Origin of the sequence: Priestia megaterium (genome assembly GCF_041941685.1) — a bacterium.
Classification (GTDB): Bacteria; Bacillota; Bacilli; order Bacillales; family Bacillaceae_H; genus Priestia; species Priestia megaterium_C.
In genome coordinates this window covers 2539169-3000541 of record NZ_CP130958.1, presented here as the reverse complement: position 1 = coordinate 3000541, position 461373 = coordinate 2539169, and the positions used below count along the sequence as shown (strand labels likewise).

The following is a 461373-nucleotide window of genomic DNA, read 5'->3' as shown; positions in this document are numbered from 1 at the left end:
AAGCTTTTTAGGAGAAACAAGGCAGTCCCTAGAGGTAATGAACATGCAGTGGTTAATGTTTTATCCATGTTTGTATTTTTTTGCAATTTGGGATGCTGTTAAAGAAGCAGAAAACGGCGCATCGAGATTTACATTTATTCCTTTTGTCTCCTGTGCTTATTTTGTTACAGTAGGCATTATGTATTCCTCAGTAACAACCATCAACGGTGTTTTTATAGGACCAATTTGGCTTCCTATGCTGTCTGTTATACCCGGACTTGTTGTCGGACTCATTGTCAAAAAGCTATTAGAAGTGTATATACATAAGAAAAAATAAACGTCATTACAATCTATGCATCCGTAGATTTTAATAGACGTTTATTTTATTTTTGTTTATAAATAAGTAATAAAGTCTCTTATTTAGGGAACGTACTAACAGTGTCTGTTTTTACATAACTTTAAGAGAGCGGGGACTACTCATAAAAAAGAGCACATTGAAAATGGAGAGAATGTGTACAAGCTTATATAATAACACTTTGACAAAAAGAAGCTGGAGAGAAGGTGGATAGAGGATGATCACAATTGGTATTTATCGTTTTTTTCTTATCTGGTACGTATGCGGAGTCGTCTTGCTTTCCTTCGATTTGCTGCCTTCATGGTTAGAATGGGCAAACGCGGTCTTTTTACACTTGAGCAGTCTTCTTGCTCTTATTTATCTAGCTAAAGTTTATGGAGTAAGGCGGGCACTGCTCGTTGCGATATTTGTGACAGGCGCATCTATTTATATCGAAAGTCTAGGTGTTAAGTATGGATTTTTATTTGGATCCTACGATTATGAAAAAGATTTTGGCGCCAAAATTTTAGGTGTTCCTCTGACCATTGGTTCGGCTTGGTTTATGGTTGTGATTACAAGCAGAATACTAGCTCTCGGAATTATGAAGCGTATGGAGCTGCCGTTTATTGTCCATGGAATTGCCTATGCAGTCATTAGTTCGCTTTTTGCTGTTATTATGGATTTGGCTATTGATCCTGTTGCCTATGTTGTTAAACAATATTGGGTGTGGGAAGGGGACAGCTTTTATTATAATATTCCTTTATCAAATTTCTCCGGCTGGTTTTTATTGTCTTTCTTCATTCAGCTGGTCGTATATTTCTTTTTAGCTAAGTCTCCTAAAGAGGAAAATCCGGTGTAGGAAAGAAGAATGGTATTTTTGTATAGTGCAGTTGTCATGATGTTTGTGATTGTAGCGTTAGCAAATGGCCTATGGCTTGTCGTATGGCTGACGATGATTCCTTTTCTTATTCTTTATATTGTGTATAAAAAGGAGACTCGCTTATGATTTACCCGAAGAAAAACTCAATATTTGAGCGATTTTTTCAACTGTTTGTCACATATCAGCTTAAAAAGCAATTTTATCGTATTCATTTACATATAGAAGGGCTCCAAAAAGATAAAAAAATTTTATTAATTGCTAATCATTCCAGCTGGTGGGACGGTTTAGTGACATTTTATTTAAATAACGCGGTATTAAAAACAGATCTATACGCTATGATGTCCGAACAAGGCATGAAGGATTTTCCTTTTTTTCAACGAATCGGGGCTTTTTCAGTAAATGCAGCGTCTCCGAAGCACACGGTGGAATCGTTAAAGTTTGCCAGTAAGCTGTTAGAAGAGAAAAAAGCGGTGCTTATTTTTCCCCAAGGAAAAGAAGAACATCTTGAAAAAAGACCGTTAACTTTTTCTGAAGGACCTGCTTTTCTTCTAAAGAAGCATTCTGACGTTGAAGTTATTCCCATTACGTATTATTATACGTTTCGCCATGATCAGCGACCGGAGCTTTTTATCTGGGTAGGGCATGCTGTTTTTTACGACTCAGCTAAGGCAAGAGAAGAGATAACCAACACGCTAGGCGGTGCAGTCACTGCTCAGCTCGATCATCAAAAACAGAAAATAATTCCAGAAAACGATGAGGAATTTACGGTTTTATTAAAAGGAAAAAAGACGCTTAGTGAATGGTTAACGTGCTGGAAAGCGAAGGTGAAAGAATGATTTACTATATGCTTTTATTTATTTTCATGCTGCTTCTAACCATTGTAAATATTCAAGCAATGCCTAAATTAAAAAGATACGAGCCGAATTCCAAAACACCTCAGCCTCTCATTTCTATTTTGATTCCAATGCGAAATGAAGAACGAAATGTAAAGCGAATCATTTCCTCTATTAAAGGATTAACGTACAGCAATCTAGAATGTGTCATACTAGACGATCAGTCCACAGATCAAACACGAACACAGCTGTTGAAAGAAATTCACGGGGATCCGAGGTTTACCATCATAGAAGGAAAAGCGCTGAGAGAGGGTTGGGTCGGAAAAGTTCATGCCTGTCACCAGCTGTCGCAAGCTGCAAATGGAGACTATTTATTGTTTGTAGATGCCGATGTACAGCTCAAAGAACGTACGCTAGAACATACTTTAGCCACAGCACAAGCGACAAAAGCCGCTCTTTTAACAGGTTTCCCTCGCTTTCCTGTAAAAACGTGGTTAGAAGCATTGGTCGTTCCGCTTCAGCATGTGGTTGTTTTTAGTTATTTACCGGTTGTCTTAGCTAATCGTAACAAGATGAGCAAAGCTTCAGCGGCTCACGGTGCTTTTATATTTATAAAAAAAGAAGCTTACGAGGCCGTAGGAGGACATGAAGCCGTTAAATCTTCACTAGTAGAAGATGTCCACCTAGCCCAGCTTTTTAAGCAAAAGAAACACCGCGTCATTTTAGCTAATATTACCTCTCATGTTAGCTGTTATATGTATGAAACAACAGAAGAAGTATGGAACGGTTTTGCTAAAAACATCTTTGTAGGTCTGGGCCGCTCCGCTAAAGCAGTTTGGGTACTAAGCATTTTTTTTACCTGTTACTATGTGCTGCCGCTTCCTTTTTTTATAGCAGGAATATTCACAGGCAACATGCTTTGGGTTCTTCCTTTTTGCATTATGCTTTTTCAGCGGTTTTTAATTGACCGGTCGGCTCAGCAAAAAGGGCTTTTGTTTTGTACGATGCCGGCGTCGGCAATTGTGCTGATGCTGCTGATGAATCATTCCATGAAGCGTGAACGAAAAAAGCAGGGATATGAATGGAAAGGAAGGCATTATCAATGAAAAAAGTACTAATAGTTGGGGCAGGATTGGGCGGATTAGCTGCAGGAGTTCTTCTTCAAACAAAAGGGTTCGATGTCACAATTGTGGAAAAAAACGAGCATGTAGGCGGAAAAATGATGCCTGTGCAGCTAGGAGAATATTCTTTTGATTTTGGGCCTAATACCATTACAATGCCAGAAGTTTTTCAGTGGTTATTTGAGCAAGCGGGTGAACGTCCAGAAGACTATATGCCCCTTGTCAAACTAACGCATCATACGAATAATTTTTTCACCGACGGCTCGCAATTTTCCATGTCTATAGACGAAAGAAAAATGATTCAGCAGCTTGAACGTCTCGATCCCTTTGCTGCGGAGCAATACCCTGCCTATTTAAAAGAAGTAAAAAGAATATACGACATTGCAAAAAGCCAATTTTTCTACCGGACATTTTCATCGTGGAAAGATTACACAAACCCTTCATTATTAAAAGCATTGCTGCAAGTAAGGCCGTTTGAAACAGTAGATACGTTTCATCAGCGTTTTTTTCGAAACGAAAACATTCGAGATGCATTTAATCGATATGCAACCTATATCGGATCTTCACCTTATACATCACCCGCTACGTTTTCACTGATTGGACACTTGGAAATGAATGATGGGGTGTACTATGTAAAAGGAGGAAATACTAGAATTGCAAAAGGGCTGGGACATGTGTTCCAAAAAGCTGGAGGAAAGCTGTATACAAACTGCAGCGTTACTGAAATAATCGTAAAAAATAAACGGGCTGTCGGAGTGGAAGTAAATGGAGAAGAAAAGATAGACGCGGATATCGTTATTGTGAACGGGGACTTGCTAAAAGCCTATCCGGCACTCGTAAAAGAACAGGATAGACCTCATTTTAAAAACAAAAAAGCAGCTGAATTCGAGCCTTCCATATCAGCTTATGTGATCATGGCAGCTGTTAAGAAACGCTTTTCTCAGCTGATTCATCATCAAGTGTATTTTTCTCAGGATTATAAACAGGAATTTTATGAGCTATTTCAGCAAAAAACGCTTCCAACCGATCCCACCGTCTACATTTGTAATTCTTCATATACCGATAACACGGTAGCTCCGGGTGATAATTTATTTATTTTAGTGAATGCTCCTGCTGTGAAAGAAGAGAATCAAGAAGAAATGAAAGCTTACAGAGAAGTTGTCTATCGCAAGCTTTCTCAGTTTGGTTTAGATATCGAGCCTTGGCTGGTACATGAACGAATTGTTACTCCATATGAAATTGAACAAACGTTTGGTGCATTTAAAGGTGCTTTGTACGGCGTGAGTTCAAACCGGAAAATGGATAGTTTTCTTCGCCCAGGCAACGTCTCAAAAGATGTTAAAAATTTATATTTTGTAGGAGGAACGACTCACCCTGGAGGAGGGTCTCCTATGGTCACGATTAGCGGCATCAATGTAGCTATGCTTATTTCATCTTCCTAATTGATAAATCAGGATTGTCAAAAAGTTTAGTTTTTTGGTACTATAAGAAAGTGCAGAGGCTTTTAACCTACTGTTCTTACGGATGGAAAAAATGAAAAAATATGTTACATAACGAAGTTGAAAAGGTGATTACATAACTATATGATTGTATTTACGTGTCTTATTATTATCATAAGCATTATCCGTCCGTACTTGGAAAGCGTGACTGTTAAGCGAATTGCTTCAGAAGGCAAAAAAATTCGCTACTACAAAGAACAGTTCTTTTTTTATGTGCTAATTTTACTATTTTATATTGCGGTGATGGTATACCATAGGGTTCCAATTTCTATGTTAGGATTACAGGGAGTATATCTCGATACGATTCACCGCACGGCTCCATATCCAGCGTGGATTGAATATTTGCTGCTTTTAATCTTTGCAGGTTTTATCATTCTTTCCATTATGCTTCAATGGATGAAAGATCATGGAGAAACGGTTTTTGTGGAACAGGAAATGCCCACGTCAATTGAGGCAACCGTTCCTAGAACGGAAAGAGAGCAAAAGTGGTGGCTTGCATACAGCGGTATTTCCAGCTTCGTAGAAAGCACCGTCTATTTCCCTAGCTTTTATTTATATAGTCACTATATATTAGCCATTGAAAACACATGGGTGTTGGCCGTCTTAATTGGTATTGGTTATTTCCTATCACAGCTAGCTTTCCAGCGTGATCGTTTAAGTGTCCAAACACTGTTAGTTGGTATCGGGCTAGGCGCTTTATTTATCATGACGAAGTCAGTTGTCATCATGGTCTTGTACTATGGCTTTAGCTTTTTGATTTATGATATTTACCAGCAAGATCGCAATCTAGTAAAAAGCACAGATCATCACTAAGAAACAACACGGCATAAAGCTGTGTTGTTTCTTTTTTTTATAAATTATAAAAAAAGCTTGAAAAGCGCTTTCAATAGTCTTATAATTTAGATAAATCGATTTACTAAACCGGTTTAGTAAGTGGTTAGTTAGTATAATAAGAAAGGTAGGTCGATTTATGAATAGTATCATTATCCCGTTAAATGCATTTGAAACAACAGGCTTTCAGCACACCATGATTGGGAAAATATATGAGCAGCAAGTACACGGAGTAGAAATTCGAAGAGAGTTAATGAAAAAAGTAGATCAAGAGATTGAGCTTATTGCCAAAGAATTAGAAAAATATCCGCTTTTTACAGTATATTCGGCTCCAATTGAACTGTGGAGAGAAAATGGAGAGTTAAACACACAAGAATTAAAAGCTATTCTTGAAGAAGCCGTATCACTTGGCGCTCAGTGGGTAAAAGTTTCTCTTGGTTTTTATCAGCCCCAATCGCCTATAGCAGATTTACAGCAGCTATTAGAAGCATTTCCAGCTTTACGTCTATTTGTAGAAAACGATCAAACCAGTCACGGAGGCAGCATAGCATCTCTGCACGCATTTTTTGATAACGCTTACGAAGTTCCTGTTTCCATGACGTTTGATATTGGTAATTGGCTTTATGTACATGAACAACCCCAGGAAGCAATCAAAAAGCTAAGGTCATTTGTGGGCTATATTCATATTAAACACGTAATAAAAAACGGCGGAGAGCTAGTGACAACCGCTATATCAAACGATTCAAATGAAGTGTGGAAAGATATTTTGAAAGGGTTTTCTCATTCGATTTTTAAAGCTTTAGAGTTTCCAATCGATGAACCGGAACAAATCCCCGGCTTCATTTCATTGGTGCAAGCAGCAGAACAGGAGGAAGTTCAATGAATTCATTAGAAGTTATTACCTTCGGAGAAGCAATGGCGATGTTCATGGCAGAACAACCAGGACCGCTGCATGAGATTAAGCATTATACGAAAGAACTGGCCGGAGCAGAAACAAATGTAGCAATTGGTCTCGCTCGTCTCGGTCTGCGCGCAGGCTGGGTGAGCAAAGTCGGCAACGATCCTTTCGGTACGTTTATTATGAAACGGCTACAAGAGGAGTCAGTCAACACCGATTGTGTACTAGTAGATAGCGAGCATGCAACAGGCTTTCAAATTAAATCAAAAGTGGAAGTGGGAGATCCGGAAGTTTGTTACTTCCGAAAAAATTCAGCAGCCAGTCACTTGGACCCCGGCGATTTTAATCAAAACTATTTTTTAGCGGCAAAACATATGCATATGACAGGCATACCGCTTGCTGTGTCAGCAAGTATGCGCGATTTTGCTCTACATGCACTTACATCGATGAAAGCAGCTGGAAGAACAGTTTCCTTTGATCCAAACCTTAGACCCACTCTTTGGGCATCGAAAGAAGAAATGGTTATTACAATCAATGAAGCTGCTAAACAAGCAAACTACGTTCTGCCGGGTATTGAAGAAGGAAAAATCTTAACCGGCTACGAAAATCCAGAAGACATTGCTTCTTACTATTTAGATGCAGGCGTAGAGCTTGTCGTTATTAAACTAGGTGAACAAGGAGCCTTTTTTAAGACGGCTAAAGAGCAAGGAATGGTTGAAGGAATAAAAGTGAAACAAATAGTGGATACAGTCGGAGCAGGAGACGGTTTTGCAGTAGGACTGTTAAGCGGACTTCTTCAAAATGATTCTCTTACTCAGTCTGTAAGGAGAGCAAATGCTATTGGGTCATTAGCTGTACAAAGCCCTGGAGATAACGACGGATATCCAACTGAACAGCAGTTGCAAAGATATATGGAATCCCAAAAACAAGGAGTGAAGTGATAATGAAACAGCAGCTAGCAAAAAAAAGATGGCTTCGATTAATTCCTATCGTATTTATTACGTATAGCCTTGCATATTTAGACCGTGCAAACTATGGTTTTGGAGCAGCGGCAGGGCTGGCAGAAGATCTTCATATTACGCCAGGTATTTCGTCTTTATTAGGATCGCTCTTTTTCTTAGGTTATTTCTTTTTCCAAATTCCAGGCGCTCACTATGCTGAAAATAAAAGCGCCAAAAAGCTGGTTTTTTGGTCTCTGATTTTATGGGGAGCACTTGCTACAGCTACGGGTATGGTAAGCCACGTCGGATTTTTGTTTGTTATTCGGTTTGCTTTAGGAGTGGTCGAAAGTGCCGTTATGCCTGCTATGCTCGTGTTTTTAAGCCACTGGTTTACAAAAGCAGAACGTTCTAGAGCCAACACGTTTTTAATTTTAGGAAACCCGGCAACCGTTCTTTGGATGTCTATTGTTTCTGGGTATTTGCTAGAATCGTTTGGCTGGAGATGGATGTTTATTTTAGAAGGTTTTCCAGCTGTTATTTGGGCATTTTTATGGTGGAAACTAGTAAACGACGAGCCAAAAGATGCAGGCTGGCTGTCGAAAAAAGAAAAAGCAGATTTACACGATGCGCTGCAAAAAGAACAAGAAGGAATCAAACCTGTTAAAGGCTATAAAGAAGCTTTCAAAAATCGTACTGTCATTTTATTAAGCATTCAATATGCTTTATGGAGTATCGGCGTCTACGGATTTGTTATGTGGCTGCCGTCTATTATTAAAGCAGCGCCTAACATGAGTATAGTGAAGACAGGGTGGTTAGCTTCCGTTCCTTACGTATTAGCAGTTGTATTAATGTTAACGGTTTCATATCTGTCAGATAAGTTTTTAAAACGCAGCGCATTTGTATGGCCGTTCTTATTAGTAGGAGCACTTGCTTTTTATGGATCTTATTTAGTTGGCACAAGCAATTTCTGGCTTTCTTTTACCTTACTCGTTATCGCCGGAGGAACGATGTACGCTCCGTACGGACCGTTCTTTGCGATTATTCCTGAAATTTTACCGCGTAATGTTGCCGGTGGAGCGATGGCTTTAATTAATAGTATGGGCGCACTTGGTTCATTTGCCGGTTCTTATATTGTAGGATTTTTAAATGGATCAACAGGAGGATTTGGCGCTTCATATATCTTTATGGCTGGATCATTATTCCTTGCGGCAGTTTTAACCATTGTCGCAACGAAAAAGCCAAGAGAAGTTCAAAGTGTGAAGCCAGTCGAAACAACGGCTTAATGTAACGATAGAAAAGGAGAATTGAGATGCATATTGAGAAAATTACAAGTAGCGGTATTGTAGCGGTCATTCGAGGAGCAAGTGCTGAGCGAATTATTCCGCTTGCCTACGCGTTAAAAGAAGGCGGAGTAACAAACCTAGAAATTACAATGGAAAACCCTGCTGCTGTAGAGGTTATTAAAGAATTAAAAAATGAATTTGACGATTCGATGTTTATTGGAGCAGGAACTGTTCTAGACGAAGAAACAGCACGAATTGCTATTATGGCAGGAGCGTCATTTATTTTTTCTCCTACGGTTAATGAACGAACAATTAAAACGGCTAAAAGATACGGAGTCATTAGCGTTCCAGGCGCTTTTACACCCACTGAAATTTTAACAGCCTATGAATGCGGTGCAGATATGATTAAAGTCTTCCCGGCAAGCGTAGTGGGCCCCGCTTATTTTAAAAATATAGCAGGACCGCTTCCTCATATTCCATTAATGCCAACGGGCGGCGTTACGGCTGAAAATGCAGGAGCTTATATTAAAGCTGGAGCAGCTGCTATTGGGGCAGGAAGCACATTAGTGGATGGAAAGCAGCTTCCAACTCCTGAATACTTACTTCAAGTAACAAAGGAAGCGAAGCGTTTTACTCATGAAATTCAAGAAGCTAGGCTTGCGTACGCTTAATAAATAAAGCCTTCTGCTAGCAAGAAGGCTTTTCCTTTTTCGTTTTTTTCGTTTACACTAGGAGTAGCATAATTTTAGGGATTGAATGAAAAGGACGGATTATGATGCAAAAAGTTACTATGCTGGACGTTGCAAAAGCAGCAAATGTCTCCAAAAGCACCGTATCACAATACATTAACAAGCGGTATGAATATATGGGCGAAGAAACACGAAAGAAAATTAAAGAAGCGATTGATACACTCGGCTATCAGCCCAACTATCTAGCAAGGAGCTTAAAACAAAAGCGAACGTCAATGATTGGGATTATTGTCGCGAATATTATGCACAGATTTTCTACTGAAGTCATCCGTGCAATTGAAGACTATTGCCATTCACAAGATATACATGCCATCATCTGTAACGCAGATGATGACCCTGATAAAGAAAAGAAATATATTAATATGTTAAAAGCAAAGCAAGTAGATGGCCTTATTTTATTTCCAACGGGAGCCAATACTTCTCTTTATGAGCAGATGATCAAAGAAGAATATCCGGTTGTTATTATGGATCGTAAAATTCATGATGTAAAAGGAAAAATTCCATCCGTAGTGGCGAATAACCAAGAAGCCACAAAACAGGCTATTTTGCATCTGCTCGATCTTGGACATAAGCATATAGCGATTATTACAGAACCATTAACTATTACACCCCGGATTGAACGTGTAGAAGGGTACAAAGAAGCGTTAACATCAGCCAATATGCCTGTAAATGAATCCATGATTATCAACTGCAAAAAAGCGGACATGCAAAAAGCGCTTGAGAAGCTATTTGCAGCCGATAATCCGCCGACAGCGCTGCTTGCTGGAAACGATTTAGTATTCATTGAAGTGCAGAAATTTATTAAACAACACGGATTTAATATCCCAAATGATTTATCTTTAATTGTTTATGATAATATTCCTTACGCAGATGTAGCAACGCCTGCCGTTACGACGATTTCGCAGCCCGCTTTTGATATGGGAACAAAAGCAGCAGATTTACTTATTAAACAAATTTTGAAAGAAAAGATAGCTTATGAAGAGTACCAGTATGAGTGTGAATTAATTATTCGTGAAACAACTTTGTCGCATTAAGCTAAAAAGAGCGCCTATGGCGTGCTCTTTTTAGCTCATCAAAATATTGGTTTTTTTACGCTGTTACTAAACCGGTTTAGTGGAAAGTGAGGAGAAAAAATATGAAGATACAATTAGCATTAGATCGTGTCACAATTGAAGAAGCTATTACCCTTGCCAAGCTGGCAGAACCCTCTGTTGATTGGATTGAAGTAGGTACATCTCTTATAAAAGAATACGGAATTGAAAGCATTTATAAAATTAAACAGGCATTTCCGGATAAGACAATTGTAGCAGATATCAAAACGATCGATAACGCAGAGTATGAGTTTACAATGTGCTATCAAGCAGGAGCAGATGTAGCAACGGTCATGGGTGTATCACCTTCACCAACGATAGAGACCTGTGCAAATGTCAGCGAAAAGTGGAATAAAAAAATGATGGTTGATTTATTAAACACGTCAAGTGACTTGCAAAAGCAAGTAGGTATTTATGAAAATGCTATTTTTTGCCATCACATCAGCAAAGATGAACAAGAAAAAGAAGGAAAATCACTCAGTCAAATAAATTTGCGACAATATTTTCATCCAGATGCCCAAATGGCCGTAGCAGGAGGAATTAATCCGGCTTCAGCACCATCATTACTTCAAATGAAGGCGGACGTCGCGATTATTGGATCAGCGATTACAAAAAGTGCGGATGTGGCAAAGGCATCTGCTGAATTTCAAAACTTATTTATGAGCAGGGGGAACGTATAATGACAAAAACACAAACGATTTTAGACGAAATTACGGCCGTAATGAATCACATAAAAGAACCGCAAATAGAAGAAGTAGCGTTTTCACTTTACCAAGCGAAACGAGTTTTTGTTATAGGCGAAGGCCGCTCTGGGTTAATGGGCAAATCATTTGCGATGAGACTGATGCATTTAGGTGCGACAGTATATGTTGTAGGGGAGACCATTACTCCTTCGATTGCAGCAGGTGACGTGTTGGTGGCCGTATCTGGTTCAGGAAAAACACAGCAAGTGGTGAGTGTAGCTAAAAAAGCCAAAGAAGTAGAATGTTCAGTTATCGGCATTTCAGCTAGTACAGAATCACCATTAACTGCTCATACTGATGAGCTGCTACACCTTCCTGCTGCAACCAAATATCGAAGCGAAAATGAAGCAGCTTCCATTCAGCCACTTGGCTCGTTATTCGATCAATGTGCTCACGTTGTATTTGATACCATTTGTTTAGAATACGGGAATTTGAATCACACGGATCATGAACAGGCGTTTAAGCAGCATAGCAATTTAGAATAAGAGGAAAGAGGCTAGAACAAAAGTAGGTTATTTAAAAGAAAATCCGAACGATGAATCGAGATTCTTGATAAAGAATCACATTCGTTCGGATTTTTTCATTGGTATTGGTGAGCGTAGGTTTCATGTGTGTAGTTGCTTCTAGCTGTTGATTGAATCGATATAGTTATGTCTCACTCTCTTTTGATACAGGCAAGTCTAAGTCTAAACGTTTACTTCGCTTTTGTTTATTGCGAATATATTCCTTCTCTTCAAAGTAAATGACAGCATTTTTATGCTGAAATTGCTATAATATACAAGCCGGTACATATACTAAGGCGACTGAAAATAAAGGAGTTTTGATTAATGACAAAAATAAAATTAATTTCACATAACGATTTAGACGGGGTAAGTCCAGCACTATTGGGTCGGTTAGCGTTTGGCGATGGCAACTTTGATTACAGCACGGTAAGCATTGGCCGCATCAATGACACAGTGACGCATTTTATTGAAGAAGAAAACGATGGAGACACAGCTTTATACATAACGGATATTAGCGTAAATGAGGAAGTAGCGGAAAAATTAAATGAACTGGTAAAAAAAGGCCAGCAAATCACTCTTATTGACCATCATATCTCTGCTCTTCCACTAGCTGAGAAATACGATTGGGTTCATGTTATTGCAGAAGATGAAAACGGTAAAAAGACGGCAGCTACATCTCTTTTCTACGACTACTTAGTGCGCCACAACATGCTTCAAAAAACGGCGTTGCTTGATGAGTACGTAGAACTTGTGCGCTTATTTGATACGTGGGACTGGTTCCATGAAAATAACTTGAAAGCAAAGCGCCTTAATCACCTATATTATCTAATTCCACATGAAGAATTTAAAGAAACCATTCTAGAAACACTTCGTGAATCGTATCATACTGAAAATCAAGAATTTACGTTTACGGACAAACACGAAATTTTACTAGAAGCAGAAGAAAAAAAGATTGAAAAATACATTTATGACAAACAAAAACAAATCATAAAAGAAAGGGTTGAAATTGATAAAACAGCGTACAACGCAGGAATTGTATTTGCAGATACATATCAGTCTGAGCTAGGAAATGCACTGTGTCTAGAAAACGAAGATATCGACTTTTCCGTTATGGTGGACATGGGACGCCAAAAGATTGGCTTCCGTGCAGTAAAAGACGAAATCAACTTAGCAGAAATTGTTGGGCACCTTGGAGGAGGAGGTCACCCAAAAGCTTCTGGATGCAAGTTAACGGCTGAAACATTTGCTCTTTTCGTCACGGATCACTTGTTTAAAGACGAAGAAAAAAGTGAATAAAGCGTATAAGGAGGAGATGATATGTCGTTTAAAGATTTAGTTGTTGTTGTTACCGGAGCTGCGAACGGAATAGGTAAAGATGTATCCCGCGCATACGCGAAACAAGGAGCAAAAGTGGTATTGGCAGATGTGGACGAAACCGAAGGAGAGGGTCACGCAGAAGCTATTCAAAGACAAGGCGGAGAAGCCATTTTTGTGAAAACAGACGTCCGAAAAGAAGGCGACATTTTAAATCTCGTTGAAAAAACGGTCAGTACGTATGGAACGATACATATTTTGATTAATAATGCAGGCGTTTCCCGCTGGAAATCACCGTATGAGCTAACCATTGATGAATGGGATGACATTATCAATACGAACCTGCGCAGTGTGTTTCTATGCTCTCGCGAAGCAGCTAAGGTGATGAGAAAAAACGAAAGCGGAGGCTCCATTGTAAACTTAGCTTCTACGAGAGCTACAATGTCTGAACCTCACACAGAAGCCTATGCGGCTACAAAAGGAGGAATCGTTGCTTTAACTCATGCACTTGCCATTTCACTTGGTGATGACAACATCACAGTAAATGCTATTTCTCCAGGATGGATTGAGACATCTGACTACGATGGCCTTCGTGAAATCGATCATACGCAGCATCCGTCTAATCGGGTGGGAACGCCAGCCGATATCTCAAGAGCGTGTACGTACTTAACAAACGTTGAAAATGATTTTGTAACAGGAGCTAACCTCGTAGTAGACGGGGGAATGACGCGAAAGATGATTTATGAACATTAAGCATCTACGAAAAAAGACTGAGACAAAAGTATTTTAGACGAAGTGAAAAAATGAACCATTGATCAAAATTTTTGATTAGCGGTTCGTTTTTTTATTACGGTGAACGTAGGTTTCACCTGTTTCGTTCCTTCTAGCAGTTGATTGAAGGGCACGACGAAGACTCCTGCGGAAAAAGCGGTTCAGCTCATATATCCCATTTGTTCATTTTAGATTGGATTCATTTCGTTATGTCTCAACCTCTTTTGATGATCAACAAAAAAATAATAATTTTTCTGTTGACAGATAATAATGATCATTGTAAAGTAAGTTACATAAAGTAATTAAATTTCAATTAATATTTTTTTAGTTTAATATCTCGAATTAGAGATATAAGAATTCATTATATCTTGTTTATCTCCTTTTATCAGGGGGAAGGGTATAAACATGCAATTTAAGCTTAAAAAAACAAACAATTAGGAGTGTGGAAAATGGGTTTTTTAGATAAATTATTTGATAAATCAAGTGATCAACAACAGGTTGGAAAAGATTTTTATGAAGCAATTAAAAACCGACGTTCTATTTATGCAATTGATAAAAATGTAAAAATATCAGAAGAAAAAATTGAAGAAATTATTAACTTTGCGGTGAAACATACTCCTTCAGCATTTAATTCCCAAAGCGCACGCGTAGTCGTTTTATTTGGCGAACAGCATGATAAAGTATGGGATATTACGAGAGAAACACTTCGTAAAATTGTTCCAGCTGAAAATTTTTCAGATACGGATCAAAAAATGAACTTATTTGGAAGCGGCTATGGAACAGTTCTTTTCTTTGAAAATCAAGAAGTAGTTGAAGGGCTGCAAAAGCAGTTCGCATCTTACAGCGAAAATTTCCCGGTTTGGTCTAACCAATCATCAGGCATGCTGCAGCATGTGATTTGGACAGCGCTTGAGCTCGAAGGCCTAGGAGCAACATTACAGCATTACAATCCATTGATTGACGATGAAGTAAAAGCAGCTTGGAATATTCCAAGCTCATGGAAATTAATTGCCCAAATGCCATTTGGTAATCCTGTGTCACCTGCGGGAGAAAAAGAATTTCAACCGCTAACTGAACGTGTAAAAGTATTTAAATAAGCAAAAAAAAGAGGTACGGACAAAATTATTTTAGTTGAAGCAAAATCCGAACGATGAATCGTTCGGATTTTTTCATTGGTATGGCAAGCGTAGGTGTTGCGTATGTAGCTGCTTCTAGCGGTTGATTTCGTTATGTCTCAGACCTTTTTTTCAGTAAATAGTTTGAATATTCTTTTATGTTTAACCTAAGAAAAATGCGGTTAAATAGGAGGAGTAGTCCTCAAATCTTCTGTGGAATTTATGCGCTATACATAAGCAATTCAACGATGTTTTACAAAAAAATAAAGTTTTTAACTTGGTTTTTTAGAGAATATTTGTTAACATATCCACTTGTGAGGTCTTAGTAAGAGGAGGATGATGTAAAGAATCCCATATCGGACGCAAGGGCGTAGATATGTGGAGTGGGAATTTTAAAGGAGGATTTTATGTCTGATCAAGGAAATCAAGGAAAATTTAAAAAATCAATATCGTTACTTGACCTAACGTTAATTGGGATGGGAGCTATCTTTGGTTCCGCCTGGTTATTTGCGGTTAGTAACGTAGCGTCAAAGGCTGGTCCAGCCGGAAGTTTTTCATGGCTGATTGGCGGAGTCATTATTTTACTTATCGGTTTAGTATATGCTGAACTTGGAGCAGCGCTGCCGCGTACCGGTGGAATTATCCGTTATCCGGTTTACTCACATGGTCATTTAGTGGGTTACTTAATTTCATTCATTACCATTATTGCTTACACAAGTTTGATTGCCATCGAGGTAACGGCTGTACGTCAGTATGTTGCGTTTTGGCTTCCTGGTCTAACTAAACATGGTTCTGAATCGCCTACTACAATCGGCTGGTTATTTCAGTTCGCGTTATTAACGCTATTTTTTATCATTAACTACGTAAGTGTAAAAGCATTTGCTAAGTCAAATGTCATTATATCTGTGTTCAAATATGCGGTTCCTCTTACAATTATCGTCGTGTTAGCTTATCACTTTAAATCAGCTAACTTTACAACTGGCGATTTTACTCCGTTTGGTTTTAATGGTATTCAAGCAGCCATTTCAACAGGTGGCGTTATGTTTGCTTACCTAGGACTTCACCCTATTGTTTCTGTAGCCAGTGAAGTTAAAAACCCGCAGCGTAATATTCCAATCGCGCTCATTATCTGTATTGTACTTTCAGCGATTATTTACACAGCACTGCAAGTATTGTTCATTGGTAACATCCCGGCTGATATGCTATCAGGAGGATGGGGAACAATTCAAGAGCAATTCTCTTTACCATTTAAAGATATTGCACTTATTTTAGGCCTTGGCTGGTTAGTAACGCTTGTTATTTTTGATGCTATTTTATCACCAGGCGGTAACGGGAACATCTTCATGAATACAACTTCTCGTTTAGTTTATGCTTGGTCTCGTAATGGAACACTGTTTAAACGTTTCTCAAAAGTAGATAAGAAAACAGGAATTCCGCGTGCGTCACTATGGCTATCATTTGGAATGTCCGTATTCTGGACACTGCCATTTCCTTCTTGGGAAGCGCTAGTAAACGTATGTTCAGTGGCACTTATTCTGTCTTATGCGATTGCGCCAATTTCTGCTGCTGCATTCAGAGTAAATGCAAAAGACCTTAAAAAACCTTTTAAATTGAAAGGTATGAGCGTTATTGCTCCTGTTTCATTTATTTTCTGTTCATACATCGTGTATTGGTCAGGGTGGACGACAATTTCTTGGCTTCTAGGATCACAGCTTCTAATGGTTGTTATCTACGTAGCGTTTAAGAAATACGTACCAACTGACGTCGTAAAATTTGCACAGCAGCTTAAATCTGCTTGGTGGCTAGTTGCTTATTATATTATTATGCTTGTTATCTCTTATCTAGGTTCATTTGGTGGAGGACAAGGTGTGTTAAGCAACCCGCTTGACTTAATTTTAATTGCTCTTGTTTCACTTGGTATTTTCTACTGGGCGAAATATACAGGTTTACCAAAAGCAGTTATCGATACAGATGATTAATAAAAAACACGGCATGAATTCATGCCGTGTTTTTCGTTTGTATAGGCGTATACTCTATTTATTTATCAAACAGCCATGTTTTTAATATAGCAGCATACTCACGAAAGTAGGCTTGAAGTTTAATTGAATTTGGTGTCTTTGCACCTAAGGGATAAACGTCAAAGCCTTGACGTTTGGCAATAATAGAGGCGCGAAATAAATGAAAATCACTGCTAACAAGCACGACTTTTTTGTGTTGAATATCAACTTTCTGTTTAGTAAAAGTAAAATTCTCAAAAGTAGAAGTTGACTGATCTTCTTTTATAATTCGATTCTTTTTAATTCCTTCTTTCCGCAGAAAACGATAGGCTGCCTCTGCTTCAGAAATTTCTTCATCGGATCCTTTTCCGCCCGTTACGATAACTTTTGTTTGTTGATGTGCTTGTAAATAAGATAAAGCCGTCTTTACTCGTTCTTTTAAACTAGGAGACATTTGATCACCATCTACTTTAGAACCTAAAACGAGCACATAATCTGTGTTTTGTGGAACAGGCTTGTGAGCAGTTTGATACATACAAAAAGATATAATTGCTATATAAAGAACAAGAGAACCAATAAAGGTATAAATCATTTTTTTCTTCAACTGTGAGCACCTTCCTAGCTATTTCATAAGATGTTTGGAAAATAATTGTTATTATAGCATACGAGACCCAAATAAGTATAAACACAGTAATATATAATAATAGAAGAAAATCGTTATTGTGAATGGTTATAAAATTCGTTACAATAAAGAATAAATGATTTTAAAAGTGCCTCTAAGGAGGATAATAGGGAAATCGGTGTAAATCCGGTGCAGCCCCCGCTACTGTAAATGTGGATGAACCTGCAAAGACCCACTAGTCAAACTAGGAAGGGTGCAGAAGTAAAACGAAGCATGAGCCAGGAGACCTGCTTTTAAAAACCCCTTATTTTTCGGTGGGAGAAATAAGTCAAGACAATGTGTTAATGAGCGCATGACCAAACCTTGACTTTTACAGTTAAGGTTTTTTTATGTGGTAGGGAGTGGAAAAAGTGAAAAAAGGAAAACCGCTTATGATTCAAGGAACGCACTCAGACGCTGGAAAAAGCATGATTGCTACAGCATTTTGCCGTATTTTTAAAGAAGATGGCTATCAAACTGCACCGTTTAAATCGCAAAATATGGCGCTTAATTCATACATTACAATGGATGGAAAAGAAATTGGCAGAGCGCAAGGAATTCAAGCAGAAGCGGCTGGAGTAGAAGCAACAACCAATATGAATCCTATTTTAATTAAACCAACTCGTGATCATGAATCTCAAATTGTTGTTCACGGAAAACCGCTACGTAATATGTTTGCTTTTCAGTATCGGCAAGAATTTTTTAATGAAGGTTTGAACGTTATCACGGAAGCTTATAAAGAGCTTGCCAATCATTATGATCGAATTGTGATTGAAGGTGCTGGAAGTCCTGCTGAAGTCAATTTGAACGATCGGGAACTCGTAAATATGCGCGTTGCAAAAATAGCAGAAGCGCCTGTTGTGTTAGTAGGAGATATTGATAAAGGAGGAGTTTTCGCGAGCCTAGTGGGTACTCTTCAATTGCTTCCAGATGAACACAAGTCTAGAGTTATCGGGGTGTTAATTAATAAATTCCGAGGAGATTTAGAACTTTTAAAACCAGGGTTGAAGTGGTTTGAAGAATACACGGGTGTTCCGGTTCTAGGAGTTATTCCTTATATGAACAACGTGGAAATTGACGCGGAAGATTCGTTATCACTTAGAAATTACTCAACGCTTGTGAATCCGTTAAAAGAAATTGATATTGCGGTTATCTCATACCCGCGCATCTCAAATTTTACAGACATCGATCCTTTAAGCTTAGAAGAAGACTGTCACGTGAGACTTGTGACCAAGCCGTCACAATTAGGGTCCCCTGATTTAATTGTTTTACCAGGAAGTAAAAATACGATTGAAGATGCGCAGTTTTTACAAGAAAGCGGCCTGGCTCTAGCCATTAATCAAGTTTTGAACACAACGAACGTTCACGTCATTGGCATCTGCGGAGGGTATCAAATGCTAGGGGAGACAATCACAGACCCTGATGCAGTAGAATCTCGGATTGAATCCATTAAAGGGCTGGGCTTGCTTCCAGTGGAAACCGTTATGACAACCAGCAAAAAAACAGAAAGAGTTTCTGGGTATGTCCAGCTAGAAAGTGAAAGAGTTTCGATTGAAGGCTACGAAATTCATATGGGAAAGACGATTTCTAAGAGCACCACGGAAGCTTTTGCAGTGGTAGAGCATGAAAAAGAAGGAACAGTTAAAGACAACGTTATTGGCACGTATGTTCATGATGTGTTTCATAACGATGCTTTGCGCAGAGCTTTGCTTAATCAAATTCGTAAACATAAAAAATTGCCGCCTATTACGGACACATTCAACACTCGCCTGCAAAAAGAGGAGTCTTTTTCAAAAGCAGCAGCATATGTGAGAGAAGCTGTAGATATGGAAAAGCTGTATCATTTAATAGACAACTATAAAAGCCCGGAGCAAACACAAAAAGTATAGCTTGTAGAGGCTTTCGCTTGTTTTTTTACCGAGAACTTTAGTACGCTATTCTACGTTGCCTAGTTCAACAGTCTAGCACTCGTAACAAATAAAAGATGATTGTTTCCAACTTAATGCATGGTGGAAACATGGTTTATGGACAGGAAAATGAATGGTTAATGTAAAACATCACGCCTCGTTTCCTAGAGGAGCTGAAAGTATTGATTTTTAAACGTATCTTTTTTAACAAAACATCTATTCTATACATAGTGAGTTTATTTATTGTATGTACTTCGGTTATCATGGGCGTATTTATTGGTACGGTTTCGTTAACCGTAGGAGATACAATCAAAATCATTATTGGCCACCTTACCGGACTATCCTTATATCATGGTCCGGAAAATATGGATTTAATCATTTGGCAAATTCGGTTCCCAAGAGTACTGGTGGCATTTTTAGTAGGAGCTTCGCTTTCGATAGCAGGGGCTGCTTTTCAAGGACTACTACGAAATTCTCTTGCCGATCCTTACACGATCGGAGTTTCCTCAGGTGCAACCCTTGGCTCTGTTATGGCAATTTATTTTCATTGGAGTATTTTTGGTTTGTCTATCTTCACGCTGCCTGTAGTCGGCATTGTATCTGGTTTTATTACTCTTCTTTTAGTTTTTGGTATTACGAAACTCGCAAGCGGCAATTTGGCCAATGAAACCATCATCTTAGCGGGGATTATTTTATCATCCTTTATGAGCGCGCTTATTTCATTAATTGTGGCTCTTTCTCCCGAGGAAGATGTAAGGCAGGTTTTATATTGGCTAATGGGAAGCGTATCAATGAGAGGATGGTCTCATATTCAAATTTTAGGGCCGTTCTTTTTGATCGGTACAATTATGCTGCTGTTACATGTAAAAGAGCTGAACGGCTTAGCATTTGGCGATCAATCCGCTCAGTTTATGGGAATAGACGTAAAGAAGAAAAAAAGAATGATTTTAATAGGTGCATCCGTATTAACAGGGGCTGCGGTATCAGTATCTGGGGCAATTGGATTTGTTGGCTTAGTTATTCCCCACGTAGTGCGTCTCGTAGCGGGAGCTAATCATAAGCATGTACTGCCGCTTTCTATTTTAATTGGAGGAAGTTATTTGGTTTTAGCAGATTTATTGGCACGAACGATATTAGAACCTCGTGAACTGCCGATTGGAGTCGTAACCGCCTTAATTGGTTCGCCGATTTTCACCCTGCTCCTTGTAAAAGAACGTATGCGGAAGAGAGGAATATCATGATTGAACTATATAATGTGACAGGAGGATACGATAAGCAGCAGCCGACCGTTCGTGACATCACGTTCACCGTAGACAAAGGTTCTTTTGTTGCTTTACTAGGACCAAATGGAAGCGGGAAAACAACGCTTATTCGCTTAATTATGAATGTATTAACCATTCAATCAGGAGAAGTGAAGGTAGAAGGAAAGTCAGTGAAGGCTTATTCACCAAAACAACTGGCGCAAAAAGTTGCAGTCATGACGCAAGAAAATCAAATTGGATTAGAATTTACGGTTCAAGAAATTGTTTCACTTGGACGTTATCCTTATCAGGCAAAAGGTTTGTTTAGCACCGTATCAGCACAGGATGAAGAAGTAGTGGAAAGCGTGATGAAATTAACAAACGTCTGGCACTATAGAAATCATACTTTTCAATCGCTAAGCGGTGGAGAAAAACAGCGGGTTTTACTCGCTAAAGCACTAGCGCAAGAACCTGACTACTTACTTCTTGATGAACCAACGAATCACTTAGATGTAAAACATACAATGGAACTGCTTCAGCTGTTAAAAACTTTACAGCAGGAAATGAGCTTAACGGTTTTGGCCATTTTGCATGATCTCAACATCGCCTCGCTGTTTGCAGATAATGCCGTGTTATTGAAAGATGGAAGAGTAGAAGAAACGGGGATGGATGCCATTTTTCAGGATGCAGCTACGTTAAAAAGAGTATATGGCGTTGATTTGCATGTATTTCACCATCCCTCTGTGAACAAGCGACAAATTGCTTTTGTGCCGCCGTATCAATATCCAGAGACGGACTTTCATGAGTTGTATCAGTTACAAAAGGAACCGGGCAAGCTATGTTTATCCTTTGTTCGTCCTTTGAGAACTCTTTCCCTTGGTTCAAATGAAACAGGTCTAGACTGGTGTCAAGAAATTGTTCAACAGCAAAGCAGTGCTAACGCGGCGTGGAAATCTGCGTCTTTATCTAGTCATGAAGTTCGCTTAAAAGACGATAAAGGTTACTCGTGGCTGGCTGTGCTGACACATGGACAAAAAGAAAACGAAGTAAATATTGTTCTACTAACAAATGCGCCGCTTTCGGACGCGAACTTACTTCATGCTGCGATGAAGGTAATTGAGTACCGGGCTTTCTTAGGAAAAACAGGACGTATTGTTGTAGCATCATCTCATCATAAAGAAGAAAATCAAGAAGAAATTTCAGAGTTCTTGATGGAACGCCTCCAAAAAGAATTACAACTATTTATGGAAACAAAAATGACCGACAATTGCTTTAAATAAGCAGTAGCGGTCATTTTTTATTCTGCGGAGTGATCAGGCTTTTCTGTTTCACCTCCTGAACTCATCGTTGTCTCAGTTGTATGTTCATCAATCTTTTTTTCTTTTAGCTTAACAGAAAACAAGTCTTTGACTTCTTCATCCACTTGATCAGAGTCAGCGCTGTAAGTGGTGCCGATGTTTAAGTGACCGGTCAAATCTTTAATGCCTAGCTGGCCGAAATTATTACTAAGATCAATTTTGTCTAACAATACTTTTTCGACCATGATTTTTTCAACAACAATGGACTGCTTTGGCTGAGTTACTTCATCAATCTTTTTGTCAAGAGTTTTCACCATCTCATATAAGGCTGTATTGGACGATTCTTCCTTTAACGCAGAGAGCTGATTTTGAATAGCTTCGAAATTAGGAGCTGACTGCATAGCCGAGAGTAAATGAGCTGTTTGCTCGTGCAGTTGAGACAGTGATTGAATAAGGTGAGCTGATTCATTTAATTGCTGATGAAGCTCTTCTATTTTAGGGATCGCGTCGGTTAAACGCGTCACTTGATCAATAATTCCCTGCAGGTTCAGCGCTGAATCTGACGAAAGAGCAGGTTTTGTGAATTCAGCTTCAACAGAGGTCTTAGGCTCCATTTGGCTAGGCAACTTCTTTGGCTGTTGAGGGGGTTTTTTTAGATTAGACTGTTTTTTAGCTTTTATCTTTTCGGGTAATTCTTTCCGCTTTTGATTAGAACGTTGGTCTATGGGACTTGCTTTTTTTTGAGTTGGAAGGGAAGACGGATTTATTTTACGGACTGTTTCAATTTTAGGCGATTGTTTAAACCACTTAGAAAACATGAAATTCCCTGCCTTTCATGCTACGTATAGTTCTGCACAATAAATTACAAATCAAATTTCACGTGCAAAAGACCATCTTTAAATGATGCGTGACACGGCGCTTCCCCTACAGCGGGCGGAAGGATGATTGATCGTTGAAACGTTCCTTCACGTCTTTCTTTGTGAAGAACATTTGCATCCTTCACGGTTAGAAGAGATGAACCGGATATGTGTAAAGTATTTTCGTGCATGGTCAATTCGACATCTGTTCGTTTAGCACCGGGTATTTCAATTACAACTAACAGCTGATTTGCCCATTCATATACATCAATTAAAGGATAATCTCGATACTCATTTACAATTTGAGGAGAAGCATCTGCTTCCGTATCATTCTTTTCTTCATGATCATCATCAAAAATCTTTTCCCAAAATTTCGTATGGTTTTCTTCTTGTAACGTTTCTGCCCACTTTTTAAATTTTCCGTGATTCATATTTGTCACCTTCTTAAGAAAAATAAAACAAGTCCTTTTGCAGCTTTCTATTTTATATGTATGCATGAAAACAGAAAAAAACGTCCACTTTAATCTAAATCGTGGACGTCTATTTGAGACATAGGAATATTAACATGTTTAGGCATCCGGATTTCCAACACTCCGGAACGATATATGGCGCGTGTGCCTTTTTTACGAACCGAACAAGGAAGCTGAATTTCTTCTTTGAAGGATTCTTCTCCATCTATTCCTTCAATCGTACACACATATGGCGTATGATAGACTTTAATGCTTGATATAATATCGCGGTTAGGGATTTTTAGCTGTACAATGCATTCATCTAATGTATTGATGACGTTTGAATCAAATCTTCTTGGCTTTTGTCCATGACCTTCAGTTCCCATATCCTGCTGTTCTTTCATCATGTCTTGGGCTTGCTTAAAGAATTCATTTCCTTGCATAAAATCCGGAAAAGAATGGGACATCGTAGAAGAAATCATTTGCTGAATATACTTATTCATGTCTTTAGATGCCATTCCTTTTGGGATATTTTCCATCATTCCTTTAAAGGGAGATTTTCCAAATGGAAACATATTTACACACCTCCTTGTAATGTGCCAAGTAAAACGACAAAATTGTTAGAGCTAAATTTGATTTCCAATTGGAGCTGAAGGGTTTGCAATTTGATCTTGATCGCTTACATCAGGATCTAACACGCCCGTATTCATTTGAGAGCAAGTAGGAGAGAAGTTACCTAAAGAGAAATTCGCGCCGTTAAACTTTGAGTTCGCTGTGTGACTGTTTTGAATGGTGGAACCAAAATCAATATTTGCGTTTTGCGTGACACCGTTTGTTACGATATTAAAAACGTTAATTTGAAGAGGCATAAAGAGACTCCTTACTGTTTTTATTCATTCTACTCCAACAGTCTATTGCGTTCAGAGAGAATGTATTCACCGTTTGTCGTCATGCTGTTGACAAGCATTGCCCTATATCACTGCTGATAACCATTGACATGATCAACGTTTGCAATATCTGTTTGGTCATTTGTATCAGGATCGATATAAATGTTTCGCATTTTCGAGGAAGCAGGTGAGACATCGCCATAAGAAGAGTTCGTACCAGTGGATTTTGAATGAGCCGTGTGACTGTTATGGAGTGCTTCGCCAATGTTGACAGAACCGTTGCTTGAGATACTGTTGATCTTTAAATTATAAATGTTAATAACACTTGGCATACGCTCTCACCCTTTTCTATGGTTGATTAATGTATCCTATGATGATAAGTGCCTAAACGTTCACAATTCCTCATAACTAAAATCGCCTTTTCCGATTGAAGGAAAAAGCGATTGAGAGAGGATTACTTAATGATATGATGGGCTTATGAAATGGGTGCAATACGATAATTCTTTTTTTCTAAAATGTAAGAGATGCTTTGTTGGACAGTGGAAAATGTTCGCCAATTAAACTGAGAATCTACAAGCGAGAGAGCCATTTTTGAAGAAAGACCAACAATAAGGCAAGTGGTACCAATCAAACGCAAAGCATCGTGGAGCGTGTTAATATAATAACCGTGTTCTTCATCTAACGAATGAAGGGAAGATAAATCAACAAGCAAATAGCGCGCCTGTTCTTTTACAACTGCCTCCAATACCGTTTCAGTTAGCTTCTTTCCACGTTCTATATTCATCTTACCTGTAATGGGCACAGCTAAAACCTCGTCCCATATCTTTAATAAAGGCGTGGACAAATCCTCAATTAACCGTTCTTTTTCAAGCTCTGCTTCGGCTTGATCTGTAAAGTCTAATAGCATAAGCAAGTAGCCATAACGCTCGCCGTCTTTTGTATCAATAGGGTGAATCACAGCTTCTGCTACATATTGACTGCCAATCGTTATACGCGTTCGGTAGGTTGTATGGAGAGAGGTGAGTAATTTTTCCGCTTCTTCAGAATTGGAATGAAAGAAGTCCATATGCTTTCCAATTAACTCTTCGATATGAGATAACTGGTAGATTGGGAGTACTGGCTGGAGTGTTTCAATTGCTCTTGCATTCATCCACTGCACACGATAGTCTTTATCTGCAATGATCATGGTTTCTTGAATATTTTCTAAAATCAAATGTCCATTAAGCTTTTGTGGAAGTCGTCCAATTCCATTCATTCTCCATCTCTCCTTATGTGTGTATTAAGTTTATGTACATCTACTTTATATTTTACAGTGAAAAGAATGAAGAAGGCTATAAGAAATTTATTAACGTGTATAGGGATCATGGTATGTAAAAAAACGTAGGAGTAAGCACTCGCTTCAATTAAAAAACTCCCCTGTGCAAAAGGGGAGTCCACCTTACTCATATGATTTAATAAAATCAACGTTGTATTTTTCAACGCTTGATAAGTAGGAGTCTCTAAATAATGAATCAGGCGTATACCATGACTTTTCATAAAAATAGGCTTGAAGATCTTTCGATTTAAATACATACCCATGCCGCGCATAGATTTCATTTCGAGCTAGCCTTAGTTCACTCGAGCTCAAACTGCTAATATCTCTATAGCTTAATTTGTAAGAATCCGAACCAGGAAGAATATAAGAGCTTGAAGTAGTATAAGAGCGCGGCCCAGGCACGATCACTTCTCGTTCTTTTATGACGGTTTTTTCCTTTTCGACGGGCGGCGTTTGTATATTTAACATAATACTTTCTTCACTTTGAATAGTGTAGGGACTGCTTTTGAACGTTGTGCCGTCTTTTTGCACTTCTGCATGAACAGTGACGCTTCCATCCGTGGCAACAGGCCCTATTTGTGATGAGCTATTCACCTGCAGTCCCGTGCTTTTTCCGTTTACGAATAAAATAGCGTCATCTCTATTCGATGAGATTGTAACGTAAGCCCCTTTAAATACAACAGATATATTTTCTTCTTTTTGCCGGTGAAAATTCACAGTGGTTTGGTCTGTAAGTTTTCCGTAAGAGCTTTCATAAGAAGCCGTAAGCGGGTAATTTCCAATCATAAAAGGCCCTATTTTTTGCGTTTGATTTTTGGATATCGATTGTTTTGTGTCATTAACTGTAACCGTTGCATCCTCTGGCGTGGTGAGGGAGATATAATATGATGATGGCACAACCACGTACTGTTTTTTGAAGAGTAGTGAATGTTTCTGTTCTTTTATTGCAAAGTAGATACTCGATTTATTTTTCAAATCATTTTCAACGTCTCGTAAAATAGAACCATCAGAAGTTGCATCCAACAAAGCTTGAATAGATGTGTCATTAATAACTATAGTAGACTGTGAAGAGTCTAATAACTCTCTTAACACAGCTGTATCTTTCGATTCTAATGCCTCAATAAAGCGGTCAGCCGTTTTTTCTTCTGAGCCAGAGAAAAAGAAATAAAATACAAAAGTTAAAAGAAGTATAAGCGCAATTCCCCCGCCAATATACCATTTCTTTTTATGCTTAGCTGCAGCAGGCGACACGGTGAAAGAAAAGCCGCAGTTATTGCAAAATAATTGGTCTGTGCTTGCACTGGCACCGCATTTGGGACATTGATTCATTCACACCATTCCTTTCTTTTTATTCCATTAAATGTATGGAAAGTATAGGTAAAACAGACCATTAAATTGGAAAAAGAATAGATTCAATAAGAAAGATAAACACCCCAAACATGCACAGTAAGAGTGAGATGTGCTATGATAAAAACTATATATTAATCCGATAGGGACACTCTGTCATATAAAAAGGAGATGAAGCAAATGAGTGTTTCATTTGTAAATAAAAATCAAAAGTCTACGTATGAAAAACTGCTGCCTCTAGTCGGAAAATTTAAGAAACGAGCTTTTAAAATAGATGAAGAAGGTACGTTTCCCTTTGAAAATATTCAAGAGTTAAAAGAAGCGGGCTATACACGTCTTTCTCTCGAAAGCAAATATGGCGGAGATGAATTGCGCCTTTATGATTTTTTATTATTTCAAGAATTAATTGCTCAAGGAGACGCTTCTACGGCTCTTAGTATTGGATGGCATATGGGGATTACAATGGACTTGCGTGAAAAAAAGCCTTGGAATCAGCAAATGCTCGATTTTATTTTTAAAGAAATAGAAAAAGGTGCACTTATTAACACCGCTGCCACTGAACCGAAGACAGGAAGTCCTACTCGAGGAGGCAAACCGGAAACGAAAGCTGTAAAAACAAAAGAAGGCTGGCGAATCAATGGCCGAAAAACATTCACCACGATGTCTCCGGTCTTAAATTACTTCTTGGTAAAAGCAAGCATCGAAGGTGAAGAAGAGATCGGCTTATTTTTAATTCCTCATGAAACAAGCGGACTTTCAATAGAAGAAACATGGGATATGATTGCAATGCGCGGAACAGGAAGTCACGATCTTGTGCTAGAAAACGTCGATATTGAACACGACTTTCTTGTTGAACGCCTCGGTGGTTTTAAAAAGAATGAGCCAAGCGGCTGGCTGCTTCATATACCAGCTTGCTATATGGGGACAGCCATCGCAGCAAGAGATTATGCTGTCGCATTTGCTACAGAATATTCGCCTAATAGTATTGAAGGGACGATTAGCGAGTTGCCAAATGTGCAGCGTTTAGTAGGAGAGATGGAACTTGAACTCATGCAGGCGCGTCACTTTATGTACAGCGTGGCAAGTAAATGGGATGAGACCAGCGACCGAGCAGCATTAGCTGGAGAGTTAGCAGCTGTCAAACACGTGGTGACCAATAGTGCCTGTACGGTTGTCGACAAAGCAATGCGCATAGTAGGAGCACGTAGCTTGCAGCGCAGTAATCCACTACAGCGTTATTATAGAGATGTGCGTGCCGGGCTTCATAACCCTCCCATGGATGATATGACGATTGTTAATTTAGCGAAGCAGGCGTTTACTAGATAAAACTTAATAACATGTTAAATGATGAAAAACTGCTTATTATAGGCTATTCTATAATAAGCAGTTTTTTCGTTGCAAGAGGAGGAATTGAAGATGAAGTCTGTAAGAGAAATTCAGCTGACACCCTATAATATCGCGTGGGAAAAGGAATTTTCAAAAGAAGCTGCCACCTTAACAACTATAATGTCAGCTCAAGTTTTAGAGGTTCATCATATTGGAAGCACTGCTGTTCCCGGCTTAAGCGCAAAACCGATTATTGATTTACTTATTGAAGTGAAAGATATAAAGAAAGTAGATACATATAATCAGAGAATGGAACAGCTTGGATACGAAGCGAAAGGTGAAAACGGCATAAAAGGAAGAAGATACTTCCAAAAAGGCGAAAATGAAAGAACGCATCATGTTCATATTTACGAAAAAGGCCACCCAGAAATTAATCGGCATATATGGTTTCGAGATTATCTGCGTACTCACCCTGATGCAACGAAAGAATACGAAACGTTGAAAATAGAACTAGCGCACCGCTATCGCTTTGAACCAGAAAAATATGTGGAAAATAAAACGAATTTTATTCATAAAATAGATGGGCTAGCTTTAAAATGGAGAAAGGGAAGCAGCAATAAGAATAGTAAAGATGATCTTAGATAAAAAGGAGGAACGAGCTTGACTCCAGTTCTAAATCGACAGACAAATACAGGTAAAAAGAAAAAAACAATATGGATCAGCCTGATATCATTTGTTCTTCTTTGTTTTGTACTTTGTACGGCAATTTCTCTTTATGTAGGCATAAGCCTGACAAAACTAGATAAAAATCCTGCTGTGAAAAATCCTGGTGATTACGGCATGCACTATAGCAATCAAGTATTTTTGAGCAAAGACGGAATAACCCATTTAAAAGGATGGATGATTGAACCAACGGAACAGCCAAAAGCGACTATTATTATGTCACATGGATACGGGAATAACCGTGAAGCACAAGGAGCTGGCTTTCTGCCGCTGAGTAAAGAATTTGTAAAAGCGGGATATCGAGTGGTCATGTTTGATTTTAGAGATGCAGGAAACTCAGAAGGAAATCAAACGACGATTGGTGTAAAAGAACAGCTCGATTTATTAGGCGTTATTCAGAAAATGAAAGAAACAACAAAAGAGCCAATTGTGCTCTACGGCATTTCAATGGGAGCAGCGACTTCTTTACTAGCAGCTTCTCAAGATGACGACGTAAAAGCAGTGGTAGCCGATAGTCCCTTTAGTGATTTAACCTCTTATTTAAAAGAAAATCTATCTGTATGGTCTCATTTACCAAACTTTCCGTTTACACCGCTAACCATTGCTATTCTTCCTGTTATTGCAGGTGCAAATCCTGCTGAAGCTAGTCCCATTAAAGCAGTCGAGCATATTTACCCTCGACCAATTTTATTCATACACAGCACAGGAGATACAAAAATTCCTTACACTGAAAGTGAAAAAATGGCTAAAACGCACCCGGATGCTTTTCACTTCTGGAAAACTGATAAAGCAGAACACGTTCAAAATTATTATGTATACAAAAAAGAATATGTAAAGCGCGTATTATCTTTTATTGAGCAATCGCTGTAAAAAAAAGAGGCTGGGACAAAAATATTTTAGACGAAATGTAAAACGAACCATTGATCAAGGCTTTTGATTAGTGGTTCGTTTTTTTGTTAGGACAAATGTAGATTTCATGTGTGTAAATCTTTCTAGCAGTTGATTGGAGGGCAAGACGAAGACTCCTGCGGGAAAAGCGGAACAGGTGAGACCCCGCAGGAGCGAAAGCGACGAGGAGGTCCAGCGGCCGCCCGCGGAAAGCGAAGTCTTGCACGGAAATCAACTGCGGTGTCTCAAGCAGTTCAGCTCATATATCCCATTTGTTCGTCTTTAAATTGAATTTATCTTGTTATGTCTCAATCTCTTTTTCTGTTGAATTTAAAATAATTTTTCAAAAAGTGATCCAACATCACTCAGCAATCGTTTAGTAGATAGAAAGAGAATACTTCCTAAAAAGGATCATTAAATGTGAGGGAACATAAAAATTCAATATATAGAATATTAAAAATGTTCAATCTATTTAATGGTTTAAGATGTAGTAAGAATGAAAAAAGTGGCGTACATCAACTAAAATGAGGAGAGTGGAAAATGATGAAATTAAGTAAAAAATTAATGATCCCTGTACTAGGAGCTTCACTATTGATGCCGACTATTGCAAATGCAGAGGAAGCAAAACCAACAGCAGTAACAAAAGCTTCGGATCTACGAGCGAACTTAGACTACCTATTATCTGAACACTTTACGCTTGCCGTTGCCGCTATGACAACAGCTTATGATGGTTCTAAAGATGCTGACGCTGCGTTCAAAGCATTGGATCAAAATGCCGTCGACATGGAACCAGCTATTGCTTCTATCTATGGTGATAAAGGAGCGGCTGAATTTGAACGAATTTTCAGATAACACAACAATTACACAGATGATTTTGTAAAAGCAACAAAAGAGAACGACAAAGAAGCCATGGCGGAAGTAGATAAAGAAGTAGATCAATTCGTAAATGAATTTGCTAAGTTTCTAAGCACTGCTACGGAAGGTAAACTACCTGAAGATGCTGCAAAAGAAGCGCTTCGTGTGCACGAAGATCAAGTAAAAGAAACGTTTGAAGATTATGTAGAAGGTGACTATGAGGCAGCCGCGAAGACGTACCGCGAAGGATATCAGCAAATGTTTGCAATTAGTAAAGCGTTGTCAAATGCAATCGTAACGCAAATGCCCGATAAATTCGACAATACAAAAGTAGATACACCAGCAGCAGATTTACGTTCTTCATTAAACAGCTTAGCAGCAGAACATTTTGCTCTAGCAACAATGGGAATGGAAAAAGGGTTTAACGGTTCAAAAGATTACAACTATGTTAGCTGGTTAGAAAATGCCAACACAGCAGATTTTAAAGCTGCAATCGGCTCAGTATATGGGGACGAAGGAGCTGCACAATTAGAAAAAATTTGGCAAGGAGATCACATCAATGCCCAAGCTGAATTAGTAAGTGCTCAAGTAAAAGGCGATGAAGCAGGAGAAAAAGCTGCAAAAGATAAGCTCCATAAATTCGCGCAAGAATTTGGTACATTCTTAGGAACAGCAACAGATGGAAACCTTCCAACTGCAGACGCACAGGCAGCTATAAAAGCACACGAAGATATGGTTATTAAAACATTTGAGCAATATGCATCCGGTGACTACGCTGGAAGTTATGATACGTATCGTGAAGGGTATAAATTAATGTTTGGTGTTGGCCAAGCTTTAGGTGAAGCAATCGTAAAACAAAACCCGGATAAGTTTGCTGAAACAGCTATGCCCACAGATATGCCGAAAACAGGTATGGGCGGGGCATCTGAATCAACGATGAACCCACTAACAGCGATCTATATTGCACTAGGTTCGTTAGCTGTGTTAACAGCTGGAGTTATTTTACGCAAGAAACCCGTAAGCAAATAATATTTTTTCTCCTTTTCCTTATGAATTAAAAGTCAAGAGTCCTGAAAAAAAGAAGAGAGGTTGTTCTCTCTTCTTTTTTATAAACAGCTGTGAAATGAGGTGACGATGTGAAAAAAGCGATTGTTCTCGCCTACTGTATATTAAGTTTAGTCCTGCTTGTTAGCGGCGGGCTATATTTTAAAGAACAAATGGTAGAAGCAAAAGAAACAAAGCAACAGGCTGCAGCTAAGCAAAAAGAAAAAGAAGCACAATCAAAGGATCTAAAAAGCCGGGTAACGCTTGAAGAAGAATTTGCTGTACTAAAAAAGCATAAAACAGAAGCCAAACAGTTAAACAAAGAATTCAAAGGAATCATCCCTGAAAAAGTGTCCATTCCTGCTGTTCATGTGGAGGCTTCAATTGAACAAGTAGGATTATTAGACAGCGGTGAAATGGCAGCACCATCTACAGAAAATAGAGTTGCTTGGTTTGAACCAGGAGCTAAACCTGGCGTAAAAGGAAATGCTGTATTAGCAGGACACTTAGACAGTAAAACCGGCCCTGCCGTCTTTTACAACCTAAAAAACTTAAAAAAAGACGATAAAATTACCGTAAGAGATGCACAGGGGACCACGCTTACTTTTGTTGTTAAACGTATAAAAAGCTATCCGCGAGATAAGGCACCTCTAAACGAAATTTTTGGGTACAGCAACAAACGTAATTTAAACCTGATTACGTGCGCAGGCACGTTTGACCGTGCGGAAGGAGCCCATCAAGAGAGGTTAGTTGTCTATACAGAACTAAAAGCTGACCAAGCAAAAGAATTGGAGCGTGAAGCAACTGCTCCACAACCTCCTACACATGTAAAGATGAGCGGTAATTTGCTTACGTGGTACGCGGTACGAGAAGGTAATATTATCGGTTACCGAATTTATAAAAAGAATCCAGGCGGAACATTTGTCCATATTGGCAGCGTTTCGGAATTTGAGCGAAAAAGCTTTGCTGACTCCGACGCATCTCAAGCTCGTTACTATGTAACAGCTGTTAATGAGTCAGGAAAAGAGTCCGCTCCGTCTAGTATAGCGAAATAACAAAAAGCTCTCCTTAAACGGAGGGCTTTTTGTTATTTTTGATTGTCGATTAAAAAGATATCTTCTGCCTTTATATTTATCTAAATGCTATTAGTTTTAATAGATAAATAAAAATTCCTTAAAAATAATACTTGAATAATATAAATATTCAGATTATTATGTACTAATAGTCTTTTTGGTAATTAAAAGGAAAAAATCTAAAAAGAATCTAAACGAAAAAGGAGAGAAAGCATGGCACAACCTAATTTGCAAACAGAGCAAAAATCACATCCAACAACTTTTCTAGATAAACTATTAGGAAGAGTAGAAGCAATCGGAAACAAACTACCTGATCCTTTTATTTTGTTTGTATGTTTAGCGCTTATTATCGTAGTAGCATCTGTTGCTATTAATAGTATGGGAGTAACGGTAGTCCATCCCGGTACTAATAAGACTCTTCCAATTAAAAGTTTGTTGTCGCATGAAGGCATTCAGTATATCTTAACATCGATGCTGACCAATTTCACTGAATTTAAGCCCCTAGGACTTGTACTTGCTATGATGCTTGGAGTCGGACTTGCAGAAAAAGTAGGTCTGCTTGAAGTGGCCATAAAGAAAACGATTTTAAATGCTCCTAAAGCTCTTATTACATACGCCATCATTTTTACAGGAATTATGGCCAACTTAGCGGCAGATGCTGCTTTTGTCATCGTGCCTCCGCTTGCCGCAATGATTTTTTATACAGTAGGAAGGCACCCGCTTGCTGGATTAGCAGCAGGATTTGCTGGGGTGGGATCAGGCTTTACAGCAAATCTTATTATATCCGGAACCGACGGATTGTTATCAGGCATTTCTACTGAAGCTGCTAAAACAATTGACCCAAGCGCTGCTGTCAGTCCTGCAGCGAACTGGTATTTCATGGCGGCTTCTGTATTTGTTTTGACCGTTATAGGGGCGATCGTCACTGAAAAGATTGTAGAACCTAGGCTGGGCAATTATAAAGGAAAAAAACGCAATGATTTTGGTGAAATTAGTGAGGCAGAAGCAAAAGGATTAAAAAACAGTATCGTTGCTACATGTATTTATGTCGCTGTACTAGCTGTTTTCTTATTTTGGCCCAACTCTCCTCTACGAAATGAAGACGGTGGAATTGTTCCATCTCCTTTTTTAGATGGTATCATTCCGATCACGCTGCTGTTTTTTGTGGTAGTTGGCTCTGTTTACGGAATAACAGTAGGGAAAATCAAAAGTTCTAGAGATGTACCTGCTTATATGACTGATTCGATGAAAGATATGGCTAGCTATATTGTTCTTATTTTTGCGGCTGCTCAATTTATCGCTTACTTTAATTGGACTAATATTGGAACGTGGATTGCAGTAGAAGGAGCGGATGCATTAAAAGCACTAAATCTAACTGGACTTCCAGTTGTGGTTGGTTTTGTATTTTTAACTGTTGTTCTAAGCCTTCTTATTTTTAGCGGCTCCGCTCAATGGGCACTAGAAGCACCTATTTTTATTCCATTGTTCATGCTGTTAGGATACAACCCTGGATTTATTCAAGCAGCATACCGAATAGCGGATTCTTCCACGAATGTAATCACTCCTTTAAATCCATACATGATTGTTATTTTAGCCTTTATGAAAGAATACGAGCCTAAGGCAGGACTTGGCACAATTATTTCACTTATGCTTCCTTATACTCTAGCCTTTTTAGGGATTTGGATTATTATGTTGCTTATTTTTGCAGTATTCGGTATTCCTCTAGGGCCTGGTGTATATATGTATTTGTAAAGAAAAATCCTCTTCTACTCCAAGAAGAGGATTTTTTATGTCAGAAACTCTAACACGTATAAAAAATAGTTCAGCTTATGTGTACATAGGAGAATACATAAGAAAAAGAAAACAGTATAAAAAAACAAAAGTTTTCTGAATAAATTTGCAAAAAGTAGTTGCTAAATACATATAAATCAAATATGATAGTAAACATAACAAGAGATGTTATATAATCTAACATTAAATTTAGGGGTTATTTATTCGTACTTAAGGGGGAAATCATCATGCAAATGGGCGATTCAGTATTTATGTTTTTTTCAGCATTATTGGTTTGGATTATGACACCAGCTATTGCATTGTTTTACGGGGGCATGGTTCGAAGTAAAAACATGTTAAGTACCGCGATGTATAGCGTAGGTTCTTTAGCTGTTATATCCGTTCTTTGGATAGTGGCAGGCTATTCGTTAGCTTTTTCTACCGGTGGCAATGCTTTTATTGGTAACTTGGACTGGGTGGGATTAAAAGGAGTCGGGTTCACTCCAAACGGGGACTACAGTGCTACGATCCCGCATAATATGTTTATGATGTTTCAGCTGACATTTGCTGTACTAACAGTAGCTATTATCTCTGGAGCTTTTGCAGAGCGCATGAAGTTTTCAGCATTTATCTTATTTGCTATCCTATGGTCATTATTTGTATATGCACCAGTAGCACACTGGGTTTGGGGAGTTGGCGGATGGCTTCGTGAACTAGGAGCTATTGACTTTGCCGGAGGAAACGTCGTTCACATTTCATCAGGTGTAGCAGGATTAATTCTAGCTCTTGTTGTTGGAAAACGAAAAAATGCCGATGCCGCAGCACCTCACAATTTACCGTTAACTCTTTTAGGCGGAATGCTGATTTGGTTCGGATGGTTTGGTTTTAACGTTGGAAGTTCTTTAACTATTAACAGCGTTGCAATGACGGCTTTCATTAACACGAATACAGCGGCAGCAACAGGAATTATCGGCTGGCTTGTAGTAGAGTGGATTATCAATAAAAAACCTACGCTGCTTGGAGCTGTTTCGGGAGCGATTGCTGGACTTGTAGCTATTACACCAGCTTGTGGATTCGTTACACCGTTTGCCTCTATTGTAATTGGTTTTATCGGCGGAGCGGTTTGTTTCTGGGGTATCTTCTCACTTAAAAAGAAAATCGGTTACGACGATGCGTTAGATGCATTTGGTCTTCACGGTATTGGGGGAACATGGGGAGGTATTGCAACAGGTTTATTTGCCACAACTTCTGTAAATGACGCCGGTGCGAATGGTTTATTCTACGGAGATCCAAGTCTACTTTGGAAACAGCTGATGGCTATCGTAGCAACGTACCTATTTGTCGGTATTGCTACCTTCATTATTGTTAAAGTGGTTGGATTAATCGTATCTCTGCGTGCGACACAAGAAGAAGAAACGCTTGGGCTTGATATTACGCTGCACGGTGAAAGAGCGTATCACGAATCGAATATGTAAAAGGGGTGGGCACAGTGAGTGATGTTTTAACAAAAATTGAAATTATTACACGCCCTTCAAAGTTTGAAGAGCTTAAGCAAGAACTGGCGAAAATTGGCGTTAGCGGTATTACAGTTACGGATGCGCTGGGGTGCGGGTTGCAAAAAGGCATTACGGAACTTTATAGAGGCGTTAAAAAACAAGACAATATGCACGCACGAATTAAAGTAGAAATTGTGGTGTGCGAAGTTCCAGTATCTGACGTTGTTGATAAAGCAAGAAAAGTACTAAATACAGGTCAGCCTGGAGATGGGAAAATATTTATCTATGAATTAAAAAATGCGATTAAGATCCGAACAGGGGAAGAGGGATCACAGGCATTACGAAATAATAGTTAAACTTAGGGAGAAAGAGAAAACAAAGGGTCATATAAAAGGTGCATACTATGCACCTTTTATTAGGCTGAATAGTTACACGGCATGTTTCCTTATGGTGACATGCTTTTTTGTTATATATATAGCCAAAAAGTATATCGCAAAAAATAAGTGAATATAATTAAAATTATTTTTATAAAATTTCGAAAATTATAAAAATATGTGTCATTGTTACTGACAAATTTGGTGAAATAATGCTGTTTATCCTTTTATAATAGTAAAAAATAACTATATTTTTACTTTTATTAGTTTCTCTTTATATATGAGATTGAATCTATTATGAAAGGATGTGAAAAAAGATGTACATAAACAGCAAGCTGTTTCACCGTTTTCAGAAATGACATTTGTTGCAAAGATAAAAAGCGTTCTAGACGCAAACAAAGGGAGGGAAAATCGTTATAAAAGACTAGCCGCTATTAAGCGTTTTATAACGATTACTACATGCTAAGTAAAAAAATGTTATCTATTTTAGCAACAACGGTCTTATCGGTAGGGTTTGTAGCTGGCTGTGGGAGCAACAGTACATCAGGAGAAGATAAAGGCAGCAATGTTATCAAAATTGCTACGCAAAGCCCTTTGTCAGGAGGTAGTGCGACGTTAGGTGAAGCGATCAAACTGGGAGCTCAGCTAGCTCTTGATGAAGAAAAAGACACGTTTAAAAAATTAGGATATAAGCTTCAGCTTGTACCGTATGACGATCAAGGTGACCCGAAAAAAGGCGTAGCGAACGCTCAGTTAATTGGATCAGATAAAGCCGTCTATGGAGTGATAGGACATTTAAATTCAGGGGTTACCATTCCTTCATCTGAAACGTATGAGAAATATTCAATTCCAATGATTTCTCCTGCAAGTACAGCAACGGACGTAACAGATCGAAAGTTAAAAACGGTTAACCGCATTGTAGCGCGCGATGACTTCCAAGGGCCTGCAGGAGCTGAATATGCTGTTAAAGAGTTGAAAGCAAAAAATATTTTTGTCATTCAAGATAAAACAGCTTACGGACAAGGGCTTGCAGATGCTTTTAAAACAGCAGCTGAAAAAGAAGGAGCAAAAATTGTCGGATTTGAAGGAATTACGGTTGGAGAAAAAGATTTTAACGGTGTGTTAAATCAAGTCTCTAAAGAAAAGCCGGATCTCGTTTATTTTGGTGGTCTTTATGCAGAAGGCGGACTTTTAATTAAACAAGCTCGTGACAAAGGAATTACCGCTAAGTTTATGGGAGGGGATGGCTTAGACTCATCAACTTTAGTTGATATTGCCGGAGATGCTGTAAAAGATACGTATCTTACGTCAGTAGCAGGCGATGCTTCCAAGACACAATTCGCTAAAGATTATGAGAAGAAATTCAATAAAAAAGTAGAGTCATATTCTGTATACGGGTATGATTCCATGAAAGTGATGCTTCAAGGTATTCAAAAAGCAATTGAAGACAATGATAAAAAGCTTCCTTCTCATGAAGCAGTACGTGACGCCGTACGCGATATTACAGAATACAAAGGAGAACTTACGCAGGTAGGATTTGATGAGAAAGGAGACAATAAATACGCTAAAATCTTTATCTATAAGTTTGACGCTCCTTCGTACCCAGCTAAATTAGAAGGAGAAATCTCACAGTAAACCTTAGAAAAGAAAGGTATGGATGTTCCGTACCTTTCTTTTCTTAAAATCGATTTTATAGGACGAAAGGGACGAGGTTATATGTTTGCTCATATTATACAAACGCTGCCGCAAGTGTTAATTGACGGACTAACATTAGGAGCTGTATATGCAATTATTGCCCTAGGTTATACGATGGTATATGGCATTTTAGAACTCATCAATTTTGCACACGGCGAAATTTTTATGTCAGGCGCCTTTATCGGAACCGCTATTTTAATAGGGTTAACAGGCGTAGGTTGGATTGCAGCTTTTCCAGCTGTTGTGACGTTAATTTTAGTTCTTCTTATTACGAGTGTTGCGACTGGGTTTCTTGGTATGGGAATTGAAAGAGTGGCTTACCGCCCCCTACGCAAGTCTTCTAAACTGATTACACTTATTACAGCTATCGGAATGTCGTTTCTATTACAGGATTTTGTGCGCTTCATTACGGAACTTAAGAATGGTAACTATATTGTTAATACCCCTGCTTTATTTTCAGGCAAAGTATCGGTCAGCGCTTCTTCTCTTTCATCATCATTTGATGATGCTACATTTAAAGTAACGTTTATTGTAGTGTTAATTGTTGCTCTTTGCTTAATGATCGGACTTGAAATTTTTGTAAATCGAACCAAATGGGGAATGGCAATGAGAGCTGTAGCCCAAGATCCCGATACAGCTTCACTCATGTCCATTAATGTAAACAAAGTCATTTCCCTTACTTTTTTTATTGGTTCGGCTCTAGGAGGCGCAACCGGTGTGTTATTTGCGCTTCATTACGGAACAATTGATCCTTACATTGGGTTCATATTAGGATTAAAGGCTTTTACAGCAGCTGTTTTAGGAGGAATAGGCAATATACGAGGTGCAATGTTTGGAGGGCTAATGCTTGGCATTCTTGAAATGTTTGCAGCTGCGAATTTATCAACAATCACCGGCAATGTTTTAGGAGCAGAGTATAAAGATGTATTTGCATTTGCCATTTTGATTTTGGTGTTAATTTTTAAACCAGAAGGCTTATTTGGAAAAGCCGTTACAGAAAAAGTGTAGGTGATGAAGATGAAAAAATTAATGAGTAGGCTTGAAGGAAACAAAAAAGCGCAAATCATTCTATTTTTTATATATGTAATTGCAACAAGCGGTAGTTTAATGCTTGCCCAAAAGTCCGTTGTCGCATTTTTACTTCTTTTATTTTCATTATTACTTCTGTATTTTATGTCTCTTTCTACTAAATTAAAATGGCTAATAGCAGGGCTCATTTTAATTGTACTGCTTCCTTTTTCAGCTAGCCAAGGCCCTGCTTATGAATCCTATATGGAAGTATCTACACTAGTAGGCATCTATATTGCTATGGCACTTGGGTTGAACATCGTAGTGGGATTAGCGGGATTATTGGATTTGGGATTTGTTGCTTTCTTTGCAGTTGGGGCTTACACTTATGGAATTTTCGCGACCAATCAAGCTGCTAATTTTATGCCTTTTGGTACGTACCCATTATCAGGAGAAAGCTTTTGGTTTTTTATTATTGCGGGGTGCCTAATAGCCGCTTTATTTGGAGTTCTGCTTGGTATACCTGTGCTGCGCGTAAAAGGAGACTATCTTGCTATCGTTACGCTTGGATTCGGGGAAATTATTCGAATTGTATTTAACAATTTGGATAAACCAATCAATATTACAAACGGAGCAATGGGGCTGTCCTCCGTGACGCCGCCTTCTATTTTTGGGATTAACTTAGTATATCCAAGTCAGTTCTATTATGTAGTATTAGTCATCTTAGCTGCGGTTATTTTCATTGTACGGCGATTTGAATATTCTAAAGTAGGACGATCGTGGAAAGCGGTTCGTGAAAATGAAATTGCAGCTCAAGCGATGGGAATTCACCTTGTCAGAACAAAGCTGCTTGCGTTTGCTATCGGTGCCTCTTTTTCAGGCATGATGGGAGTAGTTTTTGCCGCTAAGCAAACCTTTGTTGACCCAACCAGCTTTACGCTGTTAGAATCTATCACGATTTTAGTCATGGTTATTTTAGGAGGAATGGGGAGCGTTCCAGGCGTCATACTTGGAGCGGCTGTTGTAACCATTCTTAATCTTCAAGTATTAACGGAGCTCACCGATTGGTTTAATCAACTGAGTTTAAACGGGGTTATCTCTATACCAGATGCACTTTCGCCAGCTAAAATGCAGCGATTTATTTTTGGCGGACTTCTTATTCTATTTGCTCTATACAGGTCTCAGGGGTTGCTTCCTGCTAAACAGCCTACGTTCGATTTGAAAGAGCTGAAAGAAGAAGCGGAAGAAGAAATGCAGCCTGTGATTTCAGCGGCTGAGAAAAACGTCAATCTATAGAGGTGAAAGAAATTGTCTATTTTAGAAGTGAAAAATGTAACCAAGACTTTTGGCGGTTTAGTTGCCAATCAAGACGTAACAATGGATATTCAAAAAAATTCAATAACAGCTGTAATAGGACCAAACGGCGCTGGGAAGACTACATTTTTTAATATGGTGACAGGTGTTTATCAGCCAACCTCAGGTGATATTATGTTAAATGGTCAATCTATAACAGGGCTAAAACCTCACAGCGTATCAAAACAAGGGATTTCTCGGACATTTCAAAACATCAGGTTATTTAGTAATATAACGGTTTTAGAAAATGTGTTAGTTGGGATGCACAACCATTTGAAAGCAACCACTTTTGAAACGCTGTTGAATTTACCTCGAGCAAGAAGAGCGGAAAAAGCAGCTAAAAAAGAAGCGTATAAGCTGTTAGAATACGTTGGGCTAGAAGCTTTATATAACGAAGTAGCCAATAACTTATCATATGGAGCGCAGCGCCGACTCGAAATTGCCAGAGCGTTAGCTACTAGACCCTCACTGTTATTATTAGACGAACCGGCTGCTGGTATGAATCCGCGTGAAACAAAAGAGCTGACGGATCTTATTTACACGATACGAAAAGACCGGGAAATAACCGTTTTATTAATTGAGCATGACATGAAGCTTGTCATGAAAATTTCTGATCATATTATTGTATTAGATCATGGAATAAAAATTGCGGAAGGAAACGCTGAACATATCCGTACACACCCAAAAGTGATCGAAGCCTATTTAGGAAAAGGAGCGGCAGAGGAGATAGAAAGAAAGGAGAAAAGCACATGACTCTATTAAAGTTAACTGAAATTGATACCTTTTATGGAGGAATTCAAGCACTTAAAGGAATAACGATTGATGTAGAAGAAGGAGAAATTGTGACTCTTATCGGAAGCAATGGAGCCGGAAAATCTACCGCATTAAAGTCCATTAGCGGTCAAGCTCCTGTCAAAGCAGGTAGTATTATGTATAAAGGCACCCACATCACGAAATTCCCTCCTCACCAAACGGCCCGTTTAGGAATAGCTCATGTACCAGAAGGAAGAAAGATCTTTCCTAAAATGACGGTAAAAGAAAATTTAACTATCGGAGCATTTTCACTTTCTAATAAAAAAGTAATAGAAGAAAATATAACTAGAGTACTCACATATTTTCCAAGGTTAAAAGAAAGATTGACTCAAAAAGGAGGAACGATGAGTGGCGGTGAACAGCAAATGCTAGCTATCGGGCGAGCGCTTATGATGAATCCTTCTATGCTTATGCTAGATGAACCTTCTATGGGGCTTGCTCCTATCATTGTAGAACAAATATTTGAAATCATTATGGAATTAAATAAAAGCGGAATGACCATTTTACTCGTTGAACAAAACGCTTATCAAGCACTGCAAATCGCGCACCGAGGCTATGTGATTCAAACGGGAGAAATTATTCTGCAAGGGAAAGGCTCGGAATTAATTCATAATGAAAAAATAAAAGAAGCTTATTTAGCTTAAAAAAACAAACCGCATCGCGCTTTAACGCTGCGGTTTGTTTTTGTTCACAAGGGATGATTTGGATAAAGCAGGTAAGCATTGCTATTATCTGGTTTAGTTTCTTAATTAAGTAGGGAACGTTTAAAATAAGATTATTGAATAAGTGAGTAATTAGGTAACCTCCTAGATGAAAGAAATGATTCAATTTAAAGCTTTTTTATAAAAAACAAAAAAAGTTGAAACTTTTTTTGTTAAAAAACGTTTATAAAGTAATAGAAAAAAATGGGTACGGTTATTTACACTCAAAAAGGAAGTGAGAGCGTGGCGACGCTGAAAACTAATTATTTGACTGACTTATGCTTAATCTATAGAGAAAGTCAATTTTATGTAATGCAAATACCTAGTTTCTACAAAAAAATGGCTAGCAAATACTTTCAGTTTCAGCCTCAAGAAAAAATAATTGCGTATTTACACAGCTCTTTTATAGCGGGCCTAGATAAAAGGGGAATTTGCTTTACAAATAAGGGGATTTACTGGAAAAGCAGAGGGATGAAAAAAGGAAAAATGTTATGGGAAGAGTTCGCTAACATTCAATCCATTACCATTCGAAAAGAAGAAATGATTTGTTTTAATGACGTGGAGAAATTTCAAGTCAATCAAAACGATTACTCAGCTAGAAAGCTAGTATCTCTATTAAAAAAAATCAAGAAATTTATTCGCACTCATTCCCATGAATATATGTGTCAAGACTATATATATCCGTGTGTATCCTCAAAAGAATTAACTTCCATTTGTTCGTCTTTTCAAATTCATCAAACCCCTGATCCAAAAGATGTGTTGTCGGTAGAAGGACAACTATGTGAAGAAGTTGAAAAAGAGATGCGAAACAGGCTCTATTTACCTGCTAAAGAAAAAATTGTAGCTCATTTAAATACATATCCTCTTCAAAAAACCGAAGGGATTACCGTTTGTTCTAAAGGAATTTATTTCTCAAAATCTTTTAAAACAGTTTACTACCCTTGGCACTTATTTCGCCATGTGAGTATTTCAGTGGAAACCGAGGAATTAAAAATTGCTAAAAAACATTCGTTATCTCTCAACTCAGCTGCCGTATCAAGCGGGGAAGTAATGCTGTTTCTCAAACAAATTAAACAGCATGTGCAGGCTTTGCATGAAAAAGAAGTCGATATTAAACAAGATAATAAGTTTGCATGGAAAATGTTAATTTAAAAAACAGGTTACGCGTAATCTGTTTTTTTATTTTGTAGTTCTTTAGAATCATTTATTTGGAATGTTGAAAGACATCATACAAGTAAACAAGACTAGAATATTGGAAGTTAAGAAAATTTTACCATGACTATAAGGTTAATTTTACCAAAATCTCTTTTTCGGTTGGATAATTATGCTAAAATAGAGCTCGAGTTTATTTTAAGGAGCTGACAACAAGATGGAACGTAATTATTCAATTGATTTTATTAAGTTTTTTGCTACAGTGTTTGTGGTTTGTATTCATGTTAACCCATCACATGACGATTTCTTTTTAGGGAACCAGGAAAATGTGCTAGATGTCATTGTTGACACATTTGCACGATTCGCGGTTCCTTTTTTCTTTATTGTATCAGGATATTTGTTTATGAATAAAATTCAAAAACATCCAAAGCCTTCTGCATACTTAAAAAAATACACGTGGAATATTTCAAAGCTTTACGCATGTTGGTTCATCTTTTATTTATTGTTTGGTGTAGTTCTGCGCTTATTTCAGAACCACGGAACATTAGCAGAACGAAAAGGTGCAGTAGCTGATTATTTAACATCATCCATCACATTCAAAGATATCTTTTATTATGGAAGTGACACAAGCGGATTTCAGCTTTGGTACTTGATTGCATTAATATGGGCTGTTGTCATCGTTTTCTTATTTCAACGATGGAAAAAGATTGGCTTATTAATGCTTATCAGCACCGTATTATATGTAACTGGGTTATTTGGGCAGTCTTATTCTTTATTTTTTCCACTTTCTTTTCAAACGAGAGATGCTCTGTTCTTTGGTTTGTTCTATACAGTATTAGGAGCTATGTTTGCCCTTTATGGTAAGCAAATTTTGTCAGTATTAAATGCAAGGCCAATGATTTATTTAGCCAGCTTTTTTGTGTTTTCAGCGTTAGAGATCATCGAGCGTTACTGGTTGGTTAATATCCAGCACAGCAAGCCCGGAGACTATTTTATGTCTACGATTTTTTTATCAGCATCATTGTTTTTATTCGTATTGAGCAGTCCAGGTCTTGGCAAAAACTCGTTTTTTTCAAAGGTTGGGAAAAATTCAGTTGGAATTTATGTAGTGCATATATGTATATTAAATGAGACCTATCGATTGCTTCGTTCAATAGATTCTTCTTTCTTTACGAATAGTATCGTTGCCTATGTACTTATCGTTCCAGCAGTTTTTTGGTGCTCGTACTATTTATATAGAGGGATTCAATGGACAAAGGGAAAATTACATGTAAAGCTGCACAAACATTCATTTACAAAGCTACAGCATAAATAAAAAGAGCTGGCTAACTAAGCCAGCTCTTTTATGATGCAATAGCGTACAAAAGCTGCTTTTGCAGTTGAGGGGATAAAGAAATATTTTGATACAATTCGTAAATATGATGGTCGTTCCGGTGATAACAAATCCAATCCTTGTATGTTCCTTTTAAGAAGATGCGAAAAAACACGATTCGCTTATTCGTGCCGCCTGTTTTTAATTCAATTTTCAAATCATCTGTTTCTAATGTATACTGTACTGTAGAAGAGGAAAGAGCAAGTTTAGTTGTTTTTTTACTTGTTTTAATGAATTCGGCAAGTTCAATGATCTTCATTTTTTTACCTCACTCTATTGTAAATTAGGGGTATCTTATACGTATGATGTGTACAAAGAAAATAGAATCGTTTTTTTATAGCTTAGAAGAATGATCTTCAGCCCCTTCGTTAAGGGATTTGCATAAAAGGTTGACGTTTTCTTTGAATACAAATAAAATGCATATTAAGAAGTATTTCCCTCATTGTAACTACAGAAAAAGAAGAATTAAGGGGGCTCAATATGTTGACTGACTTAGTTGTAAGTCAAAAAGTAGTCAAGGTAAATGAATTTACTGTTGTAGGAGTGCCTATTCGAACAGATGAACCTGTGGAAGAAACGGGCACAGGTCTTATTCCCGAGCACTGGCAGACTTTTTATAAACAACAGTTAGCTAATAAAATCGCCAATAAAGTAAATGGTAATACATTTGCTCTTTATACAGAATTTGAATACAATCAAAAAATGGATTTTACATTTGCTCTCGGATATGAAGTTTTACTCGGCGGCGAACTGAAAGATGATATGAGAGAGTTCATCATCCCAGAAGGTGAATACATGGTGTTTACAACAACTGTTGGGCCAGCTAGACAGGTAGTCGTAGAGGCTTGGGCTTATATTCGCGAGTGGGCTAAAAAAAATCATCGTGCCTATAAAATAGATTTTGAATTATATGATGAACGCTGTATTGATCCTGAGTACAGTCAAGTTGATATTTATGTTTCAATTTAATAGCTAGTTTTGCTAAGTAGTTAAGATGCAGAGAATCGTTTTTTGCTGCGTTCTTACTTTTGACGATAGGAATACAAAAGGGGTTTAGCGAGAGTGATCAGCAACGATTTATTACAAGCTTTAAAAGACGGATATAAACAGAGAATTAAATGGGTACTTATAAGTCAAATGGCACTGTTCATCACCGTAGCAGTCATACTTATATCAAATTTTGTCACTAAATTTTCGTTTAACCAATTAAGCTTTATTTTTGTTTTGGTTAGTATAAGTTCGCTGTTATCAGGGGTAGAGCACGTATTGTTAAAACGTGAGAAGTGGCAATGGATTTTTGATTTTATTTTAGCTGCTTTTTTTATTGGTTTATCTATTTTTTTACACCGTTAAAGCGCCTGGTTCAGCGCTTTTTTATTTTGAGCAGCTCCGCACACAATTTTCGGACCTTTCTAGTATAAACAAAACAACAATAGGTATTTATGACGAAAATAGTCAGAAAATTTAGTGAAAAAGTCTTGTATCTTGTCTTTATTTCGATTATGATAAGTTTACACCCTTCGTATTCACTTCTTTGGATGTCAATACCTCTATTTTTACACTACAGAAAAGAGGTGAAGCCATTTCTTCAGTTTTCCTGTTAGCCTGCATACTAACCCTTTTAGCTATTTTATTTAGTAGCAACTACCCTCAAAATTAAAGGAGAGATCCGCGCTTATGTCAAAAGCTCCTGTAAAAAACGAAATTGAACTTCAACTATCTGAAACGCACTTTTTTCAACTACTTGATTTAATTTATTTAGGTAACTGGATGGTCACAGCATGTTCTGGAGTGGAAGATGAGCATGCACAAGAATATACGGATGTAGAAAAACAAATGTTTTCTCACGCAGAGCCTTTCCTTGAAAAAGGACCTTTTCACACGCTAAACAGTGAGGTTATGTTTACAGAAGAACATGAAGATTCTCTTCAAGATATTATTGGAGAATACGATAACGAAGTGTTTTGGGAAGCGCTAGCCTATCGCATGGCTAAACGAGATGTGATAGAACAAATAGGACCCATTAAAGAAATAAAAAATGAAATTTTTATGCAAATTTCCCATCGAGAAATGGAGTATATACGAGAGTTTGAGACAAATGGAATTAAACGAATAACCATACCGCCTTTGCAGTAAAAGAGACAAATCGGCTTTCAAACTTGAAGGCCGATTTGCTGTTAAGCTGAAGCTTTTCTATTCCGTCTGAGAGGCGGGAAAGATCGGTATGTAAAGCTCCGCCATAACCATTCACACGGACCGTAATAGAAATAATAAAGCCACCACTTATTTAAAAAAAGCTGGAGTGTATATATAATGAGACAAATAATCGTGCTTTCTGTTAAGGTAAGAGTTCCGTACAAACCAAAAGCTCGAACTATCCACAGGCAAATTAAAGTTTGGCTAAGGTAAGTTGTTAATGCCATTGTTCCACTATACTTAAAAAGACCCAGCATCGAAGCGTAAGGAGAAAATTGCAGGAATAACAGTAAGGTGGTAAGATAAAAAAAACATAGAAAAATGCCGCTCAAACTTGTAAAAAGGTGAATGGCCGCCTGCTGATAGAGTCCGTATTTTAAAATTTCTAGCTTTAAGATAGCGAGAATGATAGTTAAAGTAAAACCTGCTGTGCCTGTTATTAACTGAATTTTCTTAAAAAAAGAACGATTTTGTTCGATATTATGTACTAATCCTTTTTTAGCAGTATATAAGCCAAATAAAAACATAGAAAATACGGGAAAGATAGAAAACGGTAGATTTAATAGCATAGGCACCACTTCAACATTCAAACGATAAAGCAGCCAAGATAAATAGTCTGCTTGCCTGTAGGTGGATAAATATTGAGTTAAGGCATGTTCATGTAAAACTTTATACTCCCGCTGAGTCTCCTGCAAGACGTGTGGCGGAGTAAAAAACTGCATGCAAGCCAAAAGATAAAAAAAGAATAGCAAGCCTATTGCCCACAGCAAAATTGTCTTGGTTTTTCGATTATAAAAAAACAACATTAAAAAACCGCCGACAGCATACACATGCAAAATGTCTCCATACCAGAAAAAGACAAGATGAAAAAACCCGATTAATAGCAAAGAAGCCATTCTTCTTGACCATAAAGCAGCGGCAAAGTAATGCTTTTCTTCAGCTCTATGCAAAAAGATTCCGCATCCAAGTCCAAATAAAAAAGAAAAAATCGTAAAAAACTTTCCTTGAACAAACAGCAGCAGGAATAAATCAATACAAGCATCGATTCCTTTATATTCATAAGGAATATCGTACAGCTGAAAAATAAATATCGGCGAAGCAAAAGCAGGGATATTTACTAAGAAAATACCTAGCAAAGCAATGCCTCTAATAATATCAAGAACAACAAGGCGTTCGTTAAGGGGAAGTGGAAAAGGATTCATCACTGTCGCTCCTTTTTGTTAGATATGTACATCTTAACACGACAGTGGCGAAAAAATAGGTGGGAATATAAAAAAATAAGCGGAAAGATTCATAGCTTTATGAATAAAAAAGTTGGATAATAATGGTATGGTTATTCATATCAAATACGAAAGGTGGAGAAAAGGATGAAAACAGCACTTGTGTTAGGTGGAACTCGTTTTTTTGGAAAAAATTTAGTCCAGACATTGCTCTCTAAAGGAGTTAAGGTTACGTTAGCAACGCGAGGTAAAACACCAGATGATTTCGGCGACCGAGTTGAGCGGATTTTTCTTGATCGTGTAGAAAAAGATTCTGTAATCGAAACAACACGAGGAAGGAAATGGGATGTTATCTTCGATCAAATATGCTATTCTTCACACGGCGCAGCTGTGGCTGTTGAAGCTTTTCGTCATAGTACGAGTCACTATGTACTCACCTCGACTCTTTCAGTATACGGTTCTTTAGAAAAAACGTGTTATGAAGAAGATTTTGATCCGTACAAGTATCCTATTTCATATACACGTCGTGAAAATATTTCCTACCAAGAAGGAAAACGCCAAGCTGAAGCGGTATTTTTTCAAAAAGCACCGTTTTCAGTAACGGCTGTCCGTTTTCCGATTGTAATGGGAAAAGATGATTATACGGATCGCTTACGTTTTCACGTAGAAAAAATTATGCATGAAGAAGAAATTGGTGTACCGGCTATTGAAGCAGAAATGAACTTCATTTCACAGGAAGAAGCCGGTGAATTTTTAGTCTGGTGTGCAGAACAGAAGCTAAAAGGACCGATTAACGCTTGTTCAAATGGTACTATTTCACTCAAAAATTTATTTTCATATATTGAACAAGCAGCGAATAAAACAGCAAAAACAACCTCTCGTTTAACAGATGAAAATAGTTCTCCTTACGGAGTAGATCATTCTTGGACGATGAGCAATGAAAAGGCTAGCTTTTGGGGATATTCATTTACAAACCTGCAGGACTGGCTGCCATCATTAATCAAAGCCTTCGTTGAAAGCGAAAAGAAAGTACCTTTAAGTTAAGAAACAACAAAGACTGCATCGTTTAGCAGTCTTTTTGCTGTGACAAGCAGAACATTTTTATTTTATACATAAAAAGGGTACGCTAGGTACACATCATTATATAGAAGGAAGAAGGATAAACTATGGCAAAACATCACTTTCATTTGCAAGCAAATTGGCCAGGAGGCCGAAATGAAGTAGGTACAATTGAATCAGGACAATTAAAAACAAAAATTTCTATTCCACCAGAAATGGACGGGCCAGGGGTGGGAACAAATCCAGATGAAATGCTGCTAGGGGCAGCAGCCACTTGCTACATCATCACGCTTGCAGCGATGTTCGAAAGAAGCGGAATCCGTCAGGAGGCTTTAACGATGGAATCAGAAGCTATTGTGGACGTGACGAATGGTGTATTCACATACGAAAAAATTATTCATAAACCTCATGTTATCATCACGTCTGAATTTGAGGCTCAAGAAGAAAAAATCAATCGACTTATAAAAAAAGCAGAAACATCCTGTATGATTTCAAGAGCCATTCAAGGAAATGTTGAGATTGAATTAGAGCCTCAGCTCACAGTAAAAGCGTAATGGACCCATTACGCTTTTCTTATGTTTATTTCTAAAAAAAGCACATTTAAGATTGTAAAATACTCAAATTTGAATATAATAATTTAAGTAGCTATCATTTCTGTTCATCAAAAAGATGACGCGAAAGGAGGAACTGAAATGGTTTCATCAGAAAAAAATATTCGTTTTATCGTAGCAGGATTGCTGCTCGGTATTTTTATGTCAGCCATGGATAATACCATCGTAGCGACGGCTATGGGGAAAATCATTTCTGATCTAGGCGGGTTAGATAAGTTTGTTTGGGTTACGTCCGCCTATATGGTTGCCGTGATGGCAGGTATGCCGATATTTGGTAAACTGTCTGATATGTACGGCCGTAAACGGTTTTTTATTTTTGGATTGACGGTATTTTTACTTGGATCTGCATTGTGTGGCCTAGCGCAAAGCATTGTGCAGCTAAGTATTTACCGGGCGATTCAAGGAATTGGAGGAGGAGCGCTGCTTCCGATTGCTTTTACCATTGTATTTGATATTTTCCCTCCCGAAAAACGCGGGAAAATGACGGGATTATTAGGTGCCGTTTTTGGCTCAGCAAGCGTATTTGGTCCGCTTCTTGGTGCATACATTACGGAATACATCAGCTGGCACTGGGTGTTTTATGTGAACGTGCCGATTGGGCTTTTATCGTTATTTTTTATTGTTCGCTTTTATAAAGAATCAACAAGTCATAAAAAACAAAAAATTGACTGGGCTGGTGCAGCCACTCTTGTAATTTCAGTAGTCAGTTTAATGTTTGCTCTTGAACTTGGAGGGAAAGAGTACGATTGGTCTTCTCCGCAAATTTTATCTCTTTTTGCTATCTTTGCTGTGGCGCTATCACTCTTCTTTTTTGTGGAAAAACGCGCGCAAGAGCCGATTATTTCATTTTGGATGTTCAAACGCCGTTTATTTGCAACATCACAAATTCTCGCTTTCTTATATGGAGCAACGTTTATTATTTTAACGGTATTTATTCCTATTTTCGTTCAAGCTGTCTATGGAGGTTCTGCTACAAATGCAGGTTTAATTTTAACTCCTATGATGTTAGGCTCGGTAGCAGGAAGTGCTATCGGCGGGATTTTTCTCACAAAAACAAGCTTTCGAAACTTAATGATTATGTCCGTTTTTTCATTTGCAGTAGGAATGTTTTTATTAGGAACAATGGAACCTGATACACCTCGTTGGATGCTAACAGTATTCATGATTTTGACTGGGTTTGGCGTAGGATTTAGCTTTTCTCTTTTACCAACTTCGTCAACGCATAAGCTGGATCCACAGTTTAGAGGTTCTGCCAACTCAACGAACTCATTTGCGCGTTCTTTAGGAATGACGCTGGGAGTTACGATTTTTGGAACGATTCAAAGCAATACATTTACAAATGAGCTGCAGCGCAATTTTCAAGGTATGGGAAATGGATCACAAGGAGCATTTTCTCAAATAGGAGATCCGAGTGCAGTTTTTCAATCAAGTGCCCGAAACAGCATTCCGCCTCAAATATTAGATAAGATTGTTGATGCTATGTCTACATCGATCACGTATGCATTTATGCTTGCTCTTATTCCAATTGCAGTAGCTATCATTACTGTCTTTTTAATGGGAAATGAACGAGTGGAAGTTCCCCCTAAAAAGCGGGTAGAAGCTAAGGAACCTGCAGCTCAAAAATAGAAAAAGCACGAAGATGTTCGTGCTTTTTTTGCTAAATAAGATGCATGTCAAGAGGTGAAAGGTGTTATGAGTGTTAAATTAGTCATATTGGGTTTATTAATGGAAGGAAATAAGCACCCTTATGAAATTCAGCAAACCATTAATGAAAGACAAATGAAGCACTATATTAAACTTGCAAGCGGCTCTTTATATTATGCCTTTGATACGCTTGAAAAAGATCAGTTGGTGAAAGTAGTCGATGTGATTCGAGAGACGAACAGACCTGAAAAGACCGTTTATTCCATCACGGATGCAGGAAAAGAAGAATTTGAGCGCCTTTATTTTGAACAGCTATTAAAAAAAGAGCATATGCATAGACCAGTTTATGCTGCTCTTTCATTTACTTCTTACGTCGATCAAAAAAAGTGGCTTCTGCTTTAGAAAAAAAGATTGAGGAAACGGCTGCTTATTTAGAAAAAATGCAAAATTTGTACCAAGTTAAAAAGGTGGATCATTCCATTGCAAATCTGTCGATCATTATGCGCACGATTATGCATTTGAAAGTAGAACTAACTTGGTTCACTCATTTACTCGAAGCGGCGAAAAGCAGCAAGCTTACAGAAGTAGATGATGGTTATTTTGAAGACGTTGAAAAAATCGTAGATGAGTTTTAAAAAAAGAAGCAAAACGCTGCTTCTTTTTTTTTATGGTCATAAAATATATTTCAAGCAATTTAATTTTGCCAAAAGCTAGGTCAATAACAATTAATTAACACCTGATTCGACCTTTAATCAGCTTTACTTATAAAACGCTTTCAAAAATTAGTAAGACTATTAAAAAAGTAAAAAAAATTAAAGAAATATAGCGATTTCATTTTGATTGACGAGTAAAAGAGTGGTAAAATATAAGCAGATATCAGATACACACGCAGTGAGATTTATCACTCGTTGTAAAGATGTCAGACGATAAGGTAATCGACATTCAAAATGGAAAGATTGTTGAGTACGACAATTATTATAACTCGTTGGGGGTTTTATCATGGGTAACGAAACGTCGAATAGAGGGGAGCCTTGGCAAGGATTTTTGGGTCCGAACTATGGCTATGTATTAGAACAGTATGAGCTATATGAAGAGCAGTCAGATCTAGTAGATCCAGAGTTGAAAGAATTATTTGATTATTGGGGTGCTCCTCCATTAAACGAAAGTGAGCAAGTTCAGCAAGCTGAATACGCACAGGCTGCACCTTCAGCTAACACATCTAAAATTGCATCGGCTATTAAGCTAGCGGAAAACATCCGTGCTTATGGTCATCTATACGCATCAATTAAGCCTCTTGAAAGCGAGAAGAAAGATCCTGTCTTGCTTCACTTGGAAGATTACAATTTAACGCAAGAAGATTTGAAATCAATTCCGGTTGATATTTTATGTACGAATGCGCCATCACACGTCAAAAATGGTTTAGACGCAATTAACTATTTAACAGATGTCTACACAAAAACCATTGCGTTTGAATTCCATCACGTACATAACATGGAAGAGAATAAGTGGCTGACTGATATGGTCGAGTCGGGTGCTATTTTCCAACCTCTTTCAAATGAGAAAAGAACTTCTGTATTAAAGCGTTTAACAGAAGTAGAAGGCTTTGAACAATTTTTACACCGTACATTTGTCGGACAAAAACGCTTTTCTATTGAAGGGGTAGATATGTTAATTCCACTTGTAGATGAACTGATTGCACGCTCAGTGGAAACAAGCCCAAAAACGGTTAATATCGGTATGGCTCATCGTGGACGCTTAAATGTATTGGCACACGTATTAGGCAAGCCGTATGAAATGATTTTTGCAGAATTCCAGCATGCACCTAACAAGGAATTAGTTCCTTCAGAAGGTTCAATCGGTATCAACTACGGCTGGACGGGAGACGTAAAATATCACCTGGGTGCCGACAAACAAATTAAAGCAGAGAACACAGTTCGAGCTCGTTTGACATTGGCTAGCAACCCTAGTCACTTAGAGTTTGTTAATCCGGTTGTGGAAGGGTTTACAAGAGCGGCTCAAGATGAGCGTGATGTGAATGGATACCCAAAACAAGATGTAAAAAAATCGTTCGCGATTTTAATTCACGGAGATGCTGCGTTCCCTGGTGAAGGTATTGTACAAGAAACGCTGAACTTAAATCAATTGACTGGTTATCAAACAGGTGGAACGATCCACATTATTGCTAACAACATGATTGGATTTACAACAGAAAGCGTCGATTCTCGTTCAACGAAATATGCAAGTGACTTAGCAAAAGGGTTTGAAATTCCAATTGTTCACGTAAATGCGGATGATCCGGAAGCCTGTTTAGCTGCTGCTTACTTTGCTTATGAGTATCGCAGACGCTTTAACAAAGATTTCTTGATTGATTTAATTGGATACCGTCGATTTGGCCACAATGAAATGGATGAACCGTCTGTAACGCAGCCGAAGATGTATGAAATTGTGACAAAACGTCCAACCGTTCGTGCTATGTATGCAAAGCAGCTTGAAGAACAAAACGTGATTCAAAACGGCCAAGCAGATCAAATTAATGAAGAGTTACAAGCGAAGTTAAAAGCAGCTTATGAGAAAGTACCGCCAAAAGCTGAAAAGCAACATAGAATTATGGAAATGCCACAAGCAGTCTTCAAAGGAATTTCAGATATTGATACATCTGTTACAAAAGAAGAGCTGTTTGAAGTGAATCAAGAGCTAGTGAAATACCCTGAAGGATTTAACGTATTTCCAAAACTTGATCGCATCTTATCTAAACGTGCCAAAGCGTTTGAAGAAAATGAAAGCGTAGATTGGTCATTGGGTGAAGCATTTGCATTTGCTACGATTTTAAGAGACGGCACGCCAATTCGTATTACAGGCCAGGACTCTGAACGTGGTACGTTTGCACATAGACATCTTGTTCTTCATGATCATAAGACAGGGGATGTTTACTCACCACTACACGCAATGAAGAACGTAAGCGCTTCCTTTGATATTCGTAACAGTCCATTATCAGAAGGATCCGTTCTTGGATTTGAATACGGCTATAATGTATTTGCTCCTGAAACGCTTGTTCTTTGGGAAGCACAGTTCGGTGATTTTGCCAATGCCGGTCAAGTTATTATTGACCAGTTTATTGCAGCAGGCCGTGCTAAGTGGGGACAAAAATCTGGAATGGTCTTATTGCTGCCACACGGCCATGAAGGTCAAGGGCCAGAACACTCAAGCGCTCGTCTAGAACGTTATTTACAGCTAGCTGGAGAAAACAACTGGACAATCGCAAACGTAACAAGCGCTGCACAATATTTCCACTTACTTCGACGACAAGCTGCCATTTTACAGCGCGAAGAAGTAAGACCGCTAGTAGTTATGACACCAAAAAGTTTGCTTCGTAATGCTTTTAGTGTGTCAAACCTTGAAGAGTTTACAAAAGGATCTTTCCGCTTAGTAGTAGAACAGCCTGGATTAGGCAAAAAAGAAGATGCAGTTGAACGAATCGTTCTGTGCAGCGGAAAAATCAGCAGTGAATTAACGGAACGCTTAAACAAAGCAGAAGATGATAAAGATTGGCTACACGTCCTTCGTCTAGAACAAATTTATCCGTTCCCAAGACGCGTAATTGCTGAAATCTTTGCTCGCTATAAAAATTTAAAAGAGATTGTCTGGTTACAAGAAGAGCCGGAAAACATGGGCGCATGGAACTATGTAGAAGATCGACTGCGTGAAGTAGCACCAGAAGGAGCTACGGTTGACTACATCGGCCGCACAAGACGCTCAAGTCCAGCTGAAGGAGATCCAACAGTTCACAGACAAGAACAAGAACGTATTTTACAAGATGCATTAACTAAAAATGAAATTGCTAACGACGTTGTTACACGATAAGGAAGGGGAATGAACCATGGGAGAGATTAAAGTACCGGAATTAGCAGAATCAATTTCTGAAGGAACAGTTGCACAGTGGCTAAAACAAGTAGGAGATTTCGTTGAAAAAGGCGATTATATCGTTGAACTTGAAACAGATAAAGTTAACGTTGAAATTACAGCTGAAGACTCTGGTGTGTTAACGGAACTTCTTGCTGGCGAAGGCGACACAGTGCAAGTTGGTGAAACAATTGCACGTCTTGAAGCGAAAGAAGGATCTTCAGCACCAGCAGCACCAAAAGCTGAAGAAAAACCAGCAGAGGAAGCACCAAAGCAAGAAGCGGCTCCAGCTCAGCAAAAAACTGTTGAAGAAGTAGCGCCAGCAGCTGAAGCGCCTCAGCAAGGAAATCAAAAACAATGGCTAATTGCTTCTCCTGCAGCTCGCAAAGCAGCAAGAGAACGCGGGATTAAGCTAGATCAAGTGCCAACTACTGATCCTCTTGGCCGTGTGCGCAAACATGATATTGATTCGTATGCAGACCAAAAATCAAATGAGCAAAAGCAGCAGGCACAAGCAAGTAAGCCAGCTAACCCGGTATCTCCGTCTCCAGCAGCAAGTGAAAATAGCGACAAACCTGTTGAACGCGAACGTATGTCACGTCGTCGTCAAACAATTGCCAAACGTCTTGTTGAAGTTCAGCAAACAGCGGCTATGCTAACAACGTTTAACGAAGTAGACATGACCGCTGTTATGGCTCTTCGCAAACGACGCAAAGACAAATTCTTTGAACAGCACGACGTAAGACTTGGCTTTATGTCATTCTTTACAAAAGCAGTAGTAGCAGCACTTAAAAAGTATCCATTATTAAATGCTGAAATTCAAGGAAACGAGTTATTAATTAAAAAATTCTATGATATCGGTATTGCTGTGTCAGCTCCAGACGGTCTTGTTGTGCCAGTTGTACGTGATGCTGACCGCAAAACATTCGCTGGTATCGAAGGATCTATCGTTGATTTAGCGAAAAAAGCGCGCGACAACAAATTAGCATTAAAAGATTTACAAGGTGGAACGTTCACAATTACAAACGGCGGCGTATTCGGTTCATTAATGTCTACACCAATTTTAAACGGGCCTCAAGTTGGTATTTTAGGAATGCACAAAGTTCAGCTTCGTCCGGTAGCAATTGATGAAGAGCGTATCGAAAATCGTCCGATGATGTACATTGCACTTTCTTACGATCACCGTATCGTTGACGGCAAAGAAGCCGTAAGCTTCCTAGCTACTGTTAAGGAACTATTAGAAGATCCAGAATCTTTATTACTAGAAGGTTAATAAAAAGAACCTGCTATTTTCTTAGAGAATAGCAGGTTCTTTTTTATGTTCGCTTAATGCCTGCAACATAAGCAGGACCCAAAAAAGTCATGCTCGCGAGTGTCAAAGCCATTTCTCGCGGTGACTGCTTCATACCTTGTTCTAACCAGTTCTGAATAACTCCAAGATGTGCTGACGTTACGTAAGACATTAAATGTTCAAGTGGAACAAGCGGAGGCGTTTTATTATCAATGAGCTCTAATTTTTCGAGCATATTGGTTTTCATAACTTCTTTAATTTTAAGATGAAAGCCAGGGTTGCCTTTTGGACCAAGCATAACCTGCATAAAACGTGCATTTTCTTGAATATATTCAAAAAGTGTAATAATAAACGGCAAAGGCTGTTCTTTTAAATTAGCAGACACAATCTCATTGGGATTTGCCTTTTTGATAAATTCTTTTACTTCTTGAATAACTTCATTTTCGCTTTTTTCAAGCAAATCGTATTTATCTTGGTAGTGTAAATAAAAAGTTCCGCGATTAATATCCGCTTTTTGTGTTAGATCTCTGACCGTTACGCCTTCAAACCCTTTCTCTTCCATTAGTTCTGTCAAAGCATCTCGGATAAATCTTTTCGTTCGAATAATTCTGCGATCTGTTTTTGAATTCCCCACAGCTTTTAAACACCTACTTTTTTCTTTAATAATGAACAGTTATATGCTTTGTGTTAAGTAATCGACATTCCCGCTATTATTGCATATTGAGAATACAGGTAAATTCATTATAATTTACATAGTGATCATTAATCAACATCATGTACATTATCTTTTCCTTAACGTGTATATCCTTAAAACAAAAAGGGGAGATCTATATGAAATTAGGTAATCAAAAGCTTATATATTTTTCACCAATTATAGTAGTAGCTGTTATTTTTATCTTTATTCTAACCTTAATTCCTTCAGTAAGCCAAGCACCTAAGAATTTGCCAATCGTATTCGTAAATGCTGACGAAGGAATGACAGTTCCAGCAAAGGGTAAGGTAAATATAGGAGATCAAATAAAACAAAATATGAAGCGGGCAAGTACTGAACAATCTTTAGTTAAATGGATTTTTGTCTCAAATACTAAAGAAGTTGAAAAAGGGTTAAATAATCAAAAGTACTATGGGGCGCTTATCATTCCAAAAGATTTCACCAAAAAACAGGTGACTCTTCAGACGGCTCAGCCTGATGCACCCGCTATTAGATTATTAGTGAATCAAGGAATGAATACAGCTGCTTCAACACTAGCAAGTCAGGTGCTAAACGGGGCAGTCGATAAGATGAATGAAAATATGCGCTTGCAGCTAGTGAAAAGATTTGAACAAAACGGAACGCAACTAAGTGCAAACCAAGCATTAGCACTCGCTGCACCGATTCAAAAGACAGTGATAAACGTAAACGAAACAGGGAATCATAGTGTCAACGGAAATGCCCCCGTTTCATTATTTCAGCCGCTGTGGATGGCGAGTATAGCTGGTGCCGCAATTGTCTTCCTCAGCATTCAAAAAATCACGTTTTCTTCTCGTAAAGAGAAAATCGTTAACCAAGTAGAGTTCGTAATCATCGGGGTTATACTTGCTTTAGCTGCAGGTTTCGGGCTAGCGTGGCTGGCTGAAGTAGTTGGAATAAGCGTTCCTTCATTTTTGGATACAGCACTATTCTTAGCTATTGCTTACTTCAGTTTTTTCACCTTGATATCAGCCGTACTTTCATGGCTAGGACTAAAGGGACTTCCGATTTTCGTTATTATTCTATTTTTTGGCGCACCTTTGCTTTCAATGGCCCCAGAAATTATGCCTGATTTTTATAGAGAGTGGATTTATCCATGGCTGCCAATGAGATTTATGGTAGATGGCGTAAGAGAACTATTTTTCTTTGGGGAACATCTGACATGGAATCATTCTGTATCTGCTCTAGCTCTTATCTCTTTAATAAATTTGTGTGCTCTGTTTGCTTCTGCTTTACCTGCATCTTCTGTAAAAAAAGAGAAGTCTCGCTTAATATAAAAGATACTGTAACTGGATGAAAAGGAGAGATGATGATGAATCCACAAATTCTAATCGTTGGTGCCGGCCCTACTGGCCTCGTTATGGCCTACAATTTAGCAAGACATAACATTCCTTTTCGAATTATTGATAGAAGCAACGGGCCTGGGCAAGCCTCCCGGGCAATGGCTATTGTACCGCGAACCCTTGAATTTTATCAGCAGTTCGGTTTCGCAGATGAAGTCATAGACCGCGGGATTAAGATGGAAGATGTGTACGTCCGAGTAAAGAAGAAAATAAAAGCAAAAGTTCATCTAGGATCTTTAGGAGAAGGATTAAGTCCTTTTCCTTTTGTTCTTACATTTCCACAGGACGACCACGAGCGGTTTCTGCTTGAAAAATTAAAAAATCTTGGGATTGAAGTAGAATGGAAGACGGAGTTACTATCTCTAGCTGAACACGGAGAAGGGGTAAAAACTTTATTAAACGCCCAGCAAGAGGAAACCGCTTATTTTAAGTATATTTGTGGATGTGACGGAGCACACAGTACCGTTCGTAAGCAAATGAAGATAGAGTTTAAAGGAGAAAAATATAAACAGCATTTTTATGTGATGGATGTTCACGGCTCTGGTGAAGTGATGAAGGATCAAAAAATCAGTATTTCATTTAGCAATGAAGAATTTTTGATTTGTATGCCTGTTAGAAGTAAAGGAACGTATCGAATGATCGGCATTATTCCTTCAGCTTTTGGAGATCAAAACGATGTAAAACCTGAAAATATTCACGCTTTTATTCAACGAACATTTGGTGCTCAGGTTGAGGGTATAAATTGGTTCTCGACATATCATATCCATCACAGAGTAGCAAGTCGTTTCCGACAGGGGCGTATTTTTCTAAGTGGAGATGCAGCCCATATTCATAGTCCTGCAGGCGGACAAGGAATGAACACAGGAATTGGAGATGCAATCAACCTTTCATGGAAATTAGCAGCTGTCCTTCAACACAAAGCGGCACTTTCCATATTAGATACATACGAAGAAGAAAGGTTGCCTTTTGCAGAGCTGCTTGTAAATACAACTGATCGCGCTTTTAAGCGAATGGTGGCACGAGATAAAACGAGTCAATTTTTTAGAAAGCATATCTTTCCGCCTGTACTATCCTTTTTATTTCGTTTCCCTTATCCCCGTCACAAAGCATTTACGATTTTATCTCAAATCCGCATTAAGTATCGAAATAGTGACCTAAGCAGCGGGCAAGGGACAAATGTGCAAAGTGGTGATCGATTACCTTATGTAGAAGGGAATTTTGAATCTTTACAGTCTTTAAACTGGCAAATACATGTCTATGGAACAGCAGCAGAGAAGCTAAAAAAGAGCATGCAAGAAAAAGACTTCTCCTTGCACGAGTTTTCTTGGAACCCTTACTTGAAGAAAGCAGGGCTTCAAAAAGATGCTCTATACGTTATTAGACCGGACGGATACATTGGTTTTATTAGCAGCGAGCAGCGTATAGATCTGCTTCATCAATATTTGAATACGCATAAAATCCTTCCTTTTACAAATGAATATTAGATCTAAAAAAACGCCATCTTATGTGGTGTTTTTATTTTTGTTTACAATTTCGAAACAACTTGGAGATGTTTTTGGGAAAGCCGTTTGATAAGATAGACGAATAGAAATATCAAATGAAAGTACGTGATACATTGAATAAAAAGATTTTAGTCGTTGATGATGAAAAAAGTATTGCTACAGCGGTATCTTATGCTTTCAAGCGCGAAGGATATATTGTAGACACAGCATCCGACGGTGAAGAAGCACTTGAAAAAGTAAAAAGCTTTCAACCTGACGTGATGATATTAGATGTGATGATGCCGAAATTAACCGGCTATGAAGTATGCCGAAAACTTGAGAATCGAAGAGGAATGGGGATTATCTTGTTAACGGTTAAAAATGATATCGTCGATAAAGTTCTAGGCTTAGAGTTAGGCGCAGATGATTACATGACCAAGCCTTTTGACATAAGAGAACTTGTAGCTAGAGCTAAAGCACTTGTTCGGCGAATGGAAAAAAATGAAGCTCCTGAAGCTGTGGGAGAAATCACGGTGGGAAAAGTGAAGGTGAACTTAATTCAGCGCACGTTACATGTTGCCAATGAGTTAGTTAAGCTTACACCAAAGGAGTTTGATCTTATTGCTTTATTACTTGCCAATTTAGAGAGAGTGTACACACGAGAAGATTTACTAGATCTTGTCTGGGGGATGGATTATGCAGGCGGTACACGTACGGTAGACATTCACATGCAGCGTCTTCGAAAAAAAGTAGGAGAAGCAGAGCCTTATTTGCTTCAAACGGTATATGGGGTTGGATATAAAGCGACAGCAGGGATCAATGAATGAAAATCAGCCTAAAAGCTAAGATGGGGCTCGTTCTTGCTTTTTTAATTATTTTAACAGTAACCGTACTGAGCGTACTTGTGTTAAAAGGAATTGAGACAAATCAGCGTGATCAGCTAGAAAGTGAACTTATTCAAAAAAGCAAAGCAGCCGAGCAAACGATTCATCAAAGTTATGTAACCGGTGACCCGTCTCTGAATACAGATTCTTTTCTTCAGCAAAAAGGACAGCGTCTTGCATCTTCGATTGCATCACAAAGCGGAATGCAAACAGTCCTATATAATCAAAAAGGACAGGAAGCAGGAAGCTCTATTCCCATCGGCCAAAAAGATGTGGATGTTTCTGATACGCTTAGCTATGCTTTGAAAGGAAAAATAGCCTATCAAATCTCGGGTTCTTCCCTTATTTACTTTGCACCTGTGTCAATCGATAATCAATTTATTGGAGCCATTCGTTTTGACCATTCCCTAAAAAATAATCAGCAGTTTATAGCTGACATTAGGCACTTATTTCGTATGGGAGGAACGATTGCAGCAGCAGCAGCTTTTTTAATTGGCTACGCTTATTTTTACCGCATTGCTTCGCTCATCGCTACGCTTCAAAAAACTTCACAGCAGATTCGAAAAGGCCATTATTTAACTGATGTGCCGTTCAAACGACGCGATGAACTTGGAGAGCTCAGTCAAGGCTTGTTTTTTATGAGTACGTCGATTGAAAAAAATATCGATCAAATGAATGAAGAAAAAAGAAAGCTTGAGTTTGCTATTTCGAAACTGCAGTCTCTCGAACAGCAGCAAAAGCAGTTTATCGGTAACATCAGCCACGAATTTAAGACGCCTTTAACATCGATCAAAGCTTATGTTGACTTACTTGATATGTATCGAGATGATCCTCAGCTTATGGAAGACGGCGTGCAAAATATTTGTAAAGAAACAAATCGCCTTCATGAAATGGTAGATAAAATCTTAAAACTTTCAGCGCTTGAGAAATATGATTTCGAGCAGCGACCAGAGCAAGTTGAATTGAAGCGGCTTCTAGAAGACATATGCGATCGTATGAAAGGAAAAGCAGCTAAATTTGATTTGACTCTTCATACAAATATAAAAGAAGCAGTTGTTTGGGCTGATCGTGAAAGCTTAATACACATTTTTATCAATTTAATTGACAATGCTATTAAATATAATGAACCAGGCGGAAAAGTGGAAGTAACGTCTTACACTTTAGAGAATTCTATTATTGTAGATGTAGCTAACACCGGGATAGGGATTCCACCCGAAGCAGAAGAGAAATTATTTCAACCATTTTTCACCGTAAATAAAGATCGGTCGCGTTTATCCGGAGGTACAGGCCTTGGCTTAGCATTAGCCAAAGATTTAACTGAAAAGCAAAAAGGCGTTATCAAGCTGCATCATTCTGATTCTAAATGGACAATTTTCAAAGTGTCGTTTCCTTTGAAAACAGAGAAATGAGTTAGCTAAAAGGAGTGAACCGTTATTGAAACGGTATAGATTAATGATATGTATAGCAAGCACTTTTCTTATTTTAACATCATGCGGACAAGAAGAAAGCCATAGAGAAACCGTTGAAAAACCCGACAAGAAAATTACTGTATTGGACCAAGTAGATAAAGATGGAAAAATAGAAGTGAAAGACGTTCAGGATATTAACGGCGTAAGGGCGTTTCAATTTTTAAACGAAAACGCAATGATTGTTAGTAAAGAAAATAAACAATTTCGTTCGCACGATTTCGGTCCTAAAGAGGTATATGCACAGAATCTAGCTACTTATAATCTAAAAAACAAGTCTACTTTTGTGTTGCATCCAAGCAATGAAATTCAACATGCGGCCAAGCTTTCTCCGAATGGTGAATATCTTTTTTATAAAGTAGCAAAAGGCGAAGATACATTTGGTTATATAATGAACCTTCAAACAAAAAAAACAGTTAAAATAAAGAACGTTCTTCTTTATCCATCAAGCGGAGAGTGGCTTAATAATTCAGAAGTAATGTTTATTACAATGGAAGGAAAGCTTTCTAAAGCAAATGTAAAAGGAGAAGCAGAACCTCTGTTGCACAGAGACGATCGAATCTTAGATGCAGTTAAAGGAATAGGTGGCATTTATTATATTGGTGTAAACAACCAGCTTTTTTTTCTTCATAACGAACGGACGGACCCTGAAAAAATCCGAGATAATGTGGTTTCTATTATCCCGTCTCCAAACGGAAAGCAATTAGCGCTCGTTCAGCAAAAAGATGCTCAAACACGAACGCTGTCTATCACAGACTTAAAAGGATCAGAGGCCTTTCAGCTTGCTCTATCCACTCAAATTTTTGGCGTAAGCTGGTCTCCCGATGGTTCGAAATTAGCTTATAACTTTATTTCTGAAAAAGGAGGAGATAAAGGAATATTTATAGCAGATGGATTAACAGGAGATGTTACACACTTAAACGTAAATTTAGACTATGCCGCTGATCAGCTTGCTTGGAGTCAATCAGGAAATAAACTAGTTGCATCGAGCTTTACGCAAAATCAAGTTCATACGTATATTATCTTTTTGAAATAGACTGCTTAGGCAGTCTATTTCTATTTTTTTTACACGTTAAATTTTTTTAAGAGTGTTTACAAGTTTGAAACAACTGAATAACAGACAGAAACATTTATATTTTATCCTTTCTTTATAGGCTTTTGTAGCGTATCAAAAGCCGTTTGAAAGGAGTAAGACATCATGCAATACTTTTTATTTATTTGTTCTTTAGCTTTTACGCTGATGATAGCAGGGTGCGGAACAAGCAATTCTTCATCAAAGTCTGCCAGAGAATTCACAAAAAACGGACAGGCTCAAAAACTAGAAAGCTCATCAGCTTCTTCATCTTTAACGAAATCTAATGTAGACGAAACAGTGGTAATAGCGAATCCAGAATCGGTTACGGCTTTAGTTAATAAAAAGCATCAGCTTCCTGAATCCTATCAGCCTTCCGATTTAGTCTATGCCGACGTTCCGTTTATCTTCAACGAAAAAACAGAAAAACGAATGCTTAGAAAGCCTGCGGCACAAGCACTTGAAGAACTTTTCCGAGATGCTGAAAAAGAGGGAATCAGCTTACTTGGTGTATCCGGTTATCGATCTCACGAGCGTCAAAAAGAGCTTTTTGCATTTTACGCAAAGCGAGACGGTGAAGAACAAGCACGCACCTATAGCGCCTACCCTGGAACAAGTGAACACGAAACGGGACTAGCAATCGATGTCACGGGAGGAAGTGGCATGTGTGCTGCAGCAGACTGCTTCGCTGATACACCAGAGGCTCATTGGCTTTCAAAAAATGCGTATCAATATGAATTTATTATTCGATACCCTGAAGGTGAAGAGCAGGTTACCGGCTATAAATACGAACCATGGCACCTTAGATATGTAGGGAAAAAAGCAGCCGCATCCATTTTTAATCAATATGCAACGTTAGAAACCTATGCAAATAAGAAAAAAGCTTAATCAAAAGTCCTATAATTGGAGAACGAAGGAAAGAAAAATGAAAAGTCAGGTTTATCACTCTCACATATGATACAAACTGATACTATAACATGCTTGCTATAGAGGAAGGGTATCAATGTATAAAGATATTGCGATTGAACTGATATGTGGATTTTTAGCGCTATTTATTATGCTGAAGCTTTTAGGTAAGACGCAGTTTGCTCAAATCACTCCGTTTGACTTTATTACAACGCTTGTCCTGGGAAATATTGTGGGGGATGCAGCTCTTGAAAAAGGAGTAGAGTTAACTGAAATTCTTTATAGCGTTTTGATTTGGGGGCTTCTGATCTACGCAGTGACAAAGCTATCTCAAACCTTTACAGGGTTTAGAGGAATTCTTGAAGGAAAGCCTTCAATGATTATTTATAAAGGGAAAATCCTTTATAAAGAGCTTAAGAAAAACAACTTGGACTTGAATCAGCTTCAGCATCTGATGAGACAGCAAGGGTATTTTTCACTGTATGAAGCAGAATACGTCATTTTAGAAACAAATGGAGAGGTGAGCGTCGCTCCTAAACACGAATTCGGCCCTCCCACGAAAAATGATTTAAATATCCCTTATTCTCAAACCAATTTACCTATTGCTTTAATCATGGATGGAAAAGTAGTGCCTGGTAATTTGAAAGAAGCAAACGTAGATGAAAAATGGTTAAAAAAACAGCTTGCAATCAAGAAAATTAAAAAATACAGCGAAGTTTTTTATGCTGAATGGCAGCAAGAGCGAGGACTGGAAATAACAAAATTCTAAAAACCCTTTCCTTTTAAGGAAAGGGTTTTTAGCTTTCTTTTAATAGCTTAGCAAAATCTTCAATCGTTATAGAATACGTGACGTACAGACGGGGAATAAGATAGTTTTCATTCTTTTGTCCGCTCTCAGTGAAAAATTTTGGAATTGTTGAAAGACCAAATGTATAATTCTTTTTTGTTTCTTCCACTACGCGGCTATTGACCTTTCCATAGGGGTAAGCAAGAGCAATAACGGGCTGGCTCGTAATGGCTTCAATTTTTCGTTTTGAATCAGCTAGCTCATAGGATAAATTTTTCGTCTTAGTTAAATCTGGATGAGTAGCGGTATGAGACTGAATAGAAAAAAATCCTGAATCAACAAATTTTTTTAAATCCGCTGGCGACAAACGGTTGGGCCGGCCGATAAAATCTGAAATCACAAAAATTGTAGCCGCTGGATGAAATTGAGGGCTGGCTGCTCTTTGAAAAATAGGCAAGATAGTAAGATTATTTTTATATCCATCGTCAAATGTAATAAATATAGGTTTTTTCACATGCTTTAGTTCCTGCCATTTTTCAAATGTTAGCGGCGTATATCCTTGTTTTTTAAGATAAAGAAGTTGTTTCTCAAAATTTTCAGGCGTCACATACAGTTCTTTTTCCCCGTGGCCTGTGTAGGCATCAATAGAATGGTAAATCAAGACAGGCACTTTCACTTGGCTAAAAGCGGGGGAAGGGAAAATAACAGTTAGCACTAAGATAACAAAAACCGAAATTTTTCTCATAACAATCCTTTCTGTTGCACAGTGGTGACGAGACTGTTTTAGTATGTCAAAAGAAAAGGAATGTATAAGCCAAGCTTTCTTTTTTACAAATATAAGCCTTCTTTTTTAAAGATTTTATGCAGAACCAAGTGCTCAGCAGAGTTTATAACCGCAAACTGTTTTTTAGAAAGAGAATGGGGAGAAAAACGCATTAACTTAGTAAAGTCTGATGGCAGCGTAGTAATTGAAACATCAGTAGAGAGTATAGGGGCAGACAAAGGTGTTTTCGAGCCGATGTGAAAACCCCAATCTCCGAAAGAGGGAATAATGGTGTGGTAGCTCAACGTATAAAACTGAGCAGCTTTCATCGTCTTATGAATGCTCCAAAAAACGATAGGGGTGTCTCTAGGAGAATTTGACTGACACACGACCAAGCCGCTGCGCGATAGTGAACGTTGGAGAAGTGCGTAAAATTCTTTTGTATAAAGAGCACTTATTTTTTTGTTGGTAGGATCAGGAAAGTCGATAATGATAATATCATAACACGCTGAATTCAAAGAGAGGTAGTCAACAGCATCTTGAATATGAACGGTGACACGAGAATCTTCAAATGAGCGTTGATTTAACTTCTTTAATTCTTCTACATTCATCGCAGCATTTACAACGTCAGCATCTATTTCTACAAGGTCTATTTCTTTAACTTCTCTATATTTAAGGACTTCTCGTAAAGCCAAACCATCTCCACCGCCCAGAATAAGAATGCGGCGAGGACGTAAGGAAGCTGCAAAGATAGGGTGTACAAGAGCTTCATGGTACGCACGTTCATCTAATGAACTAAATTGCAGCTGTTTATCCAAATACATTCGAATATCAGGTGCTTTAATCAGCTGGATATCTTGAATGCTGTTTTTCTGATGAAACAAAATATCATGCCTGCCGGCTAAGATCTGTTGTAGACTAACGTGATCCGAGTCATCTCCGCGATTGTGAAGACGAGTGCTATCAGCATGCTGACGATTTTTTATTGAAATTTCGGCGTTTTGAATTCCTCGAGAAATCGAATACACGACAGCTTTTTTCGAAGCCAATTTCCTCAGTAACGTATAACCAATTTCAACAATTTCTTTGTCCCCGCACGTATAAAAATCTAATGAAGCATAGTTTTCTTCCGGCCAAGTATGAATAGACAAGTGAGAGGTAGCTAATACGAGAATTCCTGTAATGCCTTGGGGAGTAAACTGGTGAAAATAACAATGCAGAACTTCCATTTCCGCATCTAGTGCAGCTTCAATAAGAAAACGTTCTAAAAGTGAGGGGTCGTTTAATATCACTCCATCGCATTCGAATGCATCCATTAGCAAGTGTTCGCCTTTAATATCCACTACTTCAGCCTCCTTTCTGAGCATTATTTTCACTATCTTATGAAATTTTTATAGAAAAGGGAAACGTAAGCACGTTATTTTATAGATATTTTCGGGAAATAACTAGTTATCATCACGTAGAAAAACACCTCTGCTTAAGAGGTGCTTTATTCTTTATCAGCATTAAACCAGCCTTTTCGCTTGAACCATAGGATTAAACCAAGCGTTATCAATCCCATGAAGCCAAGCACAAAGAAATAGCCATAGTGCCACTTTAACTCAGGCATATTTTCAAAATTCATTCCGTATACACCAACGATAAAGGTAAGCGGAATAAAGATAGATGAAATAACGGTCAGTGTCATCATAATTGAATTCATTCGGTTTGAATTAAGAGAAAGATAATTATCGCGCATATCAGACGTCATTTCCCGATTCGATTCAATCATATCGGCTAATTTTAATAAGTGGTCATAGACATCTTTAAAATATCTCTTTTGTTCAGGGTGGACATCTAGGCGTTCAGAATTTATAACTCGGTACAATAAATCGCGCATAGGCAAAATGGTTCTTCTGATTTTTAGTAAATCACTTCGTAGTTTGAAGACATCTTCCATTAAAACAGAGATGGATTTTTTAGCGTCTATGTTTTCTATGTCATTAAGCTCATCTTCAATTTGATATACAGTGGGGAAATATTCATCTACCACTTTATCCACCACAGAATACGCAAGATAGTTTACCCCTTTTTCCTGACTTGAAGACGTATGAAGTAATTTCTCCCATACTTTATCAATTGCAGCCGATGGATGGAAGTGAAAGGTAACGATATAGTTTTCGCCGATAAAAAGGTCAACTTCTTCAGCTTCTAACGTTTGACGATTTAACGAATGAAGGACAAAAAAACTGTATCCTTCATAATAATCAAGTTTTGGACGCTGCAGAAAATGAAAGCAATCTTCAATCGCTAACGGATGAAAGCGAAAGGAGGATTGCAGCAGCAGCGCTTCTTCTTCAGAAGGGCAGTTAAAGTCAATCCAATAGTACTGAATAGAAGAATCGTGAACCTGATCTAATTTTATATTTTCTATGAGTTTGTGATCGTTCGTAAAAGCTAACGTTCGTATCATTTGAAAACTCCTTTGCGTTTTTATAGCTACTTTAATGTAGCATAAAATCACTGGATATAAGTACCTAAAAAATAATTTTCTCTCTCCTCTTTCTATAAAACTAGTAAGGGTGAAAAAGTTGAATTATAATGATGGTAGTAGCTCGTATGGAAAGGGGAATGGTTTTGAATAAAAATGAAGCAATTCGAACGTTTTTTTAAAACATGCAGATCAACTGACGGAAGAATGGTATGAAAGCATTGAAGACAATGACCCAGAATCGGTTTATGCATCTACTCATCCGGAAGTCATTTCAGTATTAAAAGAGCAAAATAATGAATTTCATTCATACATAGCCGATGTATTTATAAGAAGTGAAAAAGAGTTCTTTGATTCGTTTGAAATGTGGATTGTGAAAATTGCTGAAGACGGAGAGCATGCAAGAACGCCTATTCATTATATTATTCGAGAATTTTTCCGAGTTAGAAAGCAGTATTTGACTTATTTAAATCGATTTGTAGAAGAGCATGAACAAGAGATTACGCAAGGAGAACTAGACGAATGGAACAAATTGATTGTACGTGTGTTTGATATCACCGTTTATAAATTTGTAGAAGAGCATCATCAGCATTCAAAGCGTTTGCTTGAGGCTCACAAAGAGCTGATCAATGAGCTGAGCTCGCCAGTTATTCCACTAAGCGATCATATTGCAATTCTTCCGCTTGTTGGAGATATCGACACAGCAAGAGCGCGCCGAATCCTAGAAAATACGTTAACTCGCTGTGCTGAGCAGCAGGTGAGCCACCTTTATATTGATATTTCAGGGGTAGTCATTGTCGATACGATGGTTGCTCATCAAATTTTCCAGCTGATCGACGCATTAAAATTAATAGGCGTAGAATCAACTATATCCGGAGTACGTCCTGAAATCGCGATTACTGCTTCTCATTTAGGGTTGTCGTTTGAAAATATATCAACAAAATCTACCCTTGCCAATGCGATGGCTTCACGTATGAGGAAATAAAGCAAGCAAGAATTACTTTTAATTCTTGTTTTTTTATTTTAATTCATACTTGACATATAGGTTAAAGAGGTATTATGATTTTACTAATTTAATATATAAAAAGAATGGTATTACATACGCTAGTATAAAAATGCACATCTATAGTTAGCGGAAAAAAATGAAACAAATCATATGAAAACGCTTTATATAGAATGCGATTATATTTAGGAGGAAATAAAAATGAACATCTTATGGTTTTTCCCTACAGCAGGCGACGGACATTATCTAGGCACAACCGAAGGAAGCAGAACAAGTGACATTCACTACTTAAAACAAATTGCACATGGGCTCGATTACTTAGGATATGATGGCGCTTTGTTGCCTACTGGCTCAAATTGTGAAGATTCATGGGTTATTGCATCGGCACTTGCTTCTGTCACGAATCGACTAAAGTTTTTAATTGCGCTTCGTCCCGGTGTAATGTCTCCAACACTTTCCGCCCGGATGGCTTCGACATTCGATCAAATGTCAAATGGCCGACTTATGCTGAACATTGTGACGGGAGGAGATCCCGTGGAGCAAGCAACGTACGGTAACTATTTAAGCCACGATAAACGCTATGAATTAACAGATGAATTTTTAACGATTTGGCGAGATGTAATGGAAGGAAAAAAAGTGGATTTTAAAGGAGAACATCTTGATGTAACAGGTGCGTATATTCCGTCGCCTCCGGTCCAAAAGCCGTATCCTCCGCTGTACTTTGGTGGATCATCTCCAGCAGGAAAAGAGGTAGGAGCAAAGCACGCAGATGTATATTTATTGTGGGGAGAGCCGCCTGCAGTTATCAAAACGAAAATTAATGAAATGAAGCAAACGAAGGTCGATACATTCGCTTTGGTATTCGTCTGCACGTCATTGTAAGAGAATCAGAAGACGAAGCGTGGGAATCTGCAGATAAATTAATTAAACATGTTAATGATGATACGATCAAGGCGTTTCAAGATAAGTTTGCATCATTTGACTCCACAGCCCAAAAGACACAGTCAAGCTTGCACAGCGGAACAAAAGATCGAGGTTCACTAGAGATTGCTCCGAATCTATGGGCAGGAATTGGTTTAGCACGAGAAGGAGCTGGAACCGCTCTTGTGGGAAGTCCTGAAATTGTAGCTGCGCGTCTAAAAGAGTACGAAGAGCTAGGAATTGACACGTTTATTTTATCAGGCTACCCGCATTTAGAAGAAGCATATACATTTGCTGAGCTAGTATTTCCACACATTCAAAAAGAACGAAGCAAGAGATAATTCTTGCTTCGTTTTTTTGAATGATAAAAAACTAAATAACCTAGTTGACTTATAGGAATTATAGGTGTAGTATAAAGATAGTTCATTTAGTCAGAAAATTTGTGGTAAAGGGTGAAGAAAATGGAACGTTATGACGTAATTCAAGGCGCAGAATCTTTTTATTATAAAGGCAACGACATTGGTATACTTGTTTCTCATGGATTTATGGGGACTCCTCAAAGTATGGAATATATCGGAAAAGAATTAGCTAAAAAAGGTTTTACTGTGTACGGTTTGCGACTAACGGGACATGGTACTCACTACTATGATATTGAACAAACAACATACGAGGAGTGGAAGCAAGACTTTTTAAATGGGTATCAGCGTTTAAAGCAAGAATGCCGTCACATATTTATCTTAGGTCAGTCTATGGGAGGAACTCTTACCTTTCATACAGCAAGTCAAGGACTAGATCTTGACGGAGTTATTGCAATTAATCCGGCTATGACGTCCATTCCGTCAATGGAGCCGTATCGCTCTCGCCATACGCCTCGTTATTTAAAAGAAGATCATCCCGATATTAAAGATCAAAATGTACATGAAATTACGTACGATAAAGTACCAGTGCGCTCCATGCGTGAGCTGCTTTCTTTAATGGATGAAACGAAAGAGCGCTTATCTCATGTAACTTGCCCAGCTTTAGTACTAACGTCAACTGTTGATAACGTTGTACCACCTGAGAATTCAGCTTATATTTTAAACCATATTCAATCAGCAGAAAAAAGACAGCACATGCTTAGGAACTCTTACCATGTTGCGTCGATGGATTTTGATAAAGATACGATTGTTGCACAAACTGCACAGTTTGTACAAGCAACAGTTGCCAAAAAAAAAGTGCATGAGCGAATTTTTTAATTTTTAAATTCGCTCCGTTTCTTTTTTACTTCAAGTGAGATAAAATGAATCTTGAATGAAAACAAAGGAGTGTACATACATGATTCATTTAGAATGGAACGATCGTCCAACAATCAAACAAGTAAAATGCATACATACAGATGCAAAAAAATTCGTTGTTGAAAATGTATTAACAGCAGGAAAAACATATGATGTAAAAAATGAAACAGAAGAGTTTTATTTTGTTGTTGATAACACTGGCCAAGTCGGGGGCTTTTATAAAGAATACTTTGAAGTCTAAACAAAAAATCATCGTCTCGGCGATGATTTTTTTGTTGCAATAGAAATTGTTAACTGAACCTGACAAGCAACGCCTTCCACTTCTTAGTGAAAACGAATGAACGTTATATCCAATCATTTTGGAAAAAGGCTTTGTAATAAACCAGGATTTAAGACCTGAATTCTTCCGTTTCTTGTTCTGATCAAAAGGGTAACTGACTATAAATACCCATGACAACAATTATTTTACATTGTAAAATGGAAACGACGCTTAACAGAAAAAGGAAAAGAGGAGGTCCTATGATGAAAAAGCGCAATACAGCAGCTTTTACATTTTTAGCATGGACAGCTTTTATTACAGCACTATTAGCTATGTTTATAGGAATTTATACCTTAGATGCATCATTACCGGTAAAAGGTTATTATGCCGTTGGAACATTATACTTAACGATGTCTGCTTTTGTGCTTCAAAAAACCATCCGTGATAACGAAGAAGATACGGCGCATGAACGCAAATATGACAAAGCAGAAGAAGAATTGTAGAGCGAAAAAGAGAATTCTTCTAGCTCCTTGAAAAACATCCCCATTTTTGGGAGATGTTTTTTTATATAAAAAACAGGGAACTTGTCACTCCATGTCGTATTAATAAAGAAGGAGGCGATTGAATTGACACAACTAATGATTAATAACGTGAGTTTTCACGTTGATATGTTTGAAGAAAAAATGATTACTGATGCGAATACAGGTGAAGAGTTGAAAAGGCTAAACTTTTCTTTTTCGGTTGTAGGCAAAGCAGCTTATGATAAATATGATGCATTTTTTGAAGATCCATACTTTGAAGTAACGAATATGGAGACAAAAGAAATGCTGACGTTAAAAAATATTTCGCATAGTACATTTTATCAGTCACCTGAAATTACAGATCATACAAATATTGTTTTCAGAGTGAAGCTGCAGCAAGAACCTGTTAAAACAAAAGAACCAGTAAAAAATGAACAGTCAACAGAGAGCAAGGTAAACGAAATGCTTTTATCTAGAATAAAGTTTAAGGCTCTTGTAGAATTACTTGAAGAAAAAGGACTCCTCACAGGGGATGAATTGTATACTAAAATTGAAGAAGTAGCAGAAAGAGATTTTGATATTTTAAGAGATGAATTAAGCCATTCTAAAAAAGAGATAAACGCGTAAAAATCCCCCATTCTGCTGGGGGATTTTTTATTTGCATCCATTAATTTATAACCCTTTTGGTAAATCGTTCATATATTACATCACGATGAAAATAAAAAGGGTGAGGATAATGCCAATTGTTATTAATCACGTAGTGATTCCAAACGTTACAGGAGGAGTCGTTACATTTGGAGATACGTACTATGTTTCTCCAAAAAGTAACACTAAAACTGCACAGGGTTCAGGCTCTTCAAATACAGGAATTTGCGTAAATACAAATTCGGGACTTTCTAATACAAATACGCTTGATCCTGATGGTACAGATCAAAACGGCTTCGGAAACGGATAAGGAAAGGATGTTTTACTCTTTTTTCTACACGCCTTTTCAGTATTCGTTTTATCCGTATTTTATGCCTTCATTTGCACGTCCAATTTGATTTGGCGTTTCACCTGATAGAGCTGTGGACAATTGGTGGGGGGAAATTCCGCCTTCAGCGGGCTTCCTTCCCATTATCTTGTATTATACGGGAAATTTAGTTCCTTACAGTTTAAAGGGCTATTACTAATATACAAAAGAAGTTCAGATTAAGCTATCTTGTTGGCGTCTATTTCCTGAAAATAGGCGTTTTTTTCCGTTTTACTTGATTCAAAGTTATTTTTGCTGAATAATAAGGAAAAGAGAATTTTTAGAAGTAGGCTGTAAGTAAGGAGATGTTCAATCATGACAGATAAATGGAGAGTTCATAAAATAAAAAGTGATTGTGAACCTTGGCTGTTTTTAGAAGGCTGGGAAAAAGATATTATTGAAACCATTGAATTTGAAAAAAAGAAGAAGCGCTTCGCTACTACGCGATGATGATTTATGAATTTCATCAAAAATACGCAAGCGTGCGAAGTGATGAACTAGCGCTCTTTAGCTTTTGGAACGAAGGCGAAAAGGAATTTTGCGAGGCCTGTGATGATGATCTTCAAATCTTCCACGGTGTTTTATTCGCTAAAAACGATGAAGTCTATTCATTAGAAGAAGATGAAGAAGGATTAAAAATGCTTCGTACTAAATAAAAACGTCCTGCGGGGCGTTTTTTTTATATAAAAAATGAACGATTTCAATCGCTAAAGCGTCATATAGGTGAGGAAACAAAAAGGAGGGGTGACCGCTTTGGAAGAAGATGATTTCATCCTTGTCCAAAAAGCATTACAAGGTGATGGTGATGCCTTTTCATTATTATTTCAGCGCTATCATTCATTTTTATATAAATACCTTTTAAAGCTGACATTAGATGAGGACTTATGCAGTGAATTGTGTCAGGAAGCAATGATGAAGTGTTACCTGAATCTTTCTTCATACAAAAATGAAGCAAAGTTTTCGACTTGGATGATATCCATTGCTTCAAGACTGTACATGGATTATTTGCGTAAGCAACAACGTGAAAAAAGCAGTCTCCAGCGAATAAAGCAGTCTTTATCGCACCAGCTTCAGTGAAAAGCTAAATACAAAGGAGTGGAATGGAGCGAGATGTTTTCCGATTTTAATGAACTCGCTTCGCGCTTTCGAATTCCTGTCTTGCTTCGACATTATTACGGATATACATACGAGGAGATTGCCCATATGCTGAATATGCGAGCAGGAACGGTCAAATCAAGAGTAAATAAAGGAGTAAACATACTGAGAAAGGAGTGGAAAGAATGAGAGAAGAAAATGACAATCAGTCCTTACATTCTTTAAAAAAAGATTGGGAGCAGCTAGAGAGTTTAGCAAGTCATGAACGTATTTCTCTTCATGCAATTCAAGAACAGCTTCTCATTCAAAAACAAAAGCAGAAAAAAGCTTTCCGGAAAGAGTTATGCTTATTTACATTAACAGCACTTGTTATTTTAACGGTAATGGCAACTGCTATTTTACAAATACCTGCCTTATTTATCGCCATTGAAGTAATTGGGATCATTGTTGCTCCTATTTCTTTTATCGTTTTTCACTATAAACGAAAAAAGGAGATGTTTTTATAATGAATGAAAAATGGATTCTTGTGCTATTTATTTCACCATTTCTCCTTCTTCAAAGCTTTCTACTTTTTATCAATGCAAAAAAACGCGGCGCTCATCCATGGTTTTGGGGAATATGGGGACTGATTCAAATTCCAATGCCAACGCTGTTTTATTGGTTTTTTATTATTTGGCTTCCAGCACGAAGAAAAAGGGGGATGTAAATGAAGGACATTAACTGGTTGTTAATTGCTCCAATTCTATTATTACAATTGCTTTTAATGATTCCAGCATTGATAAGCTGCATAAAGCAAGAAGAGACAAACGGGCCAAAATGGTTATGGGGACTCATCATTTTATGTGTAAGTACAGTTGGCCCCGTTTTATATTTTGTTTTAGGACGTAAAAAACAGTGAGGTGGAACGAAGATGTTTATGCAAGTAGAAAGACTGACAAAAGCGTATCGTAATATAACTGTTGTAAATAACCTTTCATTTAATCTCGACAAAGGAAAATGTGTAGCATTGTTAGGTCCTAACGGCGCAGGTAAGACGACTACTCTGCATATGATTGCAGGTCTTACTGCTCCTAATAAAGGGGAAATTTCTTTTGAAGATAAACAGCATCAAGACGTACGATCATTTATTGGCTTTCTGCCACAGCATCCTACGTTTTTTAATTGGATGACGCCTCCGCAGTATTTAACTTTTTTAGGTCTTTTATCTAACATTTCAAAAAATGTGCTTTCCCAACGAATAGATGAAGTACTTGAAACTGTAGGTTTAAAAGGAAAGGAAAAGCAGAAAATTGCTGGCTTTTCTGGAGGAATGAAACAACGTTTGGGCTTGGCGCAAGCCTTGTTACATAAACCTGAACTGTTAATTCTAGATGAACCGGTTTCGGCTTTGGATCCTGAAGGCAGAAAAGATGTCCTAATGATTATCGAAACATTAAAAAAAGATACGACCATCCTTTTTTCAACTCACATTTTGCATGATGCAGAACAAATATGCGATAACATTATCATGATTAAAAACGGACGTATGAAATGGAATGGAACAAAGAGTTCGCTGCGCCAAGAGTTTACGGCTCCTGCTTTTACGATTGAAACAGAAGAAAGGCTCCCTGCACCTCTTAGCAGTCTGCCAAGTGAACAGGTGCTGTTTCATTCTCCTTATAAAGCCACTGTAGGTGTAAAAGATACATCTCAGCAGCAGCAACTGCTTCAACTGCTTGTTGATCAACAAGCAAACCTTGTTTCATTTGAACGAAAACAGCATTCTCTCGAAGATGTGTATCTAGAGGTGATGAACAAATGAACACATTTGGAGTCTTATTTAAAAAGGAACTGCATGAATTATTTGCGAACGGCAAAGGAATTTGGCTGCCACTCTCTCTAATTTTACTAGGCATCACACAGCCTTTAACGAATTATTATATGCCACAAATCATTAACGTGGCAGGGAATTTACCAAAAGGAGCAATTATTCAACTTCCTACGCCCACCGGTCAAGAAGTAATGCAAGGTGTCCTTTCACAATATAGCACAATAGGAACCTTACTGATTGTACTAGCAAGCATGAATATGATTTCAAATGAACGACAAAATCATACTGCTGTACTTGTTATGATGAGACCGGTGAGCGTCATTCAATACATTATGAGTAAATGGGCTGCGCAAATCGTACTGGTCATTGGCTCAATATTTATAAGCTATATAGCAGCGTGGCATTATACAAATCTTTTATTTTCACATGTGGATTGGACTCATATGCTAGTTAGCTTTCTTTTATACAGCCTGTGGCTGATTTTTATCTTGTCCGTTTTAGTGGCAGCAGGAACATTTCTTTTACAAAGCGGAGGGATTGCTGGAGTAAGTATTTTGATCATTGCGTTACTTTCATTTTTGAGTACTTTGTTTACGAATCAATTAAAGTGGAGTCCTGCAGCGCTGTCACAATACGCGGCTCGCCTGCTTGAACAATTGCACTGGTCACAAAGTGTCACCTATACCGTAGTTGTTACGTTAATGAGCAGCTTTTTTCTTTTAATCGCTGCTGTTCGTAGATACAAAAAAGTGGAATATGTATAAAAAGACTTCTTTAACGAAGTCTTTTTTTTAAGGGATTAATTTGCAAATCCATGCAATATAAAGAGCAGCGGGGACTAAGAGAATCTGGGCACATACTGTCCCGCACAAACGAGAGATGACAAGTGTACCAACCATTTTGTTCATAGATTGCTTAGTAGATTCACCTTTCATTACCTTTTCAGTTAAAATGGCTACTTGCGGATCTACAAACACAGCAAGGGTAATCATCGCTAGTCCGTTAATAAGACCGGAAGACATCAGAATTGATTTAGAAAGAGTAGGCTCAAGTGTAGAAGCATAAAGAGTGGAAAGAACACCTACTGTATAAATGGTCGTAGCCATTAAATTCAAAAGCAGCAACCGCTTGGGAACTCCGCCAATTCGCAGCTGAGAAAGCATGATCCACCTAGGACGCTTCACGTGTTTTTTTGCTTTTTCCAGCGTATGTATAGAAGTAATGCTTTTCATCATTTGAGGTACAGAACCCGATACTTCTAAGTGCGAAATCATTCGGGAGAAGATCGACACAAAGCTAGGAAGTAAAAGGGCGCCTGCCATTGTCCCAATAGAAGCCGCAAGCAAGATGGTTTGAAGCTGATGAAGCAGAACGGGCAGATCTTCTTTAGACTGAACTGCATCTCCTAATTTTCCAGTCAACGGGGCTTGCACCATATTAGCTGTTCTTGACACAATAACAATAATATTAAAAAGAGATAAAGCCACGACTAGCTTCCCAGTTTTCAAGCCCGCAAGTCTCACAGAGTAGGCTAGTGTTTCAATCATGTGAATAATGCCTACAAACACACAAATAATCAGTAATTTTTCCATCATAATAAGCAAGTTCCTTTCTTCAATACATGCACTTCCTTATTATGTATAATTTTGGTTCGTTTGTAAATAAAAAGCCGCCTGCTACTAAAAGTAGCAAGCGGCTTTTTATTATCGGTGCTGGTTAATATCACGCAGTATATCTTTGCTGGCCTGATAATCCTTTTCTCGTTCTTTTTCCACCTGTAAACGTTTGTCTAGTTTACGGCTATATTCAGCATACCCCACGCCGTGAGAAAGCTGCATGGCCTTTTCCATTTCTGACGTGTACGTTAGGTGAAGTGCGATAATGAATCAATCCTTTCAGCATTTTTCACTTGTGGCACATGTGTTGCTGCTCAAGTGTTTGGATGTTTATAATTCTTGAAGTCTTTCTAGAAATTGTTTTCCCTGTCGCTCTGGATCTAAACATTAAATGATTAAAATTTCATAACATTCCAGGTAAAAGCCTTTTTTTCTTGCGTAGTATCCCATATAATAGCAGGAACAACGTTTTTAAAGGAGTTATATATGAACAATACAAAACGAGTATGGTTTGATTTACTTTTTTATATCGCTATTCCTTACCTAATATGGAACCAAGGAAAAGACATTATTGGTGATTACTATGCCATTTTGCTTTCAACAGCACCAGCGTTTGTGTATACCATTTATACATTTATTAAAGATCGCCAGTTTAACGTAACAGGATTGTTTATTGTCATTACGCTGCTGGCACGTACCATTATTGATTTAATTTCAGGAAACGCAGCAACAATGTTAAACAATCAAGTATACTTTATGATTGGACTGGCTGTAGTTGTCCTTTTTACCATTGTGATAAAAAAGCCAATTGGTTTGTACTTTTTTGTAGATACGGCTTACTTAATGGGCTATAAGCGAGAAGACTCTCTAAAACTCTTCCACCAGCCTGATTTATTCAAAATGATGAACTGGCTTACAGTACTGTTCGCAGGCCGCTATGTATTTTTAGCAATTGTAAAATACGTATTGATTCAAAAGTACGGAGTAGAAGGGTACGGGAATATGATTGTATTCCGTCAGGCCGTTACGTGGGCATTCTCCATTTTAATTGCCGTCTACACTTATTTTATCTATAAAAAAATTCAAGATAAAACAGGGATGGATAATCCAATGAATCCAAATGTAAATGAATAAAAAAGAAGCGTGCGTTTAGCTAACGTACGCTTTTTTTGTTGCAAAACAGTGAACAGTGCCTGAAACACCAACATCTCATTTAAAATTAATAGTAAAATAACGCTATTAAAAACGGGATGAAAGTAGGTCAAGAAATGAAACTATTATTAGCATGTCAAAAGCAGCCTTATCGAATTTTAGAAATGATTATGGTGTTTTTCACTTTAATTTTTGTTGTACTGTCGTTTTTCGATTACCGTCAGCTGTTTTTTCTTGTGTTTACCCTTGGAATTGTATTTGCTATTCGGGCGTTTGAAATGCAAGAAGGAGAGAAAAAGACTCAAGGAAACATCTGGCTGCTTGTCGGTGTTGTAATGATTTTGCTAGACATAGTTTTATTTGTTGTATATGCCATTAATCGATCTTAAATAAAAGAAAAAAAGCTTCCGTTCAGAGGGGTACCTCTAGATACGGAAGCTTTTTTTGATTAAGGAATCATCCACGATAATACATTAGATTGTAAAAATGTTAATACGCAGACAATCAGCAGTAAAAATAAGCTGTGCTTCACCGTGAAACGAAGCAAATCGGATTCTTTTCCAGCCAATCCAACCGCAGCACAGGCAACGGCGATGGACTGCGGTGAAATCATTTTACCGGTTACTCCACCAGAGGAGTTTGCTGCAAGCGCAAGAAGCGGATCCATTCCAATAGACGTAGCCGTGATTTTTTGCAAGTTGCCGAACAATAAGTTGGCTGATGTATCTGATCCTGTAATAAAAACACCGAGCCAGCCGAGTACAGGAGAGAAGAAGGGAAATAACGCGCCTGTTTTAGCTAATAGTAGTCCTAAGGTTGTACTCATTCCAGACGCATTTGTCACGTAAGCAAATGCCACAACGGACATAATGGTAAGCAGCGGCAACGCTAATTCTTTGCACGTCTCGTTAAACGTAATAAACCAGTCTTTCCAAGAGATGTTGACGATAAATTTTGTGACAACAGCAGACAACAGGATAGCTGTGCCGGCAGCGCCTAGCAATTCTAACTTATACACTGCCGCAATCGGTTCTCCATTTCCATTTAAAATCAAATTATTTAACCAAGGTACTTCTGGCATAAACGTTAAATAATGTCCGATGGAATTGATAGCGCTCAAAAAAGCGTTAGCTCCTTCATAATGTCCTGTCAAAGCGGTTTTAATTTGAGGAATTCCCCATATAGAAATAAAGATCGTTAAAATTAAAAAAGGTGACCACGCCTTTGCAATTCGAGCCCCCGAGAATGCGGGTTGAACTTGAGTTTCTCTTGGCTCAGCTGAAGCGGAAGCTACTTCATGTGCTGCTTTTTCAGATTGAAAGCGAAACGTTGTTTTCGGTTTCCAGAATTTTAAGAAAATAGCGAGCGCAAAAAGGGAAACGAGTGCCGATAAAATATCGGGAAGTTCCGGTCCTAAAAAGTTAGAGCTGACAAACTGGGTAAGGGCAAAAGAGATGCCGGATACTAGAATAGCAGGGAGTACTTCTAATGTTTTCTTAAATCCTGCCATTACAAAAACCAAATAGAGCGGAATAAATACAGAAATAAAAGGAATCTGGCGGCCTACCATTTTAGAGATTTCCATTGCCGCTACTCCAGTAGGACCTTCCATAGCCGTGATAGGAATACCGATTGCACCAAAAGCAACGGGTGCTGTGTTTGCTAATAAACATAAGCCAGCGGCATACAGCGGATTAAATCCTAAACCTACCAGCAGAGCTGCTGAAATAGCAACAGGTGCGCCGAAACCAGCGGCCCCTTCAAGAAAAGCCCCAAACGAAAAAGCAACCAACAAAGCTTGAAGTCTGCGATCTTCTGTAATAGATACGACAGAGGTACGAATAATATCAAACTGACCGGTTTTTACGGTTAGTTTGTAAAGAAAAACGGACGTAATGATAATCCATCCAATCGGCAGTATACCGTATACGGCTCCTTGACTGGCTGACATAAAAGCCATGCTAGCCGGCATTTTATAAGCAAATATTGCAATGGCAAGTGCGACCAGTAAAGTTGTAACTCCAGCCATATAACCTTTCATTCGTTTAATAGCCAGAGCCCAAAAGAAGTAAAGAATAGGAATCAAAGCGATTAATGAAGACCAAATGACGCTGTTTCCTACAGGAGTGAACTGCTGTGTCCATGTCATAACTAACACCTCATTTTCAAATTAGTGAACTATAAATTTAGTAAAATGAAACTATTAAAACTACGATGATAAGGTCATCTGATGACTTATGTAAAAATGAATTCGCTTACATTATATTCTAATCCTTTTATGATAGGCAAGTACTAAAAGAAACTTTTTTTCAAAAGAACGGACATTTTTTTGTTGATAAGAAGAAAATACTGGTTGAAAATCCCAAGAATAGGTGATTTAATGATTGTAAGCGCTTAAAATATATTTTTTCATCTATTCTACTAATTATTCTTCTTATTAATCTACTACTTTTAGTCGTATTATACATGGCACTTCTTTATGTTATTAGTGAAACGTTGTTTGCTATTACAAAACGAGAGGAGTCAATTTATTGAGTACGTTGAAGCTTCCAGGTCATTTAAAATCCATTTTATCTCATCCTTCCACACTTGAAGAACAGCATATGAATCACTTCCTTGGAAATAACGGGTCCCTGCATGTTAAGCCAACTTCAGAACAAGAAATAGCAGCCGTTTTAAAGTATGCGACGGAACACGGAAAAAAAAGTCGTCATTGAAGGGAACGGTACAAAAAAAGGGTTTGGCGGGCTTATAGATACAGCAGACCTTTTGCTTTCGCTGACTGAATACAGCGGAATTGTTGAACATACAGTAGGTGATATGACGGTTACTGTAAAAGCTGGTACGCCTTTTGGAGAGCTCCAAACGTATTTAAAAACGCACAATCAGCAAGTTTCACTTGATCCAGCTCTAGGAGACTACGCTACAATCGGCGGAGTTATTGCAGCGAATGAAAGTGGTCCAAAGCGCTTATCTTATGGATCGGCTCGAGATGCAGTAATCGGTATGAGAGTCGTATATTCAGATGGAACCATTGTTCGTTCAGGGGGAAAAGTCGTCAAGAACGTGGCGGGCTATGATATGAATAAGCTGTTTATTGGTTCAATGGGAACGCTCGGCGTTATATCCGAAATAACGTTAAAACTGCGTCCGCTGCCCAAGTATCAAAGCATTGTCTTTATTTCTTTTTCAACAGGCAATATCGAAGAAATTCATGCGTTTGTTAGCAAAGTCTTAGATTCCATGATAGAGCCCATTGCTTTGGAATTATTAAATCCTTCTCTAGCTGAAGATGTAATAGGGCAGCATCTGTTTACACTTGTAATCAGCTTTGAAGATGTGGAAAGTTCCGTTCATTATCAAGAGAATTACATCAAAAGTATTCAGCCGTCTGATACGATTTTAAAAGTGCTACATGAAAAAGAAGCCGAAGTGTTTTGGGGATTTTTTAGTAACATTAGTCCAAATGGTGCATGCTGTTCTTCCGAAGAGGAAACGGAAGCCGCGCTAAAAATTGGCGTACCAAATATGAATGTATTCGATGTAATAAATAAAAGTACTGCATTAAAAACGTCCCGTCCAATGCTGATAAAAGCACATGGAGGAGTTGGACACGGTCTTTGTTCGGTCTACATAAAAGGCTCAGAAGATGCCATTCTTTCCGTTATTACTTCATTTACTGAAACTGCTAAAACGTACGGAGGATATGTGGTCGTTAAACATTTGCCTTTTATACTACGCCAAAAAGTAAATGTATGGGGAGAAGAACCTTCTCATTTTCCGTTACTAGCAGGAATTAAAGCAAAGATGGACGCTAAAAACGTGCTTAACTATAAACGATTTATAGGAGGAATCTAAGTGAATTCAGCGAAAGCGGATATCAAAGATGCTCCATGTCAAAGCGCCAGCAATTATTTGTGGAAAGACGCGCCAGACGAAAAAAAATGGGCGGATTGTGTACACTGCGGAATGTGCTTGGAGTCTTGTCCTACTTATGAAATAACGGGGCAAGAACAGCATTCACCAAGAGGACGCGTGCACCTTATCAAATCGGTAGCAGAAGGAAAAATAAGCGTGAATGAGCAGTTTACAGAACCTGTGTTTGCCTGTTTGGATTGCCGGGCCTGTACAACTGCTTGCCCTGCAAATGTAGACGTTGGCGGACTCATTGAAGAAGCTCGCGGCCAAATTCGTCAGGCAATGCCTTTGACGGGATGGAAAGGCATGATCAGCAAGTTTTTTCTAAAAGAACTTTTTCCTCACTCTCATCGCTTAGAAGCTGCAGGAAGCTTATTGAAGCTGTATCAAAAAAGCGGAATGCAAAAAATGATGCGCACAACAGGCATGTTAAATATGATGCCGACACATCTAGCGGAAATGGAACATGTAATGCCTAAAATTACCCGTTCTGTGCGAAAAAAATATAAAAAGAAACGCGTTCTAAAAGCAAAAGCCGAAAGAGAAGCAGAAGTTGCTTTTTTAACCGGCTGCATCATGGACGTCATGTTCAGTGATATTAATGAAGCGACTCTTAATGTATTACGAAGAAATGGAAACGACGTCGTTATTCCTCCATCTCAAACGTGCTGTGGTGCTTTGCACGTTCATGCAGGAGACCGAGACATGGGAAGACAGCTTGCCAAAAAAAATATAGAGACATTTCAGCATGCCGATACCGTTATTGTGAACGCTGCAGGATGCGGCTGCATGTTAAAAGAGTATCCTGAACTATTTAGAGAAGAAGAGCAAGAGTGGCTTGAAAAAGCCGAAGTCTTTGCTGAAAAAGTCCAGGATATTTCAAAATACCTTCACGATACGGGATATCGACCCCCGCAGACAAAGCTGCATAAGCGTATTACGTATCACGACGCTTGCCATTTAGCTCATGGTCAAGGAGTTAGAGAAGAACCAAGAGATATTTTGCTTTCTATTCCGGGAGTGGAAATGGTTCATATGGCTAATGCGGACCGATGCTGTGGAAGTGCAGGAATTTATAATTTAACAAATCCTGATATGGCGGGAGCTGTGCTTCAACGTAAAATGGAACACGTGCCTCATGACGTAGAAATGATTTCAATGGGAAACCCGGGATGCATGCTGCAGATGGCTGTAGGAGTGAAAAAATATGGACGAAGTCAGCAAATTGTTCACACGGTACAGCTTTTGGAGTGGGCCTATCAAAAAGAAGAGGAGGAAGCACATCGTGTTGAAGAAAAATAGAATAAAAGATCTTCACGTAAAAAATCTTTCTCAACTAGTAGACCCTCATTCTATTTTGCATCATAAAGAAGATTTGCTTGCGTACGACTGCGATGGGTTTACTATTCATAGACATTTGCCTAAAGCGGTGTTATTTCCACAAAATACGAAAGAAGTTTCTAGCATTGTTAAATACTGCAATGAACATGATTTGCCTTTTCTTGCAAGAGGAGCAGGCACAGGACTGAGCGGGGGAGCGATTCCTCTTAATAACGAAGTGGTTATTAGTTTAGTGAAAATGAAGCGCCTTCTTAACGTCGACTATGAAAACAGGCGTGCCGTTGTAGAGCCGGGATTTATTAATCTTAGATTAACCAATTCAATCTCTGAAAAAGGATATTATTATGCACCGGATCCTTCGAGTCAGTATTGCTGCACCATTGGTGGAAATGTAGCGGAAAACGCAGGAGGGGCACACTGTCTTAAATATGGAGTAACCACCAACCATATTTTAGGGCTAGAGGTGGTGCTTCCAAATGGAGATGTGATTGAGCTTGGCAAGCAAGGTATTCCAGATGAACCAGGATATGATTTATTAGGGCTTTTAACAGGATCAGAAGGGACGTTAGGAATCGTTACAAAAATTACGGTACGCATTTTGAAAAACCCCGAAGCAAAACAAACGGTTCTTGCCTATTTCGACCGCGTAGAAGACGGCAGCCAAGCGGTATCAGACATTATATCAGCCGGCATTGTGCCTGCTGCGCTTGAAATGATGGATAAAACCGCCATTGAAGGAGTGGAAGCTGCTGCGTTTCCAGTCGGACACCCTAGAGATATTGAAGCTCTTTTATTAATTGAAGTAGACGGCATTTCAGCCGGTATCGAAGAGCAAATCCTTCGTATTTTAGACGTATGTAAAAAACAAAACGTACGGGAAGTGAAAGTAGCTGAAAGTGAAGAAGAGCGCGCGAGGTGGTGGGCAAATCGTAAAACAGGATTTGGAGCGATGGGAGCTATATCCCCTGACTATCTCGTACAAGACGGCGTTATTCCAAGAAGTAAACTGCCTCAAGTGCTGAAGCGAATTAACAAAATTAGCGAAGAATCTGGCCTTCGCATTGCCAATATTTTTCACGCCGGAGACGGGAACTTGCATCCGCTTGTATTATTTGATGCTAGAAAGCCCGGGGAAACTGAAAAAGCACTAGACGCCGGAAGCGCATGTTTGCAAGTATGTGCAGAAGTAGGAGGAACGATTACCGGCGAACACGGCGTGGGCATTGAAAAAAAGAAGAAATGCGATTTGTTTTCAATGAAGATGAAATTCAAGCACAAACGAATATACGAGAAGTATTTAATCCTAAAAATCTATTAAATGCAGGAAAGCTGTTTCCAAGTCCGAGCCGCTGCGCTGAAGTCAAAAAAGAAATGAAAAAAATAGAATATTTTTAGAAAATTCTTGAAAATATATTCGCTCGATGATATGATTTTTTTAACAAAAATAAAACGCTGTTTCGTAATAAGAAACAGTACCGCATATGTTCGTCTTAATTATTTTGGCAAAAAGAAATGAAAGCGCGTCCAAATTTAAAAATGTAAAAGAGTAAGAGGAGGAAACAGACGGTGACAAACTACAAACAAGTTGGAAATCTGAAAGTAGCTCCAGTTCTCTATCAATTTATCAATGAGGAAGCTCTTCCGGGCAGCGGCCTAAGTACAGAAAATTTTTGGTCTGATTTTGAAGCGTTAGTAACCGAGTTAACACCCGTAAATAAACGTTTGTTAGAAAAGCGTGATCAGCTGCAAGCTCAAATTAATACGTGGCATCAAGAGAATCCTGACGGTGACTTTAACGAATACAAATCGTTTTTAACGAGAATTGGCTATTTAGAAGACAAGACAGAAGATTTTCTTATTGGTACAGAAGGAGTAGACAGCGAAATTGCCTATCAGGCAGGACCGCAGCTTGTTGTACCAGTAAATAACGCTCGGTATGCTATTAACGCTGCTAATGCACGTTGGGGAAGTCTCTATGATGCTCTTTACGGCACTGATGCAATCAGTGAAGAAAATGGAGCTTCGCGCACGAGTTCTTATAATCCAATTCGAGGAGAAAAAGTTATTGCGTTTGCGAAGAATTTTCTTGATGCAGTTGTTCCGCTCGTTCAGTCTTCTCATGCGGAAGTGGTTCAGTACAGCCTTGAAAATGGAAAGCTTGTCGCTCAATTAAACGATGGCAGTTTAACCGAATTACAGGAAGAAGAGAAATTTGTAGGGTATCAAGGAGAAGAAGAAAGCCCTGATGCTCTTTTATTCAAAAACAACGGCCTGCATTTTGAAGTTCAAATTGATCGTACGGATTCGATTGGTAAAACAGACGATGCGGGTGTAAAAGATATTTTAATGGAAGCAGCTCTTACGACGATTATGGACTGTGAAGATTCGGTAGCCGCAGTAGACGCAGAAGATAAAGTAGATGTTTACCGCAACTGGCTAGGATTAATGAAAGGTGATTTGACGTCTACTTTTAAAAAAGGAAGTCAAAACATGACAAGGCGTTTAAACCCAGACCGTACCTATGTTTCTCCCGACAAGAAAAAGATTTCACTGTCTGGCCGTTCGCTTATGTTTGTTCGAAACGTTGGGCATTTAATGACAAACAGCGCTGTTTTAGATCGAAATGGCAACGAAATCTATGAAGGTATTTTAGACAGCGTGATTACTAGTTTAATTGCCAAACACACCTTGCTTAAAAACGGTACGTATCAAAATTCTAAAAAGAGCTCTATTTATATTGTTAAACCGAAAATGCACGGCTCCAAAGAAGTGGCTTTTGCCAATACGTTATTTAATTCAATTGAAGATATGCTAGGGCTTGAGCGTCATACGATTAAAATTGGCGTAATGGACGAAGAGCGCCGCACGACGCTTAATTTAAAAGCGTGTATCAAAGAAGTAAAAGACCGAGTGGCTTTTATTAATACTGGATTCTTGGATCGAACAGGTGACGAAATTCATACCTCAATGGAAGCGGGCGCTGTTATCCGTAAAAATGATATGAAAACGTCTAAATGGCTTCAAGGCTACGAGCAGTCTAATGTAAATGTAGGATTAGCAAGCGGATTCCAAGGCCGCGCTCAAATTGGAAAAGGGATGTGGGCGATGCCGGATATGATGGCGGAAATGCTTAAACAAAAAGTGGGGCATTTAAAAGCAGGAGCGAATACGGCATGGGTGCCTTCACCAACTGCAGCAACGCTTCATGCTCTTCACTATCATCAAATTGATGTAAGAGATGTTCAAAACGAATTGCTTACTCAGTCTACTGATTTACAAGATGACATTTTGCAAATTCCTGTAGCAGAAAAACCAAATTGGAGCAAAGATGAAATTCAGCAGGAGCTCGATAACAACGCTCAAGGAATACTTGGGTATGTAGTGAGATGGGTCGACCAAGGAGTAGGGTGCTCAAAAGTACCGGATATTAATAATGTAGGGCTAATGGAAGACCGGGCAACGCTTCGTATTTCCAGTCAGCACGTAGCTAACTGGCTTCATCATGGAATTTGTACAAAAGAACAAGTAACTGAAACGCTAAAGCGAATGGCAAAAGTAGTGGATCAACAAAATGAAAATGATCCTCTGTATCAGCCAATGGCATCGAACTACAGCACATCCATTGCTTTTCAGGCAGCCTGCGATTTAGTATTTCAAGGCTATGATCAGCCAAACGGCTATACGGAGCCAATTTTACACCGCCGCCGTATTGAAGCAAAGGCAAAAGCAGCTATAAAACAATAAAAAAAACGGCCTGTCAGCATAGAGATGGCAGGCTGTACTTGCATCTTAAGAATCTGACTATCTACTATCCTTAATAAAATCAAGCAAATGGGAAAAGGAGTTATGTCATGAAATTTGTAAGGTTCGCTGTACAAGATAGCCGTCATACAGGTGTACTAAAAGAGGATACGATCAGCGTCATTAAAGGAAATATATTTGAGAAATGGGACTATACAGGACAGACTTTTTCACTGAGTGAAGTAAGGCTTTTGGCTCCTTTAGAGCCGAGTCAAATTATTGGAATAGGTGCAAATTATGCAGCCGCGAAGTCGGAGCTGCCAAGAGAACTTCCTTCTATTCCTGTCTTCTTTTTTAAGCCCGTATCCTCTGTGATTGGTCCAAACGAAGACATTGTCATTCCAACTGCGATTAAGCACGTCAAGTTTGAGTCTGAGCTTGCAGTTATTATTGGAAAAGAAGCAAAGAACATCGCAAAAGAAGACGTGCTGGACTATATATTTGGGTATACAATTGGAAACGATGTAACGGCTCCGGATTATTTTCATGAAGACGGGCACTGGACCATTGGAAAATCCTTTGATTCATTTACGCCTCTTGGCCCCGTAATCGAAACGGAGCTTGATTTTAAATCCATTCATGTAAAAGCGTTTTTAAATGGCGTTGAAAAACAAAACAGCTCGACAGATTTAATGATTATTTCCGTTGAGCAAATGATTGCTTACCTTTCTACTGTTATGACCCTTAAGCCGGGAGATGTGGTTTTAACAGGAAGTCCGGTCGGTGCGGAGCTGGTAAGCGCAAACGATGTCATTGAATGCACCATCCGAGAAATTGGAACCCTCCAAAATCCGTTTGTTGCAGAGAAAGAACGTGTAAACGTATAAGAGTGATAAAAAATGCCCGGCAGTAACACGACACATAAAGGAGAGAGAAAAATGGAGAGAGAAAACATGGTGAAGTCTGTAAGCCGGGCGTTGGATATCGTCACAATTGTCAGCATGGAAAGAGAAGGGGTAGGCGTCACAGAAATTGCAAAGCAAATGGACATCAATAAAAGCTCCGTATACCGTATTCTAACTACTCTTGCTCAGTACGGCTATATTGAACAAGATCAAGAAACCGGGCGGTACAAGCTTGGGTATAAGTTTTTAGAAGTAAGTTCAAAACTTTTAGATTCTATTGATCTACGAACGGAAGCAAAGCCGTTTTTGCAAGAACTTGAAAGTGAAACAAATGAAGTTATTCATCTTGTTGTCTACGATCAAGGTGAAGTAGTGTATATTGAAAAATTAGAAGGCAATCAGACGCTGCGCATGCATTCAAAAGTGGGGAAAAGAGCGCCTATGCACTGTACGTCTGTCGGTAAAGCTATCCTAGCTTTTTTACCGCTTAACACGGTAACAAGCATTCTTGAAAGAAAAGGCTTACCAGCTCATACCGATCACACCATTACAGATGAAGAAAGCTTTCTTCGAGAACTTTCAGAAGTAAAACAAAAAGGATATGCGCTGGATTTAGAAGAAAATGAATATGGAATTACCTGCATCGCAGCGCCCATTTTTGATCACCTTGGTCAGGTCGTTGCCGCAGTCAGCATTTCCGGTGCTACGATGCGTATGACAAATGAGCGATTAACGTATCTTCAAGAACGCATGGTTGATATAGGCAAGAACATTTCGGAGCGGCTCGGCTACAAAACTGAATCTGTGAAAAACAAAAGTTTGTTCTGATTCTTAGAGAACAAACTTTTGCTATATAATAATCTGTAAAATAACGTAATTATATTATGTAAACTATAGCCTAGGATTTTCAATTGATGTTTTATTCATGATACAATAAAGTCGTTAGAATATATACGTAAAGGAGATAAATTATGGAACAGTTTGAGCGCAATATTGAAAAATACGCCGAGCTAGCTGTAAAAGTCGGTGTAAACATTCAAAAAGGGCAAGTATTAAACATTAATGCCGATATTTCTTCCGCTGATTTTGTTCGTGAAATTGCGAAAAAAGCGTACGAAGCCGGAGCAAAGTCTGTTGATGTAGACTGGCATGACGATCATTTAGTTCGTTTGAAATATGAAAAAGCGGATGAATCTGTATTTAATGAATTTCCTGCTTGGAAAGCTCAAGCAAGAGAAGAGCTTGTGAAAAACGGAGGCGCTGTTTTATCTGTAATTTCAAGTGGTCCTGACTTACTAAAAGGAGTAGACGGCAAACGTATTGCTGCGTTCCAAAAAGTAAGCGGAAAAGCAATGAAAAAATTCCGTGAAGCGATCCAATCCGATAAAATCAGCTGGTCCATTGTAGCTGTTCCTTCAAAAGACTGGGCAGCTAAAGTATTTCCTGACGTTCCAGAAGAACAGCAGCAAGAAAAACTGTGGGAAGCTATTTTCAAATCCGTGCGCGTAGACCAAGAAGATCCAGTGGCTGCATGGGAAGAGCATAACGCTTCATTACATAAAAAAGTAGACATTTTAAATGAAAAGAAATTTGCTAAGCTTCACTATAAAGCGCCAGGAACGGATTTAACAATTGAGCTTCCTGACAAACATATTTGGGTTGGCGCAGGCAGTGTTAATGAGGACGGTAACTCGTTCATGGCCAATATGCCAACAGAAGAAGTATTTACACTTCCAAAAAAAGACGGCGTAAACGGTCAAGTAACAAGCACAAAACCGCTTAGCTACGCAGGAAACTTAATTGAAAACTTCACGCTAACATTTGAAAACGGAAAAATTGTTGATGTAAAAGCAGAAGAAGGCGAAGAAACGTTAAAGCACCTCATTGAAACAGATGAAGGTGCCAAATACTTAGGAGAAGTAGCCTTAGTACCGCATCAATCGCCAATTTCTCAGTCAAACATCATCTTCTACAACACGCTGTTTGACGAAAATGCATCCAATCACTTAGCCATCGGCAGCTCGTATTCTTTCTGTTTAGAAGGCGGAAAAACGATGTCTAAAGAAGAGCTATCACAAAACGGAGCAAACGACAGTATCACCCACGTTGACTTCATGATTGGCTCAGCTGAAATGGACATCGACGGCATTAAAGCTGACGGCACAAGCGAGCCTGTGTTTAGAAAAGGGAACTGGGCGTTTTGAATTAAATAAATAACAATAATAAAAGCTTCTGCGCTACATCCGCAGAAGCTTTTATTATGACCGCAAAATTTCTCTAAAACTAAGATTTATATATCTTACACGCTATTACGCTTTAAAACAAAACGATAGCATAATCTTCACTTTATCACTTTTAAGTTTGTACATCTGTGAAGGAGAGTTTTTCTTGAAAAAAAATCTTACGGCTGCGATCAGTATGCACCCTCTTGTTCAACATCTTTTATTAAGCTTCCCGTGTGGCCTCAGCAGGAATTTAGGTATATGTTCCCGAAAAAAGTTCGCATCTTTGAATACTATACCGTAGCCGAAGGCAGCAAGCGCATCTTTACAGATCAAGATGCGTTAAAAGAATACGGCACTCAGCATATATTGGATCCTGAGAGCTACTCATACAGTAATCTATTCATAAACGGTATGTTACAGCCTTCCTCCAATTACAGCGTCCAAAAAGGACTTCTTATTATTAACACAGAGGATATTCCTTTAGAAAAGTCACCCGTGATTTTACAAATGATTAAAGTAATCTAACTTTCAACCACAGAATGCGAAGTACACATGCCTGCACATAAAAAACAAGGTGAACGTTAATCAGTTCCACCTTGCTGTGATTCTTCTTTTTTAACCAGAGCGTCACGCTTGAACATGTGATAGTAGGTAAACCCTAAGCATAGAGCACCGGCGATTGAACAAAAATATTGCAAAAAACGGACGAAATCCATTGGAATGACCTCCCATTTTCAGTTTCGCTTCTAGTATGTACAGGGAAGTGAAATAATATGTGAAAAAGGGAGGTTTTCTCTTATAGTTCGTATGGTTCTTGGAGAGTAAGGTAAGGCTGCTGATCTTCAAGACCAAGACGCTTATTTAATTGTCTTTTCATTAAATCGTACTGGTAGATGAGGTGAAATTGATTTTTTTTCGGTGTTTCACAGCGAATGTATGTTTCTTGCCCGTTCTTGTCTGTGAAATGAATGGTTAACTCACCGAAATAGCGTTGAACAGGAGCTCCGTGAAGGCCTTTTTCATTTTTGACAACCTTTGAAAATTCTGCTCGTTGAATACGGTTAAATGGAATAATAGCTACTTGATTGATAACAAGACGCTGATCGTACATGTCAATTTTAGATATAGAAATTTGATTAATTCCTTCTGCAAATTTAACATGCCCGTTTACAGAAACAAGCGGTTTGCGATCCTCAGGATCAACAGCGCCTTGAGGCCGCTTAATGACGTAGAAGCTAGCTACGCCAAGTGCTACGATACCAACCACAACAATAAGTGCAAACATCATTTTGCATTCCACCTCCTGAGTATAGATGTGTAATCTGAATTTAACAGCAAGCTGTTTCAGTTGCCATATTGCCTCAACAATGAGGGTAGAGAAAAGCAGTTCGGCAGTTCATTATAAGTATATACATACGTTCGACAATATGGTGTGATATTCCTTCTTATTATGACTTTTTTACGACAAAATGGGCAAAACTCTTTTCGAAAATGAAGTGAATCAGTTACAATTTAAGGATAAGGTACCAAATTTCTTTTTTATCTCAAAAAAGTGCAGAAAAGCGTAAAAAATTCTAGGTACTTTCTCATATTTTTACTATTTTTATAGAATTTATTCTAATTTCTAATCCTTTATCGTGTATAATCTCTTGTGTGCAGCATGATATACATAAAGGTGTAAGGAGGCACAGTTCATTGTCTTTATCCGCAAAAAAGATATTATTATTAGTTTTAGTAGTTATATGTTTAGTGTTAGTTGTGATGCAATTCATAAATCGATCAGCAGAGCCGACTTCTGAACAAGCCCAAGAAACACTGAGTAAACTTCCTGAACAAGAAACCGTTAAAGAAAAAGCGAAAGGCGACGAGGAAGCGCACAAATATCGAGTGTATTATATTACTATTGAAAAAATCGAAAATGGTACATACAGCGGAACAACAAAAGAAGGAACGGGCATTAAATTTTCCGATAAAAATTTAAATGAACCGATTCCAAGCAATTTGAAAAAAGGGGATATTGTTAAAGCATACTTTGATCTTGAATACAGCACGAAAGGTCTAGTCAAAGTAGAAAAGGTAGACGAAATACCCGATGATGACGAGAGCTCAAGTTAATTGAGCTCTTTTTTTGTATTTTACGAATGTGGTAAAATATTGAATATATAGATACGATACAGGGGGAAGAAAATGATAGCAGCAATTATAGTAGGAGCGGTAATTCTTTTAGCTTTGATTATTAAAGGAATTGCAAAGCCAAGGGGATTTCGCTTGTACAAAGAGGAGCTTCCAGGTGAGCTTGGAATACATAAAGATCATGGGTTTGAAGATATTGTTCATTCACTAGAAGATTCGTTACCGACAGCCTATGTTCAGCAAGTAAAACAGCGTATAAAAGGGAGCAGCATAAAAGACGATGAAGTGGAGTGGACGTTTTTTGAGATGAAGCGTTACTTTTTATTAAATGCAGTCATCAAAGATGTACCGATGTTTAGTGAAAAAGTGGATGAAGTGTGGCACGAAATGATTATGTTTACAGTAGATTATGAGCGTTTTACAGAACACTTTTTCAGCCGCTTTTTACATCACCAGCCAAATGTAGATACAACTCCATCACCACAGCCGGATAAGCGAGCGTTCTTCGATTGGATGTATGCTCATTGGTTTGACATAACGGGCAACAGCCGACTGCTTTGGGGGAAATTTTTTCAGCATCCTCTTGATAAAAGTACACTTCAAGATTTTCAAAGGTTATCAGAAGATGAATTGCTAGATCGCTATTTTTTAAGAAACGGCAAATGGGAAAAACAACAGAGAGCCCTGATTCAAACGTTAAAAGAAGAAATTAAGGATGCAAAAAAACGAATGAAATCGGGAGGATCGTCGTACTTTAAAAAAGCATTAAAAAAAGGGAATGTATCAAACGAACTTCTTTTTCAAGGCTTTGTTTTTTATTCACTTTACGAAGCTACTGACTTTTCAAGACATATGAATGAACTGCTGCTATACAAAAAGACAATCTATGCGGGAGATACAGCCTCGTACAGCGGCTACAGCTGTTCAAGTACATGGGAAGACAATCGCCACCATCACCACCACGATGGAGGTCATCACCATCATGACAGCGGCAGCAGCTGTTCGAGTTCAAACTGCAGCAGCTCTAGCTGTTCAAGCTCTAGCTGCGGGAGTGGGTGCAGCAGCAGCTAATAAAGTAAAAAAACTCGTATAAAACGAGTTTTTTTACTTTAAATGCAACGATGGCAAAAAGGTTCACTGACAAGCAATGAAAAATTTGGTATAATCGTTACGTTTTTAAAAAGGAGAGACAGCGAAAATGAATATTTTATGGGACTTTGATGGAACCATCTTTGATACCTATCCAACAATTGTAAAAGCATTCAAAGAATTACTAACAGATCAAACGATCTCAGAAGATGATATTTTAAAACAGATGAAGATATCTTCTGACGTAGCAATTAAGCACTTCGATATTGAAAAGTCTTTGTTTGATAATCACTTCCATGTGCTCGAACAGAAAATCAATCCTAAAGATAAGCCTGCTTTTCCTCACGTAGAAGACGTACTGAGCTTTGCGGATACAAATGTAATTGTTACGCATAAATCTAGACAGTCTACTCTTGATATTCTTGCATTTTTTAATATGGAGCACTATTTTACGGAGATTATTACAAAAGATGATGGCTATAAACGAAAGCCTGATAGCGGCGCTTATGCATATCTTCACGATAAGTATCAGCTCGATTTAGTGATTGGAGATCGCGAGCTTGATTTAAAACCTGCCCGTGAACTGGGAATCAAAACATGTGCATTTCAAAATGACGACATTGAACCAGATTATCACCTTACATCATACGATCAATTTTTTAAAACTGTCGTAAATAAAAACTCGTGAAGCTATTCTTCACGAGTTTTTATTTGTTCAGGCTTATGTACTTCGGGAATTTCACCAAGCGTATAGTTCGCTACTTTTGTAATGTTACTATTAGCAAAGAAGTAAAACTCTCCGTCAACTCCGCGAATTTTTGTCGTGCGCAATCCAATTTCTTCAACAGTTCCTTTCGTATCATTTATGGATACGTGATCTCCTACTGAGAATTGATCTTCAAATAGGATAAAAAAACCGTTTAAAATATCTTTAATCAAATTTTGTGCACCTAAGCCTGTAATAAATCCTGCTACGCTAATACCAGCTAAGAGTGCTTTCATATTAATTCCAATTGCCTCTAAGGACGTAATAAGTACAATAAAATATACTACGTACATGACAATGCTCAGACAAAGCTTTTTCAGCGTTATTTCTTTACGTTCATTGTACCTCAGCAGTTTAGTTTTAAATCTGAAATCAAAGATTTTATTAATTACACTACGAGCAAACCTGATAACGATTTGAGCAATAATGAAAATCAAGATAATCTTTATAATTACTTCACTAATGTCAATCCACTTATCGGTATTAAATAAAGTTTGCTGTACCCACTGTATGTCTTTCATGACTAAGTCCCTTTCTTGCTTTATAAAATTTTCTCTACTGAATAGTATAATTTATTTTTAAAAATATACTACTAGAATTTATTAAGAGGCGTTTGAACTAATGTTTTATTTTAATTTATTTGTATTAGGTATACGTAATGAAAACTCCTTAATTTAGAAAAAGAAAAAATCCTCAGGTATAGATATTTTTAAAACATTTCTTTATACAAATATTAAATAAAACATTATAGCAGAGATTAGTATAGATCTTATTAACAAACATTATATACAGATATTAAGGGAAGAAAAATCCTTTAAAAACCCAATGATATCAAGGGCTAGAGAGGAAATTGCTTTTCAATAAATAACTGTGTGGAAAATAGACCTTTTTTGTGAACAGCATCCTTTAGCTAAAGGATGTTTTTTATAACAACAGATATGGAAACTATTTTATTTACTATGTTTTTTCTTCTGCAATAGACGGATTTTAAAACTCATAGTATGAAGTTTTCTATTAAAAGTATGAATTATTTCCACTGTGGATAAAAGTAGTCGTGTTAAAGAGTAAATAACTTGGAAATCATCGTTAATAAAAAAATAAAAGGGATGTTTTTATCAACAAAGAGGATGATATAACGTTAATTGAATATGTTTTCTTTCTTTTGTGGATAAGTATGAAGGTGTTTTTTTAGTAATATTCCGTAGTTATACACAAGAAATATCATTTATTTGAACTCATTACGTTTATATAGATAGGATAGTGGAATTGGATAGCTGCAAAAATGGGTATTTGTTTGCGCTATTTGTATCAAAAAGAGAAGAGAAGGGAGATAAAATAAAAAAAGGCATGCCAAATAAGCCCCTTATGAAGCTGTAAGTTCGGCAGGGACTTGATCTTGAAGATTTTTTGAAAGCTCTTTTCGAATGAGCGTACGGATTTTTCCACCGTAATTTTCAACGACTTGAGCATCATGGCTGAAGAAGGCCTGTTCAATCAGAGAATAAAGGGAAGACTTCACTCGTTCAATACCATATTCAAAAGAAAGCTGAACCAAATCAGCGATGTCTTCGTTTTGGAATGAAGACATAACAATTCCTGTAGAATCTGTGCTGTGTCCAGATAATTTTACAAAAGTCTCTTCAATAGCACGTCGAATCGCCGCATCGTATTGATCTTTCTTTTCCTGTTTTGACATCTTGCCATTTTTAGCTCCGTCTTTTAAAACAAAGAAAATAGTAGATCCTTGGACAACGGTTTTAAATGCGCTCGTCTGTGTTTCAGCTATTTTTTGCATCATACCTTTGTAGTGAGTATATTTCGGTGTAAAAATTTTATAGTCATTAAAGCTAATTTTTGAAGTGTTTTCTCCGGGATTAAACTGACGCTTAATCGTATCGTTGTCATAAACCAATTCTTTGCGCAGCTCTAAGCGAAGGGCATTTACGTTTTCAATTAGAATAAGTTCTTCAAAGCGAGTATATTCTAATTCCATAAACCCAAAGCCGTGTTCTTCAAAATATTGAGGATAGGGAATAATACAAATATTGATTCCTTTGCCGCTGCGAGAATAGGAAATTAATTCTGTTTCTGCTAATACTACATTGTTGTTGCGAACTGTTCGAACTGTACAATTCAAAGCGGCTGCAATCTCTTTTTCAGAAACATCACAAATAATACCTCTTTCATCAACGTGAAGGAAGTGATAAAAAATTAATTGTGAAATTTGAGATTTAGATAAACGGTGATGTTCTGCCACTGTTTTGATTGTAGGGTTCCCATGAGCGTCTAGGTCCATGTGATCTTCAACATCTTTATATTTTTCTACGGTGCTAGACAATTGGCGAATAATTTGTTTTCCAATTTTCGCAAATTCTTTTTTTATCATGAGAATCCCTCCAATCTATTTCATATCAACACTAATTTATTAGGGTAAAATAACAAAGAATACCTTGTGAAAATTATATCAATAAGAAATAGAATCGCAAACGAACGAGTAGTACGCTAAAAACGGCAAAAGGTTCAAAGAATGCTGTCATATCAAGGGGTTCAGCGTATAGGTTTTTTAGTACGACAAAAACGGCAAAAGCAAGCAAGCGCCGGTAGAACAGTGTTTGTTACGATCAGTAAAAATCAAAAAAAACTTTATGCGTTTTAGTACGTAAAAAACGGCAAAAGGCTGAGTATAGTACGCCGAAAATAGCAAAAGTGAAGAGTGGTACGCTAAAAACAGCAAAAGTTATCTCGATTCACCTAAAAAAAGGTAAAAAAATCACTTCTCTGATCGTTGTAAATAACACAATGAATTTTATTAGTACGTCAAAAATGGCAAAAGCTATTTTTAGTACGTGAAAAACGTCAAAAACGGCGTAGTAGTACGCTAAAAACAGCAAAAGTTTTCGTTTGGTACGTCAAAAATGGCAAAAGCTTTATATATGCTGCGAAAAAAATAAAAAATGGGGTTTGAAAAGGCAATAACAAAGGGAAAAGCAATGTTTAGTACGCAGAAAACGGCCAAAGTAGTGAAGGAGTACGTCAAAAACGGCAAAAGGTAGGATTGTTTTACGGAAAAAAGAGAATAATTAACAATTAATAAGTGATTACTAGTAAATAAAATGAATTTAGTACGTCAAAAATGGCAAAAGAATCAGAGTGGTACGTCAAAAACAGCAAAAGGTAGTAATTAGTACGCTAAAAACGGCAAAAGAAGCGAACGGGTACGTCAAAAACGGCAAAAGCTTCTGGTTAGTACGTTAAAAATGACAAAACTTCCAAACTGTGAAATAAAAGTAGAGGGATATTTTGTATTTATAAGCTGAAAGTGGCAAAATATCAAATAAAAAAGGAAGGGAACAATTTACCCTTCCAATGTTTCTCTATGTTCTCCTCCAAAATAGTCTTGAATTTCATAATTTTGAAGAGGAATAAAAGAGATTTCAAATCCTTGAAGTTTTTGCTGATAACTTTGGATCAGCACTTGATTGCTAACAAACTCTGCTAGAGATTCATTAATTAATTTTAGATTGACATCAATTTTCTTTGAACGAAAACGAACTTTTGAAGCAAAATATTGATACGGGTAAAAATGGGTGTAAGACTTCTCTTGTAAATAACAATCTAATCGCTCTTTTTGAAATGCATACAGCAGTAAAGAAGACAGCGAGTTATCTTTAAACTTTTTAATAACGTCACTGTAAATTTGTACAAACTGCTGATTTAAAAAGCCTTGATGCGTATCGTCGCTAAATACAATGGTTGCATATCGTCTGCCCGTTACTTCATCGGTTTCAATAACAGCTTTTTGGAAGAAGTTTATCGCAAATTTTGTATCTCTGGAATTTTTCTTCTTCGCTACACCTTCTACGTGGTATCTGGCAATTTTCATAATGCGGGCTTCAACCGCTTCATAGTTTTTTACACCTTTTGAATTATAAATTTCTTTCACGATATCCGCTAAATCAAGAGTCACCGTTTTTTCTTTATAAAACATCTCGTCGCGCTGTGAAAGAGCAAACTGGATAATTTGGGAATCTTTCGGGTCTAAAACCATATTTCGTTTGGAAAGAACCGTTTGATTATCATTCACAGGGATAATGGTGCGAATGAAATATTCTTCATCAACTTTATAGTCATTATATAAAACGACTTCTTGGGAGTTTGTTTTAACTTCCATATTGGTTTTAAGAGAATGACTTTCGTTTGAGAAGATAGGGGCCTCTACCCACGAATTTAATCGTTTATCAATCCAGTTACTCAAATTTCCATTGTATTTTTCTAATATGATTTCAGCAATTAAAAAAGTAAAGTCCGTGTGAAATGCTTTCTCTATTTGATAATTCATTTTTGAATCTAAATAAGGAAAATCGGTAATGTTTGTTTTTTTACTTTTAGCCCATGTCTCTACTTCTTTTAACTTTATCTTTAAAATATCTTCAGGTTTTTCCACGCCAAACAGCTTTTTTAAGTGTTCGGTATCCACTTTTTTATCCATCACTTTTTTGGCCAACTCAATGTCTTCAAAAATAGGATTAGGCTTTTCTGCTTTAATATCTTTTTTTAACGTTTGCAGCCAGTTTTTCTTATTCGATTGTCTTCTTTTGTAAGCGGGATTTCTTATTTCCTTAGGATTTATTAATTTATTCTCTAAAACAAACGTATCTTGCAATATATTTAAAATGTAGTCTTCTATAAAATCTTTTTCATTCGAAAAGAACGAATGAGAATCATATAAAAAGTCTATGCACTTTGCTTTGATATTGTCATCGATCGCATCGCTGATTTGTTTAATAAGGTAAGGAGAAAAATTGGATGGTTCGTTCATGTTGACCTCCTCTGTATGTATTTAATCTGTAACAGTCTTATTATATCTTTTTTGAACGATACTCTAAAGACTAAAAGGAAAATTCGTTTTTGTGAATGCTGTTTTATATCAAATTAGCCTAGCCAGCTATTAGTATATAAAGGCTTATTGCAAATATAAAATTCTTTCTTTATAGCGCTTGTACAATATAAGTATGTACTTTAGATGTAAGGAGAGTATTATAGTAGTTTTATAAAAGAGAAAAGCAAAGTACATTCATTGAGTTTAAAAATCGAAAAGTTTATACTTGCCAAGTACACTCTTTTACAAATAGGGGGAATAAGTATGTTGTTAAAATCTAAAGCAATTTTTTTAGATATGGACGGTACGATATTAAACCGTGTTAACAAAGTAAGTATTCAAACAAAAGAAATCATTGACGAATTACGAAAACAGGGAATTTTTGTTTTTATCGCTACGGGAAGAGCGTTTGATGAAATAGAAGAGTTAGTTCCTGAAGGCTTTCAAGTGGATGGATTTATCACGTCAAATGGTATGGCAGGGTACGTAGGAAAAGAAGCAGTCTTTCAGCATTCGCTTTCGCTCCAGTTGGTGGAAACCATTATTGAAAAAGCAAGAGCGAACAAGGTATACTATGAGCTTTTCCCGTACGGCACATCTCGCGTGACGTTAAAACAAGATCAGTCCTATGCGGAAAATGAAATTAGAGAGCCAAAGCCAGACAGTGTGGAAATTAACGAGTGGCTTTCCCGTAAACAAGCAATTAAAGAAGAAATTGACTGGAAAGATTCCGTAGAAGGAAGCGAATTTTCAAAGTTCTATTTCTTTGCAAGAACGCACGAGCATATCGATAAATGGAAAGAGGAGCTTGAAGAACTTAAAAAAGAAATCGACTTTACAACTTCTACTTCATCTAAACACAATGTTGAAGTGATGGTGGCAAACGTAAATAAAGCAACGGGAATTCAGCAAATGCTAAAACATTTTAATTTGCCCGAGCAAGACATTCTAGCAATTGGCGACAGCAACAATGATTTACCAATGTTTGAGTTTGCCAGCTATGCCGTAGCGATGAAAAATGCGCCGGATCATATTAAAGAAATTGTCGATGACGTAACGGAATTTAACTGTGACGAAAACGGCGTATCCCATTATCTTTCTAAATTTTTATTGCAAAAATCTGCTAGAAGTAATCCCGTTTTATAAAAATTAATCTATTTCGCGATAATGCATTATAACCAATTCTTTAAAACATCGTCTTTTAGGCGGTGTTTTTAGTATACATAAGGTGAAAAGTAAACCGTTCATTATTTTTAGTTATAGCACTCTTAGCTAAAAAGAATAGATAAGAATAAATCTTCTATAATTTAAAAATCATGTTATAAACAACGTAATTATACAACTATCCTCGTACCTATCCCTGCAAAACAACTCTCAGCCCTGATGAGTGCCACCATGCCAAAGCATAAAACATTTTAAAATCTAAACTTTTTCTTTCTTCAAACTTTTTATAAAATGCTGAGAAAAGGGATTGTATCTCCTTATATTTAATGCTAATATAACATTTAATGAAAATAGTATAACATATTTAGTTTTATTTTATAATTAGTATGACACAAATTCTGAATTTAATTGTTTTGTTAAAGTGTTTATAATCATAGTGACCAGCATATTTGTCTATTCATTACTATTAAATTTTGTATCTTGCAAGCTGCTAAATGATAGTTGAACAAAAAATACTAGCGTTATTAAACTATTAAAATCAAAGAATAGGAAGATTTAATGTGAATAAAAGAAAAATTGTCTATATAGTTTCCGACTCAGTAGGTGAAACGGCTGAGCTGATGGTAAAAGCAGTTTTAACTCAATTTAGTGGAGAAGATATTGAAATTCAAAATACTTCTTACGTAGAAGATGAGGGAAATATTGATAATATCATTGCTGAAGCAAGGTGTAACGAGGCCATCATTGCGTATACTATCGTCATCCCACCTTTAAAACAGTATCTTGACGAAAAGGCACAAGAAGAAGGAATTGTAGCCATTGATTTAATGACCCCTCTTATGAGTGCCTTTAGCCAAACCTTTAATAAGGAACCTAATCTTCAACCGAGATTAACGAGAAAATTAGACGATAACTATTTTCGAAGAGTAGAAGCAGTTGAATTCGCTGTTAAATATGATGATGGACAAGACTTCAGAGGCATCAAGCGAGCTGATCTAGTGTTGATTGGTGTTTCGAGAACATCTAAGACGCCACTTTCTATGTATTTAGCTCATAAAAGTCTTAAAGTAGCGAATATACCGTTAGTTCCAGAAGTGACGCCTCCTGATGAACTTTTTACTATTCCGAAAAATAAATGTATTGGTTTAGTTATTACACCGGATAAGCTCAATGAAATCCGAAAAGAACGATTAAAAAATTTAGGTTTAGCGTCTCAAGCCAATTATGCCACTGTAGATCGAATCCTTGAAGAGCTGGACTATGCTGAGAAAATTATGAAGCGCATTGGTTGTCCTATTGTTAATGTCTCAGGTAAAGCAGTTGAAGAAACCGCTGAAGTGATATTAAGCATGTTAAAAAAGGACAAGATGAAAGGGTATGTATAAAAACGCCCATTATGTAAGACAGATAACTTGTCAGACATACTTAATCTATAGAGAGTCAGGTAGAACAGGCGTGTTGCTATAAGGTGCTTTTTTAAAATATAAAAGATAAGGAAGATTGTGATGAGCAATGTATATAAAAAAACAGACGTTATCTTAATTGGGGCCGGAGTTATGAGCGCAACGTTGGGATCTTTACTAAAAGAGTTAGCGCCGGAATGGGAAATCAAAGTATTTGAGAAACTCGCAGATGCAGGAGAAGAAAGCTCGAATGAATGGAATAATGCAGGGACGGGCCATGCTGCACTGTGCGAGTTGAACTATACATCTGAACAAGCTGATGGATCTATAGATATTACGAAAGCAGTGCGAATTAATGAACAGTTTCAGCTTTCAAAGCAGTTTTGGTCGTATCTTGTAAGCAGTAATTTAATTCATCATCCGCAAGAGTTTATTATGCCAATCCCTCATATGAGTTTCGTACAAGGAGAAAAGAACGTATCCTTTCTGAAAAAACGTTTTGAAGCGCTATCAAATAATCCGTTGTTTCAAGGGATGGAGTATTCGGATCGTCCTGAAAAGTTAAAAGAATGGATGCCGCTTGTTATGAAAGGCCGTACATCGACTGAAGCAATTGCGGCAACCAAAATTGACTCAGGGACGGACGTGAACTTTGGAGCTTTAACTCGTATGTTGTTTACACATTTAAAAAGTAAAAGCGTAGAAATAAACTATAACCACAGCGTTGAAAATCTGACACGTACCGCAGACGGCTCGTGGGAAGTAAAAGTACATGATATTCATAGCGGCAAACAGGAATATCACACAGCGAACTTTGTTTTTATCGGAGGAGGAGGAGGAAGTCTGTCTTTACTCCAAAAAACGGGTATTCCTGAGTCCAAACATATTGGAGGGTTCCCGGTAAGCGGATTATTTATGGTATGCAATAACCCCGAAGTTGTAGCGCAGCATCACGGGAAAGTGTACGGAAAAGCGAAGGTTGGCGCTCCGCCGATGTCGGTTCCGCACCTTGATACACGCTATATCGACCGCAAAAAAACACTGCTGTTTGGACCTTTTGCCGGATTTTCACCAAAGTTCTTAAAAACGGGTTCAAACTTGGATTTAATCAATTCTGTAAAACCGAATAATATCTTGACGATGTTAGCAGCAGGCGTCAAAGAGATGGGCTTAACGAAATACTTGATTCAGCAGGTGCTGTTGTCCAATGAAAAGCGTATGGAAGAACTTCGCGAGTTTATTCCAAACGCAAAAAGCGAAGACTGGGATATCGTCGTAGCGGGTCAGCGTGTACAAGTAATCAAAGATACGGAAGCCGGAGGTAAAGGAACTCTTCAATTTGGTACAGAAGTTGTGAGTTCAGCTGATGGTTCCGTTGCTGCATTGCTCGGGGCTTCGCCAGGTGCTTCGACTGCTGTTCATGTCATGCTTGAAGTGCTAGAAAAGTGTTTCCCGCAGCATATGAAGAAATGGGAATCAAAAATAAAAGAAATGATTCCTTCTTACGGATTATCTTTGGTAGAAAATCCAGCGCTTTTTAACGAAATTCATGCTTCTACAGCACAAATGCTTGATTTAAGTAAAAAAGAACTTGTGTACCGATGATTTTAGGCAGCCTTTGACACATATGCTTTAAATTAAAAGAATTTTTTAGAAGCTGTTGTAAAGTATTCAAAATATAGGTGAAACATATAAGAAAAAATGAGGGAGGTTCGTTATATAACGGGCTTCTTTTTATTTATTTCCTTTACTAGCAGAATTTACTTCGTATTCATGATATAATTCTTACTAGTAAGCGTTTACATATAATGAAGTGAAGAATTGGAAAATAGCTATTTCGAGGAGCCGATAAAAGATGATTCTAACTAATACATCTTTATTAACGAAAGAACAAACGATTTTTAATCATACAGGTAATAAAATTAAATTAGAAGACAGAGAGATTGATATTGTTGCTCGATTTGAAGAGCCTCTTGTTCTAGTTTTAGGAAATGTCCTAAGTAACGAAGAATGTGACGAACTTATACAGCTATCCAAAGATAAAATGCAGCGATCAAAAATTGGTGCTGCACGTGAAGTAAACAGTATTCGAACGAGCAGCGGCATGTTTTTTGAAGAAAGCGAAAACGAGCTTGTACATCAAATCGAAAGAAGACTTTCTAAAATAATGGGACCATCTATTGAATATGCTGAAGGTCTTCAAGTTTTAAAATACTTGCCTGATCAAGAATACAAAGCACATCACGATTATTTCACTTCTGCAAGTAAAGCATCTAAAAACAACCGTATTAGTACATTGGTTATGTACTTAAACGATGTCGAAGAAGGAGGAGAAACTTATTTTCCTAAGCTGGGTCTTTCCGTATCTCCGACAAAAGGAATGGCCGTGTACTTTGAATATTTTTATAGTGATGCTGAACTTAATGACCGTACTCTCCACGGGGGAGCTCCTGTTATAAAAGGAGAAAAGTGGGTCGCTACCCAGTGGATGCGCAAACAAAAAATTCGATCGTAAAAACAAAGGTTTGAAGAGCCCTATTAGCTATTATTGTTAATGAGGGCTCTTATTTATGTTACAAAAAAATAGCAATCATGTTAGCCAGTTATTATATTGCAATATTCACACTTATTCTATTTGTGCGGCTATTCCTTATTCTTATAAGCCGGTAGACGATAAATGTATTTGTAGTGTAAAATATCCTCATGATTAAAAATCTGGATACAGTAAAATGAAAAATGTGTTCGTGAGATAAAAATAAAATAGATGCTATTTAAAAAAATGACTTTAAAACAGGTAAGCAATTTTTATAACAGTTGCACGAAAAAACTCGTGAAAGGTATTTTCACGAGTTTTTGTTTTTAGGTGATTTACACTATTTATAAAATCATTTTACTTTTATATAGTAGATAGGGAACGTGTTAAAGGAGGACCCGGGTTTTGAAAGAAATAAAAGCAATTATTTGCACGATGCTTGCGATGTTTATGCTACTTCTTACTGGATGCAGCGATGAGCAGGCAAGTCATTCAAGCACATCTTCTACCGATACAAAACAAGCAGTTCAAGTAGAAGGTTCATCAGATCAAGAAGAAGATCATAGTCCTTCTAAAGCAAATCGTGAAGATGTAGTAGGTGAGGCGGCTACGGTAGAAAGAGTAGTGGACGGTGATACGCTTAAAGTGAAAATGCTGAACGGAAAGAGAGATCGCGTGCGATTACTTCTTGTTGATACCCCAGAAACAAAGCATCCCAAACTAGGCGTACAGCCCTTTGGTCCTGAAGCATCTGCTTACACAAAAAAAAGACTAGAAGGACAGGAAATTACCCTTGAATTTGATGTGCAGGAGCGTGATCAATATGGACGCTTGCTTGCTTATGTATGGATAGACAATGAGCTGTATAATGAAGAGCTGCTAGCAAAAGGGCTAGCCCGCGTATCAGTATTTCCTCCTAATACAAAGTACGTAGATGAATTTAAGAAAATACAGGAGCAGGCTCGAAAAAACGAAAGAGGCATCTGGAGTATTGAAAACTATGCACAAGAAAAAGGATATAACACGGATGCTGTAAAAAATCAGTCCTCTTCTAAACAAAAGGATACTCAGTCTGCCAAAAGCTGTGAAGGTAAAATAAAAGGAAATCAAAACTCCAAAATTTATCACGTGCCAACAGGGGCCCACTATAACCAAACCATGAACAACGTCATTTGGTTTTGTACGGAAAAAGATGCGCGAGAAGCAGGATACACAAAAGCAAAGAACTAACAAAGAAATTCAGTAAACGCTGAGTTTCTTTTTTTATGAGGTCAGTAAATCACTAAATACCATCCAACAAAGAGCGGCCAATTCGTATAAGGAGGCGCAGTGGCCATATAAGCAGCTGCGGAACCTGGAAAAGAATTTCCGCAAAAAGTTCCCATCCACTTATTGTATTATCTTTCTGCTGACGGCGTTTTTTCATAGTTATCATCCATTCATTTGAAAATATACATTAATTATACAATGAAAGGAAGATTAGGAGTTAATTTTTTCTTTCTTTTCTTTTTCGTGTTAAAGTAGATAGGTAAGAAGGTTTGCTACAAATAACGCAAGCGAAGAGAATAAAGGGAGTTTGAAAATCGTGAAAATAAGGAAAGCAAGAAAAGAAGATGCTTCTGCTGTAACGGAATTACTTTATGACATGCTTGGCAGTATTGCACGCTCTCATACGGCGGCTACAACGAATGAAGAAGCGCTTTTAAGACTTAAAGCGTTTATTCTGTCTGAGAAAAATCGCTATAGCTATCATCATATTACAGTCGCAGAAGTCGACGAGAAGGTAGTTGGACTTATGCTTTGCTACGAAGGAAGTATGTTACAAACGCTTTATGAACCAGTTAAGCGTTTTGTACGTGCTAAACTTAATAATCCAGCGTGGGAAATTGATATAGAAACTGAACACGGAGATTATTATATTGACTCTCTATGTGTAGATGAGGCTTACCGTGGAAAAGGGATAGGAACGGCTCTTTTAAATGTAGCCAAGCAAGAAGCTAAAAAGCGTAAGATGTTTTTATCGTTAAACGTTGAATATAATAACGTAGAAGCCAAAAAATTGTATCAGCGTATAGGCTTTCAAGAGCATAAAACCATTTTTATTGATAAAAAACCATTTTTTTATATGAAGACTGCCTGAGCATCTTTACGGTAGTATTTTTTGTGATAAAATGGATATATAAGTAAAATAATAAGAACCAACAGCTCAGCACTTTTGCTGAGCTTTCCTGTAAATCGCGTAAACGTATCAAAATGGAAAGAATCCTACATCCAATGGACCATAAGCAAGCGGTCATGAAAGTATGTTTGCTGATGTGCCACATGAAAGGAGCGTGCATGAACATCAGAGATCTTCCGTTTAATATGAGTTATCGATTTAATGAACAGCTTCGAGAAGTTCCGATTAACCCACACCAAATGAAGCAGGGAATTATCTATTTAAAGAAACGAGCTCTTGAAGAAGAGGATGAGTGTGCCGCTGCTAAAACATATGGACATATTGGTGTATATGAGCGCATACTTGGAGAATTAACGAGCAGTGAAAGACATCTGCTGCTGGCCATTTATCTATATGACCGACATGCTGATGCAATAGGTGAATTTTTGAATACGATCCGACTTGGACATACATATCACTGGCAAGAACAGTGGGATAAAGCGAATGAAACGTTTCAGCTACTCATTGAACAATTAAAAGCAGATGAAGACCTTCACATATATGAAGACTTTGTCTATCAGCATTATGGAAAATGTTTACTTGATCAGCGGGTTGTTTCCAGAGCACATCACTATTTCCAACGCGCGTTAGAAATTCGATTGAAAAAAGGCGATAAAGAATTAATTGAGTCAACTAATTCCTGCATCCGTCTTTGTTTAAATAAATTAAAACATTCCTAGTATACATAAAAGATAAATGACTCATAGCCTTGGTTACACATAATGCATAAACTTTCCGTTTGACAAACGTATGTGAACATATTATAGTCATACATGGCAATTTAAGAATACGTAATATAAAAACTAAACATAAGCGTCTCTTCTCTTTTGGAGAAGGGGCTTTTTTATGTGAATTTTTATGCCGAGGAGGGTTTAATCGATGAGTAAAACAGTAAAAGATGTCATCTTTTTATTAATAGGTTCGTTTGTATTTTCACTTGCAGTTAACATGTTCGTCATTCCAATAGGGCTAGGTGAAGGCGGCGTTACGGGTATATCAATTATTTTATATTATACAACGCATCTTTCAACGGGCGTCACTAACTTTATTTTAAACGGTATCTTGCTTATCGTAGGGTATAAATTTTTAGAGAAAAAAACCATCGTCTATACGATGATTACGATTATCGCTACATCTATTTTTCTTCACGTAACTGAAGGCTGGGGTCTTCATCTTCATGAAGAGCTCATTGGCATGGTTTTTGCCGGTGTACTGCTAGGCGTTGGAATTGGGATGATTTTGCGAGTTGGTGGAACAACAGCAGGTTCAGCCATTATTGCTCGAATTCTAAATAAGTTTTTAAACTGGAAAGTCAGTCGTGCACTTTTAATTGTTGATTTACTAGTGGTATTGGCTTCTTATTTTATTATTGGAATCGAAAAGCTACTATTTACGATCGTCATGCTGTACATTACAACAAAAGTAATTGACTTCGTTATTGAAGGGTTTGATGCTAAAAAGGCCGTTACCGTTATTTCAAGCAACAAAAATGAAGTAGCGGATCAAATCAATGAACAGCTTGATCGCGGAGTAACGATTCTAAACGGTCGAGGGAACTATACAAAAGAATCAAAAGAAATCTTGTACGTGGTCATTAATAAACAAGAGCTTATTAAACTTAAAAAGCTGATTAAAAAAATTGATGATGAAGCATTTGTGATTGTACACGATGTACGAGATGTAATTGGAAAAGGTTTTCTAAGCGCATAGAGCTGTGGTTCTTGGCAATTTTTTCTGACGTTGGTGTTTTCCGAAAAAGTATGATATAAGTGTGTCTAAAGACAATTCAATATACGAAAGGAAGAACCCATATGCGTAATAAAAGGCATGTAAAACGTCTTCTTCAACGTCGAATTCGTTCTTTACGATACGTTGTCTTGATTTTATTTACGATACTGATCTTAAAGTACGTTAGTGAAATCATGTAACTTTTTTATATGAGTCTTATCGCTCATTTGGAGTGCTTTTTCTTTTGGATGAGTAAACCAATTTGTATAATGGGTTTTAAGAAGGAGGAGTTCCATGAGCATTCCCAAACCATTAGTTCAGCTTAATCAACTCTTTATCGTTATAACGGTTTTGATCGCTTTACTTGCGGCAAAGTGGCTTTTACTTTTGCCTTTTCTCGTTGGAGTAGTCACACTTGCAACAAAGCGTAATCCCGTAATTATGGCAGGGAAAAAGCTTCTTAAAAAGCCTGCTTCTTCTTATCAAATGGAAGACCGGGATCAGCAGCTTTTTAACCAATGGATTGCAACGATATGTATATGTATCGGGGTTGCTTTCATTTCATTTTTAATGGGTTATACGCTTGTCGGCTATGTATTTAGTATAATGGTGCTTCTTGCTGCTGGTGTAGCGCTGATGGGATATTGTATAGGCTGCACGATTCGTTATCGATATATGATGTGGAAATATAAAAGAAAAAAACACGCTGCATAAACAAAGCCTCCAGAAGGCTTTGTTTTTTTATGCTCATTTGTATGCGTTATCAATAAATTTAATCATCATACCGGGTGAAAACAAGTGTTAGAGCACCAATATCCTTTAAAAACCTTTGTTGACAAAGTAAGGTAAACAAATTAAACTTTTTATGATAATAATAATCGTTACGATTTAAAAGGGGGAAGTTATAGTTAGAGACCGTACATAAAAGAAAGATAGTTTTGAATAAAGGAGGGATTTATATGAGAAAAAGGATAAGTCTGCTATGCTTAACGCTTGCTGCGATAGGTATGCTAGCGGCATGTTCGAGTAACTCTGCGAGTACCGAAGAAAAGAGTGAAAAGAAATCACTTAATTTTGTATCGAATTTTCCAAGTGACACGCTCGATCCACAGTTGAATTATACAACTGTACGAGCTGGTATTGCCGAAACGTTAGTAAAAGTTAATGAGCAATTACAGATTGAACCGTGGCTTTCAAAAAAGTGGAAAACAGAAGATGATGGGACGACCTGGGTATTTGAGATTAGAGACGGGATTACGTTTCAAAATGGCAAGGATCTGAATGCTGAAGCCGTGAAACATTCGTTAGAAAGAACGATAAAAGAAAGCGAAGCAATGAAAAGTGCACTTAAAATTAAAGAAATAAAAGCCAGTGGCCAAATCTTAACCATTACAACAACAGAGCCGCTTGCCACGCTGCCTTCTGAACTTGTTCATCCAAACACGGCAATTATTGATGTAGATGCTCCAGATACAAAAAGTAAACCCGTGGGAACAGGGCCATTTAAAGTAGCTTCGTTTAAACCGGATAATGAAATGAAAGTAAAAAAATATAAAGAATATTGGGGCGGGGAACCAAAATTGGATGAAGTTGTGTTAACATTTAATGATGATGAAAATGCACGAACGTCCGCTTTGCAATCAGGTGAAGCCGATATTGTGTACCGTCCGGCTATTGAAAGCTTAAACACGTTAAAAAAAGATTCTTCTATTGTAGTAGATATACAGCCGAGCCTGAGAAATCAAATGCTTTTCTATAATTCAAGGCAAGAAGCGTTTAAAGATAAAAATGTGAGAAAAGCGTTTGATGTATTATTAAATCCAAAAGATGTTGTCGATACAGCGCTTGCAGGTCAAGGGTCCCCGGCAACTGGTCCATTTTTAAAGAGTTTAGATTTTTCGAACGATCAAAAAACGAAAACCTATGGACCAAGCGAGGCTCAAAAATATTTAGAAAAAGCCGGTTATATACTCAAGGATGGAAAAGCAATAAAAAATGGAAAACAGCTTTCCTTTAAGCTTGTTACATACCCTTATCGTCCAGAACTGCCTTTAATGTCACAAATGCTTCAGTCAGAAGCAAAAAAGATTGGTGTAAAAATAGACATTCAACAAGTGGAAAATATGGACGAGTATATGACAACAAAAAATGATTGGGGAATCGTTACATATAGTCTAGTAACCGCGCCGCGAGGAGATGCAGGATATTTCTTTAATGCTCTTTACATGGAGGGAGGAGCATTTAATGTAGGTCATTTTCATGAACCAGCATTAACTTCCATTATTAATAAACTCAATAAAACCGTTGATCAAAAACAGCGCAATAAGTTAGCAAGACAAGCCGGAGAAATAGCAGAAAAGGAAACGCTGCATTCTTCGATTGTTCATCCGAATAATTTTGTGGCCTATAGAGACAATGTGAAAAATTGGGTCACAACCAAAAGTGAATACTATGTGATAACAAAGGATTTAGATGTGAAATAGATATGAAATTAATTGGTAAAAGAATAATAGAATTACTCATTTTTTTAGTTATCCTATCGTTTCTCAGCTTTGTTTTGATGAAGCTGGCTCCAGGAGACCCAGTTAAGCAAATGCTTCGCGTAGATGACGTGGCAGTTTCTGAGGAACAAATGAATAATTTGAGAACAGAGCTAGGGTTTAATGAACCTGTATATATTCAATATGTAAAGTGGCTGAAGCGCTTTTTTCAGTTTGATTTAGGGTCTTCGTATATGACAAAAGAGCCTGTCATCGATGAATTAGCCGAGAAGTTTCCGGCTACGCTGCGCTTGACGGCTGCATCTTTGGTTGTGATGCTGTTAATAGCTGTGCCACTCGGCACGCTGTCAGCACTGTATCCGAACAAGTGGATTGATTATCTCAGCAGAAGTATTTCCTTAATTGGAGCGTCTGTTCCAAGCTTTTGGCTCGGCCTTTTGTTTATACAGCTGTTCTCTGTACGTCTTCAATGGCTTCCTTCAATGGGTACAGGCACAGCAGCCCATCTTGTGCTGCCTTCTTTAACACTTGGTTTTGCCATGTCCGCTGTGTATATGCGAATGATTAGAGCTAGTCTGCTAGAAGGACTGAAACAAGATTTTGTACGATCCGCTCGAGCAAGAGGAATAAGTGAAAGTCGAATTTTTATTTTTCACGCGTTCCGGTATAGCTTAACGCCGCTTCTTACTATTTTAGGGACGAGCTTAGGCAGCTTGCTTGGAGGAACGGTCATTATTGAAGTCCTTTTTGCTTATCCTGGAATTGGAAAATTAGTTATTGATGCGATTATGAATCGTGATTATCCTGTCATTCAAGGGTATATTTTGTGGATGGGCCTGTTTGTTGTTTTAGTTAATTCACTTGTGGATTTGAGCTACAAATATGTAAATCCCCAGCTCTATGTAAAGGGAGGGGATAAAACGTGAAAAAGCCGCAGCTTCCTTTTGTAGTGATAAGCGTGTGTGGTATTGCGCTTGTTTTATTTTGTCTGTTTGGAAGTCAGCTAACACCAATGGATCCCACACAAGTCAATATGCAAGATCGGCTTCAAAAATCCACCAGTGATCACTGGCTAGGGACTGATCATTTAGGCAGAGATCTCTTTTCACGAATCGTAGCTGGAGCTCAGACTACGATTGGAACTAGCTTTCTTGTCTTAGCTCTTTCTCTTTTAATTGGAGTCCCGGTTGGTTTAATTTCAGCGTATATTGGAGGGAAAATAGACCGATTTTTAATGAGAATTGTAGACGCTTTTTTAGCTTTTCCTGATTATATTGCAGCCATCGTCTTAAGCGGACTGTTAGGGCCTGGATTATTTAACTTAATTGCTGCGATGGTTATGGTAAAGTGGGTTGGTTATGCAAGGGCAGTGCGCAGTATTGTGCTTCAAGAAAAGTCAAAAGAATATGTGCTGGTCGCTAAATTAAACGGAGTGGGAACACTACCTTTAATCCTGCGCCACTTTCTTCCTCATGTGGGAGGACATCTTCTTGTTCTTGCTACGCTGGATATAGGGAAAATTATTTTAATGATGGCTTCATTATCCTATATTGGAATAGGGACTCAGCCGCCTACTCCGGAATGGGGAACGATGCTAAATGAAGGCAGGGCCTACTTTTACAATGCTCCGCAGTTAATGTTGATACCAGGCGTGGCCATTATTTTATTTGTGCTGGCGTTTACAGCTTTAGGTGAATATATTCGAGGGAAATAGCAAGTTAATCAGTAAAAGAGGTGATCGTCATCGTTTTAGAAGTAAAGCATCTAGCCATTCATAATAAAACAAAACAAATCGTAAAAGACGTTTCTTTTACAATCGAGCAAGGACAGTGGATGGCACTCGTTGGAGAAAGCGGAAGCGGTAAAAGTATCACTGCTGCTTCGATAGGAGGACTGCTGCCTTCAGGTGTAACGCTTAAAGGAGGATCTATTATCTTTAAGCAGAAAGGAGAGGCGCCTATCCTTGGAAAAGATATTTCGTATATTTTTCAAGATTATCGAAGCGCCTTTACTCCTTTTTTAACAATTGGAAAGCAGTTTGATGAAACGGTTCGTACACATAGTGAGCTGTCTAAAAAAGACAGGACTGCTGCCATTTTTCAGGCTCTAAAAGCTGTAAATTTACCTAATGAACGCGTGTATAAAAGCTATGCTTCTCAGCTGAGCGGAGGACAGCTTCAGCGAGCAGCGATTGCTTTAGCACTGGTGATGAAGCCTGCCTTGATTATTGCAGATGAACCAACCACGGCTTTAGATAGCGTGTCAGCAGCTGAAGTTCTTCAGCTGCTGCATAAGCTGAAAGAAGAAACAGGCTGTGCCATTTTGTTTATTACCCATGATTTGCGTCATGTGCGGAAATATGCAGACCGAGCAGCCATTATGTTAGCAGGAGAGGTCGTAGAAGAAAACAGTATCGAATCTCTGTTTCACGCTCCGCGTCACTTTTATACAAAAAAACTGTTTAACGCCATTCCTTCTTTACAGAAAACGCCTGATCGATTGTTAGATACGCAGAAAAAAGTGTTGATATAGGAGTGAGATATGAAAGAAAAAAGTATATTACGCGTCATGCAGCTGGTGAAACAGTATAAAGACGTTAAAGCGCTAAACAATGTTTCCCTGCATATCGATAAAGGGGAATGTGTAGGGATTGTTGGAGAAAGTGGAAGCGGAAAAAGTACGCTTGTAAAAAGTGTGCTAAGGTTAACAGAGATTCAGCAGGGAGAAGTATGGTTTGCCGAGCAGCCTCTTCATAGGTTAAAAGGAAAAAAGCTTCAGCAAGCTCGTTTAGGCATGCAAGTTGTATTTCAAAACCCGGCTGCTTCTTTTAATCCGAAAGTGAAAATCATCGATTCTTTGCTTGAGCCTTTGCGTCAGCAGCGCACTGTTCCTTCATTTTTATCTCACGTGAGCCACAGTGAAAAAGAAATCGCTATTTATCTGTTGGGAAAAGTTGGGATAAGCGCAGAATATGCACTGAGTTATCCTCATGAACTCAGTGGAGGACAGCTTCAGCGTGTAGCGATTGCGCGTGCCATTAGCGTAGGACCGTCTTTGGTGCTGCTGGACGAACCAACAGCGAGCCTTGATGTTACGGTACAAGCAAAGGTTTTAAACCTATTAAAAGATTTGCAGGAGTCGTTTCAGCTATCTTATTTGTTTATTTCGCATGATTTAGCAGCAGTAAACTTTATGAGCACCCGCATGATAGTAATGCAGCAAGGTGAGGTTATTGATCGATTTGACCGTACAAAGCTATTTGATAAAAACAGGCATCCTTATACAAAAAAGCTTGTGCGTTTATTTGAATAGAGAGTAAAGCTCTTCGTTTAATATACTAAATGAAGAGCTTTTTTATAAGAAAGTAAGTAAGCTCAAGGACGCGGCGGTGGAGTATGCATATGTATAAAATGATAGCCTGCTTGGCAGAGCATGATAAAACTAATGCTGAGTACCACGAGAGGAATTAGCTTGTTTTTTCCTCGTTCTTCATATAGTCCGGCTGCGCTTAAAAGGAAGCCAATAGCAGCTAAAGGAGGAGAGACGCGAAAGAATAGATCTGCAGCGGTAAACCCTTGGTTTGTATATTTATAATAAAAAAATAGACCTGTAATCAATAAAAATAGTCCAATCCAAAACAGCGTAAGTTTTCCAAAAAGGGTTTTAGGCACTGCGATTTCACTCCTTTTGTCAGTCAAGTACCATAAAATACTAGCATAAAATGTTCTAGTTTGCATTAGAGAAAAAGAACGTGAATTATACAATATGTGTAAAAAACAGGTTTGAAGTAGGAGGAGATGAAGTATTCAAAGCGCTTCATGTAAAAAAATACATATCGTTGGATCTGTTGGAAGTGGAAAAACAACTCTAGCCCGTTTATTATCCCATGCATTAAAAGTTCCTCACTACGAACTTGATAATATTATGTGGGAACGAACATATGAAGGAGATAAAAGAAGAAGTGAAGCGGATAGAAAAAAGTGTTTACATCATATTGCAGCTTCAAAAGAATGGATTATAGAAGGCGTACACTATACGTGGGTGAATGAAAGTTTTAATAGAGCTGACCTCATTATTTTTCTCGATACGCATTATTTAAAAAGAGTCTGGTTTATTCTAAGAAGGTATGTTCTGCAAAAGGCTAAAATAGAAAAAGCGAATTATGAACCCACGCTTTCTATTTTTATTAAAATGTTTCAGTGGAATTCAGACTTCGAAAAGCAAAGTAAACCTGAAATTTTGCATATCCTTCGTATGTCATATCACGATAAACTGATAGTCGTGAAAAAGAGAGAAGAGATAGAGCACTTTATATCGTAAAAAACGCCGCTCAGTGAATGAACGGCGTTTTTGTTTTTATTCTATCAGCATAGAAACATATTTTTTCTCACAAGCTTTTGCAAGGTTTTTGAGGAGCTGATTGAGAAACTCTTTGTCCATTTTAAGCCACTCTTCTTTTTGAAGCCCTTCTACGATATAGGAAGAAAACACCCATACATCGTTTTTGATTGCAGAGCGATTTGTTTCAGCAATTACGGTTAATGCCTTAATGACAGCAGACATCACGGAAACATCTTCTTTTCCATAATGGTGAATTTGATAGAAATCTCCCGTACCATGATTTAATAAGTTCGGCCTTCTTTAGCATGGAGAAAAAGGTTAGTCATACTTATCCATCTATTATTACCCGCATCTGCATGTGCAAAACTTCTCTAAGGAAAGTTTCATCATTCGTTTGTAAAGGGTAGAGACCAAAAAGGAGGGAAGAGCCATGGCATTTGATTATTCACTTGATTTTGAGCATATCGATTTCAGAAAACATCCTGAAAAATATAGAGTAGGAAAAGGTGAACAAGGAGTTCTCCTTGTTGAGCCATATAAAAGTGAAATTCTTCCTCATTGGCGTTTTCGAACACCAGAAATTGCTGAGGAATCCGCGGACGCTATCTATCAGCTTTTTTTGACCTACAAAGAAAAAAACGATTTTGTTGGAATGGACATGGCCCGGAAATTTCTCCAAATGGGATACACGCGATCCAGGCGTTATGCGAACTACAAAGGCGGAAAGAAATACAGCAAAGACGGAGAGCGTAACGAACGGAAAATTGATGAACAAAAAGCAGAATCGGCGGCTATTTTTATGAAAAAATGGAAGGAGGTACGAGAGAATAAGGAGTACTTGAAATTTAAAAAAGAGCATCAAAAAAAGTACGGATAATCAGCTGTTATCCGTACTTTTTTCCTTTGTTATTTCGATTCGTTTAATATGGTGATGTTCAATATCAATGACTTTAAATGAAAAACTTTCGTTTGTGATACTATCACCTTTAGCAAGATCAAACTTTTCGGTCAGCATCCAGCCGCCAATGGTATCAACATCTTCTTGTTCAATATTTGTTCCGAGTAAATCATTTACTTCTTCAATCAACACCTTCGCATCGAGTACGTAGTGATTTTCATTAATTTTGTGTACGTCCGGTATTTCATCATCATCAAATTCATCACGAATTTCACCAACAATTTCTTCTAAAATGTCTTCTACCGTTACAAGCCCTGTTGTTCCTCCGTACTCGTCTATTAAGATGGCCATGTGAATTCTGTCTTTTTGAATTTTAAGCAATAAGTCGTAAATGGCGATGGAATCAATGACTTGAATGATGGGTTTCATATACGTTTGCACGGTACGTGGTTTAATATCATCTTCTTTTATGTAATCTGCTAATATTTCTTTAATATTAACTAATCCCACCACTTGATCTTTGTTTCCATCTAGAACTACTGGATAGCGAGTATATTGCTCTACTCTAGCCATTTTTAAGAATTCTTCAATCGTTTCATCTGCTGATATGCTAACAATCTCTGTACGAGGCACCATGATTTCTTTAGCCGTTCGGTTGTCAAACTCAAAAATATTATTCATGAACTTAAATTCCGATTGATTAATCTCGCCGCTTTCATAGCTTTCAGATAAAATAATTCTAAGTTCTTCTTCACTATGGGCCACTTCATTTTCAGAAGCTGGCTTCAGGCCGAATAATCCAACAACGCCTCTTGCTGAATGGTTTAAAAGCCAAATAAACGGATAAAGTAACTTAGAAAAAAGAATAAGAGGGCGAGAAAATAACAGCGTCACTTGTTCAGCTTTTTGAATGGCCACTGTTTTGGGCGCAAGTTCCCCAGCTACCACATTTAAAAATGTGACAATCGAAAAAGCAAGAACAAAAGATATGACATGCGAAAGTGATGCAGCAAAAGGAAGCATGTCAATAAGCGGCTCTAATAAATGCCCTACCGTAGGTTCACCTATCCAGCCTAGGCCCAGTGCGGTAACCGTAATGCCCAGCTGTGTGGCTGAAAGGTAGCCATCTAAATTTGATACTACTTTTTTTGCTGCTAAAGCGTTCCGGTTTTCTTCTTCAATTAACTGGTCGATTCTAGTCGACCGTACCCTAATAACGGCAAATTCCGTTGCAACAAAAAAGGCTGTTAATATGATTAATACAATGAATAAAATGACATTTACTGTTTCCAAATTTATCTCCTTACTCCGTTGAAACGGATAAGGGAACACCTCCTTATAAAAATTTGCTGAGCTGATTTATATGGTAAATAAAGAATATCATGTATACTATTCCCTTAATGTCGGTAGAAATAAACTTACGGAAAAGAAAGAGCAGTTTTTAATAACCTGCAACATTTTTTTGCAGAAAAAGCGTAAACTAAACACTATAAAATGAACGAAAAGAGATAACGTGATACCTTTAAAAGGATGTAAATAGAAGTAGGAGTCGATTGTTTTTATGGAATTTTTCCTGACGATATTAGTCTTATTGGCTTTGATTGGTCTATCTAATATCATTAATCATTTTGTACCATTTATTCCTGTTCCATTAGTTCAAATAGCTTTGGGAGCAGGGCTTGCTATCTTACCATTTGGCGGAGAAGTACATTTAGAGCCTGAGTTATTTTTTATTTTATTTATTGCCCCGCTATTATTTAATGATGGGAAAAACGTGTCAAGAGCTGCTCTTTGGAAGCTTCGTACACCTATTTTATTACTAGCGCTGGGACTGGTTTTTGTAACGGTGGCAGTAGGGGGATATCTAATCAATTGGCTCATCCCTTCCATTCCGTTACCGGCGGCATTTGCACTAGCCGCTATTTTGTCCCCAACAGATGTAGTGGCTGTTGGAGCTATGGCGAGCCGAGTAAAGCTCCCTAAACGAATTATGCATTTGCTTGAAGGCGAAGGGCTGATGAATGATGCCTCTGGTCTTGTAGCGTTTCAAGTAGCAGTAGCTGCTACCGTAACGGGCGTCTTTTCGATAGTAGATGCTACATTTCAGTTCCTTTGGGTAGCGCTGGGCGGTTTGTTTGTAGGAGCAGTTATCGCTTTTTTGATTATTAGACTGCGCGTACTTGTTCGACGTTTAGGAATGGAAGATATTACGATTCATATGTTAATACAAATTCTAACTCCATTTGTTGTCTTCTACATTGCTGAACATTTTCATTTATCAGGAATCTTGGCAGTTGTAGCAGGCGGCATTGTGCATGCGATTGAGCGAGACCGAGAGGAATCACCTAACCAGCAGCTTAAAGTAGTATCAAAAAGTACTTGGACGGTTATTTTATATTTGTTAAATGGCTTGGTGTTTGTACTGCTTGGTCTGCAAATACCAAAAGTGGCGAAAGCAATTATTCAAGATCCAAACTTTAATAATGGACAAGTGCTTCTTTATATTTTGATTATTACTGTCTTTTTGTTTGTACTACGATTTATTTGGGTGATGGTGTCATGGTCAGTAGGCTGGTATTACAAAAATAACAAGCATCTAAAACCTGAGCCTCGGTCTATTGGCATTATTACGGTTTCAGGTGTACGAGGAGCTGTTACGTTAGCCGGAGCGTTTTCGATTCCATATACGCTTGATAACGGCAGTGATTTTCCGGAACGCTCTCTGATTATTTTTCTAGCAGCAGGCGTTATATTGTTAACCTTAGTTGCGGCAAGTATTCTTTTACCTGTTATTGCGAAAACAGAAAAGGCGCCGAAGAAGCCTGAGCGCAATACAAAAGAGGTTAAAGCACGCATTAAAGTGCACAAAGCTGCTATTCAGCGGTTAAAAAGAGAAATGACCGAGGAAAATCGTGGAGCAGCCCATTCGTTAATTTCAACGTATAATACAACGATTAATAATATCATCGTTAAAACTCATCCTTTAGAAGCCTCTGAAAACAAACAGTATGAAGAAGAAATTCGATTGCTGGCTCTTCAGGCCAAGGGGAAATTGGTGGAAAAGCTATTAAAAGAGGAAAAAATAGACCGTGAGACAGCGTATATTTGTTTGGAACATACGCACAAGCTTGAAATGGCTGTAACCAATCGTGTAAGGTACAAATTATTGGTGAGCTGGATGAGATTTAAAAAAGTTTTATTATTACTAGTCCGAATTTTTTCACCGAATAAGCAGGCGTTAAGAAAACAAAGCTTGCGAAGAAGAAGCAAAGTGAATAAAGTACGTATTCAAATGATTGAAGAAGCGATAAAGGTCATTAAAGAAAATATGAACGAAGAAAATCGAATGATTTCACTTGCTATTATTAGTGAATACCATAGATCCATGGCAAGACTTAGAAAAGAGAGTACGGAGTATAATTCACGCAAACGTAAAAAAGCAACGAGAGATTTATGTTATAAAGCGTTTCATACCGAGCGGGAAACGGTGCAAGAACTTTATGAAAAAGGAGAAATCACGCGTGAAATCGCTCATAATATCCGAAAAGATATCGCTTTGCGTGAAGCATTAACAATTGAAGAAAATGGTTATTAAAAAGTCGCAGAGAGTAGTCTCTGCGACTTTTTTTAGGAATGTTTTTCTAGTAAGCTTCATTCTATTACTTTTCAAAAAGATAAAGCTTTCCGTTAACAGCAATATCAAACCGAGGCCCTTTAAAGCCGCGTTTTATAAGTTCTTTACGCATAAACTTCATAATGCCTCCGTGGCTGACAATCAGTAAATCGTCTTCTGACTCGGAAATAGCGCGATCTAGCACTGCTGCTACTTTTCTCTTAGCCTCAGCCATATCTTTACGAGCTTGTTTGTTGATGAGTCCGGACAAGCGAAACAGTAATACCCATAGGATAAAAGGAAGTTTGAATTTTACTGGAATAATAGGCATAGGTATTTCTCTAAGTTCCGGAAGAAGAGTGATCTCTTGTTTATAAATATGCTTTGCTGTTTTATGTGCACGCGGCATATCGCTTGAAAAACAGCGTTTCCATTCCATATTATTCAAATCAGTCTCTCCATACGTAATATCTGATTCATCATATTCCTGAAACCAAGTTACTAGTTCATCGGTGGATAAGCGGTGATTTTCTGGAAGCCCTTTGTTTACTTTGTAATGACGTACTAATGCTACTTTCATTGTGAAATCTCCTTGAAATCTAAGCGCCAAAAACACTTATTCGGCGCAGCTTGATTTTTTTATTTAACGTTATTTTCATCATGCTGCACCTCCTTTCAAATATTTGTAAAATAATTATAAAATGGATTGAGAAAATTGTAAATACGGCATAGAAGAAGATTTTGAGATAGAATAAATGGAAAATGAAACCTTTTTATAACATAAAACGTATTACTTATAGATAATTCAAACAAATTGAAATACATATAAAAGGGTGGATTACAATGATGGATACAGAGAGAAAAGTGAACATCAGAGAAGAGTTTGGAACTTTATTTGCACAAGAGGATTTTAAGAAGCTTTATGATTGTGTAAGCGAAGAATTTAAACGTCAAGTTTCGCTTCAGCAATTTTTGGAGCAGAGCAAATTGTTTAATCAAGGAGAACAGTTCTATAGACTAGAAACAAATCTTCATTTAACTCCTCAAATTGAGCAGTTTATTTGGATGAATCATAAGCAAACAAAAGCAATCAGCGTTATGTTTGATGAACATAGCATTATTCAAGCACTTGTGCTTGCTCCTATAGAATCATTTTCAGAGAGAGATCGATGGAGTACAAACAAATATACGATGCCGATTCAAAGTGAATGGTTTGTCTATTGGGGAGGAAAGAATGAGGTATTGAACTATCACTATCCAGTCGAAAACCAAAGGTATGCGTATGATTTAGTCGTGCGAAAAAGAAAGCAAAGCTATAAAAATGATGGAATGAAAAACGAAGATTACTATGCCTATGGAAAAAAAGTTGTAGCGCCGCTTGAAGGAGTCGTTATCACAGCAGTTGATGGCCAAGAAGATAATGAAATTGGATACACGAATAAAAAAATCCTTTAGGAAATCACGTCATCATTGAGCATGAAGGAAAAGAATACAGTGTGCTTGCACATTTGAAGAAAGGGTCGGTTTCTGTGAAAAAAGGAGACGTGGTTCGTAAAGGAACGCTGCTTGGAAGGTGTGGAAATTCGGGGAATTCATCCGAGCCCCACATTCATTTTCACGTTATGGATGCCCCTGATATCGAAACTTCAAAAAGTTTGCGAATTCAGTTTCATGCGGCCGTTGAGCCGATTCGAGGAGATACGGTCATTCCATTTTTCTATTAATTAAAAAGCCACAGCGTTTGCTGTGGCTTTTTTATGAATGGTTTTCCTCAAATATAAAGTCAAGCAGCCGTTGAAACAAGTAAAGGATAATGGCTACGGTAGTCATGACAAGGAAAAGCCCAAAATGACTGATATCATACAGATTATAAAGCCCGATTTTAGCGAGAAAAGGAACAATGATATAACCATGAATCAAATCCAAAATAATGTTAACAATTATGTACAAGATAAACCCGGGATACGTAAGGTAAAAGACAAAGATCGTAATCACAATATGAAGGCAATAAATCGTTGCTCCCATGCTAGTAAGAAAAAATACGTTTTCTTGAACTGTCCACCAGTGCATTTTTTCCGCTACTTGATAGGCAATTGTCATCATTAATGCAGCAAATAACCCTACAGTAAAAAATCGTTTAACACGCTGTTTATCAAGCAGCAGCAGTAGAAACCATGGAATAACAAGAATCCCCCATAATATAATTTGATTCATTCATCGTCCCACCTTTTATTTATCAGTAGTTCTTAGTGTAAGAAAGTATTGTAAAAATATACATTTTCAAAAGAGAAAACGTTTACAATAGAGCTTCTTATCGATATACTAGTTCTTGAATACTTGTATACAAGTTGGCTAAGGAAGTGATGACACATTAAAAGAGTAACCTACCCGGAAAAATGGCTTCGTGGAGCCTCACTGGGAGAACAAGTTGTAAGCAAATTGAGAATGCAAATTATGAGCGGCGAGCTGAAGAAAGGAACCATATTATCGGAAAATCAGCTCTCGGCAGAGTTTGGAATGAGTCGATCTCCTATAAGAGAAGCGCTGCGAACTCTTTCAAACGAAGGGCTCATTGAATTGCAGCGAATGGGAGCAGTTGTTATTGGTTTAACAACGAGAGATTTACACGAGCTGTACGATGTTCGTCTGCTTTTAGAACATTTCGTCTTAGAGCGTTTATCTGAAGTCAATCATGACTCTCTCATTAAAAAGCTTGAGCAAAGCATTGATCAAATGAACATGGCAGCTAAATACGATGACTATGTAGAGTTTGCTTATCAAGATTTGCGGTTTCATGAGCTCGTGATTATCGAAGCAGATCACAAGCGGATATTAAAACTGTGGGAAAGCATCCGTGAAATTATTTTAGCTGCTCTTTTAATTACCACTGAAAAAAGATTTCGAGATGATAAAGCAGCTGTGCTCCCACTGATAAAGCAGCATCATGAAATGATTAAAGCATTAAAGTCTCAAAATACAGAACGTATTCAAGATGAAGTGAAGCGTCACTTTGAAGACACGCGAAATACGATAACAGCTTCACTTTTGAATGAGGCATAAAAAAGGGATAAAAGATTCAAAATGATTTTGGACCTTTTTATCTTTAACTTGTCGACAAGTATACGGAGGGGATGGAGAAATGAAAGCAGGTGTCTACGTTTCAGAAACAAAAGCAGTCATGCAGCAAAAAGCGAAACCGGTCATAAAAGAAGGAGAAGCGCTTGTAAAGGTATCTCATGCTGGAATTTGCGGAACAGATATGATGATTTATTTTGGAAAACACCCTAGGGCACAAGCACCGCTTATTATGGGACATGAATTCAGCGGAGTTATAGAAGAGATTCAAGGGGAAACGAAATTTTCTTTAGGGGACCGCGTAGCAGTTGAACCTACGCTCAGCTGCGAAACGTGTGAAGCTTGTGTAAAAGGACAGTTTCACGTCTGTAAAAAGTTAAAATTAATTGGAATTGATCAAGATGGAGGGTTCGCGCAGTACGTGGCTGTTCCAGTTCATCGCCTTCACCTCTTGCCAGAGAAACTGTCTAGCACCCACGCAGCTCTTGCAGAACCTGTAGCGGTTGCCGTACATACAGTGCGACGCTCGCGGTTGAAAGTAGGTGACCAAGCTGTCATTTTAGGTGCAGGACCTATTGGACTGCTCATTGGGATGATTGCAAAGCGAGCAGGAGCAAAAAAAGTAATGATTTCAGATATTAGCTCTTACCGCTTAACTAAAGCGAAAGAACTTGGCTTTATACCAATTGATGCAGCGGAAAAAGACGTCGTAAATGAAGTACGTTTGCTTACGAACGACGTTGGTGCAGACGTTGTATTTGAAGTAGCAGGAAATCAAATTACAGCAAAACAAATGGTGGAAACAAGCCGTATTCAAGGGGAGATTGTGGTGGTGAGCGTCTATAAAAACGCCCCAGCAGTGGATTTAGCAGCGATGCACTTTAAGGAAATTTCATTAACGACAACAAGATGCTATACAAGAGAAGATTTTCAGACGGCTATTGATTTATTGGCAAGCGGTGAAATAGCAGCAGATTCCTTAATTTCTCATAAGCTGCCGCTTGAAGATATTCAAGCGGGGTTTGAGTTTATGCAGCGGCCTGATGAATCACTTAAGGTTTTATTTGCACCAAACGGAGAGGAGAATGAACAATGACAGTAGATTTGTTTTCTTTAGATGGTAAAGTAGCAGCGATTACGGGAGCAACAAGAGGAATTGGAAGATCAATGGCGATTGCTTTGGCAGAAGCAGGTTCGGATATCGCTCTGCTGCAGCGATCAAAGGAATTTCTTGGAGTAAAAGAAGAAATTGAGCGTCTCGGAAGAAAATGTTTTATTGTTAATTGTGATCTAGAAAATGCTTCTGAAGTAAGCGAAGCGATCTCATCGGTTGTTGGTCACTTTGGAAAGCTTGATATTTTAGTGAACAATGCAGGCATTCAAAGACGTTCACCCGCTGTAGACTTTGCAGAAGAAAATTGGGATGCTGTTATGAATGTTAATTTAAAAACCGTATGGTTGTTATGTCAGCAGGCGGGCCGGCAAATGCTTAAACAAGGAAGCGGAAAAATCATTAATATGGCATCTTTGCTTTCTTACCAAGGAGGTATTACGGTTCCAGCTTACGCAGCAGCAAAAGGCGGAGTTGCCCAGCTTACAAAGGCGTTGTCCAATGAATGGGCAGCGAAAGGCATAAATGTTAATGGGATTGTACCAGGGTATATTGCTACCGATATGAATGAAGCCCTTATTAACGATGAAACGCGCAGCAGACAAATCATTGAACGCATTCCAGCAGGCAGATGGGGGCAAGCAGATGATTTTAAAGGGGCGGTTGTCTTTTTAGCATCTGATGCATCTGCTTATATTCATGGGCACTTACTCGCTGTAGACGGAGGATGGCTAGGAAGATAACGCATGAATGAACGAATTTTTTCATATCATGAACAAACTTAATTAAAAGGAGCGTTCGTGGTATGAAAAGGTGGATGTTAAATGTGGGTATTGTTGTCACAGTGCTTATAACTGCTTGGGCGGTGTATACAAAGCCTGAAGAGAAAGAGGTTTCGCTATTTTCTTACGATCAGCCTTCTATAGTTGTTCAAAAAGAAAGCACAGACTTTGAAAAAGCGTTAAAAGCTTTTTTGACGCAGCATGGCTTTCAAGAAGTTAGGGTGCTGAATAACTATGCGGAAGCTCAAATTCTGGTTCTTCTGCCCCGCGAACACCTTTCTGACCATAAGAAGAGAGAAATTCAGCAAATGGTAAATCAACTTGCCAAGCAGTATCACGTTGATCCTGATGTAGTTAATGTTCAGTTATATGAAAAAAAGTAAAAAGCCTTTTATCAAGGGAAATCTCCCTTGGCAAAAGGCTTTTTTTACTCTTTTTTCTTCTCTTGTTCAGCTAGTTCTTCTTGTCTTTTAAAATGTGATTTTCCTAATGCATACACAAAACTAAAAAACAAAGGAAGTAAAATAGTCAGCAGCACAAGGCGGGTAAGCATATCGCCCAGATCATTTCTTGTTAAGTAAATATTAATAGCTGCAATGACAATATAAATAAAAATACCGAGGTTTCGTAAAAATCTCTTTAGCATAGATGCATTCATTTTTTTCACCTTACTTTTATATACTCACATTTAAGGTAAAGGAAACGATTCATAAAAGCAACCTATTTACTACAAAGCAAGAAGGAATATAGGAATTTATGATGAATGTTTATAGGTTGCCTGAAAATCATGGGAATAAAAATCCTAACATGACGCTGTTTTATAAAGCAGCCCGTTCCGAGGACACTGAATGCATCGAGTCAGCTATAAACAGTTGCCTTCTCTTCAATCAGCTTTATTTCTTAAAAAGGTAAGGTGATAAGATGAAAAGAGTACTGGTAATGGGCGTTTCTCCAGGAGTAGGAAAGTCTACATTTGCCAAGAAATTAGGGGAAAAGCTTGATCTAGAAGTATATCATTTAGACAGCCTGTATTGGCAGCCTGGCTGGACGGAAAGAGACAATGATAGCTTTAGAGAATTGCAGGAGCACATTGTAAAAAAAGACAGCTGGATCATCGACGGGAACTACAGCAATTCGTATGACCTGCGAGTGAAGCGTGCAGATACCATTATTTATTTAGAGCTGCCGCTAATCGTTTGTGTGTACCGAGTAATAAAGCGGAGAATCGTATATGCAAGAAAAACTCGTGAAGATATGGCAAAAGGATGCCCTGAAAAAGTAGATTGGTCATTTTTTACGTTTATTCTTACTACGTATCGAGAGCGGCAAAAAAAGATGAGAAACCGGTTTAAAAAGCTTAAAAATGATGAGAATTGTAAGGTTTTTATGCTGATGAACAGAAAGGACATCGAGAACTATATACAAAACCTATAGGGGGAGTATGAGCTGAATTTTGAACAAAAATAGCCACGTAACAAGTTCGCTTGTTACGTGGCTTTATTAAAAAAACAATCATTCTTGCGTAATCTTCAACATTCCTTTTTCGTCGAGCGCAACCGTTAGAGAATGATTGACCTTTACCATTAATGGATGAACTTCAGAGTCGCGGTTCGAAAAAAACCACCGTCTTTTAGGCGTCCCTACAAGAAAAAACGCACTGCCGCTTCCTAAAAAGTTAAAGGTCTCGTTTAATATCCTGTTGTTGCGCACGGTGATACCGGAGTTAATAAGCTGTGTCCCTACAGAGTGGACATGAGGAGTTGTCAAGTTGATTTCTCCTATGCTTAAAAGCGACTTAGAAGAAAAGGGGGCCTTGGATGACGGGCAGTCCGAATGTCTTGAAATGTATTCAACAATATTATGAGCAGGGTCTTCAAAATAAAACGAATGAGCATCAAACGCTTCAAAATAAATCTCATCTTTCTTCTCTTCTGTATTGAGGAAGACTCTCTGAGTAGCCCATTGCTTTGCTTCCATAAAGCGGTTTGCTGGAACATTAAAAGCAAAATGATAAAAGGGCTTTGTATGTAGAGAACTTTCTTTAAAGGTTATCTCACTTTCACCGACCTTGATGGAAAAAGAACGCGGTGAAGCGGCGGTTAATGGAAAATCGAGAGAATTTACATAAAAATCCTTCATTGTGTCCAATAAGTGGGTGTACAGGACAGCTTGATTAATAATCATAAACCATTCCTCCTCGTTTAAGCGTTGTCTAAAATGGTATTACACAAATCTTTCGCTCTCTTTTTGATTACTGCTTTTCCAGTGAAGCTGAAAAGAGCCTTTATGCTCGGAGCCTACAAAATTAATACGATATCTTTTCGTTTTTTCAGGTGTTAAATAAAGAGAGTTATTAGTCATTTCAAAAAATCGTGTCTGTTTTGGATCTTCTACGTACAGGGACAGGTCTCCGCTTTTGGTGTTTTTAGATAGCGTAAAAGCGTAGGTTACGCCTTTTTTGAGTTTAATGCTCCGAGAGTAGCGGCCCGTAAAGCTGTCGTATTCGCCAAAGAAAACCTCACTTCGTTCCTTTTTTATTTTGCCTCCTACAATTTGATTTTCCTGACCGTTAAAGTTAATAAGTAAAAAAGCGATAAGAACAATAAGAAAACTATATTTAAACATAAAAACCTCCATCTACTAAATTATAGATAGTTTTGGATTTCGTCAAATAGTGTTATAGTTTAAAAGGGAAAAATTAACAAAAATGAATTATCTTTTTGCATGTTACGTCTAACAGAAAGGAGAAAAGAATTGACTCAGCGTTTTTATCTTTTAGCAGCAAGTCAAGTAACCGCAAATGTAGGTTTTGTTCTTTATACAATGGCTGTCACTTCCTATATAAAGGAAAACACCGGTTCAACAGCACTTGCGTCGATGATTACGATGACGAGCTTACTTGCACGGCTCCTTAGCGGCCTTAGCGTACCTTTACTAGCCGATACGTATAAATCCATTCACATTATGCGGTCTGTTCAAGTGATGCAGATAGGGATGCTTGTTGGATTGTATGTGCTGCTTACAGGAGAATTTACAGTCACAGTACTAACGATGTGTTTTATCATTGTTGGAATCATTTCTTTTTTTAACGGCTTTTTTTCCATTTTTAAAACGTCAGTTGTACGCAGCTTAGTAGATGACAGTCAAAGAATGCAGGCGAATAGCTTGCTTTCAACAATTGATCAAACTTTTCTGTTTGCAGGGTGGTCGCTTGGTGGTTTCGTTTTGTCCTTAACGGGATCTACTCAGTCTCTATTTATAACAGCAGGTCTTCTATCGATCTCATTTGTTTGCTTACTGTTTATAAAAGAAGCCCATACATACAAACAAACACAAAAGCGAAGAACGGCAAAACTAATGGAAGGATGATGCTTTTTATGGATGCATAAACGCATCAGAGCCCTCGTTATAATGGACATCATCGAGTCGCTTTTTGGAACCATTTGGATTGGAGCTATTACTCTTTCTTTTGTGAAAGAAGTGCTTGGAAAAGGAGAAGCGTGGTGGGGATATATAAACAGCGCGTATTATTTTGGAAGCATAGTTGGAGGAATTATTGTGTACCGAATGTCTTCTATGGTAAAAGGAAGGCTTTTGCTTTTTATGTTCGCAGGCTCAATTGGTTATGCTGTTTTAACCGGTTTTTACGGTCTAGTAACGAACCTTTATCTAGCTTTAGTACTTTTGATAATGATGGGTCCTGCCTATCAGCTTCGAGACGTAGCTCAGGAAACCATCTATCAAAATACCTGCAGCAATGGGATGCTTCCTAAAGTAATAGCGGCAAAATCAACTCTTGTACAGGCTGTGTTTATACTTTCCATCGCATTTGTCGGGACAGTAGCCGATCTGTTTGGGGTAAGGTTTGTATATCTATTTTCAAGCTTCATTTTGCTGATGACAGCTCTAACAGGCATGACAGCATTAATGTATAACAAGCATTCTATCGAAATAGGCAAGACACCTGCTGAACGGAGAGAAGGTATATGAGAATCATCAAGCTAACGTATCTTATGGAGCATGATATAAAAGAGCTGTTAATAGAAAGCCAGGAGGAAGGCTTTTTCTTTCTTACAAAGCTACTAGCGGAGTATAAAAACAGGCAAAACGTATTTAACAAAACAGGCGAAAGATTGTAGGGAGTTTACGGTGAACAAAACAAATTAATTGGCGTAGCCGGCCTTAATCAAAATCCTTACAGCCAGTATGCTAACGTTGGAGGAGTAAGGAGGTTTTATGTTTCAGCTCAATTTCGCAGAAAGGGTATAGGCAAGCGACTTTTAAAAGAAGTCATTCACTATGCAGAGAATTATTACGACAGCCTCGTTCTCTATACAGATATGGACAAAGCGAAGTTATTTTATGAACGAAATGGTTTTAAACGCGTATACAACCACCATAAAATCACTCATGAATATAAACTAAAAAATGTTCATTCATCAACCTAACGGGTGTTTAATTCAATTAGGGCATTAAAATAGTATACTAATAACGCTCAGAAAAAAATCTGAGCGCTATTAGTTACCATGCATCAACCGAACCCGTTACTCTTTTTAGTTTGCTTTTTTAAGTTTAAGAGCTGTTTTAGGAGCAGGGCTTTTTTTGACAATATACAAACCGCTAAAAATAATAAGTCCTCCAAGCAGCTGCATAGCATTGATGGTCTCTCCAATGGCTACAGCAGCAAAAACAACGGCAAACAAAGGAATAACATACATGTAGACCATTACTTTTGTAGAGCCAATTTTTCCAATTCCTACATACCACATCACCAGCCCGTAGACCGTCACGAACAAAACAGAGTATGCCAGAGAGCTCCAGCTGCCTATATCTGTTGGCCAGATAAGCGTTTGATAGGTGAAAAGACAGTAGACAGTAAGCGGAATAGCGCCGATTAAAGCAGACCAGGCAGTCACGCGCAAAGCAGAATATTTTACGATTAAAGGTTTTGCTAAAATTGGGTACCAGCCCCAAGCAATGGCTGCCACAATCCCCATGATGTTTCCGAACCATGCAAGCTGCGACAGCGCATGACTAGAGTGACCAAACAGCAGTACAAACGCAGCCCCGAAAAAAGCAAGCATAGAGCCTAGCTGTGTTTTTAACGAAAAAGCTTCATGCTTATATAATATAGCTAAGATTCCTGTGAAAATAGGAGACATCGAAATAAGTAAAGAAGCATTTGTAGCTGTCGTATACTTAACAGATACCATAAACAGCGTTTGATAGAGCGTAACGCCTACTATACTGACCGCTATTAAACGTCCCCAGTCTTTTTTTCGATACGAATGCCTCGCTCTATTATTCCTGTAATAAGTAAAAGAATAGGAGCAACCATTATAAAACGCAGTGCGCTAAATTGAATGGAAGACATATGAGCAACTCCAAATTTTCCGATTGTATAATTAGCTCCCCAAATTAACGCAACGGATAATAATATCCATTCCAGCCAGCCTTTTTTCATGTAATCACCTCGAGTAAGTATAGAAACTAAATAAGTGCGAATATCCTTAGTTACAAAGTATACAGGAAGAAATTATGTAAAAGGCCAGCCAATTCAGCTATTTTTATCTCATCCACTTGTTTTTAATACAAACAAAAAAGAAGCTTCATTAGCTGCGTTCATGACCGTTATCCACATTGTTCTATCTCATCTAATCGCACAAGTTCGACTTTAAAAGCATGATCAATCGGTCGGATTTCACAGTATCCTGAATCATATACGTGAATCAGTACAAAGCGTTTTCCTTTATATAACACTTCTTTGTAGGCTGTCATGGGATACACCCTTTCTTTTCATAGATTTGTTTTTCATTCTATGAACAAAAAACGGCGTAGTTGCCTAATATAAAAAGAATTTTTACGGTTGATAAAATTGCTTGGCAAAACGAGTTCGCTTATACTGTACTGTGATTCTATTTGCTTATAAGTTCTGATTACTAGAACAGCTTTAGCATATGGACAACGAAACAAAACAAAACAGCAGTACATAAGGAGCAGCACATGGATATTAATTATTTATATACATTTAAAGAAGTAGCGAAGTGGGGAAGCTATACACGAACGGGCGAGGAGTTAGGGTATGCTCAGTCAAGCGTTACCACTCATATAAAAAAATTAGAGGGTCATTACGGTCAAAAACTATTTGAACGAACAGGACAAAGAATGAAGCTGACTCAGCCTGGTGAAGAATTGCTTTATTATGTGAATCAAGTAACCGAGTTATTAAATGAAGCAAAAGAGCGCCTTACTACTAACGAAGATGCTAGAGGAACTGTTTCAATAGGAACCGTGGAGTCGCTGGCCGCCTATTTTATTACACCGTATATTCGTGAATTAAAAAAGCAGCACCCTTCTCTAAAGATTATGCTAGAAGCGGGCTTATGTCCAAATTTAACACAAGGAATTATTGACGGAAAGTATGATGTAGCCGTTTTGCTTGATCGCCTTCAAACATCTTCAAGTTTAGAAGTGATTCCTATTCGAAAAGAAAACATGGTTATGATTGCTTCGTCTTCCCATTCTTTTAGTAAAAGAAACAGCGTTCTAATGGAAGAGTTTGAGGGAGAGACCATCATTTTAACTGAGAGCGGCTGCCCTTATCGCACGCTTTTAGAAGAGATGATGCGCAGCAGCGGTATTCATATGCAATCGGTCATCTCGTTTAGCAGTCTTGAAGCGATTAAACAGTGCGTAGCGGATAATTTAGGTATTGCTCTTGTACCGGAAATAGCGGTAAAACAAGAGATGGAAAGTGGAAAACTGATTAAAGTCCCGTTTGATCACGAAGAATTTTATCTTTATTCACAGCTCATATTCAAAAAGAAAAAATGGCTGACGGCACCTATTCAACAATTTATTTCACTTGTTCAAGAAGGTTATCAAAAATATTGATAATAGATATAGAGAATCTTCAATAATGATGAAGTTGTTTTCGTGCTACACTTTTTATAAGACATGAAACTAGAGGTGTAGAACATGAATATATTTTTGCAGCACAATCCTACAAAATTATACTTTGGAAAAAATCAAATTACGAAGCTATCGCAAGAGCTTGCTTCTTATCATAAACAAGTAAACGTTCTGTTAGTATACGGAGGAGGAAGTATCAAACGAAATGGCGTATACGACGAGGTGAAAGCTGAACTTCAGTCTATTAACGCGGTTGTTCACGAGCTGGCTGGTGTAGAACCTAACCCTCGTTTGACTACGGTAGCTAAAGGCGTTGACATATGTAAAAAAGAAAACATTGATTTTCTCTTAGCCGTTGGGGGAGGAAGTGTAATCGATTGTACAAAAGCTATTGCAGCTGGAGTTGTGTATGAAGGAAATATATGGGATTTAATTACACGTAAAAAAGAGATTACAGATGCTCTTCCTTTTGGAACGGTATTAACACTTGCAGCAACAGGATCTGAAATGAATTCAACTTCTGTTATAACAAATTGGGAAACAAAAGAAAAGCTCGGATGGACGTCTTCTCACGTATTTCCCGTCTTTTCTATCTTAGATCCGGCGTACACATTTTCAGTGCCGCGCGATCAAACCGTCTATGGAATTGTTGACAGTATGTCGCATGCGCTTGAACACTATTTTCATCGCACGGAAAATACGCCGATGATCGACGGCTTTATTGAATCTTTACTAAGAACGGCTGTACAAGAAGGTCCTAAGCTTCTTGAAGACCTGACTTCTTATAAGTATCGTGAAACGATGATGTATATCAGCGCGACGGCGTTTAACGGAAGCTTAGCAAACGGAACGGACGGGGGAGACTGGGCTACTCACCGTATCGAACATGCTCTGTCGGCCGTATATGATATTCCCCACGGAGGCGGTCTTGCTATCTTGTTCCCTAACTGGCTGGAGCATGTACTAAAAGAAGATCCTTCTCGTGTAAAACAACTGGCTGTAAACGTATTTGGCATTGATCCAGCAGGAAAAAGCGATGAAGAAACAGCAATGGAAGGAGCAAAAGCGCTTCGCACTTTCTGGAATGACTTAGGAGCCCCGAACTGCTTGCGTGACTATGGTATTGATGATCGTGAATTTGATGCGATTGTTGAAAAGACCTTTGTAAAACCAGGTGTTGGAACTTATAAAGAGCTTGACTATACAAGCGTTCGAGATATTCTAGAAAGATCCAAATAAAAAAAACGAGCTGCCTGCTCGTCTTTTTTATATGTACTCAATAATCCATTAGAAAATAAAGAAAAAGAAAAAAGCACAGCACGATGCATCCTGCTCCTACCGTTATTTCGGAAAATCCTTGAATAAACGTACTTTTAGGACTGCCTCCTTCATTTTGCAGCTGAAATACACGTTTTCTTTTGCGCTCATGTACGATTACCAACGAACCAAAAGCAACTGATAATAATGTAAAGAGCGGCACCGCGATTAAAAACAGCTTAATAGAATACGTCCAGTACGATATGTACAGCATATAATACATTGCGCCAGTACTCAGGGCAAAGAATGTTAAAGAAAATAGAAACCACTTAGTAAAAGGGTTTTTGCTCATGAATTGTTCACTTCCTTATATCAAGTTCTTCTATGATTTAGATAATAAAAGCCGTCTACCATTTTACCAAAACTTTTTAGTACGTTCTATTTTAAAGGGAAAATAGGGTTTGCAAATTTCTTAAAAGTGGTATAGTTCCTAGAACTATCCATGTGTACATACAACAAACTGATGATAAATGAGGGAGAAGATGAACTATGGGGTGCGACGCGTGTCTGCCAATTAGGACAGGATATACGGTTTCTTTTCAGAAATCAAACGATGTAAAGAAGTTGGAAAAATACTTTAAAGATATTTCTCAAAATCAATGGAAGACTCTTGGAGAAGATATGTTCTGGATGAAGGAAGAGATCTTTTGAGGTTTTACGGATTATGTTCATCAGCATTTAGACCCTCGGTACGTGTGGGCTGTAGAAGCCAAGCAGCGGAGCCCGTTTGAAAACCTGCGGCGTATGGAGCCAATCACCGTTTTTCAAAAAATGAAAGATGCCTTGTGGATTGATGAGCTCATTGAAGACAAGCGAATTTGCTCATATTATCAGCCGATTGTATCGGTTGATCACGAACGCGTGCATATCGTTGGCCACGAAATTTTATCAAGAGGATTAGAAGAAGACGGAAGTATTATACCGCCTTTTAAAATGTTTGAAGCTGCTCAAATAAGAAATAAAACCTTCGCTCTTGACCGAGCCTGCCGCTTAGAAGCTGTAAAAAATGCTAGTATTATTGATCGTCAGCTGATTTTTATTAACTTTATTCCTACAGCAATATATAATCCTGAGCATTGCTTGGCATCTACATTTGCGTTAATCCAAGAGTTGAATATAAAACCCGAGCAAATAGTGTTTGAAGTTATTGAAACGGAGGATGTTCAAGATATTGAGCATTTAAAAAACATTTTGAATTATTATCGTTCCTACGGATTTAAATATGCTTTGGATGACGTAGGGGTTGGTTATAACACGCTGAAGAGGCTTTTAGAAGTGGAGCCTGACGTGGTGAAGTTAGCATTTGAATTCACAAACGGAGTTAGTAAAAATGAGAAACAGAAAAAAGTGGCCCAAGAGATGTTAGCTATCACCCATAAAATGGGGGCAAAGGCTCTTGCGGAAGGGGTAGAGACAGAAGATGATCTAAAATGCCTGATAGAGATGGGATATGATTTGTTTCAAGGGTATTATTTTGCAAAGCCTCATCCTACTCCGGTAAAAGAGATTCATTCTATTTACGTTTAGCAGCGAAAAGCAGAAGAATAGAAACTTCTGCTTTTTGTATGACTAAAGGTAAGAAAATTCAAAAAATAAACAATTCACTTTCATTTTGCTAAACAGTTTACAGGAGAAGGGAAGTGCTATAAGATGATAAATATTAATTCTTAGTATTTCTATCAGAAAAGGAGTGGATGATGTGGCACAAACGTTGCACTCATCATATAAATCAAAGCCTACTACTGTTGTAACAGAATTAAGCCCTATGCAAAAGCCATTATTTGCAGGAGGGGTTATAGCAGCAGTTATTTTATTTCTTGCGATTGTGCTCACGACTAATTGGACGCAAGGTGTTTTATTTATTATCGGCCTAGCGTTAGGAATGACGCTTCTATACGCACGTTTTGGCTTTACATCAGCATTTCGCCGCCTTGTATCTGTCGGCAATGTTCAAGGCTTGCAAGCGCATATGCTTATGCTTGCGATTGCTTCAACATTGTTTGCTATTATTTTAAGTACAGGCTTTAGCTTTACAGGCGTGACGCCAAAAGGATATGTTTCACCTGTAGGAGTAAGCGTGATAGTTGGTTCGTTTATGTTTGGAATTGGCATGCAGCTAGGGAATGGATGTGCGTCAGGGACGCTGTATTCGTTAGGCGGCGGCTCTTCTTCCATGATTTTAACGCTTTTAGCCTTTATTGTAGGCTCTATGTTCGGGGCATATCATTTGCCGTTTTGGCAAAAACAACCGTCGCTTCCGCCTATTTCACTAGCTGAATCCACAGGTCTTGGTTATTTTGGGGCTTGGATTGTACAGCTCATCGCGTTTGCAGCGATTTACTGGATTACGATTCAAATTGCCAAAAAGAAAAATCCGCCTATGATGAAACAGCTTCCTACTACAAAAGGGTGGAAGAAAATTATTCGCGGCTCTTGGCCTCTATTCACCGCAGCGATTGTGCTGGCCGTATTAAATGCATTGACGCTTGCTGTAAGAGGAAATCCTTGGGGAATTACTTCTGCTTTTGCTTTATGGGGCGGAAAAGCGATGATGGCAGCTGGGATAGATGTATCAAGCTGGGGATTTTTCCAAGGTGCGAATGGAGAAGCCCTAACGCAAAGTCTGCTAGCGGACTCTACCAGCGTGTTAAATTTTGGGATCATACTAGGCGCTTTCATTTCAGCAGCGGCGCAAGGGACGTTCAAACCAGGAAAGATTAAGCCTGGCGTTGCAGGAGCAGCTGTTGTTGGCGGCCTTTTAATGGGATATGGTGCGCGTCTTGCTTTTGGCTGTAACATCGGCGCTTACTTTGGCGGCATTGCTTCATTTAGTCTTCATGGATGGGTATGGATGGTTATGGCTATGCTTGGCACAGGCTTAGCACTATTTATCCGACCGATATTTGGACTCAAAAACCCTAATTCTAATGATTCAATTTGTTAAGTTTAGATAAAACCTTCTTTGCATGAGCAAAGGAGGTTTTTTTAGGTGATGTTTGGAAATCGCTGTGCTATTTTGTAAATCACTTGAAGTTTATTACAGTTCATCAGTTTTCTCCCCAGCGTTGGCGCTACTTTTCTCTTAGCCAAAACCTTTTTTTCTAACCCAAAAAGAATATGAAAACTTCCTTTTTTTGTAAAAATTTCACTTATTTTGCCGATATAACAGGAAGATTGTATATATTTTGCGAAATGTACATTAAACACCATGTCCAAACACAGTTATTAAAACGTAAAAAGGGGTTTTAACGTTACATGAACAAGTATTTAAAAAAAGCTGTTATTTATGGAAGTTTGTGTTTTTTACTGGGAGCATGCGGAGGAGCAGGAGAACAAACATCTTCTGAACCGCAGAAAAAAGAAGAAGCTGTAAAATCTAAAGAAGAAGCGGCAAAAAAAGAAAAAAAGAGGGCATTAATACAACCATTAAAATTAGCGCAGCGGGAGATTTTACTTTAGGAAATGATGAAAGCTTCAGCTATGATTCTACTTTTAATGACGTAGCGGCAAAAAATGGCCTTCCGTATTTTACGCAAAATGTAAAGTCGATTTTTGAACAAGATGATTTAACAACGGTTAATTTAGAAACGACGCTGACAACTGCGACTGAAAAAGCAAGTAAAACATTTCGTTTTAAAGGTGATCCTTCTTTTGTGAATATTTTAAAACAAGGAAGTATTGAAACCGTTAACTTAGCTAATAATCATACACGTGATTATTTACAGCAAGGATATGATGACACAAGAGAGAACTTAAAGAAAAGCGGAATAGGCTATTTTGGCTATGAAGATACATACATCACAATGGTAAAAGGAGTCAAAGTAGGATTGCTTGGATATCCGGGCTGGGATGACACCAAAGAAATAAGAAGCCAGATTAAAGACGGAATTGAGTCTTTAAAAGAAAAAGGCGCTAAAATTATCATTGTGCATTTTCACTGGGGGTCTGAACGACACTATGTTCCTGATAGAGCACAGCAAGCATTGGCAAAGTATACAATTGATAACGGAGCAGATTTAATTTTAGGCCATCATCCTCATGTTGTTCAAGGAATCGAAGAGTACAAAAATAAATTTATTGTCTATAGCTTAGGAAACTTTATGTTTGGCGGAAACAAAAATCCAAGTGATAAAGATACATTTGTATTTCAGCAGACGTTTACGATTAAAGATGGAAAGCTAACGACTAATAAAGACATCAATGTGATTCCATTCCGGATTTCTTCCACAACGGCGCGAAACGACTACCGGCCTACGCCTTTAACAGGAGCGGAAAAGGATCGAGTGAAAAATAAACTGATTGATGTTTCCAATCAAATCAAACAAGAAAAATGGACGGTTTACGATGAAGATAGTAAATGAAGCTCTCAGCACTGAGAGCTTTTTTTATAAAATAAAGCGTAAAAATCAAAAAAATGATATAATGTAAAAAAATGGATTAAAGGTGGAATTATGGTTAATACAGGTGATATTATTTTTCAAATTCTTATGCTGCTGATTCTCATAGGCGGAGCAGGAATAATTATTGCATTTATTATAGGCTTAAAGAGGCTGATTCAAAAGCAGGGGGCAAATGAAAAAAGGCTTCAGCGTATGGAGCAAAAGTTAGATGATATGCTGAAAAATAAAGAGTCTTGACTATACAGAAGCACTGTCAATACATCAGTGCTTCTGTACTTGACATTTTATAAAAAAGCAGTAAGATATGTATACATCATTTATATAGGGAGGAAGTTACATGGCAAAGTCAAAAGCAAAAAAAATGCGTGATAAAATGACGCGTGAAGGAAAGCGAAATCCAGAATTAAACCGCAGCCTGTTTGTATTTGCAGACATGGAAACGCGCAAAACCAAAACAAAGAAGGAAAAACTTCAACATCAGCAAACAAAACATAAAAAACGATTATCAGACGGAGCGTACAGTACCGGAGATGATCGTTTTTTTATTGTGTTTCATACATCTACAAAATGAAAAAAGAGCTTTTTGACTATCCATCTTCACTTTGCTCAAACATTTTTACTGTAAACTTTCACAAAAAACCCTTATGATTAGGAAAAGAAGGGGATGAACTAAGAATGCTTACGATTGAAAAAGTACCTAAAAACCAAGCGGGCGTTTTGCAAAATTTGTATTCTCTTTATCTCCACGATTTATCTGCGTATACACCTTCTTTAGATATTCGCGAAGATGGAGCTTTCCATTTTGAAGAGCTGCCTCTGTTTTGGAAAGTAGAAGGCCTCTCACCATACTTTATTAAAGTAGATGATAAGCTGACGGGCTTTTTTTTACTTCTTGAACAGCCCGCACTTCAGCAAGAAGCAGATTACTGTATCAATGATTTTTTTATCTTAAACAAATACCGAGGGCAGGGCATCGCTTCCAAAACCGTAAAAGACATTTTCTCTCATCGAAAAGGAACATATATGATTATTGAGCTTGCAGGCAACAAGCCCGCTATTTCATTTTGGAAACATATTTATAAAAGTTTACATATTTCTTTTGAAGAAAAGAAAATTGAAATTGACGGAGAGCCAACTCTTATTCAAACATTTAGTGTGTGAAACCCTTCTGAAAAACAGAAGGGTTTTTATTAAACTAAATATTAACAATTTTCAACAAATTATGTATAATTAAAGATGCTTGTCGACATTTATTCACAGGAGTATTCCTGTAAAGGAGGAGTAAAATGAAAGCGTTATCTAACTTTTTCACGGCGCTTGTGCAGCGTTTTTTACCTGATCCGTTTGTATTTGCTTTAATCCTGACGCTGATTTTATTTGTATCAGGTATTGTTTTTACTCCTCATGGGCCGATTGAAATGGTTCAGTTTTGGGGAAGTGGATTTTGGAACCTTTTGGCATTTGCGATGCAAATGAGTTTAGTGCTTGTTACGGGACATGCGCTTGCTAGCTCGCCGCTTGTAAAGAAGTGGCTTGTGAACATAGCACTGTTAGCCAAAACTCCGGCGCAAGGGGTAATTCTTGTCACGCTCGGCGCAGCTATGGCCTGTATGATTAACTGGGGGTTTGGCTTAATTGTAGGTGCGCTGTTTGCGAAAGAAGTAGCGAAACGCGTGCCGGGATCTGATTACCGGTTTTTAATTGCCTGTGCTTACATAGGGTTTTTAACATGGCACGGAGGCTTGTCAGGTTCGATTCCTCTTGTCGCTGCTACACCTGGAAACCCAATGGAAAAAACCGCTGGACTTATTCCGCTGTCAGACACGATTTTTACAGGATACAACTTATTTATTACCCTCGGATTATTAATTGTCCTTCCTATTATGACAAGACTGATGATGCCGACGGGAAAAGAAGTGGTAGAAATTGATCCAAGACTGTTGGCAGAAGATGAAATGGCTCCGGCTACAGTTGTTGAGACAACTTCTTCTAAGCCAACATTTGCTGTACGCATGGAGAACAGCAGGTTTTTAAGTCTGACGATTGCGCTTCTTGGGTATTCATATTTAATTTATTATTTTGCTACAAACGGTTTTAAAATGGATATTAACACAGTGAATTTATTGTTTTTTACGACGGGTATTTTGCTTCACCGCACGCCATTATCCTATATGAATGCCGTTTCTAATGCTGCGAAAGGAACCGCTGGGATTGTGATTCAGTTTCCATTCTACGCAGGTATTCAAGGCATGATGGAGCTATCAGGCTTAGGCGGTAAGCTAACAAACGCCTTTATCTCGATTTCAAATGAAACGACATTTCCATTTCTCGCGTTTTTAAGTTCCGGCGTTGTGAACTTTTTTGTTCCGTCGGGAGGAGGACACTGGGTTGTCCAAGGACCTTTTATTATGCCGGCAGCTGAACAGCTCGGCGTAGATCCGGGAGTCGCCGCGATGGCCATTGCCTACGGAGAAGCGTGGATGAATATGGCGCAGCCGTTTTGGGCACTGCCTGCACTAGCTATCGCAGGGCTTGGAGCACGCGATATAATGGGCTACTGCGTGACAACCTTAATTGTATCGGGCTTTATTTTTGCTATAGGACTAACGTTTTTCTAATAAGAAAAGGTCAGCTGAAAAGCTGACCTTTTTTCATTATTTTCTTCTTTTCCAAGCGTATCTATCTACTTTATAAGCCAACCTCGCGCTCACTCCAGTCCCAAAATTCTTCTGCGAGCCGCTCATCTTTTGCTCTTGAAGAAGGGGGAGTCACGCGTTTTTTATAAAAATAAGCACCGCTAATATGCGTTACTTCAGGGCTGTCTGCTAAATAAATAGCTGTTTCGGCACCTTCAAGAGGCGTTAAAAAGAAAGGGCGAAGCACGGCGTGAACGCTTTTTCCAAACCCCGTTTGACGGTTAACGCCGATAGCGGTAGAAACTGCTCCCGGGTGAAGGCAATTTACGGTTATAGAAGTGTCTTTTAGCTTTTTACTTAAAGGAACCGTAAATAAGTTATTTGCTAATTTAGACTGAGAGTATCCTCGCCATATTCCGAACCCTGTTTTTAAGTGAGGATTGTTGAAGTCTATTTTTCCAGACTTATGAGCACCGGAGCCAACATTTATAATGCGTCCTTGCTGAGCTTTTTTTAACGGATCTAAAAGTAAATTAGTTAATAAAAAGTGACCCAAATGATTGACACCAAGCATCATTTCGAATCCGTCTTGTGTTGTTTCACGCTTGATTGTCACAATGCCCGCGTTATTAATCAGCACATCACGCACGCTGTAGCGAGACGTAAAGTATTCAGTGAAAGCTCGGATACTATCGAGAGAAGCTAAGTCACAGGTCATAAGAGATACGGAATCCGAGCCGCTTTGACGCTTCGCTTCTTCTAAAGCGGTATTTCCTCTTTCTTCATTTCGGCACACCATAATGACTTCGAAGCCTTTTTTTTGCTAATTCAATCGTTGTAGCTAGTCCCATTCCTGAATTGGCACCCATAATTAACGCTCGTTTTGCTGTCATGAGTATGTTCCTCCCAACTACATCTTTTTTCTAGTGTATAAGATAAGAAGATACGTGGTCCACTTCTAGCTTTTTCTTTTATTTCTTTCATGCTTTAGAAAAGTATGTAAAATGTGCACAGGGGAGAAAATGTTGCACAAAGGTCAATATTTTACACCCTACTCGTCAATTAAAGCGGTTTCATAAATAGCGGATTTCGCTAAAATAAGACATAGGGAGGTGCTAGTAAGATGAATAGCCAAAGTAAATTACAGGAGACGGAATATGTTCCTTTAGAGCAAGAACTTAAAAGAGAACCATCCATTAATACGAAAAAACGTAAAAATTTAAAAAATGTAGGTTTATTTGCACTATTTGTAGGACCCGCACTATTAGCATTTTGTGTGATTGTACTTATACCATTTTTTACAGGGATTTATTATTCATTTACAGACTGGAACGGAGTAAATGGTACGATTAACTGGGTGGGACTTGATAACTTTAAGTACTTATTCACTGAAGATAAGCAGTTTCAGCAATCGTTTTGGATTACAACGAAATACACGGTCGTTGCGATTATCTTAACGAATGTGGTCGGATTCGTATTAGCGATTCTGGTTACTCAAATGTTAAAAACACGAAACATTTTACGTACAGTTTTCTTTATGCCGAATTTAATTGGCGGACTTTTACTAGGATTTGTATGGCAGTTCATTTTTGTAAAAGGATTTGCATCTATCGGACAAATTACGGGAATTTCGCTTTTTGAACTTCCTTGGTTGGGAGACGCAAAAACAGCATTTTGGGGCATCGTGATTGTAAGTGTATGGCAAGGAGCAGGCTATATCATGCTTATTTACACAGCAGCACTTCAAAACGTACCGCAAGAGCTGATTGAAGCAGCAAAAATTGACGGAGCAAGCAGATGGCAAATTCTTCGTCACATTACAATTCCAATGGTAGCACCGGCAGTAACGGTTTGTTTATTCTTAACAATTTCATGGTCATTCAAAGTATTTGATGTCAACTTATCATTAACAAACGGGGGACCATTTAAATCAACAGAAATGTTAGCGCTTAACATTTATACAGAAGCATTTGTTAATAACAGATACGGTCTAGGTGAAGCAAAAGCCTTAATTTTCTTCATCGTCGTAGCAGCGATTACAATTATTCAAGTAACATACACCAAGAAGAAGGAGGTTGAATCGTGATGGGAAACAAATATACGAGCAAAACCTTTATTGTTGAAATTTTAGCGGTCCTGCTTGGACTGGTGTTCTTGGTACCATTTTATTACGTACTTTCAAACTCGTTGAAGTCATTTGCAGAAATTTTATCAAACACATCGGCACTGCCGACAACGATTCAGTTTCAAAACTTTGTAAATGCATTCAACCAAATGAATTACTTAAAGGTGCTTAGCAACTCGCTAATCATTACAGTCATCAGTAACGCAGTTCTAGTAATCTTCTGTTCAATGGCAGCTTACATGCTGGTTCGAACAAAGAAAAAAATCAGCAGCATTATCTTTATGGCATTCGTAGCGGCAATGGTTATTCCGTTTCAATCCATCATGATTCCGCTTGTAAAAGTAGCAGGAAACTTAAATCTGTTAAACAGCATTTGGGGTATCGTGATCATGTACTTAGGGTTCGGTTCAGGTATGACGATTTTCTTATACCACGGATTTATTAAAGGAATTCCAGTCGAGCTAGAAGAAGCGGCAATCATCGACGGATGCTCACGTCTAGGAGTATTCTGGAGAATTGTATTCCCGTTATTAAAGCCAATTACAGTAACCGTAGTTATCTTAAACAGCCTGTGGATTTGGAATGACTTCTTACTTCCGTCTCTTGTTCTGCAAGATCCTGAACTAAGAACGATTCCGCTTGCGACATTCTTCTTCTTTGGTCAGTATACAAAGCAGTGGGATTTAGCACTAGCAGCACTTGTAATCAGTATTATCCCGCTATTAATCTTCTTCTTTGCAATGCAAAAACATATTGTTAAAGGAATTACAAGCGGTTCAATTAAATAATAGCAGCGGCAACAGGGCTGGTTTTGAAGCTGAGGCGTCAAAACCAGCAGCAAATAGGGAGGAACAGAAAATGGCATTTAAAATGAAAAAATGGCCTTTAGCGGCAGGTGTTTTATCGGCTACGCTTTTATTTTCAACCGCATGTTCAAACGAAAGCGCATCGGGGAATAAAAAAAGCGGTGGAGATCAAGTAGTAGTAGATGTATTTCAAGGAAAAGTAGAAATTGCAGATCAGCTAAAAGCTCTAACTGATCAATATACAAAAGAACATCCAAATGTAAAGTTCAATATCCAAACGGTTGGTGGAGGAGCTGACGGCGCAGCTGCTTTAAAAGCACAGTTTGCGTCGGGTAATGCACCTGATCTTTTCACAAACGGCGGATATCAAGAGGCAAAAACGTGGAAAAATAAATTAGAAGATTTATCGGATCAGCCTTGGATTGATGACGCGTATGAAAACACACTTACACCAATGACGATGGACGGTAAGGTATATGGACAGCCAATCAGTCTTGAAGGCTATGGATTTACATATAACAAAAAACTGTTCAAAAAAGCAGGCATTAAAGAGCTTCCAAAAACGTATTCAGAATTAGAAGCAGCGGCTAAAAAGCTGAAAGCTGCCGGCATTACGCCATTTTCTATCGGCTACGGCGAGTGGTGGGTGCTTGGAAACCACGGCTTAAATATTCCATTTGCCAGTCAAAAAGATCCGGATGCATTTATTAAAGGGTTAAATGACGGCAGTACTAAAATCGCAGGAAACGAGCAGTTCAAACAGTATGTAAAGCTGCTTGATTTAACGGTAAAATACGGAAACAAAAATCCATTAACGACGGACTACAACACGCAAGTAACGAAATTTGCGAATGGTGAAGCGGCTATGATTCAGCAAGGGAACTGGATTCAGCCAATGCTTGATAAAATTACGCCAAACATGGATGTAGGTATCCTACCTATGCCGTTAAGCGACGATGCGGCTGTAGCTGACAAGCTTGCAATTGACGTTCCAAGCAACTGGGTTATTCACAAACAAGCACCAGCGGCAGATAAAAAAGCAGCAAAAGATTTCTTAAACTGGATGGTCACATCTAAAGAAGGCCAAAAAGCATTAGTTGAAGACTTCAAGTACATTCCAGCCTTTAAATCAATTGAAGCAAAAGACATTGGACCTTTAGGTGAAGAACTTCTTAAATATTCTAAGGATCAAAAAACGCTTCCTTGGGAATGGACAAAATTCCCTGAAGGCGTCACGCAAAAATTCGGAGCGGATGTACAAGAATACATCGGCGGCCAAACATCTGAAGATGAGCTGTTAAAATCATTAGATAAAAGATGGGCTGAGTTGAAGTAAGAGAAAAGACAACATAACTGTATCTATATAAAAAATAAAAGGCGGCAGAATTTATGTATTCTGCCGCTTTCTGCATTATCACTTAACTTCTCGGCCAAAGCATAATGGCTACGCCAATTAGACACACAAGTCCGCCAATCCAATCATATGTATCAGGCATTTTTTTATCAACCCACCACGCCCAAAACAAGCTTAAAACAATAAAAATACCGCCGTAAGCTGCATATACACGCCCAAAGTCCGGGAATGACTGCCACGTTGCTATGACGCCGTACAGCACCAAAGCAATACCGCCCAGCAGCCCTAACCAGCTTGATGCTCCTTCGCGCAGCCACTGCCAAATCAAATAGCCTCCGCCAATTTCAGCAAGACCCGCTAAGATAAAAAGAAAAATCGCTTTAATCATAAACTATACTCCTTATATCATCATTTCGTTTCTTTATTCTATCTTACTTTTTTCGTTTGATGAACCACTTGTTCGTTTTAAATAAGTGTACTGGAAAGCATTCCTTTATCAATTTGTCTTCAAACCTGCTAAACTATTAATAGTATGAATTCATTATAAAACGTTTGTAAGAGTACAAAGAGTCATCCAATTATTGATGCTCAGCGCATTTTTACAAAAGGTAGAAGTTAGTAGTGAAGGGACTATATAAAAGAATGAAACGTTTAATAGTATAAAGCCGTAAAAAGAATGCAGATATAGGGGTTTGGTAAAATGAGTTTAGATCATAAAGTGATACGCATTGAGCTGCCTACACCATTTCCAATTGGACCAGTGAATGTGTTTTTATTAAAAGCAGACAAGTTAACGTTAATTGATGCAGGGATGAAAACCAAAGAAGCGTGGAATGTTTTTGAAGAGGCGCTTCGTAAAGAAGGATGTGAAGTATCAGACATTGAACAAGTTATTCTTACTCATCAGCATCCGGATCACACTGGATTTTTAGAATGGCTGCCGAGTGATATACCGGTTTACGGTCATAAGCTTGTGGAGCCTTGGATTTACCAAGATGAAGAGTTTGTTCAGCAGCATAATGAGTTATACCGTAATTTCCTTATTGAGTTTGGAGTCAGTGATGATGTAATGGAAGAATGGCTTCGTAAAGCAACAGCTGCAATTCAAGTATATTCACCTAAAGGGCAAAAGCTAACCGGGTATTTAAAAGAAGGAGATACACTTCCCTATGCGAGTGAGTGGGAAGTAATTGAAGCACCGGGACATTCCTTGAGTCAGCTGATGTTTTACAATCGCAAAGAAAAGATCGCGTTTGGCGGAGATCATATTTTGCCAAAAGTACCGTCAAATCCATATTTAGAGCCAACCATTCAAAATCCTAAGCCAACCCCGCTATTGGACTACTTGGCGTCTCTTGAAAAAACGTTGAACTACGACATTGATTTGATTTACAGCGGTCACGGTGAACCGCTTAGCGACATTCATTCTTTAATTATGGAACGTATTCAAAAGCAGCATAAATGGGCGCTGCGCGTGTTACAAGCGATGGGGGAAGGAAAGAAAACAACGCTTGAAGTCAGCGCTGCTTTTTTCCCGGATATGTATCAAAAAGCACCTGACTTTATTTTTTCAGAAGTGTACGGCCAGCTTACGTATCTAGAGAAAGAAGGCTACGTTGAATTAACAAAAAATGAAGACGGCGTCTTACTGTGGGAGGCTACACGTGTGCTTGCTCCTCAGTCATAACATAAAAAACCAGCTTCTTTATGGAAGCTGGTTTTTTATGTTTATAGTGAATGCAAGCGCTCAATGCGTTTTTCAAGCGGCGGGTGAGTAGAAAATAAGCGTGAGAACTTTTCTTTGCCACTAATTTTAAAAGCAGCAATGGATTTTTGACGGTCATCTACTAATGAAGTAGTATGACGAAGCGATTCTAACGCATAAATCATTTTTTCTTTACCTCCGAGTTTAGCGGCAAGCTCATCGGCTTTGAATTCACGTCTTCTTGAATGCCAGAAAATAATCGGACTGCTTAAGATACTAAAGAGAATCTCAAATACAATCGATGTAAGGAAATAAACAACCATCGCAAACTCTTCTCGCACAAAGTTTGACACCGCTTTGGCTACTAAACGAGAGAAGAAAATAACGAATGTATTTAATACTCCTTGCAGAAGCGTAGTTGTGACCATATCACCGCTTTTAATATGCGCTATTTCGTGAGCGATAACGCCGCTGATTGCATCGCGGTCCATTCGTTCAAGCATTCCGCTTGAAACAGCAACAAGTGAGCGTCTTTTACTTGGCCCTGTTGCAAAAGCGTTAACTTCCGCTGAATGATAAATTCCGACCTGAGGCATTTTTCTTAATCCTGCAACAGATGCAAGTCGGTGCGTTTCTTCTAGAACAAATCGTTCGTATTCATCTTGAGGAGAACGTTCATCAATAACTTGAACACCCATCATCCACTTTGCCATTACGCGGGACATCATAAGAGAAATAATCGCGCCGCTGAATCCGGCAATTACGCTAAATGCCAGCAGGCCGCCGTAACCGCTGCTTCCCATATAGCTTTGAACACCTAATAAAGATGTAATCGTTGTGATTGTAATTAATACTAAAATATTAACGAAAATAAACAGTGAAATTCGTTTTAGCACAAGTCTTCCTCCTTTAACTGATACGTGCATGATAGGTATACGGCTGGAGGAGAGAAAAGGTTTCATTTATTTATTGAAAGTTATTAAAAAGGTTATTATGCTAAGTTATTAAATAGTAAATATCAAATTACAAAATGAGATACAAGAAGTAGCGGAATGTATGATTCACTCTATAACCAAGAGCGTTTGTTAAAAGAAATTTTATAATTTACGTCTATCTTCGGACGAGACGTACTAAAATAATAAAAAAAGGTGTTCAAATTATGAACACCTTTTTGGTAAAAATATTTAAAGATTAATAGTAAATAACTTTATTTCGTTTAAAAATTAACCTTTGGTTCTGTACCTAACTTAATGCGCTTGAAGTTTTTTATATGCTTCCACGTAATGAAAACAAAAATAACGGCTGCAAATACCATTAATACTACATCGCCTACATAAATTGATGTTAAAAAGGCAACCACTGCGCCAATAGGTGAAGATAAGGATACGTATTTAGAAATTTTGAGAGAAATTAAAAAAGCAAGAATCCCTAGAATGAAAGCTAACGGTGAAAATGCAAGGAATACACCAGCGGCAGTCGCTACAGATTTTCCTCCTTTAAATTTTGCGAAAATCGGATAGCTATGTCCAAGAATAGCGATAAATCCAGGGACAAGCATATGCAAGTGACTATTCATCATAAGCGGTAAACAGACAGCTAGCGAACCTTTTGCTATATCGCCGATCAATACTATAATACCTGCTTTCTTTCCTAAAGTGCGAAAGGTATTAGTGGCTCCTAAGTTACCGCTTCCGTGCTTGCGAACATCGGTTTTGTAAAAGCCCTTTCCAATCACTAAAGCAAAAGGAATTGATCCAATTAAATAAGCTAATAAGATAATTATAGCGTTTGTTAATACGTTCATCGTTGGCACCTCAAATTGTGTTGTTATTATTTATTAAAATATAAATGCGGTAAAAGCAGACTTTTATGTGACTAAAGGTTTCTCGTTTTTTCGACGGAGGTTCTATAAATTCAATTGGATTTTTAGTGGGCCAATCCAATAACTTTTAGTATGTTAAGATGTTTCGAAACTTTCAAGCCTTGCTACGTATTAGTATAGATTAATATGTCTATTATAAATATGTAAAAAAGAGAAAAGGCAAAAATAAAAAACTTTCTACAAAAGCAGCGAAGTTTTTTGCAAATAAGCAGTTCCGCTTTCTTTTCACAAAAATCGAAAAACTCGTAGTGCAATTTTAAAAATATAACATAAATATTTAAACATTAAAAGATATTTTGGGTATATTGTATTACGAAAAAAGTGTTCCCAGCATTTTTTATGAAAATAAGATAAAAGAATTAACAAATCAAAAGAAATATAATAAAATGTAAAACGGTGTTTCGAAATATTAACTTCTTAAAGTTGAAAGGGGTTCTGCACTTGTTGTGGACAGATATCAAAGAACGAGAAGTAGTTATGTACAAAAACTGCCAGGCGAAAATTTTAGAAAAAAAGGTGCCGAATAAAATAGTCGTGCGCAATCTAGAATTCCCGGAAAAAGGCGATTGGATATCAGCCGAGCTTGATTTTGAAGCTGTTGAAAAATTTGAGAAGAGTCGAGAACACTAATACAAAAAACATTTTACAATAATTCTATTTATCATATAAGAAAAAGCCGAGCTTAAATTTTCAGTTCGGCTTTTTTGTTTATATCTAATTCGCTCTCTTTACGAAGAGCTCCTCGTTATTACATTTAAAACAACGCCTTTTCCTCTCATTCATTTTCCACTATTACACTAGTCCCATATAAAAACTTATCTTTATACGGGACTATCGATTTATTTTTAGTACACGTATTTTTGCCGCTTTTTTCATATACAAACGTTCAGAAACAAAACCTCTGTGCATACATTGAAGACAAAGGGGGAGGATACATTGGGGAAAACAAGTCGTATATTGAAATGGGTCAGCGGAGGATTAGAGGCTCTTTGGGGGATTCCCCTCCTAGGCGGCACCTTGGTTATAAGCCTAGCCTACACGCCGCTTATTCTAATGCTCGCATTGCACGTCGTAGGTTTAGTATTTGCGATTAAAACAAACAAAGTTCGGACAGGGCATATCATGGGAATTGTCTGTTCTGCTATTGCGTGGATTCCAATTGTCGGCATGATCATGCATATCTTAACGGCTATTTTCTTACTGATAGAAGCAGCCAAAGATAACGAGCTATCTGAAGACGCAGCATAAAAGAAAAGCCGCCTGATTTTTAGGTGGTTTTTTGTATTTACTACCACAGACTTGGAGGCTATATTGTTTTGGAAAATCCTTTTTATGTTAGAATATTAGAAGTATTTTCTAAAAAAGGGGGTAAACATAATAGACAAAGCCAATCAAAAAAACAAAAGAATTTTTACAGCAGGACTCACATTAGTCGCTCTTGTAAGCTTTATATTTTTACTATGGAGTAAAGGATGGGTAATTCCTAATGCGATAAGTGCCAACCGCTATGATGTAAAAGGCGTAGACGTATCTTCTTATCAAGGGGAGATTGATTGGAGCGTGCTGAGTAAACAAGATATTCAGTTTGCTTTTATCAAAGCAACGGAAGGAAGTTCATTTCAAGATCCTTTATTTAAACAAAACTGGGAACAAGCAAATCGGAAAAACATGCGGATCGGAGCTTATCACTTTTTTAGCTACGATAGCAAAGGTTCCACACAAGCGGCTAATTTTATCAAAGCGGTCTCTCTTAAAAATAACGATTTGCCTCCAGTGATTGATGTAGAATTTTACGGAGATAAAAAACAAAACCTTCCTTCTCAGAAACATGTATACAAGGAGCTTTCTAGCATGATTAAACGTCTTAAATCTCATTATGACAAGCGCGTCACTCTTTATACGACGCCTAAAGCGTATGACTTGTATATTAAAAACAGATATCCCGAGTGTGATATTTGGATTCGCGACGTTGTGAAAAAGCCTACTCTTGAAGAACAGAAAGAATGGGCGTTTTGGCAGTATACGGACAAAGGGCGGTTAAGCGGCTATAAAGGTAAAGAAACGTTTATTGATTTAAATGTGTTTAACGGAAACAAAGCAGAATTTGAAAGATACTAGTTTACTATAAAGGTAAGAGATGGAGGGGGAAATAATGCCTACTTATAACAAGCTAGTGCGAGATAAAATTCCCACGATTATTGAACAAAGCGGAAAAACCTTCAAATCACGCGTGCTCCAGCGAGAGGAATATCAAGATGAGCTGACGAAAAAGGCAAAAGAAGAGCTTCAAGAGTACATAGAAGCCCAAACGCATCAAGAAGCTATTGAAGAGCTCGCGGATTTACTAGAAGTTATGCACGCGCTAGCAGCTGTGCACGGGTCCACGCCAGAACAACTTGAGAAAGTGCGTGAGGAGAAGGCCAAGGAGCGCGGGAAGTTTGATGATCGGGTTTATTTAGTGGAAACAGAGGATGTATAACTCGGTGGTTTTTTAGCTTAAATTGGTCACCATCACGCCTTAGTATTTCTCTTTTCATCTCCGTTATAAAATCCCCTCTTGAAATTTTGTTCACTCACCAAGTAAACTAAAGACATAAGTTTGGTAAAATTGGGATAAGAAATTCATGAGGTAAGGGAGAACAAGTCGATGGAGATGGATCAAGAGAAATTTAATAAGGTGATTGAAGCGGCAAGGATGTATTATATTCTTGATTATAATCAAAGTGAAATTGCAAAAAAGCTTGGTGTATCAAGGCCTACGGTTTCTCGATTGCTGCAGACAGCAAAAGAAGAAGGCATTGTTCAAATTAAAATTGTGGATTCATCTATCAATAGTGAAAAATTGTCTTCTCAGCTTGAACAAAAATTCAATTTAAAAAAAGCAATCGTCACACCGGTGCCTCAATATGAAAATCACATTATTAAAAGTCATCTAGGCGTGGCAGCAGCTGACTATCTCTATGACATCGTAAAAGACGGAGACATTATTGGGGTGACGTGGGGAACAACTCTTTATCAAGTGGCCATCGATTTAAAACAAAAGTATGTGAATGATGTGCAGGTTGTGCAGTTAAAAGGCGGAGTAAGCCATTCGGAAACGAGCACGTATGCTTCTGAAATTATGTACTTATTTGGAAAGGCATACAATACGCCTCCTATGCATCTTCCTTTGCCTGTAATTGTCGATCACGTGGTAGTCAAAAAAGCAATGGAAACGGATCGTCATATTAAGCGTATTTTAGATTTAGGCAAACAAGCCAATATTGCCGTCTTTACTACGGGACCCATTAAAACGGATTCGCTGCTTTTTCAGCTTGGCTACTTTTCCGAACGAGATGTAGAGATGATTTCCTCCCGAGCAGTGGGAGACATTTGTTCACGTTTTTTTGATAAAGATGGACAAATTTGCAATGAAAGCCTGGATGAACGGACGCTTGGACTTGATTTGGAAGAACTAAAGAAGAAAGAGTACGCCATTTTAGTAGCCGGCGGGGATCAGAAAATTGACAGCATTTACGGAGCGCTGCAAGGGAAATTTGCAAATGTGCTCGTTACTGATCAGTTCACGGCGCGCTTTTTGTTAGATAAACAAGAGTAAAGGAGATGAAGACGCTGTTTTTTCAAGAGCAAAAGCTTCATCGGATTAAAATAGTAGAAGATATTGTATCTTATTCGGCGTCATCTCTGCAGGCACAGCGAAACCGGTATCTTTTTCAAACAGACGTTTCAAAGGACGGAGTGATTGCCAAAGGAACCACAGGCTATATCATTAAAGGGTGGGGAAGAATGTATTTCTCTCCGGATGCTAATCAAAAAGGAATTGGACGGTTTACGCCGCCTGATCAGCCATATGTATTAATTCCTTATAAAAAGGTAAAGAATAAGTACCGAATCATGTTGTCATTTGTGATAAAAGCTGAAAAATAAGGGAAGACTTCCGAGTGCGGAAGTCTTTTTTTATTCACTAAAACAGCGGCTATAAATATTTTTGAACAAATGTAAATATATCTGTTTACAATTGTTCAAAGCTATTATATAGTAAGGGTGTAAGTTGTTGAAAACGTTTTAGTGGATGCACAATATGCAGATACTTTTAGGGGGAAAACGTCATGAGAATGGTTGACTTAATTGAAAAAAAACGTAATGGACATGAATTAAATAAAGCTGAAATCGATTTTATTATCGAAGGTTATACAAAAGGGGATTTACCTGATTATCAGCTATCGGCATTTGCGATGGCAATTTACTTTCAAGGAATGACTCAGGAAGAACGCGTAAATTTAACGCAAGCAATGGTTGAATCAGGCGATCAAATCGACTTATCAAAAATTGAAGGTATTAAAGTAGACAAACACAGCACAGGCGGCGTAGGTGATACAACAACACTTGTATTAGGACCTTTAGTAGCTGCGGTTGATGTACCGGTTGCCAAAATGTCTGGTCGCGGCTTAGGACACACTGGCGGTACGATTGATAAACTTGAAGCAGTGCCTGGATTCCACGTTGAAATTACAAACGAAGAATTCATTCGTTTAGTAAATACAAATAAAATTGCCGTTATCGGTCAAAGCGGAGACTTAACGCCGGCAGATAAAAAACTTTATGCACTTCGTGATGTAACAGCAACGGTTGATTCGATTCCGTTAATTGCAAGCTCGATTATGAGTAAGAAAATTGCAGCTGGAGCAGATGCCATTTGCTTGGATGTAAAAACGGGGAACGGCGCATTTATGAAAAAGCTTGAAGACGCTGAAGAATTAGCAAAAGCAATGGTTGAAATCGGAAAAGGCGTAGGCCGAAACACAAAAGCAATCATCTCAGATATGAGCCAGCCTCTAGGATTTGCGGTTGGTAATGCGCTTGAAGTGAAAGAAGCTATCGACACGTTAAAAGGCGAAGGTCCTGAAGATTTAACAGAGCTTTGCTTAACATTAGGAAGTCACATGGTTGTACTTGCTGAAAAAGCAAGCAGCTTAGATGAAGCGCGTGCAATGCTTCAAGAAGTAATTAAAAACGGAAAAGCATTAGAATCATTTAAAACATTCTTAAGCGCACAAGGCGGAGACGCTTCTGTTGCAGACGATCCGTCTAAATTACCGGATGCAGCGCACAAAATTGAAGTGCCAGCAAAAGAAGATGGCTACATTTCAGAAATCGTTGCAGAAAAAATCGGCGTAGCAGCAATGAAGCTAGGTGCAGGACGTGCAACAAAAGAATCTGAAATCGACTTAGCAGTTGGTATCATGCTTAATAAAAAAGTTGGCGACCAAGTGAAAAAAGGTGACTCTCTTGTTACAATCCACAGCAACAGCGAAGATGTACAGGAAGTAATGGATATCGTTTATGATTCTTACAGCACAGTCGCTGAAAAAGTGGAAGCTCCAACGTTAATTTATAAAGAAATTCATTAAGAAAGAGAGAGGAAGAACAAAATGAGTCAAAACATTACGGGTATTATTGATCATACATTATTAAAAGCAGATGCAACAGAAGAGCAAATTACGGTTTTAGCACAAGAAGCAAAAGAATATTCATTCGCTTCGGTTTGTGTAAATCCAACGTGGGTAAAAAAAGCAGCTGAGTTATTAAAAGATGCTCCAGAAGTGAAGGTATGTACGGTAATCGGTTTCCCTCTTGGAGCTACTACTTCAGCAGTAAAAGCATTCGAAACAACAAATGCAATCGAAAATGGTGCAGATGAAGTAGATATGGTAATCAACATCGGCGCGTTAAAAGATAAAAACTATGACTTAGTGCAAAGCGATATTCAAGCAGTAGTAGATGCTGCAAAAAGCAAAGCGCTAGTAAAAGTAATTATTGAAACAGCTCTTTTAACAGACGAAGAAAAAGCAAAAGTTTCTGAGCTAGCTGTAAAAGCTGGAGCTGATTTTGTTAAAACTTCAACGGGCTTCTCTACAGGAGGCGCAACGGTAGAAGACGTAGCGCTTATGAGAAAAACGGTTGGACCAGATGTAGGTGTAAAAGCTTCTGGAGGAGTTCGGGGCTTAGAAGATGCAAAAGCAATGATTGAAGCTGGTGCAACACGTATTGGTGCAAGCTCTGGCGTATCAATTGCAAAAGGTCAATTAAGCAACTCTGATTATTAATAAATGACAGCAGGTTAGTACTAACTAACCTGCTGTAAACTAAGCAAAGGATGATGACTGTGGAGCCAAAACAATTAATAGATGAAGCAATCGCAGCAAGTAAACAAGCACATGTACCATATTCTCATTTCCATGTTGGTGCAGCTCTTTTAACAACCGATGGGAAGATTTATCGTGGATGCAATATTGAAAACGCTTCCTATGGATTGGCGAACTGCGCTGAGCGAACAGCAATCTTTAAAGCTGTTTCAGAAGGGGACAAGCAGTTTTCAGCTATTGCAGTTGTAGGAGATACGGACGGACCAATTTCTCCTTGCGGCGCATGCAGACAAGTATTAGCTGAGTTCTGTGATGATCACACACAAATTATCTTAGCAAACCTAAAAGGAGATTTTATGATTACCAACATCAACGAAATCTTACCGGGCTATTTTTCATCAAAAGACTTACAAAATTAAGTAAGCAGTGGAGGATACTATGAAATATTTAATTGGCATCTTAGGGTTACTCGTTGTCTTTGGATTAGCGTATCTTGCAAGTAATAACCGTAAAGAAATCAAATATAAACCAATCGTTATTATGGTTGTGATTCAAGTTCTTTTATCAGCTTTACTTCTTAATACAAAGTTTGGCTTGATTATTATCAATGCGATTGCCAGCGTTTTTGGAAAGCTGCTTTCATATGCAAATGAAGGCGTAGAGTTCGTATTTGGCGGAATCGCGAATAAAGGATCAATGCCGTTTTTCTTAAACGTGCTGCTTCCTATCGTTTTTATCTCTGTCTTGATTGGGATTTTACAGCACTTTAAAATTCTTCCTTTCATTATGAAATGGATTGGTTTAGTTCTCAGCAAGATTAACGGAATGGGAAAATTAGAGTCTTATAACGCAGTAGCTTCTGCGATTGTAGGTCAGTCAGAAGTATTTATTACTGTTAAAAAGCAACTAGACAAACTGCCGCCAAACCGTTTATATACGCTTTGTGCATCAGCTATGTCGACTGTTTCAATGTCAATTGTCGGTGCTTATATGACAATGATTGAACCAAAATACGTAGTAACAGCAATTGTCATTAACTTATTTGGCGGATTTATTATTTCTTCTATCATTAACCCTTACACAGTAACGGATCAAGAAGATATTTTAGAAGTACAAACAGGTCATAAGCAAACGTTCTTCGAAATGCTTGGCGAATATATTATGGATGGATTTAAAGTAGCGATTATCGTAGGTGCGATGCTGATTGGTTTCGTTGCGCTTATGGCTGCGATTGATAACGTGTTTGAAATGTTATTTGGTCTGTCGTTCCAGCATCTGCTTGGCTATGTGTTTGCGCCGTTTGCATTCATCATGGGTGTTCCTGCTTCAGAAGTTGTGGCAGCGGGCGGAATTATGGCAACAAAACTTGTAACAAATGAATTTGTGGCAATGATGAGCCTGTCGGATATGGCTTCAACATTCAGTGCTAAAACGCTTGGAATTGTATCCGTATTCTTAGTATCATTTGCTAACTTCTCATCAATTGGAATCGTGTCAGGAGCTGTTAAAGGCTTAAGCGAAAAGCAAGGAAATACAGTAGCGCGCTTTGGTCTTCGTTTACTGTACGGAGCTACGCTTGTAAGCATACTGTCAGCAATTGTTGTCAGCTTCATTTTATAAGTGTAATAGAAACAGAAAGAAAAGCAGTTTCCTTTTCAAAAGGAATTGCTTTTTCTTTTTTACATGTAAACCGCAACTCCGCACATCCTAAAGAAAAACATCGACGCAGAGGAGGACAAGAAAAGCTGGGGGCTTTTCTTACTGAAAAATGGATCAAATTGGACTGTTGCTGTCAGGTGCAGCTTTATTTTTAAACGGACTCATGCTGCTTGGAAAAGCAGATGAAAAAAACGTAGGCGTATTTAACTTATTTGTTGGAGCTTTTCAAGTTATTGTTCCGTTTTATTTAATTATTACGTCAGATCAAAGCAACTGGATTTTGTATGAAAGAACGGCGATTTTTTTATTTGGCCTTACGTATTTATATGTAGGCGTGACGGTATTAAAAGGAATGCAGGGAACAGGGCTTGGCTATTACTCACTTTGGGTATCGATTATTGCTTTAGTGTACGTTACGGCTTCTCTTGTTCACTATCATGACGTAGTGAACGCCATTACATGGATTCTTTGGTCGTTTTTATGGTTTTTATTTTACGTGCTTAATACGAGCAAAAAAGATGTATCTGCATATGTGGGGAAAGTGGCGATTGTCCAGTCGTGGGTGACGTTAACGATTCCAGCGCTGTTTTCACTAACAGGCGTATGGGGAAATAAGGATATGTACAATATGTGGGGAATCGTGCTGGTAGCTTCCATCATTTATTTTGTATATCTAGGATATCGACTATTCTTTTCTCAGCCGCAAAAAATGATTTTAAAATAAAGTATTTACAAAAAAATAGATAATAATGGTAAGATGTTAGAAATTAAATGCCGTGAAGAGAAAAGTAGGCAGCGCGTATTCTTAGCAGAGAGCTCCGGAAGCTGAAAAGGAGCAAGAGAAACGCTGTTGAAACAAGCCTCTGAGCAGCGCATTGGATCTAATGTGATAGTGCGACGGCTGCTTCCGTTACAGAGCTAGAGTATAAGCAAAAGCCGTACTCGATAAGGTTTATATGGCGACATATGAACAAACTAGGGTGGCACCGCGATTAATGATCTCGCCCCTAAGACAGATGTCTTGGGGGTGGGATTTTTTTATTGACTGTAATCAATAATGGAGCGGAGGCCTTTCTTTTATGAAAAATAAGCTGTTATCTTGGAAATACCCGTTTTTATTGCTGTTCGGAATTGGCACTAGCAATATCGGCGACTGGATTTATTTAATTTCTTTAAATGTAATGATGCTTGATATGACGAATTCGCCGCTTGCAGTTTCAGGGCTATACATGATAAAGCCGCTTGCTGCGCTATGTACCAATATATGGTCTGGAAGCTTAATTGACCGCATCAACAAACGGAAGCTTATGATGTTTTTAGATTGGATGCGCGCTGGAATTATTGCTTGCCTTCCGTTTTTCTCATCCATACTGATCATTTATGTGCTGGTATTTATCATCAGTATGGCAAGTTCAATGTTTCGGCCGGCATCGATGGTTTATATCACAAAGCTTATTCCACGTGAAAAACGAAAAAGATTTAATTCGCTGCGCAGTTTGATTGACTCAGGCGGTTTTTTTCTTGGGCCAGCCGCAGCAGGTGCGCTATTTATGATTGGAACGCCTGCGTTTGCCATTTATGCCAATGCTGCAGCGCTCGTGTTGTCAGGAATGGTTACTTTATTAATGCCGAACCTGGATACAAAAACAGAAGTTAAAGAAAATAAGCTGTCTGTAAACACCATTCAAGAAGACTTGAAAGCGGTGTTTCGTTTCAGTAGAGCCAACAGATACATTATCACCATTTATGTATTATCCAGTTTCTTAATGGTCATGGCCACGGCAATTGATTCTCTTGAAGTTTCATTTGCAACAAAAGTTATTCATTTGTCCGAAAGCGAATACGGATTTTTATTAAGCGTAGCAGGTGCAGGCATTATGATTGGCGCAGTTGTGAATACACTGTTTGCTAAGAAGCTGTCGACGAATTTTCTAATAGGCGCCGGCAGTGTAGGAGTATCGCTTGGCTATTTGCTGTATGCGTGTTCGTCTTCCTTTCAAACCATCGGCGCAGGGTTTTTTAGCTTATCCTTTGCGTTAGCTTTTGCAAGTGCTGGTTTTCAAACCTTTTATCAAAACAGTATTCCTGTTGACATGATGGGTCGAGTAGGAAGCATATATGGACTGCTTGAGTCACTCCTGATCATTATCATGACTTTTTTATGCGGCATGGCTGTGCACATCTTTTCGATTCAAGGAGCTGTAATTGGTGGAAGCCTGATCATGCTTTTAAGTACAATTGTATTGTTTTTGTGCACCTTAAAGCCGACGTTTTATAAAGTGAATTTGGTCAAAAAGCAAGGAATCTAACGCACGGGTGCTAGTGGACAAATAAGCTAAGAAGCCGATAAAAAGAAATGAATACAGGATAAAGGATGAGAAAGCATAGTGAAAATGAAAGATGCGTTAAAGAAAAAAGGAATGTTTGTTAAAAAATTATCGAATCAAGGTGAACTCTTTCGAAAGCGGTGGGAAAATGAATTTGCAAGTGTGTTAAGCTCATTGCAAAAAAAGGAAATTTATATGAATGAATTTTTGTGGCATGCGTTTAGCTATGAAAAGCTCCCTTGTTTACAAGGAGAACAAGCGATTCAAGCGTTCGAAAAGCAAATAAAGAACGACTGTTATTTGCTGTTTGAGCATGATGAACGGGTGCTGCAGCTATCTAAATGTAAGCATCTAACAACCCGCAGGAGCGCAAGCGACGAGGAGGCTCAGCGCCGCCCGGGAAAGCCAAGCCTAACGGCGGTGTCATAAGCGGTTCAGCTTATGTATCTGATTTGTTCGTCTTTAAATTGGATTGCTTTCATCATGTCTCAATCTCTTTTTTTCATTTTCCCACACGCTACTGGGAATTTCTTTTCGAAGAACAGGTGCAATATCACTTGCAAAATGCTCTAGCTGTTCGCGCTGTTCTGCTTCGCTTAGAGCGTCTACGCTGATACTCAGCACTTCGTTTCCATAAGCGCGGTGATAGTCTATTATTTTTTCAATGATTTGCTCCGGGCTTCCTACTAAAGCAGGACCGTGTTGAACGATATCTTCGAGTGACGTGAACGGCGGTTGATTATGTTTGGCTGCTTCTGTATTGCTAAAGGCGTTATAATACGGACGATAGCGGCGAATCGCTTCTTCCCCTGTATTAGAAATATATAGGCTGCTCGCCCCCGAACCGACGATGGCCTTGCGTGGATCATGCCCATAATAAGCAAAACGTTCGCGATAGTGGTCAATCAGCGCTTTATATTTAGTTTGGGGGTGGAAGGAATTAGATGAAAATAGCGGCTCTCCGTATTTAGCCGCAAGTTCTGTAGACAGCGGGCTTGACGCGCTTCCATGCCAAACGGGAATAGAAGACTGAAACGGGCGAGGCTGAGTCGTAACGTTTGTTAAAGGCGGACGATAACGGCCGCTCCACGTGACATTTTCTTCTGTCCAAAGCTGTTTCAAAAGAGCGTATCTTTCAGCAAGAGACTCCCACTGTTCTTCTTCTGTAATACCAAAAAGCGGATAATGACGCGGGTCATTGCCTTTTCCAATAATCAGTTCAAGGCGTCCACCCGACAGGTGATCAAGCGTTGCATAATCTTCAGCTACTCGTACAGGATCTAAAATGCTTAGAACGGTAACGGTAGTAAGGAGACGAATGTGTGACGTTTTAGCAGCGATTGCACTTAAAACAACGGGAGGAGAAGAAGACAAAAAAGGAGCTCCGTGTCTTTCGCCGACTCCGTAAGCATCAAAACCTAATTTTTCTGCCAGCACTGCTTGATTTAACACATGCTGAAATTTTTCTTGAGCAGTTAACGTTTCTCCAGTAACCGGATTCGGTATGTTTTGAATAAGACTAAATAAAGCAAATTTCATACGTTTTACCTCCAAAAGATAAAATAGTGGACGACAATAAAAAAAGCAAACGTACACTTATTGTCGTGTCCATTTGCCTCCAGTTGACTGGTAGATATGTAGTTTTATTGTTTTATTAGTTGTATCTTAAGCGGTAGACACCGGGCTGTCAAGATAATCTTTTTCTAAAAACCTACTTGATTTATCGATTAACTAGTATTATGATGTGAATAATCTTACACGAAGTAAGCCCACTGGTTAACCAGAGGCTCTTGATGAAGCAGCTGCTTCATCAAGAGCCTCTTTTTATTACATAATATAGGGATTTAGGGGAGGAACGTATGAAAAAATATTGGCTGTTTTTACTTTCAATTGTAGTAGCTGTGAGCGTGGCAGGCTGCGGAACAAACGTATCTTCAAGTGCAGGAGAAAAGAATGAAAAAGATGTTCAAACCATTGTTGTTGGAACAGGCACTCAGTTTCCTAATATTTGCTTTATTGATGATAAAGGCAAACTGACCGGCTATGATGTAGAAGTAGTAAGAGCAATCGACAAAGAGTTAAAGGATTATAAATTTGAATTTAAAACGATGGAATTTTCAAATCTGCTTCTCAGCTTAGAAAGTAATAAAATTGATATGATTGCTCATAATATGGCTCAGAACGCTGAGCGAAAGAAAAAGTTTTTATTTAATGATGAAACATATAATTATTCTCCGCTTTATGTAACAGTTCCTAAAAATCGAAATGATATTCATTCATTAAAAGATTTAGAAGGTAAAAAAATGATTGTAGGAGCTACAAGCAATGCGGCTGTTTATCTAGACAAATACAATCAAAAACACGGCAATAAAATCGATGTAGTTTACGCCGGTCAAGGTGCGGATGATGCTACCACTCAATTAAAAACAGGCCGGGCAGATGCTACGCTTGCGACACCATTTTCCATCGACTTTAGCAATCAAGCACTGAAATTTCAGCAAAAAACGGTTGGAGATATTGTGATTAATTCAAAAGTGTATTTTATGTTTAACAAAAAAGACAAAAAGTTAAAGTCGGAAGTCGATCAGGCGATTAAAAAGCTGAAAAAAGACGGTACGTTAAAAAAACTCAGCACAAAATGGCTAGGAGAAGACTATACGGTGCAAAATTGACTATACCAAAAAAGCAGCTGTCCATACAGCTGCTTTTTTGTATGATATAAATCCAATAGATAGAAGAAACGACCTGCAAAGAAAACAAAAATTAGTGTATAGTAGAGCTATAAGTACTATAAAAGCAGGACCGCAGTAGGAGGCAATTCATTGATTACGGATTTACAGCGCGGAGATTTCTTTCAAAAAGGACATCGTTATCGCAGAAAACAAATTCATAAGCTTTATAAAGGACAGGAACAAAGCGAAATATCAACGCCGAAAGCGCATCCATATATTTTTATTTTCACAAAAGAAAGCGGAAGTGAATACGGAACGGGCCACGGATGGAATAGAGATAAAACTTCTTTTTTCTATACGGGAGAAGGTCAAAGAGGATCGATGCAGCTCATTAAAGGCAATAAAGCGCTTCGTGAACATTTTTTATCAGGAAAAGCCGTTTACTTGTTTCACTACGTGGAGCCGGGAGTAGTCGAGTTTATTGATGAAGTGACGTATATTAATCATCAATTAGAAATTATGTGGGACTCAGACGGAGAGCTTCGTGAAGCCATTATTTTTGAACTTGAACGAAATCCCGTGATTGAGGAAAAAACAGCAAAACTGGATGTTTCACTTTATTCAAATGAACAACTTCGTCATATAGCGTTAGGGGAAGACAAAAAGACAAATGTTTATGAGCAAACCGCAGCTCTTACACAATATGTTCACAAACGCGCAGCTGGTATTTGTGAAGCCTGCGGAGAAAGCGCGCCGTTTATCGCAAAAGATGGAAGCTCGTTTTTGCAAATGTATTATCTTTCAAAGCTGTCAGAGGGCGGACTCTCTAAGCCAAAGGACGCTGCGGCACTATGTCCTAACTGTTATAGTCGTCTACGCTACGGGAAAGATAGTGAAGTATATAAAGAAGAGCTGATTACTAAAATTAATGAAAAAGAAGCAGGAAAGAAAAATGAGTAATATCGTCTTTTTTCATTTTATAAAAAACCGTCTCTAGGCAGGCCAGCTGCCGAGGCGGTTTTTTTTGTATGTAGAATGACTTGAAAAAATAAAGACAGTAAAAGCGTATAAAAATAATAGAAAAGCAGATAATGAAAAACTGAAGCTTTCGTTTAGAAAATAGTAAAAGCTGGGGTGATGTGCTGTGGCAGAAAAGCATGACTGCGTCATTATAGGTGGAGGAATTGCAGGACTTCAAGCCGCTATTCAGCTTGGAAGATATAAGCGCAGTGTATTGGTTATTGATTCAAACGATGGACGTTCCAATCTTTGCAAAAATTATCAAAATATATTGGGATGGCCTGAGGGAATAAGCGGGCAAACTCTAAGAAAAACGGGAAGGCAGCAAGCAAAAAGCTACGGCATTCAATTTGCAGAAGAGCGTGTCCTTCAGTGTGAAAAAGAAATAGAAGGGTTTAACGTCATTACAAACTCTGCGAACTACGAAGCAGCTACTTTACTGTTTGCGACGGGAGTAGTAGACCGGGTTCCGCCTGAACTTCAGCAAGAGCTATATCCGTGTATGGGAAAAACCGTATATGTATGTCCCGACTGCGATGGGTATGAAGTAAATAATAGAAGGGTATTGGTACTGGGGTCGGGAAAAGCAGGAGCCAGTTTATCTCTTACGTTAACATATTGGACAAATGACATTACGTACATTAATCATGACAAAAAAGAGATTGGACCTTTAGCAGATACCTTGATGCAAAAGGGAATTACCTATAAAGAAGCGGCAATAAAAAAAGTCATAGCTGAAGCAGAAATGTTAAAAGGCGTCATCCTCGAAAACAATGAATTTATTTATGGAGAAAGAGGTTTTTTAGCGTTCGGAGGAAATAAAGTCCGAACAGAGTTAGCGCATGAGCTCGGAGCAGAACTTCTAGAAAATCAGCACATTATCGTAAATCCGCGTACAAAAGAAACAAATGTTACAAACGTGTGGGCAGCAGGAGACATTGTGGCTCATTCTGAACAAGTTACGGTAGCGATGGGAGAAGGTTTACAAGCCGCTATTTGGATACACAAACGCTTGTTAGAGCTTTATGAAAAATAATTGTTTTTTTATAAAAAAAGTTAAGATTGCATGTTTTGTTTCCTTTTTGTTAGGGAAATGGAAATAAAAGAAAGATAAAAATGATTAAAAATGAGGAGAAGGAGTGGCAAAAAAGTGGTATATAGTCAAGCAGTAAGAAAACCTGAGTTTCAACAAGCGGAATCAGAAGGGTTAAATGAAGCCATTCACGAGTACATAACTCGTCGTACACGTCACAATGCACCGGTTGTGGATGCGCTTCGATATATTATGACCATTGAACATAAACATGAACGCATGCAGGTAGCAACAGAACTGTTCGGATCAGCTATTCAGCGTGTAAAAGATCAAGATATTATTCAATATCTAAAAAAATGCGGAAGCTACAAAAGAATTTCTGATACGATGGAATAAAAACGTTTTCTTTAAAAAAGCGCCTTAATGAGAAGGGGCTTTTTTTGTTTCCTCCATTTAAAAGCAGGGGTAAATACATAGAATTCTTCCAGTTTGTGCATAGTAAATGAAGCAGAATTAAACGGAGGAAGCGACAGAGTTTTGTATCTGACTGCGGGGAAGAATGTTAAGGTCTAGAATAAAGTCTTCATTACAGATACCCACTCTTGAATAAATGGAGCTCTACGTATGTATCCCTAGCAGGAGGTTTAGTGTATGAGTCAAGAAATACCCTTAAGTTCAAGTGAAATTGCTACTCTTTGGATGACCTATCAGCAAAAAACAATGACCCAAAGAATTTTGGAATATTTTATTGCACAGGCAGAAGATGACGGGGCAAAAGAAATTATGCAAGATACGCATAGGCAAGTGGTGAACTACATTGAAGATATCAAAACAATTTTACAGAATGAAGGGGCTGCCATACCAGTAGGGTATACAGAAAAAGACGTAAATGTAGGCGTTCCTAAGCTCTATGATAAGATGTTTGATATTATGTTTCTTCGCCTTTTAAAAGAAATTAGCATGGGGATACATACGCTTCATTTAACCATGTCCTACAGAAAAGACATGATCTCTCTATATAAAGAGCTTACCGCTTTCACGCAAAGTGGTTATGACAAATGTGTAGATTATCTTCAGGAAAAAAACGTGCTTCCAAGGCCTCCAGCTGTTTCCATACCTAAAACAGCGAAGTTTGCTGAAGGCACAGATTACATGAATGGAATTCATTTGTTTTCGAATAAACGTGCATTAAATACTGTAGAGGTAGCACATATTTATTACGCTATTGAAAGTAACGTTCTTGGGATGCAAATGATCACAGGGTTTGCTCAAGTAGCAAGTGAGCCTGAAGTGAAGAAGTACTTTGTAAAAGGAAAAGAGTTAGCCAAGAAAATTGTAAGTGATTATAGCAAAATTCTTTTGGAAAGTGATATTCAGACCCCTGCGACGTGGGGAGCGAAAGCGACGGAGTCAAAAGTAGCACCTTTTTCAGATAAGCTAATGATGTACTGCGTGAGTTTGTTCTGCAGTTTTGGGCTGGGAAGCAATGCTCTAGGCACTGCGTTTAGTTTACGTGGAGATCTTCCTCTTACTCTTGTCAGTACGGCCAAAGACATTTTAACATACGGGCAAGACGGGGGAAAAATCATGGCCAAAAACGGGTGGCTTGAAGAACCGCCAAGTATGGAAGACCGAAATGATTTGATTAAATAGAAAAGCATAATACATTAAGAAAACTTCTTTTTTTGAAAGAAGTTTTTTCTTTTGCATAAAAAATGTCGTTATTTGTTCGTTTAACGGTTTGTTTTTTGAATAAAAGGATATATAAACTATAAATTTACAATTTTATAATAAAAAAGGAGGGTGATAAAGTTGAAGTGGTACATAAAGGTGTTGAAAAATTACGGGACGTTTTCTGGCAGAGCAAGCCGAACTGAATACTGGATGTTTGTGTTAGTTAACTTTGTTATTTCATTTATTCTTTCTTTCATTCAGCTCGTTATTGATAAGCCTCTTTTTCTGCCGGTAATATACTCGTTATTGATTGCAGTCCCTTCGTTAGCGGTAGGAGCAAGAAGGCTCCACGATACGGGAAAAAGCGGATGGTGGCAGCTCATTACATTAGTTCCACTCATTGGCGGTATTTGGCTGATTGTTTTATTCTGCCAGCCTAGTGACCCTAAAGAGAATCGTTTTGGTACAACGGCTAAAGCAGCATAAATAGAACTCCCCCTTAGGTAAGGGGGAGTTTTTTAGTGTAGAGGTTCTACCATAGCGCCATCATAAGCCAATTGGTAAATAGCTCGGATGTCTTTTTCATAAAGAGGCAAAGGACTGCGAGCGAGAATTCGTTTTTGCTGGACGCCATCTTCTGTCAGCTTTTGAAGGGCACTTTCTGGAATATCAAATTCACGAAGAGTTTGAGGGATGCCGACGTCTTTGACAAGTGACTGCAGCTGTTTTACACACTGATAAGAAGCTTCTTCTTCTGATAAAGAGCTAGCGTTTCCGCCCAGTGCTGCAAAAATATCACGCATCTTTTCCACGCAGCTGCTGCGTATGTAACCCATCACATATGGAAGCAGTACGGCGTTTGATTCACCGTGTGAAATATGAAACTGTCCGCCTAACGGGTAAGCAAGCGCATGAACACCGGCTACGCCTGCGTTAAAGAAAGCAAGTCCCGCTAAATAGCTTCCGTAGCTCATCTGAGTTCGCGCTTCTTTATCTTTGCCGTTTTCTACAACTGTTCTTAAAGAAGAGCTAATCATGCGTATAGCCTTTAGTGCTAAGGCATCGGTTGCTGGATTTGCATTTACTGATACATAAGCCTCAATAGCATGAGTTAATGCATCAACCCCTGTAGCCGCCGTTACTTTAGGAGGCACGCTCAGCGTAAGCTCGGGATCTACAATTGCAGCGTCTGCAAGCAAATAGTCGTGGGTCACAACGTCTTTTGTGCTTTCAAGAGATAATACAGAAATATTCGTTACTTCTGAGCCCGTGCCGGAAGTTGTGGGAATTAAAATTTTAGGAAGACCTTTTTTTGAAATTTGTTTTGTGCCAGTTAAGTTCAAGTATTCTTCTACAGCGCCGTCGTGAACGGCTAAAACGGCCGTAAGTTTTGCTAAATCTAACGCGCTGCCGCCGCCAACACCAATGACTAAATCAAATTTTCGGCTTTTTGCGTAGGATACGAGTTTTTCACCGAGTGCTAAAGGCGGCTCTGGTGCCGTATCTGCATATACATCTACTTCGTATCCGTTTTTGATAAGGGGAGAACTCACTTTATCTACAAGTCCAATATCTTTTAAAACAGGATCTGTGACAATTAAAATATGAGCAGGGTGATATTTTTTTACTTCCGGAAGCAGTTGCTGAAGTGATCCCCATCCTGTATAGCTAAGAGGGGTAAAAACTAGTTTTGACACAGTCATTCTTTTATCCTCCTATAGGCACTGTTTTGTTGGCGGTTTCAAAGATGTGGTTTTGCTTCTACGTATATTATAATGAAGTATCGCAAATTTTTCATTGAATGCAAATCAGCTGTCACGAAAAAATTGAGCTTTACTTCACAGAGGCAAAGGATGGGGAAATGTTGAGGTACGTAACAAAAGAATTAGCTCAGAAAATTGTGTGTAGAACGATGGAGATTATTGATTGCAACATTAACGTGATGAACGAAAAAGGAGTCATTATTGGTTCGGGTGACAAAAAGCGAATGAATCAAATCCACGAAGGAGCGTTGATGGTATTAAAAAGCGGCAGTTCCTACGAAATTACTCAACAGCAGGCTGACTCGCTGCGCGGGGCCAAACCGGGCGTGAATTTGCCTATTTTCTTTAACGGGGAAATTGTTGGAGTCGTGGGATTAACAGGACTGCCAGAACAGATTCGTAATTACGGAGAGCTTGTGCGCATGGCGGCTGAAATGATTTTTCAAGAAATGATTTTAATAGAGGAAATTCAATGGGATGAACGATTAAAAGAAGAGCTGGTTCATCAGCTTCTTCAACAAGAAGATCCGCTTGACTCCTTATTTTTTGACCGGGCGAATCGCTTTGATATTAACTTATACCTTCCACGAGTGTCACTGATTGTTACAGCGGACAATCGCCATGAAGTTATGAAGCTTGTAAAGAAATACATAGCTAATAATGACCTATACGCTATGCTTCCAGACGGAGTGGTCATATTAAAATCTACAGAAGCAGGCAGCGCTAGCAGCTATGCGGAACAGCTGGAAAAACAGCTTCGGGCGTCTGGTATGGTGTGTAAGTTAGCGGCAGGATCTGTTCAAACTGACTTTAAAGGCCTTCATGTATCTTATCAGCAGGCAAAAGATACGCTTGCCGTCGGTTCTAAGCTTCACCCAGAAGCTGTTTTCTACTGCTATTCGGATTATCAAATTCCCGTGCTGTTACGTCAACGCGCCGGTTTTCAAGAAAATCATGATCTGTTGCATCACTATGAAAAGCTTAAGGAATACGATAAGAAAAAAGAACTTATCGAAACGTTAACGGTCTACATAGAAGAAAATGGCGAAGGAAGCACGGCAGCTAAAAAGCTTTTTATCCATCGAAATACGCTAAGCTACCGTCTAGATAAAATCCAAAGCATCACAGGAAAAGATCCAAGGAAAGTAAAAGACCTTCTCGCACTGTACGTAGCGCTACTGCTATCTAAAATTTCATAATTGTGCACGTGCATAAAAGATCTTGCGATAGTGAGGTCTTTTTCTGTTGAAGTGAATAATGAAAGAATATAAAATAGCGCTTACAATTAACGTTAGGGACAGGAGAAACAAGAAAGGGGATGCTTTATGGACGTTCAAGTAAGCGCATTAGGCGCTATGTGTGCATTAGTGATTGCCATTATATTAATCTTAAAGAAAGTCGCTCCCGCATACGGAATGATAGCAGGGGCTTTAATTGGAGGACTGATTGGCGGAGTTAATATTGCTGATACCGTTAATTTAATGATTGAAGGGGCACAAGGCATCATTCCCGCAGTGCTGCGGATTCTTGCAGCCGGTATATTGGCCGGGGTATTAATAGAATCAGGTGCTGCAGCGGTTATAGCAGAAACCATTGTAAAAAAACTAGGGGAAACAAAAGCGCTTTTAGCTCTAGCGTTAGCCACACTCATTCTTACGACAGTAGGTGTGTTTGTTGATGTGGCTGTGATCACAGTGGCGCCTATTGCTTTAGCCATTGCTAAACGTACGGGTATGTCAAAGCCTGCTATTTTATTAGCGATGATTGGAGGAGGAAAGGCAGGAAATTTAATGTCTCCTAATCCTAACGCTATTGCTGCTTCGGATGCATTCAATATTCCGCTTACATCCGTGATGGCTGCAGGAATCATTCCCGCTGTATTTGGCGTAGCGGCCACTTATCTAGCAGCCAAACGATTAGTGAAAAAAGGAACAATGGTTCAAGCTGAAGAAATAGATACAGTGGATGCAAGCAGCTTGCCGCTGTTTTTAACGGCTATCATAGCACCAATTGTTACCATCGTGCTGCTGGCGCTGCGACCGCTTTTTGATCTTAATATTGATCCAATGGTTGCGCTTCCTGCAGGAGGAATTGTTGGTACCATTGTGATGAAAAAAGGAAAACAGCTTAATACATATGCTATTTCTGGATTAGGGAAAATGTCAGGTGTAGCCATTATGCTTCTCGGAACGGGGACATTAGCAGGAATCATTGCTAACTCCCAGCTAAAAGACGTTATTATTCAAGGCTTGTCTGCCATTGGGTTGCCAGCTTACGTTTTAGCTCCGGTTTCAGGTATTTTTATGTCAGCTGCAACCGCGTCCACAACTGCAGGAACAGCAGTAGCAAGCCAGGTTTTTGGATCGACGATTTTAGAGCTAGGCGTATCTGCTTTAGCCGGAGCTGCTATGGTTCATGCCGGAGCGACCGTACTTGATCACCTCCCGCACGGAAGCTTTTTCCACGCAACGGGCGGAAGTGTAAACATGAAAATAAAAGAACGTTTAAAATTAATCCCTTACGAATCGCTTATTGGACTAATTATGGCAATTGTATCCACGCTTATATTTGGTGTATTAAAGCTATACGGCTAAAAACAAAAAGGAGTGTTTGCGCATGAAAATTGTGATTGCACCGGATTCGTTTAAAGAAAGCTTAACGGCTTTGCGCGTTTGTGAAGCCGTGGAAAAAGGAATAAGAATTCATTTTCCCAATGCGGAAATTAGTAAAGTACCTATGGCAGACGGTGGAGAAGGAACCGTTCAGTCGCTTGTGGACGCGACGGGAGGACAAATTATACAAGCTAAGGTAACCGGACCTTTAGGTAAAGAGGTGGAAGCTTTTTACGGAATTCTTGGAGATGGCAAAACGGCTGTTATTGAAATGGCAGCCGCTTCAGGTCTTCATCATGTTCCGGTGGATAAACGCAATCCGCTTATCACAACAACGCGAGGAACCGGCGAGCTCATTCTCAAAGCGTTAGATCATAAAGTGAAGCATATCATCATTGGCATAGGAGGAAGTGCTACAAATGATGGAGGAGCCGGCATGGCAAAAGCTTTAGGGGCAAAACTTCTTGATGCTAACGGAGCAGAAATGAAAGAAGGAGGCGGCAGCTTAGATCAGTTAGCTTCTATTGATCTGACAAACTTGGATCCTAGGCTTGCTGAAGTCAAAGTAGAAGTGGCTTGCGACGTAGACAATCCGTTAACGGGTGAAACCGGAGCATCCGCGGTGTTTGGTCCTCAAAAAGGCGCAACTCCTGATATGGTTAAACAGCTTGACTGTAATCTAGCTCATTACGCAGCAGTTATTGAAAAAGAAATGGATATTCATATTCAAGACGTTCCAGGTGCTGGAGCGGCAGGAGGACTAGGAGGCGGCCTGCTGGCATTTTTATCTGCGGAGTTAAAGCCAGGTGTAGACATTGTCATTGAAGCAACTCAGTTAGAAAACTATATCAAGAATGCTGATCTTGTCATTACGGGCGAAGGAAGAATAGATGGTCAAACCATTTACGGAAAAACACCCATTGGCGTAGCGAAAACAGCAAAAAAGCATAGCGTTCCCGTGATAGCGATAGCAGGGAGCATTGGAGCGGGAAGCGAAGCTGTTTATGAACACGGTATTTCTGCTTTATTCAGCGTTGTGCCCGGGGCAGTCGATCTGTCAGAAGCGCTGGAAAAAGCCGATGAAAACATTGAAAGAACGGCTAAAAATGTAGCGTCAGTTATAAGTTTAGCAATAAAATAAAGGGCTTAAAGTTTTTATTGTTTTTTTCAGTCAATGTTAGAAGGTCTCTTTCATCACAAGAGACCTTTTTTTCTTGTACAGGGAAGAATTCAATATAGTTTATTAGTTTTATAGTTAAAAATGTTATAATTAACCAATCGTTGAATCAAGTTACACATAAAGGAGGCAAATCATGATTAAAGCCGTTATTTTTGATTTAGATGGGACATTATTAGACCGAGACAGTTCATTGAAACTTTTTGTTCAAGATCAGTACAAGCGTTATAGTAAAGAGCTAGCACACATACCGAAGCAAGAATACATATCTAGATTTATTGAGTTAGATCACAAAGGCTACGTATGGAAAGATAAAGTATATCAGCAGCTTTTGGCTGAATATGATCTTTCGAATCTAACGTGGGAAAGGAATGCTAGACGATTATCTTCACTATTTTCCAGCTCACTGCGTTCCGTTTTTACATATGGAGGATGTACTAAAAGAGCTAAAGAAAAAAGGGCTGTTACTAGGCATGATCACAAACGGTTTTACGGACTTTCAGTGGATGAATATTAAAGCGCTTGGAATTGACCACTATTTTGATACCATACTTGTTTCCGAACAAGAAGGCATTAAAAAGCCGCATAAAGATATCTTTTTGCGAGCATTAAAAGCGCTTGATGTGTCGGCTGAAGAAAGTGTATATATTGGGGATCATCCAGAAAATGATGTGCTTGGTGCAAGAGGAGCGGGCATGCATGCTGTATGGAAAAAAGATGCTTTCTTTGACGGAAGTTTTACAGATTCATATGTAATAGAGGATTTAAAAGAGCTGTTGATTGTAATTAATGAGTTTCAAGAGAACTGATGTGAAAAGGAGAAACACGATGAAAACCAAAGTTCTTCTATTGACTGATGAAGATCTCAAAGAAGCAGCAATCATCTATACAAACGTTTTTAGTGCCTCACCGTGGAATGAGCCTTGGAGCATGAACACTGCTTATGCTCGTTTATACGATATCAGTAAGACTCCAGGTTACATAGGGATAGGTTACTTTCATAGTGAAAACAATAAACCCATAGGATTTATAGTAGGAAATGAAGAACAGTGGGCGAACTATAAGATGTTTTATGTAAATGAAATTTGTGTGTTAAGCAACACTCAGCAGGCTGGCATAGGAACGAGTCTTTTATCTTTCCTTAAAGAGCTACTTATACAAAAAGAAGTGAAAGAAGTCTATGTGTCTACTGAAAGAGGCCAAGGCAAACCAGAACGTTTCTTTGAAAAGAACGGTTTTGTCACTCATGAATCTCGTATACTAATGGCGGTAAATGTAGATTGAGTATAAGTGAATGAACGTAGGGTATCCGCTTTGTTATTTCAGGAGGCACGGTTCATAAAGCAGGAGGAAATAATTTATGACTTTTTCGCTACTAGTTTTAGTTGCTATTTTAACGGTGAGTATTCCGCTGCTGATTATTATTGTTAAAACAGTTTGGCACCGAAAGCTTCCTCGTAATTACTATACGCCATTTGACTATCTTGCTGCACAAACAGAAGAAGAGTTTCATGAAGAACAAAACGAACGAGAAATAGAAGAAAGAGAAGGAGATGCCAAAAGAAGAAAAAGCTAAAGTGATGTGTGCATCCTTCTTTGGAATACTAAAAATAACCAGGCTATAAACTGTGTTAAAGAGCGGAACTGCTCATTTTCATCATCGTATAAAAGAGGGTTATTATATTCGTCTAAATTTGTTAATATAAAAGCTGGCCTCCGTGTAGGCGTATTTTTACATAATTATAGCAAATAAGGTTCCTAATGTTCTTACAAACATAGAGAAATGGAGTGGGAAATAACTTGGAGTATCTATATTCTTTTATGATTAGAAAAATAGCGGTGGGATTTGTCGTCGTGAAGGTTTGGATTTTCTGCGTATTCTTAGCTGCTGTATCTATTATTTTCAGCTATATAGATCGGTGGCTGCATTTGGATCTTAACCTGCCAGTATTTGATATTCCTACTCGATTTGGTGATTTTAGTTGGATGGGTAAAGTAATAGCACTGCTCATTTTGCTTTCCGTCGTGATTGAATTAGCCGTGAACGTTTCAATTAAAAAAACAAGTGAAAAACGTGAACCTATGTTTTCAGCGCTCTACCATTTAATTGCTGTATGCTCATTGGTGTTCACGTTAGGAAGACTAGTCGCTTTATTTTTTATCGCTGCTTTTATTTCAGAGCGAATCTTTATGCGGGCAGGCCTGGGTAGTAAGGCGTCAAATATCGCCCGACACAAAGAGGCGAAAGAGGCGTAAAAAAAGAAAGAGCTAAAAATAATTTTCAGCTCTTTCTTTTTACAGCCCACCCCTCCACAATTTCCGTGAATTCATCTATGTGTTCTTCAAATATCCGTTTTCGATGTCCGTTTGCTCCGGATGGATGTGGAAAGCCAAATAAATACGTATGCTGAGAAAACAAAGATTCACTTGAAAGTTTTCTTAAAACATTTTCAACTGCTTTTCCTAGCGGAACGATTAAGCACGGATTCTTTATTTCGTTCAATTCCTGTGGAAACACTTCAAAAGCATAGCGAGAAAGAAGCGCTGAGCGTTCAATTGGCGGCTGATGTCCGGTATAGTTTTTTCCTTTATAAAACACGGGATATTTCAGTACAGACGTTGTATGCAGTAAATCTCGCTGTGAAGCAAATAACTCAGCGGCACTGTCCATACCGATCGCTTTTTGAACGCCGCATCGATCTAACATGTCTATTAGATTTACTCTCATCGTTCCGCTAAAGCTAGCGGCTTTTTTTGTTTCGTACAGGACTTGTTCAAGCGGATGATGATGAGACTGGCTGGAAACGCATTGTTTAAAAGCAGTTTTCATTTGAAACCACCCTGGTGTGATGCCCGCAATAATAATATGAGCGTCCGGATTTATGTAGTCGTTATGAGGCGAGTAGTACATGCTTAGTTCATTTTCTTGCCGGATTAAAAAGTCTTTTTGCAACAGCTGTTCTTTAGTGAAATTTGTATGGATATGTAATTGTTGAACGAAAGGCAGACATTGTTGGAAATAAGAATGTTGGCTAATCATAGGCTCTCTCTTTCCTTATCAGTATTTCTTCTTTTATTTTCCCCAACAAACCGTTTTATATCAAATATGAACAAATTCTTATGAAAATTAATATTTACTAAAAGTTTACTTAAGTTTTAGTGAGGTGTGATAAAAACAAAGTAGTAATAGCAGTGATTTTGTCATTTTAAAGGCGGAACTAACAAAACAAATGAGAATTTTTTGATAAATTTACTGAAATTTTAAAATTATTTATTGAAAGCGTTTTATTAATGTGCTATTCTTCCAATATGAGAGATAAATATTTAGTAAAAATAGAAGATTGTAATAGAGAGGTAAAAAGATGGCAACTTTAAAAGATATAGCGGCGTACGCTAATGTTTCCAGTTCAACCGTATCGAGAGTACTAAATAATGATCATACGCTTTCTGTATCTGAGGTTACTCGTGAACGCATTCTGCATGCAGCCAAGGAGCTGCAATATACGCCCGTGAAGATACGAAAAGGAACGGCAAACGGAAAGGATATAGAAGCTCCTCGAATAGGCATTATTTTTGCTCAGTCCCTTGAAGAAGAGCTAGTAGACCCTTTTTTCTCCTCTATTCGCCATGGAATAGAAAGTGAATGCGCAGAAAAAGAAATTTTTACAGTAAAGTCATTTAGGCTAAAAGGCATGAAGCAAGAAGAGCTGCTGCAGGATCTTGATGGAGTAATTGTAGTGGGAAGAGTTAGTCCAGAAACGGTTCAAGAAGTGAGCAATCATTTAGATACTATTGTTTTTATCAATCACAAAGCGGATGAGGATTTGTACGATTCGGTCATGATTGATTTTGAGACAGCTACTAAACATGCATTAAATCATTTATTTGACCTCGGTTATAAAAGAATTGGCTATATCGGAGGGACAGAAAGAGAACATTATATGAATGGAAGTTCTATTATTGAAGATCAGCGTCAAACGGTTTTTGAACGCGTTATGTATGAAAAAGAACTGCTTGATTCTGAGAAAGTTTATGTCGGCGAATATTCAATGAATGAAGGATATGAGCTGATGGGACAAGCGATTAAGCAAGGAAATCTTCCTCAGGCATTTTTTATCGCAAGTGATGCAATGGCAATAGGAGCAATGCGTGCCTTGCAGCAATCAAATATAAAGGTTCCTGAAGACGTAGCGATTGTAAGCTTTGATGATGTGGATATCGCAGCATTTGCGAGCACGCCGCTCACCACGGTTAAAGTATATACTGAAGAAATGGGAAGGCAGGCTGTTAAAATGCTAGTAGATCGGCTAAGCGGCAGATCCGTTCCTTTAAAAGTCATGGTGCCGACTAAATTAATTTACCGTGAAAGCTGCGGAGCCTTACTCAAAAAACAGTAGCCTAAAAGTTATAACTTGAAGGGGGGTGATAAAAAAGAAGAATTCATACATAAAGAGTGATAAGGGGGAAGAAAAATAGACAAAACCATAGAAGAAGCAGGTTAAAAAGCCCTAGAAACAATGTTACATACTTATTGGCAGATAAGTACGTAAACGAAAAGAAGTCTTCTCATCTCTAGGACTCTTTGAACCTGTGTAAAAGTATAGGATTAAATTATAAGTGACTTTATTTCTTTGTGCAATGAATTTGTTCACGGATAAAATACTGAATATTCAGTTATTTTTATTTTAATAGAGTATAAGGAGGAAAGAAGATAAATGAAAAAGCTTACGTATCTTTTCGTTCTATTACTAGTCTTTTCTGCTGTGGCAGCGGGCTGCGGAAATAAAGAAGCGACAACAGGAGGAAATGAAAAAACAACGTTAACGCTTTTTTCTACGATGAGTAATAAAGGTGAGAGAAAAGCGCTTCAAAACGCGATTGCAGAATTTGAAAAACAAAATCCAGATATTAAAATTGATGCGAATTTTCCGGGTAACGGCTATGAAGATATGCTTCGTGTGAAAATGGGTGCAAATGATATGCCGGATTTATTTGATACGCACGGCTGGTCTCAGCTTCGCTACGGGGAGTATGTAGCAGATTTAAAAGATATGGATTGGGTTCAGCATTTAGATCCGGCGCTGAATCAAATTTTAAAAGATAAAAGCGGCAAAGTGTATGCGTATCCTTTAAATCAAGCAAAAGACGGAATTAGCTATAATGCAACGCTATTAGATAAATATAGAATAAAGCCTCCTAATACGATGGATGAATTTATCAAAGCCTTAGAAACAGTAAAAAAGAAAAGCAAAGGAGAAGTAGCGCCTCTATGGATTCCCGGAGGGGAAAACGGCAATATTGCTCAAGTGTTTGATCAGCTGGCTACACCTCAGCTTATTACAGCAAAAAATAAGAACTACGCTAAGCAGTTGGAAAAAGGAACATTTAATTGGTCAAACTACACGCCGCTAGCGGAAACAATGGCAGAAATGAAGAAAAAAGGGTTATTGAATGAAGATGTATTAACCGCAAAAGTATCTCAAGCAACGGAATTAATGGCTCAAAATAAAATTGCTTTTACATTTGTGGGCGGATCTCTTGGACCGGATGCAACAGAATTAAATCCTGAAGTAAAAGTAGGAACGGTACCGGTGCCGGCTATTCATAAAGGCGGTACGCAAAGCTGGATCGGCGGAGAGCGCTTTACCCTTGCTGCGTGGAAAGATTCTAAGCACCTTAAAGAAGCGAAGAAATTTATTGAATTTGTGTCACAGCCGGAAGTTGCCAAAAAGATTGCAGAAGGAACGTCTTCAGCATCGGCTCTGACAAACAATAAAACACAAAACTACTACTCTGCATACTACGATAAGTATAGCGATATCAAAGTTGAGCCATACTTCGACCGAAAGTATTTACCGAGCGGCATGTGGGCAGTGATGTCTTCTACAGGTCAAGAATTGCTAGCGGGAAGTTTAACGCCAAAGCAATTATCAAAGGAAATGGAAAAAGAGTACAAGCGTCTCAGTAAACAATAGAATAGTGTGCAAAAGTTCCTTGTTCGCCGAGAAGCAGGGAGATAGGCTTCTGCTTCTTTTCAACACAAGCTGAAATAGGAGTGAACACGATGAATGAATTAGTCAGGAAAGAGCCGGTTTCTGTAGTAAGAGATACGGAAAAACGAAAGAAAAAATTAAAAACAGAATCCTCTTTATGGTGGATGTACCTTCCCGGCTTAGTAATTATCACCGTTTTTATTATCTATCCTTTTATTAACGGAATTAGACTTTCCTTTACTAATTGGAATGGATTTTCACAAACGTACGATTGGATTGGGATCCAGCAGTATAAACGTTTGCTTGCAGATCCAACGACTTGGCTTGTGATAAAAAATACGCTGCTCTACGGAATAGGCAGCACCATTTTTCAAAATATTATTGGCTTGTTATACGCTTTACTTCTCAATCAAAGCATTAAAATGAAGGCTTTAACGAGAACAATTGTCTACCTTCCGGTTATTATCAGCCCAATTATTATGGGGTATATCTGGTACTTCTTTTTTGCCTACCAAGGAGGCGCTTTAAATGACCTTCTTGTATTTTTAGGCTTTGAGAAGATTAATGCTTTGGGAACTCCGGAGCTTAACTCTTGGATTATCGTGTTCGTCAATACGTATCAATTCGTTGGAATTGCCATGATTATTTATTTAGCGGGGCTGCAAAGTATTTCAAAAGATTACTACGAGGCAGCGCAGCTTGACGGAGCATCTGCTCTTCAGCAGTTTAAAAACATCACTCTTCCATTGCTTATGCCTTCTATTACAATTAACGTCGTTTTAAATATCATCGGGGGTTTAAAACTGTTTGACGTAATTGTTGCGCTGACAGGAGGAGGACCTGGAGATGCATCACAGTCGATGTCTACTTTTATGTATGACTTATATTTTAGAAGACAAGACGCCGGCTATGCAGCAACTCAAGGTGTGTGCATGGCGCTTATTATTTTAGTCATTAGCTTATCAGCACTTGTGTACTTTAAACGAAAGGAGACAGAAGCGTGATGGACTATACAAATAACGTGATGGACTATACAAATAAACGGAAAAAACGATTTTTTACCTTTCTAGCTCTTTGTATAACGCTCGTTCATATTGTCCCTTTTTATATTCTAGTTACGACTTCTTTAAAAGCAACCGGGGATTTTAGTTCCAAATGGGTATTTCCAAAAAGCATACATTTTGAAAATTTCACAACAGCTTGGGAGCAAGCTAATTTAGGAAACTCTTTCATGAATACGTTTATCATTACGTTCATTTCGGCAATTCTGCTTATTTTTTTAGGATCAATGGCTGCGTATCCTTTAGCGCGCCGACAAACGAAATTAAATAAGTACGTCTATTTTATCTTTATTGCCGTGATGGTAATACCGCCTTTAACAGCGCTAGTTCCGCTGTACAAAATGGTTGTGAATATGGGAATGATGAATACGTACCAAATTGCCATTTTAAACAATGTCGCAGCATTTTTGCCGCTAACGATCTTTTTGTATGCGGGCTTCATTCGCTCCACTATTTCTAAAGAGCTCGAGGAAGCAGCAAGAATTGACGGTGCCGGTACGTTAACGATTTTCTTTAAAATCGTATTTCCACTGTTAAAGCCCGTCACAGCGTCTATTTTAATTATTGCCAGCGTCTATATTTGGAACGACTATCAGTTTGCAATTTTCTTCCTTCAAGATAAGGAAATGCATACATTAACCGTTACGTTAGCAAGCTTTTTTGCCGGAAATCAAAATAATCTTAGCTTAGTAGGAGCAGCTGCGATTATTGCGATGCTTCCAATGACTATTTTATTTTTAGTGCTACAAAAATACTTTATTGCAGGGCTTTCATCAGGATCTGTAAAAGGATAAAACCAATACGAGGAAGGAAGATGACGATGTCTAAAATCACATTTATCGGAGCGGGAAGTACAGTTTTTGCAAAAAATATTTTAGGAGACTGCATGTTTGTACCTGCCTTAGCTGGCTTTGAATTTGCTCTTTACGATATAGATGCGGAGCGTTTAAGAGATTCGGAAAATATGCTAAACAATTTAAAAGAAAACTATAAAGTGAATATTACCGTTAAAGCCTATTTAAACCGCAGAGAAGCTTTAACAGGAGCAAAGTATGTGATCAATGCGATTCAAGTAGGCGGATACAAACCAAGCACTGTCATTGATTTTGAAATTCCTAAAAAATACGGCTTGCGTCAGACGATTGGAGATACAGTAGGAATTGGAGGAATCTTCAGATCACTGCGCACGATTCCAGTGCTGTTTGATTTTGCAAAAGACATTGAAGAAGTATGTCCGGATGCGCTGTTTTTAAATTACACCAATCCAATGGCAACACTAACGGGTGCAATGCTGCGCTATACCAATGTAAAGACGGTAGGCCTTTGTCACAGTGTTCAAGTATGTACAAAAGATTTATTTGATGCTCTCGGAATGGACCATGAAGGAATAGAAGAGAAAATTGCAGGGATTAACCATATGGCATGGCTGCTGGAAGTGAAAAGAGATGGACAAGACTTATACCCAGAAATCAAGCGTTTAGCAAAAGAAAAGCAAAAGACAAAGCATCACGATATGGTGCGTTTTGAGCTAATGGATAAGTTCGGTTATTATATTACCGAATCGTCTGAGCATAACGCAGAGTATCACCCATACTTTATTAAACATAAATATCCAAATCTTGTTGATCAGTTTAACATCCCTCTTGATGAATATCCGCGCCGATGCGAAGAACAAATTAGCAGTTGGGAATCCATGAGAGAAGAAATGGTCAACAACAGTCAGTTAACTCATACACGTTCACATGAGTACGGCTCTAGAATCATTGAAGCAATGGAGACAAACGTACCGTTTAAATTTGCCGGTAACGTATTAAATACCGGAGGTTTAATTAGTAACCTGCCGACAAAAGCGTGTGTAGAAGTTCCGTGTGTTGTAGACCGAAGCGGTATTATGCCTACTTATGTAGGAGAATTACCTGAGCAGCTTGCGGCGTTAAATCGTACGAATATTAATACTCAATTGCTAACAATTGAAGCAGCGGTCACTAGAAAAAGAGAGCATATCTACCAAGCAGCGATGCTAGATCCTCATACAAATGCGGAATTATCTATGGATGACATCATTCGTATGTGCGATGATTTAATTGAAGCTCACGGTGAGTGGCTGCCTGATTTTACAGGTAAAGTGAATCAATACGTGTAACGAAAGAATCCTCGGCTGTGATCAGCTGAGGGTTTTTTGTTCTTAGAAAAAGAAGGGAATATCATCCAAATCGATATTGACATTTAAAAATCTTCATCATACACTGTAAGAAGCAAGTCATTTCATACTAAGAAAGGAAAGGTACTGTAGACAATGGATAAGTAATCCTATTTTTTAGACATTCTTTTAAAACTTTATTTTAAAATGAACATTTGTCTAGATAGGATTAGTCTGTACATTTTTAGGTGCCATTTCTATATGTCTTATATGAATTGATTTCTCCCTTTTTTTACTCTATAAAAAGGGTGCATATTTGCGTATGCCTAATTATGACCTCTAATCCTCTCTAGAAATCCTAGGGAGGTTTTTTTATGTTATTGTTAGAAGCTATAAATATTGAAAAAAGCTATGGAGACCGCCTGCTGTTTCAAGCAGAAAAGCTTCAAGTACATCGCGGAGAGCGAATTGGAATTGTTGGGAAAAATGGAGAAGGCAAATCGACCTTGCTTCATATTTTAATGAAAAAGATGAGTCCGGATCAAGGAATTGTTCAAATATATGGCCGTTCCTCCCTGATTCCGCAGCTCGACGTTCAAACTACGGCAGCCGTGTCCCCTGAGATGAAAAGCCAGTGGAACGTGCCAACTGAAGCGGACTTTCTTAGCGGAGGAGAAGAAACAAGAAAGAAAATTGCAGCTGCTCTTTCATCCGGCGCAGAATTGCTTGCAGCGGATGAGCCAACGAGCCACTTAGATGTAAAAGGCGTGGAGAAATTTGAAGAAGAAATGAAAGCTTTTACAGGCAGTCTGCTGCTGATTTCACATGATCGAGAATTGTTAAACCGCCTCTGTACGTCCATTTGGGAAGTAGAAGACGGCAAAATTCACTGCTACGAAGGCAATTACCAAGAGTATGTGACGCAAAAAAAACATGCAGTTGAAAGACAGCAGTTTGAGTATGAACAGTATGTAAAAGAAAAGCAGCGGCTTGAACTGGCCTCTGAAGAAAAAAGCCAAAAATCAAAGTCGCTTAAAAAAGCACCGAGCCGCATGGGGAACTCTGAAGCGAGACTTCATAAACGAGCGGTTGGAAAACAAAAAGCGAAGCTAGACAGAAGCGCAAAAGCGATTGAAACAAGAATTGAAAAGCTGGAGAAAAAAGAAAAGCCAAAAGAAATGGAAGAGATCCATTTTGACCTATCGCAGTTTCACCAAGTACACAGCAAGCAGGTACTAAGCTTTGACAAAGTCTCGGCATCAGCTGGCGACCGTATCTTGTTTCAAAATCTAAAAGGCGGTGTAAAGCCAGGTGCGAAAGTAGCGATTGTCGGCAAAAACGGCGCCGGTAAATCTACGCTGCTGAATATGATTAAGCAGCAAACAGAAGGCATCACGGTTGCGAAGCCTGTAAAACTGGGTTTTTTCCATCAGCGTCTTGAAAATCTAAATCCCGCTAAAAGTATTTTGGAAAACATTAAAGAAGACAGTCCGTACACCGAGCAGTTTATTCGTACGGTACTATCGCGCTTACTTTTTAAACGTGAAGACGTGTATAAAAAAGTAGAGATGCTAAGCGGAGGAGAACGAGTAAAAACGGCATTAGCAAAAGTCTTTTTAGGAAACTATAACGTTCTTCTTTTAGATGAACCGACCAACTATCTTGATCTTCATACAAAAGAAGCGCTTCAAGAAGTATTAAAAGCTTATCCAGGGACGATTTTATTTGTGACGCACGACCGCTACTTTGTTAAAAAGCTTGCGACGCATGTTTTGACGTTAAAACAGTCTAAAGCGGAGCTCGCGGCGATTGAAGATACGGGTAAAAGCAAAAAAGTGTCACAGCAGCAAAATGAAGCCGAGAAACTTGCGCTTCAATTAGAATTAACAAAAGTTATCAGCGAGCTTTCTATCATGCCAGAAGGAAAAGAAAAGCAGCGGCTTGAAAAAAGATATGAAGAGCTGTTAGAGGAAAGAAAACGATTAAATAGAAAGAAAGGATAATATCACTTCGCCTAACAATGAATACAATGATGTTACTGAACATCAAAAGCGTATTGAAGGAAAACTAACGGATATGAATGTAAAAGGAACGCCCAAAAGAATAAAATGGATTGGGTACGGAATCATTATTTTCTTTGTGATTCTTATTCTAATGATGATCGTTGGCGTATTTATCAATTAAAATAAAAAACAGCCGCTTCAATGTTGAAGCGGCTGCTTTTTATTTACCTACTTTGGTGACAATGGCATCTCCGTTTTTTCCAACTCGTACAGTAGCAAAACGAGCTTCGCTTTCCACTTTGCTGCCGGTTCCTTCTGGAATAAAGTAATGCTCAATGCCGTACTGAATTCCCCAGTCGTGATACTTCCCCGTAATGACAACGTCTTTCTTTTTAGAAGTATACGGCTTATTCCATTCATCATCCGCTTGGTAGATTTTTGCGTATTCATACACGCCTTGTTTGTTAGGACGAAGAACGAGCTTAACTTTTTCACCGTCTTTTACATGAGGTAATGTAACGTGCGCAATGTCGTAATTCAGCTCAACGTAATCGCCTTGCAGCAGCGAGCGCGGATCAATCGGCTGTAAAGCGAGCTTAATTTCTTTTCCGTTTTGAAGAAGCACTTCGTTTTTAGTGAAAATGCCGCCCAGGATAATAAGCTGAACAAGAACGATGACCCACACAGAGGTTCGGCTGCGGTCAAGAAACGATGGCTGCGGCTGATCAGGCGTTGACAGGTCCCATTTCCTGCTTAGGAAAAGAAAGATCAGACCTAAAATAACAAGCACAAGTGATTTATTAAATAAATCCCACACAAAGTCGTAATATTTCATCGCTAAAAAAACAAACCAGAAGATCATGCCGACAATAAAATCATATTTCGGCTCTTTTCGTACCGTCAAAAACAAAAAGAGAGTTGAAATCACAAAAAACACCGTGCAGTAAATGATATTTAAAAAAGACGGTTCGCTTAATTCAGTCAGCGAAAGTAAAAAGATAAAAGCAAGAAGCAACGCTGTTTTTTTAAACGCGTGGTGTACGTTGATCGCGTACACAGCGGCATTTAATAGAAACAAAGCGGGCAGCACATAATCTATTTTAATAGCGTCATAGTAAGTAACCGGAACCTTTATTAATAGAAGCCCTTGCACTAGTACAAAAAACAACAGGCGAACGGGCGTATGCTTAGTGAACACGAAAAGCGCCACAAGTGCGATGACGTAGATAAAAAACAAAAAGTCGTGCACAACAAAAGAAGCGCCGCCGCTGATTAATACGCCCATCATTAAAAGCGTATATTTTACCGTTGGAATATCTGCTTTAATCAAATAACATGCCACAATCAGCAAAACGCCAATCACAAGCATTCCGTTTGTTGGGTACGTTCCTGTAATAAGTGTGATGAGTCCTCCTAAAGAGCTGCTGCCTATCACCGATGCAATGGCCGTAATCCCAATTACCGCTATACGTTTAATCACGCGCAGCGAAGTTTTTTGTGCTGAAGTGTTGGCAGTGAGCCATTTAACAAACCACACGCTTGCACCAATAAATAAAATCACGAATCCTAAAGCTAAGAACAGTGACCATTCAGCGTAGTGTTTAAAAATAAAAGAGAAAAACTGTTCAATAACAAATAAAGCAAATGCCACAATGGAAATCCCTAAAAACGACCTTTGCGGCTCCACTTTTGAAAAATAAAAAAAGGAGCTTAGTAAAAACAGCAAATAAAAAATAATAAGACCAATCCGTAAACTAGAGCTCCCTGTAAAATACGGCAGGGAAAGAGTTAAAAAAATGTAGTGAAACAAACCAAACGCTGCGTACATGACCACAGGAGACGAGAGGTGTTTCTTTTTTATAATCCAAAAAATAATCAAGTTCACAAACGCCATTCCTGCGTAAAGTAAAAGCGTCCCGTGTTCGCCTCGCTGTGAAACTGCGCCTGTTGGTGAAATGAAAAAAGCCATGGTGAATTGAAATAAAACAAACGATAACACATAAAACGGCTGATACTTTGTAAAAAGGCTAAACAGAATAACCGGCACAAGCCAAATTAAAAACAGCCAGTATGATTCAGCGTGCGTGTTGTAAATTTGAGAAAGAAGCGCGATGCTTAATCCAAATGAAAGAGCGCCGGCCAAAAGCGTCCAGTGACTTAAAAATGCCTGCTGAGGAAGCAGCTTTCGCACCGCAAATGCACTTCCGTAAAACAGCAGCATCAGCCCCACGCTCAGCGCAATTTTAGTGTAGCGGTCAAAGCCTTGCCAGTTCGATGCAAAGAAATATAAAATGCCGGACAAAACAAGAGCCAACCCCAGTAAATAACCGAGTCTTACGAGCTTTTCTCTCATACTCAACCTCCTCTTTATATTATGTATATACTAGCGCATGTTTGAATATTTGGAAATAGAAAGAATGAATGCGTTTTAACGAAAAAATTGTGTAAAAAGGCCTTTTAGTGGCGTGGAAATGTTCCGCGTGTACCTGCCCATAAAGCAAGCAAAACATTAAGTGACATGCGGAATGCCGTCAGCCCAAAAGCAGCAAGCAATTGGTCGAAAAAGGTGTATGAACCGTTTCAAAAGCAGATCAAACCTTTACTAGATGCTGAGATGCCGACTTTACGTCCTCGACCTCAACTGTCAGGAGTAGGAGAGGCGTTACCTGGAAAGACCTTTGGTGAAGTGTTACATGGGTTAACGACGTATAAGATTGGACGTGTTTCAAAAGGCCAGTCGAAAACGTTGGAGAAAGTCGAAAAGCCTGGTGGTAAGGCAAATGTTGAAGGGGGTTATGGTCAGGGGGCTGTTGCTAGGGGTACGGGTAATCCTAGACACGAGCCGGGAGTTGCAACGGAAAGCTTTAATTTTAGAAATAGTCTAGGTACACAGAAAAAACTAATGTATCAAAATGGAGATATAGGTATTATACCTCAAGAGGTCAGAGATAAGTTAGCAGGTAGAGAATTTAGAAGTTTTGATGATTTTAGAGGTGAGCTATGGAAAGAGATAGGGAATTCAAGTTTTGCAAAGAGCTTTAATAAGGCGAACCAATCGCTAATGAATAAGGGGTTTGCTCCAAGGGCACCGAAAAATGGACATTACAAAAGCTTGAATACTTATATTCTACATCATAAACAGCCAATTGAAAAAGGTGGAGGGGTGTATAATCTTGATAATTTAATCATTGTTTCTCCAAGAATGCATCAGGAAATTCTTGATAGACCATATCATTTTGGAAGAAAAGATGTAAGTTTACGAAATCATTATTATAGGAGGTAAGAGTTAAGATGAAAGAAACAAGAATTAGAAAACTAGTCGAGGAAATAATGGAACAAAGATACCTTTTGAAGCCTGATGATAAACTAATTACGGAACTTCAATCGCTTGTAACTTTTCCTGATGTGGGTGATTTATTCTATATTGATCGGGATTATGAATACATTAGTAATAGAATAATCGATTACGAGAACAGAAAAAAAGATAACCTATCTAAAAAAGAGTTGATTGATATGGTTACAAAGATAATAGATGTTTCTGAGAAGGAGTATGAAATTGATAATCTTTTACTAATAGTAGAAAATGCAGTGAAGAATAAAGACATCTCAGATTACATTTACTATTCAGATGAAGATTTAACAGCTGAACAGATTATAGAAAAAGCACTTTCTAGTAAATAGTTTAACAATGAATTAAAGGTAATCAAGATGTTGCAATATAAAATTGGCTGTTAAAAAAGTAAATACTCATACTGGTTGTACCATCATAGAAATTATGTGCAATGATAGAATAGAAAAGAAGTACGAGCTTAGGTGAGATGACATTTTACTGGGTGATGAATATAAACACACGGAATGGATACTAAATTAACGAACTCGTACAAACCCGTAAGCTTTAAGGTAGTGATTGTCACGACACATAAAAAGTGTCATATTGTTACTACAAAACTTACAAGTTTATGCTACTTAAAAATAGATGAACTTCAAGCACTTGATTGTCGATTAAAGGCAACAAGTGCTTTTTATTGTAAAATAAAAATGTATATTGGACTAAAATGTTAATTTAACCGATTAAGTTGGAAAAGTAGTTCAGACAGTGGAAGTGGCGAAGTAGTCTTAAAAACAACAAAGTATAGAGAGAACTACGGTAAAATCAAAATGGATGACTTCTTTGAAAGTCAAACCTATACAAGAATTAGTGATGATCGTGTATTAACGTTGGATCAAAAAATGGTTAAAGGAATAGATGGTGTATATGAAAATACATCTCCACCACCTAAGTATGTAATAGCGGAGGCTAAGTATAATACATCCAGGTTGGGAAAAACAAACGATGGAAAGCAAATGAGTGAAAATTGGATTCTTGGAAGTGAAAGGTTAGATAGCACTTTGTCAAAGGAAAAAGCAGACGAAATTGTGACGGAAATGTTGCTCAATCCAGAAAATGTTCAAAGGATTGTTATACAGGTTATGCCTAATGGAAAAGTAGTGAAGAAAATTCTTGAAGAATAAAAGGTGGGAGAGAGATTATGATAGCTACTGCAATAAGCATGAACTTGAGATTCTATTTTCATTGCTCCGTGTTGAAGATGAAGAGCTATTTGAAATATGTATTGATACTTTAAGGAGCTTTACAAACTTAGAAAATAAAAGAATGATAAGAGACAATCCATATATTATAGAGAGAATAAATGAGTTCATCCCAAAATCAGGAGCGGCAGTTAAGAAAATTTTTGAAGATTTCCTGTTAAACATTAAAAAATAGCCCAAAATTATTAATTTATAGTCTATGTAAAAGTCAACATACATGTTAGGTTTTATAACATAAATTTCTGAATAATCATTTACTTATTCACTTATTTCATGGTATGTTATATGACATAGATATTGTAACTTGCAATATGAGCTGAAAATTAGCTGTTGCAATATATACTTATTTTTCTAAAAATGCACCTGGATGGGCTGGTGCTCTATACATATATGAATACATCTAAAGTATAACTAGTCAAAAACAATACAGGCATTTCTATTTATAGTGATGTTTGTTCTTTCGAATGAGTATAGTTATAGTAGGTGAAATTTTTAAGAAAGTTATTATGGTTTTTAAGTTGAATTTTTGGAATAGTTTGTTATTTTACTAATTCTTGTTTTGACACTTAGAAGTAGGTATAAAAGTTTACTAATAAAAGAAAATGCAGACGGAATTTAATAAGTTTTTTAGAATTTGTGGGCGATTTTCTCACTTTTTTATCATTTTTGAATAGTTTATAATCATCAGACAATTATACTGTGATATAGTTATAAGTGAGACAGAAAAAGGTGTGTTCTTAGGTCGCACCTGAATTTTTTTACTACGTAAGCAGGAGCGCCTACATCTTTTTACAAATATAGGGGATGAGGAAGGTTATAATGAGCAACGTACAGAAAAAAACAGACGTTATCTTAATTGGTGCCGGAGTCATGAGCGCAACTTTGGGATCATTACTCAAAGAGTTAGCACCTGAATGGGACATTAAAGTATTTGAAAAACTCGCAGACGCAGGGGAAGAAAGCTCGAACGAATGGAATAATGCAGGGACGGGCCATTCTGCGCTGTGCGAACTAAACTATACATCAGAAAAAGCTGATGGATCTATAGATATAACAAAAGCGATCCGAATTAATGAGCAGTTTCAGCTGTCAAGACAGTTTTGGTCTTATCTGGTAAGCAGCAAGTTGATTCGCAATCCGCAAGATTTTATCATGCCAATTCCACATATGAGTTTGGTACAAGGGGAAAAAAATGTATCGTTTCTGAAAAAGCGTTTTGAAGCGCTGTCAAACAATGCGTTGTTTCAAGGAATGGAGTATTCCGACAGTCCTGACAAACTAAAAGAATGGATTCCGCTAATCATGAAGGGGCGCACGTCAAATGAACCGATTGCCGCAACTAAAATTGATTCGGGAACAGACGTAAACTTCGGTGCTTTAACACGCATGTTGTTTGATCATCTGAAAAATAAAGGGGTTCACGTTCATTACAAACGAAGTGTAAAAGATATTAAACGTAAAAGTGACGGTATGTGGGAAGTAAAAGTCGCAGATGCAGACAGCGGCAAAGTTGAGTACCACACGGCAAAGTTCATCTTTATCGGCGGTGGAGGCGGAAGCTTGCCTTTACTTCAAAAAACAGGTATTCCTGAATCCAAGCATATTGGAGGATTCCCGGTAAGCGGATTATTTATGGTATGCAATAACCCTGAAGTAATTGCACAGCATCACGGGAAAGTATATGGAAAAGCCAAAGTCGGAGCTCCGCCAATGTCAGTTCCGCACCTTGATACACGCTATATCGATAATAAAAAAACGCTGTTGTTTGGTCCATTTGCCGGCTTTTCACCGAAATTCTTAAAAACAGGTTCGAACCTGGATTTAATCAGTTCTGTGAAGCCGAATAATATTTTAACCATGCTAGCAGCAGGCGTCAAAGAAATGGCGTTAACAAAATATTTAATTCAGCAGGTGCTGTTATCAAATGAAAAACGTGTAGAAGAACTGCGTGAGTTTATCCCGAACGCTAAAAGCGAAGACTGGGATATTGTTGTAGCAGGCCAGCGTGTGCAAGTAATCAAAGATACGGAAGCTGGAGGGAAAGGAACGCTTCAGTTTGGTACAGAAGTTGTAAGTGCCGCTGATGGTTCTGTTGCTGCACTTCTTGGCGCTTCTCCTGGTGCATCAACAGCGGTTCACGTTATGCTTGAAGTATTGGAAAAATGCTTCCCAGAAAACATGAACAAGTGGGAGCCAAAAATAAAAGAAATGATTCCTTCCTATGGCATGTCGCTAGTTGATCATCCAGACTTCTTTAACGAAATTCATGCGTCCACTTCACAGACGCTTGGTTTAATTAAAAAAGAGTCTGTTTATAGCTAAAGATTTTACGCCGTAACAAACAGCACATGTGTATGTGAAGAAATCTACAGGCGTGCACAAACACCACCTTTTCTTGAGGTGGTGTTTTAATGGTCTTTATATGTAGAGTTTGATTTAAGGGCGGTATTGATTGCTTCCAGGCTGAAGCTTTAAATTCTTCCACGCTGCAATCGCATCATCGCGTCCTTTTCCATTGTTTGTCAGATCGTTAAAAAAGTCGCAGATAAAACGGTTGTACTCAAACTGAGGCGCAATTTCTTTTTGATAAGAAGGCTGCTTTTTTCGTTCTTCTTCTTCATACCACGCTTTTACCACATCTCGATAGGTCTTTCCTGTATTTTCTTTAAAATAGTTTTGAATATACGTGGAAAAATGAAACGTAGGATGAATGGCTTCTTTAAAAAAACCCGTACTTCTTGACTGCAGCGGTGATTTTTCCCAATGACGGTATCTAATGTTAGCGGCGCTTGTGTTTTAGAGGACGAGCGTCTTTTAGACGGTGCTCCTGAGTGTTGAGTGTCACCGGTCGTTAAAGAGACTTCAATTCTTTTTGAAAGTTCCATTTTAGATAGGGACTGTTACGTACCTTTTGTTAGAAAAATTCAAATGGCTTAGAAAATCGGCAATGTCAGGTCTATGTGCAGAAGAGAGCGCTTGAAGCTTTTCAAGCGTATCGTGTTCTTCAAAAGAAAGCACGTTATCTTGTTTACCTTGGATGGCGCGTATCCAGCTGTCTTCCACATCAATAATATGAAAAAGAGTTTGTAAAATGCTGCCCACTCCTCCAACACGCTCCTTCAACAGTTCTTCTCTTAAAAGTTTATAACACCAGCTAAACCATTCATCTCTCACTTGCCAATTATATTCAAAAAAATGAATCATCTACCGCACCTCACATGTTTTTTACCTCTTATTTAAATTAGATGAACGCTGGTAAATTCCTTTTTATAAAGAAGAAAAAGCGTCTAGGCAGGGTGTCTCTTGCAAATTCCAAAATCAAACAATTACAATAAGAAAAAAGGAGTTGATCACATGACGCTACATAACAAAGTCCTTTCTACGATTCTAGGAGGAGCTGTTGGAGACGCTTTAGGCGTTCCAGTTGAGTTTAAAAAGCGAAATTCATTTCGGATTACGACTATGACCGGCTACGGTACATATAACCAGCCTAAAGGAACGTGGTCAGATGATACATCTCTGACGATGTGCTTAATTGATAATTTAATAGACAAACAAGATGAATATGATTTAATGCAAAAATTTGCGAACTATTGGTCGGACGGCTACTGGACGCCGTACGGAGAGATGTTTGATATTGGCATCGCAACAAGCGAAGCGATTCGCCGCTATAAAAGCGGACTTCCTAAAGAAGAGTGGGGAGGAAGCGCTGAATACGACAACGGAAACGGAGCGCTTATGCGTATTGCACCGCTTGCGTTTACACTATGTGACGAACCGAGCTTTACAAAAAGAAAAGAAGAAATAGAAAGAATTGCGCACGTCACGCACCGCCATGTGCGCTCTACGCTTGGCTGCATTATATATGTAGAGCTGCTTATTCGTCTTCTTGACGGGGACGAGCCTTTTGAAGCATATGAAAACGCGGTAAATCTCTGTCAAAAGCATTTAACAGGTACGGAGTATGAAGCAGAGTTTTCTTCGTACGAACGAGTGTTAAACCTAAGCTTGCCGCACGCAGGGAGAAATGAAATCCAGTCAACCGGATACGTTGTCAGCTCGCTAGAAGCATCGCTTTGGTCTTTTCTGCAAAGTGATGACTACGAAGAAGCTGTACTTACTGCTGTGAATCTTGGAGAAGACACAGATACAATAGGCTTTATTACAGGTACTCTAGCAGGAATGTATTATCAACTGGATGGTATTCCTGAAGAGTGGGTTTGTCAGCTTGCTAAAAAAGAAGAGTTAGAGAAATCGTGTAAGAAGTTTGCGGATATATGTTAGTGGATAATAAAAATTACTTTAAAGAGCGGAGGAGATAAAATGAAATTTTCTATGGATTTTGGCGATACCAATTTTATCGGAGTGGCAAACGCAAAAGAGTACCAATCATTTATCGATGAGGATTGGGAGCTAGACCAGCTTCTGAATCACTTCGGTAGTGAAATGAAAAAGAGAAATATCCTAGTATGTCAAATGACAGAAGAAGGAATTGAACACTCTTGGAACGTAGAAGTGAAGATTGGAACAGAGTCGGATGTAGATACATACTTTAGGAAAGCAACAGGTTATATAAATGTAACCAATCATCAGCTTTATCTCGTAGATTATGACTGCCTTACGATGGCCGCCCAGTTTGAAGATCAGTTAGTGCCTGATGAAAACTGTTCTAAGTATAGAATTGATATTAAAAATGGTATGTACAAGCTCGAGCTTATTCAATTTTATAATGTTGACAAAAATGAGTATACAGGAAATGACCGAACTGACCTTTTATTGAACTTTATTAAGGTGGAGCATGTTGAAGAAACAGTCGATGAGGTATTTTGGTGTACGTATTAAGTAGTAAACGTACCGTAGGCTACTAACTTAGAGGTGGGGTGTGCCATTCTAAGGCATCCTATCTTATTTATATATTCACTGAAACCCTCTGGCTTTGCGTCAGAGGGTTTTTATGGTCAAAATCATTTATAGTATACTTTTACATAACATACAAACTACACGTTAAAGAAAGGTGAGTACAATGCCAAATGCATGGGATGCAGAACAAATCGTATCCGTACCGCTTGCCAACACGCTAATCGAGACGCAGTTCCCAGAACTTGCGCCCGCTGCGATTTCGCTGCTTGGCTACGGCTTTGACAATACGGTCTATCAAGTGAACGGCCGCTTTGTGTTCCGGTTTCCAAGAAGAGAACTCGCAGTAGGACTATTAAAAACAGAAAATCAGCTTTTACCAAGCCTTGCTTCTCAATTACCGCTATCCATTGCAGAGCCCCTTTTTTTCGGTAAGCCGAATGCAGGCTATCCTTGGCCTTTTACGGGCTATCACTACGTTCAAGGAACTCCGCCTGCGAGATTAACTGAAGAAGAGCGCATACAATCTGCTTCTGTACTAGCAAGGTTTCTTCGCACGTTACATCACTATCCTTACTCAAAAGCGCAAGAGCTCGGTGTCCCGTTTGATGAGTTAAATCGGCTTGATATGATGAAGCGAAAGCCGGCGTTAGAAAAGTATGTTAAGCAAATGAAGAAGTGTAACCTCTATTCAAAACAGGCTATTCTTGAAAGCTATGTAGATAACATACAAGAAATTAAGTATCAAGAAAAACATGTACTAGTTCACGGAGATCTTCATATTAAAAATATGATTGTTGACCAAAATAATATTGTTTCAGGCATCATTGACTGGGGAGATGTTCATATTGGCCATCCGGCAGTTGACCTAGCGATTGCCTACGGCTTTTTACCTCCTAAAGGAAGAGCACGTTTTTTCAAAGAATACGGAGAAGTAGACGAAGAAACGCACAGGCTGGCAAAATGGAAAGCCGTATTTACAACCGTAGTGCTTGTAGCACACAGCTACGATCAAGGAGACAAACAAACGTTAGAAGCGGCTCTAGAAAGCTTGAACCTTATCTTTCAAGAGTAATAAAACTGCAATAGAATTTCTGTTAAATTCCTGTATAGTTAAAAAAGGATAAAAATAAAAACAACAGGTGAAGCAAACGATGAATACAAGCCACTGGAATGAATCAGCAGCACAGCTGCTAGAAGCATGGATACAGCTCTATAAAGAAAAAACATCTCTTATCCGAGAAATGGATTCTTTAAACATGCTAAAAGAAGAAGTAGACGGGGTGGACAAAGAAAAATTTCTCTCCATAGTAGAACGTCATCTGCAGAAAGTGTATGACGAGCTGGAAAAAGAACGTACAGAGTCTAACATAAATCACATGGAATATACGATGTTAACGTTTCTATCAAGCGATTATCCGGAATACATAAAAAAGCGTCAAAGCAATATGAGAAAGCTTGAACAGTTAACAAGCATACATAGGAATGTGACAGAGCTTTTCAGAAAAGAACTCATTTCTGAAGCGGATATGGTAGCGTTTAGAAACGACTTTTTTCAACTAACAGAAAAACACGCTAACACGTCATCACTAAAAGAAATCAAGGAAAGCTGGAATACGTATTTGTCGGCGTTCGTTGACTTTCAAAAAAAGCATGAACATGTAAAACAAGCGACAGCCAAAGTACTTGAAGAAGACAAGAGCTTAAAGCAGGAGTGGAAGCAATTAAGCAAAAATAAAGTAGTGACCAAACAAAAAGTGACCGCCTTTCGCACAAAGCAGCATGAGCTAAATGAAAGTATTCGAAAAGCAACAAATGCACAAAAACAATTACTCGAACTTCACTGGCCTGATATCCACAGCCAGTTTAATGCGCTGCAAGAAAAAATGAGCGGAAGTCTTTCTACAGTGCTGAAAGAAACGGAACGCAGTATGGAAGTCATTAGCCAAAACGATGCAAATGAACACGCCAAGTTAAAGCAATCATTTACCGACCTAAATGGAGTCCATGAAGTTGAAGTTCATCAAACGTGGTTAGCAGCTTTTATTAAAGAGTCACGACCATTTTTTAACGAACTGAGTGAAGATATAAAGGATACTCGGTGTCGAGAACTGTGGAATCGAATTTACGGCATGTATAAAGGAATAGCAGTAAATGAATTTATTGTTACCTACGAAGAATTTTTAGCACTTCAGCCGCTTGGCAGTGTAAAAAGCACGGAAATACCAAGGCCATTAGCTCGGTTAAAGCTAGATATAAACCCTGTTAAACTGCCAGTCTACGCAGACTTTCCCGTGCTCAAAAAGCAGCAATCATCACGACGCACTTTTCCTATTTTAATCGGAACTGTTATTGGGCTTGTTTTATTACTGACGATTGTATATATAAACCGTGATAATCAAACGCTAGAAACAAGCTCAGACGTAAAAGCCACGACCAACACGAAGCCGTTAAAAAATGAAGAGGTCAAACCAGCTGCTGTAAGCAAAACGGATCTTGAAAACTTTTTTATCTCCTATAAAGCTGCTTATTTTTCAAGCTTAAACAGCGGAGACTTTAGGGGGATGGCGCCCTACATTGACTCGAATCAGCCGGTTTATAACCAGCTGAAAAGCTACATCACATCACTTGCTGGAAAAAATGTATCGTTTGCTAACGATCAGTTTCTTGTGACAAAAACAGAATCACACGACGATGGAACCTATGACATTTATACAAACGAAGTATATACGTTCACCGACTCGTATGACGCGAGCACGCAGTTTAAAAAAGAACGAATTTATCATGTGAAAGCTGCTGGTAAAGACAAACTTCAAATTACTAAAATTGATACATTAACAGATGAGCAGACGCCGGTGGAAGAGTGAATGGTTTCTGAGAAATTATAAATAACCGCTAGTTCCTTTTGGGGGCTAGCGGTTGTTGTTGTTGGAGGCGTTGAAAGTGGTTAGGGTGACCTCTACGCTGCCAGCGTGGATATCTTGTTATATAAAATTTAAATACTTCCATTAAATACTGCCAATAGAAACAAGAAATTAATCTAAAGTACGGTCATATTTATTCCAGTTTCTCTCTATAAATTGAAACGCAGCCCGTAAATTCGTTTTATTAGCAATTGAAATAAGAGCGGGAACAACCGAAGGATCGGTTTTAGAGAAATTAGGGATTCGCGGATTTAACCGAAAAAACTGATCGCCTAAAAGCTCAGAGCTAACCATTGATTCATAGTAGCTCAATCCACCAGAGATAATCTGAAGAAACGGCAGCAAAGGTTCATTAGGCGATCGGTCTAAAAGAACTCCCCAATTTGGCGGCAGGTCCTCCATGTCTTCAGGGCGTATGTTATCGGCACTCACCATTCCCCATCCCTTCGTATCTCTTCTTAGTTGAGTGGGTTGTTCTCCTGTGCCGATGGATAATACGGCAATTTGATCCAACGGCCGTTTTGCTTTTCCCACTGCAAATGCGATACTAGCTGTACTGGTGTTCGTTGCTACTGTATACCCATCTACATAGTTTTGATAAGCTCTTTGCGTTGCGGGGGCAGCGCTGCTCCTAAGTATTACGTCACTCGCTTTTTCATTAAGATAAGGAGAACCAGGAAAGTTATGAAATAGCACAGGATTCCAACGGTTCAGCTCCGGTGAAAATAAGTGAAAGGCAGGCACAACCATTCGTTTCTTTAAGTCTCTAAGGCGAAGGTCTCGGGGGAAAAATGTTCGTATGGCTTTAATAAAACCAGAATAAGGTAATTGTTGGTTAAAAACAGGTCCACCCGGTCGAGAAACGCTGAACGTTGGTAAGATGTGATCTTTGAAAAACTGAAACGTCTCTTCTGGTGATCTTCCGCTTGCTAATGCAAGAGCAGTAAATGAACCAATGGAGTTTCCTGAAAAAACATCGGTTTCACTAATTAACTTGGGATTTTGATAAGCTAATCTATTCAAAAGCTGTAAACTTAAAGCACCTAAAGTACCGCCTCCATCAAAGGTCATAATTCGATATTTTGTCAAAGGTGATTTCTCCTTTCGAATCCCATGAGAGTATTCTGTATATATTTATTTTATTTGTGTAGATGTTGTTAATAAGGAACATTTCCTTGCTTAATTACAAAAATAAGAACAAGAAAGAGTATGAAAATGGCGGTGAAAATATTATACTCATAACATTTCATTCCTTCTTTTAATCTTTTCATTCCCTTTATAAGCGCAGGTCAAATCTAAAATAGCCCTTTTAAAGAAATTAAAGGAAATATAGTACCCGTTTCTACAACATTTTATTGTAAGATAGATTAGTTGCATATGAATCAGATATTAAAGTTCATACTAACTTACCTATTAATTAGTGTAAGGAATCAAGAAAGAGTGAGGGAAAGGTTAAAATGTCTAAGACAAGGTATAAGAACCAAAAAGAATCAAATGAAGCAATTGCGAAAGCTTATATAGAGAACGATTATACAAATAGTCAGAATAAGCTGTTGCTAGTATCAAAAGTTAATTACGGGAAAATAAATTCAAAGGTATACTACTTGTCAATAGACGATAAAGGTATGAATCTTTATGAATTTAAAAAAAATGCTGAACGAAATTTGACGTTAATTGAGCGGTATGAATGGTCTGATTTCTCTGGCGTTACAATTGACCATAGCATTACAAAATCAGTATTTACATTTGTAGGTCATGATAAAAATAGGGATATTACAATAGAAGTAAAAGGAAAGGAAGTAGAGCAAGTTATTCGTAACCATTCTTCTATGGAAGTTAGTGTAGTAAAAAAACCTGTCTGGACTAAGGTATTAGGATATCGTTCACAGACAAGTTGGAAAATGTTTATGGCTTCTACTGTTTACACCTTAATTCTTTTATTCATATTACATGCCTTATTACCAGCAGCTACTCATAATTTTATTATGGGGTTAGCTTTACTGATTCTGTTTCTAAGCATAATAGGCTTATTTATTGGATTAATAGAGCCAAAGTGGGTATTGCCTAAATTTAAAGTTAAAACAAGAAAACGTGTATTATTTTCTTATCTATATTTAATTCTTAGTTGTTTTTTTATTGCTGTAGCTTTTACAGATGGAGAATCAACTTCTACTCCTGCTTCAACTCAAGTAAGTTCTTCGCAAAACAGCGTCACTGTTGCATCTAAAAAAGATGGTGCTGATAGCAGCAAGCAAAAAGTTGAAAAGAATGATAGTGATAAAGCAGTAAAAGAAGAGAAAAAACAAAAAACTGAGGAACAAGCAGCAAAAGAAGAAGCAAAACAAAAAGCTGAGGAGCAAGCGGCGAAAGAAGAAGCGAAACAAAAAGCTGAGGAGCAAGCAGCAAAAGAAGAAGCAAAACAAAAAGCTGAGGAGCAAGCGGCGAAAGAAGAAGCGAAACAAAAAGCTGAGGAGCAAGCAGCAAAAGAAGAAGCAAAACAAAAAGCCGAGGAGCAAGCAGCAAAAGAAGAAGCAAAACAAAAAGCTGAAGAGCAAGCAGCAAAAGAAGAAGCAGAACGAAAAGCTCAGGAGCAAGCGGCAAAAGAAGAGGCAGAACGAAAAGCTCAGGAGCAAGCGGCAAAAGAAGAGGCAGAACGAAAAGCTCAGGAGCAAGCGGCAAAAGAAGAGGCAGAACGAAAAGCTCAGGAGCAAGCGGCGGCAAAACAAGAAGCAGAGCGTAAAGCCCAACAACAAGCAGCTAGTCAACAGGCTACAACTAGCAGTTCTACTAGCAGCAGTGGAAATTATAAGCCATTTGAAAATGATCCGAGTGATGATCGACAGTCTAATATGTCTTGTTCGGGTCAAATCAAAGGTAACAAAAACTCGAAAATTTACCACGTACCTGGCGGAGCTTATTATGATAGAACTCAAGATAACATTGTTTGGTTCTGTTCAGAAGCGGATGCACAGGCAGCTGGGTATAGAAAATCTCAACGATAAAAAATGTATGCAACCTTTAAAAGCTCTCCTATATGTTTCTTGGAGAGCTTTTTTCTTTGCGAGAGATTATTTAATGTATGTATTAAAGATACAGAACGAGTAAGTTTTAAAAGCAGAAAAGATATGAAAAAAGAATACTTTGAACAAAACAATTTGGATAAGAAAGCTTAAAGGAGAGTTTTGTAAACGCGTCTGTAAATAAAGTTCCCTTGCTCATCTGATGCTGTCATATAATAGAATTAACTATTATACTTACATTTATTAATACTTTTTCAAAGACGGACTTAGCTCTAAGGTTTTTAATAGTTTTATAGATGGGAGTTAAAGTAAGCTTATGAACAGAGAAGAGTTACTTCAAAAAATAAAGAACTTAAACATCTGGAAAAAAAGAGATCAAAGAGCTCCGCACAAACCATTGTTAATACTGTATGCCCTAGGTCAGCTACAGGCCAAGCAGCGAATGCACCTGCCGTATAGTGAGGTGAAAATCCCTTTAAAAGAGCTGCTTATGGAGTTTGGACCTTCTCGGAGTTCCTATCATCCAGAGCATCCTTTTGTTCGTTTGACAGGAGATGGAATATGGGAGCTAAGTGAAGATGTTGATAAGCGTAGTTTTACAGATAAATATTTGCTGAATACGAATATAGTAGGCGGTTTTAAATCGGATGTTTATAATCTTTTTGCAAATGATCCTGCGCTGCTTCAAGACGCAGCGCAATTTTTATTAAATGAACATTTTCCGGATACGATTCATGAAGATATATTAAGAGCCGTAGGGTTGGATTTTGAAACACAGTTAAAGAGAAAAAGAGATCCAAAGTTTCGAGAGAAAATTCTTCAAGCTTACGGATATAGCTGCGCTGTTTGTGGGTTTAACGTTCGTCTTGGACATAATTTAGTTGGCGTGGAGGCTGCTCATATTAAGTGGCATCAAGCGGGAGGGCCAGATATTGAAAGTAACGGAATCGCGTTATGTTCAATGCATCATAAATTGTTTGATAGAGGAGTTTTTACTTTTTCAGATCATAATGAGCTGTTAGTGGCAACCCAAGCACATGGAACAAATGGATTTGAAGAATGGCTTATGAAGTTTCACGGACAAAAGCTTAGAGAGCCTATTCATCCGGCGTATCAGCCGAGTGAAGATTTTCTTGGGTGGCATGTTAGAGAAGTGTTCAGGGGACCTGCTAGATATCAAGCAGGTGATATAAATTAATTTTTGTGAATGATAGATTGCTGTGTCTATAATTAGGAATTGATTCACATATCGTGATGTCAGTTAAAATACGCTAAAGAAGATATAAACGGAGGAAGAAAGATGCTACGAAAAAGCGGTGCGAAACGAATACAGACTTGGTTTTACGATAAAGATCCAAATGGGATTAAAGTATCTGAGGTGCCGAATACAACGATACAGGCTGTATTCATTCCTAGAAATAGTTTGAAAGATTTAAAGGGTGAAAGCGAAGTAGAAAAGCCCGGCATTTATTTTTTATTTGGAGAAGATAAAAAGGCATATATTGGAGAGGCAGAAGTGGGATATGAACGTTTAAGACAGCATGCTAGTCCATCAACAGGCAAAAGCTTTTGGGATGTGGCCGTGTTAATTGTCTCTAATGCTTCTCAAGATCAATTAGATAAAGTTGATGTAAAATACTTAGAACACATTTCTTATCTAGCAGCCATGAGCTCTGGTACATATGATATTAATCAAACCGTTCCGACAAAACCGTTTGTGCGTGAATTTAGACGAGACGACCTTATAGATATCTTTAATGTTATTAAAGTTTTACTTGGTGGATTAGGATTTTCAATTTTTGGTGAGGCTTCAAGTGGAGGAGAATATGAAAGTGAAGTTGTACAGTCTGGTTATATACCAAAGATTGAAGCAGAGCAACCGATAGAAAAGGTTGTTCAAGTTGAGACACACTTGTCAAAAGATATAAAATCAGTAATAGTAGAGGATGTTCTATATTGTAAACGCCGAGATGCGTATGCGACCGGGAAATATGTTAGCGATGGATTTCTTGTCTATAAAGGAGCTTTGCTTGCAAGCGAACAGCAGCTAGAAGGAGTTAAACTTAAAAGGCAGCAAGACCATATTAATACTTTTCTAGAAAACGATGTACTAGAAATAAAAGATGGTAGATACGTGCTGGTACAAGATCAAATTTTTTCTTCTATCTCAGCTGCGGCAGTGTTTGTGACACAGCGAAGAAGCAGTGGAACTTCTGAATGGAAAGATAAGAACGGGATAACAGCGCGTAATAAAATCGACCAAATGTTAAGTGCAGAAACAAAATAACCTAGATCTAAACCTTTTGATCTCAATAAGTATTTCAAAACATTGACATTCCCTTCCAAAACGCATACAATAGCTACTAATAAAGGCACACAAATTCGTTGAAGAGAATCAGTACGCTGCAAGTTTGTTCCACAGAGAGCCGGTGATAGCTGAAAGCCGGTGTTCAAGCTGCAGGGGAATATCCTCTCTGAGAAGTCAAACTGAACTTATGAGTAAGTTTGAACGGTAGTCTACCGTTAAAAAGAACGCGTATGATTGTACGTTGCTGAGTGCTATTGATGAACGGATCAATAGAAGCCAGGGTGGTACCGCGGTTAAAACCCGTCCCTAGTCATAGGGACGGGTTTCTTTGTGTGCTTTTAACTTTAAAAGGAGTGGTATCACATGAAAGAAGTGAATGTAAGGGAGTCTTCGCAAGAGCGCGAACAGCGTATCCAACAGCAGTGGCAAAAGGGAAATGTGTTTCAGCAGTCGGTTCAAAACCGAGAAGGGCATCCTTCATTTGTATTTTATGAAGGGCCTCCGACAGCAAACGGTCTTCCTCACGTCGGGCACGCGTTGGGCCGGACCATTAAAGACGTTGTCGCTCGTTATAAGACGATGACGGGGCATCAAGTGATCCGAAAAGCAGGCTGGGATACGCACGGACTGCCGGTTGAGCTTGGTGTAGAAAAGCAGCTTGGAATTTCAGGTAAGCATGATATTGAAAAATACGGCGTGGAAGCTTTTATCAACAAGTGTAAGGAAAGTGTATTTGTGTATGAAAAGCAGTGGCGCGTGTTCACAGAGCAGCTTGGCTATTGGGTGGATATGGAAGACCCTTACATCACCTTGGAGAATTCGTACATTGAAAGTGTATGGAACGTGCTTGGCACAATTCATGATAAAGGCCTTCTTTATAAAGGCCACCGCGTATCACCTTACTGCCCGAGCTGTCAAACGTCATTGAGCTCCCATGAAGTGGCGCAAGGGTATAAAGATGTAAAAGATTTAACGGTAACGGTGAAATTTAAAGTAAAAAACCGCGATAATGAGTACTTTTTAGGCTGGACGACAACGCCTTGGACGCTTCCGTCAAACGTGGCGCTTGCGGTGCATGAAGAGATGGACTATGTTCGCGCTGAGCAAGGCGACAGCGTGTATATTGTCGCAGAAGCGCTCGCAGACAACGTGTTAAAAGGAGAGTATACCGTTTTATCTCATCATAAAGGAAGTGAGTTAAAAGGGATATCGTATGAGCCGCCGTTTGATTTTGTGAAAGTGGAAAAAGGGCATGAAGTGGTAACGGCTGATTATGTAACGGATCAAAACGGAACGGGTGTTGTTCATTTAGCACCTGCTTACGGAGAAGATGATTACAGAGTAGTAAAAGAAAACGGCTTTTCATTTGTGAACGTGGTGGATGAAAAAGGACAGTACACGGCTGAAGTGCCGCCGTTTCAAGGACGTTTTGTAAAAGACTGCGATGTTGATATCGTGCGCTACTTAGCAAATCAAGACGTGCTGTATCATAAAGAAAAGCATGAGCACAGCTATCCGTTTTGCTGGAGGTGCGACTCGCCGCTTCTTTATTACGCAAATGAAAGCTGGTTTATCCAAACGACGGCGTTAAAGGAACAGTTTATGAAAAACAATGAAAGCGTGACGTGGTATCCGGATCACATCAAGCACGGCCGCTTTGGCAACTTTTTAGAAAATATGGTCGACTGGAACATCAGCAGAAAGCGCTACTGGGGAACGCCGCTGAACGTATGGGAATGCGGGGAATGTCAGCATCAAGTAGCACCAAAAAGCATCAAAGAGCTGCAAAAACATGCGTCTCATTCCGTTGATGACAGCATTGAACTGCATAAGCCGTATGTAGATGACGTGCAGCTGACGTGTCCGGTCTGCAGCGGAGAGATGAAACGAACGCCGGAAGTAATTGACGTTTGGTTTGACAGCGGTTCGATGCCGTTTGCGCAGTATCACTATCCGTTTGAAAATAACGAACTGTTTCAAAAACAGTTTCCAGCAGACGTAATAGCAGAAGGAATTGACCAAACGCGGGGCTGGTTTTACAGCTTGATGGCGGTTTCAACGCTATTTACAGGAAAAGCACCTTATAAGCGCGTTTTGTCTCTTGGTCACGTTTTAGATGAAAACGGTCAAAAGATGTCTAAAAGTAAAGGAAATGCGCTGGACCCTGTGGATCTTATTCATACATTTGGTGCCGATGCGCTTAGATGGGCGCTTTTAGCAGACAGTGCGCCTTGGAATCCTAAGAAATTTTCAGAGCGTGTCGTGCAAGAAGCGAAGTCGAAGGTTATTGATACACTCGTGAACGTGTACGGCTTTTACGTGTTATACGCCAAGCTTGACGGCTATGACCCGGAGCAAACGTATGAATTGAAAAAAACAAAATTGGATGAATGGATTCTTTCACGTTTGCACAGCACGGTCAAGCGAGTAACGGTACATCTTGAAGATTACGGCTTTACAAGCGCGGCTCGTGAAATCGCAGTATTCATTGAAGAGCTAAGCAACTGGTATGTACGACGTTCCCGCGACCGTTTTTGGTCAGAGGGAATGGACGGAGAAAAAGCAGCGGCTTACGATACGCTTCATGAAGTGTTAGTCACGCTCAGTGGGCTGTTAGCACCGTTTACGCCGTTTGTTGCAGAGGATGTTCATGAAAATCTGACAGGGAAAAGCGTTCATTTGGCAGACTATCCTGTGTATGATCAAACCAAAGTGAACGAAAAGCTGGAAAAAGAAATGGCAGCGGTGCTTCAAGTAGTGGAACTAGGCCGAAGCATACGCAATACGCATTCGTTAAAAGTAAAGCAGCCTCTGCAAAGTCTTTCACTTGTAGTAACGGAAAAGGATGTGGAGTGGGAAGCATACCGTGATGTAATTAAAGATGAGCTTAATGTAAAGAACTTTAACGTGGAGCAAGAAGACGACAAACTTGTTTCATATGTATTAAAACTTGATTTTAAACAAGCTGGACCGAAGTTTGGAAAACAAGTGAATGAAGTGAATAAAGCGCTGAAAAACCTTTCAGAAGAGAAAGGAAAAGAGTTTGTACAGCAAGGCAAGCTGAATGTTACACTTGCTTCAGGAGAAAATCTAACACTTGAAACGACTGACGTGCTCGTTGAAAAAGTGCCAAAAGAAGGTTTTGCGGTTGCATCGAACGGCACGTATACCGCCGTGTTGGATACTGCGTTAACCGAAGAACTTGCGCAGGAAGGAGTCGCTCGTGAAGTAATTCGAGCGGTTCAAGACTATCGCAAAAAGCTAGATTTACCCGTGAATTTACGCATTGATTTGGAACTTAGCGGCGATGCGGAAGTGAAGGAAGCTGTCACTAGCTTTGAAGGCTTGTTGCAAGAGAACTTACTGCTAAACAGTCTTTGTTTCACTGAAGATACAGAAGACGGCGAAAAACTGAAAGTAGGAACGAAACATGTAACGCTAAGGATATTAAATTAATAAATAGTGAAAAAGCGCTTATTCTCTAAAGGGTAAGTGCTTTTTCCTTATTCATTTATTTGTGCATATGATAAATAGAAACATAATTATTATGCAACCTTTTAGCTATTGCTTTATCAGTTTTTGTTATTTTAAAAGCCTTCTGAAAAATAGTTCTCTTCCTTTAAAGCTCTCTAGGCTAAAAATCATTTAATTACATCTCAACAAATAAACCCATTGTTAATGCAGGAGGGTTTAACCCTTGTGTTGGCCCATTCTGTCTGCGATATAATGTCAGTAGAAAAAGATAGAAGCGTGGATTAGTACCTGTAGAAATAGTAAAGCTGGGATTACGGTCATTTTGGAAAGAGCAGCATTAAATCGTTTCGCTCGTCCAATGAACTATACTTCTTTTCATGCATCGAGTTCAGGTATTAATTTTAAAAATGAATCAAAATAGGTATTTGAATCAGTAACAACACCCAAGCAGAGTTCATACTTTGTGGAGGGGAGTATTCGAAGTATTGTTTGAGCTTTTTGTTATACAGTTGTTTTCATTCTGCTTCTCTTTTAGGGTGTTAGCACACCTTGTTAATCTAAATACGGAGGTATGAAAAATGAATAATTTCCAAAATGAACTTCAAATGTTGGATGTTGGTGATTTCCAAGCGAATCAAGCCATTCCTTGGGATCCAAACAATATGGATCAAGATCGACAACTTGGGATTTTTTTTCGATGTTTTAGTTGTTTTAGCTGTTTTACCTGCTTTAATTGCTTTAATTGCTTTAATTGCTTTAATTGTTTTCGTTGCTCCAACTGTTTTCGTTGTGGTGGCAATTGCGGCGGCCGTTGTGGCGGTCGTTGTGGAGGAGGTCGTTGTGGCGGCTGATAATTCTAGTTTTCAAATAAAAAACATCGTTATCTATGGAGAAAAGCCCCTGCATAAGGGGACTGACCCCTGATTTCGAGACAGGGATCAAAACACCTTTTAAACAGCCAGTTGTCGGTATTGTACCGGTGACTGGTTGTTTAGTTTCGTTTGAATACGGATATGGTTATAATAAGTAATGTAGCTTTCGACAGTTTGTTCTACGATGGCAGTCGTAGTACATGTTAACTCGTCGAGGTAAAACGTTTCAGACTTTAGGCTGGAATGAAACGATTCAATGGAGGCATTATCTGCAGGTGTCCCTTTGCGGGACATACTCATGATGATGCCTCTTTCTTTGACTTTTCGTTGATACGCATATGATGTGTAAACCGAACCTTGGTCGCTATGCAACGTACATCCCTGAGGTAAAGAAGGGAGTTGACTTAATGTATCTAAAACAAACTCTACGTTTTGACAATCACTCACTGAATACGCAATGATTTCGCCATTAAATAAATCTTGAATACTTGAAAGGTACAACTGTTTAGGTCCAAAAGGCAAGTAGGTAATATCGGTAACCAGCTTTTGAAGAGGGCGCTCTGCTCGGAAATTACGGTTTAACACGTTTTCTGCAACCTGATAAGGTTGTCCTGTTTGTTTCCGTTTCTTCCTTTTAACTCGGCATTGCCAACCGTATTTCTGCATGACACGCTGCACTGTTTTATGGTTGATATGCATGGTTTGATTGAGTAACGCTGTAATTTTTCGATAGCCATATCGAAATTTATGTTTACGGCACTGTTCACCAACTTTTCCTTCTATCCATTTCTTTCTCTTTGTTTCTTCTCCTTGCTCATTTTTCTGCCAACGATAATAAGTTGATCGAGGAATACCCAGACACTGACAGATTTGAGAGATAGGCAGTTTCTCTTTTAATTCTTCTACTAAGTTCAATACAACTTCTGGTACCACTCCCTTTCCAACTCTTTGTACTTTTTTAAGACTTCAATCTGTTGTTTTAAATATCGATTTTCAGCTTCTAACTTTGATGGAGTATCTTGAGAATGAGCCCCTTTTCGAGGGGTGTATGTTTGCCCAACGGGCTGTGCCAGGCGATAGGATTCTCCATTTCTATGCCACCTCATCCATGTTTTGAGCTGTGTATAGTTGCGGATCTGTAAAGTTTCCATAACTTCTTTAATTGGTACTCCTGCCAATCTCATTTCAATTGCTTTTAATTTCACTTCTACTGGATAGCTAACTCTTCTTCCCATAGAAAAAACACCTCCAAGTTATTGTTAGGTACTACATACCCGTTTTTTACTTAAAGGTGTTTTTTTTATTTGTCTCACTCTATGGGGTCAGTCCCAAGGTGCAGGGGCTTTTCTCTAAAAGATTAGACATAAGAGACAAATTACAGTACATAGGATTATAGTGGAAATGGAAAATGGTGCTATTAGAGTTGAGAACAGTTCACGGATAAGGAGGAGCGGAATGACAAATTTGAACCCTTCTATGCGTTTGAAAGTGAAAAGGGATACTTTTTTTCTCCCTGATCCAAACAGCGGTGTGTATTTTCGAAATAATATAAGTTCGTTCCATATGAAAGGCAGTATGATAGATCAATGGGTGAAAAAGCTGATACCAATGTTCAATGGAGAGTATACGTTGGAGAGTTTAACAAACGGATTGCCGGGTCCATATCGAGAACGTGTATATGAAATTGCAGAAGTGCTGTATCAAAATGGGTTTGCTCGGGATGCAAGTCAAGACCGTCCGCATCAATTGGCGGATCCAGTCCTTAAAAAGTATGCTTCTCAAATTGAGTTTTTAGAAAGTTTTGGAGATTCAGCTGCGTACCGTTTTCAAGCCTATCGCCAGGCCAGAGTGTTAGCGATAGGCTCTGGCTCTTTTTTTGTTTCGTTGGTTTCTTCATTGATTGAGTCTGGATTGTCTAAATTCCATGTGATGATAACGGACTCTGTACCGACCAATCAGCTGCGGTTAGAAGAATTGGTAGTGCATGCTCGAAAAACGGACCCCGAGGTAGCAATAGAGGAAGTCATCCTGGAAAAGGACGGGGGAAATTCTTGGAGGGAGATTGTGCAGCCGTTTGATTCAATTTTGTATGTGTCGCAGGAAGGCGATGTAGAGGAACTAAGAGCTCTTCATAAGATTTGTAGGGAAGAGAAAAAAGTGTTACTCCCTGCTATATTTCTGCACCAAGTGGGTTTGGCAGGTCCTTTGGTTCATCCAGGCTCTGAAGGATGTTGGGAGTCTGCATGGCGCAGTATACACGAATCTGTGTTTAGGAATGACGAGCAATTACCTAGCTTCACTTCCACGGCCGGAGCGATGTTGGCTAATGTGATCGTATTTGAATTGTTTAAAAACGTTACGAGAGTTGCTGAATCAGAACAGAAGAATCAATTCTTCCTGCTTAATCTGGATACGTTAGAAGGAAATTGGCATTCGTTTATGCCTCATCCGCTAGTGACCGGACGTGTTACAGCTGAATGGGTTCAAGATTTTGATTTACGGCTCAAGCAGAGTTCGAGCAGAGGGGAATCGAGCGGGTTGCTTCTGTACTTTAGTCAGTTGACATCAAAGAAATCAGGAATTTTTCATATTTTAGAAGAAGAGGATTTGAAGCAGTTACCGTTAGCGCAGTGCCGTGTTCAGGTGGTTGATCCGTTGTCAAAGGGTCCTGCTGAGCTATTGCCAAGCATAGTCTGTGCAGAGCTGACACATGAGAAGGCACGGAAAGAAGCGGGTCTATCTGGAATTGAAGCGTATGTATCAAGAATGATCGATGCGTTCCTTACGACTCTTTCTTCGCAACAGAAAGCAGAGAGAATTATCGTAGAATCTGAGGAATTTGTTGGGGTTGGAGCGGGAGAAACAATTGCAGAGGGCGTTTGCCGTGGATTGCAAAAGTGTTTAACAGAGGAACTGAGCAAACAGTTGATCGATCAGAAAAATATTGTCTCTCGGGTGCAGTTAAGTGATGTAGAAGATGAATATTGCCGGTATTATTTACAAGCACTGACCGTGATACAAGGTGCACCGATTATAGGTTTGGGAAAGGAAGTATCCGGCTTCCCTGTGGTATGGGTCGGTACGAATGATCGCTGGTATAGCAGTGTAGGCTTGAATACAACAATGGCGTTGCAAAAAGCATTACAACAAGCGCTTATGAATAAAGAAAATCAAGCGACGCAAGTGCTGCCGAATTCGTCTGTGTTTCTGGTAGAGAAGGTCCCAACAAACCTTGTAATCAAAAAAAGTGAAGAAATACCACAGTCTGAAGTCTTGCGGTCCGCGATGCAGGTTTTGAAACAGAATGGCAAACGACCCTTGTTTTTCGAACTAGCACTGGAGCCCTTTTGCAAAAAAGAACTGGTAGGAGTGTATGGTATGTTGCTGCGAGAGGAGGAATCCAAGTGAGTGCGGTCGTAGTGATTATTGGGGAAGGAATGCTAGCTGACCACGTGTATGAACAATTGTCAGACCAATACCTGGTAGTTCGTCATATTGATTTCGAGGCAGAATTACCTGAAGCGGCTGATTTAGTTTTAGTGTTGGATGATGCTTGGAATCCTTCTCTTCATCAAAAAGCAGAAGAAGTGCTGCGCCCAACCAGCATCCGATGGCTGCGAGGCTTCGTTTCATTTGGAGAAGGCGTGATTGGACCGCTAGTTGGTTCGGATACACCGGGGTGCTCCCGATGTGCGGACATACGATATCTCATGGCAGGACGTGACCGTAAAGAGATGTGGGAAATGCAACAGCAGCTGGCTGCGGACGGAGGAGTAACGCGTGACGCGTGGGCATCGAGCTTGGGGCTTTTGCAGATCGCCTGCCTGCTTAGGACGGAGGTACAGAGGATCGTGCAAGGTGATGAGGTGCATTCGGAAGGACAGGTATGTTTAATTAATCTGAAAACATTAAAGAGTTCATGGCATACTTTTTTGTCCGATCCATTATGTCCTGGTTGCAGCCAATTACCTGACGATTCACCAGCTGCGGCCAGAATTTCGTTAAAATCAAGCCCAAAGATTACTGATAGTTACCGCTGCCGTTCGATGGACGATCTAAATAAAGTCCTGGTTAAAGACTATCTGGATCAACGGATGGGCATTTTGAATGGAAAAATGTATGATCTTGTCCCGCCTTTTGCTGATGTAGTTGTAAATTTGCCGTTATTCTCAGGAGACGAAGGAGTAGCAGGGCGGACTCATTCATATGCGGTAAGCGAGTTAACTGCTATTTTGGAGGGATTGGAACGGTCTTGCGGTATGACACCTCGTGGAAAACGAACCGTCGTATATGATAGTTATCGTAATCTGAAAGATCAAGCGATCAATCCTATTGAAGTAGGAGTACACGCGAAGGAACGGTATGCCGAGCCTGGTTTTCCATTTGAACAGTTTCACCCTGACCGTCCGATAAATTGGGTATGGGGCTATTCGTTTTTGCAAGAACGTCCAATTTTGGTTCCTGAGTTGCTTGCCTATTACAGTTTGGGATGTGGCCAAGGGTTTGTCTATGAAACTTCCAATGGATGCGCATTAGGGGGAAGTTTGGAAGAAGCCATTTTCTACGGTATTTTGGAAGTGGTAGAACGTGATTCGTTCTTAATGACTTGGTACGCAGAGTTGCCCCTCCCGCGTCTTGATCCTTATTCCGCTAACGATCAAGAATTAGAGCTGATGATCGATCGTGTGCGGGCAATAGGGGGATATGATCTGCACTTTTATAATTCGACGATGGAGCACGGAATTCCAAGCGTTTGGGCGATGGCAAAAAACAGAAAGAAAAAGGGTTTGAATATTATCTGTGCAGCTGGAGCTCATCTTGATCCAGTACGGGCGGTGAAAAGCACGATTCACGAGCTGGCTGCCATGATGCTGACGCTTGATGAGAAATTAGAGACGAACCAGGAGGAGTTTGTGCGAATGCTGCAAGATTCTTCCTTGGTACAGAAGATGGATGATCATGGCATGCTGTACGGTTTGCCGCAAGCGCAAGAGCGCCTACAGTTTTTGCTAGACGATAATCGTCCCTTGCGATCGTTTGCTGAGGAATTCAAGTGGAAATCGAATTCTGCAGATCTGACTGATGATCTACGGGACATTCTTCAGAAGTTTCGTCGATTGAATCTCGATGTGATTGTGGTGGATCAGTCGACACCGGAAACTAAACGAAACGGACTGTATTGTGTTAAAGTGCTGATTCCGGGAATGTTGCCAATGACATTCGGACATCACCTTACGAGAGTAACAGGACTGGAGAGAGTGCTGCGGGTACCAATGGAACTTGGATATAAGAAGAAACCGCTGACATTTGAACAGCTTAATCCACATCCGCATCCGTTTCCATAAGCGGTAACCAGGAGGGTAAGAGGATGGGTATCGAGACATTTCTGTACAATCTACATTTTGACATTGATAAGGCAAGCCCAACGGACTGGGAAGTGGATTGGGAAGATGCCCCGCTCCCGTATAAGCTCTACCGTGACTTGCCCGTTTTTCCATTATCTCTGGAAGTACCGCTGTCGCTTGAACAATGGGCAGCGCCAGAACAGCCTAACCTTCAGAGAATGAGTCATTTTCTCTGGTATGTATTTGGTCTTACTCAAATTTCCCAGTCAGCCTTTTCTACTACAGATCAAGAGCCGGAACTAATGCAGTCGTATCGGCGTTTTGTTCCTTCTGGCGGGGCGTTGTACCCAAACGAATTGTACGTATATCTGAAGACGGAGGATTTGCCGGTTGGGATGTACCATTATGATGTAGCACACCATCGCTTGGTACTGTTGAGAGAAGGTAACTACGATTCATATATAGCCCAGGCTCTTGGCAATCGCTGTGATGTGTCCGCTTGTTTTGGTACGTTTTTTGTGTCGACAATGTTTTGGAAAAACTTCTATAAATACAATAACTTTGCTTATCGTCTACAAGGGTTAGATGCTGGCGTGCTGATTGGACAGTTACTGGAAGTAGCAAAACGGTTTGGTTTTGCTTCCGGGGTGTACTTTCAATATCTAGATCGGGCGATCAACCATTTGCTTGGACTAAACGAAGAAGAGGAGAGTGTATATGCAGTTATCCCTCTAACAGTAGAACCTACAAGTTGGTTTACTAATGGGGGTGGGAAAGAGCCTGTTTCTGCTATCGAACTGTGTCGAGAGTTGCCAGTCATTCAAAATAATCACTACGTCCGATCACAGAGGATCAAAGCGTTTCCAATGTTAAAGAAGATGAATGAAGCGTCCATGCTAGAATCAAAGCAATCGTTTCGGCAAATAAAGGTGAGTGAGAAGGTGAATTGTAAGAGTCAAGTGGTCACTCTTCCTCACATGAAGCGATTATCATATGATCTAGCTTCGGTTTGTCAAAAGAGATTTTCACCGGACATGGATTTCATTTTTGGAAAGGTAAGTCAATTGCAGTTGGCCACTTTACTGCAGGAAGCAACGTCAGCGTACTTGTATCGAAATGATTTGGATGAAGCACATAAGAAGAACGAGCCCCGTGTCTCACTGTATGTCTGTTTGAATAATATTGAAGGTATTCCCGATGGAGCCTATCATTATGATAGTGCTAATCATGCGTTACGACAGGTAAATCTCGGTGATCATCAACTCAGTTTGCAATATGGAATGCCTGTAGGGAATGTGAATTTATCCCAGGTGCCATTCTGCTTTCATGTGGCAGGAGATAAAGATCACTTCATATCGGAACTGGGATACAGAGGCTATCGTATTCAGCAAATGGAAGCAGGTATGCTTGTGCAACGATTACTGTTAGCGGCGTCGGCCATCGAGATGGGAGGACACCCACTACTCGGATTTGATGCCAACCTGTGTGACGAGATCTACAAAATGGAGCAGCAAGGAAGAACCAGTCTAATCCAAATCCCGATCGGCCCCTACCGACCTCGCCCTTGGTTAAAGGGGAGTTTGCAAAGCTAAGTAAGGTAAGAATGAAGCTATTTCCAAGAGCTAAGATATCTATTTAACAAATCTAGTTCCGTTCTCTGGTAGAAAAGAGAAGCCCTCGCTCATTTGAGTGAAGGCTTTTTGGTTATAGATCCTTTAGTTTACAATTTGGCAATTCAGACTAATTGAAAAGAAGAACAAAAAACTTAAAGCCACTCTTTTTATGTTATGGTGTAATTTCTCTAGCTATATTCTGTTTTTTACTATAAAATCTTAGACTAATGCTTATGTCATTTATAGACGAATAAAAGAATTAAAGAAACGTACAGTTTTGTAATGATGATGCTTGTCACACTGCTAATAAAGGCACTTTGGATAATATCCGACCTCAATCTTTGAGAACCCCGTTAACAAAGCTAGTCTCTACATAACTGACCCCAGAACACGTTCATGAAGAAAGATAGAAGTAGATACGGCGCTAACAGAAAAGCTGGTGCCGGCAGGAGTAGCTCGTGAAGTAATTCGAGCGGTTCAAGATTATCGTAAAAAGCTGGATTTACCCGTGAATTTACGTACTGATTTGGAGCTTAGCGGAGACGAAGAAGTGCAGAAAGCTGTCGCGAAGTTTGAAACGCTGCTTCAAGAAAATCTTCTGCTGCACAGTCTCAGTGTGAAAGAAACTATCAAAAACGGAGAGACGGTAAAAGTCGGAACAAAGCAAGTTACACTTCGCGTTTTAAATCAGAACTGATAAAAAGCACTTACCTCATAATGGGTAAGTGCTTTTTTACCTTTAATCAAACTGCCCGAGAACATTTTTAAGACTCGGCCAGACAATTTCAAATGGAGCAGCTAATACATACTCTTTTCCATTTTCGTCTTTAAAGTGCTGAACAAAGCGATATTTTCCTACCTTGTAGTTAGGAGTTGCGATATCTTGTTTGAATGATTTCCCTGGCTTCAGCGTGATAGTTTTATCAGGAAACTCTAGCCCGTTTAGCACAACTTTGTACCACTTTCCGTCTTTTAAGTGGTCCGCCGTATTTTCGTAAGGAATTGTTAAGGTATGCGTCGAATTATTTTGAATAACAAAAAAGCCAAACTGTGTTTTATCGTATTTCTTACTTACAGCAGATAGTGTGATGGTTCCTCTGTCCGTGTTAATGGAAGAAGGAATGTTTTTTTCTTGTTTGGCTCCTAGCTCCATTTTTTGACCGTTATAATCGATATAGCCGAAGATACAAAATAAGATAATAAAAATGCCTAGTATTAGTATAAGTGTTCGTGCTATTTTCAAAAGCTTTACACCACCTTTTATTATTCTTCCATTATACGGAAAAATATCTATCGGAAATAGTATGAATTTACATTTTAACTATCTCTTTTTTGAAAGGACGGAGCAGGAAGAGACAAATTATAGCCATGGGCGGCAGAGGCTTTTTGATGGAACCGGATAACTTGCTGCTGGATCAGTACATACTTTCACAAGCTCATACGAACGTGCCAAAAACCTGCTTTATCCCTACAGCAAGCGGAGATGCGGATAATTATATAGAAAAGTTTTACGAAACGTTTAATAAATTAACATGTGAACCTTCCCATTTGTCGCTGTTTTCACCAAACTTTATAGATTTAAAAGCATATGTGCTGCAACACGATATCTTGTATGTAGGCGGCGGTAAGACAAGCAATATGCTTCTTTTATGGAAAGAGTGGGAACTTGATACGATTTTAAAAGAGGCTTATGAAAAAAGAATGATCTTGGCAGGAATAAGTGCAGGTTCTATTTGCTGGTTTGGAGAAGGCGTCACTGATTCCACGAGTGGTACATTATCTAAGATAGACTGTTTAGGCTTTTTAACGGGGAGTAACTGTCCTCACTACGACGGAGAAAGAAATAGAAGACCTTCTTACAATGAATTGATTAAAAGCGGAGAGATAAAAGCAGGTTATGCTGTAGATGACGGAATCGCGCTGCATTTTAAAAATGAAGAGCTGTCCGCATCAGTTGGCTCAAGACCAACAGCAAAAGCGTATGTTGTTAATCGAAAAGCAAATAAAGTCATGGAACGTGAACTCCCAGTGACATATTTGGGTGATCGCAAGCAATAAATGGCCGCTTTCCATGTTTCTCTGTATAAAATGGAGCTTATTAGTACATACATAAGCAGAGATTCTATCTAGGAGGGTACTTCAGTGAGCTATAAACAATACTGGGGAAACATACATGAACAAAGCGATAAGCTGCAGAAGTTATTATCGTCGTATTGGCATCAGTATTCAGATTTTGGAAACTGGCAGTTTTGGGTGGTGCTTGCTTCGCTCGTTCTTCCTCTTGTGTTGTTGTATTTTACCGTAGACCGGACGCGGATTTTTGAGGTGTTTTTCTTCGGTTACACAGTGCATATGCTTTGGGCATATATTGATATTGCACTTGGGCGAAGCGGTTATTTAACGCATACGTTTTTCTTAACGCCTCTGCTTCCGAACGCAACAAATATTACAGCTTCTATTTTGCCGGTAGGATTTCTGCTGCTTTATCAATATTGTACAAACCATCAAAAGAATTTTTATCTGTATACAATTCTTTTGAGCGCTGTTTTTTCGTTTGGCCTGGCCTCATTTGAACATCATTTTAAATTTATTGATTCAAGAAAAGGAATGAGTTTGTTTTATATTTTCCTTATTGATATAGGAATAACGCTAGTTGCGTACTGGGTTACAAGGCTGCTTGTCAAAGCGAAAGCCGCAGCATATCGTACAGCAGAAAAAGAACGCTGAAAAAATGTTTTAAAATGATTAGTTAAGGGTATACATATATTTAAGACAAATCGAGGTGAAAAAAATTGTATTATTATCGCATTTCAGAAGGACAAGACGAAATGTACTCTGAGACAATTGTTGTCCATGAAGAACAGTTTGATCAAGGTACATTCGAAGAAATGGTAAAAGAAGCGATGGTCGATAAGCCCGGCAAAATCGATCAGGTGGACATTGTGAAATATTTAATTGGACATTATCATTTCCAAGTTGCATATATTGAAGCAGCCTTTCATAGCACGTATATAGAAGAACAATAACGTTATGTATTCGTTAAGAAACCCCGTTGCATTGGCAGCGGGGTTTTTTTGTCTTTACCAATATCGATAGTGATAGGGGTTTTGAGGGGAGTAATAAGGATTCTGAGGCGGAGGATACGTATAAAGAGGCGTCTCGTGGTTAACGGAGCCAGCTTGTTTTTTCTGTTTGTATGGTCCTTTTTCTACGCATTCGTCCGTTGGTCCAATCACGATAGTTTGATTCTTTAACGGAGCCAGCGTTTTCTTTAGCTGCTCCGGATCTAAGCAGTACGTATGAGCAAGTACTTCAATAGGCGTCTTATTTAAAATATCCGATCCGAAAATGTATTCCGGATACGGAGCGTCAAAAATGGCAAGTAAATGCGTATTGTCTTCAGACGCAATTTCCCAGTGCCACCAGCCTTGAGGGATATTGGCTACTTGACCTGGAGTAATCGGAATATTTGTGACTTCGTTGTTAAACGGATTGATTAATGAAACGACTGCTGAGCCTGAAATGCAGTAAACAAGCTCAGCGGCATTTTGATGGTAGTGCGGTTCGACTATGCGGCTTTTGCTTAAGTAAATATCGAGTAACGACACATTTCCTAATGTATTGAGCACATCTCGACCTAATCGGTTAATGTAATTTTGATCGTTTCGCGTGTTAAGTCTGTTTTTATTCACATCTGAGAAGTATTGTACGTTTGGATTATTGTAATCCATATAGGACGTTGACAACGGTCTTCAGCTCCGATCCTTGAATTTTTTATGATGCTGTATCGTATGTGAAGCGTTTTATTTCGTGACAGAAGCCTAGGAGGAAATGTAGGTAAGGGCCTGTTTTTGATGAGATGTACAATCATTTATTCGCTAATTCTCATACACTGTAACAGGTTCTTTTTTTCACAGAGCCATGATCAATGTCAGACCCATACGACAGATTATTTTAAGGAAAGTGAGTTGCAGAGCTGTTGCTTGATCAGTATGAGAAAATAAATAGTACGTATGAGAAGGTAGATGAACTTCAGCTGCCGTTTGATAAGCCGGTTTTAGTAGGAGTTGAGTGGAACGGAGTGCTGTTTGAGTTTTTAGTAAGGCTGAAAAAAGAGTCTTCTCATTTGCTTGTATTTGGCTCAGGAGGAGGGGCAAGTCAGGAAATGCCGGCAGGACCTCCGTATTTTCAGCGGCATTCGTGGATAAATGAATTCCAAGATTCGATTATTTATTACAACGACCCCACGCTTTATTTAGGAAAAGTGTCGCTTGCGTGGGGACAAGGGACAAGCGACCGTTTTTATTTAAAAGATATTGCGGTTTTAATTGAAAAATTCATGAAAAAAGCGCAGGTGAATTCGTCTAACGTGCTGTTTTACGGCTCTTCGGGCGGAGGATTTATGTCAATGTTTTTAGCGGGGTACGTAAAAGGAGCAAAAGCGCTTGTCAATAATCCGCAGACTTGTTTAACTAAGTGGCTGAAAACGCCGGTTCGGCAAGTGTTTAATTTATCTTATCCCGACCTGACTGAAGAGGAAGTGATAGCCTCATACGGTGAGCGAATTAACGTAGTGAAGTTTTTCCGCCATATTAACTATGTGCCAAAGGTGTATTACTTGCAAAACGGGGCGTTCCAATATGATATGAGCAATCACTTGCTGCCGTTTTTAACGGATTTGCAGGATATGCCAGACGGCTGTGAAATCAATAATATAAAAGTGGAGCTCTATTATAATCCAAAGCTGAAGCACGCGGCTGTTAGCAAGCAAGAAACGATTGACTATGTGAATATGGCAAAGAAGATATGAGAAAAAAGGCAAGAGTTCAAGCTTAAAGGAACCCTTGCCTCTTTTATGTCGAATTTTCTAACTCAATAGATACAAGTAGGAAGTTATGTTGCTTTTTCTTTTGAATATGATAGTGAAGATGAGGTGTAAGGAGGGAAAGTATGGCCGATCAAGATGAGAGAAAAAGATACTTGATGGAAGTTCAGACCTGGCTTGAACAAGTATGTGATCCTGTATTTGAAGAAGCCATTACAGAAGTAGATATAACGTCATATATAACGCGCACGCAAGAAGACGTTCTTGAATATTTAAGTGAAGAAGATGTCAACGAATATACGTTAGAAGAAATCAATAATGCAGTGCGGCATATTGATAAAGTCTTAAAAGAGAGGCTTGGAGACGACGGCAGGGAGCGAGAATCGATAGCGCCAGGACAGCACGAGCTGCCGCCGCTTGGCTATAGCTATTCAGCTCTTGAACCGTATATTAACCGGGAAATTATGCGTCTTCATCACAGCAAGCATCATCAAAGCTATGTAGATGGATTAAATAAAGCAGAGCTCATGCTGCAGGAAGCCCGTAACACAAACAATTTTGACCTCATAAAACATTGGGAACGGGAAGCTTCTTTTCATGGCTCAGGTCATTACTTGCATACAATCTTTTGGGAAATTATGAGTCCAGAAGGAGGAGGAAGACCGAGACGACAGTTGCTGCAGCAGCTTCAAAAAGACTTTGGCAGCTATGAGAAATTTATGATGCACTTTTCTCAAGCTGCAAAAAAAGTGGAAGGTGTGGGCTGGGCTATCTTAGTATGGTCGCCGCGTTCGCGAAAGCTTGAAGTTTTGCAGGCTGAGCGCCATCAGCTTCTCACGCAGTGGGATACGATTCCGCTGCTCGTATTAGACGTATGGGAACACGCCTATTATTTACAGTACAAAAATGAACGTGATCCGTACGTTGATAATTGGTGGAAAATAGTTTACTGGCCCAATGTAGAAAAAAGGTTTGAGGCAGCTAAAATGCTTCAGTGGCAGCCATATTAACAAGTAATGCAGGCATCTTAATTTCAAATAAAAAGGCTATGATAAAAGTATTTTAGTTGAAGAAAGATCCGAACGATGAATTGAGATTCTTGATGGAGAATCCAACTCGTTCGGATTTTTTTATTGTTATGGCGATCATATATGTATGCGCGTCTAGCTGTTGATTGGAGAGCAAGACGAAGACTCCTGAGGAAATAGCGGAACAGATGAGACCTCGCAGAAGTGCAAGCGACGAGGAGGTTCATCGGTCGCACGCGGAAAGCGAAGTCTTGCACGGAAATAAACAGCGGTGTAAAAAATGATTTATATTAAGCTTCTTAAGCTACTTTAACGCTTTATTAACTTTAAATAAACTATGTTCTAAATAATCAATATAAAATAAAAGTATAAGCCTCTAGAACCAGTGAAATGTTACAAATGAAATAATCCAGTATAAATGTGTGTAAAAGCACCGTCATATACCTAAATATGTATGTTTTTGAAGAGTAAAGGTGATTAATTTACTAGTTTAAAAGGAAGAATCTTTATTTTTACTGTAACTAAACTATCAAACTATTGACATGATACTGAAATATAACTGTAATATTCATGTGTTATTTTTTATGTATTGGTAGATAAAGGGGAAATCAATTATATGAAAAAGACAATGATTACGTTCAGTTTAGTTCTAATGTCACTGTTCGGAGTGGCAAGTGGTGCATCAGCTGCAACAAATACATATACAGTAAAAAGCGGAGATTCGCTATACAAAATTGCAAAGACATATAAAGTATCGGTTAGTCAGCTGAAACAGTGGAATAACTTAAAGTCAGACAGTATTCATCCGAAACAAGTATTAAAAGTATCTCAAGCAAAATCAAGCACGCCTGCTAAAGCAGCGCCTGCGAAGTCTTCAAACGTTGTGAAAGAATTTAAAGTAACAGCAACAGCGTATACAGCGAACTGCAAAGGCTGCAGCGGAAAAACAGCGATTGGAATTGACTTGAAAAAGAATCCGAATCAAAAGGTTATTTCTGTCGATCCAAAAGTGATTAAACTTGGTTCAAAAGTATACGTAGAAGGTTACGGCACGGCAATCGCAGCTGATACAGGCGGTGCGATTAAAGGAAATAAAATTGACGTTCTGCTTCCTTCTCAAAAAGAAGCGTTAAAATGGGGAAGAAAAACAGTAAAAGTTCAAATCTTAAAATAAGTATTTCTTAAGGAAATGAGAGCCTTCGCTGAAGGGCTCTCATTTTTTTCTTCATTAAAGGGTATGCTACTTTATATATACTGATGGAAAAGTTTTACGAAAATGATCATATTTGTTGACAAATATTTCGAAAACGGATATATTTATCCGGTATATAATTAAGTTCATTAAATATTCGTGACATAAATTAATAGAATGAACACATAAAATATATTCTTAATCTGTTTGTCATCTGAAGATTTACATACAGATAATTTTAAAGGGAAAGGTCTTGTTAAAATGAATACACAAACACAACAGTCCGATCAAGCCCGAACTCGGTCTATTTTTGGCGTAATGATAATGGGGGCGCTCGTCGCTTTTTTAAATCAAACGCTGATTAACATTGCGCTTCCGCAAATGATGGATCATTTCCATGTAACGGCGGCTACGGGCAACTGGTTAACAACCATCTTTATGTTAGTAAACGGAATTGTTATTCCAATTACAGCATTTTTAATGAATCGATTTACTACAAGGCAGCTGTATATTACAGCAATGGGGCTGTTTACAGTAGGAACACTGCTTTGCGGTATTGCACCGACATTTTCCGTTATTTTAGTGGGACGCGTCGTGCAAGCAGCTGGAGCAGGGATTTTATTTCCGTTAATTACCAACGTTATCTTTACGTTATTCCCGCCTGACCGACGCGGTTTTGCGATGGGGATTTTTGGTGTAGCGATGAACTTCGCACCGGCAGTAGGTCCGACGCTTTCTGGTTTAATAGTTGAGCACTACTCATGGCGCGTTTTATTCTTTATGATGTTTCCAATTGCACTTATTAATGTAATTGCGGCGATTATTTTAGTGAAAAACGTGACAGAAACAAGCCGACCGAAGCTAGACGTGCTTGGCGTTATTTTATCAACAATTGGATTTGGCGGCTTGCTGTATGCGTTCGCTACGGGCGGTACAAAGGGATGGACCAGCACCGAAGTGTTAGCCATGTTCATTGTAGGCGGTATTTCAATTCTGTTCTTTATTTTCCGTCAGTTAAAAATCGATCAGCCGCTTCTTGAATTCCGTATTTTCCGTTACCGTATGTTCACTTTAACAACAATCATTAACGTGATTGTGACAATGGCAATGTTTTCAGGTATGATTTTAATGCCGATTTATATGCAAAACGTACGCGGTTTTTCACCGTTTCTTTCAGGCCTGCTGTTACTGCCAGGGGGAATTGTAATGGGGATTATGTCTCCGATTACAGGACGTCTGTTTGATAAGTTTGGCGCAAGGTGGCTTGCTGTTATTGGTTTAGCGATTACCGTTGTGACAACATATGAACTAACAAAACTTGAAACGACAACAACATTTATGTATGTGATGATTGTCTATACTGTTCGTATGTTTGGTATGTCACTGCTCATGATGCCAATCTTTACAGCAGGATTAAATGAACTTGCGCTTAGCTTAAATAAATACGGCACGGCGATGGTTAATACGCTTCGGATGGTTGCTGGAGCTGTAGGAATGGCGTTTTTTGTCTCCATTATGATGAATCAAGGTGAAAAACACGTGAAAAACATCGTAATGAATCAGCAAATTTTGCCGACAGATAAAGGCAGTATGGCTGTAGCCGTGAATCAAGGTACGGCAATGGGCATTAACGATGCGTTTATGATCGCAACGATTTTAAGTGTGATCGCGTTTGTTTTAGCCTTCTTTATTCGCAAAACATCACCAAAAGAAGATACCATTACGAATCGTGTAAAAAAAGCAAGCTAATAAAAAATCCGTACCTTTTGGTACGGATTTTTTTATGAGTTAAACTTGTCTTTTTTATAGTCAATATAAAGCGATCCGTCTGACTGAACTTCAGCATAAAACACTTCATCAATTGATTTGACTCCAGCTTTTTCGATCTGCTTATGAAGCCAATTGTTATCTACATGCAGGTCCTTCAACGCATCTTCATTCGCTTTTCCGTCGTAAATAACGCCGGTTGAAGTGGGAAATAAAAGCGTTTTTGACCACGAGTTCGGCTTTTTATCTTGTTTTTGCATAACGGAAAGGTTTCCGTTGATTTCTAATATGGCGTATTCTACATCTTTTATGGAAAATATGTTTTGCTGCCTCAGCATGCCTAAAATAGATTCAATATCTAGCCGTACTTGTTTTAACGCCTTTTCCATTACTTCTCCTTGCTTAATCACAATTTTGGGTTCACCGGTAATAAGATGCCGTGCTTTTTTCGATTTCATTCCAATATAGCCCATAGCGATCGTTAAAAATGTCCATCCTAGCAGTGAATAAACCCCTTTATCAATCTCTACTCGCTCATCAGTGGAGAGGGAAGAAGCGATATTACCAATCGTAATTGCCGTAATAAATGTAAATACATTTAACTGGCTGATTTCTGTTTTTCCCATGAGCCGCGTTAAAAGAAGCAGCACAAAAAATGAACAGGCGATTCGAAACGTCGATTCAGCATAGCCCATACATTTCACCCTTCCTTCAGTTCATTGTTTTATGTTGTGAAAAAATAGAAATTTTATGCAGTTAAAAGGATAAATCCCATGCTTCTTTCCCAATCGCTTTTGCTTTTGCGCTACAATAAAGAAGCAGCGTGTTTGACTAGACAAAAGAAGGTGAAAAGATGAAACCATTTAAAGCATCAGCATTATTAGACGTTATCAGCGAATTGTTCTCTGATGAAGCATCGATTGCCGTTTCAGATCTAGAAACGTACGTGTATTACCGGGCAAGCAAACGAATTAATTTAAAAATCAGCCCTGGAGATCACATTAAAAAAGGAACGATTACATATAAAGCATTAGAACGAAAGCAAAAAGTATCGGAATTTATTCACCGAGACGTGTTTGGCACGCCTTACTACGGCATGGCCGTGCCTTTCTTAGATGAAGGAGAGGTTCAAGGATGCGTGACGGCGATTTTTCCTGCGTTAACGAGCGGAAAGTCAGTTGTGACGTTAAAGGTGAACGAGGGATGGATACCGGTTCCTTTCTCAAAAATCATCTACGTGGAAGCGCGTGATCGAAAAACATATGTATACGCACAGAAGTATACGGGTACGCATAAATACACGTTAAATGAATTTGATTATGTGCTTCCAAAAGAAGAGTTTGTGCGCTGTCATCGTTCCTTTATTGTCAATGTGACGCAGATTCAGGAAATTTACCCTGATACACATTCAACTTTTTTATTAGTAATGAGCAACGGAGAAAAAATTCCCGTCAGTCAGTCGTACGCCAGCTATTTTCGAAAACTGCTTGGGTTTTAACCGTCATTTTGCTTAATTATCATCAAATATGCTGTTTTATCGCTATTTTTGTCCATTTCATTCCAAAAACTCTTGTGAACGCTCTCTTTACAGTAAAATGGTAAAAAAGAGCAAAAACAAGGAGTGAACAGAATGAAAAACGTTTGCAGTCGAATTAAGCATGAAGCACTACAGAATCGCGTTGTCTCTGCTGAAGAAGCAGCGTCTTGGATTCAAGATGGAATGACTCTTGGTCTAAGCGGTTTTACACGCGCGGGAGATGTCAAAGCTGTACCGTTTGCGCTAGCGAAACGAGCGGAAACAGAACCGATAAAAGTAAGCGTGTATACCGGTGCTTCACTTGGGTCAGATGTGGATAAGCTATTTGCAGAAAAAGGCATCTTAAACAAGCGTCTGCCGTTTCAAGCTGATCCGACGATGCGTAAAAAAATTAATGAAGGTGAATTTCAGTTTATTGACCAGCATTTATCGCATACTTCTGAATGGGTGCGTTCAGGCGTGTTAGATTCAATAGATTTCGCTATTTTGGAAGCGGTTTCTATCACAGATGACGGAATGATGATTCCAACAACGTCAATTGGCAATTCAATGGTGTTTGCCGAGCATGCAAAATCGATTATTATTGAAATTAACACAGCGCAGCCAGAGCTGTTAGAAGGTATTCACGACCTGTATGATCCGGGCGTTCAAGGACAGCGAGATGCAATTCCTTTGAAAAAATCTGATGACCGGATTGGTTCGTTAGGCATACCAATTGATTTAGATAAAGTAAAGGGCATTGTGTTTACAAATCAGCTAGATTCACCGTCTACGATTATAGCACCTGACGAAGAAACGGTTGTGATGGCTCAAAATTTGATTTCATTTTTACGCGCAGAAATTAAAGAAGGGCGATTAACTGAATCGCTTGCTCCTTTACAATCTGGAATTGGATCTGTGGCAAATGCCGTTTTCCACGGTTTGTTAGATTCAGAGTTTCATGATTTAGAAGTGTATTCTGAAGTATTGCAAGACGCCGTGTTTGATTTGTTTGACGCAGGAAAAGTTACGTTTGCTTCCTGCTGCTCAATTACGCTTTCAGCGGATAAAATGGAACAAGTTTTCTCTAATTTTGAAGCCTATCGAGATAAACTGATTCTTCGTCCGCAGGAAATTTCAAACCATCCGGAGATCATTCGTCGCTTAGGACTGATTTCAATTAATACTGCGCTAGAACTAGACATTTACGGAAACGTTAATTCAACGCATGTGATGGGAACAAAAATGATGAACGGAATCGGAGGTTCAGGGGATTTTGCTCGAAATGCGCGCCTTGGTATTTTTGTAACAAAATCAATTGCCAAAAACGGCGATATTTCAAGCATAGTTCCGTTTGTTTCACACGTTGATCATACGGAACACGATGTGGATGTGATTGTAACAGAGCAAGGATACGCAGACTTGCGCGGACTCGCTCCAAGAGAACGGGCAAAATGCATCATTGAAAATTGTGCCCACTCAATGTACCGCGACCAGCTTATGGCGTATTACGAAGAAGCGCTCACGCGAGGCGGACAAACACCGCACGTTCTTGAAAAAGCCTTTTCTTTTCATACGTCTTATCAAAAAAATGGAACGATGCGAGAAATCGTAGCGCAAACAAATTAAAAAAACGCCTTGTCTCATCAAGAGACAAGGCGTTTTTCTGCTGAGTAAGAAACTTGTGTTTGTTATCTCTTTGAATTACGATGAAAGGGAATACATAAAGAAAACGAGGTAACTTATATATGAAAGCATTAGTATTTGAAAAGTTTGGAGGACCTGACGTTCTTCACTATCAAGATATACCGAACCCCTCTATTGGACCAACAGACGTACTAGTAAGAACAAAAGCAATTGGACTTAACTTTGCTGATGTGTACCGAAGAAAAGGGAACTACCACTTAACGGGTACACCTCCGTATATTTTAGGATATGAAGGAGCAGGTGTGGTAGAAGAAGTAGGAGCAGAAGTAAGTCACGTTAACGTAGGAGACCGTATTGCTTTTGCTGACGTCCCTTTTGCAAATGCAGAGCTTGTTGCCGTGCCACAAGATAAAATCATTGCCGTACCTGACGATATTTCGTTTGATGCAGCTGCTTCTGTGCTTTTACAAGGGTTAACGGCGCACTATTTAACACAAGACAGCTACAGCATTCAGCCCGGCGATTATGTACTTGTTCACGCAGCTGCGGGAGGCGTAGGTCAGCTTTTAGTTCAAATTGCCAAGCTATTAGGCGGACAAGTCATTGGCTTAACATCATCTTCTGAAAAAGCAAAAGCAGCGGCTCAAGCAGGCGCTGACTATATCTTTTTATATGAGGATAACTGGGTGGAACAAGTGAAAGAAGTAACGAAGCGAGGCGCAGATGTTGCCTACGAATCTGTAGGGGTTACGCTAGAAAAAAGCTTTGAAGCCGTAAAAACAGGCGGAACCGTGGTATTTTACGGAATGGCAGGAGGCGATCCAGCCCCGGTCGACCCGCGTATGCTGATGGATACCTCTAAAACGCTTACAGGCGGAGACTTGTGGAACGTGCTTGTATCTTATGAAGAACGTAAAGTACGTTCACAGCAGCTGTTTGAGTGGATCAGTAAAGGTCAGCTTGTGCTAACTGATCCCGTGGTGTTTGATTTAAAAGACGGAGCAAAAGCACATGAGCTGCTTGAAAGCCGGAAAAGTACAGGGAAAATTTTGTTAAGACCGTAAAAGAAAGGCCCTTTAGTCAAGGGCTTTTTTCTGTTAGTAAAGGAGAAACTAAGGAGCTGTCTAATATATATAGTAGATAAGTAGAGTGAAAGAGGTGAAGGTAGATGAAACATGCATTGATTACAGCGGGTCATAAAGGTATTGGCAAGAAGGTAACAGAACGGTTTTTAAACAAGCAGTATTCCGTTACCGTCCATTTTCGAAGTGATAAAAATAAAGTGCGAGAACTGCAAGAAGAATGGCATCAATATAAAGACAACGTACAGTTTGTGAAAGGAGATATAACGAATAAAGCAGATATTGAACATGTCGTTGCGCAGGCTATGGAGCAATTTGGACGTATTGATGTTTTAATTAATAATGCAGGTCCGTATGTATTTGAAAGAAAAAAATTAATAGAGTACACAGACAGTGAATGGTATGAAATGCTGGAAGGGAATTTAAGCTCCGTTTTTCATTTTGTAAAAGCTGTTGTTCCTATTATGAAAAAACAGCAGTTTGGAAGGATTATTACATACGGTTTTCAAGATGTAGAGCATACCCCTGGATGGATGTACCGTGCGGCTTTTAGTGCCGCTAAGTCAGGGCTAGCTTCTCTGACCAAATCGCTTGCTCTAGAAGTAGCCGAATACGGGATTACGGCCAATATGGTCTGTCCCGGAGATATTGTAGGAGACATGAAAGAAAATGATATCATAAAAGCAAGATTGCTAGAAGACAAGGAAACGCCTGTCGGTCGATCAGGTACGGGAGAAGACATTGCGCGTATTATTGAGTTTCTTTGTGATGAAAACTCAGATATGATTACAGGCAGCATTATATCTGCTTCGGGTGGGGTAGACGTTGTTCATAAAAGCAAAAAACAAGCCCCTGGCAGATAATGCAGGGGCTTGTACGTTACAGCAGCGATTCTCCGCCGTCAATAAACATTTCACTTCCGGTAATATGTTTAGACGCGTCAGAAGCTAAAAAGAAGATTAAATCTGCTACTTCTTCGGGCTTAGCCGAGCGTTTAGCAAGCGGCTGATTGCCATTTGGATATTCAATTGGAATCGCGACTTCTTTTAATTTGTCTTCTTGACGGAATGTATTGCTTTCAATATTTGTATCAACTGCTCCTGGACAAATGACGTTTACCCGTATTCCGTATGTAGAAAGTTCAAGAGCTGCCATTTTGCCGAAGGCCATTTGGCCAGCCTTTGAGGAACTGTATGCGCTCATGCCGATATTTGAAAATGTACGGTTGCCGTTAATCGAGCTAGTAATAATAATGCTTCCTCCCTGAGCTTTCAAATAAGGAATAGAATGCTTCACGGTTAAAAAAGTACTTGTTAAATTTGTATCAATTGTTTTTGTCCAATCTTCTGGTGATAGTTCTTCAATAGAAGAGAACGTACCGTTGATGCCTGCGTTAATAGAAACAATATGTAATTGACTCCATAAGCTGCTGATCGTTTCGATACTCTCTTTTATACTTTCAGAGTCAGATACGTCTGTTTTAATGGCTATACACTCTCCGCCGCTCGACATGATGGTCTCTTTTACTTCTTGTAATTTTTCTTCCTCTAAATCTAAAAGAGCAACGCGCGCTCCTTGTTCAGCTAATGTAATGGCTGAAGCACGTCCAATTCCAGACGCCGCTCCCGTCACAAGCGCAACTTTCCCAGTTAATGCAATCATTTGTAACCCCTCCATATAAAAATGTTGTTTCCTTTCTTTAGCCTATACGAAGGAAATAAAAACCTCTTTTAAAATATTTGTGTTTAAATTTGCTAAAAGATGCCAGAAGGAAAAGAGAAAACAGCGGCGAATTATTAATATGACGCCAGAACATGAAAAAGCTAATGTCAAATGAGCCTACTTGAGTAGCTAAAGATATACCCTGTCTTTTCAGAAGAATGTTTATATAAAATTTTACATCAGAGGGACTTGCAAATCGTTCCTTGAAAGCTTACACTAGTAAAGCACAGAAAAAGGACGGTGTTTTATGAAGAAGAAAGATAATGTGATTCCATTCCCGCAAAGAAGGGAAGCGGCTGCTTATGTTCCCGCTTCTATTAGCTTAGATAAGGATATTGTGGAATTTTTAGAAATTATGAATTTTGAAGATCGCAATGATTTTTTAAACGAAATGATTGATTCATTTTTTAAATATGTAAAAGGTGAAGAAGACGAAGTAAGATAAAAGATAACGTAAAGACATCCAAAGAGATGTTTTTTATTTTGTGACCAATTGCTTAAAAGGCATGCTTAAGCCTCGTATAGTTATTTATGGTATAGTATACATTAGATACTATCTAGCAGGTGCAAATGCGAGGAGTGATAAGATGAGTGGATTTAAAAAAGACATTCGTGCCGGATCTGAAGAACCACACTCACTAGAACAATTAAAGCATGAAATGGAGCAAAGCCTGTGGAATTTGAGAAAAGATTTGAGAGATGAAAATCGCTCAGAAACGGAAATGGCAATGATTAAAATTTCGCTGCTCTCACTATTTGAGGAACAGGCAAATAAATTGAGTGAAACTGAGCTTTCTGACTACCTTGCCGATTACCACAAAAGAGTCGAGCAGTTATTCGACAGGTATAGCTATAAATAAGACAAGCATCCTTGCGGGGATGCTTGTTTTTATTTGAGCAAAATTCGCTTGTATTCATTACGCTTCAGAGGTTTGGACACATACCCGTCGGCTTCTAGCTGATAAATAATGGTGGCAGCTGCATACACGCTAAAGGCATGATCAAGACCAAAGTAGTCTTGCAAAGCGGCGACGCTCACTTCCTCTTGAAAGATTTTACTGCGATTCGATAAGACAATAGGATAGACGTTTTTAACGATTTGCTTTGAAATTTCGAGTGTTAACATATTAAATCCCTCCCGTGTGAGTGTACATAACTAAAGGTATTCAGCACGATGTACATTCATGAAAAAGGGAGCGATTACAATTTTAAAAGATAAAGAAAAGAGGAGTAAATGCCCATAAAATCAAATGTTTTATCTCTTTGTGGGGTGTGTTTGAAAAACGCAGTATTTTTAGTGTATGACAAACATTTTCAAAAGTTCTATGGAATTATTAGGAGCAATTTAACTAAATCCACATATCTTAAAGTATAGCAAATGGAGGTGAAACACATGGGATACTACGGAGGTTACGGATACGGTTGTGGTTATGGCGGCGGTGGCTGCGGCGGCGGTTTCGCTTTAATCATTGTACTTTTCATCTTATTAATCATCATCGGCGCTTCTTGCTTCGGCGGCGGCTGGTGCTAATTATTAAAAAATGATGACGACGCAACATCCACGCTTTATTTCTTCAACTATTTCTTCCACAAAAAGTCTCTTCCGGATGAAGAGACTTTTTTAGTTTATTATTTATAATAACGTGTACAAACTGCACGTTAAAAAGGTTTTATGCGTGGTTCTACATAAAAAAAGACTCTGAAATCAGAGTCTTTTTCTACTTATGCTTTTTGAACGTTAGCAGCTTGAGGTCCGCGTTGACCTTCTTCAACGTCGAATGTTACAGCTTGACCTTCGTCTAAAGATTTGAATCCTTCGCTTTGGATTGCTGAGAAATGTACGAATACATCGTCGCCGTTTTCGCGCTCGATAAATCCGAAACCTTTTTCTGCGTTAAACCATTTTACTGTACCTTTTTCCATGAATGTTGCCTCCTCGTGTGCTATGCACACATTGTATTACTATCCTTGCTCATGATCAAAATCTTTAAGACGAAAGTATTCACCTATCGATTGTTGCCGAACAAAAATAATTCTTCTTATAGAATAACAAAAGTTAATGACAATTGCAAGGAATGGAGAAATTTTAACGAAGACGGTCATTCATTTAATGAAAGAAAACGAAAATTATACGAGTGAAAATAAGTAAGAAAGAGCGTATCAGGTCACACTATCTCTATATATAAGAAGAAAGGGGTCAGTCATATGTTTAAACAAAAAGCAGGGGAAAAACTGATTGAACTGTTAATTGAATGGGGCGTTGATCATATTTACGGCATGCCGGGAGACTCCATTAATTCAATTATTGAACCGCTTCGCAAAGCCCAGGACAAAATTAAATTTATTCAAGTGAGGCATGAAGAAGCGGGAGCTCTCGCAGCGGCTGCATATGCAAAGCTAACGGGTAAAATCGGTGTATGCACGGCTATTGCTGGACCGGGAGCGATTCATTTACTGAATGGTTTGTATGATGCAAAGTTAGACAAAGCTCCCGTTTTAGCACTTACGGGGCAAGTGGAGTCTGATCTTATCGGAAGCGATGCGTTTCAAGAAATTAATTTAGAGCGAATGTTCGATGACGTGGCTGTATATAACCAGCGAATCATGTCCGCTGAACAGATTCCCACTGTTGTCAATCAAGCGATTCGAACAGCTTATGCTAAAAAAGGTGTGGCTGTGTTAACCATTCCCGATGATATCCCTCGTTTTGAAGTCGGATCAGAAGCACGGGAAACATCAAGCATAATCGTTAAACAAGACGTCTTTCCTCACAGAGAAGACCTTGAAAAAGCAAAGGATTTGATTGGTAAAGCAGAAAGTCCGGTTATTTTAGCCGGTCGAGGCACACATGAAATGAGAGAAGAACTGCTTGCGTTTGCAGAAAAAATCGCAGCACCTATTGTTCTTACGCTTCCTGGAAAAGGCGCAATACCGGATGAACATCCATATTGTCTCGGAGGACTTGGATTAATCGGGACAAAGCCAGCGTATGAAGCGATGCAAGAAGCGGATACGCTCATCATGATTGGAACGTCCTATCCGTTTACAGGCTTTTTGCCAGACCATGCGAAAACGATTCATATTGATATTGATCCTGCACAAATTGGCAAAAGGTATCCTGTAGATGCAGGGCTTGCCGGAGAAGCAAAAACAACAATTCAGTGGTTCTTAGAAAACGTTGGCCGCTCAGAGCATCGCCAGTTTTTAGAGCAAAGTCAAGAACGTATGAAAAAGTGGTGGAGTCAGCTTGATACCCAAGAAGCAAAAGAAAGTCTACCTATCAAGCCTCAGCGAGTAATTCGAGCGCTTCAGCACGTAGCAACTGATAACGCGGTCTTGTCCGTAGATGTAGGAAACGTCACAGTATGGATGGCGCGTCATTTTCGTATGACAAATCAGCAGTTTGTGATTTCAAGCTGGCTAGCGACTCTCGGATGCGGGCTGCCGGGCGCACTTGCTGGAAAAATTGCTTATCCGGATAAGCAGGTTTTTGCGGTCTGTGGAGACGGCGGCTTTGCGATGACGATGGCAGATTTTATTACAGCTGTTAAATACAATCTTCCGCTAGTTGTGGTGCTATTTAATAACCATAAAATCGGTATGATTAAATTTGAACAAGAAGTAATGGGAAATGCTGAATTCGGCACAGACTTAACAAATCCGAACTTTGCTAGGTATGCAGATATTTGCGGAGGTGTTGGCTACCGAGTAGAAAAAGAAGAAGAGCTGCTGCCGGCTTTTGAAAGTGCTGTTAGACAAAACAAGCCGTGTATTATCGATGTAATCGTTGATGCAAACGAAGCGCCTATGCCAGCTAAGATTACGCTAGGACAAGCAACGGGTTATGCCAAGCATATGGTGAAAGAATTGTTTCAAGAAGGCAAGCTAGATTTACCTCCTCTATAAAAATGAGGCCGTGACAAAAGTATTTTAGTAAAGATCCGAACGATGAATCGAGACTCTTAATAGAGAATCAACTTCGTTTGGATTTTTTTATTGTGAGGGTGAATGTAGTTTAATTAATTATAAATTTATTATGTAAACTTAAATACCAGCAAATGAAAAGTAGTGATATTATATTTATTTTGTAAAGTGGATGAGCAAAAAAATACCGAATTGGATGGTCTTTTTTTATAAAACTGCTTTAAGATAAGAGAGATAAAGGATAAACTACTAATAAGAAAGTTTAAATGTAAGGACTGACGCCGCATGAACTGGAGACCAGATCGCGCTAGCAAAAAAGCGATTTATAAACAAATTGCAGAATATATTGAAAGTTGTATTTCATCGGGAGCGTTTCCGCCGGATTCTATGCTGCCATCAGAACGAACGCTTGCTGCTGAGCTCAACGTGAACAGAAGCACAGTAGTAGCTGCTTATGAAGAACTGCAGGCACTTGGAATCGTAGAACGTAAAAAAGGAAGCGGCACGCGAGTTAGTTCGAGCATCTGGGGAATTTCCCGTAAACGTATTCCAAACTGGGGGAGATATGTAGAAGACGGTTCGTTTTTGCCTAATTTACCGCTCGTACAGCGAATAAGAAGCGAAGCTTTGCGAACAGATTTTGTAAACTTAGCCAGCGGAGAATTAGCTCCCAGCTTATTTCCAAGTGACGATTTTCAGCGAATATTAGCGGGCATGCCGTTTAATGAGCATTTAGGCTATGATCATCCTCAAGGCAATGAACGTCTGCGTGACGCTATTGCTGCTCATGTTCATGAATATCGGAAAATCTTCACCGATGCTAATTCCATTTTAATCACATCAGGTGCACAGCAAGCACTTCATTTAATTGTGCAGTGTTTGTTAAAACCAGGAGATGCAGTAGCGATTGAAGATCCGTCCTATAGTTATTCACTGCCGCTTTTTCAATCAGCAGGTTTACGAACGTTTTTGCTGCCTGTAGATAAAAATGGAGCCAATCCGGACGACTTAGTAGAATTACATAAAAAGCATCGCATTCGTATGGTTTTTTTAAATCCGTATTATCAAAACCCGACCGGTATTGTGTTATCAGAAGCGCGTCGAAAGCGGTTTTTAGAGCTTTCTTCAGAATACGGCATTCCGCTTATTGAAGATGATCCTTATTCACTCACGGCATTTGACGGAAATGTCCATCAAACGCTGAAATCGATGGACGAGAACGGAAATGTCCTCTATATCAGCTCGCTTTCTAAAATCGTGGCATCGGGCCTTCGAATTGGCTGGATAGTGGGGCCAGAGCAAGTGATTCAGCGCCTGGCAGATGCTAAGCAGCAAATTGACTTTGGCCACAGCATCTTTCCGCAGTGGATTGCTTATCAATTCTTAGATTCTCCTACGTTTTCTTCTCATATTGAAAAGCTTAGACAAGAGCTCAAAAAGCAAGAGTATGCCCTGTCGTCGAGTCTGAACGAATTGCTCGGATCAAAAGTATCTTTCGATTCGCCTCAAGGCGGGATTCACTTATGGTGCAAAGTGAATCAGCCGGTCGATGACTATCGTCTATTGGAAGAATCGCTTAAAAGAGGAGTGGCTTTTGTCCCAGGAAGCGTGCTGAGTTCTCAAAGCGGAGCTATTCGCTTTACGTTTGGCAGAGGGGAAGAAGAGGTCATTCGAGAAGGAATTAAACGATTTGCGAGCGCTCTAGAGAGTCTGGAATAGCTATAAACATAGGTAAACGTGCCGGATGAAAGTTTTATTTTATTATTTCGTATAGATTGTTATGATCTTGTGCTATACTAAGAGTACCATTAACTTTACTTCTGTATTTGTACCGACTGGCCCTGTTGAAAAACAGGGCTTTTTTTTTATGTTTGTACACAAAAAAACAGATCCTTTAAAGGATCTGTTTCTGATATGTTGTGTTTCTTATGCTTTTTGAACGTTAGCAGCTTGAGGTCCGCGTTGACCTTGTTCTACGTCAAATGTTACAGCTTGACCTTCGTCTAAAGATTTGAAGCCTTCGCTTTGGATTGCTGAGAAGTGTACGAATACATCGTCTCCACCTTCGCGCTCGATGAATCCAAAACCTTTTTCTGCGTTAAACCATTTTACTTTACCTTGTTCCATAATTGTTGCCTCCTCGTGCGGACTCGCACATTGTGGTACTATTCTTGCTCAAATCTAAAGACGAAAAGTGACAATACTCATACATCCCCACCGAACAAAAATAATTCTCTTACATCTTAGCAGAAATTCCCTATGTTTGCAAGCGCTTTATTTAAAAACCATTCGTATTTTTTAGACAAGTTTTTCATAAATCATGTCTAAAAAATGTCACATTTTGAACATTATAGAAAGGCTATTCTTTGTATTCGCTTTTACTGTAGTTATATAATAATGAAAATATGCTTTTTCTAAAGATAGACGACAAGTATAAGAAACGTACATACTGAGTGCTGAAATGGAGTGGTAAAGATGAAGGTGGGTTTAATTGGTTTAGGAAATATGGGATTACCGATGGCGGAAAATATGATAAAGGCGGGTCATGAACTTGTCATTTATAACCGCACTGCTTCAAAGGCAGAAAGTCTTGTGAAAAAAGGAGCAAAGGTTGTAGAGACACCTGCTCAAGCAGCACAAGAAGCGAATCTTGTCTTTACGATTCTTTCAAATGATGAGGCTTTAAAAGAAGTAACGCTTTCAGAAGCCGGTGTACTTGCAGGCCTTCAAGAAGGTGGTATTCACGTCTCTGTGAGTACTATTAGCGTAGATTTGTCGGAAAAATTAACAAGCGCACATGCTGCATCAGGACAGCATTTTGTTGCAGCGACTGTTTTAGGTCGCCCCGACGCAGCAGCAGCTGCGGCTCTCAAAGTAATAGTTGCAGGTAATAAAGAAGCAAGAGAGCACGTTTGGCCGCTGTTTGAAGCGATTGGTCAAACTATTTTCACTGTAGGAAACGAGCCTTACTTATCAAATGTAGCTAAGCTTGGCAATAATTTTTTATTAGTATCGATGTTAGAAGCTGTTTCTGAAGCAGTAGTCATGGTAGAACAGTATGGCATGCAAGCGGAGGAGTTTCTCGAAGTGGTTAATAGCTTATTTGCATCTCCTGTGTATAAAAATTACGGCAATTTAATTGCTAAAAGAGACTTTGATCCAGCCGGGTTCAAGCTGGAGCTTGGACTAAAAGATGTAAACCTGGCTATTGATGCAGCCAAAAAAGTGTCCGCTCCGCTTCCGTTAGGAGAGCTTGTGAAAGGTCATTATGAACAAGGAATCGAAAATGGCTGGGGTCATTTAGACTGGTCCGCTTTACTAAAAACAGTTGAAGCTCTAAAAAAAGATAACTAAAAAGACGAAAAGGAGTGCAGCCAGTGAAAGCGAAAGGAAAGTGGGTATGGATTGTATCCTTTATTTCGATTATTTCGTGTCTGCTCTTTGCAGCGGGGCTTGGAATGTCTATTTATGATTATGTTAGCGCCTCGAAAGCTACTGTAAAAGAAATGCCAAAGCCAAAGCAGGAAACAAGCAGCAGTAACAAAAGTACAAAGAATTATACGATTGTCGCTTTAGGAGATTCACTGACAAGAGGAACAGGAGATGCAGCGGGAAAAGGATACGTTGGGTATTTAAAAGATAATCTTGAAGAAAAAACGAAGAAGAAAATTCTCTTAAGTAACTTTGGAATAAAAGGTCAAACGTCTTCGCAGCTGGCAAGTCAAGTAAAGCAGCAGCAAATTCAGCGGCAGATTAAGTCTGCAGATACCGTGCTGATCACCATTGGAGGAAATGACTTATTTCAAGGCGGACAAACGCTGCAAAACTTAAATAAAAACAATATTCAAAAGCTAGAAAATGACTATTTAAAAAAAGTAGACAGCATCTTAAAAAGCATCCGGTCGGCAAATAAAGACGCGACAATTTTTTTAATTGGTTTATACAATCCGTTTAGTAACCTGCAAGATGCAAAAACGACAACGGCTATTGTACGAGAATGGAATTACAAAAGCAGTGAATTAAGTGCTAATTATAAGCAAACTGTTTTTGTACCGACCTTTGATTTGTTTCAGCTAAAGGTAGACGACTACTTATATACCGATAAATTTCATCCGAATGCAAAAGGCTATAAGCTAATCGCAGAGCGTGTAGCATCGCTGATTACGTGGTAAGGGAGGGAATGATATGAGTGAAGTAACGCTTTCAGTAAAAGGACTGAAAAAAGTAATAGGAAAACGAGAAGTTATCAAAAATATTGATTTTGAATTAAAAAGAGGCGAAGTATTTGGGTTTTTAGGACCAAATGGAGCCGGCAAAACGACAACGATTCGAATGCTTGTCGGCTTGATTCGCCCGACGGCTGGTTCCATCTCTATTTGTGGATACAGCGTATCGAAGCAGTTTACAAAAGCGATGGAGCATATCGGCTGTATTGTTGAAAACCCTGAGCTGTATCCATACTTAAGCGGCTGGGAAAATCTGCAGCATTTTTCACGCATGATTCCTTCTATGACGGAAGAACGTATTCACGAAGTTGTGGAGTTAGTTGGCTTACAAGAGCGTATCCACGATTTAGTTCGCACGTATTCGTTAGGTATGAGGCAGCGTTTAGGAATTGCACAAGCGCTTCTCGGAAAACCAAAAGTGCTTATTTTAGATGAGCCAACGAACGGACTCGATCCATCTGGGATTCGGGATATGCGTAAATTTATTCGTTTTTTAGCTGAAAGTGAAGGTCTAAGCGTCTTAGTATCGAGTCATTTGCTGAGCGAGATTCAGCTAATGTGTGACCGAGTAGCGATTATCGCAAAAGGAGAAGTTATTCACACAGAATCGGTGAAGACCCTGTTAACTCAGCAAGAGCGCTTACTGTGGAAGCTAGATCCGCAGCCTGCAGGAATAGATGTCTTAGAACAAGTGACGGACTTTGTGCAAGTGCAGGGGGAGTATGTCACGACGTTTTATGAAGAAGCTGAAGTGGGAGAGTGGAACAAACAGCTCATTCAAGCAGAAGTAACGGTAAAAGAAATGAATCGAAAGCTTCCAACTCTTGAAGATTTATTTATCGAAATGACAGGAGGCGAATCGATTGATTAGTTTGGTTCAAAATGAAATGATCAAGCTGGTTCGAAAAAAGCGCCTGTTAATCGTTACGCTTATCATGGGCGTTTTGATTTCCATGTTCACCTATGCTCAGCTTCGCGAAACACAGCGCCTTCAAGAAAAGCTAGGAACGACCGATTGGCGCAGTACGCTGCAGCAAGAAATTATCGATACGCAAAACCGGCTGAGCGGAAGCCAAATTTCAGATGATTGGCGCAAGCAGCTTGAAATTCGCGTGGCGCAGCAACAGTATTATTTAGATAATGATATCAATCCTTCGGAACCAGGGGCACCAACGTTTGTGCGAGGGTTCATTGAAAACGCCATCCAGCTTTTGCTGCCGCTGATGATTATGATTATTGCAGCGGATTTAGTGTCTTCAGAGTACAGCTTGGGATCCATCAAGGTATTGTTGACGAGACCCGTGAAACGCTGGAAAATCCTGCTTAGTAAATACATCACGCTCGTCATGTCCGTCTCGTTTTTAATTTTAATGTTTGGCGTTTTGTCGTATCTCATTTCTGGCGTTGTATTTGGGTTTAAAGGCTGGACAGCCCCTATTCTTACGGGGTTTAGCATGCAGGGAAATGACTTAAATACAGCTGACGTCCATTTAATTTCGCAGTGGAGATATATTTTAATGGAGTTTGGTCTTGCTTGGTTTGTATCACTTGTTGTTGGAACGCTTGCTTTTATGCTGTCTGTTTTAATTAAAAGTACAGCTGCGGGTATGGGTGTGATGCTTGCTTGTTTGATTGCAGGTACAATTTTAAGCAGCATGGTTTCTTCATGGCATTCGGCTAAGTATTTGTTTATGGTTAATTTAAATTTAACTTCTTATCTGCAAGGCACAGCTCCTCCGACTGAAGGAATGACCTTAGGGTTTTCCTTGGGTGTTTTAACCATTTGGGGACTTGCCGGGCTGCTCGTGTCGTTTCTGGTATTTACCAAAAAAGACGTGTACTAATTCCATATGAGTTGACGATAATCAGGAACGTACGTTATGATTGTGTTAACAAAAAATGCTGTTTTGTTCAAAGGGGAGTAGCTCTTGCAGTAAAGTCGTCATTTCGAGATTGTTATCTCCGGCTTTATTGACAATGCAAATTGTTAGCGAGACCTTTGCCAATGTTGCCATTGGTAAAGGTCTGGATAAAAACACCTTTACCACATGTGGTAAAGGTGTTTTTTGTTATTTCAAAATGAGAGAGGAGCTTAAAAATGTCAAAACTATCGAGACTGTTAAAAAGCCCCGCTGTAAAAAAAGGAATAAAAAAAGCTGTACCCATTATTATGAAAGAGTTAAAGAAACGAAAATCGAAAAGAAGATAGCAGAAAAGAAAATAAGAAAGGTTGAGTGCTAAGTGAAAAAGTGGATGCTAGTGATATCAACTGCTGTTCTTTTTATGGTCGGCGGCTGTTCTTTTCTTGAAGATACAAGCAGTACGTTGAACTACGCAAACGATGCAAAAGATTACGTGAGTGAAGCACAAAAGTTTGCTGAAGAAATACCGCCTCTAGCGGAAAAAGCTGTTAATGACGACGAGGCATTAAAGAAGCTAGAGCAAAAGCTGCAGGAAATGAAAAGGAAAGCTGAAGAATTTAATAAAACAAAAGCTCCTGACATCGCTTCTGATGTGCACGATCAGCTTGTTCAACAAAACGAAAAAATCATTAGTGGAATTGAAGCGTATGAAGCCAATATAAAGGATGGCAGCTTCAATCCAGAAGCGCTAAAAAACAGTGAATTGTTTCAATCAATTCAAGATGTATCAAGTATTATGAAACAAATTAAAGAATTAGGTCAGTAAGAAAACGCGGCTGAGAAAAAAGTATGTTAACTAAAGAAAATCCGAACGATTAATCAAGATTCTTGATGGAGAATCAACTTCGTTCGGATTTTTTTATTTGTAGGGTGAACGAACGTAGGTTGCATGTGTATAGGTGATACAAGCGATTCAAGCGATTCATACTAGCTCTTTGATTCCATTTGTACGTCTTTGGATTGATGTAGTTATGTTTTATGATGTGATTCAACCTCGTTTTCTTGTTATAAATGTAAAATTATATAAATATATCTATTTATTAAAAGACAAAAACCTTCTCTTTCTTTTTTATATCTACGAAATTTTGTTAGAAGCTGTGACAAACTTAATGTCTGCTTTTCATATCCTATGTATAGTACATGTATACACACCGCTTGAAATAAATTTTTTTTGAATTAAAAGAGGGCGTGGGAATGTTGATGTATTAGGTAATAAGACTCATTTAAAAAGGAGGGTTCATCCAATTAATAAAAACTATGGTCCTTGGTTTTGAAGAGAGAAACTAAAAAAATTTTTTCGGTTTACAAAAAGTTAATAAAACGCATACAAATGGTTTACTAAAAAATAAAAAAATTTACATTCTTTATAAATCTTTTCTGCTATACTATTTTTGAACAGTTGCTAGATTTATAGCGATGATAACTTACTTGAAAGGTGAATGGTAGATGAAAAAGAACAAACGGAGTAAAACGAAGAAAATTTTATCCACATCACTGGCGCTTTCTTTATTATCGATGCCTCTTTTAACTACACAGGCAGGAGCGGAAGCACGTCATCCTGGACAAAGCTCACAGCAAAGCAAGCATCAAGGCCACAACAAAAAAGATGCGCTTGTGAACATACGCCTGATGGAAACAACCGATGTTCATACGAATCTATTAAACTATGATTATTTCAAAGACGCCCCTTATGAAAAAGTGGGTTTAGCTAAAACCGCTACTTTAATCAAAGATGCTCGAAAAGAAGTAAAAAACAGCTTATTAGTAGATAACGGAGACCTCATTCAAGGAACGCCTCTAGGCACGTATAAAGCGAAGATTGATCCGCTGAAAAAAGGCGAAGTTCATCCTGTATTTAAAGCAATGAATCAGCTAGATTACGATATTGCAACACTTGGAAATCATGAGTTCAACTATGGGTTAGACTTCTTAACAGAAGCGTATAACGACGCGAACTTCCCTTACATAAATGCCAATGTCTACGTTGATGATCATGACAATAACCCGAAAAACGACAAAAATAAATTTACGCCTTATAAAATTATGAATAAAAAGGTCGTTGATGAAAACGGGAAGAAACGAACAATTAAAGTTGGTTTCATTGGCTTTGTGCCCCCTCAAATCAATGATTGGGATAAAGCAAACCTTGATGGAAAAGTCATTACAAAAGGCATTGTGGAAACAGCCAATAAATACATTCCAGAAATGAAGAAAAAAGGCGCGGACGTAGTTGTCGCAATGGCTCACTCTGGATTTAACGGTAACAAACAAAATACGGAAGATGTCATTTATTCATTAAGTGAAGTAAAAGGCATTGACGCTATTACGTTTTCACACACGCATAAAGTCTTCCCTGCTAAAACGGAAGCTTCGCTAGACGGTTTGTTCCTCGGAGTAGATAAAAAACCTCTTCCTGGAGTTGATAATGCAAAAGGAACGATCAACGGTGTTCCGGCTGTTCAAGCAGGTTACGGCGGAGGGTCACTTGGTTTAATTGACTTAACGTTAAAAGAAGAAAAAGGAAAATGGAAAGTAGTAAGCTCTCAATCGTCCACGCGTGAAACGTATAAAGACGTAAAAGACGCGTCAGGGAAAACGGTTACGCAAAGTACGGTAGAACCGGATAAAGGCGTTGTTAAAGCAGTTCAAAAAGATCACGATGCAACGGTCAAATATGTGAATACGCCAATCGGTAAAACGACCGATAATATTCACAGCTATTTTTCTCTTGTGCAAGATGATCCATCTATTCAAGTTGTGACAAACGCACAAAAAGATTACGTAGAAAAATATGTTTCTCAAAACAAGCCAGAATACAAAGACCTTCCAATTTTATCAGTCGGAGCACCTTTTAAAGCAGGAAGAAACGGCGTCGATGAATATACGGAAATTAAAAAAGGTGATTTAACGATCCGAAGCGCTGGCGACCTGTATCTATATGACAATACATTAAAAGCGGTTAAAGTAAAAGGTTCTGTTGTAAAAGACTGGATTGATATGTCTGCGGGTAAGTTTAATCAAATTGCACCGAACAAAACAGAAGAGCAGGAATTATTAAATTCAAACTTCCCTGTTTACAATTTTGATGTAATTGATGGCGTGCAATATCAAATCGACGTAACAAAACCAGCAAAATACGATGTGAATGGAAACGTGATTCACGCCGATTCAAGTCGAGTTGTTAACTTAACGTATAACGGCAAGCCGGTTGATCCGAACCAAGAGTTTATCGTTGTGACAAATAACTACCGAGCTGGCGGAGGCGGAAACTTCCCTGGTCTAAAAGGAAGCGAGCTTGTGGTGGATTCAGCGGATGAAAACCGTCAAATTCTAATGGACTACATCACCGAGCAAAAAGAAATCACGCCAACAGCTGACGATAACTGGTCCATTGCACCGATTAACGGAACAGCTAACGTGACGTTCACAAGCTCACCGCGCGGAGAAAGCTATTTAAGCGAAGGAAGCAACATTACGTATACAAATAAAACGGATGACAAAGGATTCGGCATTTACAAAATTAATTTAAACGGCGAATCAAAAGATAATACAAAAGTTCAGCTGTTAGGGATGAACGACCTGCACGGTCAGCTCGATACAGATACAAAAATCAATTCAAATGGCCAAACGCTTTTAGCTGGAAATATGAAGTATACAGCAGCAGCTATTCGTAAACAAGAAGCTGAAAATCCGAATACGCTTTTAGTTCATGCTGGAGATATGATTGGCGGAAGCCCGTTAGTTTCAGCGTTGTTTCAAGATGAGCCAACAGTTGAAGTGATGGAATCACTTGGATTTGATGTAGGCACACTTGGAAATCATGAGTTTGATGAAGGCATTGCTGAGCTTCATCGCATGATTGAAGGCGGAGACCATCCAAAAGGCACAAAAGGATACGACGGCATGAATTTCCCGGTTATAGCGGCAAATGCTTATGATACTTCAACTAATAAATTAATTACAGAACCTTATGCAATAAAAGAAGTAGGCGGCAAGAAAATCGGCTTTATCGGTGTTGTAACACAAGAAACGCCAAGCATGATTGTTCGTAAAGGGAATGAAAACTTAGAAATTACAGACGAAGCAAAAGCGATTAATAAGTACACGGCAGAGCTGAAAAAGCAAGGTATTAAAGCAATTGTTGTCCTTGCTCATAATCCTTCTTATCAAGACGGAACGCCTACTGAGTTTGATGCAGCGGATATCGCTAAAAACATTGATGATGAAGTTGACGTTATCTTTTCAGCGCATAATCATGTATATAACAACAAAGTAGTAGATAACAAATTAATCGTTCAAGCTTATTCATACGGTTCAGCGTTTTCAGACGTAGACGTTGAAATCGATAATACGGGTGACATCGTGAAAAAAGATGCAAAAATTGTGACGGTATATCAAAAAGACTATACGCCAGATCCTGAAGTTTCAAGCATTATGCAAAAGTATGAAGACTTAGCAGCACCTATTAAAGCAGAAGTGGTTGGGAAGTCATCTACAGATTTGGCAAAAGGCTATCCGTCTAGCGGGCCAACAGGCGATATCGCGCTTGGAAACTTAATTGCTGACGGTATGAAAGCAGAAATGAAAGCAGACTTTGCTTTAATGAATGGCGGAGGCGTTCGTTCACAGCTTAATGCTGGTGACGTAACATATGGTGATTTATTTGCGATTCAGCCGTTTGGCAACGTCTTAAATAAAGTAAAGCTAAGCGGAGCGGATTTAGAAACGGTGTTAAACAATCAAATTACATCATCCGGACTAGATTTCCATATTGCAGGCTTTAACTATACGTGGGACAGCAGTACCAATAAAGTAGTTGATATTACGCTTCCAGATGGAAGTAAAATTGACAAAGAAAAAGAATACACAGTAGTAGTCAATAACTATATGTATGGAAACGAAAAATATGGTATTGGCGCACTTTCTTCAGATATGGAAGTGGGACCAGAAGATTTACAGGCAACGGTAAACTATATTAAAACACTCAACAGCCCGTTTGAATACAAAGCTGAAGGCCGTATTCAAAACGTGGCAGCTGCTAAAACAGCTGAACAGCAAGAACCTACTTTAAAAATAGCTCAATAAGCCAAAAAAGACTGTCTCATAACTCGGATTTCCGGTTTAGGACAGTCTTTTTTTAGTACATTATCTTCACTTTCAAACTTTAAATCAATTAATTTACGCCATAACAGACAGCTTAATTTTTGAAACAATCACCAAATTGTAGTATTCTTTCCATGGAAAGAAGATTTACGTAAACGTTAAAAGTGGTATAAAAATTTCACTATTTTTTCATTTATCTGCGCTATGATATAGAGCTATATAGAACCTAAAAAAGAATATGTTCGTTACAGTAAAGGAGTAAATAAAAGTGGCTATTAATCTACAAAAAGGTCAAAAAATTGATTTAACAAAAGGAAGAGAAGGCCTATCTTCTATTACAGTTGGATTAGGATGGGATCCTGTAAAAAAACGCAGCTTTTTTGGTTTCGGAGGAAACGGACCAAGTATCGACTGTGATGCATCTGTTCTTATGCTAAATTCAAACGATAAGCTTGTAAGTAACTCAGCCGTTGTGTATTTTGGAAATCGTCACAGTAACTGCGGGAGCGTTAAGCATTCAGGCGATAACCTTACCGGAGCAGGTGAAGGAGACGATGAACAAATTTTTGTTGATTTAAAAAAGGTTCCTGGAAACGTACATAAACTTGTGTTTGTGGTCAATATCTATCAGTGTGTTGAGCGAAACCAAGATTTCGGTATGATTAAAAATGCGTTTATTCGCGTTGTAGACAGCGCTAAAAACGAAGAGCTTGTCTACTTTAATCTATCTGAAGACCATTCAGGAGCAACCGCTCTATTTGCAGGTGAAATTTACCGAGACGGGAATGAATGGAAGTTTTCAGCAACTGGAGATGCAACGAGAGATACTGGATTGGGAGAAATTGCGAATAAATATACAAAATAAACAACTTGAAAAGAGGGAAACGAAATGGCTATTAATCTTTCAAAAGGACAAAAAGTAGATTTAACAAAAACGAATCCAGGATTAACAAACGTAGTAGTAGGTCTTGGATGGGATGTAAATAAGTATGACGGTGGAAACGATTTTGATTTAGATTCATCTGTCTTTTTATTAAACGGAGCAGGAAAATGTGCTTCAGAATCTGATTTCATTTTTTACAACAATACGACGGGTGCAAACGGAGCGGTTGAGCATACCGGAGATAACCGTACAGGCGTAGGTGAAGGAGACGATGAGCAGGTTCAAGTAGATTTGAAAAATGTGCCTCAATCTATTGAACGTATCGCGTTTACCATTACGATTCATGAAGCGGAAGCACGCGGTCAAAACTTCGGCCAAGTAAGTAATGCTTACGTTCGTATTTTAAATGCAACAAATGACGAAGAGTTAATTCGTTATGATTTAGGTGAAGACTTCTCGATCGAAACAGCCGTTGTGGTAGGAGAGCTGTACCGACACGGTGGAGAATGGAAGTTCAATGCTATTGGCAGCGGTTATCAAGGCGGCTTAGCGGCACTTGTCAACGACTTTGGTTTAAACGCCTAATCATTAAAGTAAGAAAACGTACGGAGGATGTTTTTATGTCAATTTCTTTATCAAAAGGTCAGCGCATTGACCTAACGAAAACCAACCCAGGATTAACAAAAGTAATAGTAGGCCTTGGATGGGATACAAACAAATATGCTGGATCTCAGGATTTCGATTTAGATGCATGTGCATTTTTAGCCAATAAATCAAGTCAGGTTGTAAATGACGAGGAGTTTGTTTTTTACAACAATTTAAAAAGTCCAAATGGAGCTGTGGAGCATACCGGTGACAACCGTACGGGTGCAGGAGATGGAGACGATGAGCAAATAGCCGTTGATTTTTCCCTTCTTCCTGACCACGTTGAAAAAATCGGAATTAACGTCACGATTCACGACGCAGATGCTCGCGGACAAAACTTTGGACAAGTATCCAACGCGTTTGTTCGTCTGATTGATGCTGAAACAAATGAAGAAGTACTGCGATATGATTTAGGCGAAGATTTTTCAATCGAAACAGCTGTCGTTGTATGCGAGCTATACAAGCACGGAAACTACTGGAAGTTTAATGCCATTGGCAGCGGATTTTCCGGTGGCTTGGCCGACCTTTGCCGCAACTACGGATTATCCGTATAAAAAGGCATGGGATAAATGAAAAAGAAAGGGTGCTTTAACGAGTACCCTTTCTTTTTAGCATGTATATGTCTGAAAAGAAAGGAGCTGTAAGGCGTGAGTAAACTAATTGATCCTCATATCATTAATCTTAACGAGCAAAATGGAACTTCTCTTTTTTCTAAAGATGTTTCTCTGCGAGGTGACTTTATACAAAATGAGCAGCAAACTTCCTATAAACAAGTGGCGGGAAGGTATTTAGGCACCCATCTTGATGCGGACGAGTACGCAGCTTTTCTTTATGAACTTGCGCATTCATCATCATCGATCCTTGTCCTGCACGATAAGCTTGATAAGTCCATTTCAAATGATAGATTAAAAGAAGTACAAACGATTCTTAAAATTAATCAAGAAGAACGCGGCCTTTCTGTCAATCGACTGTTTGCTTTTTTAGAAGGAAAAAAGCTGATCGTGAAGTCAGAAAATCCCGCTATACATAGAAGAGTACGTGAAAAATTTATTGAAACGTTAACGTGTTTTAAAGAACAGCATGCAGAGGGCTTTATGGACGGGCATTTTCAACGCGTATTAATCGATTTAATAAAGTGGCAGTGGAATCATGTGAAATCTTGGATGGTCGATCAAGCATTTCCTGAACACGCGCCTCGCATCATGTGGTATGGAGATACAAATAAAAGCGAGCAGTATTTTCTCTATTATTTAATTTTACTAGGTTTTGACGTCCTTACTTTTCATCCGGAAGGAAAAGATAGTTTAAAAGAAGTAGATGAAAATCAGCGCTTAACAACGGTTTATACGTTTCCTTCTACTAGCTCGCTTTTTCCTTTTCCAACGGATAAACCGGTTCGAAAAGGTACGGTAGCATTTAGAGCGTCTCAGGAAATTGAGCAAGTGCTTCATTCAGAGGAGTCCATGCTGTATAAACCGTGGCAATTTCGTTCGTATTTTCCAACTTCAGTTACTCTTAAAACGACGTATGATGAGATTTTTTTATTAATGAGAGAACGGGCGTTTATTCGTCCTAATTTTGAAGTGTCAAAGCCATATGTACACGTGCCGGTCCTGTTTTCAAAAGTACTTGGTATTTCTAAAAACCGAAAAGAGTACTGGAGTAAAGTGCACGAGCTCATGCAAACAGAAAATGAGTTAGCTCTGACTGTTGATTCTGTTCCTTTTGCCAAAAAAATAGAAGGAAATAATCACTTTCACTACCAAGGCGCTCTCGGAAGTGATGGAACGCTCAGTCCTGATAAAATGATTGAAAGCAACTGGTGGCGCTATAAAGAACTGCCTATCGGGCTTCAGCAAGGGCTAGCTGCAGCCATTTCCAGATATTGTGCACATTCAAAGCTCCTTCGGTTGGATCATGAAGATGCGTATCAGCATCAAATGTACTTGTTTAATCAGTCTTTGAAGCTTCCAAACAACGTGCTTCGCATGCTTCAAAAATTTGATTATACGCAGCACGTCCCTCGGGTAATTATTTATCACGGAAATGAACATGAAACGTTTACGCGTGAAGATGCAGCTTTGCTGCTTCTGTTAAATGAATTTGGCGTTGATATTGTTCTTTTTAATCCGACCGGTCAAATAGATATAGAAGCGTTTGTCGAAGAAAAATATTTCGATATACATTGGCTAGAAGATATTAGCTTTAATGAAGAATTCAAAGAGCCGTCGCTTATTCAAAAATGGTTAAAACGAATCTTTTAAAGAAAGAAGGGTTTTTAAATGGCAACAAACGAATTACAACCTTTAGATTTAAACGAAGCCGAAGAAGTTTTAGAAACAAAGCCTAATGAAGTAAAAGCAAAACTGCGAGAAGAGCCGGAAGTACGTCGCTTAGCAGAACAAATTGATTATAAAAATCAGCTGGCTCTACTTGAGTATGGGAAAGAAACAGCCAATGAAATTTCCTCGTTTTCCGGAAAAGTGCTTAGTACAATTAAATCGTCTAGCATGGAAGAGTCAAGTCAATTATTAAAGCAGCTTGGAAAGATTATGGACAAATTTGATGCAAAGGATTTTGTTGAAGATAAAGGGTTTTTCTCTAAGCTTTTTAAACGCGGTCAAAAAATAGTGGATAAGCTGTTTCAAAAATATGAAACAATGGGCTCTGAAATTGATAAAGTATATGTAGAGATTGCAAAATATGAAACTGAAATGAAGCATTCAACCACAACGCTTGAACAGCTTTACGAGCAAAACTATCAGTATTATATGGAGCTTGAAAAATACATTGTAGCGGGCGAAGTGAAAGTAGAAGAGTTAAAACAAGAGCTAAAGGTGCTTGAAGAAAGAGCGTCGAGTGGAAATCAGCTGGCGGCAATGGAGCTTCAAACCTTAAAAAATGCGGTTGAGCTGATGGAGCAGCGATTATATGATTTAGAAATGGCAAAACAAGTATCTTATCAATCCGCTCCTCAAATCCGTATGCTGCAGCGAGGAAATACAAAGCTGATCGGCAAAATCAATTCTGCGTTTATTACAACGATTCCTATTTTTAAAAATGGACTTATTAACGCAATTGCAGCAAAACGTCAAAATTTAGTAGCGGAGTCTATGAACGAATTAGACAAACGCACAAATGAGCTGCTCATTCGAAATGCAGAAAATATTTCACAGCAAAGCGTTAAAATTGCCAAAATGTCGGGTGCGCCCAGCGTAAAAGTAGAAACGATGGAACAAACGTGGAATATTATTATGAAAGGAATGCAGGAAACAAAAGCGATCGAAGAAGAAAACAAACGCCTTCGTGAAGAAGGACTTGTTCGCTTAGAGCAATTTCAAGAAAACTTCAAGGCGCTTGAACATAAGATGTAACGAAAAAGCGGGAATCGTAAAGATTCCCGCTTTTTTGCATATACGTTTGCTAGAAGTCTAAACCATAAGTGATTAGTGAAAAGCGTGAAAGGGTATCAGATATAAAAGAAGTATTATCCAAAATAAGATAGTTATTTCCAGAAGGCGTTTGTACACTTTTATACTTTAAGTTAAAAACTTAAAAAACTTAATTATTTTATTTTTTTTGCTGGTATTTAGTTTTTATTTGCGCTACAATTAGCTCATATTAAAGTAAAAAAGGAGGGTATTTCAATGTATCAAGAACAGCGCATGAGTGCGATTGTTGAATACCTTCACACACACCGTACGATTACGTTAGACGAAATTTGTGATATGTTTACCGTTTCAAAAGATACGGCGAGACGTGATTTAGTCAAGCTTGAAGAAAACGGTGAGGTTATGAGAGTTAAAGGCGGAGCGACGCTATCGTCAAGTCATATCATTGATTACAGTGAGCGAACGCCTACCAAAGCCAAAGAACAAATTGCTAAAGAAGCAGCTTCGTTAATGTCGGAGGGGTATGACGTGCTTTTAGATACGTCTTCTACCATCGCACTGATGGCGAAGTATATGGATGTAAAGCATGTAACCGTTATTACGAATTCCATTGATAATGTGGATTTGCTCGATCAATATACGCCGTGTGATACGTTTTTGCTGCCGGGGAAGTTTAACGGGAAAAATCGTAACGTCACCGGGCCAAGAACGATTTCTACGTTGCAGGAATACAAAGTAGATCAGCTGTTTTTAGGTACGTGCGGCGTTGGTGCAGGTGGTATTACATCTCCAAGTGAAGAAGAAGCATTTTTAAAAAGACAGATGATTCAATGTGCAAGACAAGTTATTATGCTTGCGGATCATACAAAGTTTGAACGTGAATTCTTACACCGAGTATGTGATATGAGCGACATTGATATCCTGATTACAAATAAAGCGCCAGAAGCGGATGTAAAAGAAAAAATAGAACAAAATCAAGTGCGGCTTATCGTAACAGATTTTGATAAAGGAGAGGAAACACAATGAAGAAAATAAAAGTAGGATTAGTAGGATACGGATTTTCAGCAACGGTCTTTCACACGCCGCTTTTAAGCGTGTTAGACGAATTTCATATTTCAAAGGTAATGAGTTCAAATCCTGAAAAAGTAAAGAGTGACTTAGAAGATGTTGAAGTAGTGAGTACTCTATCTGAACTTCTAGAAGATGACAGCATTGACTTAGTTATTATTACAACGCCTAGCGGCATGCACTATGAAATGGTGAAAGACACACTACGCGCAGGCAAGCATGTGATTGTTGAAAAGCCGATGGTCGTATCAGAAAAAGAAGCAAATGAATTAATTCAATTAGCAAAAGAACAAGATGTTCAACTAAGCGTCTATCATAACCGTAGATGGGATAATGATTATTTGACGGTGAAACAGCTGATTGAAGAAGGGAAATTAGGCGACGTTAAAATGTATGAAGCTCATTTTGACCGCTATCGTCCAGCTGTTCGAGACCGCTGGAGAGAAAATGAAGGGCCTGGGTCAGGAGCGCTTTACGATTTAGGATCTCATTTAATTGACCAGGCCTTACACCTTTTTGGAATGCCTGAATTTGTTCAAGCTGATGTGTTTGGTCAGCGAGATCATGCACGTACGGATGATTACTTCCACGTAGTGCTTGGATACGGTTCTCTTCGCGTTATTTTACATTCAAGTGCCATTGTGCCAAGCAACGGGCCGCGCTTTCAAGTTCACGGAACAAAAGCAAGCTATATTAAATACGGCATTGACGGCCAAGAAGATATGCTAAGAGCCGGCAAGAAGCCTGTGGACGATACGTGGGGAGCCGACAGCCCTGAACACTACGGGAAGCTGACAACGGGCGAAGGCGAAACGAAAGAAATTCAAACGCTGCACGGTTCTTATGTGACGTATTATCAAAAAATAGCCGACAGCCTGCTTCGAGGAGAAGAGCTTCCGGTTTCAGCAGAAGAAGCTCGTGACGTAGTTAAAGTTATCGAAGCGGCATTTGAAAGCAGCAAAGAAAAACGAGCTGTCTATTTTAACTAAGGAGCGAGAAACAGTGAGTAATCATTCGGTAGAGAAACTGCTTGAAAAAGTAGTTCAGCAGGAAAAAGAACTAATCTTTCATCAATTTACAAATGACCAGGCTTTACAGATAGGAACGGCCATTATTAATGAAGCAAAAAGTAAGGGGAAAGCCGTTACAGTAAATATTAAACGAAATGGTCAAACACTCTTTCATCATGCGATGGAAGGGACCATTCCCGATCATGAAGAATGGATTAAACGAAAATCAAATACCGTTCTTCGCCACCATCACAGCTCGTACTATATGAAGCTGTACTGTGAGTTAAAAGATCGTTCTTACGCGCAGTTTTATGCAGCAAATCCTCAGGAATTCGAAGCGGTAGGCGGGTCATTTCCAATTTCGGTTAAAAACGTTGGCGTAATTGGAAGCATCACCGTATCAGGCATGTCACAAGAAGAAGATCATGCACTGGTGACCGATACGATTCGTAGCTTTTTGCAATAAAAATAAGCGGACTTCGTTGGAAGTCCGCTTATTTAATTAAAAGATGAGTGGCGATAAGGCGTGTGTTTTTTCTACATAAATAAAAGCATCATATCGTTTTGACAAGCGAGAAGGAACATAATTTCCGTATTGTTCAATCTCTGGGTCATATACAACACCAATGGCGCGGTGGCCTATCGTTGAATGAAAAAATGCTTGATTTTCTTCCGTGAACATGAGGTATTGATCAAAAGCACCTGCTCGGTGGATGGTATCTTCCCAGCTTCCTTCTATAGCTGGAGGAACGGTTAATTCCTGCTGAGGATTCCCCCAGCTATCAGAAGCAGTGACTGTGCCGTGATGAGTCCCGAATCCGACGGCGTAAACATGCTTCTGTCCGTATTCTTCACGGGTAAGCTGACCTACATTCACCATGCCGCTGCTTTTCATGTCCGTTGCTCTTGCATCTCCGATGTGAGTGTTATGCTCCCATACAATTCCTTTAGCGCTATCTTTGTAGTAAGATTGAATATATTTTAAAGCTTCTACCATATGACGATCGCGAATATTCCACGATTCATTGTCGTTGGTAATCATCGTATGATAATAAGCTTCAGCATTGCTTGCTACCAGCGCATTTACCTGCATACTAAGCGCAGCCTCAGGCTCATGAGTATAGGTATCTTTCTTTTGCTGAATGGTTTGTAAAAGCTCCAAGATTTCTACCATGCAGTTTTTTCCGTAAAGTGCAGAAGAAATTCCGTACATCTGTGCTTCGCGATGAAAAGGTTCAAAGCATTCAAAGGCTTTTTTCGCTTTCTTTGCATCAGAAGCGTGGTTGTTTTCTAAGTACTCAATAATAGCTTCCATCGATTCCCACAGGCTGTATACATCTAAGCCGTAAAAACCTACTTTTGGCTGATGTGCTGGCAAGTTGTTGTTATAATCACGAAGCCATTCAATCAATTCTTTTATTTCTTGATTGGCCCACATCCATGAAGGCCATCGGCTAAAAGATTTTAAGACATCTTCGGCATTCGCGTATTGAGTTGTATATCCTTTAATATAGCGATTAACTTCAAAACACGAAGGCCAGTCTCCTTCCACTGCTATAAAGGAAAAATCATGATGCTGAATTAATTCTTTCGTAATAGCTGCTCGAATTTCGTAAAATTCAGATGTGCCGTGAGATGCTTCTCCGAGAAGTACGTATTGAGCGCGGCTTGCTGTGTTAATAAGCGGCAGTAAGTCATCGACATCAGCAAAAGGCATAGAATGTTTTTTAATGGCTTCTATCATTTGAATGGTTTTTAGCATACGACCACCTTATTATTAAGAAATGGATAGCAAGAGCTTGAGACAGCAAGTCTTGCTACCAGTTAACGGGTTTTTATTTTTATGAATTACCTGCTGAAGTGCTTAATAGCAGAATCATTTAAAGAAAAATCTTCTTTAGTAAGCGCCGTTTGATTCTGTGTTTCACATTGTTTAGCAGGATGTTCTTCTTTTTTAGAAACAGCAGAAACTTCTTCGGTATTGTTATATCGATTGTTTATTGACATTGCTTTTCACCTCTTATATCTAGTGTTTGAGGTACAGAAAATAAAATAAGAAGAAATATTAGGAATACCTTGAAAAGAAAAGTATACGCTTTAAATTATTTGAACTCATGCAAGAAATTGTCTACACTAAACACTGATACATAAATCGAGTGAGGAGAACGTGAAGAGTTTATGAAGTTGATTTCGTGGAACGTAAATGGCATTCGCGCGTGTGTGCGAAAAGGATTTTTAGATTATTTTCAAGAAGTGAATGCGGATGTATTTTGTATTCAAGAGACGAAGCTGCAGGAAGGACAAATTGATTTGCAGCTAGAAGGATATTATCAGTACTGGAATTACGCCGTGAAAAAAGGCTATTCTGGCACGGCTGTTTTTACAAAGCAGAAGCCTTTATCCGTTTCATACGGTGTGGATAAAGAATCGGAAGACGAAGGACGTATCATTACGCTCGAGTTTGAACAATGCTATGTAGTAAATGTGTATACGCCAAATTCTAAAAGAGATTTAGCGAGGCTTGAAGAAAGGCTTCAATGGGAAGATGATCTGCTCGTGTACTTGAACAAATTAAATAGCCGTAAAGCAGTGATTTTATGCGGAGACTTAAACGTAGCACACGCAGAGATTGATTTGCGTAATCCAAAGCCAAACCGAGGTAATTCTGGTTTTACCATAGATGAGCGAGGAAAAATGACGACGCTTCTTGCTAGCGGATTTCTTGATACATTCCGCTATTTATACCCCAATCAAGAAGGAGCATATACGTGGTGGTCGTATATGAATAAAGTGCGAGAACGAAATATCGGGTGGCGCATTGATTATTTTATCGTATCAGAGAGAATTAGAGACGTTATTCAAGAAGCTGCTATTCATCCGCATGTAATGGGAAGCGACCACTGTCCTGTGATGCTAGAATTAAATGTACCTCATCTATGATTTCTTTCTATATAATAGAAGAAAAACGGAAAAAAGGTTGGTTCACGCGAACGGTTGCGGTATAGTAAACATAGCAAAAAGTACAGAATGTTCTATGAGATAAAGGGGAGATAGAAGTGAAGCGAGACTCGCTGCAAACCATTGAGCACGAAATTGCGCTGCTTGTTCGTCTAACAACGACGCATAGTCCTAAGCTTGGAAGCTTGGACCGTTCTGAATATTTACTGTTAAGCGAGCTAGATCAGCGCAGTCCGCTCGGGATTAATGCATTAGCTGAAAATTTAAAGCTGAGCTTATCTACAGCTAGCCGGCAAGTATCTGCGCTTGAAACCAAACAGTTTGTTCGCCGCTTTCCGAGTCCAGAAAATGGGCGGATTAGTTTAATTGAAATGACGGATTCAGGAAAAGATATTTTGCAGCATGTACAAAACAAGCGTAAACAAGCCTATGCTGAAGTATTGGAAGACTGGTCGGAAGAAGAGATTTTAGCACTGGAAAAAAGCTTATCCCGCTTGAATCACGATTTTAAAAAATGGCGCAGTAATGGATGTTAAAGCGAATACATATAGATGAACAAAAAGGCTATTGAAAAATAGTCTTTTTAAGTTGAAACAAAGAAGTTGATTTCTTCATTAAAAGATGTATAATATGTAGTGCTGCTATAACTTGCATGATACAACTTGTACAATAAAATATGTAAGGAATTGTTAGTCATATGAAAAGAATTTAATAAAAGGAGGAATAAATATGAGTCAGAATAATCCAGCAGTAGCCTCCGACAAACAAGGTTTAAGCGTACCTAAATACTTAATTATGGCGATTTTAACGCTATTTTCAATTGGCCCTCAGTATTTTTTGAATTTATCTTACACGGTCAATCAAGTATTGATTCAAAATCGATTTGATGCGAGTACACAAAGCTTACTATTGCCATCTATTATTTCTAACTTGGCATTTGGACTCGGAGTACCCATTGGTCCGATGCTCACGAAAAAGTATGGCGTGCGTAAAGCATACTTAACGTTCGTTTTAGTCTTTTTAGCAGGTTCGATTATCAACGTTTTTTCCGAAAACGTTGCGTTTTTATCCCTTGGTCGTCTGATTCAAGGCTTAAGTTCAGGAATGCTGTTTTTAACCATTATTCCAGCTGCGCTGATCTCGTTTCCGAATAAAATCCGAAACTTCTTTTTAGTGTTAGCGATCGGCGGACTGTTCGGTTCAACGGCGATTGGAGCCTTTTTAGGTGCTGTATCTCTTAGCATGGATAATTGGCGCTGGGTTTTTGTTTTAGGAATAATAGCTTCTCTTGTCTGTCTGTTTATTGGGTATAAGGTATTCCCTGCTCATGATCCGAGTCAGCAAGAAGAGCGTCCAGTAGATAAGAAAAGTATCTTTATTCTTAGTCTTATTATGATTTTATTAGTGTATCCACTGTATGAACTAAGATACGAAGGATTTGCTTCTATTCAAGTGTGGCCGTTCTTACTAGCTGCAGCAGGGTTAGTTGTCATTTTTGTCTTAGTTGATTTAGCGGCTGAAAATCCGTTAGTACCATTAAAATCGCTGCTAGCCGTAAAACCAGTTGCGGGTACAATTATGGCAATTGGCGGTCATATGGCATACATCTTAGCAATCGCAGGCATTAATGGCGTGATGCAAAATGTGCAAAATGCATCGTACACCACGCTTTCTTATTTTTATTTGTACTTCTTTATTGGGGTACTGATTTCAGCATTTGCGACGACATTCTTGTATGACAAATTTGGTCCAGGTTACCTTGGAGCGATTGGATCACTTCTCATTGTCATTGTAGGATTTAGCTGGGTGAACGTATCAGCCGATACATCACTAGTGAGCTTGTATGTTCACATTATGCTCTTTGGTATGGGTGTTAGTATGGCACTGGTATCCGGTGCACTAGGAGCGGCATTGGCCGGAGATTTACATCAAGCTTCGATGCGTTCCATTTCACTGCACTCCATTCGAAATTTATTAGGAGCCATTGTAGCACCTGTAATTGGATGGTTTGTTGTTCGACAAAACGCAATTTATTATGAAGATTTTCGAGGTCAAATTAGCTCAGTAGATCCTCAGGTGAAGCTGCAGCTGTCTGAAATGATCAAACGCTATATGGGTATGGGACTGAGCCAAGCGGACGCAAAAACATCGGCTGTGACGGCTGTTGTAGCAAGCGCTAAAAAAGCGTCGATTTTACATGCGTACCACAACTTGTTTTTCATGCTTAGTATTTTAGGCGTAATCATGCTCATTGCTTCACTAAGTAAAGCGTGGAGCGGTCAAAATAGAATTCTTGTTCAAAAAGAAGAGGTGCAAGAAAAAGCTGAGCCGCAAGAAGAAAGAAAAATGCTGCCCGCACCTCAAACAGAAGAAACATCTGTATAATATACTAACTATAGAAAGAAGGAATTCCGATGAGTAAAAGTCGTTTATTGGTTACTAACATTGTTGGAATCATTGTGATTTTATTACTAGTAGGTTTTGGTGGATATTATTTCTACGAAAAAGCAAATTACGTTAAAACCGATGAAGCGCAGGTAGAAGCACCGCTTTCACAAGTTATTGCTTCAGCTAACGGTCAGTTAAGCGAATGGAACGTAAAAGAAGGAGATAGCGTTTCTCAAGGTGACTCTGTTGGAAGCTTAAAAGAAGGCGACAAATCAACAGACGTAACGTCTATGATTGACGGAACAATCATTAAAAACAACGCTTCTCAAAATCAATTAGTAAAAGCTGGCGATGTATTAGCACAAACAGCTGATTTATCTAAAATCTATATCAATGCAAACATTAAAGAAACAGACCTAGGTGATATCGAAGAAGGAGACAGCGTTGATATTACAGTGGACGGAGACTCAGGTAAAGTCTTTAAAGGCCATGTTGAAGCAATCGGCCGCGCAACAAATTCAGTGTCTTCTATGCTTCCGGCTCAAAACACAGGAAACTACACAAAAGTAACGCAAAAAGTACCGGTGAAAATTTCAATTGATGATGCATCAGATAAAGTTCTTCCAGGTATGAACGCAGAAGTGAAAATTTCAATTTAACAGTGAAAAAAAGCCGCTTCCTTCAAGGAAGCGGCTTTTTTTATGCCTAAACAAATAAAATAAAAAATGTGCTAAAAAGGGGATGTATACAAAGGAAATGTGTGGTAAGATACTTCTTGTTTGAAATTGGATATCGGTAAAGAAGGTGATGGGATGACCGCGGTCGAAACAAAAAAAGGGCCAAAAGAAAAGCTGAATTTATTTTTCTTAACGTGGCCGATCTTTTTAGAAGTGTTTCTTTTTATGTTAATGGGGATTGCTGATACCTTTATGCTAAGCGCGCTGTCAGATGATGCCGTATCGGGAGTCGGAGCAGCCAATCAATACCTTCACATTGCGATTTTGGTGTTAGAGGTCATTGGCAACGGGGCGGCAATTGTTGTCTCTCAGTATTTAGGATCAAAACGGTATATGGAAGCGTCAAAGATTTCTGCTTTGGCCGTTACGTTAAATTTAGGAATCGGGCTAGTCATTAGCGCGGGTTTTCTTTTGTTTTCAAGATATATGATGGAAGCCATGAACTTACAAGGTGACGTGCTGATGTATGCACAAAGCTATTTATCCATCGTCGGAGGAGCTATTTTTCTTCAAGCGATTATTAACTCTCTTGCAGCGATTATTCGCGTACACGGCTTTACGAAGCAGGCGATGTTTGTATCACTTGGAATGAACGTTTTTCATATTGCAGGAAACTATGCTTTAATTTTCGGGAAGTTCGGCTTTCCGGAAATGGGCGTGCAGGGAGCAGCAATTTCATCTGCGTTCAGCCGATTTGTGGCGCTGATTGTGTTCTTTTGGCTGCTGTATCAAGTGATGGAATATAAAGTGAAATTTCAATACTACATTACGCTTTCAAAAGAATATATCAGTAAAATTTTAAAAATCGGTATTCCGTCGGCTTTTGAACAGGTGATGTATCAAGGCTGTCAAATTGTCTTTTTATACTATGCAACCTACCTAGGAGCAGAATCACTGGCTGCTAGACAGTACGCGATGAATATTTCGATGTTTATTTACTTATTTGCTATTGCGATTGGAATGGGCACAGCAATCATTGTCGGCCGCTTAGTAGGCGGAAACGAAAAAGATGAAGCGTACCATCGCGTATGGAAAAGCGTCAAGTGGGCCAGTGCCGTAACGATGATGATGGTTGTTCTTGTGATGACATTTAGAACACAGCTGATCAGCGTGTTCACAGACAATCCGCATATCATTGAGCTTGGCGCGACGGTGCTGCTTCTGAGCATTGTGCTTGAAACGGGAAGAACGATGAACATTGTGCTGATTAACTCGCTGCGGGCAGCGGGTGATGCCAAATATCCGGTGTTAATTGGTGCAATGTCGATGGTCATGATGAGCTTGCCGCTGGGTTATTTTTTCGTTTTCCATTTAGACATGGGGCTCGCTGGCATTTGGCTTGCCATTGCAGCCGATGAATGGACGCGCGCAGTTATTATGTTTTTCCGCTGGAAAAGCCGGGCGTGGGAAAACTATGGACTTGTGCAGCACGAACAAACAGCTGAAGAACCAACGCCGGTTCAAGTATAAAACAAAACCTCTGCAGAATGTGCAGAGGTTTTTTGCTGTGTAAAAAAATGAAGTGAAGTTGGTCTTTTTACCCAAAAAGCCTTAATTTATGGGAGAAAACGGGTATGGGTACAAAGGAATGGTTTTATTCTACTTATTCTTTGTTTTAGATAATGGTATATTGTTGGATAACGTATTTAGACATGAGTCTTTTTTCTCTTATTTTTCATTTTTATCTCAATTCATGAAACTAGAAGCATAAAAAAGAGAGTTTTTTCCTATTTAGCTATAATGAGACAAATTTTATACTTATAATTATTGGATTAAACTCGAATTGTGCGAAACAGGAGGAACGATATGGGTTTAGGAAGCGTATTAGACGGACTGCTGGGGGAAGTATCTGGAAGAGTCTCAGATGTAGAAGGAAAGATCTCTAAGCTAAGAACAGCTAAAAGTAAAATTGAGCATGAACAAGCTGTTTCATTAAAAGAAATCGAACACATCAAAAAGCCTGAGCTGGGAGACAAATGGACGGGTACGTTATCGGATGATTTTGACGAAAAACGTACGGCAGCCTACGACAACATAAAAGGCATTTTAGACGGTGATTACGATGGATACATTCGTGAAATTGAAACAAAGATATGGATGCTAGAAGCTGAAAAAGGAGCTTTGAGCGGCTTGAACGCCGCTATTGGAGAAGCGGATTCTCTATTAGCTAGAGGTGAAGAAGCCTACGACGCAGTAGAAAACAAGATTAGTGAAATTAGAAGGGGGCTGTTTTCATGACAATTAAGCTTGATCACGCTGACGTTATCAAAAAGCTTGAAGCAGTCAGCACAGCGATTGGAAATTTATCCATTAGCAAAATGCCCGACCTCGGAAAAAACAGCCTTGATACTACAAAGAAATGGGAAGCGCGCGAAGAAGAAATTCAAACGCTTATTTCTACTTATATAAAAGCGCTAAACAAAAACGTAAAAGATACAAAATCCAATGTAGACTTACTAAAAGAACAAGACGAATCTATTATCCATTCGTAGCAGCAAAGGGGGATGACTGTGGGAAAGGTATACGATGCAAAAGCGCTGTTTGACGTAGCAAAAGACAGGGAAAAAGCCTACGATGAGTTACTCAGCCAGCTGGGTGAACTGAAAAAAGCGCTGCAGGGCGTAGCGGACTTAGAAGGCAGCTTAGAAGGAAAAGGCGCTGACAATATAAAATCTTTTTACAAGCAGCACGCCGATACGGCCGGACAGTGGGAAAACTTAATTAAAATGCAGCAAAGCTATTTTTCAGCGCTTCACGTTAAAGCTGAAAAAGCAAAGCTAGCAGGAAGCACGATTGTAAATGAATCATTTTTAGAAACAGAGTTAAAAAACGCCAACAGCAATGCTAAAGAAATGGTTGCTCAGCAGCACGAAGATCTGCAGAGTATTTTAAACGGCATTGACGATATTGTCTCTATTTCAGCGTTTTCAACGAGTGAGTTTAACGATAAAATAGAAGAAGCAGAGAAAAAACGCACCGATACAATTGAAGCAGTGAACCAGCTTGACGCTGAATGGTCAAAAGAATACAGCGAAATGGACGATTTCTATGCGGTAGTGGATACGCTAGTAAGCGGCTTAGAGCTTGCTACGAGTCAAGGAGGAAGCGTCTATCAGCTTGCCTTTAACGAAAAAGCCTATCACGACAGCGAGCTGTATAAAGTTCAAACAAAGCTAAACGACTATGCAACTTCATATGTTGACTACAACAAACAGCAAGAAGAAGTATACGAGCTGGAAAAAAAGCAAGAAGAAGAAGCAAACAAGCCGTGGTATGAAAAAACGTGGGACGCGGTTTCTACCTTTACAGGAGAGGTCAGCGGATATTATGATTATAAACGAGCAGCAGAAGGCGTGGACCCTGTTACGGGTGAAAAACTTTCTACCTCACAGCGCGTCGCAGCAGGAGCCATGGCAGCAGCCGGCTTCATTCCGGTTGTCGGCTGGGTAGGAAGAGCTGCAAAAGGCGGAAAAGCAATCTACAAAACGGCTAAAGGCCTAAGCGCAGCGGATCACGCCTTAGACGCCTATAAATCCGCCAAATCTTTCAAAGTCCTGGAGCAAACCGAAAAAGGCCTCTACGGTCTTGTGGCTGCAAACGGGCTAGGAGAATATATGACCGGACGCGACATGTTCGGGAATAAAATCAGTGAAGAGCAGCGCCAGGCAAGTCTGGTTCAAGCCTTTGGAGGAGCATTTGGGGCAGCAGTTCTTTCCAAAGGAGCTACCTCAGGAGTTAAAACAACTGCTTCTAAGTCAAATATAGGTCCTGCAGTCAAAACAACTAGTGATGATGTTGTTACCTATAGACGCGTTCAAGGAGGAATTCCACCTAATGCAAGTAGAGTGCGTATTAATGTAGATGAATCAGGAGTAATTAGTGTCCCAAATAAAAAATCAAATTTAAATATTAGCACTGGGAATGCTGATCATGCTCAGTATTTTTTAAAGAAAAGAGGTTCAGAAGCTCACATTGTGGAGTTTGACCTTCCAAAGTGGTTTGACGACTTTTTAGCAGAGAACTCAATCCCCCAAAAAGGGTATAAAACTAATCCTTTAAATCAAGGGAAAACTGCTCCGAAAATTGTTGATCCTAGTACACCAGGTAAATCTTATGAAGTACCCGCACCTTGGATCGAATGGATAGAAGAGTATGCTAAAAATGGGCGAATAGTTAGGAATGAATAGATGGTTTAAAAGTAGGGAGAGGATTTAGAGTGTTAGAACCGATTTATGCTGAAGAAATTATTATAGGAGTCATATTTAAACAGCAATTTCAATGGTATATCACCAATAAAGAGTTATGGTATTTAGACTATAATAAATTGGATCAGGCATTTGAAAATGGAGATGATTTATCAACGGATATTTCATCAGAATCTGAAAGAGAAGGAATAACGGTACTTGATGAAAAAAATGCAGAAGCTTTTTTGAAAAGAGTGGAATCTTTTAAAGTAGACAAGTCATACTTACTGAGTCTTTTTGAAGAGAGGATTTTGAATGATGTTGATGACGATAGATTAGATTTTAGTCCATCTCTCTTAGTGGATTTTGATGACAAGAAATTATACTCTATGTTCCCTGAACCAGCTTCATTTGAAGAGTATGTTCCAAATAATTGGGATGGGTGGTATGAAGATTTTACGAATTTAGTTCCAGAGAAAGAAAAGTACTGGATAAATGATCGTCAAGAAAATTTATTTATCCTTTAAAAAAAGGCGGGACAGATATGAATAAAGATAATACAGTAACAATGTTTAGTGAAGAATTTGAAAATGAAAGTAATGGCAGTAAAGTACAAGGTGTTACTATTATAGTTGACGGTAAATTACAAGAGGTCTTAGATATTATTCAATCAAAAGATAGTCAGTATTCAAATTATACAGAGATTATTCGTGACGCTTTATTTGAAGGTATCAATAATATAACCAAAAAATTAAATAAATAAATATAAATTCTTTGTTCTAAAAAACCTTCAAAATTTTATTAGATTTTGAAGGTTTTATTTTATAAATGTGTTCGTGTTCACAAGTCAAGAAAGCGACAAAACAAAGGTAGATAAGTGGTTGAAGGTTATAAAGCATTTTAAAAGAAAAACTTTCCACCTCACAGCGCGTCGCAGCAGCAGCCGGCTTCATTCCGGTTGTCGGCTGGGTAGGAAGAGCCGCAAAAGGCGGAAAAGCAATCTACAAAACAGCTAAAGGCCTAAGCGCAGCGGATCACGCCTTAGACGCCTACAAATCCGCCAAATCCTTCAAAGTCCTAGAGCAAACCGAAAAAGGCCTCTACGGTCTTGTGGCTGCAAACGGGCTAGGAGAATACATGACCGGACGCGACATGTTCGGAAATAAAATCAGTGAAGAGCAGCGTAAAGCAAGTCTTCTGCAAGCCTTAGGAATTGCTGGAGCTGGGGCGCTTTCTACGAAGGTAGCCGGGAGAACCGCGAAAGCAGGCGCTAATGCCGTGGCAAACGGAGCGAAGAAGCTTAGTGATATGCGGAATGTACTTAGCAAACAAGCGACTCAACGTATTATGCCGCCGCTGCAAAGCGCTCAGAAAGCTTATCGTTCTTCTTCGAATTATATCAAAAAGAAAATTAGTCAAGCCGGAGATATTAAGCTGGCTCCTAAGAAGGTCCGAGTAGTAGAAGAGCCGATCACTGGAACGCGTATGCCAGTGGTAGATGAGTGGATTACTGGAAAAGATGTTGGGCGGATGTTTTCGGTACGAAGTGGTGAAACTGGTGAAACGGCTCGGAGAGTTGAAAGTGAATCGGGAGCACGGTACGGTGATCAAAAAATATCTGATAAACTCTATAGTAGATTAAGAAAAGAAACGCCTACTGATGAGCTTAGAGATATGGTGAATGAAGGGGTTGACTTGCCTATGCCTGACCCTGCGCTACCTGGTCTAGAGATTACCAAGAGATTAGAAGCTGATCACATAGTACCTATGAAGAACATTGCACGTATGGAAGGTTTTGAAAAGTTAACTTATGAGCAGCAAGTAGCTTTGTTAAATTATAGGGATAACTTTATAGGATTAAGTAAAATTGCTAATACTTCTAAAGGGTCAAAAACTTATGAGGAATGGGTAATATATAAAAAAAGAAATATTGAGGTTGATCCAACGTTTAGAAAGAAAATGATGGGAATTGAAAAAGAATTGCAAGTGAAAATACAGGGTTTAATAGATGGATTTTTAAAAGAATAGGGAGTTGACAGGGATAATGCTTCAAGATAAATTAGATTTCTTAAATAAATATACACTAAGTAAGAAACTATCTGTGAGCTTAATAGGACCTAATGAAATTGATAATATCCAAAAGGATTTAATTCCTGATGAATGGAGAGGAATTTTTAAAGAGAAAGATAAATCTATTAGGATAAGTGAAATATTAAATGTATGGAAAAGATATGTAAGTAGTGAAATGAGCAATACCATATCTTTCCTGAATGAATTTTTAATTGATGTTGAATTAATGGCTATTGGTAATCGATACTCTATGTTGTATTCGGTGAAAAATTCAAGAGGGAAAATTTTATATTATGAAGGTCGAAACCCTAAAGAATACTTTAACAACGAACAGCTTCAAGAAGATTGGAGTAAAATCCCGGATAAAATTAGAAGCTTTTATGAAAATGTTCATAATGGATTTTACTATTATCCAAGTAAGTCAATGGGGTTAGAGTCACTAGAAGATGTTACGTATCTAGATGATTATGAATGGGAGATTGTTGATGAAATTGGAGAACATAATTTGAGAATTGATTTCACATCTTCTTATGGATTTTTCAGCAATGGAATGGGAACTTATGTAGTAGTTGACTATAAAAACAGTCTGAATGACAATGCTACTTTGTGGTCTTCAAAAGAAGAACCAGAATATAACTTAAATTTTTGGGATGTAGTGGATGAATGGATGGTTATAGGATTTGAATAAATTAATAGAACGTAGATAAAGAAAGTATAATCTACGTTTTATTTCTAAAACATTATTAAAAACCGATTAGATAAAAGATAAGCTTTTTGATTCTAATGAACAGCTTAGAGAAATTCCTAAAGAAAATAACCAAGAACTAGAGTATTCTTTTACGCTAATGTTTAACCAAACTAGAAAATTCTTTATACAATTTGATTGCACGGATTGGTCTAATGCAAATTAGGGCTTCATAGCGCATGAAAAGATGAGAGAGTATAGATATTTAGATGAAGTACCAATAGATGAAAAAACTAAGAGTTTAATAGAACAATATTTAAAAGAGTATCCCAGTAATCCTATTTAAATAATTATTAAAGTTATAAGTAAACACACTGTATTTTGTGAAAATCAGTGTGTTTTTATATTATACAGCAACTAAGACTTTAATTTAAGCCTTTCTCACTGGTGTAAAACTCTTCAAATCTCACCTTACTGTAGCAGCCGCCTTGATAAGGAATAAGGAAGAGCTGCAAACGGGCTAGGAGAATACATGACCGGACGCGACATGTTCGGGAACAAGATCAGTGAAGAGTAGCGTAAAGCAAGCCTTAGGAATTGCTGGAGCTGGGGCGCTTTCTACGAAGGTAGCGGGGAAAATGGTGCAAAGCCTTGCGACCAAAGGAAGCGAAAAGCTCAACAACATGCGCAACACGCTTCGCACAAGCGCCGTTGCCAACGTCACAAAACAAGCCTACCAAAGCGTCAAAAACGCACCGGCCTCTTGGACGCAGTCGCTACATAAAACGTATAACAACATCCTAGACAGCAGCATGCCAAGCCTCGGGCCAGAACTAGCACCAGCAGGTCCAGCACTTGCCCAGCAGACGGTGAGGGAGACCTTGCAGAATGTGAAGCAGCAGACGATGCAGATGGTAACGAAGGTGAAATATGATCCAGTTCATAACCGCTATCGCGGAGCTGGCGGAAGATTTATGTCCAAGCGTCATGTGGAGAAGCTGGGTGATTCGGTTAAGGTAGAGACGGTTCGGAGAGTTGATAAGCCTGTAAAAGTAGAGCGTGTGAGTGAACGGGAATTTCAAAAAGGTACGGCTAATAAAATAGCTAATGTTGCAGAAGGTATTATTAGAGATGGAAGTCATATGACTACGGAAGGTGCTTTAAAACCAAATGTTAAGTATAAAACAGGAGAATATGAGTATCTATATGAGACAGACAACGCGGGAAGACTCAAAGAGTTTGACGCAGGAGACTTAAGATTAACAGAGAGAGATAGTTAGATTACCACATAAATCAAACACGCCAGGAAAAGAAACAGGTGACCATGCTGGACATTTAGCTGGTGATAGATTTGGGGGCTCGCCAGATCTAGATAACCTCGTATCGCAATCAAGTGATGTGAATTTGAGTAAATACAAGAAGTTAGAGAATAAATGGGCTAAAGCAATAGAAAAAGGAAAACATGTTTCAGTTAACGTTAAAATAAATTACGAGGGTAATAATGTAAGGCCAAGTAGCTTTGATATAGAATATGAAATACAGGGACGTATGAGTTTTACAAGGATAGAAAATTAGAGGTGGTTATATGAAGGTATTTGAAGATTATTTTTCAGAGTTACAAACAGACATGGTGGCTATTTGTTTAGAGTATGTCGAAAATAAAGCAGATGAAATTTATATCTATTGTTCACATGAGTCTAAAATGTATGTTTTTGACTTTTTCTTTAGAATTAATGGAAAGCTAGTCCATAAACATCAACTAAATGAGGCTACAGTCAAATTAGATGGTCAAGACAATCTAGTTTATGACGTTTCAAGAGAAAGACAGAAGGCGGCTTTGAAAATTGGTAATGATGACTTGAAACTTATTCATAAGAAATGTGAAGAATTCGATAGGGATATGCCGACCGAAATGAAACTTTTTTATGATGTCAAGAAAAATAGTTTAAAAGCAAACTATAGATATGACTTAATTTATACAAATGATGACGAACTATTGCCAGATGATATTTTTGATTGTTGGTTCGAAGAAGTAAAAGAAAGTCATTTATAAATTAGACCTTGATTGGCTAAAGCCTTTCAAGGTTTTTTACTTTAATCAATATTGAATCTTCCAAATCCTTCAAAGTCTTGGAGCAAACCGAAAAAGGCATCTACGATATTGTCATCATAAATGGCTTGGAAGAATACATAACCAGACGCGATGTGTTGAGGAACAACATTAGTGCAGGTAAAATAGATAACAATTGTTCTAATGGAATTTGGTTTATACGGAGAAAGATAAAGGTTGGGCAAATGCTTTGAAGGAAGCTTTTCTAAAAAAGTATCGGTAAAAAGATGTTCCTGTTAAAAAGGGCATTCGATACGCCCTATTAAATTTAGAATAGAGTATCAAATTGAAGGTGAAGAACTAGAGATCGTAACAGTTGAAAACCATTCAGGAGGATAAATTCTATGCAAATGGAAAGCCAGTTACAGGAATTATATCAAGAAATAGCAGAAACAGTTAATAATATGATTCCCGAAGAATGGGAAAGGTTTTATTTTTATGCACAGATTGATGAATCTGGGGGCGAGTTTACTTTTTTTATAAATCAATTAGAGATCATAGCTACACATATAGTCTAGATATACCGAAACAATTTAACATATCGGAACTAGAATTTAATAATGAAGAAGATAAGCTTTTTGATCTTAGTGAACAGCTTAGAGAAGTTTTTAAAGAAAATAATCAAGAACTATGGTATTCTTTTACACTAATGTTGGATCAAACAGGCAAGTTCTCTATATCATTTGATTATACAGATTGGTTGAATACAGATTACGGATTTGTAGCACAGAAAAAGATTTGGAAGTACAAATATTTAAATGAAGTACCAATAGATGAAAAAACCAAAAATTTAATAGAACAATATTTAAAAGAGTATCCACATAATCCTATTTAAATTATTAGATGAATTATGGAAGGGGTTTCAGGGAACTAATGGTAATTTTCCTGATGCTGTGAACTGATGAAGAAGCCGTATGAACAAAAATATCTTAGGAGGTTTCTATGGATAATAAGGAAAAAGCAGTAAAAACCTATGATTTTATTAAGAACGGTGATACAGAACAAGCAAAAGAGATTCTGATTACAGATAAAGGGCTGCTTGAGTTTATAACTCCTTTTGGAACGTGGCTACATGTGGCCGCTAGAGCTGGTAGCCTTGATATGATAAAGTTCCTAGTTGAATACGGGATGGATATTAACACAAATGAAGGTGTACCAAAGTCAGCCCCAATTGCACATGCAGCGAGTGAAGGTGAATTTAGTATAGTTCAGTACTTATATGATAGCGGTGCAATATTAGATGTAAGCGATCCGAGTAGAAATCCGTTATTCTCAGCGATTTATGGTGGTCATCTTGATATTGTAAAATACCTTGTTCAGAGTGGTATTGATATTAATGTAAAGTATACGGGGGATACGATGAAAGATATGGGTGCCTATGAATTTGCGATTGAACGAGGACAAATAGAAATTGCTGAATATTTAAAGCGAAAGCTGAATAAAAAAGTACAAAAGAGAGTGCTTAAAGATTAATTAAATCGTATATAACAGGTCATAAAGCTAATAAAAGCAAGGAGGTCCATCTCATGCTAGAACCTATATATGCTGAAAACGTAATTGTTGGAGTGGTACATAAAAAGCAGTTTCAATGGTATGTGACCGATCGAGAGCTATGGTATTTGAATTATGTGAAGTTTGCACAAGCTTTTGAAAATGAAGGTGATTCAGCAGTTGATGAATATATTGAACCTGAACGAAAAGGAATCGAGGTTCTTAGCAGTGAAAATGCTGAGCTTTTTTTAAAACGTATAGAGTCGTATAAAGCAGATTCGTCAACTCTTTTAAAGTTGTTTGAAGATAAAATAGAAAGCGTAGATGAAGAAGATGTATTAGACTTTAGCCCTTCGTTTTTGGTGGACTTTGATCAAAAGACGTTCTACTCACTGTTTCCTGAGCCGGCTTCATTTGAAGAATATATTCCAAGGGATAGGAAAGGAACGTATGAAGACTTTACAGCTTTGGTTCCGGAAATAGAAAAGTATTGGGTGAATAAGGACGGAGAAAGTTTATTTGAGGTGTGAAGACAAAAAGAAGCGTTGGTTTTAGAAAAAGTGAAAAACGAACCATTAATCAACATGTTTGATTAGTGGTTCGTTTTTTTTGATGGTGAACGTAGGTTTTATCTATTTAATTCCTTCTAGCAGTTGATTGGAGGACAAGACGAAGACTCCTGCAGGAAAAGCGGGATAGATGAGACCCCGCAGGAGCGCAAGCGACGAGGAGGCTCAGCGCCCGCCCGCGGAAAGCGAAGTCTTGCACGGAAATCAACTGCCGTGTCACAAGCGGTTCAGATCATGTATCCCATTTGTTCGTCTTTAAATTGAATTCATTTCGTTATGTTTCAACCTCTTTTTTAAAAAAATTTACAATGTCTTTTCAGCAGCTTTTTGATGTGCAAGAGAGGAAGATTTCGTTATTTCCTCTTCATCGAAATCCATTTCTGGAGGAGAAAGCTTAAATCCTTTTGTAAGAAAAGTTAAGTAAACAAGTCCTATGGCAGTCCAGATGCTTCCTAGCACTAAGGCGTGTTTATCCAGATTAATAAAGAGATAGAAATCAAGGGCTGCTCCGATAGCTGGTATAAGAAAGTAGAGAAGAAAACGATTCTTTTTTTCATTTTTTAACGTGAAGTAATAGTGAAAAATGACCGATAGATTTACAAAAATAAATGTTAAAAACGCTCCAAAGTTAATAAATGAAGTAGAGGTACTTACATCAAGCTTAACGGCCAGTAATGAAATGCCTCCTATGAATAAAATATTCAATAGGGGTGTTTTCGACTTTCGATGAAGATAACCAAATATCTTAGCGGGAAGTACGCCGTCTCTTCCCATTGCAAATAATAAACGGGCTCCGCTTGTTTGAGCAGATAAGCCAGATGCGAATTGAGCAATAATTAATCCAGCTAGAAAAATAGAGCTAAATAAATTGCCGCCGATCTGTACGGCAATTTCAAATGCTGCTGAATCAATATTTTTAAAAGATGTATAGTCAGGATGAACAAGCTGTAGAAAGTAAGAAGCTCCAATAAAAATGATGCCTCCAATTAATGTAATAAGAAAGATAGCTTTTGGCATGGTTTTTTCAGGATTAATGGTTTCTTCAGATAGAGTTGTAACAGCATCAAATCCTAAAAAAGAATAGCAAGCAATGGAAGCGCCAGCGGCTACAAACGAAAATGTAAAATGCTCGTTCAAGAATGGGTTAAAGCTAAAGAGTGCAAAAGGTGATGAGCCTTTTATAAGGTATATAATGCTTAGTGAAATAAAAATACCGACTACGAGCAATTGAAAAATCATCATTAATGTATTGACGCTCGCCGCTGCTTTTAAGCCAATCATGTTGATAACAGTTGTAATAAAAATAAAGGCTAGTACAAATGTCCAAAGAGGAATGTTAGGAAAAGCTGTATGTAAATAAACAGCTCCGATAAGCCAAATAACCATAGGAAGAAACAGGTAGTCTAGTAAAACAGCCCATCCAATCATAAATCCGACATATGGATTTATGGATTTTCTTGTATACGTATAAGCAGACCCTGCAATAGGAAAAGCTTTAGTCATTTTACCGTAGCTATAAGCCGTAAATAGCATAGCAGCTAAAGCCACTATATAAGCAGTGGAAACTAGTCCATGGGTGGTTTCAGCCAACAAGCCATAAATACCAAATACAATCATTGGTGTCATATAAGCAAGTCCAAACAAAACAATATGTGACAACTTCAAAGTTGGAACTGCTTGGTTTCTTTTTGTTTCCATCTTTGCGCCTCCCTTAAAAATTGTTTTTAATCTTCTTATATCTATTTGTACAAATCCGCTCTTCTGTGCATAAGGTAATTAAGCTTCTGATCTTTTGATTCCTCTAAAGAAATAGCTACTGTTGAGATTTGTTCCTTGCTACCCATTTTTAGAAGAACTTTTCCTTTACTGTTGACGACTGCGCTATGTCCAAAAAAGAATGTATCTTCTTCAGAGCCTATTCGATTGCATAGAGCAATTGGAAGTTCATTTTCCATAGCACGGCTTTTTAAATAAGTTATTTGATAATCTTCGTAAGGGCTCATGTTAGCAAGCGGGATGATGAGTAAATCCGCTCCTTTTATTTTTAAAGTTCGGGCCACTTCAGGGAATTCAAGGTCATAGCAGATCATTAAGCCAATGGTTCCGAATTTGGTTTTGAAAACAGGTAAAGCGTTGCCTGGGCGGAAGATTTCAGCTTCCCTGTCAAAAAGATGTGTTTTTTGATACGTACCAATTACAGTTCCGGTATCATCTATAAGAGCGGATGTAATATGATAATGCCCGTTAGCTGTTACTTCAGGAAAAGATATAACGGCGTGGATGCTGTGATCCCTGCAGCTTTGTTGGAAAAGCTGCAAGCTTTCACCACTGACGGTTTCAGCTAGCTCCTTAATATCATCCCAAATAAAATAACCTGTTAAACAAAGTTCCGGAAAGACAATAAGGTCAGCCTGTTCGCTTGCAGCTTGCTTGATACAGTCATTTATTTTTCGAATGTTTTCTTTTTTATTGCCTAGTACAGGACAAAACTGAGCAATTGTAATATTCACTGTAAAATACCTCCTCATAATCGTTTTCACTATAAATACAAGCAAGAAGTGTGCCAATGTATTTTTTCAGTCAATTCTGATTTTTAATCTTTAAAAAGATGAATTTTTTCATTATACTAATAGGGAGAAAAAGAAAATAAGTCATATTCTGCTTATACAGTTATTTGGAAAGCTAAGATGATGATTTTTATCATCAATGATGCGATTTTTCATTAGAAACAATCGAAAGGAGGAAATGGATAATGAGGAATTCTTCAATAGGTATCTGCGAATCAATAGTAGTCATTATAAATCATGAAGGACGCATTGATACCGTATCTATCAATAATAAACAAACGAGTCACTTATCGCTGTTTCAAAAAAATATGTTACTTGAAGAAGTTCAGTGGAAAAAGGTCTTTACTGCTGCTCCAAGTGGCTCTACTCAGTTATTAAGCACCTATGAGGGAAGAACCTATCTGTTTACCCTCCACCTTGTCCAAGCGAACTCTTACATAAATCAAATCGTGACATTAGCGAATATATCTCAAAGCATGTTTAACTCTTATTCCAATCAAGATCAGCATAAAACCGATGAGTTGATTATGGAATCCTCTGCTATGAAACGAATTAGTAAAATTATTGAAACAATTGCTCATGTAGGCTCCACTGTTCTTCTACTAGGTGAATCGGGAGTGGGAAAAAGTCAAATTGCTAAATTTATTCATAGTACTAGTACACGTTCAACGCAGCCTTTTATTTCTGTTAATTGTGGTGCTATTCCAGAGAGTTTAATCGAATCAGAGCTATTTGGGTATGAAGAAGGAACTTTTACAGGCGGAAAAAAAGGAGGAAAGGTCGGCTTATTTGAAGCTGCTCATAAGGGAACAATTTTTCTAGATGAAATTGCGGAATTTCCTTTAAACCTACAAGCAAAACTGCTAGGTGTTTTGCAAGAAAACGCGGTGCGGAAAGTAGGGAGTACAGAGGAAAAGAAAGTAGATGTACGAGTAATTGCTGCAACAAATAAAAATCTACAGGAGCTTGTTGAGAAAAAATTATTTCGTGAAGATTTGTTCTATAGGCTTAATGTCGTACCGCTCACTATTCCACCTCTTAGAAAGCGGGAAAAGGACATACATATCTTAATTGATCATTTTCTGTTTAAATATAATACAAAATATCATCTTCGAAAAGAAATTAATGATGAAGTAAAACAAGAGCTTATCCAATATAAATGGCCAGGAAACATAAGGGAATTGGAAAACACGATAGAAAGAATTGTCGTCACAAATATGACTGAAAAAGAAGTGCTAGAAGAAAAAAATATACGTGAAAACGGTTGGTCATTTTCTCCTAAAGTACCAATGTCTTTGAAAGAAGCTAAAAGACAAGTAGAAAAAGAATTAATTTTAAAAGCTTACGGTGAATACAAAAGTACTTACAAAGTAGCAGAAGTATTGCAGGTTGATCAGTCTACTATTTCAAAAAAATTAAAAGTATACAAAAAAGAAGGTTTTTAAAGAGGTGAAGGGATGCGTCAATTAAAAATTGCATTAGCCCAGCTTAGAAGTAATTTGCATGATAAAAATAAAAATTTAAAGAGAGTTTTTGGAACGATGGAAGCTGCTAAAGATCAAGGTGCGGATTTTGTTTTATTCCCTGAATTATTTTTGACTGGTTTTTTGTTAAATGAACAGGTGGAGGAATTAGCTGAATCAGTAGAAGGAGAATTAATCACGAAAGTTAAAAAATGTGCTAAAGAATTACAAATAGGAGTTATTCTTGGTTTTCCGGAAAGACACCACTTTAAAATATATAATTCCGCTGTATTTATTAATAAGAAAGGTGAGATAGTAGGAACTTATCGTAAAATTCACCTTTTTGATCATGAAAATTCATATTTTACTTCTGGAGATAGTATACCAGTCTTTGATACACCTCAAGGAAAGTTTGGAGTAATGATTACATATGATATGGAATTTCCTGAAGTGGCGCGAATTCTAGCATTAAAAGGAGCCGAAGTCGTCTTTGTTCTTTGTGCGAACATGATTCCTTACGAGCATCATCAGCACGTTTATTTGAGGTCAAGAGCTTTAGAAAATCATATTTTTATTGCAGCTGCTAATAAAGTTGGATTAGAAGATGACTATGTCTATTTTGGTGAAAGTGAAGTTATTAATCCTAATGGGCACTGTGTGTTTAAATCTCTTAATAATGAGGATCTTGCGATTGTTGACATAGACCTGTCGTCTTCGGCAAGTTCAAAGGAAATTTTGAACTATTTAGATAATCGAAAGTCAGATTTATACAGAAGAGAAGGGTTATAAGAGCTCTTTATTAAAGAAAGCTGCTATTACTTTTTTACACCAACTAAGCGAGCAGTGTGACTCGCGGAGCTTGCGTGAATGGTTTTCCCTATTTTTGTTGATGTTTGCACCCAATTCACTTCATCGGGATAATTCGTAATCACTCCGTCACTTTTTGTTTTCCACAAAAATGAAGCAGGAAGCCGCTTGGTTCCAGACCACGGTGATATTTTCATTCCGGCAGAATGGACTTGGTGGATAAGAGCAGGTGTTAGGATGTCATAGGACGGGTTAAAGTAGGTGGCAAAAGCGGCGAATTGCTGGATTGAGTTTGGATGTGCATCTTGTTCTGAAGAAGTTAGTATGCCTATAGGAACGTTTGGGAGAAGCCCATGCATTTTTTTCATGGATGAAACGTTAAAAGACTGAATGATAACGTGATCGAGCTGTCGCTTGTTGATTTCAAAAGCTACTTTTCTTTCAATTCCAGGATAAAGTTCCGGGGCTTTTAACTCTATCAATATACCGATTTTTCCTTGAAATTCATCTAATACTTGTGAAAGAGTTGGAATTTTTTCATTCGTAAAAGAATTGTCTTTCCAGCTTCCTGCATCCAAGCGCTGAAGTTCAGCGTACGTTAACTCTCGAATGTGTCCGCTTCCGTTTGTCGTTCGGTCTACGGTACGGTCATGTATAATAACGAGGACACCGTCTTTGCTTTGCTGCACGTCAAGTTCAATGTAATCCGCATTCATTTCTAGCGCTTGGTGAAAAGCAGCCATTGTGTTTTCAGGTGCGTAAGCAGAGGCTCCTCGGTGCGCGATGTTCGTAAGTTTTTCTTCCGTGCGTGCGAAAGCAGAAGAGGCGATTGAACAACATAACAAGGCTACTGCGCTTAGACCAGCTAAATATTTTTTCATCACGTTTCTCTCCTATGCGTTGGTATAGAAATAGCGTAACGAAAAAATGTGATGCTGATATAGAGAAAGTGTGTAGAAAGCGTTGACATTTCGTAAAGAAAAATAGGGATTTTTTCATGGTGATGTTTACAAAAAATGCGTAAACGAATAGGAATTTTAATTAAATATTAAGGAAACAGCGCTATAATAAAAGGTGTAAAAAAAGAATAGGAATTTCTTAGAAAATAGTTGTATAATAGGTGAGTCAGTCAATGAAAGGAATGGAACATGGATATTCAGTACATACATACGTTTACGATGCAAACAAAAGAGGAGTGCGGGACGCTTCAGCAAAAGCTAAAAGCACAAATTGATTTAACATCACGCGTCAAAATGACGCATATACATAACTGTGCTGGTGTTGATGTTGCTTATTGGGAAGAAAACGGCATATCTTACGGAGCGTGCAGCATTGTAGTGGTTGATTATCAGACGAAAAACGTTGTGGAAAAAGTGCACAGTGTAGGAGAAGTAGCGGTTCCTTATCTTCCTGGGTTTCTAGCTTTTCGAGAGCTTCCTTTAATTCTTGAAGCGGCTAAAAAACTTCAAATAGAGCCCGACGTGTTTTTATTTGATGGCAACGGATATTTGCACTACGAGCACATGGGAGTAGCCACACATGCTTCTTTTTTCTCAATAAACCTACCGTTGGAATTGGGAAAAGCTATTTAAAGATCAAGAGACATGATTACGTTATGCCTGAAGATACAGAGGGCGCTTATGAAGATATTGTGATTGATGGCGAGGTTTATGGTAGAGTAGTAAGGACAGCAAAAGGGATAAAGCCTATTTTTCTGTCGTGCGGAAACTATATTGATTTGGACATGTCGTATCAGCTCATGATGCATTTTATTTCAAAAGAAAGTAAGCTTCCGATTCCGGTCCGCCTAGCAGATCTGCATACGCATGAGCTGCGGAAAAGGTACCGGCAGTCAATAGGGAAGTAAGCTGTTCATAATGAGTTCATAGTTTCCTTTTATACTGATGGTTGGAATATAGTAGTAGTGTAAAATTATTAAAGAATGAGTAAGGTGATTAAAGGTGAGTTCATTTGTTGCGAGTATTTTGGATTTTTTAACGAGCCTTGGCTATTTAGGTATTGCGCTCGGCTTAATGATTGAAATCATTCCAAGTGAAATTGTACTAGCTTACGGGGGGTATATGATTTCTCAAGGCATGATTAGTTTTCCTGGAGCAGTCATTGCCGGAATTATTGGCGGAACGATTGCGCAGTGGTTTTTATATTGGATTGGAGCTTACGGAGGACGTCCGTTTCTTCAAAAATACGGCAAGTACTTATTCATTCATGATAAGCATATTGATCTTGCGGAAAACTGGTTTAATAAATACGGCGCGGGCGTTGTTTTCTCCGCTCGTTTTGTCCCGGTTGTTCGACATGCGATTTCGATCCCTGCAGGTATTGCTAAAATGCCGTTTTGGAAGTTTACGTCTTTAACCGTGTTAGCGATGATTCCTTGGTCGATTTTATTTATTTACTTAGGCGGAAAGCTAGGCGAGAACTGGGCGAACATTGAAGACGTAGCAAGCAAATATACGCTTCCGTTTGTAGTTGCGGCATTTGTGATTATTGTTCTTTATTTCGTATTCAAACGCACGCGTACAAAGCGCGTATAAGATTGTTTTTGAACTAAAAGCATGGCAAAAAGCCATGCTTTTTTTGCATGCGCAACCAGAAGCTCTTTTATTTGCTCATGACTTCTTCAAGTGCTATTATTTTTCATACGCACTAAAAAAGGAGACGATTTAACGTGGTACAAGAAATTGTATTAAATGATACGCCTATTCAAATTTACAGCTATAAACAAGAGATTGTAAAAGGCAAAACAAAAGTTTCAGTTGATTTTAAAGTAACAAGTGAGGAATATCATGATATTACTACACTGTTATATAAAGGTACTTTTCATGTAAATGTGCCGGAAGAAGATCTGGATTTTCAGGGGACGATTCATCAGTACTCCACGTCTTTTACAAATTTATATGAAAAAGGACAGGTAGGGAATTTTTCATTAAGTTTAATTGAAGTGAACGAATAAGGAGCAGATGCGTGATGAAAGTAAGTATACTCGACCAATCGCCCGTTTCATCCCATCAGACCCCAGCTGAAGCGTTAGAAGCATCAATGCAGCTGGCCAAGGCTGGTGACAAGCTTGGCTATGAACGCTACTGGATAGCAGAGCACCATGATTTGTCTGGACTTGCCTGTTCGGCTCCTGAAGTGATGCTTGGCTATATCGGCGCACAGACTAATAGAATTCGAATTGGATCGGGAGCGGTTCTGCTGCCTCACTACAAGCCGTATAAAGTAGCGGAAACGTATAACATGCTGGCAACGCTGTTTCCAGGGCGCGTTGATTTAGGAATTGGACGCGCGCCGGGTGGATCGGCTGAAGCGACAAATGCGCTGTCGGATAATTTCTTGCAGCAAGTATTTAAAATGCCTGAACTTGTTGAAGAGCTTCTGCAGTTTTTAGACGATAAATTTCCGGCTGAACATGAATACGCAAAGCTTTCAGCTTCGCCGCTGCCGCCTGTCTCTCCAGAACCGTGGCTGCTTGGCACAAGTAAAAAAAGTGCTGAGCTCGCCGCTAGAAACGGAATGGCCTATACGTTTGGACAGTTTATGAGTGAACAAGACGGTTCAGCTATTATTGATCAGTACAAACAGGCATTTCAGCCGAGACAGAGCGGAGATCAGCCCTATGCCATTGTCACTGTATCGGTCATTTGCGCTGAAACAGCCGAGCAAGCGCATCGCATCGCAACGAGCTCACTCGTATGGAAAATTCAGCAGGATAAAATGGAAGCAAAAGGCGTGCCTTCTATTGAAGAAGCGGCCAGCTATCCGCTTACAGAAGAAGAAGAGAAAAAAATCAAGACGATGAAAGAAGCCATGATTATCGGAAATCCAGAAGAAGTGCACGTCCGTCTTCAAGAAGTTCAAGCACGCTACGGAGCGGATGAACTCATGCTTGTCACCATTACACACGATCCGGCTGACCGATTAAAATCATATGAGCTTGTCGCAGAGAAATGCAAAAAATAAGAGCCAAATTTCGGCTCTTATTTTTTATGCCCGTAATAGTACTCATATAAGTGCTGAAATGCTTCTATAGCACGTAAAAAAGAAGCGGCGTCTTGGCGGTCCTCTATTAACCAGCACGTTGCTAGTACAGAATGAGCGTATCCCCACAGTAAAATGCGTTTTTTACTTACGTTCAGTTCTTTTACAAATATATTGATTCGATGGTCAACCACCTCTGCCACGTTTGTCTTAGGCAGATGATTTAAAAGAAAAGGGATGATTTCGTACTCTTTTTCTCCAATTAACCCTTTTGGATCAATTATTTTCCATATATCTTCACCAGACTGTAAGATGTTATCATGATGCAAGTCGCCATGAAGCAGAAAAAGCTGCTGAGAAGTGCGGTTTAATTCAGAGAAAACGGCTAGTGCATGTTGAAGCGTTTCAGAAGAAAGAAAATCAATACCGTTTGGATACATTTGTGTACACTCTCGAAGCTGTTTCTCTCTTTTAATGGCTGTTTCGATAATGGAGTCTGAGTGCGGCATGCGCCATAGAGATTTCATGAGCCCAGCAGCGATTAACGCAGCTTCGTCTTTAGTTGATAAAGAGGAAAGCGGGCATCCGGGAGACAGCTTTTCAAGCAGTAAAATGCCTTTTTCAGCATCGCTGTCCACTATTTTTACCGTGTTCTCACCAGCTAGTGCTGTCAGTGCTTCTTGCTCATGAAGCAGCTCTGAAGGCTCTACAAAAAATTTGACAACTAGTTCGCTTCCATCTGCTTTATGCGCAGGAGCAACAAAGTGGTAAGAAAGGGGAAAGTGACTGTGAATGTTGATACGCCAGCGCTCTTCACAGTAGCGAATAAGCTGAGGAAAGTCAGCTAACCACTTTTGGCCTTTATGAGAGTGAAGGAGAGTAATCGTATCACAAAATGTTTGAGGCAGCGTATGCATGCGTTTGTCTCCTTTGTTGTTTCCAATTTTTTCTGATAAACTCATCATATACAGCCTACATAGAATCTGTAAAGAAGGAGGAGATCCTACATATGAAGAAAAAGAAGGTGAAATCCCCTTGGGCTCTTGCGGGGTTTCCGGTTTATATCATTGGATTTGCCATTTTACTTGCTGGAAGCGCACCGGAGTGGCTAGAAACAGTGAGTAAAATCATGATTGTTCTTGGAGTCATTTTGCTTATCATTGCAGGAATGGATCTTAAAAAACGAAAAAAATCAGTACAAGCCTAAAAAACTGCCGTTTGGCAGTTTTTTTATTTGGAGAAAGGGTAACAAGATAACTAGATAAAAATGTTGAATTATTATTCTTTTTGATGTATAAATATAATATGAGAAGCAACGGTATTGAGAGGAGAATGAACGTGTCTTACGTAATAAAAAAAGAGGTTCCGCCATTTGAGCAGTTTGCTGCTTTGCATGAAGCGAGCGGATTACATAAAAGTAAAAAAGGCAATTATACAAAAGAACAGCTGTTTGAAGCTGCAGCCAACAGCTGGTTTAGAGTCGGTATTTATGACAATGAACAATTGATTGCATTCGGTCGTATGATTTCAGATGGAATTTACCAAGCGCTTATTTGCGACGTGATGGTTGATCCCACATATCAAAACAAAGGGCTTGGAAAGCAAATTATTCAAGAGCTGTTGACGAAATGCCAAGAAAGCGGAATTGAATCGATTCAGCTGTTTGCAGCAAAAGGAAAGCATCATTTTTATAAAAAATTAGGGTTTCAAGAAAGAGAAGAAGACGCGCCAGGCATGTCGCTTGGTATGTAAAAAAGCTCAGTGATCAATCATACTCACTGAGCTTTTTGTATTATGCAGTTTTCAAAACCGTACTTTTTTGGACTAAATTCCAAGCAACTTTTACTAAATAAACAACAAGCAAAACGTTTAGCATAGACGTAGCAAACATAGAAAACGGGTATGACGTGCTGTTTTGCATGCTGCTGTCACCGTATAAAACAAAAAAAGTGTTCATAAAAATACTGATGCTAAATCCAAGGAATAAGTAAAGCAAATTTTTGTCTTTTAAATAAATATAAGCGAGCAAAGCAAGCGCTGCTGCTGGAAATAAGTAGCGTTCATGCATGCTTGAAGAAAACGTAAATACCCCGGAAATTTGAATAAGCGCTGCAAGAGCGGCGTATTTAAAGCTGCGCCCTTTTATATAAATAAGCCACGAAAAAATAGTTGTCGCGACGATAAAAATAAGCCCCCACGTATGATAGCTGAAAAACAGCAGCGTTGCAGAGCTGTCTTTATAGTTTGCACCTATTAAACTAAAGAAGTTATAGGCGTTAACAGAAGCATACGGGTATTCTCCGATGGTTGATGAAAATAAATCAATAATCCACGTTGGACTTTTTCCAATTGAAAAAGGCAATAAAATCGCTGCAGCAGTGAAAGCTGCCGTTAAAGCAATGCCGAAAAAATGTTTCACTTGCTTTAGACGAATGAGCTCGAAAAACAAAATGGGCAGGATAATAATCGCCTGCGGCTTCATTAAGACCGCTGCTGTAAAAATAACGGCCGACGCGTAAATTCTTTTTTCCGTAATCATTACAATCGCTAGGACAATAAGCAAAGTGAAAAATGAATCGACTTGTCCCCAAAACGTTGAATTAACTAAAATGGCAGGATTAAATAAATACCCAATTGCTAACAGATATGCAAAAGAAGGTGCCAAGTATTTACGAGCTAAACGATAGAGTAAATAAGATGTGACGACATCTGCTAAAATAGGTGGAATTTTAATCAACAGCGAAAAATACTGCTGAAAATCCGGTAAACTGCCAACTTTCCCAACGATAAACAAGATATAAATATAAAACGGCGGATAATCGCTTCCGCTTTTAGCGTAGAAATTTGAAAAATGATTGGCCGCAACCGATGCCCAGTTTTTGAAAAGAGATGCATCCATATGAGAGCCTACCCACGGAATCAGCGCAATCCGGATAAATAGTCCAGAGCCAAGTAATGACCATAAAATAACGCGAGAATGCCATATCGAATGATGCCATTTCTTTTTCTTTAATAATCCGTAAACGAAAGCTGCTGCTATAAAAAAGCCCACCGTATAAAGAGCTAGCGGCGTTTCATAATCTTTATTAGCTCCTTGACTTCCGGCACCGTTACCCATAGATAGATTATGAAAAGGCGTTACGTGTTCTCCGGAATTGCTGGACGAAGCAGGACCGTTTCCTGAAGGAAGACGATGATCCCTCGAAGTATTATTAGGAGAAGATATACCATTAGTAATCTTTTTTAACTGATGACTTTCTTGAATCGAAAATAAATGTTCTTCTCCTTTGTAGTGTGATAGTGAAACGATACTGAAAACAAATGCTAAAAGAAAAGCAGCCATTACGATAAAAGCCGTTCTTTTTTGTAGTATGTTCATATAAAATCCTCCGATGACAATGTATCGAATAAGTAGTAGTGTGTCTCCATACTATAAGGGGAGTTGGTGAAAATAAAGTGAAACTTCTTTAATAAAGAGCGGAAGAGAGAGCATAAAAAAACAAGGCCTTAGAAGACCTTGTTTTTTATATTGCTTATAGTACAGCATCAAACTTATTCACTTTCCACTGTGAACCGGATTTATAAAATGTAACGGTGCGTTTTACACTTCCTCCGTCAACTGTTGGAACCGTAAATTGATAAGAGCGAACATCGGCACGCTGATAAGTTAGTTTTACTTTTGCTTTGTTCCACTCTAGCATGCTGAATCCGTCACCGACAGGACGAGCAAGCTTTCCGTTATATGTGATGTAGCGATAATTTGTTAATCCTTTTTGAATAGCACTGTTTGTAAAAGTTTCAGATAAGTAGCTTACTAGTTTGCTTTTTGTATTAAAATCTTGACAAAGATATGAGTACTGAGTGCCTTTATAATTAAATGTTTTTTGAGTACATAAATTACCTTTAGATCCATGAAGTGCATTCCAGAAATGGTTGCTTGCGTTTGCTGCAATTTTTACCGCGTTAGTCGTTGATAGATTTTGTGATGCTGCTTGAGCTGTAACTCCTGTGCTTAGTGAAAAGAAAAGAGCAAGTGATGCTAAGATTATTCCAAATTTTTTCATTTCCATTTCCCTCCTACTCATTCGTTGAAATATATGTAACATTCATGCTGTTAATATTACAATTGTTACATTTATATTACAATACTTCTTTAAAGAAATAAAGAGTATTTCTTATATATGTTTGAATTATTCCCGTATTTTCTTAAATAAAACGTAGAATTAAAAGAAAACATATAAACAGTATGTCAATTATGTGTCACATATTTCGTCGCTTTACAAGTTCGTATATAATAGGAATAAACCGACCAATATGCTGATGTAGGTAAATAGGTCAGGCACAAAAGGAGAACGTAGACTAATGGGTGTTTCAGAAGTAACATCAGGAATTATTATTACCACTGCTGTAATTGCTATTGTGATTATTACAGTTGGTGTTTTGGCTACAATGATTGCGATTGCGAAGAAAGCGAATAAAAAGTAAGTATGTAGAGGAGAGTTAGTATAGTAACTAATTCTCTTTTTTTTGAAAAAAACCTATCGCTATTTTTATAATAAAAATGCATAAATAACGCGTGCATTATTCATAGAAAAAAGCAGGAAATTTACGTTTTGAAGCTAATAGATACATAAGGCAAACTGCGCACTTTCATTATAAAAATAATGGAAGGGGTTCTAACAGACTTCAAGTGATATCGCCTATTTTATGTCATAATGAATGATATTCATTAACACAGCATCTTAGACACACTTTATAACTAAATAATGAGGAGAGTGGTTGAGTTGCAACGACAAAAAGTAGCAGTGAATGGAGAAAGGTTAAAAAATACGCTTGAACGATTTGCCGATAATGGACGAACACCTAATAACGGTGTAACCCGCCTAGCGCTGTCAGAAGAAGATCGCCTAGCACGAGATTATTTTTGTTCATGCTGCCGGGACCTTGGAATGGATATTAAAATCGATGACCTTGGATGTATTTACGCCACGCTTGAAGGATTAGAAGATAAGCCTCCTATTGTAATTGGTTCACACATGGACAGCGTGAAAAAAGGCGGAAGGTTTGATGGAATACTCGGTGTAGTTGCAGGGTTAGAGTTAGTAAGAACGCTGGTTGAACATAATATTAAGCCGAAGGTGCCGATTACGGTTGTTAACTTTACGAATGAAGAAGGAGCGCGTTTTGAGCCTTCTATGATGGCTTCAGGTATTTTATCGGGCAAATTTCAAAAAGACGTTATGATGAAGAAGACGGATGTTGACGGCGTTACGTTTGAGCAAGCGCTCCAAGCATGCGGATATGAAGGCGATACAAGTAACCGTCTCACTGAAGCGTCGGCATTTGTGGAATTACATATTGAGCAAGGTCCTATTTTAGAAAGAGAAGCCAAATCGATCGGTGTAGTGGAGTGTGTGCTCGGAATGGTATGCTATGAAATTGAAGTTACCGGGGAGTCAGATCACGCGGGGACGACGCCGATGGATATGCGGAAAGACGCTCTTTTTGCAACTAATAACTTGATTGCTGAAGCTCGTCATGAGCTCGGCAGATTAGATTCAAATTTGGTCTATACAATGGGGCGCATGAATGTACTGCCTAATATTCATACCGTTATTCCAAATAAAGTTATTTTTTCGCTTGAAGCGAGACATACGGATGAAGATGTCATTGCATCTGTGGAAAAAATTATTCAATCACTGCCTGATCAAGCGGAGCTGTTAGAAGGCTGCGAAGTGCGGGTGACCAAGCTTTGGAGTCGCGATACCGTGTGGTTTGATAAAAACGTTTGCGATGAAGTGGAAGAATCCGTTCGTTCGCTTGGGTATTCCTACAAGCGAATGGTAAGCGGAGCTGGACATGACGCACAGTTTTTAGCTAGCTATATTCCGACGGCTATGATTTTTATTCCGAGCGTAAACGGAAAAAGTCATTGTGAGGAAGAGTTCACTCCGTGGGAAGAATGCGAAAAAGGTGTAAATGTACTTTTAGAGACGGTGATTAAGTTGGCTCAGAAGTAACGGGGAAAAAGAGTAAACCTGCAGAGGTCTGCTCTTTTTTAGTGCTTAGAAAGACTGCGAACTATCGCATTGAACTTTTGGTTTATTATGGCTACAATAAATGAGAAGCATGCGGGTGGATGTTAAAAAAGGATGTGAAAAAAAGTGAGGTATTCTCACTTACAGAAATGAAAATCCATATTATTATTGCAGATGATAATTCGTTTATTCGAGAAGGAATGAAAATTATATTAAATACATACGAGGAATTCGACGTCGTGGCTACTTTAAAAGATGGTCAGGAAGCCGTTCAATATTGCAAGAATCATTCCGTCGATATTGCATTGTTAGATGTAAGAATGCCTGTTATGGACGGCGTAGAGGCTACAAAGCTTATTTCAGAGTCTACCAAAGCAAAGCCGCTTATTTTAACTACGTTTGATGACGATGAATATATTATTGATGCCGTAAAAAACGGAGCTAAAGGCTACTTGTTAAAAAATACAGAACCAGAGCGCATTCGAGACGCAATCAAAAGTGTGTTCAACGGGCATACGGTTCTTCAAGATGTTGTGCTTGATAAGATTAAATCAAGTTTAAACGCTGCAACTGAGCGCGAGTCAAAAGCGGATATGACACAGTTTACAGAGCGTGAAACGAGCATTATGACGCTGATTGCCAAGGGGCTTTCAAATAAAGAAATTTCTAAAACGCTTTTTATTTCAGAAGGTACCGTAGCAAACTATATTAGTTCGATTTTAAGTAAAACGGGACTTGAGCATCGTACTCAAATTGCTATTTACTACTTAACCGGTAAAGGGAAGTAGGGCTATGGAAGTCGGATTAATGATGACTAAGCTCATCCTTATACTGTTTTTGGCTATTACGTACATTCAGTTTAATTATGTACACTCGATTTCAGCTATTGTGTTAGCACTGCTTCTTTACAGCTGTGTTAATATTGCAGCGTCCATTGTGAAAAAGAGCGTGTTCAAGCGCATGTTTATTGTTATTTCAATTGTCCTTATTCTATATTGTGCGTATAAACTTCATCCTTTGTTTTTTCTTCTTTTGCCGCTAAACCTTTGTGAGCTTATTGGAGAATCAGTCGTAAAAAAATGGATGGTGCTGCTGATTGTTTTGCTTCCAATGCTGCTTGTTCCCTCTGATATTAGCGCGCTTTATGTGTTAGTCGCTGCGTTTACTTTCTTTATTTATACAGGAGCAGCTCTCTATCAAAAGCGGACAATCAATTATGAACAAAAGCTCGATGAAATGAGAGTAAGTATGCAAAAGCTGCAAAAGCACGTGAATGAAAATAAAGAGTATGTGAGACAGTCTCAATATGCTTCAAAATTAGAAGAGCGAAATCGATTATCGCAGGAAATTCATGATAAGATTGGTCATTCAATGACAGGAGCGCTTATTCAAATGGAGGCAGCAAAGCATGTAATGAAGCTAGATGAAGAAAAAGCGCTGTCTCTTCTTCAAAATGCGATTACGATTTCGAAAGAAGGCATTGAAGAAATTAGATTAACGTTAAAAAGTATAAAGCCTCCCGCTGAGCAAATAGGAATCAGCAGGCTTAAATTATTTATTGGGGAATTTGAGGCCAAACATAGTATCGCAATGCCTCTTGTATACAAAGGGAATTTGGATCTTATCACCCCTCTTCAGTGGAAAATTATCCATGAAAATATAACGGAAGCTATTACGAATGCCTTGAAATATGCAGAAGCAACGATGATTGCCATTGAGCTTCATGTACTAAATAAAATGGTTAAAGTAGAAGTCAAAGACAATGGAAAAGGGGCTCACTTGTTTCAAAAAGGTCTTGGCATAGCAGGAATGGAAGAGCGAGCTGCTTCCATTAACGGAACGGTCATTGTTGACGGGGCAAACGGATTTTCTGTTACCACACTGCTGCCGATAGGTGAGAAACTTCATACATAAATAATGAGATTTCTCATGGGGAAAAGGTGAACTTATGCACTGACGTAAGTTTGCCTTTTTTTCATAAAATAAGGATATACCAACACACTAGAGGTGAAATGATGAACGTATTATCAATTCAAAAATTAACAAAGAAATTTGGAGATTTTATTGCGGTAGATAATTTGTCTTTACAAGTAGAAGAAGGAGATATATTCGGTTTTTTAGGAACAAATGGAGCAGGAAAAAGCACAACGATTCATATGGTGGCTAGTCTGCTTCAAAGCAACAGCGGCGATATTGAAGTACTTGGGAAAAATATAAAGAAACACCGAAATTTTGCAAAGATGAACATTGGAATTGTTCCGCAGGACTTAGCGATTTATGAAGATTTGACAGCCTATGAAAATGTGAAGTTTTTTGCAGGTCTCTACGGATTAAGAGGATCACTTCTTAACGAACGAGTCGAAGAAGCTTTAGCGTTCGTAGGGCTTTTAGATAAACAAAAGGCGTATCCGAAAAGCTTTTCAGGAGGAATGAAAAGAAGGTTAAATATCGCATGCGCAATTGCTCATCGCCCAAAGCTTATCATTATGGATGAACCGACGGTTGGCATTGATCCTCAGTCGCGAAATTATATTTTAACATCTGTAAAAAAACTAAATGAAATGGGAAGCACAATCATTTATACGAGTCACTATATGGAAGAAGTAGAAGAGGTATGTACAAAGATTGCGATTATTGATCACGGCAAAATTATTGCTGAAGGAACAAAAGAGCAGCTGAAAGCTATTATCACCGATACAAAAGATATTTGGATTGAAGTAAAGGCAGCGGATGATATAGATTGCAGCGGCCTAAAAGAAATTCCAGGCGTAACAGCCGTTACGTATGAAGATGGAATCATTAAAATTAATTCAAGCGCCGAAGTGAATAACTTGAACAAAGTCATTCATTATTTAATGACGCATCATATCGAGATTAAAGCAGTTAAGGAACAAGCCCCTAATTTAGAGACGGTCTTTCTCACGCTGACAGGGCGCAGTCTGAGAGATTTATAAAAGAAAGGAGGAATGAGAAATGAATATTATTGCAATTGCTTTGAAAGAAATGAAAAGTGATCTGCGAGATAAGCGTGCATTTATCTTTATGATTCTCTTTCCGCTGGCTCTTGTCCTTATTTTAGGAACAGCTTTGTCTCAAGCTTTTAATAACGACATGAAGATAGACGACAGTTACGTTCTCTATAAAATCGACACAAGTAATGAAGAATCTGCTGCTTTTAAGCAGTTTGCTGTAAATGCAGAAAAATCGGGCATTCATTTTAAAGCGCTGAAAAAAAATCAGGATGGAAAAAAAGAAGTAAAAGAGCAGCGCTATACAGCTTATGTAGAAGTGAAAGACCAAGGCATTCATCTCTACGGAAATGAAGAAAACAGCATTGAATTCAACATGGTCCAAGGTATGTTAAGCACCTTTGTTGATAAGTACAATGTGGCTATGGAAGTGGCCAAAGTAAACCCTCAGCAAGTGGATAATCTGCTCCGTGCGTCTAAGCATGACTATATTCAAGAAAAATCTCTTCATTCTCAAAAACAGCCAAATTCAATAGACTACTACGCCATTTCAATGACAACTATGATTGTTTTGTACGGATCTATCTCAGCGAGTTATTTAATTAGAGGAGAGCGTATGCGAAATACAGCTAGTCGATTAGTAGCCGCGCCGATTAAAACTGCTGAAATTTTTGTCGGGAAAATTTTAGGTACTGTTTTGGTTCACGCCATATGTGTATTAGTCGTGATTATGTCGACTAAATACTTTTTTCACGCGAATTGGGGAAATCATTTACTTTTAGTGCTTCTGATGTTATTATCTCAAATTCTTTTTGCTATTAGCTTTGGACTAGGAGTTAGCTACCTTACGAAGACAGAAGCGGCGTCAAGAGCAATTATTATGGTTGTTATTCAAGTGTCGTGTATTGTGGGAGGAACCTATTTTCAAAATGGATCTGGAGAGGGCTTCGTCAGTGTATCACCTTTAACCTGGATGAATAATGGACTTATTAAATTGATTTATACAAATGATATCGGCGCTTCTCTTTCAGTTATCGGGTTGAATGTAGGCTTCTCTATTTTATTCTTGGGCATAGCAATTGTGCTTTTGAGAAAAAGAGAGGGGTTATAACATGAAAAATATCATGTGGCTTGTAACAAATATGCTAAGAAATATGCTGCTTAGAAACAAAAGGACGCTTGTGCTTGTTATTGGTTTGCCTATTGCAGGGGTTTTAATGTCCGTTCTTATTTATGGAAATGCAGGAGGGACTTCGGTGAATATCGGAGTTGTCAATCACGACTCAACGGATATTACAAAAGATACCGTTCAGTTTTTAAAAGGGCTGCATAAAACAAATGTTAAAATGCTCACTGACAAAGAAGTGGATCATGAGATTACGTCAAAGAAAGTTGATGCTGTTATTACCTTTGAAAAAGGGTTTTCTGACAGCGTCAAAGCGAACAAACCAGATTATATTACGATCACTTCAATAAAAGGAGCAGAAGTAACGAGCTTTATTAAGTCTTATTTGTATCAATATATTGATAATGTTTCTGCGCTTAATCAAGCAGCAGGAGGCAATGACGCTGCGTTTAACCAAATGTATGAGAGTTATCAAAAAGCGCCATTCCACGTCTCTACGCATGCCCTTGAAGACAAAGGAACCGACCAAAACATTGTCAAGCAGACAATTGGGTATTTAATTATGTTTATGCTTTTTTCTGCCGTGAATCTATCGGCTCTTATCACAAAAGAAAAAGAGCAGCGCACGTATTTTAGACTGCTAGCTTCGCCAGTTAGCGCAAGGCAATACGTGATATCCAATGTTATTACAAATATGATTTTATTAACTCTGCAAGTAATGATTACGCTTGGTTGTATTACGACTCTTTTTCACGTAGATATGAACATTCCCGTATGGCAGCTGTTTTTCATTTTAGTTTTGTTTGGTCTCGTAGCCATCGGATTGTCTCTTGTAATTATCGCTTTTACAGAAAGTTCAAAAGCAGCGAATGGTCTTCAGACGCTTATCATCACGCCAACTTGTTTACTGTCCGGCTGCTTTTTCCCGCCTGAATTTATGCCGGATGTGATGCAGAAAATAGCCGATTTTCTTCCTCAAACGTGGGTGCTAAGCACGTTAAAAAGCGTTCAACAAGGAGCTGCTTTAAGCAGCCTATGGTTAAACATCAGCATTTTACTAGCTTTTGCGCTCGTTTTTTTCCTGCTGTCTATTTATAAATTAAATCGAAATAATACTGTTCAAAAGTTTATTTAAATGGTAAAGTCAGAGAATACCTCTGGCTTTTTTTTGTAATTTTTAAAAAGTTACAAAAAAAGATTGAAAAATATAAGATGAAATTTTAGAATGAAAGAGGAAAGGGGTATACAAAAAGAGAATAAATAGGGGAGAAAAACGAAGTTCATGTTGGTTTTTTGCACAAATAAATGAAATCGCTTACATAAGTCAGCATGAAAATACGGAAGGAGAGATTGTCAGCGAGATAACAAAGGGGGAAAAACAGTGGGAATTTATGAACTACTTGTACCACGCACGGTTTTATATGGAGAAGGATCATTTTCTAAAATTGGAGAACAGGCTGCACTGCTTGGGACAAAGGCATTGCTTATAAGTGATGACGTTATGGTGAAAGCAGGCAATGTAGAAACTTGCCGTCGTTACTTAGCAGAGGCTGGCATGGACTGTGCCGTGTATACAGGCGTAAATTCAGAGCCGACAGATATTCATCTAGATGAAGCGCTTGTTATATGTAAAACGCAGCAGTGCGATGTGGTTATTGCCTTAGGGGGAGGCAGCTGTATCGATACTGGAAAAGCGGTTGCCATTATGATGACAAATGAAGGGCATCTACGAACGTATTTTCAAAATCAACAAGATTTTCAAGATAGTCCTCTTCCTTTGGTTGCCGTGCCTACGACTGCTGGAACAGGCTCAGAAGTGACTAAAGCGACGGTTATTACAGACACGGCGTACGATGTAAAAATGATGCTCGCAAGGCCTCAATTATTGCCTGATACAGCCATTGTTGATCCGTTATTAACTCTATCATGTCCGAAACACGTAACGGCAGCTACAGGAATTGATGCACTCAGTCATGCAGTGGAAGCGTATTTGTCTAAAAAAGCACATCCTTTTACAGATTCACTTGCGCTTCAAGCAATTGAGTTAATCATGAAAAATATTCGTCTTGTGTACAGAAATGGAGAAAATGTTCAAGCAAGAAACGAAATGGCCTATGCTTCTATGCTGGCGGGAATGGCGTTTTCAAATTCATCTGTTGCTCTAGTGCACGGTATGTCAAGACCTATTGGCGCGTTATTCCATGTGCCCCACGGTATTTCTAATGCGATGCTCCTGCCTGCGGTTTTGGACTATACAAAAGAGGCTTCAATCGATCGTTTAGGTGAAATAGGACAAGCTCTTTTTCCGAACGTATCATATACAAAAAAAGAAGGAGCAGATGTGTTAATTGAAGCCATCAAGCAGCTTTGTATCGACTTAGAGATTCCTAATCTTCAATCGTGGGGCATTGATCGTCAGCTATTTTACGCGGCGGTTGAGAAAATGGCAGCGGATGCGATTCAAAGCGGAAGTCCTGCTAATCATCCGGTCGTACCGACGGCAGAAGAAATCGTTCAGCTTTATTACACGTGCTATGAATATGAGTTTAAGTCTGCACTTTATAAAAAATAAGATAAATTTAAGCCAAATTGAATGAGGGATGAAAGGGGAAACGTTATGGATTTGCTGATTATTTTGCTGTCTCTGGGGCTTTTGATGCTGGTTGCTTACCGCGGATTTTCAGTTATTTTGTTTGCTCCGCTTTGTGCGCTGCTAGCCGTTATTTTAACGGAACCAAGCTATGCACTCCCGTTTTTCTCAAACGTTTTTATGGAGAAAATGGTTGGGTTTATTAAAAACTACTTCCCTGTCTTTCTATTAGGAGCTGTCTTCGGGAAGATGGTAGAAATGTCTGGAGTCGCTGAATCGATTGCGAAAACAATTGTTAAAGTAGTAGGGGCTAAACGCGCCATCTTGGCTATTGTTTTAATGGGAGCAATCTTAACCTACAGCGGCGTAAGTTTATTCGTTGTTGCGTTTGCAGTTTATCCGTTTGCGGCTAACTTGTTCCGCGAAGCGAATATTCCAAAACGATTAGTACCGGGAACGATTGCATTAGGAGCTATTTCGTTTACCATGGATGCACTTCCGGGTACACCGCAAATTCAAAACGTTATTCCAACGACTTTTTTTAAAACAGACATCTATGCTGCTCCGACACTGGGGATTATCGGATCGGTTATTGTCTTTAGCTTAGGTCTTTGGTATTTAGAAAGCCGAAGCAAAAAAGCAAGAAAAGCTGGAGAAGGCTACTACGGGTTTAATAATGAACTAGCGGCTGCTGCAGAGCTAGAAAAAGAGTCTGTACCTTCTACAGAACCTAAATATGAACCTAGCGTAGCAAGACAGATTCTTGCATTTGTTCCGCTCGTGCTTGTAGGGGTTGCAAACAAATTTTTTACTGTTTCTATTCCAAAGTGGTACCCAGATGGTTTTGATTTTGCCAAAATTGGCCTTGAAGCGTTCGGAAAAGTAGATTTAACCGCAGTTGTTGGGATTTGGTCAGTGGAATTGGCACTTGTTATTGGAATTGTCACAACGATTGCGTATGACTGGAAGAGAGTGACCACCGGTTTCCAAGCAGGTCTGAACGCAAGTATTGGCGGAGCGCTTCTCGCTGCGATGAACACGGGAGCTGAGTATGGCTTTGGAGGCGTTATTTCATCTCTTCCTGGGTTTGCCACCGTTCGTGATGGTATTTCACATACCTTTACAAACCCGCTTGTTAATGGAGCCGTTACGACAAACATTTTAGCTGGTATTACAGGCTCTGCTTCTGGAGGTATGGGAATTGCGCTTAGTGCGATGGGAGATAAGTATGTAGAAGCTATTAATCAGTACAACATTCCTCCTGAAGTTATGCACAGAGTTGTAGCGATGGCATCAGGCGGTATGGATACGCTTCCTCATAACGGAGCCGTTATTACCCTGCTTGCTATTACTGGGTTAACCCACAAGCAGTCTTACCGAGATATTTTTGCCATCACTGTTATAAAAACGCTTGCATGTTTCTTAATCATTGGAATCTACAGCTTAACTGGACTCGTATAACAAATAAAGAGGCTGAGTTTAGTTGAAGAAAGATCCGAACGATGAATCGTTCGGATTTTTTTTATTGTTGTGGTGAACATAGATTTCATGTATATAGGTGCTTTTAGCGGTTGATTGGAGGGCAAGGCGAAGACTCCTGCGGGAAAAGCGGGATAGGTGAGACCCCGCAGGAGCGCAAGCGACGAGGAGGCTCATCGGCCGCCCGCGGAAAGCGGAGCCTTGCACGGAAATCAACAGCGGTTTCACAAGGAATCTTTATCTCCTTTGTTCGTCTATATGTTGCAGTGATTTAGCTGTATATCAAGCTTTTTGCTTTAAAACAGATTCTTTGACTTTCTAAACTGTAAGTATTATGATTACACTACTTTCTGCAATACTATATGCCGTTACATTAATTCTTAGCATGTTTATGAAGAAAGGAGAATGACTGTGAAGCTATTTGAAGGAAATTTAAAAGTAGGCGACTGGGTCAAAGGAAAGTCTCGCGACGGTGAACTTATATATGGATATATTAAAACGATTAATCCATCTAAAAAAGCAGCACTAATCAACGTTGTAAAAAGTGATGATGAAAAAATGGTCGGCACAACCATTGGCATGATGGATGAAAAAATAGAGAAGCTGCCCCTTCAAAAAACGGCGCACGAAGAGCAGATTCTTTCATTGATTGATCTTGCGCTGCTAACGAAAGACAAAGCTTGGTTTATTGAATTAACAGCTGAATTAAAAAGATTACAAGATAAAAAGCAAGGCTGACATTCCTGATAAGGAATGAAGGCCCTGCTTTTTTTATTATTCATAGGGAAAAAGCAGGAATGGAAAGCCGCTTGAGAGAAGAAGTAAATGACGACATTAAGAAAGAAAAGGTGATAAAAGATGAGTAAACGTGTCTTGATTTTAACAGGAGATGCCGTGGAGGCTTTAGAAGTTTTTTATCCGTATTATCGCTGTTTAGAAGAAGATATTCAGTGTACCATTGCTTCTCCCGTGAAAAAGAAGCTCCAAACGGTTGTTCATGATTTTCTTCCAGAGATGGAAACATTCACAGAGAAAACGGGATATAAAATTGATTCTCATGCTTCTGTCGATGAAGTTGATCCCGCCGATTATGATGGTCTTATTATTCCTGGAGGACGGGCGCCTGAATACATTCGAATGAACACAAAAGTTCAGGAAATTGCCGCGCATTTTTTAAAAGAAAATAAACCTTTAGGCGTTATTTGTCATGGTCAGCTCGTGTTAACGACGGTTAGAGAGTATCTGCAAGACAGAGAAGTGACAGCGTATCCTGCCTGCCGACCGGAAGTAGAAGCGGCGGGTGCTGTATTTGTTGAACAAACGCTTCACGTAGACAGAAACCTAGTAACCGGACAAGCTTGGCCGGATTTACCTAAATTTATGAAAGAGTTTTTTAAAGTGCTAAAAAAAGCTGAAAAAGTGAACGCATAATAAAAAAGCGGGCTGGGAGAAAACAATTCTTTCAGCTCTTTTAATTGATGATAGGTGAGGTGTAAATAACGTGCAGCTAGTGTCTGAACTGTCGAAGAAAATTATAAAAGAAGTGCAGCTGGTGATGAAAGAACATGTAATTGTAACGGATATACGGGGAATTATTATTGCGTCTACAGAAGAAAAGCGGGTTGGTTTTTTTCATGAAGGCGCGTGGAACGTGATGCAAAAAAAGCAAAAACTATATATCTCCAAAAAAGAAGCAGCAGATTTAAAAGGAGTTAAGCCAGGAATTAATTTGCCTATTAGTTATCAAGGAGACATTATTGGCGTTATTGGCATTACAGGTACTCCAGAAGCTGTTGAGCCTTTTGCAGACATTATTCGAAGATTAACAGAGTTAATTATTCGCGAAGCATACTATATAGAAACGAAGGAATGGGAAAATAAAGGAGTAGAAGCTTTTTTTCGTGAATGGATTTATAGCCAGCAGGTAGATGAAGAATTTATTGAACGAGGCCATATCTTAGGAGTACAAGTAGACAGTGCTTATTGCTGCACGCTGTTTCAAATTGACTCATCTCTTTCGAAAAATAAGCAGCAGCAGGTACAAGAAATGATTCGCTACTGGTTTGAAAGTCATAAAGGTGAAGGAGATTATATCGCAAATTGGGGATACGATCGCTTGCTTTTACTTAAAGAGGCTGTAGATGAAAAGGCAAGACAGGGATTTAAAGAAGAATTAATAAAATGTCAGCAGTACATTCAAGCAAACAACCAAGTTATGATCACTATTGGTGTAGGAAAGCCTGCGGAGCAATTTAATTTGCATGCTTCATATGAAGAAGCGAAAAAAGCGCTTAAAGTGGCTTCAAAACGCCAAACCGTTGTTTTTTATGAGGAGCTGCTGATGGACATGATTTTAGAAGACGTTTCTGAACCTGTAAAAAAGGAATTCTTAAGTCGAGTGCTTTCTCCCATTCAAACAGAAAAAGAGCTTCTTGAAACGCTGAAATGCTATTTAGCCAACGATCAATCGTTAAAAAAAACGGCGTTTGATTTACATATTCATATCAATACGCTTCATTACCGCTTGAAGCAAATGAAAGAACTAACAGACATTGATCCAAAAAGCGTAAAGGGTAGCACGCTTTTTTACCTTGCACTGTCTCTATTAGAGTAAGTGCGCCCTTCGTTAGATAAACATACAAAAAAAGAGTTTTTAAAGCGCTCTTTTTTAGTTTTTTATCCATAGTCCCTCGTGGCTTCTGCAACTATAATAAGATTAAGAGATATATAAGGAGGAACGTTATGCTTAATGAACGAACAAAAGAAAAGCTCATTGAAGTTGTAGGATCAGCCAACTTTCAAGATAGCAGTGAAGCAAGACTCGTGTACTCTTATGACGCAACACCTAACTTTCAGTCGCTTCCTGATGCGGTTATTATGCCTGAAAACAAAGATCAAGTGAAAAGAATTTTAACGATATGCAACGAAGATCATGTTCCTATTGTGCCAAGAGGTTCAGGCACAAATTTAAGCGCAGGAACGTGTCCAACGCAAGGCGGAATTGTTCTTACATTTAACCGAATGAATAAAATTTTGGAAATTGATGAAGAAAATTTAACCGCTACCGTGCAGCCAGGTGTTATAACCTTAGATTTAATTAACGCTGTAGAGGCAAAAGGTTTATTTTATCCTCCTGATCCAAGCTCTATGAAAATATCAACCATCGGAGGAAACATCAATGAATGTTCAGGAGGATTACGAGGCTTAAAATACGGCGTAACAAAAGATTACGTTCTTGGTCTTGAAGTAGTTCTTGCAAACGGCGACTGCATAAAGACGGGAGGCAAGTTAGCTAAAGATGTAGCTGGCTACGATTTAACGAACTTGTTTGTTGGTTCTGAAGGAACGCTTGGCGTCGTGACAGAAGCGATTTTAAAGCTCATTCCAATACCTGAAACAAAACAAACCCTGCTTGCGCTGTATGAAGATATGGATGCAGCTGCTAAGACGGTTTCAGCAATTATCGCCAATAAGATTATTCCAGCTACGCTTGAATTTTTAGATCAGCCGACGTGTGAAGTAGTAGAAGATTTTGCGCAAGTTGGGCTTCCTACAGATGTAAACGCTGTCTTATTGATTGAACAAGATGGTCCTCCAGAAGTAGTGAATCGTGATATTGAAATGATCTCACGCATCTGCAGCGAAGGAAACGCTGTATCGGTAAAAGTAGCGGCTTCGCAAGCAGAAGCAGAAGCGTTAAGTACAGCAAGAAGATCAGCCCTTTCTGCTTTAGCACGGATGAAGCCAACGACGATTTTAGAAGATGCAACCGTCCCGCGGTCTAAAATTAGTGAAATGGTCAAAGCGATTAATGAAATTGCTGTAACATATAACGTTAAGATCTGTACGTTTGGTCATGCAGGAGACGGAAATCTGCATCCGACTTGTTTAACAGATGCGCGTGACGAAGAAGAGCTTCACCGCGTCGAACAAGCTTTTGAAGCGATTTTTCATAAAGCCATTGAGCTTGGAGGAACGATTACAGGTGAACACGGAGTCGGAGAAATGAAAGCACCGTATTTGGCATTGAAGATGGGCGGAGAAGGAGTAGCTGCGATGAAAGCAATTAAGTATGCTTTGGACCCGCAAGGAATTATGAATCCAGGGAAAATTTTTGCTAAAGACACGAGAAAAAGAGTGGTGGTTCGTTCATGACGGCAACAAAAGACATTCAGCAAGCGTTCAAAGAACGGTTAGATTATGACGAGTTAATGAATTGTATGAGATGCGGTTTTTGCTTGCCAAGCTGTCCGACGTATGGCCAAACGAATCAATATGAAGCAGCGTCACCGCGCGGAAGAATTGCTTTGATGAAAGGAGTGGTAGACGGACTTATTGAACCTGATGAATCCGTTGAAAAGCAATTGAATCTTTGCCTTGGCTGCCGAGCGTGTGAGCCTGTTTGTCCTTCGGGTGTGAAGTACGGACATTTATTAGAAGAAGCGCGTAATATTATTCAGCAGAAAAAACGACATAAATGGCCGGTGAAAGCGCTCAGGCATATGGTGTTTGAACAGCTTTTTCCGCATAAAGAACGATTAAAAAATGTACATTCTCTGCTTGCTTTCTATCAAAGAAGCGGCTTGCAAAAAGCTGTTCAAAAAACAAACATACTAAACGTCCTTCCTGGTAATCTAGCGCAAATGGAAAAAACGCTTCCGCCTGTGCCAACAAAAAAAGAAATGAAGAAACGTCCTTTTTTATTTGAAGCAGAAGGAACAAGAGAGCGTACGGTTGCTTTTTTTACAGGATGTTTAATGGATACGATGTTTATGGAAACAACCAACGCGACGATTGCACTTTTACAAAAAGCGGGGTGTAAGGTCGTCATACCAGAGGTGCAGACGTGCTGTGGCGCGCTGCATGCGCACGGAGGAGAAAAAGATCAGGCAAAGAAGTTAGCGAAGCAAAATATTATGGCGTTTGAATCCATTCAAGCGGATGATATTGTTCTTAATGCGGGAGGCTGCGGTGCGCTGTTAGTGGAATACGATCATTTATTAAAAGAGGAACCGGAATGGAAAGAAAGAGCAGCGGCTTTTTCTGCCAAAGTCAAAGATTTTTCAGAGATTTTATTGCAGCAGCAGTTTGTGGAAAAACAAAAGTTATCGCTTCCAAGTCAAATTATTACGTATCAAGACTCGTGTCATTTAAGAAACGTGATGAAAACGTCCAGCGCACCGAGAAAACTGATCCAAGCGATTACTGGAACGGTGTTTAATGAAATGGAAAATGCGGATCATTGCTGCGGCTCAGCCGGTATTTATAACTTAACGGAACAAGAGATGTCTATGCAAATTTTAGATTATAAAATGGAAAAAGTGAAAGAAGCCCATGCACATACGATTGTAACAGCAAACCCGGGCTGTCTCATTCAAATGAAGCTAGGCGTAGTCAGAGAAGGAGTAGAAGAAAGTGTAAGGGCTGTTCATCTTGCAGATTTACTTCTTGAAGCAGTAGAAAGCAAATAAAAAAGGCCGGACGTGTCCGGCCTTTTTATAATTTGAACAGCTGAGAAACAATTTCGTACGAACGAAGGCGAGCTTTGTGATTGTAAATTTGAGCGTTAATCATCAGTTCATCTGCGTCTGTTTCTTCAATAAACTGTTCAAGCTTGACTTTAATCGTCTCAGGGCTTCCGACAATAGAAGAGCCCAGCTGCTGTTGAAGAGAAGCTTTTTCAAAGTCAGTCCATAGTTCATCCATATTATCCACAGGAGCTTTTAGTTTACCCGGTGTGTTTCGAATTAAATTTAGAAACTGCTGCTGCATAGAAGTAGCCAAACGTTCAGCTTCTCTATCTGTATCAGCAGCGATTACGTTTACACCTAACATTGCATATGGTTTGTCTAACACGTCGGACGGCTTAAAATAACGGCGATACATGTTAAGAGCTGTCATTGTATTATTAGGTGAGAAGTGACTTGCAAATGAAAATGGCAAACCTAGCTGTGCAGAAAGCTGTGCGCTAAAACCGCTTGAGCCAAGCAGCCAAATCGGAATATTTAAACCTTGACCGGGAACAGCTTTAACGCGCATCTGACTTTCTGAAGCAGGTTTAAAGTATTCTTGCAGTTCAGCTAGCTGTTCTGGGAAGTCACTGCCGTCGCTTCTGCGATCGCGTCGCAGAGCTTGTGCTGTCAGCTGATCTGTCCCTGGCGCTCTTCCTAAGCCTAAATCAATACGTCCTGGAAATAGTGATTCAAGCGTGCCAAAATGCTCAGCAATAACAAGCGGAGAATGGTTAGGAAGCATAATACCTCCAGAACCTACGCGAATACGTGACGTGCCCGCGGCTACATGACCAATTACAACAGATGTAGCGGAGCTTGCGATACCTGTCATATTATGATGTTCAGCTAGCCAGTAGCGGTTATACCCCCATTTTTCAGCGTGCTGAGCTAAATCTAATGTATTTCTAAGTGAGTCAGATACAGTTCCTCCTTCAACTACAGGAGAAAGATCCAATACGGAAATCGGAATATCTTTTAATTCTTTACTCATCAATTTCATCTTCTTTCTTTAAAGACTTCATAGGCCTTGTTATTTCAATGGAATACAAGTATTTTAACAATAATCTTTCGAGTTCCAAAATATTTTGCTTCGGTTATTTTCCTTTAAGTTATTGCTCTTTATTTACACAAGCTTTTGAGAAACAAAAAGCTTGTACGGTATAGGGCAGAAGCCGCCTCTTTCTATAAAAAGCTGTCATATTTTATAGTAGAAGGGAGGATGAATATGGTTACTTTAAATGACCTAAAAAGCAAGCAGTACGATATGATATACAGTTTAGGCTATAACTGTTTTCCAGGGATATACATAAAAAAATATTCTTTGCGAAAACAAGCCGGCGTGATTGATTGGTGTATTAGCATTTCTCTTTCTCATGTCAATCAGCTGTTGAAAAATCGCTGTAAAGACTTATTTGTATATGAACACTTAACCTATATCAGTTCTTTCGGAGATGGTTCCACGCTTAGACTGCGTGATAAGGTGTATCAAATTGATTCTGCTCATGATTTTCCGTCGTCTATTAATACAGAGACTAACTGGCTTTCATATAATGAAGTCAAAGAAAAATATGAACGGAGAACGGAGCGGTTTTTAACGTCGATGGAGACCAGTTCTTGTATATTGTTTATTCGTATGGGCGGAACGTATGAAGAAGCGAAAGAATTAGAGCATATTTTAAAGGGAATGGTCAAAAACGATTTCTATATACTGCTTCTGACAAACAGTGAAAAAGAACTTTTGTCCGAAGCTAACTGGGACTTGCCTTATACATGTGTCTTACATGCACCTATTTTTTCAATGGACGTGCTGCGCGATGATAAAGTATGGGAAGAGCTCTTAAGCGGGCTTGTTATAAAATAAAAGGAACTCTTTTTGTTTAATACGGGAATGAAAAAGCTCGTTTTTTTCATAGACTTTGTTATATCTGTGTATCAAAGGAGATGAAAAGATGGAATCTGATGTGCGGAAGGCGATAAAAGAAATTGTATGGCTGCTGCTAGAACAAGACCAGCGCTGGAATGAGTATCTAGTACAGCTGGAGGATTTGAAAATACAAGTGGATTTGAATAGTTCCGCATATGAAGTTCTGAGAAAGATGACGGGTAATTACGAAGTGCTGCTTGAACATATGGATCTCATTCAGCAGTTTGAAAGTCATTCTAAAAGTGAAACAGCGCTGAATGACTTAGTTACTATCGTTATGAAGCATTACTCATTAAAAAATTCATAAGCCTGCTTTGTGCAGGTTTATGGAGTTTAAGCTCTCAATGGAATTCGGTAGAGATAATCGTTTATAATAAGTACATATGGTGATGAAAGGGTGATCGATATGGAAGAGAAACAAGAAATTGTACCCGTTCGTACAGAGGAAACAGCCAAATATTATTCGGAAGAAAAATTTTGGGACAAGCTTAAAAAGTTTGGTAAAAAAGCGGGAGCAAACGTTGTTTATGCCGTATTGCTTTTATACTACACGCTGCAAAAACCTGATATTCCCCCAAAAGCAAAAGCAGTCATTATAGGAGCTTTAGGTTATTTTATTCTTCCTTTAGATTTAATTCCGGACTTTGCAGCAGGAGTTGGATTTACAGATGATTTAGGAGCTCTGGGGCTTGCATTGATTCAAGTTGCCATGTACATTGATGAAGGTGTTAAACTGAAAGCAAAAGAAAAAATTAAAACGTGGTTTTCAGAAGAACACAATTTTTCCATTATTGATGCTAAAATAAAGTAACGTTATGATCGAAATGTAATTATTAAATAAAGTGAGCAAAAGAAGGTGATAGATGAATCATCTTCTTTTTAACCGATAATATATAGGTCTTTGTGGCTATTTTAATCCGTTTTATGTAAAAAAAGCAGGATTAAAATATTTTTTTCATTAAAATTTTAAACAATGTAATTGAATAATTGCCCTACAAATGTTAAGTTAAAACATGTTCATAAATTCGTCACAGAAAGCAATATACAAATAAGTAAGATGGTTTGTAAAAACTTTGTGAAATTATGGAATTTTTTAACTGAGAGTTTCAAACTCTTAGAGATTCTTCCTCATCAATCAGAAGTCGCTTTCTTTCGTCTCAAGATTAAGCATCTTTCATTTGAAGGTGTTTTTTTTTCAGCCTAAGTAAGCAAACAACATGATTGTATGACAAGTTTTTGATAAGGTTGTATAGTTACTGTATTGTATGACAAGTTTTGTGTGATTTGATGTTAAATAAATGAACAGCTTCGAAGTAAATAAATGATTGCAGAAAAACAAAGTCCATGCGTTTTCATGAACCATTATACGTTACTTCATATTTGTAGAGATGTTTAGCAAAAGGGGAGATGAATGGCCTGACGTAAACAATATCCATAGACAAGCCTTAGAAGATAATTATCTTTCTAAGAAAGCAAATTTATATGATTGATTCTAATCTAAACAATGGAGTGTTCAAAAATGGAAATTAGTCAAATCTTTATTATTTTAACCCCAATCTTTTTTGTTATTTTGCTAGGTTATTTAGCAGGGTATTTTAAAAAGTTTGATGCAACAACATCTAAAGGGTTAAATACGCTTGTAACAAAATTTGCGTTACCTGCACATCTATTCGTTGGTATTACAACAACATCAAAACAAACGCTTATTGAAAAATGGCCGTTTTTACTAGCATTAGTTCTTGGTATTATTGGATTTTATGTTCTTTTCTTACTTGTTGCAAAATATGTATTTAAATACTCTTTAACAGGCGCGTCTATGTTCTCTTTAAACTCTACGCAGCCAACGTTTGCGTTTATGGGTATTCCAGTATTAGGTAGCTTGTTTGGCGCGGATGTAGTAGCAATTCCAATCGCCATTACTGGTATCGTAGTAAATGCGATGCTTGATCCTTTAGCAACTATTATTGGTACGGTTGGACAGCGTGAAAGAAGTGAAGGCGATTCAGAAGAAAGCTTATTTAAAGTAACGATTAAATCAATCTTACACGGTCTTTCTGAGCCGTTAGCCTGTGTTCCTTTAATCGCAGTAATATTAGTATTATGCGGCTTCCAAGCTCCAGATTTACTATCAAGCAGCTTAGATCAAATCGGTTCAATTACATCTGGTGCGGCTCTATTCGCAGTTGGGGTAACAATTGGTATCCGTAAAATTCAATTTAGCCCAGCGGCATTTGGTATTGCGATTTTAAAAGTGGCTATTCAGCCGCTTGTAATGTTAGGAATTGCAACAGCAATGGGTCTATCATCAGCTGACATCGTAAAATTAGTATTATTAGTAGCGTTCCCAGGTTCAGCTGTAGCAGCGATGATTTCAGTTCGCTTTGACAGCTTAGCTGGTGAAACAGCTTCAGCATTCGTACTTAGTGCCATTATGTCACTTGTTACATTACCGCTATTAATTTCTTGGTTAATGTAATCACATATATGGATATAGAACAAAAAAGGCTTTGCTATTTTAGCAAAGCCTTTTTTGTGTATCTATACTTAAAAAAGCTTTAAAAATTCTTGAGCGATTTTGGGAAGATAACTGTCGGTACGCCACGTAACTAAAGGCTCAATTACAAATGGATTATCTTCTATGTTTAAAATTTTAATATGTTCTAGTGAAAAAGAAGATAGCATCGAATAAGGAACAATGGCAGCACCAAGACCACGACATACTAAATTAAGAAGCATCGCTGAGTCATGGCATTCGCATAAAATATTAGGTGTTATATCCATCTTTTTAAATTCCTTCACAATGCGATTATATATGCTTATTTCCCGGTTTGAGCGAAGAAGAATAAGAGGGAGAGAAGCAATTTCGGCGACTGAAATCTTTTCTGTTGCATAACCACTTTCTTTAGGAACGGCTACAACAAAAACATCTGGTGCAAGTGTTTTTGTTTTGACATGTTTATAAGGTAAGTCAGTAGTAGTGACTGCTACATCGATTTTTCCTTCCGTTAATAATTCGTTTAAGTGAGCTGGTTCGTTTTCATAAATGTTAAATGTGCTGTTTGGATACTGTTTTTGAATAAGAGTTAGCTTATCGAGAACCGTTGATGCACAGTAGATCGTACATCCGATTTCAAGCTTTTCATTTGTTACGTTTTTACATTCCTGTACTTCCAATACTGATTTTTCAACCCTTTGCACAATTTCTTTCGCTCGTTTTAAAAAAAGCTCTCCTTCTACCGTTAACAATAAGCGCTTGTTATTATTTCGTTCAAAAAGCAAAAGGCCTAGCTCATTTTCGAGCTGTTTTAGCTGCCTGCTTAAAGGAGGCTGAGCCATATGCAGGCGCTTTGCTGCTTTGGTCACATTTAATTCTTCAGCTATGACAATAAAATAATGCAGCTGTCTTAATTCCACTGTATTCAACTCCATACTTTAAAGGTATTATTATATATTTTATCAATATTTTAATTGTATGGAAAATGAGTGTAAAGTTAAATGTGTAACCAAAGCAGAGAGGAGGAAGAGAAATGAAAATAGCTGTAGGAATCACAGGAGCCACGGGAGCTATTTTAGGTATTCGGATTTTAGAGCTTTTGAAGAAGGCTTCGGTTGAAACGCATTTAATCATGTCGACTTGGGCTCATGCCACAATTAAGCTGGAAACACCGTATAGCGTTCAGCAAGTAGAAGCGCTAGCAGATTATTGTTATTCATATCAAGACCAAGCAGCAAAAATTTCAAGCGGTTCTTTTCGTATAGATGGAATGATTGTTAGTCCTTGCAGTATGAAAACATTAGCATCTATTCGAATGGGACTAGCAGATAACTTAATAGCGAGAACGGCAGATGTGATGTTAAAAGAAAGAAAGACACTGGTGCTACTTCCTCGAGAAACGCCTTTGAATACGATTCATTTAGAAAACATGCTGGATCTTTCAAAAATGGGCGCTATCCTTGTGCCTCCTATGCCGGCATTTTATAACAAACCTGAGACGATTGATGATATTGTCACCCATATTGCTGTTCGAACGTTAGATCAATTAGGGATTGAGCTTCCTGAGGCAAAAAGATGGAATGGAATTAAACATTTATCACAAGGAGGAAAATAAACATGGCTTATAAAGATTTTAGAGATTTCCTTAATACGCTACATAAAGAAGGGCAGCTACTGACGATTACAGATGAAGTGCAGCCTGATCCAGATTTAGGTTCAGCAGGTCAAGCCATCAGTAATTTAGGAGACCAAACGCCGGGATTATTATTTACCAATATTTATGGGTACAACAGCGCAAAGGTAGCCCTAAACGTAATGGGTTCCTGGTCAAATCACGCATTAATGATGGGAATGCCTAAATCAACTCCTGTAAAAGAACAGTTCTTTGAATTTGCTCGGAGATATGAAAAATTTCCTGTCAAAGTAAAAAGAGAAGAAACAGCGCCATTTCATGAGTGTGAAATTAAAGATGATATCAACTTATTCGACCTTTTGCCGTTGTTTCGCTTGAATCAAGGAGACGGAGGCTACTATCTAGATAAAGCGTGCGTTATTTCTCGTGATCAGCATGATAAGGAGAACTTTGGCAAACAAAACGTAGGTATATATCGTATGCAGGTCAAAGGGAAAGACCGTCTAGGCATTCAACCTGTGCCACAGCATGATATCGCCATTCACTTGAAACAAGCCGAAGAAAAAGGTGAAAACCTCCCTGTATCAATTGCTTTAGGATGTGAACCTGCGATTGTCACAGCAGCCGCTACGCCGCTTCATTACGATCAATCAGAGTATGAAATGGCAGGAGCTATTCAAGGTGAGCCATACACAATTGTGAAGTCTCAGCTTTCTGATTTAGATGTACCCTGGGGAGCAGAAGTGATTTTAGAGGGAGAAATTTTAGCTGGTGAACGTGAATATGAAGGTCCTTTTGGCGAATTTACAGGTCATTACTCCGGTGGCAGAAGCATGCCTGTTATCAAAATCAATCGTGTATACCATCGCAAAGATCCTATTTTTGAAGGTCTATATATCGGTATGCCTTGGACAGAAACAGATTATTTAATTGGAATTAATACAAGCGTTCCTTTATATCAGCAGCTAAAAGAAGCATATCCTGAAGAGATTGAAGCAGTGAATGCGATGTATACTCATGGTCTCGTTGCTATCATTTCAACGAAAAGCCGATACGGAGGATTTGCTAAGGCGGTTGGTATGAGGGCATTGACTACGCCGCATGGATTAGGATATTGCAAGCTAGTTATTTTAGTAGACGAAGATGTGGATCCGTTTAATTTACCGCAAGTCATGTGGGCGCTATCGACAAAAATGCACCCAAAACATGATGTTATAACAGTGCCTAATCTTTCAGTTCTGCCACTTGATCCAGGATCTGAGCCGGCTGGTATTACAGATAAAATGATTTTGGATGCTACAACACCAGTTGCACCGGAAACAAGAGGCCACTATTCTCAGCCTTTAGATACACCACTTGAAACTGAAAAATGGGAAAAAATCTTAACGAATATGATGCAAAAATAAACAAGGAGGAATCGACATGCATACTTGTCCAAGATGTGAAGCCAAACAAGCGAACTTAGTATCTAAATCACCAGTTGAAGGAGCCTGGGAGATTTACTTATGCAACGTGTGTTTGTTTACCTGGCGTTCTTCTGAACCTGAGACCATCACCAATCCTGAAAAATACCCTCGACCATTTAAAGTCAATCCAAAAGACGTACCGCTGGCAACGCACGTGCCTCCTGTGCCACCCCGATCTTAATCAGCAAAGGTGGTAAGTAAAATGAATAAAGCAGAGCTGCCAAAAGTCGTGCGCGTATTTTTAAATGGAAAAGACTTAGAAAGAAAACAGCATGATGCGATGCTGCTATCTACAGTGACATCCGAGGGTTTTCCTCATGTAGCAATGATTAGCGCAGGAGAGCTGGTAGCTATTAGCTCTTCACGCGTCAAGCTGTTAGTATGGAAAGATACCACGTCTTCAAAAAACATGATACAGAATCATAAGGCAACCGTTACATTAGTTGTTGAAGGAAAAGCTTATTACATTAAATTTTTGCTGAAAAAAGAAGCTCCTGTGTTATCAGGCTATGAGTTATTTACGGGAGAAGTAGCCGCTGTTAAAGAAGATTACGCAAAATATGCAGTTTTAACATCAGGAATTCAATTTCTGCTTCATGATTCTAAAGAGGTACTGAGCCGCTGGAAGCAATCAATTAAGGCTGTTCTTTCTACTGAAAAAACCGATTCTTAAAAATAAGAATCGGTTTTTTAGCTGTAGTGAAATTTTTTCAAATAGCATGCTAGCTGAACTTTTAATAGGTGTTCACTGTTTGTGAATGTTTACCTGAATTTAAACAAGAAGAAATAGCTTTTGCCAAAGCTATTTACGAGTCTACATCCGCTGAAGATAAAGAAGTAGCAAAAAAACAAGTGGGTTCACTGCTAGACAAAGCTTTAGCGAATCATCCAGTCTTCAACCAAATTGCTCCTATGTCTAAAAATGCTTCCTTTATGACAGGATCAACTGATGTCGCAGACGTTAGCTGGAATGTTCCAACTGCACAGTGTGTGACCGCAACATGGGCTTATGCTACGCCGTTTCATACATGGCAAGCTGTTGCTCAAGGGAAAACGGAGTATGCCCATGATGCGATGTTATTGGCTGGAAAAGCCATCGCGGCTACAGCGATTGAAATGATAGAAAATCAAGAGCTGATTAGTCAAGCGAAACAAGAGCTGGAGGATAGGCTAGAAGGGGAAAGCTATGAATGTCTTGTGCCTTCACATATACAGCCACCTAATTACTCAGAAAGTGAGCAGGAAGACTACAGCGTGGTATAAAAAACGAGGCGGGGAAAAACGTATTTTCGTTTAAGGAAGATCCGAACGATGAATCGTTCGGATCTTTTTATTGTTAGGTTGAACGTTAGGTTTCATTTATCCCGTTTGTTCGTCTTTAGATTGGATTGATGTAGTTATGGCTCAATCTCTTTTTTGTTTTCATTAAAAATAAATGGTTAAAAATATATCTCTTTGCTGAACCTAATCCTATCTAATTGTTTAGGAAAAGAGGTAAAAAAACATGAGAGCATATAAAGTAGAAAAAGATGGGTCAATTTCAACTTCACTAAAAGGAAAATCAGTTTTATCCACTTCTTATTTAAATAAAGGTTCTGCTTTTACTGAAGAAGAAAGAGAAAACCTTCATCTGCAGGGACTTCTTCCTCCAACGGTTTTAACGTTAGAAGAACAGGTGAAGAGAGCATATGAGCAGTTCAAAAAAGCACCGAATGATCTTCAAAAAAATAATTCGTTGAATGATCTACATAACCGGAACGTCGTCTTATTTTATCGTTTATTAACCGATCATTTAAGTGAAATGCTTCCTATTATTTACACGCCTACTGTAGGTCAATCCATCCAAGAATACAGCCATGAATACCATCGACCTGACGGACTATATTTATCTGTAAATGAAGCGGATCGATTAAGTGATGCGATTGAAAACTTAGGACTTGACGGTAAAGATATTGATTTGCTCGTTATAACGGATTCAGAAAGTATTCTCGGCATCGGGGATTGGGGTGTAGGAGGGATAAATATTGCAGTTGGAAAGTTAGCGGTCTATACAGCTGCAGCAGGAATTGACCCAAGCCGCGTACTGCCTGTTGTTCTTGACATGGGAACCAATAACAAAAAGCTTCTTGAAGATCCTTTATATTTAGGAAATCGTCATGAACGAGTAAAAGGAGAAGACTATAATCGTTTTATTGCTCAATTTGTAAAAGAAATAACGACCAAGTTTCCTAAAGCGCTTCTTCATTGGGAGGATCTTGGGAATATTAACGCGCGTCACATTATGAAAGAATACGGCGATAAAATTTTAACGTTTAATGATGATATTCAAGGAACGGGAGTAATTACTCTTGCAGCCGTTTTAACAGCGGTGCGCATTACAGGAACGCCTTTAAAAGATCAGAGGGTTGTTGTATTTGGACCGGGATCTGCTGGAATTGGGAATGCTGATCGTATTCATAGTGCGATGATGCTTGAAGGGCTGTCTGAAGAAGAAGCATATGGTCGTTTTTGGGCATATGATTACAGAGGTCTGTTAACCGAAGATATGGAAGATTTAGCTCCTTTTCAACAGCCGTATGTTCGCCAAAATGAAGAGATTAAAGAATGGGAAAAAGACGATGAAAATAAAATTTCACTGTTGGAGCTTGTCAAGCAAGTGAAGCCAACGATTTTAATTGGAACGTCAGGCGTCACGGATGCTTTTACCGAAGAAATTATTAAAGAAATGGCAAAACATGTAGAGCGCCCGGTGATTATGCCGCTTTCAAACCCAACTAAACTTGCTGAAGCTGTTCCGGAAAATATTATAAAATGGACGGAAGGAAAAGCCCTTATTGCAACGGGAAGTCCATTTGAACCCGTTGAATATAACGGGCACAATTATGAAATCGGACAGGCTAATAATGCATTTGTGTTTCCGGGTCTTGGTTTAGGTGCAATTGTGGTTCGCGCTCAAAAGTTTACTGAATCTATGTTTGCAGAAGCAGCCAATGCAGTAGCGCGTATAGCAGAAACAGATACAAAAGGAGATACGCTTCTTCCCAACATTAAAGATCTTCAAAAAGTATCAAAGGCGGTTGCTGTAGCAGTTGCCGATGCTGCTGTAAAAGATAACGTAGCAACTGTTACCGAGCAAAATGTAAATGAACTTGTAGAAGCAGCGGTATGGCAGCCTGTTTATAAACCGGTTAAGGCAAAAAATGAATGAGGTGAATGATAAATGAGCATAGGTCAAATTTTTCTCATTCTCGCGCCTATCTTTTTTGTCATTTTGCTTGGTTATTTAGCAGGGCACTTTAAAAAATTTGATAAGCAAACGTCTAAGGGGCTCAACACATTAGTAACGAAGTTTGCGCTTCCTGCACACTTATTTGTAGGTGTAACGACAACGCCAAGAAAAACACTCATAGACGAATGGCCGTTTTTAGTAGCGTTGATTTTAGGAATCGTCGGGTTTTACCTCATTATATTGCTCGTCGTGAAGTATCCAGGGAAGCATACGTTAACTGCCTCTTCTATGTTTGCCCTAAACTCAGCTCAGCCAACGTTTGCTTTTATGGGCATTCCAGTACTCGGAGGATTGTTCGGTGCGGGCGCAGTAGCGATTCCAATTGCCATAACAGGAATCGTGGTGAATGCGATTTTAGATCCGCTGGCAACGATTTTAGGAACCGTTGGACAACGGGGGCGAAAAAAGGGGAAGAGAAAACAAGTTTATTTAAAGTAACGGTTCATTCCATTTTGCATGGTTTATCTGAGCCTTTGGCATGTGTACCGTTAATTGGGGTGATTTTAACGCTTTGCGGCTTTCAGTCACCTAAATTTTTACAGGATATGCTTGATCAAATCGGAAGTATCACATCGGGAGCAGCTTTGTTTGCGGTAGGAGTAACGATTGGAATTGGAAAAATTAACTTCAGTAAAGGCGCGCTTGGGATAGCCGTCTTAAAAGTAGCGGTTCAACCCATCGTTATGCTCGGAATTGCAGTATGGATAGGATTGTCTTCAGATGAAGTGACAAAAGCTATTTTACTGGTAGCTTTTCCTGGGTCTGCTGTAGCTGCGATGATTGCTTTGCGGTTTGAAAGTTTGGAAAACGAAACCGCATCTGCTTTTGTCATTAGTGCTATTTTATCGTTGGTTACGCTGCCGCTTCTTATTTCTTGGCTTATGTAAATAAAAAAACGAAAGAGGAGAATTCCTCTTTCGTTTTAAGAAGGATTAATAAGCTAATGCAAATAATCCTTTGATATGAGATAAGTAACGAACGTTACTTGCTTCTTTCATAAGTGATGCTGGTAAACCTTTTAATTGCGTTTTGTTTCCGCCGATTGTACCAATTGCATCTTTGCGTCCAAGACTTCCTAGTGTACCAGAGAAGACAGGAACGAATGATTCCATTGCTCCGCCGCGAATAGCTACTGCTAAGTTCACGCCTACAACTTCACCCATTTGCCAAGCTAATTGAGCAGTAGGTGGATAAGGGCGACCTTCTGGACCCATTACAACCGCTGAGTCACCAGCAAGGAATACATCTTTATGAGATGTAGATTGTAAGAATTCATTTACAAGTGCACGACCGCGGTTTACTTCGATACCTGAGTTAGCAACTACAGAGTTACCTTGAACTCCGCCAGTCCATACCATTGTTTTTGTTTCAATTTTGCTGCCGTCTTTAAGTTCAACAGTTGTAGCATCCATTTTTGTTACAGGTGTACCCGTAACGAATGTAACGCCGCGCTTTGTTAAGCTTGATTGAGCGCGCTCTACTAATTCAGCAGGGAAGCCTGGAAGAACTGTAGGAGCTGCTTCTACACAGTATAGAGAAATTTCTTTTGGATCAACACCGTGTTTTAGACATAGGCTTGGCATTAAGTCAGCGTATTCACCAACAAGTTCGATACCTGTTAATCCGCCGCCGCCAACTACGATTGTACCGTCAGCTTTATTTTTTGTTTTGCTGTATTCAGCGATACAAGCTTCTACGTGTGCACGTAAACGGTTTGCATCATTTACTGATTTAAGAACGAAGCTGTGCTCTTCTAAACCAGGGATACCGAAGTAAGCAGTTTCACTACCTAAAGCTGTAACAAGGTAGTCGTAGCTTAATTTTGTACCATCTTCAAGAGATACTTCACGTTGATCTGGTGAGATTTCTTTTACCGTTGCAATTTTTAAATCAACGTTGTAGTTTTTAAGTAATTTATCAAGTGGTAAAGCTACCGCTTGTTCAGAAACGCCGCCTACAGCTAGACGGTGTAATTCTGTAATGATTTGGTGAGTAGCAAAACGGTTTACTACTGTAATTTTTGCTTCATCCGCACTTAGGTGTTGGCGAGCTGTCATTGCAGTTAATAAACCACCGTAACCGCCGCCTAAAATTAAAATATGTTTTGACATAGTCGATCCTCCGTCCACACTTTTTAATGAAAATTATTTTTGTTTTTCGTTTGTAATGTCTAAATACGCTTGTGCAAAGCGGAATAGTTTTTGAGCTTGTGGATCTTTAAGCATGCGTAATAAACCGAATAAACCGATTGAATTAGAAGCATTTGCTTCTGCACGATCGTTTGCTTCGATTGCAGTAGCTGCAAGACCTTTTACTGTTCCTTCTACCGGCTCGATAAATTCTTTTACTCCACCAAGTAGATCTTCTTTTAATACGTCGTCAGTTAATAATGATTGCGCAACGTCATAAGTTTTTGTAAGCACCGTTACCATTTCAGATAATTTTGGTAAATTATCTACAAGAACAGTAAGAGCTTCTTGTACTTCAGGCTTTAACAATTGATCTAATACATCCGCTTGACCTTTGTTAACTGCCGCTTCTGTTTGTACAGCAGCATTTTCCTCTGCAGCTGATTTTTGAATAGTTGATTGAGACATGAAAAGTCCTCCTTTGCTGGATACTGTTGCATATGTAGTTCCTAGTTATCTGCTAGACTTTCAAACTACATTGTGAAGTTGTGAAATCTTGCACATAATTCTATTTTAATTTTAATACGAGATAAAATCAACTCATTTTGTGGAAAAAATAAGTGAAGAACCTCGTAACCCTTTGTTTAATAAAAGTTTATAAAAAATAAAGCGAATAATTGCCTAGGTAAATAAAATTAAAATAGGGAACTAACATGATTCCTCTTCCTACGATAAAACAAATAACGTCATATTTCAACACATACGAACTTAATATTCTATAAGTAGTAAAAAGATAGGGCGCATTTACTATTTAAAGAGTTTTCAAAAAATTACATTGACTTACTACGGTGTTCTACATATAATCAGAATATAACATCTTATGTAAGGAGATATAACATGGTTATAGTGGATGAACTTTATCATAATGTGGTCATTACATTGCCTCAATTAAAATTAATTGAATTTATAATGAAGTTAAAAGAAGCTAAAGCACAAGAAATAGAAGATATAAAAAAGAAAATTAGTAAATACGAAGAGAAGAAACGTGCTGAAGAAGCTTGGTATCAATCACTATCACCGTTTCGTAAATTTTTTACCGGGCGTCCTTTAAGTCAGCATCAAGCGGTCGAGTATATGGTATACGTAAAGGAACGCTTTAAAAAAATTGATCACCTTAAAGCACAAATGCGAGAACTTCATGAAGTTCTTGAATTAATAAAAGCGGAAAATGAAGAAACAAGTGAAATTACGCTTTCGCCTGCTATTGTACAAGAAATAAAACGATTAAAAAGCAGTGGAGGCGTTGGGATATGAGTGTTAATGAACTAAGTTTAGGGATGAATACAACGTGGGTCGTGTTAACAGCGGCGATGATTTTGTTAATGGAAGGCGGCTTTGCCTTGCTAGAGGCAGGTTTTGTCCGCTACAAAAATAGCGTGAATATTATTATGAAAGTATTCGCTGATATTACAATAGGAACGCTTTGTTTCTATTTAATTGGTTTTGGATTAATGTACGGAGATGATTTAGGTGGAGTTGTCGGTAAAAGCGGTTTTGTGCTATCAGGTAATTTATCGCACCTTGACATTCCAATTGGGCTTGAAGCGTTTTGGCTGTTTCAATGTGCGTTTGTTATTGCGGTCATTTCTATCGTTTCTGGAGCGGTAGCAGAACGAATTAATTTCCGTGCATATCTTTTATATGCGATTTTGATGACTACATTTATTTATCCTATAGCCGGCCACTGGATTTGGGGAGGCGGATGGATTAGTAAGTTAGGGATGCTTGATTTTGCCGGTTCGGCAGTTATCCATGCTCTAGGCGGTTTTTCAGCTTTAGCAGCTGCAATAATGATTGGACCGAGGAAAGGGAAGTTCACAAAAAATGGAATTAGTTCTGTTTCTCTTCCAAGTAATTTGCCGCTTGCATCAGTGGGTGCTTTTTTATTATGGTTTGGATGGTTCGGGTTTAATGCAGGAAGTACGCTAAGTGCCACTGACGTTAGAATTGGTCACATTGCTATTGTCACAATGTTATCAGCAGCAGCAGGCGGAGCAGTTACTTTATTTTATACTTTATTTCGCTACAACCGTTCAGATGCACCTTCTGTAATAAATGGATCGCTTGCCGGACTGGTTGGCATTACGGCCGGGTGCGCTTTTGTTAACACACCATCTGCTATTTTTATTGGAGCTGTATCTGGCTTATTAATGATGGCAGCTACAAACTGGCTCGAAGCACGTCAAATCGACGATCCTGTAGGAGCTTTTCCTGTACACGCTGCTTCGGGAATATGGGGCACGTTGGCTGTGGGCTTGTTTTCTACAGACGGGGGTGTGTTTACAGGAGGAGGCTGGACGTTACTTGGCGTTCAACTTCTTGGGTTAATCGCTCTATGCGCTTGGGGATTTGTTACGACGTGGATAGGGTTAAAGGTTATTTCCTTGGTGGTTCCGCTTCGATCTACGGAAGAAGAAGAAGAAGTGGGCTTAGATATCAGCTACCACGGTATCATGGCAGCTCATCAAGCTCCTGAATTTATTGAATATGAAAATTACTATGCGGAAGTAAAAGAAAAAGCCGCAGATTCGTAATAAAAGGCCGCTCTTTATAACAAAAGGGCGGCCTTTTTATGTGAAAAAATAGATTTAAAATACTTGGCTTAAATGATTGAAAAGTCAGAAAATTTGTGTTATATTATAAAAAAGCCAAGGAGTTGATTTCTTATGAAAAAGAATTTACTTAATTCACCGCAAAAATCCAACGGAAAGGTGCTTGATGCATTATTCGCTGAGATGATTTTAGACAAGGCGATTGCAGAATTTCGTAAAGCACAGCTAAAAGAAGAAATCGACCGCACGCTATTGATGAAAAATAAAGAAGAGTTTTTAAAACTCTCATCAGAACTTAAACAAATTTCTTAATTACTTACTATACTTCACACACCATCTATTTTTAGGTGGTGTGTTTTATTTTTGGGACCTACTAAAAGGGATTAATTAGTAATAATTATGAATATATTCTTATTTAAAACTTTATTTACATTAATTGTATTGACTTCTTTTATGGATTTTTTTAACATAAACAAGAATTAATGCGGAGGGGTTTGGTTGGGACATCTATTATTAGTAGATAGCTTGATTGCAGGTATTATTTGCATTGTGTTAGGAATTTTATTTAGAGCTCATAAAACAAGCAAATTTTTGTATGGCATAGGGATTGTGTTTGGTCTTATTTTTGTCATCGGGACGGTCACTCATTCTCCATCTAATACAGAAACTTCATCAGTTACATCTGAGAAAGTAGAAGCAAATCAAAAAGACAGTAAAGACACGTCAGAACTTAAAGCTCTCGTTACTAAGGGAATGACAGATAAGGAATTTCAAAAAGAAAAAGAGAAAGCCGCTTTTCAACAGTCAGACTTAATTGCGTTAGGTAACGGAGAAGTCGGATACGTGATCAAAGCTGAAGACGGTTACGTTGTAGCTGATACGAATGGCGAAACCATTTCAAGCGTTGAAACGTTTAAAACGGCTGATGAAGTAGAACAGTATGAATTAAATGAAGTTAAAAAAGTACATAAAGATGTAAGAACAGTTGATGCTCATTATACGGATTCGGATTTAGAAAGTTTAGAAGATTTTGATCAAAAAATTAATGAAGTGCTGAAGCGCGTTAATCTTACAAAAAAGGAGTTTAATGAACTAAAATTAAAGGATGTTAAGACATTAACTTCTCATGAAATAGAAGTAATGAAGGCTATACGTGATTCTGTTTCTCCCCTTACAAAAGATACGCTGCTGCAAAAAACGATCCCTGCTAAAGATATTGAAAAGTATGTAGATGGATCTTATACGGCAGTGGGAGGATATGTAGCTAAAGCTGAAGATGTTCACGATATTACTTCGTACAAAGCTTTTGTTGAAAGCTTACGTTTAGATTACACCGATGGTTCAGGCAAAAGGCCGTTTCCTGAAGAAGGATCGACGTACGGTGTAATCAAATTTAAATCGCAAGCGGTAAGTCACGTTGATATTCCCTACGGAACTGTATTCGGAGGGAAAACAACAGATGGACCTCCATGTACGCTTAATGGGTTTACAGGATCTCGAAACGGGGAAACCGTTCCAGAGTTCAAATTTGATAACTATTATCCACCAGCAAACGGAGCGGAACTATACCAAGTGGTAAATGGAGAAGAAGTACTTGTAGCTACCTATGTGGCAGAAGAAAAACGATTTGTACCAGCGGTTGCTAACCCAATGTAAAGGACTGGTTTTTTGTGATTCGAAAAGGTTTGTATGCAGCATATAATGAACGAGATTACGAATGTTATGAAACGGAAAACGGGTGTGTAAAGCTGATTAGCTATGATAAAGGCGACGTAGCAAATGGATTCATTCCATACAATGACACGACTTTCACAAAAGAAGTTCCTCGTGATGCTGTTGAAGAAGTGTTTTTTGTAGCTCCGTATGCTACTTATCAAAATGAAAAGTTTGGTGTGTCAGATGCTTCTGATCGTCGAGTGCTTTTGACCACATCTGAAAAAGAAAAAGCTGATAAATATCATTTTCAACGAACGGATAAATATCTATACGAAAAACATGTGTTAAGAGAAGAAGTGAAGTTAATGGAGAAAAAAACTCCTTATTCATGAGACGTCATAATAAAAAGAGGATGCACTCGCATCCTCTTTTTTATTTAATCAATTTTCTTGAAGTGTTTCTGTTCGTATTATCATTTGTACGAAGGAAGGTAATGCCAAGACCGATTAATCCTCCTACAATAGCAGGAACTACCCAGCCGAGACCCACTCCATACATAGGTAGAATCGATGTAAACAGATCGTTTACTGCTGCAATTTTGAATCCAGCAGCATTTAAGCCATCAAATAAACTAACAATAAACGTGAACAGAAGGCTTACTTGGTAAACTTCAGAACGTCCTTTAAATAAAGGATGTAAAAATGTTAAAGCAATTAACACAATAGCTAACGGATAAATAGCTGTTAAGACCGGAACTGAAATAGCGATTAATTCCGTTAAACCAAAGTTTGCTACAACGGCGCTGAATGCTGATAAAATGACAGCAATCAACTTATAAGAAACCCTTGGAAACAGCTTATGGAAGAAAGATGAACAAGATGTTACAAGGCCTACACTTGTTGTTAAACAAGCAACGGTAATCATCAGACCTAAAAGAATTCCTCCGTAAGAGCCAAAGTAGTAATTTGATACTTCAGCCAAAACCGTACCTCCGTTATCAAGACGTCCAAGCTCTGATACGCTTGAAGCACCCATATAGGACAATGCACTATAAATAAGAGCTAAAATAACGGCAGCGATAGCCGTAGCTTTTGCACAAATTGTGATGATTTGTCGGTTAGTTTTTGCTCCTTTTTCTTTAATTGCATTAATAATAATAATTCCAAAAACAAATGATGCTAGTGTATCCATTGTTAAGTAGCCTTCTTGGAAGCCTTTAAAAAATGAGTGTGTTGTATAAGCTTCGCTTGGTGCTTCAAATTTTCCAATTGGGTTCACAACGGCTACAACTACCAATATTCCAATAAACGTTAATTTAATAGGTGTTAAAACTTTTCCTACTAAATCGACAATTTTCGCAGGGTTTAGCGAAAAAAAGCAGGTAATAGTAAAGAAAATTACCGTGAAAATGATAAGAGGAAGGTGCCCTGAATTTTCTGATAAAAAAGGCTTAACGCCAATTTCGAACGAAACGCTTCCCGTTCTTGGCATCGCAAAAAGCGGTCCGATTGCCAAGTATAAAATCGTAGTAAAGATAATACCGAAAGCTGGGTGTACGCGACTAGCTAAAGACTGCAGATCCTCTTTTCCGGAAAAACCAAATGCGAGAACGCCTAGAAGAGGCAGACCTACACCCGTTACTAAAAATCCAGCATTTGCTGACCAAATATTGCTTCCAGCAGACTGACCTAACATTGCAGGGAAGATTAAATTACCTGCGCCGAAGAATAGGGCAAAAAGCATAAAGCCAATAACCACTATAAATGAAAAAGGAACTTTGTTTGACACGTTAAAACCTCCAAAATTATAAATGCTTTTTATTATCGTGTTGAATAATTAAAATTTTCAGAATTTTATATTCGAATAATAAAAATAAACATGTATCGTATTATACTAACCTAAAATGCATATTTCAATATAAAATTTTATTTTTTTAATTTATTCGCTGAAATAGCAAAAATAGAAAAATACTTAGCAAAAAAATCTCAATATACAACAATTATTTGATATGATAAAACAGAACCGTGGCTTTTAAAAATTTGCATGTGCGGCCTTACATCCTTTTAGTAAAGAACTGTTTACATAAGGTGCTGTAAGGATGTATATTTATACACGGTTCGCGGAACCGCATATGCTCGATGGATGAAAGTCAACTGTGCGAAAGGAGCAAGAAAGTGAAAAGGTTAGGTCTAGCAACTCAGATTCTAATTGGACTGATTTTAGGTGTAGCTGTAGGTGCTATTTTTTATGGAAGCGATACAGCCATTTCTATTTTACAGCCGGTTGGAGACATATTTATTCATTTAATTAAGATGATTGTCGTACCGATCGTGATTTCAGCATTAATCGTAGCGGTCGCAGGAGTAGGCGATATCAAAAAATTAGGTAAGCTTGGCGGAAAAACAATTCTTTATTTTGAAATTGTTACAACCATTGCTATTGTAGTGGGGATTATTGCCGCGAACTTATTCCACCCTGGTGCAGGGGTTGACATGGGACATATTGAAAAAAGCGATATTTCTCAATATGAGGCAACGGCAAAAACGTCTGAAAGTACAGGGATTGCTCAAGAGCTTCTTCATATTGTTCCGACAAACGTCTTTCAATCGGTAGCAGAAGGTGATCTTTTACCAATCATTTTATTTTCCGTACTGTTTGGTGTAGGCGTAGCTTCGATTGGAGAGAGAGGAAAACCTGTTTTAGCCTTTTTTGAAGGCGTCTTGGATGCAATGTTTTGGGTAACTAATTTGGTGATGAAATTTGCTCCAGTAGGTGTATTTGCACTTATTGGTGTTAATATTATAAAGTTTGGTGTCGGATCACTTATTCCATTGGGAAAATTAGTGTTCGCCGTTTACTTCACCATGATTTTCTTTGTGCTTGTGGTTCTTGGAATTATCGCTAAAATGGCTGGAACAAGCATGTTTACGCTGATAAAAGTGTTAAAAGACGAGCTGCTTCTTGCTTTTACAACGGCAAGTTCAGAAGCCGTTTTACCATCTCTTATCAAAAAGATGGAAGACTTCGGTTGTTCTAAATCGGTTACATCGTTTGTTATTCCAACAGGCTATACGTTTAACTTAGATGGGTCGACCATTTATCAGGCGCTGGCATCGCTGTTTATTGCTCAAATGTACGGCATTGACCTTTCCATTATGGATCAAATTCAGCTCCTTCTCGTTCTGATGTTAACATCCAAAGGAATGGCTGGTGTGCCGGGAGCATCGTTTGTGGTTGTACTTGCTACACTTGAATCTATGGGCTTCCCTCTTGAAGGCATGGCATTTATTGCAGGAATTGACCGCATTCTGGATATGATGCGTACCACAGTTAACGTAGTAGGAAATGCTTTAGCTGCAATTGTGATGTCGAAGTCTGAAGGCGAATTTGATAAGCAAAAATCATTAAATTATACAAATGAATTAAAGAAATCAAACATAGCTTAAAACAAAAAAGCCGGGCAGCTGCCCGGCTTTTTTGTTTGGAGCTGCCCGTTATCTTTTTTGAAACATATGGTAAAATAAAAGAAATGAGAGACAAAGGAAGTGTCATAATGACGGAAGCTGTTCAGTTAATTAAAAAGCTTGTTTCGATTCCCAGTCCTTCTGGAAATACAGAAAAGGTGATTTCATTTGTCGAAGACTATGTAAAAGAGCTAAATATTCAAACGTATCGCAATCGAAAAGGAGGCTTAGTCGCTACTATTCCCGGTAAAGATACAGATCACCACCGCATGCTGACGGCTCATGTCGATACCTTAGGTGCTATGGTAAAAGAAATCAAACCGAGTGGACGTCTGAAAATCGACTTGATTGGAGGATTTCGCTACAATTCTATTGAAGGAGAATATTGTGAAATTGAAACTTCATCAGGAGAAGTATTTACAGGAACCATCCTTATGCATCAAACATCTGTTCATGTGTATAAAGATGCAGGGAAAGCTGAGCGAAATCAAGAAAATATAGAAATTCGACTGGATGAAAAAGTACATAGCGCAGAAGATGTTCGCAGCCTTGGAATTGAAGTCGGCGACTTTGTTTCGTTTGATCCTCGTGTAGAAATAACAAAAAGCGGTTTTATTAAATCTCGTCATCTTGATGATAAAGCAAGCGTAGCTTTATTGCTTCAGCTCATGAAAACAATTCAAGAAGAACAGATCGAACTGCCATACACTACGCACTTTCTCATTTCAAATAATGAAGAAATTGGATACGGAGGAAATTCGAACATTACGCCTCAAACAGTAGAATACTTAGCGGTTGATATGGGTGCTATGGGAGATGGACAATCTACTGATGAATACACCGTGTCTATTTGTGTAAAAGATTCAAGCGGTCCATATCATTACGGTTTGAGAAAGCATTTGGTGGAGCTAGCTAAGCAGCATGATATTCAGTACAAATTAGATATTTATCCGTTTTACGGATCAGATGCTTCTGCTGCTATTCGTGCCGGACACGATATCGCACACGGCTTAATTGGTCCAGGAATTGATTCTTCTCATGCGTTTGAGAGAACGCATCAAGATTCATTAAACCATACGTATAAGCTTCTTTATCACTATGTGCAGTCGAACATGGTTCTGCTTTAAGAAAGGAATATTTAATTAGTGTATTTTTATGCAAAATAAAGAGCACGACGGGATTGTGATGTCTGTACTTTCCTTTCCTAAAAAAGAAGCCGGCTGTCCGGCTTCTTTTTTTAATAAATACTATATATTTTTTTGCTGGTGAAGCAACAGTTGGTTAAAAAAGCACCTTTTTTAAAGAGGTATAATACTGCTTAAACCTTTTGTACATTGTGTTCATTTACAGAAGTTAAAATGTTTTTAAATTTTTAAAAGTTTCTTGTGACAAGTTTTGTAGAATGGGTTTTCAAAAGGAAATGGTTTCGGCATAATGTGGATATAGCGATCACTACAATAATCGGAGGCGAATCTTTTCATGTGGGTACTGACGGTATATGCTGGAAAAGAAATGAAAATGTTTGAATTTGAAACTGAAAAGCAGGCGAGAGAAGCTTTTGCCAAAACAAATGGCTGTAAAGTTCTTTCAGAAGTGGTTTATTATAATGATCCTCATTTAACATTAGTAGCTATATAATGAAAAAACAAGAGCTGACTTTATGCTCTTGTTTTTTTATAGATGCTTGTATCTTCCGAAAAGAATAGAGTTGAAATAAAAAAAAATGTACGCTATGATATGGTAGTTACTTCTATTATTCTGATAGTTTAAAAGGTTCATATATATCAAACAGCAACAGTAAAGATGCCAAGAAGGCTTAATAGGGAAACTGGTGAAATGCCAGTACTGTCCCCGCAACTGTAAGTGTGGACGAACGAGTATAACCACTGTGAAAAAATCACGGGAAGGTTCTCAAGTAGAATGATACACAAGTCAGGAGACCTGTCTTTATTGTGAAGTTTCTATTTCTCCGGGGAGCGGGAAGGAAGACGTTGGCTTAAAGTGGCATTCGTGTACACTCTTATTCTGACGTTTTACCCGCTCGCATATTAGCGAAGCGGGTTTTTCTGGTAGCGTAAAACTACATATCGTGCAAAAAAGGTGCGCAATGTTCATATTGCGTTAAATGGGAAGTCTGGTGTGAAGCCAGCGCGGTACCCGCCACTGTGAAGAGGAGCTGATTGCATATGCCACTGTATTCGGGAAGGCGCAATCAAGTGATGAATCGAAGTCAGGAAACCTGCCTTTTTTTAATGCGAAGCTTACCCTACGGGATATAGGTGGAAGTGCAAAAACTTAGTTTAAATTTTCTGCGCCTCTATCATTGATAGAGGCGCTTTTTTTAGTAAAGGAGCGATGAGTGTGACGACGTGGAACTTAAATGGAACAAAACATCACGTATTGATTTGTAATGGAAGCAGCTGTATGAGAAAAGGTGGAGAAGAAGCCACGCAAGCTATTCGAAATAAAGTGACGGAACTGGATTTGGATGAAACGGTTCATACAACGCGTACGCGCTGTAACGGACGATGCAAAGATGCTCCTGTAGCTATCGTCTATCCTTCAGGAGATTGGTACAAGCAGGTCACTGAAACCGTGGCTCACCGGATTGTCGAAGAGCATTTAGCAGGAGGCTGCAGTATAAAGGAATCGCTTATCTATGAATATGATCAAAATGGTTTCGTTTCTCCGGAAAACAGTGACTCCATAGAAGGAATTGACAAAGTAAAAAGTAACGCATAAAGGAGGAGCTAGCATGAAAGGTAAACTGTTAGTTATTGGATTTGGGCCGGGAAGCTTTGAACATATTACACAGCGAGCAAGAGAAGCCATTCAAGAAAGTGATATGATCATCGGTTACAAAACCTATGTGGAATTAATTCAAGGACTGTTAACGAATCAGCAAATTATTAGTACGGGAATGACCGAAGAAGTAAGCCGTGCACAGGAAGCTGTAAAGCAAGCTGAAGCAGGAAAAACCGTAGCTGTCATTTCAAGCGGAGATGCAGGAGTATACGGAATGGCAGGCCTTGTGTATGAAGTGTTGATTGAAAAAGGCTGGAAAAAAGAAACGGGCGTAGAGCTGGAAGTAATTCCTGGGATTTCGGCTATCAATTCATGCGCATCTCTTCTTGGAGCGCCCGTGATGCACGATGCTTGTACGATTAGTTTAAGTGACCACCTTACGCCTTGGGAGCTAATCGAAAAAAGAATTGAAGCAGCTGCACAAGCAGATTTTGTAGTGGCTTTTTACAACCCAAAAAGCGGAAGACGAACAAGACAAATTGTTGAAGCGCAAAGAATTCTATTAAAGTACCGTTCCCCTGATACGCCTGTTGGTCTTGTGAAAAGCGCTTATCGTGACCGTGAAGAAGTCGTAATGACCAACTTAAAAGACATGTTAAACCATGAAATAGGCATGCTGACTACCGTTGTTGTTGGAAATTCATCTACGTTCTTTTACGATGATTTAATGATTACACCGCGAGGATATCAGCGGAAATATACCCTCAACCAAACGGAGCAGCCGCTAAGACCGCATCAGCGACTTCGAAAAGAAGCAGAACCATGGGCTCTCGATCAAGAAAAGACTGTAAAGCAAACCGCTTCAGCTATTGAAGCAGTTCAGAACACAAGAGAAGAAAAAGCAACTTCACGAGCTCTTGCAGAAGAAGCGCTTCAAGCAATTTTAGGTGAAACCACTTCTGCGGTCGTACACCAGCCAATACAGTCTATTTTCGAAGTGGCGGTTAGTCCAGGACTTGCAAATAAGAAATTCACGCCTGTTCAAATGACCACACTAGCAGAAGTTGTTGGTGAAAAAGGTACGATGGAGTATACACCTGACCATCAAATCAAACTGCAAATTCCAACGGCTCAGCCAGATGTGATTATTAAAAAGCTCCAAGCAGCTTCCTTTTTACTATCTCCGGTCGGAGACGTGTTCACAATTAAAGCGTGTGATTTTTGTGACGGAGAAAAAAGCGATGCTATTCCACATACGGAAGAATTACAAAAACGCCTCGGGGGAATGGACATGCCAAAAGAGCTGAAGCTTGGTATTAATGGATGCGGTATGGCCTGTTATGGTGCTGTTCAAGAAGATATCGGCATTGTCTATAGAAAAGGCGCGTTTGATTTATTTCTAGGAGCTAAAACGGTTGGACGCAATGCGCATTCAGGTCAAATTGTGGCGGAAGGTATAGCACCCGATGACATTGTTGAAATAGTGGAGAACATTATCCATGAATATAAAGAAAAAGGTCATCCTAATGAGCGATTTCATAAATTCTTTAAGCGTGTGAAGAACGTTTATGGATTCGACTATCAAGATATAACCCCAAAAATAAAAGTAGAACCAGCTCCGTGTGGAGATTAAAAAATGGGAGGGCATTATATGAAATCAGTTTTATTTGTCGGTCATGGAAGCAGAGATCCTGAAGGGAACGATCAAATTCGCGAATTTATTTCGACTATGAAGCATGATTGGGACGCATCTATTTTAGTAGAAACGTGTTTTCTAGAGTTTGAACGCCCAAATGTAAGTCAAGGTATTGATACATGTGTGGCAAAAGGAGCAAAAGATGTAGTTGTAATTCCAATTATGCTCTTGCCTGCTGGCCACTCTAAAATACATATTCCGGCGGCTATAGATGAAGCTAAGGAAAAATATCCACACGTAAACTTCGTATACGGACGTCCCATTGGCGTTCATGAAGAAGCCCTTGAAATTTTAAAAACGAGGTTACAAGAATCAGGAGAGAATTTAGAAACTCCAGCTGAAGACACGGCTGTTATCGTCTTAGGGCGAGGAGGAAGTGATCCTGATGCAAACAGTGATTTATATAAAATTACGCGCCTTCTTTGGGAAAAAACAAATTATAAAATGGTCGAAACTTCTTTTATGGGCGTGACCGCTCCACTGATTGATGAAGGCGTGGAGCGATGTTTGAAATTGGGTGCTAAAAAAGTGGTTATTCTCCCGTATTTCTTATTTACAGGAGTACTAATTAAGCGTTTGGAAGAAATGGTGAAGCAGTATAAAATCCAGCATGAAAACATTGAGTTTAAGCTAGCCGGCTATTTCGGTTTTCACCCAAAACTGCAGACAATTTTAAAAGAACGTGCTGAAGAAGGATTAGAAGGTGAAGTGAAAATGAACTGCGATACGTGTCAATATCGTCTCGGCATTATGGAGCATATTGATCACCACCATCATCACGATCATGACCATGATCACGGACACCATCACCATGATCACCATCATGACCACGACCACCGTGAAAATAAGGTCGGCGAGCTAAAATGATTTTATTGTTAGCCGGAACTAGCGATGCACGTGCATTAGCCGTGCAAGTGAAAAAAGCAGGTCATGAGGTTACGGCAACGGTTGTAACCGAAAACGCAGCTATCGAATTACAGCGTGCAGAAGTGAAAGTGAAAATTGGACGTCTCACAAAAGAAGATATGATGGATTTTGTAAACGAACATCGTGTAAAAGCTATTGTGGATGCAAGTCATCCCTTTGCAGAAGAAGCATCTAAAAATGCTATCGGCGCGGCTGCTGAAACAGCGATTCCTTACATACGCTATGAGCGGGCTTCGCAGGCTTTTACCTATGATAATATGACGATGGTTTCTACGTATGAAGAAGCAGCAGAAGTAGCAGCTGAGAAAAAAGGAGTTATTATGCTGACAACAGGCAGCAAAACGCTGCAGGTTTTTACAGAAAAGCTGCTTCCTTTTTCAGATGTACGGCTTGTTGCTCGTATGCTTCCAAGGCTGGATAATATGGAAAAGTGCCAGCAATTGGGATTTCCGCAAAAAAATATTATTGCTATTCAAGGGCCGTTTACAAAAGAGTTTGATCGAGCGCTGTATAAGCAATACGGAGTGACGGTCATGGTCACAAAAGAAAGCGGAAAAGTTGGATCTGTGGATGAAAAAGTGGAAGCAGCTAAAGAGTTAGGCTTAGATATTATTATGATTGGGCGACCGAAAATTGAGTATGGGACCGTGTATTCCACGTTTGAAGAAGTCGTTCATGCTTTAGTAAACCAAACTAGGAGTTGATTGAGATGGATTTTCGTACAGAATTTAAACCGTTAACTGTTCAGCCTCAGCAAATTGAAGGAAAAAGTTTTGAAATGATTACAGAAGAGCTTGGGCCTCATCCGTTTACAGACGAACAGTACCCAATTGTTCAGCGCGTAATTCATGCGTCTGCAGACTTTGAGCTTGGACGCAGCATGCTGTTTCATCCGGATGCGATTCAAGCAGGAATTAAAGCCATTCGCAGCGGCAAGCAAGTGGTTGCAGATGTACAAATGGTACAAGTAGGAACAAACAAGCAGCGAATTGAAAAACACGGCGGTGAAATCAAAGTTTATATTTCAGATCCGGACGTAATGGAAGAAGCAAAGCGCTTAAATACAACGCGTGCAATTATTTCTATGCGAAAAGCCATCAAAGAAGCAGACGGTGGAATTTTTGCAATTGGGAACGCACCTACAGCTTTACTTGAGTTAATTCGTTTGATTAAAGAAGGAGAAGCGAAGCCTGGGCTTGTTATTGGTCTGCCGGTAGGATTTGTTTCAGCAGCTGAATCTAAAGAAGAACTTGCAAAACTTGACGTGCCGTTTATTACAAACATCGGGCGAAAAGGCGGCAGTACGGTAACGGTTGCTGCATTAAATGCAATTTCAATTCTTGCAGATCAGGTGTAACGCATGAAGGAAGTACCAAAAGAACCTAAGAAACTCAGAGAAGGCTATACGACGGGCGCTTGTGCAACGGCAGCTACGAGAGCAGCTCTGCTTACGCTAATTTCAGGAGAAGTGCAAGATGAGTCAACGATTTACCTACCTGTCGGCCGCTTTGCTACGTTTCATCTTGAAGAATGCGAGTATCGCACAAGCAGCGCTGTAGCTAGCATCATTAAAGATGCTGGAGATGATCCCGATGCCACGCACGGAGCGCTGATTATTTCTGAAGTTTCGTGGTGTAATGGTGCAGACATTATCATTGATGGAGGAGTGGGAGTAGGGCGTGTGACAAAGCCCGGCCTCCCGGTTCCTGTCGGTGAAGCAGCCATTAACCCTGTTCCAAGAAAGATGCTGAAAGAAACGGCTGAACAGCTTCTAGCTGAATACAATATACAAAAAGGCGTTAAGATTGTCATCTCGGTTCCTGAAGGAGAAGAAATGGCGAAAAAGACATTAAATGCGCGTCTAGGTATTTTAGGAGGCATTTCGATACTGGGGACGCGGGGGATTGTCGTTCCGTTCTCAACAGCTGCTTATAAAGCAAGTATCGTGCAGGCAATCAGCGTTGCTAAAGCGAGTAATTGTGAGCACGTTGTCATTACGACAGGGGGCCGAAGCGAAAAGTATGGAATGAAACAGTTCCCTGAACTTCCGGAAGAAGCATTTATCGAAATGGGAGATTTTGTTGGATTTACTTTAAAACAATGTAAAAAGCAAGGAATGAAAAAAGTATCGCTTGTAGGCATGATGGGAAAGTTTTCAAAAGTCGCGCAAGGCGTTATGATGGTTCATTCAAAAAGTGCACCCATTGATTTTAATTTTTTAGCAAAAGCAGCTTCTGAGTCAGGCGCTTCTGCTGAACTGGTAGAGGAAATAAAAGGTGCAAACACAGCTTCTCAAGTGGGGGATTTAATGACACAAAGCGGTCATCATCAGTTTTTTGAAAAACTGTGCGAGTACTGCTGTTTATCAGCATTAAAGGAAGTAGGGGACGGAATCGATGTCGATACGTCTCTTTACACATTAAAAGGAGATTTTTTAGGACAGGCGGTGCAACATGGCAATTAAAATTATTGGAATTGGTGACGATGGGAAGTTAAGTTTACTTCCTATGTATGAACAGTGGGTGTATGAAAGTGATGTGCTAATTGGAGGAAAGCGTCACCTGGATTTTTTTCAAGATTTCGAAGGAGAAAAAGTAGCGATTGAAGGGGGTCTTTCTTCTCTTGTTGAACGTTTAAAAAACGAAGAAGGAAATGCGGTTGTGTTAGCCTCAGGCGACCCGTTATTTTACGGAATTGGGAGCTATCTTTCTACGAAGCTAGACGTTGAAATATATCCTTATTTAAGTTCTATTCAGCTTGCATTCTCACGTTTAAAAGAGCGATGGCAAGACGCTTATTTTACAAGCGTGCACGGGAGAAGTATAAAGGGACTCGCTCAGCGCATAGACGGTCATAAAAAAGTAGCGATTTTAACAGATGAGCAAAATTCTCCTAGTGCTCTGGCAAACTACTTATTGTCATTTGGCATGACGGAATACAAGATGTTTGTAGCAGAGAATTTAGGAGGAGAAACGGAGCGCTGTCAGCTGCTTTCGTTGGAAGAAGCGGCTAATCAAATCTTTTCTCCGCTTAATGTCGTGATATTAAAGCAGGTAGAAAAAAAGCCCAGTTTGGCCTCTTGGAATAGAGGACGATGAATTTATTCAACGCAAGCCGGACAAGGGACTTATTACTAAAAAAGAAGTTCGTACACTTAGTATTAGCGCCCTGCAGCTAAAGAGAGATAGCGTCGTATGGGATATCGGAACATGTACGGGTTCAGTCGCAATTGAAGCGGCTAAAATTGCGCGTGAAGGACAAATTTTTGCCGTGGAAAAAAATGAAGCAGACTTAGAAAACTGCAGAGAAAATCTAGCGAAATTTCGAGTAGACGCCCACACTGTGCAGGGAAAAGCACCGGAAGGGTTAAGTGAGTTTGCTGATCCTGATGCGGTGTTTATTGGAGGTACAGCAGGAGGCATGGAAACCATTTTGGATGTTTGCTGCAGTCGATTAAATTCAGGAGGGCGCATCGTATTAAATGCCGTAACGATTGAAAATTTAGCAGAAGCGATGAAAGCTTTTAAAGAACGAGGGTTTGAGACTGCTGTTACGCTTGCACAAATTTCGAGAAGCAAGCCCATTTTACATTTAACGCGATTTGACGCTTTAAACCCCATTTATATTATTACAGCCAAAAGAGGAGAATGAATATGATTGGAACATTGTACGGACTTGGAGTTGGACCGGGAGATCCAGAACTTATTACAGTAAAAGCATTTCGTAAATTAAAAGAATCACCCGTTATTGCGTATCCTAAAAAGCAAAAAGGAAGCAAAAGCTATGCCCAAAAAATTATTGATGTCTATTTCAGTGCAAATGAAAAAGACATGCTTGGCCTTGTGTTTCCAATGACAAAAGATCCTGCTATTTTGGAAAGAAAATGGACCGAAACGGTAGAACGAGTATGGGAAAAGCTCGAGGAAGGAAAAGATGTAGCATTTGTCACAGAGGGCGACCCTATGCTTTACAGTACGTTTATTCACATGATGCGCCTGATGCAAGAACGTCACCCTGAAGCTCCGATTCAAGTAATTCCCGGTATTTCATCTATTAATGGAGCTGCATCTCGTCTAGGTATTCCGTTAGCAGATGGTGATGAACACGTAGCAATTGTTCCTGCTCGTGAAGATTATGAAACAATGAAAAAAGTATTAATGGAAAACGACTGCGTCATTTTTATTAAAGTGGCCAAAGTCATCGATTTTATGGTCGGTCTTTTAAAAGAGCTTGATCTGCTTGAAAAAGCGTCAGTGGTGACAAAAGTAACGTCAGATGAAGAAATTATCTGGAAAGCTTCAGAACTAGAAGGAGCCGATTTACAATACTTAACGCTAATGGTGGTGCGAAAATGAAGTTATACATAATCGGAGCTGGACCCGGAGATCCAGATTTAATTACAGTAAAAGGCTTAAAATTACTTCAGCAAGCAGATGTTGTTTTGTACGCCGACTCACTGGTAAGTCAAGAGCTAGTTGCTAAGTCTAAACCAGGAGCTGAAGTGTTAAAAACAGCGGGTATGCATTTAGAAGAAATGGTCGGTACTATGCTTGAGCGCATGCGTGAAGGAAAAATGGTTGTAAGAGTACATACCGGAGATCCAGCTATGTACGGAGCCATTATGGAACAAATGGTACTTTTAAAAAGAGAAGGCGTTGATATTGAAATCGTTCCGGGCGTCAGCTCCGTATTCGCTGCTGCTGCAGCGGCTGAAGCAGAATTAACCATTCCAGATTTGACTCAAACAGTTATTTTAACTCGTGCTGAAGGAAGAACGCCTGTACCTGAGTTTGAAAAATTAACTGATTTAGCAAAACATAAATGTACTATTGCTTTATTTTTAAGCGCGACGCTCACAAAAAAAGTAATGAAAGAATTTATAAGCGCGGGTTGGAGTGAAGACACGCCGGTTGTAGTAGTCTATAAAGCAACGTGGCCAGATGAAAAAATTGTTCGCACGACGGTAAAGGACCTGGATGATGCTATGCGAACAAACGGCATTCGCAAGCAGGCGATGATTTTGGCAGGCTGGGCACTTGACCCCCACATTCATGACAAAGATTATCGCTCAAAACTTTATGATAAAACATTTACCCATGGCTTTCGAAGAGGAGTGAAGTCGGAATGATTCAACTCCAAGAAGGAAAAGAAGTTCTCATTACACAGCGCGGGGATTATGCTGTCGTGGCCATCACGAAGCACGGCGTAGAAATTGCAAGAAATCTAGGCCGCACTTTTCAGCAGTCTGATGTGTATTACATGAGCAAGTTTGAAAAAGGAGACGAACAAGAGCATAACATTCAGCTGTTTTCAGGAAGCGTTCGGATGCTTTTGCCTTCTCTTTTTGAATCGTATAAAGGACTTATTATTATTATCTCACTGGGAGCAGTTGTACGTATGATTGCACCTATTTTAAAAGATAAGAAAACGGATCCTGCGGTTGTTGTCATTGATGATAAAGGCGAAAATGTCATCAGCGTGCTTTCAGGTCATATCGGAGGAGCAAATGAGCTTACGCGTGAAGTTGCGGCAGCTCTTGAAGCTCATCCTGTTATTACAACAGCATCCGATGTGCAAAAAACAATTCCGGTTGATTTATTTGGTAAGCGCTTTGGATGGGTGTGGGAATCAGCAGAAAAACTAACGCCTGTCAGCGCTTCTGTGGTGAACGAAGAAGAAATAGCAGTGGTTCAAGAATCAGGTGAAAAGAACTGGTGGCATTATGAGCACCCTGTTCCAGCTAACATTAAAACATATTCATCGATTCAGACAGCTCTTGAGGCATCGCCACATGCAGCTTTGGTCGTAACGCATCGTAATTTAAAAAAAGAGGAAGAAGCAATCTTAGAAAACGGTGTTCTTTACCGGCCAAAAGTATTAGCGATTGGGATGGGATGCAATCGAGGGACAAGTACAGCTGAAATTGAAACCGTTATTGAAAAAACGCTTGCTGAACTTCAGTTCTCAATGAAAAGTGTAAAAGCATTATGTACAATAGAGTTAAAGAAAGATGAAGAAGGGCTGTTAGAAGTGGCGTCTAAGTACGGCTGGGAGTTTGTCTATTATTCGCCCCAAGAGCTAAACAGCATAAGTATCCAACAGCCTTCAGATACTGTCTTTAAATATACAGGTGCATATGGCGTTAGTGAACCTGCTGCTATGTTATACAGCGGTGCTGATAAGCTTGAACTTGTGAAGAAAAAGTCAGGGAATGTAACCATTTCAGTGGCACTTATTCCATATGACTAAAGGAGAGAACAACATGTCAAACAGAAGACTCGTCATTGCCGGTACCGGAAGTGGCGTAGGGAAAACAACACTTACAATCGGGCTGATGGCAGCGTTAAGACAAGCCGGTTACAGAGTTCAAGGGTTTAAATGCGGACCCGATTATATTGATCCAACGTATCATACGGCTGTTACAGAACGAACGTCTCGAAATATAGACAGCTGGATGCTTGAACACGATATGGTTAGGGAAATTGTCGCTCGTGCTAGTGAAGATGCTGATATTTCCATCATGGAAGGAGTTATGGGATTTTTCGATGGGAAAAATCCGTTAACGAACGAAGGAACAACAGCAGAAATCAGCTTAATCACCAATAGCCCTGTTCTTTTAGTTGTCAATTGTGCTAGTATGGCTAGAAGTGCAGCGGCGATTGTAAAAGGGTTTCAGCAATTTTTACCCGAAGCAAACATCGTCGGTGTGATCGCTAACCGAGTTGGAAGTGAAGGGCATTATAAACTTGTTAAGGCAGCGATTGAGCAGGAATGTCACATCCCTGTAGTAGGCTACTTGAAAAGAAACGATGATCTTACGATTCCTGAACGTCACCTCGGGCTCATTCCATCGATTGAACGAGGAGAATTAACACCGTTTTTTGAACAGTTAGGAAAGCTTGTTCATGATACAATTGATATCGAAAAAGTATATGAACTGGCTTTAGCTCCTAAAATAGAAATTAATGATCCTATCTTTACAAAGCCGTCCGTACCTCAAGTGAAAATTGCTGTGGCGAGAGATGCCGCTTTTAACTTTTATTATGAAGAAAATTTCGAATTGTTAAAAGCTTGCGGAGCAGAGCTTGTAGAATTTTCGCCTTTAAAAGGAGAAACGGTTCCACAAGATGCTGACGGTCTTTATATAGGAGGCGGATTTCCAGAAGAATTTGCTGAAACGCTGGCTCAGCAAATCGACGTTAAAAACTCTGTTCGAGCAGCCATCCAAAAAGGAATTCCTACACTTGCTGAGTGCGGAGGCTTTATGTTTTTAACAGATGGTATTGTCACAACAGATGATACATGCCATGAAATGGTGGGGCTTATTCCCGGACAAGTAAGAATGCAGACAAAATTAGCTGCTTTAGGATACCGAGAAGTGACGGGAAAGCCGGCGAATTTTTTATTTAAAGGCGATATACAAGCTAAAGGCCATGAATTTCATTATTCAACCTTTCATTCAGAGAAAGAGTTTTCGCCTGCCTATGATACAAAAGGGATGCGAGGAATGAAAGAAGAAGGCTATATGAACAATAATTTAATTGCCGGCTATACGCACTTTCATTTCGGCTCTTCTACGAAGATGGTAGAAAACTGGGTGGAACAGTGTAAAGCGGTAAAAAAAGAAAGAAGAGATGCCGTGTGACAGTTGGAAAAGTATATTTAGTAGGAGCCGGACCAGGAGATCCGAAGCTAATAACCGTATATGGAATGGAGTGTATTCAAGAAGCGGATGTCATTTTATATGACCGCTTAGCTAATGAACAGTTGTTAAACTATGCTAAAAAAGACGCGGAGCTTATTTTTTGCGGAAAATTACCGGGCAAGCACGGAGTCATCCAAGATCGTATTCACGAACTGCTTGTTGAAAAAGCACTTCAAGGAAAAGTAGTGACGCGCTTAAAAGGAGGCGATCCTTTTGTGTTTGGCCGCGGAGCAGAGGAAGCTGAAGTGCTTGCTACTCAAGGAATTCCTTACGAAGTAGTGCCTGGTATCACGTCAGGAATTGCAGCTCCAGCTTATGCAGGAATTCCTGTTACCCATAGAGATCATGCCACTTCTTTTGCGATTGTAACGGGTCATGGAAGAGAAGAAAAAGGAAAAGATTATTTAAACTGGTCAGCGCTTGCTCAAGGAATAGATACAATTGCGTTTTATATGGGCGTTGGAAATTTACCTCATATATGCAAGCAATTGATGGACCATGGACGAGATAAACATACGCCAGTAGCGCTTGTTCAATGGGGAACGACGAAGTATCAGCGCACCGTAACGGGAACGCTTGACACAATCGAAGAAATAGCAAAAAAAGCAGAAATTGCTCATCCTGCCATCGTGCTTGTAGGTGAAGTTGTGACAATTAGAGAAAAAATAAAATGGTTCGAAGAAAGAGCGGAAAATATTCTGCTTTAACGTTAAAAGGAGGAGACAATATGACGATTATTTCACAGCTAAAAGAACGAAGAGCGGTACGAGATCATGAACCGCGTGAAGTCGAACAAGAGAAAATCGAACAGCTGCTTGAAGCAGCGACGTGGGCTCCAAATGACCGAATGAGAGAGCCTTGGAGCTTTTATGTGATTCAAGGAGAAGCAAAAAAGAAGTATGAAGAACTGGCTGAAGCTTATTTAAAGGAGCGCTTTCCTACAAAGCCTCATTTAGTAGAAAGTTCGTTAAAAGCAGTGAAAAATACGCCTGTACATATCGTTGTAACAGCTGATACAGTTGAAGGAGACGACGAAGCCACGGAAGACAACAAATATGCGGTTTCATGTGCGATTCATTCCATGTGGCTAGCAGCTAAAGAACTAGGTCTTGGATTCGTGTGGAGAACAAGAGGCGTTGGTCTTGTTCGAGACGAGAGGCTGTATGAGTTTATCGGCAAGCCTTCAGGTAAAGTCGTAGTAGGAAACGTATTTCTAGGCTATCCAAATGAAGAGTCTCTTACAAAAATGAAAGAGCCTGCTAGAACATCGTTTACAGAAAAAACAACATGGCTGTAAACTGAAATTCGAAGAAAAAGAGGTTTTTAGATTGAAAGACAAACGGGGTCTTACGTTAATTTATACCGGAGACGGAAAAGGGAAAACAACCGCTGCTTTAGGTCTTGCTTTGCGCGCTACGGGACGCGGACAAAAAGTATTAATGATTCAATTTATTAAATCTCCTCAGCGTACATATGGCGAAAAGCTGATGTTTGACAGAATAGGAATTGAAATGGTTCAAACAGGAGTCGGCTTTACGTGGACAAAAACACCGCCTGAACATCGTGAAGCTTTGCAAAAAGCTTGGGCGCTAACGAAGGAAAAAGTCTTCTCGAACGAATATGATGTAGTTATTTTAGATGAGTTAAATAATGCACTAGCTATCGAGAAATTTCCTATTGATGATGTGCTACCGCTACACGAAGTAATTGACCTTATTCAAAAGCGCCCTGAGCATATGCATTTGGTCATTACCGGGCGTTCTGCCAAAAAAGAAGTGATGGATGCAGCAGATCTTGTGACGGAAATGAAGCCTCATAAACATTATTATGATGAAGGAATTCCTGCCGTAAAAGGAATTGAATTTTAAAAAGCCCTCAGTGAAGAGGGCTTTTTTTATTGAGCAGGGGCATCTACTTTTTCAGCTTGCCAGTAAAATTGGCTAATGACATCAGACAATGCTTTTGTTGTGTTGGTTAGTTCATCAAAGTTATTATCAACTCCGCCCACTTCAATTAAAATCGCATTTTTAGAAACATCCTGATTATATACACCGTTACCGCTGGATTTGTTTTTGCCAATAACTCCGCGGCTTAACCCAGGATATTTCTTTTCAAGACCTTCATGAAGCGCTTTTGCCATTTTTAAGTTTTGTTCAAAGTTTTGATTCGCTTTCCCTAAAACAAACACAACTTTTGCATACGATTTATTGTTAATCTTAATGGTTGTATTATCTTTTCGAAGTGAATCTCGATGCAAATCGATAAAGTAAGTTAAATCTCTATTCTCAGTCATCGCCGTTTCAATTACTGTGCGAGACATGGCGTAGGCTTGATTAGTATTCCATCCTTTTTCTTTTAACTTCTGTCCAATATTGGTTTGATCTACTTCTGCTCCAATTCCCTGAGCCTCTAAATCTTTTCCTAGCATATTTGCGACTATATTAATATTTGTTTTGCTATCTACTGCTTTATTAGCATCTGGATCACCTTCAAGTCCTAACAGAGGCAAGTAAGATTCCCAGCTGTGCGTATGATAAATATAAAATACCTTTTTTCCGCCAGTTGTATTATTATTTGGAGCATTCGTACCATTGTTTTCTTTAGGTTGCTGAACTTTTGTAGTAGAATTTCTTTCTTTTAGCGTTTCATCTAACGGCGGTGCAGATTCTCTAGGGAAGTTTGTGAAATTGGTGCCTTCACCGGCGATGATAATATTGGAGTCGTAAATACTGAATCCAGGAAGTTCTGAACCAAACAAGCTTCTCGCGTCTTCTGCTCGAATACTTGTTGATAACTCTAGCAGTGTAGAAGAAAGACCTGGAGGCGAGTAGTTTTTATCAAAAGCCGTTGAAAAGTGGTGGTTTTCTTGGCTCATCAAATAATAAAGGCTCTCCGCTTTATGCTTCGATAACGTTTGATAGACAATAGAAGAATTGAACTGTTCTTTAAATGCTGAGTAACTCACTAGAACAATGATAGATGATGTCATTAAAACAATGGATAAAATAACAAAAACCATCTTATATGTTAACACTACAAAATTGGCGCGATTACTAGATTTCAATGGCGAAATCTCCTCTCTATGTCAGCATCAGGCTAATAGGTATGAAGGACTTTGCTAATCTAGTAATAATTATATGAATGGAGATTTCTAATTATGATAAGCATTTAATAGAGAAAGTAGTTTTCAAAATCAAAAAAGAAGAATCACGGGAGATATAATCTCATATTCTCCGTGATTCTTCTTCAAATAGACGTCGAATGGCTTCGCCTTTTGGAGTAAGGGTGAATCCTTTTTTCTCTTTTTTAAGCAGCTGATAGTTTTGTAATTCTTGTAAATACGTAACAATGCGCTTGCGCTTTACGGAATTTAATAATCCAAATGCGGGTATTTTATCGATTTATTTTTGCGTCCGAGCGGAAGGAATGTTAAGTGGTTGTAAGCTGTAAAATCAACAGGCAAATTTTCTGGTAAAGTCATTTATCTAACTCCTTTCATTTATTGAGTATTTTACCTATTAAAGAAGAGAAGAAAAAGTTTTAGTGTGTCTTAAATATAAGAGTTATTTTTTAAAATTTTCTGTTAATTAATCTATAGAAATCAAGAAAAGGGGTTCAAAGTAATTTTGAATGGGTATAGTAATAAAAATTTTGACACATATTATCGAATATATATGAATGTTGTCAAAAAAAACAACAAAAGTGATGATTCATCCAAAGGAGGAAACTTATGGAAAATAAAGGCCCGTTTAAAAAGACGATATCCCTATTAGATTTAACGTTGATTGGATTAGGGGCTATTTTTGGCTCCGCTTGGCTGTTTGCCGTTAGTAATGTCGCTACACAAGCCGGGCCTGCAGGAAGTTTTTCTTGGGTTATTGGTGGAGTTATTATTTTATTAATAGGCCTTGTATACGCTGAGCTAGGGGCTGCCTTGCCTCGTACAGGAGGAATTATTCGATATCCTGTTTATTCACACGGTCATCTTGTAGGCTATATGATTTCATTTATTACTATTGTAGCTTACACTAGCTTAATCGCTATCGAAGTAACAGCAGTGAGACAGTATGTGGCCTACTGGTTTCCGGGTTTAACAAAATCTGGATCTGATTCACCGACGATATCTGGATGGATTCTACAATTTGTGTTGCTTTGCTTATTCTTTTTACTCAATTACTGGAGTGTAAAAGCATTTGCGAAATCGAATATTATTATTTCTATTTTTAAATATTTTGTACCGCTTACAGTAATCGTAACGCTGGCATTTTATTTTAAGTCAGGAAACTTTACGATGGGAGAGTTTGCTCCCGGGGGGTTTGATGGTATCCAGGCCGCCATTGCCACAGGCGGGGTTATGTTTGCCTACTTAGGCCTTCATCCAATTGTATCGGTAGCTGGAGAGGTGAAAAATCCTCAGCGTAATATTCCAATTGCTCTTGTGATTTGTATCATTCTAGCAGCTCTCATTTATACTGCTCTACAAGTATTATTTATCGGAGCTATTCCATCTGACATGATTAAAGGCGGTTGGTCCGGCATTCAAGATAAATTCTCACTGCCATTTAAAGACATCGCTGTTGTTCTTGGCCTTGGCTGGCTAGCAACACTTGTTATTTTAGACGCTATTTTATCACCGGGTGGTAACGGTAATATTTTTATGAATACAACATCTAGACTTATCTATGCTTGGTCTCGTAACGGTACGCTATTTAAAACATTTGCTCATGTGGATAAAAAAACAGGGATTCCTCGATCATCTCTATGGCTTTCATTAGGACTTTCGATTTTTTGGACACTGCCATTTCCTTCATGGAATGCACTCGTAAACGTATGCTCTGTTGCGCTTATTCTTTCTTACGCGATTGCACCAATTTCATCAGCGGCCTTTATGGTGAACGCAAAAGATTTGGAAAAGCCTTTTAAATTAAGAGGAATGAGTATAATTGGTCCATTATCCTTTATTTTTGCTTCCTTTATTGTCTACTGGTCAGGATGGAAGACTATTTCATGGCTGTTAACTTCTCAACTGGTTATGTTTGTTATATATTTGATTTTTGCTAAATATGTGCCTAAAAACGAAGTAAGTCTTCGTCAGCAGATTAAATCAACTTGGTGGTTAGTTGCTTATTATATCATCATGCTCTTTATTTCTTATATTGGTTCGTTCGGCGGAGGAAAGGGTTTGATCGATACGCCTGTAGACTTAATTATCATAGCGGTCGTATCTCTTGGGATTTATTATTGGGCTAAATATACGGGCCTTCCAAAAGCGCTTATTGATTACGATCACCATCCTGAACAGGAAGAAAAAGCACCCGTATAACCTGTAAAGCAGCGATATTCGCTGCTTTTTTCTATGTTATTTGAACATGAATTTCCAAAGTTTGTCGTATAATTTAGTAGGAAAGAAGGAATTAGCACATTATTGTTTAATTAATGTAATGTAACCGTTTTAAATCCAACGCTTGGAGGAAGAGTATGATTGAAAAAATAATAAATTCACTTCGAAAGCGGCTGTGGGAAAACAATAATGTTATAGAAGTGTGTAAAAATGAAGGAGAAGTATACAGAACCACTTGTACTTTTTTTGATGGAGTAAGCAAGAACCAACTGAATGTTTTTGAAGAAGAAATGCATGTATCACTTCCTGAAGACTACAAGCAGTTTTTGCAGCTAACAAATGGGTGTAATTTGTTCATTGATGCTGACAAAAAAATAACAGGGAATCTTTATAGCTTAGAAGATGTAAGAGAAACAGCTTATAAAAGTCAGAGTCTCTATATGACAATTGGGTCTGTTGGAGAAGAAGAGATTATCATTGACTCTAAAAAATCAGCGCACTCTGCATATATAATAGTAAAAAAGCGGAACGCATCGTTTCAAGATGCACATGTATTACATATGAATTTTCAGAAATGGCTGGATTGTTTTATAATGAGTCAAGGGAATTGTTTTTGGCACTGGAATGAGCTTTGTAATAAAGTTCATTCAACGGATAAAAAGACAACGGCTCAATAACGTTATCTTCTCCAATGTAAAAGCAGAGCGTGCTAATCGCTCTGCTTTTATGTAGTCATCATAAGCTAGAACAGCGTGTTCATTCTAAAAGGTTATGTATATGCTTATAAAGCACTTGTCTAATATCTGAATTGTGGATAAGTATAGGTAATAGTAAGATGAATTTAAATAAAATGAAAAGGGAGAATGGGGGTGAGTCTAACAAAGCGAGGTCCTATCATTTCATCACTAGTGATAGGCGCATTTATAGCTATTTTAAATGAAACGCTTATGACCATGTTAAAAGGATTAAATGAACCGAATACGGCTTTAGCACAAGTAAATGCGCTGATTTTCAGATAGCAGCAAGTGTTTCTATATAAATAAACGAGCACACTAGTGTGCTCGTTTATTTATATAGAAGGAAGACGTTCCCAACCGTATGCTTCGTCTTCAACTTTAGTTTCTCCAAACTGACTTGTGCGATTCAAGATTTTTTTGCCGCCTGATTTTTTATAAAACTGAACGGCTTTCTTATTTTTCTTCATAGCCCAAATAATCATAGACGTATACTGCTGATCAGCAAATTCTTTTACTGAATGAGAAAATAGAAGATGACCAATTCCTTGGTTTTGTACTTCCTTGCAAACGTATAGCGCGTATATTTCAGCACAGGACAAATGAGGCTTACCTGCTGAAAAGCCGACAATCTCTCCTCGTTCATCGATAGCGAGCAAAATAAAATGAGAAGGCTCGGTAAGAAAAAAGGACCATTTTTCTGCACTTTGTTTATAAGACAAGCTTTTTAAATAAGCATCAGGTACTAACCCTTTGTATGTAATGCGCCAGCTGTCAACGTACAGACGGGCAACAGAAGGGATGTGAGAGGAAGTAGCTTTAATAATTTTCATTAAAAAATCTCCTTTTTTAAAATATTAAGGCATATAGTATACCTTTCAGCCTAAGAATATTATAAAAAATAGATCATAATTTTCCAGTAATTCATAAAATGGTAAAAAAGGTGGTGTTCATTCCCACTCTATCACGGTAAAGTGAGAATATACATTTGTTTTGTTGTTTTAATTTTTGCTATATGTATAATGTCTAACGATCTATTTGTTATTCACCTTTACTAGTCTATCAAATAGTTTTGTTAAAGCCAAAGGGGCATAGGGTAAGTAATGTCAATTCAGCTGCGTTTTATTTTAACGTATATCAGTATTGTGTTTGTCTTTATTATTTTGCTTTTTTTATCGGGCTTTCTCATTTTCTTCTCCATTACTGGAGACGCCGATTTTGTAAGAAAACTGTACAGTCACTCCTATGAGTATAAATTGTTAACGCCAGAAGAAGAAAATGCATTCTTAGATTTAAAGTTATTGAGTGAAAAAAAACCAGAACAGCTGCTGCGGCCGGAGACGGTTAAAAAATATGAATTTGAAAATATTGATATTGTGATTCAAAAAAACACAGAGGTTGTATATGCTTCAGAATCCATTAAAGGAGAAAACCTTCGTAAATACTTGCCAAAGCATCAAAAAAGTAAAGGAAATCATTCGTATCAGCAGGACATGCTGCGCATAGGCAAGCAGTACTTTACATATATCAACCTTGATTTTCCTTTCTCGAATCAAGAAAAGGGAAGCATTTACGTTTTGCGAAAAATCAGCCCTTATGTAGGCATTATTAATCGAATTTTCCCTTTTTTAATCTTTCTACTATTAATTTTAGTAATTGTGATTATTGGATTTTTAAACTATCTTGTTTCAAGAAGCATTATTAAACCCATTCGTGAATTAAAAGAAGCGGCTGAAAAAATAAAACAAGGTGATCTTCACTTTGAGATCTCTGCTAATTCAAAGGATGAAATAGGCGAATTAACGCAAGCTTTTGAAGAAATGAGGCAAAAACTAAAATCTTCTGTTGAACTGCAAATTCAGTATGAAGATAACCGAAAACAGCTGCTTTCAAGTATTTCACATGATTTACGAACTCCAATTACTTCCATTGTAGGATATGTAGAAGGAATTCAAGATGGAGTAGCCAATACGCCAGATAAGCTTTCTAAATATTTGTTAACGATTTCAACGAAAGCAAAAGACATGAATGCGTTAATCGATGAGCTGTTTTTATTTTCTAAATTGGATTTGCACGAAATTCCATTTGTGTTTAAAAAACTTAATATTTCTGCATTTATGGAAAGTTATGTGCAAGAGCTTCAGTTTGAAATGAGCGAACATGATATTGATGTTTTATTTTCTAATGATTCTCTAACGACACTGTATGCAAAGGCAGATGCTGAGCAGCTGCGAAGAGTTTTAATAAATTTAACAACCAACAGTATTAAATTTATGGATAAAGAAAGAAGAAGAATCGATATCGTTCTTTCTGCTACCGAAAGTGAACTCATTATTGAAGTGAAAGATAACGGCGCAGGGATTTCACCGGAAGCATTAGCGCATATTTTTGACCGGTTTTATCGAGCAGAACAGTCCCGCAACAGCAATACTGGAGGAAGTGGACTTGGACTAGCCATTGCAAAACAAATCGTTGAACGCCACGGGGGAGACATCTGGGCACTAAGTAAACTTGGCGAAGGAACAAGTATTTTCTTTTCTTTGCAAAAAATGAATGAAAATGGTGATACACATGAAGAAGATATTGTTAGTTGAAGATGAAGTAAGTATTGCTGAATTGCAAAGAGATTATTTAGAAATTAATGATTTTGAAATAGACGTTCAATATAGCGGTGATAAGGGATTAGAAAAAGCGTTAAATGAACATTTTGATCTGGTTATTTTGGATATTATGCTCCCTAAAGTGAGTGGATTTGAAGTGTGCAAGCAAATTCGAGCTGCAAAAGATATTCCAATCATTTTAGTTTCAGCTAAAAAAGAAGAAATCGATAAAATTAGAGGGCTCGGGCTAGGTGCAGATGACTATATTACCAAGCCATTCAGCCCTGGGGAGCTGGTCGCAAGAGTCAAAGCGCATTTAGCGAGATATGAAAGACTCTCTGATAAGCAGGAAAAGCGTATGATTCGTATTCATGGCTTAGCGATTGACACGCTCGCTAGAAGAGTATTTGTGAATGACAAAGAAGTGTTTTTTACAGCGAAGGAATTCGATTTGCTGAAGTTTATCGTTTCTCATCCAAATCAAGTATTAAGTAAAGAACATCTATTTGAAAAAATTTGGGGATTTGATTCTTCAGGAGACATTTCAACCGTAACAGTTCACATTCGAAAACTAAGAGAAAAGTTAGAAGAAAACCCAGCAGATCCTCAGTACCTAGAAACGGTTTGGGGAGCAGGGTACCGGTTTAATATTTAAAAAAAGAGATCCGAACGATTAATCGTTCGGATCTCTTTTTTTATTACGTAGTAACGATTCTATGACGAGCCTTAATCTTACTCACGGGAGGTTCGGAAGAAAATATATTTTTTTCACCGATTTTATCATATAGACCGGTTGACTTTAACATTTCTTTCGGCTGGTGCTGTAACCCGGAAATAACGACTTGGCTATGCGAATCTTTCAAACGTTCGACCACCTTCGATAGTAAAGCTTCTCCAGATGTATCAATAAAGGATACTTGGCTCATTCGAAGCAATAAAACTTTCGGTTTCGCTTCAGCGATGTTATCAAAGGAATCTTCTAATACTTCAGCCGATCCAAAGAAAAGAGATCCTTGCATGGTATATTCCATCAACTCAGATTTGTGAGCGTTTTCAGATGTTTCCGCTAAAACCTTTGAAATCTTCAGTGATCCGCTCATTCGTTTCACGAACATGACAATAGCTAAAAGTAGACCCACGCCTACACCTGTTGTTAAATCGATTGAAACTGTTAATAAAAACGTAGCTACAAGTACAAATGAATCAGCTGACTTGGTTTTTAAAATATGCGCAAATTCTTTACGCTCACTCATATTCCAAGCCACAAACATTAGAATAGGTGCCATACTTGCCAGCGGAATGTTTGATGCATAAGGAGCCAGCATCACAAGGACCAATAAAACAACTAGCCCGTGTATGACTCCTGATAACGGAGAAGCTGCGCCGTTTTTGATATTGGTAGCTGTTCTGGCAATGGCACCAGTTGCTGGAATTCCGCCAAATAGCGAGGTAGCGATATTAGCAATTCCTTGGCCCACAAGCTCTTTATTGCTATTATGCTTGGTTTTGGCCATATTATCAGCAACAACAGCCGATAGTAAAGATTCAATACCTCCAAGCATCGCAATTACGCAGGCAGCCGGAAATAGCATCACGATGTTATCCCATGTTAAATCTGGGAAGCTGAAAGATGGTAGTTTGCTCGGAATGGCACCGTAAGTAGAGCCAATCGTTGCAACTTTTCCTGGGAACAGTGTAATGGCTACAAGTGTGGAGACAAGAAGACCTAGAAGGGCACCGGGAATTTTAGGTAAAAACTTTGGCGTGGTAATCACGATAGCTAAACAAATAGCGGCTATGATGACGCTGTAAATGTTAATTGTTGCAATTTTTCGTAGGATTTCAATCATATTTAAATGAAATTCCTCATGTTTTGCAATTCCTTTTAATCCTAAAAAATTAGCGATCTGACCTGAGAAAATAATAATCGCAATTCCTGCTGTAAATCCAATCGTCACAGGGCGCGGAATAAACTTTATAAATTTCCCTAGCTTAAATATTCCGAGAAGCGTAATCATAATTCCAGCCATAAAGCCGGCAATAATGAGGTTCTCATAACCATATTGCATGACAACTCCAAGCAGCACCGGAACAAATGCACCTGTTGGACCTGCAATTTGAAATTTCGATCCGCCTAATATTGAAACCATAATCCCTGCGATAATGGTTGTATAAATCCCGTATTCAGGTCTTACACCAGAAGCGATGGCAAAGGCCATTGCTAAAGGAATAGCAACGACCCCAACAACCAAACCGGCGATAATGTCTTTTTGTAAATGCCCTGCTGAATAGCCTTGAAATCGGTTATCTTTTAGCATTCGATAAAATCCTCCTTCATGAGCTTACGGTTTCAGCTCGATCTTGGGAATAGCCGTTTACAACGACATCAAGTTTTCCCGTTGAGGGATGAATAACCATTCCAGAAACAAGCACGTCTTTTGGTAATAAAGGGTGATTTCGAATCATATCCACACTGTTTTCGACACTATCTTCTACACATTCAAACCCAGTTAGCCATGATTCTAAATCAATACCAGCATATTTTAGATTACGAATCTGCTCCGTGCTGATCCCTCTTTGTTCAGCAGAGGCTAAAATAGCTTCAGCTTTCATGCCTGTCATTCCACATTCATGATGACCGATGACACATACCTCATCAGCTTGCAAAGCGTAGACGGCAACTAATATACTTCTCATGACGCTGCCAAAGGGATGGGAGATAACAGCTCCGGCATTTTTAACTATTTTTGCATCTCCATTCTTTAGCCCCATGGCTTTAGGAAGTAATTCTAACAAACGTGTATCCATACAAGTTAAGATTACTATTTTTTTGTTAGGAAATTTGGATGTTTGAAAAGCCTCAAATTGATTATTTGTTACAAATTTTTCATTAAACTTTAAAGCTTCAGGTAGACAAGTCATTGTTTTCCTCCTGCATTATTTATTTTTAACTTATTTTTTAGTCTAAAGATAAAGTTTAAAAACGAACTAAATAAAATATTAAAATTTTCTTAAAATATTCAGAAAAAACTTATAAATAAATCAAATTTATATGCGTGAAATTATGTAAGCGTATTCTTTCTTTGTTTTTGCGAAAAAGAATAGGAATTATATGTTAAAATGGTACAAAGCTGGAATTGTCTAAAAGAATGGTAGAGAGGAGGAAGGCAAAAGTGAAGGCTCTTATAGCAATAGGCATTATTTTCTGTTGTTTATTAGGGTGCAGTTCTAATGCCCAAGTCACCAACGACAAAGAAATGGGGGAGAATATTCAGCAATCATTTGAAAAAAAAGGTGTAAGCTCAGTGGATGTATCGAAGTTAAGTGATTTTAAATGGGAAAAAGGATATTTATTAACAAACAAAAGCAAGAAAGCCGACGTAGAAAAACTTGTAAACGCACCGATCAGTGAAGAGGTGATGAAAAAAATATCTGCTGCTAATCAAATGCTTGTGTTTGTACACGAAGGAGAAGTTGTCCGCTATGTAGAACTACCCCAAGATTTCATAGCGCATGATAAAAACCAACTTGAATTTTCATCTTCTCATTCTGAACTAAAACTTAATAAAAAAAGGGAGGGCAAGCCTATAAAAGCAGGAGATAAAACGTTAAGTTCAGAAGATGCTTTAACTGTAGAATCAATTATGAAACAAATTCAATGGAAAAAAGCTGATTACAGCGTCGCTCTTGATCCAGATGTGCAGCTTACTTATGAAGGAGTCGTATACAATGTACGATTCACCGCTGAGAGTGCGGAACTTACTTCTAAAAGAAGAGGGGTATACGGCAAAGTAACAGGAGAAACAGCACAGCAGCTATATGACATATTGATGTAACCTATTGATTTATCAATAGGTTTTTTTGTGCACATTTTTTAAAATTTACATAAAATGTCTTGATTTTATTGACATTAACGTTAACGTTAATCTATAATAGTGATAGATGGTTAACGTTAACGTTAATGTTAAAGGGAGGTGAAGGGGAAAACATGTATCTAATCGATGACGTGACGAAAATGACCGGTTTGACCAAGCGTGCTCTTCGGTATTATGAAGAGATTCGACTCATTTTGCCCCCGCAGCGCACAAAAGGAAATGCACGGATTTATTCCGAAGAAGAGGTAAAAGAACTAAGAAAAGTAGCAGAAGCAAAGGAAGTTCTTGGTTTTTCTTTACAGGAGCTGCAGCAGTTTATGTCGCTCAAAAGAATGATTGAAGAAAGAAGTGAGCAGCAAGGATTATCAGCGAAAGAGATAACTAAAATAGAAAATTTACTGGAAAATCAAATCAAGATGATTGAATTTAAAGTGGTTAAAATGCAGGCATTTAAAACAGAATTAAAAGAAATGCGAGAATCTGCTATGGAAATACATGAAAAAACAAAAACAAAAGGAGAGATGAAAGAGTGGAAGGACAGCATTCAAATAACCGATTAGGTCAAATTATTACGGTAGTAGCTACTTTTTTAGCATTTATGGGAATTGGGGTAGTAGATCCGATTTTACCGGAGATTGCTAAGCAAATTGGAGCTTCTCATTGGCAAGTAGAAATGTTATTTACTTCTTATTTGTTAATGATGGCTATTATGATGATTCCAGCAGGCATCTTAGCATCACGTGTAGGAGACAAGCGTTTGATGGTAACAGGACTTATCATTGTGACGATTTTTGCAGCCCTATGCGGGTTTTCTAACAATATTCCTCAGCTTTCCATCTTCCGAGCAGGATGGGGACTTGGTAATTCGTTTTTCTTTGCAACAGCTATGACGCTGCTTATTGCATTATCAGGTGAAGTAAAAAAAGCAGTAGGATTATATGAAGCTGCAATTGGTTTGGGAATGGCCGGAGGACCGCTTGTAGGAGGCGTGTTAGGAAATGCTTCTTGGAGATTGCCGTTTTTCGGTACAAGTGCTTTAATTTTTATCGCCTTTATTTTAGTATTAACGATTGTTAAACAGCCTACAAGCACTAAGCCTCGTAAAGCAGCGGGTTTTAAAGACATGGTTAAACTTTATAAATTAAAACCATTTACTCAAGGCGCTGTATCAGGCATGCTTTATTACTACGGATTTTTTACAGTGTTAGCTTATACGCCGCTTATTCTATCGATCGGAGCTCTTCAAATTGGCTTTGTTTTCTTTGGATGGGGATTATGTTTAGCTTATGGCTCAGCGGTTTTAGCACATCAGTTAGAAAAAAGATATCAGCCAAAACAAGTGTTACATGTTAGCTTAATTGTTTTTTCACTTATTTTAATTTGTTTATTTGCCTTTGATGCAACATGGTTGCGCATTGTTTTAATCATGGCAGCGGGTCTTGTATCAGGACTTAATAATGCATTATTTACGAGTCATGTAATGGAAGTATCTCCTTATGAACGAGGAATTACATCTGGAGGATATAATTTCTTAAGATGGTTAGGTGCAGCTTTTGCTCCTTTATTATCAGGAGTTATCGGCAATGCCGTAGCGCCTCAAACTCCTTTTCTCGTAGCAGCTATTCTTGGATTGCTAGCTTTTGTTATCATGGTTATAAAAGTAAAAACAACTTCTCAAACGAATGAAGCTGTATCTAAATAAACGTTGAAATAAAAGGCTTTTTCCTGGAAAAAGCCTTTTATTTTGTTTTATGTTATAATAGTAAAAACGTTTTTAATCATAAAAATGAAACTGTATACCAACTTGTACGTATACTTTATATGTACATAAATCTTTTTAGGAGCGTGATGCCCATGGCCACCTGTCAAAATTGTAATCATAAATGGAACTGGAGGACAACCTTTAAACAACTGTTAACATTTAGAAACGTTTTAGAATGCCCACACTGTGACAAACAACAGTATATCTCTGCAAAATCCCAAAAGCGATTATCAATCTACTCATTTGCACCCCTTATTATTTGGCTTATTCTCTCACTATTTGACTTTTCCTTTCCATCCATTGTTGTCGCGGAGCTTATTTTCTTCATAGCAGCGGTTATTATGATGCCACTTTCTTATGAAGTAAGCAGCGAAGAAGAACCCTTGTGGTAATAAAAAAACCTTCCGTTAAAACGGAAGGTTTTTTTATGCGGCTTTACCGTCTAGCTGTTGTCCTTGATGGCGCTGATAATACACCCACCCAGCATTCAATAGTAGAAGAACACTGGTTGTTAAGAATACGTAAGGAATTCCTTTAGCCCCGGCAATTTGTCCGCCAATGACTGGACCGGCTAAATTCCCAAAGTATTGCGCTGTTTGATTATAGCCAAACATTTTACCTGTAATAGAGTCCGGCACAATTTTCTTCAAATAAGAATTAATAGAAGGTAATAATCCTCCCATTGCAAAACCTAGTAAAAAACGAAGTAAGAATAGCTGCCAAGTACTATGCACAAAGGCCTGCAAGCCGCAAATAACCGCTACGATAAGCAAGCATATTTGAAGCACATTTTGAGGACCCACGCGATCGCTGACTTTGCCAAGTTTTGATGCAGCTAAAATATTTGAAATTCCTGTTGCCGCCACGACAAAGCCTGAAATAAGGGCAAGGTGATCGGTATGAGTAGACAGTTGTTTTACATACAGTGTAACGATTGGCTGAATAGCCATAACCGCAAGCTGCAGTAAAAAAGTTGTAACAAATACACCAATCACGGCCTTTGAATTCTTAAGAGACAGTAACCCAATATTAGATTCTTTCGTCGTTTTCGCCGTCTCTTTTTTGTCTTCTTGAATTAAATTTACAATTAAAAAAGACAAAAACATAAATGCACCCGTCACGAAAAAGACGTGGCGTAGCCCGATTGTATCTCCTAAATAGCCGCCTACTAGCGGTCCTAATAAAGATCCTGATACAGCCCCTGTAGACAACGTACCTAATGCTTTACCGCTGTGCTCTTTAGGTGTTTGAGTCGCTACTAACGTAATGGCTGCAGAGATGAAGCCGGAAACGGCACCCATTAAAAAGCGCAGTCCGACAAGCTGATAGACATTTTGCACAAAACCAATAGAAGTCATAACAATTGCCATGCCCAAGCTTGCGCGAAGGAGCATAAGCTTTCGCCCATATTTATCGGCCAAACTCCCCCATAAAGGAGAAACAATAGCCGCCATTAAAAAGGTAGATCCAAATGCAATACCAGCCCATCTGCTGATGGAGCTTGTATCGTGAACTCCCAGCTTTTCAATATAAAGCGGTAAAAACGGAATAACTAAACTCATCCCGGCTGTGGTGCAAAAAGAACCGAACCAGCAAATGTACAAGTTTCGTTTCCATAATTCCATTCTATTTCCTTCTTTCGTTGTGCCGCATGGCGTGAAAACAACAAAAGAGCGAAACCATACGGCCTGCTCTTTTAGCATATATGCAGCATCTTTTTATCAGTTTAAATTATACCATATATCAGAAATATTTAAAAATAAAATGATTCACTTAGTGAACTATTAACGTGAAATGAAAACAGAAAGATGTGCTGTGTGTACGCCCGGCTTAGAACATAAAGTGACCCTTGGTTCACTTATTACCTTATGCTTTGACAGTGGGGATTATGTAAAGAACTTACGCATCACTGAAAAATGCGTCAGATAATCTGTCCAAAATATACGTTATATCCGCAAATGTTGTCTGTTTATCAAATAATGTGTAAAACAACCTGACAAAAAGAGTGAATTTTCTGTTTTTAACTCTATATTAAAACTATGTTCTCATTATTCATAATGTGCAAAGTGTTTTAAGGGGGAATTCATATTGGAACAGATGATTAGTACAATAAGTGAAATGATTTGGAGTACGTCGATGCTTTATCTATGTATAGGAGTGGGACTTTTATTTACTATTCTCACTAGATTTGTACAAGTTCGATATTTGAAAGATATGGTTACTTTATTGTTTAATGGAAAAAGTTCTGAATCGGGCGTTTCGTCTTTCCAAGCGTTAACACTTGCTTTATCAGGGCGCGTAGGAGTTGGAAATATTGCGGGAGTTGCAACAGCAATTGCATTCGGTGGTCCAGGAGCAGTTTTTTGGATGTGGTTTATTGCTTTTATAGGTTCAGCTAGTGCATTTATTGAATCGACACTTGCTCAAATTTATAAAGTAAAAGATAAAGGAGAATACCGAGGTGGGCCTGCTTATTATATTGAAAAAGGCATGGGAAAGAAGTGGTATGCACTGATTTTCGCTTTTGCCGCACTGCTAGCTATGAGTGTACTTGGACCAGGAGTGCAAGCAAATTCAATTACAGCAGGGTTAAATAATGCATTTTCAATTCCGCTTTTAACGTTCGGAATTGTACTTGTTGTTATTTTAGGATTAATTATTTTTGGAGGCGTTAAGCGTATTGCTGCCGTGGCACAATATGTTGTTCCGTTTATGGCCATTGGATATGTTCTTGTTTCGTTAGTGATGATCGGATTGAACATTCAAGCTTTACCAGGAGTCCTTGCTTTAATCTTTAAAAGTGCGTTTGCACTTGATTCTACCTTCGGCGGAATTATTGGCATGGCTATAGCGTGGGGAGTCAAGCGAGGTGTATATTCAAATGAAGCGGGTCAAGGTACCGGAGCTCACCCCGCGGGAGCAGCGGAAGTCTCACATCCTGCCAAGCAAGGTCTGGTACAAGCTTTTTCAGTTTATATTGATACGCTGCTTGTATGCTCTGCTACAGCCTTTATGATTTTAATTACAGGTTCTTACAGCACCCAAGCGCCAGATGGTTCGTTCATTGTGGATCATTTAAAAGGAGTTGAAGCCGGGCCTCAATATACGCAGCAAGCAGTTGAGACGGTGCTTCCTGGATTCGGATCAGGGTTTGTAGCTGTTTCTCTCGTGTTTTTCGCCTTTACTACGATTATGTCACAGTATTATATTGCGGAAACGAACTTAGCTTACGTAATGAAAGGCAAACAAAATAAAATAGTATCCATGTTCCTTAAGGCAGCTCTTTTAGCCACTACTTTATACGGATCTATCCGAACGGCTGAAACTGCATGGGCATTAGCAGACATCGGAGTTGGAATAATGGTTTGGCTCAATTTAATTGCAATTTTGATTTTAGCTAAACCTGCTTTAATAACTTTAAAAGATTATCGCCAGCAGAGAAAACTAGGGATAGACCCTATCTTTTCTCCAAGGAAATTAGGAATTCAAAACGCTGATTATTGGGACGAGGAATATCAGCATGATCAAGATAAGGAAAATGTTTCATAAATCAAAAAAGCCAGCTGGGGTTATCCCGTTGGCTTTTTTGATTTATGAAGAAGCTCTTTTGACCGCTTGAAGATGGTAATGATTCGTTCTTTTCGGGTATAATGTGGCGTGAAGCGTCCTCAATTTATTTTCGTTTGAGCATTTATTTATAATAGAAGACATATAAAAGGACGGTGGTATGTAAATGACTAAAAAAGAAAATGAATCCATTTATATTCAGCAGCATTTAGCAAATGAACGAACGTATTTAGCGTGGATTCGAACGTCTATTGCCACACTCGGCATTGGCTTTGTTGCAGGCGGCCTACATTTCAATTCCGGAAAAAAATTAAGTGAAGCAGCCGATACTATTATTATTGCTGTTATTATCTTTTCTTTAGCTGCAAGTGCAGGTTTGCTTCTCTTCTCAACCTATCATTATTTTTCAACCCGCAAAAAAATTAACAGCCAAACGTATCAATCATCTTACGCTTTGGTTATTTTTGTTTTAATGATTATGCTGATGCTGATCGGCGCTCTTATGTTTTACTTTTTTAACATAGCGTAAAAAAGTTTAAGATATAAGAAAAAAAGGAAAGCAGTCCCAGAGAATTTACGGTTTTATGAAAGAAAAAGAAGATCTATTGATATGGTAGTAATGGCAGATGTAATTATAATAATATCTTCTTTATGAACCGACTGTATAATTTTACAGGTTAAATTCTTTGTTAACCGCGGATAATGGAAAAGGAAAGCTTTATAAGCTGAAACTTATCCAATACATGTTGAACATAAAAATTGAATATGAATTTCACTGCAGGGTGAAGCGAAAGTAAAGGAGAACGCTGTTATGATTCAAACATCTAAGACCGTTGCCGCTCGTTTTTTTACGGAGCGTTTCTTTGATCAGGCTGCTCAAACAGCCTACTATTTTTTGTTATCTTTTGTACCGTTTATTATCTTTCTTTTTTCTCTGCTGAGTTTCTTTCCAATTGATACAAACAATTTGCTGATATTTATTGAACCATTTACGCCTAAAAGCGCCTATGACGTAATTGAAAGGTCAATTGAAACAGTTAACAATAGCGGGAAAAAAGTTTTATCTTTTAGTTTATTGGCGACTTTTTGGCTCGCATCTATGGCTATACAATCTTTGGTTCGCTCGTTAAATGATGCGTATCATATTCAAAGAAAACAAACGTTTTTACGCGGTTTAATCAATGATTTAATTTTAACTTTTGGTTTTATGGTTGTGGTAGCTATTTCATTATTTGTACCAATTACTGAAGAGGTCATTCGACATTTGGTACTAACAAAAGTCCATGTTCCTGACATATGGTTTCAAAGCTGGACGACAATTAGATGGGGAATTGGGACATTATTTTTATTAGGCTTTTTTATTCTTTTTTACAAACTGATGCCAAGCGCAAGAGTAACGTGGAAAGATGTATTTCCAGGAGCTGTTTTCTCCACGCTAGGATGGCAAGTTGTATCTACCGGATTTGGATACTATGTCCAGTTTGGAAGCTACTCGCAAATCTATGGTCAGCTTGGAAGTATTATTATTTTAATGGTCTGGTTTTATTTAACGGCCGCTATTTTATTAATTGGCGGTTTAATAAACGGTAATAAGTTCATCAAAGCTCACAACACAACGTATAGAGACGCGGAAAATGACTAGGGAAACCTAGTCGTTTTTTTATATTCAGTTTTACAGTTAGAAAGTCTGAATTTGAAGCGAAAACAGATCAAGACAAAGAGCAGGAGTCAAAGCGTGATCTTGAATAAAATATAAAAGGTAAACACTTCCATTCATCATATGTTTTTTGTATGATTAATGAGAAGTGTTTTTTTATGGGAGGGAGAATTCTGTGATTTTGGTTAGTTCCTGCTTAGCAGGTCAAGGGTGCAGATATAATGGAAGCAGTGCCTTAGTTAAGGAAATTGAAGCGCTGGTTGAAAATAAAGAAGCGGTGATGATGTGTCCGGAACTGTTAGGTGGATTTCACACGCCTAGAGAACCGGCAGAAATTATAAAAGGAACGGGAATAGACGTAATAAACGGAAATGCGCGAGTTATTGAACGATCGGGAAAAGACGTGACAGATATATACATAGACGGGGCCTATAAGGCACTGAGCATCGCAAAAGAAATAAAAGCTACTGTTATTGTACTAAAAGAAAACAGCCCTTCATGCGGAAGTGAACATATATATAACGGAGCATTTTCAAATGTTAAAATAGCCGGTGAAGGGGTAACGACTGCGTTGCTAAGAAAGCATGGTTTTATCGTTATGTCCGAAGCTCAATTTGCAGCTGAAATGCATGGAGACCAATCATAATCAAAAAAAGCGTACACCATGTGTGTACGCTTTTTTATAAAATTTTATTTACTGTGAAGCGTATCTGCTGTGCTTTCTGTTCGTGTTACCGCATAAAGAGAGCAGAAAAGACCAAGCAAAACAAAAATAGACCCGATCCAGCCGTTATAAATAACAGAGTATTGATTAACGACAATTCCTCCAACATAGGAGCCGATCGCAATTCCTACGTGTGAAATCGCTGCATTAGTGCTGATTAAAATGTCCGACGTTTCGCGTGCACTATGAATAATTAAATTGCTTTGAGCCGGTGAGACCGCCCAGCTGAGCGCACTCCAAATGATCATAAGAAGCAAGAACACAACAAATGGTAAATGAACGCCAAAAGGCATAGCAATCATGCTAACAAAAAAGAGAGCAATCATGGTGATAACAGACGAAGAAGGGTTCCATCTATCAGAAACAGCTCCTCCAAGTCCTCCTCCTGCCACGGCAGCAAGACCGAAAATACCATAAATAATGGTCACCATCGTTGTATTTAATCCTAGCGTTTCTTGTAAAAATGGTGTGAAGTACGCATAAAGCGTTAAATGACCCGCAAGTACAAACAATGTTGCTAGGTGAATAGCGAGCATTTTTTTATTGCGTAAAGCTTTTACCTGAGTTTTTAACGGTACAATTGGAGCAGGAGCTAGACGCTCCATTGTAAACCAAACGGTAATCATAATAATGGCAGTCAAAATTGCAATCATAACAAATACTTGACGCCAGCCAAGCGCATTTCCAATCAAAATACCAAGAGGAATACCTAAAACAAGTGAGCCGCTGATTCCCATAAATACGATGCCAATTGCTCTGCCTTGGTATTCAGGTTTTACCATTCTAGAAGCCATTGTGGTAGATAATACAATGATAAAAGAACCGCTCGCAGCAGCAAGAATACGTCCAATTAGTAGCATATAATAGCCCGAACTGTAGGCTGAAAATACATTGCTCAATAAGAAAATAAATAATGTCCACATATAAACTTTTTTACGCTCTATCTTAGCCGTCACATTTAGTAAAATCGGCGCAGACAAGGCATAAACAAACGAATAAATAGAGATTAAATAACCTGCTTTTGCTAATGATACATGAAATGCATCGGCAATTAAGTCTAAGATGCCTCCTAGAATTAATTCGACCGTTCCAACAACAAAGGAAGCAATCGCAAGTATGTAAACTTTTTTATTCATCAAAAAACCCCCTCTTTGAAAAGTTACAACTAGAATAGTAACCTTTTTTAGAAGGGATTTCAATAGGTAATATTAAAAAGGTTACTAATGAATTAGTAACCTTTTTAATATCGCAGTCGAGTAAGCAGCTCCATGATCTCAGAATCTTGAAGAAGCTGCTCTTGATATTTCTTTGTAATATGGGTAAGTGCGACGTCATGATAAAAGAAATCAGCAAAAACTTTTACAAGCGGCTGCGACATTGTCTTAATTGCTTTCCATGTCTCATGTTCAATGCCGGCAAATAAAAGGTAAGCGTCGTCAACAATAATCAACTGCGACGGCTCAAGGTTTTTATGATCATCTATTGGATTTAATGTATGTAAATGTTTGAGGGCAGTCTGCAAGTTTCCTATGGTTAAGACCTCGACGTTTACGCCTTGTTTCTCTTTTTCTTCTAGCAATGAGCGGTAATGTGCTAACTCATCATTCCAAGCGGATAAAATAATAGAAGATTCCGCTTCATGAATCAATTGTTCAATGTGAGCAGAAATAGAGGATTTATCTTTTAAACTCCAAACATGATCATCTGTAAACGTTTTTTTAATTTTATATGTTTTTAATTCATTAATATCATTTTCAAAATCAGCAGTAAGTTTTTGAATGACGGTTTGAAGGGCTACCGCTGAGTAAAGTTTCTTTTTCCCGGACAATGTATTTACTACAATACCTTTATCAATTAAACGATTAAGCACTTCATAAATTTTTGCTTTTGGAACATGCGAATACGTAACAATCGAACTAGCATCCAGCGGGCCATCATTCGCAAGCAGCGCTTCATATACTTGACTTTCATACTGAGAAAAACCAAATTTTTGCAGCATAATTTTCTATTCATCATCCTTTCTTTTTTTAAGTATATCACGGTTCGTAAAAGTATTACTAATTGTATCAGATATAATAATCTTATTAAACTATGTTCTAAATAATCATTAAAAATAAGATAAGCTATTAAAGGATCTTTATTACAGGAAAAATATTTTTAACCATGTACTTTCTATACTAAAACACTCAACATTGGGTAAAGAAAAGAAAGAGGTGAAAAAAATGAAGAAAAATGAAAAACTACTGTTGAAAAAAATGAACATAAAACAGCAAAGAGAAGTGGCTGCTCAGCTTGAAGACGTACTGGATTCCTTACTGTCCCTTGAAGAAAAATTATGCTCAGCACCTGATAATAAGGAGTGGCTTTCTTTACAAGCTCAGCTTGAAAAAAGAGAACATGAGCTGAAATTCAAGCATAAGATGCTGTGTGAAGAATGGACAGCACTATAAAAGACAGGCATTTTGTCTGTCTTTTATTGCATCTAAATTTTCATTACTCGAATAGGGCTAACCATCAAAATAGCTAAAATAATCATAAGGTAAGGGTTTACGTAATAAAACATGCCAAGCAGTGCGATAATTAGAGCTGGAAAAGGAATAGGAAGCCCTATAAAATAACCTTTGGTTGGATTTGCACTAAATTTAGCTAATCTTAATGCACCCATGCTTGGATAAATCATAAAAGCGAGTACCGTTAGCCAAGAGTGGGGAGAAAGAGTATGAAATAGTATTGCAGGCGCTACGCCAAAGCTTATAATATCAGCCAAAGAATCTAGCTCTACACCAAACTCACTGTTAACTTTCAGCTTTCTTGCAATTTTGCCGTCAAATAAATCGAAAAAAGCGGCTAGAAAAATAAAAAGAGCAGCTAAGCGTTCGTAGCTATTCATATTAAAAGCTATGGAAAATACGCCGCTTAGCAAATTTCCAATCGTAAAGAGATTCGGAACCCATTTTAACAGTCGAAGAATCAATGTCATACACCCGCCTTTCACAGTGTGTACGATTAGTGTAACTGTTAAATCGTATTATTATGTGAGATGTCAGATAAAAAGAAGGTAGTATTGAAACCTGGCTGTTGTTCCTGTAATATATATATCGTATAATACGATAATAACTAAAAATACGATATAAAGGAGCAGGATCATGAAAGCAGCGGAGTTAAACAGCTATTGGACGTCTATTTATTATCATTTGCACTATACGCATCAAGAGAAAATTACACACCAAACAATACGTCTTTTACAGCATATAGATAAATCATCTTCGGTTGGAATAAAAGAAATTGCGGATTATTTACACGTTTCACATAATACGGCATCTGAACATGTAAAGAGAAATATTGATAAAGGGTATGTATATAAAAATAGAGGTATACATGATGAAAGAAAAGTAATTCTGCATTTAACAGAAGCAGGAAAAGACCTATTAAAACGGAATTCAAGCTTGGATGAAGAAAAAGTATCAGCTATTTTACGCGAAATGACAGCATCTGAAAAACAGCTGATTCAACAGGCTTTTCAGTTATTGAGCGAGCGTGCAAAACATGTATAGTATCATCAAAATTTTAATGTCGGCTCTTATTATTGCAGGGGTAACAGAAATGGCCAAAAGATTTCCGACATACGGTGGAATTGTGGCTGCTCTTCCTATTGTGAGTTTACTGAGTATTGTTTGGTTATCAGTGCAAGGAGAAAAAAGGGAAGTGGTCAGTCAATTTACGCTCGGAGTTCTTTATGGACTGCCAGGCACTATTTTATTACTTGCTGTCGTCTATATTTGTTTAAAAAATTCACTTCATTTGTTTATGAGTTTATCCATAGGAGTAGTGTGTTGGGGTCTGTTTTTGGGGCTTCAAAAGATTTTGTTTAAAATAATTACTACATAAACTGTTGGAATTTAATCCAATTTTCTGTAAAATAAAAGTCTAAGTAAAAGATAGGAGCTGAGTAGAGTTGAGTTTAGCAGAGAAAAAGTTAGGAATTGACCGAGTTGTTTTTATCGGTAGAACGTTTGAAGAGTATAGAGCTATGTTTAATTTGAATGAAAAGTATTTAAAAGGAAAAAAAGTGTTAGATTGTGCTAGCGGGGCCTGTTCTTTTACTGCTCATGCCTTGCAGCAAGGTACGGAGGCTACTAGCTGTGATATTGCCTATAAATTTACGGCAGAAGAGCTTGAAAAGAAAGGAAGCCTGGATTTAATTCATACGATGAATCAAATGCAGCACGTACAGGAACAGTATGTGTGGAAGTATTTTTTGTCTATTGATGATTTAACTGAACATCGAAAAAGAGCATTAAAAGATTGTATTGCTCATATGAAAAAGAACCCCGAAGCCTATCAGTACGGAGCACTTCCTAATTTGCCGTTTCAAAAGAACGAGTTTGATTTAACTCTTTGTGCAAACTTTTTATTTATGTACAGCGACCGGTTAGATTATGCGTTTCATTTAGAGGCTTTAAAAGAACTGATACGCGTTACAAAAGAGGAAGTACGTTTGTTTCCTTTAACGAATTTGAGCGGCAAGATTTCTATCTATTTGCCGCAGCTATTAGAAGAGATTGCGCCTCTAGTAAAAGGAACAGAAATAGCAGACGTCCCGTATGAATTTCAAAAAGGTGCCAATCAAATGCTGAAAATATATGTATAACAAATATAACGAAAGCCGCTTTTAGTTAAAGCGGCTTTTTAACATTCAAACGTTTTTTGGCAGTTTGAGTATGCTTCGTTATGGGTTCAGATCCAAGCGCTTTAGCTAAACCGAACGAAGGCATATTCACATATACTGATTCATAATTTCCTGCAGGAATGACGTACGTTTCATGATAAATGCCAACCGCGTTCGTTTTTGAAGCCTGTTTATAAAAAGAATTCCAAGCTTTTAAGTGCTGAGGACCTTTGGCATAGGAGGTCAATTGATCAACTGACTCCCAATATTGAATCAGCGTGATGGTTCTTAAATTAAAAGTTCCTTGCAAAGATAAAAAGCCAAGGTTTTTGTTTGCATACAATTCGCGAATCATAGGAGGCATTGCTTTAAATACAGGGAACCATTTGTGTACGGCTGTCCATTTATTAATACGCATTCCTATAACAAACACGACCAAATCCTGACCGGGCTTAGCCATCATTCGATTGGAATGAATCATAAATTATGCGCCTCCTCATCATATAATTTATTAATCGTATCTTTGCACCATTCTATCGAAGCACACGTTGTTCGTTTACCGTAGTCTAGGGTAATAAGCCAATATGTTCGTTCGGGAGAAGGGCTGTTAGAAATGCTGTCTTCGATTCCGCAATACATGTGATAACGTTCAGTTAGTTTCTGCTGAGCGTTTTTTAACTGGGAAATTGTGAGCTGCTTTTCTTGCTGACTACTAAAAAAGAGTTTTAACAAAAGTTCATTTCTTTCTGAAGGGAGCTGCTTAATAGGTTCACGCAGCCAATCTTGCAGAACTTCTTTTCCTTTAGTTGTTATTACATATTCTTTTTTATCTGGTTTATCAGTTTGAGCAACGGAATTGACCGTTGCTAGTTCATCATTCACAAGCTTTTGTAAAGTGGGGTAAATTTGGCCATAACTGATTTTCCAAAAATGATTTAAACTTCGATCCATTAACTGCTTAATTTCATAACCAGTTCTGCATTCCGTGGTAAGCAGTCCTAAAATTGCATATTTTGTTTGATTTTCCTTCATTTTTTCCTCACTTATATCTTTTTGATATATATATATTACCATAAACAGGATGCTCTTCAATAAAAAAACGCGAGAGTTATGCACTCTCGCGTCTAAAAAAGGTTTGTATTGCTGAACCATCATTTGCGAAGCAGCAATAAATAAAAAGATAAAGCCTCCACACATTAGCAACATGACAGCACCTATTCTCCATAAAAGCTTTGGCATCAGCATATCTCCTTTTTTGAAGTTATTACCTATAGTGTAAAGAATAGCTTGCAAAAATTCTAGTCATAACTAAATATAATTTTATGACTTTTTTAGACTGACTCTTCCTTTGGATCATCTTCATCAAAAATAGGAACTTCCGTATACGTGTCTTCTTTTTCGAAAGAGGAAGAAGAATTCTCTTTTTCCTCTTGTGCAGGCTTCGTTTTGCTAGAAGAAATATCTGATTTAGCGTTTTTTAACTCTTCCATGTCTTTTTGGATTTGGTCCGTGAAATCTTTTGGTATAGCTCCGCTTCCGTATGTAGCTCCGATGTTTAAAGTACCGCCGAGTTCTTTAATGCCAACTTGGCCAATATTGTTGTTTTGTTCGTACTTATCAAGAAAAAATTTATCAATATGAATAGGCGGGGGAGCATTTTCTAAGAGTACGGCTCTTTGGTGAATCGCTTTTACTTCTTCTTGAAGAGAAGACGTTCGTTTTAGCATGTCCACCTGTACTTCAGTTAAAAGCGACATGCTGCGCTCTAATGCTGAAACTCTGTTATCTAGTTCGGTCATTTTTTCGATATAAGGAGCCGTTTTTTTCTCTACAGATTGTTCTACCAAGCTAGTTAAATCCGGATAAGGTACAGCTTCTTTCTTTTTATCACGAGGGCTTTGTATAGAGATAATTTGTTCCAACTGCGCTACTTTTTCTTTTAAAAAATGAAGCTGCCTAGCAGTCTCTTGCATGTCTTTTGTATATGATTGTTCTGTCTTTTTGTGAGCTCTTCTTTGTGAAGATGAAGAATCGTTGGAAAGCGTGGGCTGAGCCTCCAGCTGTTTTTTAAGCATTATAAGAGAACCAATTTGCGGTTCGAGTTTTAAAAAACGGTTCATGTGAACTTCAAGCGTGTTAATGCGCTTGATTTGATGTTTGAAGTCCGCTAGCTCAGTGTGAAGATGTTGGTTAGTCTGTTTGGGGTTGAAAAATCCTTTCATAGACATTTCGCTTCTCCTCATCTTGGGCTTATTTCCGATGTAATAACAGTTAGATAAATATATATTGGTCCAGTTTGGAAATTCACGTTAAATTCTTTGCGTTTATAAATGCTTATGTGAACTATTGAATTTCATTCATAAAACTACTAAGCCTTATTCAATGTGAATACGTTCTTCTTGGAAAAACTGCCTGTGATAAGAAAGAATAAGCAGTCCATTTTCAAATTTCGCACGCAGATGATGCGCATCCGTAGGCTCTGGCAATTCAATAATTCGGTTAAAGTCTCCAGAAGGTCGTTCTTGTACAACCGGCTGTCCTGTGATGAGAGGGTGCGGTGAACCTTTTAATAGAAGCCGGCTGCCTGAAACAGAAACGTGCAAATTTTCTTTTAGATAGCCGGGCAAGTCAGCGATAATAATGATTTCATGTGAGGTAACGTAAATGTCAACAGGTGGAAAATTACTTTTAGAAGCCTGAGGCGCCTGATATGAATCAGGAGCATTCATATCCATATTTTCTTTCATAAATTCGTTAAAAGCAGTTTGATCAAAAACACCGTTCCAAAAGTCATTTGTTTGATATTTTTTAGCAAATTCCATCCACTGCATAAGTTTATCAAAGTCCATATGGTTTCCTCCTTACCACACATCATAAAAAGATGGAATTTGAATATAGTTTGAAAAGGGGGTGGTTTAAATGGCAGGTGCATCTATAAATATTAATATTTTAATGCTAAAGATAAATTCCTTTGAAAATGCGTCTGCAGTAAATATCGGACAGAATTTACTAGCAGACTGGAATAATTCAGATAAAAAAACACAGGGATTTGGGCAAAATTTTGGTGATGATAGCGGCTTTATAGGAACAAGAAGCTGTGTCGATGATCGAGATCAAATTGACAGCCCATCATCTTTTCAAAAAGTGCCCATTTCATAGAAAAAGCCTAATAAATATAGCCAGTTCAGATGCAGGTTATATTTATTAGGCTTCCGATTAAATGCTAATAGACGAATAGATGAAGATATGCTGCTAGTTGTGCGCAGTAGAGGTAGAGGAGACGAAAAAAATTAAATTACGCTATTTTTAACTGAGTTTGAATCATTTACATCTGAGTCTATAATCCATGAGAACGGAGTTACGTTCGGAGAAAAATCTCCGTTTGATTCTCCCAGACCTTGATTACGTTTATAAGATACGAACACATCAAGCTGCTGATTAGGTCCTATGCTTAAAACGGATGAATTATCCAAAACGTTCACTTTGAAGGCTTGTAAGTTAATGACCATGGGCGAAAAAATCATATGGTTTCCTCCTTATTTATCATTTTTTGTTGCAAATGCATCTACATAATCATTATCTACAGTTTTTTGAGCAGATCCTGCTGTAAAACATTGATCAGCGTGCTGCTGTCCGAAGGCCTGATTTTTCTTTGCTGTGACATATCTTGTAACTTTTGACGTATTTCCAATAGAAATACTGCTTGCTTGATCAGCACTGCGAACGTTCAATTTTCCTAGGTTGATTTTTGTTGAGTCGAATAGCATATTATTCTCCTTTCAAACGACAGGTCTTCTAAGTCTTTAAAAGCTTATTGTAGCTTCTTTGAAAATATGAATAATACATGGATTCATTCAGAGAGTAGAAGTGGTCTACTGTAGCGTATTGTAGTTCTGTGTAAAACGTGAAAAGATTTTAAAACCTCGACAGGAAAAGGAGGAAATAATAAAAATGCACGATATTTTACATGCTGTAAACACATCAACAGTAAAAAGTGTGTTGGCAACGATTGTTCATGTAGAAGGATCCTCATATTTAAAAGAAGGAACGTCCATGCTGTTTCAAGAAAACGGGGAGAACATCGGGATGTTGAGCGCTGGTTGTGTAGAAGCAGATATTTCTGAGCGCGTAAAAGAGTTGTTCCACACTGAGCACGTATTAACCGTTACGTATAATTTAAAAGAAGAAGGTGATGCAGGATGGGGACAAGGAGCAGGCTGCAATGGAATCCTCTATATTCTCCTAGAACCTGTAACTGCGAGGATGAAGCAAAATCTTTTGCGGGTAAAACGTCATTTAGATAACCGAAATCCTGTTTTGCATATTAAAAAATTAGAAAAAAACTTTATTCAAACAACCTCTTTTTATGTAGAAAAGACGGGCGAAACATTTGGTGCAAATCGCGACGAATCATCTTTTGCAACAGATGATTGGAATGGGAGAAAGAGCGGTATTCAACTTTCAAATTGCTCCCTGCTCACATATGCTCATCTATATAAACCAAAGCCTCGTCTAGTTATCTGGGGAGCAGGTGCCGATGCAAAATATTTAGTATCACTTGCTGCCAATACGGGGTTTTCTGTTACCTTATGCGACTGGAGACCGGCTTTATGTAATAAGGAACATTTTCCGCTAGCAGAGGAAATACATATTGGATTTCCAGAGGAAGTAGACAAACAGTTGTCCATACAAAGCGATGATTTTGTTGTGATCATGACGCATAACTTTTATCGCGATCAAGAAATTCTCTCGCTATTAAAATCAAACCCTGTGAAGTATATAGGAGTTTTAGGATCTAAAAAGCGAACACTTCGATTATTGAATACTGATATTTCTTCACGCATTCATTCGCCGGTAGGACTTTCTATAGGAGCGGTAGGACCGCAGGAAATTGCCGTTAGTATTCTTGCTGAATTAATTCAAAACCTCCGAATGTATGATGAAAAAAAGGGGTGAAAATGTCCGGGTTAAATATTGTTGCTGTTTATCTTGCCGCGGGAGCTAGTAAAAGGATGGGCAGAAATAAACTGCTGCTGCCTTTAGGGAATGGATGTTTGGGGAGTAAAGCTTTACGAAAAGCGGTTTCTTCAAAAGTAAATCATACGATAGTAGTAACTAAGAAAGGAGATCATCTTGAGTGGATTGACCCTATTCTTTTTTCAGAAGCATATCAGCAGAAGTGGAGTCATACTTCTTGTAGTAGCGCTTTAAAAGGTCAGTCTGCGTCTTTAAAATGCGGATTAAAAAAAGCAAAAGAATTAAACGCTGATGCTATTATTGTGCTGTTGGCAGATCAGCCTCTTATAAGTATCGTACTGATAGATACATTTGTTTCTTTGTTTGAGAATCACTCTTCCGTTCCGTATATTTCATCTTTTTATCAAGGAATTGCCAGAGCACCGGTTTTATTTTCAAAACAAATGTTTTCAAGCTTGGATAAGCTGCAAGGAGATCAAGGGGCAAGAAAAATCATAAGACAAAGCGGACCTGAAAATGGAATATTTTACGAATGGACCGACGCTTCCCTTTTTATGGATGTTGATACAAAACAAGCGTATGAACACATTAAAAAGATATACAAAGAGAAACGTTGACTGTTTTGATTGATGGAGGTGAAAAGAGTGAAGATCATTGGAAAAAGCGTTATTCGAAAAGATGCATTGGAAAAAGTAACGGGTACGGCTCGATACACAAATGATTACATGTTTAAAGGCTCCCTGCATGCCAAAATAGTAGTCAGCCCTTACGCTCATGCAAGGATTCAAGCAATAGACGTCCAAGCGGCGATTGCTACTCCCGGTGTTCACGCGGTTGTGACGGGTGAGCATTTGCCGTTAACCGGGGAAGGAGTTCGTGACCGGCGACCGCTTGCATTTGAAAAAGTGCGGTATCACGGAGAAGCCGTAGTCCTGGTAGTAGCAGAAACCCCTGCACTCGCTGAGCGTGCGGCGAGTTCTGTTCATATTCAATATGAGCCGTTACCTGTGGTCCATTCTCCTAGCGAAGCAATTAAGTCTGAGTCTCCTTTGGTGCATGAAAATATGCACGTCTACAAGCATGATGAAACGGTGTATCCAGAGCCCGGCACCAACGTAGCAAACAGAGTTAAAATACGAAAAGGCAATATAGAAGAAGGTTGGCAAAAAAGTGAGTTAATAGTTGAAGAAACATTTTCTCTGTCTCCTTCAGATCACGCGGCAATGGAAACAAGAAGCGCCGCTGCTGAAATCCTTCCAAATGGATTAGTTAAAATTATCACTTCTTCTCAAGCTCCTTTTATGGTGAAAAAATTAATCAGTGAGTACTTTGAAATTGAAGCGGGAAAAGTGATCGTTGAAACACCGCTAGTAGGAGGAGGGTACGGAGGGAAAGCAGCTGTCCAGCTGGAGCTGCTTGCTTATCTAGCTTCAAAAGCTGTGGGTGGAAGGCTGGTTAAAATATTGAACACAAGAGAAGAAGATATGCTTACTTCGCCTGCTCACGTAGGTCTAGATGCTAAAATTAAGCTAGGTTGTTCTAAAGAGGGACTCTTGCAGGCTGCTGACATTCTTTATTTGTTCGACAGCGGTGCTTACGCAGATAAAGGAACGGACTTGAGTAAAGCAGCAGCAGCTGACTGTACGGGACCTTATCGTCTTGAACATATTTTTTGTGATTCATTATGTGTATATACAAATCACCCTTACGCTTCCCCTTTTCGAGGATTTAGCCATTCGGAACTATTATTTGCGTTCGAGCGCACGATGGACATCCTTGCTAAAAAAGCAGGTATAGATCCTTTGGAGTTTAGAGAAAAAAACGCTATTCTGCCGGGTGATACCACGCCTACGCAAGTACGTTTAACTTCTAGCAGCGTTGGTAACTTACCGGAATGTATTCGTCGCTTGAAGCAGCTAATGAAATGGGAGGAAGGACAGAGAACGGTTCATGAAAACGGCCTTGTTACTGCCAAAGGGATTAGCTGCGTCTGGAAAACCTCCACTATTGAAACAAACGCAGGTTCAGGTGTTATTCTCACATTCAATCCTGATGGAAGCGTAAATTTGATGTCTGGCGTTATTGAATTAGGCACGGGGACAAAAACAGTGCTCGCGCAAATACTGGCTGAAAAATTGCAGATGCGAGTGGAACGTATTCATGTGCGAATGGAAGTAGATACTCAAACGACTCCTGAACATTGGAAAACGGTGGCTAGCAGAGGCACTTTTATGGCAGGAAGAGCGGTTTTAGAAGCGGCTGAAGATGTGATTAACCAATTAAAAAAGATAGCTTCTTGTATATTTCGAGCTTCTGAGGAAGATATCGAAATAAAAAATGAAAAAGTGTTTTTACGGGATGAGCCTGAAACCTCCTTGGACTTTAAAGAAATTGTGTATGGCTATAAATACCCGAACGGAAATGCAATTGGAGGGCAAATCATAGGGAGGGGCAATTATATTTTAAGAGGGATGACCTACTTGGATAAAGAAACGGGAGCTGGGCGTCCCGGTCCTGAATGGACGGTAGCAGCTGAAGGAGTCGAAGTGGAATATAACCCTAGAACGTATCGATATCGTATTATAAAAGCTGTCTCTGTTATTGACATAGGAACCGTATTAAACGAGAAAATGGCAAGAGGGCAAGTCATGGGTGCGATGAGTATGGGACTATCGTTTGCAGGCAGAGAAACATTTTGGTTTGATTCAAATGGCCGTATTTTAAACCCTCAGCTTCGGAAATATCGTCCTCTTCGCTACGGGGAGCATCCGGAGTACGTAGTAGATTTTGTTCATACGCCTCAATTGGATGCTGCGTACGGCGCTAGAGGAGTTGGAGAACACGGGCTGCTTGGTATGCCGGCTTCTTTAGGAAACAGTTTAACCGCGGCAGCAGAAACAGAATTAAATCAACTTCCTCTTATTCCAGAATTAATTTGGAGAATGAAAGAAGGGCATACAGATGATTTCATTTGACTTTGAATATTATAAACCTGCAACCGTTTCTGAAGCGATTGCCTTGTTTCAAGAGTTAGAGAATCAAGGCAAGCAGCCGCGTTATTATGCTGGAGGTACCGAAATTCTGACATTGGGCAGACTGAATTTATTTGTTACTCATGCTGTCATTGATATAAAAAAGATACCGGAATTTCAAAAAGCGGAAGCTAATGAACACTGGATGATTTTTGGTGCAGGGGTAACGTTAATTGAACTGGAAGAGAAAAATTTGTTTCCTTTATTAAGTAAGTCTGCAAGCGAAGTGGCTGATCACACGGCTCGAAATAAAATAACGCTAGGAGGGAATATTTGTGGGCATATCTTTTATCGAGAGGCCGTATTGCCGCTGCTTTTAGCGGATAGTCAACTCGCAGTGGCAGGTCCTGGTGGAATAAAGCTCCATTCGATTCACGATCTTTTTCACCGGCGTTTGCAGCTGGAAAAAGGAGAGGTGCTTGTTCAGATGTTTGTTGAAACCAAGTATGCTGACCTGCCATATATAAGTATAAAAGAGCGACAGCAGTGGGATACAGGATATCCGCTAGTGACAATAGCAGCTTTAAAAACAGAAGAAAACATTCGGGTAGCTTTCAGCGGAGTATGTTCGTTTCCTTTTCGCTCGGCTGAAATAGAAGAAGTGCTAAACCGTAAAGACACTCCATTAGAAGCTCGAATTCAAACTGCTCTTGAGTATATACCTGCTCCAATTTTAAATGACGGAGAAGGATCGGATCAATATCGCAAATTTGTGATTAAAAATTTATTGTTTGATATTTTCAAAGAGCTGGGAGGAACGTAATGTGCTAAGAGATGAACGGTATAGAATAACAATTAAGCTAAAGGTTAATGGGGAAGAAAAAATGATTGATATCCGAACAGCAGATACGCTGCTTTACGTATTAAGAGAAAAGTTGGGCCTTACCGGAGCGAAACCAGGCTGTTTAAATGGAGACTGCGGGGCTTGTACAGTAGGGATAAATCAGCGGCCAATGAAATCTTGCCTCATGTTAGCGGCAGAAGCAGAAGAGAAAGAAATAGTGACTATAGAAGGACTGAAGAGTTCACCTATGCAAAAAGCTTTTATTGAACACTTTGCTTTTCAGTGCGGTTATTGTACATCGGGTTTTATTATGAATGCTCATTTGCTTTCCAAACGCCATCCTTCAGGCAGTGACGATATTATAAAGGAGTGGTTAGCTTCCAATATATGCAGATGTACAGGATATAAAGAAATTGAAGACGCAGTAAAATCTGTTTTACACTTTTCGGAGCGCGAGTGAGAAAAGAAAAAGCAGAATTAGAATAACACTTACACGTGTTTAGAATAGTATGTGCTAAGGGTGTGGAGAATGTGGAATGGAAAAGCGGCTTTGACAAAGAAAGGGAACTTATCTTTGCCATTCAACGAGATCTGGATGTAGTAACAGCCATATTATTATTAACTGGCCAAATAACAATTATAGGAGTATTTGTGACACCCGGCGCTTTTCGTATTTCAGTAGGCGGACCTATTACAGGAACCAGTCGCATAGAAGGAAAAGACGGAAATGCGGGAATTAATATTATTATTGATATGATTGATGTGTTTCTTGCGGCTTTGCTGCTTAATAACCAGATTAATGTGTCGGGCGCCTTTATTTCTTCTGGAAGGTTTACCATTAACGTAAGTGGGCCTATTTTTGGCGTTCCTAAAACAGAACCTGCATTAAGTGAACTGAATCAATCCTCTCAGTTTTTTCATCGTACGGTATCAAAACATTTTTATGTAAATCCTGACTTAGTTGAAAAATTTACAAAGGACTGATTAAGATGTCATTAACGGATATACCTACAGTAAGACCTTCAGAGACGAGTGTTTTTCTTATCGCGCTGCCACTTATTATTTTTATTTTTTTCTTTACTCAGCCAAAAGCAGCAGACGTTAAAAATCATATAGCATAATGGTGTTTTATCACTGGGCACAGAAGCTGCCTATTTTTCTGTTCGTATCATTGCCTCTTCATTCATTAAGCCCCTAACGCTTTTCTTTTGCGTCATGTTTCATTAAAATGAACATAAACATATATGTAGAGAAAAGAATAATCTAGTGTTTTCTAACGTTATAAAATAGCTTACTATGCGAAGAAAGCGTCTATAATAAAACAAATGAAACTTTTGCGTGGTCAACTGACGATGCTTTTTATTTTTACAAACTGCAGTGAAGGCAGAAAGGAGAGAATTCGATGAGTTTGCGCGAACGGCTGCTGTATGTAGCGGAACATTATAAACAAGTTGGTGGAGACGTACTTGTAAAACACGAAATCGAAAATATGCTTACACGCAGGCTTCCGATTTCTCTTTATCGATTGGAGCATATAAATCGAGAAGAAATGCGCATATCGGGACACCACGGTGAAACATTTCCTTACGTGATCCTTGCCAATAAGAATATAGAGAGTGATGTGGTGGTCGCGTATTTATTCAGTGAAGACGGTCAGCGCATTTACTTAGTCATGATGAAGGGAGATTCAGAAGAAGGAACTGATCTGAAAGACATTCGATTTTTTACTCCTGAACATGCCCGCGTATTTAAAGATAATCATATTGTCATTGGTACAAGCATGGAAGCGAAAAGCTTTGAGGATAGAGTAGCTCTTTACCTTCCTTACAATATAGCAGACTTACCTAGCAATGATCAGCTTCAAGACGACTTGCATTTACTGCTGAGTATGCATGAACAGTATATAAAAACATATGGAATGAGCAAAGAGATGGTTGGAGACAAAGACGCCATTGTCCATATTCATGAATATATTAAGAAATCTGGATTTACATATGAACGACAAGATATAGCTAACGCCTACTTTGCTTTAAAGACCAAGCCTTTTATTGTTTTATCAGGAATGAGTGGGACAGGAAAAACAAAGCTTGCCCAGCTCTTAGCAGATAGTATTGGTGCCACGATTGAAAACGGAAGGCAAGTGCTCATTCCAGTTCGACCCGATTGGCACGATAGTTCAGATTTATTAGGATATATTGATTTAAGAGGAGATTTTCGCAGAGGATCGTTTCTGTCGATTATGCAGCAAGCCATTCAGCATCCAGCTTACACATATGTTGCCATATTGGATGAAATGAACTTAGCTCGAGTTGAACATTACTTTAGCGATATCTTAAGCGTGATGGAAAGCAGGAGCTGGTCAAAAGAGAAAATTAAAACCGCTCCGTTATTTCCTGGACATAAGATGTTCCGAGATATTTATTTGCCATCCAACCTTCTCATTATCGGTACCATTAATATGGATGAAACAACTCATGGGTTTAGCCAAAAGTTATTAGATCGTACCAATACCATTGAGTTAAATAAGATTCAACTAGATTCTTTTGACTTTTTAAATGATAGAGATCCATCCCGGAACAGCATTCAAAATGTACAAATTCAAAGTCAATATGTTCACTTAAAAGATGCGTATGATGAACATGCTGAGCTCATTCACGAAGTAACAAATGAATTGCTAACCGTCAACGAGATGCTTATAGAAGTCGATTTACAAATAGGTTACCGCGTACGCGACGAAATATGCTTTTATTTAATTTACGCGGTGAAAAGCGGAATGTTTACATTTGATCAGGCGTTTGATTTTCAGATTTTGCAAAAAGTTTTGCCTCGTATTTCAGGAAGCGATGGGTACACATTTGATTTATTAAAAAACCTTTATTATTACTGTACAAATACGCTGTTAGATGATGAATTTGAGACAGCTGTCGTAAATGCAGATGGAATGAGATTTCCTAAAAGCGCACGCAAAATAATGGAGATGATGAGACGTTTTGAAGTATACGGATACACGTCATTTTGGATTAATACCGTACGTTGAAATTGAAACTGACACGTGTACGGTGGTTATAAAAGGGAAAAATAAGAAAAAAATAAAATCTGCAGAAGAAGTGATGTTTTTTTCTTGTACGGGAAAAGGAATTACACATGTAAAAGTATTAAATCAAACAAAAGGAATGATGACTTCAAAACCGCCGCTTGAGCCTTTATTTTTTGAAAATGAAACCTATCAAATTACAGTTGTTTCTAAAAATGAAACAAGCCTGTTTGTTAACCACGATTCAAAAGCAGTTGAACAAAGTTTTCAAAGCGTAGGATTTCCCTACATTTTGACGGGAAATATAAGCTTTCAAAATGAAGTAGGGTATTCTACGTTTCATGTTTACAGTGAAAGAGAAAAAGAGCTGTCCTTTACTCTTGAAATTTTCCCCTCAAAGATGAGCTACAAGACAGATTATGTACACATGGTTGATGAAGTGAACGGATACATTCATGATTTGGCATACGATATGCTTCGTAAAACGTATATTGAAGCAAAATCTGTTTGGTCTAAGCGAGCAACATGGACGGAATTTTATCATGTTCTCTCTCACTATATGAAACCCTTTCTTCATTCTGTGCGTCAGATTGAAAATCAGCCGTTTCAATCGGTAAAAGTTGAACATGAGCTCATGAGAGGAGATCAAATAAAAAAACAAGATAGCCGTGCTATATCTTTTGTCCGAACACACCCTACCTATCTTGCATCTTCAAGCAGGGGGATTAAAATTAATCGAAATATAAAAGTGGTACCCACAAAAGCGATTGGCACCAGGCATGTGTCTACCTATGATAATCTGGAAAATCAAAGTGTGAAGTGGATGATGACGCAGCTGTACCATAAGCTAACCGTACTAATTGACAAATTGATAGAAGATAGATATGTAAAAAAAGAAGCGGTGTCGGCTCTAGAAACTAATCATACCGAATTAAAAAGACTGTTAAATAATGTGTTTTGGCAACGGGTGAAGACCCTACAAGCTTCAACTCTTCCTTCTACACTGCGTGCGGCACCCCGCTACCGGGAAGCAAGCAGATACTTTATGTTCTTAACGCGAGGATTGGCTCTTAACGGAGAATTTTACCACCTTTCATTAAAAGATATCGCAACTCTCTACGAATACTGGACGTATGTTAGTCTGTTAAAAAGGTTGCAAACTTATGGCAAGCGGATAGAACAAAACATCATGACAACGACAGAACAAGGGTTGAACGTCAGAATGCAGCCTTCTTATCATCGTTTTCAAGTCGGGAAAGCAGAAGTCACGCTATGGTATCAGAAAGCATACCATCATACTCATACCGTTATTCAAAAGCCGGACTTGCTGCTTGAAGTAAAGCAAGGGGAGAAAAAAAGTGTATATCTTTTTGACGCTAAGTATCGTATTAAACCAAATCACGATACGCCCTCTCCTAGAGAAGAAGATATTAATACCATGCATCGTTACCGAGACGCTATTGTGGAGGAAAATGGAATAAAACCGGTACAAACAGCGATTGTGCTGTTTCCAGGGAAAGCAGAGGGCTATAAGCAGCATCATTTTTATAAAAGTATTGAACGTGTTGGAGTTGGTGCGCTGCCTTTTTTGCCTGGAGAAGAAGGGTTGGTAGAAGAGTTTATTGAAACTATTTGTACGGTAGAACCACATTTTTTCAGCGCTGAGTAGGTGAATAGTAAAAGGTGAACAAGTCTTTTTTTATGCATTGACATAGTGTTAAGTTTTTTATGTTTTGATGACATTTCGAGATTTTAGTTGTATTTTCCTGTTGAATTTTCTAGAATAGTAGAGAATAAAACCGTATCGAAAAGAAGTCGTATCATGTGCAGAGAACGTATCAGGAGGACAACGAAGTGAAAAAGATTCTACTATTCACGTTAGTAGCGCTATTGGCAACTTTTTTTATTGACAGGGTATACAGCGAACGCAACCAAGCGCAACTTCAGCAAACCGTAATTAATGAAATTAAAAAAACAAATCAAAGTAAAGAAGAAGCTTCCATCCTTGATTTTAATGAATTATGTGATTTTAGATGGGATAAAGTATATGTTTTTGGACCGGAAACGACTCGCAGTGAGGTAAATGAAAAGCTGGGCTTCACGTGGTCTGAAGCAAAAGCAAAAGGTATTGGAAAAGATAAAAAAGATAACTTTATTGTCTTTGTAGAAAATAATCAAGTAACGCAATATTTAAAAATACCGGCGTCATATGGAACTATTGTTCCTAAGACTTCTGTTGCAAATGAAAGCTAACGAATTTCTTCGTTAGCTTTTTTATGCTTTCTTTTTTAAGGATGAAGTTTTTTTCTCTGCTGTTGATTTGGTCGGGTGTAAAGTAGAAGGATCTATGCTCACTTTTAACATTTCCATTAAATGTCGAATATCTCGTTCTTCACTTCCGCTGCCTTTTGTAACTTCGCCTTGATTTATTTTTTGTTGAATGACGTTTTGTAAGGTATCTCGGTAGTTGTTTTTGTAAATAGATGGATTAAAAGAAGTAGATAGCTTATCAATTAATTCCACCGTCACTTGTGTATCACTTTCATTAATGGAAGAAGTACTGGATAAGTTAGGCACATCTGTTACTGAACGAAGCTCTTCTTCAAAATGCATCGTGTGAAGAACAAGAGATCCGCCCACGGAACGAATAATTGCCATTTGCTGTTTGGAATATAAAAATACATTCGCAATACCGACTTTATTCGTTATTTCAAGTGCATTTAATAAAGTATAATAAGCTTTTAGGCTTGTTTCCCCAGGAGAAATATAGTAGGGCTTATCAAAAAACAGGGGATCAATGTCATCTAACGAAACAAAGTGTAACAATTCAACGGCTTTGTTTGCTGCAAAGGGCTCTTTGACACTGTCAATTTCCTGTTGCGAAAGTACAACAAACTGACCGGTCGCGGTTTCGTATCCTTTAACCAGTTCATCGGATTCTACTTCTCGTCCACACGTTTGGCAATGTTTTTCTTGATGAATAGGTGTATGGCAAACGGAGTGTAGCGTGCGCAGCTTTACATCTTTTTCTTCAATTGCTCCGTGCAGTTTAATAGGGATGTCAATTAATCCAAAGCTGATTTTACCTTTCCAAGCAGTATGAAGCATAAACGTTCTCCTTTTACTCTTTTTTAGTAGTGTGCCGTAAAATAAATTAGATATCCCATTGTTTTGAAAAGAAGAATACTCTTAAAAAACTATGTGCTAAATAAACAATTAAATAGTTCCAATAAAGCTGCAGATGTTGTCTCTGCAGCCTTATTGGAACTCAATAGGGACTATTTGCTGATTAGATTCATTTGTCTCATGTTTAGAAATCGTAATTTCAAGAATTTCGTTACTAAATGTAGCGGTAATTTTTTTATTCATCAATGGAAATGGAAAGTCGATTGTACGTTCAATGCTTTCTTCCATTTGTTCTCTTGCAAGCGTTCCTTGCTTTTCATCATGAAATTCTCTAATGCAGTATTTTTTGGCTGTCAGCTGTAAGTGGTCAGCTTGTATCTGAACGATAATATCCTTAGGGTGATACCCTAATAATTCAGCTTCGACAATAAATGATTGTTCTGTTTCAAATAAATCTATACGAACGGAATCATAATCTAAATAACTCATAAAGGGATTTGAAAGCATGACTTCTAACAACTCTTGAAAGCCTTTTACAAACATTTGGTCTGCTGGCAGACGCTTGTTTTTCATTTCTGCGTTCCTCCATTATTTAAACTGTTTCACTTTACTATCATATGCGCGTTTATGTACTTAGTGAACTCCTGCGCAAAGAATAAGCTTGAAGTACTAGCTGTCTTTTCTACGCATAAAAAAGCAAGCTCTGTAGAGAGCTTGCCGCTGTTTTACATATCATGTCCGCTATTGTGTTTTTGGCGAGAATGCTTACGGTTTTTTACTTTATGAGATCCGCTTAGCGGTTCTGGCTGTCCAGAATTGCTTTTTGGCGCGTTTCTTCTGATGTCTTTGCTGCTGTTTTTGTTCATAGTTAAAGCCTCCCTTTCATTTATTAGGGTAGGATAGTGACAGGGAATTTATCCGATGAAAAATTCTCCTTTCTAAAAATAGGTTTAACAAAAACAGGAAATGGGAACAGGAAAAAAGCGTCATATATAATGACGCCTTCTTGTTAGATTTCATGGAGTTAAACGATTTTGCTTTTCTAACTAGTGATTAGTATATCCAATAAGAGATTGTTTTATTGATTTTTTTTGCGTTTTTTATTATTTTGTTTCTGTTGTTCCGTTAATGGTTCATTTGAAAACTCTTCATTATAACCCGCTCCTTTTCCTTGAGCGCTAGCCGCATTAGCTCCAGGAATGACGTGGTTTGACTTGCGTTTAGCCATGTTGAATCACCTCCGTTTCTAGCATGCGTAAAAATCAATGAAATATGAATTATTAGAAAAATAAAAGGAAGATGGAAAAACGTTATAAGTGAAACTTATGTTAATTAATAACATTCTTTTTATTTACTTATGTATAATATTATATTAAGATAGATGGTGAAGGGAATAGAGGATGGGGTAAGTAAATCCTTTATACATAGAATCTTAAGGGGGTAAAAGCAATGACTAAAAAAGACGTTTTTAACGCTCGTTCGTCATTCGATCTTAATGGCAGCACATATAATTATTACCGCTTACAAGCTTTAGAGGAAGCAGGTTTAGGTAACGTATCTAAGCTGCCGTATTCAATTAAAGTATTATTAGAATCTGTTCTTCGTCAGGTAGATGGCCGTGTTATTACAAAAGAACACGTCGAAAACCTTGCAAAATGGGGAACAAAAGATATTAAAGATATCGATGTTCCTTTCAAACCATCTCGTGTTATTCTTCAAGATTTCACTGGAGTTCCAGCGGTTGTAGACTTAGCGTCACTTCGTAAAGCAATGGCTGATTTAGGAGGAGATCCTGACAAAATCAATCCAGAAATTCCAGTAGACCTCGTTGTCGACCACTCCGTACAAGTTGATAAAGCAGGTACAGCTGACTCATTACGAATTAATATGGACCTTGAGTTTCAACGTAATACAGAGCGCTATAATTTCTTAAGCTGGGCTCAAAAATCATTTAATAACTATCGTGCAGTTCCACCAGCTACTGGTATCGTGCACCAAGTAAATTTAGAATATTTAGCAAACGTTGTTCATGCTGTTGAAGAAGATGGTGAATTCGTAGCTTTCCCTGATTCTCTAGTAGGTACTGACTCTCATACAACGATGATTAATGGTATCGGTGTTTTAGGATGGGGTGTTGGCGGTATTGAAGCGGAAGCAGGTATGCTTGGTCAACCTTCTTATTTCCCAGTTCCTGAAGTAATCGGTGTTAAACTTGTTGGTGAATTACCAAATGGCACTACAGCTACAGACTTAGCGTTAAAAGTTACGCAAGTGCTTCGTCAAAAAGGAGTAGTCGGAAAATTCGTGGAATTCTTTGGTCCTGGCGTAGCAGAACTTCCATTAGCTGACCGTGCAACAATCGCTAATATGGCTCCTGAATACGGTGCAACATGTGGATTCTTCCCAGTTGACGCAGAAGCATTAGCATACATGCGTTTAACAGGAAGAGATGAAAAAGACATTCAGGTTGTCGAACAATATACAAAAGCAAATGGTTTGTTCTTTACACCAGAAAATGAAGATCCAATTTTCACTGACGTTGTTGAGATTAACCTTGCTGAGATTGAAGCAAATCTTTCAGGTCCAAAGCGTCCGCAAGATTTAATTCCGCTTTCTCAAATGCAAACAGAATTCAAGAAGGCTTTATCAGCTCCTGTTAGCAATCAAAGCTTCGGACTTGATGCTAAAGACGTGGATAAAAAAATTACGTTTAAGCTTGCAGACGGTTCAGAAACAACAATGAAAACAGGTGCCATTGCCATTGCGGCTATCACAAGCTGTACGAACACATCAAATCCTTACGTATTAGTAGCAGCTGGTTTAGTTGCGAAAAAAGCGGTAGAAAAAGGATTGGATGTTCCAGCTTACGTGAAAACTTCTTTAGCACCAGGTTCAAAAGTAGTAACGGCTTACCTGCAAAATTCAGGGCTGCTTCCATACTTAGATAAAATCGGCTTTAACATCGTAGGTTATGGCTGTACGACTTGTATCGGTAACTCTGGTCCATTAGAAGCAGAAATTGAAGCAGCGATTGCAGACAGCGACTTGCTTGTAACGTCTGTTCTTTCAGGAAACCGTAACTTTGAAGGACGTATTCATCCATTAGTAAAAGGTAACTACCTTGCTTCTCCGCCGCTTGTTGTAGCATATGCACTGGCTGGAACAGTAGATGTAGATTTACAAAAAGATCCAATCGGCATTGATACAGACGGCAATGAAGTATTCTTTAGCGACATCTGGCCTTCTCAAGATGAAATTAAAGAAGTTGTTAGCCGTACCGTAACGCCTGAATTATTCCGTAACGAGTATGAGCGTGTATTCGATGATAACGAGCGCTGGAATGAAATTAAAACAAGCGAAGATGCGCTTTATACGTGGGAGAATGATTCAACGTACATTCAAAACCCACCTTTCTTTGAAGGCTTATCAGAAGAACCAGGTGAAGTAGAGCCGTTAAATGATCTTCGCGTAGTAGCGAAATTTGGTGACTCAGTGACAACGGATCACATTTCACCAGCGGGTTCAATTGCAAAAACATCACCTGCAGGTCTTTACCTTCAAGAAAACGGTGTAGAGCCAAAAGACTTTAACTCATACGGTTCTCGTCGTGGTAACCATGAAGTGATGATGCGCGGTACGTTTGCAAACATCCGCATTAAAAACCAAGTAGCTCCTGGTACAGAAGGCGGCTGGACAACGTACTGGCCAACAAATGACGTAATGAGCATTTATGATGCTTGTATGAAATACAAAGAGCAAGATACAGGTCTTGTTGTACTTGCAGGCAAAGATTACGGCATGGGAAGTTCTCGTGACTGGGCAGCAAAAGGCACAAATCTTTTAGGTATTAAAACAGTAATCGCTGAAAGCTTCGAGCGTATTCACCGTTCAAACCTAGTATTAATGGGTGTTTTACCTCTTCAATTTAAAGATGGTGAAAGCGCGGATACATTAGGTTTAACTGGAAAAGAAACAATTGCAGTAGCAGTTGATGAAACAGTAAAACCACGTGATTTTATAAAAGTAACAGCAACTGATGAAGCTGGAAACAAAAAAGAATTTGAAGTGCTGGTTCGTTTCGATAGTGAAGTTGAAATTGATTACTATCGCCACGGTGGTATCCTTCAAATGGTGCTTCGTGATAAATTACAGTCTAAAACACATGCGTAAGTTATAAAGAAAAAGAGCGGTTCTCATGAGCCGCTCTTTTTTTATGCAAACGCACCGTTTTCGACAAAAAGTGAGGGGGAAATATGCTATATTATAAAAGAAAATGCCCTATAAAAGGATTATTTTAGTAGATATTGCACATATCTATTAGTACATAGATTATCACTTTTTAGAAGAAATAAAGGAGCCGATCATATGGTTAAAAAAATAATTGCGGTCTTGCTTCTAGTAGGCTTTCTTAGCTACGCACTTTGGCAAGGGCTTTCTCCAAATGAAGCATCCGATAACCCTAACTTAAGCGAATACAAGGATTTAAATATCAAAAAAGGCGATAGTGCTCGTCAGGCTTCGGGTCAAGCTTATGGGTTGGAACCAAAAGATACAGCGCCTCCGTTTACACTGTCAGATACGAGCGGGAAACCCGTTCAATTATCGGACTTTAAAGGAAAAAAAGTCATTTTAAACTTTTGGGCAACATGGTGTCCGCCGTGTCAAAAAGAAATGCCTGATATGCAAGCGTTTTATGAGAAATATGGAAACGATGTACAGCTGCTTGCGGTTAATTTAACTTCGTCGGAAGGCAGTAAACAGGCAGTATCTAAGTTTCTTAAAGAAAAACAGTTTACGTTTCGTGTATTATTGGACGACCAAGATAGTGTAGGAAGTAAAAAATATCGGGTCTCCACCATTCCGACATCTTACTTTATAGATGAAGAAGGGAAAATTGTTCAACGAGTGAATGGTCCAATGACGCTTAAACAAATGGAAAACTTTGCTCGACAAGCAGCGAATTAACTTCGCTGCTTGTTTTATTAAACATGAAACTTATTTACTTTATCATCGTATATATAGATAGGTCAGTAAACATGTCAAACTTTCTTACAACTTTTCAAAAAGTATGTTTACTTATCTGACAAATTGGTTACAATATAGATAGTTGTATGATATCAGTTTCTTTAGATTTTTCAGATTTTTCATAAAAATTACATAAAGTAGGTGTTGTGATCATGAGAAAATTACGCAAACGTTCATTTGAAGAGTTAGTGCAAGAAAATAAAACGCAGCTGTTAAAAGATCAGTCAGAAATTGAACGCATTGAAATGGAAATTGAAAAGCGGTTAGAAGATCGTATGCTTGAAAGAGCTGAATAACTTTAAAGTAAGTTGGTTAGAGTAACGGTGAGGAGGGGATAAGCATGGGAAATCCTAAAAAACAAAGCAAACCTTTTGTTCCGAATCACATCGGCACTCAACCGAGAGAAGCTGGTGGAAATAACGGAAAACAAATGCAAGATAAATCCGGCAAGCATCCTCAAGTTATTCAAACCAAAGGTGAATGAATAAAAAGTCGCTGAATTCAGCGACTTTTTATTATTTGAATTCTACCGTGAATAAATAAACGTAAGGATTGCTCGAAATAAGCTCTTTAACAACTTCTCCATCGTCGGTTGAAAGCGGAGCAACTCGTATGCCACTGCCATTGTCACCAAATAAAGCAGCAACTGGATATGTTTTATTCATTTTTACCGTTTGTTTTTTCTCTAATCCAGTAAAAGAATAGCCTTTCATTTTTTTTGGCTTTTCCGCTTCTATTCCTAGGTTTGTATCGTTGCTGCCTACATTAAACATAACTTTATGAGCATCCTCATCGATTTTATATGTAATAGCAAACATGTCAAATTCTTTTGAAACGGTCAACCCTCCTGAAAATAAAGGTTCTTTTGCTTTTCCCTTTTCGTAATAAGTAGCTTTTACATAAGCTTCTTTTGCGTCACTAGGAGCTTTCACATCATATGCAATGATATTGCTTTTGTAGTCTAAATTTGTCACGGCTAACATTTTTTCTTCATGTTTTGAGTAATGATGAGGCTTAATAAAGGCACTTGCTGTCAATTTTGATGCCAATGAGGTTTGCGACATAAAAAATACGGCAAGTACTGCAATAAAGATGACGCTTAGTAATGTTATCATTCGTTTGGTCATAGCGATTCCCCCTTTGTATGTATATATTACCATATTATGTATGTTTTATATATACATTTTAACTTAATTATAATTATATTATGTAAACTAAAATCATTTTTTTCCACTTATAGAGATGAACAAATCCGGCATACTACAATTGTAACAAAGTTATTTTGAGGAGGAAGATACAATGGCATGGAATAAACCGAATCCAGACGATCGCAGTGATAACGTTGAAAAATTACAAACAATGGTCCAAAATACAATGAAAAACATTGAAGAAGCAGAAGAAGCTGCTGCATGCAGCAATGAAGAAGAACGTCAGCGCATTCAGCAAAAAAATCACAATCGTGAAGTAAGTATCGAAGCAATGCGCAGCGAAATAAAAGATGAGTCAGAAGCTCGTCAAAATGGTTACGAAGGTACGATTTAATAAATAAAGCAACGACAATAAGCAGCTAAAAATAAACGGTTTTAGCTGCTTTTTTTCTATATTTTTTTAGTAAGGTCAATAATAATACAAACTAGTGAAGAGGTTTATGTAGGTGAAAAAGCACGTGAAAAAGAAAGTAGTAAGGATTTTGGTCAGTTTACTTGTTGTCTTGATTATTGTGGGCTCTTATCACACGCATAAGCCCTTGCCTAAAGGAGTTTCATACGAAAGTAAGCCCCACAAAGTGGACGATGTATCTCTTTTATCAGACCTGACGTATCAAGACCAGCAGACGTCTGTTTCTGAACCACATATTTTTCAAGCAGTTACGAATGCGATTGATGACGCAAAAGCTTTTATTATTATGGATATGTTTCTATTTAACGGCTACTATAACCAAGGCGAAACGTTTCCTCACCTTAGTGATACGCTTGCAAGTAAGCTGATTGAAAAGAAACGAAAACATCCTAATATCGAAATCGTCTTTATTACAGATGAAATCAATACAACCTACGGCTCACATGATTCAAAGTGGTTAGATTCACTGCGGCTAAACGGAATCAAAGTGGTGCAAACCAATTTATCTAAGCTCAGAGACTCCATTCCACTGTATTCTTCAGTGTGGAGAACTTTTGTTCAGTGGTTTGGTGAAAAAGGAACCGGATGGATCACCAATCCTTTTGGAAATAATGCGCCGAACGTGACGGCCCGTGCTTATTTTAAGTTGTTAAATGTAAAAGCTAATCATAGAAAAATAGTAGCAACAGATCAAAGCGTTATTATCTCCTCTGCCAATCCTCATGATGCAAGCTTTTATAATTCTAACATGGCCTTTGAAGTAAAAGGGAATATCATTGGAGATGTGGTAAAAAGTGAACAAGCGGTGTCAGATTTTTCTTGCGGAGGAAAGTTACCTCGCTATAAGAAGAAAGAAAAAGAAAAGGGAGACCTCTATGTTCAGCTGTTAACAGAAGGCAAAATCTATAAGCACGTATTAAATGATTTACGTCATGCTAAAAAAGGCGACGACGTATGGCTTGGCATGTTTTATCTTGGAGATCGAGACGTAATAAAGGCGCTTTTGAAAGCTTCTAAACAAGGAGCAAACGTACGATTAATTTTAGATCCTAATGAAAATGCGTTTGGAAGAAAAAAGTTCGGACTGCCTAACCGTCCAGTAGCAGCAGAACTTGTAAAAAAATCTAAAGGGAATATTAAAATTCGCTGGTATCATACAGGAAAAGAGCAGTATCATTCTAAAACTTTATTTATTCGAAACAAAAAAAATGCAACTATTATTGCAGGAGCAGCAAATTTTACAAAACGAAATTTGGCTGACTTGAACTTAGAAACGGATATTAAGGTATCAGGACCTTCTAACAAAAAGGTTATGACCGAACTAAACGCTTATTTTGACCGCTTATGGACAAATAAAGACTACACATATACACTTCCTTATAAAAGGTATGAAAATAAGATGACGCGGCTGGAAATGCTGATATATCGCATTCAAGATGCGCTTAGTCTTACAACATATTGAGTAATAACCAAACTAGTAGGAGTATATTCTCCTTATATGGTAAGATAAAACAGGAACAGGGCAAGAGGAGGTAAAATCATGTTAGTATCAACGAAAGAAATCGAAGTGCGCTATGCAGAAACTGATCAGATGGGCGTTGTGTATCATGCTAACTATTTAGTATGGATGGAAATAGGTCGAACGCAGTTTATTAGTGATTTAGGTTTTAGCTATGCACAAATGGAAAGAGACGGTGTGCTGTCGCCAGTTATTGATATACAGGCTTCATATAAAAAGCCGCTTCATTATGGCGAGACAGCTGTAGTACATACTTGGGTTGAGAGCTATGACGGGCTACGCGTTGTGTACGGCTACGAAATTTTTAATTCAAATGAAGAACTTGCGTTAACAGGAACATCGTCACACGTATGTGTGAAAAAAGAAAACTTTAAGCCTATTTCAATTCGCCGTAATTATCCGGAATGGCATAAAGCCTATGAAGATGCCAAAAAACAGGGTTAAGCGTAGGAAAAAAGCATCGATTTATCGATGCTTTTTTCCTACGCTTCGTAATGAAAGTCAGGTTCTTTTGTTTCTTCATTATAATTTACGGTCAAATCATGACCATCAAAGTACCAAAGGTCTTCATCTTCTACGAAGAATGTTAAACCGTCAACTTTTGTTTCAACGCCAACGTTTTTAGGAGAATCTGTGTTTACACCTAAAGAAAAACCTTTTTGAACGTTGCTGCATCCGCCGTAGCGAACAAAAAAGCGAATTGTTTCGTTTCCTTCTAGCATCATTTCGTCTTTGTACCACGTAGCTGCTGCTTCTGTTACTGTTAATTTCATTAATTATGCTCCTTCCAATACTGCGGATACATTTATTATAGTAGAAAGGTAGATAAATTACCAATATATACGAATCCAGCTAGGAAGGAATGAGATAAAATAAAACGATTTAATATAGAGGTGAAGGCTTCATTTCTATATTAAATCGTTTCATTCTTTCATTTGAAATCATATTGTTTTCCAATGGTTTCCCAGCAGTGAACGCAGTAGCGGCTTCCTTCTAGCTGTGAATCCATTTTCTTATTTCGTTTGCAAATAGGGCATTTTTTCTTCACATCATTCACCTCCTTATTTTAGTATCAGTATAACTAATAAACAAGAAATGTATTCGCTTACAAAACGGTTGTAAAAAAAGAAATAAGAGGAAGATCCTCTTATTTCTTTTTACCTGACAAAAATGTGACTTTCGGTTCTGTTTTGTTAAGAATTCGCGTAATGTTTGCGCGGTGTCTGTAAATGACAAAGGCTACAATTAAACCAATAATCATAATAAGCATGTAGTCTTGCTTAAATAGCGTGTAGATAAAGGTTAATACCCCGGTAATCATTGATGACAGTGATACATATTTCGTTATGTATAAGCAGATAAAAAAACATAATAGTACGAAAGCAAATAAAAGAGGTTCATAACATAAAATCACTCCGGCGGATGTGGCAACAGCTTTCCCGCCTTTAAATTTCGCGAAAACAGGAAAAATATGACCAATGACAGCAAATAAACCAATGAAGAGAATGTTTTGATTCGTATCAAATAAAAGCGGTAAAGAAGCTGCTAGGGTTCCTTTTAGAATGTCTCCAAGCGTAACGATAATTCCGGCTTTTACACCCAATGTACGAAAGGAGTTGGTGCCGCCTAAATTGCCGCTTCCATGCTCTCGTATATCGATGCCGTATCCTAGTTTTCCAACAACTAGTCCAAAAGGAATAGAGCCCAAGATATAGGCAAGAATAGGTAATAAATAATTCATGTTTGAAAGCTCCTTTATTTCTATATCGTTTCTATTTTACCATGAGATACTTAAAAAAACATAGCTAGTTTTGGGTGAGAGACAATTATTTTAAAAAAAGAAGACGTTTACAAAAATAGAGAAAACGGGTACTATATGCAGGAAATCAACTGTAAATCACGAATGTTGTTCAGTACATATTATATAGCTAAGAGAGGTAATAGACATGTCCATTAAAATTCCTTCCCGTCAAGAGCTTGGTAAAATATTAAAAAAAAGCAAGCGCATTGCTGTAGTAGGTTTATCAGATAACCCTCATCGAACGTCTTATATGGTTTCAGAAGCCATGCAGCAGCAAGGTTACGAGATTATTCCGGTGAACCCGACAATCAACTCAGCGCTCGGCGTAAAAGCCGTATCTTCATTAAAAGAAATTGAAGGGCATATTGATATCGTTAATGTATTTCGTCGCTCTGAGCATTTGCTTGAAGTTGCAGAAGAGTTTTTAAAAGTAGACGCAGACGTATTTTGGGCACAATCTGGTTTAATTAATGAAGAAGCATATGACCTGCTCGCTAAAAAAGGGTATACTGTAGTTATGGATCGTTGTATAAAAGTTGAGCATGCTTTAACAAAGTAAGATCTATAAGCAGAACAACCAACCCATGCACACTGCTTGCATGGGTTTCACCATGCGTTGAAATAGTAAGAGCGTTTCCGCTACAATAGACGTTAGACAGCTAGCTTTATAATGCTTATAATCCATGAATACACAAGATATTGCTTTTATAATACGGAAATTTGTGCTAAAATCTTGTAAGTACGCAAAAATAGAAACATACGTTCTGTTGATGCGAACACTATAAAATTAAAAGATAGGATACATGATCATTTATTCTTAGACACGAAGCGCAAACGTTTGTGTTTCATACATAATGTAGTAATGTTCGTTGTGATGAAAGGGGTAGTATGAATGGCTCGGAAACAACAATTTAATTATAATGAAGATGCAATTCAAGTACTAGAAGGATTAGATGCCGTTCGTAAACGTCCTGGTATGTATATTGGAAGTACGGATACACGAGGTCTGCATCATTTAGTATATGAAATCGTCGACAACTCTGTCGATGAAGCTCTAGCAGGCTACGGAGAAGAAATTATTGTAACCATTCACAAAGATAATTCAATTTCTGTACAAGATAAAGGTCGAGGTATGCCAACGGGCATGCATAAACTAGGAAAACCAACGCCTGAAGTTATTTTAACCATCTTGCATGCAGGAGGTAAATTCGGACAGGGTGGATATAAAACAAGCGGAGGCTTACACGGAGTGGGTGCATCTGTTGTAAATGCGCTGTCTGAATGGTTGACTGTAACCATTCATAGAGATGGATTTATTTATGAACAGCGCTTTGAAAATGGAGGAAAGCCGGTTACGACGCTAGAAAAAATAGGAAAAACAAAAAAAACGGGAACAACGATTCATTTTAAACCGGATGCCACGATTTTTTCAACAACTGTGTATAATTATGATACGCTTTGTGAACGGCTCCGCGAATCGGCTTTTCTGTTAAAAGGATTCAAAATAGAGTTAATCGATAAAAGACATGATCGTCACGATATCTTTCATTATGAAACAGGTATTCAAGCCTTCGTTTCATATTTAAATGAAGAAAAAGATTCACTTCATCCAGTCGTCTTTTTTGAAGGAATTCATCATAATATTGAAGTTGAATTTGCCTTTCAATTTAACGATGGTTATTCTGAAACCATTTTATCATTTGTTAATAATGTTCGTACCAAAGATGGTGGAACGCATGAGTCCGGTGCAAAAAGTGCTATGACGCGTGCATTTAATGAATACGCCCGTAAAGTAAGCCTGCTAAAAGAAAAAGATAAAAACTTAGAAGGAACGGATATACGAGAAGGATTGGGAGCCATCGTTTCCGTTAGAATACCTGAAGAGTTGCTTCAGTTTGAAGGTCAAACAAAAGGAAAGTTAGGTACAAGTGAAGCTCGTTCGTCCGTAGATGCAGTTATTTCTGAAAAGCTTGCCTATTTCCTAGAAGAAAATCCGGACGTAAGCTCTCTTCTTGTAAAAAAAGCAATCAAAGCTGCTCAAGCGCGTGAAGCGGCACGAAAGGCGAGAGAAGACGCAAGAAACGGGAAGAAACGAAAGCGTCAAGAAACCGTTCTAAGCGGGAAGTTAACGCCTGCGCAATCAAGAAATCCTCAGCGAAACGAACTGTACTTAGTCGAAGGGGATTCCGCTGGAGGTTCAGCAAAACAAGGAAGGGATCGCCGCTTTCAAGCTGTGCTGCCACTGCGAGGGAAGGTTATCAATACTGAAAAAGCCAAGCTTCAAGATATTTTTAAAAACGAAGAAATTAGTACGATCATCCACGCGATAGGCGGAGGAGTAGGAGCAGATTTTACAATTGATGATATTAACTACGATAAAATAGTCATCATGACCGATGCGGATACGGATGGCGCTCATATTCAAGTGCTTCTTCTAACGTTTTTCTACCGCTATATGAAACCGCTTGTGGAAGCAGGAAAAGTATTTATTGCTCTTCCACCGCTCTACAAAGTAAGTAAAGGGTCAGGTAAAAAAGAAGTGGTTGAATATTCATGGAGTGACGAAGAATTGCAAGGTGCTATCGATAAGGTAGGAAGAGGGTATATGATTCAACGCTATAAAGGTCTCGGTGAAATGAACGCAGATCAGCTTTGGGAAACAACAATGAACCCAGAGACGCGTACGCTGATTCGTGTTCGTATTGATGATGCTGCTCGCGCTGATCGTCGTGTGACCACTTTGATGGGCGATAAAGTAGAACCTCGCAGAAAATGGATTGAAAGCAACGTAGCGTTTGGATTAGAAGAAGATCCAAATATTTTAGATAATGAAAATGTATTAACGGTCGCAGAGGAGGACGTACAATGACACAAACAGAACGCTTTTTAGATTTACCTCTTGAGGATGTACTAGGCGACCGTTTTGGTCGATACAGTAAATATATTATTCAAGAGCGTGCACTGCCGGATGTAAGAGACGGGTTAAAACCCGTTCAGCGCCGTATTTTATATGCAATGCACGTAGATGGAAATACAGCAGAAAAAGGCTTTCGCAAGTCAGCCAAAACTGTAGGGAACGTAATTGGTAACTATCACCCTCATGGTGATTCATCTGTATATGAGGCCATGGTTCGAATGAGTCAAGAATGGAAAGTTAGAAATGTATTAATCGAAATGCATGGAAACAACGGAAGTATTGATGGAGATCCCCCAGCAGCAATGCGTTATACAGAAGCTCGCCTTTCATCGATTGCTGCAGAACTTCTACGAGATATTGACAAACAAACGGTTGAGTTTGTGTCTAACTTCGATGATACAAGCAGCGAACCTACTGTGTTACCGGCTATGTTTCCTAACTTGCTAGTGAATGGATCCACGGGTATTTCAGCTGGTTATGCTACAGAACTTCCTCCTCATCATTTAGGGGAAGTAATTGACGCAACGATCATGCGAATTGATAAGCCAACGTGTACAATTGAAGAGTTGATGACGGCTATTCAAGGTCCTGATTTTCCTACGGGAGGAATCATTCAAGGGGTAGACGGGATCAAGAAAGCCTACGAGACAGGTAAAGGGAAAATTATTATTCGCGGAAAAACGGAAGTGGAGTCCATTCGCGGCGGAAAACAGCAAATTGTCATTACGGAAATTCCGTTTGAAGTAAACAAAGCCAACCTTGTTAAGAAAATGGATGAGCTTCGTTTAGATAAAAAAGTGGAAGGCATTGCTGAAGTTCGCGATGAAACGGATCGTACCGGTTTGCGCATCGTAGTAGAACTAAAAAAAGATGCAAATGCTCAAGGAGTACTTCACTATCTTTATAAAAATACGGATCTGCAAGTACCTTATAATTTTAACATGGTTGCTATTGCTAAAAAGCGACCAAAGCTTATGAGTTTGGCTAACATTCTTGATGCTTATATTGATCATCAAAAAGAAGTGGTAACAAATCGTTCTAAATATGAGCTGCAAAAAGCACGTGAACGTGAACATATTGTAGCGGGATTGATTAAGGCACTGTCGATTTTAGATGAAGTTATTGCGACGATTAGAGCTTCTAAAGATAAGCGCGACGCTAAAAATAATTTAATTGCCAAATATGAATTTACAGAACCTCAAGCAGAGGCGATTGTGTCGCTTCAATTATACCGTTTGACAAACACGGACATCACAGCTCTACAAGCGGAAGCTGAAGAGCTAGGTGCTAAAATTAACGAGTTAGAAGAAATCTTACATAGCGAGAAAAAACTTTTTAATGTAATCAAAAAAGAATTACGCCGTGTAAAAAAGCAATACAGTACAGAACGCCGCTCAAAAATTGAAGCGGAAATCGAAGAAATTAAGATTAATCTAGAAGTGATGGTTCCATCTGAAGAAGTGATGGTGACAGTCACAAAAGACGGATACGTAAAACGAACAAGCCTTCGTTCTTACGCCGCGTCTAACGGGCAAGACTTCGGTATGAAAGATACGGACCGAATTTTAGCGAAGTATGAAATTAATACAACCGAAACGCTGCTCATCTTCACAAACAAAGGGAATTATTTATATATGCCGGTGCACGAACTTCCTGATATCAGGTGGAAAGACATGGGGCAGCATATCATGAACATTGTTCCAATTGATAAAGAAGAGCAAATTGTATGGGCGATACCGGTAAAAGAATTTAAAGAAAATCAGTATCTGCTTTTCTTTACAAAAAATGGTATGGTCAAAAAATCAGAATTACTTCAATATAAAGCACAGCGCTACTCCAAAGCTCTTGTCGCCGTTAATTTAAAAGGCGATGATGAAGTAGTCGATGTATATCAAACGGATGGTAAAAAACAAGTGTTTATCGCCACTCGCTCTGGCTACGGGCTGCGTTTCCGGGAAGAAGAAATCAATATTGTAGGAACTCGCGCTTCTGGTGTGAAAGGAATTAACTTAAAAGACGATGATTATGTTGTAAGCGGCGTTATCTTCGATGAAGATGAAGCTCTATCAACTGAATTATTTATCGCCACGCAGCGAGGAGCTGTGAAAAAGACAAAAATTACTGAGTTTGAAGAATCAGCACGAGCAAAACGAGGGCTAGTGATGGTCCGAGAACTAAAATCTAATCCGCATCAAATTGCAAAAGTAAAAGCAATCTCTAAAGAACATTACATGATAGTGGAATCATCTAAAGGTCAAATCGAGCAGGTTGATCCGTCTACAATGCGAGCTAGCGACCGATACAGCAACGGTTCATTCGTATTGGATCAAAGCGAAGCTGGCAATTTAGTTGATGTGTGGCTGGAAGAAAAATAACAAAAAAAAGTAGTAAAGTTTTTAACGCTTTACTACTTTTTTTGTTCAATATTTTTAAATTAAACTATGTTCTAAATAAACAATATAGAAGAATTTCCCTACCCATTATCCCAAATAAACACCATGCACCTCCTACACAAGCTTCTAAGAAACTTTTTAATGTTCCAATTGTCCTAAACATATATATATAAGAACATCTAGGAGGTGTTATAGATGAACTATTTTATTCACGTAACTCCTAAGACTAAACTTTTTGTTCGGGATATTGGAAAAGGGGAACCCGTTCTGTTCCTTCACGGGTGGCCTGTTAACGCTAAAATGTACGAATACCAATTTACAACGTTGCCGGCCCGCGGTATTCGATGTATCGTTCCTGATCTTCGCGGATTCGGAAAATCAGATGCGCCTTTCACCGGCTATTCTTATAATCAATTAGCAGATGATATTCGCATGTTAGTAGAAAGACTGGAGCTGAAAAATTATACGCTCGTAGGCTTTTCTATGGGGGGAGCCATTGCCATACGATATATGAGCAGACATTTAGGATATGGCGTGAAGAAGTTAATTTTATTAGGAGCAGCGGCTCCAAGCTTTATTCAAAAAACTGATTTTCCATATGGACTTCCTTCTGAAGAAGTAAATACAATTATTCAAAATACGTATAGAGATCGTCCTAACATGCTTGAAGAGTTTGGGAAAAAGTTTTTTAATCAGCCTACCAGCTCAGCTTTTAGAGGGTGGTTTCAAGATTTAGGTTTAGAGGCATCCGGTCATGGAACGATTAAAACTGCGGTGTCTTTACGAGACGAAGACTTACGGGAAGATTTGAGTCAAATTTTCGCTGAAACATATATATTACACGGAAAAAAAGATCAAATTTGTCCATTTGATCTTGCAAAAGTTATGAATCGTCATATTTCATTTTCTACACTTCTTCCATTTGAAAATAGTGGACACGGTCTTTTTTATGATGAACGTGAGAAAGTAAATGACACTCTTATTGAACTCATCGCTAAAAGCTCAGCCTATAAGTAAAGATATACATTTAAAACCGAATTGGCAGCCAAATAAAAAAAGTAAAAAACCTGCACCTAACGTAATGAAGCGAAGAAGCTTAGGCGTGATAAATTTTCTTGTAAAATGAATGCTGCTGGCAATATTTAAATTCCAAAGAAGGATGCCAAAGATAATAAAGAAACTGTGAAAAAAGACAGATAGCCACGTTTGACTTTGGAGGCTTTCGCTTAAGCTTGACCCAAATACACCAAACCAAAACACAATATTTAAAGGGTTCATAAGAGCAATGAAGAAACCTGTAAAAAACGACTTATCTCTTTTAATAGAGGGTTTATTTACATCTATTGAAAAGGAACGAGAAACAGCTTGTTTCATACTTTGAAAGCCAACAAATGTGAGTATGACAAAACCAGTTGCATACAGGGAAACAGTAACAGCCTGCATCTGAACAAAAGGCGTTAACCCTATTAAAATGAGGAGCATAAATAAAATATCGGCCGTCATGCCTCCTAAACCAACTAGCCAAGAAGCCCAAAATCCTTTTGTCAGCCCTTTTTTAATCATCTCTATATTAATTGGACCTACCGGTGCTGCGAGACTAATACCTAGAATTATTTGTTTTATAGCAATCAAAAACCACTCCACAAACACAGCCTCCTTTCTAACTTGTCCAATAGTAGCTTATATATATATAGATTAGAGTTTTATAATTTAGAAGCGGCATTTAGTTAAAAATGCTCATAAACTTTCTTTTCTTTAATACACATGTAACGTTGAGTTCCATAAGGAGGGTTTTAATGGCATCAAAAATGCTTTTTCGAGCCAATGAGATTTTAGAGTCAACGCATGTCCCATTTTGGGGGAAAGATACTTTTCAATATTTCCAAAGCGATATATTATCAGAAGAAAATCCTTTTCCTTGTATATTAGGGGTAGAAGGCTTTAAAAAAGATTTACTGCGTTTTTCATTTGTGACTACTCCTTATAACTACCAAGATATTAGGAATGCAGCGTCGGCACTTAGAGAATACATAGATACGTTCAAGACCATAGGTCGCTATACATCCTTTGTGTTATTCTTTAAACCTGAACATAAAGAACGATCAATGGAAGAGTACGAAACAATGTTTTGGGATACGCTGACGTTTCTTCATCAAATTGATCAAAAGAAATGGCCGCAAGACATTCCAAAAGATCCAAAAGATCCATTATGGGAATTTTGCTTTCACGGAGAACCTATCTTTGTCGTCTGTAATACGCCTGCTCATTCTTTGCGCAAAAGTCGTAAGAGCAGAGGATTTATGATTACATTTCAGCCTCGGTGGGTGTTTGAAGGTATGACAGGAGATTCGAAAATAGGGCGGCACGTACAAAAGGTGGTCCGCGATCGGTTAAAAACATATGATGACGTATCAGCTCACCCTGAGTTAGGATGGTATGGACAGCAGGAAAACCGAGAGTGGAAGCAATATTTTTTACACGATGATAACAACTATACTACCACCGGACAGTGTCCGTTTAAATTAAAAAGGAGTGAGCAGCATGGACGTAAAAAAAGCCTCTATTAAAAAAGGAGTTGGCGGAGAGTTTGAAGAAGTAATTAAAGAACTGCTTCCGGCGTATACTGGATACGTTGAAGTACAGCACGATATTGCTTTTCAAACGCACCCATCTCATACCCATCCAACTGATGAAATTCTTCATATACTTGAAGGATCTATTTACTTTACAGTTGAACGTGATACGGTTCTATGTCAGGCAGGAGATCGGATACATTTACCGAAACAAACGGTTCATTCTTCAAAAGCCGGTCCTGATGGGTGCACATACGTTATTTCCATTTTAAAATAAAGACGAAAGAAGATGATGCTTATGCTACGTTCCCGGCCAGTGCTGCTGCTTATCGATGTACAAGAAGGGTTTTATTCACCCGAGTGGGGGGAAGAAACAATTTAGATGCAGAAAAACATATGCTGACGCTACTGCAAGCATGGAGGCGCCAAGATTATCCTGTCATTCACGTACAGCATGCATCAGAAAATCCAGATTCTCCTTTACACCCAAGTTCGAAGGGGTTTCAGTTCAAAGAAGGATTTGGTCCACAAGAAGACGAATACTTAATTCGCAAACACGTGAACAGCTGCTTCATTGGAACAGAGCTCGACAGTTATTTAAAAGCAAATGGCTATGATACGCTTATCTTAATAGGATTAACTACTAATCACTGCGTCTCTACGACTGCCCGCATGGCTGGAAACCTAGGGTACAGGACGTACGTTGTAAACGATGCAACAGCTTGCTTTGATTGTATGTCCTACGATGGAAAAACAAGGCTTCCTGCAGAAGATGTACATACATTCGCACTGTCCTCTTTGCATGAGGAGTTTGCAACGGTCGTTTCTACAAAAGAGACACTTCAAGTTCTTCAAACCTTTCAATATGCTCAAAATCATAACTGATGTGCATGCGCACATCGGTTTTTTATGTAGATTATGTTTATTAAAAGAAGTAAAATAAAGATAATTCTATACTATAAGGAGTTTGTACATATGATCATTCGTTATGCTAAAGAAGAAGATTTGCCTATGCTTGTTGAAATTTATAACCAGTCTGTTCAAGCAAGTGCTGCTACTTTTGATTTAACGCCTGTAACAGTAGAGCAAAGAAGGAGCTGGTTTGATAATCACATTAGCAATGAACTTTTTCCGCTTATTGTTGCGGAAAAAGATGGGGTAGTAGCGGGCTATGCTTCGCTTTCTTCTTATCGAGATAAAGAAGCGTACATTCAAACAGTAGAGCTATCGATTTATATTGATAAAAACCAGCAGGGGCATGGCATTGGAAAACAGCTTATGAAGCGTATTTTGGAATTAGCTAAAGAACTCAACCATCACGTTGTCATTTCAGGGATTACGAAAGGGAATGATATCAGTGTCAAAATGCATGAGCAATTTAATTTTACATTTTGCGGAGAATTTAAAGAAGTAGGCTGGAAATTTAATCAGTGGCAAGATGTGCTTTTTTATCAGCTTATTTTATAAGATGTATGACACCTTTACACATTGTAACGTTTTAGTTTCATGTGTAAAGGTTATTAAAATAATAAGTCGTTTTATTATTTTAATACGAAAGGTGTTAGCTATCATGAATACACATTTTCAATATCAGCATCTAAGAGCTATTCCAAAAAGATGGTCCAAAAAAGAACTGCATATCCAGCTGAATAGAATCAAACATAATTCTGAACTATCTACTATAGCAGCAGATCCGCTTTTTCATCTGTTAGAATGTACCCATTCGGGCCTTCAAACTAAACAAGAAATCATAGACTACATTCAAAGCATTCCTACTCATCAACTTCCATCTTTTGTAACCCATTTAAGCAGGTTAGTTCAGCATATTTATTATATAGAAGCTGCTGATTACTGTAATCGTCCCCTCAAAGGTTATATGCTTGTTATGAAAAATCAGCCCCCCTATATATCTCTTCATTTTGCTGATCAGATCACATAAAAAAAGCTCTCTATTCTTTTGAATAGAGAGCTTTTTTTATTCGTATTTTTTCACTGTTACTTGGCATTCTTTTAACGGAATAAGTTTTGACTTTTTCGTCCATTTGTATCCTAACCAAATAATTAAGAATAAAGGAAGTCCGATATAAGAAACAAGTACACCGTACCAGTCAATCGAATCACCCATAAACGCCGAATAGTTTTGACCTAAAATGACAACAGCACATAAAATAAAGGCAAAGATAGGACCAAACGGGAAAAGTTTTGCATGATATGGAAGTTCACTCAAATCATGACCTTGGGCAACAAATGCTCTTCTAAAACGATAGTGGCTGATTGCAATTCCTAACCAAGCAATAAAACCAGACATACCAGAAGCGTTAAGTAACCACGTGTATACCGCACCGTCTCCAAAAAATGAGGCACCAAATGCAAGTGTACCGACAAGGGCCGTTGCGATTAAAGCATTAACCGGAACGCCTCGTTTATTCACTTTCGCTAAGAACCTCGGTGCTTTTCCATCTTTCGCTAAGTTCCACAGCATACGCGTAGAAGCATACATACCTGAGTTACCAGCAGATAAAACGGCTGTTAAAATAACGGCATTGATAGCTGATGCTGCAAACGCCAGACCTGCTCGTTCGAATATTAGAGTAAACGGACTTACCCGCACATCATCACTTGCTAATGAATCCGCTGTGTATGGAATAAGCATTCCGATAACAAAAATAGCTAAAATATAAAATAACAAGATGCGCCAGAAGACTTGTTTAACTGCGCGAGGAACCGTTTTTTCCGGATCTTCACTTTCTCCAGCTGCGACTCCAAGCAACTCTGTTCCTTGAAATGAAAAACCAGCAGCCATAAAAATACCTAAGACAGTAAAGAATCCACCGTGAATGGGTCCATCACCAAGCGTGAAGTTTTTAAACCCTGGTGCTTCATTGTTAAAGATACCAAAAATCATCATAATGCCAATAACTAAAAAGATGATAACCGTTACTACTTTAATTAACGAAAACCAAAATTCAGATTCACCAAATCCTTTTACAGAAAGGTAGTTAAGCCCAAACATAATTAATAAAAACAGGGCACTCCATAAAATAGAAGAAGAGTTTGGGAACCAAAATTTCATAATAAGGGCTCCAGCAGATAATTCAGCTGCAATCGTAATAGCCCAATTGTACCAATAGTTCCAGCCGAGAGCGAAACCAAAGGATGGATCTACAAACCGAGACGCATACGTACTAAACGAACCAGCTTCAGGCATGTAAGCTGCGAGCTCCGCCAGGCTGGTCATCAAAAAGTAAACCATGACACCAATAATAGCGTAAGCTAAAAGCGCTCCCCCAGGTCCTGCTGTGTGAATTGCTCCACCACTTGCTAGGAATAAGCCGGTTCCAATGGCTCCTCCTAATGAAATCATCGTTAAGTGGCGAGATTTCAACCCACGTTTTAATTCTTGCTGCTCTTGCATAGATAAATACTCCTTTCGAATGTACGGAAAGAGACGGGATAACATAAAAAAAGCCCGCAGTATATGTGCGCGCTTTTAAATCTGAAAACCGCGTCAACCTTCCGTGAAGATAGCTCTTCACATCACTTGCATGATGTGACAGTTCTGTTCCTGTTCGGAGACAGCCCCAGCTTAAATCAACCGAGAAGTGATCTAAACTTCGGCAATTTTTCCTTTCAAGCAACATCCTCAATGTTCTCTGCATTTCCGTTGCTTTACTATTAAAAACTGCGACCTCTACCTCATCGATTAGGATGAGGGTTTTTTATATTCATTTGACATAAAAGAAGTATATCAAATACTAAAACGATTGTCATTATAAAAAATAGATTCAGAAAATAGAAACATCTTTGAAATCTCTCGAATCTATTTTGTTACATATGGTATAATGAATGTTGTCATAATACTACATAAATATCCGAACGTACCACAGGGGGAGCCGCCGTGCTGAGAGTGAACAAATTGTTCAGACCCTTTGAACCTGTTAGTTAACGCTAGCGTAGGAATGTGGGAATAGTAGCATATATTTGCTTACTCCTGTGTAAACCGTTTGATATGAATGATTCAAAAACAGGAGTGAGAAACGTGAATAAAGCATTACCTTTACAGGCTAAAATTGAAATAGCTATTTTTGCAGCATTGGCACTTCTACTTGATCTTTTGCCTTCCATTAAGATTGCAACGGCTGTGAGTATTTCGTTCTCCATGGTGCCCATTTTTATTATGTGCTTTCGCTGGGGAGTAAAAGGCGGGGCTCTATCTGGTCTATTATGGGGGCTGTTGCAGTTGGCAACAGGAACGGCTTATATTTTAACAGCGCTACAAACGTTTATTGAATATATTGTGGCCTTTGCTTTTATAGGTTTTGGAGGTGTTTTTTCGCAATCTATTAAAACAAATTTAGCTAACAATAACAGATCAAAAGCTTTTGTTTTGATTGTTTTATCCCTTGTTATCGGCAGCTTCGCACGGTATTTCTGGCACTTTATTGCGGGTATTATTTTCTGGGGATCATACGCGCCAAAGGGCATGTCCGCTCTATGGTATTCTTTTTCAATGAACGGGATTTCAATGGTAGGATCACTAATAGCCTGCTTAGTCATTCTTTCATTGTTAATTCCATCGGCATCAAGAATGATTGTAACTAAATCACACTCATCATAAGCAAAAAGACTAAATCTACCAAGATTTAGTCTTTTTTTGTCATTTGTCACCTTTGTTTATACAAAATTGTGTCAGGTTTGATAACATAGTTAGTGAAATATTCAAAAAACTGTTTTATGATAATCACCATATTCAAACGAGATAAGGGATTGATAGCATGCTACAGAAATGGATAACGAGCATAGGTTTAGATATTGGAACAAGCACAACAAAACTGATTGTAAGCAAGCTGTTAATAGCAAATCAACAAAATCAGTTTACGCTGCCAGGCTGTCAAATTATTGATCGTCGCGTAACGTATGCAAGTTCTATCTATACCACCCCTATGCTAAACGATGTTGAAATCGATGTTCAAAGATTAACTGTACTACTAGAACAAGAGTATAAGAATGCAGGAATCTCTTTAGATCAAGTGGAGGCGGGCGCTGTGATCATTACAGGAGAAACGGCTAGAAAGCAAAATGCAGAAAGTATCGTTCACTATCTAGCCGAACGTGCTGGGGATTTTGTTGTTGCAACAGCCGGCGCTGACTTGGAAGGAATATTAGCAGCAAAAGGATCAGGAGCAATCGAACGTTCTGCTGAAACAAATGCAGTAATTGCCAATATTGATGTAGGAGGAGGCACTGCTAACATCGCTTTATGTCAAAATGGAAAAGTGATAGAAACGTTTACACTACATGTAGGCGGAAGATTAATTCGGCTGAATTCAGACGGTTTTGTAACCTACATTTCACCTTATTTGACTGAATTTTTAAAAAATAATTCTTTAATACTGCGAGAAGGTGAAAAAGCAACATTTGAAAAGCTCTCGTCTATCTGTCAATTACTAGCTGAAGAAACCGTGAATTATATAAAAGCGCTGAATCAAAATTCCACGCTGCTCGTTTCTTCTCATACAAGATCTTCTATACATCCTGAAACGATCATGGTTTCAGGAGGAGTAGGAGCAATGATGGAGAAGCAAAAGCCAAAAACAGTGAAGGAAGTGGCCATACACGGAGACGTTGGTCCGCTTCTAGCATGTCATTTTCAATCCATCCAAGTATCTCAAGCCGCTGAGACAACGCGCGCTACTGTAATTGGGGCTGGTATGCAAAATACAGAAGTTAGCGGATCAACCGTATACATTGGGTCGAAGCGGCTGCCGCTAAAAAATATTCCGATTATAGAAATACCCGTTCAGCAAGAGGAGACGTGGAATCCGCAGCTGTTTCAAGAAATAGCTCGAGCCTCATGTATGCAGGCTTCAACTATTTTCAGTGCAGAAGATCCCCCCGCTGCTATTGCTTTATCTCATTTTCCTTACTGCAGCTATAAGATGCTTCAAGAATTAGCAAAAATAATAAGCGCTGAATTTATTGCTTGTTTTAAAGGAGCTAAGTGCCTAGTTGTTCTATGCGAGCAAGATATTGCAAAAGCTTTAGGACAAGCATTAGCTAAACAGAGGAAAGAGTTAGAAATTATTTGTTTAGATCAAATTGATTTTACACACGGAGATTACATTGATCTAGGTTTACCAGTAGCTGGAGAAGCGATCTCCGTTTCCGTTAAAACGCTCGCTTTTTCATCATAATCTACTAAATATACAAGGAGGAAACGATGTTTAAAACTACACGATTGTTAGGAGAAACATTTTCATTTTATAGCTTAAAAGAAATCATGGCCAAAGCAAACGAAGAGCGTTCTGGAGATCAGCTCGCAGGAGTTAGCGCTGAGTCAATGAAAGAACGAATGGCAGCGAAGCAAGTCCTAGCTGATATCACACTTGCTGATATTCGAAATTACCCGCTGCTCAGCGCAGATGAAGACAACGTCTCGGCATTAATCGAAAGTCAGATTGATTCATCGGTTTACGACATTATTAAAAATTGGACAGTAGGGGATTTAAGAGAATATATTTTATCCGATCAGCATAGCGGAGAAGACCTTCTTGCACTTAGCAAAGGATTAAGCAGCGAAATGATTGCGGCAGCTACTAAAATTATGTCCAATTTAGATTTAATTCAAGGAGCTGCCAAAATAGAAGTGCAAACTACTTGCCAAACGACTATCGGCCAAAAAGGAGTATTGGCTTCTAGAGCCCAGCCTAACCATCCTTCAGATAACTTAAAAGGAATGAGAGCATCTCTATACGAAGCGTTAAGCTATGGAATTGGAGATGCGGTTATCGGAATTAACCCTGTTATTGATACAACAGATAATATCTACGCGCTTTTAAATGAAACAAAAAATATAATCAACGAATGGTCAATTCCTACTCAAAACTGTGTATTATCACATGTAACGAGTCAGATGAGAGCAATCGAAAAAGGAGCATCTGCTGACTTGATTTTTCAAAGTTTAGCGGGCACAGAAGCCGGTAATGATTCATTTGGCATTTCACTGTCTATGCTTGATGAAGCGACAGCGCTAATTCATGAAAAAGGGACGGCAAAAGGTCCAAACCGCTGGTATTTTGAAACAGGACAAGGTTCTGAACTGTCAGCAGAAGCTCACTATAATATTGATCAAGTAACGCTCGAAGCTAGATGCTACGGATTAGCTCGGCACTACAAGCCTTTCTTAGTTAATACAGTTGTTGGATTTATTGGACCTGAATATTTATATAACAGCAAACAAGTTCTACGAGCTGGGTTAGAAGATCATTTTATGGGCAAAATGCACGGCCTGCCTATGGGAGTAGACGTATGTTACACCAACCACATGGATGCTGATCAAAATGACATGGATAATTTAAGTATGCTTCTGGGAACAGCCGGAGTGAACTTTGTCATAGGAGTGCCCATGGCTGATGACTGCATGCTAAACTACCAGTCTCTTAGTTATCATGACATCGCAACGGTACGCAATGTGTCAGGCCTTACCCCAACGCCGTTATTTCAAAAGTGGCTTGAAGACCAGCGTATTATGGAAAACGGACGCTTTACATCAAGAGCTGGAGATCCAACTATTTTTATGAATTTGATTTAAGGAAGGTGCTTATTATGATACCAAAGTCAAATCGAGATCCGCTGGAAACACTTAAACAATTTACCCCTGCCCGCATAGGTGTCGGCCGTACAGGAACAAGGCCGTTAACAAAAGACGTTTTATCTTTTCGCACGGATCATGCTGCAGCCGTAGACTCTGTATATGGAGCAGTTTCAGAACATATTTTAGCTGAGTTTAACCTTTTCTCTGTGAATACACGCGTTGAGTCAAAAGAACATTATTTAAAACGGCCGGATCAAGGAAGATTATTAGCAGATAACGCTAAGAAAGAAATTTTTAAAAACTGCGTGCAGCAGCCTGATGTACAAGTAGTAGTCTCGGATGGACTGAGCGCCAAGGCAATCGAAGAAAACATAAGCGACGTGTATCCAGCTTTAATTGACTCCCTGCAGTCATATGGGCTTCGTATCGGGACTTCATTTTTTGTAAAAGGGGGACGAGTTGCGTGTATGGATGAAATAGGCGAGATCATAAAGCCAAAAGCACTTGTGCTATTGATTGGAGAGCGACCTGGACTGGTCAGTGCGGAATCAATGAGTGCTTACATGTGCTATGAGCCTAACAAAGGCAAAAAAGAGTCTGATCGTATGGTTATTTCTAATATTCATAGAAGAGGGACGCCTTCTATTGAGGCAGCCGCACATATCGGTACCATGATTGACAAAATGATCAAGCAGCAAACAAGCGGTGTACATCTTATTGTCTAAACATCAAAAGGAGGAGAACGTATGGCGTTACAAAAACAATTAAAACCTATTCATTTATGGGCTATTTCAGTTGGTATGGTTATTTCAGGACAATACTTTGGGTGGAATTACGGGTTTGAACAAGGCGGGATTATCGGACTTGCAATTGCAACCTTAATTGTAACCGTGTTTTACACAACGTTTATGTTCAGTTATGCAGAGCTTTCAACATCTATCCCGCAAGCCGGTGGACCTTCAGCTTATGCAAGAAGAGCACTTGGACCCTTTGGGGGATATATCGCAGGAATTGCCTGCTTGCTTGAATTTATTTTTGCTCCCCCTGCTATTGCAGTGTCAACAGGAGCATACCTGCATTTTCTCATTCCAGCCGTTAACCCTGTATACGCAACGGTAGGTGCCTTTATTTTCTTTGTTTTATTAAATTTAATCGGGGTAAAAGAAGTAGCGGTGATTGAGCTTACAGCTACCATTGTTGCACTAATTGGTTTATCTATTTTTTATGTAGCTGGTTTGCCTCATGTACAAACATCGAATATTTTTAATGATCATTCATTTATTAACGGGCCAACAGGGGTACTAGCAGCTATTCCATTCGCTGTTTGGTTTTATCTGGCAATAGAAGGAGGAGCAATGGCAGCGGAAGAAGTGGAAAATCCTAAGAAAAACATTCCTAAAGGATTTATTGGAGCGATTGTTACTCTAGCAACCGCAACGTTGTTTACACTATTTGTAACAGCAGGACTTGGCGGAGGAAGCGGGAAGCTAGCCGATTATCCACTTCCACAGGCACTGTCTTCTGTATACGGAAATGGCATTTCAACCGTTGTTGCTATTATTGGATTATTCGGATTGATTGCTAGTTTAAATGGAATCATCATGGGTTTTTCAAGACAAACCTACGCGCTTGCACGAGATGGTTACTTCCCTAAATTTCTTGCTAAAACGAATAAAAAAGGAGTTCCTGTCGGCGGTTTGTTGATCCCGGGAGTAATCGGCGTGATTTGTGCAGGATCTGCAACGTTTGCCAATGCACTTATTATCTTATCCGTGTTCGGAGCAATGATGATGTACTGCATCAGTTTAGTTTCTCTTTTTATTTTACGTAAAAAAGAACCTAACCTGTCTCGTCCTTTTAAAGTAAACTACCCGGTCGTGCCAAGCATTGCCTTAGTATTAGGGATTCTGTGCTTGTACAGCATCATAAAATACAGTGTTCTTACAACAAATTTAATGCTGTTTGGCGTTTCTCTGCCTTTAATTTATGTGATTCTTGGAATTTTCCTTCTTTCAATTATTTACTATGTCTTTTATGGCTCTAGACAGCTCAAAAAAGAAGCAGCCAATTTGTATCAAGAAGCATCCATTAAATAGGAGGAAAAACGGCTCGCTGTAAAGGCAAGCCGTTTTTCTTGTGAAATTAAAGGGTTGAGCGTTTTTTTGTAGAATGATATACTAGGTCTGTTTGTTGGAAGAATATACATACATTTATATTAGATAAAGAAGGGGCAATTATGATGAACAAACGTAATACAATCATTATCACGGTTGTTTCATCTATTCTGTTATCAGCCTGTCAGCAAGAAGAAACGTTAAAAGACGGAAATACAATGATAGTAGAAAAAGATGCAAAAAAAGTACTAAACGAACCAAAAACACAGGTAGAAAGCATTCAATCAATTGATTTAAATAAAGAAGCAATGAGTGGGAAATTTATTACAGCCTGGATGACTGATTACTTTTCAGCGTTTGGAAAAGCAGTGGATCAAAACTCCTTTGATGATCTAAAAGCTTTTTTGAAAGCGGACAGTTCTTTTTATAAAGAGCAGAACCTTCTTGTTGAAAATTTCACACGCCAAGGCATCGAGCAGAAGAAGCAAACGTTTCATATTGTCAATTGGTATGAAGAACCTAACCATGTGTTCAAAATACAAACCCACGAGGAAAGCTTATTAAAACAGCCGGGTAAAGATCCTTACACTAAAATTTGTGACCGCCTTTATACAGCCGTTTATCAAAACGATACGTTAAAGTTATCGAGTGTAGAACCATTTGACTTTTCATCTAAACCAAATGCAAGCACTGAAACTCCCAGTACACAAACAACAGATTTACACGACTACGATGGAAAATGGACCACTGGCAATGATAACGGATCTCCTATCATTCAATTTCTTGCTACATCCAACTCGGAAGCAACGATTAAAATAAATTCGTACCAGCCACCTAGCAAAATCCGCGTGTCAACCGTTGAACAAAAAAATATTCGCTTTGAAAATAACCAAGCAGCCATTGAATATGAAAATGATGGACAAGGAAATAAAGGAACCATTGTCATTACGCTCAAAGAAAATTCCATTTCATTACTTGCTAAAACAGATCAAAATAAAAAGGCAAAGTGGGGAATTCCAAGCGGTGATTACGTGCTCGATACGTTTGAGAATTAAAGATCATTTTAAAAACAGACTAAATTCGGCATTGAGGAGGACACCTTATGCATAAAAAATGGACGATTGCATTCGTTCTACTGCTGCTGCTAATGGTTTTGACAGCCTGTGAAGAAAAAGAAACAGTTAAGTTATCCAAGCCAACCGAACCTTCCTCAGATGAAGTGATCCCAAAAGATCAAGCTAAGTCATCTCTTCCGCCAGAACTTGTATCAGAAAAAAAAGCAGAAAAAACTGCGGTTGAGACGATGAACAAAATTTCAAGTACCTATAAAGAATTAGGCGAAGAGTACGAATGGGAAAATGAATCTAACCCTGCTGATTACGAAACGCTAAAAAAAGCGTTAACGCCATATGCAACTTCATCTTTAATTGCAACAAAGCTAAAAAGTATCTCTACTAATTATTACTGCAAAGAATGCAATATGAGCTTTTTTCCTGATGTAACTCATCTGATTCGCTTTGAACTTATTAACAATCATGCTGGGCAATTTTCGGTCTCGGCTATTGAGCCAATTAGTAAAGAAGGAAGCGGCGGACTGACCATTTACATGAATTTTAAATACGTTAATAAGCACTGGAAATTAAACGAATGGGATGAAGTTACCTATCATCAAAAATACCTCAACATTACGGCCGATGAATATATCGAATATGTAAAGTCAATTAATCCTTCTAGTGATATTTTATACCAAGGTGAAACGACCCGTACAAATGAAAAAGGGGAAAAGGAAGAAATCTTGGTTTTCAAAGAGAACAATACAAAGTATGCCATCAGCAAAAACAGCTCTCAGCGAATCGACGATTTTAAAGAAGATGAAAAAGAAAAAGAAGAGAAGGAAGAAAAAGATTTTAATTTAAAAAACGTCCAAAAAGTTGATCAAGAAACAGCGGATATTTTTATTGAACATTATTTGCGAGATTTAACAAAATCCATTAACACGAATAAATTTGAACACGTACAGTCTTATATCCAGCGGGATAGTGTTTTGTGGAATGATCAAAAGCAGCTTGTGAAAATGCTGTACGAAAGAGACATTCGAGAAGAGCTCGTTGATTATTCGGTATTAGACGTGGAATCTGTGAGTGAAGAAGAGGGCGAAGCGGTCTATACAATCCAAACGAAAGAAGTCATTTCAATTACAACGAACGGTCAAAGTCAGGAAAAAGAGTATTATCGAACCTATACCGTTTCCTACAGCAATAAACAGCTGCACCTGACTAAAATTGAATCACTTTAAAAACCATCACGCTCTTCGTGATGGTTTTTATTTACAAATAATATAAAAGAGCTTATGAGGACGTTAACCTAATTTTCTAATTATCCGAAGTAGGTAGCTCCCTTTATCCTACAACCAAAATCCTTTATCATACTAACGCAAGATAACTCTTCCTTATCAAGCGTTCATATGATAAAGTAGAGAAATAAGCAGAAAACAGAATTTATTTTACATATAATGGATGTTTTTATTGAAATCTTTAAAAATCGGCTTTTTAAATTGATTTTTGAAAGGTTTTTAGAAACTTTTAATGGTGTTTGTTGCGAATTGATAAAAATTCGTTATATTCCATTCTGGATCATTTAAAAGGGATACATTTGTTTTTAATAATTAGGAGGGGTAAAATGGAAGAATTTGAATTGTCTCCTGCGAAAAATTCGTTTCGCCAGCTAAAAGAGCAGTGGGAAGAGGCAGAGCTGTTAGATGAAGATAACAACTTGAATTTAAAGCACGTTGCAGATGAAGAATTTATTCAGCTCTTTTTTTCAATGCGTATTATCAAAAAATCACTTTCTCCTCATACGATCAGATCTTACAATCAAGACATGAAAACGATTCTGTCTTTTTTCTATGAACGAGAGATTACATTAAAATCGATTGGATTTATGGAAGTCAAATTATTTAATGAAGAAATGATGAATCAATATGCCAATCGCACCGCTGCAAGAAAACTAGAATTTTTTAGAAGAATGCTAGAGTTTGGACACGCTACTCATTTTTATCCTTCGCTGTATACGACGTGGATTGAAAAACCATCTATTGCAAAAGGACATTACAGCGACAAGGAAAAACAAAATCGCACCGAGTACCGAGAGCTAACCGACCGCGAAGCCCAGGTGATTGTAAATGCGTTAGAATCAGTCGTGCGCATTCGTCAGCATGAAAAGGAATTCAAAGCACGCAATCGCTTAATGGGAATGCTTTTGTATATGAGTGGAATGCGTTCAAGTGAACTGCTGAGTTTAAATTGGGGAAGCTTCCGCGAAGACCGCCGAGGAAATTTGGTTGTAGATGTGATTGGTAAAGGAAAAAAAGAACGAACGATTCCCGTGTTTGATGATGTGAAAGAAACGCTTTTCACTTACCGGCAAGCCTTAAATGAAAGCACTGAACTAAGTCCTTTTGACACCGAACCGCTTTTTTACTCCATTAAAGAGTACTATCGTACCGGCGAAAAGAAGCGATTATCCTATACAACGTTGTATCGAACGATTAAATCAGCTGTTTATAAAGTAAAAGGAAATGCGTCTATTTCTCCTCATTGGTTTCGTCATACCTTTATTACAAACAGTTTAGCTAATGACGTTCCGCTTGCGGTTGTGAAGCAAGTAGTAGGGCACTCTTCTATTGCTACAACGAACGTTTATCTTGAAAAACTTCAAGAGGATACGGTATACGACGCGTTTCGAAAGTCGGGTTATCGCTAATTACTTATAATATTTTTATGTAAACTAAAAAACATATATTTTCATTTTTACGGCCTATGCGTATGAAATAAGTTGTATAAATGAATAAGTTACTTTTCCTACAATATAATGGTAGAAAGTCGCTAAAGGAGGGAGCTACCTATGACGGCTAAACATCCGCTTCACTACCATTTCGGAGAAGTAACGGAGCTTTTTCATTACATATACGAAGTTTGTGAAACAGCAGGTATTTATATTGACTGGAGCGGAACAGCCCAAACCGTTCAGCTATATCGAAGCAAAGAATCTTTTTTATCCGGAGAACGCTACATCGGAGCGATTCAGTATGAGGGAAGTAATCAGTTTCAAAAAAGATGGCCTTCTACCGTCAGTTTGAGATTTCGACGTGCGAACTTGTCGTTTATTTTAAAATATTGTTTAGAACAAATTGAAGACTACCGCAAAGACACGAACAAAGAACCCTTCATTAATCCAAATGCAGAATCCATCGCGTTTAAATTCACCTCTTTAACAGATGAAACCAAACAAGTGATTTCAAAAATCAAAGAAGTACTATGCATCGCCAACTACGTGTAAAACCCCGCAGAATGTTAGCTGTGGGGTTTTGGGTATTTAACGCAGGTCTTCTGCGTCTTGAAGCAATTGTTCCGCGCGGTATTCAAGTTTTTGTAAAGTTTCGGTATAAATTTTCACCTGCTGCTCGTTTAATTCGGACGTTAATTCGAAAAATACCTGCTCCACAGCAGGCGTTACTTCTGTTTTTAAACGCAGGCCATCTTCTGTTATTTGAATAAAAAACGAGCGGCGATCTTCTGGATTTCTGATACGCTGAATCCAATTTTGTTTTTCTAGTAAATCTAAAATTTTAGTCAGCGTCGCTTGATCTTTATCCGCTCGTTCAGCTAATTGTTTCTGCGTACTATATTCAGCTTCTGATACGCGTTTTAAAACGGTCCACTGTTCTGGCGTAATCCCAAAAGGGCGCAAGCGTGCGGCAACTACTCTGCTTAAGCGCTTACTTGTACGAACTGTGGGAATGCCGAACATTTCTTCTAACGATTCCATATAAAACCTCCTGCATACATACATGCTGTGATTATATCAGCTGTTTTTATTTCTGTAAATTTGTTTGTAAAGAGGATGCTTTATAAAAATAAATTTACAGAATAAATCGCAAATACACTAGACTTATTGTGTGTATCCTTGTAATCTAGTGTAAGAATAGTTAAACTTTTTCAAAAACAGTAGGGGGTACACACATCCATGATTAAAGCGGTATTTTTCGACTTAGATGACACGCTACTTTGGGACCAAAAAAGCGTAAAAGAAGCATTCGTTGCAACATGTACATATGCAAGTGAGAAATATAATTTAAAACCTGAAGAACTAGAAGAAGCGGTGCGTAAGGAAGCAAGAGAATTATATGCTTCGTATGAAACCTATGAGTTTACGCAAATGATTGGCATTAATCCATTTGAAGGATTATGGGGAAATTTTTTAGACGATCATGATGAATTCCGCAAAATGAAAGATATTGTTCCTACTTATCGCAAAGAAGCTTGGACTCGAGGTCTTCGTGCCTTAGGAATTCACGATGATGCTTTTGGAGCAGAGCTAGCTGAGCGTTTTCCATTAGAGCGCCGCAAAACACCGTTTGTATACGAAGAAACGTTTGAGGTGCTTGATCAATTAAAAGGAAAGTACAAGCTGTTGCTGTTAACAAACGGTTCACCTGACTTACAAAATACCAAATTAGATATTACATCAGAACTAGTTCCATATTTTGATGAGATTGTGATTTCAGGTGCATTTGGCCGCGGTAAGCCTGATCCATCTATTTTCGACCATGCTTTGTCACTTATGGATTTAAAGAAAGATGAAGCGATTATGGTTGGAGATAATTTAATGACAGATATACTGGGTTCTTCTCGGGTGGGAATGAAATCTGTATGGATTAATCGTCACGATAAAGAGCGAAATGAAGTCATTCCTACTTATGAAATTACCCATTTAAGTGAACTGCATTCAATTTTAGATGAACTAAATTCATAATATGAACAAACAAAAAAGAGGCGGAAATCGTCTCTTTTTTATTATAAAAATAAGCACAGCAGTCTCTGCAGGTCCTATATCCGTTCCAAATCTCACTGACTTCATTCACAGTGCACCAATCTTATCCTTGATTCCTAGATAAATACCATATAGCGTAGAATGTAGACTAGTCACTGGAGGAATAACATGAAGAAAATAGTTACCAGAAGCCTTGTAGCGGCTGTTTTGTTCACAAGTCTCGCCGCTTGTGAAGACAAACAAGGCGATACGCACGTCACTTACAAAACCCCTCAACCTAAACATGCCCCGGGAGCTGACACCATTTCAGCAACGGATGAAACGATGGCCCCTGTAAGTCAGGTAGCTCAAAAAGATGAAACTGATGATCGATTAGCATTTGGAGAACGATCGAAACACGACCGATATTATGTGTCCACAACAGATGCGCAATTTTATCCTGTTAAAGGAGCTAAACAAGTAAACACCCAGTACATTATCGTATCCGTTCAGTTTCAGCGAACACCTAATGAACATTCGACTGTAGTATTAAATGACACAACGTTTACATTACAAGACACAGCAACTTATCAAACCTACGAACCGTCTGATGGAGGGAATTTATCGACAGAAGCCCCGCACACCCTGTGGACAGCTTTTTCATCACCGTCACTATCTGACGATGAACCACTTAACCTCGATGTTGCATTTAAAATTCCAGAAAAGGCCAACCATACGTATAACCTGTTAATTACACAGCAATCAGAACGAGCGGATGTGTTTAAGTTTGAAGAAGCCAAACAAGATTATTAATTACATACAGAAAAAACGCCTGTCTTTTGTTTTATAGAAAAAGAAGGCGTTTTTTGTAAAACCATCTTGTTTCTCGTAGAAAGAGCAAACGATAGACATAAAAAGAAAAAGAGAATAGACATAAAGCGCGTTAGTGTAGTCAAGTTCAAAAAGAACGTGTATCATTGTAACTGCTGGTAACAAAAGATAGACAGACATAAAATATAAATAAAAAAGTTATGAGAAAGGAAAAGGTGCGTACATCACGTTAAAGACATATGAATCATAATAATACAAAAACAACTACTGAATTCAGTAATAAAAAAATAAACATGCATTTAAATAGAAAGCTATCAGCGGCTATTATAGCTGCGTTTCTTTTCGCTTTGCTTTTTTGTTTTATACCAGGTATAAAAGAGTCAATTCCCAATTTTTCTATTAAAAAAACCAGTCGGCATTTCGTTGATTTATTTCCTTTATACCTTTTATTTTTTACACCCTTCTTTTTAATAATGGGGACGCTAGGCACGGTTATCGTTGATTTATTAGTCAGTGCTTTTGTAAAAGACCGTAGTAAAAAAATTGATTTTATCATGTCATTCATATTCCACGCCATTTTTGGGTTTTTAATGTTTGAATTCGGCATGATGGGCGTCATTCTTATTTTTATTGTTGATCGTATTCTTTCAATCCGTAAAAAAAACTACTCTTATTTATACCCAGTGGGTTACCTAGTGCTATCGGCTATTATTGGAACTCTCGTCTATTTTATTTTTGCTATGGTTTAATAAAAGAATACTAAAAAAGAGACCTCAAAAAGTTAGATGCAGCCTAACAAATGAGGTCTCTTTTTTTGCTTTTTTTCTTCTTGAAAAAACACTATTTGGGTAAGTTGTTTAGTTTGCTATGCTATCGTTTGATAAATCAAAAAGATATTTAAACAAATGACTAATGCAGCTATCACCCAAGCTACAGTAGTTGTTGCTTTATGATTAACCAATCCGCCCATGATTTTTTTATTACTCGTAAACATAATAAGAGGAACGAGCGCAAATGCAATTCCGAACGATAAAATAACTTGACTGACAACTAGTGCACTTGTTGGATTTACGCCAAATCCGATAATCAAAAGCGGCGGAATAATTGTAATGAACCGGCGAAGATATAAAGGAATTCTGCGTTTAATAAACCCTTGCATGATGACATCTCCAGACATTGTTCCGACCGAAGAACTTGAAAGTCCTGAAGATAATAATCCAACCCCGAACGCAATAGCTGCAAAGGGACCAATTAAATGTTCAAATTGTGTAAAAGCCACGTCCAAATCTTGCACGTTTAGTCCGTTTTTAAAGAATAGAGCGGCTGCGACAATCAGCATGCTTGCATTAATTGCACCAGCGATAATCATGGCAATCACAATATCAATAAATTCAAAGCGGAAAATCGCTTTTTTCTCCGATTCTGTAGTTCCTACCACGCGGCGCTGTGTAAGAGCTGAGTGCAAATAAATCGCGTGTGGCATAACTGTAGCACCTAAAATCCCAGAAGCTAACAGCACGCTGTCTGTTCCGTGAAACTGAGGGACAAATAAGCCGTGGACAACACTTGCGCCGTCTGGATGCGCAAGAAACATTTGAGTCCCAAAAGCTAATACCACAATAAAAACCATGGCCGCAATAGCTGCTTCTAGCAGTCGAACACCTCGTCTTTGTAACTCTAAAATAGCAAAAGATCCTACCGCTGCGATAAGTGCAGCTGGGAACAAAGGAATATGAAATAATAAATAAATTCCAAGAGCAGCCCCAATAAATTCTGCTAAATCCGTCGCCATAATGACCAATTCTCCTTGGATCCAAAGCCCAAAAGAAACGACGGACGGGAAGTGTTCCTGTGCTATCTCGGGTAAATTCAAGCCCGTTGCAATCCCTAATTTAGCTGATAACGATTGAATTAAGACAGCCATTAAGTTAGAAATTAATACAACCCAAAGCAGCATGTATCCGTATTGAGAACCTGCTGCAATGTTAGTAGCAAAATTACCTGGGTCAATATAAGCAACCGCTGCGATAAAAGCAGGACCTAAGAAAGGCAATAATCGCTTAATTCCTTTTGTTTTACCCGACAATACGTCTTGAGCACTTAGCTGCATAGCTGATAATGCTTTACTGCCGTTTTGATCTTTCATGTCTAGTGCTCCTTTCTTTGATAAACAATAAATAGCCCAAGCTAATTTTTTTATATGAAGTATAAAATGTTTCCTTAATGCAAATTATATGCTAGCAAAGGTTCTTTTGACAATAAAAAAGTTCAATAAAAAATATAGACGATTTCCACGTGATTTTTATCCCGTTTGGCACAACTCTTTAAATGCACAGCCATGACAGGAGGCAGGCGTATCTGCTTGGGGGAAATGCTCAAGCGAAAGAGGCTGATTTACCTCTGAGTCGTCCAAAAAAGTTTTCATATAATCAATACTTGTATCGATTTGCTCAAGAACAGCTTCAATTTCGTGAAGAGTAAGCTGATACGTACGCGCACTGCCTGAAAGCAAGTATTCGTTCCGGACTTTTATCTGATCAACGGAAATATTATATTCAGCTAGCACGTAGAGGGCGTATATCGCCAGTTGAAACAAATCATCTTTTGTTTGTTTACTTGTTTTCCAATCAACAATCGTAAATTCGTCTGTGACTGGATTTTTAAAAAGAGAATGAAAAGGCGCATATACTTTATGGTCATACACATTTACAGAACGAAACGACTGATGAGGCTCCACTTCTAAAAAAGGTGAAGATACGATGTCGCAAAACGATTTACTTTGTAAAAAGTGATGTACACAAATGTGTACCCGTTTTTGCATGTCTTTAAGGTCTTTTTTAGAAATATAGCCGTTTTCGTAGAATTCTAAAAGCATCTTATACTGAGCAGGCTTATGATACCAAAGTTCTCCATAGTCAGTAGAATCACGCAGTGCGTTATTTAGTAGCTGCTGCGCTTTCTCCGCTAAGTTCCGTTCATTCGGGACAATCTGTGTAGATGTATAGTCAGAAATGGCCTCTGTAATCACTTGACGCACGGCTTGTCCGGCGTACATAGATAAAGTGGAAACCTTTTTTAAACGATAAGCGCTCTGAGACTGCGCAGAAGCGCTATCAAGCCATCCGTTATGTGAGACATAATAATGATATGCATACTTTCGGTTGCACTGTGTGACCATTTTATGCCTGGAGTACGACCATGAAAATTCAGGGAAATCAGTGATTTGAAACAAGCTATTCACATCCTTTTTCAAAAACTGCGCATAGGTTGGTCTATTAGTATATTCGTACATGAGTTAAAATAGACTAAAAATGTAGAGAGTGAATAGCCACGCATGCATATTATTTTGTGGATTCTCGCGAAATATGTATAAATAGAAAAAACTATTTAAAAATTGATTGCTTTTTTCTGTGGCGGATGTTATATTAATAAAGCGATGAGCTAATTTGTGTAAGTCGAAGGACATGCTTTCGAGCTAAACGTGTGAATGTGGTCACACGGTCCCCGCCACAAACGCATCAAAGACGTCCTACGTGGACGTCTTTTTCATTTTGTAAAAAAGAGAGCATATGCTCTCTTTTTTTTGTGGAATTATTTACTGAAAAAGTTAGGGGCTTTTATTTGAATGCTTTCACTATATTTTTAATACTTCTTTTTCATCGTTTTTTATTCCATGCATCGTTTCCTACTTGCAACAAGAGTTTTCTCATCCGATTTTCTCAACCAAACGTAAATACATAAAAATTTACTGTATTTGCACATTTGCCGCATATTGCATTGTTCCTCTTGTAGAGTTAATCGCAATATCAACAACGTACAAACCTTGATTTTTAGGAACCTTAAATTCATTATTTTTGACAAACAGCTTGGTTTTTTCATCGTTATCTCTCCATATATGCACACTCACATTACGAATATAAGCACCGTCTACGTTCGAAAAATGGAGCTTAACCAATTGTTGCTGCTTCAATGGGATACTTTTTTGCTGCGATATGTATGTATATAAATCATATACATTTATTTCTTTTTTTGTTGTTGAACGGCCGTTTGACCAGTTAATAGAACCTTTGTGAAGGTGATAGGTATGTTCGTTGACCGCAAGCGCAGCTTCAGGTTTGTTTTGATCGTATTCTTCCTCTAGAAAGAAAGCACTGTTCTTAAGTAAAAGTAAGAAGAACACAATAACAGCTCCTAGACCGCTTAAGACATATGCACCACATTTTGTGGATTGTACTTTCATAATAATTTCCTTTCACAGACCAATAATTAAGGAGGATACGTACATAAAATTTCCACTTTTTCTATTCTAAACGATTACAAGTAAAATTACATTTATTGCTTTCTTTCTTCATGAAAAACAGGATAATAGTCATATATTTTCTATAAAATGTCTCCTTAGATCCAATTCAAACCCATATAAAAGGAAGAGAAATGGAAATTAAAAGAGGGAATCTAAAAAATTTACAGAAGTTGATAAGTGATTTAAAATTATACAGAGGAAAAAAGTATTTCAAAAAAAGGGGGATTAGTAGGTTTTTTGTTCTACTTCCACTTCTTAAAAAGTCGTATTTTTCGTAAGAAACTGTAAAGCTATATTTTATAATGGTAAACCAATACATATACAAACAAAAGGGACACACAAAAAGGGGGATCAGCATGCAAATTAGAGAACTAGAATTACATGATGCTGCAAACTTTGTAGATTTGCTTAAACAGATTGAAGAAGAAAGTAAGTTTATGCTGTTTGAAAGCGGAGAGCGAAAGCTGAGCACAGATCAGCAGGAGAAAAACATCGAAATCTTTAAGCAGCAGCCAAACTCTACGATTATTGTAGCAGAAGAAAACGAGATGCTTGTGGGATATATAGCTGCAACAGGGGGAGAAGCTAACCGAAACGCTCACATCGCTTCTCTAACATTAGGTATTCGAAAGACGTTTCAAAATCAAGGGATTGGGACGGTTTTAATCGGTGCACTTGAAGAATGGGCGAGAGAACACCATATTCATCGTCTTGAACTTACAGTCGCTATACAGCATGAAAAGGCTCTTTCTTTATATGACAAAGTAGGATTTGAAATTGAAGGAACAAAAAAACATTCACTGCGAATTGGCGGTTTGTTCATTGATGAGTACTATATGTCTAAATTGCTGAACTAAAAAAAGAAACGACGTTTAAAAACGCCGTTTCTTTTTTTAACTTCCTCTATAAATTTGGTATCCCCACGGTGACACAAGCAAAGGGACGTGATAATGTTCTTGTTCAGAAGACAATCCAACTCGAACAGAAACTTGATTTAAAAAGGGCGGATTTGTTGTTTGGACTTCTTGTTTTTTATAATATTCTCCAATATGAAACAGAAGTTCATAATCTCCTGATTTAAACGCTTCAGAAGAGAAGAGCGGAGTTACTAATCTTCCGTCTTCATTTGTAGTACCGTGTGAAATTTTTATTCGTTTACTTTCCGACTGAATATGATAAAAATCAACTTTGACAAAAGCAGCCGGACATCCGTGGGTAAGATCTAAAATATGCGTTGTGATTTTAGTCATGCTCGTTTCTTTGTCTCCTTATCTTCAGTAATTTTATCAGTTAAGCGAAAGAAAGCAATTTTATATACTTCTTCTAACGCTGTATCAAACTCCGTTTGCTCGGTATTTAGTAAACGACTTTGCATTGCCTCGTAGATATCTTCTTTTTGTTTACCTCGTACTGCCAAAATAAAAGGAAAAGGAAACTTCTCCATATACGTTCCATTAAGAGAAGAAAACTGTTCATACTCATCTTGCGTTAAGTTTTGTAGGCCTGCTTTGGTTTGTTCTTCAGTAGAAGCAGATGTCATGGCAATATTTTCACCTAGATTTGGATGAGCTTGTAGCAGCTTTAGCTTTTTTTCTACAGACGCTTGCGCTACAATTTCTTTCATCATGCCATGAAGCTGTTCACCGGAAGAGAAAGGACCTTTAGAATAAGCCTCTTCTGCAACCCAAGGTGAATGTTCAAATATATCACCAACTAGTGAAACAAAATGCTGCTTGCTAAGCTGATTTACGTACTGCACAGATACGTTATTCATACTACACCACCTTTATTTTATTTCTGAATAATCTGTCTTCTCTAAAGAGACAGAAGGTACTTTTCGTTCAATTGATGCGTTAAAAAAGAGATTTAATAAAATGGCAGCCAAACTTCCCGTAATAACTCCATCGCTTACAATTACGCGCAAAGCACTTGGGAGCTGAGCGAATAAATCAGGTACTACTGTTACGCCAAGGCCAAGCGAAAGAGAGCAAGCAATAATCAGCAAATTTTCTTGTTTGGACAAATCAACAGTACTTAGCATTTTGATGCCTGATGAAATAACTAAACCAAACAACACGACCATTGCTCCTCCTAAAACAGGGGTGGGAATAATGGTTGTAAAAGCAGCAATTTTCGGAACAAGCCCCAGTAATACGAGAATGAAGCCGGCTACTACCACGACATTTTTTGTTTTTACTTTCGATAATTGAACCAGTCCTACATTCTGAGCGAATGTATTGTAAGGGAAAGCATTAAATAGCCCTCCAAGAACAATGGCGATTCCTTCGGCACGGTAGCCTTTTGTAAAATCCTTTTCCGTTAATTCCCGATCACACAGCTTTCCTAACGCTAAAAATACGCCTGTAGATTCAATGATAATGACCAAGCACACAAGGATCATCGTTAAAATGGGCCCGATTTCAAAAGTGGGCATTCCAAAATAAAAAGGAGTGGGAATGTGCAGCCAAGAAGCTTGATTAAAATTAGTGAAATCAACTTTCCCCATTAATACAGCGGCTATTGTTCCGGCTACAATTCCAATTAATACGGAAAGAGAACGAAGAAAACCGCTGAAAAATCGATTTAAAATTAAAATAAGCGCTAGAACACCAAAGGAAAGAAGAAGATTAGAAAGAGAACCAAAATCTTTGCTTCCCACTCCTCCTGCCATATTTCGAACGGCTGATGGTACAAGCGATAAACCAATCATCGTCACAACCGTTCCGGTGACAACGGGAGGAAAAAATTTAATAATCTTACCTAAAAAACTTGCTGCCAGTACGATGAAAATACCACCGGCAATAATTGCTCCGTAAACAGCGCTAATTCCATATTGAGTTCCAATTGCAATCATAGGAGTCACCGCTACAAATGAGCTTCCGAGTACAACAGGAAGACCAATACCAAACCACCTGTTCGTCCATGCCTGCAGCAGCGTAGCTAGTCCACATGTTAGTAAATCAATGGCCACAAGATAGGATAAGTCATGGGCATTTAAATTCAATGCGCGCCCCACCATCAGTGGAACGAGAATGGCACCCGCATACATAGCAAGCACGTGCTGTAATCCCAATGAAGCTAGTCGAAACGGTTGATTTTGGTTATTCAACTAAAAACCTCCTTTAATTATATCACATGTAATGTTAATAGATATTACATTTAAAATGATACATTAATAGTAAAATGTTTTTTTAGAGATGTCATTAGTTAAGTTGACTAAAAACAGAAGGAGCAATATCTGATTTTATACAATGTAGAGAGAAGCAGTGAAGCTATTGTGTAAAAAGATGTTACATTAATTTTTAGTACCAACTCTTAATAGTAAGTGATATAATTTTTGTATATATTTTCAAATAATAGAGAGAAGAGGAAACATTTATGTATAATTTTGCGGCTCACACATGTAAATTTTTATTAAAAAGGAGAGGAAAGCTTCACGTAAGGAACAGAGAGTATCTGCCAGCGGATACAGGCTTTGTGATCGCTTGTTCGCATAAAGGATGGGTAGACGTTGTAGCGCTTGGTACAGCTGTTTTGCCTCACCAAATTCATTTTATGGCAAAAAAGGAGCTTTTTAATCATATACTCATTAGTAATGTATTAAAAAAACTCAACGCATTCCCAGTAGATCGTAACAATCCAGGACCCAGCAGCATTAAAACACCTATTAAATTGGCAAAACAAGGACACATAGTAGGAATTTTCCCTAGCGGCACGCGAACAGAAGAAGACGTTCCTCTGAAAAGAGGAGCAGTCACTATAGCAAGTATGGCAAAGGTTCCTATTGTACCCGCGGTTTACAAAGGACCCGCAAACGTAAAAGAGCTATTTTCAAAGGGTTCCATTGCCATTTCCTTTGGAAAGCCCATCTACTTTGGAGAAGATAAACTAACAAAAGACCGCCTTGCCGACGTGTCAAATCGCTTAACAGCTTCGATTCGTGCGTTAGAGGAAACAGAAAAATAACTTCACAGCGGAGGTGCATCATGAAGGATTGGGTACAGAGAAAGCTAAACGATGTGATTAGTGATGATGTGCAGGCAAAAATGAAAGAAAAGATGGCTGAAAGCGGTGTAACCGTTCCTATATCCGCTTCTATGCTCATGCGAATTTTTCAAAAGCAAATGACAAAGCAAGATCAAATTCAGCAATTTTCTATTTCATTTCAAGACTCCTATATTCACGTGAATGGAATTATTAAAAAATTTTTGGTGAGAATTCCATTTTCCATTGTGCTAGAACCTCTTGAGGCAAAAGAACGTACGCTTTCATTCAAAATCCATGAAATGAAACCTCTTAATCAAAATTGGATCAACTATCGAATTTTTCACAAGCCGCCTGTTACTACGTATGAAGAAAAACAAATTCATATCAATCTCAATGAAATTGATAAAGTGAAGGTCATTCCAGTAGGGAAAATCAAACAATTTTCAATACAAGATGAAAAGCTTCGAGTGAAAATTGGTTTATAAATGGTTGTAAATAAAATGTAGAAATAGTTTTTTTAGAAAGAAAACCTTTTCAATTCAGCACTTAATTCGATTAGGTGCTATTTCTTTATAATTTTTATAAAATTTTTAGAATTTTTCGTCTCTAACTATTGTGACACGCTTCCCTAAAGTTGTACAATGTAACTTATATAGAGGTTTAAGCGAAAAACCCGTAAATATAAAGAGCAAGGAGAAACAACTATGACAACTTATTCAATCGATGTAACACTAAGTCAAACAAAAAAAGAAAAGCCGCAATCTGATCAATTGCAATTCGGGAAAATCTTCACGGACCATATGTTCATTATGGATTATACAGAAGGCCAAGGATGGCACGATGCTCGTATTGTACCTTATCAACCTATCACATTAGATCCGGCATCCATGATCTTTCATTACGGGCAGTCTGTTTTTGAAGGACTAAAAGCATATGTAACAAAAAAAGAGCAAGTATTATTATTTAGACCAGATGAGAACTTCAAACGTTTAAATAAATCAAACGATCGTCTTTGTATTCCTCATGTTGATGAAGACTTAGCGCTAGAAGCGTTAAAGCAGCTGATTAAAATTGACCGCGAATGGATTCCTACTGCTGAAGGTACATCACTATACATTCGCCCGTTTGTCATCGCAACAGAGCCTTACTTAGGAGTAGCGCCATCTGACCGCTATCAATTTATCATTATTCTCTCTCCAGTTGGTTCATATTACAAAGAAGGGATTGCTCCTGTAAAAATTGCGGTTGAAAGCGAATTTGTTCGTGCTGTAGCCGGAGGGACAGGGACGGCTAAAACAGGGGGAAACTATGCCTCAAGCTTAAAAGCTCAGCAGCTTTCTGACTCAAAAGGCTATTCACAAGTACTGTGGTTAGACGGAGTTGAACGCAAGTACATTGAAGAAGTAGGAAGCATGAATATTTTCTTCAAAATCGATGGAGAAGTAGTAACGCCATCTGTGAACGGAAGCATTTTGGAAGGAATTACGCGTAAATCTATCATTGAGCTGCTAAAACACTGGGATATGCCTGTAACTGAGCGCCGTATTTCTATGGAAGAAATTAAGCAAGCTTATTCCGAAGGCAAACTAGAAGAAGCTTTTGGAACAGGTACAGCTGCAGTTATTTCTCCAATTGGCGAACTATTTTGGAATAACGAGAAAATGGTCATCAACGGTGGAAACACGGGAGAAGTATCACAAAAACTGTATGACACTCTAACAGGTATTCAAAATGGTACAGTGGAAGATCCATTCGGCTGGGCAGTGGAAGTAGAATAAATTTCGGTAATCGAATATCTTTTTACGTAAAAGAAGCGGGACAGCTCCCGCTTCTTTTTTTGTTTGTTGCCAAATAGTTCAAAAGAAACAAGTTATTTTTGAATATTTAGAACTATTTATATACTTTTATTGTAAAATAAAATATAATTATCCTTATAAAAGCAATACTTTGTCTTTATTGAAATTCACAGTATTACTTATTCGTTATAAGGGGGAGAACAAAATGCTTTTTTTATCACATGATGAAAAAATTAAACAGCTGGCTTCACACTTAGCTGAACGACTCGAAAGAGAATTAAACCAAGAAACCTCAGATGAACAAATGCACGTGCTCATCGGCTATTTATTTGCTTCTCATTTAATCGAGCACCGTCCTACAGGTTATTACGTAAGGTCTCAATACCCTGAGCAGCTAAAAGATTTATATGAAACTTTACACGTCCACCAATAAATTATCTCTTCCTCTTTTGTCCTATATCGTGTAGAATTTTAGAAAATATATGATTTTCTAGTTGATGGCAGAGCTAGGATATAGCGTAGTGTGGCATTTACCTTTAAATGATTAAGTAATGGTTTTAGAGGTGAATAATGTTAGCGCAGATCAAAGAAATGAGTTTAGATAAAAATCGTCGTAATCCACATTATCGCGTATTGCTGCAGTGTCCAGACGGGAGTGAACTATTCATTCACTTTAATTATACATACCGATCAAAAACATATTGGTCAAGAGATGTATATTACAACAATGTTCATAAAAAATCTCAGCTTGCTTGGTATACCCAAAGCGTAGAGGAAATGACTGCTCAGCAGTTTCTTGAAGAGCTAGGAGCTAAAGTAAATGAACATTTCAACTTTACACTGCGACGATAACCAAGGACAAAATAATACATATTCTCTTTAATAATAGTCACTGCTTCCTTACTTTTTCTTTATCGAAATTGGCAAGATACTGCGTTTAAGTTATCTATCAAGTGATGAAGAGACAGGTTGTGTTTTATCACTAATTTTTATATAATGAACGTATAAAACCCTCTATTTATATCGGAAATAGAGGTGTTTTTACTATGAAAAAGATACAAAATGGCAAAATATCTGCGGATGAACATCATTTTTCGCAAAAAAATTAAAATAATGTAAAAGTTTATGTTAAAATGGCAATGTTGCGTGAACGAATTAACTAACTTTACGCAAGAACGCTATTTACATACGTAAGAAGGAGAGAGATTTAAGATGGCAAAGACGTTAATTTTTGGACATAAAAATCCTGACACAGATACAATCTGTTCTGCAATTGCATACGCTGATTTAAAGAATAAATTAGGTGTAGAAGCTGAACCAGTTCGATTAGGCGATATTAACGGTGAAACGCAATTTGCTCTTGAAAAGTTCAACGCTGAACTACCACGTTTCGTTGATGAAGTATCTAAAGAAACAAATGAAGTTATTTTAGTGGACCACAACGAACGCCAGCAAAGTGCAAACGATATTGATCAAGTTCGTGTGCTTGAAGTAATTGATCATCACCGTATTGCTAACTTTGAAACAGCAGATCCTTTATACTATCGTGCAGAGCCAGTTGGATGTACAGCAACGATCTTAAACAAAATGTATAAAGAAAACGGCGTAAAAATCGAGCCTAACATCGCAGGTCTTATGCTATCAGCTATCATTTCTGATTCTTTATTATTCAAATCACCAACTTGCACAGACCAGGACGTTGCAGCTGCTAAAGAATTAGCGGAAATTGCAGGTGTAGATGCAGAAGAGTACGGATTAGCAATGCTGAAAGCTGGAGCTGACTTAGGCGATAAAACAGCTTCACAATTAATTTCATTAGATGCTAAAGAATTCAGCATGGGTACAAGCAAAGTAGAAATTGCACAAGTGAATGCAATTGACGTAAACGACGTTTTAGTGCGCAAAGTTGAATTGGAAGAAGCTATTACTAAAACAATCGAAGAAAAAGGATTACAATTATTCCTTTTAGTTGTTACAGATATTTTAAACAGCAACTCTACTGCATTAGCACTAGGTTCTGCTGCTTCAAAAGTAGAAGAAGCATACAACGTAACGCTTGAAAACAATACAGCGATCTTAGAAGGCGTTGTATCACGTAAAAAACAAGTAGTGCCTGTATTAACATCTGTATTTGCTTAATCAAAAAACGGTTCGTGTCTAAACACGAACCGTTTTTTTGTTCATTTGCACGTCAAGCCAATTTAGTATATCTTCTATCACTTCATCTTTATTTAGCTCATTAAGCAACTCATGACGGCACTGTGTAAAAAAGCGGTAGCTTACGTCCTGCAATCCGGCTTTTTTAAAGTCGTTATATACTTTGAGTACACCTTTTGTATAGCTGCCTACTGGATCATGTTCTCCAGATATTAAATAAACAGGCAGGCTTGATGGGATTAGCTTTATATTAGCTAAGTTAGAGATTTGTTTGATTCCTGTTAACAAGTCATAGAAAAATCCCGCTGTGAAAACTCCCCCGCAATAAGGGTCATTTACATATAAATCTACAGCCTCATTATCTTGACTTAACCAATCAAAAGGTGTTCGAGCAGGATGAAAGGATTTGTTGTACTGTCCAAAAGAAAGTTTATCAAGCAATGGACTAGCAGATCGTAATCCTTTTCTTTTTTTCTCTATTTTCGCAGCTAATATGCCGCCCTTCAGTGAGAGGGAAGGAATGCTGCCAGTACCTGAGAGCATCACGCCGTGAATGTGCTCTGTATTCAATTGAATATATCTTCTCGTTAGAAAAGACCCCATGCTGTGACCAAAAAGAAAGATTGGTAGGCCGGAGTGTTCCGTTAAAATGTGCTTAGTCAGAGCAATCATGTCGTAAACTACGGCGTCAAAACCATTTTCCTCAGCAAAAAAACGCTTTTCTTCATCTTTTAAAGCTGTTTGACCGTGACCGCGGTGATCATTTCCATATACGATGTAGCCATGTTGAGTTAATACATTAGCAAAGTATTCGTAGCGTCCAATATGTTCGGCCATCCCATGGGCTATTTGGACAACGCCTTTTGCAGAATTGTTTTCAACATCCCATTTTTGTGCAAATATTTCTTTTTCCTGATGACCTCTGTAGTAAAAGGATTGTTTCATGCTCAGCATTCACCTTCTGCTTTCCTGTAAAATAAGGGATATATGTATATATTATACTAATTTATGCAGGTGATTTTACTATTTTGAAATAAAAAATGATTATTTTGTCATAAACCTTTACAAACCTTTATGTGATTTGTTAAATTAGTATTTATATTAAAAATTATTAAACAATTTAAAAAGATTCAGTTTTTAATAGGTTAGATGAATACGGAGGGAATTATTGTGGCAGAATTAAGAAGTAACATGATCAAAAAAGGATTCGACAGAGCACCGCACCGCAGCCTACTGCGTGCAGCTGGTGTAAAAGAAGAGGATTTCGGCAAACCGTTTATTGCGGTTGTCAATTCATATATTGATATTGTACCAGGTCATGTTCACTTACAAGAGTTTGGTAAAATCGTAAAAGATGCGATTCGCGAAGCTGGTGGCGTACCTTTTGAAATGAACACTATCGGTGTAGATGACGGTATTGCGATGGGACATATCGGTATGCGCTATTCATTACCAAGTCGTGAAATCATTGCTGACTCAGTTGAAACGGTAGTATCTGCTCACTGGTTTGATGGAATGGTATGTATTCCAAACTGTGATAAAATCACGCCTGGGATGTTAATGGCTTCATTACGTCTGAATATTCCGACAGTTTTTGTTAGCGGCGGACCAATGAAGGCTGGCGTAACGAGCGACGGTCGTAAGATTTCCCTTTCTTCAGTATTTGAAGGCGTAGGAGCTCATCAAGCTGGTAAACTTGATGATAAAGGATTACTTGAATTAGAACAATTCGGCTGTCCGACATGCGGATCTTGTTCAGGAATGTTTACAGCGAACTCAATGAACTGCTTAGCTGAAGCGTTAGGACTTGCTTTACCTGGAAATGGTACAATCTTAGCAGTTGCTCCTGAACGTAGAGAATTCGTTAAGAAATCAGCTAAACAGCTTATGGAATTAATTAAATTAGATTTAAAACCACGTGATATCGTAACAGAAAAAGCAATCGACAACGCGTTTGCTTTAGACATGGCGTTAGGTGGTTCTACAAATACAGTTCTTCATACGCTAGCTCTTGCGAATGAAGCTGAAATTGAGTATCCATTAGAGCGTATCAATGAAGTAGCAGAACGCGTTCCTCACTTGGCAAAACTCGCTCCGGCTTCGGATGTATTTATTGAAGACTTACATGAAGCAGGCGGCGTATCAGCTGCTTTAAACGAGCTATCTAAAAAAGAAGGTGCACTTCATTTAGATACGATGACGGTCACTGGAAAAACGCTAGGCGAAAACATTGCAGGATGCGATGTAAAGGATTATAACGTTATTCATCCAATCGATAAGCCGTTCACAGAAAAAGGTGGACTTGCTGTATTATTTGGTAACTTAGCTCCAGATGGCGCGATCATTAAAACAGGCGGTGTTCAAGACGGTATTACTCGTCACGAAGGACCAGCAATTGTATTTGAGTCTCAAGACGAGGCGCTGCACGGTATTGCTAACGGCAAAGTAAAAGAAGGACATGTCGTAGTCATTCGTTATGAAGGACCAAAAGGCGGCCCGGGAATGCCTGAAATGTTAGCTCCAACTTCTCAAATCATGGGAATGGGACTAGGTGCAAAAGTAGCTCTATTAACGGACGGACGCTTCTCTGGCGCTTCTCGTGGATTATCAATTGGTCACGCATCTCCAGAAGCTGCTGAAGGCGGGCCGCTAGCATTTGTAGAAGATGGCGACCACATCGTGATTGACATTGAAGATCGTTCGATGAATGTTCAAGTTTCTCCAGATGTTTGGGAAGAACGAAAAGCAAACTGGAAAGGCTTTGAGCCAAAAGTGAAAAAAGGCTATCTTGCAAGATATTCTAAACTTGTAACTTCTGCAAGCACAGGCGGAATTATGAAAATCTGATAGTACAAAAAAGGCTCTCTACTGAGAGCCTTTTTCTTTACTGAAGTAATTGTGTACAAGAAGATTTTTAAAACGTAAATTCTTTTTTCATTATAATGTGTGGAATACCGTCTTCCATAAATACATCAGAAACAGTCTTATACCCTAATTTATGATAAAATGATTCAGCTTGAACTTGACCATGAAGCATTGCTTGAGTTAAGCCTTCCTTTTTCGCTGCTTCTTCTAAGCTGGTCACCACTTCTTTTCCAAGTCCATATTTTCTAAATTCTTTTAATACACATATCCGCTCTATTTTGGCGAAACCGTCTACTATGCGGAATCTTCCAGAAGCAGCTGGTTCGTTGTTATAATAAATCAACATATGTTTTGCCGTTTCTTCATGTTCATCAAATTCATCTTCTAACGGCACTCCTTGTTCTTCAACAAACACTGTTTTACGTATATGAAATACGTCTTCAAGCTGCTCTTTTGTTGTAACATACTTAATTTTCATAGAAAATCCTTCCTTTGCTGCGAATTTATGATTCTTTTTTGTATAATAAAGATATCTAATATAAAAAGAGTATAAAGGAAAAATAAAATGTTGTAAATGCAACAAAAATAAGAAGCTGAAATATTGCGTAAATCATGTTTGATTTCTCGCTGTTTGAACTGTATCAGTAGCATTAAATTTAAATGAGGAGCGGAGCATGATCAAAAAATAGCACTTCAGCTTTTAACAAACTTTAGAAAGAATTAAAATCAACTGGAACATGTTAAAAAAGGAAAGAAAAGGGATTATGAAGCGCCGTGGCTTTACATAACTTGTAAAAAGAGAAATATTCATAATAGTAGTGGGATGAAAAAGGGGAATGTATCATGCAAATAACCTTAGTGTATAAAGATGAGCAATCGAATAAATTTTGGAAAGTTGAAAGAAGAGACAGCAAGTTAGTGATTCACTTTGGAAAAGTTGATACAGCTGGCCGCATGCAAGTAAAAGAGTTTGCTTCCGCAGAAGCTTGTGAAGCGGAAGCTGAAAAGCTGATTCGTGCAAAATTGAAGAAAGGATATAAGCCTTTAACTTGTTCGATGCAAGTAATGAAAGACAGCACGATGTCAGAGGCTCTCTTTTGGGAACTGATAAAAAAGGCGAAGACAAAATTAGATGTCGACGAGCAAATGGAATGGCTCCGCTCCACGCTAGCAAAGCGTTCTGAAAAGGACATTTTCCGCTTTGATCAGCTATTAAATCAGCATTTTGATCACTCCTATACTTCTTCATTGTGGGCAGCAGCTTATATTGTAATGGGCGGTTGTTCAGATGATTGTTTTGATTATTTTAGAGCGTGGCTTTTATATCAAGGGAAAGACATATATTATAAAGCAATTGAATCTCCTGAGACGATGATTTCTGTACTTAAACCACTAGAAGCAGAAGGCTATGCTCCTCAATTAGAAGAATTACTTTCTGTAGCGTGTGAAGCTTATGAAGAAAAAACAGGTTTAGATAACGACTACTATTATGATAAATATGACCAGTTTGATCCAATGTGGTACGATGAGCAAGATTTGGATCTTGATTGGGATGAAGATGATGAGGATGGTTTACAGATGCGTTTCCCTGTGCTTTGGAGTCGCTATTGGAACAATCATCTCGAATATTAAAAAGAGGAGATGAAAACCTTTAAACAGATTTTCATCTCCTCTTTTCTTATTTTGATAGAGTACGTGAAGGACCGGCCGAAGACAGTTTTGTTTTTTTGTTTAGCATACTGTTCATAATCATTCCGATTACGATTACCATCATACCAGCTAAAGCTATCCCTGTTGGCACACGCCCATTTAATAAAACCACTTCTCCAAACACTGTAAAAATCATGCTGCCCGATTGAGTTGCTTCGACAGCTCCCAGCAAAGCTAAATTTTCTTTTGCCAAGTCTGTTGCGTGAAAGAACGTCATCGTCGCAATTACACCTGAACTCATCGCTAATATAAAAGCTTGCGAAAATTGAGGAGCTGTTGGCATACCAGTTGTATAAAATCCATATATCGCATAGATGATACTTAGCGGTATACTGCCGATAGCCATACCTAAAACACGTTGAAATGTATCTAATTTTCCTTTGCAAACTTCCATCATTTTTCGATTTCCAAGCGGATATAAAAAAGCAGCCATGACGACAGGGAGAAAACCCAACACAAACTGTGAAAGCGTGATGTTTTCAGCTTCTTTAACTTGCATGAGAATCACACCCGCTAAAATAAACGTTGAAATACCAAGAGTTTTGAGTGGAATGTTTCCTCTTACTTTTTTGTTTCCGTCTGCAGTTTGAATCGTTACATAGAAAAGTGGAGAAATGAGCGCACCTGCCAAGATCGTTACTTGCCACGTTCCAGCTATAAGCCATGACGGTCCAAAAAGTGAAGAAAAACTTAATAATGAATAAAATCCAATTCCTGCAAGAGTTCCCCAGCCTAACCAAGCGAAAGGATGCTTTTTCATTTCCATCCATAATGGTGTAAACTTCTTTTGTACAAGTACTAAAATGAGTAAAATAGGTAGTGCTAATAAAAAACGAAGAGATGCTGTCCAAGCCCAGCTTGTTCCAGATACATTCATGGCACGATTCACAATAAATGTAGCAGAAAAGAACATAGACGAGAGAAGCCCCCATAAAATTGCTTTCATACTTTTTCCTCCTAATTAATAAAAATACCTAAATGTACATTATAGTATACTTAGATACAAAAAAAGTGTATCATAATATACAAAAGAAAGGAAGAAAAAAATGCATTCAGAAGAAATGATGAAAAAGGTAGGCAACGAGCTTAGAAAAATAAGAACACAGCGAGAATTCACACTCGATGAATTAGCAGATAGGACGGGAGTCAGCAAACTCACGTTAGGGAAAATTGAAAGAGGGGAGACTAATCCAACCCTAGGAGTAATGTGGAAAATAACAACAGGTTTAAATATCCCTTTAACTAAATTAGTGTCAGTAGAACCTTCAGTGGCTGTATCTAAGTGCGGAGAAGGTTTTTCTCTCAAAGGACCGGACGAAGCGTGGAAAGTAGAATTTATTTTTCAAAATCAAATAGATTCAACTATTGAAATGTACCGAGCCTTTCTTTCTCCTCTCGCTACATACTATCCCGAACCTCATCATAAAGGATTAATTGAAGTAGCAACGGTAATGGAAGGAAGAATTGAAATGAAAATAGAAGAAGAGCTATACGAACTAAAACAATTTGACTCTATAAAATTTGAAGGAAGTCATGTACACTCATACAAAAATCTTGAAGAACGTCCCGCTGTTCTGCATTTACTGCTAAAATATGAGGAGTAAAACGGCAGAGCCGCAGTAAAACGAACCATAAAAAATGATTCGTTTTACTGCGGCTCTAATAGCTGTTTGTTCATCAGCTTGTTTTGATAGCTAATATATTTTTTCACTCTAATGATAATTAATGAATATTCTTCAATCAAACGGTGGATAGATTGAACCATACACTCTGGGTAATGATGTTTTTTCTGTAAATATACTTTATACTTTCGAATTTGCCTTTCGAAATATAAAATCACTTGTTCGGGCGTTTTTACCAGTAAAGATTGCATGTATTCATTTACTTGCGTTTCAAGAAACGAATAGCGATTCGTGATAAAAAATGTCTTCATCTTATTTTCCTCCCTATATGTTAGTGGTACAAAAAAGAAACCCTTGTGCTAGGATTTCTTTTTTGCTTTTTATTTGAATCAGCTGTACACAACTTTTAGGCACTGATACTCGAAATCGAAGACTGTCTATATTTTTTTATTTTGCATTTTATATATGTAGGCGTTTCGCCGAAAAGATTTGCTACATGTGCAATAGCTCCATAATACGTTTTAGCATCCATCATTTCTTTATTCACAATATAGTCATACAGGGATGATTCAATATCATCAACAAAAGCTAAAATGTGACGCTTTTCGAATAGGAGTTGATAAAGTTCATTAATTAAGTATGGGCTTTGATCAAATTTGTCTTGAAGCTGCTCTACTCGGTACTTTGTCATAGGCACTTCACACAAGATAATGTATCGTAACTCTTCTAAAAATAATTTATTCATCTTTCTCACATCCCTATTCTGTTAATAATTATATAATAGCACTATGCCTTCATATTTGGAAGCGTTTTCAATGTATTATTTTTAATATTTTTTTCTTCTCATTTCCTTTCGTTTTTTCTTTTCTTACGTGAATTATCTGTAGTATAGTTCGTTTTACGTAAAGACTCTAGCTAATTGTTAAACTACCTGACATACTTTTTGAAATTTTTATTATTGGTGTCAAAAACTCTTACATGCCCAAGCGGAAACACCTTAAAAATAACGCCCTATGAGCCGGAATCGTCTTTAATTGTGATAAAATAAAAAATGGAAAATACATCATATAGGAGAGAGGCTATGGAAAAAGATCATATTTCAGAGCTTAAGATTTTAAAAGACATTGCCGAGATTTTAAATGAAGGCACTAATTTACATACAATGCTTCACGATGCTCTTTTAAAACTGCTGCAAATAACAGATTTACAAACAGGATGGATCTTTTTTATTGACGAAAATGGAAAACATGAGATGATTGCCGCTCAGCATTTGCCGCCGGCTTTATTAAATAAAACCGCTCAGCCTATGTGTAACGGAAGCTGCTGGTGTGTTGATCGGTATATGGATGGCCGGCTTCAAAAAGCGTCTAATATTATGGAGTGCAAGAGACTTGAAGATTCCGTCATTCATGAGTGGGGAGATACACACGATATTACCCATCATGCAACGGTTCCCTTACAAGCAGGGGATGAGCGCTTTGGATTATTAAATGTAGCTGCCCCTCATAAAATTCATTTTGAACAGCGAGAGCTTGATTTATTAGGATCTGTCGCTCTTCAAATTGGCACGGCTATCAAGCGGATTAAGCTGACTCAATCTCAGCAGGAAGTAAAACTTATTGAAGAAAGAAACAGACTGGCCAAAGATCTTCACGATTCTGTTAATCAGCTGTTGTTTTCGATTAATGTCACAGCCAAAGCCGGAAGCAGCTTAGCGACAGATGTGCAGTTAAAAGAGACTTTTTCCTTAATCCAAGAAACCGCTCAGCATGCTCAAGTGGAAATGAAAGCATTAATTTGGCAGCTTCGTCCTCAAGGATTAGAAAACGGCATTGTCAGCGCGTTAAAAAGCTATGGTCAAATGCTAGGGCTTAACGTAAAAGAACAAATTAAAGGAGTGTCCGTTTTGCCTGCTGTGATTGAAGAGACACTGTGGAGGGTCGGGCAAGAAGCTTTTAATAATTGCCGAAAGCATGCGGGTACGGCAGAGGTACATTTAAACGTAAATATAAGCAAAGAACAAGTAAGTATGAAAATTCAAGATAGCGGCAATGGATTTATATATAGCGCTTCAGCAGAATTGCCGACGCTTGGCTTAAAAACCATGCAGGAGCGAATAAACAGATTAAATGGGAATCTATCTGTTAAAAGCAGCATAGGAAACGGAACGGTTGTGGAAGTATCTATTCCTCTTTCATAACGGAAAGGAGCGCATATGAAAATAAAGATTCTAATCGCAGATGATCACCACGTTGTCCGAAAAGGACTTGTCTTTTTCTTACAGACGCAGCCCGACTTAGAAATTGTAGGAGAAGCTTCTAACGGAGAGGAAGCTTTAAAGTTAGCGACATCCCTACAGCCCCATATTGTTTTAATGGATTTATCGATGCCGGTTCTCGACGGAATTGAAGCAACAAAAGAATTAAAAAAACAAGCACCGCATATACAAGTCATGATTTTAACAAGCTTTTCGGATCAAGACCATGTGATACCGGCACTAGAAGCTGGAGCTTCAGGCTATCAGCTAAAAGAAAGTGACCCAGATGAACTTGTAGCAGCTATTCGAAAGCTAATGAACGGAGAAAATCAGCTTCATCCAAAAGTCACCACACACTTGCTAACACGGTTAACCAAAAGCAGTGAAAAGAAAGTCAATTTTATTGATCACTTAACGAAACGAGAAAAAGACGTATTAAAAGAAATTGCAAAAGGTAAAAGCAACAAAGAAATTGGTGCTTCCTTACATATTACAGAAAAAACAGTGAAAACACATGTGTCTAATATTTTATCGAAGCTCGGAGTTCAAGACCGTACGCAAGCTGCTCTATATGCCGTTCAGCACGGCATTTCCTAACCTACGACTTTAGTTGTAGGTTTTTCTCTGTGCTTCTCCGTCTATATTGGTAGCTTTCTTTCTATCAATAGCATGACGAAAAAAAGCTCGATCATTCCTATACTATACATATAACCAAACGACGGAGGAGTAGATAAGCATGAACATACTTATTATCAATGGAAGTCCCAGAGAAACAGGCCGAACAACACAAGTCACGAGAGAGCTTCATCAAAACTATCAAAGTTCTTTTCTAGATTTAAGCCAATTATCGCTTCCTATATTCACAGGTGAACCTCATCAGTATGAAACAGAAGAAGTACAAGAGCTAATTGAAAAAATAGAAAAAGCGGATGGTCTTTTACTTGCGACGCCCGAGTACCACGGAGCTATGAGCGGAGCGTTAAAAAACGCGTTTGACTTCTTAAACAGTGCTTATTTTGCGCATAAGCCCGCTGCACTTTTAGCAGTATCAGGAGGAGGAAAAGGAGGCATTAATGCTTTAAATAACCTTAGAACCGTTACACGCGCCTTGTATGCGAATGTTCTATCTAAGCAGTTGGTATTAGACCCTGCAGACATCGTGGGAAAAGGGACTTTACGAAAAAACGCAGCTGACGGAATTCATGAATTAGTTAATGAGCTGACTCTGTATACACAAGTGTCTAAGCAAATTTTAGAAGCTAAGCAAAATGTTTGATGAAGGCCCTCCATAAAGACCGGCGCTTTCAAGCCGTAGTAGCTGCTAATGTTTTATCCTCTATCGGCTCCGGTATTACGATGCTTGCCATTCCTTTACTGTTAGTTGCATCTCCAAATGGAAATAGATTATTTGGTACGATTATGCTTATTATGACGGTGATTAGCTTTGTTGCTACTCCGTATATCGGCGTTCTTATTGATCAAATGTCACGGAAAAAATTATTGCTAACGGTAGAACTTATCGGTTTTACCACGATCATGCTATTTGTTATCGTCGGCTTTGTTACAGATTATTCAACGATTCACTACGTAATTTTGTACGGAACCGGAAACCTTTACTACACGTTTTTTTATCCAACGATTTTCGCTTTAAATCAAGAAGTTTTTTCAAAAGATGCGTTTCAATCATTAAACAGTATCATGGAAATACAAGGTCAGCTATCGAGTATGCTTGCAGGCGCCGTGGCCAGTCTAGTCATTACTCGTTGGTCGCTTCAATGGATTTTAACAGTCGATGCAGCTACGTATATAGCTGCATTCCTTTGTCTGTTGAGTATTCCATATAAACAAAACAGGGAACGAAGCGACAAGAAACACACTGCTATGAAAGAAGGTTTAACATTTATAAAAGAAAATCGCTCGATCTCTATTTTTTTACTGCTTTCTTTTATGCCTTTCATCGCTGTGATGATGACGAACTATTTATTTCCTATTTATCTGACTCAAGAATTACACGCAAGTCCAGCAGCATATGGGATTGAAAGTGCTATATATGGTTTCGGGGCGTTAACGGCAGGGGTATTCATCGTATCTATTATGAAAAGAACAGGCACAGAGCTAGCGGTTATGCTTAATATAAGCCTTTTTGCAATCGGAATATCTATCATCTTCTTTATGAAGCTTTTGCCGGTTTATTTTTCTATTGTGTTTCTTCTTGCTTTTGCAAATGCAGGTACAAGAGTAGCTCGAAATACGTTTATGATGCAGAAAATACCGAATATCATCGTGGGAAGAGTCGACAGCTTTTTTCGCTTTATCACGTTAGGTATTCGAATTTTACTGATTTTCTTCTTTACGTACGTTACGGCTAACGATCGTATAGGACTGGCTTTTTTAGGACTTAGCCTGCTTTTATTATCATCCGCTGGAGCGGGCTGGATACTCTACAAAAGAAAACAGCGAAAACAGTCTGCATTGCTTAAGAGTGTTTTATAATGTCTGTTGCATGTTATAATAGAGGAATTGACAAATAATGTTCAACGTTATAAACGTTGAACATTATTTGTTCTGAATAGAAATTAAACAGAAACAGCATTGACTGTTATGCGATTGGAAGATTGTGAAGCGATGATAAATAAAACATTAAACAAAGAACAATTAAAAGATTCGTACTCAAGCAGAACGTACTATAGAGGGCACACCTATTACAAGCAGGGGCGTGTGCTTGATTTGGAATACAATGAACAGACCACTACGTGGACAGCATCCGTTCGAGGCGCGGAAATGTATACGGTAATGGTTGAACAAAAAGGAAATTCTTTTTATTCATTCTGCGATTGTCCTGCTTATCACGAGTTTTCAGAATGCAAACACGAAGTAGCTGTTTTATTAACCATTTGCGATGAGCGAGCAAAGCCACAGCCAATTAAAACGAAGCCTTTTCGCCAAAGCAAAGAATACGAGAATGTAAATCATTTTATCGACTTATTTTCAAGCTATCACCAAACAATAAGCGACCACAGAAAATATGCAGATAAAGATCCGTTGAAAGTGGAATTTATTTGCAAGTCTTACTCAGAAGAATTTTTACGTTCAGAAGGAATGTACGTAGCGCTTGAAATGAAAGTAGGCGTCGACCGGACGTATGTAGTAAAAAACATTCAAGAATTTTTAACAGACGCTAAAGAATTCAAAACTCACGAATTTACCAAGCGCTTCGAATATGACCCGGCGGAACATTTTTTTTAGAAGAAGATAGGAAAATCATTGAGCTGCTGATGGATATTATGACAAATGAATCATTTTATAAAAATTCTTATTCTATGTATCGTGCGTCTGCAAATAACAGAGAACTAATCATTCCCTCCATCATAGCCAAAGAGTTATTTCAATTGCTCAAAGATCGGAACTTTACATTTATTCATGACGGGCACTCATATGAAAATATTATCTTCGCGGAAAGCTCAGCTCCTTTTTCGTTTCAGTTAAATAAGCACCCGGCAGCTGGATTTGAACTAGACTTTACGGAGCTTCATCAAGCTTCGTTTTTTGATCGATACGGGTGGCTATTTTTAAACGGGACATTTTATGAGCTATCTCAAGATCAGCGTATGCTTCTTGAAGGGCTTCGAAAAACGGCGCCTTTGAAGCCAGTCGTACCTATAGCAGAAGAGCAGATGGGCAATTTTTTATCTCACGTCGTTCCAGGACTAAAAAAAGTGGGGAAAGTGGATATCGCAAAAGAAGTATCCCATCAGATTATTGCACCTGAACTAAAAGCAAAAGTATTTATTGACCAGGAAGATGAACAGCTGTTTGTGACGCTTCGGTACCACTATGGAGAGATTTCAATTAATCCATTTTTACCTCAACCTGAAAAGTACGATAAAATCTTAATACGAGATTTAGAAAAAGAAGACCGCGTGATGGATTTAATTGAAACAGCTCCTTTAAACATTTATAAAAACCAGCTGTATTTAAATCAAGATGAATCATCTTTATATGAATTTTTGTTTCATATTGTTCCAAAGCTTGATGAAATAGCGGATGTGTATATTACGGATGAGATGAAAGATTATGCTTATACGGATTTTTCTGCGCCAGTAACAACGGTTGACATCAAAAACAGCAATGGATTATTAGAAATTAATTTTGATTTAGGAGACATTAATCATCAGACCGTTCAAGATGTTTTAAAATCTGTTTTAGAAAAGAAAAGCTATCATCGTCTAGATAACGGTGCGTTTATTCCTCTTGAAAACGAAGGCTTTGAGCATATTCAAAATCTGTTTCGTGAGCTGAACGTAACCGAGAAAGACTTAAAGGATAACTCATTGCAAGTACCTTTATACAGAGGAATGCAAGTGGAAGAGATTATGAGTGCGGGTGATAAATCAGCGGCTAAGTTCGGCTCAGCATTTAAAAGGTTACTTACACAGCTCAAATCTCCAGAGGAAATGGATTGGGAAGTACCGGAATCCTTGCAGGCATCACTGCGTGATTATCAGTACAATGGGTTTAAGTGGTTTAAATCTCTGGCTCACTACTCTTTAGGAGGCGTGCTGGCTGATGATATGGGGCTTGGAAAAACGCTTCAAAGCATTGCCTATATCCTATCTGAAAAAGAGCTTGCTGAAGATAGCAGTGCCTTTTTAATTGTTGTGCCGGCTTCCTTGATTTATAACTGGCGCAACGAATTGGAGAAATTTGCACCGAATTTAACGGTTCAAACCATTACAGGAACGCCGAGCGAGCGTGAGGAGAAGCTAAAACGCACAGCTGACGTATGGATCACATCTTATCCTACGCTGCGTCAAGATATCGATTTGTATCAGCACCTTGATTTTCATGCTTTAATTCTAGATGAGGCTCAGAGTATTAAAAATCATACAACGAAGACAGCAGTAGCTGTTAGGACTATTTCAGCTAAAAAACGTTTTGCGCTGAGCGGTACGCCTATTGAAAACTCACTTGATGAGCTTTGGTCAATTTTCCAGACCATTCTTCCTGGTTTATTTCCAGGGCTTCGCCAGTTTAAAAACATGTCATCGGAGCAGGTCAGTCGAATTGTAAGACCATTTTTACTGCGACGAGTAAAAAAGGATGTGTTAAAAGAACTGCCTGATAAAATTGAAACAACTCATTTATCTGAGCTGACTAAAGAACAAAAAGAATTATATGTAGGGTATTTAGAACAGTTAAAATCATCTTTAGCCGGTGAAGATTTTAATAAAAACCGAATGAAGATCTTAGCGGGATTAACAAGACTGCGCCAGATTTGCTGTCATCCGTCTTTATTCGTTGAAAATTATGAAGGGGATTCAAGCAAATTAGAGCAGCTGCTTGAGATTACAAGAAATGCGGTTGCCAACGGAAAACGTTTGTTAATCTTCTCTCAGTTTACAAGCATGCTTCACATTATTCGAGAAGAGCTTCAAAAAGAAAATCTCTCATACTTTTATTTAGACGGTCAAACGCCATCAAAAGAACGAGTGGAAATGGCGGATCGGTTTAATAATGGAGAACAAGACATTTTCTTAATTTCATTAAAAGCCGGAGGCACAGGCTTAAATTTAACGGGAGCCGATACGGTTATTTTATATGACTTATGGTGGAACCCAGCGATTGAAGAACAAGCGGCAGGACGTGCACACCGCATTGGGCAAAAAAATGTTGTGCAGGTCATCAAGCTTATTTCTCAAGGAACCATCGAAGAAAAAATTTACGGCTTGCAGCAAAAGAAAAAAGAACTCATTGAACAGGTTATTCAGCCGGGAGAAACAATGCTTTCTAGTTTGACAGAAGAAGAGCTTCGAGAACTGCTTAGTATGTAGCAAAGGATGTGTGATGAATGAAAAAATGGGCGTTTGTATCAGATTTTGATGGAACAATTTCAAAAAAAGATTTTTATTGGATTGTGATTGAAAAGTATTTTCCAGAAGGTGAAGAACTTTTCCACCGATGGAAAGCAGGAGAAATGAAAGATATTGATTTTTTATCTACTGTTTTTCAATCCATTCACCAAGAAGAACCGAAAATTTTAGAAGAAGTAGCGAATATTCCAATTGATGAATACGTGCCCGCTTTTATTAAAGCTGTTCAGAAAAACGGCGGAGATTTTTATATTTTAAGCGCTGGAACAACATACTATATTAAACCGATTTTAGATAAATACGGTGTTGAAAAAGTGGAAGTTTATTCAAATGAAGGATATTTCCATCAACACAACGTTCACTTGCGTCTAGACCCTGCTCACAGATGGCATTCAGAACGCTACGGCATTGATAAATCGGCTGTTATTCAAGAACTAAAGGAAGCATACGAAACGATTTATTTTGCTGGAGACAGCGAGCCGGATTCGCATCCGGCAAAATATGCAGACGTCACATTTGCAAAAGATTCTTTGCAAGATTTACTGCACGGACAAAACGTTCCGTTTGTTCCGGTTGAAACATTTAAAGATATTGAGCAATATTTGATGAAACATAATGTAATAAAAAAGGCATAAAAACAGCGGTATTATCTGATTACTTCAAATAATACCGCTGTTCCTATTCCGCCTCCGCTTCCTAAAGCAGCTATGACATATCGCACGTCACGGCGCTTGCTTTCATAAAAAAGGCGTGTAGCTAAAATAGCTCCTGATGCTCCGTACGGGTGTCCTAGGGTCAATGCTCCACCGCGAATATTTACTTTCTCTTCGGATATCCCGAGTTCTTGCATACAAGCGACAACTTTAACGGCAAATGCTTCATTTATTTCAAATAAGTCAATATCATCTACCGTAAGAGAATTTCGCTTCAAGATATTTTTAATCGCAGAAACGGGTGCAATAGCAGGGTAAAGAGGTGACACTCCTGAAATATCAGCGTCAATAAAACGCAAAACGGGCTGAAAGCCTAAGGCGCGTGCTTTTTGCTCTTCCATCACAAGTGCAATGCAGGCTCCGTCGTTAATTCCACAGCTGTTGGCTGCGGTGACGGTGCCTTCTTTTTTAAAAAGACAGGGCTGGCTTTTTGCAGCAGCTTTGTTAGGTTTCGTTTTTTCATAAATGCTTCATCGTGCATCACGTTTGGAAGAGGAAGCGTTTCTTCTTCAAACAATCTCTTTTCAAAAGCCTCCCAGCTTCTTTCATGACTTAAAAGAGCATACCTGTCCTGCTGATTTTTAGATATATTGTATCGCTGAGCTACGTTTTCTGCTGCAATCCCCATGTCAGGGTCACCAATTCTATCAGGAGAAAAACGTGCTCTTTTTTCAAAAGGAGAAGTACTTGTACTTTCAACGCCTCCAGCTAAATAACACGTTCCAGCGCCTGCTTTTATCAAATAGCTGACCATCCGAATCGCTTCTAAGCCAGCTCCGCACTGACGATCAATGGTCATTCCCGGGATTGAAAAATGGAGGTCTGCTTCTAAAGCGGATAGCCTAGCTACGTTTCCTCCTGGACCTACAACATTCCCTAAAATAATGTCATCAATTTCATGTTCAATTCCATCGCTAAGCTGTTTTAATAAAGGAGCAGCTAGCTCTTGAACGTGAAAATCTTTCAGTATACCGTTTTCTTTTCCAATGACCGTACGCTTCGCTTTTACAATTGCGGCTTGATACATAATTATCACTTCCTTACATAGAAGCCGTTTTAGAACGACCAGGTACCGCTACTGCTTTTCGAACTTTTGTAATTAAATACGCCGCGACCACTGCTTTTATACAGTCACCTGGAAGGTAGACGAAGCTTAGCTGAAGAGACTTCAGAAATGGAATGTGAAGCTGCATCGCCTGTACAGGAATGCCGCATACATATACCAATCCAATCCCAAATAACACATTTACGGCAAACGCCTTTGCAACCGTTACATCATTATAGCCGTGAATAATGCAACGTACGTCATATCTTTTGTTTTCATCGTAAACCTCCGCTATGTATGATAAAACATGACTATCGTATCTTATAAAACTAAAATTAGTCAACTTAATTTTTATATAAGTTTACATTTTTGTTTTCTCAAACGCACATTTACGGTACACTAAAAGTAAAAGAAAAAGGGAGTTTAAGCAGTAATGAAACGAATTGAAGAACTAATTTTTTATCAGTGTCAACAAACGCCTGGCAAACTGGCACTATCGGATTCTATTAATAAGCTAAGCTACGGTCAAATGTGGGATCATGTATGCAAAGCCGAAAACCAGCTACAGGAAAAAGGGATGGAAAAAGGAGAGCTCGTTGCGTTAAGTATGCCAAACAATGCAGAAGCTGTTGTGTCATTTTTAGCGATTTTAAAAGCGGGTGGAATTGTGATGCTTTTACATAATGAGCTAACAGAGGCTGAAGTGGATACCTATTTTTCTATTCAATCCCCGAATTGGCTATGGAAACCATCTTCTCTAACTAAAATAACAAAAGAAAGACCAATCCTGCCCGTACGGCGAGTGAATGCACTGTCCGATTTATTTTTATTTGGATTTACCTCTGGATCAACAGGTAGGCCTAAAGGATTTGTAAAATCGCATTATTCTTGGTCTTCATCATTTCAAGAGTGGTCGGATATATTTTCTTTAGAGCAACACGGCAAAGTGCTTGTTCCTTTACATATCTCGTATTCTGCCCAGCTTTACCCAGTTTTGCATGCGCTTTGCAGCGGTATGCACGCCGTCATGCTAGAAGCGTTCACACCTTCGTCTGTTTTTAACAAAGAAGCTAGCTGTATGTCTATTACACCCGCATTAATTTCTCCGTTGCTTCGTTATGTACAAAGCAGACCAAAAGAAAAACGACTTCTGCCAAAAAACGTAATTTCAGTAGGCAATAAATTATCTCCTTCCGTTCGAAAGAAATTTTCACAAGCGTTTCCTAATGCCTCTCTGTATGAATATTACGGATCTTCTGAAATGGGATTTGTTACGGTGCTTTCACCACATACAGCTGAAACGCTGCCTCATACAGTAGGCTATCCTGTTGACAGCGTAGACGTTTTAATCCTGAACGAGCGTGGAAAAGAAGTAGAAAAAGGAGATAAAGGAACACTATTTGTGAAAACAACTCAAGCATTTGAAGGGTTTGTTAAGGACAGCGAAGAAACGAACCGCTCATTTTTTAACGGATATGTTACGTCGCATGATATTGCGGTTCAGCTTCAAGACGGAAGCATTACCATCGTAGGGAGAGACAAAAACGTGATTAAAAGCAGCGGAAGCTTAGTGTATGCTGAAGAAATTGAAGAGCTGCTTTTACAAATACCCGGCGTTAGCGAAGCAGCCGTTTTTAGCGTAGTAGATGCTGAACGTTCAGAAGTAGTCGGTGCAGCAATTGTCTTAGAGAACGTTTCTCTTTCTGATGTAAGACAAGCGCTGACAAAACGAGTATCTGCTTATAAAATCCCGCGCGTATGGAGAATTTTAAAGTCCTTTCCGCGAATGAAAAATGGTAAAATTGACAAAGCGACGATATACAGCTACTTTACAGAGAAAGAAGGGAAGACATATGATTTCATTTGAACCCATTACAGCTGACACGATGTATATTGCTTCAGAGATTATCAATTCAAACGAAGCTTATAATGTGTTAGAAAACGGCAAGAAAGAGCGAAGTGAAGAAGAGCTTTTCAAAGAATACATGAACGAAAAAACAGACAGTTATTTTATAAAAGCTGACGATACATACGTAGGGGTTATCGATTACATGAAACAAAATCCTAACGATGACCATCCATGGATCGGAGCTTTTATCATTCATAGCACCTACCATAATTTTAGTTTTGGAACGCAGGCGTATCTAGCATTTGAAGACAAGCTAAAGGAAGAAGGAGTTTCAGTTCTTCGCCTTGGTGTTCTGTCTCAAAATCCTAGGGCCAAGCTATTTTGGGAGCGTCTTGGTTTTACACAGTACGCAACTAAGCCGCTGCATCATAATCAAGTGAACTGCTTGGAAAAAGAGCTGTAAAAAAATCCGTGGGTTATATCCACGGATTTTTTATATTACTATTACTTTATTAAAACCGTTGTATTGTCTGGAATCACAAGCTGATTTTTGATTTTTTTTGCACCTTTTTCACTGGCAAAAATTAATTTACTTTTCGCTACTACAGATACTTTTACAGGTTGATTTGAAATATTGTGATACACGCTAATCGATTTGCCTTTATACGTGCGGCTATAGGCAACAACTTCTTTACTGTCTATTGAAATAGATTGAAGCGTTCCTTTTACTAACTCTTTGTGCTGTTGACGCACACGAATCATTTCACGGTAATGATTTAACAAAGAATCCTTTTGTTTTGTTTGTGCTTCTACTGACACACCGTTGCCGCCTTTGTTATATACAGGTGTTTCCCAGCTGGTTTGTCCAATCCCGTTTCCTTCATACCAGCGGAACGGTTCACGGATTAATTCATCAGGCTTTTCACCAGTCATGCCAATTTCTTCACCGTAATAAATATACGGATTTCCAGGAAGCGTAAGTAAAATAGAAGCAGCTGATTTTGCTTTATTCACATCGCCGCTCAGCTCACTCATCACGCGGTTTTGGTCATGGTTGGTTAAGAAAATGCCGTCAATTTTATTTGGATTGTATGATTTAAAAAGCTCATCCGTTGCCGCTGCTGCAGTGGCAATTCCTTGATCATTTCCCGCTTTTACAGAGCTGACAATTTTTCCTGCTAAATCAAAATTAAATAGAGAATCAAGCGATTGATAGTAAGGAGCTACCACTTCAGGCTGATCCCATACTTCACCCGTTAGATATACATTCGGATTTTCTTTTTTCATCGCATCTCTAAACTCATTCCACCACAGGATATTTTTCTTAGCGCCTTCAGGCGTTTGACCTTTAAAGATATGAAGCGCAGCATCTAAGCGGAAGCCGTCAACGCCTTGCTTTAGCCAAAACTTTCCGACGTTAATCATTTCTTTTCTTACTTCAGGGTTATCGTAATTTAAGTCAGGCATTCCTTCCCAGAACGTTCCGTAAAAATACTCTCCGTTTGAAGCTTTATGCCATACTTGCTGTCCCCAAGATCCTTTTTCATTCAAATCAGTATTTTTATCAGCCCAAATATAGTAATCTCTGTACTTGCTGTTTTTATCTTTTAACGCAGCTTGAAACCAAGGGTGTTCACTGCTCGTATGATTCACAACGAGATCCATGATAACTTTTACGTCTCGTTTGTCTGCTTCTTTCATCAGTTTGCGAAAATCTTGCAGACTTCCATACTGCGGATCAATGTTATAATAGTCCGTTACATCATATTTATGATAGCTGGGAGAAGGGTTTACCGGCATCATCCAAATCCCGTTTACTTGAAGATCATTCTTTGTATGAGAATTGCCGTCATTTAAATAATCCAACTTTTGTGTCAGACCTTTTAAATCACCATGTCCATCTTTATTTGCATCGTAAAAAGAGTTTACATACACCTCATAAAAGACACCGTTTTTATCTGCTGCTTCATACTTACCTTTATGTACGGTTTCTGCGTGAACGCCTGTTGATAAGCTAGCAGCCAGCGGCAGTGTTAGTGCTAAAGCTGTCCATTTTTTCCCTTTCATCGTTTCATCCCCTTTTTTGCAATCGTTTGCATAAATTGACTACAATTGAAATATAGCACCTCATTGAAAACGATTACAATAAAAATTTCATTTTGATTATTTTGAACTAGTAATTATTCTGACAACCTGTTTGTTTACTGTGTCCAATGACATTGAGTGGCTGCGTTATATTAAGGCTATAGATAGAAGATATCAATAAAATAAGGGAGTATTATCAAAGTGAAAATAATGACTATGTCAAATATTCTGACAATGTTGTTGTTCAATTCATCATCTCGTGCTAAAATCCAAATATAACTGAAAAACGGTACTGCAGTTCCGAAAAACGGAACTTAAAGTATTGATGCAGATAATAAAGCTGGAATTTTATTTACTATCTGCAAATGATTACGCTTACATTAAAGGGGTTAAGGGGGAAGAATGCATTGAGTAAAGTAGATTTAAACTGTGATTTAGGGGAAAGCTTTGGTGCTTATCGTATTGGCAATGATGAAGCAATTTTGGAGCACGTGACGTCTGTGAACGTAGCCTGTGGATTTCATGCAGGGGATCCGAGCGTCATGAGAAAAACGGTGAAATTGGCCGCTGAAAAAAAAGTGCAAATTGGGGCTCATCCTGGTTTGCAGGACCTTATCGGTTTTGGACGCAGAAACATGAATATTTCGCCTCAAGAAGCCTACGATATCGTGGTCTATCAAATTGGGGCATTAAACGGTTTTTTGCAAGCAGAAGGGTTATCAATGCAGCATGTAAAACCTCACGGTGCACTATATAACATGGCTGCTAAAAACAAAGCGTTGTCTGAAGCAATAGCAAAAGCTGTTTACAACGTAAATCCTGAGCTGATTTTGTTTGGGTTATCTGGAAGTGAGCTGATTCAAGCAGGTAACAGAATTGGTTTGAAAACGGCTAACGAAGTATTTGCAGACCGTACCTATCAGTTAGACGGTTCTCTCACTGCTCGCACAGAACCAAATGCTTTAATTGAAAATGACGACGAAGCTGTGTCCCAAGTTATTACAATGGTGAAAGAAGGGAAGGTAAAATCTCAGCAAGGTAAGGATGTAGAATTGCAGGCAGATACGATTTGCATCCATGGAGATGGAGCTCACGCACTTGAATTTGCCCGTCATGTCAACCGTTCTTTACGAGCATCAGAAGTGGTAGTTAAGGCTATTTCACAATAAAAACTACATACAATCAGGAGGAAGATGATATTGGAGCCAATTAAAAAATCAACACCTCAGCAAAAGCTTTCGGCTGCGCCTAAAGTAAACTGGACGTTAATGCTTGGAGCCGCTTTTTTAATGGCCACATCGGCTATTGGACCAGGCTTTTTAACTCAAACTACCGTATTTACACAAAATTTAGCCGCAAGCTTCGGATTCGTTATTTTAATTTCAATTATTCTTGATATCTTTGCTCAAACCAACGTATGGAGAATTATTGCCGTTTCTGAAAAACGCGGACAAGAAATCGCCAACATGGTATTTCCCGGATTAGGATACGTGCTCGCTATTTTAATTGTTATTGGAGGACTTGCTTTCAATATTGGAAATATTGCCGGTGCCGGGCTTGGATTAAATGCGATTACGGGTATTTCTCCAACAGCCGGAGCTGCAATTAGTGCAGTTATTGCCGTGCTAATCTTCGTTGTAAAAGAAGCTGGAAAAGCAATGGATCGCTTCACTCAAATTGCAGGTTTTGTCATGATTGGGCTGATGCTATATGTAGCTGCTACCACTTCACCTCCCGTTGGAGAAGCTGTAGTGAAAACTTTTGCTCCTGACAAAATTGACATTATTGCGATCGTTACGCTTGTTGGAGGAACAGTCGGTGGTTACATTACCTTTGCTGGCGGACATCGTCTTTTAGATGCTGGCGTAAAAGGCATCGATTCTTTACCTCAAGTAACAAAAAGTTCTGTAACAGGAATTCTCATCACTTCCGTTATGCGAATTGCTTTGTTTTTAGCTGTACTTGGCGTTGTGTCTAAAGGTTTACAAATTGACCCGGCCAACCCTCCAGCATCCGTGTTTCAGCTTGCAGCAGGAAACGTCGGCTATAAAATCTTTGGTATTGTTATGTGGTCTGCCGCTATTACGTCTGTGGTAGGAGCTGCTTACACATCCGTTTCGTTTATTCAAACCTTTAGTGAAAAACTTAATAAAAACTCAAACTGGATTATTATTGGATTTATTATTATTTCAACTCTATCATTTGTCTTAATTGGAAAACCTGTAAAAGTTCTTCTTTTAGTTGGAGCAATCAATGGATTAATTCTGCCGATTGCTCTTGGGACGTTACTGGTTGCTGCGTACAAAAAAAGCATCGTTGGCGAGTATAAACATCCTTTATGGCTTACCATTTCTGGTGTACTTGTCGTTATTGTAATGGCTTTAATGGGCGGCTATACATTAATGGATCAACTTCCTCAATTATTTAAATAAAACAAGGTGCCCGCACGTAAGTTGCGTGCGGGCAATGATGGGAGATAGAAATATGACAAACCTTTCACAACTAACTCCAGCTGAACTTCGTCAGCGAATCCGTAACAATCAGCTTATTCAACCAACAGCAGGCATGGCAAACGGCTATGCTCAAGCTAATTTAGCTATTTTACCAAAGAAACAAGCTTTTGACTTTCTATTGTTCTGTCAGCGTAACCCTAAATCGTGTCCTCTTTTAGATGTAACAGACGTTGAATCTCCGGTGCCAAAATTTGCAGCTCCGTTGGGAGATATTCGCACAGACATTCCAAAGTATCGAATCTATGAAAATGGGGAACTAGTAAAAGAAGTAACCGATATCACAGACTATTGGACAGAAGATATGGTAGCTTTCCTTATCGGCTGTAGCTTTACATTTGAACACGCGCTTTTAAACAACGACATACCTGTTCGTCACATTGAAGAAAACTGTAATGTTCCTATGTATAAAACAAATATTTCGTGCACTGAAGCAGGAATATTTCGCGGCTCGACGGTAGTTAGTATGCGTCCAATTCCTCAGCAAGACGTAGTGCGGGCAGCCCAAGTAACTTCACGTTTTCCCGCTGTGCACGGGGGGCCTGTTCACATTGGAGATCCCGCTGCGATAGGCATTGAAGACCTGCACTCTCCGGATTTTGGTGATGCTGTTTCGATTAAGGAAGGGGAAGTGCCCGTATTTTGGGCTTGTGGGGTAACTCCTCAAGCAGTAGCAATGGAAACAAAACCTTCTATTATGATTACACATGCTCCGGGGTATATGTTTATCACAGATATTCGAGATGAAAAACTAGGTGTCTTATAAAAGAAAGAGGTGTAGATATGAATCAAACCGTAACAAAAGCGTCAGCTGTTATTTCTCCGCTTGGCGACTCAGCGCTTGTTATAACGTTTGGAGATAGCATTCAGTACGACATTCATAAACAAATTAAAACGTGTAAAGATTCGATAGAATTAAATCCTTTTCCTGGGTTTATCGAATGCGTTCCGGCATTTACGAACCTGACAATCTTTTATAACCCCCTTGAAGTTGTAGCAGCCGTGAAAAAGAAGGAGAAAAAAGAATTTGTGTCTCCTTTTGAAGTAGTGTCTTCTACCCTTCAAAGTAAACTAGAAAACGAACAGACAGAAAAAGAGTTAGCTCATCGTACGGTTTCCATTCCAGTTTGCTACGGAGGCGAGTATGGACCTGATCTTGAATATGTCGCTCGTCACCATAACTTAACACCTGAAGAGGTAATAAGTATTCATTCTGAAGGTGAATACTTAGCGTACATGATTGGATTTGCTCCTGGATTTCCGTTTCTCGGAGGACTATCTGAAAAAATTGCTACGTCTCGCCGACCGTCTCCTCGCACCTCTATTCCTGCTGGCTCGGTTGGTATTGCGGGAATGCAAACAGGAGTGTATCCTATTTCCACTCCCGGAGGATGGCAATTAATTGGGCAAACGCCGGTTAAATTGTTTTTGCCGGAACAAACCCCTCCAAGTTTGCTGCAGGCTGGAGATATTGTAAAATTCGAGCCTATCTCTAAAGAAGAGTATCAAGAAATGCAGGCAAAGGAGGGGGAAAAATGAGTATTCGAGTAAGTAAAGCCGGGTTATTAACGAGCATTCAAGATTTAGGAAGAAGAGGGTTTCAACAGCACGGTGTAATTGTAAGCGGTGCAATGGATTCTTATTCCCTTCGAATTGCTAATTTACTAGTTGGTAACGATGAAAATGAAGCGGGACTTGAAGTTACGCTAATGGGGCCTACCCTTGAAATAGAAAGTGATTGTTTAGTAGCGATGACAGGGGGAGATTTAACTCCTTCGGTCAACGGAAAGCCAGTACCTATGTGGAAACCTTTATTTATTCCAAAAGGAAGCACTTTATCATTTGGTCCTTGTAAAACAGGGTGTCGTTCCTATCTATCTGTAGCAGGAGGGTTTGCTATTGATGAAGTGTTAAATAGTAAAAGTACGTATTTAAGAGGTGAACTCGGGGGCTACAAAGGAAGAGCATTACAAACAGACGATGTTTTACCTCTATCTGTTCCTGCTGCTTCAAAGCCTGCTTTTCTTTCCAATGAACTGATAAACGGAGTATATACTTCTTCATGGTCCGTAAATTATAAAGAGTTTGTTCATTTTACAAAGAAACCAGGCGTTCGTGTTATGAACGGCAGTCAGTTTGATTTATTTACAGCTGAAAGCAAAAGTCATTTTATGAAAGAGCTTTTTAAAGTATCGAATCAATCAGATCGAATGGGCTATCGAATGGATGGACCTTCTCTTCAGCTTCAAGAAAAAAAGAGTTATTGTCTGAAGCCGTTTCACAAGGTTCTGTTCAAGTCCCGCCGGATGGAAATCCCATCATCCTGTTAGCAGACCGTCAAACCACGGGGGGATACCCTAAAATTGCTCAAGTCATCACAGCGGATTTACCGCTTTTAGCTCAAGTAAAGCCTGGAGAACCCATTTACTTTTCTCACATTTCGCTTCATGAAGCAGAAAAAATCTATTTAGAAAAAGAACAGATGCTTCAAGAATTGAAGATTGCTATTAACCTTGCGTCAACTAAATAACACAAAACGGGAGTGACAAGAAATGATAAACGTACGTGAATTGCAAGAAGTTGTTTCATTAATGAATGAATCTGATATTCAAAAGCTCCATATTGAACATGAAGGAACAAAAGTTGTCATTGATAAAGCGGGAATCCCTTTAGAGGACCCAGCTGTTACAGAAGTGAAAACTGAAGAAGTACAAGCAAAAGCTGCTGCCACTGAACAAGCGCCTCAAGATTCTATGTCTGTAAACTCAGCAGACAATAATGAAAAACAAATCTTATCACCAATGGTCGGAACGTTTTACGCCAAGCCAGAAGCAGACGCCGATCCCTTTATTCAAGTAGGGCAAACAATTGAATGTAAAGATGTTGTGTGTGTGATTGAAGCGATGAAGCTGTTTAACGAAGTCGATGCGGGAATAGAAGGAGAAGTGCTTAAAATTCTTGTGAAAGACGGAGATGTTGTTGAGTTTGGACAGCCTTTATTTACCGTAAAGTCATACTAAAGTATACATACTGTCAGGAGGAGTCATTATGTTCAAAAAGGTCTTAATCGCAAACCGCGGCGAGATTGCAGTTCGTATCATTCGGGCTTGTAAAGAGATGGGGATTGCAACCGTGGCGGTTTATTCAGAAGCAGACAAAGATGCACTTCACGTGAAGCTAGCAGATGAGTCATTTTGTATTGGCAAAACGTCTTCTAAAGAAAGCTACTTAAACATTCGTAATTTGCTTACCGTAGCGCAAGTAACCAAAGCAGACGCTATTCATCCCGGCTATGGATTTTTAGCTGAAAATGCTGATTTTGCTGAGATGTGTGAATCCTATGATATTACCTTTATTGGTCCAAAAGCGGAAGCCATCCGTAAAATGGGAGCAAAAGCTGTAGCAAGAGATACAATGAAACAAGCCGGTGTGCCTATTGTACCTGGAACAGAAGGGCTGATTAAAGATAGCAGCTCAGCTATGCCAGTAGCACGGGAAATAGGTTATCCAATCATCGTAAAAGCTACAGCGGGCGGGGGCGGAAAAGGAATGCGTCTAGCTCATAGCGAAGAAGAGCTAGAAAAAGCAATTCGTCAAGCTCAGCATGAAGCAGAAACAGCCTTTGGAAACGGCGGCGTATATCTTGAAAAATATTTAGAAGAGCCGAAACACATTGAAATTCAAATTATTGCTGATGAAGAAGGGAAAGTGGTTCATTTAGGGGAACGAGATTGTTCGATTCAACGCCGTCATCAAAAATTGGTAGAAGAAGCTCCGTCTCCTGCGGTAGATGAAAACCTTCGTGCTAAAATGGGCAAAGCGGCGGTCTTGGCAGCTAAAGCAGTTGATTATACAGGTGTCGGAACAGTTGAGTTTCTATTAGATAAGCACGGGCATTTTTACTTTATGGAAATGAACACGCGAATTCAAGTTGAACACCCTGTTACAGAACTTGTAACAAACATTGACTTAATTAAAGAACAAATTTCAGTAGCAGCAGGCTACCCGCTATCATTTGCTCAGCAGGATGTTCAGTTAAAGGGATGGGCAATTGAATGCCGGATCAATGCAGAAAATCCGGCTAAAAACTTTATGCCTTCTCCTGGAAAAGTCGAGATGTATTTACCTCCTGGCGGATACGGGGTTCGTGTAGACAGCGCCGTTTACCCAGGCTATGAAATTTCTCCATTTTATGATTCAATGGTGGCGAAATTAATTGTAACGGGGAAAGATCGAAATGAAGCGATTCAACGAATGAAACGCGCACTCGAAGAATTTATCATTATAGGTATTCATACAACCATTCCTTTTCATTTAGAATTACTGAACCATCCTTCTTTTAAGGAAGGGGATTTCACAACCAAATTTCTAGAAAGTAATCCTATCTCAATTAAAGAACTAGAAATGGTGTAAGAAAGGAAAGTGCTCTTATAAGGGAGTGCTTTCCTTTTTTTCTTCATGTATAATAAAAAGAACATATAATTAGCTAGTAAGCTATACGTCTATCAAATACATGTATTCGCACAAATAAGGGAGAAGGTTTTATGCAAGCTAACAATAAAACAGTCGTTAAATCCATGCAGATTCTCACGCTTTTTATCAAGCACCCTAAGCTGACCTTCACAGAAATGATGGAGTATTCAGGCGTTCCGAAAACTTCTTTGCATCGGATGGTTGGTTCGCTTGAAGAGATGGGATTTTTAACAAAAGACGAGCAAGGATACTATTCGCTAGGACTTTTATTCTTGCAATTTGGTCAGCTAGTGGCTAATCGCTTAGATATTAGAAATATCGCAAAGCCTGTAATGGAAACGCTCCGAGACGAAGTAGAAGAAGCGGTTAATTTAATTGTACGAGATGGGAATGAAGCTATGTATATTGAAAAAGTAGATACGCTTCATCCAGTGCGTCTCTATACATCAATTGGAAGGCGTTCACCTCTTTATGCAGGAGCTTGTTCACGCATTATCTTGGCGCATTTACCCGAAAAAGAACAAGAGGAATATATTACTCAAACGGAGCTAGCTCCAATAGGTATTGGAACCATTACAGATCAAAAGAAACTAAGAAGTGTATTAAAAGAAGCAAAAGAAAAAGGGTATACCATTAGCACCTCTGAATTAGAAAACTTTACAACATCCGTGAGCGCGCCGATTGTAAATCATCAAAATGAAGTGGTTGCAGGCATTAGCGTAGCGGGAATTGAAGTGAGATTTCAAGGAGATAGACTGCCGTTCATTATTCAAAAAGTAACAGAAGCGGCGAGCCTAATTTCTGAAAGACTCGGTTATCAAGGATCATTAAAGTAGCATACATACATAGAAAAATGGAGGTAGACCATTGAAACGATTAGAAGGAAAAACAGTCGCACTCGTAGGTCAGCGTAAAGTAGAAGAAATCAGCAAAATTGTTGAAAACCTTGGCGGGACCCCGCTTGTACGACCTGCACAAGGAACAATCTTTTTAGATGACACACACTTAGAAGCAGATATTAAAGAACTGGTAAAAGGAAATTATGATTGGTTTATTTTTACGACAGGCGTCGGGACGGAAATTTTGTATAAAACAGCAGAAAAGCTAGGGCTGGTCGACGAATTTCTGTCTTCTTTACAAGCAGCTCATATTGCTGCACGCGGGTATAAAACTGTAAATATGTTAAAAAAGCTAGGCATTACTCCAACTGTTCGAGATGATGATGGAAGTACAGCGGGACTAGTCAGGGCACTTCATTCATTTTCTTTTGAAGGAAAGCATGTAGCGCTTCAGCTTCACGGAGATCCTGCACCAAAATTGATTGACTTTTTATCGAATCAAAAAGCCAAATTTAAAGAGATTTTACCGTATCAGCATATTCCACCAAAATTAGAAGTCATGGAACAGCTTATAAACGAATTAATAAGCGGAAAAATTGATGCTGTTAATTTCACAAGCGCTCCCCAAGCCCGTTTTTTATTTTCGTTTGCAAGAGAACAAGGACAAGCCGATCAAATTAGAGAACTCTTTGAAAGCTCTGTAGTAGCTGTGGCCGTTGGGAAAGTAACCGCTGCTGCTTTAAAAGAAGAAGGAGTAGGCCGTATTGTTATTCCCGATCAAGAAAGAATGGGAAGCGCAATTGTAGCTTTAGAACACTATTATCAGCAGCGTGATTAAAAAAACCTTCTCGCCTCACAGCGAGAAGGTTTTTTGTATGACTTAATTCATACTTTGTCGAATATTGTGTTTAATAATTACCGATCTCTCTCTTTTTGAATACTTCAAGCAATGAATAAGAATAAATCAGTTACTATTCCAGAAAATCATTTTCAAATATTGTAAAAACGGTAAAAAAAGGTTAAAAATAGACGTAGATGTTAAAAAATTGTTACGTTCACTTTAGCAATAACTTATATCCCACCAGCTTAAAAAATCTTGATCGCCTATTTTATCATGTTAAAAACAGGGCTGTGTAAAGCCCGGTAGATTATTTATTTTAACAGGGATATAAAGGTATATTTTTGCAGGTGAAGGATGAATGTATACACAAGCGTTAAATGTTACATGACTGAAATACAATTGTAATATTGTTATTCTTTTTTTGAACGTTTATCGTGGTATAATTTTCGTAGATTTTCATTAGCATATTTAGCTATTTATCGACAAATACAGTGAACTTTACATAAATTGTCAGACTTTTATACATATCGATACATAATTAGAAATTACTAGTTTAACAGAGCGAGAAAGCGGAGGAATTCATATTGAAAAAGAAAATGCTTTTACTTAACACAACGGTTTTATTAGGCCTAGGAGGAGTTTTATCGACTCCAGCATATGCCTCTACTATTCAGGATATGGAATCACAAAAATCTCAAATTCAAAATCAGCGTCAAGATGTGCAATCTAACATCAAAGCAGCTTCTGATGAATTAACGCGCCTTCAAGCAGAACAAGATCAAATGAAAGCACAACTTGAGCGCTTAACATTAGCAGAAGAAGAAAACAATAAAAAAGCCCAAAAAACAGAAGCCGATATTAAAGAAACGTCTAAACAAGTAGAGCAGCTTCAAAAAGAAATTAAGCTGCTTCAAGAAAAACTTGAAAAACGAAACGATATTTTAAAAGATCGTGCACGTTCTCTGCAAGAAAGCGGCGGTAACGTAGAGTATTTACAAGTTTTACTTGGTTCTTCAAGCTTCAGTGATTTTGTAGACCGCGCGTTAGCTGTTTCAACTATTGTAGATGCAGACCGTGGTATTTTAAAAGAAACTAAAAATATGCAAGACGAATTAAAAACAAAACAAGCTGATGTTAAATCTAAGCTTGCTAGCTTAGAAGACATGAAGGCAGAACTGGATGAAATGACTGTCCAGCTAGCAGCTCAAAAGAAACAAAAAGATGCACTGGCAAAAGAACTAAAAGATAAAGAAGCAAAAAATGAAGAACTAAAAGCTTCTCTACAAGCAAAAGACAGCTCTCTTGCAAATGAACAGTCTACGCTTGAACAAAATATTAAAGATCAAAAAGCTGCAGAAGAAGCAGCAAGAAAAGCAGCTGAACAAGCGGCTGAAGAGGCAGTTAAGAAAGCAGCTGAGCAAGCTCAAAAAGCAGCGGCTGCGCCAGCTGAAAAAGCCGATTCATCTTCTGCTAAGGCAGAAGCACCAAAAGCAAGCAGCAATGATGTGGCACCTACAAGCGCTCCGGCTCCAAAAGCTAGCAATGTTGTAACAGTAGGAAACCGCTGGATTGGAAACTCTGCTTACGTATTTGGCGGAGGACGCAGCCAGTCTGATATTAACCACGGTTTATTTGACTGCTCGTCATTTGTACACTGGGCATATGCTCAGGTAGGCGTTAACCTTGGACCTCTTGGATCTGTAAGTACAGAAACGTTAAAACATGCTGGAACACAAGTGTCTTCTAGTCAAATGCAGCCTGGCGATCTTGTTTTCTTCGATACATATAAAAAAGACGGCCACGTTGGCATTTATGTAGGAGGCGGCAAGTTCATCGGTGCTCAAAGTTCAACAGGTGTTGCAATTGCAAACATGAGCAGCGGCTACTGGAAACAAAAATTCAACGGACGCGTAGTTCGTATTTAATAGGGTATAGTAAAAAGAAAACATCCAATTTGGGTGTTTTCTTTTTACATTGTAAGGAGCGTATGACTATGAATTCTATTTTTGATCATATACAACCCAACTTAGATATTTTATTTGTCGGTTTTAATCCAAGCATCCGTTCCGGCGAAACGGGTCATCATTTTGCTAATCCAACCAATCGTTTCTGGACGATTCTTCATAAAGCAGGTTTGACAGATCGTAAATATCATCCGGAGGAAGATCACTCGCTGCTCCAGCTAGGATACGGTTTAACAAATATTGTAGAGCGTCCTACAAAGGCAGCTGATGAGATTACAAAAGAAGAATATGCAGAAGGCAGAGAAATCTTAAAGAAAAAAATAGCTACATATACGCCTAAAATCGTTTGTTTTGTTGGAAAAGGTGTCTATCAGCAGTACAGCGGACGCAAGCAAGTAAAGTGGGGTAAACAAGATAAATCGATGGTATCAGGAATAATGGACTTTGTTGCTCCGTCTTCAAGCGGGCTCGTTCGGATGAAAGTAGATGAAGTAGTCGCCATTTATGCAGAGCTTCCGACGTTGCTGCGTACATTAAAATAGAGAAAGCCCTAGGGCTTTCTCTATTTTGTAAACGAAATATCAATTTGAATAATTTCTGATCGGCTCCCGATTCGAAGCGGAGGACCCCAAAAGCCAAATCCTGAAGAGACAATGGTATGCAGTTGATTATTTTGCTTGTAGCCCCAATCAATTTCAAATAACCGCTTGGTGATCAAATGATTAGGTGCCATTTGCCCTCTGTGAGTATGGCCGCATAGCAGTAAATCTACGCCTGCTTGTTCCGCTTCTTTTAAAGAAAGCGGCTGATGATCCATTGCAATGACAGGTAGAGAACGATCCGTTTCACTCGCTAAATCGAAAAAGCTGTCTCGATTTTTATCCGTCTTGTCTTTTCTTCCTATTAAATACAAGCTATCACCTATGTTTAATACTTCATCCATTAAAATAGGAATGTTCATTTCTTTCATTCTTTCCACAAACTGAGGGATCTTCCCGCCGTAATACTCATGGTTTCCCAAAATTCCATATGTGCCTAAAGGCGCTTTGAGCTGCTTCATCATATAATCCATTTCTTTTTTAAAGAATACTTGGGGATCATCGTCAATAATATCTCCAGGAAGTAAAATAAGATCCGGCTGTATCTTTTGTACATGAGTGATTAACCGCTGCAAATGTTTTTTGCCCGACAATGTGCCAAAGTGCATATCAGATGCTACAGCAATGCGAAGGTTTTTCCGATTCGTCTTTTTAGCAAGTGAAATCGTGTATTTTCTTACCACAGGACTGTAAGCATTATACGTACCGTAAGCAAAAATGAATAAAAAAGCGGCAATTATGAAAAATCCGATTGAATCGATAGCTGTAGAAAGCGAAGCGCCTAGAAAAGTAAGAATATATACGGCTAGATTACTTAAAGGAAACAATAGAACCGAATATTGAATAAATCCTAACCAGTACGATCCCACAATTTTAAATATGCTCACTTGTTGAAACGCACGACCGATGATAAAGGAATAAGCAAAAAACACAACGATCACCGTAAGAATCCATTTGTTTTCCACTTTAAACATTGTGTGAAGCCACACCCAAGCGTTCCATCCGATGTACAGTACGAATAAATTATATAAAATAACAACTAAAATAGACCTTACTAACATACTTACTTTCATACGCTAACCTCTTTTCTTTCATCCGTAATTCCACTATAGCTCATTTTTATTGCTTCAACAAAATTTTATCTCTTCTTCTCATCAATAAAATTTTTGCTTTTCACACAAACGAAAAAACACACCTATAAAACAAGGTGTGTTTTTTGTATTAATGATGGTGATGCGCGTGGTGAAGGCTGCTAATCACAAATTCAGGCTCTGGAACGTGGAAGTATTGAATCCATACCCCTTCTAAAAATTTCTCGCGTTTATCTAAAATGATATCGATATCTTTATCTGTTTTTACGATTTCATCATGTTCAGTCGGCGTATCAAATTTCCAATCATAATGCGCGTGATCACCGTGGTCGATAGTTACATATACACGAATCATTTTTTCTTGACCTTCTGGGCTAGCCAACGCATTTTTTAACACTTTTGCTGCGTTTCGATTAATTTTTACTTCCATTTCGAAAACTCCATTCTGTAACTTAGTATGTAAAGTATTTTCGCAAACTTAAACGAAAAAGAGAAATTTTTTGCCTGACGCTCCCTATAGAGTTGCTTCATTCCAACGTAATACGCTACACTACATAAATGAACGAAAAAGGAGCGTGTGATGAATGAAGATCGTTATTTTAGGTGACACTCATATTCCAAAAAGAGCGAAACATTTTCCAAAAAGACTCCTAGCCGAATTGGAAACAGCTGATGCTATTATTCATACTGGGGATTTTCAAACGATAGATGTATACAATGACCTGCGTGTGTTTGCTCCTGTACATGGGGTGATTGGAAATGTAGACAGTGAAGAGCTTCAGCAAGTACTTCCATCTTCATTACTTCTTCCGTTTGACGACGTTACGATTGGCGTAACCCACGGTCATGGCAAAGGAAAAACGACTGAAAAACGTGCACTTTTGGCATTTGAACATGAACAAGTCGACGCAGTAATTTTTGGTCATTCTCACATTCCTATTCATAAACAAATTGGTGATATTACGTTGTTTAATCCAGGTTCCGCTACTGACAAGCGGCGTGAAAAGCAATTTTCGTTTGGACTGCTGTACATACAAAAAAACACGCTGCATTTTGAACATGTTTTTTATGATTCTAAAGACTAAAACAAGAGAGGGCTCTTGTTTTAGCATTTTTACGTTGTATGGTCTAAATGAGCAATATATTCGTGAAGCTTATTTTCTTCGTAATCATTTAAGTCATGCATCGGAATAACCTGCTGAGTTTGAGGATCCGTTCCTCTTACTTCTGCAATTTTTACTCCTTCTTTATAGATATTAAAAATATCTTTTTCTTCCCCGCGCTGAACCTTTTCTGTTTCAAACATTGAAAAAGACTTGCTGTTTTTACTCTCTTCCATTAAAATCACCTACTTTTTTTATCGTACTCTTATCTTTTCACACCCATTGTTAATTATGTATACACTCGATGACTAAAGGAATATGAAGTCTTGCCGATAGAAAGAAAGTGCACGATCACTTTTAACTACGGAGAGAGAGGCTACATAGCATGGAGAGAGTAAGAAAAAAAGGTCCCTTAATAACTTTAAGACAAAGCTGGTGCTAGCATTTGCAGCGATCTTATTAGTGCCATCTGTTACGATAGGTGTATCAGCTTACATAACGGCGAAACATGAAATTGAAAACCAAATTATTAACACAGCACAGCAAAATGTACAGTCCATTAATTCAGTGATCGACGATACTGTTGGACCAAAAATTCACGATGTAGAGTTTTTTGCGTCCGTGGTGAACAACGAGCGCTATAATGAAAAAGATATGGCTTCTTTAAGCAAAGATTTCAACTTATATGCTTCACTTCATCCAGAAGCCATCAGTATTTTTACAGGAAATCAGCAGGGGAAGTTTATTCAATCACCTAAAAAAGTAACACAAGCAGGCTATGATCCAAGAAAACGAGATTGGTACAAGCTAGCTATGCAAAACAAAGGAAAAACAGTTGTGACTGAACCTTATCCTTCGGCTTCTACAGGGCAGACCGTTATTACTGTAGCAAAAACAACGGCAGATGGTACCGGGGTTGTTGCTTTAAATTTAGATATAAGCCGCATTAATAAAACTGTCAGCAAAGTAAAAATCGGTGAAAAAGGATATCCATTTCTTTTAGATGGTGAAAGGAAATACATTGTTCATCCTACGGAAAAAGCAGGAACAAAAGTGACAGACTCTCTTTTTGACAAGCTTTATACAAAGAGTTCCGGGTCTTTTGAGTATACCTTTAACGGTGATGAAAAAAAGATGGTCTTTACGACAAATAAAACAACGAATTGGAAAGTTGCAGGTACGATGTATTCATCAGAGGTAAGTGAAGCAGCACAACCTATCTTTTACAAAACGCTATTTATTATCGTAGCTTGTCTGATAATCGGTAGTCTTACTATTTTTGCGGTGTTGCAATCGATTATTAAACCGCTCAAACAGCTTAAGAATCAGGCTCTGAGCGTTAGTGAAGGAGATCTGACAACAGCGATTACCGTCAATTCAAAGGATGAAATCGGCGAGTTAGGGTATGCTTTTAGTCAGATGCAAAATAATCTTCGCACATTAATTCAAAATGTTGAAATGAGTGCAGAACAAGTGGCTGCTTCTTCAGAAGAGCTAACGGCCAGCTCACAGCAAACGAGCGCTGCGACTGAACAAGTATCGGTTGCGATACAAGAAGTGGCTTCTAGCGCAGAAAAACAAACGGCTGTTATTGACCAAAATACAGCTTCTTTAGATGAGATTGTCCAAGGAGTTTTCACCATTGCTCAGCGTACAGAAATTGTTTCTCAGCTATCAAATCACACAACGTCTGAAGCTGTAGAAGGCGGAAAAGCCGTGAGAGAAACGGTCGAACAAATGGAATCCATTTCTCAATCCGTCGAGCTATCTAATACAACGATTCGTACTTTGTTTCAACGTTCAAAAGAAGTTGGAATCATTTTAGAAGTAATCAGCGGCATTGCTGCTCAAACAAATTTACTAGCCTTAAATGCTGCAATCGAAGCGGCACGAGCTGGAGAACATGGAAAAGGGTTTTCCGTTGTAGCAGCGGAAGTGAGAAAGCTGGCAGAACAATCACAAGTGTCCGCGTCTCAAATTTCTGAGCTTATTCAAGCTATTCAACAAGATACCCAGGAATCTGTACATACAATGGAGCAAGTTACAAACAAAGTTGAAGAAGGACGAACAATATCACAAACGGCTATTCAAAAATTCGAACACATTCTAAGCAGCATGAATGAAACGACTCCGCAAGTAGAAGAAGTTGCTGCAACTGCTCAGCAAATTTCAGCAGCGATTGAAGAAGTGGCCCGTAAAGCGGGTGAAATGGCGATCCTTGCTAAAGGAAATGCAGCTACATCTGAAGAAGTGGCTGCATCAACTGAAGAACAGCTGGCTTCAATGGAGGAAATTGCTGTTTCCGCACAATCTCTGTCTCAAATGGCAGAACAATTAACAGCGCTCATTAGCAAATTTAATTTGTAAACTTTCGTCAAATCGTCATAGACCTCTTTTATATTGGAAAAAGTAGAACATACACACATGAAAGAGGTGACAGTATGATGGAGCAAACAAAAATGACCTTTGAGCCAGCTTCAATTAACGATGATATGCATGCGAAGCTTAAACAGCTAGAAGAGCAGTTTCAACAAACGTTAGGAAAAAGAGTGGCTTTAGTTGCATACGAAGCTGAAAAATAAAGAAACAAAAAAAGAAAAGACCTGGTGTCTTTTCTTTTTTTGTTTCAATAAGGTTAACATACATTAAATTACAAGTTTTTTTCATATATTTTCTCGAAATAAGTTATAAATTAGTGTAAAATTACACTTTTATGGTGTTATTTTACTTTTTGTATGGTATAATTTCACAGAAATAAAGAAAGGAGCTTACAGTTTAGAATGAAGAAAAACGTGTTGTTAGGAACTTTTTTATCTTTTTATCTAGTGGGTTCATATGCCTCTTATCATATTTATAAACAGCAGCAAAGCCATCCTGTAACGGGGGATGTTGCTCGGCTTCTTCCTACAAAAGTCAAAGAAATAAAGCATGGAACAACTGAAAAACAGCTGAAAGATTGGGTGAAAAACGCTTCACAGCATCATGAAAAAATAGCGATTTCAGGCATGCAGCACAGTCAAGGAGGGCAGACGTACTATCCGAATGCTATTTTACTTGATATGAAGCAGTACAATAAAATTATAGATTACAAGCCACGTCAAAAAGAAATTACGGTTCAAAGTGGGACAACATGGAATGACATTCAGCAATATATACATAAAGATGGTCTTGCTCTTCAAGTTATGCAATCACAAAATATTTTTACCGTTGGAGGTTCTATCAGCGTGAACGTACACGGCAGAGATATTCGATACGGTTCTTTAATGGATACGGTAAAATCTATGCGTGTTCTGCAGGCCGACGGATCTATTATCGAAATTAGCCGGACAAAACACCCTGAGCTGTTTTCTTTAGTAAACGGAGGCTACGGGTTATTTGGGGTCATTTTAGATGTGACACTTCGTTTGACGGACGATGAATGGTACGAAGATGAAATTATCAGCTTAGATTATAGACAGTATACAGCGTATTTTAAAAACTACGTACAGCATAACCCTGACGTTCGTATGCATATGGCGCGTATTTCTGTTTCTCCTAATCAATTGCTAACAGATATGTACTTCACAAACTATCGCTTATCTTCTCAGAATACTTCTACTGTAAAAGAACCGCTCAAAACAGAAAAAATAGTGGCGCTTCCTAAATTTATGCTAGGGCTGTCTCGGTACAGTGACTGGGGAAAAGATATGCTGTGGGAAACACAAAAGGCTTATTTCTTAAGACAAAATGGACGGCTTGAAACAAGAAATAATGTTATGCGTTCTGAAAATGATTTTATGGAATACGAAAGTGTTAGCCGGACGGAAGTTTTACAGGAATACTTCGTTCCGGTTGATGAATTTGCTTCTTACATCGATGATTTACGCGAAGTGTTAGCAACAGAGAAATTAAATTTACTGAACATTACTGTTCGCTATGTAGAAAAAGACAATAAAGCAGTCATGTCTTATGCAAAAGACGATATGTTTGCTCTCGTTTTACTTATTAACCAGAAAAAAGACCATCAAGGCATGGCTGATACACAAAGAGTTGTCAGAAAAATGGTGGATGTGACGCTGCAGCATCAGGGAAGCTATTACTTGCCTTACTACGGCTACCCAAGCAAGAAGCAATTAGAAGAGGCTTACCCTCATACAACCGCCTTTTTTAATTTGAAAAGAAAATATGATCGGAACGAAACGTTCGTTAATTTATTTTATAAGGAGTATGGAAAATGACTTACAAACAACTCTTACACTCACAAAGCCTGATGATTACCGCAAGCAGTATTGTTTTTCCTTTTTACCTTTTACTGCTTCGAAATCTTGGCGATAGTTATTCACAATTTGGCTTAGCTTACGGAATTTTCGCTTTAACCGCAGCTTTGAGTCACCCTTTGATCGGTTCATGGAGTGACAGAGTAGGAGAAAAGCGCTTGCTCATTTTATATACGTTTGGGATGGCGGTTGTTATGCTTGTGATTCCCGTTCTATCAACTATTACGCAGGTGTATATCATTCAAGTTATAATGGGGCTACTTGGAGCTCTTCAAAAAACAGCAGAAAAAATAGCGTTATCTAGGCAGACAGATCGTGCTCATACGGGAAAACAAGTAGGACACTATCATTTATGGACCTCTATATGGGCAGCTTTAGCCGTAATTGCAACAGGGTATATCATTGATTTTCTTACAATCGGCAGCCTTTTTTACATCACTTCGTTTATGTATGTAGCGGCAGGGGTATTAATATGGCAAAAACCAAAAACAATCGAGCTTGAACGCCACCATTCGCTGTAAATGCATATATGGACAGGTCACTTGAATTTTTTAGTTCGTATTATAAGATACTATAAAAAATTTATGTTCTCCCGATATAAGTACTGAAAGGAGAAACGTTTATGCAAGGTATAAGTATATCAGGGCAAGATGCATGGTCTTCTATTATAGTATCGTTCGCTATTTTCATCATTATATGGGGTCTGATTCCAGGCTTAACTATAAAGTATGTATGTAAAAGTCAAACACTAGGTATAGCAAGTTTTTTTGTTGGTATTGCCTATGGGGTTAAAGCAGGTCATTTCCTTATTTAAATACGATTTGGTGTAAGTAAGGAAGCTTGGACCGCTATTAGCTAAGTGGGAATCCCTTTTGTTTCCTGTTATTTTTTTAGAGCAATTCTCCATAATAACAGTTAAAGAGGTGAATCCGATGACAGATAACAATGTTGGGTTTGGAGTTAGCGGAGGCGAAGAGACTAGAAAAAAATCTACTATTTCTAGTGAAGCTCCTATATCTAATGATGTACAACAAAACCAAAAACAAGATAACTACGAAAAGCTTAGCCATCAACTAAATTCATTATCTGATGATGAATTTAGAGCAGATCGTGATGAAGATTAAGGGTTACCTATCAAAAAAGAATATTTAAATTAAATAAAGTATTATGAAAGTAAACTAATTGGATTCCATGACTTTAACGTGATAGCATTAACTACTGGTACAAACATACCACTTGACTATTTTGACATGCTATCTTGTCAAAGTTCTTAGTTATTTCTTTGATAACTGAGAATCCATTTGTAACCTTTAAGTAGAGATATAAAGGTAATCCTTCACTTTAATAAGTGAAGGATTTTTTTTATCATTTCGTAATGGTTTTGTGATGGTTTGGATTAACGGGGATAAAATAGATACATTGTATACAATGTAAACGTCGTCATGTATAATGTAACTTATTCTTAGTTAAAAACTTGAATGAGCAGGATAGACATACTCGGATAAGCGGAGGCATACACCAGTGTCTAAGAAAATACATGATTTTAATGATATTATCCGAAAGCTGCGCAAAAAACTTTTTGGAAAAGGTCCAGAACGAATTCATACTGTATTTGTTCAAAATATGGCAATTTCAACTTTGTACGGCAACTTAACGCCAGCTGAACAATTTATCGCGAGAACAACCGAAGGTAAAGAGACGGTACATATGGCAAGAACGAAGCTTATTCAAAACCTTTATGCTTCATCTCCTCCAGAGGGGCTTGAAGACTTGTTAGGAGCTAAGCTGGAGTACTTATTTTCTGATATCAAAGTAGAAGAAGATATCGCTGTTTCTGTGTTTGTGTTTGAAACCAATATTCAGTAGAACAACGTAAAATACATAATTTAATTAAATGAAAGAGAAGTAGGATCTGCTTGTTTTTTATTTGGTTTTATTATAGATAATGATGACTGATATACTGTAAAGAAAGTGCAGGATTATTAGGCACCATTCAAAAACCTTGTGTAAAAGGTGTTTTTGAGTGCTGCCTTTTTTAGTTAAGGAGGAGTTTTATGGCATTTCACAAGCTGGATAAAATGTTAAACATCGCTTTAGAAGCAGGGGTTTCAAAAACGAAGCTATCCCTTTCTTCCATTCTTATGCTAGGGTTTTTAGGAGGCGCCTTTATTGCGCTTGGTTTTTTACTAGATGTACGCGCCATTGGCAATTTACCAGCTGAATGGGGAAGTTTATCGAATCTTTTAGGAGGGGCCGTCTTTCCTGTAGGTCTTATGCTGGTCGTACTTGGGGGAGCGGAGCTTATTACAGGGAATATGATGTCTGTTTCCATTGCCCTGTATGCAAGAAAAATTTCACTTCGTCACTTGCTTCATAACTGGTTTTGGGTCACTCTTGCTAACTTTTTAGGTGCCGCATTTATTGCATATTTCTTTGGACATACATATTGTAGGTTTAACAGAAACAGGGCCTTTTTTAGATAAAACGGTAGTAATTGCTCAAGCTAAAATTGATGAATCGTTTTTTAAAACGCTTATTTCCGCTGTGCGCTGCAACTGGCTTGTATGTTTAGCTATTTGGCTTTCATACGGCGCTGGCGATGTTACGGGGAAATTCTTGGTATTTGGTTTCCGATTATGGCATTTGTTGCGATTGGCTTTCAGCACGTTGTAGCCAATATGTTTATTATTCCCGCTGCTATTTTTGCAGGTCACTTTACATGGTTTGATTTTATGACAAATATTGTCCCTACCTTTATTGGAAATATGATAGGAGGAGCTGTATTTGTAGGTCTTATTTATTTTTCTTCTTATCAACAGAAACAAAAAGAACAATTAAAAAAAGCTTCTTAAGCGGTTTTATCAGTTGTCATTAAAAAAAAGCAGTCTCTTAGTAAAGAGGCTGCTTTTTTGATAGTGAAAGGTGAAAAATGTATTTTTAACAATTTATGTATGATAACATATAAATCAATTAAGGTTCGGTAAACGTTCAAATTCGTTTTTTTATTTTCATAATAATATTATGGTTAACTAGATGATAAGGAATACATGCACAAGAGAGAGAAAGAAAGATTGAATATTGGTATAGGGTTAATTCTACTATCTGTCGCACTACTATTTCTTATATCAGGAATGTTTTTACGCAAAAAGAGAAAAAAGGTATGTAGCAACAGTTTGCTAATCGCAGGAACATTGATTTTATCAGCAGGTCTATTATTAATCACTGGTTTATATGATCCGTATGCAAATCATATTTAATAACTTACTAACGGAGAGTGAAGAAATTGAAGTTCATGTTTGCTGTTTTATTTATCATGTTTGGTAGCATTTTAGTTGGTTTGAACAGTAATAGTCTAGGCGCAATAGGTAATAACATGCTGCATTTAGCTGGCATTGGGTGCCTTATAGCAGCTATTTTTATAGCAAAAAGCAAAAAAGATACCAAACGCCGGACAAAAAAAGAATGCGATGTTTAATTATGCATTCTTTTTTGATGTGAGCAGCTCTAGGTCTTTGTCGTCCACTTTTTCTTACGATTATTATAAAATAGAGAATAACAGCTATACATACAGCAGTAAGGTGGTATTTAACAATGAAACACTCTAACAAAACAATCGGTATTGTAGCGCATGTCGATGCAGGAAAGACTACGTTTTCCGAACAGCTTCTTTATCATACAAAAAGTATTAAACAACGAGGAAGAGTCGACCACAAAGATTCCTTTCTTGATACCCATACGATTGAAAAAGAACGAGGAATTACGGTATTTGCCGATCAAGGAACTTTTTCATATAACGATTCTACCTATTATTTGATTGATACGCCAGGTCACGTCGACTTCTCACCTGAAATGGAACGTTCTATTCAAGTGATGGACTACGCCATTGTTATCTTAAGTGCAGTAGAAGGAGTTGAAGGCCATACAGAAACGGTTTGGCAGCTGCTTCAAAAACATCGTGTGCCCGTATTCTTTTTCATCAATAAAATCGATCGTGTAGGAGCAGATCCTGAACGTGTTATAAACGATATTAAACATAACTTAACCCCCGGTGTTTTTGACATAACGTCAGAGCTTATAGATGGATCGTTAAGTGAGGAACTTATTGAATTTATAGCTGAAAAAGATGAAGAGCTTTTAGATGCATTTATGGAAAGCAAGAATGATCAAGCTTATTGGAGAGCGGCTATGCAAAAGCTTATTCAAACCAATCAGCTTTTTCCGTGTGCTTGTGGCTCAGCTTTACAAGACATCGGTATTAAAGAATTTTTAGAGAAGGTTGATTTGTTAACAGAAACCCGCTACTCGAAGGAAGAAGCATTTTCAGGGCGTGTATATAAAATTCGGCACGATGAAAACGGCATGCGCATCACGTTTATCAAAGCTTTGGGCGGGACATTGCAAGTGCGTGATGAAGTGGCTTATGAAAAAAACGGAGAGATATATGAAGAAAAAATCACTCAAATTCGTGCTTATAACGGAAGCACATTCAAAAACGTAAATGAAGGTTCAGCCGGCGAACTTTTTGCGGTTACAGGGTTGTCTTCAGCATTGATTGGAGACGGTCTTGGAACATTAAAAGAAAGCCGCTCCTACGAACTTTTGCCTACGTTAAAATCAAAAGTTGTTTTTGCGCCTTCTGTTCATCCAAAAGAAGGAATTAAACTTTTTCAATTATTAGATGCCGAAGACCCTTCTTTACATGTGACGTGGGAAGAAAGGACTCAAGAGCTTCATATTCATGTGATGGGAGCAATTCAGCTTGAAGTTCTCGAAAAACTGATAAAAGAACGTTTTAATATAAACGTACAGTTTGAAGAACCAGAAATTTTATACAAAGAATCCATTCAAAATACAGTGATGGGCTACGGGCATTTTGAACCGTTGAAACACTATGCAGAAGTTCATTTGAAAATAGAAGCAGCGGAACGAAACAGCGGAATTACTTTTGAAAATGCTTGTCACGCCGACGATTTATCCGTTGGGTATCAAAATCTAGTCCGTCAGCATATATTTGAAAAGCCGCATCACGGTTTGCTAACGGGTTCACCTATTACTGATATAAAAGTGACATTATGTACTGGACGAGCTCACAACAAGCATACAAGCGGTGGAGATTTTAGAGAAGCAACGTACCGTGCACTGCGACAAGGGTTAGAAAAAGCAGAAAATATTGTGCTAGAACCGTATTATGACTTTAAAATTAAAGTAGATATTGATCAAATGGGAAGAGTATTAGCTGATGTTCAAAGCGCACACGGTCGCTTTGATTCTCCTGTAACAACCGAAAACAAAGCGATTATTACAGGAAAAGTTCCTGTTGCTACTTTTATGAACTACGGTTCGACGCTAGCATCTTTTACGCACGGAAAAGGCGCGATGTCTCTATTATTCGGAGGATATGAACGCTGTCATAATGAAGAAGAAGTGATTGAACGAATCTGCTACAATAAAGAGGCGGATCCCGAATACAGTTCATCCTCCGTCTTTTGCGCCAAAGGACAGGGCTATACGGTTTCTTGGAAAGAAGCAGAGGAAAAAATGCACTGTTTATAAAAAGCACTGTAGCGATTGCTACAGTTTTTTCTTTCGTAGCAACCTTTCAACAGCTGTTTTCTCCATACCTTTACAATAAAAACCACATTATAGTATAGTTTACTTATATTTCTAAAAAAGAGGTGATAGAAACATGGATGCAACTGTTAAAACAACTAAAAGTGGGATAATAGGGGGGATTCTCGGAGGAATTTCACTTTTATATGTCATTATTAATACTTTATTGATTCTTAACTTTTTTACAGGACTAATTTTTGCTGAAAAACTTCAAGGTCTGCCTATTGTTGCTCCTATCTTTTTAGTTCCGCTCATGATTGTTCCTGCAATTATTGGTTTCTTTATAAAAAAAGACAAGCTCTGTCTATGGGCGATTATTTTAAATATCATCTTGTTTCTTGTACCAATTGGTTACCATGTCATCGGTACGTTAGTATTCGGCCCTTAATTAAAAAACGAACAAACTTTATATTGAAGTTTGTTCGTTTTTTAAAATCTCAAATTTATTAGCAATAGATAACTTATATGCGACATTTCCAATAACTTCTTGTGATTCATTATAAATAGGAGATTCACCTAACTCGAAAAACTTGTCTTGTAAGATAATGCCTTGTTTCTCCATTTAAAAACCTCCTTTAGAATATATTACCATATTTTACGCCAGTTGAGTTGTGACAAGATCATTTTCATCCCCTTTTTTCATGAGTGTTACTAAATAAAGTTCATCCTTGCGTTCTGCTTGCAATGAAAAGAATGAAAATAGTCTTCAAAGCTCATAATGTGTAAAGGAGACCCTGCTTGTGATAACACTAGGTGAACGTAAAGCAATTTGTTAGATATACATAAGGAGATGATACTTTATGCCTCAATGGCACCCGCATCGTGAACAAAAAAATTTACCTGATGAATTTCCTGTTAATCCGCTTTTTTCTCGACAAGGAGAAGTGACGATTCCAAGGCTGCGTATCGGTGATCAAGGTATGCTTCCAGAAACAGCTTATCAAATCATTCATGATGAAATTGCTTTAGACGGAAATGCCCGTTTAAATTTAGCTACGTTTGTTACTACGTGGATGGAGCCTGATGCAAAGCGTTTATACGGAGAGTCTTTTGATAAGAATATGATCGATAAAGATGAGTATCCGCAGACAGCGGCTATTGAAGAGAGATGTGTACGTATTTTAGCGGATTTGTGGAATTCACCTAATTGTGATACAACGATGGGCGTTTCTACTACAGGTTCATCTGAAGCTTGTATGCTTGGCGGACTGGCGTTAAAAAGACGCTGGCAGAAACTGCGTAAAAGTAAAGGTCTATCAACGGACCGGCCGAACATTGTATTTAGTTCATCCGTTCAAGTGGTGTGGGAGAAATTCGCAAACTATTGGGACGTAGAGCCTCGTTATGTGAACATTAATGCAGATCATCCTTATTTAGATGCAGAAGGCGTCATTAATGCGGTTGACGAAAATACAATTGGCGTCGTACCGATTCTTGGAGTCACGTATACAGGGGTTTACGAACCAATTGCTGCTATCGCAAAAGCATTAGATGAGTTACAGGAAAAAACAGGGTTAGATATTCCTATCCATGTAGATGCTGCTTCTGGAGGTTTTATCGCTCCATTTCTTCAACCAGACCTTATCTGGGATTTCCGCTTGCCGCGAGTAAAGTCCATTAACGTGTCAGGACACAAGTATGGTTTAGTTTACCCTGGTTTAGGGTGGGTGATTTGGAGAGAAAAAGAGGACTTGCCTGAAGATCTTATTTTCCGCGTTTCTTATTTAGGGGGCAACATGCCAACTTTTGCGCTCAACTTCTCTAGACCAGGAGCACAAGTTCTTTTGCAGTACTACAATTTCTTGCGTTTAGGTAAAGACGGCTATTATGCCGTGCAAAAAACCTCACAAGAAAACGCGCTGTTTCTCAGCAAAGAAATTGGAGAAATGGAAGCATTCGAAATTCTTGCTGATGGCTCAGATATCCCGGTTCTTGCTTGGAAACTAAAAGAAGGATACACGCCAAACTGGACTCTTTATGACTTGTCTAGACAATTACGCACGTATGGATGGCAAGTGCCTGCTTATCCACTCCCAGCAGACATGGAAGAAATAACAATCATGCGCATTGTTGTTAGAAATGGATTTTCAAGGGACCTTGCCCATTTATTTATGGTTAATTTCAAACAAGCCGTTGAATTTCTTAACTCGTTGGATAGACCTGTTCTTAAAGACACGAAATACGACAATGGATTTCATCATTAACATCTGTTACGAAAACACAAAGCCGTGTTTGGAAAAGGTACATGGCTTTGTGTTTTTTATGCATAAAAAGATATTTTTTCTAAAAAAATTCCATAAACAACACAAGAAAATATTCTTATATTTTCTTAATTTTGGTATAATAACTCCTAAGGTTTTATAGTTCTTTAGAATTATATAAACCCTAAAAAAAGATAAAAAAAGGGGATGATAGTCTATGAAAATGTTGAAAGTTGCTTTTGGTATTCCATTATTAGCTGTATTGCTGACAGCCTGTAGCGATGAGTCCAGTGAAACTGTATCGCAAAAAGAAGAGCCTACAGAGAAATCAACAGCGGTTCATACGAAAGAAAATGGCAACAAAACGGCTGTAAAAGAATCATCGCCGAATACATTACAAACAAAAGCATCAACAATTAAAAAAGCAGTTAATTCTAAAGAAGCTGATCGCGATTACTTATTAAATGTAATGAATGGTTATCAGTATATCCAAGTAGGTGACAATCAGTATATTTACTATGGCATTAATCAAGAGCAAAATGTTTTTTGTATGATGGAAGTTAATTTTGACGCGAATGGTGATTATGTAGAAAACATCAATTTTGTTGATAATGCTTCAGAAGAACAAATTGCTTTGCTTCAAAACCAAATACAAGAACAACAAAAGCAATTATCAGACCTTGAACAGCAGCAAATGGAAAAAGAATTAGATGATTACTATGCGCAGCTAGAAGAAGACCGACAAAAAGAAGAAGAGGCGCAGGCCAAGACTGATGCAGAAGCTGAAGCTCAGGCAGAAGCAGATCGTAAAGCGGAGGAAGAACGTTTAGCAGAAGAAGAGAAGAAACAGCAGGAGGAAGAGGAAGATCAGGCTGACTCAGAAGATGAGGCCCAAACGGAATCGGAATCAGAGAAAGAAGAAGATACAGAAGCAATTGAGGAAGAGGAACCAGCCGAACAAATAGTTTTCCAAGAGCAAGCTATCCAGCTAGTTCGTGAGCAACAAGGCATATCAGAAGATTCACCTCTTCTTGTAGAATACGATCACGTTGACGATTCAGGAAACTATATTATCCATGTTTATGAAAATGTTGTGGATAATGAAGAAACAGGAGAGGGACATACAGCTACACAAGGATGGTATCAAGTAAGTCCTAGCGATGGGTCAATTACTGATGTTATGGTAGACGGTTACTAATAAAATAAGCTGTTTATTAAACATAAAAAGAGCGACACAAAACCTCAAAAGCAGATATTATGCTTTTGAGGTTTTGATTCCTGTTGACTATAAACCACAATAAAATGGAACTTTTTCGAAATTAAAACGTAGTAACTAAAGTATAGAAAAGTTTTTAAGTTGTAAAGCACTATACATATTACTTTACAAAAATTAATAGGGAGTGAATAGTATAGAGCATTTACAAGCAGCAACAGAGTGCCCAGAAAGAAAAAGTTTATACTATGTATGTAACGCTTTAAACGATAGTTCATAAACAACAAAGGGGATTATTAAATGCCGCTAATGCTCATTATAAATGTATTATAAAAAAAGCCTAATTTATCAGTTCCACGCTTTAAGATCTAGAGGATGACAGCCCCATTAAAAATGGCTGTCTTTTTTTGTCGGAATTTGAATATAGAATTATATGGTTATGTTAAAAGTTAAGTAGTATCATAGTCGTAGTTATAAAGTAATTATATGTAATTAAGGGAGAGATTAGATGAAGAAAAAGGGTATCATCTCATTACTATCTGTAGGTTTACTAGCTTCCTCACTATCAGTAAGCACAACTCAAGCAGCTGAGAATAACTATGAGTCTTCAAAGAAAACAATTGAAAGCCGGTTGAAGTCTGATAAACCGTTAAATCATAATGTTATTAATCCCCATGCGCTAAGGGAAATTGAAGAACAGACTTTAATTTCATTAGAAACACCTAAAGGTTTTTCTATGAAAAAATTTAATGCATCAAGTGCAAGTATTAAGGGCAGTAGTGGTCAGCCAATGTATGAAAGTGAGCCCAATGACGATTTCAAAATAGCAGATACACTACTAAACGAGAGAGTAACATTCGGGCAATTCGACGATACTCTTGATATAGATTTTTATAAGGTGAACGTATCTGGAAAAGGGACTTTACTAGTAGCGGGTGGAACAGACACTACTTCCAATATCGATTTACTATTTTTAGCAACTGAATATGAATATCAAGATCATGGTTATTTAGAATACTTAGGTTCTGAATATGATGATGGAGTGGAAGTGCAAGGATATAAAGTTAATAAAGCGGGCACGTATTACATACCTGTTTTAGATCTAAACGGAAATGATTATGATGCTATATATGGAATCTCTA

General features: G+C 38.5%; 465 protein-coding genes, 23 pseudogenes, 5 riboswitches and 2 other annotated features (2 of these 495 only partly in view). Of the genes and pseudogenes, 380 read left to right on the top strand and 108 right to left on the bottom strand.

Annotated elements, in window-relative coordinates; all coding sequences use genetic code 11:
• The 18 genes from Q5794_RS15550 to Q5794_RS15465 all read left to right on the top strand — a co-directional run.
• Window positions 1–316, top strand: the 3' portion of a protein-coding gene (locus tag Q5794_RS15550) for a hypothetical protein (protein WP_013057650.1). It extends 146 nt beyond the left edge of the window; 316 of the gene's 462 nt are visible here — the last part of the coding sequence; its start codon lies beyond the left edge, outside the window; it ends in the stop codon at window positions 314–316.
• Between the two features lie 235 nt (window positions 317–551).
• Window positions 552–1172: a carotenoid biosynthesis protein gene (locus tag Q5794_RS15545; protein ID WP_251034058.1), complete on the top strand. Its 621-nt coding sequence runs from the start codon at window positions 552–554 to the stop codon at window positions 1170–1172.
• Between the two features lie 9 nt (window positions 1173–1181).
• A complete protein-coding gene (locus Q5794_RS15540) occupies window positions 1182–1319 on the top strand; it encodes a hypothetical protein (protein WP_251034057.1) in 138 nt (45 codons plus the stop codon).
• Window positions 1316–2029, top strand: coding sequence for a lysophospholipid acyltransferase family protein (locus Q5794_RS15535; RefSeq protein WP_214986848.1), 714 nt, complete (start codon window positions 1316–1318; stop codon window positions 2027–2029). The genes Q5794_RS15540 and Q5794_RS15535 overlap by 4 nt, the downstream gene beginning before the upstream one ends.
• Window positions 1993–3132 carry a glycosyltransferase family 2 protein gene (locus Q5794_RS15530; protein ID WP_251034056.1) on the top strand — a complete coding sequence of 380 codons (1140 nt, stop codon included), beginning with the start codon at window positions 1993–1995 and terminating at the stop codon, window positions 3130–3132. Before Q5794_RS15535 ends, Q5794_RS15530 begins: the two co-directional genes overlap by 37 nt.
• A complete protein-coding gene (locus Q5794_RS15525) occupies window positions 3129–4589 on the top strand; it encodes an NAD(P)/FAD-dependent oxidoreductase (RefSeq protein WP_214986847.1) in 1461 nt (486 codons plus the stop codon). Before Q5794_RS15530 ends, Q5794_RS15525 begins: the two co-directional genes overlap by 4 nt.
• A 141-nt stretch (window positions 4590–4730) precedes the next feature.
• Window positions 4731–5459, top strand: coding sequence for a hypothetical protein (locus Q5794_RS15520; RefSeq protein WP_192994012.1), 729 nt, complete (start codon window positions 4731–4733; stop codon window positions 5457–5459).
• A gap of 157 nt (window positions 5460–5616) precedes the next feature.
• Window positions 5617–6360 carry a sugar phosphate isomerase/epimerase gene (locus tag Q5794_RS15515; RefSeq protein ID WP_214986846.1) on the top strand — a complete coding sequence of 248 codons (744 nt, stop codon included), beginning with the start codon at window positions 5617–5619 and terminating at the stop codon, window positions 6358–6360.
• The gene (locus tag Q5794_RS15510) at window positions 6357–7316 is read left to right on the top strand and encodes a sugar kinase (protein WP_192994008.1); all 960 of its coding nucleotides are present in this window, start codon (window positions 6357–6359) and stop codon (window positions 7314–7316) included. The genes Q5794_RS15515 and Q5794_RS15510 overlap by 4 nt, the downstream gene beginning before the upstream one ends.
• 2 nt (window positions 7317–7318) lie before the next feature.
• Complete coding sequence (locus Q5794_RS15505) at window positions 7319–8599, top strand: MFS transporter (RefSeq protein ID WP_025751233.1); 1281 nt, start codon at window positions 7319–7321, stop codon at window positions 8597–8599.
• 26 nt (window positions 8600–8625) lie between these two features.
• Window positions 8626–9270 carry a bifunctional 4-hydroxy-2-oxoglutarate aldolase/2-dehydro-3-deoxy-phosphogluconate aldolase gene (locus Q5794_RS15500; RefSeq protein WP_057235406.1) on the top strand — a complete coding sequence of 215 codons (645 nt, stop codon included), beginning with the start codon at window positions 8626–8628 and terminating at the stop codon, window positions 9268–9270.
• A 101-nt stretch (window positions 9271–9371) separates the two neighbouring features.
• Window positions 9372–10382 (top strand): LacI family DNA-binding transcriptional regulator, encoded by a 1011-nt coding sequence (locus tag Q5794_RS15495; protein ID WP_192994006.1) that lies wholly within the window; start codon window positions 9372–9374, stop codon window positions 10380–10382.
• A gap of 101 nt (window positions 10383–10483) precedes the next feature.
• Window positions 10484–11119, top strand: a complete 636-nt coding sequence (gene hxlA / locus Q5794_RS15490) for a 3-hexulose-6-phosphate synthase (protein ID WP_214986845.1) — start codon at window positions 10484–10486, stop codon at window positions 11117–11119.
• Window positions 11119–11667, top strand: a complete 549-nt coding sequence (hxlB, locus tag Q5794_RS15485) for a 6-phospho-3-hexuloisomerase (RefSeq protein ID WP_374988140.1) — start codon at window positions 11119–11121, stop codon at window positions 11665–11667. The genes hxlA and hxlB overlap by 1 nt, the downstream gene beginning before the upstream one ends.
• A 342-nt stretch (window positions 11668–12009) precedes the next feature.
• Window positions 12010–12981, top strand: a complete 972-nt coding sequence (locus Q5794_RS15480) for a DHH family phosphoesterase (RefSeq protein ID WP_057235414.1) — start codon at window positions 12010–12012, stop codon at window positions 12979–12981.
• Between the two features lie 21 nt (window positions 12982–13002).
• A complete protein-coding gene (locus tag Q5794_RS15475) occupies window positions 13003–13752 on the top strand; it encodes an SDR family oxidoreductase (protein WP_214986843.1) in 750 nt (249 codons plus the stop codon).
• 467 nt (window positions 13753–14219) lie between these two features.
• A complete protein-coding gene (locus tag Q5794_RS15470; protein WP_057235419.1) occupies window positions 14220–14867 on the top strand; it encodes a nitroreductase family protein in 648 nt (215 codons plus the stop codon).
• A 425-nt stretch (window positions 14868–15292) separates the two neighbouring features.
• On the top strand, window positions 15293–16864 hold the full coding sequence (locus tag Q5794_RS15465; RefSeq protein WP_057235420.1) for an APC family permease: 1572 nt from the start codon (window positions 15293–15295) through the stop codon (window positions 16862–16864).
• A gap of 58 nt (window positions 16865–16922) precedes the next feature.
• Here Q5794_RS15465 and Q5794_RS15460 read toward each other — a convergent pair whose 3' ends face one another.
• Window positions 16923–17486, bottom strand: coding sequence for a YdcF family protein (locus tag Q5794_RS15460; protein WP_057235423.1), 564 nt, complete (start codon window positions 17484–17486; stop codon window positions 16923–16925).
• Between the two features lie 147 nt (window positions 17487–17633).
• Window positions 17634–17814: riboswitch (cobalamin riboswitch) on the top strand.
• A gap of 91 nt (window positions 17815–17905) precedes the next feature.
• Here Q5794_RS15460 and Q5794_RS15455 point away from each other — a divergent pair.
• The 3 genes from Q5794_RS15455 to Q5794_RS15445 all read left to right on the top strand — a co-directional run bounded on the left by Q5794_RS15455 (window position 17906) and on the right by Q5794_RS15445 (window position 21971).
• Entirely contained in the window at window positions 17906–19432 is a 1527-nt protein-coding gene (locus Q5794_RS15455; protein WP_328246441.1) for a cobyric acid synthase, read from the top strand.
• A gap of 200 nt (window positions 19433–19632) precedes the next feature.
• Complete coding sequence (locus Q5794_RS15450; RefSeq protein ID WP_214986841.1) at window positions 19633–20691, top strand: iron ABC transporter permease; 1059 nt, start codon at window positions 19633–19635, stop codon at window positions 20689–20691.
• Window positions 20688–21971: an ABC transporter ATP-binding protein gene (locus Q5794_RS15445; protein WP_328246442.1), complete on the top strand. Its 1284-nt coding sequence runs from the start codon at window positions 20688–20690 to the stop codon at window positions 21969–21971. Before Q5794_RS15450 ends, Q5794_RS15445 begins: the two co-directional genes overlap by 4 nt.
• Before the next feature lie 17 nt (window positions 21972–21988).
• Here Q5794_RS15445 and Q5794_RS15440 read toward each other — a convergent pair whose 3' ends face one another.
• From Q5794_RS15440 to Q5794_RS15410, 7 genes are all read right to left on the bottom strand, one after another.
• A complete protein-coding gene (locus Q5794_RS15440; protein ID WP_214986839.1) occupies window positions 21989–22807 on the bottom strand; it encodes a hypothetical protein in 819 nt (272 codons plus the stop codon).
• Window positions 22808–22851: 44 nt separating this feature from the next.
• A complete protein-coding gene (locus Q5794_RS15435; protein ID WP_025751247.1) occupies window positions 22852–23277 on the bottom strand; it encodes an Hsp20/alpha crystallin family protein in 426 nt (141 codons plus the stop codon).
• Between the two features lie 89 nt (window positions 23278–23366).
• The gene (locus Q5794_RS15430) at window positions 23367–23870 is read right to left on the bottom strand and encodes an Hsp20/alpha crystallin family protein (RefSeq protein ID WP_214986838.1); all 504 of its coding nucleotides are present in this window, start codon (window positions 23868–23870) and stop codon (window positions 23367–23369) included.
• Window positions 23871–23921: 51 nt separating this feature from the next.
• Window positions 23922–24164 (bottom strand): spore germination protein, encoded by a 243-nt coding sequence (locus Q5794_RS15425; protein ID WP_013057626.1) that lies wholly within the window; start codon window positions 24162–24164, stop codon window positions 23922–23924.
• A 107-nt stretch (window positions 24165–24271) separates the two neighbouring features.
• On the bottom strand, window positions 24272–24514 hold the full coding sequence (locus Q5794_RS15420) for a spore germination protein (protein ID WP_013057625.1): 243 nt from the start codon (window positions 24512–24514) through the stop codon (window positions 24272–24274).
• A 143-nt stretch (window positions 24515–24657) separates the two neighbouring features.
• Window positions 24658–25437: an STAS domain-containing protein gene (locus Q5794_RS15415; RefSeq protein ID WP_374988139.1), complete on the bottom strand. Its 780-nt coding sequence runs from the start codon at window positions 25435–25437 to the stop codon at window positions 24658–24660.
• Between the two features lie 183 nt (window positions 25438–25620).
• A complete protein-coding gene (locus tag Q5794_RS15410; RefSeq protein ID WP_214986837.1) occupies window positions 25621–26826 on the bottom strand; it encodes a YARHG domain-containing protein in 1206 nt (401 codons plus the stop codon).
• A 198-nt stretch (window positions 26827–27024) separates the two neighbouring features.
• Between Q5794_RS15410 and Q5794_RS15405 the strand changes: the two genes are divergently transcribed.
• The 16 genes and pseudogenes from Q5794_RS15405 to Q5794_RS15330 all read left to right on the top strand — a co-directional run bounded on the left by Q5794_RS15405 (window position 27025) and on the right by Q5794_RS15330 (window position 44430).
• Window positions 27025–28170, top strand: a complete 1146-nt coding sequence (locus Q5794_RS15405) for an acyl-CoA dehydrogenase family protein (RefSeq protein ID WP_374988138.1) — start codon at window positions 27025–27027, stop codon at window positions 28168–28170.
• Between the two features lie 90 nt (window positions 28171–28260).
• Entirely contained in the window at window positions 28261–28815 is a 555-nt protein-coding gene (locus Q5794_RS15400; protein ID WP_192993979.1) for a GrpB family protein, read from the top strand.
• Window positions 28816–28830: 15 nt separating this feature from the next.
• Complete coding sequence (locus Q5794_RS15395; protein WP_374988137.1) at window positions 28831–29763, top strand: alpha/beta hydrolase; 933 nt, start codon at window positions 28831–28833, stop codon at window positions 29761–29763.
• A gap of 129 nt (window positions 29764–29892) precedes the next feature.
• Window positions 29893–30072: a hypothetical protein gene (locus tag Q5794_RS15390; protein ID WP_214986833.1), complete on the top strand. Its 180-nt coding sequence runs from the start codon at window positions 29893–29895 to the stop codon at window positions 30070–30072.
• A gap of 249 nt (window positions 30073–30321) precedes the next feature.
• A pseudogene (locus Q5794_RS15385) lies at window positions 30322–31665 on the top strand (copper amine oxidase).
• 107 nt (window positions 31666–31772) lie between these two features.
• Window positions 31773–32735 carry a class F sortase gene (locus Q5794_RS15380; protein ID WP_214986832.1) on the top strand — a complete coding sequence of 321 codons (963 nt, stop codon included), beginning with the start codon at window positions 31773–31775 and terminating at the stop codon, window positions 32733–32735.
• Between the two features lie 231 nt (window positions 32736–32966).
• Window positions 32967–34505: an AbgT family transporter gene (locus Q5794_RS15375; protein ID WP_206532520.1), complete on the top strand. Its 1539-nt coding sequence runs from the start codon at window positions 32967–32969 to the stop codon at window positions 34503–34505.
• A 266-nt stretch (window positions 34506–34771) separates the two neighbouring features.
• Entirely contained in the window at window positions 34772–35998 is a 1227-nt protein-coding gene (locus Q5794_RS15370) for an ammonium transporter (protein ID WP_192993971.1), read from the top strand.
• A gap of 14 nt (window positions 35999–36012) precedes the next feature.
• A complete protein-coding gene (locus Q5794_RS15365; protein ID WP_013057611.1) occupies window positions 36013–36375 on the top strand; it encodes a P-II family nitrogen regulator in 363 nt (120 codons plus the stop codon).
• Between the two features lie 477 nt (window positions 36376–36852).
• Window positions 36853–38028: a branched-chain amino acid ABC transporter substrate-binding protein gene (locus Q5794_RS15360; RefSeq protein ID WP_214986831.1), complete on the top strand. Its 1176-nt coding sequence runs from the start codon at window positions 36853–36855 to the stop codon at window positions 38026–38028.
• An 81-nt stretch (window positions 38029–38109) separates the two neighbouring features.
• Entirely contained in the window at window positions 38110–39096 is a 987-nt protein-coding gene (locus tag Q5794_RS15355; protein WP_057237408.1) for a branched-chain amino acid ABC transporter permease, read from the top strand.
• A 9-nt stretch (window positions 39097–39105) separates the two neighbouring features.
• A complete protein-coding gene (locus Q5794_RS15350; RefSeq protein WP_214986830.1) occupies window positions 39106–40392 on the top strand; it encodes a branched-chain amino acid ABC transporter permease in 1287 nt (428 codons plus the stop codon).
• A 12-nt stretch (window positions 40393–40404) separates the two neighbouring features.
• Window positions 40405–41202, top strand: a complete 798-nt coding sequence (locus Q5794_RS15345) for an ABC transporter ATP-binding protein (protein ID WP_192993967.1) — start codon at window positions 40405–40407, stop codon at window positions 41200–41202.
• The gene (locus tag Q5794_RS15340; RefSeq protein ID WP_214986829.1) at window positions 41199–41906 is read left to right on the top strand and encodes an ABC transporter ATP-binding protein; all 708 of its coding nucleotides are present in this window, start codon (window positions 41199–41201) and stop codon (window positions 41904–41906) included. The genes Q5794_RS15345 and Q5794_RS15340 overlap by 4 nt, the downstream gene beginning before the upstream one ends.
• 528 nt (window positions 41907–42434) lie before the next feature.
• Window positions 42435–43115 carry a hypothetical protein gene (locus Q5794_RS15335; protein WP_227257185.1) on the top strand — a complete coding sequence of 227 codons (681 nt, stop codon included), beginning with the start codon at window positions 42435–42437 and terminating at the stop codon, window positions 43113–43115.
• A gap of 217 nt (window positions 43116–43332) precedes the next feature.
• Complete coding sequence (locus Q5794_RS15330) at window positions 43333–44430, top strand: acyltransferase (RefSeq protein WP_214986828.1); 1098 nt, start codon at window positions 43333–43335, stop codon at window positions 44428–44430.
• A 28-nt stretch (window positions 44431–44458) separates the two neighbouring features.
• Here Q5794_RS15330 and Q5794_RS15325 read toward each other — a convergent pair whose 3' ends face one another.
• Complete coding sequence (locus tag Q5794_RS15325) at window positions 44459–44746, bottom strand: hypothetical protein (RefSeq protein WP_192993961.1); 288 nt, start codon at window positions 44744–44746, stop codon at window positions 44459–44461.
• A gap of 221 nt (window positions 44747–44967) precedes the next feature.
• On the opposite strand from Q5794_RS15325, the gene Q5794_RS15320 reads away from it, so the two are divergent.
• The 3 genes from Q5794_RS15320 (at window position 44968) to Q5794_RS15310 (ending at window position 46623) form a co-directional block, all read left to right on the top strand.
• Complete coding sequence (locus Q5794_RS15320) at window positions 44968–45456, top strand: GyrI-like domain-containing protein (protein WP_374988136.1); 489 nt, start codon at window positions 44968–44970, stop codon at window positions 45454–45456.
• 93 nt (window positions 45457–45549) lie between these two features.
• Window positions 45550–45840, top strand: coding sequence for a hypothetical protein (locus Q5794_RS15315; protein WP_214986827.1), 291 nt, complete (start codon window positions 45550–45552; stop codon window positions 45838–45840).
• A gap of 324 nt (window positions 45841–46164) precedes the next feature.
• Window positions 46165–46623 carry a hypothetical protein gene (locus tag Q5794_RS15310; RefSeq protein ID WP_374988135.1) on the top strand — a complete coding sequence of 153 codons (459 nt, stop codon included), beginning with the start codon at window positions 46165–46167 and terminating at the stop codon, window positions 46621–46623.
• Between the two features lie 41 nt (window positions 46624–46664).
• Here the strand turns inward: Q5794_RS15310 and Q5794_RS15305 are convergent, their stop codons facing one another.
• Entirely contained in the window at window positions 46665–47885 is a 1221-nt protein-coding gene (locus Q5794_RS15305; RefSeq protein WP_374988134.1) for a DUF418 domain-containing protein, read from the bottom strand.
• Window positions 47886–48050: 165 nt separating this feature from the next.
• On the opposite strand from Q5794_RS15305, the gene Q5794_RS15300 reads away from it, so the two are divergent.
• The 7 genes from Q5794_RS15300 (at window position 48051) to odhB (ending at window position 56390) form a co-directional block, all read left to right on the top strand.
• A complete protein-coding gene (locus Q5794_RS15300) occupies window positions 48051–48947 on the top strand; it encodes an NAD-dependent epimerase/dehydratase family protein (protein WP_025751263.1) in 897 nt (298 codons plus the stop codon).
• Between the two features lie 122 nt (window positions 48948–49069).
• Window positions 49070–49516, top strand: coding sequence for an OsmC family protein (locus tag Q5794_RS15295; protein WP_214986825.1), 447 nt, complete (start codon window positions 49070–49072; stop codon window positions 49514–49516).
• 138 nt (window positions 49517–49654) lie between these two features.
• The gene (locus Q5794_RS15290; RefSeq protein ID WP_057244592.1) at window positions 49655–51199 is read left to right on the top strand and encodes an MDR family MFS transporter; all 1545 of its coding nucleotides are present in this window, start codon (window positions 49655–49657) and stop codon (window positions 51197–51199) included.
• A gap of 66 nt (window positions 51200–51265) precedes the next feature.
• The gene (locus tag Q5794_RS15285) at window positions 51266–51619 is read left to right on the top strand and encodes a PadR family transcriptional regulator (protein ID WP_374988133.1); all 354 of its coding nucleotides are present in this window, start codon (window positions 51266–51268) and stop codon (window positions 51617–51619) included.
• Window positions 51604–51852 carry a hypothetical protein gene (locus Q5794_RS15280; protein ID WP_374988132.1) on the top strand — a complete coding sequence of 83 codons (249 nt, stop codon included), beginning with the start codon at window positions 51604–51606 and terminating at the stop codon, window positions 51850–51852. Before Q5794_RS15285 ends, Q5794_RS15280 begins: the two co-directional genes overlap by 16 nt.
• A 364-nt stretch (window positions 51853–52216) precedes the next feature.
• On the top strand, window positions 52217–55078 hold the full coding sequence (gene sucA, locus Q5794_RS15275) for a 2-oxoglutarate dehydrogenase E1 component (RefSeq protein WP_214986823.1): 2862 nt from the start codon (window positions 52217–52219) through the stop codon (window positions 55076–55078).
• A gap of 16 nt (window positions 55079–55094) precedes the next feature.
• Window positions 55095–56390: a 2-oxoglutarate dehydrogenase complex dihydrolipoyllysine-residue succinyltransferase gene (gene odhB / locus Q5794_RS15270; RefSeq protein WP_192993947.1), complete on the top strand. Its 1296-nt coding sequence runs from the start codon at window positions 55095–55097 to the stop codon at window positions 56388–56390.
• Between the two features lie 43 nt (window positions 56391–56433).
• On the opposite strand, the gene Q5794_RS15265 is transcribed toward odhB, so the two are convergent.
• Window positions 56434–57042: a TetR/AcrR family transcriptional regulator gene (locus Q5794_RS15265; RefSeq protein WP_214986822.1), complete on the bottom strand. Its 609-nt coding sequence runs from the start codon at window positions 57040–57042 to the stop codon at window positions 56434–56436.
• 197 nt (window positions 57043–57239) lie between these two features.
• Here Q5794_RS15265 and Q5794_RS15260 point away from each other — a divergent pair, with 197 nt between their 5' ends.
• The 7 genes from Q5794_RS15260 to Q5794_RS15230 all read left to right on the top strand — a co-directional run bounded on the left by Q5794_RS15260 (window position 57240) and on the right by Q5794_RS15230 (window position 65059).
• Window positions 57240–58415 (top strand): DUF3533 domain-containing protein, encoded by a 1176-nt coding sequence (locus tag Q5794_RS15260; protein ID WP_214986821.1) that lies wholly within the window; start codon window positions 57240–57242, stop codon window positions 58413–58415.
• Between the two features lie 29 nt (window positions 58416–58444).
• Window positions 58445–59965, top strand: coding sequence for an FAD-dependent monooxygenase (locus Q5794_RS15255; protein WP_374988131.1), 1521 nt, complete (start codon window positions 58445–58447; stop codon window positions 59963–59965).
• A 131-nt stretch (window positions 59966–60096) separates the two neighbouring features.
• On the top strand, window positions 60097–60789 hold the full coding sequence (locus Q5794_RS15250; protein ID WP_374989223.1) for a response regulator transcription factor: 693 nt from the start codon (window positions 60097–60099) through the stop codon (window positions 60787–60789).
• The gene (locus Q5794_RS15245; RefSeq protein ID WP_214986819.1) at window positions 60786–62255 is read left to right on the top strand and encodes a cell wall metabolism sensor histidine kinase WalK; all 1470 of its coding nucleotides are present in this window, start codon (window positions 60786–60788) and stop codon (window positions 62253–62255) included. The genes Q5794_RS15250 and Q5794_RS15245 overlap by 4 nt, the downstream gene beginning before the upstream one ends.
• A 25-nt stretch (window positions 62256–62280) precedes the next feature.
• Window positions 62281–63348 (top strand): TolB family protein, encoded by a 1068-nt coding sequence (locus tag Q5794_RS15240; RefSeq protein WP_374988130.1) that lies wholly within the window; start codon window positions 62281–62283, stop codon window positions 63346–63348.
• 162 nt (window positions 63349–63510) lie between these two features.
• Window positions 63511–64272, top strand: a complete 762-nt coding sequence (locus Q5794_RS15235; protein ID WP_374988129.1) for a D-alanyl-D-alanine carboxypeptidase family protein — start codon at window positions 63511–63513, stop codon at window positions 64270–64272.
• 115 nt (window positions 64273–64387) lie between these two features.
• Window positions 64388–65059 (top strand): DUF421 domain-containing protein, encoded by a 672-nt coding sequence (locus Q5794_RS15230; RefSeq protein WP_013057585.1) that lies wholly within the window; start codon window positions 64388–64390, stop codon window positions 65057–65059.
• Between the two features lie 28 nt (window positions 65060–65087).
• Here Q5794_RS15230 and Q5794_RS15225 read toward each other — a convergent pair whose 3' ends face one another.
• The 3 genes from Q5794_RS15225 to corA form a co-directional block, all read right to left on the bottom strand.
• Window positions 65088–65822, bottom strand: coding sequence for a polysaccharide deacetylase family protein (locus Q5794_RS15225; RefSeq protein ID WP_268588414.1), 735 nt, complete (start codon window positions 65820–65822; stop codon window positions 65088–65090).
• 83 nt (window positions 65823–65905) lie between these two features.
• On the bottom strand, window positions 65906–67183 hold the full coding sequence (locus Q5794_RS15220; RefSeq protein ID WP_214986814.1) for a polyamine aminopropyltransferase: 1278 nt from the start codon (window positions 67181–67183) through the stop codon (window positions 65906–65908).
• 146 nt (window positions 67184–67329) lie between these two features.
• Window positions 67330–68292, bottom strand: a complete 963-nt coding sequence (gene corA / locus Q5794_RS15215; RefSeq protein ID WP_214986813.1) for a magnesium/cobalt transporter CorA — start codon at window positions 68290–68292, stop codon at window positions 67330–67332.
• A gap of 128 nt (window positions 68293–68420) precedes the next feature.
• Here corA and Q5794_RS15210 point away from each other — a divergent pair.
• The 14 genes and pseudogenes from Q5794_RS15210 to Q5794_RS15145 all read left to right on the top strand — a co-directional run bounded on the left by Q5794_RS15210 (window position 68421) and on the right by Q5794_RS15145 (window position 76969).
• A pseudogene (locus Q5794_RS15210) lies at window positions 68421–69295 on the top strand (STAS domain-containing protein).
• Window positions 69296–69514: 219 nt separating this feature from the next.
• Window positions 69515–70575 (top strand): annotated as a pseudogene (gene ssuD, locus Q5794_RS15205) (FMNH2-dependent alkanesulfonate monooxygenase).
• A 120-nt stretch (window positions 70576–70695) separates the two neighbouring features.
• Window positions 70696–71469 (top strand): carboxylesterase, encoded by a 774-nt coding sequence (locus Q5794_RS15200; protein ID WP_214986811.1) that lies wholly within the window; start codon window positions 70696–70698, stop codon window positions 71467–71469.
• 79 nt (window positions 71470–71548) lie between these two features.
• Window positions 71549–71749, top strand: a complete 201-nt coding sequence (locus Q5794_RS15195; protein WP_214986810.1) for a DUF6501 family protein — start codon at window positions 71549–71551, stop codon at window positions 71747–71749.
• A gap of 281 nt (window positions 71750–72030) precedes the next feature.
• Complete coding sequence (locus tag Q5794_RS15190) at window positions 72031–72270, top strand: YiaA/YiaB family inner membrane protein (RefSeq protein ID WP_013057577.1); 240 nt, start codon at window positions 72031–72033, stop codon at window positions 72268–72270.
• 123 nt (window positions 72271–72393) lie between these two features.
• Window positions 72394–72915, top strand: coding sequence for a hypothetical protein (locus tag Q5794_RS15185; protein WP_214986778.1), 522 nt, complete (start codon window positions 72394–72396; stop codon window positions 72913–72915).
• A 109-nt stretch (window positions 72916–73024) separates the two neighbouring features.
• Window positions 73025–73243 carry a spore germination protein gene (locus Q5794_RS15180; protein ID WP_214986776.1) on the top strand — a complete coding sequence of 73 codons (219 nt, stop codon included), beginning with the start codon at window positions 73025–73027 and terminating at the stop codon, window positions 73241–73243.
• A gap of 372 nt (window positions 73244–73615) precedes the next feature.
• A pseudogene (locus tag Q5794_RS15175) lies at window positions 73616–73956 on the top strand (DUF1033 family protein).
• Between the two features lie 97 nt (window positions 73957–74053).
• Window positions 74054–74584 (top strand): annotated as a pseudogene (gene sigY / locus Q5794_RS15170) (RNA polymerase sigma factor SigY).
• Window positions 74581–74901, top strand: coding sequence for a YxlC family protein (locus Q5794_RS15165; RefSeq protein ID WP_013057571.1), 321 nt, complete (start codon window positions 74581–74583; stop codon window positions 74899–74901). The pseudogene sigY and the gene Q5794_RS15165 overlap by 4 nt, the downstream one beginning before the upstream one ends.
• Entirely contained in the window at window positions 74901–75101 is a 201-nt protein-coding gene (locus Q5794_RS15160; protein WP_013057570.1) for a hypothetical protein, read from the top strand. The genes Q5794_RS15165 and Q5794_RS15160 overlap by 1 nt, the downstream gene beginning before the upstream one ends.
• Window positions 75102–75293: a PLD nuclease N-terminal domain-containing protein gene (locus tag Q5794_RS15155; RefSeq protein ID WP_057235575.1), complete on the top strand. Its 192-nt coding sequence runs from the start codon at window positions 75102–75104 to the stop codon at window positions 75291–75293.
• A 12-nt stretch (window positions 75294–75305) separates the two neighbouring features.
• The gene (locus Q5794_RS15150) at window positions 75306–76196 is read left to right on the top strand and encodes an ABC transporter ATP-binding protein (protein ID WP_374988128.1); all 891 of its coding nucleotides are present in this window, start codon (window positions 75306–75308) and stop codon (window positions 76194–76196) included.
• Window positions 76193–76969 carry an ABC-2 transporter permease gene (locus Q5794_RS15145; RefSeq protein WP_374988127.1) on the top strand — a complete coding sequence of 259 codons (777 nt, stop codon included), beginning with the start codon at window positions 76193–76195 and terminating at the stop codon, window positions 76967–76969. The genes Q5794_RS15150 and Q5794_RS15145 overlap by 4 nt, the downstream gene beginning before the upstream one ends.
• A gap of 27 nt (window positions 76970–76996) precedes the next feature.
• On the opposite strand, the gene Q5794_RS15140 is transcribed toward Q5794_RS15145, so the two are convergent.
• Complete coding sequence (locus tag Q5794_RS15140; RefSeq protein WP_374988126.1) at window positions 76997–77800, bottom strand: lipid II flippase Amj family protein; 804 nt, start codon at window positions 77798–77800, stop codon at window positions 76997–76999.
• 507 nt (window positions 77801–78307) lie between these two features.
• Between Q5794_RS15140 and Q5794_RS15135 the strand changes: the two genes are divergently transcribed.
• Together Q5794_RS15135 and Q5794_RS15130 are read left to right on the top strand one after the other, a co-directional pair.
• A complete protein-coding gene (locus Q5794_RS15135) occupies window positions 78308–78955 on the top strand; it encodes a VC0807 family protein (RefSeq protein WP_013057564.1) in 648 nt (215 codons plus the stop codon).
• A gap of 134 nt (window positions 78956–79089) precedes the next feature.
• A complete protein-coding gene (locus tag Q5794_RS15130; RefSeq protein WP_223260190.1) occupies window positions 79090–79362 on the top strand; it encodes a hypothetical protein in 273 nt (90 codons plus the stop codon).
• A gap of 59 nt (window positions 79363–79421) precedes the next feature.
• On the opposite strand, the gene Q5794_RS15125 is transcribed toward Q5794_RS15130, so the two are convergent.
• Entirely contained in the window at window positions 79422–81122 is a 1701-nt protein-coding gene (locus Q5794_RS15125; protein WP_374988125.1) for an L-lactate permease, read from the bottom strand.
• 382 nt (window positions 81123–81504) lie between these two features.
• Here Q5794_RS15125 and Q5794_RS15120 point away from each other — a divergent pair.
• From Q5794_RS15120 to Q5794_RS15085, 8 genes and pseudogenes are all read left to right on the top strand, one after another.
• Window positions 81505–82831, top strand: a pseudogene (locus Q5794_RS15120) (FAD-binding oxidoreductase).
• On the top strand, window positions 82832–84193 hold the full coding sequence (locus Q5794_RS15115) for a (Fe-S)-binding protein (RefSeq protein WP_374988124.1): 1362 nt from the start codon (window positions 82832–82834) through the stop codon (window positions 84191–84193).
• Window positions 84177–85627 (top strand): annotated as a pseudogene (locus Q5794_RS15110) (FAD-linked oxidase C-terminal domain-containing protein). The gene Q5794_RS15115 and the pseudogene Q5794_RS15110 overlap by 17 nt, the downstream one beginning before the upstream one ends.
• Window positions 85628–85798: 171 nt before the next feature.
• Window positions 85799–87976 carry a malate synthase G gene (locus Q5794_RS15105; RefSeq protein ID WP_374988123.1) on the top strand — a complete coding sequence of 726 codons (2178 nt, stop codon included), beginning with the start codon at window positions 85799–85801 and terminating at the stop codon, window positions 87974–87976.
• Between the two features lie 107 nt (window positions 87977–88083).
• Window positions 88084–88860, top strand: a complete 777-nt coding sequence (locus Q5794_RS15100) for a fumarylacetoacetate hydrolase family protein (RefSeq protein WP_214986761.1) — start codon at window positions 88084–88086, stop codon at window positions 88858–88860.
• 51 nt (window positions 88861–88911) lie between these two features.
• On the top strand, window positions 88912–89706 hold the full coding sequence (locus Q5794_RS15095; RefSeq protein WP_192993894.1) for an IclR family transcriptional regulator: 795 nt from the start codon (window positions 88912–88914) through the stop codon (window positions 89704–89706).
• 143 nt (window positions 89707–89849) lie between these two features.
• Window positions 89850–91082: an aminopeptidase gene (locus tag Q5794_RS15090; RefSeq protein ID WP_214986759.1), complete on the top strand. Its 1233-nt coding sequence runs from the start codon at window positions 89850–89852 to the stop codon at window positions 91080–91082.
• Between the two features lie 279 nt (window positions 91083–91361).
• Window positions 91362–91628: a DUF4183 domain-containing protein gene (locus tag Q5794_RS15085; protein ID WP_374988122.1), complete on the top strand. Its 267-nt coding sequence runs from the start codon at window positions 91362–91364 to the stop codon at window positions 91626–91628.
• A 56-nt stretch (window positions 91629–91684) separates the two neighbouring features.
• Here Q5794_RS15085 and Q5794_RS15080 read toward each other — a convergent pair whose 3' ends face one another.
• Together Q5794_RS15080 and Q5794_RS15075 are read right to left on the bottom strand one after the other, a co-directional pair.
• Window positions 91685–91819: a hypothetical protein gene (locus tag Q5794_RS15080; RefSeq protein WP_264295212.1), complete on the bottom strand. Its 135-nt coding sequence runs from the start codon at window positions 91817–91819 to the stop codon at window positions 91685–91687.
• A gap of 80 nt (window positions 91820–91899) precedes the next feature.
• Entirely contained in the window at window positions 91900–92391 is a 492-nt protein-coding gene (locus Q5794_RS15075; protein ID WP_028409022.1) for a hypothetical protein, read from the bottom strand.
• Window positions 92392–92798: 407 nt separating this feature from the next.
• Here Q5794_RS15075 and Q5794_RS15070 point away from each other — a divergent pair, with 407 nt between their 5' ends.
• The 3 genes from Q5794_RS15070 to Q5794_RS15060 all read left to right on the top strand — a co-directional run bounded on the left by Q5794_RS15070 (window position 92799) and on the right by Q5794_RS15060 (window position 95013).
• Complete coding sequence (locus Q5794_RS15070) at window positions 92799–93218, top strand: hypothetical protein (RefSeq protein WP_014459592.1); 420 nt, start codon at window positions 92799–92801, stop codon at window positions 93216–93218.
• A 72-nt stretch (window positions 93219–93290) separates the two neighbouring features.
• Complete coding sequence (locus tag Q5794_RS15065) at window positions 93291–94307, top strand: hypothetical protein (RefSeq protein ID WP_374988121.1); 1017 nt, start codon at window positions 93291–93293, stop codon at window positions 94305–94307.
• A 127-nt stretch (window positions 94308–94434) separates the two neighbouring features.
• The gene (locus Q5794_RS15060; protein WP_374988120.1) at window positions 94435–95013 is read left to right on the top strand and encodes an HAD-IA family hydrolase; all 579 of its coding nucleotides are present in this window, start codon (window positions 94435–94437) and stop codon (window positions 95011–95013) included.
• Between the two features lie 2 nt (window positions 95014–95015).
• Here Q5794_RS15060 and Q5794_RS15055 read toward each other — a convergent pair whose 3' ends face one another.
• The 3 genes from Q5794_RS15055 to Q5794_RS15045 form a co-directional block, all read right to left on the bottom strand.
• Window positions 95016–95612: a mechanosensitive ion channel domain-containing protein gene (locus Q5794_RS15055; RefSeq protein WP_214986751.1), complete on the bottom strand. Its 597-nt coding sequence runs from the start codon at window positions 95610–95612 to the stop codon at window positions 95016–95018.
• An 842-nt stretch (window positions 95613–96454) separates the two neighbouring features.
• Window positions 96455–97477 carry a hypothetical protein gene (locus Q5794_RS15050; protein ID WP_374988119.1) on the bottom strand — a complete coding sequence of 341 codons (1023 nt, stop codon included), beginning with the start codon at window positions 97475–97477 and terminating at the stop codon, window positions 96455–96457.
• Between the two features lie 969 nt (window positions 97478–98446).
• On the bottom strand, window positions 98447–99910 hold the full coding sequence (locus Q5794_RS15045; RefSeq protein ID WP_028409018.1) for a hypothetical protein: 1464 nt from the start codon (window positions 99908–99910) through the stop codon (window positions 98447–98449).
• Window positions 99911–100234: 324 nt separating this feature from the next.
• On the opposite strand from Q5794_RS15045, the gene Q5794_RS15040 reads away from it, so the two are divergent.
• The 14 genes from Q5794_RS15040 to Q5794_RS14975 all read left to right on the top strand — a co-directional run bounded on the left by Q5794_RS15040 (window position 100235) and on the right by Q5794_RS14975 (window position 114829).
• Complete coding sequence (locus Q5794_RS15040) at window positions 100235–101116, top strand: HAD family hydrolase (RefSeq protein WP_374988118.1); 882 nt, start codon at window positions 100235–100237, stop codon at window positions 101114–101116.
• Between the two features lie 578 nt (window positions 101117–101694).
• A complete protein-coding gene (locus tag Q5794_RS15035) occupies window positions 101695–102519 on the top strand; it encodes a pyruvate, water dikinase regulatory protein (RefSeq protein ID WP_374988117.1) in 825 nt (274 codons plus the stop codon).
• Window positions 102520–102639: 120 nt separating this feature from the next.
• Entirely contained in the window at window positions 102640–104142 is a 1503-nt protein-coding gene (locus Q5794_RS15030) for a malate:quinone oxidoreductase (RefSeq protein ID WP_374988116.1), read from the top strand.
• Window positions 104143–104392: 250 nt separating this feature from the next.
• The gene (locus Q5794_RS15025) at window positions 104393–105052 is read left to right on the top strand and encodes a 2OG-Fe(II) oxygenase (protein ID WP_013057538.1); all 660 of its coding nucleotides are present in this window, start codon (window positions 104393–104395) and stop codon (window positions 105050–105052) included.
• Window positions 105053–105475: 423 nt separating this feature from the next.
• A complete protein-coding gene (locus tag Q5794_RS15020; protein WP_214986740.1) occupies window positions 105476–106300 on the top strand; it encodes a thermonuclease family protein in 825 nt (274 codons plus the stop codon).
• Window positions 106301–106655: 355 nt separating this feature from the next.
• Window positions 106656–107210 carry a GNAT family N-acetyltransferase gene (locus tag Q5794_RS15015; protein ID WP_013057535.1) on the top strand — a complete coding sequence of 185 codons (555 nt, stop codon included), beginning with the start codon at window positions 106656–106658 and terminating at the stop codon, window positions 107208–107210.
• A gap of 197 nt (window positions 107211–107407) precedes the next feature.
• Complete coding sequence (locus tag Q5794_RS15010; RefSeq protein WP_192993872.1) at window positions 107408–107968, top strand: hypothetical protein; 561 nt, start codon at window positions 107408–107410, stop codon at window positions 107966–107968.
• 199 nt (window positions 107969–108167) lie between these two features.
• A complete protein-coding gene (locus Q5794_RS15005) occupies window positions 108168–108998 on the top strand; it encodes a YitT family protein (protein WP_214986736.1) in 831 nt (276 codons plus the stop codon).
• Between the two features lie 312 nt (window positions 108999–109310).
• Complete coding sequence (locus Q5794_RS15000) at window positions 109311–109730, top strand: DUF4395 domain-containing protein (RefSeq protein WP_214986734.1); 420 nt, start codon at window positions 109311–109313, stop codon at window positions 109728–109730.
• Window positions 109731–109975: 245 nt separating this feature from the next.
• Window positions 109976–111499: a nickel ABC transporter substrate-binding protein gene (gene nikA, locus Q5794_RS14995; protein ID WP_374988115.1), complete on the top strand. Its 1524-nt coding sequence runs from the start codon at window positions 109976–109978 to the stop codon at window positions 111497–111499.
• A gap of 2 nt (window positions 111500–111501) precedes the next feature.
• Window positions 111502–112443, top strand: coding sequence for a nickel ABC transporter permease (gene nikB, locus Q5794_RS14990; protein ID WP_192993865.1), 942 nt, complete (start codon window positions 111502–111504; stop codon window positions 112441–112443).
• Complete coding sequence (gene nikC, locus Q5794_RS14985) at window positions 112440–113231, top strand: nickel transporter permease (RefSeq protein ID WP_214986732.1); 792 nt, start codon at window positions 112440–112442, stop codon at window positions 113229–113231. The genes nikB and nikC overlap by 4 nt, the downstream gene beginning before the upstream one ends.
• Before the next feature lie 20 nt (window positions 113232–113251).
• Window positions 113252–114049 carry an ABC transporter ATP-binding protein gene (locus tag Q5794_RS14980; RefSeq protein ID WP_374988114.1) on the top strand — a complete coding sequence of 266 codons (798 nt, stop codon included), beginning with the start codon at window positions 113252–113254 and terminating at the stop codon, window positions 114047–114049.
• A 9-nt stretch (window positions 114050–114058) separates the two neighbouring features.
• Complete coding sequence (locus Q5794_RS14975) at window positions 114059–114829, top strand: ABC transporter ATP-binding protein (protein WP_214986728.1); 771 nt, start codon at window positions 114059–114061, stop codon at window positions 114827–114829.
• A gap of 62 nt (window positions 114830–114891) precedes the next feature.
• Here the strand turns inward: Q5794_RS14975 and Q5794_RS14970 are convergent, their stop codons facing one another.
• On the bottom strand, window positions 114892–115188 hold the full coding sequence (locus tag Q5794_RS14970) for a hypothetical protein (protein ID WP_214986726.1): 297 nt from the start codon (window positions 115186–115188) through the stop codon (window positions 114892–114894).
• A 253-nt stretch (window positions 115189–115441) separates the two neighbouring features.
• On the opposite strand from Q5794_RS14970, the gene Q5794_RS14965 reads away from it, so the two are divergent.
• Window positions 115442–115837: a DNA topology modulation protein FlaR gene (locus Q5794_RS14965; protein WP_251034051.1), complete on the top strand. Its 396-nt coding sequence runs from the start codon at window positions 115442–115444 to the stop codon at window positions 115835–115837.
• Between the two features lie 36 nt (window positions 115838–115873).
• Here the strand turns inward: Q5794_RS14965 and Q5794_RS14960 are convergent, their stop codons facing one another.
• Window positions 115874–116080 carry a hypothetical protein gene (locus tag Q5794_RS14960; protein WP_251034050.1) on the bottom strand — a complete coding sequence of 69 codons (207 nt, stop codon included), beginning with the start codon at window positions 116078–116080 and terminating at the stop codon, window positions 115874–115876.
• Between the two features lie 208 nt (window positions 116081–116288).
• Between Q5794_RS14960 and Q5794_RS14955 the strand changes: the two genes are divergently transcribed.
• Window positions 116289–116735 (top strand): DUF4385 domain-containing protein, encoded by a 447-nt coding sequence (locus Q5794_RS14955; protein ID WP_268587788.1) that lies wholly within the window; start codon window positions 116289–116291, stop codon window positions 116733–116735.
• Here the strand turns inward: Q5794_RS14955 and Q5794_RS14950 are convergent, their stop codons facing one another.
• A complete protein-coding gene (locus Q5794_RS14950; RefSeq protein ID WP_214986723.1) occupies window positions 116736–118049 on the bottom strand; it encodes a hemolysin family protein in 1314 nt (437 codons plus the stop codon). It abuts the gene before it with no gap.
• Between the two features lie 268 nt (window positions 118050–118317).
• On the opposite strand from Q5794_RS14950, the gene Q5794_RS14945 reads away from it, so the two are divergent.
• On the top strand, window positions 118318–120351 hold the full coding sequence (locus Q5794_RS14945; RefSeq protein ID WP_214986721.1) for a Na+/H+ antiporter: 2034 nt from the start codon (window positions 118318–118320) through the stop codon (window positions 120349–120351).
• Between the two features lie 64 nt (window positions 120352–120415).
• On the opposite strand, the gene Q5794_RS14940 is transcribed toward Q5794_RS14945, so the two are convergent.
• Complete coding sequence (locus Q5794_RS14940) at window positions 120416–120949, bottom strand: histidine phosphatase family protein (protein ID WP_214986719.1); 534 nt, start codon at window positions 120947–120949, stop codon at window positions 120416–120418.
• Window positions 120950–121212: 263 nt separating this feature from the next.
• Here Q5794_RS14940 and Q5794_RS14935 point away from each other — a divergent pair, with 263 nt between their 5' ends.
• Together Q5794_RS14935 and Q5794_RS14930 are read left to right on the top strand one after the other, a co-directional pair.
• Window positions 121213–121824 (top strand): hypothetical protein, encoded by a 612-nt coding sequence (locus Q5794_RS14935; RefSeq protein ID WP_374988113.1) that lies wholly within the window; start codon window positions 121213–121215, stop codon window positions 121822–121824.
• Between the two features lie 41 nt (window positions 121825–121865).
• Window positions 121866–122093: a M23 family metallopeptidase gene (locus Q5794_RS14930; protein WP_374988112.1), complete on the top strand. Its 228-nt coding sequence runs from the start codon at window positions 121866–121868 to the stop codon at window positions 122091–122093.
• Window positions 122094–122124: 31 nt separating this feature from the next.
• Here Q5794_RS14930 and Q5794_RS14925 read toward each other — a convergent pair whose 3' ends face one another.
• On the bottom strand, window positions 122125–122583 hold the full coding sequence (locus Q5794_RS14925) for a hypothetical protein (RefSeq protein WP_192993849.1): 459 nt from the start codon (window positions 122581–122583) through the stop codon (window positions 122125–122127).
• Between the two features lie 201 nt (window positions 122584–122784).
• Here Q5794_RS14925 and Q5794_RS14920 point away from each other — a divergent pair, with 201 nt between their 5' ends.
• The 4 genes from Q5794_RS14920 to Q5794_RS14905 all read left to right on the top strand — a co-directional run bounded on the left by Q5794_RS14920 (window position 122785) and on the right by Q5794_RS14905 (window position 125720).
• Window positions 122785–123429: a GntR family transcriptional regulator gene (locus Q5794_RS14920; protein WP_285229685.1), complete on the top strand. Its 645-nt coding sequence runs from the start codon at window positions 122785–122787 to the stop codon at window positions 123427–123429.
• A gap of 79 nt (window positions 123430–123508) precedes the next feature.
• Window positions 123509–124540 (top strand): zinc-binding dehydrogenase, encoded by a 1032-nt coding sequence (locus tag Q5794_RS14915; RefSeq protein ID WP_214986715.1) that lies wholly within the window; start codon window positions 123509–123511, stop codon window positions 124538–124540.
• On the top strand, window positions 124537–125298 hold the full coding sequence (locus Q5794_RS14910; protein WP_214986713.1) for a glucose 1-dehydrogenase: 762 nt from the start codon (window positions 124537–124539) through the stop codon (window positions 125296–125298). The genes Q5794_RS14915 and Q5794_RS14910 overlap by 4 nt, the downstream gene beginning before the upstream one ends.
• A gap of 62 nt (window positions 125299–125360) precedes the next feature.
• Entirely contained in the window at window positions 125361–125720 is a 360-nt protein-coding gene (locus Q5794_RS14905; RefSeq protein WP_268575586.1) for a hypothetical protein, read from the top strand.
• A gap of 44 nt (window positions 125721–125764) precedes the next feature.
• Here the strand turns inward: Q5794_RS14905 and Q5794_RS14900 are convergent, their stop codons facing one another.
• A complete protein-coding gene (locus tag Q5794_RS14900) occupies window positions 125765–125995 on the bottom strand; it encodes a hypothetical protein (RefSeq protein WP_013057513.1) in 231 nt (76 codons plus the stop codon).
• A gap of 263 nt (window positions 125996–126258) precedes the next feature.
• On the opposite strand from Q5794_RS14900, the gene Q5794_RS14895 reads away from it, so the two are divergent.
• Window positions 126259–126771 carry a topology modulation protein gene (locus Q5794_RS14895; RefSeq protein WP_074894686.1) on the top strand — a complete coding sequence of 171 codons (513 nt, stop codon included), beginning with the start codon at window positions 126259–126261 and terminating at the stop codon, window positions 126769–126771.
• A 78-nt stretch (window positions 126772–126849) separates the two neighbouring features.
• Here Q5794_RS14895 and Q5794_RS14890 read toward each other — a convergent pair whose 3' ends face one another.
• The gene (locus tag Q5794_RS14890) at window positions 126850–127521 is read right to left on the bottom strand and encodes a glyoxalase (RefSeq protein ID WP_074894683.1); all 672 of its coding nucleotides are present in this window, start codon (window positions 127519–127521) and stop codon (window positions 126850–126852) included.
• A gap of 39 nt (window positions 127522–127560) precedes the next feature.
• Entirely contained in the window at window positions 127561–127962 is a 402-nt protein-coding gene (locus Q5794_RS14885; protein WP_214986709.1) for a hypothetical protein, read from the bottom strand.
• A gap of 129 nt (window positions 127963–128091) precedes the next feature.
• Between Q5794_RS14885 and Q5794_RS14880 the strand changes: the two genes are divergently transcribed.
• From Q5794_RS14880 to Q5794_RS14865, 4 genes and pseudogenes are all read left to right on the top strand, one after another.
• Entirely contained in the window at window positions 128092–128706 is a 615-nt protein-coding gene (locus Q5794_RS14880; protein ID WP_251034048.1) for an MFS transporter, read from the top strand.
• Between the two features lie 12 nt (window positions 128707–128718).
• Complete coding sequence (locus Q5794_RS14875; protein ID WP_251034047.1) at window positions 128719–129327, top strand: hypothetical protein; 609 nt, start codon at window positions 128719–128721, stop codon at window positions 129325–129327.
• Complete coding sequence (locus tag Q5794_RS14870) at window positions 129324–129476, top strand: hypothetical protein (protein WP_251034046.1); 153 nt, start codon at window positions 129324–129326, stop codon at window positions 129474–129476. The genes Q5794_RS14875 and Q5794_RS14870 overlap by 4 nt, the downstream gene beginning before the upstream one ends.
• A gap of 18 nt (window positions 129477–129494) precedes the next feature.
• Window positions 129495–129785: pseudogene (locus tag Q5794_RS14865) on the top strand (GNAT family N-acetyltransferase); the annotation flags it as partial.
• Window positions 129786–129890: 105 nt separating this feature from the next.
• On the opposite strand, the gene Q5794_RS14860 reads toward Q5794_RS14865, so the two are convergent.
• The 3 genes and pseudogenes from Q5794_RS14860 to Q5794_RS14850 all read right to left on the bottom strand — a co-directional run bounded on the left by Q5794_RS14860 (window position 129891) and on the right by Q5794_RS14850 (window position 131115).
• Entirely contained in the window at window positions 129891–130334 is a 444-nt protein-coding gene (locus Q5794_RS14860) for a DMT family transporter (protein WP_374989222.1), read from the bottom strand.
• 114 nt (window positions 130335–130448) lie between these two features.
• Window positions 130449–130801, bottom strand: a pseudogene (locus Q5794_RS14855) (DMT family transporter); the annotation flags it as partial.
• Window positions 130802–130968: 167 nt separating this feature from the next.
• Entirely contained in the window at window positions 130969–131115 is a 147-nt protein-coding gene (locus Q5794_RS14850; protein WP_013057506.1) for a hypothetical protein, read from the bottom strand.
• Between the two features lie 225 nt (window positions 131116–131340).
• On the opposite strand from Q5794_RS14850, the gene Q5794_RS14845 reads away from it, so the two are divergent.
• Both Q5794_RS14845 and Q5794_RS14840 read left to right on the top strand, forming a co-directional pair.
• Window positions 131341–132231 carry a LysR family transcriptional regulator gene (locus Q5794_RS14845; RefSeq protein WP_192993839.1) on the top strand — a complete coding sequence of 297 codons (891 nt, stop codon included), beginning with the start codon at window positions 131341–131343 and terminating at the stop codon, window positions 132229–132231.
• 84 nt (window positions 132232–132315) lie between these two features.
• On the top strand, window positions 132316–133488 hold the full coding sequence (locus Q5794_RS14840) for an iron-containing alcohol dehydrogenase (protein ID WP_374988111.1): 1173 nt from the start codon (window positions 132316–132318) through the stop codon (window positions 133486–133488).
• A 37-nt stretch (window positions 133489–133525) separates the two neighbouring features.
• Here the strand turns inward: Q5794_RS14840 and Q5794_RS14835 are convergent, their stop codons facing one another.
• Window positions 133526–133858, bottom strand: coding sequence for a hypothetical protein (locus Q5794_RS14835; protein ID WP_057244656.1), 333 nt, complete (start codon window positions 133856–133858; stop codon window positions 133526–133528).
• 401 nt (window positions 133859–134259) lie between these two features.
• Between Q5794_RS14835 and Q5794_RS14830 the strand changes: the two genes are divergently transcribed.
• The 8 genes from Q5794_RS14830 to Q5794_RS14795 all read left to right on the top strand — a co-directional run bounded on the left by Q5794_RS14830 (window position 134260) and on the right by Q5794_RS14795 (window position 140584).
• Entirely contained in the window at window positions 134260–135093 is an 834-nt protein-coding gene (locus Q5794_RS14830; RefSeq protein WP_311590631.1) for an EAL domain-containing protein, read from the top strand.
• 172 nt (window positions 135094–135265) lie between these two features.
• The gene (locus tag Q5794_RS14825) at window positions 135266–136510 is read left to right on the top strand and encodes a YeeE/YedE family protein (RefSeq protein WP_214986703.1); all 1245 of its coding nucleotides are present in this window, start codon (window positions 135266–135268) and stop codon (window positions 136508–136510) included.
• Window positions 136511–136821: 311 nt separating this feature from the next.
• Complete coding sequence (locus tag Q5794_RS14820) at window positions 136822–137025, top strand: hypothetical protein (protein ID WP_374988110.1); 204 nt, start codon at window positions 136822–136824, stop codon at window positions 137023–137025.
• Window positions 136980–137927, top strand: coding sequence for a CapA family protein (locus Q5794_RS14815; protein ID WP_374989221.1), 948 nt, complete (start codon window positions 136980–136982; stop codon window positions 137925–137927). Before Q5794_RS14820 ends, Q5794_RS14815 begins: the two co-directional genes overlap by 46 nt.
• Window positions 137928–138017: 90 nt before the next feature.
• Complete coding sequence (locus tag Q5794_RS14810; protein ID WP_214986699.1) at window positions 138018–138203, top strand: DUF4083 family protein; 186 nt, start codon at window positions 138018–138020, stop codon at window positions 138201–138203.
• A 100-nt stretch (window positions 138204–138303) separates the two neighbouring features.
• Window positions 138304–138537, top strand: a complete 234-nt coding sequence (locus Q5794_RS14805; protein ID WP_214986697.1) for a hypothetical protein — start codon at window positions 138304–138306, stop codon at window positions 138535–138537.
• Window positions 138538–138641: 104 nt separating this feature from the next.
• Window positions 138642–139127 carry a GNAT family N-acetyltransferase gene (locus Q5794_RS14800; RefSeq protein WP_215054680.1) on the top strand — a complete coding sequence of 162 codons (486 nt, stop codon included), beginning with the start codon at window positions 138642–138644 and terminating at the stop codon, window positions 139125–139127.
• Between the two features lie 125 nt (window positions 139128–139252).
• Window positions 139253–140584 carry a TIGR00366 family protein gene (locus Q5794_RS14795; RefSeq protein ID WP_014459643.1) on the top strand — a complete coding sequence of 444 codons (1332 nt, stop codon included), beginning with the start codon at window positions 139253–139255 and terminating at the stop codon, window positions 140582–140584.
• 70 nt (window positions 140585–140654) lie between these two features.
• Here Q5794_RS14795 and Q5794_RS14790 read toward each other — a convergent pair.
• A pseudogene (locus tag Q5794_RS14790) lies at window positions 140655–141495 on the bottom strand (SDR family oxidoreductase).
• Window positions 141496–141725: 230 nt separating this feature from the next.
• On the opposite strand from Q5794_RS14790, the gene Q5794_RS14785 reads away from it, so the two are divergent.
• From Q5794_RS14785 to Q5794_RS14775, 3 genes are all read left to right on the top strand, one after another.
• Window positions 141726–142688 (top strand): carbohydrate ABC transporter permease, encoded by a 963-nt coding sequence (locus Q5794_RS14785; RefSeq protein ID WP_013057494.1) that lies wholly within the window; start codon window positions 141726–141728, stop codon window positions 142686–142688.
• Window positions 142688–143515 carry a carbohydrate ABC transporter permease gene (locus tag Q5794_RS14780; protein WP_013057493.1) on the top strand — a complete coding sequence of 276 codons (828 nt, stop codon included), beginning with the start codon at window positions 142688–142690 and terminating at the stop codon, window positions 143513–143515. Before Q5794_RS14785 ends, Q5794_RS14780 begins: the two co-directional genes overlap by 1 nt.
• Window positions 143516–143585: 70 nt before the next feature.
• On the top strand, window positions 143586–144869 hold the full coding sequence (locus tag Q5794_RS14775) for an ABC transporter substrate-binding protein (RefSeq protein ID WP_025751355.1): 1284 nt from the start codon (window positions 143586–143588) through the stop codon (window positions 144867–144869).
• Window positions 144870–144951: 82 nt separating this feature from the next.
• Here the strand turns inward: Q5794_RS14775 and Q5794_RS14770 are convergent, their stop codons facing one another.
• On the bottom strand, window positions 144952–145275 hold the full coding sequence (locus Q5794_RS14770) for a YnfA family protein (RefSeq protein WP_192993821.1): 324 nt from the start codon (window positions 145273–145275) through the stop codon (window positions 144952–144954).
• A 312-nt stretch (window positions 145276–145587) separates the two neighbouring features.
• On the opposite strand from Q5794_RS14770, the gene Q5794_RS14765 reads away from it, so the two are divergent.
• A complete protein-coding gene (locus Q5794_RS14765; protein WP_374988109.1) occupies window positions 145588–146574 on the top strand; it encodes an MBL fold metallo-hydrolase in 987 nt (328 codons plus the stop codon).
• Between the two features lie 41 nt (window positions 146575–146615).
• On the opposite strand, the gene htpX is transcribed toward Q5794_RS14765, so the two are convergent.
• Together htpX and plsY (Q5794_RS14755) are read right to left on the bottom strand one after the other, a co-directional pair.
• Window positions 146616–147488 (bottom strand): protease HtpX, encoded by an 873-nt coding sequence (gene htpX / locus Q5794_RS14760; protein WP_214986688.1) that lies wholly within the window; start codon window positions 147486–147488, stop codon window positions 146616–146618.
• Window positions 147489–147808: 320 nt separating this feature from the next.
• Window positions 147809–148396, bottom strand: a complete 588-nt coding sequence (plsY, locus tag Q5794_RS14755; protein WP_214986686.1) for a glycerol-3-phosphate 1-O-acyltransferase PlsY — start codon at window positions 148394–148396, stop codon at window positions 147809–147811.
• A 519-nt stretch (window positions 148397–148915) separates the two neighbouring features.
• On the opposite strand from plsY (Q5794_RS14755), the gene Q5794_RS14750 reads away from it, so the two are divergent.
• The 13 genes from Q5794_RS14750 (at window position 148916) to Q5794_RS14690 (ending at window position 159035) form a co-directional block, all read left to right on the top strand.
• On the top strand, window positions 148916–149104 hold the full coding sequence (locus Q5794_RS14750; RefSeq protein WP_225049418.1) for a hypothetical protein: 189 nt from the start codon (window positions 148916–148918) through the stop codon (window positions 149102–149104).
• Between the two features lie 306 nt (window positions 149105–149410).
• The gene (locus Q5794_RS14745) at window positions 149411–149722 is read left to right on the top strand and encodes a hypothetical protein (protein WP_074894653.1); all 312 of its coding nucleotides are present in this window, start codon (window positions 149411–149413) and stop codon (window positions 149720–149722) included.
• Window positions 149723–149851: 129 nt separating this feature from the next.
• The gene (locus tag Q5794_RS14740) at window positions 149852–150592 is read left to right on the top strand and encodes a GH25 family lysozyme (protein WP_214986877.1); all 741 of its coding nucleotides are present in this window, start codon (window positions 149852–149854) and stop codon (window positions 150590–150592) included.
• A gap of 34 nt (window positions 150593–150626) precedes the next feature.
• Window positions 150627–150953, top strand: coding sequence for a nucleoside triphosphate pyrophosphohydrolase (locus tag Q5794_RS14735; protein WP_192993811.1), 327 nt, complete (start codon window positions 150627–150629; stop codon window positions 150951–150953).
• A 174-nt stretch (window positions 150954–151127) separates the two neighbouring features.
• Window positions 151128–152072, top strand: coding sequence for a sugar-binding transcriptional regulator (locus Q5794_RS14730; protein WP_214986876.1), 945 nt, complete (start codon window positions 151128–151130; stop codon window positions 152070–152072).
• A gap of 5 nt (window positions 152073–152077) precedes the next feature.
• A complete protein-coding gene (locus tag Q5794_RS14725; RefSeq protein ID WP_214986680.1) occupies window positions 152078–152401 on the top strand; it encodes a hypothetical protein in 324 nt (107 codons plus the stop codon).
• Between the two features lie 182 nt (window positions 152402–152583).
• Entirely contained in the window at window positions 152584–153885 is a 1302-nt protein-coding gene (locus Q5794_RS14720) for a pyrimidine-nucleoside phosphorylase (RefSeq protein WP_016764541.1), read from the top strand.
• A gap of 21 nt (window positions 153886–153906) precedes the next feature.
• Window positions 153907–154581 carry a deoxyribose-phosphate aldolase gene (deoC, locus tag Q5794_RS14715; protein WP_214986678.1) on the top strand — a complete coding sequence of 225 codons (675 nt, stop codon included), beginning with the start codon at window positions 153907–153909 and terminating at the stop codon, window positions 154579–154581.
• 59 nt (window positions 154582–154640) lie between these two features.
• On the top strand, window positions 154641–155039 hold the full coding sequence (locus Q5794_RS14710) for a cytidine deaminase (protein ID WP_374988108.1): 399 nt from the start codon (window positions 154641–154643) through the stop codon (window positions 155037–155039).
• A 19-nt stretch (window positions 155040–155058) separates the two neighbouring features.
• A complete protein-coding gene (locus Q5794_RS14705; RefSeq protein ID WP_209149954.1) occupies window positions 155059–156240 on the top strand; it encodes a NupC/NupG family nucleoside CNT transporter in 1182 nt (393 codons plus the stop codon).
• Between the two features lie 148 nt (window positions 156241–156388).
• Window positions 156389–157003: an AmiS/UreI family transporter gene (locus tag Q5794_RS14700; protein ID WP_374988107.1), complete on the top strand. Its 615-nt coding sequence runs from the start codon at window positions 156389–156391 to the stop codon at window positions 157001–157003.
• Window positions 157004–157046: 43 nt separating this feature from the next.
• Window positions 157047–157291 (top strand) — a binding site (T-box leader).
• A 67-nt stretch (window positions 157292–157358) separates the two neighbouring features.
• Complete coding sequence (locus tag Q5794_RS14695; RefSeq protein WP_374988106.1) at window positions 157359–158588, top strand: MFS transporter; 1230 nt, start codon at window positions 157359–157361, stop codon at window positions 158586–158588.
• A gap of 84 nt (window positions 158589–158672) precedes the next feature.
• A complete protein-coding gene (locus Q5794_RS14690) occupies window positions 158673–159035 on the top strand; it encodes a DUF4275 family protein (RefSeq protein WP_374989220.1) in 363 nt (120 codons plus the stop codon).
• A gap of 33 nt (window positions 159036–159068) precedes the next feature.
• Here Q5794_RS14690 and Q5794_RS14685 read toward each other — a convergent pair whose 3' ends face one another.
• Window positions 159069–160145, bottom strand: coding sequence for an LLM class flavin-dependent oxidoreductase (locus Q5794_RS14685; protein WP_214986674.1), 1077 nt, complete (start codon window positions 160143–160145; stop codon window positions 159069–159071).
• Window positions 160146–160465: 320 nt separating this feature from the next.
• On the opposite strand from Q5794_RS14685, the gene Q5794_RS14680 reads away from it, so the two are divergent.
• The 6 genes from Q5794_RS14680 to Q5794_RS14655 all read left to right on the top strand — a co-directional run bounded on the left by Q5794_RS14680 (window position 160466) and on the right by Q5794_RS14655 (window position 165491).
• A complete protein-coding gene (locus Q5794_RS14680; protein ID WP_192993801.1) occupies window positions 160466–161278 on the top strand; it encodes an amino acid ABC transporter substrate-binding protein in 813 nt (270 codons plus the stop codon).
• Window positions 161279–161428: 150 nt separating this feature from the next.
• Window positions 161429–162238 (top strand): HNH endonuclease, encoded by an 810-nt coding sequence (locus Q5794_RS14675; RefSeq protein WP_214986672.1) that lies wholly within the window; start codon window positions 161429–161431, stop codon window positions 162236–162238.
• A 184-nt stretch (window positions 162239–162422) separates the two neighbouring features.
• Window positions 162423–163334 (top strand): NAD(P)/FAD-dependent oxidoreductase, encoded by a 912-nt coding sequence (locus tag Q5794_RS14670; protein ID WP_374988105.1) that lies wholly within the window; start codon window positions 162423–162425, stop codon window positions 163332–163334.
• A 114-nt stretch (window positions 163335–163448) separates the two neighbouring features.
• Entirely contained in the window at window positions 163449–163727 is a 279-nt protein-coding gene (locus tag Q5794_RS14665; RefSeq protein ID WP_214986668.1) for a hypothetical protein, read from the top strand.
• Between the two features lie 255 nt (window positions 163728–163982).
• Window positions 163983–164984: a DUF3231 family protein gene (locus Q5794_RS14660; RefSeq protein ID WP_214986666.1), complete on the top strand. Its 1002-nt coding sequence runs from the start codon at window positions 163983–163985 to the stop codon at window positions 164982–164984.
• Between the two features lie 159 nt (window positions 164985–165143).
• The gene (locus Q5794_RS14655; RefSeq protein WP_214986664.1) at window positions 165144–165491 is read left to right on the top strand and encodes a DUF805 domain-containing protein; all 348 of its coding nucleotides are present in this window, start codon (window positions 165144–165146) and stop codon (window positions 165489–165491) included.
• 32 nt (window positions 165492–165523) lie between these two features.
• On the opposite strand, the gene Q5794_RS14650 is transcribed toward Q5794_RS14655, so the two are convergent.
• Window positions 165524–166708, bottom strand: a complete 1185-nt coding sequence (locus tag Q5794_RS14650; RefSeq protein ID WP_374988104.1) for an iron-containing alcohol dehydrogenase — start codon at window positions 166706–166708, stop codon at window positions 165524–165526.
• Between the two features lie 158 nt (window positions 166709–166866).
• Here Q5794_RS14650 and Q5794_RS14645 point away from each other — a divergent pair, with 158 nt between their 5' ends.
• From Q5794_RS14645 to Q5794_RS14615, 7 genes and pseudogenes are all read left to right on the top strand, one after another.
• Entirely contained in the window at window positions 166867–167967 is a 1101-nt protein-coding gene (locus tag Q5794_RS14645; RefSeq protein ID WP_251034044.1) for a sugar diacid recognition domain-containing protein, read from the top strand.
• A gap of 126 nt (window positions 167968–168093) precedes the next feature.
• A complete protein-coding gene (locus tag Q5794_RS14640) occupies window positions 168094–169362 on the top strand; it encodes a GntP family permease (protein WP_374988103.1) in 1269 nt (422 codons plus the stop codon).
• A gap of 22 nt (window positions 169363–169384) precedes the next feature.
• On the top strand, window positions 169385–170521 hold the full coding sequence (locus tag Q5794_RS14635; protein ID WP_214986656.1) for a glycerate kinase: 1137 nt from the start codon (window positions 169385–169387) through the stop codon (window positions 170519–170521).
• Between the two features lie 172 nt (window positions 170522–170693).
• Window positions 170694–171366: pseudogene (locus tag Q5794_RS14630) on the top strand (HAD family hydrolase).
• 19 nt (window positions 171367–171385) lie between these two features.
• Window positions 171386–171841 carry a GNAT family N-acetyltransferase gene (locus Q5794_RS14625; protein WP_214986654.1) on the top strand — a complete coding sequence of 152 codons (456 nt, stop codon included), beginning with the start codon at window positions 171386–171388 and terminating at the stop codon, window positions 171839–171841.
• 76 nt (window positions 171842–171917) lie between these two features.
• A complete protein-coding gene (locus Q5794_RS14620; protein WP_214986652.1) occupies window positions 171918–172133 on the top strand; it encodes a DUF3951 domain-containing protein in 216 nt (71 codons plus the stop codon).
• Window positions 172134–172378: 245 nt separating this feature from the next.
• Entirely contained in the window at window positions 172379–172813 is a 435-nt protein-coding gene (locus tag Q5794_RS14615; RefSeq protein ID WP_374988102.1) for a hypothetical protein, read from the top strand.
• A gap of 25 nt (window positions 172814–172838) precedes the next feature.
• Here the strand turns inward: Q5794_RS14615 and Q5794_RS14610 are convergent, their stop codons facing one another.
• The gene (locus Q5794_RS14610; RefSeq protein ID WP_214986648.1) at window positions 172839–173597 is read right to left on the bottom strand and encodes a hypothetical protein; all 759 of its coding nucleotides are present in this window, start codon (window positions 173595–173597) and stop codon (window positions 172839–172841) included.
• 322 nt (window positions 173598–173919) lie between these two features.
• Between Q5794_RS14610 and Q5794_RS14605 the strand changes: the two genes are divergently transcribed.
• The 6 genes from Q5794_RS14605 (at window position 173920) to abc-f (ending at window position 181754) form a co-directional block, all read left to right on the top strand.
• On the top strand, window positions 173920–174954 hold the full coding sequence (locus Q5794_RS14605; protein WP_374988101.1) for a LacI family DNA-binding transcriptional regulator: 1035 nt from the start codon (window positions 173920–173922) through the stop codon (window positions 174952–174954).
• Between the two features lie 318 nt (window positions 174955–175272).
• Window positions 175273–176532: an ABC transporter substrate-binding protein gene (locus Q5794_RS14600; protein ID WP_374988100.1), complete on the top strand. Its 1260-nt coding sequence runs from the start codon at window positions 175273–175275 to the stop codon at window positions 176530–176532.
• An 89-nt stretch (window positions 176533–176621) separates the two neighbouring features.
• A complete protein-coding gene (locus Q5794_RS14595; protein WP_374988099.1) occupies window positions 176622–177554 on the top strand; it encodes a carbohydrate ABC transporter permease in 933 nt (310 codons plus the stop codon).
• Between the two features lie 20 nt (window positions 177555–177574).
• Window positions 177575–178405 (top strand): carbohydrate ABC transporter permease, encoded by an 831-nt coding sequence (locus Q5794_RS14590; protein WP_251531339.1) that lies wholly within the window; start codon window positions 177575–177577, stop codon window positions 178403–178405.
• 26 nt (window positions 178406–178431) lie between these two features.
• Window positions 178432–179754, top strand: a complete 1323-nt coding sequence (locus tag Q5794_RS14585) for an alpha-glucosidase/alpha-galactosidase (RefSeq protein WP_215054679.1) — start codon at window positions 178432–178434, stop codon at window positions 179752–179754.
• A 371-nt stretch (window positions 179755–180125) separates the two neighbouring features.
• Window positions 180126–181754 carry a ribosomal protection-like ABC-F family protein gene (gene abc-f, locus Q5794_RS14580; protein WP_374988098.1) on the top strand — a complete coding sequence of 543 codons (1629 nt, stop codon included), beginning with the start codon at window positions 180126–180128 and terminating at the stop codon, window positions 181752–181754.
• Between the two features lie 220 nt (window positions 181755–181974).
• Here the strand turns inward: abc-f and Q5794_RS14575 are convergent, their stop codons facing one another.
• Window positions 181975–184107: a GDYXXLXY domain-containing protein gene (locus tag Q5794_RS14575; protein ID WP_374988097.1), complete on the bottom strand. Its 2133-nt coding sequence runs from the start codon at window positions 184105–184107 to the stop codon at window positions 181975–181977.
• A 480-nt stretch (window positions 184108–184587) separates the two neighbouring features.
• Here Q5794_RS14575 and Q5794_RS14570 point away from each other — a divergent pair.
• The 5 genes and pseudogenes from Q5794_RS14570 to Q5794_RS14550 all read left to right on the top strand — a co-directional run.
• Window positions 184588–185037 (top strand): annotated as a pseudogene (locus tag Q5794_RS14570) (hypothetical protein); the annotation flags it as partial.
• An 8-nt stretch (window positions 185038–185045) separates the two neighbouring features.
• On the top strand, window positions 185046–185435 hold the full coding sequence (locus tag Q5794_RS14565) for a hypothetical protein (RefSeq protein ID WP_214986632.1): 390 nt from the start codon (window positions 185046–185048) through the stop codon (window positions 185433–185435).
• A gap of 477 nt (window positions 185436–185912) precedes the next feature.
• Window positions 185913–186266, top strand: a complete 354-nt coding sequence (locus Q5794_RS14560; protein ID WP_251034043.1) for a cytosolic protein — start codon at window positions 185913–185915, stop codon at window positions 186264–186266.
• On the top strand, window positions 186256–186519 hold the full coding sequence (locus Q5794_RS14555) for a hypothetical protein (protein WP_075421785.1): 264 nt from the start codon (window positions 186256–186258) through the stop codon (window positions 186517–186519). Before Q5794_RS14560 ends, Q5794_RS14555 begins: the two co-directional genes overlap by 11 nt.
• A gap of 644 nt (window positions 186520–187163) precedes the next feature.
• Entirely contained in the window at window positions 187164–188666 is a 1503-nt protein-coding gene (locus Q5794_RS14550) for a malate:quinone oxidoreductase (protein WP_374988096.1), read from the top strand.
• A 114-nt stretch (window positions 188667–188780) separates the two neighbouring features.
• On the opposite strand, the gene Q5794_RS14545 is transcribed toward Q5794_RS14550, so the two are convergent.
• The 3 genes and pseudogenes from Q5794_RS14545 to Q5794_RS14535 form a co-directional block, all read right to left on the bottom strand.
• Window positions 188781–188981: a hypothetical protein gene (locus tag Q5794_RS14545; RefSeq protein ID WP_311590821.1), complete on the bottom strand. Its 201-nt coding sequence runs from the start codon at window positions 188979–188981 to the stop codon at window positions 188781–188783.
• A 39-nt stretch (window positions 188982–189020) separates the two neighbouring features.
• A pseudogene (locus tag Q5794_RS14540) lies at window positions 189021–189229 on the bottom strand (DUF6434 domain-containing protein); the annotation flags it as partial.
• A gap of 7 nt (window positions 189230–189236) precedes the next feature.
• Window positions 189237–189548 (bottom strand): annotated as a pseudogene (locus Q5794_RS14535) (DinB family protein); the annotation flags it as partial.
• Between the two features lie 150 nt (window positions 189549–189698).
• Between Q5794_RS14535 and Q5794_RS14530 the strand changes: the two are divergent.
• The 4 genes from Q5794_RS14530 to Q5794_RS14515 all read left to right on the top strand — a co-directional run bounded on the left by Q5794_RS14530 (window position 189699) and on the right by Q5794_RS14515 (window position 194068).
• Entirely contained in the window at window positions 189699–190628 is a 930-nt protein-coding gene (locus Q5794_RS14530; RefSeq protein WP_374988095.1) for an ADP-ribosylglycohydrolase family protein, read from the top strand.
• A 51-nt stretch (window positions 190629–190679) separates the two neighbouring features.
• A complete protein-coding gene (locus Q5794_RS14525) occupies window positions 190680–191186 on the top strand; it encodes a hypothetical protein (RefSeq protein ID WP_192995413.1) in 507 nt (168 codons plus the stop codon).
• A 181-nt stretch (window positions 191187–191367) separates the two neighbouring features.
• Window positions 191368–192276 carry a phosphotransferase gene (locus Q5794_RS14520; RefSeq protein WP_374988094.1) on the top strand — a complete coding sequence of 303 codons (909 nt, stop codon included), beginning with the start codon at window positions 191368–191370 and terminating at the stop codon, window positions 192274–192276.
• A gap of 79 nt (window positions 192277–192355) precedes the next feature.
• Window positions 192356–194068, top strand: a complete 1713-nt coding sequence (locus tag Q5794_RS14515) for a hypothetical protein (RefSeq protein ID WP_214986622.1) — start codon at window positions 192356–192358, stop codon at window positions 194066–194068.
• A gap of 168 nt (window positions 194069–194236) precedes the next feature.
• Here Q5794_RS14515 and Q5794_RS14510 read toward each other — a convergent pair whose 3' ends face one another.
• A complete protein-coding gene (locus tag Q5794_RS14510) occupies window positions 194237–195214 on the bottom strand; it encodes a patatin-like phospholipase family protein (RefSeq protein WP_374988093.1) in 978 nt (325 codons plus the stop codon).
• Window positions 195215–195582: 368 nt separating this feature from the next.
• On the opposite strand from Q5794_RS14510, the gene Q5794_RS14505 reads away from it, so the two are divergent.
• From Q5794_RS14505 to Q5794_RS14485, 5 genes are all read left to right on the top strand, one after another.
• Window positions 195583–197127, top strand: coding sequence for a calcium-binding protein (locus tag Q5794_RS14505; RefSeq protein ID WP_374988092.1), 1545 nt, complete (start codon window positions 195583–195585; stop codon window positions 197125–197127).
• A 334-nt stretch (window positions 197128–197461) separates the two neighbouring features.
• A complete protein-coding gene (locus Q5794_RS14500) occupies window positions 197462–198343 on the top strand; it encodes a phosphorothioated DNA-binding restriction endonuclease (RefSeq protein WP_214986618.1) in 882 nt (293 codons plus the stop codon).
• A 102-nt stretch (window positions 198344–198445) separates the two neighbouring features.
• A complete protein-coding gene (locus Q5794_RS14495; RefSeq protein ID WP_214986616.1) occupies window positions 198446–199432 on the top strand; it encodes a GIY-YIG nuclease family protein in 987 nt (328 codons plus the stop codon).
• 89 nt (window positions 199433–199521) lie between these two features.
• Window positions 199522–199764, top strand: a binding site (T-box leader).
• Between the two features lie 52 nt (window positions 199765–199816).
• Entirely contained in the window at window positions 199817–202909 is a 3093-nt protein-coding gene (gene ileS, locus Q5794_RS14490; protein ID WP_374988091.1) for an isoleucine--tRNA ligase, read from the top strand.
• A 596-nt stretch (window positions 202910–203505) separates the two neighbouring features.
• Entirely contained in the window at window positions 203506–203778 is a 273-nt protein-coding gene (locus Q5794_RS14485) for a heterocycloanthracin/sonorensin family bacteriocin (RefSeq protein ID WP_374988090.1), read from the top strand.
• 99 nt (window positions 203779–203877) lie between these two features.
• Here Q5794_RS14485 and Q5794_RS14480 read toward each other — a convergent pair.
• Window positions 203878–205034 (bottom strand): IS3 family transposase gene (locus Q5794_RS14480; protein ID WP_328261356.1). Its coding sequence is split into 2 segments (ribosomal slippage): window positions 203878–204764 and window positions 204764–205034, totalling 1158 coding nucleotides; the frame shifts between segments, so codons are not numbered across the junction.
• A gap of 220 nt (window positions 205035–205254) precedes the next feature.
• Here Q5794_RS14480 and Q5794_RS14475 point away from each other — a divergent pair.
• The 4 genes from Q5794_RS14475 (at window position 205255) to Q5794_RS14460 (ending at window position 211454) form a co-directional block, all read left to right on the top strand.
• A complete protein-coding gene (locus Q5794_RS14475; RefSeq protein WP_374988089.1) occupies window positions 205255–207207 on the top strand; it encodes a putative thiazole-containing bacteriocin maturation protein in 1953 nt (650 codons plus the stop codon).
• Entirely contained in the window at window positions 207204–209144 is a 1941-nt protein-coding gene (locus Q5794_RS14470; protein ID WP_214986611.1) for a TOMM precursor leader peptide-binding protein, read from the top strand. Before Q5794_RS14475 ends, Q5794_RS14470 begins: the two co-directional genes overlap by 4 nt.
• Window positions 209145–209167: 23 nt before the next feature.
• Window positions 209168–210736, top strand: coding sequence for a SagB family peptide dehydrogenase (locus tag Q5794_RS14465; protein WP_374988088.1), 1569 nt, complete (start codon window positions 209168–209170; stop codon window positions 210734–210736).
• A gap of 427 nt (window positions 210737–211163) precedes the next feature.
• Window positions 211164–211454, top strand: a complete 291-nt coding sequence (locus tag Q5794_RS14460) for a DUF5915 domain-containing protein (protein ID WP_311590806.1) — start codon at window positions 211164–211166, stop codon at window positions 211452–211454.
• A gap of 42 nt (window positions 211455–211496) precedes the next feature.
• Here the strand turns inward: Q5794_RS14460 and Q5794_RS14455 are convergent, their stop codons facing one another.
• Window positions 211497–212000, bottom strand: a complete 504-nt coding sequence (locus tag Q5794_RS14455; protein WP_214986605.1) for an immunoglobulin-like domain-containing protein — start codon at window positions 211998–212000, stop codon at window positions 211497–211499.
• Between the two features lie 125 nt (window positions 212001–212125).
• On the opposite strand from Q5794_RS14455, the gene Q5794_RS14450 reads away from it, so the two are divergent.
• From Q5794_RS14450 to Q5794_RS14440, 3 genes are all read left to right on the top strand, one after another.
• Window positions 212126–212815 carry a Type 1 glutamine amidotransferase-like domain-containing protein gene (locus Q5794_RS14450; RefSeq protein ID WP_374988087.1) on the top strand — a complete coding sequence of 230 codons (690 nt, stop codon included), beginning with the start codon at window positions 212126–212128 and terminating at the stop codon, window positions 212813–212815.
• Window positions 212816–212899: 84 nt separating this feature from the next.
• Complete coding sequence (locus Q5794_RS14445; protein WP_214986601.1) at window positions 212900–213484, top strand: hypothetical protein; 585 nt, start codon at window positions 212900–212902, stop codon at window positions 213482–213484.
• A 65-nt stretch (window positions 213485–213549) separates the two neighbouring features.
• Window positions 213550–213783, top strand: coding sequence for a hypothetical protein (locus Q5794_RS14440; protein WP_013057425.1), 234 nt, complete (start codon window positions 213550–213552; stop codon window positions 213781–213783).
• A gap of 54 nt (window positions 213784–213837) precedes the next feature.
• Here Q5794_RS14440 and Q5794_RS14435 read toward each other — a convergent pair whose 3' ends face one another.
• Complete coding sequence (locus tag Q5794_RS14435; RefSeq protein ID WP_374988086.1) at window positions 213838–214503, bottom strand: cupin domain-containing protein; 666 nt, start codon at window positions 214501–214503, stop codon at window positions 213838–213840.
• A gap of 233 nt (window positions 214504–214736) precedes the next feature.
• Here Q5794_RS14435 and Q5794_RS14430 point away from each other — a divergent pair, with 233 nt between their 5' ends.
• From Q5794_RS14430 to Q5794_RS14415, 4 genes are all read left to right on the top strand, one after another.
• Window positions 214737–215567 (top strand): glycosyl transferase family 2, encoded by an 831-nt coding sequence (locus tag Q5794_RS14430; protein ID WP_374988085.1) that lies wholly within the window; start codon window positions 214737–214739, stop codon window positions 215565–215567.
• Between the two features lie 140 nt (window positions 215568–215707).
• A complete protein-coding gene (locus Q5794_RS14425; protein WP_214986596.1) occupies window positions 215708–216592 on the top strand; it encodes a superoxide dismutase in 885 nt (294 codons plus the stop codon).
• A 634-nt stretch (window positions 216593–217226) separates the two neighbouring features.
• Entirely contained in the window at window positions 217227–217784 is a 558-nt protein-coding gene (locus Q5794_RS14420; RefSeq protein ID WP_013057420.1) for a 3D domain-containing protein, read from the top strand.
• A 279-nt stretch (window positions 217785–218063) separates the two neighbouring features.
• Entirely contained in the window at window positions 218064–219551 is a 1488-nt protein-coding gene (locus Q5794_RS14415; RefSeq protein ID WP_098277972.1) for a DHA2 family efflux MFS transporter permease subunit, read from the top strand.
• Window positions 219552–219583: 32 nt separating this feature from the next.
• On the opposite strand, the gene Q5794_RS14410 is transcribed toward Q5794_RS14415, so the two are convergent.
• Window positions 219584–220264 (bottom strand): DUF421 domain-containing protein, encoded by a 681-nt coding sequence (locus Q5794_RS14410; protein ID WP_374988084.1) that lies wholly within the window; start codon window positions 220262–220264, stop codon window positions 219584–219586.
• A gap of 158 nt (window positions 220265–220422) precedes the next feature.
• Here Q5794_RS14410 and Q5794_RS14405 point away from each other — a divergent pair, with 158 nt between their 5' ends.
• The 4 genes from Q5794_RS14405 to Q5794_RS14390 all read left to right on the top strand — a co-directional run bounded on the left by Q5794_RS14405 (window position 220423) and on the right by Q5794_RS14390 (window position 224677).
• Window positions 220423–221067: a LytTR family DNA-binding domain-containing protein gene (locus Q5794_RS14405; RefSeq protein ID WP_268577892.1), complete on the top strand. Its 645-nt coding sequence runs from the start codon at window positions 220423–220425 to the stop codon at window positions 221065–221067.
• Window positions 221068–221199: 132 nt separating this feature from the next.
• A complete protein-coding gene (locus tag Q5794_RS14400) occupies window positions 221200–222714 on the top strand; it encodes an acetyl-CoA hydrolase/transferase family protein (RefSeq protein ID WP_374988083.1) in 1515 nt (504 codons plus the stop codon).
• A 119-nt stretch (window positions 222715–222833) separates the two neighbouring features.
• A complete protein-coding gene (locus tag Q5794_RS14395; RefSeq protein ID WP_214986587.1) occupies window positions 222834–223796 on the top strand; it encodes a quinone oxidoreductase in 963 nt (320 codons plus the stop codon).
• Window positions 223797–223900: 104 nt separating this feature from the next.
• On the top strand, window positions 223901–224677 hold the full coding sequence (locus Q5794_RS14390; protein WP_214986585.1) for an SDR family oxidoreductase: 777 nt from the start codon (window positions 223901–223903) through the stop codon (window positions 224675–224677).
• A 16-nt stretch (window positions 224678–224693) separates the two neighbouring features.
• On the opposite strand, the gene Q5794_RS14385 is transcribed toward Q5794_RS14390, so the two are convergent.
• Complete coding sequence (locus tag Q5794_RS14385; RefSeq protein ID WP_013057413.1) at window positions 224694–225476, bottom strand: SDR family NAD(P)-dependent oxidoreductase; 783 nt, start codon at window positions 225474–225476, stop codon at window positions 224694–224696.
• A gap of 307 nt (window positions 225477–225783) precedes the next feature.
• Between Q5794_RS14385 and Q5794_RS14380 the strand changes: the two genes are divergently transcribed.
• Window positions 225784–225981 (top strand): hypothetical protein, encoded by a 198-nt coding sequence (locus Q5794_RS14380; protein WP_014459743.1) that lies wholly within the window; start codon window positions 225784–225786, stop codon window positions 225979–225981.
• A gap of 142 nt (window positions 225982–226123) precedes the next feature.
• Window positions 226124–226396: a hypothetical protein gene (locus tag Q5794_RS14375; protein WP_214986583.1), complete on the top strand. Its 273-nt coding sequence runs from the start codon at window positions 226124–226126 to the stop codon at window positions 226394–226396.
• Window positions 226397–226425: 29 nt separating this feature from the next.
• Here Q5794_RS14375 and Q5794_RS14370 read toward each other — a convergent pair whose 3' ends face one another.
• Window positions 226426–226662 (bottom strand): hypothetical protein, encoded by a 237-nt coding sequence (locus tag Q5794_RS14370; RefSeq protein WP_013057410.1) that lies wholly within the window; start codon window positions 226660–226662, stop codon window positions 226426–226428.
• 267 nt (window positions 226663–226929) lie between these two features.
• On the opposite strand from Q5794_RS14370, the gene yjcZ reads away from it, so the two are divergent.
• Window positions 226930–227067 (top strand): sporulation protein YjcZ, encoded by a 138-nt coding sequence (gene yjcZ / locus Q5794_RS14365; protein WP_013057409.1) that lies wholly within the window; start codon window positions 226930–226932, stop codon window positions 227065–227067.
• Window positions 227068–227258: 191 nt separating this feature from the next.
• On the opposite strand, the gene Q5794_RS14360 is transcribed toward yjcZ, so the two are convergent.
• Window positions 227259–227459 carry a cold-shock protein gene (locus Q5794_RS14360; protein ID WP_013057408.1) on the bottom strand — a complete coding sequence of 67 codons (201 nt, stop codon included), beginning with the start codon at window positions 227457–227459 and terminating at the stop codon, window positions 227259–227261.
• Window positions 227460–227741: 282 nt separating this feature from the next.
• Between Q5794_RS14360 and Q5794_RS14355 the strand changes: the two genes are divergently transcribed.
• Window positions 227742–229442 carry a pyruvate oxidase gene (locus tag Q5794_RS14355; RefSeq protein ID WP_214986581.1) on the top strand — a complete coding sequence of 567 codons (1701 nt, stop codon included), beginning with the start codon at window positions 227742–227744 and terminating at the stop codon, window positions 229440–229442.
• Between the two features lie 303 nt (window positions 229443–229745).
• Window positions 229746–231179 (top strand): PLP-dependent aminotransferase family protein, encoded by a 1434-nt coding sequence (locus Q5794_RS14350; protein ID WP_214986579.1) that lies wholly within the window; start codon window positions 229746–229748, stop codon window positions 231177–231179.
• A gap of 207 nt (window positions 231180–231386) precedes the next feature.
• On the opposite strand, the gene Q5794_RS14345 is transcribed toward Q5794_RS14350, so the two are convergent.
• Window positions 231387–231587, bottom strand: a complete 201-nt coding sequence (locus Q5794_RS14345; protein WP_013057405.1) for a cold-shock protein — start codon at window positions 231585–231587, stop codon at window positions 231387–231389.
• A 348-nt stretch (window positions 231588–231935) separates the two neighbouring features.
• On the opposite strand from Q5794_RS14345, the gene Q5794_RS14340 reads away from it, so the two are divergent.
• The 14 genes from Q5794_RS14340 (at window position 231936) to Q5794_RS14275 (ending at window position 248175) form a co-directional block, all read left to right on the top strand.
• Entirely contained in the window at window positions 231936–232814 is an 879-nt protein-coding gene (locus Q5794_RS14340) for an NAD(P)-dependent oxidoreductase (RefSeq protein ID WP_374988082.1), read from the top strand.
• A gap of 23 nt (window positions 232815–232837) precedes the next feature.
• A complete protein-coding gene (locus Q5794_RS14335) occupies window positions 232838–233632 on the top strand; it encodes a GDSL-type esterase/lipase family protein (protein ID WP_374988081.1) in 795 nt (264 codons plus the stop codon).
• 13 nt (window positions 233633–233645) lie between these two features.
• Entirely contained in the window at window positions 233646–234557 is a 912-nt protein-coding gene (locus Q5794_RS14330) for an ABC transporter ATP-binding protein (protein WP_214986574.1), read from the top strand.
• Window positions 234550–235530 (top strand): ABC transporter permease, encoded by a 981-nt coding sequence (locus Q5794_RS14325; protein ID WP_214986572.1) that lies wholly within the window; start codon window positions 234550–234552, stop codon window positions 235528–235530. Before Q5794_RS14330 ends, Q5794_RS14325 begins: the two co-directional genes overlap by 8 nt.
• Before the next feature lie 397 nt (window positions 235531–235927).
• The gene (locus Q5794_RS14320; protein ID WP_214986570.1) at window positions 235928–236374 is read left to right on the top strand and encodes a DUF6376 family protein; all 447 of its coding nucleotides are present in this window, start codon (window positions 235928–235930) and stop codon (window positions 236372–236374) included.
• A gap of 680 nt (window positions 236375–237054) precedes the next feature.
• Entirely contained in the window at window positions 237055–240693 is a 3639-nt protein-coding gene (locus Q5794_RS14315) for a multifunctional 2',3'-cyclic-nucleotide 2'-phosphodiesterase/3'-nucleotidase/5'-nucleotidase (protein WP_374988080.1), read from the top strand.
• A 286-nt stretch (window positions 240694–240979) separates the two neighbouring features.
• Window positions 240980–241576 carry a TerD family protein gene (locus tag Q5794_RS14310; protein WP_034651381.1) on the top strand — a complete coding sequence of 199 codons (597 nt, stop codon included), beginning with the start codon at window positions 240980–240982 and terminating at the stop codon, window positions 241574–241576.
• A gap of 24 nt (window positions 241577–241600) precedes the next feature.
• A complete protein-coding gene (locus tag Q5794_RS14305; RefSeq protein ID WP_013057396.1) occupies window positions 241601–242179 on the top strand; it encodes a TerD family protein in 579 nt (192 codons plus the stop codon).
• A 35-nt stretch (window positions 242180–242214) separates the two neighbouring features.
• Window positions 242215–242793 (top strand): TerD family protein, encoded by a 579-nt coding sequence (locus Q5794_RS14300; RefSeq protein WP_374988079.1) that lies wholly within the window; start codon window positions 242215–242217, stop codon window positions 242791–242793.
• 93 nt (window positions 242794–242886) lie between these two features.
• Window positions 242887–244503 (top strand): YceG family protein, encoded by a 1617-nt coding sequence (locus Q5794_RS14295; RefSeq protein WP_374988078.1) that lies wholly within the window; start codon window positions 242887–242889, stop codon window positions 244501–244503.
• An 18-nt stretch (window positions 244504–244521) separates the two neighbouring features.
• On the top strand, window positions 244522–245613 hold the full coding sequence (locus Q5794_RS14290; RefSeq protein WP_215054675.1) for a toxic anion resistance protein: 1092 nt from the start codon (window positions 244522–244524) through the stop codon (window positions 245611–245613).
• Between the two features lie 273 nt (window positions 245614–245886).
• Entirely contained in the window at window positions 245887–246657 is a 771-nt protein-coding gene (locus tag Q5794_RS14285; protein ID WP_214986559.1) for a DeoR/GlpR family DNA-binding transcription regulator, read from the top strand.
• Window positions 246654–247688 (top strand): oxidoreductase, encoded by a 1035-nt coding sequence (locus Q5794_RS14280; protein ID WP_214986557.1) that lies wholly within the window; start codon window positions 246654–246656, stop codon window positions 247686–247688. Before Q5794_RS14285 ends, Q5794_RS14280 begins: the two co-directional genes overlap by 4 nt.
• A gap of 13 nt (window positions 247689–247701) precedes the next feature.
• A complete protein-coding gene (locus Q5794_RS14275; protein ID WP_374988077.1) occupies window positions 247702–248175 on the top strand; it encodes a heme-degrading domain-containing protein in 474 nt (157 codons plus the stop codon).
• A gap of 36 nt (window positions 248176–248211) precedes the next feature.
• On the opposite strand, the gene Q5794_RS14270 is transcribed toward Q5794_RS14275, so the two are convergent.
• Both Q5794_RS14270 and Q5794_RS14265 read right to left on the bottom strand, forming a co-directional pair.
• Window positions 248212–249471 (bottom strand): erythromycin esterase family protein, encoded by a 1260-nt coding sequence (locus Q5794_RS14270; protein WP_116071763.1) that lies wholly within the window; start codon window positions 249469–249471, stop codon window positions 248212–248214.
• 86 nt (window positions 249472–249557) lie between these two features.
• Window positions 249558–249716, bottom strand: a complete 159-nt coding sequence (locus tag Q5794_RS14265) for a hypothetical protein (RefSeq protein WP_192885521.1) — start codon at window positions 249714–249716, stop codon at window positions 249558–249560.
• A 171-nt stretch (window positions 249717–249887) separates the two neighbouring features.
• Here Q5794_RS14265 and Q5794_RS14260 point away from each other — a divergent pair, with 171 nt between their 5' ends.
• The 20 genes and pseudogenes from Q5794_RS14260 to Q5794_RS14165 all read left to right on the top strand — a co-directional run bounded on the left by Q5794_RS14260 (window position 249888) and on the right by Q5794_RS14165 (window position 265165).
• Window positions 249888–250649 (top strand): exodeoxyribonuclease III, encoded by a 762-nt coding sequence (locus Q5794_RS14260; RefSeq protein ID WP_374988076.1) that lies wholly within the window; start codon window positions 249888–249890, stop codon window positions 250647–250649.
• Window positions 250650–250765: 116 nt separating this feature from the next.
• Window positions 250766–251203: a MarR family winged helix-turn-helix transcriptional regulator gene (locus tag Q5794_RS14255; protein WP_057236015.1), complete on the top strand. Its 438-nt coding sequence runs from the start codon at window positions 250766–250768 to the stop codon at window positions 251201–251203.
• 193 nt (window positions 251204–251396) lie between these two features.
• Complete coding sequence (locus Q5794_RS14250; RefSeq protein ID WP_374988075.1) at window positions 251397–253052, top strand: MFS transporter; 1656 nt, start codon at window positions 251397–251399, stop codon at window positions 253050–253052.
• Between the two features lie 29 nt (window positions 253053–253081).
• Window positions 253082–253714 (top strand): HlyD family secretion protein, encoded by a 633-nt coding sequence (locus Q5794_RS14245; RefSeq protein WP_057236023.1) that lies wholly within the window; start codon window positions 253082–253084, stop codon window positions 253712–253714.
• Window positions 253715–253867: 153 nt separating this feature from the next.
• Window positions 253868–255262 carry an MATE family efflux transporter gene (locus tag Q5794_RS14240; RefSeq protein WP_214986549.1) on the top strand — a complete coding sequence of 465 codons (1395 nt, stop codon included), beginning with the start codon at window positions 253868–253870 and terminating at the stop codon, window positions 255260–255262.
• A 336-nt stretch (window positions 255263–255598) separates the two neighbouring features.
• The gene (locus Q5794_RS14235; protein ID WP_214986547.1) at window positions 255599–256030 is read left to right on the top strand and encodes a DUF5082 family protein; all 432 of its coding nucleotides are present in this window, start codon (window positions 255599–255601) and stop codon (window positions 256028–256030) included.
• On the top strand, window positions 256027–256284 hold the full coding sequence (locus Q5794_RS14230) for a YwqI/YxiC family protein (RefSeq protein ID WP_057236031.1): 258 nt from the start codon (window positions 256027–256029) through the stop codon (window positions 256282–256284). Before Q5794_RS14235 ends, Q5794_RS14230 begins: the two co-directional genes overlap by 4 nt.
• An 18-nt stretch (window positions 256285–256302) precedes the next feature.
• A complete protein-coding gene (locus Q5794_RS14225; protein WP_374988074.1) occupies window positions 256303–257979 on the top strand; it encodes a ribonuclease YeeF family protein in 1677 nt (558 codons plus the stop codon).
• Between the two features lie 29 nt (window positions 257980–258008).
• Window positions 258009–258503 (top strand): hypothetical protein, encoded by a 495-nt coding sequence (locus Q5794_RS14220; protein WP_214986543.1) that lies wholly within the window; start codon window positions 258009–258011, stop codon window positions 258501–258503.
• A 17-nt stretch (window positions 258504–258520) separates the two neighbouring features.
• Complete coding sequence (locus tag Q5794_RS14215) at window positions 258521–258739, top strand: hypothetical protein (RefSeq protein WP_214986541.1); 219 nt, start codon at window positions 258521–258523, stop codon at window positions 258737–258739.
• 374 nt (window positions 258740–259113) lie between these two features.
• Window positions 259114–260004 (top strand): hypothetical protein, encoded by an 891-nt coding sequence (locus Q5794_RS14210; protein ID WP_374988073.1) that lies wholly within the window; start codon window positions 259114–259116, stop codon window positions 260002–260004.
• Window positions 260005–260020: 16 nt separating this feature from the next.
• Entirely contained in the window at window positions 260021–260734 is a 714-nt protein-coding gene (locus Q5794_RS14205; RefSeq protein ID WP_176536128.1) for an SMI1/KNR4 family protein, read from the top strand.
• Window positions 260735–260804: 70 nt separating this feature from the next.
• On the top strand, window positions 260805–260957 hold the full coding sequence (locus Q5794_RS14200) for an immunity protein YezG family protein (protein ID WP_137738957.1): 153 nt from the start codon (window positions 260805–260807) through the stop codon (window positions 260955–260957).
• 340 nt (window positions 260958–261297) lie between these two features.
• The gene (locus Q5794_RS14195; RefSeq protein ID WP_374988072.1) at window positions 261298–262011 is read left to right on the top strand and encodes a hypothetical protein; all 714 of its coding nucleotides are present in this window, start codon (window positions 261298–261300) and stop codon (window positions 262009–262011) included.
• Window positions 262004–262306, top strand: coding sequence for a DNA/RNA non-specific endonuclease (locus tag Q5794_RS14190; protein WP_374989219.1), 303 nt, complete (start codon window positions 262004–262006; stop codon window positions 262304–262306). The genes Q5794_RS14195 and Q5794_RS14190 overlap by 8 nt, the downstream gene beginning before the upstream one ends.
• Window positions 262307–262316: 10 nt before the next feature.
• Window positions 262317–262784, top strand: a complete 468-nt coding sequence (locus Q5794_RS14185) for a DUF600 domain-containing protein (protein WP_214986539.1) — start codon at window positions 262317–262319, stop codon at window positions 262782–262784.
• A 401-nt stretch (window positions 262785–263185) separates the two neighbouring features.
• Window positions 263186–263676, top strand: a pseudogene (locus tag Q5794_RS14180) (antitoxin YezG family protein).
• 107 nt (window positions 263677–263783) lie between these two features.
• Window positions 263784–264314, top strand: coding sequence for an ankyrin repeat domain-containing protein (locus tag Q5794_RS14175; protein WP_374988071.1), 531 nt, complete (start codon window positions 263784–263786; stop codon window positions 264312–264314).
• A 53-nt stretch (window positions 264315–264367) separates the two neighbouring features.
• A complete protein-coding gene (locus Q5794_RS14170) occupies window positions 264368–264862 on the top strand; it encodes a hypothetical protein (protein ID WP_251444088.1) in 495 nt (164 codons plus the stop codon).
• A 123-nt stretch (window positions 264863–264985) separates the two neighbouring features.
• A complete protein-coding gene (locus tag Q5794_RS14165) occupies window positions 264986–265165 on the top strand; it encodes a hypothetical protein (RefSeq protein ID WP_214986536.1) in 180 nt (59 codons plus the stop codon).
• Window positions 265166–265204: 39 nt separating this feature from the next.
• On the opposite strand, the gene Q5794_RS14160 is transcribed toward Q5794_RS14165, so the two are convergent.
• Together Q5794_RS14160 and Q5794_RS14155 are read right to left on the bottom strand one after the other, a co-directional pair.
• The gene (locus tag Q5794_RS14160; RefSeq protein ID WP_214986534.1) at window positions 265205–266599 is read right to left on the bottom strand and encodes an APC family permease; all 1395 of its coding nucleotides are present in this window, start codon (window positions 266597–266599) and stop codon (window positions 265205–265207) included.
• Between the two features lie 41 nt (window positions 266600–266640).
• Window positions 266641–267411, bottom strand: coding sequence for a carbon-nitrogen hydrolase family protein (locus Q5794_RS14155; protein WP_374988070.1), 771 nt, complete (start codon window positions 267409–267411; stop codon window positions 266641–266643).
• A 242-nt stretch (window positions 267412–267653) separates the two neighbouring features.
• On the opposite strand from Q5794_RS14155, the gene Q5794_RS14150 reads away from it, so the two are divergent.
• Window positions 267654–268913: a sigma-54 interaction domain-containing protein gene (locus tag Q5794_RS14150; RefSeq protein ID WP_374988069.1), complete on the top strand. Its 1260-nt coding sequence runs from the start codon at window positions 267654–267656 to the stop codon at window positions 268911–268913.
• Window positions 268914–268925: 12 nt separating this feature from the next.
• Window positions 268926–269720, top strand: coding sequence for a carbon-nitrogen hydrolase family protein (locus Q5794_RS14145; protein WP_057236064.1), 795 nt, complete (start codon window positions 268926–268928; stop codon window positions 269718–269720).
• A 26-nt stretch (window positions 269721–269746) separates the two neighbouring features.
• Here Q5794_RS14145 and Q5794_RS14140 read toward each other — a convergent pair whose 3' ends face one another.
• Window positions 269747–270619, bottom strand: a complete 873-nt coding sequence (locus Q5794_RS14140; RefSeq protein ID WP_214986528.1) for a glycerophosphodiester phosphodiesterase family protein — start codon at window positions 270617–270619, stop codon at window positions 269747–269749.
• Window positions 270620–270886: 267 nt separating this feature from the next.
• On the opposite strand from Q5794_RS14140, the pseudogene Q5794_RS14135 reads away from it, so the two are divergent.
• The 4 genes and pseudogenes from Q5794_RS14135 to Q5794_RS14120 all read left to right on the top strand — a co-directional run bounded on the left by Q5794_RS14135 (window position 270887) and on the right by Q5794_RS14120 (window position 273722).
• Window positions 270887–271605 (top strand): annotated as a pseudogene (locus Q5794_RS14135) (endonuclease V).
• 94 nt (window positions 271606–271699) lie between these two features.
• Window positions 271700–272293, top strand: coding sequence for a DedA family protein (locus Q5794_RS14130; protein WP_013057365.1), 594 nt, complete (start codon window positions 271700–271702; stop codon window positions 272291–272293).
• A 134-nt stretch (window positions 272294–272427) separates the two neighbouring features.
• Complete coding sequence (locus tag Q5794_RS14125) at window positions 272428–272712, top strand: DUF3219 family protein (RefSeq protein WP_214986524.1); 285 nt, start codon at window positions 272428–272430, stop codon at window positions 272710–272712.
• Window positions 272713–272726: 14 nt separating this feature from the next.
• Window positions 272727–273722 carry an LLM class flavin-dependent oxidoreductase gene (locus Q5794_RS14120; protein WP_214986522.1) on the top strand — a complete coding sequence of 332 codons (996 nt, stop codon included), beginning with the start codon at window positions 272727–272729 and terminating at the stop codon, window positions 273720–273722.
• Between the two features lie 17 nt (window positions 273723–273739).
• Here the strand turns inward: Q5794_RS14120 and Q5794_RS14115 are convergent, their stop codons facing one another.
• On the bottom strand, window positions 273740–274705 hold the full coding sequence (locus Q5794_RS14115) for an aminoglycoside phosphotransferase family protein (protein WP_251034038.1): 966 nt from the start codon (window positions 274703–274705) through the stop codon (window positions 273740–273742).
• 44 nt (window positions 274706–274749) lie between these two features.
• Here Q5794_RS14115 and Q5794_RS14110 point away from each other — a divergent pair, with 44 nt between their 5' ends.
• Window positions 274750–274947: a hypothetical protein gene (locus tag Q5794_RS14110; RefSeq protein WP_214986520.1), complete on the top strand. Its 198-nt coding sequence runs from the start codon at window positions 274750–274752 to the stop codon at window positions 274945–274947.
• A 131-nt stretch (window positions 274948–275078) separates the two neighbouring features.
• Window positions 275079–275492: a GNAT family N-acetyltransferase gene (locus Q5794_RS14105; RefSeq protein WP_214986517.1), complete on the top strand. Its 414-nt coding sequence runs from the start codon at window positions 275079–275081 to the stop codon at window positions 275490–275492.
• 40 nt (window positions 275493–275532) lie between these two features.
• On the opposite strand, the gene Q5794_RS14100 is transcribed toward Q5794_RS14105, so the two are convergent.
• Window positions 275533–277119 carry a glycosyltransferase family 39 protein gene (locus tag Q5794_RS14100; RefSeq protein ID WP_214986515.1) on the bottom strand — a complete coding sequence of 529 codons (1587 nt, stop codon included), beginning with the start codon at window positions 277117–277119 and terminating at the stop codon, window positions 275533–275535.
• Between the two features lie 154 nt (window positions 277120–277273).
• Complete coding sequence (locus Q5794_RS14095; RefSeq protein ID WP_098621955.1) at window positions 277274–277810, bottom strand: IseA DL-endopeptidase inhibitor family protein; 537 nt, start codon at window positions 277808–277810, stop codon at window positions 277274–277276.
• Between the two features lie 292 nt (window positions 277811–278102).
• Between Q5794_RS14095 and Q5794_RS14090 the strand changes: the two genes are divergently transcribed.
• The 15 genes from Q5794_RS14090 to Q5794_RS14020 all read left to right on the top strand — a co-directional run bounded on the left by Q5794_RS14090 (window position 278103) and on the right by Q5794_RS14020 (window position 293413).
• Window positions 278103–278225, top strand: a complete 123-nt coding sequence (locus Q5794_RS14090) for a hypothetical protein (RefSeq protein ID WP_013057357.1) — start codon at window positions 278103–278105, stop codon at window positions 278223–278225.
• A 299-nt stretch (window positions 278226–278524) separates the two neighbouring features.
• Window positions 278525–279760 (top strand): Zn-dependent hydrolase, encoded by a 1236-nt coding sequence (locus tag Q5794_RS14085; RefSeq protein WP_374988068.1) that lies wholly within the window; start codon window positions 278525–278527, stop codon window positions 279758–279760.
• A 119-nt stretch (window positions 279761–279879) separates the two neighbouring features.
• The gene (locus tag Q5794_RS14080; RefSeq protein WP_226897257.1) at window positions 279880–280566 is read left to right on the top strand and encodes a response regulator transcription factor; all 687 of its coding nucleotides are present in this window, start codon (window positions 279880–279882) and stop codon (window positions 280564–280566) included.
• Window positions 280567–280570: 4 nt separating this feature from the next.
• Window positions 280571–281692 carry a sensor histidine kinase gene (locus tag Q5794_RS14075; protein ID WP_214986511.1) on the top strand — a complete coding sequence of 374 codons (1122 nt, stop codon included), beginning with the start codon at window positions 280571–280573 and terminating at the stop codon, window positions 281690–281692.
• A 101-nt stretch (window positions 281693–281793) separates the two neighbouring features.
• Complete coding sequence (locus tag Q5794_RS14070) at window positions 281794–282732, top strand: ABC transporter ATP-binding protein (protein ID WP_029322178.1); 939 nt, start codon at window positions 281794–281796, stop codon at window positions 282730–282732.
• Window positions 282733–282751: 19 nt separating this feature from the next.
• Window positions 282752–283858, top strand: coding sequence for an ABC transporter permease (locus tag Q5794_RS14065; protein ID WP_214986509.1), 1107 nt, complete (start codon window positions 282752–282754; stop codon window positions 283856–283858).
• Between the two features lies 1 nt (window position 283859).
• Window positions 283860–285008, top strand: a complete 1149-nt coding sequence (locus tag Q5794_RS14060) for an ABC transporter permease (RefSeq protein WP_214986507.1) — start codon at window positions 283860–283862, stop codon at window positions 285006–285008.
• Between the two features lie 246 nt (window positions 285009–285254).
• Entirely contained in the window at window positions 285255–286445 is a 1191-nt protein-coding gene (locus Q5794_RS14055) for an iron-containing alcohol dehydrogenase (protein WP_214986506.1), read from the top strand.
• A 45-nt stretch (window positions 286446–286490) separates the two neighbouring features.
• Window positions 286491–287924: a GntP family permease gene (locus tag Q5794_RS14050; protein ID WP_192993594.1), complete on the top strand. Its 1434-nt coding sequence runs from the start codon at window positions 286491–286493 to the stop codon at window positions 287922–287924.
• A gap of 110 nt (window positions 287925–288034) precedes the next feature.
• On the top strand, window positions 288035–288217 hold the full coding sequence (locus tag Q5794_RS14045) for a hypothetical protein (RefSeq protein ID WP_192993592.1): 183 nt from the start codon (window positions 288035–288037) through the stop codon (window positions 288215–288217).
• 136 nt (window positions 288218–288353) lie between these two features.
• On the top strand, window positions 288354–288680 hold the full coding sequence (locus Q5794_RS14040; protein WP_057236107.1) for an IDEAL domain-containing protein: 327 nt from the start codon (window positions 288354–288356) through the stop codon (window positions 288678–288680).
• A gap of 120 nt (window positions 288681–288800) precedes the next feature.
• Window positions 288801–289373, top strand: a complete 573-nt coding sequence (locus tag Q5794_RS14035) for a DJ-1/PfpI family protein (RefSeq protein ID WP_116071821.1) — start codon at window positions 288801–288803, stop codon at window positions 289371–289373.
• Between the two features lie 70 nt (window positions 289374–289443).
• Window positions 289444–290556, top strand: a complete 1113-nt coding sequence (locus Q5794_RS14030; RefSeq protein ID WP_374988067.1) for a CdaR family transcriptional regulator — start codon at window positions 289444–289446, stop codon at window positions 290554–290556.
• A gap of 128 nt (window positions 290557–290684) precedes the next feature.
• Window positions 290685–292097, top strand: coding sequence for a glycolate oxidase subunit GlcD (gene glcD / locus Q5794_RS14025; protein ID WP_374988066.1), 1413 nt, complete (start codon window positions 290685–290687; stop codon window positions 292095–292097).
• Window positions 292094–293413: a (Fe-S)-binding protein gene (locus Q5794_RS14020; RefSeq protein WP_374988065.1), complete on the top strand. Its 1320-nt coding sequence runs from the start codon at window positions 292094–292096 to the stop codon at window positions 293411–293413. Before glcD ends, Q5794_RS14020 begins: the two co-directional genes overlap by 4 nt.
• Before the next feature lie 25 nt (window positions 293414–293438).
• On the opposite strand, the gene Q5794_RS14015 is transcribed toward Q5794_RS14020, so the two are convergent.
• Window positions 293439–294446: an LLM class flavin-dependent oxidoreductase gene (locus tag Q5794_RS14015; protein ID WP_374988064.1), complete on the bottom strand. Its 1008-nt coding sequence runs from the start codon at window positions 294444–294446 to the stop codon at window positions 293439–293441.
• 234 nt (window positions 294447–294680) lie between these two features.
• Between Q5794_RS14015 and Q5794_RS14010 the strand changes: the two genes are divergently transcribed.
• From Q5794_RS14010 to Q5794_RS13995, 4 genes are all read left to right on the top strand, one after another.
• Window positions 294681–295316 carry a DUF1796 family putative cysteine peptidase gene (locus Q5794_RS14010; protein ID WP_214988297.1) on the top strand — a complete coding sequence of 212 codons (636 nt, stop codon included), beginning with the start codon at window positions 294681–294683 and terminating at the stop codon, window positions 295314–295316.
• An 88-nt stretch (window positions 295317–295404) separates the two neighbouring features.
• Window positions 295405–295686, top strand: coding sequence for a hypothetical protein (locus Q5794_RS14005; RefSeq protein WP_192993581.1), 282 nt, complete (start codon window positions 295405–295407; stop codon window positions 295684–295686).
• A gap of 99 nt (window positions 295687–295785) precedes the next feature.
• Window positions 295786–296190, top strand: coding sequence for a YkvA family protein (locus tag Q5794_RS14000; protein ID WP_013057340.1), 405 nt, complete (start codon window positions 295786–295788; stop codon window positions 296188–296190).
• 708 nt (window positions 296191–296898) lie between these two features.
• Window positions 296899–297855: an AEC family transporter gene (locus tag Q5794_RS13995; RefSeq protein ID WP_029322155.1), complete on the top strand. Its 957-nt coding sequence runs from the start codon at window positions 296899–296901 to the stop codon at window positions 297853–297855.
• Between the two features lie 68 nt (window positions 297856–297923).
• On the opposite strand, the gene Q5794_RS13990 is transcribed toward Q5794_RS13995, so the two are convergent.
• Window positions 297924–298793: a LysR family transcriptional regulator gene (locus tag Q5794_RS13990; RefSeq protein ID WP_192993579.1), complete on the bottom strand. Its 870-nt coding sequence runs from the start codon at window positions 298791–298793 to the stop codon at window positions 297924–297926.
• A gap of 113 nt (window positions 298794–298906) precedes the next feature.
• Here Q5794_RS13990 and Q5794_RS13985 point away from each other — a divergent pair, with 113 nt between their 5' ends.
• The 7 genes and pseudogenes from Q5794_RS13985 to Q5794_RS13955 all read left to right on the top strand — a co-directional run bounded on the left by Q5794_RS13985 (window position 298907) and on the right by Q5794_RS13955 (window position 305148).
• Complete coding sequence (locus Q5794_RS13985; protein WP_374988063.1) at window positions 298907–299488, top strand: non-oxidative hydroxyarylic acid decarboxylases subunit B; 582 nt, start codon at window positions 298907–298909, stop codon at window positions 299486–299488.
• 2 nt (window positions 299489–299490) lie between these two features.
• Window positions 299491–300912 carry a non-oxidative hydroxyarylic acid decarboxylases subunit C gene (locus Q5794_RS13980; RefSeq protein ID WP_374988062.1) on the top strand — a complete coding sequence of 474 codons (1422 nt, stop codon included), beginning with the start codon at window positions 299491–299493 and terminating at the stop codon, window positions 300910–300912.
• A 16-nt stretch (window positions 300913–300928) separates the two neighbouring features.
• Window positions 300929–301153, top strand: a complete 225-nt coding sequence (locus tag Q5794_RS13975) for a non-oxidative hydroxyarylic acid decarboxylases subunit D (RefSeq protein WP_013083432.1) — start codon at window positions 300929–300931, stop codon at window positions 301151–301153.
• A gap of 21 nt (window positions 301154–301174) precedes the next feature.
• On the top strand, window positions 301175–301645 hold the full coding sequence (locus Q5794_RS13970) for a hypothetical protein (protein ID WP_214988288.1): 471 nt from the start codon (window positions 301175–301177) through the stop codon (window positions 301643–301645).
• A gap of 68 nt (window positions 301646–301713) precedes the next feature.
• Complete coding sequence (locus Q5794_RS13965) at window positions 301714–302235, top strand: hypothetical protein (RefSeq protein ID WP_251034230.1); 522 nt, start codon at window positions 301714–301716, stop codon at window positions 302233–302235.
• Between the two features lie 241 nt (window positions 302236–302476).
• A complete protein-coding gene (locus Q5794_RS13960; RefSeq protein ID WP_374988061.1) occupies window positions 302477–304180 on the top strand; it encodes an NAD-dependent malic enzyme in 1704 nt (567 codons plus the stop codon).
• A 12-nt stretch (window positions 304181–304192) separates the two neighbouring features.
• Window positions 304193–305148, top strand: a pseudogene (locus Q5794_RS13955) (AEC family transporter).
• Between the two features lie 45 nt (window positions 305149–305193).
• On the opposite strand, the gene Q5794_RS13950 reads toward Q5794_RS13955, so the two are convergent.
• Both Q5794_RS13950 and Q5794_RS13945 read right to left on the bottom strand, forming a co-directional pair.
• Entirely contained in the window at window positions 305194–306372 is a 1179-nt protein-coding gene (locus Q5794_RS13950; RefSeq protein ID WP_013057328.1) for an NAD(P)/FAD-dependent oxidoreductase, read from the bottom strand.
• 33 nt (window positions 306373–306405) lie between these two features.
• Window positions 306406–306858: a DUF1641 domain-containing protein gene (locus Q5794_RS13945; protein WP_013057327.1), complete on the bottom strand. Its 453-nt coding sequence runs from the start codon at window positions 306856–306858 to the stop codon at window positions 306406–306408.
• Between the two features lie 429 nt (window positions 306859–307287).
• Here Q5794_RS13945 and Q5794_RS13940 point away from each other — a divergent pair, with 429 nt between their 5' ends.
• From Q5794_RS13940 to Q5794_RS13920, 5 genes are all read left to right on the top strand, one after another.
• The gene (locus tag Q5794_RS13940; protein WP_057236156.1) at window positions 307288–307704 is read left to right on the top strand and encodes a hypothetical protein; all 417 of its coding nucleotides are present in this window, start codon (window positions 307288–307290) and stop codon (window positions 307702–307704) included.
• Window positions 307701–308984, top strand: a complete 1284-nt coding sequence (locus Q5794_RS13935; RefSeq protein WP_192993568.1) for an ammonium transporter — start codon at window positions 307701–307703, stop codon at window positions 308982–308984. Before Q5794_RS13940 ends, Q5794_RS13935 begins: the two co-directional genes overlap by 4 nt.
• 132 nt (window positions 308985–309116) lie before the next feature.
• Window positions 309117–309314: an IDEAL domain-containing protein gene (locus Q5794_RS13930; protein WP_013057324.1), complete on the top strand. Its 198-nt coding sequence runs from the start codon at window positions 309117–309119 to the stop codon at window positions 309312–309314.
• Window positions 309315–309500: 186 nt separating this feature from the next.
• On the top strand, window positions 309501–310658 hold the full coding sequence (locus Q5794_RS13925; RefSeq protein WP_374988060.1) for a hypothetical protein: 1158 nt from the start codon (window positions 309501–309503) through the stop codon (window positions 310656–310658).
• A gap of 14 nt (window positions 310659–310672) precedes the next feature.
• The gene (locus Q5794_RS13920) at window positions 310673–311050 is read left to right on the top strand and encodes a hypothetical protein (RefSeq protein ID WP_214988280.1); all 378 of its coding nucleotides are present in this window, start codon (window positions 310673–310675) and stop codon (window positions 311048–311050) included.
• A gap of 40 nt (window positions 311051–311090) precedes the next feature.
• Here the strand turns inward: Q5794_RS13920 and brnQ are convergent, their stop codons facing one another.
• Window positions 311091–312446: a branched-chain amino acid transport system II carrier protein gene (gene brnQ / locus Q5794_RS13915; protein ID WP_063247864.1), complete on the bottom strand. Its 1356-nt coding sequence runs from the start codon at window positions 312444–312446 to the stop codon at window positions 311091–311093.
• A 386-nt stretch (window positions 312447–312832) separates the two neighbouring features.
• Between brnQ and Q5794_RS13910 the strand changes: the two genes are divergently transcribed.
• The 17 genes and pseudogenes from Q5794_RS13910 to cobO all read left to right on the top strand — a co-directional run bounded on the left by Q5794_RS13910 (window position 312833) and on the right by cobO (window position 329063).
• Window positions 312833–314104 (top strand): cation:dicarboxylate symporter family transporter, encoded by a 1272-nt coding sequence (locus tag Q5794_RS13910; RefSeq protein WP_014459829.1) that lies wholly within the window; start codon window positions 312833–312835, stop codon window positions 314102–314104.
• Between the two features lie 107 nt (window positions 314105–314211).
• Window positions 314212–315249: a M42 family metallopeptidase gene (locus tag Q5794_RS13905; protein WP_374988059.1), complete on the top strand. Its 1038-nt coding sequence runs from the start codon at window positions 314212–314214 to the stop codon at window positions 315247–315249.
• A 352-nt stretch (window positions 315250–315601) separates the two neighbouring features.
• Complete coding sequence (locus Q5794_RS13900) at window positions 315602–315760, top strand: hypothetical protein (protein WP_013057318.1); 159 nt, start codon at window positions 315602–315604, stop codon at window positions 315758–315760.
• A 146-nt stretch (window positions 315761–315906) separates the two neighbouring features.
• Window positions 315907–316086, top strand: a riboswitch (cobalamin riboswitch).
• Window positions 316087–316203: 117 nt separating this feature from the next.
• A riboswitch (cobalamin riboswitch) is annotated at window positions 316204–316384 on the top strand.
• A 99-nt stretch (window positions 316385–316483) separates the two neighbouring features.
• Entirely contained in the window at window positions 316484–316864 is a 381-nt protein-coding gene (locus tag Q5794_RS13895) for a ferredoxin (RefSeq protein ID WP_016764370.1), read from the top strand.
• A 13-nt stretch (window positions 316865–316877) separates the two neighbouring features.
• Window positions 316878–318500 carry a precorrin-3B C(17)-methyltransferase gene (cobJ, locus tag Q5794_RS13890; RefSeq protein ID WP_374988058.1) on the top strand — a complete coding sequence of 541 codons (1623 nt, stop codon included), beginning with the start codon at window positions 316878–316880 and terminating at the stop codon, window positions 318498–318500.
• An 18-nt stretch (window positions 318501–318518) separates the two neighbouring features.
• Window positions 318519–319430: a sirohydrochlorin chelatase gene (locus Q5794_RS13885; protein ID WP_374988057.1), complete on the top strand. Its 912-nt coding sequence runs from the start codon at window positions 318519–318521 to the stop codon at window positions 319428–319430.
• Window positions 319427–320194 carry a precorrin-6A reductase gene (gene cobK, locus Q5794_RS13880; RefSeq protein WP_374988056.1) on the top strand — a complete coding sequence of 256 codons (768 nt, stop codon included), beginning with the start codon at window positions 319427–319429 and terminating at the stop codon, window positions 320192–320194. The genes Q5794_RS13885 and cobK overlap by 4 nt, the downstream gene beginning before the upstream one ends.
• 5 nt (window positions 320195–320199) lie before the next feature.
• Window positions 320200–320847: a precorrin-8X methylmutase gene (locus Q5794_RS13875; protein ID WP_013083415.1), complete on the top strand. Its 648-nt coding sequence runs from the start codon at window positions 320200–320202 to the stop codon at window positions 320845–320847.
• A 3-nt stretch (window positions 320848–320850) separates the two neighbouring features.
• Window positions 320851–321954 (top strand): cobalt-precorrin-5B (C(1))-methyltransferase, encoded by a 1104-nt coding sequence (locus Q5794_RS13870; RefSeq protein ID WP_028413119.1) that lies wholly within the window; start codon window positions 320851–320853, stop codon window positions 321952–321954.
• Window positions 321944–323141 (top strand): annotated as a pseudogene (gene cbiE / locus Q5794_RS13865) (precorrin-6y C5,15-methyltransferase (decarboxylating) subunit CbiE). Before Q5794_RS13870 ends, cbiE begins: the two are co-directional and overlap by 11 nt.
• A 2-nt stretch (window positions 323142–323143) precedes the next feature.
• A complete protein-coding gene (gene cobI / locus Q5794_RS13860; RefSeq protein WP_029322123.1) occupies window positions 323144–323845 on the top strand; it encodes a precorrin-2 C(20)-methyltransferase in 702 nt (233 codons plus the stop codon).
• On the top strand, window positions 323842–324618 hold the full coding sequence (gene cobM, locus Q5794_RS13855; protein ID WP_025751698.1) for a precorrin-4 C(11)-methyltransferase: 777 nt from the start codon (window positions 323842–323844) through the stop codon (window positions 324616–324618). Before cobI ends, cobM begins: the two co-directional genes overlap by 4 nt.
• Entirely contained in the window at window positions 324615–325739 is a 1125-nt protein-coding gene (locus tag Q5794_RS13850) for a cobalt-precorrin 5A hydrolase (protein ID WP_374988055.1), read from the top strand. The genes cobM and Q5794_RS13850 overlap by 4 nt, the downstream gene beginning before the upstream one ends.
• 13 nt (window positions 325740–325752) lie before the next feature.
• A complete protein-coding gene (locus Q5794_RS13845) occupies window positions 325753–327135 on the top strand; it encodes a cobyrinate a,c-diamide synthase (RefSeq protein WP_214988262.1) in 1383 nt (460 codons plus the stop codon).
• Entirely contained in the window at window positions 327132–327902 is a 771-nt protein-coding gene (gene cobA / locus Q5794_RS13840; RefSeq protein ID WP_328245003.1) for a uroporphyrinogen-III C-methyltransferase, read from the top strand. The genes Q5794_RS13845 and cobA overlap by 4 nt, the downstream gene beginning before the upstream one ends.
• A gap of 20 nt (window positions 327903–327922) precedes the next feature.
• The gene (locus Q5794_RS13835) at window positions 327923–328492 is read left to right on the top strand and encodes a nitroreductase (RefSeq protein ID WP_214988260.1); all 570 of its coding nucleotides are present in this window, start codon (window positions 327923–327925) and stop codon (window positions 328490–328492) included.
• 31 nt (window positions 328493–328523) lie between these two features.
• Window positions 328524–329063, top strand: coding sequence for a cob(I)yrinic acid a,c-diamide adenosyltransferase (gene cobO, locus Q5794_RS13830; protein ID WP_057236207.1), 540 nt, complete (start codon window positions 328524–328526; stop codon window positions 329061–329063).
• A 26-nt stretch (window positions 329064–329089) separates the two neighbouring features.
• On the opposite strand, the gene spoIIP is transcribed toward cobO, so the two are convergent.
• A complete protein-coding gene (spoIIP, locus tag Q5794_RS13825) occupies window positions 329090–330259 on the bottom strand; it encodes a stage II sporulation protein P (protein WP_374988054.1) in 1170 nt (389 codons plus the stop codon).
• Window positions 330260–330925: 666 nt separating this feature from the next.
• On the opposite strand from spoIIP, the gene Q5794_RS13820 reads away from it, so the two are divergent.
• The 3 genes from Q5794_RS13820 (at window position 330926) to Q5794_RS13810 (ending at window position 333555) form a co-directional block, all read left to right on the top strand.
• Window positions 330926–332518, top strand: a complete 1593-nt coding sequence (locus tag Q5794_RS13820; protein ID WP_013057301.1) for an APC family permease — start codon at window positions 330926–330928, stop codon at window positions 332516–332518.
• Window positions 332519–332673: 155 nt separating this feature from the next.
• On the top strand, window positions 332674–333213 hold the full coding sequence (locus Q5794_RS13815; RefSeq protein WP_374988053.1) for an SMI1/KNR4 family protein: 540 nt from the start codon (window positions 332674–332676) through the stop codon (window positions 333211–333213).
• A 192-nt stretch (window positions 333214–333405) separates the two neighbouring features.
• On the top strand, window positions 333406–333555 hold the full coding sequence (locus Q5794_RS13810) for a hypothetical protein (RefSeq protein ID WP_164795232.1): 150 nt from the start codon (window positions 333406–333408) through the stop codon (window positions 333553–333555).
• Window positions 333556–333605: 50 nt separating this feature from the next.
• Here the strand turns inward: Q5794_RS13810 and Q5794_RS13805 are convergent, their stop codons facing one another.
• The gene (locus Q5794_RS13805; protein WP_374988052.1) at window positions 333606–334103 is read right to left on the bottom strand and encodes a GNAT family N-acetyltransferase; all 498 of its coding nucleotides are present in this window, start codon (window positions 334101–334103) and stop codon (window positions 333606–333608) included.
• Window positions 334104–334373: 270 nt separating this feature from the next.
• Between Q5794_RS13805 and Q5794_RS13800 the strand changes: the two genes are divergently transcribed.
• Window positions 334374–335864: a cell wall metabolism sensor histidine kinase WalK gene (locus tag Q5794_RS13800; protein ID WP_192993540.1), complete on the top strand. Its 1491-nt coding sequence runs from the start codon at window positions 334374–334376 to the stop codon at window positions 335862–335864.
• Window positions 335842–336525 (top strand): response regulator transcription factor, encoded by a 684-nt coding sequence (locus Q5794_RS13795; RefSeq protein ID WP_028408317.1) that lies wholly within the window; start codon window positions 335842–335844, stop codon window positions 336523–336525. The genes Q5794_RS13800 and Q5794_RS13795 overlap by 23 nt, the downstream gene beginning before the upstream one ends.
• 43 nt (window positions 336526–336568) lie before the next feature.
• Here Q5794_RS13795 and Q5794_RS13790 read toward each other — a convergent pair whose 3' ends face one another.
• Entirely contained in the window at window positions 336569–338188 is a 1620-nt protein-coding gene (locus Q5794_RS13790; RefSeq protein WP_116071908.1) for a SulP family inorganic anion transporter, read from the bottom strand.
• 16 nt (window positions 338189–338204) lie between these two features.
• Entirely contained in the window at window positions 338205–338792 is a 588-nt protein-coding gene (locus Q5794_RS13785; RefSeq protein WP_214988253.1) for a carbonic anhydrase, read from the bottom strand.
• 251 nt (window positions 338793–339043) lie between these two features.
• Between Q5794_RS13785 and Q5794_RS13780 the strand changes: the two genes are divergently transcribed.
• From Q5794_RS13780 to Q5794_RS13765, 4 genes are all read left to right on the top strand, one after another.
• A complete protein-coding gene (locus Q5794_RS13780; protein ID WP_214988251.1) occupies window positions 339044–339706 on the top strand; it encodes a hypothetical protein in 663 nt (220 codons plus the stop codon).
• A 152-nt stretch (window positions 339707–339858) separates the two neighbouring features.
• Window positions 339859–340305: a MerR family transcriptional regulator gene (locus Q5794_RS13775; protein ID WP_192993534.1), complete on the top strand. Its 447-nt coding sequence runs from the start codon at window positions 339859–339861 to the stop codon at window positions 340303–340305.
• Entirely contained in the window at window positions 340275–341447 is a 1173-nt protein-coding gene (locus tag Q5794_RS13770) for an MFS transporter (protein WP_214988249.1), read from the top strand. The genes Q5794_RS13775 and Q5794_RS13770 overlap by 31 nt, the downstream gene beginning before the upstream one ends.
• A 152-nt stretch (window positions 341448–341599) precedes the next feature.
• The gene (locus Q5794_RS13765) at window positions 341600–341899 is read left to right on the top strand and encodes a TIGR04104 family putative zinc finger protein (protein WP_028413131.1); all 300 of its coding nucleotides are present in this window, start codon (window positions 341600–341602) and stop codon (window positions 341897–341899) included.
• A gap of 33 nt (window positions 341900–341932) precedes the next feature.
• Here Q5794_RS13765 and Q5794_RS13760 read toward each other — a convergent pair whose 3' ends face one another.
• A complete protein-coding gene (locus tag Q5794_RS13760) occupies window positions 341933–343132 on the bottom strand; it encodes a multidrug efflux MFS transporter (protein ID WP_214988315.1) in 1200 nt (399 codons plus the stop codon).
• A 463-nt stretch (window positions 343133–343595) separates the two neighbouring features.
• Between Q5794_RS13760 and Q5794_RS13755 the strand changes: the two genes are divergently transcribed.
• The 4 genes from Q5794_RS13755 to Q5794_RS13740 all read left to right on the top strand — a co-directional run bounded on the left by Q5794_RS13755 (window position 343596) and on the right by Q5794_RS13740 (window position 347377).
• Complete coding sequence (locus Q5794_RS13755) at window positions 343596–345056, top strand: sodium:alanine symporter family protein (RefSeq protein ID WP_214988247.1); 1461 nt, start codon at window positions 343596–343598, stop codon at window positions 345054–345056.
• Window positions 345057–345240: 184 nt separating this feature from the next.
• Window positions 345241–345603, top strand: coding sequence for a YidH family protein (locus Q5794_RS13750; protein WP_214988246.1), 363 nt, complete (start codon window positions 345241–345243; stop codon window positions 345601–345603).
• 282 nt (window positions 345604–345885) lie between these two features.
• Entirely contained in the window at window positions 345886–346716 is an 831-nt protein-coding gene (locus Q5794_RS13745) for a YihY/virulence factor BrkB family protein (protein ID WP_057236246.1), read from the top strand.
• Between the two features lie 190 nt (window positions 346717–346906).
• Window positions 346907–347377, top strand: coding sequence for a DUF523 domain-containing protein (locus Q5794_RS13740; RefSeq protein ID WP_057236249.1), 471 nt, complete (start codon window positions 346907–346909; stop codon window positions 347375–347377).
• 44 nt (window positions 347378–347421) lie between these two features.
• Here the strand turns inward: Q5794_RS13740 and Q5794_RS13735 are convergent, their stop codons facing one another.
• Window positions 347422–348591 (bottom strand): MFS transporter, encoded by a 1170-nt coding sequence (locus tag Q5794_RS13735; RefSeq protein ID WP_214988243.1) that lies wholly within the window; start codon window positions 348589–348591, stop codon window positions 347422–347424.
• A gap of 104 nt (window positions 348592–348695) precedes the next feature.
• Window positions 348696–349454 (bottom strand): TrmB family transcriptional regulator, encoded by a 759-nt coding sequence (locus Q5794_RS13730; protein ID WP_050689717.1) that lies wholly within the window; start codon window positions 349452–349454, stop codon window positions 348696–348698.
• Between the two features lie 223 nt (window positions 349455–349677).
• Here Q5794_RS13730 and Q5794_RS13725 point away from each other — a divergent pair, with 223 nt between their 5' ends.
• On the top strand, window positions 349678–349905 hold the full coding sequence (locus tag Q5794_RS13725; RefSeq protein WP_028408327.1) for a hypothetical protein: 228 nt from the start codon (window positions 349678–349680) through the stop codon (window positions 349903–349905).
• 32 nt (window positions 349906–349937) lie between these two features.
• Here the strand turns inward: Q5794_RS13725 and pssA are convergent, their stop codons facing one another.
• Window positions 349938–350429, bottom strand: coding sequence for a CDP-diacylglycerol--serine O-phosphatidyltransferase (gene pssA, locus Q5794_RS13720; protein WP_214988313.1), 492 nt, complete (start codon window positions 350427–350429; stop codon window positions 349938–349940).
• 172 nt (window positions 350430–350601) lie between these two features.
• Here pssA and Q5794_RS13715 point away from each other — a divergent pair, with 172 nt between their 5' ends.
• From Q5794_RS13715 to Q5794_RS13705, 3 genes are all read left to right on the top strand, one after another.
• Window positions 350602–351009 carry a MarR family winged helix-turn-helix transcriptional regulator gene (locus Q5794_RS13715; protein ID WP_214988241.1) on the top strand — a complete coding sequence of 136 codons (408 nt, stop codon included), beginning with the start codon at window positions 350602–350604 and terminating at the stop codon, window positions 351007–351009.
• Window positions 351002–351343: a DUF3147 family protein gene (locus Q5794_RS13710; protein ID WP_214988240.1), complete on the top strand. Its 342-nt coding sequence runs from the start codon at window positions 351002–351004 to the stop codon at window positions 351341–351343. Before Q5794_RS13715 ends, Q5794_RS13710 begins: the two co-directional genes overlap by 8 nt.
• Before the next feature lie 67 nt (window positions 351344–351410).
• Window positions 351411–352106, top strand: coding sequence for an SAM-dependent methyltransferase (locus Q5794_RS13705; RefSeq protein WP_214988238.1), 696 nt, complete (start codon window positions 351411–351413; stop codon window positions 352104–352106).
• Window positions 352107–352131: 25 nt separating this feature from the next.
• On the opposite strand, the gene Q5794_RS13700 is transcribed toward Q5794_RS13705, so the two are convergent.
• The 4 genes from Q5794_RS13700 to Q5794_RS13685 all read right to left on the bottom strand — a co-directional run bounded on the left by Q5794_RS13700 (window position 352132) and on the right by Q5794_RS13685 (window position 354973).
• On the bottom strand, window positions 352132–352605 hold the full coding sequence (locus Q5794_RS13700; protein WP_057245044.1) for a DUF4188 domain-containing protein: 474 nt from the start codon (window positions 352603–352605) through the stop codon (window positions 352132–352134).
• Complete coding sequence (locus tag Q5794_RS13695; protein WP_214988236.1) at window positions 352602–353156, bottom strand: PadR family transcriptional regulator; 555 nt, start codon at window positions 353154–353156, stop codon at window positions 352602–352604. The genes Q5794_RS13700 and Q5794_RS13695 overlap by 4 nt, the downstream gene beginning before the upstream one ends.
• Window positions 353157–353455: 299 nt before the next feature.
• Window positions 353456–354352 carry a hypothetical protein gene (locus Q5794_RS13690; RefSeq protein ID WP_374988051.1) on the bottom strand — a complete coding sequence of 299 codons (897 nt, stop codon included), beginning with the start codon at window positions 354350–354352 and terminating at the stop codon, window positions 353456–353458.
• Window positions 354353–354499: 147 nt separating this feature from the next.
• Window positions 354500–354973, bottom strand: coding sequence for an Hsp20/alpha crystallin family protein (locus Q5794_RS13685; protein ID WP_374988050.1), 474 nt, complete (start codon window positions 354971–354973; stop codon window positions 354500–354502).
• Window positions 354974–355043: 70 nt separating this feature from the next.
• Between Q5794_RS13685 and Q5794_RS13680 the strand changes: the two genes are divergently transcribed.
• Window positions 355044–355283, top strand: a complete 240-nt coding sequence (locus Q5794_RS13680) for a hypothetical protein (RefSeq protein WP_013057271.1) — start codon at window positions 355044–355046, stop codon at window positions 355281–355283.
• A gap of 131 nt (window positions 355284–355414) precedes the next feature.
• Here the strand turns inward: Q5794_RS13680 and Q5794_RS13675 are convergent, their stop codons facing one another.
• Both Q5794_RS13675 and Q5794_RS13670 read right to left on the bottom strand, forming a co-directional pair.
• The gene (locus tag Q5794_RS13675; protein WP_013057270.1) at window positions 355415–355648 is read right to left on the bottom strand and encodes a hypothetical protein; all 234 of its coding nucleotides are present in this window, start codon (window positions 355646–355648) and stop codon (window positions 355415–355417) included.
• 12 nt (window positions 355649–355660) lie between these two features.
• The gene (locus tag Q5794_RS13670) at window positions 355661–355891 is read right to left on the bottom strand and encodes a hypothetical protein (protein WP_013057269.1); all 231 of its coding nucleotides are present in this window, start codon (window positions 355889–355891) and stop codon (window positions 355661–355663) included.
• 184 nt (window positions 355892–356075) lie between these two features.
• On the opposite strand from Q5794_RS13670, the gene Q5794_RS13665 reads away from it, so the two are divergent.
• From Q5794_RS13665 to Q5794_RS13620, 10 genes are all read left to right on the top strand, one after another.
• A complete protein-coding gene (locus Q5794_RS13665; protein WP_374988049.1) occupies window positions 356076–357080 on the top strand; it encodes an XdhC family protein in 1005 nt (334 codons plus the stop codon).
• A gap of 2 nt (window positions 357081–357082) precedes the next feature.
• Window positions 357083–357718 carry an NTP transferase domain-containing protein gene (locus Q5794_RS13660; protein WP_374988048.1) on the top strand — a complete coding sequence of 212 codons (636 nt, stop codon included), beginning with the start codon at window positions 357083–357085 and terminating at the stop codon, window positions 357716–357718.
• A gap of 27 nt (window positions 357719–357745) precedes the next feature.
• The gene (locus Q5794_RS13655) at window positions 357746–360076 is read left to right on the top strand and encodes a xanthine dehydrogenase family protein molybdopterin-binding subunit (protein WP_374988047.1); all 2331 of its coding nucleotides are present in this window, start codon (window positions 357746–357748) and stop codon (window positions 360074–360076) included.
• Complete coding sequence (locus tag Q5794_RS13650) at window positions 360063–360896, top strand: xanthine dehydrogenase family protein subunit M (RefSeq protein WP_214988229.1); 834 nt, start codon at window positions 360063–360065, stop codon at window positions 360894–360896. Before Q5794_RS13655 ends, Q5794_RS13650 begins: the two co-directional genes overlap by 14 nt.
• Before the next feature lies 1 nt (window position 360897).
• Window positions 360898–361377 (top strand): (2Fe-2S)-binding protein, encoded by a 480-nt coding sequence (locus Q5794_RS13645; protein ID WP_192993504.1) that lies wholly within the window; start codon window positions 360898–360900, stop codon window positions 361375–361377.
• Between the two features lie 35 nt (window positions 361378–361412).
• Complete coding sequence (locus Q5794_RS13640; RefSeq protein ID WP_374988046.1) at window positions 361413–361901, top strand: hypothetical protein; 489 nt, start codon at window positions 361413–361415, stop codon at window positions 361899–361901.
• 5 nt (window positions 361902–361906) lie between these two features.
• On the top strand, window positions 361907–362038 hold the full coding sequence (locus Q5794_RS13635) for a hypothetical protein (RefSeq protein ID WP_256720676.1): 132 nt from the start codon (window positions 361907–361909) through the stop codon (window positions 362036–362038).
• A 281-nt stretch (window positions 362039–362319) separates the two neighbouring features.
• Entirely contained in the window at window positions 362320–363954 is a 1635-nt protein-coding gene (locus Q5794_RS13630) for an MrcB family domain-containing protein (protein ID WP_374988045.1), read from the top strand.
• Window positions 363908–365620 (top strand): DUF2357 domain-containing protein, encoded by a 1713-nt coding sequence (locus Q5794_RS13625; protein WP_374988044.1) that lies wholly within the window; start codon window positions 363908–363910, stop codon window positions 365618–365620. Before Q5794_RS13630 ends, Q5794_RS13625 begins: the two co-directional genes overlap by 47 nt.
• Before the next feature lie 185 nt (window positions 365621–365805).
• The gene (locus Q5794_RS13620; protein WP_013057259.1) at window positions 365806–366204 is read left to right on the top strand and encodes a hypothetical protein; all 399 of its coding nucleotides are present in this window, start codon (window positions 365806–365808) and stop codon (window positions 366202–366204) included.
• 21 nt (window positions 366205–366225) lie between these two features.
• Here the strand turns inward: Q5794_RS13620 and Q5794_RS13615 are convergent, their stop codons facing one another.
• From Q5794_RS13615 to sspO, 4 genes are all read right to left on the bottom strand, one after another.
• Entirely contained in the window at window positions 366226–367059 is an 834-nt protein-coding gene (locus Q5794_RS13615; RefSeq protein WP_192993496.1) for a Ku protein, read from the bottom strand.
• A gap of 150 nt (window positions 367060–367209) precedes the next feature.
• Window positions 367210–367650 (bottom strand): Hsp20/alpha crystallin family protein, encoded by a 441-nt coding sequence (locus Q5794_RS13610; RefSeq protein WP_192993494.1) that lies wholly within the window; start codon window positions 367648–367650, stop codon window positions 367210–367212.
• A gap of 152 nt (window positions 367651–367802) precedes the next feature.
• Window positions 367803–367943: a small acid-soluble spore protein P gene (locus tag Q5794_RS13605; RefSeq protein WP_013057256.1), complete on the bottom strand. Its 141-nt coding sequence runs from the start codon at window positions 367941–367943 to the stop codon at window positions 367803–367805.
• A 212-nt stretch (window positions 367944–368155) separates the two neighbouring features.
• The gene (sspO, locus tag Q5794_RS13600; RefSeq protein ID WP_013083371.1) at window positions 368156–368305 is read right to left on the bottom strand and encodes a small acid-soluble spore protein O; all 150 of its coding nucleotides are present in this window, start codon (window positions 368303–368305) and stop codon (window positions 368156–368158) included.
• A gap of 221 nt (window positions 368306–368526) precedes the next feature.
• Here sspO and acnA point away from each other — a divergent pair, with 221 nt between their 5' ends.
• From acnA to Q5794_RS13580, 4 genes are all read left to right on the top strand, one after another.
• The gene (gene acnA / locus Q5794_RS13595) at window positions 368527–371247 is read left to right on the top strand and encodes an aconitate hydratase AcnA (RefSeq protein ID WP_374988043.1); all 2721 of its coding nucleotides are present in this window, start codon (window positions 368527–368529) and stop codon (window positions 371245–371247) included.
• 195 nt (window positions 371248–371442) lie between these two features.
• On the top strand, window positions 371443–372042 hold the full coding sequence (locus tag Q5794_RS13590; protein WP_374988042.1) for a TlpA family protein disulfide reductase: 600 nt from the start codon (window positions 371443–371445) through the stop codon (window positions 372040–372042).
• A gap of 212 nt (window positions 372043–372254) precedes the next feature.
• Window positions 372255–372398: an FbpB family small basic protein gene (locus Q5794_RS13585; RefSeq protein ID WP_013057252.1), complete on the top strand. Its 144-nt coding sequence runs from the start codon at window positions 372255–372257 to the stop codon at window positions 372396–372398.
• A 44-nt stretch (window positions 372399–372442) separates the two neighbouring features.
• A complete protein-coding gene (locus tag Q5794_RS13580) occupies window positions 372443–372586 on the top strand; it encodes an acid-soluble spore protein N (RefSeq protein WP_043982832.1) in 144 nt (47 codons plus the stop codon).
• 31 nt (window positions 372587–372617) lie between these two features.
• Here Q5794_RS13580 and Q5794_RS13575 read toward each other — a convergent pair whose 3' ends face one another.
• Window positions 372618–373229 carry a hypothetical protein gene (locus tag Q5794_RS13575; RefSeq protein ID WP_374988041.1) on the bottom strand — a complete coding sequence of 204 codons (612 nt, stop codon included), beginning with the start codon at window positions 373227–373229 and terminating at the stop codon, window positions 372618–372620.
• 172 nt (window positions 373230–373401) lie between these two features.
• Between Q5794_RS13575 and tlp the strand changes: the two genes are divergently transcribed.
• The 3 genes from tlp to Q5794_RS13560 all read left to right on the top strand — a co-directional run bounded on the left by tlp (window position 373402) and on the right by Q5794_RS13560 (window position 375685).
• Entirely contained in the window at window positions 373402–373644 is a 243-nt protein-coding gene (gene tlp, locus Q5794_RS13570; protein ID WP_013083367.1) for a small acid-soluble spore protein Tlp, read from the top strand.
• A gap of 112 nt (window positions 373645–373756) precedes the next feature.
• Window positions 373757–375184, top strand: coding sequence for a phospholipase D family protein (locus tag Q5794_RS13565; protein WP_374988040.1), 1428 nt, complete (start codon window positions 373757–373759; stop codon window positions 375182–375184).
• Window positions 375185–375262: 78 nt separating this feature from the next.
• Window positions 375263–375685, top strand: a complete 423-nt coding sequence (locus tag Q5794_RS13560) for a thioesterase family protein (RefSeq protein ID WP_214988213.1) — start codon at window positions 375263–375265, stop codon at window positions 375683–375685.
• Between the two features lie 38 nt (window positions 375686–375723).
• On the opposite strand, the gene Q5794_RS13555 is transcribed toward Q5794_RS13560, so the two are convergent.
• Both Q5794_RS13555 and plsY (Q5794_RS13550) read right to left on the bottom strand, forming a co-directional pair.
• Entirely contained in the window at window positions 375724–376014 is a 291-nt protein-coding gene (locus tag Q5794_RS13555) for a HesB/YadR/YfhF family protein (RefSeq protein WP_013057245.1), read from the bottom strand.
• Window positions 376015–376388: 374 nt separating this feature from the next.
• Window positions 376389–376982 (bottom strand): glycerol-3-phosphate 1-O-acyltransferase PlsY, encoded by a 594-nt coding sequence (gene plsY / locus Q5794_RS13550; protein WP_214988210.1) that lies wholly within the window; start codon window positions 376980–376982, stop codon window positions 376389–376391.
• A 205-nt stretch (window positions 376983–377187) separates the two neighbouring features.
• Between plsY (Q5794_RS13550) and Q5794_RS13545 the strand changes: the two genes are divergently transcribed.
• From Q5794_RS13545 to Q5794_RS13530, 4 genes are all read left to right on the top strand, one after another.
• Window positions 377188–377601 (top strand): CoA-binding protein, encoded by a 414-nt coding sequence (locus tag Q5794_RS13545; protein WP_048019240.1) that lies wholly within the window; start codon window positions 377188–377190, stop codon window positions 377599–377601.
• A 333-nt stretch (window positions 377602–377934) separates the two neighbouring features.
• Window positions 377935–379911, top strand: a complete 1977-nt coding sequence (gene parE / locus Q5794_RS13540) for a DNA topoisomerase IV subunit B (RefSeq protein ID WP_013057241.1) — start codon at window positions 377935–377937, stop codon at window positions 379909–379911.
• Window positions 379908–382334, top strand: coding sequence for a DNA topoisomerase IV subunit A (gene parC / locus Q5794_RS13535; protein ID WP_374988039.1), 2427 nt, complete (start codon window positions 379908–379910; stop codon window positions 382332–382334). Before parE ends, parC begins: the two co-directional genes overlap by 4 nt.
• A 213-nt stretch (window positions 382335–382547) precedes the next feature.
• A complete protein-coding gene (locus Q5794_RS13530; protein ID WP_374988038.1) occupies window positions 382548–383369 on the top strand; it encodes an alpha/beta fold hydrolase in 822 nt (273 codons plus the stop codon).
• On the opposite strand, the gene Q5794_RS13525 is transcribed toward Q5794_RS13530, so the two are convergent.
• Window positions 383355–383996 carry a LysE family transporter gene (locus Q5794_RS13525; protein ID WP_192993479.1) on the bottom strand — a complete coding sequence of 214 codons (642 nt, stop codon included), beginning with the start codon at window positions 383994–383996 and terminating at the stop codon, window positions 383355–383357. The genes Q5794_RS13530 and Q5794_RS13525 overlap by 15 nt on opposite strands.
• 152 nt (window positions 383997–384148) lie before the next feature.
• Between Q5794_RS13525 and Q5794_RS13520 the strand changes: the two genes are divergently transcribed.
• From Q5794_RS13520 to Q5794_RS13500, 5 genes and pseudogenes are all read left to right on the top strand, one after another.
• Complete coding sequence (locus tag Q5794_RS13520) at window positions 384149–384919, top strand: YqcI/YcgG family protein (protein WP_374988037.1); 771 nt, start codon at window positions 384149–384151, stop codon at window positions 384917–384919.
• Window positions 384894–385202, top strand: a complete 309-nt coding sequence (locus tag Q5794_RS13515; protein ID WP_057236327.1) for a cupin domain-containing protein — start codon at window positions 384894–384896, stop codon at window positions 385200–385202. Before Q5794_RS13520 ends, Q5794_RS13515 begins: the two co-directional genes overlap by 26 nt.
• A gap of 21 nt (window positions 385203–385223) precedes the next feature.
• A pseudogene (locus Q5794_RS13510) lies at window positions 385224–385810 on the top strand (cysteine hydrolase family protein).
• Window positions 385811–385900: 90 nt separating this feature from the next.
• On the top strand, window positions 385901–386392 hold the full coding sequence (locus Q5794_RS13505; protein ID WP_075421645.1) for a GNAT family N-acetyltransferase: 492 nt from the start codon (window positions 385901–385903) through the stop codon (window positions 386390–386392).
• Between the two features lie 103 nt (window positions 386393–386495).
• Window positions 386496–386864: a hypothetical protein gene (locus Q5794_RS13500; protein ID WP_374988036.1), complete on the top strand. Its 369-nt coding sequence runs from the start codon at window positions 386496–386498 to the stop codon at window positions 386862–386864.
• Window positions 386865–386900: 36 nt separating this feature from the next.
• Here the strand turns inward: Q5794_RS13500 and Q5794_RS13495 are convergent, their stop codons facing one another.
• Complete coding sequence (locus Q5794_RS13495) at window positions 386901–388340, bottom strand: amino acid permease (protein WP_192993471.1); 1440 nt, start codon at window positions 388338–388340, stop codon at window positions 386901–386903.
• 102 nt (window positions 388341–388442) lie between these two features.
• A riboswitch (Lysine riboswitch) is annotated at window positions 388443–388627 on the bottom strand.
• Window positions 388628–388801: 174 nt separating this feature from the next.
• Window positions 388802–388902, top strand: a riboswitch (TPP riboswitch).
• A gap of 32 nt (window positions 388903–388934) precedes the next feature.
• Here Q5794_RS13495 and thiT point away from each other — a divergent pair.
• From thiT to Q5794_RS13450, 9 genes are all read left to right on the top strand, one after another.
• On the top strand, window positions 388935–389543 hold the full coding sequence (gene thiT, locus Q5794_RS13490) for an energy-coupled thiamine transporter ThiT (RefSeq protein WP_057237424.1): 609 nt from the start codon (window positions 388935–388937) through the stop codon (window positions 389541–389543).
• A 157-nt stretch (window positions 389544–389700) separates the two neighbouring features.
• Window positions 389701–391119, top strand: a complete 1419-nt coding sequence (locus Q5794_RS13485) for an ethanolamine ammonia-lyase reactivating factor EutA (protein WP_374988035.1) — start codon at window positions 389701–389703, stop codon at window positions 391117–391119.
• Between the two features lie 26 nt (window positions 391120–391145).
• Window positions 391146–392516 carry an ethanolamine ammonia-lyase subunit EutB gene (locus Q5794_RS13480; protein WP_192993465.1) on the top strand — a complete coding sequence of 457 codons (1371 nt, stop codon included), beginning with the start codon at window positions 391146–391148 and terminating at the stop codon, window positions 392514–392516.
• Window positions 392517–392530: 14 nt separating this feature from the next.
• Window positions 392531–393244, top strand: a complete 714-nt coding sequence (eutC, locus tag Q5794_RS13475) for an ethanolamine ammonia-lyase subunit EutC (protein ID WP_374988034.1) — start codon at window positions 392531–392533, stop codon at window positions 393242–393244.
• Window positions 393245–393265: 21 nt separating this feature from the next.
• Complete coding sequence (eat, locus tag Q5794_RS13470) at window positions 393266–394615, top strand: ethanolamine permease (RefSeq protein ID WP_374988033.1); 1350 nt, start codon at window positions 393266–393268, stop codon at window positions 394613–394615.
• Between the two features lie 140 nt (window positions 394616–394755).
• Window positions 394756–395688: a hypothetical protein gene (locus tag Q5794_RS13465; RefSeq protein WP_374988032.1), complete on the top strand. Its 933-nt coding sequence runs from the start codon at window positions 394756–394758 to the stop codon at window positions 395686–395688.
• Between the two features lie 47 nt (window positions 395689–395735).
• On the top strand, window positions 395736–396929 hold the full coding sequence (locus Q5794_RS13460; RefSeq protein ID WP_374988031.1) for a hypothetical protein: 1194 nt from the start codon (window positions 395736–395738) through the stop codon (window positions 396927–396929).
• Between the two features lie 383 nt (window positions 396930–397312).
• Entirely contained in the window at window positions 397313–398395 is a 1083-nt protein-coding gene (locus Q5794_RS13455; protein WP_374988030.1) for a tyrosine-type recombinase/integrase, read from the top strand.
• A gap of 141 nt (window positions 398396–398536) precedes the next feature.
• Window positions 398537–398971, top strand: a complete 435-nt coding sequence (locus tag Q5794_RS13450; RefSeq protein WP_013083346.1) for a hypothetical protein — start codon at window positions 398537–398539, stop codon at window positions 398969–398971.
• A gap of 36 nt (window positions 398972–399007) precedes the next feature.
• Here the strand turns inward: Q5794_RS13450 and Q5794_RS13445 are convergent, their stop codons facing one another.
• A complete protein-coding gene (locus Q5794_RS13445) occupies window positions 399008–399460 on the bottom strand; it encodes a MarR family winged helix-turn-helix transcriptional regulator (RefSeq protein ID WP_025751758.1) in 453 nt (150 codons plus the stop codon).
• 198 nt (window positions 399461–399658) lie between these two features.
• Here Q5794_RS13445 and Q5794_RS13440 point away from each other — a divergent pair, with 198 nt between their 5' ends.
• The 3 genes from Q5794_RS13440 (at window position 399659) to Q5794_RS13430 (ending at window position 402024) form a co-directional block, all read left to right on the top strand.
• Window positions 399659–400447, top strand: coding sequence for an HAD family hydrolase (locus Q5794_RS13440; protein ID WP_013057222.1), 789 nt, complete (start codon window positions 399659–399661; stop codon window positions 400445–400447).
• A gap of 186 nt (window positions 400448–400633) precedes the next feature.
• The gene (locus Q5794_RS13435; protein ID WP_374988029.1) at window positions 400634–401257 is read left to right on the top strand and encodes a hypothetical protein; all 624 of its coding nucleotides are present in this window, start codon (window positions 400634–400636) and stop codon (window positions 401255–401257) included.
• Window positions 401258–401514: 257 nt separating this feature from the next.
• Window positions 401515–402024, top strand: coding sequence for a hypothetical protein (locus Q5794_RS13430; protein ID WP_057236365.1), 510 nt, complete (start codon window positions 401515–401517; stop codon window positions 402022–402024).
• Between the two features lie 116 nt (window positions 402025–402140).
• On the opposite strand, the gene Q5794_RS13425 is transcribed toward Q5794_RS13430, so the two are convergent.
• The 3 genes from Q5794_RS13425 to Q5794_RS13415 form a co-directional block, all read right to left on the bottom strand.
• A complete protein-coding gene (locus tag Q5794_RS13425) occupies window positions 402141–403421 on the bottom strand; it encodes an Nramp family divalent metal transporter (protein WP_374988028.1) in 1281 nt (426 codons plus the stop codon).
• Window positions 403422–403577: 156 nt separating this feature from the next.
• The gene (locus Q5794_RS13420) at window positions 403578–404516 is read right to left on the bottom strand and encodes a PD-(D/E)XK nuclease family protein (protein ID WP_374989218.1); all 939 of its coding nucleotides are present in this window, start codon (window positions 404514–404516) and stop codon (window positions 403578–403580) included.
• Between the two features lie 504 nt (window positions 404517–405020).
• A complete protein-coding gene (locus Q5794_RS13415) occupies window positions 405021–405515 on the bottom strand; it encodes a hypothetical protein (RefSeq protein ID WP_374988027.1) in 495 nt (164 codons plus the stop codon).
• A 416-nt stretch (window positions 405516–405931) separates the two neighbouring features.
• Here Q5794_RS13415 and Q5794_RS13410 point away from each other — a divergent pair, with 416 nt between their 5' ends.
• The gene (locus Q5794_RS13410) at window positions 405932–406432 is read left to right on the top strand and encodes a GNAT family N-acetyltransferase (protein ID WP_214988182.1); all 501 of its coding nucleotides are present in this window, start codon (window positions 405932–405934) and stop codon (window positions 406430–406432) included.
• 36 nt (window positions 406433–406468) lie between these two features.
• Here Q5794_RS13410 and uraH read toward each other — a convergent pair whose 3' ends face one another.
• Genes uraH through Q5794_RS13395 form a run of 3 tightly spaced genes read right to left on the bottom strand, consistent with a single transcriptional unit; the run spans window position 406469 to window position 408684 of the window.
• Window positions 406469–406825 carry a hydroxyisourate hydrolase gene (gene uraH / locus Q5794_RS13405; protein ID WP_214988180.1) on the bottom strand — a complete coding sequence of 119 codons (357 nt, stop codon included), beginning with the start codon at window positions 406823–406825 and terminating at the stop codon, window positions 406469–406471.
• The gene (uraD, locus tag Q5794_RS13400; RefSeq protein ID WP_374988026.1) at window positions 406822–407349 is read right to left on the bottom strand and encodes a 2-oxo-4-hydroxy-4-carboxy-5-ureidoimidazoline decarboxylase; all 528 of its coding nucleotides are present in this window, start codon (window positions 407347–407349) and stop codon (window positions 406822–406824) included. Before uraD ends, uraH begins: the two co-directional genes overlap by 4 nt.
• A gap of 12 nt (window positions 407350–407361) precedes the next feature.
• Entirely contained in the window at window positions 407362–408684 is a 1323-nt protein-coding gene (locus tag Q5794_RS13395) for a nucleobase:cation symporter-2 family protein (RefSeq protein ID WP_374988025.1), read from the bottom strand.
• 269 nt (window positions 408685–408953) lie between these two features.
• On the opposite strand from Q5794_RS13395, the gene Q5794_RS13390 reads away from it, so the two are divergent.
• The 6 genes from Q5794_RS13390 (at window position 408954) to Q5794_RS13365 (ending at window position 413497) form a co-directional block, all read left to right on the top strand.
• Complete coding sequence (locus Q5794_RS13390; RefSeq protein ID WP_374988024.1) at window positions 408954–409541, top strand: lysophospholipid acyltransferase family protein; 588 nt, start codon at window positions 408954–408956, stop codon at window positions 409539–409541.
• Window positions 409542–409561: 20 nt separating this feature from the next.
• The gene (locus Q5794_RS13385) at window positions 409562–410047 is read left to right on the top strand and encodes a hypothetical protein (RefSeq protein ID WP_057236382.1); all 486 of its coding nucleotides are present in this window, start codon (window positions 409562–409564) and stop codon (window positions 410045–410047) included.
• A gap of 219 nt (window positions 410048–410266) precedes the next feature.
• Window positions 410267–411340: a branched-chain amino acid aminotransferase gene (locus Q5794_RS13380; protein ID WP_028413189.1), complete on the top strand. Its 1074-nt coding sequence runs from the start codon at window positions 410267–410269 to the stop codon at window positions 411338–411340.
• 223 nt (window positions 411341–411563) lie between these two features.
• On the top strand, window positions 411564–411791 hold the full coding sequence (locus Q5794_RS13375; protein WP_014459922.1) for a hypothetical protein: 228 nt from the start codon (window positions 411564–411566) through the stop codon (window positions 411789–411791).
• A 137-nt stretch (window positions 411792–411928) separates the two neighbouring features.
• A complete protein-coding gene (locus Q5794_RS13370; protein ID WP_028408383.1) occupies window positions 411929–412210 on the top strand; it encodes a hypothetical protein in 282 nt (93 codons plus the stop codon).
• A 360-nt stretch (window positions 412211–412570) separates the two neighbouring features.
• Entirely contained in the window at window positions 412571–413497 is a 927-nt protein-coding gene (locus Q5794_RS13365) for a manganese-dependent inorganic pyrophosphatase (RefSeq protein ID WP_374988023.1), read from the top strand.
• Between the two features lie 18 nt (window positions 413498–413515).
• Here the strand turns inward: Q5794_RS13365 and Q5794_RS13360 are convergent, their stop codons facing one another.
• Window positions 413516–414460, bottom strand: coding sequence for an alpha/beta hydrolase (locus Q5794_RS13360; RefSeq protein WP_374988022.1), 945 nt, complete (start codon window positions 414458–414460; stop codon window positions 413516–413518).
• Between the two features lie 225 nt (window positions 414461–414685).
• On the opposite strand from Q5794_RS13360, the gene ilvD reads away from it, so the two are divergent.
• On the top strand, window positions 414686–416362 hold the full coding sequence (gene ilvD / locus Q5794_RS13355; RefSeq protein ID WP_013057207.1) for a dihydroxy-acid dehydratase: 1677 nt from the start codon (window positions 414686–414688) through the stop codon (window positions 416360–416362).
• A gap of 67 nt (window positions 416363–416429) precedes the next feature.
• Here the strand turns inward: ilvD and Q5794_RS13350 are convergent, their stop codons facing one another.
• Window positions 416430–416858, bottom strand: coding sequence for a GNAT family N-acetyltransferase (locus Q5794_RS13350; RefSeq protein ID WP_214988164.1), 429 nt, complete (start codon window positions 416856–416858; stop codon window positions 416430–416432).
• Between the two features lie 365 nt (window positions 416859–417223).
• On the opposite strand from Q5794_RS13350, the gene Q5794_RS13345 reads away from it, so the two are divergent.
• Window positions 417224–418012, top strand: coding sequence for a DUF4240 domain-containing protein (locus tag Q5794_RS13345; RefSeq protein WP_374988021.1), 789 nt, complete (start codon window positions 417224–417226; stop codon window positions 418010–418012).
• A gap of 46 nt (window positions 418013–418058) precedes the next feature.
• On the opposite strand, the gene Q5794_RS13340 is transcribed toward Q5794_RS13345, so the two are convergent.
• Window positions 418059–419036: a multidrug resistance efflux transporter family protein gene (locus tag Q5794_RS13340; RefSeq protein ID WP_057236389.1), complete on the bottom strand. Its 978-nt coding sequence runs from the start codon at window positions 419034–419036 to the stop codon at window positions 418059–418061.
• A gap of 100 nt (window positions 419037–419136) precedes the next feature.
• Between Q5794_RS13340 and Q5794_RS13335 the strand changes: the two genes are divergently transcribed.
• Window positions 419137–419694 carry a helix-turn-helix domain-containing protein gene (locus Q5794_RS13335; RefSeq protein WP_057236392.1) on the top strand — a complete coding sequence of 186 codons (558 nt, stop codon included), beginning with the start codon at window positions 419137–419139 and terminating at the stop codon, window positions 419692–419694.
• A gap of 44 nt (window positions 419695–419738) precedes the next feature.
• Here Q5794_RS13335 and Q5794_RS13330 read toward each other — a convergent pair whose 3' ends face one another.
• Both Q5794_RS13330 and Q5794_RS13325 read right to left on the bottom strand, forming a co-directional pair.
• On the bottom strand, window positions 419739–420023 hold the full coding sequence (locus Q5794_RS13330; protein WP_013057202.1) for a hypothetical protein: 285 nt from the start codon (window positions 420021–420023) through the stop codon (window positions 419739–419741).
• 95 nt (window positions 420024–420118) lie between these two features.
• Window positions 420119–420457, bottom strand: coding sequence for a hypothetical protein (locus Q5794_RS13325; RefSeq protein ID WP_013057201.1), 339 nt, complete (start codon window positions 420455–420457; stop codon window positions 420119–420121).
• A gap of 336 nt (window positions 420458–420793) precedes the next feature.
• On the opposite strand from Q5794_RS13325, the gene Q5794_RS13320 reads away from it, so the two are divergent.
• The 6 genes and pseudogenes from Q5794_RS13320 to Q5794_RS13295 all read left to right on the top strand — a co-directional run bounded on the left by Q5794_RS13320 (window position 420794) and on the right by Q5794_RS13295 (window position 428474).
• Window positions 420794–421912, top strand: coding sequence for a GAF domain-containing sensor histidine kinase (locus tag Q5794_RS13320; protein ID WP_192993421.1), 1119 nt, complete (start codon window positions 420794–420796; stop codon window positions 421910–421912).
• Window positions 421913–421927: 15 nt separating this feature from the next.
• Entirely contained in the window at window positions 421928–422566 is a 639-nt protein-coding gene (locus Q5794_RS13315; protein ID WP_192993419.1) for a response regulator transcription factor, read from the top strand.
• Between the two features lie 139 nt (window positions 422567–422705).
• A complete protein-coding gene (locus Q5794_RS13310) occupies window positions 422706–423245 on the top strand; it encodes an NADPH-dependent FMN reductase (RefSeq protein ID WP_374988020.1) in 540 nt (179 codons plus the stop codon).
• The gene (locus tag Q5794_RS13305) at window positions 423245–424462 is read left to right on the top strand and encodes an MFS transporter (RefSeq protein WP_374989217.1); all 1218 of its coding nucleotides are present in this window, start codon (window positions 423245–423247) and stop codon (window positions 424460–424462) included. Before Q5794_RS13310 ends, Q5794_RS13305 begins: the two co-directional genes overlap by 1 nt.
• Before the next feature lie 132 nt (window positions 424463–424594).
• Window positions 424595–427800, top strand: a pseudogene (locus Q5794_RS13300) (SNF2 helicase associated domain-containing protein).
• Between the two features lie 17 nt (window positions 427801–427817).
• Window positions 427818–428474, top strand: coding sequence for an MtnX-like HAD-IB family phosphatase (locus Q5794_RS13295; RefSeq protein WP_374988019.1), 657 nt, complete (start codon window positions 427818–427820; stop codon window positions 428472–428474).
• An 11-nt stretch (window positions 428475–428485) separates the two neighbouring features.
• Here the strand turns inward: Q5794_RS13295 and Q5794_RS13290 are convergent.
• Both Q5794_RS13290 and Q5794_RS13285 read right to left on the bottom strand, forming a co-directional pair.
• Window positions 428486–429579 (bottom strand): annotated as a pseudogene (locus tag Q5794_RS13290) (acetyl-CoA C-acyltransferase).
• A gap of 13 nt (window positions 429580–429592) precedes the next feature.
• Entirely contained in the window at window positions 429593–429940 is a 348-nt protein-coding gene (locus Q5794_RS13285) for a biotin transporter BioY (RefSeq protein WP_374988018.1), read from the bottom strand.
• A 90-nt stretch (window positions 429941–430030) separates the two neighbouring features.
• Here Q5794_RS13285 and Q5794_RS13280 point away from each other — a divergent pair, with 90 nt between their 5' ends.
• Together Q5794_RS13280 and Q5794_RS13275 are read left to right on the top strand one after the other, a co-directional pair.
• Entirely contained in the window at window positions 430031–431464 is a 1434-nt protein-coding gene (locus tag Q5794_RS13280; protein WP_374988017.1) for a class I adenylate-forming enzyme family protein, read from the top strand.
• Window positions 431451–431909 (top strand): GNAT family N-acetyltransferase, encoded by a 459-nt coding sequence (locus Q5794_RS13275; RefSeq protein WP_374988016.1) that lies wholly within the window; start codon window positions 431451–431453, stop codon window positions 431907–431909. Before Q5794_RS13280 ends, Q5794_RS13275 begins: the two co-directional genes overlap by 14 nt.
• Window positions 431910–431950: 41 nt before the next feature.
• On the opposite strand, the gene Q5794_RS13270 is transcribed toward Q5794_RS13275, so the two are convergent.
• Window positions 431951–433513 (bottom strand): alpha-amylase family glycosyl hydrolase, encoded by a 1563-nt coding sequence (locus Q5794_RS13270; RefSeq protein WP_374988015.1) that lies wholly within the window; start codon window positions 433511–433513, stop codon window positions 431951–431953.
• 425 nt (window positions 433514–433938) lie between these two features.
• On the opposite strand from Q5794_RS13270, the gene pxpA reads away from it, so the two are divergent.
• From pxpA to mug, 11 genes and pseudogenes are all read left to right on the top strand, one after another.
• Window positions 433939–434700, top strand: coding sequence for a 5-oxoprolinase subunit PxpA (gene pxpA / locus Q5794_RS13265; protein WP_214988136.1), 762 nt, complete (start codon window positions 433939–433941; stop codon window positions 434698–434700).
• Between the two features lie 24 nt (window positions 434701–434724).
• Window positions 434725–435963, top strand: a complete 1239-nt coding sequence (locus Q5794_RS13260) for an NRAMP family divalent metal transporter (RefSeq protein WP_045295487.1) — start codon at window positions 434725–434727, stop codon at window positions 435961–435963.
• Window positions 435964–436015: 52 nt separating this feature from the next.
• Window positions 436016–436807 carry a putative hydro-lyase gene (locus tag Q5794_RS13255; protein ID WP_374988014.1) on the top strand — a complete coding sequence of 264 codons (792 nt, stop codon included), beginning with the start codon at window positions 436016–436018 and terminating at the stop codon, window positions 436805–436807.
• Between the two features lie 17 nt (window positions 436808–436824).
• Window positions 436825–437580 (top strand): 5-oxoprolinase subunit PxpB, encoded by a 756-nt coding sequence (pxpB, locus tag Q5794_RS13250; protein WP_214988133.1) that lies wholly within the window; start codon window positions 436825–436827, stop codon window positions 437578–437580.
• Window positions 437577–438571 (top strand): annotated as a pseudogene (locus tag Q5794_RS13245) (biotin-dependent carboxyltransferase family protein). The gene pxpB and the pseudogene Q5794_RS13245 overlap by 4 nt, the downstream one beginning before the upstream one ends.
• A gap of 22 nt (window positions 438572–438593) precedes the next feature.
• A complete protein-coding gene (accB, locus tag Q5794_RS13240; RefSeq protein ID WP_214988128.1) occupies window positions 438594–439061 on the top strand; it encodes an acetyl-CoA carboxylase biotin carboxyl carrier protein in 468 nt (155 codons plus the stop codon).
• Between the two features lie 28 nt (window positions 439062–439089).
• Window positions 439090–440454, top strand: coding sequence for an acetyl-CoA carboxylase biotin carboxylase subunit (gene accC / locus Q5794_RS13235; protein WP_214988125.1), 1365 nt, complete (start codon window positions 439090–439092; stop codon window positions 440452–440454).
• Between the two features lie 131 nt (window positions 440455–440585).
• Window positions 440586–441350: an IclR family transcriptional regulator gene (locus Q5794_RS13230; RefSeq protein ID WP_214988122.1), complete on the top strand. Its 765-nt coding sequence runs from the start codon at window positions 440586–440588 to the stop codon at window positions 441348–441350.
• 31 nt (window positions 441351–441381) lie between these two features.
• Entirely contained in the window at window positions 441382–442191 is an 810-nt protein-coding gene (locus Q5794_RS13225) for a uroporphyrinogen-III synthase (protein WP_214988120.1), read from the top strand.
• A 587-nt stretch (window positions 442192–442778) separates the two neighbouring features.
• Window positions 442779–444119, top strand: a complete 1341-nt coding sequence (locus Q5794_RS13220; protein ID WP_374989194.1) for a coiled-coil domain-containing protein — start codon at window positions 442779–442781, stop codon at window positions 444117–444119.
• A 68-nt stretch (window positions 444120–444187) separates the two neighbouring features.
• A complete protein-coding gene (gene mug, locus Q5794_RS13215) occupies window positions 444188–444700 on the top strand; it encodes a G/U mismatch-specific DNA glycosylase (protein ID WP_057243513.1) in 513 nt (170 codons plus the stop codon).
• Window positions 444701–444720: 20 nt separating this feature from the next.
• Here the strand turns inward: mug and Q5794_RS13210 are convergent, their stop codons facing one another.
• Both Q5794_RS13210 and Q5794_RS13205 read right to left on the bottom strand, forming a co-directional pair.
• Complete coding sequence (locus tag Q5794_RS13210; protein ID WP_374989193.1) at window positions 444721–445830, bottom strand: metallophosphoesterase; 1110 nt, start codon at window positions 445828–445830, stop codon at window positions 444721–444723.
• 148 nt (window positions 445831–445978) lie between these two features.
• Complete coding sequence (locus Q5794_RS13205; protein WP_374989192.1) at window positions 445979–446278, bottom strand: iron-sulfur cluster assembly accessory protein; 300 nt, start codon at window positions 446276–446278, stop codon at window positions 445979–445981.
• Between the two features lie 154 nt (window positions 446279–446432).
• On the opposite strand from Q5794_RS13205, the gene Q5794_RS13200 reads away from it, so the two are divergent.
• Window positions 446433–446933: a metallophosphoesterase family protein gene (locus Q5794_RS13200; protein WP_192993379.1), complete on the top strand. Its 501-nt coding sequence runs from the start codon at window positions 446433–446435 to the stop codon at window positions 446931–446933.
• A gap of 29 nt (window positions 446934–446962) precedes the next feature.
• Here the strand turns inward: Q5794_RS13200 and Q5794_RS13195 are convergent, their stop codons facing one another.
• Window positions 446963–447187: a hypothetical protein gene (locus tag Q5794_RS13195; RefSeq protein WP_014459961.1), complete on the bottom strand. Its 225-nt coding sequence runs from the start codon at window positions 447185–447187 to the stop codon at window positions 446963–446965.
• A 199-nt stretch (window positions 447188–447386) separates the two neighbouring features.
• Between Q5794_RS13195 and Q5794_RS13190 the strand changes: the two genes are divergently transcribed.
• The 12 genes and pseudogenes from Q5794_RS13190 (at window position 447387) to Q5794_RS13135 (ending at window position 457205) form a co-directional block, all read left to right on the top strand.
• Window positions 447387–449318, top strand: coding sequence for a methyl-accepting chemotaxis protein (locus Q5794_RS13190; RefSeq protein WP_374989191.1), 1932 nt, complete (start codon window positions 447387–447389; stop codon window positions 449316–449318).
• 74 nt (window positions 449319–449392) lie between these two features.
• Window positions 449393–449533, top strand: a complete 141-nt coding sequence (locus Q5794_RS13185) for a hypothetical protein (protein ID WP_016764236.1) — start codon at window positions 449393–449395, stop codon at window positions 449531–449533.
• Between the two features lie 198 nt (window positions 449534–449731).
• The gene (locus tag Q5794_RS13180) at window positions 449732–451168 is read left to right on the top strand and encodes an FAD-dependent oxidoreductase (protein ID WP_374989190.1); all 1437 of its coding nucleotides are present in this window, start codon (window positions 449732–449734) and stop codon (window positions 451166–451168) included.
• A complete protein-coding gene (locus Q5794_RS13175; protein WP_116516163.1) occupies window positions 451165–451728 on the top strand; it encodes an MFS transporter in 564 nt (187 codons plus the stop codon). The genes Q5794_RS13180 and Q5794_RS13175 overlap by 4 nt, the downstream gene beginning before the upstream one ends.
• A gap of 101 nt (window positions 451729–451829) precedes the next feature.
• Entirely contained in the window at window positions 451830–452021 is a 192-nt protein-coding gene (locus Q5794_RS13170; RefSeq protein ID WP_025751820.1) for a hypothetical protein, read from the top strand.
• Between the two features lie 118 nt (window positions 452022–452139).
• Complete coding sequence (locus tag Q5794_RS13165) at window positions 452140–452331, top strand: hypothetical protein (protein WP_060745561.1); 192 nt, start codon at window positions 452140–452142, stop codon at window positions 452329–452331.
• Window positions 452332–452728: 397 nt separating this feature from the next.
• Window positions 452729–453073 carry a DUF2294 domain-containing protein gene (locus Q5794_RS13160; RefSeq protein ID WP_013057171.1) on the top strand — a complete coding sequence of 115 codons (345 nt, stop codon included), beginning with the start codon at window positions 452729–452731 and terminating at the stop codon, window positions 453071–453073.
• 188 nt (window positions 453074–453261) lie between these two features.
• Entirely contained in the window at window positions 453262–453690 is a 429-nt protein-coding gene (locus Q5794_RS13155) for a formate/nitrite transporter family protein (RefSeq protein WP_374989189.1), read from the top strand.
• A pseudogene (locus Q5794_RS13150) lies at window positions 453617–454059 on the top strand (formate/nitrite transporter family protein). Before Q5794_RS13155 ends, Q5794_RS13150 begins: the two are co-directional and overlap by 74 nt.
• 440 nt (window positions 454060–454499) lie before the next feature.
• Window positions 454500–454682 (top strand): hypothetical protein, encoded by a 183-nt coding sequence (locus tag Q5794_RS13145; RefSeq protein ID WP_251034238.1) that lies wholly within the window; start codon window positions 454500–454502, stop codon window positions 454680–454682.
• A 116-nt stretch (window positions 454683–454798) separates the two neighbouring features.
• Complete coding sequence (locus Q5794_RS13140) at window positions 454799–456760, top strand: GTP-binding protein (RefSeq protein ID WP_374989188.1); 1962 nt, start codon at window positions 454799–454801, stop codon at window positions 456758–456760.
• Between the two features lie 133 nt (window positions 456761–456893).
• Window positions 456894–457205, top strand: a complete 312-nt coding sequence (locus Q5794_RS13135; RefSeq protein WP_269870703.1) for a hypothetical protein — start codon at window positions 456894–456896, stop codon at window positions 457203–457205.
• Window positions 457206–457223: 18 nt separating this feature from the next.
• Here Q5794_RS13135 and Q5794_RS13130 read toward each other — a convergent pair whose 3' ends face one another.
• A complete protein-coding gene (locus tag Q5794_RS13130; protein WP_214988103.1) occupies window positions 457224–457379 on the bottom strand; it encodes a hypothetical protein in 156 nt (51 codons plus the stop codon).
• A gap of 238 nt (window positions 457380–457617) precedes the next feature.
• Between Q5794_RS13130 and Q5794_RS13125 the strand changes: the two genes are divergently transcribed.
• The 3 genes from Q5794_RS13125 to Q5794_RS13115 form a co-directional block, all read left to right on the top strand.
• On the top strand, window positions 457618–459021 hold the full coding sequence (locus Q5794_RS13125) for a glutamate decarboxylase (RefSeq protein WP_214988101.1): 1404 nt from the start codon (window positions 457618–457620) through the stop codon (window positions 459019–459021).
• Window positions 459022–459235: 214 nt separating this feature from the next.
• A complete protein-coding gene (locus Q5794_RS13120; protein WP_214988099.1) occupies window positions 459236–460216 on the top strand; it encodes a hypothetical protein in 981 nt (326 codons plus the stop codon).
• Window positions 460217–460739: 523 nt separating this feature from the next.
• A protein-coding gene (locus tag Q5794_RS13115; RefSeq protein ID WP_214988097.1) for an Ig-like domain-containing protein crosses the window boundary here: on the top strand, window positions 460740–461373 show its 5' portion. It continues 533 nt past the right edge of the window; 634 of the gene's 1167 nt are visible here — the first part of the coding sequence; the start codon lies at window positions 460740–460742; its stop codon lies off the right edge, out of view.

Excerpts from the sequence above, each read along its gene's own strand:
- Q5794_RS15545 (WP_251034058.1), top strand. The coding sequence starts at position 552 with ATGATCACAATTGGTATTTATCGTTTTTTTCTTATCTGGTACGTATGC.
- Q5794_RS15540 (WP_251034057.1), top strand. The coding sequence starts at position 1,182 with ATGGTATTTTTGTATAGTGCAGTTGTCATGATGTTTGTGATTGTAGCG.
- Q5794_RS15535 (WP_214986848.1), top strand. The coding sequence starts at position 1,316 with ATGATTTACCCGAAGAAAAACTCAATATTTGAGCGATTTTTTCAACTG.
- Q5794_RS15530 (WP_251034056.1), top strand. The coding sequence starts at position 1,993 with ATGGTTAACGTGCTGGAAAGCGAAGGTGAAAGAATGATTTACTATATG.
- Q5794_RS15525 (WP_214986847.1), top strand. The coding sequence starts at position 3,129 with ATGAAAAAAGTACTAATAGTTGGGGCAGGATTGGGCGGATTAGCTGCA.
- Q5794_RS15520 (WP_192994012.1), top strand. The coding sequence starts at position 4,731 with ATGATTGTATTTACGTGTCTTATTATTATCATAAGCATTATCCGTCCG.
- Q5794_RS15515 (WP_214986846.1), top strand. The coding sequence starts at position 5,617 with ATGAATAGTATCATTATCCCGTTAAATGCATTTGAAACAACAGGCTTT.
- Q5794_RS15510 (WP_192994008.1), top strand. The coding sequence starts at position 6,357 with ATGAATTCATTAGAAGTTATTACCTTCGGAGAAGCAATGGCGATGTTC.
- Q5794_RS15505 (WP_025751233.1), top strand. The coding sequence starts at position 7,319 with ATGAAACAGCAGCTAGCAAAAAAAAGATGGCTTCGATTAATTCCTATC.
- Q5794_RS15500 (WP_057235406.1), top strand. The coding sequence starts at position 8,626 with ATGCATATTGAGAAAATTACAAGTAGCGGTATTGTAGCGGTCATTCGA.
- Q5794_RS15495 (WP_192994006.1), top strand. The coding sequence starts at position 9,372 with ATGATGCAAAAAGTTACTATGCTGGACGTTGCAAAAGCAGCAAATGTC.
- hxlA (WP_214986845.1), top strand. The coding sequence starts at position 10,484 with ATGAAGATACAATTAGCATTAGATCGTGTCACAATTGAAGAAGCTATT.
- hxlB (WP_374988140.1), top strand. The coding sequence starts at position 11,119 with ATGACAAAAACACAAACGATTTTAGACGAAATTACGGCCGTAATGAAT.
- Q5794_RS15480 (WP_057235414.1), top strand. The coding sequence starts at position 12,010 with ATGACAAAAATAAAATTAATTTCACATAACGATTTAGACGGGGTAAGT.
- Q5794_RS15475 (WP_214986843.1), top strand. The coding sequence starts at position 13,003 with ATGTCGTTTAAAGATTTAGTTGTTGTTGTTACCGGAGCTGCGAACGGA.
- Q5794_RS15470 (WP_057235419.1), top strand. The coding sequence starts at position 14,220 with ATGGGTTTTTTAGATAAATTATTTGATAAATCAAGTGATCAACAACAG.
- Q5794_RS15465 (WP_057235420.1), top strand. The coding sequence starts at position 15,293 with ATGTCTGATCAAGGAAATCAAGGAAAATTTAAAAAATCAATATCGTTA.
- Q5794_RS15445 (WP_328246442.1), top strand. The coding sequence starts at position 20,688 with ATGATTGAACTATATAATGTGACAGGAGGATACGATAAGCAGCAGCCG.
- Q5794_RS15440 (WP_214986839.1), bottom strand. The coding sequence starts at position 22,807 with ATGTTTTCTAAGTGGTTTAAACAATCGCCTAAAATTGAAACAGTCCGT.
- Q5794_RS15435 (WP_025751247.1), bottom strand. The coding sequence starts at position 23,277 with ATGAATCACGGAAAATTTAAAAAGTGGGCAGAAACGTTACAAGAAGAA.
- Q5794_RS15430 (WP_214986838.1), bottom strand. The coding sequence starts at position 23,870 with ATGTTTCCATTTGGAAAATCTCCCTTTAAAGGAATGATGGAAAATATC.
- Q5794_RS15425 (WP_013057626.1), bottom strand. The coding sequence starts at position 24,164 with ATGCCTCTTCAAATTAACGTTTTTAATATCGTAACAAACGGTGTCACG.
- Q5794_RS15420 (WP_013057625.1), bottom strand. The coding sequence starts at position 24,514 with ATGCCAAGTGTTATTAACATTTATAATTTAAAGATCAACAGTATCTCA.
- Q5794_RS15415 (WP_374988139.1), bottom strand. The coding sequence starts at position 25,437 with ATGAATGGAATTGGACGACTTCCACAAAAGCTTAATGGACATTTGATT.
- Q5794_RS15410 (WP_214986837.1), bottom strand. The coding sequence starts at position 26,826 with ATGAATCAATGTCCCAAATGCGGTGCCAGTGCAAGCACAGACCAATTA.
- Q5794_RS15405 (WP_374988138.1), top strand. The coding sequence starts at position 27,025 with ATGAGTGTTTCATTTGTAAATAAAAATCAAAAGTCTACGTATGAAAAA.
- Q5794_RS15400 (WP_192993979.1), top strand. The coding sequence starts at position 28,261 with ATGAAGTCTGTAAGAGAAATTCAGCTGACACCCTATAATATCGCGTGG.
- Q5794_RS15375 (WP_206532520.1), top strand. The coding sequence starts at position 32,967 with ATGGCACAACCTAATTTGCAAACAGAGCAAAAATCACATCCAACAACT.
- Q5794_RS15370 (WP_192993971.1), top strand. The coding sequence starts at position 34,772 with ATGCAAATGGGCGATTCAGTATTTATGTTTTTTTCAGCATTATTGGTT.
- Q5794_RS15360 (WP_214986831.1), top strand. The coding sequence starts at position 36,853 with ATGCTAAGTAAAAAAATGTTATCTATTTTAGCAACAACGGTCTTATCG.
- Q5794_RS15355 (WP_057237408.1), top strand. The coding sequence starts at position 38,110 with ATGTTTGCTCATATTATACAAACGCTGCCGCAAGTGTTAATTGACGGA.
- Q5794_RS15350 (WP_214986830.1), top strand. The coding sequence starts at position 39,106 with ATGAAAAAATTAATGAGTAGGCTTGAAGGAAACAAAAAAGCGCAAATC.
- Q5794_RS15340 (WP_214986829.1), top strand. The coding sequence starts at position 41,199 with ATGACTCTATTAAAGTTAACTGAAATTGATACCTTTTATGGAGGAATT.
- Q5794_RS15335 (WP_227257185.1), top strand. The coding sequence starts at position 42,435 with ATGAAAAAAGGAAAAATGTTATGGGAAGAGTTCGCTAACATTCAATCC.
- Q5794_RS15330 (WP_214986828.1), top strand. The coding sequence starts at position 43,333 with ATGGAACGTAATTATTCAATTGATTTTATTAAGTTTTTTGCTACAGTG.
- Q5794_RS15325 (WP_192993961.1), bottom strand. The coding sequence starts at position 44,746 with ATGAAGATCATTGAACTTGCCGAATTCATTAAAACAAGTAAAAAAACA.
- Q5794_RS15320 (WP_374988136.1), top strand. The coding sequence starts at position 44,968 with ATGTTGACTGACTTAGTTGTAAGTCAAAAAGTAGTCAAGGTAAATGAA.
- Q5794_RS15310 (WP_374988135.1), top strand. The coding sequence starts at position 46,165 with ATGTCAAAAGCTCCTGTAAAAAACGAAATTGAACTTCAACTATCTGAA.
- Q5794_RS15305 (WP_374988134.1), bottom strand. The coding sequence starts at position 47,885 with ATGAATCCTTTTCCACTTCCCCTTAACGAACGCCTTGTTGTTCTTGAT.
- Q5794_RS15300 (WP_025751263.1), top strand. The coding sequence starts at position 48,051 with ATGAAAACAGCACTTGTGTTAGGTGGAACTCGTTTTTTTGGAAAAAAT.
- Q5794_RS15295 (WP_214986825.1), top strand. The coding sequence starts at position 49,070 with ATGGCAAAACATCACTTTCATTTGCAAGCAAATTGGCCAGGAGGCCGA.
- Q5794_RS15290 (WP_057244592.1), top strand. The coding sequence starts at position 49,655 with ATGGTTTCATCAGAAAAAAATATTCGTTTTATCGTAGCAGGATTGCTG.
- Q5794_RS15285 (WP_374988133.1), top strand. The coding sequence starts at position 51,266 with ATGAGTGTTAAATTAGTCATATTGGGTTTATTAATGGAAGGAAATAAG.
- sucA (WP_214986823.1), top strand. The coding sequence starts at position 52,217 with ATGGGTAACGAAACGTCGAATAGAGGGGAGCCTTGGCAAGGATTTTTG.
- odhB (WP_192993947.1), top strand. The coding sequence starts at position 55,095 with ATGGGAGAGATTAAAGTACCGGAATTAGCAGAATCAATTTCTGAAGGA.
- Q5794_RS15260 (WP_214986821.1), top strand. The coding sequence starts at position 57,240 with ATGAAATTAGGTAATCAAAAGCTTATATATTTTTCACCAATTATAGTA.
- Q5794_RS15255 (WP_374988131.1), top strand. The coding sequence starts at position 58,445 with ATGATGATGAATCCACAAATTCTAATCGTTGGTGCCGGCCCTACTGGC.
- Q5794_RS15245 (WP_214986819.1), top strand. The coding sequence starts at position 60,786 with ATGAAAATCAGCCTAAAAGCTAAGATGGGGCTCGTTCTTGCTTTTTTA.
- Q5794_RS15235 (WP_374988129.1), top strand. The coding sequence starts at position 63,511 with ATGCAATACTTTTTATTTATTTGTTCTTTAGCTTTTACGCTGATGATA.
- Q5794_RS15230 (WP_013057585.1), top strand. The coding sequence starts at position 64,388 with ATGTATAAAGATATTGCGATTGAACTGATATGTGGATTTTTAGCGCTA.
- Q5794_RS15225 (WP_268588414.1), bottom strand. The coding sequence starts at position 65,822 with ATGAGAAAAATTTCGGTTTTTGTTATCTTAGTGCTAACTGTTATTTTC.
- corA (WP_214986813.1), bottom strand. The coding sequence starts at position 68,292 with ATGATACGAACGTTAGCTTTTACGAACGATCACAAACTCATAGAAAAT.
- Q5794_RS15200 (WP_214986811.1), top strand. The coding sequence starts at position 70,696 with ATGGAACGTTATGACGTAATTCAAGGCGCAGAATCTTTTTATTATAAA.
- Q5794_RS15195 (WP_214986810.1), top strand. The coding sequence starts at position 71,549 with ATGATTCATTTAGAATGGAACGATCGTCCAACAATCAAACAAGTAAAA.
- Q5794_RS15190 (WP_013057577.1), top strand. The coding sequence starts at position 72,031 with ATGAAAAAGCGCAATACAGCAGCTTTTACATTTTTAGCATGGACAGCT.
- Q5794_RS15180 (WP_214986776.1), top strand. The coding sequence starts at position 73,025 with ATGCCAATTGTTATTAATCACGTAGTGATTCCAAACGTTACAGGAGGA.
- Q5794_RS15165 (WP_013057571.1), top strand. The coding sequence starts at position 74,581 with ATGAGAGAAGAAAATGACAATCAGTCCTTACATTCTTTAAAAAAAGAT.
- Q5794_RS15160 (WP_013057570.1), top strand. The coding sequence starts at position 74,901 with ATGAATGAAAAATGGATTCTTGTGCTATTTATTTCACCATTTCTCCTT.
- Q5794_RS15155 (WP_057235575.1), top strand. The coding sequence starts at position 75,102 with ATGAAGGACATTAACTGGTTGTTAATTGCTCCAATTCTATTATTACAA.
- Q5794_RS15150 (WP_374988128.1), top strand. The coding sequence starts at position 75,306 with ATGTTTATGCAAGTAGAAAGACTGACAAAAGCGTATCGTAATATAACT.
- Q5794_RS15145 (WP_374988127.1), top strand. The coding sequence starts at position 76,193 with ATGAACACATTTGGAGTCTTATTTAAAAAGGAACTGCATGAATTATTT.
- Q5794_RS15140 (WP_374988126.1), bottom strand. The coding sequence starts at position 77,800 with ATGATGGAAAAATTACTGATTATTTGTGTGTTTGTAGGCATTATTCAC.
- Q5794_RS15135 (WP_013057564.1), top strand. The coding sequence starts at position 78,308 with ATGAACAATACAAAACGAGTATGGTTTGATTTACTTTTTTATATCGCT.
- Q5794_RS15130 (WP_223260190.1), top strand. The coding sequence starts at position 79,090 with ATGAAACTATTATTAGCATGTCAAAAGCAGCCTTATCGAATTTTAGAA.
- Q5794_RS15125 (WP_374988125.1), bottom strand. The coding sequence starts at position 81,122 with ATGACATGGACACAGCAGTTCACTCCTGTAGGAAACAGCGTCATTTGG.
- Q5794_RS15100 (WP_214986761.1), top strand. The coding sequence starts at position 88,084 with ATGAAATTTGTAAGGTTCGCTGTACAAGATAGCCGTCATACAGGTGTA.
- Q5794_RS15095 (WP_192993894.1), top strand. The coding sequence starts at position 88,912 with ATGGAGAGAGAAAACATGGTGAAGTCTGTAAGCCGGGCGTTGGATATC.
- Q5794_RS15090 (WP_214986759.1), top strand. The coding sequence starts at position 89,850 with ATGGAACAGTTTGAGCGCAATATTGAAAAATACGCCGAGCTAGCTGTA.
- Q5794_RS15085 (WP_374988122.1), top strand. The coding sequence starts at position 91,362 with ATGTTCCCGAAAAAAGTTCGCATCTTTGAATACTATACCGTAGCCGAA.
- Q5794_RS15080 (WP_264295212.1), bottom strand. The coding sequence starts at position 91,819 with ATGGATTTCGTCCGTTTTTTGCAATATTTTTGTTCAATCGCCGGTGCT.
- Q5794_RS15075 (WP_028409022.1), bottom strand. The coding sequence starts at position 92,391 with ATGATGTTTGCACTTATTGTTGTGGTTGGTATCGTAGCACTTGGCGTA.
- Q5794_RS15065 (WP_374988121.1), top strand. The coding sequence starts at position 93,291 with ATGATAGCAGCAATTATAGTAGGAGCGGTAATTCTTTTAGCTTTGATT.
- Q5794_RS15060 (WP_374988120.1), top strand. The coding sequence starts at position 94,435 with ATGAATATTTTATGGGACTTTGATGGAACCATCTTTGATACCTATCCA.
- Q5794_RS15055 (WP_214986751.1), bottom strand. The coding sequence starts at position 95,612 with ATGAAAGACATACAGTGGGTACAGCAAACTTTATTTAATACCGATAAG.
- Q5794_RS15050 (WP_374988119.1), bottom strand. The coding sequence starts at position 97,477 with ATGATAAAAAAAGAATTTGCGAAAATTGGAAAACAAATTATTCGCCAA.
- Q5794_RS15045 (WP_028409018.1), bottom strand. The coding sequence starts at position 99,910 with ATGAACGAACCATCCAATTTTTCTCCTTACCTTATTAAACAAATCAGC.
- Q5794_RS15040 (WP_374988118.1), top strand. The coding sequence starts at position 100,235 with ATGTTGTTAAAATCTAAAGCAATTTTTTTAGATATGGACGGTACGATA.
- Q5794_RS15030 (WP_374988116.1), top strand. The coding sequence starts at position 102,640 with ATGAGCAATGTATATAAAAAAACAGACGTTATCTTAATTGGGGCCGGA.
- Q5794_RS15025 (WP_013057538.1), top strand. The coding sequence starts at position 104,393 with ATGATTCTAACTAATACATCTTTATTAACGAAAGAACAAACGATTTTT.
- Q5794_RS15010 (WP_192993872.1), top strand. The coding sequence starts at position 107,408 with ATGAACATCAGAGATCTTCCGTTTAATATGAGTTATCGATTTAATGAA.
- Q5794_RS15005 (WP_214986736.1), top strand. The coding sequence starts at position 108,168 with ATGAGTAAAACAGTAAAAGATGTCATCTTTTTATTAATAGGTTCGTTT.
- Q5794_RS15000 (WP_214986734.1), top strand. The coding sequence starts at position 109,311 with ATGAGCATTCCCAAACCATTAGTTCAGCTTAATCAACTCTTTATCGTT.
- nikA (WP_374988115.1), top strand. The coding sequence starts at position 109,976 with ATGAGAAAAAGGATAAGTCTGCTATGCTTAACGCTTGCTGCGATAGGT.
- nikB (WP_192993865.1), top strand. The coding sequence starts at position 111,502 with ATGAAATTAATTGGTAAAAGAATAATAGAATTACTCATTTTTTTAGTT.
- Q5794_RS14975 (WP_214986728.1), top strand. The coding sequence starts at position 114,059 with ATGAAAGAAAAAAGTATATTACGCGTCATGCAGCTGGTGAAACAGTAT.
- Q5794_RS14965 (WP_251034051.1), top strand. The coding sequence starts at position 115,442 with ATGTGGGAACGAACATATGAAGGAGATAAAAGAAGAAGTGAAGCGGAT.
- Q5794_RS14960 (WP_251034050.1), bottom strand. The coding sequence starts at position 116,080 with ATGTCTGCTGTCATTAAGGCATTAACCGTAATTGCTGAAACAAATCGC.
- Q5794_RS14955 (WP_268587788.1), top strand. The coding sequence starts at position 116,289 with ATGGCATTTGATTATTCACTTGATTTTGAGCATATCGATTTCAGAAAA.
- Q5794_RS14945 (WP_214986721.1), top strand. The coding sequence starts at position 118,318 with ATGGAATTTTTCCTGACGATATTAGTCTTATTGGCTTTGATTGGTCTA.
- Q5794_RS14940 (WP_214986719.1), bottom strand. The coding sequence starts at position 120,949 with ATGAAAGTAGCATTAGTACGTCATTACAAAGTAAACAAAGGGCTTCCA.
- Q5794_RS14935 (WP_374988113.1), top strand. The coding sequence starts at position 121,213 with ATGATGGATACAGAGAGAAAAGTGAACATCAGAGAAGAGTTTGGAACT.
- Q5794_RS14925 (WP_192993849.1), bottom strand. The coding sequence starts at position 122,583 with ATGAATCAAATTATATTATGGGGGATTCTTGTTATTCCATGGTTTCTA.
- Q5794_RS14915 (WP_214986715.1), top strand. The coding sequence starts at position 123,509 with ATGAAAGCAGGTGTCTACGTTTCAGAAACAAAAGCAGTCATGCAGCAA.
- Q5794_RS14910 (WP_214986713.1), top strand. The coding sequence starts at position 124,537 with ATGACAGTAGATTTGTTTTCTTTAGATGGTAAAGTAGCAGCGATTACG.
- Q5794_RS14905 (WP_268575586.1), top strand. The coding sequence starts at position 125,361 with ATGAAAAGGTGGATGTTAAATGTGGGTATTGTTGTCACAGTGCTTATA.
- Q5794_RS14900 (WP_013057513.1), bottom strand. The coding sequence starts at position 125,995 with ATGAATGCATCTATGCTAAAGAGATTTTTACGAAACCTCGGTATTTTT.
- Q5794_RS14895 (WP_074894686.1), top strand. The coding sequence starts at position 126,259 with ATGAAAAGAGTACTGGTAATGGGCGTTTCTCCAGGAGTAGGAAAGTCT.
- Q5794_RS14890 (WP_074894683.1), bottom strand. The coding sequence starts at position 127,521 with ATGATTATTAATCAAGCTGTCCTGTACACCCACTTATTGGACACAATG.
- Q5794_RS14885 (WP_214986709.1), bottom strand. The coding sequence starts at position 127,962 with ATGTTTAAATATAGTTTTCTTATTGTTCTTATCGCTTTTTTACTTATT.
- Q5794_RS14875 (WP_251034047.1), top strand. The coding sequence starts at position 128,719 with ATGCATAAACGCATCAGAGCCCTCGTTATAATGGACATCATCGAGTCG.
- Q5794_RS14870 (WP_251034046.1), top strand. The coding sequence starts at position 129,324 with ATGAGAATCATCAAGCTAACGTATCTTATGGAGCATGATATAAAAGAG.
- Q5794_RS14860 (WP_374989222.1), bottom strand. The coding sequence starts at position 130,334 with ATGGGGATTGTGGCAGCCATTGCTTGGGGCTGGTACCCAATTTTAGCA.
- Q5794_RS14850 (WP_013057506.1), bottom strand. The coding sequence starts at position 131,115 with ATGACAGCCTACAAAGAAGTGTTATATAAAGGAAAACGCTTTGTACTG.
- Q5794_RS14845 (WP_192993839.1), top strand. The coding sequence starts at position 131,341 with ATGGATATTAATTATTTATATACATTTAAAGAAGTAGCGAAGTGGGGA.
- Q5794_RS14840 (WP_374988111.1), top strand. The coding sequence starts at position 132,316 with ATGAATATATTTTTGCAGCACAATCCTACAAAATTATACTTTGGAAAA.
- Q5794_RS14835 (WP_057244656.1), bottom strand. The coding sequence starts at position 133,858 with ATGAGCAAAAACCCTTTTACTAAGTGGTTTCTATTTTCTTTAACATTC.
- Q5794_RS14820 (WP_374988110.1), top strand. The coding sequence starts at position 136,822 with ATGAACAAGTATTTAAAAAAAGCTGTTATTTATGGAAGTTTGTGTTTT.
- Q5794_RS14810 (WP_214986699.1), top strand. The coding sequence starts at position 138,018 with ATGGTTAATACAGGTGATATTATTTTTCAAATTCTTATGCTGCTGATT.
- Q5794_RS14805 (WP_214986697.1), top strand. The coding sequence starts at position 138,304 with ATGGCAAAGTCAAAAGCAAAAAAAATGCGTGATAAAATGACGCGTGAA.
- Q5794_RS14800 (WP_215054680.1), top strand. The coding sequence starts at position 138,642 with ATGCTTACGATTGAAAAAGTACCTAAAAACCAAGCGGGCGTTTTGCAA.
- Q5794_RS14795 (WP_014459643.1), top strand. The coding sequence starts at position 139,253 with ATGAAAGCGTTATCTAACTTTTTCACGGCGCTTGTGCAGCGTTTTTTA.
- Q5794_RS14785 (WP_013057494.1), top strand. The coding sequence starts at position 141,726 with ATGAATAGCCAAAGTAAATTACAGGAGACGGAATATGTTCCTTTAGAG.
- Q5794_RS14780 (WP_013057493.1), top strand. The coding sequence starts at position 142,688 with ATGGGAAACAAATATACGAGCAAAACCTTTATTGTTGAAATTTTAGCG.
- Q5794_RS14775 (WP_025751355.1), top strand. The coding sequence starts at position 143,586 with ATGGCATTTAAAATGAAAAAATGGCCTTTAGCGGCAGGTGTTTTATCG.
- Q5794_RS14770 (WP_192993821.1), bottom strand. The coding sequence starts at position 145,275 with ATGATTAAAGCGATTTTTCTTTTTATCTTAGCGGGTCTTGCTGAAATT.
- Q5794_RS14765 (WP_374988109.1), top strand. The coding sequence starts at position 145,588 with ATGAGTTTAGATCATAAAGTGATACGCATTGAGCTGCCTACACCATTT.
- plsY (WP_214986686.1), bottom strand. The coding sequence starts at position 148,396 with ATGAACGTATTAACAAACGCTATAATTATCTTATTAGCTTATTTAATT.
- Q5794_RS14735 (WP_192993811.1), top strand. The coding sequence starts at position 150,627 with ATGCCTACTTATAACAAGCTAGTGCGAGATAAAATTCCCACGATTATT.
- Q5794_RS14730 (WP_214986876.1), top strand. The coding sequence starts at position 151,128 with ATGGATCAAGAGAAATTTAATAAGGTGATTGAAGCGGCAAGGATGTAT.
- Q5794_RS14725 (WP_214986680.1), top strand. The coding sequence starts at position 152,078 with ATGAAGACGCTGTTTTTTCAAGAGCAAAAGCTTCATCGGATTAAAATA.
- Q5794_RS14720 (WP_016764541.1), top strand. The coding sequence starts at position 152,584 with ATGAGAATGGTTGACTTAATTGAAAAAAAACGTAATGGACATGAATTA.
- deoC (WP_214986678.1), top strand. The coding sequence starts at position 153,907 with ATGAGTCAAAACATTACGGGTATTATTGATCATACATTATTAAAAGCA.
- Q5794_RS14705 (WP_209149954.1), top strand. The coding sequence starts at position 155,059 with ATGAAATATTTAATTGGCATCTTAGGGTTACTCGTTGTCTTTGGATTA.
- Q5794_RS14700 (WP_374988107.1), top strand. The coding sequence starts at position 156,389 with ATGGATCAAATTGGACTGTTGCTGTCAGGTGCAGCTTTATTTTTAAAC.
- Q5794_RS14695 (WP_374988106.1), top strand. The coding sequence starts at position 157,359 with ATGAAAAATAAGCTGTTATCTTGGAAATACCCGTTTTTATTGCTGTTC.
- Q5794_RS14690 (WP_374989220.1), top strand. The coding sequence starts at position 158,673 with ATGAAAGATGCGTTAAAGAAAAAAGGAATGTTTGTTAAAAAATTATCG.
- Q5794_RS14685 (WP_214986674.1), bottom strand. The coding sequence starts at position 160,145 with ATGAAATTTGCTTTATTTAGTCTTATTCAAAACATACCGAATCCGGTT.
- Q5794_RS14680 (WP_192993801.1), top strand. The coding sequence starts at position 160,466 with ATGAAAAAATATTGGCTGTTTTTACTTTCAATTGTAGTAGCTGTGAGC.
- Q5794_RS14660 (WP_214986666.1), top strand. The coding sequence starts at position 163,983 with ATGAGTCAAGAAATACCCTTAAGTTCAAGTGAAATTGCTACTCTTTGG.
- Q5794_RS14650 (WP_374988104.1), bottom strand. The coding sequence starts at position 166,708 with ATGACTGTGTCAAAACTAGTTTTTACCCCTCTTAGCTATACAGGATGG.
- Q5794_RS14645 (WP_251034044.1), top strand. The coding sequence starts at position 166,867 with ATGTTGAGGTACGTAACAAAAGAATTAGCTCAGAAAATTGTGTGTAGA.
- Q5794_RS14640 (WP_374988103.1), top strand. The coding sequence starts at position 168,094 with ATGGACGTTCAAGTAAGCGCATTAGGCGCTATGTGTGCATTAGTGATT.
- Q5794_RS14635 (WP_214986656.1), top strand. The coding sequence starts at position 169,385 with ATGAAAATTGTGATTGCACCGGATTCGTTTAAAGAAAGCTTAACGGCT.
- Q5794_RS14625 (WP_214986654.1), top strand. The coding sequence starts at position 171,386 with ATGAAAACCAAAGTTCTTCTATTGACTGATGAAGATCTCAAAGAAGCA.
- Q5794_RS14620 (WP_214986652.1), top strand. The coding sequence starts at position 171,918 with ATGACTTTTTCGCTACTAGTTTTAGTTGCTATTTTAACGGTGAGTATT.
- Q5794_RS14615 (WP_374988102.1), top strand. The coding sequence starts at position 172,379 with ATGATTAGAAAAATAGCGGTGGGATTTGTCGTCGTGAAGGTTTGGATT.
- Q5794_RS14610 (WP_214986648.1), bottom strand. The coding sequence starts at position 173,597 with ATGATTAGCCAACATTCTTATTTCCAACAATGTCTGCCTTTCGTTCAA.
- Q5794_RS14605 (WP_374988101.1), top strand. The coding sequence starts at position 173,920 with ATGGCAACTTTAAAAGATATAGCGGCGTACGCTAATGTTTCCAGTTCA.
- Q5794_RS14600 (WP_374988100.1), top strand. The coding sequence starts at position 175,273 with ATGAAAAAGCTTACGTATCTTTTCGTTCTATTACTAGTCTTTTCTGCT.
- Q5794_RS14595 (WP_374988099.1), top strand. The coding sequence starts at position 176,622 with ATGAATGAATTAGTCAGGAAAGAGCCGGTTTCTGTAGTAAGAGATACG.
- Q5794_RS14590 (WP_251531339.1), top strand. The coding sequence starts at position 177,575 with ATGGACTATACAAATAAACGGAAAAAACGATTTTTTACCTTTCTAGCT.
- Q5794_RS14585 (WP_215054679.1), top strand. The coding sequence starts at position 178,432 with ATGTCTAAAATCACATTTATCGGAGCGGGAAGTACAGTTTTTGCAAAA.
- abc-f (WP_374988098.1), top strand. The coding sequence starts at position 180,126 with ATGTTATTGTTAGAAGCTATAAATATTGAAAAAAGCTATGGAGACCGC.
- Q5794_RS14575 (WP_374988097.1), bottom strand. The coding sequence starts at position 184,107 with ATGAGAGAAAAGCTCGTAAGACTCGGTTATTTACTGGGGTTGGCTCTT.
- Q5794_RS14565 (WP_214986632.1), top strand. The coding sequence starts at position 185,046 with ATGAAAGAAACAAGAATTAGAAAACTAGTCGAGGAAATAATGGAACAA.
- Q5794_RS14560 (WP_251034043.1), top strand. The coding sequence starts at position 185,913 with ATGGATGACTTCTTTGAAAGTCAAACCTATACAAGAATTAGTGATGAT.
- Q5794_RS14550 (WP_374988096.1), top strand. The coding sequence starts at position 187,164 with ATGAGCAACGTACAGAAAAAAACAGACGTTATCTTAATTGGTGCCGGA.
- Q5794_RS14530 (WP_374988095.1), top strand. The coding sequence starts at position 189,699 with ATGACGCTACATAACAAAGTCCTTTCTACGATTCTAGGAGGAGCTGTT.
- Q5794_RS14525 (WP_192995413.1), top strand. The coding sequence starts at position 190,680 with ATGGATTTTGGCGATACCAATTTTATCGGAGTGGCAAACGCAAAAGAG.
- Q5794_RS14520 (WP_374988094.1), top strand. The coding sequence starts at position 191,368 with ATGCCAAATGCATGGGATGCAGAACAAATCGTATCCGTACCGCTTGCC.
- Q5794_RS14515 (WP_214986622.1), top strand. The coding sequence starts at position 192,356 with ATGAATACAAGCCACTGGAATGAATCAGCAGCACAGCTGCTAGAAGCA.
- Q5794_RS14505 (WP_374988092.1), top strand. The coding sequence starts at position 195,583 with ATGTCTAAGACAAGGTATAAGAACCAAAAAGAATCAAATGAAGCAATT.
- Q5794_RS14500 (WP_214986618.1), top strand. The coding sequence starts at position 197,462 with ATGAACAGAGAAGAGTTACTTCAAAAAATAAAGAACTTAAACATCTGG.
- Q5794_RS14495 (WP_214986616.1), top strand. The coding sequence starts at position 198,446 with ATGCTACGAAAAAGCGGTGCGAAACGAATACAGACTTGGTTTTACGAT.
- ileS (WP_374988091.1), top strand. The coding sequence starts at position 199,817 with ATGAAAGAAGTGAATGTAAGGGAGTCTTCGCAAGAGCGCGAACAGCGT.
- Q5794_RS14485 (WP_374988090.1), top strand. The coding sequence starts at position 203,506 with ATGAATAATTTCCAAAATGAACTTCAAATGTTGGATGTTGGTGATTTC.
- Q5794_RS14475 (WP_374988089.1), top strand. The coding sequence starts at position 205,255 with ATGACAAATTTGAACCCTTCTATGCGTTTGAAAGTGAAAAGGGATACT.
- Q5794_RS14465 (WP_374988088.1), top strand. The coding sequence starts at position 209,168 with ATGGGTATCGAGACATTTCTGTACAATCTACATTTTGACATTGATAAG.
- Q5794_RS14450 (WP_374988087.1), top strand. The coding sequence starts at position 212,126 with ATGGGCGGCAGAGGCTTTTTGATGGAACCGGATAACTTGCTGCTGGAT.
- Q5794_RS14425 (WP_214986596.1), top strand. The coding sequence starts at position 215,708 with ATGGCCGATCAAGATGAGAGAAAAAGATACTTGATGGAAGTTCAGACC.
- Q5794_RS14420 (WP_013057420.1), top strand. The coding sequence starts at position 217,227 with ATGAAAAAGACAATGATTACGTTCAGTTTAGTTCTAATGTCACTGTTC.
- Q5794_RS14415 (WP_098277972.1), top strand. The coding sequence starts at position 218,064 with ATGAATACACAAACACAACAGTCCGATCAAGCCCGAACTCGGTCTATT.
- Q5794_RS14410 (WP_374988084.1), bottom strand. The coding sequence starts at position 220,264 with ATGGGCTATGCTGAATCGACGTTTCGAATCGCCTGTTCATTTTTTGTG.
- Q5794_RS14405 (WP_268577892.1), top strand. The coding sequence starts at position 220,423 with ATGAAACCATTTAAAGCATCAGCATTATTAGACGTTATCAGCGAATTG.
- Q5794_RS14400 (WP_374988083.1), top strand. The coding sequence starts at position 221,200 with ATGAAAAACGTTTGCAGTCGAATTAAGCATGAAGCACTACAGAATCGC.
- Q5794_RS14395 (WP_214986587.1), top strand. The coding sequence starts at position 222,834 with ATGAAAGCATTAGTATTTGAAAAGTTTGGAGGACCTGACGTTCTTCAC.
- Q5794_RS14390 (WP_214986585.1), top strand. The coding sequence starts at position 223,901 with ATGAAACATGCATTGATTACAGCGGGTCATAAAGGTATTGGCAAGAAG.
- Q5794_RS14385 (WP_013057413.1), bottom strand. The coding sequence starts at position 225,476 with ATGATTGCATTAACTGGGAAAGTTGCGCTTGTGACGGGAGCGGCGTCT.
- Q5794_RS14380 (WP_014459743.1), top strand. The coding sequence starts at position 225,784 with ATGAAGAAGAAAGATAATGTGATTCCATTCCCGCAAAGAAGGGAAGCG.
- Q5794_RS14375 (WP_214986583.1), top strand. The coding sequence starts at position 226,124 with ATGAGTGGATTTAAAAAAGACATTCGTGCCGGATCTGAAGAACCACAC.
- Q5794_RS14370 (WP_013057410.1), bottom strand. The coding sequence starts at position 226,662 with ATGTTAACACTCGAAATTTCAAAGCAAATCGTTAAAAACGTCTATCCT.
- yjcZ (WP_013057409.1), top strand. The coding sequence starts at position 226,930 with ATGGGATACTACGGAGGTTACGGATACGGTTGTGGTTATGGCGGCGGT.
- Q5794_RS14360 (WP_013057408.1), bottom strand. The coding sequence starts at position 227,459 with ATGGAAAAAGGTACAGTAAAATGGTTTAACGCAGAAAAAGGTTTCGGA.
- Q5794_RS14355 (WP_214986581.1), top strand. The coding sequence starts at position 227,742 with ATGTTTAAACAAAAAGCAGGGGAAAAACTGATTGAACTGTTAATTGAA.
- Q5794_RS14350 (WP_214986579.1), top strand. The coding sequence starts at position 229,746 with ATGAACTGGAGACCAGATCGCGCTAGCAAAAAAGCGATTTATAAACAA.
- Q5794_RS14345 (WP_013057405.1), bottom strand. The coding sequence starts at position 231,587 with ATGGAACAAGGTAAAGTAAAATGGTTTAACGCAGAAAAAGGTTTTGGA.
- Q5794_RS14340 (WP_374988082.1), top strand. The coding sequence starts at position 231,936 with ATGAAGGTGGGTTTAATTGGTTTAGGAAATATGGGATTACCGATGGCG.
- Q5794_RS14330 (WP_214986574.1), top strand. The coding sequence starts at position 233,646 with ATGAGTGAAGTAACGCTTTCAGTAAAAGGACTGAAAAAAGTAATAGGA.
- Q5794_RS14315 (WP_374988080.1), top strand. The coding sequence starts at position 237,055 with ATGAAAAAGAACAAACGGAGTAAAACGAAGAAAATTTTATCCACATCA.
- Q5794_RS14305 (WP_013057396.1), top strand. The coding sequence starts at position 241,601 with ATGGCTATTAATCTTTCAAAAGGACAAAAAGTAGATTTAACAAAAACG.
- Q5794_RS14300 (WP_374988079.1), top strand. The coding sequence starts at position 242,215 with ATGTCAATTTCTTTATCAAAAGGTCAGCGCATTGACCTAACGAAAACC.
- Q5794_RS14290 (WP_215054675.1), top strand. The coding sequence starts at position 244,522 with ATGGCAACAAACGAATTACAACCTTTAGATTTAAACGAAGCCGAAGAA.
- Q5794_RS14285 (WP_214986559.1), top strand. The coding sequence starts at position 245,887 with ATGTATCAAGAACAGCGCATGAGTGCGATTGTTGAATACCTTCACACA.
- Q5794_RS14280 (WP_214986557.1), top strand. The coding sequence starts at position 246,654 with ATGAAGAAAATAAAAGTAGGATTAGTAGGATACGGATTTTCAGCAACG.
- Q5794_RS14270 (WP_116071763.1), bottom strand. The coding sequence starts at position 249,471 with ATGCTAAAAACCATTCAAATGATAGAAGCCATTAAAAAACATTCTATG.
- Q5794_RS14265 (WP_192885521.1), bottom strand. The coding sequence starts at position 249,716 with ATGTCAATAAACAATCGATATAACAATACCGAAGAAGTTTCTGCTGTT.
- Q5794_RS14260 (WP_374988076.1), top strand. The coding sequence starts at position 249,888 with ATGAAGTTGATTTCGTGGAACGTAAATGGCATTCGCGCGTGTGTGCGA.
- Q5794_RS14250 (WP_374988075.1), top strand. The coding sequence starts at position 251,397 with ATGAGTCAGAATAATCCAGCAGTAGCCTCCGACAAACAAGGTTTAAGC.
- Q5794_RS14245 (WP_057236023.1), top strand. The coding sequence starts at position 253,082 with ATGAGTAAAAGTCGTTTATTGGTTACTAACATTGTTGGAATCATTGTG.
- Q5794_RS14240 (WP_214986549.1), top strand. The coding sequence starts at position 253,868 with ATGACCGCGGTCGAAACAAAAAAAGGGCCAAAAGAAAAGCTGAATTTA.
- Q5794_RS14235 (WP_214986547.1), top strand. The coding sequence starts at position 255,599 with ATGGGTTTAGGAAGCGTATTAGACGGACTGCTGGGGGAAGTATCTGGA.
- Q5794_RS14230 (WP_057236031.1), top strand. The coding sequence starts at position 256,027 with ATGACAATTAAGCTTGATCACGCTGACGTTATCAAAAAGCTTGAAGCA.
- Q5794_RS14215 (WP_214986541.1), top strand. The coding sequence starts at position 258,521 with ATGAATAAAGATAATACAGTAACAATGTTTAGTGAAGAATTTGAAAAT.
- Q5794_RS14210 (WP_374988073.1), top strand. The coding sequence starts at position 259,114 with ATGACCGGACGCGACATGTTCGGAAATAAAATCAGTGAAGAGCAGCGT.
- Q5794_RS14205 (WP_176536128.1), top strand. The coding sequence starts at position 260,021 with ATGCTTCAAGATAAATTAGATTTCTTAAATAAATATACACTAAGTAAG.
- Q5794_RS14185 (WP_214986539.1), top strand. The coding sequence starts at position 262,317 with ATGAAGGTATTTGAAGATTATTTTTCAGAGTTACAAACAGACATGGTG.
- Q5794_RS14175 (WP_374988071.1), top strand. The coding sequence starts at position 263,784 with ATGGATAATAAGGAAAAAGCAGTAAAAACCTATGATTTTATTAAGAAC.
- Q5794_RS14170 (WP_251444088.1), top strand. The coding sequence starts at position 264,368 with ATGCTAGAACCTATATATGCTGAAAACGTAATTGTTGGAGTGGTACAT.
- Q5794_RS14160 (WP_214986534.1), bottom strand. The coding sequence starts at position 266,599 with ATGGAAACAAAAAGAAACCAAGCAGTTCCAACTTTGAAGTTGTCACAT.
- Q5794_RS14150 (WP_374988069.1), top strand. The coding sequence starts at position 267,654 with ATGAGGAATTCTTCAATAGGTATCTGCGAATCAATAGTAGTCATTATA.
- Q5794_RS14145 (WP_057236064.1), top strand. The coding sequence starts at position 268,926 with ATGCGTCAATTAAAAATTGCATTAGCCCAGCTTAGAAGTAATTTGCAT.
- Q5794_RS14140 (WP_214986528.1), bottom strand. The coding sequence starts at position 270,619 with ATGAAAAAATATTTAGCTGGTCTAAGCGCAGTAGCCTTGTTATGTTGT.
- Q5794_RS14120 (WP_214986522.1), top strand. The coding sequence starts at position 272,727 with ATGAAAGTAAGTATACTCGACCAATCGCCCGTTTCATCCCATCAGACC.
- Q5794_RS14115 (WP_251034038.1), bottom strand. The coding sequence starts at position 274,705 with ATGATGAGTTTATCAGAAAAAATTGGAAACAACAAAGGAGACAAACGC.
- Q5794_RS14110 (WP_214986520.1), top strand. The coding sequence starts at position 274,750 with ATGAAGAAAAAGAAGGTGAAATCCCCTTGGGCTCTTGCGGGGTTTCCG.
- Q5794_RS14100 (WP_214986515.1), bottom strand. The coding sequence starts at position 277,119 with ATGAACATACTACAAAAAAGAACGGCTTTTATCGTAATGGCTGCTTTT.
- Q5794_RS14095 (WP_098621955.1), bottom strand. The coding sequence starts at position 277,810 with ATGGAAATGAAAAAATTTGGAATAATCTTAGCATCACTTGCTCTTTTC.
- Q5794_RS14090 (WP_013057357.1), top strand. The coding sequence starts at position 278,103 with ATGGGTGTTTCAGAAGTAACATCAGGAATTATTATTACCACTGCTGTA.
- Q5794_RS14080 (WP_226897257.1), top strand. The coding sequence starts at position 279,880 with ATGTTAAAAAAGGATGTGAAAAAAAGTGAGGTATTCTCACTTACAGAA.
- Q5794_RS14075 (WP_214986511.1), top strand. The coding sequence starts at position 280,571 with ATGGAAGTCGGATTAATGATGACTAAGCTCATCCTTATACTGTTTTTG.
- Q5794_RS14070 (WP_029322178.1), top strand. The coding sequence starts at position 281,794 with ATGAACGTATTATCAATTCAAAAATTAACAAAGAAATTTGGAGATTTT.
- Q5794_RS14065 (WP_214986509.1), top strand. The coding sequence starts at position 282,752 with ATGAATATTATTGCAATTGCTTTGAAAGAAATGAAAAGTGATCTGCGA.
- Q5794_RS14060 (WP_214986507.1), top strand. The coding sequence starts at position 283,860 with ATGAAAAATATCATGTGGCTTGTAACAAATATGCTAAGAAATATGCTG.
- Q5794_RS14050 (WP_192993594.1), top strand. The coding sequence starts at position 286,491 with ATGGATTTGCTGATTATTTTGCTGTCTCTGGGGCTTTTGATGCTGGTT.
- Q5794_RS14035 (WP_116071821.1), top strand. The coding sequence starts at position 288,801 with ATGAGTAAACGTGTCTTGATTTTAACAGGAGATGCCGTGGAGGCTTTA.
- glcD (WP_374988066.1), top strand. The coding sequence starts at position 290,685 with ATGCTTAATGAACGAACAAAAGAAAAGCTCATTGAAGTTGTAGGATCA.
- Q5794_RS14020 (WP_374988065.1), top strand. The coding sequence starts at position 292,094 with ATGACGGCAACAAAAGACATTCAGCAAGCGTTCAAAGAACGGTTAGAT.
- Q5794_RS14015 (WP_374988064.1), bottom strand. The coding sequence starts at position 294,446 with ATGAGTAAAGAATTAAAAGATATTCCGATTTCCGTATTGGATCTTTCT.
- Q5794_RS14010 (WP_214988297.1), top strand. The coding sequence starts at position 294,681 with ATGGTTACTTTAAATGACCTAAAAAGCAAGCAGTACGATATGATATAC.
- Q5794_RS14005 (WP_192993581.1), top strand. The coding sequence starts at position 295,405 with ATGGAATCTGATGTGCGGAAGGCGATAAAAGAAATTGTATGGCTGCTG.
- Q5794_RS14000 (WP_013057340.1), top strand. The coding sequence starts at position 295,786 with ATGGAAGAGAAACAAGAAATTGTACCCGTTCGTACAGAGGAAACAGCC.
- Q5794_RS13995 (WP_029322155.1), top strand. The coding sequence starts at position 296,899 with ATGGAAATTAGTCAAATCTTTATTATTTTAACCCCAATCTTTTTTGTT.
- Q5794_RS13985 (WP_374988063.1), top strand. The coding sequence starts at position 298,907 with ATGAAAATAGCTGTAGGAATCACAGGAGCCACGGGAGCTATTTTAGGT.
- Q5794_RS13980 (WP_374988062.1), top strand. The coding sequence starts at position 299,491 with ATGGCTTATAAAGATTTTAGAGATTTCCTTAATACGCTACATAAAGAA.
- Q5794_RS13975 (WP_013083432.1), top strand. The coding sequence starts at position 300,929 with ATGCATACTTGTCCAAGATGTGAAGCCAAACAAGCGAACTTAGTATCT.
- Q5794_RS13970 (WP_214988288.1), top strand. The coding sequence starts at position 301,175 with ATGAATAAAGCAGAGCTGCCAAAAGTCGTGCGCGTATTTTTAAATGGA.
- Q5794_RS13960 (WP_374988061.1), top strand. The coding sequence starts at position 302,477 with ATGAGAGCATATAAAGTAGAAAAAGATGGGTCAATTTCAACTTCACTA.
- Q5794_RS13950 (WP_013057328.1), bottom strand. The coding sequence starts at position 306,372 with ATGTCAAAACATATTTTAATTTTAGGCGGCGGTTACGGTGGTTTATTA.
- Q5794_RS13945 (WP_013057327.1), bottom strand. The coding sequence starts at position 306,858 with ATGTCTCAATCAACTATTCAAAAATCAGCTGCAGAGGAAAATGCTGCT.
- Q5794_RS13940 (WP_057236156.1), top strand. The coding sequence starts at position 307,288 with ATGGTTATAGTGGATGAACTTTATCATAATGTGGTCATTACATTGCCT.
- Q5794_RS13935 (WP_192993568.1), top strand. The coding sequence starts at position 307,701 with ATGAGTGTTAATGAACTAAGTTTAGGGATGAATACAACGTGGGTCGTG.
- Q5794_RS13930 (WP_013057324.1), top strand. The coding sequence starts at position 309,117 with ATGAAAAAGAATTTACTTAATTCACCGCAAAAATCCAACGGAAAGGTG.
- Q5794_RS13905 (WP_374988059.1), top strand. The coding sequence starts at position 314,212 with ATGACGGAAGCTGTTCAGTTAATTAAAAAGCTTGTTTCGATTCCCAGT.
- Q5794_RS13900 (WP_013057318.1), top strand. The coding sequence starts at position 315,602 with ATGTGGGTACTGACGGTATATGCTGGAAAAGAAATGAAAATGTTTGAA.
- cobJ (WP_374988058.1), top strand. The coding sequence starts at position 316,878 with ATGAAAGGTAAACTGTTAGTTATTGGATTTGGGCCGGGAAGCTTTGAA.
- Q5794_RS13885 (WP_374988057.1), top strand. The coding sequence starts at position 318,519 with ATGAAATCAGTTTTATTTGTCGGTCATGGAAGCAGAGATCCTGAAGGG.
- cobK (WP_374988056.1), top strand. The coding sequence starts at position 319,427 with ATGATTTTATTGTTAGCCGGAACTAGCGATGCACGTGCATTAGCCGTG.
- Q5794_RS13875 (WP_013083415.1), top strand. The coding sequence starts at position 320,200 with ATGGATTTTCGTACAGAATTTAAACCGTTAACTGTTCAGCCTCAGCAA.
- Q5794_RS13870 (WP_028413119.1), top strand. The coding sequence starts at position 320,851 with ATGAAGGAAGTACCAAAAGAACCTAAGAAACTCAGAGAAGGCTATACG.
- cobI (WP_029322123.1), top strand. The coding sequence starts at position 323,144 with ATGATTGGAACATTGTACGGACTTGGAGTTGGACCGGGAGATCCAGAA.
- cobM (WP_025751698.1), top strand. The coding sequence starts at position 323,842 with ATGAAGTTATACATAATCGGAGCTGGACCCGGAGATCCAGATTTAATT.
- Q5794_RS13850 (WP_374988055.1), top strand. The coding sequence starts at position 324,615 with ATGATTCAACTCCAAGAAGGAAAAGAAGTTCTCATTACACAGCGCGGG.
- Q5794_RS13845 (WP_214988262.1), top strand. The coding sequence starts at position 325,753 with ATGTCAAACAGAAGACTCGTCATTGCCGGTACCGGAAGTGGCGTAGGG.
- Q5794_RS13835 (WP_214988260.1), top strand. The coding sequence starts at position 327,923 with ATGACGATTATTTCACAGCTAAAAGAACGAAGAGCGGTACGAGATCAT.
- Q5794_RS13820 (WP_013057301.1), top strand. The coding sequence starts at position 330,926 with ATGGAAAATAAAGGCCCGTTTAAAAAGACGATATCCCTATTAGATTTA.
- Q5794_RS13815 (WP_374988053.1), top strand. The coding sequence starts at position 332,674 with ATGATTGAAAAAATAATAAATTCACTTCGAAAGCGGCTGTGGGAAAAC.
- Q5794_RS13805 (WP_374988052.1), bottom strand. The coding sequence starts at position 334,103 with ATGAAAATTATTAAAGCTACTTCCTCTCACATCCCTTCTGTTGCCCGT.
- Q5794_RS13800 (WP_192993540.1), top strand. The coding sequence starts at position 334,374 with ATGTCAATTCAGCTGCGTTTTATTTTAACGTATATCAGTATTGTGTTT.
- Q5794_RS13795 (WP_028408317.1), top strand. The coding sequence starts at position 335,842 with ATGAAGAAGATATTGTTAGTTGAAGATGAAGTAAGTATTGCTGAATTG.
- Q5794_RS13790 (WP_116071908.1), bottom strand. The coding sequence starts at position 338,188 with ATGCTAAAAGATAACCGATTTCAAGGCTATTCAGCAGGGCATTTACAA.
- Q5794_RS13785 (WP_214988253.1), bottom strand. The coding sequence starts at position 338,792 with ATGACTTGTCTACCTGAAGCTTTAAAGTTTAATGAAAAATTTGTAACA.
- Q5794_RS13775 (WP_192993534.1), top strand. The coding sequence starts at position 339,859 with ATGTATCTAATCGATGACGTGACGAAAATGACCGGTTTGACCAAGCGT.
- Q5794_RS13765 (WP_028413131.1), top strand. The coding sequence starts at position 341,600 with ATGGCCACCTGTCAAAATTGTAATCATAAATGGAACTGGAGGACAACC.
- Q5794_RS13760 (WP_214988315.1), bottom strand. The coding sequence starts at position 343,132 with ATGGAATTATGGAAACGAAACTTGTACATTTGCTGGTTCGGTTCTTTT.
- Q5794_RS13750 (WP_214988246.1), top strand. The coding sequence starts at position 345,241 with ATGACTAAAAAAGAAAATGAATCCATTTATATTCAGCAGCATTTAGCA.
- Q5794_RS13745 (WP_057236246.1), top strand. The coding sequence starts at position 345,886 with ATGATTCAAACATCTAAGACCGTTGCCGCTCGTTTTTTTACGGAGCGT.
- Q5794_RS13735 (WP_214988243.1), bottom strand. The coding sequence starts at position 348,591 with ATGAATAAAAAAGTTTACATACTTGCGATTGCTTCCTTTGTTGTTGGA.
- Q5794_RS13730 (WP_050689717.1), bottom strand. The coding sequence starts at position 349,454 with ATGCTGCAAAAATTTGGTTTTTCTCAGTATGAAAGTCAAGTATATGAA.
- Q5794_RS13725 (WP_028408327.1), top strand. The coding sequence starts at position 349,678 with ATGAAGAAAAATGAAAAACTACTGTTGAAAAAAATGAACATAAAACAG.
- Q5794_RS13715 (WP_214988241.1), top strand. The coding sequence starts at position 350,602 with ATGAAAGCAGCGGAGTTAAACAGCTATTGGACGTCTATTTATTATCAT.
- Q5794_RS13710 (WP_214988240.1), top strand. The coding sequence starts at position 351,002 with ATGTATAGTATCATCAAAATTTTAATGTCGGCTCTTATTATTGCAGGG.
- Q5794_RS13700 (WP_057245044.1), bottom strand. The coding sequence starts at position 352,605 with ATGATTCATTCCAATCGAATGATGGCTAAGCCCGGTCAGGATTTGGTC.
- Q5794_RS13695 (WP_214988236.1), bottom strand. The coding sequence starts at position 353,156 with ATGAAGGAAAATCAAACAAAATATGCAATTTTAGGACTGCTTACCACG.
- Q5794_RS13690 (WP_374988051.1), bottom strand. The coding sequence starts at position 354,352 with ATGTCTATGAAAGGATTTTTCAACCCCAAACAGACTAACCAACATCTT.
- Q5794_RS13685 (WP_374988050.1), bottom strand. The coding sequence starts at position 354,973 with ATGGACTTTGATAAACTTATGCAGTGGATGGAATTTGCTAAAAAATAT.
- Q5794_RS13680 (WP_013057271.1), top strand. The coding sequence starts at position 355,044 with ATGGCAGGTGCATCTATAAATATTAATATTTTAATGCTAAAGATAAAT.
- Q5794_RS13675 (WP_013057270.1), bottom strand. The coding sequence starts at position 355,648 with ATGATTTTTTCGCCCATGGTCATTAACTTACAAGCCTTCAAAGTGAAC.
- Q5794_RS13670 (WP_013057269.1), bottom strand. The coding sequence starts at position 355,891 with ATGCTATTCGACTCAACAAAAATCAACCTAGGAAAATTGAACGTTCGC.
- Q5794_RS13665 (WP_374988049.1), top strand. The coding sequence starts at position 356,076 with ATGCACGATATTTTACATGCTGTAAACACATCAACAGTAAAAAGTGTG.
- Q5794_RS13660 (WP_374988048.1), top strand. The coding sequence starts at position 357,083 with ATGTCCGGGTTAAATATTGTTGCTGTTTATCTTGCCGCGGGAGCTAGT.
- Q5794_RS13650 (WP_214988229.1), top strand. The coding sequence starts at position 360,063 with ATGATTTCATTTGACTTTGAATATTATAAACCTGCAACCGTTTCTGAA.
- Q5794_RS13635 (WP_256720676.1), top strand. The coding sequence starts at position 361,907 with ATGTCATTAACGGATATACCTACAGTAAGACCTTCAGAGACGAGTGTT.
- Q5794_RS13630 (WP_374988045.1), top strand. The coding sequence starts at position 362,320 with ATGAGTTTGCGCGAACGGCTGCTGTATGTAGCGGAACATTATAAACAA.
- Q5794_RS13615 (WP_192993496.1), bottom strand. The coding sequence starts at position 367,059 with ATGCTTCATACTGCTTGGAAAGGTAAAATCAGCTTTGGATTAATTGAC.
- Q5794_RS13610 (WP_192993494.1), bottom strand. The coding sequence starts at position 367,650 with ATGAAAAACAAGCGTCTGCCAGCAGACCAAATGTTTGTAAAAGGCTTT.
- Q5794_RS13605 (WP_013057256.1), bottom strand. The coding sequence starts at position 367,943 with ATGAACAAAAACAGCAGCAAAGACATCAGAAGAAACGCGCCAAAAAGC.
- sspO (WP_013083371.1), bottom strand. The coding sequence starts at position 368,305 with ATGGCTAAACGCAAGTCAAACCACGTCATTCCTGGAGCTAATGCGGCT.
- acnA (WP_374988043.1), top strand. The coding sequence starts at position 368,527 with ATGACTAAAAAAGACGTTTTTAACGCTCGTTCGTCATTCGATCTTAAT.
- Q5794_RS13590 (WP_374988042.1), top strand. The coding sequence starts at position 371,443 with ATGGTTAAAAAAATAATTGCGGTCTTGCTTCTAGTAGGCTTTCTTAGC.
- Q5794_RS13585 (WP_013057252.1), top strand. The coding sequence starts at position 372,255 with ATGAGAAAATTACGCAAACGTTCATTTGAAGAGTTAGTGCAAGAAAAT.
- Q5794_RS13580 (WP_043982832.1), top strand. The coding sequence starts at position 372,443 with ATGGGAAATCCTAAAAAACAAAGCAAACCTTTTGTTCCGAATCACATC.
- Q5794_RS13575 (WP_374988041.1), bottom strand. The coding sequence starts at position 373,229 with ATGACCAAACGAATGATAACATTACTAAGCGTCATCTTTATTGCAGTA.
- tlp (WP_013083367.1), top strand. The coding sequence starts at position 373,402 with ATGGCATGGAATAAACCGAATCCAGACGATCGCAGTGATAACGTTGAA.
- Q5794_RS13560 (WP_214988213.1), top strand. The coding sequence starts at position 375,263 with ATGTTAGTATCAACGAAAGAAATCGAAGTGCGCTATGCAGAAACTGAT.
- Q5794_RS13555 (WP_013057245.1), bottom strand. The coding sequence starts at position 376,014 with ATGAAATTAACAGTAACAGAAGCAGCAGCTACGTGGTACAAAGACGAA.
- plsY (WP_214988210.1), bottom strand. The coding sequence starts at position 376,982 with ATGAATTATTTATTACCTATTCTTGCCTATATCTTGGGCTCTATTCCT.
- Q5794_RS13545 (WP_048019240.1), top strand. The coding sequence starts at position 377,188 with ATGTCCATTAAAATTCCTTCCCGTCAAGAGCTTGGTAAAATATTAAAA.
- parE (WP_013057241.1), top strand. The coding sequence starts at position 377,935 with ATGGCTCGGAAACAACAATTTAATTATAATGAAGATGCAATTCAAGTA.
- parC (WP_374988039.1), top strand. The coding sequence starts at position 379,908 with ATGACACAAACAGAACGCTTTTTAGATTTACCTCTTGAGGATGTACTA.
- Q5794_RS13530 (WP_374988038.1), top strand. The coding sequence starts at position 382,548 with ATGAACTATTTTATTCACGTAACTCCTAAGACTAAACTTTTTGTTCGG.
- Q5794_RS13520 (WP_374988037.1), top strand. The coding sequence starts at position 384,149 with ATGGCATCAAAAATGCTTTTTCGAGCCAATGAGATTTTAGAGTCAACG.
- Q5794_RS13515 (WP_057236327.1), top strand. The coding sequence starts at position 384,894 with ATGGACGTAAAAAAAGCCTCTATTAAAAAAGGAGTTGGCGGAGAGTTT.
- Q5794_RS13505 (WP_075421645.1), top strand. The coding sequence starts at position 385,901 with ATGATCATTCGTTATGCTAAAGAAGAAGATTTGCCTATGCTTGTTGAA.
- Q5794_RS13500 (WP_374988036.1), top strand. The coding sequence starts at position 386,496 with ATGAATACACATTTTCAATATCAGCATCTAAGAGCTATTCCAAAAAGA.
- Q5794_RS13495 (WP_192993471.1), bottom strand. The coding sequence starts at position 388,340 with ATGCAAGAGCAGCAAGAATTAAAACGTGGGTTGAAATCTCGCCACTTA.
- thiT (WP_057237424.1), top strand. The coding sequence starts at position 388,935 with ATGAATGATTCAAAAACAGGAGTGAGAAACGTGAATAAAGCATTACCT.
- Q5794_RS13485 (WP_374988035.1), top strand. The coding sequence starts at position 389,701 with ATGCTACAGAAATGGATAACGAGCATAGGTTTAGATATTGGAACAAGC.
- Q5794_RS13480 (WP_192993465.1), top strand. The coding sequence starts at position 391,146 with ATGTTTAAAACTACACGATTGTTAGGAGAAACATTTTCATTTTATAGC.
- eutC (WP_374988034.1), top strand. The coding sequence starts at position 392,531 with ATGATACCAAAGTCAAATCGAGATCCGCTGGAAACACTTAAACAATTT.
- eat (WP_374988033.1), top strand. The coding sequence starts at position 393,266 with ATGGCGTTACAAAAACAATTAAAACCTATTCATTTATGGGCTATTTCA.
- Q5794_RS13465 (WP_374988032.1), top strand. The coding sequence starts at position 394,756 with ATGATGAACAAACGTAATACAATCATTATCACGGTTGTTTCATCTATT.
- Q5794_RS13460 (WP_374988031.1), top strand. The coding sequence starts at position 395,736 with ATGCATAAAAAATGGACGATTGCATTCGTTCTACTGCTGCTGCTAATG.
- Q5794_RS13455 (WP_374988030.1), top strand. The coding sequence starts at position 397,313 with ATGGAAGAATTTGAATTGTCTCCTGCGAAAAATTCGTTTCGCCAGCTA.
- Q5794_RS13450 (WP_013083346.1), top strand. The coding sequence starts at position 398,537 with ATGACGGCTAAACATCCGCTTCACTACCATTTCGGAGAAGTAACGGAG.
- Q5794_RS13445 (WP_025751758.1), bottom strand. The coding sequence starts at position 399,460 with ATGGAATCGTTAGAAGAAATGTTCGGCATTCCCACAGTTCGTACAAGT.
- Q5794_RS13440 (WP_013057222.1), top strand. The coding sequence starts at position 399,659 with ATGATTAAAGCGGTATTTTTCGACTTAGATGACACGCTACTTTGGGAC.
- Q5794_RS13435 (WP_374988029.1), top strand. The coding sequence starts at position 400,634 with ATGAAGAAAATAGTTACCAGAAGCCTTGTAGCGGCTGTTTTGTTCACA.
- Q5794_RS13430 (WP_057236365.1), top strand. The coding sequence starts at position 401,515 with ATGAATCATAATAATACAAAAACAACTACTGAATTCAGTAATAAAAAA.
- Q5794_RS13425 (WP_374988028.1), bottom strand. The coding sequence starts at position 403,421 with ATGAAAGATCAAAACGGCAGTAAAGCATTATCAGCTATGCAGCTAAGT.
- Q5794_RS13415 (WP_374988027.1), bottom strand. The coding sequence starts at position 405,515 with ATGAAAGTACAATCCACAAAATGTGGTGCATATGTCTTAAGCGGTCTA.
- Q5794_RS13410 (WP_214988182.1), top strand. The coding sequence starts at position 405,932 with ATGCAAATTAGAGAACTAGAATTACATGATGCTGCAAACTTTGTAGAT.
- uraH (WP_214988180.1), bottom strand. The coding sequence starts at position 406,825 with ATGACTAAAATCACAACGCATATTTTAGATCTTACCCACGGATGTCCG.
- uraD (WP_374988026.1), bottom strand. The coding sequence starts at position 407,349 with ATGAATAACGTATCTGTGCAGTACGTAAATCAGCTTAGCAAGCAGCAT.
- Q5794_RS13390 (WP_374988024.1), top strand. The coding sequence starts at position 408,954 with ATGTATAATTTTGCGGCTCACACATGTAAATTTTTATTAAAAAGGAGA.
- Q5794_RS13385 (WP_057236382.1), top strand. The coding sequence starts at position 409,562 with ATGAAGGATTGGGTACAGAGAAAGCTAAACGATGTGATTAGTGATGAT.
- Q5794_RS13380 (WP_028413189.1), top strand. The coding sequence starts at position 410,267 with ATGACAACTTATTCAATCGATGTAACACTAAGTCAAACAAAAAAAGAA.
- Q5794_RS13375 (WP_014459922.1), top strand. The coding sequence starts at position 411,564 with ATGCTTTTTTTATCACATGATGAAAAAATTAAACAGCTGGCTTCACAC.
- Q5794_RS13370 (WP_028408383.1), top strand. The coding sequence starts at position 411,929 with ATGTTAGCGCAGATCAAAGAAATGAGTTTAGATAAAAATCGTCGTAAT.
- Q5794_RS13365 (WP_374988023.1), top strand. The coding sequence starts at position 412,571 with ATGGCAAAGACGTTAATTTTTGGACATAAAAATCCTGACACAGATACA.
- Q5794_RS13360 (WP_374988022.1), bottom strand. The coding sequence starts at position 414,460 with ATGAAACAATCCTTTTACTACAGAGGTCATCAGGAAAAAGAAATATTT.
- Q5794_RS13350 (WP_214988164.1), bottom strand. The coding sequence starts at position 416,858 with ATGAAAATTAAGTATGTTACAACAAAAGAGCAGCTTGAAGACGTATTT.
- Q5794_RS13345 (WP_374988021.1), top strand. The coding sequence starts at position 417,224 with ATGCAAATAACCTTAGTGTATAAAGATGAGCAATCGAATAAATTTTGG.
- Q5794_RS13340 (WP_057236389.1), bottom strand. The coding sequence starts at position 419,036 with ATGAAAGCAATTTTATGGGGGCTTCTCTCGTCTATGTTCTTTTCTGCT.
- Q5794_RS13335 (WP_057236392.1), top strand. The coding sequence starts at position 419,137 with ATGCATTCAGAAGAAATGATGAAAAAGGTAGGCAACGAGCTTAGAAAA.
- Q5794_RS13330 (WP_013057202.1), bottom strand. The coding sequence starts at position 420,023 with ATGAAGACATTTTTTATCACGAATCGCTATTCGTTTCTTGAAACGCAA.
- Q5794_RS13325 (WP_013057201.1), bottom strand. The coding sequence starts at position 420,457 with ATGAATAAATTATTTTTAGAAGAGTTACGATACATTATCTTGTGTGAA.
- Q5794_RS13320 (WP_192993421.1), top strand. The coding sequence starts at position 420,794 with ATGGAAAAAGATCATATTTCAGAGCTTAAGATTTTAAAAGACATTGCC.
- Q5794_RS13315 (WP_192993419.1), top strand. The coding sequence starts at position 421,928 with ATGAAAATAAAGATTCTAATCGCAGATGATCACCACGTTGTCCGAAAA.
- Q5794_RS13310 (WP_374988020.1), top strand. The coding sequence starts at position 422,706 with ATGAACATACTTATTATCAATGGAAGTCCCAGAGAAACAGGCCGAACA.
- Q5794_RS13305 (WP_374989217.1), top strand. The coding sequence starts at position 423,245 with ATGAAGGCCCTCCATAAAGACCGGCGCTTTCAAGCCGTAGTAGCTGCT.
- Q5794_RS13295 (WP_374988019.1), top strand. The coding sequence starts at position 427,818 with ATGAAAAAATGGGCGTTTGTATCAGATTTTGATGGAACAATTTCAAAA.
- Q5794_RS13280 (WP_374988017.1), top strand. The coding sequence starts at position 430,031 with ATGAAACGAATTGAAGAACTAATTTTTTATCAGTGTCAACAAACGCCT.
- Q5794_RS13275 (WP_374988016.1), top strand. The coding sequence starts at position 431,451 with ATGATTTCATTTGAACCCATTACAGCTGACACGATGTATATTGCTTCA.
- Q5794_RS13270 (WP_374988015.1), bottom strand. The coding sequence starts at position 433,513 with ATGAAAGGGAAAAAATGGACAGCTTTAGCACTAACACTGCCGCTGGCT.
- Q5794_RS13260 (WP_045295487.1), top strand. The coding sequence starts at position 434,725 with ATGATATTGGAGCCAATTAAAAAATCAACACCTCAGCAAAAGCTTTCG.
- Q5794_RS13255 (WP_374988014.1), top strand. The coding sequence starts at position 436,016 with ATGACAAACCTTTCACAACTAACTCCAGCTGAACTTCGTCAGCGAATC.
- pxpB (WP_214988133.1), top strand. The coding sequence starts at position 436,825 with ATGAATCAAACCGTAACAAAAGCGTCAGCTGTTATTTCTCCGCTTGGC.
- accB (WP_214988128.1), top strand. The coding sequence starts at position 438,594 with ATGATAAACGTACGTGAATTGCAAGAAGTTGTTTCATTAATGAATGAA.
- accC (WP_214988125.1), top strand. The coding sequence starts at position 439,090 with ATGTTCAAAAAGGTCTTAATCGCAAACCGCGGCGAGATTGCAGTTCGT.
- Q5794_RS13230 (WP_214988122.1), top strand. The coding sequence starts at position 440,586 with ATGCAAGCTAACAATAAAACAGTCGTTAAATCCATGCAGATTCTCACG.
- mug (WP_057243513.1), top strand. The coding sequence starts at position 444,188 with ATGAATTCTATTTTTGATCATATACAACCCAACTTAGATATTTTATTT.
- Q5794_RS13210 (WP_374989193.1), bottom strand. The coding sequence starts at position 445,830 with ATGAAAGTAAGTATGTTAGTAAGGTCTATTTTAGTTGTTATTTTATAT.
- Q5794_RS13205 (WP_374989192.1), bottom strand. The coding sequence starts at position 446,278 with ATGGAAGTAAAAATTAATCGAAACGCAGCAAAAGTGTTAAAAAATGCG.
- Q5794_RS13200 (WP_192993379.1), top strand. The coding sequence starts at position 446,433 with ATGAAGATCGTTATTTTAGGTGACACTCATATTCCAAAAAGAGCGAAA.
- Q5794_RS13195 (WP_014459961.1), bottom strand. The coding sequence starts at position 447,187 with ATGGAAGAGAGTAAAAACAGCAAGTCTTTTTCAATGTTTGAAACAGAA.
- Q5794_RS13185 (WP_016764236.1), top strand. The coding sequence starts at position 449,393 with ATGATGGAGCAAACAAAAATGACCTTTGAGCCAGCTTCAATTAACGAT.
- Q5794_RS13180 (WP_374989190.1), top strand. The coding sequence starts at position 449,732 with ATGAAGAAAAACGTGTTGTTAGGAACTTTTTTATCTTTTTATCTAGTG.
- Q5794_RS13175 (WP_116516163.1), top strand. The coding sequence starts at position 451,165 with ATGACTTACAAACAACTCTTACACTCACAAAGCCTGATGATTACCGCA.
- Q5794_RS13170 (WP_025751820.1), top strand. The coding sequence starts at position 451,830 with ATGCAAGGTATAAGTATATCAGGGCAAGATGCATGGTCTTCTATTATA.
- Q5794_RS13165 (WP_060745561.1), top strand. The coding sequence starts at position 452,140 with ATGACAGATAACAATGTTGGGTTTGGAGTTAGCGGAGGCGAAGAGACT.
- Q5794_RS13155 (WP_374989189.1), top strand. The coding sequence starts at position 453,262 with ATGGCATTTCACAAGCTGGATAAAATGTTAAACATCGCTTTAGAAGCA.
- Q5794_RS13145 (WP_251034238.1), top strand. The coding sequence starts at position 454,500 with ATGTTTGCTGTTTTATTTATCATGTTTGGTAGCATTTTAGTTGGTTTG.
- Q5794_RS13140 (WP_374989188.1), top strand. The coding sequence starts at position 454,799 with ATGAAACACTCTAACAAAACAATCGGTATTGTAGCGCATGTCGATGCA.
- Q5794_RS13135 (WP_269870703.1), top strand. The coding sequence starts at position 456,894 with ATGGATGCAACTGTTAAAACAACTAAAAGTGGGATAATAGGGGGGATT.
- Q5794_RS13130 (WP_214988103.1), bottom strand. The coding sequence starts at position 457,379 with ATGGAGAAACAAGGCATTATCTTACAAGACAAGTTTTTCGAGTTAGGT.
- Q5794_RS13125 (WP_214988101.1), top strand. The coding sequence starts at position 457,618 with ATGCCTCAATGGCACCCGCATCGTGAACAAAAAAATTTACCTGATGAA.
- Q5794_RS13120 (WP_214988099.1), top strand. The coding sequence starts at position 459,236 with ATGAAAATGTTGAAAGTTGCTTTTGGTATTCCATTATTAGCTGTATTG.